Below are 456473 nucleotides of genomic sequence, written 5' to 3' on the forward strand. Positions count from 1 at the left end.
AGATCGAACCACGCGGCCCCATCGAGACCGAAGCAGCCCGCCGCCTCGCCGACGACCTCAAGAACGAGTGATCACCCGATTACCCAACACTTTCTGAGGCGTGGTGCGAACCAACTCGTCGATGGTGTCCAGGGCGAGTCGGGGGGCGTCCGGTCGACGACGGGTCCGGACGTCGTCGGCCAGGGCCTCGCCCGCGCCCGGAGTGATCTGGATGGTGACCGAGGCGCCCTTGATCTGCTCTGCCGTCGCCATGGTGTTGAGGACCTCGCCCCAGGTGCGCAGCCCGGAGCGCACAGCACCGGTGTGGGCCATGAGGCTCCCACCGGGCGCGAGCAGAGTGGAGACCGTCATGCGACCGGTGGAGCGGTCGTGGACTACCCCGACCTTGCGGCCGGTCGTGGGGTCGTGGGCGGCGATCAGCGACGAGCTCGCGGCCACGCCGGGCAGGTCGAGCGAGAAGGGTTGCGGGAGAAGGACGCGCCGGTAGGAGGTGGCGCCCGCGCGGTGCGCGCGCCACCACGCCAGCCGGGCCCGGTAGTAAGCCAAGGCCGACATTCCGTGCCGTCGTACGGCCGCGAGCCCTACGACGGCACCGGTCAGTGGCAGGGTGACGAGCAGGCTGGCCGGGTGGCGGATGCCGATGAGTCCGTCCGCGGCCAGCACCAGCGCGGCGCCGATCGTCGCCTCCTTCGACAGGTTTCCCATGCCGAAGGAGCGGCGGGTGCGCAGACCGCTCACCATCAGCCCGTCAGGTACCTCCCGGGCACTCACAACCGTCCTCCTCCATGCCCGTTCCCGATCTCGCTTGCGCCGCGCTGTACGACGTCGTTCAGCCCGTCCAGCACCTGGATGGTCAGGCCGGCCCCGCCCGCTGCCGCGCCCGCGACGCCGGTACCCGCTGCGCCCGGTGCTCCGGGCGTGCCGTCAAGGGGTGCGGAAGGCGCGGGGATGTTGCCCGCTTGCGCGGCGTTGTTCCACGCCGCGTGGGAGAGCGCCTCGCCTCCCGTCCCCGCCTGCCCGTCGCTGCCGGGGTTCGCGGACATCGACTGCTCGACGCGGCGCGCTTGCTCCACCGCGCTGACCGGTCGGACATGGCCCTCCTCAGCGCTTCCGGAGTCTTCGGTGTCGCCTCCGCCGTGCCTCCTGCGGGCGGCGTAGGACCCGGCCGCGGACATGGCGGCGACCGCCCCGCCTGAGCCCATGGCGCTGCCGACCTCGTCCGCGACCGGACCGAAGATCCGCACCAGCGCGGCCGGGGCGAGTGCCCCGAGCAGCAGTGTCGTCAGGCCCCGCAGCCACTCGATCACGGTTCCGGCATGTCCGAACTCCGCGAACCCGCTGCAGATGATCACTGCGACCATCGGCTTGTAGGCGATGCCGACGAGGATCGACCGGATCAGAAGCGGCGCCCACTTGCGTGTGGTCTCGCCGCCGACCCGCCCGGCGCCTGCGATCGGCAGCAGCAGGCACTGGATGGGGATCGCCGAATTGCGCAGGAAGATCAGCACGAGCTGGACGAACCCGACCGGTACGAGGACCAGCAGGCCGCAGATGACGATGAACGGGTTGACCACGTCCGGGACCAGGACGTCGACGATGTGCCCGGTGGCGGTTCCGGAGTCACCGAAGGTCCGGTTGACCAGTCCGTCGGTCAGTTCGTCCCCGGCCTTGAGCAGGAGGGCGACGCCGGAGATCCCGCCCACGCACAACAGACAGTTCTGCAACCACCCGCTGAGGGCCAGCCCGAGGTGACGCATCTGGCCGGTGACGGCCATGCGTCCGATCTGCCATATGAGGCCGGCCACGGAAACGACCAGCCCCAGCCACACCAACATCCCGGCCAGTTTGGCCTGTTCGCCGAACAGTCCGGTGTCTTCAAGTCTCAGCGACGGTCCCTGCAGGGCGACCGTCAGCGTGAACCTCACGAGCCCCTTGACGAACTCGATTCCGGCCTTGAGTAGTTCCCCGACGGCGGAGTTCCAGAGATCCCTCCACTCCGTGGAGATCTTCTCGTTGACGGTCTCGCCGAGGTTCTCGCAGTGATGGCTGTCGGTGATGTAGTCGTACATGCCGACCATCCCAACGCCACAGCCCACTTCGACGATCGAGCCGATGATGCCGTCCTTGTCGTCGGCCATTGCGGGTTGGCCGATGACGACGCTGCCGAGCAGCGTGATGAAGGCGAGGAGCAGAACGGACAGGAGACGCCTCACGATGCCTGCCTGATCGCGGTCCAGCCCTGAGTGTTGAATGCGGTGTCACCGGGTGCAGCGATCTCGGGCACGGTCTCGGGGGCGGGGGAAGCGCCACCGGAAGGGTCGAGCCTCCAATCGCCCTCCCGCCACACCACCCCGATGGTCCCCACCGCGTACGAGATCGACTCCGGACGGCTCCCGCTCGGTTTCCACGCGTTACGCAGCAGCAGGTGGGCGGTGACCGCGTCGGGCCCGGCCTGGATGAGCTTGAAGCCGACCATGCTGGTGCGCACCCACGCACCGGCCGGAAGCGGACCGGACTCCGGCAGGCCCATGGCGGCGCGGACATGTGCGTCGGTCCTCGCCGCTCCCTGCCGGATCCGCTGCTCCCGGTCCGAGGTCTGATCGGCAGCCGCGGTGTAGGCGCGATAGAAGGCAAGCTGTTCGTCCACCAGGGTCGTCGAGCCTTCGATGTCGAACCCGGAGCAAGCCACCAGCATGCCGATCGCTCCGTCGGTGCTGTGAGGGAAGGCGACCTTATGGCCGTTCAGGGTGCTTGTCCCTCGGGGAACGGCGAGCCAGCGATCAGGCTCCGTCCAGGTGGCCGGGAGGGTGTAGGTGGACACTGGTACCGGGACGGCCGTGGTAGATGACTGCGAGGGCGAAGGGGGCGCAGCGGCGGGTTGGGGGATCGTGGGCCGGTCGTCGTGGGACAGGATCGTATAGCCGGTCAAGGCGACGACGGTGGCGAGCATCGCCCCGGCGCCCCAACGCGCCGCACGGGACACGAGTCCGTCCCTCCTCCGGAGCCGCACCATCAGCCCACGATGCCGTTGAGGATGGAGATCAGTGAGCCGGACAACAGGATCGCGGCGATTCCCGCCCCCATCCACTTGAACGGCTCGCTCCCGCCACCGTGGCGGCTCTTCTCCGTGATGGCCAGCTTCCAGACGCCGTAGCCGGTCGCGCAGACACCGGTGAGGACCAGGAGCCAGAGGCCGTAGCCGAACATGGTTGAGACCATGCCGTCCATCCCCGGGATCTTGGTCGGCTTGGCGGCGGGGATCAGCCCCGAGTTCTTGGGGTCTTCGGCGATGAACATCAGTCACTTCCCGTCGAGCTGGGCACGCAGTCGGACGGCCGCGCGCACCACGGCGGCGTCGGCCAGGGCATCCTCGGCACGTTCGACCGAGCGGAGCGCCGGCAGATAGGGCAGGTACGCCGTTCCGGCGAGGCGTCCGCCCAGGGCGCGGAGGCGGTAGCGGGCGGCCGCCGCAGGGCGGGCGGGGACGTCGGCCACCACGACGAGCCAGGGCTTCGGAAGAGCGTCGGGCCACTCTCGGACGATCGCCTCCACCTGCACGGTGCCGTAGACGGTGCTGGGGGCGACGATCACCGGTTGGACGCCGTACGGCACCGGTTCTCCCGGGCCGAGACCGCGGGCGCGCAGGCTCCGGTCGTCGTCGCCGTCGTTGTGGTCGAGCATCCGAAGCACCACGGCGGAGGCGATGTCGTACCCGTGGACCGGCATCAGCCCGTACCTCGGTACGGTGCGCACCTGTTGAGCAGGTACCACCGAATCGGGTGCCACGTCGCAACCTCCATCGGTAACTCGCGTTGTCAGAGAGGCCTTTCGACCACGAGCGAGGTCGTCATCAGTCGGCCACGTGACGTAACGCCCCTGGTGGTGTGGAAGGCACGGCCATCCGCCCATTCGGGCCTATCCGTGCACCTCACAAGGGGGGTCCGTGAAAAAGGTTCTGGTCGGGTGCGCAGTGCCCTTCGTACTGCTGCTCGTTGCGGTCATCGCGGCGTGCGCCCTGGTGGTGACGGCGGGAGCCGCCACCGAGACGGGCAGCGCGTTGGTCGGCGGAGTGCCCGAGGAGTACCGGTCATGGATGGTCCGGGCTGCTGACGACTGCCACGACCCGTCCCTGGAACCCGAGTTGCTCGCGGCCCAGCTGTTCGAGGAGAGCGGCTTCCGCAGGGACGCGCGCAGCCCGGTCGGCGCGGAAGGGCCTGCGCAGTTCATGCCGGGCACTTGGGCGACCTGGGGGAGGGATGACGACCACAGCGGCACAGCGTCTCCCTTCGACATCGGAGATGCGGTGATGGCGCAGGGGCGGCTGATGTGCAGTCTGCTCGGGCAGGCGGCAGCATCAGGCATCGCCGACGACCTCCGCCGCCTGGCGCTGGCCGGCTACAACGCTGGGTGGGCTGCGGTTGAGGCCAACCGCGGTGTGCCGCCCTTCGCTGAGACCCAGCGCTATGTGGCGGACATCATGGGCAACTTGGGCCGCTTCCGGGGGGCCGGCCCGTTCTCGGAGATCACGGGGTACGGCGTAGGCCCGGACGCCGCACGCCGGGCCGCCACCCAACTGGGTGTGCCCTACAGCTACGGTGGCGGCAGCCCGGCCGGTCCGAGTCGTGGCCACTGCGACGGAGACGGCGGCTACGGGGACGGGCGGTGCCTGGCCGAGGCGACGGTCGGCTGGGACTGCTCGGCCCTCGTCCAGTACGCCTACTGGCCCGCGCGCCGGCTCCCCCGCACCGCCGCCGAGCAGTACTCCGCCACGGCCGACCGCCCCGTTGCCCGGGCCGACTTCCGAGCCGGTGACCTGCTCTTCTGGCGCCACAACGGCGGCGGCCACATCTACCACGTGGCTCTCTACATCGGCGACGGACAGATGATCTCCGCGCCGAAGACCGGCGACGTCGTCAGGAAGGTCCCGGTTGCTGACATGCCCGGCTCCGACTTCGTGGGTGCCACCCGACCGTAGGAGGAGCCGTTTCGAGTGCTCCGGCCGTCGACCCGGCCGATCGGGGCGGTGCCGCTACCTCGACCGTCCCGCGCTGGGGTTCGGGATGGGGCCTCGATTGGCGGTGGGCTTGGGACTGCCAGGCCTTGCGCCGCGCGTCCATGACGGCGGCCTCCCTGCCACCGCCGAGGTGGCCCTGGCAGCGTCCGTCACCACTGAGGCCGACGTGACGGCGTCGTGCGTCGGCCTGCGCAGCGCCTCGGTGGCGGCCTGGACAAGGCGCGGTACGAGGTGGGAGACGGGGCCGGACTCCCACCCGCGGTCCCGCATCAGCCTCGCCAGGTGATCCTGGACCGGCTTGCCGTCGTCCTGCATCCGCGCCATCCGGGAGGCCAGGAGCGGCCACTGGTGGGAGTTGACCAGCAACGCCGCTTCGCGTTCCCGGCCGGGCATCGCCTCGTAGACCCAGCGAACGAAGTGGGCGTTCTCCGCCTGGCTCACACCCAGCTGCGCCAACGCCCTTCGGCGGTCTCCGAGGTCGAGATCCCGCGGTAGATCCAGCCCCACCGTCAGCGGACCGTAGGAGCGAAGGGAGTCCCGACTCGGCACGCTCGCGGGCCGCCGAGCGGCGTCAGGCCTCCGGTCGACCGCCTGATCGACACCGAACCCCTCGGCGTAGGCGGCCGCCAGAAGCCGCCGGACGTCGACGCCCCGTTCCTGGAGCTCCTGCATCGTCGCGGCGATCGCAGGCCACATGGGGGAGGCCAGGATCGCCTCGCGCACCGCACCCGCCGGCATGCTCGCGCGGAGCAGCCCCGCCCACTCGTGCGTCCGCTCGGCCGCATTCCGCGCCAAGTCGGCCAGGACGGCATCCCGCACCGACACCGCGATGTCCCCCACCCGGGGCAGGAACTGCTCCAGGTCGACACCGGACCGCCGCAGGGCGACCAGCTGCTGCGCCATGACCGGCCAGTCCGGACCGGACATCAGCATCCAGGCCAGGTCAGGGGTGAGCAGGGCCTTGAGATCCCCGGCCGCCTCGGAGACGGCCTGGTCGGTCGGCGGCAGCGGGTGCTCCCGGCCCGACCTCCGCTGCGCGGCGCGGCGCACCGCGTCGGAGACGGCCAGTACCAGGCGCACCGCCGCCGCCGACGTCTGCACCGCCTCGCCGGCCGCATCGGCGAACGGCTCGCCAGGGTAGGACATGGTCATCGCGAACTCCTGTCGGTCAGTGGCCCCGTCTGGGCCCTTCCGGATCGTTGAAGTTGAAGGGGAAGCGTTTTGCGTCGGCCGGCGCATCGGAGGTCTTCGCGGGGCGTCGCGGTGGCGTGATGGGGAACCGTGGAGCAGCCGTCGCTGCTCGCGTTTCCGGCGCTGCGCCGTGAGTGCCGGTCCACCCGTCCAACCTCCAGACGAGTACCTGCGCGATGGAGTCCGCCGAGCGGAGCTCGCGCCGCGCCGCTACCGCCGCGAGAACCGCGGCGGGGTCGAAGCCCCGCCGCTCCAAGGCCATGAGGCGTTCACGCAGGACCGGCCAGGCGGAGTCCACCAGCACCGCCGACGCATGGGCGGGCAGTGCCCTCGTCACCACGTCGGTCAGCAGAGCCGATCGTCCGTCCTCCGGCGCCAACGACCCCGCACGTCTCGTACGATACTGAGCCCCGGCACCCACGGATGCCCCGGTGCTCACCTCCACGGCCTCCTGCAGTGAGCGGCCGGCTTTGCCGGCCGCGTCGGCCTGGAGACGGTAGCCCTGTTCCTCGTGCCAGAGCCGCGCAGCCGTTACGGCTGTGACCAGGGCCAGCAGGAACCCCAGGAAGGCGGCCGCGTCGTTGTGGCCGGACGACCTGGCCGACGCCACGAGAATCCGGGCCGAGGAACGGAGCAGCATCCGCGCCTCACTGTCCAGGTCACGCCGGCCCGGAGCCCTGGCGGCCCGCTCGAACTCCGCCGCCGAGGCACGCACCTTCGGCTCCACCAGGGGAGGCATGGTGTCGGACGCCACGACGAGAAGGTCGCCGAGCGCGGCGACCTCGCCGGCCCCAGCCTGCCGGCCACCGCAGCCGAGCGAATCCGACGCCGCACCCAGGTTGCGCTCGAGCGTCTGCCACAGCGCATCAGGCGGCACCTCCGGCTCCGGGACCGGCACCTGCCAGCGCTCGCGGACCCGGGGGAGCGACAGGTCGTACGCCAGGCTCGAACCCGCGAACCACACCGCCCGGTCGACCCGGTCCCGGTCACCGGGCAGCGCGACCGTGTACCCCGTCGGGGTGCTGCTCCCCGGACCGCAACGCTGCGCCACCCGCAGGCCGGAGGCGCGCAGACGAGCGAAGAACTCGTCCTCGCTCGCTGCGGCTGCCGCCGCAGTGCGAACGGTCCGCTCGCACTGCTCGCGCGCACTCCCAGGCACGTGACGGCGCGAGGCTTTCCTTGTCTCACCCGTCGTCGGCCATCGCTTCGCGGTCCGATCCCCTGAGATCAGCCGGCGCAGTCCCCACCGCAGCTCGAACTGTCGGGCGAGCTGCTGCATCCGCACGATGTCCTGCCACAGGTCCGGCTGGATTCCGTCCTGGCGGATCCTCGTCGCGACGATGTGGATGTGGTCGTCCGCATGCCGGACCGCCACCCAGCGACAGCCCCATTTCTCGCCCTGCGGAGCGATCCCGGCGGCGCTCATCATCGCCCGGGCAACCTCGGCCCACTGCTCGTCCGTCAGGTGCGGATCCTCCGGTGCCACGCGCACCGCGACGTGGTAGACGTGCTCGGCCGGCGTGCAACCCCGGGCAGCGTGCACCGGAGCGTCCAGGAGCAGCGCGAGATCGCCGACCGTCGCGTCCGGCGACCTCGCCGGGTCCGGCACCCACGGCGCCCAGGCGGCAACCATCCGCGGGTCCTCGTGCTCGTCCCGCTTTCCGGGACCGTACAGGTAGAACAACAGCCCCGCGGTGTCACTCCCGCCCTTCGCCAGCTTGGGGATCACCAGCGCGACGCCCGCTCCCGCATCAACTGCAGCGTCGCCCGGTCGACCCGCCGTACGGCCTCCTGTACGAGACGTGTGGCCGCCCCCACGTCGACGGGGCCGGTCGACCCGAGCCACTCACCGATCCGCACCAGTTCCCCACGCGATCTGATCAGCTCCACCAGGACTTCCCTGGCGTCCGCGGACACCGGCACGAGCCGATCCTTGGCAACCTCCAACGCCTTTCGCGCAACCCACGCGGACACCACCATGCCGTCACGTTTCGCGGCCTCGTGCACGATCGTCAGCTCGGCCTCGTTGTACGCCAGATTCACCCGCCTCGACCGCGGCGACCCCATCTGCCGCTCCCGCCGCCGCGCGCCCTCCGTGCCACCCACCGTCGGTCCTCCTCGGCTCCGCGGGCCGGCGTTCCGAAGGCCGGAACGAACGCGACCCTCGCCGCGACCCCCTGCTGCGCCACCCTGCTTCGCGATCGAACCGACTGCCAGTGGATACGCCGGAGTGGCAGCCGAAAATCACCGACACGGGTGACGGCTGTGGCCAGGTCCCAAGCCAGCGGAAGCGGTGGTCCTACGATCCGCGACATGACGAGGGAAGACGAGTTCCTGAAGCGCATGCGCGAGATTCAGGACGACCGTGAGAAGGCCATCGTTTCGCTCGCAGCCGTCATGGCGAAGCGACAGCGCCTCAAGGACCAGCTGGCCGAAACCGAGGTCCCGTACGGACGAGCCTACGCAGCCGCAGAGGCAGCCGGCTGGAGCACTGAGGAGCTCGCCAGGCTGGGCGCGGAGGAACCCGCGCGCCGGCCCAAGGGGCGGCCCCGGAAGCACGCCGTGACCACCAGGCCGACTCTCCCCGCCCCCTCCGCCGGTGACGGGGAGAGCCTCGATGGTGCCGGCGTACAAGCAGGCTGAGTACCGGCACGGCTTCGCCGCCGACTGGTGCGAGGCGGAGAATCCTCGGAGTTGCTGCCTACAGCGAGGCGGAGAATCCTCGGAGTTGCTGCCTACAGCGAGTTAGTGGTCGATGTTCCGTCAAGCCCTCCGCGGAGGCCGTCGCCGAGGTGACCGGCATGCTCGCGCCGGGGATGCGCGGCGCCGAGCGGGCGTGGGGTTCGGGCGCTGTCCTCGGGTGTGCCGGCCCGGGTTCACCTGCGACGGAACGCGGCCGGCACACCCGACGATTCAGCCCTGGAGGGAGGCGAGCCAGGAGGTCAGCAGGCGGTTGACCTCCTCGGGACGCTCCTGCTGGATCCAGTGCCCGCAGCCGTCCAGGACGTGGGTGCAGGACCAGGGCGCTCCGCTGCGCCTCGGGCAGGTCGCGGAGCGCGGTGACCAGGCGGCCCACGGCAAGCCCTCCACTGCGCCCTCCGCCGCCGGCTCGGCGGTCTCTGGCAGCGGCTCGTCCGTCACCGCTATGCCTGCCACCCCGGCCGCTTTCACGGTCACCGGCACGGCGACGGCGCCGATCGAGGCCGGGGCCGTCGCGGAGATCCTGGCCTCCTGCCTGGGCTCCGACGCGTCGCAGTACCACGCGGTGATCGCGGTCCGCGCTCCCGCCGCCTCGCCGGACACCGACGGCGTGGTCGTCGCCGTCAACTCCGCCGGCCAGTACGTGCAGTGCGAGTCGAAGGGCCTCCAGGGCAACAGCATGTCCTCCCCGGCGACGTTCATCAACGACCGCCTGTGGGGCACCGGCCACCTGATCTCGTTCTTCGACAGCTTCAGCACGCCGACCGGCGCCGGGCAGTTCCTCTCGCTGGGCGCCGGGCACTACACACCCGACGTCGCCAAGGTCACCATCAGCTACGGCGACGACCCGACCCAGTACCCGGCCGTCATGGCGGGCGGCGCGTTCGTCCACACCGCGGCCGTCTCCACCGGTCCCAATGCGAACACCTTCCCCCCGGCCCCCTACGTCCACGCCTACAACGCGGACGGCAAGGAGATCTACAACCAGAAGACCCAGCCCACCGTCAAGGGCTCCTGATCGTACGGTCCGAGCGGCCGGATCCCGCGGCGCGCTGGTAGCCGCAGCCGTGCACCAGGGCGGCGATGACGTGATCGATGCCGATCCGGTCGGGGACACACGGGTTGTGGCAGCCGAGCTGGTGGGTGTAGACGTGCGCGGGCAGCACGGCCGCGAACCGGGCCCACAGCGGTTCGACCAGGCATGACGGCAGGACAGGCACGAGCCCCCGGTGGTCACGAAGCGTAGAGACCTCCATGATCACCCGGGCTCGTGCCTGATCTTTTCTCCGCAGCCGTGGGCGGCGGTGCCGGAAGGCCGTCCGTGACCGAACCGTGTGGCGGCTCGTTGTCGGGACATGAGACTGGATGGCCGGTGACCGAGCGTCCCACGCGCGACAGGGGCGCGGCTCGTCGTATCCGTCGGCAGGCGGCGCGCGCCGGGGCCGCCCGCAGTGCCGGTGACGCCGGTGAAGCCCGCGGTGCCGGTGGCGCCGAGGTGGTCGCCGGGCCCGAGGCGGTGCCATCGGAGGACCGGACCAGGGCGTTCCTGGAGAAGGCCGCGTACGTCGTCGCACCGGGATCGGTCATCGTCGGCCTGCTGTACTACATCGGCAGGACCTACACGACCTCGTACTACGTCCACTTCGGCATCCCGACGAGCGACCTCGAACTGTCGCGCGAGAGCTATCTGACGGTCAGCCCCACCGCCCTGTTCCTCCCGCTCTGGGTGCTGCTCTGGTGCGTGCTCGTCGTCCTGGCGGTTTTCGGCCTGGTCCTGCACTGGCTGGCACGGCCGCGGGAGAATCCGCTGTGGCAGCGCGCTGCCGCCATGTGCGCACTCGCGGGCGGCCTGCTGCTCCTGCTGGGCTTCCCGGTCTTCACCGAGCCGGGCTGGTGGACCCGCGGGACCCTGTCGCTCCTGGAGGCCGGCTGGCCCCGCGTGATCATTCCTCCGCTGGTGGTGGCGCTCGGCGCCGCGCTGGCCCTGTTCGCGCTGCGCCTCCACCGGATCGGCCGCCGGGAGCAGGGCGCCCCGCCGGTCGGCGGACGGATCCAGCGGCTCGCCGGCGCCGCGCTGATCGGACTGCTGACGATGAGCCTGTTCTTCGCCCTGGCGCGCTACGCGGACGAAGCCGGGGACGACCAGGCGGTCCGCGACTCGGAAGCCGGATTCGCGGACCGGGTCAGCGTCCTGATCTACTCGCGGTCTCCCATCACCCACGACGCCCTCGGCATCCTCTCCGCGGACCTCGGCGACGCGGGCGGGCCGTACCGCTACCAGTACCGGGGCTTCATCCTGCTCGCCAAGTCCAGCGCCCGCTACTACCTCGTCTCGTACAAACGCCGGCCCATGGACGTGACCGTTGTCCTGCGGGACGACGAGGACATCCGGATCGAGACGCTCGGCTGACGCCTCGGCTGTCCGCCGATCAGCTCTCCGTCGCCTCAGCTCGCGGTCGCCTCGCCGGAGGGCGCCTCGGGCGAGGACATGGTCCCGGGTGGAGGCGTGGTCCCGGGCGTGGGCGACTTCGAGTGCGGCGACGGCGATGACGGCGACGACGGTGACGGTGAACCCGAAGCCACGCCCTCACCGATCAGTTCGACGCGATAGTCCGCGTCGGCCGCCGACGTGTCGACGGTGAGCTCGGCGGTGTGCGAGCCGGTGGTGGTCGGCGAGAAGGCGACCGTGATGACGCAGGTGTCCCCGGGCTGAAGGGTCCTTCCGGTGCACGGGTTGTCGACCACCGAGAAGCTGCCCGCAGACAGGTGCACGGTCCCGATCGTCGTCCCGGCGCCGGTGACGGCTTCGTTGCTGGTGCCGGTGCTGTTTCCGGACGGGGTGGTGTGGGCGGCGAGGAGAACGGTCTTATTGGACTGCCCGCCGAGCGGCGTGGCCGGAACCATCGCCTTGGCCACCGTCGTGTTGCCCTTGCTGCCCGGGAAGAGCGTGGCGATCGAGCTCGGATTCGAGCCGGGCGACCCGGTCGGCGCGGGCGTCTCCCCGGTGGGCTGGACGGTTGCCGGAGTCGTCCCACCGGGCGACGAGCCGCCACCGCCGCCGCACCCGGCTGTCAGCGCCAGCAGTGCGACGGACGCGGCTGCGCGCACCGTCCGCCCCGTACGAACAACGTTCCGTCCACCCGGCACGATCGCCTCCGCTCCGCGAGAAATGGGTCGCGGTCGAACCTTCGCGTACGCGCACGCCGGGGTGGCATCAGCACGCCTCCGTGGCACGCGCCATCACCCGCACGGGCGGCGATCGAGGCCGTTTGGAGGGGGTCGTCGGCGAGAGCGGCGGGACCCGTGAGGCACGCCGGTCACCTTCCTGTCCGCCGTCCCGGCTGGCGCCGTGCTCGGCGAGGTGCTCACCAACACCCTGGCCGACGCGGGCCGGCAGGTCCGGCTGGTCGGCTGGGCCGCCGCCACCGTCTTCGCGCCGATGCTGGTGTTCGTCCTCCACCCGCCGCTGGCTGTCGCCCTGCCACTGCTCGTGGTGAGCGGCCTCGCTTTCGCCCACCACCTCGGCCTGGACCGGCTGCTGATGGACGTCGCCCCGGAGGAATTGCGCGGCCGGGCGCTCAACCTCCAGCTCACCGGCCTGATGTTCTGGCAGGGCCTCGGGTTCGCCGCGGCCGGTGCGGCCGCCCAGTTCCTCGGCGCGGCCCAGGTCATCGCGCTCGCCGGCTGCTGCGGCCTGCTCTGCGTCGCCTGCCTGATCGGGCCCGGACCCGCCCGCCGACCGGAACACCGCACCGACGCCCCCGTCACCGCTGCCTCGGAGTGAAGAGTTGACCGATCACGAGCCCGTCATCGACCAGGAACGGTGGAAGGCCAGGTTCCGGGCGGCCCGGGTCGGCCTGCCGGAATGGGCCGCGGACGCCCCGGCCCGCAGCTTCCACCGCTCCAACGCCTCGGGAACCTGGGAGATCCACGCCCGGGACGAAAGCACCGGCACGGCCCGGCAGGTGACCCACCGGGCGAACGGAACCCTCACGGTGGCCATCGACCCGGCCGGCGACTGGCTGTGGTGGTTCGCCGGCGCCGACGGCGGTGAGTACGGCGTCTGGATGCGCCAGCCGTTCGACGGTGGCGACGACGAACCGGCCGTCCCGGGCCTGGAACCGGCCTACCCGGCGGGTCCGGCCCTGGGATCGAGCGGTCTGGCGGTCGTCGGCGGTACGGTCCGCGGCGGAACCACCATCCACCTCTGCGTCCCCGGGAAGAGCCCGACGGTCCTCTACCGGCACGAGCAGGACGCCTGGGTCGCCGCGCTGTCCCGGGACGAGTCGCTCATCGCGATCGGGCACAGCGAGGCGGGGGACAGCCGGCACCCGGCCGTGCGGGTGCTGCGCCCGGACGGAACCGTGGTGGCCGACCTCGCGGACGGGCCCGGCCTGGGCGTGCGGGCCGGAGCCTTCTCCCCGGCCCCGGCCCCGTCCCCGGGCGAGGCGTTCCTGCTGGTGGAGCACGAGCGGCGCGGCCGCCCCGAACCCCTGCTCCGGGACGTCCTGACCGGCCGGCAGGAGGAGATCGTTCTCGACCTGCCCGGTGAGCTGACCGCCTTCCTGGTACCCGGACGGCTCCGCCCTCCTGATCACCCACACCCCCCACGCCCGTCACCAGTTCTACCGCTACGACCTCGCGCACAAGGAGCTGACCCGCCTGCCCACCCCGCGTGGCGTCATCGCGGGCGCGGCGGCCCGGCCGGACGGCACCGTGGCGTTCGCCTGGACCGACGCGGCCTCGCCACCGGTCATCCGCTCGACGTTCGGATCGGTGCTCCTCACCCCGCCGGGTCCGACACCGCCCTCCTCCGTCCCCGTGGAGGACCTCTGGGTCGACGGACCGGGCGGCCCGATCCACGTGCTGATCTCCCGGTCGCCCGGTGGTGTGCAGCCCCACCCTGCCTCTTCGACGTGCACGGCGGCCCCGCGGGCTGGAACGACGACTCGTACAACCCGCCCGCCGCCGTCTGGGGGGACCAGGGATTCCTGGTCGTGCACCTCAATTTCCGCGGCTCGACCGGCTACGGCTCGCAGTGGCGCGACGCGATCGAGGGCCGCCCCGGACCGACCGAGCTCGAGGACGTCCACGCGGTGCGCGACCGCCTGGTGGCCGACGGGATCGCCGACCCGGCCCGAATGGTGCTCTCCGGCCGGTCCTGGGGCGGCTACCTCACCCTGCTGGGCCTCGGCCTGCGGCCCGAGGCCTGGACGCTCGGGTTCGCCGACGCGCCGATCGCGGACTACCTCACCGCCTACCGGGACGAGACGGAGATGCTCCGGGCGTACAACCGCTCGCCGGGTGTACCGGTACGACGCCGGTCACGGCTCGCTGGTCGCGGAGGAACGGATCCGGCAGACCATCGAGATGATCGACTTCGTCGGCACGCACATCACCACGTCGTGATGTTCAGGGCAGTTCGCCTCGCCGCTCGTACGTCCACACCGCGAGCTGCGTGCGCGAGGTGAACCCCAACTTGCCCAGGATGCGTTCGACGTGGTTCTCCGCGGTGCGCTGGGCGATCGTGAGGCGGGCCGCGATGTCCTTGTTGGTGAGGCCTTCGGCGACCAGTTCCGCGACCTGGCTCTCGCGCTTCGTCAGTCCCGGCACCCCGGCCGACTCGTCCAGGACGTAGGCCAGTGCCTCGTCCACGGTGGTGCGCGCTCCGCGGCGGAACTCACGGTCGAAGGCGGCGACTCCCAGCGCTTCCCGTACCTCGGCGTCCAGGCGCAGGTGCTGCGTGCGCATGAACGGTGCCGCGCCGAGCCGCCCGCCCAGCGACTCCCACAACAGGTGCAGCACACCCAGGAGCCGGGCCGCGCGCCGCGGGGCGTCCCAGGTGCTCCAGGCGATGACCTCCACGCACATGGCCACGTCCCACCAGTCCTGGAAGGGGCGCAGCCGGGCGATGGCCGCCCCGGCCCGCGCGGTCGCGTCGGCGGGTTCGCCCGCGCGCAGGGCCAGCAGTGCGCGGGCGAGCAGGGCCATCCCGTGCAGCCAGGACTCGCCGTGTGCGAGGGCGGCCGCCTCGACCTCGCCGCACGCCTCGGCGGCCGCGGCGGTCTCGCCCCCGTAGGCGTGCGCGATGGCGAACTTGACCCGGCACTCGAGCGCCGCGTCGAGGCAGCCCAGCTCGCGGAAATCGGTGCGCGCCCGCGCGAACAGCTCGGCGGCGTTCGCGAAGTCCCCGCGCCAGACGGCGAGGATCCCGTGGTGGTGCCGCACCCACGCCGACTCGCGCCGGTGACCCCCGTGCCCGGCCGCCGCCTCGCAGGCGGCGAGCGCGCGCCCAACGTCGGCCTCCGGGTCGCCGTTCAGGATGCCCAGGTACGTGTCGGTGACCTGGGCGTGCAGCCGGACGGTGGTGTCCGGGCCGGCCGGGTCGCCGCCGTCGTCCTGGGCGTCGGCGGCGAGCAGCCGGGACAGCCAGTGGCGCCCCTCGGACAGCAGGCCCGCGGTCATCCAGTAGTGCCGGGGCGACACGGCCAGGGCCAGACCGGCCCGCGCGTGCCCGGGCCGCTCCAGGCAGAACTCCAGGGCGGCGCGCAGGTTCGGGTGGTCCTGGCGCAGGCGGGTGAACCAGCCGACCTGGCGGGGCCCGAACCACTCCTGCCCGGCTCGTGCGGTCAGTTCGGCGTACCGGTCCCGGTGGCGACCGCGCAGCATGTCGAGGGAGCCGGACGCGGCCAACCGCTGGTGCCCGTACTCCCGTACCGTCTCCAGCATGTGGTAGCGCGAACGCCCGTGCGCATGGCGGCAGTTGACGATCGACCGGGCCACCAGGCCGTCGAGGGCGTCGAGCAGGGCGGCGGGCGGCAGTTCGGCGTCCGCGCAGACCCGTTCGAGGCTCTCCAGGTCGAAGCCGCCACGGAACACCGAGGCCCGCGCCCAGAGCAGCCGCTCGGGCCCGGTGCACAGGTCGTGGCTCCAGTCGATCAGCGCGCGCAGGGTGCGCTGCCGGTCGGCGGCGACGCTGCTTCCGCCGGTCAGCAGCGCGAACCGGTCGGTGAGCCGCTTCAGGATCTCCTGCGGCGTCAGGCTCCGGACGCGGCCCGCGGCCAGCTCGATGGCGAAGGGCAGCCCGTCCAGGCGGCGGACGAGCTCGGCCACGGCGGGGGCGTCGGACCCGGTCAGGGCGAAGCCGGGGAGCACGGCGGCGGCCCGGTCGACGAACAGCGCGACGGCCGGATTGCCGTTCAGGGCCCGCAGGCCGTGACCCGTGTCGGCGTCCGGCACCGGCAGCGGGTCCACGGGGAAGACCTGTTCTCCGGCGATGCGAAGCGCCTGCCGGCTGGTCGCCAGGACGCGCAGCCCGGGTGCGGCCCGCAGCAGGGTGTCGGTGAGGCGCGCGCACGCGTCGATCACGTGCTCGCAGTTGTCCAGGACCAACAGGGCGCGCCGCTCGCGCAGCCTGGCGGCGAGGACGGCCGCCGCATCGGCGCCGGGGCGCCCCGGGTCGGCCACGTCGAGGGCGCCGAGGACGTTCGGTGCGAGCAGCTCCGGGTCCCGCAGGTCGGCGAGTCCGGCGAGGTACACGCCGTCGGGGAAGGCGGAGCGTGTCGCCTCGGCCGCCACACGCAGCGCCAGCCTGGTCTTGCCCACGCCACCGGGTCCGGTGAGCGTGACCAGGCGCGCGCCGGAGAGCAGCCCGGCGATCCGGGCCGTCTCCGCCCGCCGTCCGATCAGCGGCGTCAGTTCACCGCCGAGGCCGGCGATCGTCCCCGTGGCTGCCCCCGTTCCCATGGGTGGCCATCTTACGGACGCGCACGGACGGCACCGGCACCGTGGGCGCGGGAATTGAGTAGTTCTCCCGTTGTCCCCCCGCGCGAACCCGCCCGAGACTCGACGACGCGACAGCGGACGACGATGCGAGGTGTGTGTGGTGTCAGCAGGCACTGCGGGGGGACCGGAGCCGACCGGGCGGCTGGGGCAGCGGGTATGGACCTACCAAGGGGCCTACGCGCGCAGGCCGCTGAGCGCGCTGGTCGTGCTCCTCCTCGTGTTCGGCGTGATGTGCACCCTCATCAGTGACCACTACGACGAGGAGTCCTCGTTCCGCCTCGCGCTCTGGGCGGTGCCCGGGGCGGCCGCGGTGTGCCTCGCCCTGTGCGTGCGGCACTCCCGGATCCGGATCCGGGAGTACGAGCACGGCTTCGAGCTGCGCCGGCCGGGGCGCCGCACGCTGTGGTACGCGTGGGAGGAGATCGCCTCCGTCGAGTCGACCCGGGTGTCCGTCCACATCAACCTGGCGCACTCGCACGACGTGCTCAAGGCCGTGATCCGCCCCTACGCGGGCGGCCGGATCCGCCTCAGGGGCCTGGACTACGTCAAGGTCCGGGAGGAGTGCGGCTTCTGGAGGATGATCACGAAGGTGGCCCCCGACACCGGCGCGCGCTTCGTCTCGGTCGCGACGCGAGCCGTCGCCGCGGCCCGTGCGCAACGCCTCCTGGACGAGCTCGGCGCGGGCAGCGCGTTTCGCTGGGGCGCCCTGACCTTCACCGCGGAGGGGATGACGCTGGCCCCCTTCCCCGCGCCGATCGCCTGGTCCCGGATCGCCCTCGTCTCCGCGGGCCCGGAGAGCGGCGTCCGGCTCGACGTCCGGGGACTGGCCGCGCACGTCGGCAGCCCGGCCCTGTCGGGGCGCGCGACCAGGGCGGGCTACCGCACCGAGCGGGACCGGCTGGAGGTGTTCGTGCCCGTCCGCCGCCCCGGATCGGACTACGTGGCGCTGAGCATCCTGCTCACCTACGGCTCCGCTCTGCGGGGCGGGCGGGAGGACGGACGCGAGTAGGACGAAGGACGCCGACCGCGGGCCGCCTCCCGGCCGCTTCCCGCGGACCGGCCAGGTCCCGATGGGCCTCGGGGCTCAGCAGCTCAGGTTGTTGCCCGGTACGGTGCCGAGCAGTCGGCGAGTGGCCCTCCCGCCGGCCGGGCCGACGAGAGGGCCGGGGCGGGCCGGGGTGCGGGCCTACTTGGCGAGGCCGTAGCCGCCGACCGCGGCGTACACGGTGTCGGCGACGTGACGGGGCGCGGAGTCCGTGGTGGTGGTGACGGGCGGTTCGCTGCCGTTCTGGTCGCGCAGGTTGAGGGTGGTCGAGCCGCCGCCGTCCATGTTGACGGCGTCGACCAGGTTGAGCGCCTTGAGCAGCTGGGCGAGCTCGCTGCGGGTGGCCCCGGCGGCGAGGGGCGCGGTGCCGCCCTTCTGTCCCTCGACGGTGACGAAGAAGAGGTGGCCGAAGGCGTCCGCGCCGCCGGCGGTGCGCCAGGCCCGCGCGGTGTCACCGGGCACCTGGTAGACGACCGAGGCGTCGCGGAGCAGGACGTCGCCGACGGGAGTGGCGTACATCGCCGGGTCGATCGGCAGCTCGACGGCGCCGGCCGGGGCGCGGCCGAACCAGGTGTCGGCGACGGTGTCGCCGAAGCGGGTGTCGGTGACCACCGTGTGGAGGCTGACCGGCCTGCCGGTGCAGGCGTTGTCCCAGAGCCAGGCCGCGCCGTCGCCGGTGCCCTCCAGGGCCCGTCCGCCTGGCGGCACGTCGTGGCCGCCGCGCGGGGCGTCGGAGACGATGCCGCCGGCGGTGGCGCCGGGGCGGAAGCAGGCGGTGGCGACGCCCGCCGCGTTGAACAGCACCTCGACGCCCGGGTCGTCGTCCGTGGTGGTGGCGGTCTGCTTGAGCAGGTCGGCGGCCGGCGTCCTCGCCCCGAACTCGGGGGTGAACTCGACGATCTCCGACGGGTCGAAGCAGACGCCGCCGGCGACCGTCACGTCCGTGTTGGCGGGGTCGGTGTTGCGCAGGCAGTGGCCGGCCCGGCCGGGGAGCCGGTTGACGCCGTCGACCTTGCGGCTGACGGTGGCGTCGTCGGAGAGCCGCACGGTGAGCGCGGTGCCGAGCTCGGTGATGTACGGGCGGCCGTTCTGCAGCATCAGCACGGAGTTGGCGGGGCGCAGCCCGACGGCCTTGCCAGTGACGGGGTCGTAGGCGTAGCGGCCTCCGCCGGCCTCGCTGAGCAGCCGCCCGTTCTTCATCGAGGTGCCGCCGAGGTCGCCGAGGTAGATCCGGTCGGTCTGGTCCAGGACCACGCCGTCGTCGAAGTAGCCGCCGTTGACCCCGAGGTAGGGGCGACGGCTGGTCACGCCGGTGGTCTGCTCCAGCATCTCCTGGACGGTCTGCGTGGTGTACATGCCCTGCCCGATCGAGCCGTCGAAGGTGATCGGGGCCCGGTTGGGGTCGATGTCCATGACGTTGACCGTCCACGTGCGGTCGGTGTCCTGGTAGACGGTGCGGGTGATCCCGGGGAAGGGCGTGGTGGCCGCGGCCTGGGCGAGGGTGATGGTGCCCAGGACGATGTCGCCCGGGTTGGTGTCGCCGGTCGCCGCGCCGGCCAGGCCGCTGCCGGGGACGGCGAGGACGGAGGCCGCCAGGCCGAGGGCGGTGGCGGTCCGGATCGCGGCGGCCCGCCGGACGAGGGTGTGCTTCATGAGGGGGCTCCCGGTTCAGCAGAAGTCGGTGGCGGGGCGGCCGTTGGCGGCGACGACCAGACGGTCGGAGCTGAGCGTGCCGGCGTAGGGCGCGGGGACGAAGGTGCTGTCGCCGCTGAGGACGACGAAGGCCCGGTAGGTGGAGCCGTTGGCGGTCCAGGAGCCGGTGAGCCCGTTGTCCGGGTAGAAGCAGGCGTGCTTGGCGGTGTGGTTGAAGACGGAGACCGTGCGGTCGTTCCACTCGGCGCCGTAGTCGCGGACCTCGTCCTCGGTGAGGGAGGTCATCGCGCCGCGGCCGCCCTCCTCCGCGAACAGGCAGAGCCGGCCGGTCTCGCAGCGCTCGTAGCCGGTGAAGCAGCCGGCCTTGGACTTGGCGCCCTTGACGGAGGTGACCTTGCCGTCCAGGTGGGTGCCGAGGTCGGAGAGGTCGGCCTGGCCGCCGGGCCGGACGGCCTGGACGGTGCCGCCGTAGGCGCCGTCGGCGTAGAGGCAGGCCCAGTAGGCGGACTGGTTGTCCACCGAGCGGGCCCGGTCGTTCCAGGCGGGGTCGACGCCCTGGACGGGGACCCGGGGGTCGTTGGCGAGCTCGGCGCCCTGGCCGCCGTTCTGGTCGTAGAGGCAGAAGCCGCCGACGGCGCAGTGGCTGGTCCAGCTCGCGGCGGTGGCCCGGGTGCCGGGCAGGAAGGCGATCACGAGTGCCACGAGCAGGATGCCCATGACGGCGCGCGGGAGGTGTTGCCTCACGGTGGAGTTCCCCTTTCGGTGAAGCGGTGGTCGGAACACGGGTGGAACACAGGGCGCGGGCCGGGCGGCCGTGCGGCCGCCCGGCCCGGGTTCCCGGACCGGTCAGGGACCGGTGGTCGTCGGGATCTCGGTGTTGTAGTCCGCGAGCCTGGCGATCTGAGCCGCACTCAGGATCCCCTGGTAGGCCCAGACGTCGTCCAGCTCGCCGGAGAAGTACTCGCCCCAGGTGCCGGCACCCGTCCTGGCCCGCCCGAACTGCAGGCCCGGGCCGGCGTCGAAGGGCCGCCTGGCCGGGCCCCACGAGGTCCGCGGGACGCAGGAGTCGCCGCTGGTGCAGAGCTGGTTCTCCGGCTGCCCGTTGACGTACAGGGACAGCTGTCCCGCCAGGGCGTCGTACGTCACCGCGAGGTGGGTCCAGTTCTCCAGCACACTCGTGGCGGGGGAGTGGGCGACCACGGTGCGGCCGGTGGTGGCGCCGTCGCCGGTGTTCACCTCGGCCTGCCACTCGCCCAGGTGGGCGCCGGTGGCCGGATCGTCCTTCAGGTAGTGCCAGCGCACGGTGACCGCGTCGCCGTTGGCGCCCGCCTGGGAGAGCACCGTCATGTCCCGGGTCGGGACGCCGGCGGTGTCCGCCCACGCGGCGAGGGTGAAGCTCTGGTCGGCGTGCAGCGGGGTGGTGGCGCTCTGCGCGTAGCCCTTGACGCCGTCCAGCTGGAGTGTGCCGGGGGTGAGGAGGAGCCCGCCGCCCGGGTTGGTCCTCGCGCCGTCGCCGAGCTGCGCTCCGGAGGCGGTGCTGTTCTCGTCCGGTGAGACGAGCGGGGAGCCGGCCGCGGTGTCGAGTCGCCAGCGGCCCACCAGCTGCGGTCGCTGCTTGACCAGGTCGGCGGCCTCGGTGGCGGTCACCACCCGGTCGTAGAGGCGGACGTCGTCGATGTCGCCGTCGAAGAAGTCGCCGTTCCTGCCTTCCCGGCTGATGGCGCCGATCTGCACCGGGCCGGGGTCGGGCCAGGGCGTGGTCTGGACGTAGTCCGTCTCACCGACCAGCGTTCCGTTGATGTACAGGCGCAGCTTCTGTGCGGTGGCATCGGAGACGCCGAGCAGGTGCGTCCACTGGCCCTCGTTCGGGCCGAAGCAGGGGATGCCGTTGACCGGCCCCGTGCAGACCGGCTGGACGGCGCGCACCAGGGTGTCTGCGGCGCTGTCCTCCTTGTTGCGCCCGAAGATCCACTTCTTGCTGTAGGCCGAGTAGTAGAGCGAGAACTCGTTGTTGTGGGCCCCGATCTGGTCGATCACCACGCGCGCGGCGGTGTCGCCGTCGGCGAGCTCGGGCAGTCGCACCCAGCTGGAGACGGAGAAGCTCCTCGTCCCGTCGACCACCGGCCGTGCGGTGCGGGCGTAGCCGCTGGTGCCGTCCAGGCGGATCGCCTTGTCGGCGACGCCGGGGATGCCGAGCTGCGCCGCGCCGGAGACCGTGAGGTCGTCGGACTCCGACGCGCCGGGTGCGGTGCGGGCGTTGCCGTCGAGGTGCCAGACCGCCTTGGCCGGGAGGCCGGTGGCGAGCTGCCGGTCGGCCGCCACGTCGGTGGCCTCGCTCGCGGACAGCGCGCGGTCCCAGACCTTCACCTCGTCCAGCGCGCCCGACCACGGGTCGTTGTAGCCGCCGCGGTAGCGCATCCGGCCGAGCTCCAGCGACCCCCGGGCCGACCAGGAGGCCGGGGCGGCCACCGGCGCACCGGCCGGTACGCCGTTGACGTACAGCATCACGGTCCTGGCCGCGGCGTCGTACACGCCGGTCAGGTGCGTCCACTGGTTCAGCGCCGCCGGACCGGTGGCGCCGGCCAGTTGGTAGCCGTAGCCGACGTCGTCCGTGCTGACCGTCTCGAAGGCCCAGCCGCCGTTGCGCACGCCGAGGCTGAAGCCGGGCATGTACGACCCGGACTGCGAGACCGCCGAGCGGTTGCGGTCGGCGTTGGCGAGCTTCACCCAGGCCGAGACGGTGAAGCTCCTGGCGGTGTCGAGCACCGCGCCCTGGGTGCTCGCGTAGCCGTTGGCCGTGGCGTCGAAGGCCAGGGCGTCGCCCAGGTGCCCGGGGGACTGCGGGCTCGCGCCGGAGCCCGGCGTGGCGTCGGACCCGCCGCCCGTGCCGGTCAGCCTGGTGCCGGAGGCGTCGTCCATGGACCACCCGGCGCGCTGCGGCTGGCCGGCCAGGACGTTGAAGTAGTACGTCTCGGGCTGCGAGGCGTTGCCCGAGCCGTCGATCGCGCGGGCGGTGAGGGTGTGCAGGCCGGGTTTCTCCGGCAGGAGGTTCACCGTGGCGGCCGCGCCGCCGCTGACGGCCACCTCGTTGGTCAGGGCCGTGCCGTCCACCACCCACTGGTACTTGGCCACGTCGGTGGCCTTCGACCTGACGGTGAAGCTTCCGTAGCGGCCGACGCCGTCGGTCCAGGGCAGGGCGGCGGTGGCGTCCGAGGAGCCCGGGTAGGACGAGGACGTGATGGCGGGGCCGTCGGGCGCGGTGGTGTCGACGGAGAAGTAGCAGTCGGTCGGGTCGCCGTCCGAGGACCACGGCCCCCACTCGGCGCCGTCCCAGGCCCGCACCTCCCAGCCGTACTGGCCCTTCGCGGGCGCCGGCAGCGCGGGCAGGGTGATCGAGAAGGCCGAGCCGGAGGCCTTGAAGGTGTCGGAGCCGGGCGCGGTGCCCTCCGCGCCGGTGGACCACCAGCGGCGCCGGAAACCGGTGGTGCCGTCGTCCCAGGCGGCGGCGAACTGGAGGCCGACCGCCTCGCCGTCCGGGTCACCGGCCTTCGCGGTGAGCTGGGGCCACTTGTTGAGCTTGACCCCGGTGGACACGCACATGCCGGGCGACATGGTCAGGTCGCTCATCGGGGTCTGGCGCGGAGGCACGTTGTAGCGGACCCGCAGCGCGGCGTCGTCGGTGAACTTTTTCCAGCCGTAGAGGTCGCTCTCGTCGCGGGCCCGCAGCCCGAAGGTGGTGGACGACCAGCCCCAGTTGGCCGCGTCCTGGACCAGGTCGCGGACCGGGCCCGAGTCGCCGCCGAACTCCAGCTGGCCGGCCGGGCAGTCACCGCTCCAGCCCTTGGCCGTCCAGATGGTCTGCAGGTAGCGGTTCCAGAACCCGCTGCCGTTCTGGCTGTCCCAGGTGAGGCCCGAGCTGATGTAGCCGGTGTTCCAGAGCTCGACCGGCGTCTGGTGGGTGCAGTCGAAGGACCAGCTCTCGTTGGCGACGAACTCGGCGCTGAGGATGTGCTTCCCGGCGAACTGGCTGGTCGGCACCTGGAAGAACGCCCGCTTCACGTCACGCGGCTGACAGCGCGAGGTGTCACCGCAGTACCCGACGCCCCAGTCGCTGACGTACTTGCCGTTGTAGGTGAAGTGCCAGTACGACTGCGAGTGCCAGTACTGCGAGACGCCCGCCCAGTCGCCGGCGTGCGGCGTGCTCCAGGCCGGGTCGATCATGACCGGGTAGACCGTGCCCGGGTCGTCCAGCATGGACCGGTCCGGGGTGAGGACCAACCCGTCCTGCGTCTTCGGCAACTCCACGCCGATCCGGGCCACCTTCGCCCCTTCACCGGGGGCGGCCAGGGACGGGGCCGCGGGTGCCTGGGCGGCGGGCGCCTGCGCCGCGAGCGATCGCTCCTGCGGGCGGGAGGTCTGCGCGGGCTCGGCGGCCGGAGCCGCCTTGGTGGCGGAGTCCCACATCACCGGGGTCGGGGCCTCGAAGACCGTGCCGCCGGCGCCCTTGTCGACGGCCGTCATCGAGCCGTCCGCGGCCTGCGCGACCGTCAGGCCGTCGCCCTGGAGGCCGAGCCGGAGCCGCCCGAGCTCGGGGTTCTTCGCGGCCTGCGGGGTGTGCACCACGAGGACCTGGGTGAACCCGGTCCGGGTCGCGGTCAGCCGCAGGTCCACGTCCGGCAGGACCGAGTGGTACTCGGCCGTACTGCCCTTCAGGTCGGGCTTCGGCAGCGGCTTGGGCCAGCTGAGCTTCAGCTCCCGGCCCGCCGAGGCCATCCGCACCAGCGGACGGCCGCTGCCGCCGCCTGAGAACTCCACCTCGGCCGTCGCCGCCTTGGCCGCCACCACGCCGCCCGGCCGCTCGGTGAGGGTCGGGTCGATGTCCACCCAGGTACCGCCCCGGCGCACCCAGCGCGGCTGGACGTATGTCGTCGTCACCAGCTGTCCGTCCGGCTGCGCGACCGTGTCACTGGACTCGCTCCGCTTCTGCGCGACGTCCACCGGCTTGCCCGTCCGCCGTGCCTCGGCGACCGCGAGGCCCTCCGGCCCCTCGGCGGAAACCGCACCGGCCGCTGTCGCCCCCTGACCGGGCCCGGTGCCCACGGCACCCGCGCCGCCCGCGGCGGTCGCCGGAACGACCCCCGCCCCGAGCAACGCCCCCACGGTCAGCGCGGCGGCGAACCAGCCCTGGGCGAATCGCCTCCACCTTTTTCTTTGCACTGTTAACCAATTCGAGATCGACCGACATCGTGAAATGACGGCACCGAATCGGGCCTGCGGGGAGGTCCACGGAACGGGTGAAACCGATGGGGATGCGGCCGGAATCGGAGACATCCCGCCTGGTCGGGCATCGGGTCCGCACTCGATATCCCGAGCGCGCCGTTGTGTGCGCCCCGTGAAGGCCGTTTCCTCGGCGCCAGGGCAGAACTGTAGGGGGCGCGGGCGGTCGGCAGGCCGGGGCGACCTGTCCGGGCGCCTGTCTCACGCCTGTCTCACGGCTCTGACCTGCTGTTGTTCAAGTCGGAAAGGTACGGAATTGGAGACACCGAAGGGGGATCGGAGGGTTCGACAGCGGGATCCGGGTGCCCGGACCGGATCTCCCGTCCGGCATGCAGGTTCGTATGCGATGTTCAAATAACTGCTGACGGAAAGCAAGTCGGGAGGATTTCAGGGAATCGATCAGAGTGCGTTTTCGCGCCGTGCGCGCGCCGACCGGGACCGTGCGGTGCGGTGCGGTGCGGTGTGGCACCGTACGGGGTGGGTGCGGCGCCCGTCGGTCGCGATGATCGCCTCGGCCCAGAAGAACGCGATGTAGTCGATCGGCGGCCCGCCCGGCGGCGTTGCGCATGCCGACCAGCGCGAACAGGGTCGCCGCCATCCAGCCGAGGGCGGGCCACACCATGTCCTGGCCGCGGTACACCACTTCCGCGCCGCCACGAGCCGGGCCCCTGGGCCAGGCCGCCGTGCGGAAGGGCCACGACGAAGAGCGTCAGCCGAGCGCCCCCGGTGTCGAAGTCCTGGGACGCGACGTTCAGTTCGACCCAGTCGGGGCGCTCGGCACCGCGAGTGCCCGGCTCCGCTGCCGGGAGTCGCGCTCGTCGAGGTAGAGCGCGACACCCGTCCCGCAGGCGAGGGCCAGCAGCAGGACGGCGAGGGCGAAGCGGTTGCCGCGCCGCCTGGCGAAGGCGCTCACGACGGGGACCGGAAGGCCCTACGGCGCGATCTCGAACGCGGGCGGCTCGAGACCCGCGAGGCAGCCGGTGTCCGGTGCGGTCGGGGTGTCGAAGAACGACCGTGTGATCGACTGGGCGCACGGCGAGTCGGCGAAGACCACGTGGGCGACGTAGGGGACCGTCACCTCCGTGGAGCGGCTGAGCGTGCGGGCGGCGTACGGCCCGCTGCTCGGTGCGGTCTGGGCGTCGAACCCGCCGGAGAGGACGAGGGTCGGGATGTCGCTCTCCGTCACGTCCCGGATCGAGTCCGGCGCGGCGGGAACGTCCCAGGCACGGCAGTCCGCCTGGAGGAAGGCGAGCAGCGGGGCATTGGCCACCACCGACCGGGGGAAGGACGGGAAGGCGCGGTGCCCCGCCCGCATCACGTCGGCCCGGCTCTCGAACGGCGTCCACTCGCTGCAGAAGACGCCGTAGGCGAGCCCGTGGGAGACCCTTCCGACGGCCTGCGGGCCGAGCTTGCCGCCCGCCCACTGCTCGGCGATCCGCCGGGGGTCGCCGTGGGCCAACTCGTCGATGGAGCGGGGCACTCCGGCCGCCAGATGGGTGGCGGAGACCAGCCAGTTCACCAGGACCCCGCCGTCCAGTACGACCTCGACCGGCTCCGGGTGGCCCGGGACGGTGACGGTGGTGGTGACCGGGTCGGCTTCGAGCTCACCGACGAGGCGCTCGAAGGTGCCCTTCAGGTCCGGGTAGCGGTCGGCGCAGGCGGGCTGCCGCGCGCAGGCCCCGAACAGGCCGTCGAAGCCCTCGCGTGCCGCCTTCCACGTCACGGCCCCGCCCGCCAGGGACGGCGGCAGCACGCCGTCGATGCCGACCGAGCGGATGCCCTGCGGGTGCAGGCGCAGGTAGGTGAGGGCCAGGTCGGTGCCGTACGAGATACCGAAGACGTTCCACCGCTCGACACCCAGCGCCACGCGCAGGTCCGCGTAGTCGGCGGCGCTCTCGGTGCTGTTGTAGGCGCCGAGCTCGGCGCCGCGGCCCTCCAGTTCGTCGTGGCAGGCCCGCGTCGCCCGGACGTGCAGGCGGCCGGTGGAGCGCGCGCCGTAGACGAGGTCGAGGGCGCTCGCGTTGAACTCGTCGATGTTCGGGCAGGTGAGCGCCGGGTCGGCCGAGTAGGTCCCGCGCTGGGACATGAAGATCACGTCCCGGTCGCGGTTCAGGTCGCCGTTGAGCGCCAGGGGGATCTCGGAGACCGCGTCGTCGCCGGGCCCGCCGGCGAGCCACACGATGGGGTCGTCGGCCTTCCGGTGGGTGGCCGGCACGATCGCGACGCCGAGGGTGATCTTCCGTCCCTCGGGGTCGTCCCGGTCCTCGGGCACGGTGAGCGTTCCGCAGCGGGCCCCCGTCAGCGCGGGGGACGGGTCGGCGGTCCTCGGGCAGGGCCCCGGCGCGTAGCGGGCGTGGCCCGCCGTCCGGGCGACGGTGCCGAGGGGCTCCCCGGCGCCGGACGCCGCCCGGGCGGGCGCCGCGGCCAGGCCGGTGGCGAGGCCGGTGAGGACACCGGTGACGAGGCTTTGGACGAGGACGGCGGCGGTGGCCCCGGCCAGGGTGGTCAGCGGCCGTCGCGCGGTGCGCCGGTGCCGGGCTGGGCGGATGGACATCATGCGGACTCCGGGCCGGGGGTGATGGTGAACGGTTCGGGGGCGAGCCCGGCCACGCACGTGGTGTCCGGCGCGGTCGGATTCGCCAGGAAGGAGGCCAGGACGCTCTGCGCGCAAGGGGACTGGGGTACCACCCAGTGGCCGATCCCGGGGATCAGCACGGTGGTCGAGCGGGACAGCGTCCGGGCCGCGTACGCGCCCCAGGCCGCCCCGGACTTGGCGTCGAAGGTGCCGGAGAGGACGAGCGCGGGCACGTCGCTGACGGTGGCCACCCGCTGGACGTCGGTGCGGTCCGGGACGTCCCAGGCCCGGCACACGCCGTACTCGAAGGGCAGCTGCGGCGCCTGCGCCAGTACCCGGCCCGGCCAGCCGGGGAAGGCCTCGCGGCCCGCCTCCAGCACGTCGGAGCGCGAGTACCCCGGCACCCACTCGCTGCACGCCACCGACTGGGTCAGGCCGTGGCCGATCTCGCCGACCGGGGTCTTCGCGCCCGCGGCCTGGGCCCGTGCGAAGCGCTCCGGATTCCCGCCGGCGAGCTCGTCGAGCGCCGCGGGCACGTCGACGGCCTTGACGGAGTTGGCGACCAGCAGGTTCACCAGGGCGCCCCCGTCGAGGACGACCTCCACCGGCTCGCCTCCCGACGGCGGCCGCGCCGCCAGCCGCAGCGGACCCGCCTCCAGGCGCCGGACCTGCTCCGTCAGCGTGTCCGGGAGGTCCGGGTAGCGGCTCCCGCAGGCGGGCTGCGCCGCGCACGCCGCGAGGATCGCCGCGATGCCCTCCCGGGCGCTGTCCCAGGTCCACGGCAGGCTCACGATGTCCGGGGGCACGACCGAGTCGATCGCGACCGAGCGGATCCCCTCGGGGTGCCGCCGCAGGTGGGTGAGGGCCAGTTCGGTGCCGTACGAGTACCCGTAGACGTTCCAGCGGTCGATGCCCAGCGCCTCGCGCAGATCGGCGAAGTCGTCGGCGTTCTCGGTCGTGTTGTAGGCGTCCAGATCGACCCCGTCGGCCGTCAGCCGGTCGTGGCACTGCCTCGCCGCCCGTACCAGCCGCCGCCCGGTCGACGGCGCGTCGTAGCGCAGCCCGACGGACTCCGCGGTGAACCGGTCGATCTCCGGGCAGAGCAGGGCCGGCCGGGAGTGGAGCGTGCCGCGCTGGGCCATGACGATCAGCTCGCGGTCTCGGTTCACGCCGGAATCGAGGAGGAAGGGGATGCTCCCGAACGCGTCGCCCCCGGGCCCGCCTTCCATGAACACCACCGGGTCCCCGGCCGGCGTCGCCGAGGCGGCCGGGACGATCGCGACGGCCAGCCGGATGGTGCGTCCGGTGCGATGGGCGCGGTTTTCCGGGACTTCCAGCATGCCGCAGCGCCCGGGGACCGGCTCAGGGGTCTGCGGACAGGGACCGGGCACGAACCGGGCCGCGGTTCCCGACAGGGGAGCGCGGACGGCCGGTGACACCGCACCGGCCGGCATCGGGCCGGCCGCCCCCAGGACGGCCAGACCGGCCGTGGCGAGCGCTGTCCCGGTGCGTGCGCCCCGGGAGCCTCGCCGTCCCCACCGGTGTCGCGCCGGTATTCGCCCGGACCGGGCGCTCCCGTGGACGGACGGCGGGTGGCCCGGGCTGTCGCCCTGTCTCATCATGTGGTCCCGTCTCTCTCACGGCCCCGGAACGGACGGCGCCGCGTGCTGCCGGCCGCCGCCGCACGGTTCGTCCGGGGACTGCGCAGCCCAGCCTCGGGCCACCGGGAGACGGCCACCACTCGTGGGCGCCACTCGGAGCAGTGCTCGCTCCGGCTCCGGCGGGCGGCGTGGCCGCCCGGGCCGAGGCCGCGGTCACAGTGCGACTACAGCACGGTCCTCACCTCGGGCCGGATCCAGTCGCCGGGCCAGCGCCGGTGCCTGGGGCGGCGTCCAGGCGAACAACTACCGATGTGCTCCGCCGAGGCCGACCGGCCGGGCGCGTCGTGGGCGGGTGGCCCCGTCCACTGCCAGGGACGCCGGCCGTCCGCAGCAGCAGCCCACTGCCGACGGGGAAGCCCGTTCCGGGCGACGCCGGATCCTGGGGCTGCGCCTTCTCCAACGGCTGCCGAACCGGGCGTTGCTGCGCACACCCCGCCGGCGCTCGAGTACTGAGCCCGGCACAGCGGCGTGTCGGGGCCCTTCCGGTTCCGCCCGGGTGCCCGGGACCGTCTGGGCCGCCGGTTCGGACGGCTCCATGCAGGTTCCGCACGCCGGTGCAGGGTTCCGGCGTGGACTCGGACTTCCTGTCTTGCTGTCTGACAGGTTCACGCGCTGATCATGCGACGCCCGGTGACGTCGCGTCAAGGCCGGATTCATGCCCTGCCGTGCAGGTGGGGGCATCGGCGTTCTGCGATCGCCCGCCCTCGGCTCCGCTCGTGCACGGACCCTCGCGGCGTGACAAGTCCACTACTGATCGGATTTGATCGTACGACTCTCGCAGGGCAGGCTCGGTGCCGCACAGTGGCGGAACCGCCACGGTCCGGCACGGAGGGAGCCGCATGTCCGGGACCGAAGACAGCAAACCGGCCGCACACGTCGTCGTCGGGTACACCCCGCAGGACGGTTTCGTCGCCGTCCAGCTCAATCCGCCACCAGCGGAGTACGTGTGGCACGACCGGCAGGCCGAGCACCACCAGGAACGGTTCGGGCCGGGTAACGGCTACCAGCAGTGGCTCGCCGTCGATGCCGCGACCGGTGCCGTCTGGTTCGGGGACACCGACTGGCGAACGCGGGACGAGGACGCCGACCTCTGGTTTCCGGGACACCGCCGGGCCACGGTCGGCGATGGCGCTCTGCCTTCCCCGGCGGTCTTCGCCCTCCCGCTCACCCACCGCGCTGTTGACGACCAGGGCACCGACACCTGGCGCTTCTTCGGTGCCGAGGAGCTCCACGCACTGGTCCGGCGGGTACTGCCCCTGGTCCAGCGGGTGATCGGCTCGCTGCACCGTGTGGGCCCCGGCGAGGATCTGGAATGGTCCGCCGAAGCCGCCACAGCCTGGACCGATCTCGAACAGGCTTGCCGGTACACGCTCGACGAGACGGGAACGGTGGTCTGGGCCGAACCCCGCATGAGTCCGGTTCCCGCATGGCGGGTCGAGGTGGCCGACTTCCTCGCCCGGAATCCGGAGCTGTGCGACCCGGCTTGGGCGACGGCCACCGACGCCGAGTTGGACGGCTGCGCCGCTTACGAACCCGAATCCGGTTACGGCGGCGTTCCGGGACGGATGTGCGCTCCGGCGGGCGTTCGGATCGAGGAGGGTTACGCGTTCTACGGTCACCGCGCGGCTCTGTACGCCCACCGCGCGGCCGCCTGCGGCGACCGCGTCCCGGTCGAGGCCGGGCTCTGGCTGCGGACCAGCGATGCCGGACGGAGCAGCTGGGAGAGCGCGAAGGTCGTGGGAGCGAGTCTCGCCGACGCCCCTGACTGCGTGTTGGACCACCTTGCCGAGACGTTCCGCGGCGCTGCGGCCGACGACGGCGTGGTCCTCACCGGCCTGACGGCCTACCTGTGGCAACAGCGGGCCGAGGAAAGGGCGGCGGTGGACGACATGCTCGCCGCCACGGGGGAGGAACTCAAGCGCCTGGAGGAGTTGCTCAAGGACGTCCGCCTGGTCCGGAACACGGTCCTGACCCGAGTCCTCAGCTGGACCGACGGGCGGGACGACGAGGTGATCGCCCGTCTCGCGGCGATGTCCCCCGTCGCCGTGGCCGAGTGGCGTGAGCGGCTCACCGCCGACCGGAGCATCCCCTCGGGGGCGTGAGCGGTTGCCCGGAGGGCCGGCCCACGGGCGGCCGGCATCCTTCGGCCGCGCACTCGTCGCGGCGTCGCCCCGGCTCATGAGAGGGCGGCCAGTGCCTGCGCGGCGAGCATCCGTTCCAGGGCCAGGAGGGCGCGCGGGGCGTGCCGGGTGTCGATGCGGACGGTGTAGATGAAGCGCGTCAGCTCCGGACCGGCGAGGGGACGCGCCACGACCTGGGTGATGCCCGGGGGAAGGGCCAGCCTCGGCATGACGGCGACGCAGAGGCCGGCGGAGACGAAGCCGAGCACGGTGTTGAAGTCGTCGCCGTCGTATTCCAAGCGGGCCTGGAAGCCCGGCGTCTTGGCCATCTGGGCGAGCAGTTCCAGGCGCAACGCGGCCTCCGGAGCCGCGATCCACGTCTCGGACGCGAGGTCTGCCAGGTCGATGACGTCCCGGTGGGCGAGGTGGTGGTCCGCCGGGACGACTGCCACGACCGGGTCCCGTGCGACCAGCAGTCGGCGCAGCGTCCGGGGCGGTGGCACCGGAATGAAGTCGTAGTCGTAACTGAGGGCCAGGTCCATGTCCCCCCGCTTGAGCCGGTTGTAGCCGGCGTCCGGTTCCACCTGGGAGAGGCTGACCTGCACGTCCGGATAGATCGAGTGGAGCTCCGCCAGCGCCTTCGGGACGATGCCCGCGGCGGAGGAGGCGAAGGCGCCGAGCCTGATCCGTCCGGCCGTGCCGGCACGCATGGCGTCGAGTTCCACGGCCGCCGCCGCCAGTGCGCTCCGCACGCGCTGCTCGGCGTCGAGGAGGACCCTGCCGGCCGGGGTGGCGCGCACGGGTCGGCGCTCGATCAGGATGAGGCCGGCGCGGCGTTCGAGTTCGGCGATCTGTTGCGATACGGCGGGTGCGCTGTAGCCCAGCTCGCGGGCGGCGGCGTTGAAGGAGCCGTGGCGGACCACGGCTTCGAGGGTGGCGAGCAACCGGGGGTCGAGTCTCTGCACGGAGTTAAGGCTCACTTATCTGTCGCGAAGATGTCTTTTCTTGTGCTTAAGCATGAACGGCAGCAGGATTCTTGCTCGCGGCCCGGATGCGCAAGCCTCCGCCCCCGGGTCCGCGACCCACCCCACCCGCCTCGGGCGCGTCCGTGTGCCCGAGGGGCCGTGCACCCCCTCCTCCCCAGCCCGCCCGCACCCGCCTCCGTCGAGCGGATGGGCCGGGGGGAGACGGCCGTCGACGATCGACCCCCGCCCCTGGAAGGAAGTGGTATGCCCAAGCCACTCATCGGACTGACCACCTACCTCGCCGATGCCCAGTGGGGGGAGTGGGAGCTGCCCGCCGCACTGCTTCCCGCGGCGTACGTCAGCTGCCTCCAGGCGGCGGGCGGCCGTGCGGTCCTGCTGCCGCCGGACGCGCCGGAGGCCGCGCCCGACGTCGTCGCGCGTCTGGACGCGATCGTCCTGACCAGCGGTGAGGACGTGGATCCCGCGTTGTACGGGGCGCGGCCGCATCCGTGCACGGGACCGCCGGTGCGCGAGCGCGACCGGTGGGAGCGGGCCGTGCTGGCCGAGGCTCTCGCGCGTGACGTGCCGGTGCTCGGAGTCTGCCGCGGAATGCAGTTGATGAACGTGCACGCGGGCGGCACCCTGATCCAGCACCTCCCCGAGAGGCTGGGTCACCACGGGCACAACCTGCACGGCGGGCACTTCTCCCCCCACGCCGTCACCACGGTGCCGGGGACACGGATCGGTGCGCTCCTTCCAGGGACCCGCAAGGTCGCCACGCACCACCACCAGGCGGTGGAGTCCCTCGGGGCCGGCCTGATCGTGGCCGCCCGCACGGCGGACGGCACCGTCGAGGCGATCGAGAGCACCCGGCACCGCTTCGCGGTCGGCGTGCAGTGGCATCCCGAGATGGCCTTCGACTCGGCGGTGGTGCATGCTCTGGTGGCCGCGGCCAGGTCGACGTCGACCCCTGCGCCGACTCGCGTCGGCGAGCGAGAGGTGCGTGTGCGGCCGAGTTCACCGGAGGTCTCGCGGACGACTCCGGGGTCTTGACACCACGGCGCTCCGAACCCCAGGATCAGCCCGTGAACCTGTCAGACAGCCAGACAGGTGGGGCGATCCCGCGGCGCGTCAGCGCGATGGAAGCGGTCTTCGGCCACCTGCGCAGCGCCATCGAGCGCGGTCAGTACGCCGTGGGGGACAAGCTCCCCTCGGAAGCAGAGCTGTGCCGGACCCTGGAGGTCAGTCGGCCCGTGCTGCGGGAGGCACTCCGTGCCCTGCAGGCCATGGGCCTGACGGTCTCGAAGACCGGAAAGGGCACCTTCGTCGTGGCGAACACGGTCGAGGAACCCACCTTCGGCGACTACGCGGCCGGCGACCTCCTGGAAGTCCGCCGGCACGTCGAGATCCCGGTCGCCGGCTACGCGGCGCTGCGCCGGACCCCGGAGGACCTGGACCACCTGGCCCACTTGCTCGACCGGATGGAGCGGGAGACCGACACCACCGCGTGGGTCGCCCTGGACACCGTGTTCCACCTGGCGGTGGCCGAGGCCTCCCGCAACCCGGTGTTCCGCCGGGTGATCGAGGAGATCCGTGACGCACTGGCGCGTCAGTCGACCTTCCTCAACGAATTCTGTGGTAGGCGCGAGCAGTCCAACTGCGAGCACCGGGCGATCGTCGAGGCCCTGATCGACGGTTCCGAGACCGACGCCGTCGAGGCGATGTCCCACCACCTCCACCGCGTGGAGGCCACCCTCACCGACATCGTGCGCCCCCAGCGGGCGGACACCCCAAGAGAAGGCAGAGCCGAGGCGTGAGCGAGCAGTTCCTCAAAGACGAGAAGCGCCCCACGACCCGTCACGTCGACGCCGGTGACGCCGGCTACAGCAAGTCCCTGAAAGCCCGGCACGTCAACATGATCGCCATCGGCGGTGCCATCGGCACCGGGTTGTTCCTCGGCGCGGGCGGCCGGCTCGCCGATGCCGGGCCCTCCCTGTTCGTCGCGTACGCGATCTGCGGAGTCTTCGCGTTCCTCGTGGTGCGGGCGCTCGGCGAGCTCGTCCTGTACCGCCCTTCCTCCGGCGCCTTCGTGTCGTACGCCCGGGAGTTCATGGGGGAGAAGGGCGCGTACACCGCCGGCTGGATGTACTTCCTCAACTGGGCGACCACCGGCATCGCCGACATCACCGCCGTCGCCACGTACACCCACTACTGGCACCTGTTCTCCGACGTTCCCCAGTGGGTGGTCGCGCTCGTAGCCCTGGCCGTCGTCCTCACCGTGAACCTCATCTCGGTGCGGATCTTCGGCGAACTCGAGTTCTGGTTCGCCATCGTCAAGGTCAGTGCCCTGGTCGTCTTCATGGGCATCGGGATCTTCCTGCTCGTCACCCGGCACCCGGTCGACGGCGTCGTACCCGGTCCGTCGCTGATCACCGACAACGGCGGGATCTTCCCCAACGGCCTGCTGCCGATGCTGTTGATCATCCAGGGCGTCGTCTTCGCCTACGCCTCCGTCGAACTGGTCGGCGTGACGGCCGGGGAGACCGAGAACCCCGAGAAGATCATGCCGAAGGCGATCAACTCGATCATGTGGCGCGTGGGCCTGTTCTACGTCGGCTCGGTCGTGCTGCTGTCGATGCTGATGCCGTGGAGTGCCTACACCTCCGGCCAGAGCCCCTTCGTGACGGTGCTCTCCCACATCGGTGTCCCGGCGGCGGGCAGCGTGATGAACCTGGTCGTCCTCACGGCGGCGATGTCCTCGCTCAACTCGGGCCTCTACTCCACCGGCCGCATCCTGCGCTCCATGGCCGTCAACGGATCGGCCCCGCGCTTCACCGCCCGGATGAGCCGCAGCCACGTGCCCTACGGCGGCATCCTGCTCACCAGCGGCATGTGCGTCCTCGGTGTCGGCCTCAACTTCGTGGTCCCCGCCGAGGCGTTCGAGATCGTGCTCAACCTCGCGGCCGTCGGCATCATCGCCACCTGGGGCATGATCATGGTCTGCCACCTGCTGTTCTGGCGGAAGAGCACGACCGGTGAACTGACCCGCCCCGGCTACCGACTGCCCGGCTCGCCCTGGACCGAACTCGTGACGCTGGCCTTCCTCGCCGCCGTCCTGGTCCTCATGTACGCCGAGGGCGGAGCCGGACGCACCACCGTGCTGTGCATACCGCTCATCGCCGCCGCACTCGTCGCCGGCTGGTACACGATCCGCGGGCGCGTCGCGCGCACCGCCGCCGGAGCAGACGACTGAACCCGGGCGGTCCGGGAGGACCGCGCGGACCCACCGCGCGTCCGCCCGGGCCCGCCGCCCGCAGGCACGTAGGCCAGCGCCCCCACACCATCACCGATCGAGGCAGTCATGCTCACCAGCCCCCTCACGGACGCGCCCGCGATCCGTGAACCCCGCCACGCGCCCGTCGCCCACGTCACCCGGAGCGGCGTGGTCGAGAGCACCCACTACGGTTCCGTCGTCGTCCTCGGCGCCGACGGCGAGGTCCGGTTCCAGCTTGGCGACGCGGAGGCCGCGTTCTATCCGCGATCGGCCCTCAAGCCCGTCCAGGCCGTCGCCATGGTCCGCGCGGGACTGCCGCTCGACGGCGAACTGCTCGCCCTGGCGATGGGCAGCCATTCCGGCGAGGGACGCCACCTCGCCGGTGCCCGGCGGATCCTGGAGCTCGCCGGCCTCACCGAGGACGACCTGCGCAACGTTCCGGACCTGCCGTTCGGCCCGGCCGTCCGCGACACCTGGATCCGGGAGGACCGTGCTCCCTCCCGGCTCGCCCAGAACTGCTCCGGCAAGCACGCCGCGATGCTCCACCTCTGCAAGCTCAACGGATGGCCGCTGCAGGACTACGACGCCCCCGAGCATCCGCTCCAGCGGATGATCGCGGAAGTCGTGGAGGACCTCACCGGCCAGCGCATCGCGCGCGCCACCGTGGACGGCTGTGGCACCCCCCTGTTCGCCGTCTCCCTGCGCGGCCTGGCCCGTGCCGCCGCGCGCATCGCCACCGGCGCGCCCGGGACCCCCGAATTCAGGGTGGCGGACGCCCTGCGCAGCCACCCGGAGATGGCCTCCGGTGCGGGGCGGGACATGGCCGAGCTGATGTACGCGGTACCCGGGCTGCTCACCAAGGACGGCTTCGAGGGCGTCCAGATCGCCGCGCTGCCGGACGGCCGCGCCATCGCCCTGAAGATCGCCGACGGGGCGAACCGGGCGCGCGTCCCGGTGGCGGCGGCCGCCCTGGCGCTGGCGGGAGTCGACCCGCGGCTGCTCACCGGGTTCGCGGGGGAGCCGGCGACCGGCGGCGGCCGGCCCGTCGGCGGCGTGCGGCCGGTGGCGGCGCTGGACCCGTCGGCCCTGCTCGCCCCCGCGTGACCCGACCCACCACTCCGAGAAGAGGACCCGCACACACATGACCGCCGCCACCCGCAGCGAACACGACCTGCTCGGGGACCGCGACGTCCCCGCCGACGTCTACTGGGGCGTCCACACCCTGCGCGCCACCGAGAACTTCCCCATCACGGGCACGCCCATCTCCGCCCACCCGCACCTGATCGACGCGCTGGCCGCCGTGAAGGAGGCCGCTGCCCTCGCCAACGAGGAACTCGGCCTGCTGGAACCCGCGAAGGCGGAGGCGATCGTCGCCGCCTGCCGCGAGATCCGCGCCGGCAAGCTGCACGACCAGTTCGTCGTGGACGTCGTCCAGGGCGGCGCCGGCACCTCGACCAACATGAACGCCAACGAGGTCGTCGCCAACCGGGCGCTGGAGCTGCTGGGCCACGCCAAGGGCGAGTACCGGCACCTGCACCCCAACGAGGACGTCAACCTCGGCCAGTCCACCAACGACGTCTACCCGACCGCCGTCCGGATCGCGACCGTGTTCGCCGTGCGGGGCCTGCTCGACGCGATGACCGTCCTCCAGGACGCCTTCGCCCGCAAGTCCGCCGAGTTCCACGACGTCCTGAAGATGGGCCGCACCCAGCTGCAGGACGCCGTGCCGATGACGCTCGGCCAGGAGTTCTCCGCCTTCGCCGTCATGCTCGACGAGGACCGCAGCCGCCTCGCGGAAGCCGTCGAACTCATCCACGAGATCAACCTCGGCGCCACCGCGATCGGCACCGGGCTCAACGCCCCCGCCGGATACGCCGAATCCGCCCGGCGCCACCTCGCCGACATCACCGGGCTGCCCCTGGTCACCGCCGCCAACCTGGTCGAAGCCACCCAGGACTGCGGCGCGTTCGTCCAGATGTCCGGCGTCCTCAAGCGCGTCGCCGTCAAACTGTCCAAGACCTGCAACGACCTGCGACTGCTGTCCTCCGGGCCGCGCGCCGGCCTCGGCGAGATCAACCTGCCACCGGTGCAGGCCGGTTCGAGCATCATGCCGGGCAAGGTCAACCCGGTGATCCCCGAAGTCGTCAACCAGGTCGCCTTCGAGGTGATCGGCAACGACGTCGCGATCACCATGGCCGCCGAGGCGGGGCAGCTCCAGCTCAACGCCTTCGAGCCGATCATCCTGCACTCCCTGTCGGAGTCGATCACCCATCTGCGAGCGGCCTGCCACACCCTCGCCGAGCGTTGCGTCGTCGGCATCACCGCCAACACCGAGGTGCTGCGCGCGACCGTCGAGAACTCCATAGGGCTGGTGACCGCCCTGAACCCGCACATCGGCTACACGGCCGCCACCGACATCGCCAAGGAGGCCCTGGCCAGCGGCCGGGGCGTGGCCGAACTCGTACTGGAGAGGGGCCTGCTCCCGGCGGAGCGGCTCGCGGCCCTGCTGCGGCCCGAGGTCATCGCCGGCAGCGGAGCGGCCGTGGCCTGAGGACGGCGGCCGAGGCCGCCGGCTTCCGGGCCGCTTCGCGGTCGGTGCTGATCCTGACGGCCGGTCACTGGTGCGGAGTCGCCGCCATCCCGATCCCCCGGGGCGCCGAACTCGCCGCCGCCCGATCGCGGTCGACGGGCCGGGCCCGTCGCCCCGGAGCGGTGGATCAGTCGCCGGTGATCCTCGACCGGAGCTCGCCGCGGGCCGTCCTCCGTCGGTAGCGCACCCGCGCGGCCCCGGCACGGCCTGCCCGGGCCGTGCGCTGATCGAGAACGACATGGAGTTCCACCGCCGGCTGGCGGCGGGTTCGACCAGCGGCGCCGCCAGGCCGACGGCGGACAGCACCGCCCCCGACGCGCGGATCGAACCCTCGGCGATCCACGGGACGGCGGTGTCCTGCGAGACCACGCCGTGCCGACGGGTCCGGGTGGTCGGCGCGGACGGTCCGCCCGCCGTGCAGCGACGGCCGCAGCCGCTTGTGCAGGCCGACCCAGGCGGTCAGGCGTTCCAGCTCCTCCTCGGAGCAGGCCGTGATGTCCCACTCGGTGCCGGCGTGCCCGAACGGCGCGGTGGCCAGCCGGATGGGTACTGGGCTGGTGCGTCCGGTGGTGTGGGCGGTGGCAGCGCCGACGTGGCTGCCGGTCAGCTCGGGGGGATGAACAGCCCGGTGTAGCACTGGATGCGCTGGCGCTCTACGGGGTCGTTGGTGTCCGAAGCCCATGTCCGGTCGGTGCGTTCCAGGATGCCGTAGTCGATCCGGGCGCCGCCGGAGGAGCAGGACCCGATAGTCGCCGAGGCCGGCGCTGTCGTCGCACCGACCGACGCCCTTCCGGCGTGCCGGCGCCCCTCGGGGCGCCGGCACCCGAGGCCGCCGTCAGTAGATGAGGACGTCCCAGTGGCTGCCCTCGTTGCAGTACAGGTTGCCCGACGCGGCCTTCCACTGCGGGTAGCCGTCGCCCCGGAGGCCGATGTAGGTGAAGCTGTTCTGGATGTAGTTGTCGATGCAGGAACTGCGGGCGATGTCGACCTTGTAGCCGTTGTAGTGGCTGTAGGTGCCGGAGGCGTGGCCGACCTCGGTCCCGCCGGTGATGTTGATGGCGCAGCCGCTGGCCTGCTTGAGGGTGATGACGGCGCTCACCGTGCCCGAGTTGATCTGGTCGAACGAGGTACAGGTGGAGTTGGACCTGGTGGTGCAGCCCCCACTGGAGCTCCATGTGACGCCGGCGTTGCTGAGCTGGCTGGCAGCCGTCGACTGCGACAGCTTGGTGCCGCTGGCGCCGGCCGTGGGCGCCGAGAGCGCGAGGCCGGCCAGGGCCAGGGCGACGACGGTGGCTGCGGTGCGTGGCTTCATCTGCATCTCCCAATGAGGATGGTGTGCCTCCGACTCGGCTTCCCGCCCTCCTGCCGCGCTTCGGCAGGAGGGCGGGAAGCCCGGAGCCGGGCCTGGGGAACCGGCCCGGACGAAGGGGACGTACGCAGTGCTGTGGCGCGGCGGTGCTCCGGCGCGAGGGCCGACCGATCCGTCCGGCGCCACCGCCCGCGGTCCCCGGGCGACGGGGACGACGGGCTTCGAGCGCCGGCATCGCACCAGGATGCCCCATCGTTGTCTATGCGAGTAGACCCCCGGTCGGTGAATTTCGCGTGACAGGGAGCGGCCTTCGGCGCGTCGAAGCGCTTCACGGGGTGCCCTCGGCCCCGGCGGTACGCCCGGGCAGGGTGCTCCGCCGGAGGCGGCGGCGTGGCCGCTGGCACGTCGTGCGCGCGCGGAGTAGACCACTCTTCGACGCGACGGCAGCGACGGTCCCCGGGGCCGGGACAGGGTGTGGTGGGCCGAGGATGCGACTGGCTCTCGTGACGTGCTTCAACGCGGACTGGCACTTCGGCAAGGTCCCCTCGCCGTACGTGCCGCTGAACCTCCTCGGGCTGGCCGCGGTGGCCCGGCGCAGCGGGCACGAACCGGTGGTGGTGGATCCGACGCTCGCGCTGCTGGAGGGCCGGGTGGGTGACGGGCCCGAGTTCCACCGGGAGGTGGCGGAGCTCATCTGCGAGTCCCGGCCGGACGTCGTCGGCCTCACCACGATGTGCAACTCCTACCCTCAGACGCTGGCGCTGGCCCGGCGGTGCCGCGAGCTGGATCCCGACGTGCGGATCCTGCTCGGCGGCCCGCAGGCCTCCGTGGTGGACGTCGCGACCCTGCGCGAGTTCGGCTGGATCGACGCGATCGTGCGCAACGAGGCGGACCGGTCCCTCGTCCGGGTGCTCGACCGGTGGGCGGCGGGCGACGATCTGGCCGGCGTGGCCGGTACCACCTGGCGGGGGCCGGACGGCGGCCCGGTGCGCGAACCCGCCGCACCCCTGCTGCAGGACCTGGACGAACTGCCCTTCCCCGCCTACGACCTGTACCCCTTCGAGCGGACCCTGCAGGACCTCGCGCCGGTGGAGGCGGGCCGGGGCTGCCCGTACGGGTGCACGTTCTGCTCGACCAACGTGTTCTTCAACCGCGACTACCGGATCAAGTCGCCGGCCCGGCTGATCACCGAGATGCGGCACCTGCGGGACGCCCACGGATTCACCCGGTTCGACCTGGTGCACGACATGCTGACCGTCGACCGGCGGTGGGTCCTGGCGTTCTGCGCCGCCCTTCTCGACGGCGGGCACGGCTTCGAGTGGGCGTGCAGCGCGCGGACCGACCGGGTGGACGACGATTTGCTGGCCACCATGGCCGCCGCCGGCTGCCGAGGGATGTTCTTCGGGATCGAGACCGGATCCCAGCGGATGCAACCGCTGGTGCGCAAGCGGCTGCGCACCGACGCGGTGCTGCCGGTCATCCGCTCCGGCACCGACCGGGGGATCTCCTGCACCGCCTCCCTGATCGTCGGCTTCCCGGAGGAGACCACCGAGGACGCGGTCGCCTCGCTCGACCTCGCGCTCGACGTCCTGCAGCTCTCGCCGGACACCCAGGCGCAGATGCACCTGCTGGCACCGCTGGTGGGCAGTCCGCTGTACGAGGAGCACCGCGAGGAACTGCTCTTCGACGGGCACAGCTCCGACATCTCGCTCTTCCTTCTGGACGAGGAGGAGATCGCGACGGTCACCCGCCACCCCGACATCTTCCCGAGCTTCTACCACATCCCGACGCCGCACCTCGACCGCGACCTGGCCAAGGCGATCTCCGCCGCCACCTACACCTGCCCGACGCTGTTCCTCGCGCTGCGCACCGCCGGCGCCGACCTGCGGCAGGTACTGACCGGCTGGACGCGCTGGCAGCACCGGCACGTCGGCCCGGAGCAGCTCCGGCCGGACTACTACCTCTACGGGTTCGTCCCGGACCTGTGCCGGTACCTGGCGGCCGAGGTCCTGGACGGGCTCGGACCGTGCGCCCCGGTCCTGCGCGACCTCATGGCGTACGTCGAAACCCGGTACGCCCTGCAGCGCCGGCTGACCGAGGTCGGGACGGTCTTCCGGGCCTTCGGCTGCGACGTCCGGGAGCTGAGCGCCGCGCTGCGCACCGGTGGCGGCCTCGACGTGGAGCGCGTAGCGTCCGACCTGCTGTTCGTGAACCTGACGGCGTCCCGGGGCCGGGGCTACGCCTTCCTGGAGGTGTCGGTCCCGCGCACCGACGACCCGCTGGTCCGGCCCGGGGACCGGCTGGAGATCCGCGACCCGGTCCGTCAGCTGCTGTCCCGTCCGGAGCTGGTCATCCGCAACACCTCGCAGCAGCGCGCCTTCGCCGCGAAACACCATCTGACCGAGCGCCACGTGACGGCGCTGGGGCTGCGGCGGGAACCGGCCGGCACCGCCACCGGGTGACCGGGCAGCGGACCGCCGGACCCGGCGGGCCGGACCCACCGACCGAAGTCGCGTACAGGACACGGGTACACCGAGACGAAGGAGAACATGATGGCTGGAGACGTGGCAGCGGAGCGCGGCAAGCCCGTCGGCGACCTGCCGTTCGAGGAGCTGGCGTTCGAGGAGGTCCCGTTCGAGGACCTGCCGGTCGGCGAGCTGGGGCTCGTCGAGCTGGAGTCGCGGGTCGAGGCGGAGGCCCAGGCGAGTGGCGTCACCACGGTCGTCACGACGGTCGTCTCGGGCCGGTGGTAGCCGAACGGCCGAACGGCGGGGTCCGGGTCGAACGGCACGTCGGCTGGCGGGGCGACAACGCCCTGGTGGAGGAGGCCCGGCGGCCGCTGCGGCGCCGGGTCGTCCGCCTGCTGCAGGTGGACGGCCTGCCGGCGACCGGCGGCCTGCCGTCCGAACGGCGGATCGCCGCCGGGGTCGACCCCCGGGTCTTCTACACCTACCCGCTGCTGTTCTACACCGCCTTCCCCCGCGTCTCGCTGGCGCAGCTGCGGGCGCTGTCCGTCAGCGGCTCGTACCTCTTCGACTACGTGCTGGCCCTGGACGAGGTACTGGACCGCCCCTCCGCCCGCACCGGGGGCGGCCTGCTGCTGGGCGGACTCCTCCAGCGCGAGGCGCTGCACGGGCTGTACGCGCTGCTGCCCCCCACCAGCCCGTTCTGGGGCCACTTCGACCGCTACTTCGGGCACTTCTGCCAGGCGGTGCTGCGCGAGGAGGCCCGGCACCGCGGCCTGCTCCAGCCGTACCCCGGGGAGGAGCTGGAGCTCGTCTACGCGGGCAAGTCCGCGATCGCCAAGGCCTGCCTCGCGGCCCTCGCCGTACTCGGCGGGGACGAGCGGCCGCTGGCCGGGCTGGAGGCCTCGCACGACGCCCACTACGTGGCCTTCCAGCTCGCCGACGACCTGGCGGACTGGCGGATCGACTACCGGCGCGGGCACTACTCCTACCCCCTCACGGTGGCGTTCCTGCGGGCCGGCTGGCAGCAGCGGGTGGAGTCGGCCGAGCGGCCCCCGGTGTCCGAGGTGGCCGAGCTGCTCGCCCGGGAGGGCGTGGTCGAGGAGGTCCGCGCGCTGGCGCTCGGCCACCTGGACCGCGCCGAGGGCGCGGCCGACCGGATCGCCGAGGGGAGCTGGCACGCCGCCATCCGGACCACCCGGCAGCGGATCGCGGGCCCGACGCTCGGCCTCGACCTGCCGACCGAGCCGCCCGCCACTGCTCCGCACGGTGCCCCGGCCGGGCCGGCCGCGGCAGTCGGGGCGTTCGCGGTGGTCGGGGCGGCTGCCTGGCGGGGCGACCGGCGGACACCCGCGACACCGGTGGCGGCGTCCTGGCGGCCCTGGCTCGACGCCCACCGGGAGCCGCGCACGCCCGGGCCGGCGGTGCTGGCGGAGCAGTTCCGCGTCCTGGGGGCCGCCGGCCCGGCGCGCACCACGGGCGAGGCCCTGTGCCAGGTCGGCCTGGCGATCGCGGCCTCGCGCCGGGCCCTCCCGCAGTACGGCCTGGCCGAGCACCTCGGCGTTTCCGCAGCCGAACTGGACTGGTTCGACCAGCACGGCCCGTGGCTGGACGGCCTGCTCGCGCTCGGCCTCGACGAGCCGCCCGAGCCGTGGCGGCCGGGCCGCGCGGTGCCGTCGGACGGGGTGCCGGGCTGGGTGCCGCCGGCGGTCGGCCGGTACCTCGGCCACCGGCTGGTGGAGGGATCCGGCCCGGGCGGCGCCCAGGCCCCCGACGTGCTGCTCCGCGCCTACCGCGCCGAGTCCGTGGCCTAGGACGGAGGCGACCGTGACGCTGCTGCTGATGGAGACCCGTGACACCGACCGGGTGTTCGCCGAGCAGTGGGCGGGCCTGCCCGGCCGCGAGGACCGCCCGTGGGACCCGGCGCAGCCGCTCCCCGGGGCACTCTTCGACCACCTGCCGTTCCTGCTGTACGAGTACTTCGCGACCGTCCCGATGGGCGCGGCCCGACGGGTGGCACTGGCCGCGCGGGCGGGCGGCGCGGCCCGCTTCCTTCGGTTCCGGCAGAGCCGGGGCCAGTGCGCACCGGCCCGGGCCGACCGGGAGTGCGCGTCCCTGCGGCGTTTCGCCACCCGGCAGTTGGCGGACGACCTGCCGGGCGGGGAGCCGTTCCGGCAGTCGCTCTCCGCCGGGTACCGCCGCCCCTGGGACCCGGCCGGCGCCGGGGCGGAGCTCGCACACACCACCACTGAGGCGTTCGCCGCGCTGGCCGGGACGCCGGAGCCGGTCGGGCCGGTGACCGAGTCGCAGAGCCGCCTCTACGCCGGGCTCGCCCGCTACCGCGAATGCGTCGACTGGAAGGAGGACTTCCTGCACGGCCACCCCTCGCAGCTCGTCCCCCGGCTGCTCGCCGAGCTGGGCCTGACCCCCTCGGCGACCCGCGCCGCCCGTACCGAGCTGGTCGCCGACGCGGCCCGCCGCTTCCACTACGGCGGCCTCGCCGAACACACCCTCGACGAGGCCGCCGAGCAGCTGTGCCGTGCGCTGGCGGCGGTGACCGACCTGCCGCCCGCGGGCTGGGTGGAGCGCCTCATCGGCTTCTCCGAGTCCGTCCGCCGGCTGCGCGCGGACCTCGACCGGATGCGCCGGGACGGGCTGGCCCGGGCGCGCGCCGCCGCGGCCCCGGGCGGCCGTCCGGCGGCACGGCGGGGCACCGCCCCCGGCGCCACCATGGCCGCGCCCACCGCCGACGCGATCGCCGGCTCCCTTGCGGCAGCGGCCCGTTACCTGCGGCGGGAACAGGATCCGGCCGGCCGCTGGGGCGACTTCCTGCTGCTCGGCCAGCAGAGTACCTCCTGGGTCACCGGCTACGTCGGCTGGAACCTGGCGACCGTCGGCACGGCGGCGGACGCCCCGGCCCCGGCGCACCCGACTCCGGTGAACTCCCTTGCCGCCGCGGCCGATTGGCTGGTCGCCAACCGCGCTCCGGGAGCCGGGTGGGGGTACAACGGGCAGTGGCCGGTGGACGTCGACTCCACGGCGAACGCCCTGCTGTTCCTGACCCGGATCGGCGCGCCCGAACCGCAGCGGTGGCGGCCGGCGGTGGACTGGCTGCTGTCGACGCAGCGACCCGACGGCGGGTTCACCACCATCGTGGACCCGGAGCCCTGGCTCGTCCGGTTCCACTCCGACGCCGGCGACCTGCGCGGTTGGACCTCCTCGCACCCATGCGTGACCGCCGTGGCCGCCCTGCTGCTGGCCGGCCTGGACGGTGAGCGGGAGCGGCGCGCGGCGCTGCGTGCCGCGCGCCGGCTCCTGGAGCAGCAGCGCCCGGAGGGCAACTGGGAGGCCTACTGGTGGGCGGGCGGACTGTACACCACGTGCCGTGCGGTGCAGGCGATCGGAGAGCTGAGCCGCCGCACCGACCTGCCCGGGGCGGCCGCGGCCCGGGCGGGAGCCGCCGGGTGGCTGCTGCGCGCCCAACGCCCGGACGGCGGTTGGGCACCCGCGCCGAACCGCGCGTGCGCCGCCTTCGCCACCGCGCTGGCCGTCCAGGCGCTGGGCGAACTGCTCACGGCGCCGCCCGGAGGCGACCGCCCGGCCCTCCGGGCGGCCCTCGCCAGCGGCACCCGGTGGCTGGTGGAACAGCAGCGACCGGACGGCAGTTGGCCCGTCGTGCCGATCCTCCGGGTGCCCCGGCCGCAGCTGACGGAGCCCTGGGAACAGACGTCGTGGACGGAATCGATCGCGGGCCTCGACATCGTCGCCGAGGACTGGCGGCGACTGTTCACCACGGCGACGGCGCTCCGCGCCCTGCACGTCGCACCGCCGACCGGCGGTGCGGTGCCCGCAATCCTGACAGGAGACCTGTGATGGCAACAGAAGAACGGCAGAGCGTGCCCCGGCGGTACCGCGCCACGGGCGCGGACGAGACCCGCCAGCTGATCGCCAGGATCCGCACCGCGTTCCCGGACGCCACGTTCACGCTGCAGCAGCGCGTCGTGGACGACAAGGGCGTGGTCGCGTTCGTGTGGTCGGTGCGCGGCACCCAGAGCGGCGAGGTGGACGGCTACCCCGCGACCAACGCGCCGGCCACGCTGACGATCGTCACCAGCGCGCTCATCGAGCCGGCCGGTTCACGCTAGAGCCTCTCTCCGTGCGACAGGCTCCGCCCTCGGTGGTTCCGGCGGTGGCTTCGGCGGTGAGTCCGCCGGAGCCACCGCCGTTCCGTCGCGTTCCCCCAGCGGTTGAGGGACCGGGTCCGCCGCAGCATCATGAAGGGGTGGCCCGCCCGGACGGCGGTCCGGTCGGGGGACACCTGTCCGTCCCGTACGCGATTGCGCCCCTCTCCCGCCCCTCGAAACCGTGCGCCGAGCGGGACGTCGTGCGGGACGCCGCGCGGGCCGTCCTGCAGGACGGGGACGCCCGGCGAACCGTGCTCGAACGTCCGGAACGAGAAATTTGATGACCGAGAACGAAACCGCCATGGCCGCCGGTGACTTCGCCTTTTCCGAGGGGCCGGTGTGGTCGGTGCAGTTCGCCCAGACCAAGCCCGGCCTGACCAATGCCTACCTCGAAAACCTGGGGGCGCGCTGGAAGCCCCTGATGGAGGAGGCCAAGCGGCAGAAGCTGATCCGCGACTACCGCATCCTGGTCTCCCCGCCGACCGGCCGTGACGACTGGAACGTCATGATCGTGACCGAGGTCGAGAACATGGCCGCCCTGGACGGCTACAGCGAGCGGATGGCCGAGCTCTCGGCCCGGCTGGACAGGCCCGACCGGCAGACGCACGGCTGCGCGCAGTTCCGTGAGCTGCTCGGAATGAGGCTGGCGCGGGAGGTCTTCCTGAAATGACGCCCCGCGATTGACCCGAAGCCCCGCCGATCCGAGGCCCCGCCGACCCGAGGCCCCGCCGACGCGAGGCCTACCCGGCGGAGAGTTCCTCGCTGCGAAGGAGGAGAACCATGGAGCGCACGACGGATCCGAAGGACGGCAAGAAGACCCTCGACCTGAAACGGTCCACCGTGGGCAACCTCGACGACCCGCTGCTCACCACCCAGGGCTGGAGCCTGTGGACCTGCGACGAGACGGCGTCGGCACCCGGGGCACCCGAATCCCGGCGGGCCCGCCGTACGCGGCGCGGGCCCGAGTAGATGCCGCGGAGCCTCCCGGGAGGGCGGGGCACGGCCCTCCGAGCCGTCCCGCGCGTCAGCCGCGACGACTTCCGCGCACCGCTGCGCAAGGGCGAACCCCGGGTCGTCCTGGGCAACGTCCGGGACTGGCCGGCCCTGCACCGCTGGGACGCGGACTACCTGCGGTCCGTCGCGGGGGAGCGGGAGGTGACGGTCCGGGAGACGAACGGGCCACCGCGGAACGTCTTCCAGAACCTCGCGGCCGGCGGGCGGACCTCCTTCGGCCGGTACCTCGACTGGGTACTGGACACCGCCGGCGGGCTGGAACGGATCGCCCGGTCCTGCAGCGGCGCCGGTGAGATCACCCGGGCGGTGTGCGCCGACGGGTTCCGCTGCTCGTACTACCTCGACGCGAAGCTCCGGCAGCTGTCCGAGGACCTGCTCGACGACGCGCCGCCGCCCGGCTGGTACCGACGCGGTCCGATCGACACCAACCTCTGGTGCGGCGTGCTCGGGACCTCCTCCGGGCTGCACTGCGACGTGACGCCGAACTGCAACGTCCAGGTCGTCGGACGCAAGCACTTCGTCCTCTATCCGCCCTCGCAGGCCCGGCGCGTCTACCGCATCCCGCAGATCACGCACTGCCGCTTCGACCCCAACCTCCCCGACTACGAGCGGTTCCCGCGGGCCCGCCGCGCCACCGGGTGGCAGTGCACCCTGGACGCCGGTGAGTCGCTCTACATCCCGGTGGGCTGGTACCACCAGGTGACGGTGGTCTCGGCCTGGGCGCTGAACGTCAACTTCTTCTGGCCGCGCCCGCTCGCCCAGGGGCTGTCGGCCCCGCCGCTGTGGCCGTTCCTGCTCCGGCGCGGGTGGGCCCGGCTGCGCGACCGGAGCTGACCGGCGGTGGGGTCCGACGCGCCCGGCCCCGGCCGGTCCGTGCGGGGTGAGCCTGTGCGGGGTGGGCCCGTGCGGGGTGGGCCCGTGCAGGGCGAACCGGCTTGGGAGGCCGCCGAGTTCTTCGTGCTCCGCACCCCGCTGCTGCCCCTGGAGGCCCTGCTGGGCCTGGGCGAGGGACTGGCCGCCGCGCGGTGCGGCGGGCAGCCGGACCTGGTCGACGCCGCAGTCCGGCGCGACCGGCTGCGGGTGCGCGCACGGCTGCGGGCGCTGTACGGCCGTGCCGACGTCCGGGAGGCGCTGTCCGTCGCCTCCTCCTCACTCACCGCGGGCCTGGACGCCTGGGAGCACTCGCCCGACAGCCGGCGCGGCCGGAACGCCGAGCACAGCCTGCTGCGCTACCTCGCCCGGATGTCCGCCAGGCCGACCCCGTTCGGGCTCTTCGCCGGCTGCTCGGTCGGCTCGGTCGACCCCACGGCGGACGGCCCGACCGCCCTCGAACTCGGACCGTCCTCCTCCTACCGGCGCCGCACCGGCCTGGACTTCGGCTACCTCGGCGCGCTGACCGCCGACCTGCGGCGGCGGCCGGAGGTGCGACGGCACCTGGTCCACCGGCCCAACTCCAGCCTGTACCGGAGCGCCGGGCGGCTCCGGTACGTCGAGGTGCTCCGGACGGACGCGGGCCCGACCCATCGGCTGGTCGAGGTCGAGCCCGTGCCGTGGCTCCTCGCCGCCGTCGACCGGGCGGGCCCCGGCGCCCGTCCGGACGAACTCGTCGCCGCCGTGGTCGCCGCCGAACCGGACGTCGAGCCCGGGGAAGCCGGCCGGGCCGTCGAGGAGCTGATCGAGCACCAGATCCTCGTCCCCGAGCTCGAACTACCCGTGAGCGGGCCCGAGCCACTGGCGGACCTGCTCGCCCAGGTCCGGCCGTTCGCCGAACGGGCCGGGCTCGGCCCCGTCACGGCCGCGTTGGACGCCGCCCGGCGGCAGCTCGCCACGGCGGACCGGCGGCCGCCGGGCGAGGCGTCCGGCCACTACGCCCGCGCGGCGGCGCTGCTCACCCGCCCACCGGTGGCGGCGGACCCGTCCGGGCCGTCCGGGCTGTTCCGGATCGACCTGGTGAAGCCGGCCGCGCGGGCCGTGCTGGGGCGTGCGGTGGCCGCCGAGGTGCTCCGGGGCGCCCGGCTCCTCCACCGCTTGGGCGGCACCCGCCCGGACCCGCAGCTCGCGCGGTTCACCGCGGCCTACCGGACCCGCTACGGCGCCCGCGAGGTACCGCTGTGCGAGGCGCTGGACCCGGAGTCCGGCCTCGGGTTCCCCGTCCGGGCCGCCCCGATGGCCGCCGCCGAACCGCTGCTCGCCGGCCTCGACCTGGCCGGCCCGGGCCTGGACGGCTTCGGCCTCGACGGCCTCGACCCGGAGGGCCTCGACCTCGGCGGCCAGGACGCTTCCGGCCGGCCGGTGGACGGCGAGAAGCGCTGGGACGGGCGGCACCGGCTGCTGCTGACCTGGCTGGGCGAGGCGATGCGCACCGGCGCGCGGGAACTCGCCCTCGGCCCGGAACGGCTCGACGCGCTCACAGCCGCCGACGAGAGCACCATCGACCGGCCGCCGCTGCCCGACTCCTTCGGTGTCGTGGCGAGCATCCTCGCCGAAAGTCCGCAGGCGGTGGCGCGGGGGCGCTACCGGGTGCACATATCCGCCCTGGGCGGACCCTCCGGGGCGTACTTGCTGGGCCGGTTCTGCCACGACGGCGACGACCTCACCCGGTGCGTCCGGGCCCATCTGCGGGCCGAGGAGGCGCTCAGGCCGGACGCGGTGTTCGCGGAGATCGCCCACCTGCCCGGCGAGCGGATCGGCAACGTCCTGCGGCGGCCGCTGCTGCGCGGCCACGAAATCCCCTGCCTCGGCCGCTCCGGGGCGCCGCCCGACCAGCAGATCCCGCTGGCCGACCTGACCCTCGTCCCCGACGGCGACCGCCTGGCGCTGCGCTCCACCCGGCTGGGGGCCGAGGTCCTCCCGCGCCTGACGTCCGCGCACCACTTCGCCGCCCCCGCGAACCTCGGCCTGTACCGCTTCCTGTGCGCCCTGCAGGCCCCGCAGCAGGCGCACGGGCTGGACGCCGTCCTCGGGCCGCTCGCCGCCGCGCCGTACCTGCCGCGGATCGTCTCCGGGCGCCTGGTGCTCGCCCGGGCGCGCTGGAACCTGACCGAGCGCCGGCTGGCGCGCTTCGCGGTGCAGTCCCCGAGCGAACGGTTCGTCGCCGTACAGGAGTTGCGCCGGGAGCTGGGTCTGCCGCGGTGGGTCGCTGTGGCGGAGGGCGACCGGCTGCTGCCCGTCGACCTGGAGAACACCGTCTTCCTCGACATGGCGGCCAGGCTGCTGGACGGCCGCTCCACGGCCACCATGGCGGAGCTGTTCCTCGGCGACGAGGAGGTGCTCGCCCGCGGCCCCGAGGGGCGGTTCACCCACGAGGTGGTGGTCCCCTTCGTCCGTACCGGCGCGCACCCGCCCGGGTATCCGCGGGCGCACCCGCCCGCGCGCCGGGCCGACCCCGGGCCACCGCGTGCCGACGAAGCGCGACCGTGCGTACGGAGCTTCCCGCCCGGCTCCGAGTGGCTCTACGCCAAGCTCTACACCGGTTCGGCCGGCGCCGACGAAACCCTGCGCCGGGTCGTCCGGCCGCTCGTCCGCAGCGCCCTCGCCGAGGGCGCTGCGGACAGCTGGTTCTACGTCCGCTACGCCGACCCGGAGTGGCACCTCAGGGTGCGGCTGCACGGCGACCGGCGGCGCCTGGCCGCCGACGTCCTGCCGGTGCTGTACGACGCGGCGCAGCCGCTGCTCGCGGAGGGTGTCGTCCGGCGCGTCCAACTCGACACCTACGAGCGGGAGATCGAGCGCTACGGCGGGCCGGACGGCATCCGGCTCTCGGAACTCCTGTTCCGGCAGGACAGCGAGGCCGCGCTGCGCACCGTCGAGTCGCTCGGTGCGGAGGGCGGCACGGACTCCCGCTGGCGGGCCGCGCTGGTCGGCATCGACCGGCTGCTGACCGAACTTGGCCTGCCGCGGGCCGAGAAACGCGCCCTGGTCAGCGCGGCCCGCGACCGCTTCCGCGCCGAGTTCCGGGTGGACCAGGCCGTGCGACGCGGGATCGGCGACCGCTTCCGCCGCGAACGCGCTGCCCTGGAAAACCTGTTGGCGGGCCCGGGCCCGGCGGACGACACGTCCGCCGCCGTCCGGTCCCTCGCGGCGGAGCTGCGCGAGGGGGTGCGGACCGGGCAGATCGGCACCCCGATCGCCGCCCTGGCGGGCAACTACGTCCACCTGCACGCCAACCGGGTGCTGCGCTCCGCCGCCCGGGCACAGGAACTGCTGCTCTACGACTTCCTGTCCCGCCTGTACGCGGCACCGGAAGCCGGAGCCGTCGCCCCGTCGGCCCGGCCGTCGCGGCGCAGCACCATCCCCTCGGAGCCGATCCGGTAGACCGGGGCGAACCCCGCCTCCGTCAGCACCCGGGCGAGCCTCGGATGCTGGTACAGGACGTGGACCTCCCTGGGGGCCCGCTCGAGCGAGGCGGTCAGCCGTCCGACGACGGCCCGCAGGGTGTCCTCGGGGAACGGGTCGAAGAGGAAGACGGTGTCGACCCGGTCCGGCACCTCGAACCCGGCCGCGTCCGCGCAGTGCACCTCGGTCCGACAGCTGCCGGCCCCGGCCCGGCGCCCACGCAGGTTCGCCCGGGCCACGGCGCAGAGCTCCGGGGACAGCTCCACCCCGACCGCCTCCCGGAACCCGTGCCGCGCGGCGAGCAGCAGCGCCCGGCCCTTGCCCGCGCCGAGGTCGAGCAGCACCCGCCGACCGTCCGGGGGCAGCACCCGTACCAGCTCGGCGAACAGCCAGGGGCTCGCACCCTCGTGCCGGGCCACCACGTCGATGCCGGTCTCGGTGCCGTGGCGCAGGTCGAAGAGCAGCTCACCAGCACCCAACCGGACGGCCCCGGCCACCCCGACCCGACGGCACACGGCGGGGAACGCCCGTGCGACGATCCCGAGCCGGCCGACGAGTGCGTGGAGAATGATCGATCAACCCCTCGGACGAGGACGGTGTACGGGCTCGCCCCCAGGCTATCGGGGCCGGGGCCGTCCCGCGCGTGAGGGGCGACCGCGGCCGGTGCCTGGGGCCGTCGTAAGCGGCTGGCGCGGCCGCGCCGCCGGCCACCGTGATGTCGGTGCCTTGGCTCCGGGCGCCAGTGCGCCCACGACGGTCGGGCCGGGTGCTCAGCAGCTCAGGTTGTTGCCCGGTACGGTGCCGAGCAGTTGGGTGAAGCGCTGGTAGGCGTTGATCCGGCTCTGCACCTGTGCGGGGTTGCCGCCGTTGCATTCCAGTGAGCCGTTGATGCTGCGGATGGTCTCGCCGAAGCCGTAGCCGTTGACGATCGCGTTGTGGGGGGTCATGGTGCCCGGCCCGTTCTGGGTGTTCCAGTACCAGAGCGCGGTCTTCCAGGCGACGGCCGGGTCGGTCTGCACCAGGTTGGGGTTGCGCAGCAGGTCGATGCCGAGGGCGTCGCCGGCCGCCTTGTAGTTGAAGTTCCAGCTCAGCTGGATCGGGCCGCGCCCGTAGTAGGCGGCCTGGCCGGCCGGGCAGCCGTACGGCTGTGAGGTGTCGCAGTAGTGGGGGTAGTTGGCGGTGTTCTGCTCGACCACGTAGACCAGCGCGCCGGTCTCGTGGTTGACGTTGGCGAGGAAGGCCGCGGCCTCCTGCTTGCGGACGGTGTCGGTGCCGGTGGCCGCGAAGGCGGGGTAGGCGGCGAGGGCGTCGATCAGGCCCTGGTAGGTGTAGAAGGGGTTCCGGTTCGGGAACATCTGGTCGAACTGGGCCTGGCTGACCGGGAATCCGCTCGGGTTCGGCGTGCCGGTGGACGTGGGCGTGGCCGTCGGCGTGGCGGTCGGGGTCGTCGTCGGGCCGGTGCCGCAGCCGCCCTGGTCGGACCAGACGCCGGAGCCTCCGGTGCTGGGCGGCTCGTTCTGGGTCCACCACTTGGCGAGCCAGTTGTGGCCGTTGTAGGAGACGGCGGCGCCGCCGGTGTAGACGGCCGAGGAGTTCCAGGGCGTGGCGCAGACGGCGGCGCTGGCGTTGGCCGCGGGCAGCAGCAGGACCACCGCCAGCGCTGTGGCGACGGCGGAGAGCAGTGCGAGCAGGCGTTTCGTGGACACTTGATCACCCCTTGTGCGGTGTGGGGCCGCACGGTCGTGGAGGTAGGGACGTCGGGGCAGGGGAGCCGGGCCCCGCGGGTGGGGGCACGTCGTGGGGGACGGGCCGACCGGGGTGCGGGCCGGTGCGGGGCTGACCCAGACTCAAGCGGAGTGGTCTATACCTGTCAAGGGGTTCCCGGAAAATGACGCACCCCGCGGAACGGCCGGGGAGGGGGCGGACGCAGGGGGCGGGACCGGGGCGGGACAGGGGGCGGCTCCGGCTCGGGGGAGGGGGTGGGTTCGAGGTCTCCGCGCCCCCGCGCGCCGCACAGGACCGCGGCCGAAGCGCGCAGCGGCACGAGCGCCCGGGTATCGGGAAGTCGGAATCGGCACGCGGGTGTCGGTAAGCGGTGTCGGCACATGGGTGCCGGGTGATCACGGGAGGTTCCATGGGTGAGCAGCGGGAAGTGCCGCCGATCTCGATCTTCTACCGTCGCGACGGGCTCGGTCCGGGCCCGGCACTGGGTGAGGCCCAGCGCGGGGACCGGGTTCGGCGCGTCCAGGACTTCTGGCTGCACCGGGTCGGTGAGTACTGGCTCGTCACCCGGCACGCCGACGTCCGGCGCGTGCTGGCCGACCAGGAGACGTTCGCGATGTACGACCCGCGACGCGCTCCGGTCCTGCCGAACGAGCTCCTCAACATGGACCCGCCGGAGCACACGCGGCTGCGCCACGTCCTGACGCCGGAGTTCACCGGGAAGCGGATCCGCTCACTGGAGCCGATGATCCGCACCCTGGTCGGCGAGCTGATCGACGCCATGGAGTCGCGGGGTCCCGCGGCGGACCTGATGGCCGACTTCGCCCTGCCGCTGCCGCTCGGGGTGATCTGCGCGATGCTCGGCGTTCCCGACCCCGACCAGGGGCAGTTCCACCACTGGTCCCGGACCACGCTGGATCTCGGGCTCCCCATCGAGGAACGAATCGCGGCCGGCCGGGAATCGCGCGCGTACATGGCCTCCCTGGTGGCGGAGAAGCGGCGCAGCCCGGACGACGGGATGATCGGCATGCTCGTCCGGGAGCACGGCGGCGCGGTGTCGGACTCCGAACTGGTCGGCGTCTGCGAGCTGTTGCTGCTCGCCGGCCACGTCACGGTGTCCAACACGATCGGCCTGGGCGTGCTCGCCCTGCTGTCGCACCCGGAGCAGGCCGACCGGTTGCGCGACGCCGCCGAGGGCGAGCCGGTGATCGACACCGCCGTCGAGGAGCTGCTGCGGTACCTGTCCGTGTCCAGCACCGCGCTGGCCCGGACCGCGCGGTGCGACACCGAGGTCGGCGGCGTGCCGATCAAGGCCGGTGACCAGGTCGTCTGTCAACTGCCGGTGGCCAACCGCGACCCGGCGCTCGGCGCCGGGATGGACCTCTTCGACATCGCGCGCAAACCCGTGTCGCACCTGGCCTTCGGGCACGGCGCGCACCACTGCCTCGGTGCACCACTGGCCCGCGCCGAACTGCGGATCGCCGTGCCCGCGCTCCTGCGGCGACTGCCCGGCCTCGCGCTCGCGTGCCCCGCCGAGGACGTGCCCTACCGCGTGAACAACGAGGTCTACGGTCTCCACGCACTGCCTGTCACCTGGTGACCCGCGACGCCGACGGGACGAGGACGGCGCCGGGCACGGTGCGACGGACGTCCGCCGCGGCCTCCGGCACCTCGGCCGCACCGTCCCGGCAGGTCGGAGAGCGGCTTCACCGAGTGCGACACCACCTTCATGACCTGGAGCCGGCCCCACCCGGCCCGCATACTGGCGGGAGCCGACGGCATCCCGGTCCACGGTGACCAGCGCTCGGAGCGGGACGTGGGACGCGGGACGAGGCAGGTACTCGTTCCGGCGCGGGTGCCGGGGCGTCCGCCGTCCACCGACGCCGATGAGGAAGAACCCGCCATGACCTACACCGTGGATTTCGGCACCGTCTCGACCGTCGGCCTGGAGTCGTCACCCGTCGCGGAGGCGCTGGCCGGTCTGCGGGCGAACGAGGCCCGCTATTTCAGGAACAAGTACGACCACGTCTTCACGGTGGAGCCGGCCGGCGACGCCCAGGAGGCCGTCGACTGGGTGCACCGGATCCTGAAGGAGGAACGGGACATCGTCATCGCGTCCCGTCCGCTGGAGGCCACGGCCTTCCAGGTCGAGGACATCCGCATGGCCTATGTCTTCTACGAGAGCGGGCTGTCGGTCAACGTGATGTACACCGTCGACGACGCCAAGAAGCGGGCGGTCGGGTTCAAGCTCTCGGAGGGGATGGAGATCCCGGAGGAGCTCGCCTCCCGGTTCAAGTTCGCCCGGCAGAAGTCGAAGCTCGCCGGTGTCATCCGCGGCTCGTACTTCGTCGTCAAGAACGAGTACTGACCGCGGCACCCCCGCGTCCGGCACCCCCGCGTCCGGCACCCCCGCGTCCGGCACCCCCGCGTCCGGCGGCCCGGCCCCCGGAGCCGGGCCGCCCGGGGCGCAGACCGGGGGTCCCGGCCGCTCCCGGTGTCACGACTGCTCACCCGCCCGCAGTTCGGTGGCGATCCGGCGCCGGCCGGCGACCAGCGTCTCCACCACCACCCCGAGCCCGACCAGCAGGGCCAGGCCCGCGGTGGGCAGCAGCACCGGCATCAGCACGGGGACGACGACGTCCCCGACCTTGGCGCCGACCAGCGTCGAGATGTCGAAGGCGCCGCCCAGCAGGGCGACCGCCGCCAGTGCGACCAGGCCGCCGCCGACGGCCGCGGCCAGGGTCTGCGGCAGCGCCTCGGTCATGATCAGTGCCAGCCCCTGCCGGGGCCGCATGCCCATGGTGCGCAGCCGGGCGAGCACGGCGGTGCGGTCGGGTGCGGCCCGGAAGAGCGTCAGCAGGACGGCGAGCAGGGCGAATCCGGCTCCGGCGGCGGCCGCGTACCGGAACAGCCGCCCGGCGGCGTGCTGCAGCGGGTCGTCACCGAGCGCGGCGGCGGTCTCCCGGCTGCTGTGCACGGTGTATCCCGAGGGCAGGCCGTGGGTGTCCTTGCCGACGGCGGCGGCGTCGTCCGCGATCAGCTTGGCCAGGCCGACCGGCCGGGCCCCGCTGTTGTCCCGCAGGACTGTCCTGACCCGGTCGGGGTCGATGTCGCCGACGGCGAACCACGTGTTGACCCGCCTGGTGTCCGGCAGCCGTTCCCAGGCGGGGCCGGCGGGAACGACGACGAACGGTTTGCCCGGGTCCGGCAGTGCGGGGGTGGCGCCGACGACACCGGCGACGGTGAGGTGCAGGTCGTTGCCGTTGGGCGTGCGCACCCGGGACGGCCCTGCGGCCAGGCGTTCGGCCAGGTCGCGGCTGACCAGGGCGGGCACCGGGGTGTCCCGGCCGCCGCCGGACGTCCCGGTCAGCTTCGCCGGATCGAACCCGCCGGCCCCGAGGGCCCGGGCGATCTCGGCGTACGCCGCCGGGTCGGTCACCACCACCAGGTTGGCCTCGGTGTAGTCCCGGTCGGTGGCGAAGAAGCGGGCTCTGGGCTCGATCCAGGCCGCGGTCGAGGCCCGGACGCCCGGCAGGGCGGCGGCGGCCCCGGTGAACGGCTCGGTCAGGGTGGCGTAGTCCGGGAGGGAGACGCCGATGTCCCCGCCCGTGGTGATGCGCGCGGCGCGGGTCCGCACGTGGTCGACGGTGTCGAGCACGGTGGCGCCGAAGCCGGTCGTGGTGACGGCGATCAGCAGGGCGAGCAGCGGCAGTACGGAGGGCTTGCGGCGGCCCGAGCCGTCGCGGGCGGCCCGGGCGAGGCCGAGGAAGCCGATCGGGCCGCGGCCCCGGCCGGCGAGGGCGGCCAGCCGGCCGACCACCACCGGCTCGATCCTGGCCAGGACCAGTCCGCCGGTGACGGCGAGCAGGAGCGGCGCGGCGACCAGCAGCGGGTCCACCCCGGCCCCGGGGTGGCCGACACCCCGGCGCCGGACCTCCGCCACGGCCGCGGCGGTGACCGCCAGGACGGCGAGTTCGCCGACCAGTCGGCGGCGGCCGCCGGCCGGCCGTCGACGGGACCACAGCAGGGCCGCGCGGACCGGAAAGGCCAGCAGCGCGATCAGGGTCGCGACCAGGGCGGCCGCCACCGCGCGGTCCCACCGGGGGGTGGGCAGCAGCACCAGGGCGAGGGTCGTGGCGAGCACGGCGGCGGGCAGGACGGTGACCGCTCCCTCGCCGATCAGCCGTCGCAGCACCCCGGCGAGGGAACCGCCGCGGGCCCGGAGCAGCCGGATCTCGGCGGCGCGCCGGTCCGTAGTGAGCGCGGCGGCCAGGAACAGCACCACGGCGGCGACGCCCGCGACGCCGGCCGGGCCGATCGCGCTGAGCGGCAGCGAGGCCCGGTAGCGCTCGTCCGCCCGGGTGAGGACGTCGGGCAGGCCGGAGACGGTCTGCAGGTCGGCGCGTCCGGTCGCGTCGAGGAGGGCGGTGGCGTCGCTCCCGGTCAGGAAGGAGCGGATGACGTCGCGGGTGCGGTCGATCCGGTCGGCGTGCAGCGAGGCGGGGTCGACGGGCAGCCGCCAGAAGTTCTCGGCGGTCGAACCCCAGCGGACCAGCGCGGGCAGGCTGCCGCCGTCGACGAACCCGCTGGTCGTCCAGTGCTCGTGGTCGGGCTTGGTGTTCAGGCAGGCGCGGGCCGGGCAGCCGAGGTCGTCCCAGAACGGGTCCTGGGGGTCGTTGACCCGGTAGAGGCCGACCACCACGGTGGTCCGCCTGGCGCCGGAGCTCTCGACGCCGTTGTCGATGACGTCACCGAGCTTGATGCCGATGGTCGCGGCGGCCCTCTCGCTGACCACGATCGGCAGCGGACCGCCGACGGCGCCGGGGGTCGGCCAGGTGCCGTCGGTGAGGGTGGCCCGGGCGGCCAGGTCGTGCAGGTGGAGCAGGCTGAGGGCCGGGTAGGGCTCCTTGTCCGAGATGTGGGCGTACCCCGGATTGGCCATGGAGTGGTCGCCCAGGGCGCGGGCACCGTAGGCCTGCCCCGCTCGGGACGGCGTCAGCCGCCGGCCGACCTGTTCGACCAGTTGCCGCTGCACCCGGTCGAGTTCGACTGCGCTGTCGTCGTCCCGGGTCCTGGAAGTGGTCTGCAGGCTGGTCTGGTTGGGGCCCTTCCCGCTGACGAAGTCCTGGAGTGCCGTGTCCGCGCCCCGGTCCGCGATGCGGGGGAGGGCCGCCGCGAGGAAGACGGTGACGAACGCGAGGGCCGCCATGAGCAGCGCCGACAGCGGGTTCGCCCGCAGCCTGGTGCGGACCCAGCGCGGTGGACGGTGGGCGGAGTCGCGGGTGGGCACGGGGGTGCCGGCCCGGGCGGTCACTTCTCCTCCACGTGGCGCAGCCTGCGCACAACGAAGCCGTGCATCACGTTCCTCCCCGGTTGCGCCCCGGTCGCATCCCGGCCCGCCGGTCGATCCGGTCCGGGGACGTCGGCTGCGGACGGGCACCCCACGGGCCCGACCGGCGCAGTGATCACCGGCATTCGGTCACCGGATAGCGGACGATGCTGTCAGATTCGATCCGGGAACGGAAGGGACTTGCGCGAGTCACGTGAGCAAGGGGCGAATTCCTCGTACGGCCCTCGGCCCAATAAGGGGACAAGCCCTTGAAATGACGTGCACACTCCACGGATCGGGCCGTCCCGCACCCCTTGTGACCAGGGAACTTTCCTTTCACGAATTCCCCGCCCGGGACGGTGAACCGAAGAAGCCGCCGCATTCGTTCGCCCGGTCGCACCATCGGGCCGTCATCGCACCCACGGAAGAGGCCGCCCCGTCGTTCGGCGGGGCGGCCTCTTCCGTGGGTGCTCGCTGGACGGTCGTGGCTCGACCGCCAGGTCCTCCCGGATTCCTATGCGCTGTCCGGCAGCCCGGCCTTCGGTCGCAGCAGGGCCGGCGTCGGCTTCGCGCCCGACAGCCGTACGGCGGCGCCGCGGGCGAGGTCGAAGGCGAGCGCCGGGTCGTCCGTGCGGGTCCACGGCGGGCTGCCGCACCACGGTCCGATCGCCCGGAACTGCTCCACGGCGATGCGGTGGAGCCCGGCGATGCCCGCGTAGTGGGCGAGCAGGTGCCGCAGGTGCGGCAGCCGGTGGTGGTCCGGGCGGACCCGGGCCAGCGCGGCCGCGACCTTGCGCACCGGGTCCCTGCCCAGTTCGCCGGCCAGCGTGGTGCCGAGGGCGCCGCGCAGCTCCAGCTCGTACAGCGCCTGCAGGTAGAGGCCGGGCAGCGGGTTGCCGGCCGGGGCCTTCCTGAGCGCCCGCTTGGCGAAGGCCAGCATCCTCTTGTCCGAGCCGGACCACTTGGCGCACCAGTACTGCATGGCCTGCCAGTGGCCCTCGTAGTGGAACGGCGCCCGCTCGACCAGGCCGCGCCACAGCTCCTCGAACTGCTTGGGCGGGTACTGCGCGCCGCGGGCGGCGGTCACCATGACGACCCAGGGGCCCGGGTCGGCGGGGGCCAGGAGGGCGGCCCGCTTCGCGGCCTCGACGGCGGCGGGCAGCATGGCCCGGAAGGTCAGCATGGCCTCCTCGGGCACCTTGTGGGTGTCCCGGGAGCCGCGGACCGTCCAGGCCGCCTGCACCATCCGGCCGGCCTCCAGGGTGGCCGCGTCGCAGTTGCCCGGCTCGGCCGCGCGCCAGGTCTTCAGCCAGCCGTCGTTCCGGTCGGCGATGGAGTCCAGCAGGTCGAGCCGGTACCAGCGCTCGTCCCAGTCCTGCCCGGCGGCCTCGACGTACGCGGCGGCGGGCCTCCAGTCCCCGGCCCAGGCCGCCTCGGCGATCGCCAGGGACTCCTGCCGGAGGTGCGGGGGCGGTGGCGGCCCGGCTCGGCCCGGGTCGAGCCGGTCGCGGGGGGCCATGCCGTACGTGGGCGCGTCGAACTCGGTCAGCGCCCAGCTCCGGGCCCTGTTCCTGCGGAACCTGAGGACGATGGCGAGGGCGATCATGCCCAGCACGCCGAGGATGAGGTACGTCACGGCGGAGCATCATCCTTGATCGCGGCTCGTGCGGGCAACGCGACGGCCGGGCAACGCGACGGTCGGTCAACGCGACGGCCGGGCAACGCGATGGACGGGCGGTGTGCTCCGGTGACGGACCGGTGTGCTCCGGTGGCGGCGGGCGCGTGGACGGACGGGGGAAGAAGATCCAGGCTCTTGCCCCGGCCGAATTAGTCATCTTAACTATGCGTCCAGAGGCGTTGATCCACTGCACGTCGTCATCGCCGGCTTCACGGGCACCCTTGTGTGCCGCCCTGGACCGCCCGGGCTCCAACGGATGCCGACCGTCCGTCACCCCGGGGTTCCGCGCGCGTTCGAAGCGATCCGAGCGATTCGAGCGATCCGATCGGGGCCCCGGTCCAGGCGATCCGATCCGCACCACCGGGGTCACCGGCCGCTCCCCCCACGCACCGCCACCGCGCCGTCGACCCCCGCAACGACCCTCCCCCAGGAAAGGTCTGGCCTTGTCGGAGACGTACGAGCCCCACGGCACCACCACCGACCAGGCGGACACGCGTCCCGCGCGCGGGGCCGACACCCCGGCGGCGGCCGGGGTCCGGCTCCCGGAGCCCGCGCCGGGACAGCAGCGGCTCTGGGCGCTGTCCCAGCTGGACGGCGCCAACGCCGCGTACAACGAGACCCTGGCCTTCACCCTGCGCGGAACCCTCGACCGGGCGGTGCTCGCCCGCGCGCTCGACGAACTGGTCTCCCGTCACGAGGTGCTGCGCACCCGGCTGGTCGCCGGCGGAGACGGTCTCCACCAGCTGATCGGTCCCCCCGACTCCGGCTACACCCTCGCGGTGGACGACCTGACCGGGCTCCCGGACGCCGGGGCGCGCGTCACCGCCCTGCAGCGCGCGGAGTCCGACACGCCCTTCGACCTGAGCCGCGGCCCGCTGGCGCGCGGGCGCCTGATCGTCCTGGCCGAGCGGCACCACGTGCTGCTGCTGACCCTGCACCACGCGGTCTTCGACGGCTGGTCGATGACCGTGATGCTGCGCGAACTCGGCACGCTGTACACGGCCTTCCGTGCCGGCGCCGCGCACTCCCCGCTGCCGCCGCTGGCCCTGCAGTACGCCGACTACACCCGTTGGCAGCGGGAGTGGGCGTCCGGGGACGAACCGGCGGTGCAGGCCGCCCACTGGAGGGAAGCCCTCGCCGGCGCCCCGGCCCTGCTCGAACTGCCCACCGACCGCCCCCGACCGCCGGAGCAGGACCACCGCGGCGGCCGGGTGCCGCTCTCCATCGACGGGGAACTCGGCACCGCCCTCACGTCGCTCGCGCGCCGGCAGGGCGGAACCCTGTTCACGGCCGTGCTGGCCGGCTGGTCCGTGGTGCTGTCGCGGCTGACCGGCCAGAGCGACATCGTCGTCGGCGTCCCGACGGCGAACCGCCGCCGCGGCACCTTCTCCGACCTGATCGGATTCTTCGTCAACTCCCTGGCCGTGCGGGTCGATCTGGCGGACTCGCCGACCGGGTCGGCCGTGCTGAAACAGGTGCGCGGGTCGCTGCGGGCCGCCCTGAAGCACCAGGACCTGCCGTTCGAGCGGGTCGTGGAGCTGATCAACCCGCCGCGCAGCACCGCCCACACCCCGCTGTTCCAGACCATGGTCGCCTGGCAGCCCTCCCGGAAGGGCCTGCTGGACCTGCCCGGGATCGAGGTCGAGCCGCTCGGCATCCCGTACGCCGGGGCCAAGTTCGACCTGGCCCTGTCGCTGGCGGAGGAGGACGACGGCCGGGTGGTCGGCCATCTGGACTACGCCGTCGCGCTGTTCGACCACCCGACGGCCGAGCGCTACGCGGGCTATCTGCTCCGCGTGCTGGCCCAGCTGGTCGACCGGCCCGACCTGGGCGTGGACGAGCTGGAGCTGATGGACGAGGAGGAGCGCCGCCGGGTGCTGTCGGAGTGGAGTGGCGCCGACCGCGCCGCCCACCGGGACGACCGAGGCGAGGGCACCCACCGGGATCACCACGGCGAGGGCACCCACCGGGACGACCGCGACCACGGGCCGGCGACGCCCGCCGCTGCCGCCCCGGCCGGGTTGGTCGAGCGCTTCCAGGCCCAGGTCCGGACCCGCCCCACCGGTCCGGCCCTGGTCCGGGAGGGGGAGCGGCTCGACTACGCCGCGCTCGACCGCCGCGCCAACCGGCTGGCGCACGCGCTGATCGCCCGAGGCCTCGGCCCGGACCAGGTGGTCGGCCTGCACTCCGGGCGCTCGACCGAGCTGGTGGTGGGCGTCCTCGGCATCCTCAAGGCGGGCGCCGCCTACCTGCCGCTGGACCCGGGTCAGCCGGTCGAGCGGCTGGCCGCGATGGTCGAGGACGCGGCGCCGGCCCTGGTGCTCAGCGACGCCGACGTGCCGCCCGGGGACTGGCAGCCGGTGCGGGCGGTCGAGGCCGAGGCGGAGCGCGACGACGCGCCGGAGATCACCGTCCGGCCGTCGCAGCTCGCCTATGTCATCCACACCTCCGGCTCCACCGGCCGCCCCAAGGGCGTGGCGGTGACCCACGGCAGCGTCCTCAACCTCTTCGACACCTGGCTGGCGCGCTTCGGGGCCACCCCCGGCGAGGCGGCCTCCGCCTGGTCGAGCATCGGATTCGACGCCTCGGTGCACGAGTTGCTGATGCCGCTCACCACCGGCGCCGTGCTGCACCTGGTCCCCGACGAGCTGCGCGGCGACCCGGAGGAACTGCTGGGCTGGATGCGCGAGCACCGCGTCGTGCAGGCCTTCCTGCCGCCGTCCTACGTCACGTGGATCGACGAGGACCCCGAGGCGCGCCTGGACGGGCTGGTGCTCCGTCAACTGCTGACCGGGGTGGAGTCCCTCCCGGAGAAGGCGCTGCACCGCCTTCAGCAGGCGCTGCCCGGCCTGCGCGTCTGCTACGGCTACGGGCCCACCGAGGCCACCCTGTACAGCACCGCCTACACTGACCCGCGGCCGCTGGACCGGCCGTGCCCGATCGGCCGCCCCCTCGACAACACCCGCCTCTACCTGCTCGACCGGCGGCTCCGGCCGGTGCCGACCGGGGTGACCGGCGAGGTCTTCCTCGGCGGGGCGAGCCTGGCCCGGGGCTACCTGCACCGCCCGGACCTGACCGCCGAGCGCTTCGTCGACGACCCCTTCCTGCCCGGTGAACGCCTGTACCGCACCGGGGACCTCGCCCGCTGGCTTCCGGACGGCAACGCCCAGTACCTCGGCCGCGGCGACGACCAGGTCAAACTGCGCGGCTTCCGGATCGAGCCGGGGGAGATCGAGGCCGCACTGCTGGCCCTCCCCGGCGTGCGGGAGGCGGCGGTGCTGGCCGACCGCGACGCCGCGGGCGAGCTGCGCCTGGTGGCGGGCCTGGGCCGGGGCGACGCCGAGCCGCGCCGACCGCACGAGTGGCGTGCCGCCCTGGCGCGGCGGCTGCCGGACTACATGATCCCCGCGCTCTTCGTGGAACTGCCGCGGCTGCCGCTCAACCGCAGCGGCAAGCCGGACCGCGCCGCGCTGCTGGACGCGGCCCGCTCCGCGACCCGTGCCCGGGTCAACACGGCGAGCCCTCGGGACCACGTGGAGATGACGCTGCACACCATCTGGCGGCGGGTGCTGCTCCACCCCGGCATCGGGATATCCGACAACTTCTTCGATCTGGGCGGCACTTCGATATCCGCCATCAAGGTCGCCCTGGCCGTCCGTGAGGAGTTCGGCGAGACCCTGCCGATCCGCGATCTCGTGCAGAACCCGACCATCGAGGCCCTGGCCGAACGGCTCCGGGCGGGGGCGTCGGGCGCACCGGACGGCAACCTGGTCGAGTTCCGGCGGGGGGACGGACGACAGCGGGTGGTCTGCGTCCACCCGGCCGGCGGTACCGCCTTCTGCTACCTGCCGCTGGCCGCGGCGCTGCCCGACCGGGTCGGCGTCCTCGGGGTGCAGTCGCCCGGGATCAACCCCGGGGAGACGCCGCTGCCCACGGTCGAGGCCATGGCGGAGCAGTACCTGGCGCTGGTCGACCCCCGTCCGGACGAGGCGCTGGTGCTGTGCGGGCTCTCCTACGGCGGCCTGGTCGCCCACGAGATGGGGCGCCGACTGGCCCGGGCCGGGCACACCCGGTTCAGCGTGGTGCTGCTCGACACCCACGGAACCGAGGACACGGAGCAGCTCGCCTCGATCGAGCCCGTGCCGATGGCCGAGTTCCGCGACAAGCTCATCAGGTTCAACGGGATGTACCCGGGGATCGAGGACGAGCAGATCGACCGGTACTTCCGCATCTACAACCACAACCGGATGACCGCCCGCGACTACCGGACGCCGCCCTCACCGGCCCGGCTGGTGCTGGTCGAGGCCGCCGGGGACGCGTCGGCCGCCGGGAACGCGGACCGGGAGCAGGAGGAGCAACTGGCGCGTGCCGTACGCGCGTTCTGGCAGCGGCGGGCCGGCGGCGGCCTGCTGGTCGAGCCGGTCGCCGGCGGGCACTGGGACCTGCTGGAGAGTGCGGCGGTGCCCCGGATCGCCGAGCTGATCGCGGCCGAACTGGACCGCCACCCGGCGCTCCCGCCGCCGCCCGCCCCGGCTGCGCCCGTACCCGGACAGCCGTCCGCCGTGTCCGCCGCGTCCGCCGGGGAGGCCTGATGCCCGCCGAGAGCGCCGCGGGCGCAGCCCCCGTCACGCCCACGGCCACCGGCCTCGCCCTGGCGGTGCACGAGCAGGCCCTGCGCACCCCCCGGGCCGTCGCGCTGGTCGACGGCGACGTCCGGCTGGACTACACGGGCCTGGAGGCCGCCGCCGCGGCGGTGGCCCACGGGCTGCGCCGTGCCGGCGTCCGCCCCGGTGAGGCGGTGGCGGTCTGCCTGCCGCGCTCCTGGCAGCTGGTCTGCGTCATGCTGGGCGTCCTTCGGCTCGGTGCCCTGGTCGTCCCGCTGGACGCGCAGAGCCCGGCGGAACGCCGACGCCACATCCTGACGGACTCGTCCAGCGTGGCCGTGGTCCACGGCGGGACGGCACCCGACGACCTGCCGGGCCGGGTGCGCCCGCTGGCGGCGGCGGCGCTGCTGGCGGCCGGACCGGGCGACCGGGAGGCGGTCTTCACCGGGGCGCCGGTCTCCTTCCTCTTCTACACCTCGGGCACGACCGGCCGCCCCAAGGGCGTCGAGGTGCGGGACGCCGGCATCCTGCGGCTGGCGAGCCCGGGGTACATCCGCATCGAGCGGGGAGCCCGCTACTCCTGCCTGTCCAATCCGGCGTTCGACGCCTTGAGTTTCGAGGTCTGGGTGCCGCTGCTGACCGGCGGCTGCTGCGTCGTCCTCGGTGACGAGGCCGTCCAGACGCCGCACCGGCTGGCCGCCGCCCTGTTGCGGGAGCGCATCGACACGGCCTTCGTCACGGTGGCGCTGTTCAACGCGGTGGTGGACACGGAGCCGTCCTGCTTCGCCGGGGTCGGACAGCTGCTGGTCGGCGGCGAGCAGCTCAACGCCCGGCTGATCCGCCGCTGGTACCGGCACAACGCGGCGGCCCCCACCTGGCTGCACAACGTCTACGGCCCCACCGAGACCACCACCTTCGCGCTGTGCCACCCGATCCCGCGCGACTTCGACGGGGACCTGGTGCCGATCGGACGGGTGCTGCCGGGGACGGGGGCCGTGCTGGTGGCCCCGGACGGCGACCGGCTCGCGGCGCCCGGGGAGGTGGCCGAACTCCATCTGTCCGGCGCCGGTCTCGCGGCCGGCTACCGCGAGCTGCCCGAGGAGACGGAGCGCCGGTTCGTCCGGCTGCCCTGGTACGACGACGGCCGCACCACGTACTACCGCACCGGCGACCTCGTGCGCGCCGACGCCGACGGCCTGATCGAGTACGTCGGGCGCGCCGACCGCCAGGTGAAGGTCCGCGGCTTCCGGATCGAGCCCGGCGAGCTGGAGCGGCAGATCGTCACGCATCCGGCGGTGCGGCAGGCGTACGTGTGCACCCGCAGGCTCGGGGAGGACGGCCCGAACGAGCTGCTGGCGTACGTCGTGCTCGGGGAGGAGGTCCCGTTCGAGGAGTTCGACCGCCATCTGGCGGCCGGGCTGCCGGGATACATGAGGCCCCATCACATCCACCGGGTGGACGCGCTCCCGCTGAACGCCAACGGCAAGGTCGACCGGGCCGCCCTGCTGCGCCGGAACGACCGGCCCTGGCGCGGCCCGGAGGGCGACCGGCCGGGCGGCGCGGTCGTCACCGCGCGGCAGCGCGAGGTGCTGGCCCTGGCGGCCGAGGTGCTCGGGGTGCCGGACCTGCGGCTGGACGACCGCTGGATCGCCTCCGGCGGCGACTCGCTCAAGGCGCTGCGGCTGCGCTTCGAGGTGCGCCGGCGCTGGGGCTGCGAACTGCCCCAGGCCTGCGTGCTGACCGGGGACGTGGCGGGGATCGCCCGGGCGGTGGCGGTGGCGGTGGCGGAGGCCGGAGCCGCCGACTCGCCGTACCCGGTGCCGCCCGCGCCCACCCGGGCACGCTCGGCGTCCGCCACCAGCGAGCAGCAGCGCCTGTGGCTGCTGCAGCAGCGGGCGCCGAGCTCCCGGGCCTACGCGGTGGAACTGGCCTTCCGCCTGGACGGCCCGGTCGACTCCGACGCGTTGCGCGGCTCGCTGCGGGAACTGGTGCGGCTCCACGCGGCCCTGCGCACCGCCTTCGAGGCCGCGCCCGAGGGCCTGCGCCAGCTGGTCGGGGACCCGTACGACCCGTGGACCGAACCCGACTCGTGGACCGAACCCGGACTGCGGGCCGAACCCGGCCCGGGGGTGGTCGGCATCGGCGGCGAGGACGGTGCGCGCGCCGTGGCGGAACGTTTCTTCGCCGTGCCGTTCGACCTGGCCCGCCCCCGGATGCTGCGCGCCTGCTGGCTGCCGCAGGACGGGGGAGGGGTGCTGCTGCTCCACCTGCACCACATCGCGGTCGACGGCTGGTCGCTCAACGTCCTGCTGAACGACCTGTCGTCCGGCTACCGGCACGCCCTCGGCGGCGCCGCCGAGGCCCCGCGGCGGACGGACACCGCCCCGGTGCCCACCCCGCTGGACTACGCCGCCTGGCAGGCCGACTGGTTCGCCGGCCCCGCCTACCTGGCCCAGCGCGCCGAACTGCGGGCCCACTACGCCCGGTCGGAGGAGGCGGTGGACCACGACCCCGGTGACCCGGCCGGAGCTCCGCCCTTCTCCCGGGCCGGCCTGCTGCACACCTCGCTGGACGTCGTGCGGCGCGCCGCCGTGGACCGGATCTGCGCCGAACTGGGCATGACCCGCTTCGAGTTGCTGCTCGGCGTCTTCGCCTGGAGCCTGTACGGGGTGACCGGCGCGACCAGGCCGCGGATCGCCGCACCGGTGGCCAACCGGCCGGTCCAGGAGTTCGAGGGCAGCGTCGGCATGTTCGCCAACACCGTGCTGCTGCCGCAGGCCGTCGCACCCCGCGAGGAGCTGCGCGGCCAACTGCTGCGCCAGGGCGCCGAAGCCCGCCGGGTGCTGGACCGCCAGGACGTGGCGCTGGCCGACGTCCTGGCCGACCGGGCGCCGGCCGGGGGCGACTCCCCGTTCGACTACCTGTTCGTCCTGGAGAACACCGACTTCGGTGCGCTGGCCCTGCCCGGCTGCGCCGCCCGCCCGCTGTGGTGGGCCCCGGCCGAGGCCAAGTGCCCGATGACGCTGTCCGTGGTCGAGCACGAGGGCGGTCTCGACTGCCTGTGGGAGTACGCCGACGACCGCTTCGACGCCGCCGAGGCGGCGGCGATGGCGGGCCTGTTCCGGCGGGGTCTGGACCTGCTCGCCGACGGCGGGACGGCGACCCCGGCCGAGCTGGCGGCACCCTACCGCCGCGGACTGCCGCAACCCGGTCGTGGCGCCCCGGCGGTTCCGGCCTGGACGACGGTGGCCGAGGGCTTCGCCCGGCAGGTCGCCCGCACACCCGACGCACCGGCCCTGATGTCCGACGGCCGACCGGTGAGCTACGCCGAACTGGACGCCCACGCGGCGGCGCTCGCCGCCGAACTGCGGGCCGACCACCCGCTGCCGGACGGGGACGACCGTCCGTGCTGCGTCGCACTGCACCTGGGGCCGTCGGTCGAGCACGTGGTGGCGCTGCTGGCGCTGGCCAGGCTCAACGTGACCATCGTGCCGCTCGACCCGTCCTATCCACCGGCCCTGCGCCGCCAGGTGCTGGACCAGGTGGCGCCGCTGTGCGTGCTGCTGCCCCCGGGCGGTGACCCGGAGTTCGACGCGGTCGACCCGGGCCGCGTCGCGCGCCACCCGGTGGTGCTGTCACCCGCCGGGCCTGCCGTACCCGCCGCGCCCGACACCGCACCCGCCGCACCCGCCGCACCCGCCGTACCCGCCGTACCCGCCGGCCCGGCGCACCGCGGGGCCCGACCGCTCTACACCCTGTTCACCTCGGGCTCCACCGGTGTCCCCAAGGGCGTGCAGGTGTCCGACCGCACCCTGTGCAACCTGCTGCAGTGGCAGGCGGAGTCGGGAGGACTGGCGGCCCCGGCGGCCACCCAGCAGTTCTCCATGCTCTCCTTCGACGTGTCCTTCCAGGAGGTCTTCGGGACGCTGTGCGCCGGCGGCTGCCTGCACCTGGTCCGGCCCGGCTGGCGGCAGGACGCCCCCGCGCTGCTGGAGCAGCTGGAGACGGCCGGTGCGGAGCGCGTCTTCATGCCCTACGTGGCACTCCAGCTCCTCGCCGAGCACGGCGTTCACCTGGGCCGCTACCCCTCGCGGCTGCGGGAGGTGGTCACCGCCGGCGAGCAGCTGGTGTGCACCGAGGCGATCCGCCGCTGGTTCGCGGGCCTGCCGGGCGCCCGGCTGTTCAACCACTACGGCCCGACCGAGACGCACGTGGTGAGCAGCCACTGCCTGGACGGCGATCCGGCCCTGTGGCCGGAGCGTCCCGCCATCGGCCGACCGGTGGCCAACGCGCTGCTCACGGTGGTCGACGAGGCCGACGAGCCCGTTCCCCCCGGCCGCGCCGGCACCCTGCTGATCGGCGGCACCATGGCGGCGCGCTGCTACCTGGGAGACCCGGCGCTCAACGACGCGCGCTTCGTCGAGCTGCCCGGCCTCGGCCTGTGCTACCGCAGCGGCGACCGGGCCCGCTTCGACCGGCAGGGCCGGCTGCACTTCCTGGGCCGGGACGACGACCAGATCAAGCTGAGCGGACACCGGCTGGAGCCGGGACAGGTCGAGGCGGCCCTGCTGCGGCACCCGGCCGTCGTCAACGCCGTGGTGGTCCGCGACGGCGAGGAACTGGTGGCCTGCCTGCAATGCCGCGGGGAGGCGCCCACGGTCGAGGAGCTCACCGCGCACCTGGCGCCGATGCTGCCCGGTCACGTCCGGATCGCCCGCTTCCGGGTGGTGAGGGAGCTGCCCAGGACCCCCAGCGGCAAGCTGGACCGTCGGGGCGCGCTGCGCTCCGCCGGGCGGGACCTGCGCCGTCCGACGGGCCGCGCCGCCGGTCTGTCGGCGCGCGAGGCCCTGCTGACCGAGGCGTTCGAGGCCGTCACCGGCCTGGCGATCGACCCGGGGCAGACCTTCTTCGACGCCGGGGCCTCCAGCCTGGGCCTGATGCGCTTCCAGCTGCGCTGCACCACCGAAGCGGGCCTGCGCTTCACCGTCGCCGATCTGTTCGAGCACGTCACCGTACGGGCGCTGGCCGACTTCCTGGACCGGTCGGCAACGGCCGCGGACGGCGGATCCCCACGTGCCGCCACCGCTGCCGGGGCACCGGCCGAAGCCGCCGGGCGGATCGCCGCCGCCGGCCCGATCGCCCTGGACGAGCCGATCGCGGTCGTCGGCATGGCGGTACGGCTTCCGGGCGCGTCCGATCTCGCCGCGTTCTGGCGGATGGTCACCACGGGCGGCACCGGCATCGAGCACTTCGACGCCGCCGACGGCCTGGTCGGCGCGCGCAGCCAGTTGGACGGCCCCCTGGACTTCGACCCGGACCACTTCGGCATCGGCCGGCAGGAGGCCCGGCTGATGGACCCCCAGCAACGGCACCTGCTGATGAGCTGTGTCGAGGCCCTGGCACATGCCGGGATCGCCGACCCGTCGGGTGCGCGCGTCGGCCTGGTCGCCGGAGCCGGTGAGAGCACCTACTTCCAGTCCATGCTCCGCGAGGCCGACCCCGAACGCCTGCCCGACGGCTTCCAGTTGGCCCTGCACCACGACAAGGACTTCCTCGCCACCAAGGCGGCCTACCACCTGGGGCTGACGGGGCCCGCCTTCACCACCCAGGCGGCCTGCGCCAGTTCGCTGGTGGCCGTCCACGTCGCCGCCGGGATGCTGCGCCAGGGCGACGCCGAGGTGATGCTGGCGGGCGGAGTCCTGGTCGACCCGACCCTGACCGGCGGATACCGCTACCGGCCGCAGCACATCTTCTCCGTGGACGGTCGCTGCCGGCCCTTCAGCGACGACGCGAGCGGCACCATCGGCGCGAGCGGCGTCGGCACGGTGGTGCTCAAGCCGCTCCGGCTGGCCCGACGCGACGGCGACACCGTCTACGCCCTGATCACCGGTACGGCGTTGAACAACGACGGCTCCGACAAGCTGAGCTACAGCGCCCCCTCGCTCGCCGGGCAACGCGAGGTGATCCGCGCGGCCCTGCGCCGCAGCGGCCGCGGCGCCGCCGACCTCGGCTATGTCGAGGCCCACGGCACCGCCACCCGGCTCGGCGACCCGGTCGAGGTCGGCGCCCTGCGCCAGGCCTTCGACCTGGACCGGTCCGGCCACTGCGCGCTGACCTCGGTCAAGAGCCAGATAGGACACCTGGGCGCGGCGGCCGGCGTGGTCGGGCTGGTACGGGCCGCACTCGCGGTCCACCACGGCGTGATCCCGCCCAACGTCGGCTTCCACGCCCTCAATCCGCAGCTCGGCGCCGACCCCACGCCGTTCTACGTCCCCACCGAGGCCCGGCCCTGGCCCGCGGACCGGGACAGGATCGCGGCGGTGAGCAGCTTCGGGATCGGCGGCACCAACGCCCACGCGGTCCTGGAGGCCGACCGGCCGGCCCCCGGGACGACCGGCACAGCGGGCCCGACGGTGGGCGACGCGGCACCGGGCACCCCCGCGCCTCCCTGCCTGCTGCTCTCCAGCAGCAGCGAAGCGGGCCTGCGCGCCGACGCCGCCCGGATCGCCGACTACCTGGAGGCCCGGCCCTCCGCCTATCCGCAGGTGCTGCGCCACCTCCAGGCGGGCCGTCCCGCACGCCGCCGACGCCTGGCAGCGGTCTGCCCCGACGCCTCGGCCGCCGTGGCCTGGCTGCGCGGCGCGGGCCGGATCACGGACGCGGGAGCGGGAGCGGGGGAGGCCGGTACTGGGGCACCGGTTCCGAGCGAAGGCCTCACCGCCGAGGCGACGGCCGCGGCCTGGCTGTCCGGCGAGCGGATCGACTGGCCCGCCGGCCCCGCGCAGGCACCGTGGGACTTCCCGCCGCCGGCCTTCGAGCTGGCGGAGTTCGATTTCCCCCGCGCCACGGCGGCCCCGGTCCCGGCGGCCCCGGACCCGGCCGGCCCGGCCGCCGCCGACGTTCCGCGGCGCCTTCCGGAGGACGCCTGGCTGCACCAGCCGCACTGGGCGCGGCTGCGCCGAGCGGGCTCGGCGATCGGCTCGCGCACCTCCCGGCTGCTGGTGCTGCTCACGGACGGACCGGCACCCCCGGAGGCGGTCCGCGCCTTCGAGGCCGGCTACGCCCGGGTGGTGCGGGTCCGGACCGCCGAGGCGTTCGCCCGGCGGGGCGACGGCGACTACGAGGTCGACCCGGCCGACCCCGCCTCGCTCGGCCGGCTTCTCGACGCACTGGCGGGTACGGGAACGGGTTCGGGCACGGGTTCGGGTGCGGGTTCAAGCACTGCTTCGGGTGCGGGTTCGGGTGCGGGCGAGGACGGCATCGACTGGGTGCACGCGCTGCCGCTGGGGATCGGCGGCCCGGTCGGCCGGGACAGCCTGGCCCGGGCCCGCTGGGCCTGTCTGGACACGCCGGCCGCACTGCTGCGGGCCGTGGCCGACGCCGCCGGGCCACTGCGGCTGAGGCCGTGGTGGCTGTCGTACCGGGCGAGGCCGGTGGACGGCCCGGTGGAGCGGCCGGAGGGGGGCCTGCTGGCCGGTGCCGCCGAGGTGGCGCCCCAGGAGGAGGCCGGGGCGGGCCACTGGGTCGACGTCCCCGGTGCGGACCCCGCCCACTGGGCCGTACCGCTGGCGGCACTGCTGACCGAGGCCGCGACCCCGGCGGCCGCGGCCGCCCTTCCGCGCCGGCTGGCGCTGCGCCAGGGCCACTGGTGGGAACAGGTCACGCTGCCGGTGTCCACGGCCGGCCCGGGCCCCGTCGGGCTGCCCTCCGGAGGCGTGCACCTGGTGCTGGGCGGCACCGGCGGGATCGGCCGCAGCATCGCCGCCTGGCTGCTGGAGAACGGCGGCGCCCGGGTCCTGCTGCTGGCCAGGAGTCCTCGGCTGCCGGAGGAGCTGATGCCCTGGGCCGACCGGGTCGAGCTGGTCGAAGCCGATCTCGCGGAGTCGGCGCCCGAGGAGGTGATGGCCCGTATCGGTCGTCGCACCGACCGTCTCGACAGCGTGATCCACGCCGTCGGGGCGGCGAGCGGCGGCATGATCGCCCGGCGCGACGCCGCGGCGATGGGGCGGGCGTCCGCCGCCAAGCTGCAGGGTGCCCTGCTGGTCGAGCAGGTGATCGAGCGCTACCGGCCGTCGGTGGCGGTGTACTGCTCGTCGATGTCCGCGGAGCTCGGCGGCGTCGGCCAGTTCGACTACGCGGCCGCCAACAGCCTGCTCGACGGCTTCGCCCAGTACCGGTCGTCCGGTGACGCCGGGACCACGGTCCGGCTCGGCGTGAACTGGGACGTGTGGAGCGAGGCCGGCATGGCGCTGCGCGCGCCGCGGGCCGACGCACGCCACCGGGCGCACCTGTCGGTCGGGCTGACGGTGGCCGAGGGCAAGCGGGTGTTCGCGCGGACCATGGGACTGCAGCTGCCGCAGGTGCTGGTCTCCACCACCGACCTCCACGCGTCCCGCGCGTTCTACTCGGCGCCCGGCGCCGGGGCCCTCGTGCCGCCCGCTCCTGCCCTGCCCACCGGGACCGCGCCGGTGTCCGCCGGAGGCACCATGGGGGCCGCTACGGCCGCAACGGCTGACGCGGCCCATGCGGCCGACGACAGCGCGGCCGCCCTGCTCCACGACCGGCTGTGCGACTGGCTGGATCTCGACCGCATCGATCCCGACGCCTCGCTCTACGACCTGGGCGTCGACTCGCTGACCCTGCTCGACCTGATCGGCCTGGTGAAACGTCACTTCGATGTCGAGCTGGAACTGTCACGGTTCAGCCACCGGGTCTCCCTCACCGAAATCCTCACCCGGTTGTCCGAGGCGACACCGGCCAGGGCCGTCGGCACGGAGAGCGTGGTTCCGGAGATCTGGCAGCAGGGCACCGGAACCGACGTGCTGTGCCTGGTGCACCCGGTCGGCGGCGACATCCAGGCCTACCGGTCCCTGGTGTCGGCACTGGGCCCCCGGCCGACCGTCTGCCTGATCGCCGACCCCGCGCTGGAACGGCCCGGGACCGCGGACTGGACACTGTCCGAGCGGGCCCGCCGCTACGCCGCCGCCCTGCGGGCACGCTTCGCGGACGGCACCCGGAGGCTGCACCTGGCCGGTTGGTCCTTCGGTGCCTGGGCGGTGATGGGGATGGCCGCGGAGGCGGAGGCGATCGGCCGGCCGGTCCACGGCGTCCACCTGATCGACCCGCCGCCGCCCGGTTCAGGCGGGCTCTTCCAGGAGTACGACGACGCGCAGCTCCAGGCGGTGTTCACGCACGAGCTCGGCCAGGGCGGGTCGGTGCCGGCCGGTCCCGAGGCCCACGGCTACGCCGAACGTCTGGTCCGGTGCTGCCGGGCCAACCTGCGGAGCATGGCCGACTACCGGATGCCGATGCTGAGCGCCACGCCCAGCCGGCTGTGGCTGGCCGGGCGGCCGGTGGAGGGGCTGCCGTGGGCGGGGTCGCCGGAACGGCAGCGGGAGCTGTGGCGCCCGTACCTCCCGGAACCCAGCACCTGGCACCGGCTCGACACGACGCACTACGGCATCGTCCGCCCGCCCCATGTGCACGCGGTGGCGGCGGCGATCGCCGAGGCGTCGGACGACCCGCCCGGGGACGGCGTCGACCGCCCCCGGGCGTGATCCGGCGCGCTCCCCGCACCCGCGCCTCCTTCGACCGCCGCCGTTCGACCATCGGAGACCATCCCCCGTGAACCCCTACCAGGCGCTACCGGCGCGCTCGTTCTGGCGCTCCGCCGTGGCCGAGCCGGACCCGCTCGCCATCGACGACCTCTGGACGCCCGCGTTCGCGATCGGGCAGGACGAGCCGATCCTCACCGCGGGGTCCTGCTTCGCCGCGCACATCGGCCGTGCCCTGCTGGAGCGGGGCATGAACTGGTGCGACGCGGAGCCGGCCCCGCCGGGGCTGACCGAGCAGGAGCGCAGGGCCCGCCACTACGGGGTGTTCTCGTTCCGCACCGGGAACATCTACACCGCCGCCGTGCTCCGGCAGTGGCTCTCCTGGGCCTTCGGCCGCACGACCCCGCCCACCGGGGCGTGGCTGGACGACGGCAGGTACCACGACCCCTGCCGTCCGTCCGTCGAACCCGGCGGCCACGCCTCGGCCGAGGAGATGCTGGCGGCCCGGGGGACGACCCTCGCCGCCATCCGCGAGGCCGTCACGGAGGCCGGCTGCCTGGTCTTCACCCTGGGCCTGACCGAGGCGTGGCGGGACCGCGCCGACGGCACCGTCCTGCCGTCCTGCCCCGGTACCGTGCGCGGCACCTTCGACCCGGACCGCCACGTCCTCCACCGGTTCACCTTCGACGAGGTCCGCCGCGACCTGACGGACGCCGTGGCACTGGCCCGGGAGGCCAATCCGCGGCTGCGGGTCCTGCTGACCGTCTCACCGGTTCCGCTGACCGCGACCGCGACCGGCGGCCACGCGCTCACCGCCAACACCCACTCCAAGTCGCTGCTGCGGACGGTGGCCGGGCAGCTGACCGAGGACCTCGACGACGTCGACTACTTCCCGTCGTACGAACTCATCACCGGCCTCCCGTTCCGGAGCAGGTTCTACGCGCCGAACCTGCGTGAAGTGACCTCCGAGGGCGTCGACTTCGTCATGCGCCACTTCATGGCCGGGCTGTCGCGGCCCTCGGCGGATCCGCGACCGGTCCGGACCGGTACGCCGGCCGCGGGACCGAAGGGGGTGGACACCTGTGACGACGCCGTCCTCGACTACTACCGCCCCCGCTAGGTTCCTGCTGCTCGGAGACTCGCACGCCGGCCCGATCGGACGAGCCGCGAAGGCCGCCCGGATCCCCTTCCAGGGCGGCCCGATCGGTGCCGGGCGCGAGTTCACCGACGACTTCTTCGCGCCGCGCGAGCACGACGTGGTGTTCCACAAGGCCGAGGCCGACGCCCACTACCGCAGCTTCCTGGCCGGCATGGACGCGGACGGCCTCGGGCACCTCACGGTCCCCCTGGTGTCCACCTTCGGCCTCAGCGCGCACTTCGTCGCCACCCGCGAGAACTGGCACCTCCACCGTGACCGCGACGGCGGCTTCGCCTCGGGCTTCCTCTCCGGTCCGCTGTTCGACGCCGTCGTCCGCGCCACCGTCCGAGACGCGCTGGCCTTCTACCGCCACGCGCTCGGCCTCGGCCTGCGGGTGCTGGCCGTGCTGCCGCCGCAGCGCGTACCGGAGCAGTCCGACCCGGTGGTGTTCACGGCCGCGCAGGAAACGGTCCGGAGCGCGCTCGACGCGCTCGGCGTCGAGCTCGTCGACCTCCGGTCCCGCACCACCGGACCGGACGGCTTCCAGCGCCCCGAGCTGTGCGAGGCCGACGACTCCATCCACGGCAACCTGGCCTTCGGCCGGCTGGTCCTCGCGGACCTGCTGGCACGCGGGCTGTGACGACACCGAATCCCCCCACCACAGGAGCAGGTCATGGAGCAGTACGAGCTGGACGCGGTCAGGGCCGTCACCACCAGGCCCGCCAGGGAGTACCGGACCGTCACGGTCGCCCCGGTCACTCCGGTGATCGGCGCCGAGGTCTCCGGCGTCGACCTCTCGAAGGAGCTGGCGGACGATCAACTGGCGGAGCTGAAGCAGGCGTTCCTCGACCACCACGTCCTCGTGTTCCGCGACCAGGAGCTGACGGACGAGGACCACAAGCGCTTCGCCGGGCACTTCGGCGAGCTGCGCCCGGTCAACCCGCCCCCGGTCGACGCGGATCCGTACATCCTGGAGATCAGCACCGGCGCCGAGGCGGACAACGTCGCCGGCAACGGCTGGCACGCCGACGGCACCGCCGACGCCGAACCCTCGCTCGGGTCGATGCTCCACATCACCCGCGTGCCGGAACCGGGCAGCGGCGGCGACACCCTGTTCGCCAACATGCACCTGGCGTACGAGATGCTGTCCCCGACGATGCGCGAGCTGCTCGACGGCCTGACCGCGATCCACGACGGCCTCGTCGCCTTCCAGGGCTACACCCCGCCCGAGGGGTACGTGATTCCCAAGAGCGAACACCCCCTGGTGGTGCGGCACCCCGACACGGACCGCAGGGTCCTCTACGTCAACAAGGCGTACACCGCGCGCATCCCCCAGCTGTCGCCCGACGAGAGCCGGGCCCTGCTCGACCTGCTCTGCGCGCTGCCCGCCCAGCGGCCCCTGCTGAGCTGCCGCATCCGCTGGAGCCCCAACACGCTGGTGTTCTGGGACAACCGCTGCGTCCAGCACCACGCCACGTACGACTACCACCCGCACACCCGCTACGGTCGCCGGGTCGCGATCAACGGCGGGCCGCTCAAGGGCTGAGCCGGTCCGCACCCGGACCTGAGCCCGGACCCCGGGTGCTCTGGTCCGGGTCAGGCGGCTTCCGCGCGGGCCAGGCAGGCGGCGAGGCCGTCGGCCAGCCGCGCCCAGGTGGCGCGCTCGCCGCGCTCGTCCCGCCGGTCGGCGTGCACCAGCACCACCGCGCGGACCCGGGCGGACGGCCAGGTCGCGGCGTAGGCGGCCGGGTCCGCCGCCGCGTACGCGGCCGCCACGGCGGCCGCGTTGGCCAGGGCGTTCGCGTCGGCATGGGCCCGCACGTTGGCCGTCGTGTTGAGCTCCGCGTAGGTCTCGCCGTACTGGGCGGCCTCGGCCGCGTCGTAGCCGTTCGCCAGCGCGTAGGAGCCGGCGGCGGCCGCGGCCGCGGCGTGGGCCTCGGCGTACGGGTATGCGTGGTGGAAGAGTTCCCGTAGCTCCGGTTCGAGCGCCGTGCGCCAGGTGCCCTCGTCGACCCGACCGCCGCCCAGGGCGTCCGCGTGCAAGGCCAGTACGCCCTGCTGCGGCGCGACGGACCCGCCGCGCCGTGCGCTCGCCTCGGCCAGCATCGGGCCGACGGCGGAGCAGTACCAGTCGTGGACCACACTGAAGGGCACCCTGCCGTTCAGCCGCTCCAGCTCCCGGTGCACACGGCGTGCCCAGGCCCGCGCGGCGTCGGCGTCCATGCCCTCGAACAGCGCCTCCGACACCTGCGCCAGCCAGGGCGGCACGGCCGGCCCCCCACCCGGCGCCGCCGCCCCGACCGGGGCCGGCGCGAGCGTGCCGAGGGAGGACCAGAAGGCCGCGAAGGTCTCGGGAGTGGTCATCCGCTCTGCTCCTCAGGGGCTCGTCCCCGACCCGGGCGAGAACGCCGAACCGGTGAAGTCCGCTGGAGCGGTGGAGAAGTGGAGCTTCACCGGCCGCTCCGGTGAGAAGATCGTACAGGCGCGCACACGGCGGGGAGGGGTTCCCGGGCGCCCGAACCTCGGCCCGACCGCGATCCACGACGGCCTCGTCGTATACCCCCTGGTCGCAGGAGGGTCGGCGCGGCCTTCTAGCATCGTGTCGCATTCTTCGACGGAGCTGCTGCCCGGTTGGCCGTGTCCCCGCCGTCCCGCACCCCGTACGACACGACGGCTCCACCGCCCGGCGGTGGAGCCGTACATCGAGGAGGAACGTCCATGCAAGCCCGGAAGATCGGCGCGGCCGCCGCCACAGCGGTGGCCCTCCTGGCAGCCCGCGACCTCGTGCAGAAGCGGCACGCGCTGCTCCGGAACTTCCCGGTGGTCGGGCACGCCCGGTACCTGCTGGAGACGATCGGGCCGGAGCTGCGGCAGTACATCGTGACCTCCAACGAGGAGGAGCGCCCGTTCAGCCGTGACCAGCGCACGTGGATCTACGCGTCGGCGAAGGAGGAGAACAACTACTTCGGGTTCGGCACCGAGGTCGACGTCGAGCACGTCCAGGGGCACGCCTACCTGAAGCAGCGCACCTTCGCCGGCACGCTGCCCGACGCGCACGACCCGCAGGCCCCGCTGCCCTCGGCCAAGGTGCTGGGCGGGCCGCGCGGGCGCGCCAAGGCCTTCCGGCCGGCGAGCGTGGTGAACATCTCGGCGATGAGCTTCGGATCGCTCTCCGGCGCGGCCGTCACCGCGCTCAACAAGGGGGCGGCGCTCGCGGGCACGATGCACAACACGGGGGAGGGCGGCCTCTCGCCGTACCACCGCAACGGCGGTGACCTCGTCCTCCAGCTCGGCACGGCGTACTTCGGCTGCCGCAACGAGGACGGCACCTTCAACCTCGACAAGCTCAAGGAGGTGGTCGCCGGCGCGCCCGTCAAGGCGATAGAGATCAAGCTCTCCCAGGGCGCCAAGCCGGGGCTGGGCGGGATGCTGCCGGGCGCGAAGGTGACGGCCGAGATCGCCGGGATCCGCGGCATCCCGGAGGGCCAGGACTGCGCCTCGCCGTCGCGGCACTCCGCGTTCGGCGACGTCGACTCGATGCTCGACTTCGTCGAACTGCTCGCCACCGAGACCGGTCTGCCGGTCGGGGTCAAGAGCGCGGTGGGGGAGATGGGCTTCTGGCAGGAGCTGGCCTCGCTGATGGCGCGCGGCGACCGCGGGGTCGACTTCGTGACGATCGACGGCGGCGAGGGCGGTACCGGGGCGGCGCCGCGGATGTTCGCCGACTCGGTGTCGCTGCCGTTCCGGATGGGCTTCTCCCGGGTCTACGGCACCTTCGCCGAGCTGGGGCTGACCGACGAGCTGACCTTCATCGGTTCCGGCAAGCTCGGCCTGCCCGAGAACGCCGCCGTCGCCTTCGCCCTGGGCGTCGACATGATCAACGTGGCCCGTGAGGCGATGCTGTCGATCGGCTGCATCCAGGCACAGAAGTGCCACACCGACAAGTGCCCCACCGGCATCGCCACCCAGAACCCGTGGCTGGCCCGCGGCATCGACCCGGTCTCGAAGGCCGACCGGGCCGCCTCCTACCTGCGCACCCTGCGCAGGGAGCTGATGAAGGTCTCGGCGGCCGTCGGCGTCGCCCACCCGGCACTCATCACGGCCGACGACTTCGAGATCATGAACGGCGACTACGAGGCCCGCACCCTCGCCGGTGTCTACGGCTACAAGGAGGGCTGGGGCGAGCTCGGCCCGCACCTCGCCGAGGAGATCACGGCGCTCCTCACCGGTGAGTCGGCCGCCGTCCGGAAGCCGGCGGTCTGAGGCACCGCCCGAAGCGGCTCCACGGGACCCGCCTCCGGGCCCTCGCGTGACGGCGACCGGTCGTCACGCGAGAGGCCGGGAGGCCGGTGGGACGTGAGGGGTGGCGGGAGGCGGACGGGACCGGAGGGGGTGCCGGGAAGCTGCCGGTCGATCTGCCGCAGCCTCCCGGGACGGCCGCCATAGCCTGGGCGCCCGGCGCGCAGGACCAGGCTGACGCGCCGTCAGAACGGCGGCCCCCGTGGCCCGCCGTCCCGTTCGGAAGGATCCCAAGCCCGCCATGACCATTCTCCGCACCCGGGCCGCCGCCCTGGCGGCCGTCGCCGCCGTCGGGTTCGCCACCCTCACCGCCGGGACCGCCCACGCCGCCGTGGCGGCGCCGTCCCCGGCCGCCCCGTCGGTCGCCCAGGCGCCCGCCGCCGCGCCCGCCGCGGTCGCGGCGCTGTCCACGCCCACCCGCATCCCGGGCAACACCGCGATCTCCCGCAACCAGGCGTGGTACTCGCCGGACGGCCGGGTCATGTTCGCGATGCAGGGCGATGGCAACGTCGTGCTCTACCGGGACAACAAGCCGGTCTGGGTGGCTCCCGGCGCCATGCCCGACGGCAACGTGCTGGTCATGCAGGGCGACGGCAACCTCGTCGTGTACTCCGCCGCCAACACGCCGCTGTGGAACAGCCAGACGGGCGGCCGCCCGGGCGCCGAGCTGGCCATCTACAACGAGGGCGCGATCGCGGTCGTCCTGAACGGCAAGGTCCTGTGGACCTCCGCCCCGTCCACCCCGGCGCCCCTCCCGTCCTGCCCGCCGTGGGGCCCGCCGCTCCCCGGTCAGATCGTCTGGCCGTGGTGCCCGACCTGGCCCTTCCCCGTGTAATCCTCCTGACCGGCTCTGCGGCCCCAGGTCCTCGCCCGCCCGGCGGAGGACCTGGGGCCGTGGGCGTGGGTGCGGACGTGGATCCGGGCTTGTGTGTGGGCCCGATTCCCGTTCCGCGCAGGGGATTAAACGCCCAAGCCGTCGTTCCGTGAGATTCGGCCGTACATCTTGTGCGATGTCATGATCCGGCTCACACTTCCGATTTGCGAACACGTGTGCACAGCCACGTGGGCGCCCTTCACCCTTGCGCCTGCCGGGATCCCCGGCGGTCGGAGGGACGTTCCGTGTCACGCTCCCCCCTGGGAAGAGGACTGATCGCCGCGCTCGCGCGGTCCGCCGACTCCCGCGCCGCCGGCCATCACGACACCCCACTCGCCGAGGGGCCCGGCGGCCGCCGCCGACATCGCGCCCGAGCCCGCGCACCGGGGCAAGGGCAAGGACCACGAGGTGCGGTATGCCGCGCCCGCCGGGTCGTCCGAACCACCCCTCACGCGAAGGAGCTTCGGATGAAGCACCCGCGCACCCCCACCCCCTGGCGCAGGCCGTTCGCCGCCGTCGCGGCGGCCGCCCTCGTCCTGGCCGGCGCGGCCTGGAACGCGAGCCCGGCCGGCGCGTCCGCGGCGCCGGCCCGCGCCGCCGGCGCCGCCACGTCCGGCGCCGACCCGATCGCCCCGACCGTCGACGGCGGCGGACCGAGCCTGGTCCGGGTGAGCAGCGACCCGTTCACCAGCGCCGGCAGCCAGTACGCCACCGAGGTGGAGCCCGACACCTTCGCCTACGGCGGCACGATCGTCTCCGCCGCCCAGGTGGGGCGGTTCACCGACGGCGGGGCGGCCGGCCTCGGCTGGAACACCTCGCCGGACGGCGGGCGCAGCTGGCGGAGCGGCATGCTGCCCGGCCTCACCACCCACTGGGGAGGCGGCAGTTGGGCCCGCGCCTCCGACCCCGCGGTCGCCTACGACGCCAGGCACGGCACCTGGATGGTGGCCGGCCTGGTCATCGACTCGGGACGTAATCCGGTGGGTGTGACCGTCAGCCGCTCCGCCGACGGCCTGCACTGGCAGGACCCGGTGCGGGCGGTCGGCCACGACGGCCAGGCCTACGACAAGGAGTGGATCGTCTGCGACAACACTCCGACCAGCCCGTACTTCGGCACCTGCTACGTCGAGGTCGACATCCCCTCCTCCGACAACCTGATGGTCATGTCCGCCTCCCGGGACGGCGGCGCCACCTGGTCCGCCCCGACCGGCCCGTCCGGCGTCAACCTGGGCCTCGGCGGCCAGCCGCTGGTGCGGCCCGACGGGACGGTCGTGGTCCCCTTCTCGACCGACACCACCTCGATCCGCTCCTTCACCTCCACCGACGGCGGCAGGTCCTGGAGCTCCACGGTCCTGGTCGCCGACGTCGTCGCGCACGAGGTCGCGGGCGGGCTGCGCGACGGCGAGGGCCTGCCCTCGGCGGAGATCGACGCCGACGGCAGGGTCTACGTCGCCTGGCAGGACTGCCGCTTCCGGGCCGGCTGCGCGGCCAACGACATCGTCTACGCGAGCTCGGCCGACGGCACCACCTGGTCCGCCGTGACCCGGGTGCCGATCGACCCCACCACCAGCGGTGTCGACCACTTCATCCCCGGCCTCGGCGTCGACCGCACCACCGCCGGTCGCACCGCCAGGCTCGGGCTGTACTACTACTTCTACCCGAACGCCGACTGCACCGCCGACACCTGCGAGCTGGAGGTCGGCTTCGTCTCCTCCACCAACGGGGGCGCCACCTGGAGCGCGCCGCGGACCGTCGCCGGCCCGATGTCGGTGTCCCGGATCGCCGCCACGAGCGGGGGCGGCATGGTCGGTGACTACCTCTCCACGTCCGTCCTCCACGGCAGGGCCGTGGCCGTCTTCGCGGTCGGCAGGACGCCGACCGGCGGCCAGGCCTTCGACGAGGCGATGTACGCCGTCGCGGGCGGCCTCGCCGTCCGGCCCGGCACCGTTCCTTCCAGTACCGGGCCGGTCGTCGTCACCGCACCCGGCCAGGCCCGGCACCGTTCGCCGGTGACCAGCTGGTGACCCCACCGCTGACCCGCCGCTGACCGGTCGGGCCCGTCCTCCCACCCGACGGGAGGACGGGCCCGCCCTACAGCGGCAGTTCGACCACCAGGGGCCGGTGGTCCGAGATCGGCGTCCTGGGCGCCCGCACCGAAGCCGCCCGGTGCGGTTCGAGCCCGGCTGCGAGGACGTGGTCGAGCTGCACCAGGGGGCGGTGCGACGGAAAGGTCCGGACCCGGGCCGGTTGACGCCAGCCGGAGCGGGACGGCGGGCCGATCGGCCGGGGCTTCGAGGACCCCGAAGGGGAGAGGAGCTCGGCCGCGCCGAGCGCGAGGGCGGGAATCGTGCCGACGATGTTGAAGTCGCCCAGCAGGACGTGCGGCCGGGGAAGGTCGGCGATCCAGCGGTGCACGGCGAGCAGTTGGCCGACGTTCCACCCCGGGACGAACGACAGGTGCAGTGCCACCGCGGTGAACGGGCCGCGCCGCCCCTGCAGGACGGCGGCCAGGGCCACGCGCGGATGGTCGCGGATCACCGTGAGGCCCGCCCGCCCGGGAAGGCGCAGCGGGACGGCGAGGGGCGGCGCGCCGAACCGACGGGCCCGCCAGCCTAGGACCGGCAGCCTGGACAGCAGCGCGATGCCGTGCGAGGGAACCTCGCCGTCGTGGCCCGCGCCCGGCGGACCGTACACCCGCAGCCCCGGTTCGGACCGGTCGCGGACCCAGGTCCGGCCCGGCAGGGCCCGGGCGTGGAAGGCCGAGGCGTAGCGCCAGTCCGCGGCACCGGTCGCCTCGGCGACCGCCCGCGCCTGGTCCACCCGGCCCGACCGCTGCTGGAAGCGGTCGAGCTCCTGCAGCGCCACCACCTCGGCGTCCAGCGACGCGACGGCGTCGACGAGCGGGCGCGCGGTGGCGTCGCCGGAGGCCGTCGTCGGCGGGTGGCCGTCGGCCGGGAACCGCTGCCCGTGCAGGACGTTGAAGGTCGCCAGGCGCACCAGCGCGGAGCCGATCATGGATGGACGGTACAGCAACGGGCCGGGCCGCATCGGCGCCCTCGCTCAGCCGCTCTTCCCCGGCTTCTCGCTCTCCTCGGGCTTCTCGGTGGTGCGGGCCCAGGCGGTGCGGCGCTGGGATTCGTGTTCCTGGGCGAGGCGGCGCAGGACGGCGAGGACCGGTTCGAGGAGGAGGACGACGATGGCGGCGTGCTCGGCGAGCCGCAGGGGGTCCTTGATGCCTTCGAGCTGGTCGAGGTCGAGGCGTGCGGCGGTGGCGGCGACCTCGGCGTAGGGGAGGAGGTCCTCGGTGCGGTAGCTGACGCCGAGGCGGTCGAGGTCCATCAGGCTCGCGGCGAGGGCCCGGCGGTGCGGCGAGTCCCCGGAGACGGCCCAGCCCATGGCGGCGAGCAGTTCGTCGACCCGGTGCGCCTGCTGGTCCACCGCCTCCGTCTCGGCGGCGTCCACGGGGGTGGGCAGGGCGTAGTGGACGACTCCGAGCCTGGCGAGCGGGTCGAGGGGCTCGTCGAGTGCGGCGAGGACGTCGCGGGTGGCGGCGATGGACAGGCCGCCGCGGGCGGTCAGGGCGCGGATCAGCCGCAGTCGCTGGACGTGTTCGTCGCCGTAGAGCGTGAGCGTGGCGCCGAGCGGCCGTCCGGGCGGCAGCAGGCCCTCGCGTACGTAGTACTTGATGGTGGCGACCGGTGTCCCGGACTGCCGGCTCAGGTCGGAGATCTTCATGCGCGCTCTCGCTCGGACTCGGTGTCTGTGATCAGTCTCGCAGGCCGTCGAATGGACTCCGTTCACTGATAGTGCCACTATCGGGCTGGATAGTGAAGGTTCCAGTTGGGCTTTTGAACAGCCACAACGCCGGGAACCGGCTGTTCGTCCCTACCTGGAGCGCCGTCACGGCGCGATACCGCAACCGGAGCACCATGCCAGCCCCAAGCCCCACCGGAACCGGGCGCCACGCCACGACCCCTGCCCCGCCCCGGAACTCCGGGAGGAGTGATGTCTGAGCCGAGCCGTGCCGTGAACGTGAGTGCCCGCGGACTGCTGCGCAGGAAGAGCCTGTGGCTGCCGTCGGCGGTGATCCTCGGCTTGCTGTCGTTCGTCCTGTCCCTGCTCTACCTGGGGGCCAACAACGACCCGGTCGGCTCGACGAAGGACATGCCGATCGCGCTGGTCAACGCGGACCGCGGCACCCAGGTGGCCGGCCAGCGGATCGACCTGGGCGCGCAGATCGTCGCGCAGGTCACCGGGGCCGACGACCTGAAGGGCAAGGTCTCCTGGAAGCAGGTCGACCGCGCCACCGCCGACGACCTCCTGGGCAAGGACAAGGTGTTCGGGGCGCTCGTCATCCCGGACGACTTCTCCGCCACGGTCGCCGCACTCGCCGGACCGGCCCAGCACGACCCGCACCCCCCGACCATCACGGTGCTGACCAACCCCGCGGCCGGAAGCTTCGGCTCCTCCATGGCCACGGAGATCAACCGCAACGTCGTCCAGGCCACGTCCGTCCAGCTCGGCCACCAGCTCACCGAGCAACTCGCGAAGCAGCAGGCCGCGCACCAGGCGGGCGCGCCCGCGGCGGACGGTTCCGCGGCGCACCAGGCCGCGCCGGGCGCCGCCGCCCAGCTGATGGTCACCGACCCGGTCAAGGCCGTGATCCAGGAGGGCCACCCGCTCGGCCACCACAGCGGACTCGGCCTGAGCGCCTTCTTCTACACCCTCGTCCTGGTCCTGGGCGGCATGCTCGGCGCCAACGTGATCCACACCCAGGTGGACACGGCGCTCGGCTACATCTCCAGCGAGAAGGGCCCGTTCCGCAGCACGGCACCCGCCCAGCACATCAGCCGGACCCGCCACTTCGCGGTCGCCTCGGTGCTCATGGTCGTCCTCTCCGCGCTGACCTCGGCCCTCGCGATGGCCGCCGCCGTCGGCGTCATCGGCATCGACGCCTCCCACCTGCCCCTGCTGTGGCTCTTCGGGACCTGCGCCACGGCCGCGATGGGCATCACCGGGCTGGCCCTGCTCGCCGCCTTCGGCACCCCGGGCCCGATCGTGTCCATGCTGGTGCTGGTCGGCCTGGCGATCCCGTCCGCCGGCGCCACCATCCCGCTGCAGGCGCTGCCGGACTTCTACCGGTTCCTGGCCGACTTCGAGCCCTTCCGCCAGGTGGTCGACGGAGTCCGCTCCATCCTCTACTTCGGCGCGCAGGCCGACGCCGGACTCGGCCGGGCCTGGGCCATGGTCGGCATCGGCTTCGCGATCTCCGTCGCCCTCGGCCTCGCCGTCACCCGCCTCTACGACCGCAAGGGGCTGCACCGCAGCCCCGCCCGCGCGCCGCAGCCGGCCCCGGCGGCCGGGTGACCCGCCCGTGACGGGTCCGGCGCCGGCCCTCCCCGGGTCGGCACCGGACCCGCGCCATGACCGCCGGTCCGCCGGGCGCCGCCTCGGAGACAGCCGCCGGCGGCGACCCCACGACCCCGCGAACCGATGAACCGGCGAACCGGCGAACCGACGAACCAGCACCACCGGGAGAACCGCCATGTCCCAGGACGCGCCCGCACCCCCGCCCCCGTCGGCCCCGCCCGTACGGCCACTCGACCGCATGTACCGCATCATCGCGCTCTGGAAAGGGCACCTGGCGCCCGCCCTCAAGGAGAACGGGCTCACCGTCGCCCACTTCCACGTCCTCGCGGTCCTGCGCCGGGCCGGGCCCTCCCACCGCCTGACCACCGGACAACTGGCCGCCGGCGAGATGGTCACCGGCTCCGGCATGACGGCCCGCGCGGACCAGCTGGAACGCAAGGGCCTGATCGCCCGCGAGCGCGACGAACGCGACCGCCGGATCATCCACCTCAGGCTCACCGACCGCGGCCTGTGCCTCGTCGACCAGGTCATCGCCCGGCACCGCCTGATGGAACAGCGGCTGATGGCCGGGCTCGACGACGGGGAACGCCGGGCCCTCGCCGGCCTGCTCACCCGGCTGGAACACCTCCTCGAAGGCGACAGCGGCATGCCCTGGCCCGGTCGGCAGCCCTGACCGGACTCGCGCCCTCGTGCCCTCGCGTCGTCGTGCCCGTTGCTGCGCGACTCCCGTGGCCGTTTCGCTCCCGCCGTCACCTTCGCGACGGCGGGAGCGTCCGCGTTCCGGTGCGTGCCGCCCGGCCGGTCCTGGGGGAGAGGGGGCGAAACGGCCGGACCGGTGGGGGCGAACGGGCGTCGTCGAGCACGGGAGGAGGGCGGTGCCGGGGCGGGCACCGGCGAGTTGCAGCGGGTGTGGGACCATGAAGGCCCGGGCCGGCGACATCGGCCGGGGCGGCCTGGGGCCGCTGCTGGCCACCCTGCACGGCCGCTCGCCCGGCCTGCGGGTGCACCTCCTCGGCCACAGCTTCGGTGCCCGGCTGGTCTCCTTCACCCTGGCCGGCGTCGGCGCCCCCGCCGACAGCCCGGTCACCTCGCTCCTGCTCATCCAGGGGGCGTTCTCGCACTGGTGCTTCGCCCACGCCCAGGACAACCCCTTCGGCAGTGCGGGTGCGCTGAACGCCTTCGCGGACCGGGTGCACGGCCCGCTCGTCTCCACCTACAGCGTCCACGACTGGGCCGTCGGCGTGTGGTACCCGAAGGCGTCCTTCCTCGCCCGCCAGGACTCCGAGGCCGATGTCGCCGGACGCTGGGACGGCATGGGCGCGGACGGGTACCAGGCCGTGGCGCCGACCGGGGACCGGGTGATGCCGGCCGAGGGCGGCATCGACTACGCCTTCGTGCCCGGGACCTTCTACCGGGTGAACGCCGCCGCCGTCATCAACAACGTGGAGGGCGAGCCGTTCTCCGGTGCGCACTCCGACATCCGCAAGCCCCAGGTCGCCACGCTCGCGGTGGCCGCCGCCGCGGCGCACGGGTAGCGGGGGCGGCGGTGGCCTGACCACGGCCGTCGCACCACGCCGCCGCCCGGCCCGCTCGTACGGAGCGGACCGGGCGGCGGCGTGCGGTCGGGTTCGGCGGAGCGGAGCAGGTCAGCCGTCCGTCTCGTCGTAGCGGCCGTGGCCCAGGCGGCGCAGGTCGAAGGACCGGATGCCACGGCCGAAGGTGGCGGCGTAGAGCCTGCCGTCGGGGCCGGTCTTCAGCTGCTGCACCGCGGTGGTGGGCAGGTTGCGACCGAGGACGCGCCAGTCGGTGGTGCCGGGGGCGCGGTAGAAAGCGGCGAGGTCGGTGCCGAGGGCGAGGCCGCCGTTGGGCAGGATCTTCACCGAGGTCGCGGGGACGTCGGGCAGGTTGGCCGAGACGTCGGTCCAGGTGGCCCCGCCGTCGCGGGTCTCGAAGAGGTGGCCGACCCCGGCGCCGGGGCCCTCGGTCCAGGTCCGGGAGAAGCCGTTGAAGGCGACGAAGACGTGCTGGGCGTCGCTCTCGTCGACCGCGAAGGAGGAGATGTAGCGGTTGGGCAGGGTGCCGTCCACCGGCAGGTCGAGTTGGTGCCAGCCGGTGCCGTCGGTCTTGCCGACCGCGATGCCGCGGCTGAAACCGACGTTGTTGCAGGGGCCGCACCAGCCCGCGTACACCGTGCCGTCGACCGTCGCCACCGCCGTGGCGACGTGGCCGGCGCCCAGGTCGTAGGCGTTGGCCCACTCGCTGCCGCTGCGGATCGCGTAGCCCTTGTGCTGAACCCAGACGTGCCGGCCGCCGGCGATCCAGGTGTTGACGTCCTTGGGGTCCGAGGTGATCGGCGCGATGAAGCGGGCGGAGCTGGTGTCCTTGTCCGGCGGGGCGACCTCGTAGGAGGTGGACTTGGCCGGGTCGGTCTTCCAGACGCCGCTGTTGACGGCGCAGTTCTGGGTGACCCAGACGTCGAGGTAGACGTACTCCTCGGCGATGTTGCAGCCGTTGTCCGGGTCGACGAGGGTGTCGGCGCCGTCGCCGCCGAAGTTGGAGCCCATCACCTTGTCGTGGGCGCGCAGGATGGACTCGCCGTTGTCCTGGAGACCGCCGCTGACGATCACGCCCCGGCCCGAGCGGTCCGCCGGGTCCTTGCCGACGCCGACCGAGTAGTACTGCAGGGTGTCCATGGTGCCGTCGGCCAGGGACTTCCAGTCCGTGGCGTGGCCGGAGGCGTCGGCCGCGCCGGCGACCGGACGGCTGTAGACGCCGCCGTCGTTGCCCACGTAGACGCTGGTCCTGCCCTGGTACGTGCCGAAGGCGACGGCGTGCTGGTCGGAGTGCGTGGTCTGCGAGCAGTCGCCGGTCTGCTTGGCCGGGTCGATGCTCCAGCAGGGGAAGCCGAAGTTCCAGTACGGGCCCGGGACGGTCCAGGTGGAGCCGCCGTCCTTCGTCTCCAGGACCTCCTCCAGGCCCGCGTAGACGTGGTCCGGGTCGGCCGGGTCGACCTGGAGGAACTGGTTGTACCAGGCCTGGATGCCGGGCTGGTAACCCTCGTCCTGGAGCGCGGAGCCGGAGTTCTTGAGCTTGTCCTTGTCCGCGATCCGGGTCCACGGCCCGAACGGGGAGCCGGACCTGGAGACGTAGATGCCCTTGAGTCCGGTGTCGGGGTCGGTCGCCGTGACCTCCGGGGACTGGTCGATGGCGTAGTAGCGCGAGCCGTCGGCCGAGGCGGCGAAGGTCACGTTGCCGACGTTCGCGGCGTCGGTCGGCAGGTCGCCGAGCGAGCCGACGCGCTGCCAGGTGCCGTCCGCGGCCTTGCCGTAGAAGCCGTTGTAGCTGTCGCCGCCGCGCCAGCCGACGGCGAGGACCACCTTGCCCGGGTCCTTGGGGTCGATCGCGATGTCGTTGGCGATGTTCTTGTACGGCGCGGCCGGGTCACCGGCCTTCGAACCACCGGGCAGGTACTCCGGGTTGGGCGCGAACTCCAGAGTCCACGGACCGGACAGGTCCGTCGTGGAGTGGCTCCACACGCCGCGGCTGGTGGCCGCCCACACCTTGCCGCCGCCGAAGCGCAACGCGTGGATGATGGTCGACTCCAGTTCGGCTCCGCCGACCCGGTTGCCGGGTTGGAACTCGCCGCGCTTCGGGTCCGGGAGCACGTACACGCCGGTGCCGACGTACGAGGTCGCGCCGGTGTTGGACTCGCCGGTGGCGTACCAGAGCCGGCCGCCGCCATCGAGGTCGAGGGTGCCCGTCGAGAGGGACGGGAGGTTGTCCGAGATGGACTGCCACCGGCCGCCGCCGGTGCGGGAGCGGAAGACGCCGCCGTTGGCACCGCCCGCGTACACGTAGCCGTCCTGGTCGGCCGCGAGCCCGGTGATCCGGCCGGTCACGTAGCCGGAGCCGCCGCTGGAGTTGGAGTTGACGTCCCGGTAGCGCGGGTCGTCGGAGTCGTAGGGCTTGTCGGTGACGTGGTCCCAGCTGCCGGCGGTGTGCGGCATCGACTGCAGCTGGGCCCAGGCCGCGCCGTAGGCGCCGGGCGCGATCAGGCCGGGGGCGGTGCGGGCCTCGGTGTACTGCGCGGTGCCCTCGGCGGAGTTCTCCGCTTCGTCGCCCTCGTCCTCCCCGGGGGCCTCGGACTTGGCGGTGAACGCCGGGCCGGCGGCTGCCCGGGTCTTGACCTTCTTGGCGTGCTTCTGGCCGATCTCGGCCTGGTGCTGGGCCTGGTGCGGGCGCGGACCGGGAGTGTCGGAGGGCGCGGCGAGCGCCTGGGTGGTGGCCAGGCCCAGCGCGGTCAGTGTGACGGTGCTCAGCAGAAGCTTGTTGTGTCGCCCCTTGGGCACGTGGGACCTCCCCCGTGAAGTGCCGGCGGCGCGGGTCGCGCGTTCCGGCGGAGACAGGCGAAGCCTTGCGGGTGGGCCCTGACTGAGGAAGGGCAACGCGCATAACGACTTATTAAAAGTACTACTGTTAAAGGTTGTTGCATTCACCGAATGGCGGGGTCGGCGATCCCCGCCCCTGCAATTGGTCCAGACCTAATTGGTCCAGACCTATTGACTCCCCTTGCCGCCCCTCCTACGATCCGGTCCGGCACAGCCCCACATGTTTCCCCCACCTCACCCAGAGCCGGGCGTCACGCCCCCACGCGTCGGTCATGTCCATGACGCTCGGCGGAAAGGGAGCACAGCATGTTTCGTCGGAGGTCGCGCACCCCACGCCCGTCGGGCGGATTCCGCCCGGAGCGGGCGACCGTGGAACGCGCAGTACAGGTCCACCGGACCGGCCGCCCCGAGCACGGGCCGACCGTCCTGAAGCGCTTCCTCGCCGGGGTGAGCGCCGCGGCCGTCATCGGCGCCGGCATCGCCGTGGCCGGCACCGTCACGGCCGGGGCCGCCACTCCCAACCTGGTCGCCAACCCCGGCTTCGAGAACGGGCTTTCCGACTGGACCTGTTCCGGCGGCGCGGGCGCGGCGGTGAGCAGCCCGGTCCACTCCGGCGCCTCCGCGCTCAAGGCCACGCCGACCGGCCAGGACACCGCCCAGTGCACCCAGACCATCAGCGTGCAGCCCAACTCCCAGTACACGCTGAGCGCCTACGTCCAGGGCAGCTACATCTACCTGGGCGCCACCGGCACCGGTGTCACCAACGCCTCCACCTGGACGGCGAACAGCGCCTCGTACAGCCAGCTCAGCGTGGGCTTCACCACCGGGGCGAACACCACCTCGGTGACCGTCTTCCTGCACGGCTGGTACGGGCAGCCCGCGTTCTACGCGGACGACGTGTCGCTCACCGGCCCCGGCGGCAGCAGCCCCTCGCCGACCGCCACCACCCCGACCACCGCGCCTCCGACATCGTCGACGCCGACCACCGCGCCGCCCACCAGCACGCCGCCGACGACGCCCACCACCACGCCGCCCACCACCACACCGCCGAGCGACACCTGCCCCACGAAGCCCAAGCCGTCCGGCAAGGTCCTCCAGGGGTACTGGGAGAACTGGGACGGCGCCCTGAACGGAGTCCACCCCGGCATGGGCTGGACGCCCATCACGGACAGCCGGATCGCCGCGCACGGCTACAACGTCATCAACGCCGCCTTCCCGGTGATCCTCTCGGACGGCACCGTCCTGTGGCAGGACGGCATGGACACCAACGTCAAGGTCTCGACCCCCGCCGAGATGTGCCAGGCCAAGGCGGCCGGGGCGACGATCCTGATGTCGATCGGCGGCGCCGCCGCCGGCATCGACCTGAGCTCCAGCACCGTCGCCGACAAGTTCGTCGCGACCGTCGTCCCGATCCTGAAGAAGTACAACTTCGACGGAATCGACATCGACATCGAGACCGGCCTGTCCGGGAGCGGCAACATCAACACGCTGTCCGCCTCCCAGGCCAACCTGATCCGCATCATCGACGGCGTGCTGTCCCAGATGCCCGCGGGCTTCGGCCTGACGATGGCCCCCGAGACCGCGTACGTCACCGGCGGAAGCGTCAACTACGGGTCGATCTGGGGCGCCTACCTGCCGATCGTCAAGAAGTACGCCGACAACGGGCAGCTGTGGTGGCTGAACATGCAGTACTACAACGGCAGCATGTACGGCTGCTCCGGCGACTCCTACCAGGCCGGTACCGTCCAGGGCTTCACCGCGCAGACCACCTGCCTGAACAACGGCCTGACCATCCAGGGCACCACCATCCGGGTGCCCTACGACAAGCAGGTGCCCGGCCTGCCGGCCCAGCCCGGTGCGGGCGGCGGCTACATGGACACGGGCCTGGTCGGCCAGTCGTGGAACGCCTTCAGCGGTTCGCTGAAGGGGCTCATGACGTGGTCGCTCAACTGGGACGGCTCGAAGGGCTGGTCCTTCGGCGACAACGTCAAGCGCCTCCAGGGGCGTTGATACCCCGGATGACGCCCCCGCGCCCCGGTGCACCGCTCCGGGGCGCGGGTCGTCGACGTACCGGACGGGCCGGCCGCGGGCGCGGCCCGGCCGGTCGTCAGATGGTGGCGGTGTCGATGACGAAGCGGTAGCGGACGTCGCTGGCGAGGACGCGCTCGTAGGCGTCGTTGATCCGGTCGGCGCCGATCAGCTCGATCTCGGCCGCCACGCCGTGCTCGGCGCAGAAGTCCAGCATCTCCTGGGTCTCGGCGATCCCGCCGATGCCTGAGGAGCTCATGCTGCGGCGCTTGCCGGCCAGCCGCCGGAGGTCGACCTCCACGGGCTCCTCCGGGAGGCCGACGTTGACCATGGCCCCGTCGGTGCGCAGCAGGGAGAAGTAGGCGGCGAAGTCGAGCGGGGCGGAGACGGTGTTGAGGACGAGGTCGAAGGTGCCCGCGAGCTTCTGGAAGGTCGCCGGGTCGCTGGTGGCGTAGTAGTGGTCGGCGCCCAGCCGCAGGCCGTCGTCCTTCTTGCGCAGGGACTGGGACAGCACGGTGACCTCGGCCCCGAGCGCATGGGCGAGCTGCACGCCCATGTGGCCGAGCCCGCCGAGGCCGACGACGGCGACCCGCGTGCCGGGCCCGACGTTCCAGTGCCGCAGCGGGGAGTAGGTGGTGATGCCCGCGCACAGCAGCGGGGCGGCCTTGTCCAGCGGCAGCGCGTCCGGGATGCGCACCACGTAGTTCTCGTCGACGACCACGTTCTTCGCGTAGCCGCCGTAGGTGGGCCGGCCGTCCTTGCCGACGGAGTTGTACGTCCACACCGGGCCGTCGTCGCAGTACTGCTCCAGGCCGGCCCGGCAGTTGTCGCAGGTGCGGCAGGAGTCGACCATGCAGCCGACGCCGACCCGGTCGCCGACCCGGAACCTCGTGACGCCGGGGCCGGCCCCGGTGACGACGCCCGCGATCTCGTGCCCGGGCACCATGGGGAAGATCGCCTCGCCCCAGCCCTCGCGGGCCTGGTGGATGTCGGAGTGGCAGATGCCGACGAAGGCGATGTCGATCAGCAGGTCGTGCTCGCCGACCGCACGGCGCTCGATGGTGGTGCGTTCCAGCGGGGCCTTGGGGCCCGGTGCGGCGTAGGCCGCGACGGTGGTGGTCATGGGAGTTCGTTCCCCCTTCTGCGGACGGAACCGCGATGGTCGGATCGGGCCGGGTCGGCCGGGCCGGACGGGTCGGATGAGCCGGACGGGTCGGTGGACCAGCACATCCACGGTACCCACGAGGACGGTGCGCCGCTCTGCCGGCCCCGGGACGCACGGTCGGGCGGGCCAGGAGGCGCCTGGCGCGACCGCATCCGAGTGGGCGATCATGATGTGACGTCCTGTCATGTTCCTTGACGAGAAGGTGTTCTCCATGTTGGTCGACTGGCCCGCCGAAATGTTCGCGCTCCGTCTGCACCGCATTCCCGGCCTGGTGGCCGGTGCTCCGGCGGGTAGCCCGGAGGGCACTCCCGTGGTGCTCGCGCCCGAGACCGGTGGCGAGGGCGAGCAGTGGGTGGCCGAGCGGTTCCGGGTGCTCAACCACCGGATCCGGCACGTCGCCACCGGCCTGTACCTGACCGCCGAGGAATCGAGCCGGGGCGCCGCCGTCACCCTGCGGCCCAAGTTCTCCGACACCGGCAGCGATTCCTCGTACTGGCGGCAGGCGTGGCGGGCCTATGTCCAGCGTGACACCGGTCGGCTGATGGCCCTCCACGACTCCTCCAACTGCCTCCTCGGCCTGGCCGAACCGGCTGCCGAGCGGCCGGGCGGACCGCTGGTGCTGGAGAAGGGCGCCGGGGCCCAGGACCTGTCCTGCACCGCCTGGGCGCCCGCGCCCTTCCCGGCGCCGGAGCCCGCGCCCGCTCCGGCGCCGAAGGTCACCGACCTCCCGGTGGGAACGGGACGGGTCCGGGTGCCGGCCCGCCGCTTCGAGAAGCACGTGCGAACCATCGAGCAGATCTTCGACGAGACCAGCTTCCGGGAGGTCCCCGGTGATCTCCTCACCCCGGGCACGCGCATCGAGACCTTCGACTTCGACCAGCACTCCCAGGGTGACTGGTACAAGGAGGGGCGGGAGGGAAGTCTCGTGACCTTCACGGACAGCTACGACACGGCGGGCGCCGCGCGCAGGGCCTTCCACCGGTTGAAGGGGGAACCCGCCCGCTACGTGGACTCCGCGGAGGTGGACGTCCACTACGTCCCGCCGAAGCTCGTCGCCCGCACCAACTTCCCCGCCGCGCTCTTCGACGACTACAGCGGCTCCCTCGTGCGGACGCCGTACCGGCTGCCCAACGGGCACGGCTTCTACAACCAGCCCGAACGCCGTGAGGGCCTCTACTACCCCAAGCGCGACGGTGCCGGCACCGTCGTCCAGTGGAACAAGAACTGGATCGCGGACCGGGACACCACGTCCAAGGTCTTCCTCTGCTTCGACGGCCGGTACTTCATTGACCAGATGGACATCACCTGGGCCGACGGCGAGAAGGGCTGACGCGGGATCCCGCCACGCCGCATCGGGCACGGAACGTCCCCGGTGAACGGCCCGTGCCCCGGCGCGTGGATCGCCCCGGGGAGCCGGCACGTCAAGGGTCGGCTCCCCGGGGGCGGACGGGAGGGGGAGTCGCCCGGGTCTTGTACGTCAGGAGGGCCTCCCGGCCGGCCCGGAGGCAGTGCCGATCACTCGTTCGAGTGATTGGTGGGAGATCTTCCCCAGGGATGATCGCGACGAGGCGAGCATGTCTCTGACACCTCGTCAGCATCACTGCCACGGAAGGCGGGCACAGCCATGTCCATCGACGGAACCCCGGAGACCCCGTTCGCGCTCAGCGCCGAGGATCTCGCCAAGCTGGACGCGATCCGCGAAGGAATGCTGGACCCGTCGCCGCGCCGGATAGGCCGCCTCGACCAGTGGGGTCTGGCCGACGAGTACGAAACGTACGCGGAGATCGCCGAGTACCGGGAGCTCTCGATCGCCATGGCGGACGGGACGGTGATCGACGCGGCGCTGAGCATCCCGCGCCACCTCGCGCCCGGGCAGACCTGTCCGGCGGTCGTCATGCCCGCGCCGCTGATCGGGATCGGCCGCAACGCCTACCTCGGCATGTTCCCGCGCTGGGCCCTCGGCGGCTACGCCGTCCTGGCCTACAGCCAGCGCGGACTGGCCGAGTCCGGCGGCGAGATCCACGTGGCCGGGCCCCAGGACGTGGCCGACGGGATCGAGATCATCAACGCGCTGGTCCGGATCGACGGTGTCGACCCGGACCGGATCGGGTTCTTCGGATCCTCCTACGGCGCCGGAACCAGCCTGCTGGTGGCCGCGAAGGACCCGCGGGTCAAGGCTGTGGCCGGCACCAGCGCCTGGGGCGACCTGTTCGCCTCGCTGTACGAGAACGGCACCCGCCACCTGAAGGCCTTCGAGGCGCTGGTGCGGCTGTTCGGCGAGGAGCGGTGCTCGAAGGAGTTCCGCGGGATCATCGAGAAGATCCGCAACAACACCATCGACGACGAGGTCAGGGAGTTCGCCCGGGTGCGGTCGCCCAGGCACCACCTGAAGGCCTTCAACGACGCCCGGACGCCGATCCTGCTGACCACCGCCTGGCACGAGACGATCTTCTCGGTGCCCGCCGTCGTCGACCTCTTCACCGGCCTGCAGGGCCCCAAGTCGCTGCTCGTCCAGGTCGGCGACCACGGCAACGGCGAACTCCCCGGCCTGACCGGCCTCATCTCCAAGCCCACCGAGATGGCCTACCGCTGGATGGACCACCACCTCGGCGGCACCGTCGGCGACGGGGCGGCGCCCCAGTTCGGCATCCGCTCCGAGTACATGCACAACCTCCTGTCCGAACTCCGCCACGACAGCTGGGCGGACTACGCCCTGCCCCGCAAGCGGTTCCACCTCGCCGGTGCGGCCGCGGGCCAGAGCGACGCGCGACTGGCCGAGGGACAGCCGCAGCCGGGCTGGTCCCGCTCCGTCCGGGCCACCGGCTGGGACACCGCGGTCGTCGTCGCCCCGAAGCTGGTCCAGACCGGGCTGGTCGAGCGCCTCGGCATGCCGCACGTCTACAGGACCGCCGGGGTCGACCGCGAGCTCGCCGCGATCTGGACCACCGCGCCGCTGCAGCAGCCCATGCGCGTCCAGGGTGACCTGGAGCTTCGGGTGACGGTGACGCCGCGGGCGATGGACGCCACGATCGTGGCCTACCTGCTGGACTGCGACCCGGCCACCGGCACGGCCCGCATCATCACCCACGCCCCGTACACCCTCACCAACAAGCAGGCCGGGCAGGCCACCACCGTGACCTTCCCGCTGCAGCCCGCCCACTACGTCCTGGCCAGGGGCCGGGTGCTCCAGCTGGTCATCGGCACCCACGACCAGTTCTTCGCCGACGCCAACTCCACCCCGACCAGCATCGAGTTCACCTCGCCCCAGGGCACCGAGTCCTACCTCGACATCCCGCTCGGCACCCTGGACTGACGCCCGCGCCCCGCAGGGCGCCACCGCCGGTACGGCCGGTCCGCCCAGCGGCGGACCGGCCGCCGGTTGTTCGGCGTTTTGTTCAATGACCGAGGGCCGAACCAGAACAACCCCGGTGCGCTACACCAGTAGCGCACGCCACACCCGTGTCGTGCGCGGGACCAGGACCGTGGGCCGCGACAGCGCCGGACACCGGGAGAGTTCACCAGATGACGACGCTCTGCATCGCGAACAACCGCACCGAGGAGATGGTCGGGGACCTCACCGGGGCGACGCCGCTGGAGCAGCTGTTCGCCGGGTGCGGGGCGCAGCGGATGCTCTGGTGGGCCGAGGACGGCGACGTCCTGGTGCTGCCCTGGGGCCCCGACCCGGAGTACCTGGCGTACGTCGCCGGGCTGACCGGGGTGCGGGCCGACAGCCTGACCTTCGTGGTGCCGCCGCCGGGCGCCCACGGCGACCAGGCGCTCACCACCGACCGCCTGGTCGACCCGGGCTTCCTCGCGGAGCTGCGCCGCGTCCTGGACGGGCGCACCGTCGACGAGGTGCTGGCCGTCTCGCCGAACGGCGCGGTGGCCGGGCTGGCGGCCGCGCTCGGCCTGGCGCACGCGATGCCCGGCCTGCCCTTCGCCGCGCAGGGCGGCAACGCCCTGGTCAACAGCAAGGCGGGGTTCCGGGCGCTGGCGGCAGGCGTCGGGGTGCCGATCCCGCCCGGGACGGTGGCCGGCTCGCCGGCCGAGGTCGAGGCCGCCGTCGAGCAGCTGCTGGGGCAGGGGCACAGCGTGATGCTGAAGGTCGAGTACCAGGTGGGCGGCCTGGGCAACGAGATCCTCGCCCGGGACGAGAAGGTGGAGGCGGTCGGCGCCGAGCGGGTGGTGTCGCTGCCGGACCGGGCGGCGGTGGCCGCGTACGTGGCCGAGCGGTGGACCTGGCTGACCGGCGGGCGCGGCCAACGGGTGGTGGTGGAGCGCTACTTCCCCGACTGCGCGCCGCTGTACGCCCAGTTCCTCGTCGACGACGCGGCCGTGGTGCTCGCCGGCTGCGGCGAGATGGTCATGCGGCCGGTGGTGGTCGGCGAGATCACCCCGCCGGTCACCCCGGACGCGGGTGTCCTGGCGGAACTCGTCGAGCAGGGCGCCCGGTTGTGCGAGTCGCTGCGGGTGATCGGCTACCGGGGCACGGTCAGCGCGGACGCCGTGCTGACGCCCGGGGGCGAGATCTACTTCCACGAGACCAACGGGCGGCTCACCGGCTCCAGCCACCTGCACGACATCTTCGCCGCCCGCCTGCTGCGCGAGGAGCACCGCGGCTCGCGCCACCTGCTGGAGCTCGCCGGCCTCAAGGTGCCGTCCTTCGCCGAGGCCGTGGCGGCGCTCGGCGCGGCCGGGCTGGCCTTCGACCCGCGGACCGGCACCGGCGTGCTGTTCAGCAACGACTTCGGGCCGGCCGACGGCTCGGTGATGTACTGCGTGGTCGCCGAGAGCCCGGAGGCCGTCCGCGCCCTGGAGAGCGCGCTGCTCGCGCTGTTCGCCGGATGAGGCCCGGGGCGGGCGTGGACGACGAGACCGTGAACGAGACGACGGTGAACGAGACGACCGAGATCGGGATGACCGTGGAGGAGACGACCGTGGGCCAGGCGGAAGCGGAACGGGACGGGAAGGGGATGCGCGCGGCGTTGATCCACCGCTACGGCGGGCCGGAGGAGCTGTGCATCGAGACGGTGCCGGAACCGGTGGCCGGGCCGGGCCAGGTGCTGGTGGACGTCACCCTGGCCGGGCTCAACTACGCCGACCTGGAGATCCGCGCCGGCGAGTACCTGCAGCTCCCGCTGCCGGTGGTGCTCGGCGTCGACGCGGTCGGGCGGCGCCGCGAGGACGGCCGGAGGGTCGTCGCGCTGCTGCGCACCGGCGGCGGCTACGCCGAGGTGGCCGTCCCCGAGGCGGCGCACACGGTGGAGGTGCCGGACGGCGTGGACGACGAGCAGGCGCTCGCGCTGCTGGAGCAGGGGGCGACGGCGTACGGCGCGCTGGTCCTGGCGGGGCGGCTGCGGCCGGGCGACGCCGTCGGGGTGTCCGCGGCCGCGGGCGGGGTCGGCCACCTGGCGGTGCAGCTGGCCAGGGAGCTGGGGGCGGGCCGGGTGGTCGCCCTGGCCTCCACCCCGGAGAAGCGGGAGTTCCTGCGCTCGCTGGGCGCCGACGCCGTGCTGGACTCCGAGGACCCCGACCTGGGCGAGCGGCTCGCGGAGTCGGGCGGGCTGGACCTGTTCGTGGACTCGGTCGGCGGCCGGGTGCTGCGCGCCGGGCTGGCCGGACTGGCACCCTTCGGGCGGCTGGTGTCGGTCGGGGCGCGGGAGGGCGTGGAGGACGGCTTCACGATGGGCGAGCTGACCGAGCGCTCGTCGGGGGTGCAGGGCTTCTGGCTCAGGCATGTGCTCACGGACCGGGCGCTGTTCGAGAGCATCGCCGACCACCTGTTCCGGCTCGCCGCCGAGCGGCGGCTGGTGGCGAGGATCGACCGGACCGTGCCGCTGTCCGGGGTGGCCGCGGCGCACCGGGCGATGGCCGCGCGGCAGACCATGGGCAAGGTGCTGGTGGACGTCCGCCGCGAGGCGTGAACGAAGCGCGCGAGGGGAGGGCGGCCGGCCGGCCGCCCTCCCCTCCCGCGTGCCGGGCCCGACGGTGGAGACCGTCGGGCCCGGCGCCGGGTCAGTACCCGGCGACCTCGTCCAGGCCGTGGCCGCGCAGCGGGACGAGGAAGCTGCGCTCGAACACCACCACGACCTCGCCGGTGGACTTCGTCCCGGTGGTGCGGCAGCGCACGATCCCCTGCCCGGCGCGGCTCTCGGAGAGCCGCTTGGCGAGGGTCTCCGTCTCCGCGTAGAGGGTGTCGCCGGCGAACACCGGGTGGGTCATCCGGATGTTCTCCCAGCCCAGGTTGGCGATGGTGCGCCCGCTCGTCGAGCGGGCGGTCATCCCGCCGACGATGCTGAGCGTCACCAGGCTGGAGACGATCGGCTTCCCCCAGGGGGTGTGCGCGCTGTAGGCGGCGTCGATGTGCAGCGGGGCGTCGTTCATGCTCAGCATGCTCATCAGCACGTTGTCGAGCTCGGTGACGGTCCGCCCGGGGCGGTGCTCGACCACCTCGCCGACCTCGAACTCCTCGTAGTAGCGCCCGACCACCTCGCGGTAGCGGCGCTCGCCGATCAGCCGGTAGCCGGCCGGTTCGGTGGTGTCCATCGCGGCTGCTCCCGGGTCCTAGAGGTCGGAGGTGAGTTCCTTGACATGGCCGGCGAACTCGCGGATCAGCCGCTCGTCCATGTCGGCGCGCAGCATCAGCCGCAGCCCGGCCTCGCCCTTGGGGACGATCGGGAAGAACACCGCGGAGCTGTAGAAGCCGCGCTCGAAGAGCTGGGCGGACAGCTTGACCGCCCGCTCGGCCTCCCCGACGTCGACCCGGCGCACCGGCAGGCCGTTGCCCGCGAAGGTGGTCGGCAGCAGCTCGTCGAAGAGCTCGATGTTGCGGGCCAGCGCTCCCTGGAGGTCGGCCAGTTCGGGGGAGCGGTGGATGGCGGCGCTGGCCAGCGAGGCGCCGACCATCGGCAGCGGGATGTTCTGCGACCAGCCGATCGGGCCGGCGTGCCGGTGCAGGAACTCGAACTGCTCCCGGTTGCCGAGCATCGCGACGCCGCCGCTGGTGCCGAAGGCCTTGCCGAGGCTCGCGGTGATCACCGTCAGCGGGTTCATCTCCAGCCGGGAGCGGACGTAGCCCTCGCCGCGCTCGCCCGCGATGGACAGCGAGTGGGAGTCGTCGATGTAGAGGAACAGCCCGTAGCGGTCCTGGAGTTCGAGCAGCCCGTCGAGGGCCGCGGTGCCGCCCATCGAGTAGGCGCCGTCGGCGACGTAGGCGACCCGCGGGTACTTGCGGCAGATGTCCTCCAGGTAGTTCAGGTCGTTGTGCGGGCAGGTCAGCACCAGCGACTCGTCCGCGCAGACCGGCTTCATGTACGCCATGCAGAAGTGGCAGAAGCGGTCGAAGACCATCACCCGGGGGCCGCCGCCGCCCTGACAGGTGCCGTCCAGGTGGCCGGAGGCGATCAGCGGCAGGATGCCCGCGGTGAGCGTGGTACAGGACGCCCCCGGCAGGATGTTCGCGCCGAACAGCTCGCCGAGCTCCTCCTCCAGCCGCACCAGCAGGTTGTGCCGGATCCGGGTGGTGGAGAGGACCAGCGAGGTGCTGCGGGACTCGGTCAGCGCGTCCACCGCGCCGGCCAGGACCGCGGGGTGGTTGTTCAGGCCCAGGTACGAGCAGGAGACCATGTTGGCGAACTCGTGGCCGGTCTCGCGGACGATCAGCCGGTTGTTGGACTCCGAGTCCGCGGTGATGCCGATCAGGCCGTTGGCGCCGGCCGCCTGCCAGACCGGGTCGGCGCTGGCCAGCATGGCCTCGGCATTGCGGTACCGGCGCGGGCCGAGGATGGATTCTTCGGTCATCGTCACTTCTCCGTCGCGTGGTTCGGGGGGTCGGTGGGCTCGTGGCCCTGCGGTTGGTGCTGCGCGTGCTGCGCGTGTTGCGCGCGGTGGGGGTGCTGCGGGTGGTGCGAACCGTCGGGCCGGGGCGGGTCGAACTGCTCGATCAGACGCTGCGAGGCCTCGAAGAACGGCATGCCGACCATCACCCCGTCCACCACGGTGACCGAGCGGCCGTTCTCCAGACCGGCCGCGACCACCCGGCGGGCGCGCTCAAGCAGTTCCTCGCCCGGGCTGAACAGCTCGTTGATCAGCGCGAGTTGGCGCGGGTGGACGGCGATCTTGCCGCTGAACCCGAAGTCCCGGGCGAGCCCGGCCTCCCGGCGCAGTCCGACGAGGTCGGAGACCTCGAAGAACGGTGCGTCCATCGCCTCCACCCCCGCGGCGCGGGCGCTGTTGACCACCCGGCCGCGGGCGTGGGCCAGGGCCTCCCAGGAGAGCCGGGCGCCGACCGCGAAGGCGTAGTCCGCCGAGCCGAAGACCAGCCCGCGCAGCCGGTGTCCGGCGGCCGCGATGGCGGGCGCGTGCTCGATGCCCAGCGGGGTCTCCACGACCGCCAGGAACTCCGTCTCCGGGCAGTCCGCGGCGAGCGCGCCGGCGGCGATCTCGATGTCCCGGGGGGACTCCGCCATCGGGATCAGCACCAGGTCCGGTTTGACGCGGTACCGGGCGATGGCGATCAGGTCGCGCAGCCCGTCCGGTCCGGACAGGGTGTTGATGCGCACCGCGCTGCGCGCGAGCTTGGCGGACGGGAGCGCGAAGAACTCCTCGGCCAGTCGACGGGCCTCCTCCTTTCGGGCGGGTGGGACCGAATCCTCCAGATCGACCATGGCGATGTCGGCCCCGGACTGATGGCTCTTGGTGTACCGCTCCACTGCCATCGCGGGTGTGGACAGGAGGGAACGGCAGTACCGCGTGAACTTCATGGATGTCTCCGAAGTCGCCGAAGGCTGCGGGGTCCGGTTCTATCCCACCGGCTTTGTTCGGCGCCGTACGGCTGGACATTGAACATCAACTCGGAACAACCGACCCGCGCGCACCATTGTTTGACGCCAACGGGTGCTGTGCATGATGAATAACCGGGGGATGGACACGAGGCGCACGCGGCGTGTGTGGCGCGTGGGCAGTCGAGGTTTCAGGACACCGCATCAACGGAGAAGGGGGCCGTAGTGCCGCGTCGGGAAAGTCCGTTGGACCCCGGGGACGGGCCGCTGCTGCGCTTCGCGGGCGATCTTCGGGCCCTGCGGGAACGCGCCGGAAGTCCGCCGTACCGTCAACTCGCCCTGCGGGCCCATTGTTCGGCGGCCAGCCTGTCGGTGGCCGCGGGCGGCCGGCGGCTGCCCAGCCTCGCCGTCACCGTCGCCTATGTGCAGGCCTGCGGTGGGGACGTGCGGGAGTGGCGGCACCGCTGGCAGCTGCTCGCCGCCGAACTGGCCGCCGACAGCGCGGCCCGGCGGCGCTCCCAGGACGCCGGAAGCGCCCCCTACCCGGGTGCGGCCGCGTTCGAGGCGGCCGACGCCGAGCGCTTCTTCGGCCGCGAGGCGCTGCTGGACCGGCTGGCCGCCCTGCTGGCCGAACGGCGGCTGGTGATCCTCTCCGGGCCGTCCGGGGCGGGCAAGTCCTCGTTGGTCAGAGCCGGTCTGCTGGCCCGGCTCGGCGGGGCTCCGGGCGCCGGCGCGGCGGCCGGGCGGAGAACCGGGGCCGGGGGCGGAGCGGGCCGGCCCTCGGCCGACGGCGGTGTCCCGGTGGCGCTGCTGACTCCCGGCGAACGACCGATGGAGGCGTACGCGCTCGCGCTCGCCCGGCTCGGGCAGCGAGTCGGGGAGAGCGCGCGGGGCGCCTCGGGGCCGACGGCCGGCGACCCGGTGCTGGTGGTGGACCAGGGCGAGCAACTGCGCACCCGCTGCCGGGACGCCGCCGAGCGGGCGCGCTTCCTGGACGCGCTGGTGGCGACCGCCGCGGGCGCCGCGAGGCAGGCGCCGGACGGGCTGCCGGTGGCGGCGCCGGCCCGGTGCCGGGTGGTGCTGGTGCTCCGCTCGGACCAGTGCGGGCCGCTGTTCGCCGAGCACCCGGGGCTGGCCGAGGCCGGCCGGAACGCGGTGCTGTCGGTGGGGCGTCCGGCGCCGGACGAGCTGCGGCGGGCGATCACCGAGCCGGCCCTGCGGTCCGGCTGCACCGTCGAGGGCGCCCTGCTGGCCGTCCTGATATCGACCGCCGCGCAGCAGCCGGGCGCGCTGCCGCTGGTGTCGACGGCACTGCTGGAGACCTGGCGGCGGCGCAGCGGCAACGCCCTCACCCTGGCCGGCTTCCAGGCGACCGGAGGTTTCGAGGGCGCGCTGGCCCGGACGGCGGAGTCGCTGTACAACGGGCTGGACCCGGCCGGCCAGGCCCGGGCGCGGGCGGTGTTCCTGCGGCTCGGCGGGGAGTTGCTCGGTGCCGGCGAGGAGGCGGCCGGCGGCGCGACGGCCCTGGGCGACGCACTGACGCCGGGCGGCGGGCTCTTATCGGGGGGAGACCTGGTGCCGGGGGGTGACGAGGGCGCCCGCAAGCCGGTCCGGCGGGCCGAGTTCGACGATCCCGGCGTGCCCGAGGTGATGGAACGGCTGGTCCGGGCCCGGCTCGTGGTGGTGGACCGGGACACCGTCGAGCTGTCCCACCACGCGCTGCCGCAGGCCTGGCCCCGGCTGCGCGGGTGGCTGGCGGAGGGCCGCGAGGCACTGGGCGAGCAGCGCAGGCTCTCGGCGGCCGCCCGGGGCTGGGAGGCCGCCGACCAGGACCCCGAACTGCTCTGCCGGGGTGTCCGGTTGGAGCAGCTCAAGCGGCGGGTGGCGGCCGGCGAGCTGGCCGCGGCCGGGATCGAGCGGGCCTTCCTGGCGGCCTCCGCCCGGGCGGAGGCCGCCGGCCGGCGCCGGGCGCAGCGCCAGAACCTGGCGGTGGCCGGGGTCGCCGCGGCGGGCGGGGCGCTGCTGGCCCTGGCGGGCGGGAGCCGGATCCGCCGGGCCTGGCGGTGGTGAGACCCGGAGCGCGGGGCCCGGTGGCGACGGCCGGTCCCACGGGCACCGCGTCCGGGCCGGCTGCCGGCCCTCGCCCGGGTCGGCTCCCGGGGGCGGCTCCCGGGGTCGGCTTTCGGGCCGTGGCCCGGGTGTTGATCAGCCTCGGCGCGGGGGAGTTGAACAACGGACGGGCCGACCGGAGGCCCGGTGAGGCGGCGCGTCCGGTGCCGATCACGGTCCTTGCGCCGCCGTCGGTTGTCCGGGTAGCTTGACAGGCGATCCCGGCCCTCCGAAATGCGAATTCGGCTGCCCGGCCGGTGATTTCCCGTAACGCCGTGGTCGGCCGGAGCCGCTCCGGCGATCAATCCGTCCCGATTTCCGTCGCTGTTTTCCGCATGTCCGGGGGACCCCGCTCCGCCGACGGCCCGCGGTCCTTCGGAGCCCACCGGGCGCTGCCGTCCTGTGGCGCGGTTCGAAGCCGCGCGGGTCCGAGCCGTCGCGTCCGCCGTCCTTTCCGCGTTTCCCCAAACCCGTGTCAAGGGAGAGTCATGTCCGATTCGGCCCGTCCGGTCCACAGCTGGGACGAATTCACCACACTGCGGGAGATCGTGGTCGGGACCGCCGCCGGCGCCCGGCTGCCCGAGCAGACCGAGCCGTCCTCCTGGCTGTCCTGCTTCCCGAAGACCAGTGCCGCCGACCTCGCCTCGATCGAGGCGGGCCCCTACCCCCGGCAGGTCGTCGAGGAGACCGAGGAGGACCTGGAGGCGCTGGTGGCCACCCTGCGCGGCCTCGGCGTCACCGTCCACCGGCCCGAGGCGGTCGACCACGCGGCCGGGTTCGCCTCCCCGCTCTGGGAGGCCGACGGCGGCTTCCACTCCTACTGCCCGCGGGACCTCACCCTGGTGGCCGGCGAGACGCTGATCGAGGTGGCGAGCCCGATGCGGCAGCGCTACTTCGAGGTGTTCGGCCTGCGCGGGCTCTTCCAGGACTACCTGCGCCGCGGCGCGCGCTGGGTGGCCGCCCCCCGGCCGCGGCTGGGCGACGAGCTCTTCGAGTTCGACGCGGACGGGCTGCCGCTGCTGGGCGAGGCCGAGCCGGTCTTCGACGCCGCGAACGTGCTGCGGCTCGGCCGGGACGTGTTCTACCAGGTCTCCCGCAGCGGCAACGAACTCGGCCTGCGGTGGCTGGAGTCCACCCTCGGCCTGCTCGGTGACGGGGGCCTGCGGCTGCACCCGCTGCGCGACATCTACGGGTACACCCACATCGACAGCACCATCGCGCTGCTGCGGCCGGGGCTGGTGCTGCTCAACCCCGAGCGGATCAGCCCGGAGACCGTCCCGGCGCCGCTGAAGGGCTGGGACATCCTGTGGTGCCCGCCGGCCGAGCCCACCGGGGACACGCCCGAGCACGCGCTCAGCGAGAGCTGGATCAGCATGAACCTGCTGATGGTCTCCCCGGACACCGCGATCGTCGAGTCCGGCCAGGAGAGCCTGATCAAGCAGCTGGAGCACGCCGGGATCACCGTCCTGCCGCACCGGCTGCGGCACTCCCGGGCGCTCGGCGGCGGCTTCCACTGCGTCACCCTGGACACCCGGCGCGACGGCGGGCTGGAGGACTACCTGTCCTGACCGGCACGTGCGGGGAGCCCGGCCGGCGGCGGCCGGCCGGGCCCTCGCGGACGGGGCCCGCGACGATCAGGACGTGCGGGCCAGTCCGCAGGAGATCAGCCGCTCCCACACCGACAGGTCGCCCTCGGCCGCGGCGCCACCGTTGCCCGGCGCGGGTTCAGGACGCCACAGCGGGCAGGGCACCAGCCCCGGTTCGAGCACGTCGAGGTCGCCGAACAGGGCGAGGATCTCCTCGTCGGTGCGCCAGCGGCCGCGGCCGAAGCTCTCCTGGAGCTTGCGCTCCATGCGCCTGGTCTCCTCGTTCCCGCCGGAGCGGAAGTGGGAGATGTAGACCAGGCTGCCCGGGGGCACCCGCTCCGCCCACCAGCGCACGAGAGCGGCCGGCCGCTCGGAATCCTCCAGGTGGTGCAGGACGGCGCTGAAGACGACTCCCACCGGTTCGCCGAAGTCGATCAGGCGCCGGACGTCGGGGTCGCCGAGGATCCCCTCCGGCTGCAGCAGGTCCGCCCGGACCAGCGTGGTGCGGGGGTCGGCGGCCAGCAGCGCCCGGCCGTGGGCGAGCACGGTCGGATCGTTGTCGACGTAGACGACGCGGGCGTCGGCGCGGTGCCGCCGGGCCACCTGGTGCACGTTCTCGGCCGTGGGCAGGCCGCTGCCCAGGTCGACGAACTGGCGGACGCCGTCGCCGGCCATGGCGCCCACCGCGCGGACCAGGGCCCGGCGGTTGGCGAACGGAATGGCCACCGAACCGGGCAGCTCGTGGAGGAAGAAGTCGCCGACCTCGCGGTCGACGGCGTAGTTGTCCGTGCCGCCGAGCAGGTAGTCGTACACGCGGGCGATGCTGGGCTTCGACCGGTCGATCCCGGTGGTGCCGTCGGTCATGGGGCCAACCCGTCCCTGGGATCCGCTGTCGCCCCGATGGTAGGAGAGCCGTCCCGGCCCGGCCCGGCACCACGCGCGGACCCGCCGGGCCACTGACCCGCCTGGCCACTGACCCGCCGGGCTACCGCCGCGGACCGGGATCGTCGCGCGTGCGCTGCGCTTCGGCCAGCAGGCCCGCCACCACGACGGAGACGGGGTGGTCCGTCCCGACCGCCTCGGTCAGCCCGGCGAGGGCGGCCCGGTACCCCTCGACGGCCGCGGTGAGGTCGCCCGCCGCCTCGTGCACCCGGGCCAGGGCGGCGCGGCTGCCGAGGGTGTCCGGGTGGTCCGGGCCCAGCAGCCGGGTGCGCTGCTCCAGCACGGTGGTGAGCAGCGACCGTGCCCGTTCCAGGTCGCCCGCGCCCCGGCAGGCCACCCCGAGGTTGTTGCGGGTGAGCACGGTGTCGCGGCTCTCCGGGCCGAGCACCCGCTCCTGTTCGGCGAGCACGGCCTCGAACAGCGGGACGGCCCGGGCGGACTCGCCCCGCCCGTGGTAGGCGACCGCGAGGTTCCCGGCGCTGCGCAGCGTGTCCGGGTGGTCCGGGCCGAGGACCTCGCGGCGCAGGCGGAGGGCCTCCTCGAACAGGGGGAGCGCCCGTCCCGGCTCGCCCGCCGCGTCATGGGCGGAGGCCAGCATGGAGAGGCTGGCCAGGGTGTCGGGGTGTTCCGGGCCGAGCACACCGGTGCGCTGGGCCAGCGTCGTGCGGCAGAGGTCGAACCCGGTCGCGATGTCACCGCTCGTCAGGCAGAGGTGGGCGAGGTTGCTCCGGCTGAGCAGGGTGTCGGGGTGCTCCTCGCCCAGGGCGTCGGCACGCCGGGTCAGGACGTCCTGGTAGATCTCCCCGGCCCGTTCCAGGTCGCCGGCCGCGTGGTGGGCGTACCCGAGGTTGCTCAGACAGCTGAGGGTGTCGGGGTGTTCGGAGCCGACGAGTTCCTCGAAGTCGGCCAGCACCTCCTGGTAGAGGGCGATCGACTGCCGGTAGCGGCCGACGGTCTCGTACGCCCCGGCGAGGTTGTTGCGCAGCCGCAGGCCGTTGAGCCCGGCCATGGGCCCTGGCAGGTCGTCGGGTCCGGTGTCGGCGGGGTCCCTGCCGAGCAGGTCCTCGTAGATCCCGATGGCCCGGTCGAACCGGCCGAGGGCCGCGTGGGCGCCCGCCAGGTCGCTCAGCAGGGTGAGGGTCCTGAGGTGGCCCGGGCCGAGGGCGACCCGGCTGTCGTCGGCGGCCCTCTCGTACTCCTCGACCGCCTGCTGGACGCTGCCGCGGGCCTGGTGGGTGGAGGCGAGGCTGCCGCGGATGTTGAGGGTGGTGAGGTGCCCGGGGCCGTGGACCCGCAGGCTCTGTTCCAGGAGCGGGCCGAGGATCCCGAGGCTCCGGTCGGGCCGGCCGGTCGCGAGGTGGACCCGGGCGAGTGCGGAGCGGGCCACCAGGGTGAACGGGTGCTCGGGCCCGAAGCCGTGCCGGATCTGGGCGTCGTACCCCTCGTACAGCGGCAGCGCCCAAGCGGTCTGCCCCCGGGCCTCCAGGTGCAGGGCGGCGCCGGCGTAGAGGTTGAACACCGCCGAGTCGCAGCTGTCCCGCGGGTCGGTCACGGCCAGGGCACGGATCTGGCCGACCAGGCGGGCCAGCTCGGCGGCGTCGGGGTCCTGGTCGGGCCCGGCCGGACGCACGGTCCGCAGCAGGGCCTGCTCGGCCTCGTGCCGGCCCCGGGGAGCGGCCCCCGCCGGCCGCCGGGCGAGGGCGTCGGCGCGCAGCACGCCCTGGACCAGCCGGTGCACCCGGACGTCGCGCCAGGCGTAGCCGATCATGCTGTAGGCGTACAGGACGCCGAGCGCGTCGTCGGCCGCGATCTCGTCCGGGGCCAGCCGGTACACCAGGTCGCGCGGGCAGCCGTCGGCGTCCAGCCAGGCCAGGGCGTGCAGGAGGTCGACCGCGACCGGGTCGTCCTCGGCGACCGCCGCCAGGGTGACCTGCCAGACCCTGGCGACGGTGCGCTGCGGGTCCCGGCCGGCCGGGGTCCTGGACAGCTGGAGCCCGAGCCGGCCGCGGTAGGCGGCGACGGTGGTGCGGGTCCGGCGCAGGTAGGCGCCCGCCTGGTCGAGGGCGAGCGGGAGGCCGCCGAGTTCCCGGGCCAGCTGTCCGACCTCCCAGCGGGACTCGTCGGACCCGTCCCACTCGCAGACCCAGGACCACAGCAGCTCGGCCGCATGCTCCTGGGGGAGGACGTCGAGTGCGAGCAGCGCGTCGCCGGAGTCGACGCCGACCGCGTCCCAGTCGTCGGCGAGCCGGGTGGTGACCAGGTGGTGCCCGCCGGTGAGGCTGCCCAGGAACGGCGCGAGGAGCGCCGGGTCCTCGACGTTGTCGTACACCAGCAGCCAGTTCGTGTGGTGCTGGAACCAGGCCAGCGCCCAGGCGGTCAGCTCCGGCCGCTGCGCGGTTCCGGCCCACACGGGGTTCAGCCGCCGGGCGACCTCGGCCAGGGCCTCCTCGACGGCCCCCGGGGAGGACGCCTCGATCCACCAGACCAGGTCGTACGCCGCGTGGAAGCTCTGGGCGTACTGCCGCGCCAGGGTGCTCTTGCCGACCCCGCCCAGCCCGTGGAGCACCGCGGTCGCCGCGCCGGGCCCGGTGCGTTCGGCGCTCAACACCTCCCGCAGCGCGGCCAGTTCCCGCTGCCGGCCGGTGAAGCGGCCGTTCGGCCGGAGCAGGTGGACGACGTCGACGGCCGGGGTGTCGGCCGCGGAGCGCAGCGCCTCGGCGGGCAGCACGATCGTCGTGACCTGGGTGACCATCAGGCCGTCGTTGGAGCTGTTGAAGTTGGCGATCTGTCCGGCGCCGCTGAAGTGGTGGGTGGGCGACGTCACCGGGTGTCGTCCCGGTGGACGACGGTCCTGCTGCTCATCGTCCCGCTGTTGCTGCCGGTGTTGACGACGGCCCCCTGGCCGCTCACCACGATGCTGACCGGCGCTGGCTGCGCCCGCGCCAGCAGCGCGGCCAGCTCCGCGAGCAGCTCAGGGTCCTGGTGGAGCGTGCGCCGCACGGCCTGCCGCAGCGCGCCCTGGGCATCCGCACCCGCGCCCTCCTCCGCGGCCTCCAGGACGTTCGTCTCCAGGTCCTCGCGCTGCCGCTGGTCGCGCCGGTTCCAGACGCGCTGGAGGATGCGCGTGCCCAGGCCCACGGTGGCGGTCGCGGCCGCGTCCTGCGCCTGCGTCAGCACCGAGTCGCCGTAGGCGGCGATCGCGGCGCCGATCGGCGGGCCGGCCAGTTCCATGAACGCGTCGAGCTCCATGGGCTCCCCCTCGAAATCCCGGACCGAACGCGGCCGGCCGGAGCGGGCCGGCCGCAGTGGATCGGCCACAGCGTAGGGAATCCGGGGGAGCGGCGGGTCCGGGACGGGCGAAACGATCGGTCTCGATCCGGTTGCGATCGGCTGACAGTGCCGCATGGCAGAGTCTGCCCCATGAACATCACTACCACGCTGCACAGTTGGGACGAGTCCGTCGCCCTGTTCGAGCGCCGCGGCCTGCCCGTCTCCACGTACGAGAACCTCTACGAGGAGTCGTACGACGTCCACACCGGCGCCCTGGCGATCGACGGGCACCTCGACCTCGACGCCGCGGAGCTGGACGGCACCGGCCTGGTCGTCGACGGCGACCTCGACGTCGGCGGCGCCGTCCTCACCGTCGACGACGGCTGCTCCGCGCTGATCGTGCTGGGCGACCTCCGGGCGGCCGCCGTGTACCTGGAGGGTGACGCCAAGCTGCTGGTCCGCGGCAGCGTCCACGTGGAGGCCTTCGTCGGCAACATGACGGACAAGCTGGTCATGGTCCACGGGGACCTGCGCGCCCGGGTCACGGTGCTGTCCGCCGGATTCGAGCCCGATTTGGTCGAAGGGACCCTGCACGGCCCCGTCCTGGCGCCCGCGTACCTCGCCGCCGCCTACTCGGCGCCCACCGGCGCCGAGGCGCCCGCCGCCGCGGCGGCGGTGCTGGTGCCCGAGGTCCTGAGCGCGGGCGCCGACGACGACCCCGACGGCCAGGGCGTCTTCGACACCCCCGGCGTCCACGGCGGACGGCTGCTGGGCCGCATAGAGGCCGGCCTGCCGGTCACCCTGGCCGCCGGACGTGGATAGCGGCCGTCTCGCGGATTGCCGGGTGCGCGACGCAGAACGGAACAACCCCGGCGACCACCCCGCCCGGTGGCGCAGACTGGGGCGAGTACTTTTCACATCGGAGGATGGATTTTCATGGTTGACCGGCCCTTGACGCTGATGGCGGTGCACGCCCACCCCGACGACGAGGCCACCGGGACCGGGGGTGTCCTCGCCCGGTACGCGGCGGAGGGCGTCCGCACGGTCCTCGTGACGTGCACGGACGGCCGGTGCGGTGACGGACCGGGCGGGGTCAAGCCGGGCGAGCCCGGCCACGACCCGGAGGCCGTCGCCGCGATGCGCCGGCAGGAACTGGAGGCCAGCTGCGAGGTGTTGAAGGTCAGCCACCTGGAGCTGCTGGAGTACGCCGACTCCGGGATGATGGGCTGGGCGAGCAACGACGAGCCCGGGTCGTTCTGGCGCACGCCGGTGGAGGAGGGCGCCGCCCGCCTCGCCGAACTGATCCGGCACTACCGGCCCGACGTGGTCGTCACCTACGACGAGAACGGGTTCTACGGCCACCCCGACCACATCCAGGCCAACCGCATCACCATGGCGGCGCTGGAGCTGACCGATCCGACGCCGAAGGTCTACTGGACGACGGCGCCGCGCTCGGCCATGCAGCGGTTCGGCGAGGTCATGCGCGAGTTCGGCGCGGACTGGGAGGAGCCGGAGGCGGCGCGGGAGCCCGGGGCGGCGGAGGAGCCGGAGGCGTCCGAGATGCCGGACATGTCGGAGATCGGCCTGCCGGACGAGGAGATCACCACCTGGGTGGACACCACCGCCTTCGGCGGCCGGAAGTTCGACGCCCTGGCCGCGCACGCCAGCCAGGGCGAGAACATCTTCTTCCTGAAGATGGGCAAGGAGCGGTTCACCGAGCTGATGGGCGTGGAGACCTTCGTGCGGGTCAAGGACACCACCGGCGCGGCCCTTCCCGAGAACGACCTCTTCGCCGGCCTGCGCTGATCCCCGTTCCCGTTCCCCTGTCCGTACGGACCCGGCCGTCGCCGGCCGGGTCCGTGCCGGGCGCTACCGGCCGCCCTCCCGCAGGGCCTGCTCCACGGTCCGCAGGGCGGTGGCCGACTGCTCCCAGCCGTGCCACCAGAACAGCCCGCCGTCGTGGCTCGCCCCGGCGGCGAGCGCCGTCAGGTGGGCCCAGGGACCGGCCGGGATGCCGAAGCGCGGCCGGGCGGCGAGCCGTCGGGCGGCCTCGTCGTCGACCGGGACCATGCCGAGCAGCGGGAACGGTTCGCCGTCCGCCGTCCGGCCGGTGCCGTGCAGCATCGGGTGCAGGGTGATCGGGTCGAGCAGCAGGGTGAGGTCGGCGGAGGGCAGGAGCTCCGGGCCGTCCCGCCAGCCGAGCCGCCGTCCGTTCGGCCCGGCCCCGGGGACGGGCCGGCCGTCGAGCACGACGCCGTCCGCGGCGACCTCCAGGAGGGCGCCGCCCGGGCGGTCGGGCAGCCGCAGCCGGTAGTCCCCGAACAGGCCCGGGGCGGCCTCCGCCACGGCGGCGGAGAAGGGGACGGTGACGCCGTCCACCTCGAAGCCCGCCGGTCCGATCACCACCGCGGCGGTGACGGGCTCGCCGTCGACGGTGACACGCAGACGCGGAGCCGAGCCGGGGGCGCCGGGTACGACGTCCACGCGCACGCCCTCGCCGCGGTACCCGCCGACGAGGTCGGCGAGCGGCGGCACCTCCGGCAGCGGGTACTCGGTCAGGCGCACCGCCGCGCCCGCGACGGTCCCGGTCAGCCGGCGCCGCCCGTCGCGGCCGAACTCCGTCCGCAGCTCGCCGCCGGCGCCGCCGTCCGCCGCGCGCCAGCGCAGCACGCCGTGGGCGTAGCGCGGGTCGGTCACCCGGCGGCCGTCGACGTGGACCCGGTGCCGGGGCGGGTCGGTCGCGCGGCCCAGGACGTAGACCGAGAGGCCGCCGTCCGCGGTGCCGTACAGGCCCGTCCACGGGTACAGGGCCCCGGCGAGGACGGAGTCCAGGTCCCGCCGGATCGACGGCCGGTCCGCCGCGCCGTCCCGCGCCAGCCGGCGGGCCTGCGACTTGCGGGTGAGCAGGGTGCGCACCCGGCGCGCCGCCTCCGGCCCGGGCCGCCGGGGGACGCCCCGGGCGGCGGCCTGCAGGGCCAGGTCCTCGCGCCGGGCCAGCAGGGCGCGTTCGTCGGCTCCGAGGTCCGGCGGGGCCCAGTCCGCGACGGCGGCCGCGGGATCCCGGACGTAGCGCTCGCGCAGGGTGCGGTCCTCGCCGAGGGCCAGGGCGAAGCGGGCGCCCGGGGTGTCCTCCTGCCAGTGGTAGCCGGCCGGGACGCGGAAGTCGGCGAAGCCGCGCAGGGCGGCGAGTTCGCGGGGGCCGTACGCGTCGACGACCCGCAGCGGGCCGTCGGGCGGGCGGACGGTCCGGCCGGGTTCGAGCAGGCCGAGGCGTTCGAGCACCCCCGGGTCGGCCGGGGCGGCGACGGCGGGCGGCAGGTACCAGGTGGAGGCGCTGGTGACGGTGCGCTGCACGGCCGGGTCGCGCAGGGCGGCGACGGTGTACCGGGCGGTGACGGGGTCGAGGCCCCGGTAGCGGGCGCCGATGTAGTTGACCACGGTGTGGTCCGGCCCGTAGACCTCCTCCAGCCGGTCCAGCAGAACGGGCAGGTGGCGGTTGGTGAACCCGGCGCGCCGGTAGTCGAGTTCGCCGACGATGCCGACCTGCCAGAGCACCAGGTGCAGGCCGGGGTCGAGGCGCCGGTCGCGGATCAGCAGGTCGGAGGCCTCGAAGGTCTGCATGCCGGGGGTGCTCGGGTCCACGCCGAGGTCGGCGCAGAGCACGTCCAGGGCGCTGATGCCCGGGCGCATCACGGCGGTGTGGCCCTCGCGGCGGGCGATCCGCACCGCGCGGTGGCTGGACAGCACGAAGATGCCCGGGTGGCCGTAGAAGACCGCCGCCACCCGGCGTCCGGCCCGCACGAAGTGCAGGACCGCCTCCGACATCTGGACGTACGTCAGATAGCGGTCCTTCGCGTCGTCGTAGAGGACGCCGAGGTCGTAGGCGTCCGGGCGCCAGGCGTTGATGCGCACGATCGTCGCGGGGTCGGCCACGCAGTGGAAGACGTGGTCGGCCTCGCGGAGCAGGCGCTCGTCGGCGCGGGTGAAGCCGGCGGCCTCGATGCCGGAGCCGAGGACGGTCAACTCGCCCTTCCGCGCGGACGGTTCACCGCCCGGCGGGCCGGCCGCGGCGATCGCGCGGGACAGTTCGGCCCACCGGTCCTGGTGCTCGCGGCGGGAGGGGAAGCGGTCGAAGGGGCGCGTGTAGCGGTGCGCGGCGGGGAGGTCGGGGTCCATGCGGCGGCGCGGGCCTTCAGCGGTCGTCAGCGGTCGGCGAGGCCGGGGAGGTCGACCACGACCGCCTGGGTGACCTGCGGCGGCAGCGCGTCCACCAGGAGCGGCGGGTCGAGCTGGACCGGCGGGTCGAACTCGAAGACGGCCTGGGTGCTCTGCGGCGGGGTCATCAGCACCGGCGCTCCGGACAGGAGGGCTCCCGGAGCCGGGGCGGCGTCCGCGACGGCGTCGCCGTCGTCGTCCAGGAGCAGGTCGATGTCCACGTCGATGTCCAGGACGTCGATGTCCACGACGTCGACGGGCGGGGCGCTGGCGGTCAGGGTGGTCATGGCGGTCACTCGTCCCCTCGGGGCCGCGGGCGGAGGCGGGTTCATGCTACTGAACGGACGTTCGGCCGGACAGGGGGTCGGGCAGCTGCGGAGCAGCGGAGTGCCGGCCGGGCGGCGGATGGGCCGCGCGGTCGGCACGGTAGGGACGAGGTGTCCGTGGGGGGATCCCGTCAGAGCAGCACGCTGGCGGCGATCGGGGCCACCGTCTTGATGATGTCCCAGAAGCTGTCGGCCTCGACGCCAGGGGTGGTGCCCAGGGCGCCGCCGCTGCGGTGGGTGCGGTCGATCGGAGGGGCCAGTCTGGGGAGCTGCGGGGTGGGGGACCACGCCCGGCGTTCCTCGCGGACGTTTTCCGTGGTCATGATCGTTCTTCCCTTCATGTGTACGGGGACGGCCGGCAGGGTTCAGTAGAGGCCTCCGATGGCGGGGGGTGGGGGCGGCAGGCAGCCGGGGGTGGGGGCGCCGCCGCAGGCCCAGGGGGCCGGGTCCGCGAAGCTGGGGCCGTAGATCCCTCCGGGGCCGTCCATGATCAGTGTGGTCGCGTGCTCGGTGGGATCGGCGTCCTCCTCCAAGGCGGGGGCCACCACGCTGGTCGGCCGAGGGCCGCCGGTGAATCCGACGGGCGCCCGGACGGGCCGCGCGGCCGCGTTCCGGTCGTCGCCGACGTCGACGGTCTCCTTGTACACCTTCAGGTACGCGTCGTAGCCGACCGTGCGGTCGATCGGCGGCACCTGGGGCGGCGGCTGCTCGTACATGGTCCTGTCTCTCCTGTTCGGTGCTCCGGCGACAGGCCGTACGAGGCGGTGTCACCGGGCGGGTGGCCGGCGACGGACCCTCCGGGGCCCGTCGCCGGCGCGGGGTGCCTCATCAGAAGATGCTGGAGGCCACGTTCGCCAGGGTGCCTGCGAGCTTGCCCCAGTCGAAGTCGGCCTCGACGCCGGGGGTGTTGCCCAGGGCGCCGCCGGTGCGGCGGGTGCGGTCCACCGGCTCCGCCAGCTTCGGGAGCTGCGGCGTGGGGGTCCACGTCCGGCGCTCCTCACGGAATTCTTCGTTGGTCATTTCCGCTCATCCCTTCTCGTCGTGCTGGTTGCACTCCGTCCTCGGCGGGGCCCGTCGGGGCGGGGCGTCAGAGGGCCGCGTAGCACATGCTCCGGGCGGGGCCGGTGAGGCCGGCGCAGGCCGACCGGGCCGGTACGACGCCCGGGCTGCCGGGCAGCGTTCCGGCCTCGTCCCGGCCGTCCCGGCGGACCGGTGGGGCGAGGACCGGCAGTCTCGGAGTGGGCTTGGGGAGCCCTGCGGGGGTTTTCATGATCCGTCTCCTCCTGGCGGGTGGCGTGGGGGCGTCCGGTCGGCGTGGACACCGACGGTGCCGGGTGCTCAGGACTCCAGGAACTGGTGGGCCGGCGCCAGGGTGACGGGGAACTCGTCGCTGACGTCGATCGTGAACAGCATGGAGACCCGCGCGCGCCGGTCGTCCTCGGGGTCGAAGAAGGTCACCTTCACGTCCTGGCAGTCCGATCCCATGCGGCAGTACGGGCTCTTCGCGACGGAGATGGTGTCGATGCAGTACAGGGAGATCGGCTTGCCGGCCTCCGTCACGGTGCTGGGGATGCTCTGGCCCAGCAGCATGGCCTTGCTGATCGGGCCGGCGATCGAGAACGCGTTCGTCCCGGCGGAGTTCAGCGCCCGGTCGGCGGAGGTCTGCCCGAGGTTGCGGAACTGGTAGTAGACCTTGTCGAGGAACGCGTCCATGGTCTTGCGGACGTAGGTCTCGTCGACCGTCAGCGACTCGTGGTGCGCCTGGCCCATGACGGCCTTCACCACGGCGTCCACCAGCTGCTTCTGGTACCAGATGTAGACGCCGCGGCTCTTGACCTCGACGACCGGCACGACCTGTCCGGAGAACAGCCGCACGGTCCGGTCGGTCAACCGGCCGGGTATCGAGATCCGGGAGATGTAGCCGTCCTCGTCCTGGGTGTACTTGTGCTGGCCGAGGTAGGCGTCCCGGAAGGACCGGTAGATCGTGGACACCGGGGCGGCGGGCGCGGCGAGTGCCAGCAGGGTGTCCGCGAGCTTGCTGCGGTCGTTGACGATCGCCTCCACCTCCTCCTTCGTCCCGAGCTGCACCAGGGGGTTGCTGGTCCAGTCCATGCCGGCCGCGGGTTCGGCCTCCATCGCGTAGACGGGTGTGCTCTCCAGGTTCAGCGTCCAGGTGACCTTGTCGGAGGCCCACGGGTTGGCGGTCAGGTACCTGTGCAGCTGGTCGGCGTCGTAGGGATTGGCGGGCAGTTCCTTCGTCACACCGGGCTTGCCTTCGACCGGCACCTCGACGGGGTCCATCAACTGGCGGAAGCTGTCCCGGCGGGCCTCGGTCAGGAAGTCCACGCCGACCTGGCCGATCGCGAACACCAGCGGGCGGTTGTTGGTGGAGGCGCAGGAGGGCCGGACGCCGCCGCCCGACGGTGCGCCGCCCGACGGGACGGCCCCTGGCAGCCCGGCCCCCGAGGGCCCGCCGCCCTGGCACGCGCAGGGGGCCGCCGGGGCCTGGCCGGACACCGTCGCGCCGGTGGACGGCGCGGGCGCGGCCACGGCGGGCGCGGTCAGTGGCATGGGCGGCGGGACGGCGGTGGCGCCCGCGGGCTGGGCGCCCGCGGCGGTGGCGCCCGCCACCCCGGTGACGGCTCCGGCCGGGGGGAGGGCTTCGTACGGTGCGCTCTGCGCGGCGGGTGCGGCCTGGAAGGCCTGGACGGCCTCCGGGCCCGGGACGGCCTGCGCGGCCGCTGCGACCTGGGGGGCTTGAACGGCCTCGGCGGTGGCGACGGGAACGCTCTGGGTGTCCATGGTGCTGGCTCCCTCGTGCGAGTCGTAAGGGGAGGCCCCGAGCAGCGAGGGTGCGCCGGCCGCGGCGGCCCCGACCTCGGGGGAGGGGATGGTGCGGCGGGCGGCGTCCGCCGTGGTCCCGGCACTGGCCGGCCGGTCCGTCAGGTCTCCTCGGGTGATCAGCTCGTAGGCCCGGGCCGCGTCCAGGTGGCCGACCAGCCGGCGCCGGCACTCCGGTGCGTCGACGGGTGCGCAGGGCACGGACCGCGCGCCCTGCAGCAGCGCCCGGCGGGCCGCCCGCGGGTCGGGCGGGCGCCCCGCGCGCACCTGTGCGGCGACCAGCAGGGCGGCGACCCCGGCCACCAGCGGTGTGGCGAAGCTGCTGCCGGTGAGGGCGCCGCCGCCCCCGCCCGGGGCGGCGCCCTCGATGTCGCTCCCGGGGGCGAGCACGCCGTGGGTGGCGTACGCGGAGCCCCAGTTGCTGATGTCCAGCGGCTCGCCGTCGGGTCCGGCCGCGCCGACGGCGAGCACCGTCGGGACGGAGGCCGGCACCTGGGCGCAGTCGCAGCCGTCGTTGCCGACGGCCGCGACCACCAGGACCCCGTTCTCGTCGCACACCCGCAGCGCCCGCTCCAGCACGGGGTCCGGCTGGGCGTCCGTGCCGGCTTCGCCGCCGCTGATGTTGATGATGTGCGCCCCCTCCTGCACGGCGCGTTCGACGGCCCGGGCCAGGTCGAGCTGCGGCACCCGGCCTTCGCCCGCGTCCGTGAAGACCGGCAGGACCAGTCCGCGGCAGCGCGGGGCGATCCCGGCGTACGGACCGTCGGGCCGGCCGAAGAGCAGGCTCGCGACGTGGGTGCCGTGCAGCGACATCGGGCCGTTGCCGGCCGGTTCGGCGACGAGCGTGTCCAGCCGGGTGACGTCCGCGCCCGCGAAACAGGGGTGCGACAGGTCGACGGGACCGTCCAGGACGGCGATGCACACGGCCGGGTCGCCGAGGAGTTCGTCCTCGGGGGCGCGGACGTCGTGCAGCACCGATCTGGCTTCCATGGGGAATCGCCTTCCGGTGTCGGGCGGGGCGTCGGGTGCGCTCCACCGGGCAACAGGTGGTGCCAGTCAACGGCGCGGCCGTCGCGGGAGTGTGCCGGGGAGCGTCACAGCCGGCGCGCGGGTGTCGTCGCCGGCGCGTCGTGTCCTCGTGACGGATCCGCCGCGGCCGTTCGCCGCGTCACGGCCCGGTCGATGCACGCGCCGTGACCGTCGGCGGTCCCGCGGGCCGGGCCGGATGTCCACGACGGACCGACGAATCCTCCAACACCCGTTCGGGGGCGGCCCATTAGGGTGTCGGCCGGTCGACTGCGGGGCGTTGCCGTCACGGTCGGCGACGACGGCCGTGACGCCCGGGCGGCGTCACCGTGACGCCGTCACAACGTGCGTGCGACGCACGCGCGACGGTGCTCCGGGGCCGGACGGACATGGCCGTGACGGGCCCCGGCCGCAACCGGGGCACGTCCGAACGGGTGCGGGCGACGGACTGTCGGGACAGAGTGGGGGTGTGTTGTGGGACGGACCGGGCATCGAGCTGCTGCGGGGCTTCGAGGCCACCGACGCGGGACGCTGTGTCTCCCTTCCGGTGAGTGCTCAGCACCTGCTGGCGTTCCTCGCCCTGCACGACGGCGGCGTCCAGCGCGGGGCGGTCGCCGAACGGCTCTGGCCGGACTGCACCCAGCACCGCGCGGCCGCGAACCTGCGCACCGCCCTCTATCACGTGCGGCGCGGCCGGGCCATACCGGTCGAGAGCCCGGGGCAGTGGCTGCGCCTTGCCCCGGCGGTCCGGGTGGACCTGCGGTCGGCGCGCTGCTCCGCACGGCAGGTCGTGTCCGGGCTCGACCGGTTGCCGGTCAGCTGCGACGACATCGTGGACGACCTCGCCGCCGAGCTGCTGCCGGGCTGGGAGGAGGAGTGGCTGACCCTGGAGCGGGAGCGGTGGGACCAGCTGCGGCTGTACGCCCTGGAGGGGCTGGCGCACCAACTGTGCGACGCGGAGCGCTATCTGTCGGCGCTGCAGACCGCGCTGGCGGCGATCGCCATCGACCCGGTCCGTGAGACGGCCCACCGGATCGTGGTCGAGGTGCACCTCGCCGAGGGCAACCTCGCCAGCGCGTTGCGCTCGTACCAGCACTACCGCTCGTTCCTGCAGCGGGAGCTCAACGTCGCCCCCTCGCCGAAGATGACCGGACTGGTGCGGAACCTCCAGCGGATGTGACGGCCCGCCGGCGGCGCCGGGCTCCGCGCCGGCGGAGCGGCCCGGGCGCGGAAGGCCGTGCCCGGGCCGGGCCGCCGCTACCGCAGCCCGCGCAGCACGGAGAGCAGCCGGTCGATCTCCTCCGGGCCGTTGTAGACGTGCAGGCTCACCCGCACCGAGCTCTCGCGCTCCCCGGCCCTTGCCTGGCAGTGGCCGTCGGCGCGCACCATCAGGCCGTGGCTGTCGAGGACGAAGCCCAGGTCGTTGGAGCCGATCCCGCGGTGCCGGAAGGTGACGATGCCCTCGCGCTGCTGGACCGCGGAGTCGGCGGCCAGGCTCGACCGGCAGCCGAGGACCTCGTACGGGGCCAGGCTGCGCAGCCCGTCGGTGAGCCGGGCGGCCAGGGCGGTGTTCCACCGTCGGACGCGGTCCGGCCCGGCGGCGTCGAGCCAGTCCAGGGCGGCCTCCAGAGCGGCGATCCCGCAGGTGTTGGGCGTGCCGCTCCAGCCGCCGGGGGTGAAGACCGGGCCCCGGGTGTTGCGGGCCCACACCGCGCCGGTGCCGGGCAGGGCCATGGCCTTGTGCCCGGAGAAGACCACGAAGTCGACGTCCAGCGTGCCGACGTCCACCGGCAGGTGGCCGACGCTCTGCGCGGCGTCCAGGCAGATCGGCACGTCCGGGCCGACCGCGGCCCGGATGCGGTGGACGTTCATGTCGCCGCCGTACACGTGGTGCACATGGGTGGCGGCGACGAACGCCGTGCGGTCGGTGACGAGTCCGGCCAGCGCGCGGTGGTCGTAGTCGTGCGAGGCCGGGTCGTAGGGCAGCTCGCGCACCGTGACGCGCACGCCCTGGCCGGCCAGCAGCCGCTGGGCCTCCAGCCAGGGCAGCGCGTTCGCCTGGTGGTCGGCGAACGGCACGATGATCTCGTCGCCGTCCCGCAGGTGGTGGGGGAGCCAGTCCCGGGCCACCGTGCGCAGCCCCTCGGTCGTGCCGCTGACGAAGTGGACGCCGGAGTGCTGCTGCGGTGCCGGGTCGCCGAGGAAGCGGGCGACCCGGGTGCGGGTGCGGTCGACCAGCGCGGTGGTGGCGTTGGCCCAGGTGTAGGTGCCGCGGCCGGCGTTGGCGTTGGCGGTGGTCAGGTAGTGGTGGACGGCGTCGAGCACCGCCCGGGGCTTCTGCGAGGTGGCCGCGCTGTCCAGGTACGCCCGGTCCGGGTTGCCGGTGATGATGGGGAACTGTGCCCGCAGGTCGCGGTGCCAGTCGTGGAGCTCGGTGAGGGTGGTCATGGCCGGCTCCGCTCAGTCCCGGACCAGTGGGGCGCCCGCGTCGCGCCAGGCGATGATGCCGCCGGTCAGGCTGCGCGCGTCCCGGTGTCCCATCCGGGCGAGCAGCGCGGCGTACCGGGCGGACTTCTCGCCGACCGGGCAGGCCAGCAGCACCGGCTGGTGGGTGCCGAACGGCAGTCCGCTGTGCAGGAGTTCGTCGAACAGCTCGTCGACGATGTTGATCGAGCCCTCGATGTGGAGGGCCGCGTAGGCGAACGGACCGCGCAGGTCGACCACGAGCGGCCGGTCCTCGGCGATCCACTTCCGGGCGGCGTCGACCTCGACGGTCCGGGCGGCGGCCAGCTCGGCCGGGGTCACGGCCTCCACCGAGTTCGGCCGGGCGGGCTGGTTGAACAGCTCGGGCCGGCGGCGGCGGACGTAGCTGAGGTAGCTCTCCACCCGGTCGCAGACGATGAAGACGGCGGTGTGCCGTTCGCCGCCTCCCCGTCGCGTCAACTCGGCGTCCACGGTGTGCAGGTGGCGCAGTGCGCCGAAGAGGGCGCCGCCGCCGGTCGGGCCGGCCGGCAGGCCGCAGCGGCGCAGCAGGGTGAGCATGCCCTCGATGGCCTCGTCGGAGGTGACCGACGCGATGGCGTCGTAGGTGGCGGGGTCGAACAGCCCGACCTCGTGCACCTCGTCGATGGTGCGGATGCCGGGGATGAAGTCGGACTTGTGGGCGACCAGTCCGAGCACCTCGACGGCCGGGTTGTGGGCGCGCAGCACGGCCGCGACGCCGGTGGACGAGCCGGCGGTGCCGACGCAGGCGATGAAGTGGTCGGGGGCGCGGCCGTCGAGGTCCCGGACGATCTCCGGCCCGGTGCCGGTGAGGTGGGCGTCGAGGTTGAGCGGGCTGTAGTACTGGTCGGTGTGCAGGTAGCCGGAGTCCGTCTCGGAGAGCATCCGGTGGATGCGGGTGAGCGGGTCGTCGGTGTCGGTCGGGTCGAGGCACTCGGTGCGGCCGGGCAGTTCCTCGATCTCCGCGCCCAGCAGCAGGAGCAGGTCCTTGACCTCGGGGACCTTCATCCGGTTGGTGACGCTCTTGAAGGGCAGTCCGTGCAGGCCGGCGATCAGTGCGAGGGCCTTGGCGGTGTTGCCGCTCGACAGTTCCACGACGGTGTCGCCGCGTTCGACGGCGCCGGGCAGGGCCTCGCGGGTCATGTTCCAGGCGGCGCGGTCCTTGACGGATCCGAACGGGTTGAGCATCTCCAGCTTGGCGTACAGGTCGATGTGCCGCAGGCCGGTGACCGCCGGGTCGATCCGGACCAGCGGGGTGTTGCCGATCGCGTCGGTGATGCTGTCGTACCTCATGCCTGTCCGTCCCCCCGGTGTCCTGCGGCGGCCGTCACGTCGACGGGCCAGTACTGCTCGTCCAGGCGCCAGCGCCAGGCGCCGTCCTGCCGGTACGCGGCGACCTTGCGCGCGACGGGCTGGCGCAGGGCGCGGCCGGCGCTGAAGTCCATGAGGTAGCCCGCGGTGTTGGCGAAGGCGAGCAGGTCGCCGGGGGCGGGGAGGCGGGGCAGGAAGACCGTCCGGCGGGTGATCAGGTCGGTCTCCAGGCAGAGGTTGCCGATCAGGTAGACCCCGACCGGGTCCCCCGGCGGGCCGTCCGGTGAGCCCTCCGGCGGGCCGTCCGACGTACGGGGAGTGGCCGGCGCACCGGGCCGGGGGATGAGCAGAGGGTCCATCAGTACCCCGTGCTCCTCCAGGCCGACGTCCCGCGCGTTCATCTCCAGCCGCACCAGGTGTTCGCCGGCCGCCGTGCGCCGGACCTCCAGGACGCGGGCGAGGGTGGCCCCGCACTGGTCGGCCAGCGCCCGGCCGGGCTCCACCGCCAGGTCGTACAGGTTCTCCAGCAGCAGGGTGCCGAGCGGCCGTCCGAGCGTGGGCGCCGGGTAGGAGAGCAGTTCGTCCAGGTACGCCTCGGCGGCCACCGGGCGGTGCGCCGGGTACAGGCCGAGGGTGCCGCGCAGTCGGCCGGACTCGTTGCGCAGCCCGTAGCCGTGGCCCTGCCAGGTCAGGGCGGGCCGCTTGCCCAGGACGGCGTGGGTCAGTTCGGTGGTGTACCGCTCCCACTGGCCGGCGTCGGCGAGGTAGTCGACCCCGAACCCGCCGCCGATGTCGACGGTGCGGGGCCGCAGCCCCCGGCGCCGGCACTCGTTCAGCACCGTGACGCAGGTTTCCAGGGCGACGGCCTTCTCCGGTACGCCGGTGGTGTCCAGGTGGTAGGCGACGCCGGTCGTCTCCACGGCGTCCCGGTGGCGTTCGAGCGCGTCGAGCAGCTCCGTCAGCTCGCCGACGTCGGTGCCGAACCGGCTGGGCCGGGTGAGGACGGTGGTCCCCGGTGCCCGGAAGCCCGACAGCCGGGGCATGACGCGCACCGGGGGCAGGGCCTGCTTGCGCACCAGGTCGGCCAGGTCGTCGAGTTCGGCGCGGGAGTCCAGGTGGACGGTGACGCCGGTGCGGGCCGCCAGCCAGAGGTACTCGCGGTTCTTCGGCCCGGTCGCCATGATCCGTTCGGGCGGGCAGCCGGCTCCGAGCACGTGCTGGAGCTCGGCGAGCGAGGCGACGTCCAGTCCGGCCTCGGTGGCGGCGAGCCGGCGGACCAGGGCGCTGGAGCGGTTCGCCTTGTGGGCGAAGTGGATCCGGCCGGTGAGGTGGTGCTTGCGGTAGACGGCCTGGAAGCGTGCCAGGTTCTCGGCGATCTGCTCGGGCAGGAGCAGGTTGAGGGGCGATCCCAGGGCGTCGGTGAGGGTGTGGAGGAGGTCGCGTTCCTCCAGGAGGGATCGGAGCGGGGGCTCCAGCCGTGGTTCGAGATACAGCGGTAAGGGCCGCATGCGAAACCAGCTCTCCGTGAGAAGTCGGCGGAGGGGGTCGCAGCCGCCGACAGGCTGCCCCGTGTCGGCCCGCGTCCCCCGGCGGTCCGCGCGTCGGCGTGGCGCGCGCGGTCGGACGCCGCGTGCGGCTCCCACCGCGGCGGGCGTCGGCGACCGAGGGAAACGCTAACCGTTTCCCTGGGTGATCAACAGGGCGCGTGTGCCACGCCCTCGCAAAGACTGTGCCGGTACGGAAGTTGCTGCTCCGGATCGCTGTCCGGACGGGTCGCTCCGGATCGCTTTCCGGGCCGGGGTCAGCGCAGGGCGACGAGGACGGAGCTGGTGCCGTACTGCCACACCGGTCCGGCCTGCCGGAAGCCGGCCTCCCGCAGCAGTTCGCCGTGCCGGGCGGCCGACAGGCCGTTGCCGGCGCCGTCGGAAGGGGGCAGCTGCCGCTCGCGGGCCGTCAGCAGGTCGGCGAACTCGGGGACCCGCCCGGCCGCGGCCCACCACTGGGACCAGTCCTCGGCGGCGTCGGCGCCCCGGCGCTGGGCGCGGCGCCGGCCGATCGCGAGGGCGAGCTCGGCGAGCGGCCGGTCCTCGGGGATCAGGTGGTCGCCGTTGACCAGGACGCCACCGGGCCGCAGCACGCCCGCGAGGTCGCGGTAGATCCCGAGCAGCGCGTCCGGCGGTGGGTAGTGCAGCGCGGTGGTGGACACCACGGCGTCCAGCGGGCGGTCGAGCCCGAGGTCCCCGACCCAGCCCGGGCGGCCGATCAGGGTCTCGATCCAGCGGGCGACCTCGGGGTGCCGGGCGCGGCCGAGGGCGAGCAGCAGCGGGTCGATGTCGACGGCGAGGATCTCGGCGTGCGGCAGGCGCGCGGCGACGCGTGCCGACAGCGAGCCGGGGCCGCTGCCGAGATCGGCGACGAGCGGCCGCCCGCGGTGTCCGACGGTCTGTTCCAGCACGTCGGCGATGACGGTGAAGCGCTCCTCGCGCTCCACCGCGTACCGCTCCTGCTGGCGTTCCCAGCGGTCCACCCAGGTCCCGGCCAGCGCGGCGTCCACTCGCATCCCGACTCCCGCCGTGTCCGTGCGCATTCGAGGCTTCGCCTTCTGCCAGTGTTTGTCATGTTCATCCGACCTCGCAACCGGTCCGGCGCGGGGGATCCGGCGAAACGATATCCGTTTTCATGTGCAGGTTTCCAGTCGGTGCGCCCGCGCCGTCGACCCGGGGCCCGCCCGTCCTCGGCCGCGGCCCACCCACTCGCCCGGACCAGCCGCACTGCGCGCCCGGCGCGGTCGGTACCAGGCTGGACACCGAGCCCGGTGACGGCGGACCACCGACCGGTGCGATCCTCCGCCGCCGTCGAGTCGAGGAGGAGCCATGGCCGACCGGCCTGAGGACAAGGGCCGCATCGTGGTCGGGGTGGACGGCTCGGAGCCGTCCCGGCGGGCGCTGCGCTGGGCCGTGCGCCAGGCGGAGCTCACCGGCGGTGCGGTGGTGGCGGTGATCGCCTGGGAGTACCCGACGTACCACGGCGCGCGCGGCTGGTTCCCCCCGGGGATCACCGACGAGGCGGCGCTGGAGGGCCGGGCGCGGCAGGAGGCCGACCGGGCCGTCCGGCAGACCGTGGGGGAGCGGCCGCCGGTCGAGGTGCGCACCGAGGCGCGCCACGGCACCCCGGCGGGGGCGCTGATCGAGGCGGCCCGAGGGGCGGACCTGCTGGTGGTGGGCAGCCGCGGCCTCGGGGGCTTCACCGGGATGCTGCTGGGCTCGGTGGCGCAGCACTGCACCCGGCACGCCACCGTCCCGGTCGTGGTGGTCCGCGCCGAGCAGGAGTGAGCGGCCGGGCGCCCGGAGGCGGGCCGGGCGCCGCGGTCAGCCGAAGAGCACGGTGGACGCCGACGGGACGGCCAGCGAGCCCGCCCGGCGGGGGACGCCCGTCGCGCCGTCCACCTCGAACCAGGTGACGTCGCCGGAATGCTCGTTCGCCGCGTACAGGCGGGTGCCCGTGGGGCCCAGCACCAGGTCCCGCGGCCAGCGGCCGCCGCAGGGCACCGAGGTGACCACCCGGGCCCGCTCGCCCGTCCCGTCGAGGGCGAGCACCACGATGGTGTCGGTGCCGCGCTCCGCCGCCCACAGGAACCGGCCGTCGGGGGAGACCACCGGGGCCGACGGGGAGACCGGCCCCTCGACGCCCTCGGGGAACAGCGGGACCTCCGCGACCGGTTCGAGGGCCCCGGCCGCCGCGTCCCAGCGGCAGACCGTCACCACGGGGCGCAGCTCGCCGAGCACGTACGCGTGGCGGCCGGAGGGGTGGAAGGCCAGGTGCCGGGGACCGGTGCCGGGCGGCAGCGCGGTCTCCGCGTGCGGGGCAAGCCCTCCCGTCGCCGGGTCCAGGGCGCAGATCCGCACCGAGTCGGTGCCGAGGTCGACCGCGAGCACCCAGCGCCCCGACGGGTCGGGGAGCACCTGGTGGGCGTGCGGGGCCCGTTGGCGGTCCGGGTGCGGCCCGCTGCCCCGGTGGCGCAGCACGGTGCTCGGGGGCCGCGGGGTGCCGTCGGCGGCGAGCGGCAGCACGCTGACGCTGCCGGAGCCGTAGTTGGCGGTCAGCAGATGGCCCTGGACGAGGCTCAGGTGGGTGGGGTGGTCCCCGTCCACCGGGACCGCGGTGCCGAGCGGGCGGGGAACCGGGCCGGCGATGTCGTAGGCGGTGACGGCGCCCGGCGCCGTCTCGGACACGGCGTAGAGCACGGGGCCGCCCGTCGCGAGCCCGAGGGCGAGGTAGGACGGGTCGACGGCGTCGACGGCCCCGGTGGCGGTCAGCGCCCCGGTGTCCGGGTCCAGCGCGGCCAGGACGATCCCGCGCCCGCCCGTCGAGGTGAACGACCCGATGAAGGCCCGCCCCGCGCCCCTGTCCACCACAGCAACCTCCGTCGTCCGTCGTCCGGGCTCAGACGCTAGCAGCTGCCCCACCGTGCCCGGCAGGGCCGCGCGGGCGGCGGCGGGCCACGGGGGCCGTGTCCTTTTCACCGGAATGCACCGCAGCCGGCAGCGGCCGGATCGCGGTCCGGCCCGATCCCCGGGAAGGTGGGAGCCGTCGGCCGCGCGGCCGGTCACCGGCCGCCGGCGGAGCGGGAGCCGCACCGGGACCACCTCCCCTTCGACCGACTCCCCGGCACTGCGGAAGCGAGGCGGTATGCACGACCCCGACCCACCGTTCCGGCCCGTCCACCGGCGCCGGGGCTACCTGCCGCTGGAGGACCTCGGCCTGATCGGGAACGGCGCGACCGCCGCCCTGGTCGGCCTGGACGGTGCCATCCCGTGGCTGTGCCTGCCCCGGTTCGACTCCGAACCGCTGTTCTGCGGCCTGCTGGACCACGCGCGCGGCGGGCACTTCACCCTCGCCCCGGAGGACCTCGTCGAGGCCAGGCAGCGCTACGAACCGGACACCGGCGTCCTGATCACCGAACTGCGCGGCCCCACCGGCCTGGTGCGCGTCACCGACGCGCTGACCCTGCGCTCCGGCGCCGACCTCACCGACGACGTACCGGCCGACCGGGGCGAACTCGTGCGCTCCGCCGTGGTGGTGGACGGGACCGTCCGGCTGCGCGCGGAACTGGAGCCGCGCGGCGGCGCGCAGGCCCGGGCCCTGTTCAGCGGACTGGAGGTGCGGCCGCACCGGCGTCCGGACCTGCGCCTGCACCTGCGCTCCAATCGTCCGCTGGCCGGCCTGCACAGCACCCACGAGCTGCGGCAGGGCGAGCGCCTGGACCTCGTGCTGTCCTGGGGCCGCTTCCACCGCCACCACCGCTTCGACACCGACGCGACCCTGAAGGGCACCGCCGAGGCCTGGCGCCGCTGGATGGGGCACTTCTCGTACGACGGCCCCCGGGAGCCCCTGGTCCGGCGGGCCGCGATCACCCTGAAGCTCTGCGACGACTGGGCCAACGGCTCGCTGGTCGCGGCGCCCACCTCCTCGCTGCCCGCGCCGATCGGCGGGATCCGCAACTGGGACTACCGCTACAGCTGGATCCGCGACGCGGCGTTCGCCGTGTTCGCGCTGCGCCGGATCGGTTTCCGGGGCGAGGCCGACGCCTTCCTCGGCTGGGTCCTGGACGCCTTCGAGGCCAGCCGGGGGCCCCGGATCATGTACGACCTGCGGGGCGGCCCGGTGCCGGACGAGATCGAGGACGGCGAACTGGAGGGCTACCAGCGCTCCGCCCCGGTGCGCTGGGGCAACGGCGCGACCGACCAGCGCCAGCACGACGTGTACGGCGAGATCCTGGACTGCGCCGAGCAGTGGCTGCGCGCCGGCGGCGAGATCCAGCCCGCGCTCTGGGCCGGCCTGGCCAAGCTGGCCGACACCGCCGGGCAGGCCTGGCGGCAGCCGGACCAGGGCATCTGGGAGGTGCGCAGCGAGGGCCGGGTGTTCACCTACTCGGCGGGCCTGTGCCAGGTGGCCCTGGACCGGGCCGCGCGGATCGGCGAGCGGCTCGGCCGGCCCGCCGGGACGGACCGCTGGCGCGCCTCGGCCGAGGAACTGCGCCGGCTCATCCTGGAGCAGTCCTGGGACGAGGACGCCGGGACCCTCAGCGCCCACCTGGACGGCGGCGGCGCGCTGGACGCGAGCCTGCTCGCGCTCCCGCTGCGCCAAGTGGTGCCGGCCGACCACCCGCGGATGGTGGCGACCGCCGCGGCCGTCGCCGAGCGCCTGTCGGCGGGCGGCGGGCTGCTCTACCGCTACCTCCACGAGGAGTCCCCGGACGGCCTGCCGGGCGACGAGGGCGCCTTCGTCCTGTGCAGCTTCTGGCTGGTCGAGAACCTGGTCGGCCAGGGCCGGATCGAGGAGGCGGAGGAGCTGTACGACTCGCTGTGCTCCCGGGCGAGCCCGCTGGGGCTGATGTCCGAGCAGATCAACCCGTCCACAGGAGAGTTCATGGGCAACTTCCCCCAGGCGTTCAGCCACATCGGGATCATCGCCGGCGGCGTGGGCCTCGGCCGGGCGAGGACGGGCGGGCGGGGATGATCGACCGGCTCGCGATCCTCGGCGCGACCGGGGACCTCAGCGCCCGCTTCCTGCTGCCGGCGCTGGCCGCGCTGCGGGCGGCGGGACACGTTGGCGACTCGCTGCGGGTGACCGGGGCGAGCAGGGAGGACTGGGACACCGAGCGGTACCGCGGCTGGGCCGCGGCCCGGCTCGACCGGCACGCCGGCGACCTCCCGGCCGGGGCCAGGGAGGCGGTGGCGGCCGCCGTCCGCTACCGGCGGGCCGACGTCACCGACCCCGCGGACGTGGCCGCGGTCGTCGCCGGCGAGGGACCGGTGGCCGTCTACCTCGCCCTCCCGCCGGCCCTCTTCCCCGCCGTGATCACCGCCCTGCACGCGGCGGGCCTGCCGGCCGGCAGCCGGATCGTGCTGGAGAAGCCGTTCGGCGAGGACCTGGCCGGCGCCCAGGAGCTGAACCGGCTGCTCGCCGACCTGCTGCCGGAGCGGGCGGTGTTCCGGGTCGACCACTTCCTGGCCATGACGACCGTCCAGAACGTCCTCGGCAGCCGGCTGGCCAACCGGGTGCTGGAGCCGATCTGGAACAGCACCCACATCTCCGAGGTGGACATCGTCTGGGACGAGACGCTGGCGCTGGAGGGCCGGGCCGGGTACTACGACCAGGTCGGGGCGCTCAAGGACATGATCCAGAACCATCTGCTGCAGCTGCTCTGCCTGGTGGCCATGGAGCCGCCGATCACGCTCGGCGAACGGGACCTGCGCAACCGCAAGGTGGACGTGCTGCGCTCCGTACGGCCGCTGACCGAGCACGACGTGGTGCACCGCACCCGCCGGGCCCGCTACCTGCCCGGCCGGATCGGGGAGCGCGACGTCCCCGCCTACGCCGAGGAGGAGGGCGTCGACCCGGAGCGCCGCACCGAGACCTTCGCCGAGGTGGAACTGGAGCTGACCAGCTGGCGGTGGGCCGGGACGAGGTTCCGGCTGCGCAGCGGCAAGGCCCTGGGCGAGGACCGCAAGGAGGTCGCGGTGCACTTCCGCCCGGTGCCCCACCTGCCGTTCGGCCAGGGCGAGGAGGCCCGGCCCAATGTGCTGCGCTTCGAGCTGGAGCCGGAGGGGCTGACCCTGGACCTGACCGGCATCGGCGCCCACGCCCACGGGCTGGCCCCGTTCTCGATGACCGCGCGGATGGACCCGCAGGAGCTGCCCGCCTACGGCCGGCTGCTGCTGGACGTCCTGAACGGGGATCCGGCGCTGTCCATCCGCGGGGACGAGGCCGAGGAGGCCTGGCGGGTGCTCGAACCGGTGCTGACCGGCTGGGAGCGGGGCCTGGTGCCGCTGGAGGAGTACCCGGCCGGCTCGCAGGGGCCGCCCCCGCAGTTCTGGGGGTAGGGGCGCCGATGGCCCCGGGCAACGAGCGCCGCGCCCCGTGCGTCGTGGTCATGGGGGTGGCCGGCACCGGCAAGTCGACGGTGGGCCGGCTGCTCGCGGAGCGCCTGGAGGTGCCCTTCGCGGACGGGGACGACTTCCACCGGCCGGACTCCATCGCCCGGATGGCGGCCGGCATTCCGCTCGACGACGGGCGGCGCCGGCCCTGGCTGGAGGCCGTCGGGCGGTGGCTGCGCGAGCGGGACGAGGCGGGCACCGGCGGTGTGGTCACCTGCTCCGCGCTGAAGCGGCGTTACCGGGACGTCCTGCGGGAGGCAGGCCCGGACGCCTTCTTCCTGCATCTGGCGGGGAGCCGCGAGCTGCTGGCGGAGCGGATCGGCGGGCGCACCGGCCACTTCATGCCGGGGTCGCTGCTCGGTTCGCAGCTCGCCGCGCTCGAACCCCTTCAGCCGGACGAGCGGGGTGCGGCGCTGGACGTCGGCCCGGCCCCCGGGGTGATCGTCGATGCCGCGCTGGACCTGTTGTCGCGTCCGGGCGGTTTCACTCACGGCTCACCCGATTGATTCCGTCGCATTCCGGCACTTCCGTCACAGTCGCCCGGGAAATCACTCGAATATTGCTGCGAATAGCTGTTCGAGTGGCTGGTGAGATCTGAACCTCATATTTTCGGCCAAAGAATTAGAGCCCGTTCTCGGGTGATCCGGGCGCGGCCGGGAGTCGCACCAGGGATTTTGGCGTTCCGATTACCGACCGAGTCGCTTTCCGTTCAATCGGAAGGGGTTGCGAGCGGCTGACCCGCCGTGAAGACTGTTGCGCGTTCGTCGTCCGGACGTTCGGGACGGCAGGGATTCTGCGGCTCCCCGGCCGCGTCGGCGCGTTCCGCGCGACGGGTGCGGGGACGGATCGCAAACAGGGGGGATGGACATGCCGGGTACGGCCATTGCGCAGGTGGGGGCCGGGAGAGCGGCTGGTCGCCGGGGGGCGGGATTCTGTCCGACCGTTCCGGCGGGGTAAGGGTATTCGGCCGTTCGCGGTTCACCCCGCGCCGGCCCGCCGTTCATCGTGCGGCGGGGAATTCGGGTCGCATTCGCACCGTCCGCCCCGGGCACGTCGATGCGCCCCGGAACGGCTCCGCGAGGGCGGGTGCGGCGCCCGTGCGCGGGTGCCCCGGGGAATCCCGATGCCGGGCCGGCCGGTCGTGGGCGACGGGGCTTCCCGTGATTCCCCCCGTTCCCGCGCGTCCTGAAGCGGGCGGCGCCGACGGCCGGAAATTCCCCGCTGTGCCGCACTCCGATCCGCAATTCCATCGCGGGCGCCCGGCGCGCCCGCACCCGAGAACCAGTCAACGGGAGTTTCCGCCATGCCCTACGCCAGTCCGGCGCCTGTACGAGAACGGGTGCCGCAGGTCCTGCGCAGCGAACTGCAGCACCGGCTCGACACGCTCGCGCGCGCCCACCGGGTGCCCGGTGCCCAGCTGGTGCTGGACACCGGCGCGGAGACCGTCGCCCTGCACACCGGGGTGGCCGACACCGCCACCGCGGAGCCCTTCACCGAGGACACCGCCGTTCCGGTGGGATCGCTCACCAAGCCCTACACGGCCGCCCTGGTGATGCTGCTCGCCGACGACGGCGACCTCGACCTCGACGAGCCGGCCGCCGAGCACCTTCCGGAGCTCCGGCAGCTGCCTGAAGTAACGATTCGTCACCTCCTCGGCCACACCGGCGGACTGCCCACCGGGCCGGACTCCGACGCCGCCGCCCGCACCACCGCCACCCGCTACCTGTCCGCCGTGTGCACCGCCCCGGACGCGCTGTTCCGGCCCGGGACGGACTTCTCCTACTCCAACGCCGGCTACGTCGCCGCCGGGCGCCTGGTCGAGACGGTGACCGGGATGCCCTGGCAGGAGGCGGTGCGCGCCCTGCTGCTCGAACCCTTCGGCACCGGGCCGGTGTTCGTCGACACGGCCGCGCCCGGGCGACCGGTCGCCGCCGGCCACGCGCTCAACGCCGCGACCGGCCGGCCCCGGGCGGTCCGGCAGAACCTGGCCCCGCTGGAAGCCCCGGCCGGCGCCCTGCTGGCCGGCGCCGCGGACCTCGCCGCCCTCGGCGCCGCCCTGGTCGGCCGGTCCAAGACGCTGCCGCCGGACGTCGCCGAGCTGATGCGCCGCCCGCAGCCCGCCGCCCGGCCGGGAGCGCTCGCGGACGGCTGGGGCGCCGGCGTGGCGCTCTACCGGCAGGACGGGCGCTTCTGGTGCGGCCACGACGGCAACGCCATGGGCACCTCCTGCCACCTGCGGGCCGACCCGGACAGCGGAGTGGTGGTCGCCTTCACCGGCAACGCCGGCGCCGCCACCGCGCTCTGGCGCGAACTCGCGGCCGAACTGGAGGAGTCGGCCGGGCTGCGGGTGCCCGCGGCGATCGAACCGGTGGACGCGCGCGGGGCCGTGCCGCTCGCCGAACCCGGGACCCTGGCCGGATGCGCGGGCGACTACCGCAACGGCTCGGTCCGCTACCGGATCGAGGCGGCCGGCGACGGAACGGCCACCCTCTCGGTCGACGGCGACCCGCCGATCCCGCTGCGCTGCTACACCGACCTCTCCTACGACCTGCTCGCCCCCGACACCGGTCGCCCCGAGCCCGGCGGACGCTTCCACCGGGACCTGGCCACCGGCCGCGTCGACCGGGTGCAGGTCTCCGGGCGCACGGCCCGCCGGGCCGCCTCCGGCTGAGCCGGTCGGCCCCGCCGCCGTACGCCCGACCCCCGCAGTGCTTGCCACCGCAGCGCCTGACTGCCGCACTGCCGCACCACCGTTCCGCCGCGCTCCCGTTCCCCCGTTCCCCTGTTCCTCCGGGCCCGAGGGCGGGCTACCGCCTGCCCCGGTGCCCTCGTCGTCGCCCCCATCGGAAGGACCTTCCGCCATGGCCGACCGGCCTGCCCAGCCCGTGCACCCGTCCGCTCCGCCGCAGGCCGGCGGCGGCACCGGAGCCCCCGGAGGCACCTCCCCGACGCCCCGGACCCTGGACGCGCTGTTCGCCGCCCAGGCGGCCCGCACCCCGCTCGCGCCCGCGGTGACCGACGGCCGGCGCAGCTGGACCTACCGGGACCTGGCGGAGCGCGTCGAGCGGCTGGCCCGCGATCTGCGCCGGCGCGGCGCCGGCCCGGAGCGGACGGTGGCGCTGGTCCTGCCGCGCTCCATGGAGCTGGTCGCCGCCGAACTGGCCGTCGCCCGGGCGGGCGCCGCCTTCCTGCCCGTGGACCCGGGCTACCCCGCCGAGCGGCGGGCGCTGATGCTCGCCGACGCGGCCCCCGCGATCGTCCTGGACGACCCGGCCGCCGTCCGCGAGGTCCTGGAGACGGCCGCGCCCGCAGGCCCGGACGTGCCGGGCAGCCCGGCCGGCACCGACCACCCGGCGTACGTGATCTACACCTCGGGCTCCACCGGCACCCCCAAGGGCGTCGTCGTCACCCACCGGGGGATCGCCGGCTTCACCGCCGCGGCCGTCGAGAACTACGCGCTGCGGCCCGGCGACCGGGTGCTCCAGTTCTCCTCGCCCAGCTTCGACGCCTCCGTCCTGGAACTGTTCGTCTCCGTCCTCACCGGCGCCACCCTGGTGATCCCCCCGGACGGCCCCTGGCTGGGAGAGGAGCTCGCGGCCGTCCTGGACGAGCACCGGATCACCCACACCCTGATCCCGCCCGCCGCCCTGGCCACCGTCCCCGCCGGCGCGGGCCGCCACCTGCGCACCCTGATCGTCGGGGCCGAGGCCTGCTCCGCCGAGCTGGTCGACCGCTGGGCGCCCGGCCGACGGATGATCAACTCCTACGGTCCGACCGAGGCCACCATCGTCGCCACCTGGACCGGCCCGCTCACCGCCGGCACCGGGTCACCCACCATCGGCGGCGCCCTGCCGCACGCCCGGGTGCACGTGCTCGACGAGGCCATGCGGCCCCAGCCGCCCGGCACCGACGGCGAGCTGTACCTCGGCGGCGAGGGCGTCGCCCGCGGCTACCTCGGCCGACCCGGCCTGACCGCCGCGCGCTTCGTCGCCGACCCCTTCGGCGCGCCCGGCGCCCGGCTCTACCGCACCGGCGACCGGGCCCGCTGGAGGGCCGACGGGGAACTGGAGTTCCTCGGCCGGCTCGACCGGCAGGTCAAGGTCCGCGGCTTCCGGATCGAACCGGGCGAGATCGAGGCCGCGCTGCGCGCCCACCCCGCCGTCGACCAGGCCGTCGTGACGGTCCGCGAGGACGAGCCCGGCCACACCCGGCTGGTCGGCTACGCCACGCCCGCCGACCCGCGGCACGCCCCCGACCCGGCCGAGCTGCGCGCCGCCCTGGCCGCCGCGCTGCCCGCCCACCTGGTGCCCGCCGCCGTCGTCGTGCTGGCCGAGTTCCCGCTCACCCCGCAGCTCAAGATCGACCAGCGGGCGCTGCCCGCACCCGCCCGGCAGGCCGCCGCCGGACGCGCCGCCCCGCGCACCGAGCGGGAGCGGGCCCTGGCCGCCGTCTGGGCCGAGGTGCTCGGCCACGACGCCGTGGGGGTGGAGGACGACTTCTTCGACCTCGGCGGCGACTCCGTCCTCGCCGCCCGCACCCTGACCCGGATCACCGAACGCCTCGGCGTCCGGCTCACCCTGCGCGACGTCTTCACCGCCCGCACCGTCGCCGCCCTCGCCCCGCTGCTCGACGCGGTGCCCGCCGCCGCACCGACCGGGCCGATCCCGCCCGCCCCGCGCGGGGAGCCGCTGCCGCTCTCCAGCGCCCAGCGCCGGCTCTGGTTCCTGGACGACCTCGCCCCCGGCGGCACCGGCAACCACACCGGCGTGGCCCTGCGGCTGCACGGCGCCCTCGACCGGGACGCCCTCGACCGGGCCCTGCGGCGGCTCACCGCCCGGCACGCCTCGCTGCGCACCACCGTCGCCACCCTCGACGGGCGACTGGTGCAGCGCGTCGCCGAGCGGGCGGAACTGCCGCTGCGCACCGAGGACCTCGGCGCCCTGCCCGAGGGGGAGCGCGCCCCGGCGGCCGAACGCCTGCTGACCGAGGAACTGCAACGGCCCTACGACCTCGCCCGGGGCCCGCTCGCCCGGGCGCTGCTGGTCCGGCTCGCCGCCGAGGAGCACCTGCTGCTGCTGGCCCAGCACCACATCGTCACCGACGGCTGGTCGGTGGGCGTCCTCACCCGCGAACTGGCCGCCCTCTACCGGGCGGAGGCCACCGGCGAACCCGACGCCCTGCCCGCCCCCGCCCTCCAGTACCCCGACTTCGCCCACTGGGAGCAGCACCGCCGAACCGACCACGCCCCCGACCTCGCCTACTGGAAGCACACCCTCGCCGACCTGCCGACCCTGCGCCTGCCCACCGACCGCCCCCGGCCCGAGCAGCGCACCACCAACGGCGCGGCGCACCGCCACCGGCTGCCGGCCGACCTGGTCGACCGGCTGCGCCACCTCGCCGCCGGCCGCGGCACCACGGTGTTCACCCTGTTCGCCGGGGCGTGCGCGCTGCTGCTCTCGCGCCACTCCGGCCAGCGGGACGTGGCCTTCGGCACCGTCACCAACGGGCGGGACCGGCGGGAACTGGAGGAGGTGACCGGCTTCTTCGTCAACACCGTGGTGCTGCGCGGCGACGTGGACGAGCGGGCCACCGTCGACGACTTCGTGGCGGGCATGCGCACCACCCTGCTGGACGCCTTCGCCCACGCCGAGGTGCCCTTCGACCGGGTGGTCGAGGAACTGGCCCCGCCCCGCGACCCCGGCCGCACCCCGCTGGTCCAGGTCGTCGTCGTCCAGCAGACCCCCGTCACCCCGGCGCCCGCCGGGGGCCTGCGCTTCGCCGAGCACCCGCTGCCCCGCCCGGCCGCCCGCTTCGACCTGGTGCTGGAGTTCACCCCCGACGACGACGGCGACTGCACGCTGACGGCCGAGTACAACACCGACCTGTTCGACCGGCGGACCGTGACCGCGCTGGCGGACCACCTGCACCGCCTGCTCGCCGGGATGGCGGACGGCCCGCAGCGCACCCTCGCCGAGCTGCCGCTGATCCCCGAGGAGGAGCAGCGGGCGCTGCTCGACGCCTGGAAGCCGGACACCGCGCTGCCCGGGGCGCTCACCGCGTCCGGCGTGCCCGGCCGGACCCGCGGCTACGTCCTCGACCGCGCGCTGCGCCCCCAACCCATAGGCATACCCGGTGAGTTGTACCTCGCGGGCGACTTCCCCGAGCAGCCGGAAGGCGCCGCCGGGCAGTTCGTCGCCGACCCGTACGGCGCGCCGGGGGAACTGCTCCACCGCACCGGGGAGCTGGTGCGGTGGACCGCCGACGGCGCGCTGGAGCACCTCGGGCGGGTCGAGCAGTGGGCGAAGCCCCGCGGGCTGCGGACCGACCCGGACGAGGTGGCGCGGGCGCTGCGGCGCTGCGCCGGCGTGGCCGAGGCGGCCGCCGTCCTCACCGGCGACCCCCGGCGGCTGGTCGGCTACGCGGTGCCCGTCCCCGGCGGCCGGATCGAGCCCGAGGCGGTGCGCCGCACCCTCGCCCTGACCCTGCCCGACCACCTGGTCCCCGCCGTCGTGGTGCCGCTGCCCGCCCTGCCGCTGGGCCCCGACGGCACCCTCGACCGCGGCCGGCTGCCCGACCCCGGGCCGGCCGCCACCGCCGTCCGCCACGTCGCCCCCCGCACCCCCGCCGAACGCGTGCTCGCCGGCATCTGGGCCGAGGTGCTGCGGCTGGAGCGGGTCGGTGCCGACGACAACTTCTTCGACCTCGGCGGCGACTCCATCCTCGGCATCCAGGTGGTGGCCCGCTCCCGGCAGGCCGGGCTGGCGCTCACCTCCCGGGACCTCTACCGCCACCAGACGGTCGCCGCGCTCGCCCTGGCCGCGCAGGACGCCGAGGCACCGCCCGCGCCCGCCCCGGCGGCCGCCACCGGGGAGGCCGTGCCGACCCCGATCCAGCGCTGGTGGCTCGGCCGGGCCGCCGACCGGGCCGGCCACTTCGGCCAGGCGCTCTCCCTGCTGCTGCCCGGCGACCTGGACCGGGCGGCCCTGGAGGAGGCCCTGAACGACCTGGTCGCCCACCACGACGCGCTGCGCTCGGCCTTCACCGCCCCGGACGGCGCCGGCGCCGCGCGCTGGCACATCCGGGAGCCGGCCGCCCGGCTCACCCTGGCCCGGCACACCGGCCCGGACCGGGACACCCCGCACTTCGGCCCCCACGACCTGGGCGGCGGTGGGCCGCTGCTGCGCGCCGTGCTGCACGAGCGCGCCGGGGACCGGCCCCCGGTCCTGCACCTGGCCGTCCACCACCTGGTGGTCGACGGGGTCTCCTGGCGGGTGCTGCTGGAGGACCTCGACACCGCCTACCGCGCCCGCCGCGAGGGCCGGGACGGGGCGGCCGCCCTGCCGGGCAAGTCCTCGCCGCTGCGGCAGTGGGCCGAGCGGCTGAGCGCCTTCGCCGCCGAGGGCGGCTTCGAGGACGAGACGGAGTACTGGGCGCGGGCCGTGCCCGGGCAGCCCGGCGACCCGTTCCCCGCCGAGCTCGACGGCCCCGACACCTACGCCACCGAACGCTCCGTCACCGTGCGGCTGAGCCCCGCCGACACCGCCGCCCTGCTGCGCACCCTGCCCGACACCTACCGCACCCAGGCCAACGACGTGCTGCTGAGCGCCCTCGGCCGGGCGCTGTGCGGGGCGAGCGGGCTGGAGCGGGTCGTGGTGGACGTCGAGGGCCACGGGCGCGAGGAACTGTTCGCCGAGCTCGACCTCGGCCGTACGGTCGGCTGGTTCACCACCCGCCACCCCGTCGCCCTGGCCGTGCCCGCCGGAGCCGACTGGGACACCGTCCTCAAGCAGGTCAAGGAACAGTTGCGCGCCGTCCCCCGGCGCGGCCTCGGCTTCGAGGCGTTGCGGTACCTCGGGCGCCCCGGCACGGCGCCGGACGTCCCGGCCGCCCGGATCGGCTTCAACTACCTGGGCCGCATCGCCCTGCCGGACGACCCGGACGGACTGTTCCGCGGCACCTTCCGGCCACTGGAGCTGGACGCCGACCCCGGCGTGGCGCGCCCCCACCCGCTGGAGGTGGTCGGCCGCCTCGACGGCGACGCGCTGGAGTTCACCTGGTTCCACTCCGCCGCCGTCCACCGGAGCGGGACCGTCGAGGCGCTGGCCCGGCGCTTCGCCGAGGAACTGGCCGACCTCGCCCGCCACGCGGCCCGCCCCGGCGCCGCCGGGCGCACCCCGTCCGACTTCCCGCTGGTCCGGCTCGACCAGGCGGCCGTGGACCGGATCACCGGCGCCGACCCGGGCGCGGTGGAGGACGTGCTGCCGCTCACCCCGACCCAGTCCGGCATGCTCTTCCACGGCCTCGCCGAGGAGGACAGCGGCGCCTACTTCCAGCAGCTGGACTTCGTCCTGGACGGCGTGCCCGACCCGGCCCGCCTCGCCGCCGCCTGGCAGTGGGTCACCGACCGCACCGCGGTGCTGCGCGCCCACGTCCGCTGGCAGGAGGTGCCCGAGCCGCTGCTGGTGGTGCACCGCCGGGCGGCCGTCCCGGTCACCCACCTGGACTGGCGGGAACTGCCCGAGCAGAAGCGCCGCGACCGGCTCGCCGAACTACTGGACCGCGACCGGGCCCGCGGCCTCGACCTGGCGCGGGCCCCGCTCCAGCGGCTGCTGCTGATCCGGCTCCCGGACGACCGGGTGCGGGTGCTCTGGTCCTTCCACCACCTGGTCCTGGACGGCTGGAGCCTGTTCCAGGTGCTCTCGGACGTCTTCGCGGTGCACGCCGCCCTGGCCGGACCGGGCGGGGACGGCGAGGTCCCGTACGGCACCGTGCCGGAGCGCCGGCCCTACCGCGACTACCTGGCCTGGCTGGGCGGGCGCGACCACGCCGAGGCCGAACGGCACTGGCGCACCCGCCTCGCCGGGCTCGCCGAGGCGACACCGCTGCCCTACGACCGCGAGCCGGTGCAGAGCCACCGCGCCGAGTCCACCCGGGCCGTGCCGTTCACCCTGCCCGCCGCCGCGACCAGGGCACTGGAGGACCTCGCCCGCGGCTCCGGGCTGACCTTCAACACCCTGGTCCAGGGTGCCTGGGCGGTGCTGCTGGGCCGCCGGGCCGGCCGGGCCGAGGTAGTGTTCGGCACCACCTCCTCCGGGCGGCCGCCCGAGCTGCCCGGCGTCGAGACCATGACCGGCCTGTTCATCACCACCCTGCCGGCCCGCACCGCGGTGCCCGCGGACGGCACCCTGGTCGACTGGCTCCGGACCCTGCAGCGGGAGCAGAGCGAGGACCGGCGGCACGGCAACGTCGCGCTCACCAGAATGCGGGCCGGCACCGAACTGCCCGAGCAGACCGGCCTGTTCGACAGCCTGGTGGTCTTCGAGAACTACCCCGTCGACGAGGACGCGGCCGACGCCCACGGCCTGCGGCTGCGCGACCTGGACGGGATCGAGACCACCAACTACCCGCTCACCCTGCTGGCCTACCCGGGCCCGGAGCTGTCCCTGCGGCTCTGCTACGACCCGCGGCTGTTCGACGAGTCCACGGTGCGACGGCTGGCCGGACAGCTCACCACCGTCCTGACCGCCCTGCCCGGGGGCGCCCACCGCCCGCCGGCCCGGCTGCCGCTGCTGACCGGCGAGGAACGCCGGCGCGTCCTGGCCGACTGGAACGCCACCGCCGTCGAGGAGCCCGCCGCCGACATCGCCGAACTGTTCGCCGCGCAGGTGCTCCGCACCCCCGCGGCCGTCGCCCTGGAGGCCGGCGACCTGCACCTGACCTACCGCGAACTCGACGCCCGCGCCGCCGAGCTGGCCGGACGGCTGACCGCGCACGGGGTCCGGGTGGAGCAGCCGGTCGGGGTGCTGATGGAACGCTCCGTCGACCTGGTCGTCGCCCAGCTGGCACTGGTGCGCACCGGCGCGGTCTACGTGCCGCTGGACGGCCGGGCGCCGCGCGAGCGGCTGCACCGGATGCTGGCCGGGGCCGGTGCCGACCTGCTGCTCACCGACGCCCACCGGGCCGGCACCGCCGCCGGCCTGCGCCCCGCCGGGCAGGTGCTGCGGGTGGACCTCCCCGGGGACCGGCCGCCGGCGGCGGCCCCGGCGGCCGTCCACCCCGACAACGTCCAGTACCTGATGTTCACCTCGGGCTCCACCGGCACCCCCAAGGGCGTCGCGGTGCGCCGCCGGGACGTCGCCGCGCTCGCCCTGGACCGCGCCTTCGCCGGCCACGACCGGGTGCTGGTGCACTCCCCGCACGCCTTCGACGCCTCCACCTACGAACTGTGGGTGCCGCTGCTGCGCGGCGGCACCGCCGTGCTCGCCCCGCCGCAGGACCTGGACGCCGCCGCCGTCCGGCACGCCGTCACCGAGCGGGGCGTGCGCTGCCTGTGGCTGACCGCCGGCCTGTTCCGGCTGCTCGCCCAGGAGGACCCGGGCTGCCTGCGCGGCGCCCACGAGGTGTGGACCGGCGGCGAGGCGGTGCCCGGCGCCGTCGTCCGCAAGGTCCTGGCGGCCTGCCCCGGCCTCACCGTGGTCGACGGCTACGGGCCCACCGAGACCACCACCTTCGCCACCCGCCGGGCCTTCCGGGCCGGCGACGAACTGCCCGCCGTCCTGCCCATCGGCCGCCCGCTGGACAACACCCGGGTGTACGTCCTGGACGGCGCGCTCCAGCCGCAGCCGCCCGGCGTCACCGGCGAGCTGTACATCGCCGGGGCCGGCCTCGCCCGCGGCTACGCGGGCCGCCCCGGCGAGACTGCCGCCCGCTACCTCGCCGACCCCTTCGGCCCGCCCGGCGAGCGGATGTACCGCACCGGCGACACCGCCCGGTGGAGCGAGGACGGCGAACTGCACTTCGTCGGCCGCGCCGACGACCAGATCAAGATCCGCGGCTTCCGGATCGAACCCGCCGAGATCGAGGCCCGGCTCACCGCCCACCCGGCCGTCGCCGAGGCCGTCGTCTCGCTGTACCAGGACGCCGGGCGCAAGAGCCTCGCCGCCCACCTGGTGCCGGCCGAGGGCGCCGAGCCGCCCGGCGCCGCCGAACTGCGCGCCCACCTGGCCGCCGACCTGCCCGACTACATGCTGCCCGCGGCCTTCGTCACCCTGCCCGAACTCCCGCTCACCGCCAACGGCAAGGTGGACCGCCGGCGGCTGCCCGCCCCCGACCGGTCGACGGGCGGCGACCGCCCCCACCGCGCCCCCGGCACCGACCGCGAGCGGCTGCTCGCCGCGATCTGGGCCGAGCTGCTCGGGGTCGAACGGGTCGGGCTGGACGACGACTTCTTCCTGCTCGGCGGCGACTCCATCCTGAGCATCCAGGTCGTCTCCCGGGCCCGCGCCGCCGGACTCGCGCTCTCCCCGCGCGACCTGTTCCGCCACCCCACCGTCGCCGCGCTGGCCGCGGCCGCCGGCAGCGCCGTCACCGTCGCCGGGACCGAGCCGGTCAGCGGCGAGGTCGGCCTGACGCCGATCCAGCACTGGTTCCTCGACCCGAACCCGCCGCACGCCGAGCACTTCGACCAGTGCGTCGTAGTGGAGGCCCCCGGGGCCGTCGACCCGCGGGCCCTGCGCCGCGCGCTCGCCGCCCTGTGGGCCCACCACGACGCGCTGCGCTCCCGTTTCACCCGCGCCGGGGACGGCACCTGGCGGCAGCACTGCGCCCCCGCCGAGGAGAGCGCCCCCGAGCTGCTGGAGGTCCACGACCACGGCACCGAAGCGGCGGTGACCGAGGCCGCCCACGCCTCCTTCCGGCTGGACGGCGGCCCGCTGCTCACCGCCCGCCTGTTCACCGCCCCGACGGCCACCCCGCAGGCCGACGCGGCCGGCGCCCGGCCCGACCGGCTGCTGCTGGCCGTCCACCACCTGGCGGTCGACGGCGTCTCCTGGCGGGTGCTGCTGGAGGACCTGGAGACCGCCTACCGGCAGGCCGTCGAGGGCCGCCCGCTGCGGCTGCCCGCCCGCACCAGCTCCGTCCGGGAGTGGGCCCGCCGACTGGCCGGGCACACCGCGGCCGGCGGCTTCGCCGACCAGCGCGCCCACTGGGCGGCCGCCGCCCGGGCCTGCGCCACCCCGCTGCCGGTGGACGGCGACGGCGGCAACACCGCCGCCGACCTGCGCGAGGTGACCGTCCGGCTGGACCGCGCACGCACCGAAGCCCTGCTGCGCGAGGTCCCCGGGGTCTACCGCACCCGGATCGACGACGTGCTGCTCACCGCGCTCGGCCGGGTGCTCGCCGAGTGGACCGGGCACGGCACCGTCGCCGTCGGCCTGGAGGGCCACGGCCGCGAGGACCGGCTCTTCGACGGCCTCGACCTGTCCCGGACGGTCGGCTGGTTCACCTCGCTCTTCCCGGTCGCCCTCGACGTCCCGGCGGGGGACTGGGGCACCGCCCTGAAGGCCGTCAAGGAACAGCTGCGGGCCGTGCCGGACCGCGGCCTCGGGTACGGCGCGCTGCGCCACCTGGCCCGGGACGAGGCGCTCGCCGACGTCCCCGCCCCCGGCGTGAGCTTCAACTACCTGGGCCGCTTCGACTGGTCCACCGACGGCGCCGCCCTGGTCCGCGCCGTCCCCGGCGGCCTCGGCGGCGCGGAGGCGCCCGGCACCGAACGCCCCCACCTGCTGGACGTGGTCGCCCGGGTCGAGGACGGCGAGCTGGAGATCGGCTGGTACTACAGCGCCGGCCGGCACCGCGCCGACACCGTCACCGCACTGGCCGAGGCCATGCTCGACGCGCTGGAGCGGATCGTCGCCCACTGCGCCGAACCCGGCGCCGGCGGCCGCACCCCCGCCGACTTCCCGCTCGCCCGCCTCGACCAGGCGGCGGTGGACCGGATCGCCGGGGACGGCCGCACCGTCGCCGACGTCTACCCGCTGACGCCGATGCAGGCCGGGATGCTCTTCCACAGCCTGCTCGACCCGGACGGCGACACCTACGTCAACCAGGTCCAGCTGGTGCTGACCGGGGTCACCGACCCGCACGCGCTGGCCGAGGCCTGGCAGCGGACCGCCGACGCCAACGCCGTCCTGCGCACCCGGCTCAGCTGGCAGGACGGCGCCGAACCGCTCCAGGTCGTCCAGCACCGGGCCACCGTCCCGGTCACCCACCACGACTGGACCGGCCGCCCCGCCGAGCAGGTCGAGCGGGACACCGCCCGGCTGCTCGCCGAGGACCGGGCGGCCGGGATCGACCTGGGCGGCGCGCCGCTGCTGCGGCTGGCCCTGATCCGGCTGACCCCGACCCGGGTGCGGGTGGTGTGGACCTTCCACCACGTGCTGCTCGACGGCTGGAGCGCCGCCCAGGTCTTCGACGAGGTCTGCGAGCGCTACGCCGCTCTGACCGCCGGACGCCGCCCCGCCCCGGTCGAGCGCGCGCCCTACGCCGACTACCTGCGCTGGCTGGCCGGCCAGGACCGGGCGGCGGTCGAACGGTACTGGCGCGACACCCTGGCCGGCTTCCCCGCCCCCACCGAACTGCCCCGGGACCGCCGCCCGGCCGACGCCCACCGCGCCTCCTCCTCGGCCTCGGTGAAGGTCGCCCTCGGCCCCGAGCTGTCCGAGCGGCTGCGGGCCACCGCCCGACAGGCCGGGCTGACCGTCAACACCGTGCTCCAGGGCGCCTGGGCGCTGCTGCTCTCCCGCTACGGCGGCGGCGAGGACGTGGTGTTCGGCACCATCGTCTCCGGCCGGCCCGCCGAACTCCCCGGCGTCACCTCGATGGTGGGGCTGTTCATCAACGCCCTGCCCACCCGGGTGCGGATCGACGACCGGCGCCCGCTGCTGGACTGGCTGCGGGAGGTCCAGGACCAGCAGTCCGAGGCCCGCCGGCACGACGCCGTCTCGCTGGCCCAGCTCCAGGGCTGGAGCGAACTGCCCGGCGGCACCGCCCTGTTCGACAGCATCGTGGTCTTCGAGAACTACCCCTTCGACGCCCGGTCGCTGACCCGGTACGGCCTGGGCGTGGAGACCGAGCACGTGCTGGAGCCGACCAGCTACCCGCTCGGGGTGGTGGTGGCGCCCGGCGAGTCCATCGAGGTCGGCCTCGACCACGACCCGGCCGTCTTCGACGCCGCCACCGTCGAGCGGCTCGGGGCGAGCCTGCGCACCCTGCTCGCCGGGATGGCGGCCGGCCTCGACCGGCCGGCCGGCGAACTGCCGCTGCTGGACCCGGCCGAGGGACGCGAGCTGCTGGAACGCCTCGGCGGCCCGGTGCGCCGGGCGCCCCGGAGCACCCTGCCCGAGGCCTTCGCCCGGCAGGCCGCCCGCACCCCCGACGCACCGGCCGTGCGCTCCGGCGACGACCTGCTGACCTACCGGGAGCTGGACGAACGCTCCAACCGGCTGGCCCGGCTGCTGATCGGCGCCGGGGCCGGACCCGAGCGCTTCGTCGCGCTCGCGCTGCCCCGCACCGCCGAACTGGCCGTGGCGCTGCTCGCGGTGCTCAAGAGCGGCGCCGCGTACCTGCCGGTCGACCCCGGCTACCCGGCCGAGCGGATCGCCTACCTCTTCGAGGACGTCCGGCCCGACGCCGTGATCACCGACGCCGCGACCGAAGGACGGCTCCCCGACGGCCCGTACACCCGGATCGTGCCGGACGACCCGGCCTGCCGGGAACGGCTGGCCGCCGCCCGCACCGACGCCGTCGGCGACCCGGAACGGCACGGCGCCCTGCTGCCGGAGCACCCCGCGTACGTCATCCACACCTCCGGCTCCACCGGCCGGCCCAAGGGCGTGGTGGTCGCCCACGCCTCGGTGCTCGCCCTGACCGACTGGGCCGCCGCCGAGTTCGCCGGCCGGGGACTGGAGCACGTGCTCGCCGCCACCTCGCTCAACTTCGACGTGTCGGTGTTCGAGATCTTCGCGCCGCTGCTCTCCGGCGGCTGCGTGGAACTCCTGCGCGACCTGCTGGCCCTGGCCGAGACCCCCGGCCCCCGGAGGGCCGGCCTGCTCAGTGCCGTGCCCTCGGCCCTCGGCGGACTGCTCGCCGACGGCGCCCTGCGACTCGGCGCGGACACCGTGGTGCTGGCCGGCGAAGGACTGCCCGCCCGCACCGTGCGCACCGTGCGCGAGGCCGTCCCCGGCTGCCGGGTGCTGAACATCTACGGCCCCACCGAGGCCACCGTCTACGCCACCGCCCACACCTGCGACCCCGCCGACCCCGACCGCGACCCGCCGATCGGCCGACCGGTCGGCGGCGCCCGCGCCTACGTCCTGGACGAGCGGCTGCGCCCGGTGCCCGTCGGCGCGCCCGGGGAGCTGTACCTGGCCGGCACCGGCGTGGCGCGCGGCTACCTGCGCCGCCCCGGCCTGACCGCCGGGCGCTTCCTGCCCGACCCCTACGGCCCGCCCGGCAGCCGGATGTACCGCACCGGCGACCGGGTGCGCTGGAGCGCCGACGGCGAACTGGACTACCTCGGCCGCGCCGACGACCAGGTCAAGGTGCGCGGCTTCCGGATCGAACTCGGCGAGGTCGAGGCCGCGCTGGCCCGCCACCCGCAGGTGGCGGCGGCCGCCGCCCGGGTGGTCGACCAGGACGGCCACAAGCGGCTGGTGGGCTACGCGGTGCCCCGCGACGGCGCCCTGCCCGACCCGGCCGAGTGGCGGGCCTTCCTCGGCCGCACCCTCCCCGACCACCTGGTGCCCGCCCTGGTGGTGCCGCTGGAGCGGCTGCCGCTCGGCGCCACCGGCAAGCTGGACCGGCGCGCCCTGCCCGAACCGGTCCCGGCCGCCCGGGCCACCGGCGGCGACCGGCCGCCGCGCACCGGAACCGAGCAGGCCCTCGCCGCGATCTGGCGCGAGGTGCTGGGCGTGCCCGAGGTGAACGCGGACGACAACTACTTCGCCCTCGGCGGGGACTCCATCCTCGGCATCCAGATCGTCTCGGCGGCCCGCCGGGCCGGCCTCGCGCTGACCCCCCGGCACCTGTTCGCCCACCAGACCCTGGCCGAACTCGCCGCTGCCGCCGAACGCGCCCCGAGCCCCGGCACGGACGCCGACCAGGGCGCCGTCACCGGCGAGACCCCGCTCACCCCCGTCCAGCACTGGCTGCTGGACACCCTCGACGGCGACTCCGCCCGGCTCACCCAGTCCGTCTCCTTCACCCTCGCCCCCGGCACCGAGGAGCCCGCCCTGCGGGCCGCCCTGGCCGCCGTCCTGGACCACCACGACGCCCTGCGGCTGCGCTGCGAGCCGCTCCCCGACGGCCGGTGGCGCCAGTACGGCACCGAGCCCGGCCAGGCCCCCGACCTGCGGGTCCACGAGCTGCCCGCCGCCGAGGGCGAGGAACGCGAGAGCACCCTGCGCGACCTCGGCGAACGCCTCGCCGAGGGCTTCGACCTGGCCGCCGGACCGCTGCTGCGCGCCGCGCTCTGCCGCTTCGCCGGCGACCCCCGCCCGGTGCTGCTGCTGGCCGCGCACCACCTGGTGGTCGACGCGGTGTCCTGGCGGATCCTGCTGGAGGACCTGGAGCGCGCCCACCGCGCGGCGGCCGCGGGCGAGCGGCCCGACCTCGGCGCCAAGAGCACCTCCTTCCGGGCCTGGGCCGAACGCCTCGCCGCGCACACCGCGGCCGGCGGCTTCGACGCGGAACTCCCGTACTGGCAGCGCCTGGCCGACGGTGCGGCCACCGCGCTGCCCACCGACCTCGACGGCGCCAACACGGCCGGGACCGAGGAGTCGCTGACCTTCGCCCTCGGCGTCGAGGACACCCGCCGGCTGCTCCAGGACGTCCCGGAGGCCTACCGCACCCGGGTCAACGACGTCCTGCTCTGCGCCCTCGGCCGGGTGCTGGCCCGCTGGACCGGACGGAACCGGGTCCTGGTCACCCTGGAGGGCCACGGCCGCGAGGAACTCCTCGACGGCGTCGACCTGTCCCGCACCGTCGGCTGGTTCACCGCGATGTACCCCGTCGCCCTGGACGTGCCCCCGGACGCGGACACCGGCACCGCCCTGAAGGCCGTCAAGGAGAGCCTGCGCGCCGTCCCGAACGGCGGCCTCGGCCACGGCGCCCTGCGCCACCTCAAGCCGGAGCCCGGCCTCGCACTGCCGCGGATCGGCTTCAACTACCTGGGCCGGCAGGACTGGAACGCCACCCCCGGCGGCCTGCTGCACACCCCGGCCGGCCCGCTCACCGGCGGCATGGACCGCACCGCCCGCCGCCCCCACCTGCTGGACGTGCTCGGCCTGGTCGCCGAGGGCCGGCTCTCCTTCACCTGGTCCTACTCCCGCGAGGTGCACCACAGCGGGACGGTCGCCCGGCTGGCCGCCGAACTGCTGGACGAGCTGCGGGAGATCGTCCGCCACTGCGCCGAACCCGGCGCCGGCGGCCGCACCCCCTCCGACTTCCCGCTGGCCGGCCTCGACCAGGCCGGCGTCGACCGGCTGGCCGGCACCGGCCGGGACGTGACGGAGATCCAGCCCCTCACCCCCACCCAGACCGGCATGGTGGTGCACGGCCTCGACGAGGCCGAACACGGCCTGTACGTCGAGCAGATCACCTTCGTCCTGGACGGCGCCCGCGACCCCGGCCTGCTGGCCGCCGCCTGGCAGCACGTCATCGACCGCACCCCGGTGCTGCGCACCTCGGTGGTGCTGCGGGACGTTCCCGTGCCGCTCCAGACGGTCCACCGGCAGGCGACGCTCCCGGTCACCGAGCACGACTGGAGCGACCTGGGCGCGGCCGAGCGCGAAGCCCGGCTGGAGGACCTGCTCGCCGAACGGCGGGCCCACCCCCTGGCCCTGGACCGGGCCCCGCTGCTGCGGCTCGACCTGATCCGGCTCGGCCCGGACCGGATCCGGGTGGTCTGGGCCTTCCACCACGTGCTGCTGGACGGCTGGAGCGTCTTCCACGTCCTCGCGGACGTGCTGGCCGCCCACGCCGCCCTCGCCCGCGGCGAGCGGCCCGAACTGCCCGAGCGCCGGCCCTTCGCGGACTACGTCGGCTGGCTCGCGGAGCGCGGCACCGGCGCCGCCGTCGAGCACTGGCGCGGCGTGCTGGCCGACCTCACCGCCCCCACCGCGCTGCCCTACGACCGCCGCCCCGCCCCGGGCGACACGGCCCGCTCCGGGGACTGGCTCTCGCACCGGCTGGACGAGGCGGACACCGAGCGGCTCCAGGAGTTCGCCCGCCGCCACCGGCTCACCCTCAACACCGTGGTGCAGGGCGCCTGGGCGCTGCTGCTGTCGCGCTGGAGCGGGGAGCAGCGGGTCTGCTTCGGCACCACCGTCTCCGGCCGGCCCGCCGAGCTGGCCGGCTCCGACGGCATCGTCGGCCTGTTCATCACCACCCTGCCCGCCCGGGTCGCCGTCGACGGCCGCCGGCCCTGCGCCGACTGGCTGCGCACCCTCCAGGAGGAGCAGGCCGAGGACCGCCGCTTCGACCACCTGCCGCTGGCCCGGATGCACGGGCTCAGCCGGGTCCCGCCGGGCACCGAGCTGTTCGACAGCCTGGTGGTCTTCGAGAACTACCCGGTCGGCGACGCCACGGCCGGCGCGCACGGCCTGCTGGTGCGCGAACTCGACGCCCGGGAGGCCACCAACTACCCGCTCACCGTGGTGGTCTCGCCCGGCGAGCGGCTCGCCGTGGAACTCGGTCACGACCCGCGCTTCCTCGACCGGGAGACCGCCCGGCGCCTCACCGACCAGCTGCTGCACACCCTGTCCGCGCTGGCCGACTCGGACGGCACCACCCCGCTGGACGGGCTCGACCTGCTGCCGCCCGGCGAACGCGAGCGGCTGCTGCGCGGCCCGTCCCGCCCGGAGACCGACCCGGTGCCCCCGGCGACCCTGCCCGCCCTCGTCGAGGCCGCCGCGGACCGGTGGCCGCAGGCCGTCGCGCTGAGCGCGGCCGGCCTGGAGCTGACCTTCGCCGAGGCCGAGGCCCTCGCCAACCGGCTGGCGCACCGGCTGATCGCCCGCGGCGCCGGCCCCGGGCGGCTCGTCGCCCTGCTGCTGCCCCGCTCGGCCGACACCGTGCTCGCCGAACTCGCGGTGACCAAGACCGGCGCCGCCTTCCTGCCCGTCGACCCGCACTACCCCGAGGAACGGATCGAGGCGATGCTGCGCGACGCGGCCCCCGCCCTGACCCTGGACGCCAAGGAGGTCGCCGAACTCCTCGCCGCCGAGCCGGCCGGCGCCCCCGGCCACCGGCCCACCGACGCCGACCGGACCCGCCCGCTCGACCCGGACGACCCCGCCTACGTCATCTTCACCTCCGGCTCCACCGGCACCCCCAAGGGCGTCGTCGTCACCCACCGCGGGCTCGCCGCCTTCGCCGCCGCCGAGGCCGCGCACTACCGGGCCGCCCCGGGGGACCGGGTGCTGGCCTTCGCCACCCCCAGCTTCGACGCCTCGGTGCTCGAACTGTGCCTGGCCCTGCCGCACGGCGCCCGGCTGGTGGTGCCCGAGCCCGGGCCCCTGCTCGGCGCCCAACTGGCCGGGCTGCTGCGGGCGGAGCGGATCACCCACACCCTGCTGCCGCCCGCCGCCCTGGCCACCCTGCCGGCCGACACCCCCGGCAGCCTGCCCGACCTCAGGACGCTGATCGTCGGGGCCGAGGCCTGCGGCGCCGACCTGGTCGCCCGCTGGGCCCCGCACCACCGGATGATCAACTCCTACGGCCCCACCGAGGCCACCGTGGTCGCCACCTGGTCCGCGCCGCTGACCGCGGACGGCGCCGCCCCGCCGATCGGCCGCCCGCTGCCCGCCACCGGCGCGTACGTCCTGGACGACCGGCTGCGGCCGGTGCCCGACGGCGTCCCCGGCGAACTGTGGCTCAGCGGACCGGCTCTCGCCCGCGGCTACCTCGGCCGCCCCGGCCTGACCGCCGCCCGCTTCACCGCCGACCCGTACGGGCCGCCCGGCGGCCGGATGTACCGCACCGGGGACCTGGTGCGCCGCGACCGCCACGGCGAACTGCACTACCTGGGCCGCACCGACCACCAGCTCAAACTGCGCGGCCACCGGATCGAGGCGGGCGAGGTGGAGGCCGTGCTGACGCGTCACCCGGCCGTGCTGGACGCCGTGGTGAGCATCCGGGAGGACGAGCCCGGGCTGCCCCGGCTGGTCGCCCACCTGCTGGCCGCCCCCGGCGCCGAACCGCCCACCGGCGCCGAACTGCGCGCCCTCGCCGCCCGCTCGCTGCCCGGCCCCATGGTGCCCACCGCCTTCGCGGTGCTGGAGCGCTTCCCGCTCACCGCGAGCGGCAAGACCGACCGCGCCGCCCTGCCCGCCCCCGGGCCGGAGGAGGCCGGGCCGGCCGAGCGGGTCGCGCCCCGCACCCCCACCGAGGAGGCGGTGGCGGAGATCTGGGCCGAGACCCTGCACACCGACGTCGGCGCCACCGACGACTTCTTCCAGCTCGGCGGCGACTCCGTGCGCGCCCTGCTGATCGCCTCCCGGGCCAACGACGCCTTCGGCGTCACGCTCACCCCCCGCGACGTGCTGGTCTCCCGCACCGTGGCCGCCCTGGCGGACCTGGTCGAGGACCTGGTGCTGAGCGAACTCGAAGCCGCCGCCCTGGGCGGACCCGACGAAGCCGCCACCCCCGGCCGCCCCGACGACGACGAACGGTGAGGAGCCGACCATGACGACTTCGAAGCGAGACCGCGCCGCCGCCCTGCCCGCCGACCTGCGCGAGGCCCTGCGCCGGCGGCTGGCCGGCCGGGCCGGCACCGCGCAGGCCGCCGCCGACCGGGCCATCCCGCGCGCCGACCGCAGCCGGCCGCTGCCGCCCTCCTTCGTCCAGCAGCGGCTCTGGTTCCTGGACCGGCTGCGCCCCGGCGACCCGCGCTACAACAGCGCCGTCGCCCTGCGCTTCACCGGCGCGCTGGACCGCGCGGCCCTCGCCGCGGCGCTGACCGCCGTGGTGGCGCGCCACGAGGCGCTGCGCACCACCTTCGCGGAGAGCGACGGCCGGCCGGTGCAGACCGTCCTTCCGGCCGGGCCGGTGGAGCTGCCGGTGCGCACACCGGCCGACGGCGAGAGCCTGGACGCGATCCTGCTCCAGGAGTACTCCCGGCCCTTCGACCTCGCCCGCGGGCCGCTGCTGCGCGCCCTGCTGGTGGCCGAGTCGCCGCACGCCCACGTGCTGCAGCTGACCGCCCACCACATCGTCACCGACGGCTGGTCCATGGGCGTCGTCCTGGACGAACTCCGCACCGCCTACGACGCCCTGGCCCGCGGCGCCGAACCCGGGCTGCCCGAGGTCGCCACCCAGTACCCCGACTTCGCGGTGTGGCAGCGCGAGCAGCTCTCCGGCGACCGGCTGGAGAAGCACCTCGCCCACTGGAAGGAGAAGCTGGCCGGCGCGGTGCCGCCGGAACTGCCGCTGGACCACCCGCGGCGCGGCGAGGAGGCCGGCCCCGGCGCCCTGCACACCTTCACCGTCCCCGCGCCGCTCACCGCCCGGCTGCGCGAACTCGCCGCCGAACGGCAGGGCACCCTCAACACCGCGCTGGTGGCCGGCACCCAGGCGCTGCTGGCCCGCTGGTCCGGCCAGGAGGACGTCACCGTCGGCTCCCTGATGGCCGGCCGCACCCGCACCGAGCTGGAACGGGCCGTCGGCTGCTTCGTCAACACGGTGGTCCTGCGCACCCGGGTGGCGCCCGACGCCTCCTTCCGCGAGCTGCTCGCGGCCGCCACCGGGACCGGCAACGACGCCCTCGCCCACGGCGACACGCCGTTCGAGCGGATCGTCGAGGCGGTCGGCGCGCCCCGCGAGGCCGGCCGCAACCCGCTGTTCGACGTGCTGGTGCTGCTGCACCCCGCCCCGGCCGCGGCCGGCGACCCGCACGGACTCGCCACCGCCCCGGTCACCGTGCCCCGGCAGGCCGCCACCTTCGACCTCAGCGTGGAGTTCGTCCCCGACGGCGAGGCGCTCACCGGCGTCCTGGAGTACCGGGCCGACCTCTTCGACGCCCCCACCGCCCGCCGGACGGCCGACCAGCTGCTGCGGCTCCTGGAGGGCGCCGCCGCCGAACCGGACCGCCCGCTCGCCACCCTGCCGCTGCTCTCCGCGCGGGAGACCGAGCGGGTCACCCGGGACTGGAACGCCACCGCGCTGCCCGTCGAAGCCGTCGGCCTGCCCGAGCTGTTCCGGCGCCGGGCCGAACGGACCCCGCACGCCCTGGCGCTGGTCGCGGGGGAGGAGCGGCTGGACTACGCCACGCTGGACGCCCGCGCCGACCGGCTCGCCCGCCGGCTGGCCGCCCGCGGCGCCGGCCCCGAACGGCTGGTCGCGCTGCGGCTGCCGCGCACCGCCGACCTGGTGGTGGCCGTCCTCGCGGTCTGGAAGGCCGGCGCCGGCTACCTGCCGCTCGACCCGGCGCTGCCCGAGGAGCGGGTCCGCTACCTGCTGGAGGACGCCGAGCCGGCCCTGCTGCTGGACGAGGAGACCCTGCGCGACCTGATGGACGGCGACACGGGCGACGCCGTCCTCCCCCCGCCGGACCTCTCGACCACCGCGTACGTGCTCTACACCTCCGGCTCCACCGGCCGCCCCAAGGGCGTCACCGTCCCGCACCGCGCCCTGGCCCACCTGCTCGCCGCCCACCGGGCCGGCTTCGTCGCCGACGCCGGCGGCGGGCCGCTGAACGTCGCGCTGACCGCCTCCCTCTCCTTCGACACCTCGCTGGAGGGCCTGCTGCTGCTGGCCGACGGCCACCCGCTGCACCTGGTCGACGAGACCACCCGGATGGACCCGGCCGCCCTCGTCGAGTACGTCGTGCGCCACCGGATCGACTTCCTCGACCTCACCCCCTCCTACCTGCGCCAACTGCTGCCCGCCGGACTGCTCGACGACCCCCGCCACCGCCCCCGGGTGCTGATGCTCGGCGGCGAGGCGGTCGCCCCCCGGCTCTGGCGCGACCTCGCCGCCCGCCCCGAGGTGGCCGCCTACAACTACTACGGCCCCACCGAGTGCACCGTCGACGCGCTCGCCTGCCGGATCGACGGCGGGGACCGGCCGCTGGTGGGCCGCCCGCTGCCCAACGTCCGCGCCTACGTCCTGGACGGGCGGCTCCGGCCGGTGCCGCCCGGGGTGAGCGGCGAACTCCACCTGGCCGGCGAGCAGGTCGCCCGCGGCTACGCCGGCCGCCCCGGCCTGACCGCCGCCCGCTTCACCGCCGACCCGTACGGGCCGCCCGGCAGCCGGATGTACCGCACCGGCGACCTCGCCCGGTGGACCGCCGACGGGCGCCTGGAGTACCTCGGGCGCGCCGACGACCAGGTCAAGGTACGCGGCCACCGGATCGAACCCGGCGAGATCGAGGCCGCCCTGCTCGACCTGCCGGAGGTCGCCGCGGCCGCCGTGGTCGCCGTCCCCGACGCCCACGGACAGAACCGGCTGGCCGCCTACCTGGTGTTCGCCGACGGCACCGCCCGCCCCTTCGCCGAACTGCGCGCCGCCCTGCGCCGGGTGCTGCCCGACCACCTGGTGCCGTCCTCCTTCACCGTGCTCGACGCGCTGCCGCTCGGCACCAGCGGCAAGCTCGACCGCCGCGCCCTGCCCGCCCCCGAGACCGAGGCCCGGGAAGGGGAGTTCGTCGCCCCGCGGACCCCGGAGGAGGAGACCCTCGCCGCCATCTGGGCCGAGGTGCTCGGCGTGCCCAGGGTCGGCGTCACCGACAACTTCTTCGAACTCGGCGGCGACTCGATCCTGAGCATCCAGGCCGTCTCCCGGGCCCGCGCCGAAGGCCTGCGGATCGGCTCCCAGGACGTCTTCCGCCACCAGACCGTCGCCGACCTGGCCGCCGCCGCCCGCACCGCCGGCGCCGGGGCCGCCGTCGAGCGGCACCGGGAGGAGGGGCCCGCCCCGCTCACCCCCGTCCAGGAATGGTTCTTCGCCGCCCACGGCCCGCTGCGCCACTTCACCATGTCGATGCTGCTCGACCTGCCGCACGACCTGGACGAACCGGCCCTGGAACGGGCGCTGACCGCCCTGGTGGCCGCCCACCCCGCGCTGCGCACCCGCTTCACCCGCACCGGGACCGACTGGCGGCAGGAGCCGGTCGCCGGCGCCGCAGGGCCGCTGACCGCCCTCGACCCGGGCGCGGACCGGACCGCGGCCGCCGAGGCCGCCCGCGCCGAACTGGACCCGGCCACCGGCACCCTGCTGCGCGCCGTCCTGTTCCGCCCCGCCGACGGGGAGCGGCCCCAGCTCTTCCTGACCGCCCACCACCTCGCCGTGGACAGCGTCTCCTGGCGGGTGCTGCTCGCCGAGCTGCCCGAGGCCTACCGGCGGGCCGCCGCGGGCGCCACCCCCGAACCCGCGCCCGAGCCCACCGCGTTCACCGACTGGGCCCACCGGCTCGCCGCACTCGTCCGGGCCGGAGGCCTGGACGCCGACCTGCCGTACTGGAGCGCCGAGACCGCCGCCCCCGCCGAGCCGCTGCCCGTCGACCTGCCCGGCACCCCCACGGCCGGCACGGTGCGCACCCTGCGCAGCCGGCTCGACCGGGCCACCACCGGGGCACTGCTGCGCAAGGTCCCCGAGGTCTACCGCACCCAGGTCAACGACGTGCTGCTCAGCGCCCTGGGCCGGGCACTCGCCGACTGGACCGGCACCGGGCGGGTCACCGTCGCCCTGGAGGGCCACGGCCGCGAGGACCTCTTCGACGACCTCGACCTGTCCCGCACCGTCGGCTGGTTCACCACCCAGTACCCCGTCACCCTCGCCCCGGCCGGCCCCGCCGACGCCCCCGACTGGGCGGCCACCCTCAAGCAGGTCAAGGAGCGGCTGCGCGCCGTGCCCCGCCGCGGCCTGGGCTACGAGGCCCTCGCCCGGCTCGGCTCGCCCGCCGAGGGCGCCGGGGCCCTGCGGGACGTCCCGCTGCCGCAGGTCTGCTTCAACTACCACGGCCAGTGGACCGCCCCCGAGGCCGGCGACTTCGCCCCCGCCGGGCCGGCCCCCGGCCCGGACCTCGCCCCGGACGAGCCGCCGGCCCACCTGCTCGACGTCTCCGCCGTGGTCGCCGACGGCGAACTCGAACTCACCTGGCACTACAGCGACGTGGTCCACGAGGCCGACACCGTCCGGCGGCTGGCCGAGGCCGTGACCACCGCCCTGGGCGCCATCGTCGAGCACTGCGCGAGCCCCGGCGCCGGCGGCCGCACCCCCTCCGACTTCCCGCTCGCCGGGCTCGACCAGGAGACGCTGGACCGGCTGGTCGGCGACGGCCGGGACGTGACGGACCTGCTGCCGCTCACCCCGCTCCAGGAGGGCATGCTCTTCCACCGCCTGGTCGGCGGCGAGGACGACGTCTACCTGGACCAGGCCGCCCTGCTGCTGGAGGGCGTCGCCGACCCGCACGCCCTCGCCCTGGCCTGGCAGCGGGTCGCCGACCGCGCGCCCGCGCTGCGCACCTCGGTGGTCTGGGAGGGCGTCCCCGCGCCGCTCCAGATGGTGCGCCGGGGCGTCCGGCTGCCGGTGACCCACCTGGACCTGCGGGCCGCCGACCCGGCCGAGCGCGCCGAACGGCTGGCCCGGCTGCGCGCCGAGGACCTCGCCCTCGGCCTGGACATCGCCACCGCCCCGCTCACCCGGCTCACCCTGGTCCGGCTGCCCGAGGCCCGGGTCCAGCTGCTGTGGACCTCCCACCACCTGATCCTGGACGGCTGGAGCCTCGCCCAGGTGCTCACCGACGTGTTCGCCGAGTACGCGGCGCTCACCACCGGCGCGGCGCCCGCCCCGGCGGTGCGCCGGCCCTTCGCCGACTACGTCCACTGGCTCGCCGGGCAGGACGCCGGGGCCGCCCGGGCCCACTGGCGGTCCGTCCTGGACGGCTTCGCCACCGCCACCCCGCTGCCCGCCGACCGGGTGCGGCACGAGGCCCACCGGGCCCGCTCGGCCGGCAGCCACAGCGCCGCCCTGTCCGAGGAGGTCTCCGAGCGGCTCGCCCGCACCGCCCGCCACGCCGGGCTGACCCTGGGCACCGTGGTGCAGGGCGCCTGGGCGCTGCTGCTCTCCCGCTACAGCGGCGAACCGGACGTGCTGTTCGGCACCACCGTCTCCGGCCGGCCCGAGGAACTGCCCGGCGTCGAGTCGATGATCGGCATGTTCATCAACACCCTGCCCACCCGGGTCCGGGTGGACGGCGCCCGCACCGCCGCCCACTGGCTGCGGGAACTCCAGGACGACCAGGCCGAGGCCCGCCGGCACTCGGCGGTCTCGCTCGCCGAACTCACCGGCTGCAGCGACGTCCCGTCCGGCAGCGCGCTGTTCGACAGCATCGTCGCCTTCGAGAACTACCCCTTCGACGACGCCCGGGCCGCCGGCACCGGGGTGCGCCTGGCCGAGGTCTCCTCCCGGGACGCCACCAGCTTCCCGCTGGTGCTGCGCGCCTACCAGGGCGGGCAGGTCGGCTTCGATCTCGGCTACGACCCCGGCCTGTTCGACGCCGCGACCGTGCGCGCCCTCGCCGAGCGGCTCTGCCTGCTGCTCACCGAGCTGGCCGCCGGACTGGACCGCCCGCTGCGCGCGCTGGCCTGGACCACCGCCGAGGAGCGGCACCGGCTGCTGGTCGACTGGAACGGCACCGCGCAGGGCCGGCCCGGGCGCAGCCTGGTCGAGCTCTTCGAGGAGCAGGCCGCCCGCACCCCGGACGCCGAGGCCGTCACCTGCGGCGGGGAGCACCTCGACTACGCCGAACTGGACGCCCGGGCCGACCGGCTCGCCCACCGGCTGGCCGGGTTCGGCGCCGGCCCCGAGCGGTACGTCGCCCTCGCGCTGCCCCGCACCGCCGAGCTGGTGGTGGCCGTCCTCGCCGTCCTCAAGACCGGCGCGGCCTACCTGCCGCTGGACCCGGGCCTGCCCGCCGAACGCAGAGCCGAACTGCTGCGCGACGCCGCCCCGGTGGCCCTGGTGACCCTGGAGGCCCCGGAGACGCTGGAGACCCCGGACGGGCCGACCGGCGTCGATGTCCCCGTCCTCGCCCTGGCCGACCCCGGGGTGCGCGCCGACCTGGCCCGGCGCCCGGCCGGCCCGCTCGGCGCCGGCCACCGCCCGCTGCCCGACAGCCCCGCCTACGCCATCTACACCTCCGGCTCCACCGGCCGCCCCAAGGGCGTCGTGGTGCCGCACGCCAACGTGGTGCGGCTCTTCGAGCGGACCCGGGAGCTGTTCGGCTTCGGCGCCGACGACGTCTGGACGCTCTTCCACTCCTACACCTTCGACTTCTCGGTCTGGGAGCTGTGGGGCCCGCTGCTGCACGGCGGCCGGCTCGTGGTGGTACCCGAGGACACCGCCCGCTCCCCGGAGGACTTCCTGCGGTTGCTCGCCGACGAGCGGGTCACCGTCCTCAACCAGACCCCGTCCGCCTTCCACCAGCTGGCCCGCGCCGACGCCCGGCTCCCGGACGTCTCCGCCCGGCTGGCACTGCGCACGGTGGTCTTCGGCGGCGAGGCGCTGGACGTCACCCGGCTCGCCGACTGGTACCGGCGCCACCCCGAGGACGCGCCGCGCCTGGTGAACATGTACGGCATCACCGAGACCACCGTGCACGTCACCCACACCGCGCTGGACCTCGCCACCGCCACCGCCGGCGGCCCCGGCCCGATCGGCACCGGCATCGCCGACCTGCGGCTGTACGTGCTCGACGACGACCTGGCCCCGCTGCCCCCGGGCGCGGTCGGCGAACTGTACGTGGCGGGCGAGGGCCTGGCCCGCGGCTACCTCAACCGGCCCGGCCTGACCGCCACCCGCTTCCTCGCCGACCCGTTCGGCGCCCCCGGCACGCGGATGTACCGCACCGGCGACCGGGTCCGCCGGCAGGCCGACGGCACCCTGCGCTACCTGGGCCGCGCCGACCAGCAGGTCAAGATCCGCGGCTACCGGATCGAACCCGGCGAGATCGAGGCCGCCCTCCAGACCCACCCCGGCGTGGGCCTGGCCACCGTCGGCGTCCACGAGGACACCGCCGGCACCCGCCGGCTGGTCGCCCACGTCGTCGGCGCGGACCCCCGGCGGCCCCCGGGCGCCGCCGAGCTGCGCGCCCACCTGGAACGGCTGCTGCCCGCCTACCTGGTGCCCGCCGCCTATGTGCCGCTGGCCGCCCTGCCGCTCACCCCCAACGGCAAGCTCGACCGGCGCGCCCTGCCGGCGCCCGGACCGGACGGCTACGCCGCCGGCCGCGAGCGCACCGCGCCGCGCACCTCCGCCGAGCGGCTGGTCGCCCAGGCCTGGACGGAGGTCCTGGACGCTGGCCCGGTCGGCGCCGAGGACGACTTCTTCGCCCTCGGCGGCGACTCCATCCTCGCCGTGCGGGTCACCGCCCGGCTGCGCGCCGCCTTCGGCTCCGCCGACCTCTCGCCCCGGCTGCTGTTCACCCACCCCGTGCTCGCCGACCTCGCCGGGGCGCTCGGCGAGCCGGGCCCGGGCGCCGCACGGACCGCCGTCCCGGCCGTCGTCCCCGCCGCCGACCCGGGCAGCGAACCGCCGCTCTCCTACGCCCAGCAGCGGCTCTGGTTCCTCGACCGCTTCGAGCCCGGCAGCACCGAGTACACCTCGCTGTCCGTGCTGCGGCTGCGCGGCACCCTCGACCGGGCCGCGCTCGGCGGCGCCCTGGACGCCCTGGTCGAGCGGCACGAGGCACTGCGGACCACCTACGCCGAACGCGACGGCCGGGCCCGGCAGGTGGTGCGCCCGCCCCACCCCGTCGAACTGCCCCGCGAGGACGTCCCGCCGGCCGACCTGGACGCCCGCCTGGAGCGGATCGCCGCCACCCCCTTCGACCTCGAAGCCGGCCCGGTGCTGCGCGCCCGCCTGCTGCGCACCGCCCCCGACGAGCACGTCCTCGCCCTGGCGGTGCACCACATCGCCACCGACGGCTGGTCGATGGGCGTGCTCGGCCGCGACCTCGGTGAGCTGTACGCCGCCGCCCTCGAAGGCCGCCGCCCGCGGCTGCCCGAGCCGCCCGTCCGGTACACCGACTACGCGGCCTGGCAGCGCACCCGCACCGCCGCCGCCGAGGCCGACCTCGACCACTGGCGCCGGACCCTGGACGGCCTGGCCCCGCTGGAGCTGCCCACCGACCGGCCGCGCCCGGCGGAGCGCACCCGGGAGGGCGCGCTGGTCACCTTCACCCTGCCCGCCGAACTGACCGCCCGGCTGCGCGAGCGCGGCCGGGAGGCCGACGGCACCCTCTACACCGTCCTGCTGGCCGCCTGCCAGGTGCTGCTGGCCCGCTGGACCGGGCAGACGGACATCGCCGTCGGCACCGTCACCTCCGGCCGCGAACAGGGCGAACTCCACGACGTGGTCGGCATGTTCGTCAACACCCTGGTGCTGCGCGGCGACATCCGCCCCGAGCAGTCCTTCCACGAGCTGCTGACCGCCGCGCAGGCCACCGTCCTGGACGCCATGGCCCACCAGGAGGTGCCCTTCGAACGGCTGGTGGACGTCCTCCAGCCGGAGCGCGACACCAGCCGCACCCCGCTGTTCCAGGTGATGGTGGCGCTGCACAACCTCGGCGCCGAGGCGCCCCGGCTGCCCGGACTGACGGTGGAACCCCTCACCCCGCCCGTCCGCAACGCCACCTTCGACCTCTCCTTCGACTTCGCCGAGCACGACGGAGGCCTGACCGGCTACCTGGAGTACAGCACCGGGCTCTTCGACGCCCGCACCGCCCGGCAGCTCGCCGACCGGCTGACCACCCTGCTGGCGGCCGCCGCCGACGCGCCCGACACGGCCGTCGGGGCGCTGCCGCTGATGACCGGGCAGGAGCGGGAGCAGGTGCTGCGGCAGGGGCGCGGCGAGCCGCTGCCCGGGCCCGACACCACCTTCACCGCCCTGTTCGAGGAGCAGGCCGCCCGCACCCCGGACGCCACCGCGCTGGTCGCCCGCGACGCCACCCTGGACTTCGCCGCGCTCAACACCCGGGCCAACCGCCTCGCCCGCCACCTGGCCGCCCTCGGCGCCGGCCCGGAGCAGGTGGTCGCCGTCCGGCTGCCGCGCACCTCCGACCTGCTGGTGGCGCTGTTCGCGGTGCTCAAGGCCGGCGCCGTCCTCCAGTTCGTCGACCCGGACCTGCCCGAGGAGCGGGCCGCCCTGCTGCTCGACGACACCCGGCCGCGCACGGTGCTGACCGAGCACACCCTGCGCGAGGTGCCGTGGGAGGCCCTGCCCGGCCACGACCTCACCGACGCCGAACGGACCGCCCCGCTGCTGCCCGGGAACGCCGCCTACCTGATCCACACCTCCGGCTCCACCGGCCGCCCCAAGGGCGTGGTCGTCGAGCACCGCCAGCTGGTCAACCTCTGCCGCGACCACCGGGAGGGGATGCTCGCCCCGCACACCGCCGACGGCGGCCGGCTGAAGGTCGCCCTCAGCGCCTCCCTCTCCTTCGACACCAGCTGGGAGGGCCCGCTGCTGCTGGTCTCCGGTCAGGAACTCCACCTGATCGACGAGGACGTCCGGCTGGACCCGCAGGCCTTCCTCGCCCGGATCGTCGACCAGCGGCTCGACGTCGTCAACGTCACCCCCTCCCTGCTGCGCGAACTCACCGCCGCCGGACTGTTCGCCCCCGCCCCCCACCACCCCCGGCTGCTGCAGCTCGGCGGCGAGGCGATCCCCGCCGCCACCTGGCGGGACCTGTGCGCGGCCCAGGCCGAGTACGGCATCAGCACCTACAACCTGTACGGGCCCACCGAGTGCACCGTCGACGCCGCCTACGCCCGCTGCGCGGACCACCCCGGACGCCCGGTGATCGGCCGGCCGGGCCGCGGCGTCACCGCTCACGTGCTCGACGGCGCGCTGCGCCCGGTGCCGCCCGGCATGCCCGGGGAGCTATACCTGGCCGGGGAACAGGTCGCCCGCGGCTACCTGAACCGGCCCGGGCTGACCGCCGGCCGCTTCCTCGCCGACCCGTACGGGCCGCCCGGCACCCGGATGTACCGCACCGGCGACCTGGCCCGCTGGGACGCCGACGGACAGCTGGAGTTCCTCGGCCGGGCCGACGAGCAGGTCAAGATCCGCGGCTTCCGGATCGAACCCGGCGAGGTGGAGGCCGCCCTGCTGACCCACCCCGACCTCGCGGACTGCGCCGTCGCCGCCCGCGAACAGGGCGGCCGGACCCTGCTGGTCGGCTACCCGGTGCCGGCCGGCGACCGGGTGCCGCCCGCCGAGGAACTGCGGGCCTGGCTGCGGCGCACCCTGCCCGACCATCTGGTGCCCACCGCGTTCGTCCCACTGGCCCGCGTCCCGCGCACCGTCAGCGGCAAGACCGACCGGCGGGCCCTGCCCGCCCCGCCCGCCCAGCCGGACCGCACCACCCCGTACGTCGCCCCGCGGCCCGGCACCGAGCAGCGGCTCGCCGCGATCTGGGCCGAGGTGCTGGGCGTGGAGCGGGTCGGCGCCCGGGACAACTTCTTCGCCCTCGGCGGCGACTCCATCCTCAGCATCCAGATCGTCTCCCGGGCCCGCGCCGCCGGCCTCGCCCTCACCACCAAGGACGTCTTCCGCTACCAGAACGTCGCCGAACTCGCCCTGTGCGCCGGTGAGTCGTCGGAACGGACGGAGGCGGACGAGGCCGAGCCCGCCGAGGCGCCGCTCACCCCGATCCAGCACTGGTACCTCGACGGCCGCCGGGCGGGCGAGGCGCTGCGCTTCACCATGACCCAGCGGCTGGCCCTGGCCCCGGGCACCGACCCGGCCGCCCTGCGGACCGCGGTGCTCGCCCTGGCGGAGCACCACCCGGCGCTGCGCACCCGCTTCCGCCGGGGCGGATCCGGCTGGCGCCAGGAGGTCCTGGCGCAGGCACCGGACGGCGTCTTCACCCACCACCCGGCCGGTACGGAAGCGCAGGTGCAGCGCGCCGCCGACGAGGCGCAGCGCTCCCTCGACCCGGTCGAGGGCCGGATGCTGCGCGCCCTGTTCTTCGACGGCGGCCCGCACCGTGACGAGGGCCGGCAGCCCGACCAGCTCGTCCTGACCATCCACCACCTGGCCGTCGACGGCGTCTCCTGGCGCATTCTGCTCGCCGACCTCGAAGCGGCCTACCGCGCCGCCCGCACCGGCGCACCCGTTCGGCTGCCGGAGCCGGGCACCTCCTACACCCGCTGGGCCGCCCGGCTGGAGCGGCACACCCGCTCCGGCGCCCTGGACGGCGACAGCGCGTACTGGACCCGCACCGGCGAGGCCCCGGCCGGGCTGCCCGAGGGGCGACCCGGCCCCAACACCCACGGCACCGCCGCCACCGTCACCGTCACCCTGGACGAGCGGACCACCGAGGCGCTGCTGCGCAACGTTCCGGAGGTCTACCGCACCCAGGTCAACGACGTCCTGCTCAGCGCGCTGGGCCGCACCCTGGCCCGCTGGTGCGGCCGCGACTGCGTACTGATCGGGGTGGAGGGCCACGGCCGCGAGGACCTCTTCGCCGACCAGGACCTCTCCCGGACGGTCGGCTGGTTCACCGCCGAGTTCCCGCTCGCCCTGCACGTCGACCCCGGGGCCGGCTGGCACGACACCCTGCGCTCGGTCAAGGAGCAGCTGCGCGCCGTCCCGCTGCGCGGACTCAGCCACGGCGCCCTGCGCCACCTGCACCCGTCCGCCCTGCCGGCCGGCGCGGCCGCGCCGCTGATCGGCTTCAACTACCACGGCCAGTGGGACAGCCGCAGCGCCGCCGCCGACGGGCTGCTGCGCGGCTCGCTGCCCCCGGCCGGACGGGACACCGACCCCGACGAGCCCCGCCCCTACCTGCTGGACGTCATCGGGGCGGTCCAGGACGGCCGGCTCGAACTGGGCTGGACCTACCCCGCGGCCCGCTACGACGAGGCCACCGTCCGCGCCCTCGCCGAGCAGACCCTCCAGGCGCTGCGCGAGCTGGCCGAGCACTGCGCGAGCCCCGGCGCCGGCGGCCGCACCCCGTCCGACTTCCCGCTGGCCGGCCTCGACCAGGAGCGGCTGGACGCCCTGGTCGGCGACGGCCGCGACACCGAGGACGTGCTGCCGCTCACCCCCCTGCAGTCCGGCATGCTCTTCCACGGCCTGGTCGACGAGGACGGCGCCTACGTGGACCGGATCGCCGTACGGCTGGCCGGCGTCGCCGACCCGGCGGCCTTCGCCGCGGCCTGGCAGCAGGTCGCCGACCGCACCCCGGCGCTGCGCACCTCCGTGCACTGGCGCGGCCTGCCGCACCCCGTCCAGCTGGTCGCGCGCCGCGCCGCCCTGCCCGTCCGCCACCTGGACTGGCGCGCGCTGACGGCCGAACAGCGCGCCGAGGGGGCCGAACGGCTGCTCGCCGAGGAGCGGGCCGCCGGGCTGGACCTGGGCACCGCGCCGCTCGGCCGGCTGGCCCTGGCCGCGCTGCCCGGCGAGGAGGTGCTGCTGCTCTGGTCCACCCACCACGTGATCCTGGACGGCTGGAGCACCGGACAGCTGCTCACCGAGGTGTGCGAGGAGTACGCCGCGCTCACCGGCGGACCGCAGGCGCCCCGCCCGGTCCGGCGCCCGTTCGCCGACTTCCTGGCCTGGCTGCGCGAGCAGGACGGGCAGGCCGCCGAGGACCACTGGAGCGGCGCCCTCGCCGGGTTCACCGAACGGACCGCGCTGCCCTACGACCGCCGGCCCGCCGGAGCGCACCGGGCCCGGGCCACCGCCGCCGTCCACCGCGCCCTCGACGAGGCGCTCTCCGCCCGGCTGCGGGAGAACGCCGCCGCCGCCGGACTGACCGTCAACACCCTGGTCGAGGGAGCCTGGGCGCTGCTGCTGGCCCGCTACGGCGGCACCGCGGACGTCGTCTTCGGCACCACCGTCTCCGGCCGGCCGGCCGAACTGCCCGGCGTCGAGACGATGATCGGCCTGTTCATCAACACCGTGCCGGCCCGGGTCCGGCCGCCCGCCACCGGCGGCGTGCTGCCCTGGCTGCGGGACCTCCAGGACCGGCAGAGCGACGGCCGCCGCCACGACCACCTGGCGCTGCCCCGGATCCAGGCCCTGAGCGAACTGCCCGCCGGGGAGCCGCTGTTCGACAGCATGCTGGTGTTCGAGAACTACCCCGTCGACGAGTCGGCCGCGGACCGCACCGGCGTGCGGGTGGTCGAGGTGCGCGCCGACGACGCCACCACCTTCCCCTGGTGCCTGCGCGCCCACCTCAGCGGGCAGCTCGCCTTCGACCTGGCCTACGACCCCGCCCTGTTCGACGAGGGCACCGTCCGGGACGCCGCCGACCGCCTCGCCCTGCTGCTGACCGGCCTCGCCGACGGCCTGGACGGCGACCTCGCCGCGCTGGACCCGCTCACCGCGGCCGACCGCGAACTGCTGGCCTCCTGGCACACCACCGCCCGCCCGCCGGTGCCGCGCAGCCCACTGGGAATCTTCGCCGAGCAGGCCCGCCGCACCCCCGACGCCCCCGCCGTGCGCGACGGCGAGCGCGAACTGACGTACCGCGGGCTCGCCGACTGGTCCGACCGGCTGGCCGCCCGGCTGCTCGCCGACGGCCTGGCCCCCGAGGACCGGGTGGCACTGGCGATGGACCGCGGCACCGAACTCGTCGTCGCCCAACTGGCCGTCCTCAAGGCGGGCGGCGCCTACCTGCCCGTCGACCCGCGCGCCCCCGAGGAGCGCCGCCGCGCCCTGCTCGACCGGGCCGGCGCCGCCCACCGGCTGACCGCCGAGCAGGTCGCCGCCGCACAAACCGGTGCGGCCGCCCCGCACCTGCCGCCCGCCGACCCCGACCGGCTGGCGTACGTGATGTACACCTCCGGCTCCACCGGCGAACCCAAGGCCGTCGCCGTCCGGCACCGCGACGTGGCCTCGCTCGCCACCGACAGCCGCTTCACCGACGGCAGCTGCGCCCGGGTGCTGCTGCACTCGCCGGTCGCCTTCGACGCCGCCACCTTCGAGGTGTGGGCGCCGCTGCTGAACGGCGGCTGCGTGCTCGTCGCCCCCGCCGGCCCGGTGGACGCCGCACTGCTGCGCCGCCTCGCCGGACCGGACGGACCGACGGCACTGTGGCTCACCGCCGGACTGTTCCGGCTGCTCGCCCAGGACGCGCCGGACTGCTTCACCGGCCTGCGGTCCCTGTGGACCGGCGGCGACGTGGTGCCCGCCGCCGCCGTGCGCCGCGTCCTGGCGGCCTGCCCCGGACTGACCGTCACGGACGGCTACGGCCCCACCGAGACCACCACCTTCGCCACCGCCCACACCCTCCCGGACGCCGCCGCCGTGCCCGACACCCTTCCCATCGGCCGCCCGCTGGACGACCGGCGGGCGCACGTCCTGGACGGCCGGCTGCGGCCCGTCCCGCCGGGCTGCGCGGGCGAGCTCTACCTGGCCGGCGAGGGCCTGGCCCGCGGCTACCTCGGCCGCCCCGGCGCCACCGCCGCCCGCTTCCTCGCCGACCCCTCCGGCCCGCCCGGCGCCCGGATGTACCGCACCGGGGACCTCGCCCGGCGCCGCCCCGACGGCACCGTCGAATTCCTCGGCCGCGCCGACGACCAGGTGAAGATCCGCGGCTTCCGGGTCGAGCCCGCCGAGGTGGAGGCCGCCCTCGCCGCCCACCCGCGGGTCACCGACGTCGCCGTGGTCGTCCGGGAGGACCGGCCCGGCGCCCGCCGACTGGTCGTCTACCCGGTCGGCGCCGTCGACCCCGAGGAACTGCGGGCCTTCGCCGCCCGCACCCTGCCCGACTACCTCGTCCCGGCCGCCGTCGTCCCGCTCCCCGCCCTCCCGCTGAGCCGCAACGGCAAGGTCGACCGCGCCGCCCTCCCGGCGCCCGAGGAACGCCCCGGCCACGGGCGCCGCGCCCGCGTCGAACCGCGCACCGCCGCCGAACACCGCACCACCGAGGTCTTCGCCGAGGTCCTCGGCATCCGCCCGCCCGGCACGGACGAGGACTTCTTCGCACTGGGCGGCGACTCCATCCTCAGCATCCGGCTCGCCGCCCGCCTCACCGAGGCCTTCGGCGCCGACCTCGGCCCCCGCGCGGTCTTCGACCACCCCACCCCGGCCGGCCTGGCCCGGCTGCTCACCGAGGCGTCCGGCACCCCGGCCCGCCCGCCCGTCGTCCCGGTGCCCCGCACGGGCGCGGCCCCGATGTCCCACGCCCAGCAACGCCTGTGGTTCCTGGAGGAGTTCACCCCCGGCGTCGCCGAGAACGTCGCGCTCGCGCTGCGGCTGCGCGGCACCCTCGACCCCGGCGCCCTCGGCGCGGCCCTGGACGCCCTGACGGCCCGGCACGAGTCGCTGCGCACCACCTTCGACAGCGTCGACGGCCACGGCGTCCAACTGGTCAACCCGCCGCACGTCGTACCGCTGCCGCTGCACGACCTCTCCGGCCGGCCCGCGGGCGAACGGCCGCAGGCCCTGCGCGACCTGCTCGCCGCCGAACGCGCCCGCCCCTTCGACCTGCGCCGCGGACCCCTGCTGCGCGCCACCCTGGCCCGGCTGGCCGACCACGACCACGTGCTGGCGCTGACCCTGCACCACATGGTCACCGACGGCTGGTCCAGCGGCGTACTGCTCACCGACCTCGCCCACCTCTACCGCGCCGAACTCGACTCCGCGGAAACCGAGTTGGCGCCACTGTCGGTGCAGTACGCCGACTACGCCCACTGGCAGCGCACCGAAGGCGCCCCCACCGGGGAACAGCTCGCCTACTGGAAGCGCCAACTGACCGGCGTGGTACCGCCGCGGCTGCCCACCGACCGGCCCCGGCCCGCGGTGCGCGCCGCCAACGCGGCCAACGCCGCCACCGTCCGCCTGGAGCTGCCCGCCGACACCGCCCGCCGGCTGGCCGAGGTCGGCCGGGAACGCGGCGCCACCCTGTTCACCACCCTGGTCGCCGCGGCCCAGGCCTACCTGGCCCGGCTCAGCGGGGACACCGACATCACCGTCGGCACCATCACCTCCGGCCGGCACCGGCCCGAGATCCAGCAGCTGGTCGGATTCTTCGTCAACACCCTGGTGCTGCGCTCCCGGGTGGAACCCGGCCAGTCCTTCGACGCCCTCCTCGGCGAGGTGCGGCAGACCGTCCTGGACGCCTTCGCCCACCAGGACGTGCCCTTCGAGAAGGTGGTCGACGAGGTCCAGCCGGTGCGCGACACCAGCCGCAGCCCGCTCTTCCAGGTCCACGTGGTGCTCCAGAACGCGCCGTCCGCCGAACTCGACCTGCCGGGCCTCGACGTGACCGGCATCGAGCCCGACGCCGTACGGACGGCCTTCGAGCTGGTGCTGGAGTTCGTCGAGACCGGGAGCGGCGCGTTGCACGGCCTGCTCACCTACAACACCGACCTGTTCGACCCGGCCACAGTCGAGCGGATGGCCGGCCAGCTCGCCACCCTGCTGACCGCCGTCGCCCAGGACCCGGCCCGCGCCGTCGGCGCGCTGCCGCTGGCCGGACCGGACACGCCGCCCGCCGAGACCGGCGCCACCTTCCGCCCGGTGCCCGAAGCCACCCTGCCCGAGCTGTTCGAACGCCGGGCCGCCGCCACCCCCGACGCACCCGCCCTGCTCGACGGCGAGCGCGAACTCAGCTACGCCGAACTGGACCGGGCCGCCAACCGGCTGGCCCACCAGCTCATCGGGCGCGGCGTCGGACCCGAGCGGCTGGTCGCCCTCGCCCTGCCCCGCTCCGCGGCCATGGTGGTCGCCCAGCTCGCCGTCGCCAAGGCCGGCGGCGCCTTCCTCCCGGTCGACCCGGACTACCCGGAGCCCCGGCGCGCGTTCATGGTCCGCGACGCCGCCGCCCACCTGGTGCTCGACGACCCGGCCGGGGTCTGGGCCGCCGAAGGCCCGGACACCGCACCCACCGACGCCGACCGCACCACCGCCCTCACCCCCGCCCACCCGGCCTACGTCGTCTACACCTCCGGCTCCACCGGCACCCCCAAGGGCGTCCTGGTGACCCACGCCGGCCTCGCCGTCTTCGCGGCCGCCGCCGCCGAGCAGTACGCCGTCGGCCCCGGCGACCGGGTGCTCCAGTTCGCCTCTCCCAGCTTCGACGCCTCCGTGCTGGAACTGTGCATCTCCCTGCTCTCCGGGGCCGCCCTGGTCACCGGCGAGGAAGGACCGCTGGTCGGCGAACGGCTCGCCGAGGTCCTCGCCGCCCGCCGGATCAGCCACACCCTGATCCCCCCGGCGGCCCTGGCCACCGTGGAACCCGCAACCGCCGCCGCCCTGCCCGACCTGCGCACCCTGGTGGTCGGCGCCGAAGCCTGCCCGGCCGACCTGGTCGACACCTGGGCCCCCGGCCGACGGATGATCAATTCCTACGGCCCCACCGAGGCCACCGTCGTCGCCAGCTGGACCGGCCCGCTCACCCCCGGCACCGGCACCCCCGCGATCGGCCGGCCCAGCGGCGCCACCCGCGCGTACGTCCTGGACACCGCCCTGCGGCCGGTGCCGCCCGGCGTCACCGGGGAGCTCCACCTGGCCGGCCCCGGCCTCGCCCGCGGCTACCTCGGCCGCCCCGGCCTCACCGCCCAGCGCTTCCTGCCCGACCCGTACGGTGCCCCCGGCGACCGGATGTACCGCACCGGGGACCTCGCCCGCCGCGACGCCGACGGCCAACTCCGGTTCGCCGGCCGCGCCGACGAACAGATCAAGCTGCGCGGCTTCCGCATCGAACCCGGGGAGATCGAGAGCGCCCTGCGCCGCAGCCCCCTGGTGCGCGACGCCGCCGTCACCGTCCGCGCCGACGGCCCCGGCGGCGGACGGCTCGTCGGCTACGTCGTCCCGACCGACGCCACCACGGGAGCGCCCGCCCTCGAACTCCGCCTCCACCTGGCCGAAACCCTGCCGCCCCACCTGGTCCCCGCGGCCTTCGTCCCGCTGGCCGCCCTGCCGCTCACCCCCAACGGCAAACTCGACCGCCGGGCCCTGCCCGACCCCGGTCCCGCCCACGCCACCGCCGGCCCGGGCCGGGCACCGGAGACCGACCTCGAACGCCGGATCGCCCGGATCTGGGCCGACGTCCTCGGCCTCGACGAGGTCGGCGCCGACGACAACTTCTTCCTGCTCGGCGGCGACTCCATCCTCAGCATGCAGGTGGTGTCCCGGCTGCGCCGCGACGGCCTCCACCTGGCCACCCGGGACCTGTTCAGCCACCAGACCGTGGCCGAACTCGCCACCGTCGTGCGCACCGCCACCGAACGCGCGGACGACGGCCCGGTGACCGGCGGCCTGCCGCTCACCCCCATCCAGGAGTGGTTCCTGACCACCCCGCGCGCCGCCCACCACCACTTCAACCAGTCCACCCTGCTCGAACTCCGCGCCGACCCCGACCCGACGGCACTGCGCGCCGCCCTCGGCGCCCTGCTGGAACACCACGACGCGCTGCGCATGCGCTTCACCCGCGACGAGACCGGCTGGCACCAGTTCAACCCGCCGCCCGCCCCCGCCGAGGACCTCCTGATCCGCTACGACCTGACCGGGCAGAGCGCCGAGGCCGCCGACGCGGCCATGGCGAAGGCCGCCGACGAACTCCACGCCGGCTTCGACCTGGCCCGCGGCCCGCTGCTGCGCGCCGCCCTGTTCACCGGCCACCCGGAGCACCCCGCCCTGCTGCTCCTGGTCGCCCACCACCTGGTCGTCGACGCCGTCTCCTGGCGGGTGCTGCGCGACGACCTGGAGAGCGCCCACCGGCAGGCCGTCCGCGGCGGGGCGATCACCCTGGGGGAGCGCGGCACCTCCTTCCGGGACTGGGCGCACCGGCTCGCCGGCCATGTCGCCGAGGGCGGCCTGGACCACGAACTCCCCTACTGGGAGGAGGCGGTGAGTGCCCGGACGGCCCTGCCCGGTGGCACCGGCACCGGCACCGGCACCGGCACCGCCGAGAGCGCGGCCGTCACCGTCGAACTCGACGAGGCGGACACCGAGGCACTGCTGCGCGCCGCCCCCGCCGCCTACCGCACCCGGGTCAACGACGTGCTGCTCGCCGCGCTCGCCCTCGCCCTGGCCCGCTGGAGCGGACAGCGGCGGATCGCCCTGGACCTGGAGGGACACGGCCGGGAGGACCTGCTGGAGGGCGTCGACCTGTCCCGCACCGTCGGCTGGTTCACCACCGTCCACCCCGTCACCTTCCACGTCCCCGACGCCGACCGGCCCGATCCGGACCGCGACTGGCGCGCCCTGGTGAAGTCCGTGCGCCGACAGCTGCGCGCGGTGCCCGGCAACGGCCTGGGCTTCGGCGCCCTGCGCACCTTCGGTACCCCCGAGATCCGCGAGCGCCTCGCCGCCGGCGGGCACGGCCAGATCGTCTTCAACTACCTCGGCCAGTGGGACGCCCGGCCCGAGACCGCCGGCGACGGCCTGGTCCGCGCCGAACTCGGCTCCTTCGGCCAGGACCACGACCCCCGGGACGGCGGCTCCCACCCGCTGGAGGTGGTCGGCGCGGCCCAGCACGGACGCCTCGCCTTCACCTGGCACCACCGGCCCGCCGTGCACGACACCGGGGCCGTCCGCCGGGCGGCCGAGGACTTCGCCGCCGCCCTGCGGCAGATCGCCCGGCACGCCCGGGAAAGCCACTGACCGCACACCACCACCGACACCCGTTCGTCCGACGACAGAGGAGCCCGACATGGACGAGAACACCCGCTACCAGGTGCTGCGCAACGACGAGGAGCAGTACTCCCTCTGGCCCGCCGACCTCGACGTCCCGGCCGGCTGGCAGCCCGTCGGCACCGAGGGCACCGAGGCCGAGTGCACCGCCTACGTCGACGAGGTCTGGACCGACATGCGCCCGAAGAGCCTGCGCGAGCGCATGGAGAACGCCGGAGCCTGACCGCCGCGGGACGGGCAGCCGGTCGCGCCCACGCCGACCGGCCCCGTCCCGGCCGCCGCACCACCCCACCACCGCGCCACTTCACCGCTGCACGACCGCACCACCGAGCCGCCGCACCACCACGACCCGAGGAGAGCACCATGACCCCTCCGCTGCGCACCGAGCACCTGGACTTCATCCCCTACCGGACCGAGGACGAGGACGCCTTCGTCTCCCTGCTGCGCAACGCGGACGTGTGCCGCTGGATGGGCCAGGACCTCGTGCCCGAGCCGGACATCCGAACGCTCTTCCGCGCGATCCTGACCGACGTCTACCCGCAGAACCTCTTCGACGTCTGGGGCCTGTGGCTGGACGGGGCGTACGCGGGCCACGCCGAGGTCAAGCGTGCCGGGAACGTCGACGGCCACGAGCTGGTCACCGCGCTCGCCCCGGAATTCTGGGGCCGGGGCCTGGGCGCCGAGGCGGTGCGCGGCCTGATCCGCTACGCCGGTGACGAGCTGGGGCTCAAGGAGGTCTACGGCCTGGTCGGCGCCGAGAACACCCCGAGCCTGACGATGAGCCGGCGGATCGGCTTCCGGCACCTGCGCGACGTCGTCGGCGACGACGGCTCGGTGACGAAGCTGCTGGCCATCTCCACCACCGACGAGGCCTGACCCCGGCCGCCCCCGCCGGCTCGGTACCCGGGACCGCGGCAGGGACGGGATTCCTCCGCACGGGTGATGTTGCCGCCCCGCCTGTCCGGCCTTGCGGTGAAGTCCGTGCGCTGCTGGTTTGCTGTCGGGCGGGGTTCCGACGGTGCGGCTCTCGTTCCGGCGGCCCAGGCCGGGCCCGGTCGCCGTCGCTCCTCACCGCGGGAGGCCGGCGGGCCCGCCCGTTCACGGACGGTTCCGGAGCTGGAGGTGACGGGTGGTCGGGGCCCGACAGGGGGGCGGATCGCCCGGGGAGGACCCCGCGCGGGGCCGGGGCGGCACAAGGGTGCGGGATCTGCCCGGGCGCGGTGCCAGGAGGCTGCGCGGGGCGGCCCGAACCGCCGGCCGGTCCCTCGCCTCGGCAAGCGCGGCCCTCGCCGCCCGGGCCGGTCGGACGCCCCCTCCGCCCGGCCCGTTCCGCCGGGGGTTCTGGCGCAGCCCGATCCGCGGGCCGTGGCTCACCTCCGTGTTCGGGTTCGTCCTGCTCGCCGGGATCCCGGTGCTGTTCGTGACCGGGGCGCTGTCCTACGCCGCGTACAACCCCGGCCTGGGCCGGCTCAACGACCAGACCCCGGACAAGGGGCTGCTGGGTTTCTACCTCTTCGACTGGCCCACCGATCCGTCCTGGCTGTACCGGCTCACCCAGGGCGTGCACGTGACGCTCGGCGTTGTGCTGGTTCCGGTCCTGCTGGCCAAGCTGTGGTCGGTGATCCCGAAGCTCTTCACCTGGCCGCCCGTCCGCAGCGCCGCGAACGCGCTGGAGCGGCTGTCGCTGCTGATGCTCGTCGGCGGTGCCGTGTTCGAGTTCGTGACCGGGATCCTCAACATCCAGCTGCACTACGTCTTTCCGGGATCCTTCTACCCGCTGCACTTCTACGGTGCGTGGGTGTTCATCGCCGCATTCGCCGTCCACGTGGTCCTCAAGCTGGGCAGCGCGAGCCGTGCCCTGCGGTCGCGTCCACTGCTGGCGGAGCTGCGGACCGGGCTCGCGGCGACCAGGCCGGAACCCTCCGACGGCGGGGGCCTGGTGGCGGCCTCGCCGGCCGTGCCGACGACCTCCCGGCGCGGTGCGCTCGCCCTGGTGGGAGGCGGCTCGCTCGTCCTGTTCGCGGTGACGGCCGGGCAGAGCCTGGGCGGCAGCCTCCGCGAGACCGCGCTCCTGGCGCCGCACAACCGGGCCCCCGAGCAGGGCCCGAACGGCTTCCAGATCAACAAGACCGCCGCCGCCGTCGGGATCACCCCGCAGCTCGTCGGGCCCGACTGGCGCCTCGAACTGCACGGCGCCGCGGAGCCGTTGGTCCTCACCCGCGAGCAGCTGCTGGCCATGCCGCAGCGGTCGGCCCGGCTGCCGATCGCCTGCGTGGAGGGCTGGTCCACCGAGGACCAGCTGTGGAGCGGACTGCGGCTGGCCGACCTGGCGGCCCTGGCCGGCCTGTCCGGTGCGGCCGAGGTGCTGGTGGAGTCGGTCCAGCCACCCGGTCCCTTCACCTCGGTGCTGCTGCGGGGCAACCAGATCCGCGACCCCCGGTCCCTCCTGGCCCTGCACGTCAACGGAGTCGACCTGTCGCTCGACCACGGCTTCCCGGCCCGGATCATCGTCCCCGCCAACCCCGGTGTGAACAACACCAAGTGGGTCGGCCGACTCACCTTCAGGGCGTGACCGTGGCCCGACCCGCCCGCCTCACCCGCTGGTACGGCGCAGGGCCGATGCACCTGCTCGTGCTGCTCGCCTCGTTCGCGCTCGCCGGTTACGCCGCCGAGCGGCTGGTGTCCGACCGGGCCCTCGCGGTGGTGGTCTGGTTCGTCGGCGGGGCCCTCGCCCACGACCTGGTCCTGCTGCCGCTCTACTCGCTCGCCGACCTCTCCGCCCGGTCCGTCCTGCGCCACCGCCACGAGCGGACTCCGACCGTCGAGTGGATCAACTACCTGCGGGTGCCGGTCGTCCTGTCCGGCCTTCTGCTGCTCGTCTGGTTCCCCCTCGTCCTGAACCTGTCCGAGCCGTACCCGGGGGCCACCGGGCTGTCGGAGGAGGTCTACCTCGGCCGGTGGCTCGCCGTCAGCGGAGTCCTGTTCGGCGCGGCGGCCGGCGCCCTCGCGCTCAAGCTGCGCCGTGCCGGGCGATCCCGACGGTCCGCGCCCGGGTGAGCGGCGGGCCGGCCCGTACCGGCGGTGCGGGGTTCGTGAACCGTAGGACCGGATGTCGAGACCCGAGGCCCGCTGGTTCGAGCAGTGGCCGGAACGGTCTCGCCGAGAGAGAGGTGGAACACATGACGGTACGTGGGGACGCGCCGCGGGCCGAGGTCGGTGTGATCGGCGGCTCGGGCTTGTACGCGCTGCTGGACGAGGTGACCGAGGTGCGGGTCGACACGCCGTACGGGCCGCCGAGCGACGCGCTGTTCCTGGGGGAGGCGGCCGGTCGCCGGGTCGCCTTCCTGCCCCGGCACGGGCGCGGGCACAGGCTGCCGCCGCACCGGATCGACTACCGGGCCAACCTCTGGGCGCTGCACGCGCTGGGGGTGCGGCAGGTGTTCGGGCCGTGCGCGGTGGGCGGGCTGCGGCCGGAGTACGGACCCGGCACGCTGCTGGTGCCGGACCAGTTCGTGGACCGGACCTCGGGCCGGGTGCAGACCTTCTACGACGGGCAGCCGCTGCCGGACGGCTCCGTCCCCGAGGTGGTGCACGTGCCGATGGCCGACCCGTACTGCCCGGCGGGGCGGCGGGCGGCCCTGGACGCCGCCGCCGCGGCGGCCTGGGGGCCGGTGGACGGCGGCACCCTGGTGGTGATCGAGGGGCCGCGCTTCTCGACCCGCGCCGAGTCCCGCTGGTTCTCCGCGAACGGCTGGTCGGTGGTCGGCATGACCGGGCACCCGGAGGCCGCGCTGGCGCGTGAACTGGCGCTCTGCTACAGCACGTTGGCGCTCGTCACCGATCATGACGCGGGCGTCGAGGCAGGCGAGGGCGTCACCCAGGCCGAGGTGCTGAAGGTCTTCGCGGGCAATGTCGACCGGCTGCGGACGGTGCTGTTCAAGGCGATCGAGCTGCTGCCCGTCGACCGGGACTGCGTCTGCTCGCACGCCCTGGACGGTCTCACCACCGGTCTTCCGGGTGTCCCCGGAGCCTGACCGGGCCGCAGCGGCGGCGGCGCCGGTCCTCGGTGACGGGGCACCACGGTGGCAGGGTGGGCGCGTGCTCACCCGACACCTCCTGCTCTGTGTCCTCGCACTCGCCGCACTGACGGCTGCCCTGGCACTGACCGTGACCGGCGGTGGGACGCTCGCCGACCGGGCGCCGCTGTACGGCTGGTACGCCCTCGACGCGGCGCTGTTCACCCTCGCGCTCGTCCTGCTCCGCGGGGTGGGCGACCGTCATGTGATGCCGCTCGTCCTGGCCGGGAGCGTCGCCGTCGCCGCCGTCGGGCTGTTGGCGCCACCGCGCACCAGCGACGACGCCTACCGGTACGTGTGGGACGGCCGCGTCCAGGCGGCCGGCACCTCGCCCTACGCGCGCACCCCGGACGACCCGGCGCTGGCCCGATTGCGCGATCCGGGCCTGTTCCCGGTGGGTGACGGCTGTGCGGGGTGGGACGAGCGGCGGACCGCGGACGGCGACTGCACCCGGATCAACCGGCCCGCCGTGCACACCATCTACCCGCCGGTCGCGGAGGCGTGGTTCCTCGCCGTGCACCCGTTCGGTGGCGGCGTCCGCGGTGTGCAGGCCGCGGGGGCCGTGCTGGCCGTGGCCACCACCGGCGCACTGCTGGCGGCACGGCGGGGCAGCCGACGCGCCGCGCTGTGGGGCTGGTGCCCCGGAGTGACGGTGTGGGCGGTCAACGACGCGCACGTCGACACCCTCGGCGCACTCCTGATGGTGGCCGGACTGGGCTTCTCCGCCCGTCGCCGGGCCGGTGCCGGCGGCGCCCTGCTCGGCGCGGCGGTCGCGACCAAGCTGCTGCCGGCGCTCGCCCTGCCCGGAGCGCTCTCCGGGCTGCTGGCCCGGCGTCCGACCAGGTCCGACGTGCTGCTGCTCGCAGTGGCCCTCGGGACGTTCGTGGCGGTCTATCTGCCCTACCTCGTCGCCTCCGGGCCCGGTGTGCTGGGGTACCTGCCCGGATACCTGCGGGAGGAGGGGTACGAGCAGGGGCACCTCGACCGGTTCGGCCTCCTGCGGATCGTCGTCGCCGACCGGTGGGCCCCGTGGGCGGCCGCGCTGGTGCTGGCGGTGGTGGCGCTGTGGGTGCTGCTGCGCGGCGATCCCGGCCGACCGTGGCGCGGCGCCCTGCTGGTGACCGGAACGGCGCTGCTGGTCGTCGCGCCGAGCTACCCCTGGTACGGCCTGCTGGTGGTGGCCCTGGTCGCGCTCGACGGGCGGTGGGAGTGGCTGGCCGTTCCGGCGGCCGGACAGGCGCTCTACCTCGTCGGCGGGGCGGACGCCCAGCGGTCCTCGTACGCGGTCGCGCTGGCCTGTGTGCTCGCGGCGCCGACGGCCCGTGGGCTGTCCCGCGCCGTACCGCCGCGGCCGGCGCGCGGTCCGGCGCCGGGTACGACGAAGGCCTGACCGGCCGCCGACGTTCCGAGGCGCGTGGCGCACCGCCGACTCGGAGGAGGCGGGGCGACGCGCCCCGTCACACGAGTGTGCCGGCGGAGGACTTGCGGAGGGCGAGGAACCGCCGTCCGTGGGAAGTCCAGCGTTCGGTCTCGACGAGCCCGGCCCGGCGGGCCCGCCGGGTGACCGCCCCGGCGCCGCATCGTGCCCAGGCGAACGCCGGACCGAGCCGGCCGTCGGAACCCTCGACCCGTACGGTGATCCGTTCGTCGAGCTCCCACGGCTCGACCTCGACCAGCAGGACGCCGTCCGGTGCCAGGAGTTCGGCGCCGCGGCGCAGCAGCACGGCCGGGTCGCCGCCGATGCCGAGGTTGCCGTCCGCGAGCAGCGCACCGCCCCAGCGGCCCTCGGCGGGCAGCCGGTCGAACACGGACCGGCACAGGGCGGGGCCTCCGAGGTGGCGGGTCCGTTCCACCGCCGCCCCGGTGACGTCGACTCCCAGGGCCGGGACGCCGAGGGCCAGCAGGGCGGCCACGAGCCGGCCGGGTCCGCAGCCCAGGTCCACCACCGGGGCGGCCAGGCCCACGCAGCGCCGCAGCAGGCTGTGGTCGCCTCCGGCGGCGGGGGCGCACCACCGTTCGACGTCGAGCGCGATGCGCGAGCCGTCCTCCTGACGCAGCCACAGGGGGCCGCGTCCGGCGCGTACGGCCTCGGCGAACGGGTCGTCGATCCAGGCGGCGGCCGGGGCGGTCATCCGGCGAACTCCGGGGCGGTGTCGATCGTGCGCAGGTGCACGGCGAACCCGGTGTGCGGCGCTTCGGCCGCGACGCGGCGGGCGTCCTGGATGGTGTCCACGTCGGTCATCACCGGGAGATGGCGGACCGTCAGGCGCTCGGCCGCGAGGCGGTCGAGCAGGGCGGCGCCGGTGCGGGAGGTGGACATCGGCACCCCCCGGAGCAGGCGTCGGGCCAGCCGCTCGGTGGGGTGGGCCAGGCCGAGGGCCCAGAAGCCGCCGTCGGCCGCCGGGCCGTACCAGGCGTCCGCACCGGCGCGGTGGGCCGGGGAGAGCGACTCGGCGAGGACGGCCGGGTCCAGCTGCGGGGTGTCCATGCCGACCAGCAGGGCTGGTGATCCCGGAGCTCGCCGGGCAGCGTGGGCGAAGGCCGCCGCGAGCCGCTCGTCGAGACCGCCGCCGCACTGCGGGACGACGTCCCAACCGGGCGGCAGCCACGGACCGGCGTCCCCGTCGAGGACGAGCAGCCGCCGGCCGGCCGGCATCCGGTCGAGAGCGGCGAGGGTGTCGACGAGGGCGGCCCGGGCCAGCACCGCCGCCTGCCCCGGACTGCACGGCGGGGTGAGACGTGTCTTCACCCGGCCCGGAACCGGCGCCTTGGCGATGACCAGCAGGGTGGGCGGCGGTGCGGCCAGCACGGCCCGCATGTCGCGTACGGCCTGACGGGTGCCGCGCACGGTCCCGGTGACCTTGGAGCGGCCGGAGCGCGGCAGGTAGTCGACGTCGGTCTCGGTGATCCGCATCCCGGCCGCCGAGGCGGCGAGCACCATTTCGAGCGGATAGCCGGAGCGGCGGTCGCCCAGCCCGAGGGCGATCAGCCGCTCCCGCCGGGCGGCCCTCATCGGTCCGAGGTCGTGCAGCGGTGCCCCGGTGAGGGCGCGCAGCCGGCGGGCGAGGACGGTGTTGGCGAGCCGGGCGTGCACCGGCCAGGCGCCGGCGGTCGCGGGACGGCGGCGGCCGAGCACGAGGTCCGCCGTGCCGGCCGCCACGGGAGCGGCGACGCGGGGCAGTTGGGCCGGATCGAGCGAACCGTCGCAGTCCATGAAGCAGACCAGTCCGGCGGTCGCGGCGAGCAGGCCGGCGTGGCAGGCGGCGCCGAAACCGCGCCGGGGCTCCTCGACGACGGTGGCGCCCAGCGACCGGGCCAACTCCGCCGAGCCGTCGCGCGAACCGTTGTCGACGACGATCGCGCGCCAGCCGTCCGGGACACGGCCGAGCACCCACGGCAGGGCCGCGGACTCGTCCAGACAGGGAAGGACGACATCGGCGACGGGGACGGGAAGGAGGGGAGAAGTCACGCCGGTCACGCTAACCGCAGCCCGGCCCGCCGAGGCCGAACCGCGCCTTGCGGAGGTACGACGTCGGCGAGGCTCGACCCGTCCGGGGGATCGGACGGGATCCGGCGGCACCCGCGCACGGCTGACGTCGCGCGCCGTTCTCACGCCCGCTGCGGCGCGGCGGCGAACTCCAGCATCCCGTCGGCGAAGGAGACCCGGGCCCGCCACGTGAGTTCCGTCCGGATCCGGGCGGAGTCCGCGGTGATGTGGCGGACGTCGCCGAGCCGGTACTCGCCGGTCACCACCGGTGTCGGTCCACCGTGGGCGGCGGCCAGCGCCCGCGCCATCTCCCCGACCGTACGGACCTCGCCGCTGCCCACGTTGTAGGCCCGGGTACTGCCCGGCGGGCGGTCGCCGAGCGCCGCCAGCGCGGAAAGGTTCGCGGCGGCGACGTCCGCCACGTGGACGAAGTCCCGGCGCTGCCCGCCGTCCTCGAACACCCTGGGCGATTCGCCCCGGGCCAGGGCCGAGCGGAAGAGCGACGCCACTCCGGCGTACGGAGTGTCCCGCGGCATCCCGGGGCCGTAGACGTTGTGGTAACGCAGGGTCAGGGCACGGCCCGCACAGGCGCGGGTCCAGGCGGACACCAGGTGCTCCTGGGCGAGCTTCGTCGCCGCGTACACGCTGCGCGGGTCCGTCGGTGCGTCCTCCGTCACCAGGCAGGGCAGGAGTTCGGCACCGCAGCGCGGGCACGGCGGCTCGAACCGGCCGGCGTCCAGTTCGTCCGGGCGCCGTGGACCGGGTGCGACGTCCCCGTGCAGCCGGCAGCGGTAGCGGCCCTCGCCGTAGACGACCATGGACCCGGCGAGGACGAGGCCGCGCACGCCCGAGTGCGCCATCGCGGCGAGCAGCACCGCCGTTCCCAGATCGTTGCAGCCCGCGTAGGCGGGCGCGTCGTCGAGGTCCGTCCCCAGGCCGACCATGGCCGCCTGGTGGCAGACCGCCTCCACTCCGGCCAGCGCCCGTTCCACCGTCGCCCGGTCCCGCACGTCCCCGTGCCGGAAGTCCACCGCCGCGGGCAGCTCGGGTGGCATCCCCGAGGGATGGACGGCGGGAAGCAGCGCGTCCAGGACACGGACCTCGTGGCCCGCCGCCACCAGGCCCCGGACGACCGCCGAACCGATGAACCCGGCGCCGCCGGTGACCAGAATCCTCATGACCGGTGACGCTACCGGGCCCCGACCGCGGAACGGCCGAAGGCGGCGGTCGCGTCATGCCCCGGTCGGGGGTTCGGCCGCGCCGCCGCTGCGCGCTCGCCACCCGTCAGCCGTTCGGCGTCGCGGGCGGGTCGGCCGGGGACGGGCACCGCGCCCTGTTCACCGGCGACCCGGTCCCGTCCGCCTCCGCCGCCCGATCGGGCACCGGGACGGCCCCGGCCGGTCAGCCCTCCGCGGTGCCGACCAGCGGGCGGTGGCAGGCCACCGTACGGCCGGGCGCCACCTCCCGGGGCCGGGGCTCCTCGGTGGCGCAGCGGCTGTCCGCCAGCGGGCAGCGGGTGCGGAAGCGGCAGCCGCTGGGCGGGGCGAGCGGGGAGGGCGGGTCGGCGGGGAGCAGGCCGGTGTCGCGCAGCGGGCGGCCGGGTTCGGGGACGGCGGCGAGCAGGGCGGCGGTGTAGGGGTGGGCCGGGGCGGCGAGGACGGCCTCGGTGGGGCCGCGCTCGCAGATCCGGCCGAGCTGGAGCACGGCCACCTCGTCGCTCACCGCCCGGACCACGCCGAGGTCGTGGGAGATGAAGAGGCCGGCCAGTCCGCGCTCCTCGGTGAGGTCGCGCAGCAGGTTGAGCACAGTGGCCTGGGCCGAGACGTCGAGGGCGGAGACCGCCTCGTCGGCGATCAGGACGCGCGGCCCGGCGGCCAGCGCCCGGGCGATGGCGACCCGCTGGGCCTGTCCGCCGGAGAGCTGGTGGGGCCGGCGGTCGCCGAACAGGGCGGGCGGCAGGCCGACGGCCTCCAACTGCCGAGTGACGATCTCCTCCCGGTCGCGGTCGCGGGCCGGGTCGGGGTGGGCGTCGAGGGGTTCGGCGACGAGGTCGCGGACCCGGCGGCGCGGGTTGAGGGAGGAGAGCGGGTCCTGGAAGACCATCTGGAGGCGGGGCCGGACCGCCCGCAGGGCCCGCGGGGAGAGCGTGGCGAGGTCGGTGCCGTCGAGGGTGACGGTGCCGGTGGTGGGCGGGGGCAGCCGCAGCAGGGCCTTGGCGATGCTGCTCTTGCCGGAGCCGGACTCGCCGACCAGGGCGAGGGTGCGGCGCGGGTACAGGGCCAGGTCGACGCCGCTGACGGCGTGCAGTGGGCCGGAGCGGGTGCGGTGGACGACGCCGAGGCCGGTGGCCTCCAGGACGGCCGTACCGGCGTCGGCGGTGCCGGCGGCGGCAGTTCCGGCGCCGGCGGTGCCGGGTGCGGCGGTGTCGGGTGCGGTGGTCATGCCGCGGACTCCAGTTCCTCGGGAGCGGTGCTGTCGGCCGCGGTGAGCGGGAAGTGGCAGTCGGCGGTGTGTCCGTCCGCCGCCGTGCGGGTGGGTGGCGCGGTCGTGGTGCAGAGCTCGGTCGCCCGCTCGCAGCGCGGGGCGAAGGGGCAGCCGGGGATGGGCCGGGTGAGGTCGGGCGGTGAGCCGGGGATGGCGGGCAGGGTGCGGCGCAGCGGGCCGGTGACGCGCGGGACGGAGCGCAGCAGCGCCGCGGTGTAGGGGTGCCGGGGGTGCCGGGTGACGGCTTCGGTGGGGCCGGTCTCGACGATCCGGCCGCCGTACATGACGGCGATGCGGCGGGCCCGTCCGTACAGCAGGCCGATGTCGTGGGTGATCAGCAGGGTGGCCAGGCCCCGGTCGACCCGGTGCTGGTCGAGCAGGTCGAGGACGGTGCGCTGGACGGTGACGTCGAGGGCGGTGGTGGGTTCGTCGGCGAGCAGCAGGGCGGGTTCGCCGGCCAGGGCGGCGGCGATGCCGACGCGCTGGCGCAGGCCGCCGGAGAGCTCGTGCGGATGGGCGCGGGCCCGCCGGGCGGGGTCGGGGACGTCGACGGCGGCGAGCAACTCGGCGGCGGTGCGCAGCCGTTCGCGCCGGGACAGGCGGCGCCGGTTGGTGATCGACTCGGTGACCTGGTCGGCGATCCGGACGACCGGGTTGAGCGAGGTCATCGGGTCCTGGTGGACCATGGCGATACGGGTGCCGAGCAGTTCGGCGCGCCGGGCGGGGGTGGCGGCGAGCAGGTCCTCGCCGTTCAGCCGGATCTCGCCGGTGGCGACGGCCCTGGTGGTGCGCGACTCGACGCCGAGGACGGTGCGGGCGAGCACGGACTTGCCGGAGCCGGACTCGCCGACCACGCCGAGGCACTCGCCGGCCGCGATGGCGAGGCTGACGCCGTGCAGGACGTGCAGGGCCCGCCCGTCGGGGGTGTGCAGGACGGTGTCCAGCGAGCGGACGTCGAGGACGGGGGCGGAGGTCATCCGCGCGCTCCCTTCGTGGCGGTGGGCTTGGCTGCGGCGGGCTTCGTGACGGTGAGCTTCGTGGCGGCGGGCCTGGCTGCGGCGGGAGCGCCCGAACGCAGGTGCTCCCCGAGGTAGTTGAGGGCGAGGACGGTCAGGCAGAGCACCGCCGCGGGCGCCAGCGAGATCCACGGCGCGCTGCCGAGGGTGGTGCGGCCCTCGGCGATGATGCCGCCCCAGGAGGGCTCCGGCGGGCGCAGCCCGAAGCCGAGGAAACTGAGCGAGCCCTCGGCGACGATGGCGACGGTGGTGGCGGTGAAGGCGAAGGTGAGCGCGATCGGCAGGACGTGCGGGACGATCTCGCGGCGCAGGATGCGCAGCGGGGCGGTGCCGATCATGCGGGCGGCCTGGACGAAGCCGCGCTCGGCGAGCGAGAGCACGACGGCGCGCACCACCCGGGTGAAGTGCGGGACGGTGAACAGCCCGATCAGGCCGCCGATGACGGTGAGGCCGGGGCCGCGCATCGAGACCACGATCATCACCAGGATCAGGCTGGGCACGGACATCAGCAGGTCGGTCGCGAAGCCGATGGCCTTGTCGACCGGGCCGCGGAACCAGCCGGCGGCGAGGCCGAGCGTGCCGCCGCCGAGCAGCCCGACCAGGACGGTCAGGGCGGCGACGGTGAAGGAGGCGCGGGCGCCGGCGACGGTGCGCTGCAGGATGTCCCGCCCGGAGCCGTCGGTGCCCAGCCAGTGGCCGGGGCCGGGGGCGGCGGAGGGGTGGGCGAAGTCGCCGTGCAACGGGTCGAAGCCGGGCAGCAGGGGCAGCAGCAGGGCGGCGAGGGCGACCGCGGCCAGCCAGGCCGCGGCGGCGAGCACGCCGGCCGGCGGGCGGCGGCGGGCGGTGGGGGCCCCGGCGGTGTCGGTGCTCCCTGCGGTCCCGGCTTCGTTCCCAACGGTCTTGACGGACCCGGCGGCGCTCTCGGCGGTCGCGGTGGTGGTCTCAGCGGTGCTCATGGGCGATCCTCGGGTCGATCGTGCGGTACAGCAGGTCGACCGCGAAGGTGGCCGCAACCACGGCGACGGCGCTGACCACCACCACGGCCTGGACGACCGGGAAGTCCCGGCCGGCGATGGCCCCGGAGACCAGGCCGCCGACGCCGGGCACCGCGAACAGCGACTCGACCAGCACCGAGCCGCCCAGCGAGGTCCCGATGCCGATCCCGATCAGCGTCACCAGCGGCAGGCTGGACGGCCGCAGGGCGCGGCGCAGCAGCAGCCGGGTGGTGCCCATGCCGCGGCTGCGGGCGGCGGCGATGTATGGCTGGTCGAGGGTGTCGAGCAGCTGTCCGCGCAGGGTGCGGGTGAACACGGCGGCCTCGGTGAGGCCGAGGGTGAGGGCGGGCAGCACCAGGTGGCGCAGGTTCTCGGCCGGGTTCTCGGTGAACGGGGTCCAGCCGGTGGCGGGCAGGACGCGCAGCTGGACGGCGGCGATCCAGATGAGCAGCAGGCCGAGGGCGAAGCCGGGGACGGCGAGCCAGCCGAAGGTGGCGGTGGTGGCGAGCCTGTCGAAGGTGCCGCCGGGCCGCCAGGCGGAGAGCAGGGCGACGGGCACGGCCAGGCAGAGCGCCACCAGCTGGGCGGCGAGGAAGAGTTCGAGGGTGACGGGGACGCGGTCGGCGAGTTCGCCGGTGACGGCCGCTCCGGTGGACAGTGAGTGGCCGAGGTCGCCGTGCAGGGCGTCGCCGATCCACTGCCAGGTGGCGGCGAGCACGTTGCGGTCCAGTCCGAGCCCGGCCTCGTAGGCGGAGATCTGCTCGGGAGTGGCGGTGGGGCCGAGGGCGGCGACGGCGGGGGAGCCGGGCATCAGGTGGGGCAGGGCGAGCGCGCCGACGGTGACCAGCAGCAGGACGGCCGCGGCGCGGCCGAGCTGCCCGCCGTACCGCAGGGCGGTCCGGGTGCGGGGGGTCATCGCTTCACCCACAGGGTGGCGGGGGAGACGTTGAGGACGGTGCGCCTGGACAGGTCGGGCAGTCCGCCGACCCTGGCGGTGCCGAGGAAGCCGACGGTGTTCTCGGTGAGGAAGACCATCGGCGCCTCGCCGACGACCCGCGCGGCGGCCTGGCCGTAGGCGGCCGAGCGCTTGGCCGGGTCGGTCGAGGCGTGGCCCTCGGTGATCGCCTTCTGGGCCTCGGGGTCCGACCAACTCATGAAGTTGTACGGCGAGTTCGGCAGGTAGAGGCTGCTGAGCGCGGTGTCGGTGTCGCCGAACATGCTGGTGATGAAGTCCATCACCTGGAACTTGCGCTGGAGCATCGCGGTGCCCAGGCCCGCGTTGTCGAGCGGCTTGACGGTCATCCTGATCCCGGCCTCGCCGAGCATCTGCTGGAGCACGGTGGCGCGCTGCTGGGCCTCGGGGCGGCTGTCGACGAGGTACTCGAAGGCGAGGTCGGGGTGGCCGGCTTCGGCCAGCAGGGCACGGGACCTGGCCGGGTCGTGGGCCGGGTACCCGGCGGCGGTGCGGTACGGGGAGCGGGAGCCGATCGGGCCGTCCGCGACGGAGCCCTGACCGAGGAAGACGACCTTCTCCAGGGCCTCGCGGTCGATCGCGTACTGCACCGCCCGGCGGACCCGGACGTCGTCGAAGGGCGCGGCCTTGGTGTTGAACAGCACGGTGCTGGTGGAGCCGGGCCCGGTGGCGGTGCGCAGCCCGTCGGCGGCGGCCTGCTTGAGCTGGCTGGGCGTCTCGGTCCAGATCAGGTCGGTGTCGCCGGAGCGCAGCGACTGGTAGCGGCTGTCGGCGTCGGGCAGCACCCGGTAGACGAGCTTGTCGGCGTGGCCCTTGGCACCCCAGTACGCGGGATTGCGGGCCAGGGTGACGGAGACTCCGGGCTGCACGCTCTCCACCGTGTACGGGCCGGAGCCGACGGCGGGGGAGTCGCCGGACGGCGCCTCGGAGACGTAGCCGAGCGAGCGGGTGAACAGGTTCGGGAAGGCGGCGTCGGGCGCCTTGAGGGTGAAGGCGAGGGAGGTCGGGCCGGTGACGGCGGTGGAGCCGATGGCGGCCGCGTCGAGGGCGCAGGCGCACTTGCTCTCCGGCTTGGCGAGCCGGGTGACGTGGTCGGCGACGGCCTGGGCGTCGAGCGGCCTGCCGTCGCTGAACGTCACGCCCTCGCGCAGGTCGAGGGTCCAGACCGTGGCGTCCGCGTTGGGGGTGAAGGACTTGGCGAGGTACGGCTGGACGGTGCCGTTGTCGCCGTTGACCATCAGCGGGTCGTACAGGGCGTTGGCGAGGACCATCATCGGCATCTGGATCAGCGTTCCGTCGGCCGGGTCGAGCTTGGCGAACGGCCGGTCCAGGCCGATCTTGAGCGTGCCGCCGTCCACGGCCGGCCCGTCGGCCGCCGCGCCGGTGTTCCCGGCGGCGGTGCCGGTGCCGGTGCCGGACAGGGCGTCGTCGGAGGCGGAGCAGGCGGTGAGCGTGAGCGCGGCCGTGCAGGCCGCGGCTACCAGGAGGTGGGTGTGCCGCTTCATGGTTCCTCGGTTCGGGGGGTGCGGGGGCGGCCAGGGGGAGTGCGGCCGCCGACGTCCACACCATTTCGGAAGTGGCAGTACTGCCAAAAGGCAGTTGTGCAAACTTCGGATGACGAAACCCGGAAGAGTCGGCTCCCGCCTTGAGCGAGCACGGTCGGACGTGATTCGGTACTGACAGCCGCCCCCTCGGCGGCCCCACCGACACCCGGACCGGGCACTCGCCCGGGACCGGAACGGACCGACTCGGAACCGACTCGGACCGGCTCGGACACCCAACTCACCGAACAGGAGCGGAAGAACGATGCAGGGGACGGACACCGCGGCGGAGCCGGGCATGCGCGACCGCAAGAAGGCGCGCACCCGCGACAGCATCCGCTCCGCGGCGCTCGACCTCTTCGAGGAGCAGGGCTACGAACGCACCACCGTGGACCAGATCTGCCGCCGCGCCGACGTCGCCCACCGCACCTTCTTCCGCTACTACCCGGCCAAGGAAGCCCTGCTGTTCGGCTGGGACTTCGGCCACGTCGTCCTCGACGCCTTCGCCGCCGCCCCCGCCGAACTCCCGCTCTGGGCCGCGCTCGAGCACGCGCTGACCGTCACCGGCGGACGGCTGGAGGAGCCCGTCGAGCACACCGAGCGCCGCCGGCGGCTGCGCAGGGGCCTGCTCGACGTGCACTCCGTCCACAACTACGCCCTGGTCGTCATCGACGCCTTCATCGAACACGCCGTCACCATCGCCGCCGAGCGGCTCGGCACCGACCCGGGCACCGACCCGGACACCGATCTGCGCCCGACCGCGTTCGGCGCGATGTTCGGCGGCATGGTGCGGCGCCACATCCTGATCGGCCAGGAGAGCGGCACGCTGGCCGACTGGGTCAGGGCCTACCGGGACGTGCTCGCCGCGGCGGGCTGACCCGAGCCCCGTCACCGTTCCTGTTCCCGTCCCCGGGCGTGCCGTCGGCCGCCCGGACGGCACCGCACGCCCAACTCCCCCCTCCGCAAGCTCTCTTCACCCCTCGCGTGGCCCCGCCGCGCACCTTCGCCACACCCCTCGCAAGACCCTTCGCACATCCCGAAAGGCCCCCGCATGTCCCTGGTCAACTTCCGCGACCCCGCCGTGCTCGCCGACCCCGCGAGCCGCTGGATCCGTCCCGGCGCCGTGTTCCGCTCCGCCCAGCCCTTCCCCGCCGCCGACGCGGACGTCGTCGCCCAGCTGCGCGAGCACGGCGTCACCACCGTCGTCGACCTCCGGGGCGAGGCCGAGAGCAGCCCCGAGGACTGGGCCGCCGCCGAGGCCGCCGGTGTCGCCGTCGTCGCCGCCCGGATCGAGCCCACCAACGACGAACTGGCCCAGGCCATGCGGACCATGACCACCGCCGAGGACCTCGGCGCCTTCTACCTGCTGATGGCCGAGTCCGCGCCGCAGGCCCTGGCCGCCGCCGTCGAGGCCACCGCCCGCCCCGGCGGGGTGCTGGTGCACTGCGCCGCCGGCAAGGACCGCACCGGGCTGCTCACCGCGCTGCTGCTGGAGCTGCTCGGGGTGCCCGCCGAGGAGATCGTCGCCGACTACGCCCGCACCAACGAGGCGATCCAGCAGATCTGGGCCGGCCTCGCCGACCGCAACCGTGCCGCCCTCAACGAGGTCGAGGCCGGCCGACTGGTCGTCCCCGCCCCGCTGCTGGAGGCGCCCGCCGGGGCGATGAGCGCCTTCCTCGACCTGGTCCGCACCAAGCACGGCGGCGCCGCCGCCTTCCTGACCGCCTGCGGGGTCACCGCGGAAACCCTGGACGCCTTCCACGCCAAGGCCGCCGCCCGTACCGAGGCCGCCGCCGGTACCGCGACCACCGCCGGTAGTGACGCCGCCGCCCGTACCGCCGTGTCGAACGCCGCCGGGGTGACGGCATGACGACGACCCTGCTGCACCACACCGACGGCACGCCCTTCCGCGACCTCAACCACAACGGCACCATGGAGCCCTACGAGGACCCGCGGCTGCCCGTCGAGGAGCGGGTCGAGGACCTCCTCGGCCGGATGACCGTGGAGGAGAAGGCCGCGCTGATGCTGCACGGCCGGATGCTCCCCGGCGAGCACCCGCCGTTCCCCTCCGGCGCCGACCTGATCACCGAACGCGGCCTCACCCACTTCGCCATGATGGCCGTCCCCGACCCGCGCGCGATGGCCGCGTGGAACAACCACGTCCAGGACCTCGCCGCGGCCGCCCGGCTGGGCATCCCCGTCACCCTCTCCTCCGACCCCCGGCACGGCTTCACCGCCAACCCGGCCACCGCCCACACCGGCGGCGGCTTCAGCACCGGCCCCGAGCCGATCGGCCTCGCCGCCACCGACGACCCCGAACTGGTGCGCCGCTACGCCGACCTGATCCGCCGCGAGCTGTGCGCCGTCGGCATCCGGGTCGCCATCCACCCGATGGCCGACCTCGCCACCGAGCCCCGCTGGGCCCGGATCAGCGGCACCTTCGGGGAGGACCCGGAGCGCGCCTCGCGCATGATCACCGCCTACATCGAGGGCCTCCAGGGCGAGCGGGTCGGCCCGGACAGCGTCGCCTGCATGACCAAGCACTTCCCCGGCGGCGGCCCGCAGGCCGGCGGCGAGGACTCGCACTTCGCCGCGGGGCGCCGACTGGTCTATCCCGGCGGCGAGCTGGAGACCCACCTGCGCCCCTTCGAGGCGGCCTTCGCCGCGGGCACCGCGCAGATCATGCCCGCCTACGCGATCCCCTCCGGCAGCGGGCTCGCCGAGGTCGGCGCCAACTTCAACCGGGACGTCATCACCGGACTGCTGCGCGGGCGCTACGGCTTCGACGGCGTGGTCTGCACCGACTTCAACGCCATCACCGGCATGAGCGTCCCCGGCGTGGTCACCCTGCCGCCGCGGCACTGGGGCGTCGAGGAGCTGTCCGTCGCCGAGCAGGTCGTGCTCACCCTCGACGCGGGCGCCGACCAGCTCGGCGGCGAGACCGACCCGGAGCTGATCCTGGCGGCCGTCCGCTCCGGCGCCGTCACCGAGGCCCGGCTCGACGAGTCGGCCCGCCGCATCCTGCGCGACAAGTTCCGCCTCGGCCTCTTCGACGACCCGTACGTCGACGTGGAGGCGGCAGCCGAACTGGTCGGCACGCCGGAGGGCCGGGCGCTCGGCCGCGAGCTCCAGCGCCGCTCCGTGGTCCACCTGGCCGGCGAGCCGCGTACCGCCACCGCCGCCACCCGGCTCTACGTCGAGGGCATCGACCCGCGGGTCGCCGCCGGGTACGGCACCCCGGTCGAGCACCCCGAGCAGGCCGACCTCGCCGTCGTCCGCCTCGCCACCCCGTACGAGCGGCGCGAGGGCATGCTCGAACAGCATTTCCACAGCGGTTCGCTGGAGTTCGAGCCGGCCGAGGTCGAGCGGCTCACCGCCCTGGCCGCCGCCGTCCCCACGGTCCTCGCCGCCCAGCTGGAACGGCCCGCCGTGCTCACCCCGCTCGCCCCGCACGCGGCCCTGCTGATCGGGGAGTTCGGCGCCGCCGACGAGGTCGTCCTGGACGCCGCCCTGGGCCGCGCCCCGATGACCGCGACCCTCCCGTTCGACCTGCCCGCCTCCGACGCCGCCGTCGCCGCCTCCCGCGAGGACGTCCCCTTCGACACCCGCGCCCCGCTCTTCCGCCACGGCCACCGCGCCCCGGCCGGAAGCTGACCCACCCCGCCCCGGGGAGCGCCCCCGGGGCGGGCCCTCGTGCGCCGGCGCGCGGTCAGCAGCGTCGAGCCCCTTCCGAACCCGGCCGGAGCCAAGGTTCACCTCGGCCGGATGCGAACATGGCACGGAGCCGGGGGAGCGACCGGCGACCATCATTCGGCCGGGCCTGCCCGGTCACGCTTGTACGGGGTGCGGTGTCATGGTGAAGGACTGGCGGGACGACAGGATCGGCAGTGCGCTGAAAGGCACGAACCCCACGGTGCTCCGGCGGCTCGACGCCGGCTTCGCGGTGATCGGCGACGTGCAGTTCCTGCCGGGGTACTCGGTCCTGCTGGTGGACGAGCCCGGTGTGCAGCGGCTGTCCGATCTCCCGCGCGGCAGACGAACGGCTTTCCTGGCGGACATGGACCGGCTGGGTGAGGCCGTGGAGCGGGTCTGCCGGCGGCTGGACCCGGAGTTCCGGCGGGTGAACCTGGAGATCCTCGGCAATACCGACAACTTCCTGCACGCGCACGTGTGGCCGCGGTTCGAGTGGGAGAGTCCGGACCGCGTCCGCCGCCCGGTGTGGCTGTATCCCACGGAGAACTGGCGCGATCCCGCGAGCGCGCTCGGACCGGAGCACGACGGCCTGCGAGAGGCGATCGGGCGCGAGCTCGACGGCTTGTCCGCGCCGGCCGTCCGTCCGCAGGGCCGGGAAGGAACGTGAGCAGGCGGTCCGGGGCCGGGACCCGCGCGTCGCACCCGCCGTCCAGCCCTCGCGCGACGCGCTTCACCGGTCGTTCCAGAACGAGCGGAGCAGGGCGGCCGTCTCCTCGGTGCGCTCGATCTGCGGCAGGTGACCGGTTCGCGGGAAGAGGTGGGTACGTGCCCGGGGCAGGGTGGACGCGGCGTTGATGAGATGGCGGACGGGAAGGATGCGGTCGTGGGTCCCCCAGGCGACCAGCGTCGGGGTGTCGAGCGCCGAGACCTCCGCGAGCAGCTCGGTGCGCCAGCCGGACCGTACGCCGCGCCAGGAACCGAGCTCGCGGGCCACCTGTCGCAGCGTCCGGGCGGCTCCTTCGCGGCGGGCGAGGGCGAGTGCCGCGGCTGTCCGTTCGGGGGTCGCGAAGTCCGGATCGTGGAAGAGGGAGCGTTCCGCGAGCTGTGCGTTCCCCTCGGTGGGGCGCAGAAGCAGCCGCCAGAGCAGCGGCAGGTCGAGGATGCGCAGCGCCCAGGTGACCTCGCGGCCGAATCCGGCGCTGTTGAGCAGTGTCAGCGAGGACACGCGCTCGGGGGCGTGAACGGTGAGCCGCATCGCGATGGCGCCGCCGAGGGAGTTGCCGACCACGTGTACGGGGGACGTGAGGCCGAGTCGGTCGAGTACCCGCTCGACGTGTCCGGCCAGTGCGGGGAGCCGGCAGTCCGGCAGGGGCTGCGACCGGCCGAACCCCGGGACGTCGATCGCGATGAGCCGGTGGTCGGGCAGGGCTGCTTGGAGCGGTGCCCAGTCCGCCAGGCTGCGGTCCAGACCGTGCAGCAGGAGCACCGGGGGGCCGCTGCCCGTCGCGGCGCAGTGGACGGTACGTCCCGCGACGTCGATGAAGTCGGTGGCGGGTGCGGTGGCTTTCTTCGATGGCACGTTGTGTCTCCTGCCGCGTTTCACCGGGTCGGGGTCACGTCGATGATCACGCCGTCGTGGGGGCCGTCGTGGCCGGGAAGGTCGGGTACGTGGCGGGCCAGGTCGAGGAAGAAGCGGTCGGCGTCGATGGCCGTCTCCGGCGGGTGGACGCCGAGGTGGCCACCGGTGCCGTCGAGCAGTTGCGCGAGCCCCAGCGCCAGGGGCAGTCCGGTTGCCTCCGCCATGTCGTTGAGCAGTGCCGAGGCGCCGGGTGTATCGGCGAGCCGGGCGAGGGCTGTGACGCGGCGGCCGTCGCGGGTGCCGGTGGCGGCGGCGAAGAACGGGGGCAGTGACCCGGGCCCCTTGCGGGTCATGGCACCGGCGGTGGCTCGCAGCGCGCGGGACACCGAGGGCTTGGCGAGTTCGGCTGCCGCGGTCTCGTTGGTGAGTTTTCCGGCGTCGATGTCGCGGCGCAGGACGTCGAGGTAGGCGATCGTGCCCGGGGTGACGACCATGAGGTTGGCGGCTTCGCCGGCCGGCCGGAAGCTGCGGTGCAGGGTGACCGGCTCGGGGTGGCCGACGGTGTAGGCCGTGCCGGTGTGTCCGGCGGATACGGAGAGGGCGACCGGCTGGAGCGGCCGCCGGTGAACGAGCCGTCCGCCGCTGACCATCGCGACTTTCCCGCTGATCTGCTCCATCCAGTGCACGGCGGCCGCGCTGGGACGCCCGTCGGGGTCGCTCAGCTGCTCGTCGTCCCCACCGCTGCCGGAGACGTCGACGGGCCAGGCGGTGTACAGATCCTGCACGTGGTCCAGTTGCCGGACGGCACGGGTGGCCAGCAGGTTGCTGACGCCGGGGCTGGCGCCCATTCCCACCACGGCACGGACCCCGGCGGCCCGGGCCTCCTCGTCCAGGCCGAGCATCTGCAGGGTCGGCTCCCAGTCGTCGCAGATGTCCAGGTAGTGGGTGCCGGTCGTGATCGCGGCTCGCAGCACGGTCAGGCCGAAGCGGTAGTACGGGCCGACGGTGTTGAGGACGACGTCCGCGTCCTCCAGCGCGGCGTGCAGGGCGCCGCTGTCGGTCACGTCCACCTTCAGCGCCCGCATCGGCGCTCCGCCCGTGCCGTCCTCGTCGAGTCGGCGCACCAGTGTCCGGGCCGCCTCCAGGTTCCGGTCGGCCACGACGATCTCGGTGACGCCGGGGAGTCCGGCCGCCACGCGTACCGCTACCGCACCCATTGCTCCGGGGCCTCCGAGAGCCAGAATCCTCATTCGCTGCTCCATCTATCGAGTGAATTACGATCGTAGTGCATACGATAGCATTCAGTTCGAACATTATTCTGGACGGAGGGGAACCATGACCGACCCGCACACCACGGGCCCGGCCCCGTACGAAGCAGCCGGCGCCTCACCCGGACACGTGTCCGTCGTCATCGTCGGCGCGGGATTCGCAGGCCTCGGCACAGCCATCCGGCTGCTGCAGGAGGGCCACCGCGACCTGCTGATACTGGAGCGGGCCGACGAGGTCGGCGGCACGTGGCGGGACAACGCCTATCCCGGATGCGCCTGCGACGTGCCCTCGCGCCTGTACTCGTTCTCGTTCGCGCCAAACCCCACCTGGAGCAGGCGCTTCGCACCCCAGGAGGAGATCGACCGGTACCTGAAGCGCTGCGTCGACCGGTACGACCTGGCGCCGCGCCTTCGGCTCGGCTGCGAACTGCGGCGCGCCACCTGGGACCCCGATCGGCTGCGCTGGGAGCTGGACACCAGCACCGGACCGCTCAGCGCCGGGCTGCTGGTGATGGCCCAAGGGCCCCTTTCGGAGCCGGCCGTCCCCTCGCTGCCCGGCCTGGACGGCTTCACCGGAGAAGCGTTCCACTCCGCCGGATGGAAACACGGCCTGGACCTGTCGGCCAAGCGGGTGGGCGTGATCGGCACCGGCGCGAGCGCCGTCCAGTTCATCCCCCACCTGCAGCGCACGGCCCGGCAGGTGACTGTCTTCCAGCGCACTCCGTCATGGATCGCCCCGCGCCAGGACCGGCCGGTACCGGCATGGCAGCACCGCCTGTTCCAGCTCGCCCCGACGGCGCAGCGACTGGCGCGGGGCTGGGAGTACATGGCACGGGAGGCGACGCTGCCGGCACTGCTCGGCAACCGCACCATGGCCGCGCTGGGGCGCCGGGAGGCACTGTCCCACCTGCACCGCCAGGTCAAGGACCCCGAGCTGCGCTCCAAGCTGACCCCGGACTACGCACTGGGCTGCAAGCGGGTCCTGCTGTCCGACGACTACTACCCGGCCCTGGTCCAACCCAACGTCCACGTGGTCACCGACCCGATCGCGAGCGTCGAACCGAACGCGGTCCTCACCGCCCCGCGCGGCGGCACCCGAGCCGAACCCGGTGGCACCGAACCCGCCGGCACCACGCATCCAGTGGACGTACTGATCTTCGGGACCGGGTTCCGTGTCACCGACGCCTCCTACGCGCAGCGCGTCATAGGCGGTGACGGACGGTCCTTGAACGAGGTCTGGCAAGGCAGCCCGCAGGCACACCTCGGCACCACCGTCGCGGGATTCCCCAACCTGTTCCTGATGGCAGGACCCAACACGGGCGTGGGGCACACCAGCCTCATCCACATGATCGAGTCGCAGATCAACTACCTCGTCAGCGCCCTGCAGCTGATGCGGAGCCGCGGTCTGGGCTCCGTTGACGTGCGCGCGGAGACACAGCACGCGTACAACGCCGAACTGCAGAACCGGATGGCCCCCACGGTCTGGGCCGCGGGCGGTTGTTCCGGCTGGTACCAGGACCGCACGGGCCGTGTCACCACCATCTGGCCCGCGTCGACCTGGCAGTTCCGCCGTCGCACGCGGGCCATCGACCCGGAGGAGTACATCCTGACGGTGCCGCGCGTCGCCCCGGACCGGTCCGTCTCCGAGGGGTCCGTCCGCGCGGGCGTCGGCGAAGCGCAGCCGGGGTCATGACGGATCCGCACCGCCCCCGAGCGATCGGTTGCGCCTGCGGCCACCGGAGACGGCTGTCCAAGGACACGCTGCTGTCCAAGGGGGCGCTGGTGTCCAAGGGGGCGCTGGTGTCCACGCCCCCTGCCCCCGCCACCCGGCTCTTCGCCTTCGAGGCGTTGAGCACCCTGCTGTTCGCGGTGCCCATGCTGACGGTCACCGTGTCAGACCGTCCCAGAGTGCCCGAATGGGCCCAGTTACTGGGGCTCGCCCTGCTCCTCACGATGATCGCGGCGCTCGTGCACACGTGTCGGCTGACCACCGCCGAAGGGCTGAGACTGATCACCAGTGGGGCCGCCGGGCAGGGCGAGAGGGCAGCCAGGCAGCTGCACCAACAGTCCAGGGCGGAACGGCGGTTGGGGTGGCTGCTGGTCCTGTATCCGGCCGTTCTGGCGATCCTGCTGCCTGTCCCCGACACCTGGGTGCGTTTCTGGTTCTGGTCCACGGTGCTGCTCGGCCTGTCCGCGATGCTCTCGCTCGGCCTGCTGCTGCGCGGCGCGGGCCACGCGGACTGCCGGCGAGGAGGACTGCTGAAGACCGCGGACCTGTAGCACCGGACGCCTGGGCCCGCGCGGGGCCGAATCCTTGACGAGGTCCCCGTTCTCGACCCGCGGCTGTCGCAGCGGGTCGAGCCCCGTACGCGCTTCGGGGTGTCCCCGCGCGGGCCGGAGACGGGCCGGAGCGGACGGCAGCCGCGCGGGCGGCGGTCACAGGCAGCGGAGCAGGGCCGGACGGTCCCTCGTGCGGACGGCGGGGAGCCAGGCGGTGGTGGGTCCGGGCAGGCGGACGCGGTACCAGAGGGTGGAGACGAGGTCCTCCTCGTTGATGACGGGGAGGCCGGTCGGGAGTTGGCAGTCGGCGTCGAGGGTGTCGTTGTGCCAGACCCGCACGGGGACGACGTTGTCGGCGGTGTAGGGGCGCAGAGGGTCGACGGCGAGGCCGAGGCTGCACTGAGGGTCGCGGTCGGTGCGGTCCTGACAGCCGCGTTCGGTGTTGAAGACCCGGATGTGGGCGGGTTGTCCGGACGGTCCCGGGTGCGGCCAGAGGGCAGTGCCGGTGACGGCGACCGTGGCGCAGGAAACCAGGGCCAGCAGAGCGGTGCGAGGGCGCGGGGTCGGGCGGCGCGCGCGCCGGCCGGGGCGGTGGGCGCGGATGCGGGCGAGCAGGCTCTCCGCGGTGTGCGGGGCGCGAGCGGCGTGGGTGGGGGCGAGACAGTCGGCGGCCAGGGCGCGCCAGAACGGGGGGACGGCGGCGGCCAGCCGCAGGGCGGCGCGGCCTTCCGCGTACTGCTGGGTGGTGGCGCAGCGGGCGGCGGAGGTGGCGCCGGGGAACGGCCGGCTGCCGGCGGCGAAGACCTCGTGGATCACGATGCCGAGCGCCCAGATGTCGGCGGTGGTGCGAATTCTGACGCCGTGTTCGCCGAGCGGTTCCTTCCAGCGCTCCGGCGGGAGGTAGTCGGGGGTGCCCATCGGGGAGCCGTGGCCGTGGGAGCCGGTGAGTTCGATGGCGAGGCCGAAGTCGGAGAGGCGGACCTCTCCGTCCGCGCCGATGAGGACGTTCTCCGGCTTGAGGTCGGTGTGGACCCAGCCGGAGCGGTGCAGGTGGGCCAGGCCCTCGCAGATGCCGGTGACGATCCTGGCGCCGTCGGCCTCGTCGATGCCGATGGCGAGCAGGTCGCGCAGGGTGCACCGGGCGCGTTCCATGACCAGGACGATCGCGCCGTCGAGCGAGGGCTGGTCGGGGGCGGCCAGGACGATGGCGTCGAGCAGCCGCACCAGCCGGGGGTGCGGGGCGGTACGGCCCAACTCGGCTTCGCGCCGGGCGGCTTCGGCGACCTGGCGGGCCTGGCGGGGCGCGAGTCCGGCGGTCAGCAGCACCTTGAGGGCGACCGTGTCATCCGCCCCGCCCCCGCCGTCGGCCCGGTGGGCGGCGTACACCGTTGCCCAGCCGCCCTCGCCGATCAGCCCGGTGACGGTCCACTCCCCGACCCGGTGGCCGGTCGGCAGGAGTTCCTCGCCGTCCCCGGGGAAGGCCGGGTTCTGCGGCACAGCCGGCCCCCCTACCGTCCGGACCGGCCGGGGCCGGGGTCCGGCAGGAGCACGAGGTGCTCCTCGCGGACGATGCCGAACTTCAGGGCGAGCCCCACCACGGCCTCGCGTTTGCCGCTGCGGCGGTCCGCGCGGTCGTCGTCGGGCAGGTCGACGCGGAGCTTCTCGGCGGCGAGGTAGTCGAGGTGGGAGCTGACCGCGCGGGCGGTGAGACGGGCACAGGAGGGGTGGCCCTGCAACCGCGCGACCACCTGCGGGGTGGTGGGCACGGTGGCGAGGGAGCGGTCGCGCAGCCATGGTTCGCAGAGTGCGACCAGGACCAGGAAGTAGGTGGCGGTCTCGTCCAGCGAGTACGCGGTCATGGTGCGGCTCTCCCAGGAGCCGCCGCGGGCGTCCAGGTCCAGGTAGACGTGGTCGGGCGCGAACACCTGGAAGGACAGCGGGGTTTCCCGCCGGGAGGGCAGCACCACCCGGGAGAACTCGAAGGGGATCGGCGCGCCGACCCGCCGTGGCGGCACCCGCAGGTACTCGCCGGCGCCCTCCGGGTTCTCCACCAGGTAGGCGTGGGAGTCGCTGAGGTTGCTCAACTGCCAGTGGTCGTCGGTCGCGTGGATCTCACCGGCCAGCCGCGAGACCGACTCGTCGCCGAGGCGTAGCTCTACCGGCCTGTGAGCGGATCCGCGCCCGAAGCGCGCCCGCTCTCCCGGACCGAGCCGTAAGGTCGCCGTGTCGCCGCCGTTCCCCGCCGGCAGGTGGACGATAATCCCGCGCACCGCTCCTCCGTTCCGCGCACCGCTCCCCGTCCCGTGCGCCGACTCTTGCCGGACGGACGGACGGTACCTCTTCGCGTACGACAATAAACCGGAGCGGCAGGGTACTTGACAAGGTGGCAGCGGAGTGTACGGGTGTTCGGTCAGAGCATCGGCGCCCCCGGACGCAGCGGTGCCACCGGGCGGTCGCCGAAGGCGGCCCACGGTCGCCAGCCGCCGCCGGGACGGTCCTGAACGCGGGTGCGCAGCCGGCCGTCCTCGGCCACCGCGAAGACGTGCAGCCGTCCGGTGGAGTCGGCCGCGGCCGAGGGCGGCGCGGCGAGCACCAGGCCCGGCTCGCCGAAGTCCTCGCCGAAGACGCCCGCGGGCTCCCAGGCTCCGGCGGGCGCCGACTGCCAGCGGTGGGCCAGCCGTTCGCCGCCGGGGGAGAGGGTGAAGGCCTCCAGCCGGCCGTCCGCGCCGGCGATCGTCAGTGGCGCCGCGGTGGACCAGCCGAGCAGCGGCTGCCAGGCGTCCCAGCCGCCGCTGGGCACCGACTGGCGGCGCTGGAAGGCGGCCGTGCCGGAGGGGGCGATCGCGGTGACGTTCAGCCGCCCGGTGCCGTCGCGGGCCACCCGCGGCGCGGCCCCGGCCGGCGTCCCGAAGCGTTCCCACGCGGACCAGGCGCCGCCGGCCGAGGTCTGCCAGCGGTGCAGCAGCGCCGCGCCGCCGGGCGCGAGCACGAACACCTCCAGCCGGCCGTCGGCGTTGGCGGTGACGACCGGCGGAGCGCCCACCGGGCCGCTGAAGCCCGCGTCCCAGTCGTCCCAGCCGGTCGAGCCGGGCGAGGCCTGGCGGCGGCGGGCGATCAGGGCGCCGCCGGGGGCGAGGGCGAAGACCTCCAGCCGGCCGTCGGCGTTCCGGGCGATGGCGGGGGCGGCGCCGGCCGGGCCGCCGAAGACCTCCCAGTCCGTCCAGCCGCCGTCCGTCCGCTGGACGCGGTGGTGCAGGTCGGCGCCGTCGGGGGCGAGCGAGAACACCTCCAGGCGGCCGTCGGCGTTGCGGCCCAGCACGGGCACCGCGCCGGCGGGCGTCCCGAACTCCTCCCAGTCCGACCAGATGTCGGAGTCCGGGTCGGTCTGGACACGGCGCAGCATCGACCGGTCGGCCGCGTCGAGGGCGAACACGTTCAGCCGGCCCCGGACGTCCGGGGCGGCGACCGGGTTGTCCGGGCTCTGCCAGGGTGGCGGGGTGGACCGCCAGTCCAGCGGGGCCAGGTACAGGCCGCGCCGGAACCAGCCGGCGGCGCTCGCCCACCACTGCCGCCCGTCGGTGACCACCTCCACGGCGTGGCCCGGCACATGGCCGGCGCGGCCGTCGAGGGAGAAGCGGAACGGGTCGCGGGAGGCGAGGACGTCGGTGCCCTCGTAGCCGTTGCGCGGTCCGAGGAACAGGTAGTACCAGCCGTCCCGGGCCACCACGAAGGGCGACTCGGTGATCGAGACGCCGTCCGCGGCGGTGGCCGCGTCGGCGAAGGCGACGCCGGGCTCGCTCCAGGTCAGCAGCTCGGTGGAGCGCCGGTAGCAGACCTGGTGCTGCCCGCCGGGGGCGGACAGTTCGGTGTAGTACATCACCCACTGGTCGCCGATCCGCAGCACCATCGGATCGCGGGCGGCGGTCCCGCGGAACAGCGGCCCGGACGGCAGCCTGGTCCAGGTGGACAGGTCGGTGGAGGTCGCGGCGTTGATCGCCGCCCCTGCGCGCCCGCCCGCCGCGTAGAACATCCAGTGGACGCCGCCCGACTCGACGACGTGCGGGGCCCACAGGTGCTCCTCGCCGAAGTAGGACGGGTCGACGGTCAGCGCGTCCGGGTGGCTGCTCCACGGCCCGGCGGGGGAGGACGCCGAGGCGTGCGCGAGCGAGACCTCGGCGGCGCTGTCGGGCGCCTGCCCGGGCGGTGCGCTGTCGCCGACGATGCTGAACAGGTGCCATCGGCCGCCGGCCCGGACCAGGGTGTGGTCGTTGAGGTAGCGGCGGTGCGTGGCGGAGGGGTCGTAGACCTGCTCGAACGGGCCGGCGCCGACCCACAGGTGGGGCGGTTCGGCAGCGCCGGCGGATGCCGCTGAGGCGGTACGGCCCGGGAGCGGGAGCACGAGTGCTCCCGCTCCGGCCGCCCGCAGCAGGCCGCGCCTGCTGATCGGGTGCATTGCTGTGCTCCAGGGGGTTACCGGCGTGGTCAGCCGACGGCGGGTCCGTGGGTGGTGTTCAGCCAGGCCCATTCGGACCAGGTGGAGAAGCCGGTCTGCCACTTGTGGTGGACCCCGTCGGTGTTGGAGCCGAACACCTCGATCCGGCCGTCGGCGTTGTTCGCCGCGCCGATCTCGGTGCCGCCGGTGCCGAAGGTGTCCCACTGGCCGTACGGGGCGTTCAGGCCGGTCTGCCAGATGTGCTGTGCGGTGCTGCCGTTGATGGCGAACACCTCCACCCGGCCGTCCGGCGAACGTCCACTGGTGAGCCGGGAGTCGGCGGGGCCGCCGGTGGCCTCCCAGCCGGACCAACTGGTGGGGTCGGTCTGGTACTTGTGGTAGACGCCGGCGGGTCCGGAGGCGAAGACCTCCAGGCGGCCGTCCTGGTTGTGGCTGACGGTGAGGTCGTGGCCTCCGGTGCCGAAGTCGTCCCAGGTGGACCAGGTGCCGTTGACGGCGGTCTGCCACTGGTGCTGGAAGGTGGTGCCGTTGAGGGCGAACACTTCCAGGCGGCCGTCGGGGGCCTTGCCGAGTTCGATCTCGCTGTTGGCGGGGCCTCCGCCGGTGGCCTCCCAGCCGGACCAGCCGCTGTTGGGCGCGGTCTGGTAGCGGTGGAAGACGCCGACCGGGCCGGAGGCGAAGACTTCGAGGCGGCCGTCCTGGTTCGTGCCGACGGCGATGTCGTGGCCTCCGGTGCCGAAGTCCTCCCAGCCGGACCAGGCCCCGGAGGGCTGGAGCTGGTAGCGGTGCTGGAGGGTGGAGCCGTTGATCGCGAACATCTCCAGGCGGCCGTCGGCGTTGGGGCCGATGGCGAGTTCCGCGCCGGCGGGGCCGCCGAGGTCCTCCCACTCCGACCAGCCGCCGTTGATCGCGGTCTGCCAGGCGTGCGAGACGCCGTTCGCGCCGGCCGCGAACACTTCGAGGCGTCCGTCCGCGGACCGGGCCGAGACCACCCGGCCGGACTCCGCCGGATACTCCAGCGGCGCGGGGCCGGGTTCGTGGTGGCCGAGCCGGTCCACGGCGGCCCGCGCCTCGTCCATGTGCCGCAGGTGCGCGCCCGCGCTGTAGGTCGACCACTGGTGCCAGTCGAGGCCGCCGTTGGAGATCTTGTAGGCCGCGTCGGCGTTGCACTGGGCGTCGTAGGCGCACGCATCGGAGACCTCGCTGTGCCAGTGGTCGTTGATCTCCCACAGGCCGCGGTCGGTGGAGGTGTCCGGGGTGTTGCCCTGGGTGTTGGAGGCCAGCGGGTTGCAGCTGGACTCGGCGAGGCCGACGGCGATCGCGGTCACCAGGGCTTCGCCCCGGAAGCCCGCCCGGTAGCCGACCTCGGCGCACAGGTCGCTGCCGGTGGCGGCCGGCGCGGACGGGGCGGCGACCACCAGGCCCGCCGTCACGGCCAGCGCGGCGAGCGCGGACAGCAGGGTGCGTTGCGCTCCGGTCACGTGAGGGCTCCTCGGCCGAGGGCGGGTCCGTGGGTGGTGTTCAGCCAGGCCCATTCGGACCAGGTGGAGAAGCCGGTCTGCCACTTGTGGTGGACCCCGTCGGTGTTGGAGCCGAAGACCTCGATCCGGCCGTCGGCATTGGTGGCGGCGCCGATCTCGGTGCCGCCGGTGCCGAAGGTGTCCCACTGGCCGTACGGGGCGTTGAGGCCGGTCTGCCAGACGTGCTGTGCGGTGCTGCCGTTGATGGCGAACACCTCGACCCGGCCGTCCGCGGTCTGCTGGCTGGTGAGCCGGGAGTCGGCGGGGCCGCCGGTGGCTTCCCAGCCGGACCAACTGGTGGGGTCGGTCTGGTACTTGTGGTAGACGCCGGCGGGTCCGGAGGCGAAGACCTCCAGGCGGCCGTCCTGGTTGTGGCTGACGGTGAGGTCGTGGCCTCCGGTGCCGAAGTCGTCCCAGGTGGACCAGGTGCCGTTGACGGCGGTCTGCCACTGGTGCTGGAAGGTGGTGCCGTTGAGGGCGAACACTTCCAGGCGGCCGTCGGGGGCCTTGCCGAGTTCGATCTCGCTGTTGGCGGGGCCTCCGCCGGTGGCCTCCCAGCCGGACCAGCCGCTGTTGGGCGCGGTCTGGTAGCGGTGGAAGACGCCGACCGGGCCGGAGGCGAAGACTTCGAGGCGGCCGTCCTGGTTCGTGCCGACGGCGATGTCGTGGCCTCCGGTGCCGAAGTCCTCCCAGCCGGACCAGGCGCCGGAGGGCTGGAGCTGGTAGCGGTGCTGGAGGGTGGAGCCGTTGATCGCGAACATCTCCAGGCGGCCGTCGGCGTTGGGGCCGATGGCGAGTTCCGCGCCGGCGGGGCCGCCGAGGTCCTCCCACTCGGACCAGGCGCCGTTGATCGCGGTCTGCCAGGCGTGCGAGACGCCGTTCGCGCCGGCCGCGAACACTTCGAGCCGTCCGTCCGCGGACCGGGCCGAGACCACCCGGCCGGACTCCGCCGGATACTCCAGCGGCGCGGGCCGGGGGCCGCTTCCGGGGACACAGGGCACGGTGACGCCGCGCTCCGCGAGATAGGGCTCCGGGTCCGTGCGCATGGACGCGTTCGGGTCGGCCCAGACCCGCAGGTGCAGGTGCGGGCCCGTGGAGTTGCCCTCGCTGCCCATCAGCGCGATCTGCTGGCCGGCCGTCACGTCGTCGCCCTCGAAGACGTCCCGCCGCTGCATGTGCCCGTACTCGGTGATGGTCCCGTCCGGGTGCAGGATGCGGATCCACTGGCCGTAGTCGGGCGTCGTGCCGGAGAGGACGACCCTGCCGTCGCCGGCCGCGTAGATCGGGGTGCCGTAGTCGTTGGCGATGTCGATGCCGTTGTGCTCCTGGGAGTAGTGCTGGGAGATGTGACCGCGGGCCGGGCAGGCCGCCGCGAAACCGGCGGCCGGGGTGGGAGCGGCCGCGGCGGGAACGGCCGGCACGGTGAGCGGCAGCAGCAGGGCGGCCGCGGCCAGGGCCGACCGCGAAGTGAGGGAGACCATCGGAGCGCCCCTCACGCCTTGCGGAGGCGGCCGATGATGCCGTCGATGTCACGCTGCATCATGTCCGGGCGGATGAAGTGGCCGCCCGACTCCTCGTGGGCCTCGTACGGGATGCCGGCGCCGTCGAGCAGGGCGCGGAACTCCCGCTGGCCGGCCAGCACTTCGGTCTCGTTGAAGGTGTCGAAGGGGTTGGTCGGGTCGGGGCTGGTACCGGCGACCAGGAAGATCCGCTTGTTGCGGTAGCTCTCCAGGCGCTCGACCGGGTTGTCGGCGGTCACCCTGGCCTGGTCCCACAGCGGCATGCCGTAGATGCTGCCGCCGGCCAGGTCCTGCACGGCGGAGGAGACGTTGGCCCAGTGCGCGAGCGCGCCGCTGTGGAGCCGCAGGCTGGCCGGGCCGGAGTGGGCGCTGACCGAGGCGAAGTGACCCCAGTACTTGGCGGCGTACTTCAGGGCGCCGAAACCGCCCATGGAGAAGCCGGAGACGGCGCGGCCCTCGGGCTCGGCGAAGGTGCGGAAGTTGGCGTCGACCCAGGGGATCAGCTGGTTGATGTGGAAGGACTCCCAGTTGCGGGGGCCGACGTTGGTGCTGACCGGGTTGGAGTACCAGCCGGCCTGCCCGCCGTCGGGCATCACGACGATCAGCGGCTTGCCGATGGTCCAGTCGCGGACGCCCCGGCGGTCGAACTCGATGAAGTCCTGGAGGCCGCCGTGCAGCAGGTAGAGGACCGGGTAGGTGCGGCCGCTGGTGTGGTAGTCGTCGGGAAGCAGCACGTTGACGGCCGGCTCCCAGCCGATCTCGGCGGTCCGGAAACGGTAGTACCACATCCGGGCGTCGCCCTCGTTGCGGTCGGAGATGTGCAGGCCGAAGCCGTCGTCGGCCGCGCGAGCGGCAGAGGCAGTCGCGAGGACGCCCGCGCCGCCGAGCGCCAGCGCGGCGCCGAGCCCGCCGGCGGACTTGAGGATGCTCCTGCGGGTGAGGTGGTTCGCGGTCACCGTGACCTCCTGAAGGCGCGTGACGGCGGCCCGTCCGGACCGCCGGATTTCCGACGGTTCGGACGGTAGCGACGCGCCGCGGGGCACGGAACCCGGAACCATACGGACTGACAGCGACGGCCCCGGGCATGGAGACTGAGGGGCTGTCGTCCGGACTCGAGGACCGTGTTCCTGCCCGGTCATATTGGTGAATCGACCCAGGTCATCCCACCCGAGTTGGTGGATGCGGCACTGGAGTGAGACCGGAGCGCGCGAGTGACGACTTCGGTGCTCCTCGGCCCGCGGTGGGGTCGAGGGCGGAGCAGAGCTCGGCCGGCCCGAACGGGTCCTGCTCCAGCAGGTCGGCGGCGGCGAGCTGGACGGGGAGCTGTGCGGCATGGGCGTGGTCGGCCACGGCGCCCACGCCCAGGGCGAGTTCATCTACCCGATGCCGTGCCCACCCAGACCGCCCTGGTCACCGGCATGCTGGGCCGCCTTGCCGACCCGGGGCGGACGGGTTCACACGGATGGGTGGCTGCACACGCTCGGTCGCACCGGAACGAACTTTTCTCAAGACCCCTTCTGTTGAGGAGATCTCGTGAAACGACTGCTCCAAGCCGCCGGCCTGGCCGCCACCGCGGTGGCGCTGTGCCTGACCACCGTCACCAACGCCAGTGCCGCCACCGGCACGCTCCGGATCGGCTTCGACACGTTTCAAGAACCCTTCGGCGGGTTGCGCAGCCGCTGGCTGCGTTTTGTCCTCATCGCCGGGGCGGAACCAGCAACCATCCGGTCACAGCACCAACGGCTCACGGCCCAGTAGAGTCAGGGTCGGCATGCAGGGACAGGACCGCGACGTCGCCGCCGAAGCCCACCACGAGCGAGCCTTCCGGGGTCACGGTCAGCGCATGGACTGGCGCGGGAAACACCAGCTCCCGGCCGATCTGCCGCCCGGCGGCCAGCTCCCACAGGCACACCGTTCCATCCGAACCACCGGTGACGACCCGGAGTTCTCCACCGATCACCGCGGTCACCACCGCGGACACGGTGCCTTCGTGGCCGACCAGCCTGCCGACTTCCCGTCCCATGACCAGGTCCCACACGCGCACGGTGGCGTCGTAACCTGCCGTGATCGCGTGGGCTCTGCCGCCGACGACCGCTGTCGCGACCGCCCACGCTTCGCCGTCGTGGCCCGGCAGGGGCTCCCCGACCGGTTGTCCGGTGGTCAGGTCCCACTGCCAGACCTTGCCACCGCTCGTACAGCCCACCGCATGGGGCCTGTCATCGATCACCAGCGTGTCGATGGCCATCAGGAAGTCGTCGTGTCCGGTGAGTTCGCCGACCTGTTCCCCACGGGCCAGATCCCAGACCCGCACGGACACGTCGTCGTCGCTGGCGAGCGCACACGGTCGCCCCTGGACGACAGCCGTGCCCAGACACCACACCTCACCGTTGATCCCCGGCAGCTCGCCCGTCTGCTGGCGGGTGGCCAGGTCCCACGCGAGTACCGCCCAGTCGCTGGCCGTGACGACGCACGGCCGACCGTCCACGACCTCCGTCGCCACCGCCCACACTCTGCCGTTGAGGTCGCTCATGGGCCCGCCGACCGGTTGGCCGGTCTCAAGGTCCCGCACCCGGACCGTCTGGTCCTTGCTGCCGGTGACCACGACGTGGCGGCCGTCCGAGAAGGTTGTCACCACCGCGTCAACACCGCCGGTGTGACCGGACGGGTTCATCTGGAAGTGCGGGTCACTCTGCGCGCCGGTGGACCACAGCACCTGCCATGGCTCGGTGTCGACATCCTCCACTGACACGGCGGCAATCCGTGCCGACAACTCCCGGTCCCCGTACCGAGCCGCGTCCAGGGCCAGCAGCTGCCGCCGCACCCACAGTGGCACGTCCCGGTGTACGTCCACCGACGCCCGGTAGACCGCAGCCATCAGTCGCGCATCGGAATCCGCATCGGAAGCCAGCAACCCCAGAACCCGCTCCGGATCAGCGTTCACCAGCCATGGCAGGTCCGTCCACCACCCTTCCGCCCCCGACGGATCCGAAGCCGAAGCGGTCATATGAACGTCGTCACTCATGGCCGAAACCCTAGTGATGCGGCCGGACAGGTCCGCCAGGTTGGATCAAGCTGCGCTCTTGAGAGGCCGTCCGCCCCAGCGGATGCCTTTCTCGCTTCGGATGCGGGCGCGTTCTTTGCGTTCGGCGGCGAGGACGTCGCGGTGGCCGGCGTTGGCGTTGCGCCAGCGCAGGTAGGCGTGCAGGGCCCGGGTCTGCACGGTGTGGTTGGGGTGGTTGGAGTTGGCGATGGTGAACTGCCTCAGCGGCCCGACGAGCTGCAGGCAAAGGCCGAAGCAACCGGTCGCGACACCCCGTGACCAGACCGCGCAGTGTCCCGCACACGACCGTACTTAACAGGCCACCCATGTCGCGGCGACGGTGACGGTGACGAGATCCTCGCGTTCCTCCGCGCGGCCCTGGCCGAGTGACGGAGGAACAACCACCGATACTCGCGGAACGCCCTCGCATCACTTCTGGTAGCAGCACCCGCCGTACTCGTCGCAGTCGTATGCGAAGCCGTCGTCGGCGCGGTGGGTGCGGCTCAGCTCTTGGTCGTCCACGGGGCAGATCGGGGTGAACGATGCATTGGCCTGGAGGAACGTCGAATCCTTCAGGGAGAACACAGAATTGACGACATCGAGGCCGTGCTCGCGAATCCCTTGCCGAATGAAGGCGAATGCGTCGTGGGCGTGGCCGCAGGCGCACGTGATCGGAGCACATCTGAAGTTCGCGACCCCGATGCCCAGCTCCACTCGAATCCCTTCGGTTTCCTCAGGGGATATCGGGCGGAGCCCCGTGCGGCGAATCCGCTCCGGAGTCCAGAACCGCTCCGTGATGACAGCGGCCTGGGCGCGGGTCAGGTAGAACGAGGCCGAGACGGCACCCGTGATCGTGGCGATGACGATGTCCGTGACGGCTTCGTCGTCCGCTGAAGTCACCACCTTCCGGCGGCGCGACTACCTTGTCGATTTCCGCTGGCAGCTGCATGGCGCCCACTTCTTGAATTTCTGCGATTCACCTGACCTGCGGAGGTGCCTCTTATCAGAGTGCGACGTTCCGTGACCGCTCGGCAACCGGACCGGAGAGCCACCGTGGTCGGCAGGACTTCCGGTTAATGGGTTGCAGATCTCCGGGACGGGGTGTCGGATCTCGGCTATGACGATAGTGCTGGAAACGCCGACCGCAGGCGGGGTGCGCGAGGCCATGGGCGCACTGCGGGAGTGGCAGGACGACGGAGCGCCGATGCAGCTGCACGCGGGGGACATCGGCTGGAACCATCGGCTCGGAACGGCTGAGACGGCCGCGGCGGTTCGGACCTGGAGCCGGGGCGGACGGATCCTCGCCGTCGGGATGCTGGACTCGCCGACGGTGTTGCGGATGACGGTCGCTCCCGACGCGTTCCAGGACGAGGACTTGGCACGGCGGCTCGTCGAGGACATTTCGCTGCCTGACCGCGACGTGCTGCCGGATGGAACGGTGTCCGTCGAGGCGCCGCCGGGCCTGCTGCTTCACGACCTGCTGACCGAGGACGGCTGGGGCGTCGACGAGCCGTGGACGCCGCTCTTCCGCGACCTCGCGGAAGCGGTGGAGGAGCCCGGCGCGCGGATCAGGGCGATCGGCCCGGAGCAGGCGCAGGACTTCGCCGACGTTCTGCGGTCGGCGTTCAACACCTCGCGGCCCACGCGCGAGTACTGGCACGCGATGTCGGCGGGGCCGTTCTTTGCCGACGCCCGCTGCCTGGGCGCCTACGACGACCACGGCAACCCGGCGGCGGTGGTGACGGTCTGGTCCGCCGGCCCGGGGAAGCCGGGACTGGTCGAGCCGATGGGCGTCCACGAGGACCACCGCGGTCGCGGGTACGGTCGGGCGATCACCGTCGCCGGGGCGGCCGCGCTGCGGGCGATGGGCTCGTCGAGCGTTCGGGTGTGCACCCCGAGCTCCAACGCCGGTGCCGTCGCCACCTACAGAGCGGCCGGGTTCGAGGCGAGGCCGGAGATCGGCGACCGGATCCGCAAAGCCTGACGCCGGTACAGCCCGGGCCGGAGTCGGTTCGGTGCGGCTGGTGACCGAGCGCCGCCCCGACCGGGCGCCGCCCGGCCGGGCCGGTACCGCCGATGGCTGGTACCGGCCCGGTCGAGGCGGTTGTGCACCTGCCGGCCGGCGCCGTCACGGAAGGCACGGGCCGGGGCCCAGGCCGTCCTGACGAGTGGTGTGTCGGTCGGCACTGCCTACCGTCCACCGGTCCGGCCCGTGGCTAGCGCAGGTGCCGGGCGAAGAATCCGGCCGCGTCCTCCCCGGCGAACTGCGGGACGCCCGTGTGCCCGCCCATGTTGGCGTGCAGCGTCTTCTCCTGGGAGCCGAAGGCGTCGAACAGGTCCAGGGACGCCTGCCGGTCGTTCCCCTCGTCGTCCCACTGCAGCAGGACGTGCAGCGGAACGGTGACCCGGCGGGCCTCCTCGAACATGGCGCGGGGCACGAAGCTCCCGGCGAAGAGGCCGGCGGCCACGATGCGCGGTTCGACCACCGCCAGCCGGATGCCGATGGAGATGATTCCCCCCGAGTACCCGACCGGGCCGCCGATCCCGGGCAGCGCGAGCAGGGCGTCCAGGGCGGCCCGCCATTCCGGGACGGCCCGGTCGACGAGCGGGAGGATGAGGGCGTCGATGATCTCGTCACTGACCGGCTCACCGGCGGCCATGGCCTGCCGCAGGTCGGCGCGGGCCTGTTCGGCCGCGTCCCAGCGGGGCCGGTCACCGCTCCCGGGCAGCTCGATGGTGGCGGCGGCGAAGCCGTCCGCCGCGCAGCGTCGGGCCCGGGCGACCAGCCGGGGGTACATCTTGTGCAGGCCGAGCGGCGGGTGGCCGAGCAGGACCAGCGGGACCGGCTCGGACGCGGAAGCGGATGCGGGCGTCCACAGGATGCCGGGGATCTCGCCGAGGGTGAACTCGCGCTCGAGGATGTCGTCGTCGAGGCGCTGTTCGGAAGTGAAGTTCATGGTCGTGCCTTTCGGGAATGCGCTGGAACGGCGCTCCCGGACGACGACCTATCGCCCGACCGTGACCCCGGAGGAGAGCACCCATGTCGATACGTTCACGGGTACCACCTCCTTGTTCTCTCGCACGGCCTCCGGCAGGTTAGCAGATCGGCGGAAGCAACGGTCGATACAGGCACTCGGCACCCGACCTGCACACGCCGGACGGGATCCGGCAGGCAGGCGAACCCGCCGATGGCATCGCCGTCCACGCCGAGTACCTGACCGTCCGTGCCACGACGAGCCGGGAGCGGGTGGAGTGCCCGGCGTGCGGGTCTCGCGCGTCGCTCAATCGACGTCCGCGTCATCGGTGTCCGCGTGCTCGCCCAAGCCGAGCGCGGCGAGGACGCGGTCGACGTCCTGGTCGTCGGCTCCCTCGATGTCGATGTCGCCGTCCACGTGCAGGTCGAGATGGGCGAATCGGGGGGCCAGTTCCGTCAGAACGGTCAGCGGGTCCCGGTCGTCGTCCGTGTCCTCGATCACCAGGTCCCTGATGCCCAGGTACGCGAGCTGGGGGAGCAGCGAGCTCTCCGCGAGGACGGCGAAGTCGCCGGCCCCGTCGGGGTCGAAGTGCGCCTCGCTCAGGTCGAGGCTCCGGAGCAGCGGATAACTGGCGGCCTGGAGTTCCTCCAGCTGGGCGTTCGTCCCCACGACGCCGTGGATGTCATGGCCGATCTCCACCTCCAGCGAGGTGAGACCGGGTGCCGAGAACGCGAACAGGGAACCGTCCGAGAAGACGGCCCCCCGGGTCCGCAGATGGGTCAGGGTTTCGTGCTCCACATCGTCGAACAGGAAAGCGCCTTCGAGTTCCAGGGTGCGCAGTGCGGGCAGGGACCTCCACAGGGCGCGCTCCACCTCCTTGGGCACCACCGCGTCGTGCAGGTACGTCTCGGGCTCGATCCGGTTGCCCGTCGATGTCTTGTGGTGCTCGTAGAGCGTGTCGAAGTCGTGGCCGAAGTACAGGGACTCCAGGCGGGGCCACCGCCGACGGGCCAGGGCGGCCGCGGCGCGTTCGGCGGAGTGGTGGTAGTCGGTGAGGTGCAGTTCCAGGCCGGCCAGCAGGCGGCTCGCCGGGTGGGACAGCAGGACGTCGATCAGCGCCGCTTCCCACTGCTCGGGATCGGTCGGATCGAAGGCCCCGGAGAGGGGCGGCTCCGGGAGGGGCAGGTCCGCCAGGAGCCGTTCCACCAGCGCCCGGCGCTGCGGCGCGGTCTCCGCCACCAGCCGGAAGACGGCCTTGTCGATGAAGCCGCGGGACCAGGTGAACTGCCAGGAGCCGTCACCGCGCAGAGGATCGAGGCCGAGCGCACGCTCCACCTGCCCGTACACCTTGGCAAGCTCGGCCGCATCCCCGCCGCCGTTCTCCTGGAGGTGCTCCAGCCGGATCGCCTCGCCTCGTGGATCACCTGCCGCGGTGAGCGCGTCCGCGTAGGCGAGCCATGCCTCCCACTCGCCTGACACCGGTACGGCCACGTCGTCGACAAAGCGCATGTCCTTCTCCTGGTCTCGGATACGAGGCACCCTAGGCGTCGCCACCGACACCGCCCCACCACCGATGTCCGACCTTGCGGGCCGACTCGGCGTTGCGAAGCGGCCTGCCGCGGCGCGCGGTGGGTGGGGGAGCCCCCGCGGTCGCCTTCTGCCACGAAGCGGTCCCGGATGATTCACGATTCGTCCACGGGCGCCGCACGGGCGAGTGAAGGTGCTGCCACTGGGGAAATACGGGCGCATCGGGGTGGTGGCTCGCGGGCCCGGGACGGGCCCGGCGTGGAAGGGGGCTGGGGATGTCGCGTGGATGGACTGTCTCGGTGATCGTGGTGGCGGTGGCGGGAATCGTCTCGACGCCGGTGTTCTGGTTGATGGACGGCCCCGACGCCGGGCAGCTGGTCGGTGCGTCGGTCCAGGGCGCTTCGGGCATCGCCGCCCTGGTCTGGGCCGTTCTCCAGCAGCGGTCCGCGGCAGCGGCGTCGGCTTCCGGCCGGGTCCGCACGGCCGTCCGCACCGGCGCGGCCGAGGCGAGCGAGGGCGGAGTGGCCAGCACCGGCGTGCGCGACCCCGGGGGCGCGGGCGGCGGGAGCTTCCGGGCGGATCGGACCGGGAACGCCAAGGCCACGGGCCAGGGGAGCAAGGCCGTCACCGGCGTCGACAACAGCTGAACCGCGCGACCACCGGACGGGGGGCCTGCCGTGAAGAAGGTCAGGGAGTGGTGGCGCGGCCGCTCGGCCGCGCCGGGGGAACCGGCGCTGCCGGAGCCCGGCGATCCGCGCCCGGGGACGGCGACACAGGTCACGGAATCCGGCGATGCGCGGGCCGAGGCCGGCGGGTTCGCCGTGACGGGTTTCCACGGGTCCGGCGGGGACGAGGTCCGCGCGTCGCTGCTCTCGCGCACCGGCAACGCGTTCGCGAACGGCGCCAACTCCGTTGCCGTCACCGGAGTCGCGTACATCACGCAGGAGCGGCGCGAGCCCGTGCCGCTGCCGCACCGGATCGATGTGCCGCCCTCCACGGCCGGCTGCTTCCAGGACCGCGGGAGGGACGACGCCGGACTCCGTGAGGCCCTCGCCAATCCGGGGACCGTCGTCCTGGTGGGGACCGGAGGGGCGGGCAAGACCCAGGTCGCGGCCGACCACGCGAACCGCCAGTGGCGGGACGGCCGGGTGGACCTGCAGGTCTGGGTGAACGCCTCGACCCGTCAGGGGGTCGTCGACGCCTACGCCTGGGCGGCGGCCGACCTGCTCGGCGCCGACCCGGGCAACAGCGAGCGGGCGGCGCAGGAGTTCCTGGCCTGGCTGCACCCCAGGCCGGACCGGTCGTGCCGGTGGCTGGTCGTGCTGGACGATCTCGCCGACCCCGAGGACCTCGTGGGTCTGTGGCCGCCGGCCGGCCCCGAATCCCAGACGCTGGTGACGACCCGGCGCCGCGACGCCGAGCTCGTCCGACGCGGGCGTCTCGTGCCCGTCGGCATGTTCACCGTCGAACAGGCCGCCGACTATCTCCACGCCACCCTGGCGCCCGCCGACCGCGGCGATGCGGCCGAGGACCTGCGGGGCCTGGCCTCCGACCTCGGTCACCTCCCGCTGGCCCTGTCCCAGGCCTCCGCCTACCTGGTCGAGGCCGCCGACATCGGCATCGCCGAGTACCGCACCCGGCTTGCCGACCGTGCCCGCACCCTGGCCGACCTCTTCCCCGAATCCGCGCGGGCGGACGACTACCGCATCTCGGTCGCCGCCGCCTGGTCGCTGTCCGTCGAACGCGCCGACCAGCTGCACCCTCGGGGGCTGGCGCGGCCCATGCTCCAACTCGCCGCCGTGCTCGCCCCCAGCGGGATTCCGAGCGGTGTGTTCACCGGCCCGCCCGCCCTGGCCCACCTGGGGCTCCGTGCGGACGACGGCGTAGAACCCGAACCCACGCACGACGGCGCAGAACCCGCGTACGACGGCGCCGGACCCGCGTATGACGGCGCCGGACCCGCCGATGCGACCGCAGAACCCGCCGAGGTGACCGCCGAGCAGGCCGTCGACGCCCTGCGCACCCTGCACCGCCTGAGCCTGATCGACTTCACGCCCAGGACGCCCCACCACGCGGTCCGCGTCCACCGGCTCGTCCAGCGCGCCACCCGCGAGTCGCTCACCCCCGGCCGGCGCGACGAACTCGCCCGGACCGCGGCCGACGCGCTGCTCGCCTCCTGGCCCGGCACCGACCACGACACCGTCCTCGTGAACACGCTGCGCACCAACGCCGCCGTGCTGATCGGCCACGCCGGCGAGGCCCTGTACCGACCCGACTCCGCCCACACGCTGATCCACCAGCACGGCCGCAGCCTGGAGCAGAGCGGCCGGGCGGCGGCCGCCCGGGACCACTACCGGCAGGTGGCCGAGGACTCCGCGCGCCACCTGGGCGCGGACCACCGCGACACGCTGACCGCCCGCAGCAACCTCGCCACCTGCGAGGGTGGTTGCGGCAACACCGCAGGCGCGGTCGCCGGCCACACCGACCTGCTCGTGGACATGCTGCGGGTCCACGGCCCCGACCACCGCCACACCCTGACCACCCGCAACAACCTCGCCCTGTGGCGGAGCCGGACCGGCGACCCCTCGGTCGCGGTCGCCGCCTACGAGGAGCTCCTCCGCGATCTGACCCGCGTGTTCGGTCCCGACCACGAGCAGGTCATGACCGTGCGCAACAACCTCGCCTACAGCCGCGGCGAGGCCGGCGACCCCACAGGCGCGGCCGCCGCGTACCAGGAACTCCTCCAGGACCTGCTGCACCTCCTGGGCCCGGACCACCCCACCGTCCTCACGGTCCGCCATAACCTGGCCCTCTGGCGCGGCCAGTCGGGTGACGAGGCCGGAGCGCTGGCCGCGTACGAGGACCTGCTCCCCGACCTGGTGCGGCTGTTGGGCCCCGACCACCCCAACACCCTGACCACGCGTGGCAACCTCGCCCGGTGTCGCGGCTCGCTCGGCGACGCCGCGCTGGCGGCGGCCGAGTTCGACGAGCTGCTCGCGGACCGGGTCCGGATCCTCGGCCCGGACCACCCCCACACCCTGGTCGCCCGGAACGGCCTGGCCGCCTGGCGCGGGGACGCGGGGGACACCTCCGGGGCGACCGCCGAGCTGGAGGCCCTCCTTCCCGACATGCTGCGGGTGCTCGGGCCGGACGATCCCCACACGCTCGACGTCCGCGGCGAGCTCGCCCGCCGGCGGGGCGACGCCGGTGACCCCGCAGCGGCGGTCAGCGGGTTCGAGGAACTGCTCCCGGACCAGGTGAGGGTCCTCGGCGCGGACCATCCCGACACGCTGATCACCCGGAACAACCTGGCCACGTGGCGCGGGAAGGCGGGGGAGCGGGCCGAGGCGATCGCCGCCTTCGAGGCGCTCCTCCGCGACATGCTGCGGGTCCTGGGAGCGGACCACCCCCAAACCCTCGTCGCGCGCAACAACCTCGCCGCGACGCGGCACGACGCGGGGGACGCCGCGGGTGCGGCCGCCGAGTTCGAGGAGATCCTCGCGGACCTGGTCCGGGTCAGCGGCCCCGACCACCCCGACACCCTCGCCGTCCGCAACCGGCTCGCCTGGTCGATCGGCGCCACCGGCGACGCCGCCGGGGCGGTCGCCGCCTTCGAGCGGATGGTCGACGTCCAGCTCCGGGCGCACGGTCCCGACCACCCGCACACCCTCGCCGCCCGGCACAACCTCGCCTCCTGGCGCGGGCAGGCGGGCGACGCCGCGGGCGCGGCCGCCGCCTTCGAGGAACTCCTCGCGGACCGGGCCCGGATCAGCGGCGCCGACCACCCCGGCACCCTCGCCGCCCTCCGCCACCTCGGCGCGTCCCTGGGCGCGGTCGGGGACCCCGAGGGGGCGACCGCGCGCTTCGAGGAGCTCCGCGTCAGGCTGCGGGACACCAGCGGCCCCGACCACCCGGACACCCTGACCGCCCGCAGCGACCTCGCCCACTGGCGCGGGAAGTCCGGGGACGCCGCCGGGGCGGCCGCCGCCCTGGAGGGCGTGCTGGCCGACCGGCTGCGGGTGCTGGGCCCCGACCACCCGGACACCCTCCACTCCCGTACCAACCTCGCCTACTGGCGGGTGGAGGCGGACGACCTCCGGGGTGCGGCCGCCGCCTTCGGGGAACTCCTCGACGCGAAGTCCCGCGTGCTCGGCCCGACCCATCGCGACACCCTGACCACTCAGGGCCACCTGGCCTCGTGCCTCGGGATCGCCGGTGACACGGCGGGCTCCGCCGCGGTCCACGAGGACCTCCACGCCAAGCTGCGGCAGCTCGACGGGCCCGACCACCCCGACACCCTCAAGGCCTGCGAGGACCTCGCCGAAGCGCGCGGGGAGGCGGGGGACGCGGCCGGGGCCGCCGAGGCGTACGGGGAGCTCCACGCGGGCCGTGTCCGGGCACTGGGGCCGGACCACCCCGACACCAGGAGCGCCCTGGCCTCCGTCGCCGTCTGGCGGCGTGGGGCCGGGGACCCGGCCGGGGCGGCCGCCGTGCTCGGAGAAGTGCTCGCCACCGAGTCGCGGGTGCTCGGTCCGGAGCATCCGCAGACCATGACGGTCCGCCACAACCTCGCGTACTGCCGGGGCGAGGCGGGGGATCCCGCGGGTGCCGCCGCAGCCCTGGAGGCCGTGCTCGCCGACCAGGCGCGGGTGCTGGGCGCGGAGCACCCCCACACCCTGGCCACCCGTGGCAGCCTCGCCCGGTGGCGGGGGAGGGCGGGCGGCGCCGCGGGGTAGCGGCGGCGCGGCTGTTGATCCCGGTGTCGACCTGGGCCTGCATCGCCGCCGCCGGGCCCCGCCGGGTCCGCATCGGGGCCGCACCGGGTCCGCACCCGGTCCTCACCGGGTCCTCACCGGGACATGATCAGGACTCATGATCCTTGTCCCGAAGTGTCGTTGCCGTCCCCGCGTCGTTGTTCCCTACGGTGAGGCTGCGAGGACGTCCGGCGCGGACACCGGCACCGTGGCGCCGCACCTCGCCCCCGGGCCCGGGCCGGGTTCGCGAAAGGCACGTACCCATGCCGATGGACATCGTCGACGCTCAGATCCACCTCCACCTCACCATGAGCGCCGAGGAGACCCTCGCCGCCATGAACGCCCTGGGCATCCAGGGGGCGGTGATCGACGAGTTCTGGGGCTTCGAGGCCCGTACCGGCCACGGCGAGCCGGGCATCGCGCTGCCGGGGGCCCGCGCGTTCCGCGCCGTCGCGCCCGGGGCCGAGATGGCGTCGATCCGGTACCCCGAGCGCTTCTGCCACCTGCTGCGCATCCACCACCGGGACCCCGAACTCGCCTCCGGCATCAGGGCTGTGGCCGATGCGCCGCACGCCCGGGCGGTGCGGATCGTGGCACGCGAGGACGAGGACGTCAGGGAACTCGCCCGGGGCGACTACGGGCCGGTGTTCGACGCCTCCGCCGACCACGGCCTGCCCGTCTTCGCGATGACGGCGCGCAACGGGCACCTGCTGCGCCCCTACGCGAAAGCCCATCCCGACACCCCGATCGTCCTCGACCACGTCGGAATGCCGGTGAACGACGAGGAGTTCGAGGACGTCCTGCGGCTGTCCGACCAGTCGAACATCATGATCAAGTGGGGGCACGGCCCGGAGCTGTTCCACGCCGGCGACTACCCGTTCACGCCCGCGCTCGACAAACTACTGCGCGTGCTGGACGCCTTCGGCCGCGAGCGCGTCATGTGGGCCAGCGACCACACCATGATCAGCGGCGACCACTGCTGGGCCGACGAGCTCTTCGCCCTGCGGGAGACCGACCGGCTCGGCGCCGAGGACAAGGAGTGGCTCCTCGCCGGGACGGTGCGTGCCGTCCTGGGCTGGCCGCGCCCGGCGAAGCCGTGAGCCGGAGGCCGTGAGCGGGAGGCCGTGAGCGGGGCGGCCGTTCGGCGGAGGTGACGGCCGGTCGGTACGGCCGGAACCCTTCATGAACCCTTCCGGATCCGCTCCGTCGGCCCGTCTCGGCTCCGGTCGCCGAGTGCCGTGTGAACCAGGGGGGAAGGCCCCGCTCCAGGGCGGTGAAGTCTCGGTGATCGCGACCCGGGAATCGCCCGAACCAGTCAACAACGCTGTCGGTCAGTGCTATGTTACCCGGCGGTTCGAGAGTCGGTGCGACGGCTCCGGACTGTGCGTCCCGCCACAAGTCACCACTGCCTCAGCACCGTTGACCCCGAAGGGACCCTCCACGTGACCGTGCGCAAGCTGACGCTGTCAGCCGCGGCGACAACCACCGTGCTCCTCCTCTGCGGCGCCGTCCTGACCGGAGCGGCGGCCTCACCGGCCGCCGCGAACACCACCGCAACCACCGCAACCACCGCGACCACGGCGGCGGCTTCGTCCGACCCGTCCGCCGCTCCGAGCGCGTCGGCGACGCTGGCGCCCCCGACGTCCGGCACCGCCGCGGCCACGGTGGCGGCCCCGGCGCAGGGCAGCGCGCCGGCGGCCGCCACCACCGCCCCCGTCCTCGCGCTCTCCTCCTACGACCCGGCCACCGGCGCAGCCGTGCTCGCACCGGCCACCACCGGTCCGCAGGCACCGTCCGCCCTGGCCGCGAGCCCGGACGCCGCCGCGGCAGCTGTCCGGCCCGGGCAGCTGATCGACAGCCCGCCCACCCCGGCGGCCCCGCACGGCGCGCTGGTCGCCGTCACCGATGCGCAGTCGACCGCGGACGGGAAGGTGGTCGTCTCCACCCGCCCGGCCACCCTCCCCGAACTGCTCGGCGGCACCAGCGCCAGCCTGCGCAGCGCCGTCAGCCCGAGCACCTTCGACGTCCAGCCCCAGATCGGTGGCGTCCAGGTCGTCACCGACTTCGGAGCGACCTCCGGTCAGGGCTCGGTGTCCGGCAGCCTGGGACTGACCGCGAACGCCACCGTCCCGCTGCCCGACGGCAGTTCGGCGAAGCTGTCCGGCTCGGTCTCGCTCCGTCCGGCCATCGACTTCTCCTACCAGGGCGGCCTCGGCGTCATCGACCCCCAGCAGGCCCGGGTCGGCTTCACCCTGGGCGCGCACGCGGACTGGCACGTCAGCGCGAACCTCACCGCGAGCACCGGGCCGATCCGGATACCCCTGGCCAAGTACAGCGCCAGCCCCGTGGTGATGGTCGGCCCGCTGCCCGTCGTGATCAACCTGGCCTTCACCCTCTCGGCCGACATCAGCGCCGACGGCACCGTCAGCCTCGACGCCGAGCAGGCCTACGACGGCCAGTGGGGCGTCCACTCGGACTACGTCAAGGGCCCGGGCTGGACCACCACCACCGACCCCGGGAACTCCACCGTCTCCCCGCTGCGCCTCGACCTCAGGGGCACCGCCTCGGCGAAGGCCGGCCTGCTCGCCGAGGGCTCGATCGCCCTGTACGACACGGTCGGCGTGAAGGCGTCCATCGAGCCGTACCTGCGGGCCGTGGTCAACGGCTCGGTCGTCCTCGACGGCGCGAGCACCACGCCGGACGTCAACGGTTCGGCGGCCCTCTACGGCGGACTCGACATCAACGGGGCGCTGATGGCCCGGCTCGTCATCCTCGGCACCCCGATCCTGGAGTCGGACCTGCCCTTCCTGGCCTTCCACCGCGAATGGCCGATCGCCTCGGTCAGCGTCGGGCAGCCCCCGGTACGGCTGGTGGACTGGACCTCGCTCAACGCCAGCCTGTTCGACGACAACCACTCCGCCTACCTGGCGACCCGGCCGGACTGGGACCCGTACGCCCTCAAGGCCGCCTGCCCGGACGGCAGCCGGCTGATCGGGCTGAGCTACGGCGGCGACAACGGCCTCTGCACGGACGTCACGAAGGCCGGCCTGTGGGACGCCGGCCGCGCGTTCGTCGTCGACCACGGCGGCACTTACGTGACGACCGAATGGGCGTCGGGCTACGCCAAGGCCCAGTGCCCGGCCGGCTCGGTCATGACCGGGTACAGCCGCAACGGCCGGACGATGGGCGCGCTCTGCGCCAAGTCCGCCGCCCCGCTGGGTGCTTCGACCCGCACGCTCTGGTTCGAGAAGGGCGACAACCGTCCGGCCGCGGCCGGTGGCGGTGACTTCTCGTACGGCTTCGCCAAGGGCCAGTGCGCGGACGACGAGGTCGTCGCGGGCATGGCCTACAGCACGCCCTGGTGGCAGCTGTGGGCGGCGCGGCCGTCCGCGCTGCTCTGCCAGAAGCTCGCCCTCTGACAGTCGTAGGGGCAGCCATCGCCGAACCCGGCCGACCACGGCTGATCGCAGCTGATCGCGGCTGATCACCGAGCAGGCCGCGCGGCCGGGCGCCACCCTCCACCGGGTGGCGCCCGGCCGTGCTCAGTCCAGGCCCCGGGCCTCGCGGAAGCGGGCGGTGAGGGCGTCCGGGGCGATGAGCGGCGCCGGGTAGTCGGGGGCGGGGTCGAGCAGCCAGGGGCGGTGGACGGCGGGCCCCGGCAGGTGGGCGAGTTCGGGCACCCAGCGCCGCACGTACGCCCCGTCCGGGTCGTACCGGTCGGCCTGGCGCAGCGGGTTGAGCACCCGGTTGGGGCGGGTGTCGGTGCCGGTGCCCGCGACCCACTGCCAGTTGAGCTGGTTGTCGGCCACGTCGCCGTCGACCAGCAGCGACAGGAAGTGGGCGGCGCCGATCCGCCAGTCCAGGTACAGGCACTTGGCGAGGAAGGCCGCCGTCAGCAGGCGGGCCCGGTTGTGCATCCAGCCCTCTTCGGCGAGCTGGCGCATTCCGGCGTCGACGATCGGGTAGCCGGTGCGGCCCTGCCGCCAGGCCTCGGCCTCGCGCTCGTCCCGGTGCCAGCGGTCGTCCCTGGTGCGGTAGTCGCGGTGCGCGGCGTCGGGGCGGGCGGCGAGGACCTGGTGGTGGAAGTCGCGCCAGGCGAGCTGCCGGACGAAGGCCTGCGCCCCCTCGCCGTCGTGCCGCAGGGCGCGTTCGACGAGTTCGGTCGGGGACAGGCAGCCGAAGTGCAGGTACGGGGAGAGCCGGGAGGTGGCGTCGGCGGCGAGGTCGTCGTGCACCCGGGCGTAGGCGTCGACGTCCCAGCGCCGCCACCGCTCCCTGGCCGCGCTCTCGCCCCCGGGCGGCAGGGCGGGCGAGAGCGGCCCGGTGAGCAGCAGGTTCTCGCTGCCGATGCCGCCCGGGGTGTCGAGCGCCCGGGGCGCGCCGAGCACCGTGCGGCGGGGCGCCTGCTGCCAGGCGCGGTGGTACGGGGTGAAGACCGCGTAGTGGTCCCGGCCGGCCGGGGTGATCCGTCCCGCGGGGACGACCGTCACCGAGGCGTCGTGGACGTGCAGAAGCCCGCCGAACACCTCGCGCAGCCGGGCCTCCCGCCGGTGCGCGAAGGCGCTGACGCCCGCGGCGATGTGCACGGTGACGGGAGCGGGACCGCCACCGGCAGCACCCTCGGCCGCGTCTTCGGCCTCGACCTCGGCGGCGACCCGGGCCGTCTGCTCGGCGGGTTCGCCGCGGCGCACGATCAGCCGGGAGCCGATCCGGCGCAGCGAGGCGTCCAGGTCGGCGAGGCAGTCGGCCAGGAACGCCTGCCGGTTGGGCGCGGCGAATCCGGCGTCCTCGACGGCCGGGTCCAGGACGAACAGCGGGACGACCCGGTCGGCCGCGGACCGGGCGGCGTGCAGCACGGGGTTGTCGTGCAGCCGCAGGTCCTGGGTGAACAGGGCGATCGATACGGTCACGGGCGGGGCCTCACAGGTGGTGCCGTCGGGTGTTCTGATTGCTTCTACCGCTTCAGCTGCCTCTCCCCGGATGTTCGGAGCCGCCCGCGGCGCGGATTGGTCCCAACGGCCCCGCGTGAGAGGCTCGCTCCATGGAACAGCGCGTACTCGGCCGCACCGGCCGCCCCGTCTCGATCGTCGGACTCGGTACCTGGCAGCTCGGCGCGGACTGGGGGGACGTCCGGGAGGAGGACGCCCTGGCCGTGCTGGACGCCTCGGTGGAGGCCGGCGTCACCCTCTTCGACACCGCCGACGTCTACGGCGACGGCCGCAGCGAGCGGCTGATCGGCCGTTTCCTGAAGGAGCGCCCGGACGCCGAGGTGTTCGTCGCCACCAAGTTCGGCCGCCGGGTCGAGCAGCGGCCCGAGCACTACAACCTCGCCAACTTCCGTGCCTGGGCCGACCGTTCACGGGACAACCTGGGGGTGGAGCGGCTCGACCTGGTGCAGCTGCACTGCCCGCCGACGCCGGTCTACTCCTCGGACGAGGTCTTCGACGCCCTGGACACCCTGGTGGAGGAGGGCCGGATCGCCGCCTACGGGGTGAGCGTGGAGACCTGCGCCGAGGCGCTGACGGCCATCGCCCGCCCGAACGTCGCGAGCGTCCAGATCATCCTGAACGCGTTCCGGCTCAAGCCGCTGGAGCAGGTGCTGCCCGCCGCCGAGGCGGCCGGCGTGGGAATCCTCGCCCGGGTGCCGCTGGCCTCGGGCCTGCTGTCGGGCCGGTACGACGAACACACCGTCTTCGGCCCGGACGACCACCGCACCTACAACCGCCACGGCGAGTCCTTCGACCAGGGGGAGACCTTCTCCGGGGTGGACTTCGCGACGGGCGTCGAGGCGGCGGTGGAGTTCGCCGCGCTCGCACCCGAGGGCGCGAGCGCGGCGCAGACGGCGCTGCGGTGGGTCACCCAGCAGCCGGGCGTGACGACGGTGATCCCCGGCGCCCGCAACGTGGCGCAGGCCCGGGCCAACGCGGCCGCCGCCGGGCTGTCGCCGCTGCCGTCGGCCACTCTGGCCGCCGTGCGCGAGCTGTACGACCGGCGGATCCGGGCGCAGGTCCACGCCCGCTGGTGACGGCGGGCGGCCGGTAGCGGTCCCTGGCCCTCACGAAGACCGTCGGGGCGGGGCCGCGCGGTGGGCCCGCCGATGCGAGGGCCGGCCGGCCTCGCGGCCCGCGGGCTTCCGGTGGCCGGCGTGCGTGTCGTCCGGCCCGGGAGCGTGCCGAGCGTGCCGGGAGTCCGCACGGGCTGCGGGGGACGCGGGGGCGTCGCGGGCCGGCTTCGGCCGTCGGCGGTTCAGGTGGTGGCTGCCCCAGGCGAACGCGCCGATGAGCAGCACGGCGAGGGCCAGGGCGGGCACGGCGACGGCGTACAGGGCGGGGCCGTCGGGTGTGGCCGGGAACGGTGGGGTGGTCACGGTCTTCTCCTCTCCTCGCGTTCCGGCGGCGGGCCCGGACCCGAGGGGGAGGTGACCGGCGGGCCGGGGCCGTCGCGTGACGCCCTCCTACCCCGCGCGCCGGGAGGCATGCCCTTGGCCCGGCCCGGTGGCGGCCCCGGTCCCGGTGGCGGGGCGGGGCGGGGCGGAGTCAGGAGAGCAGGCGGGCGAGGGCGGCGTCGAGGTCCAGGTGCTCGGCCTCGGCGCCGGCCGGCACCAGGCGGAAGGAGTCCAGGAGGAACGCCGCCACGACGGCCGCCGGAACACTGATGACGGCCCGCGCGGCCGGAGAACGCAGGGTGATCAGCACGCGGTCCTCCGGCCCGGGCGCGACGGTCACGTCCCCGTGGCCGGCCGGGCCGTGCCGGCCCCGGTCCAGCAACTCGCGCGCGAAGGTCCACCGCGCCGCGTCGTCGTCGCCGAGCGGCGGGAACGCCAGGCACACCGCGTACGGCGACGCCGTGTCGAACCGCAGCTGCGCCTCCACGGCCACGTCGGGGAACGGGCCCTCGGGCAGGGTGACGGCGGTGGACCAGGAGGTGGCGACAGTCATGCGACGAACTCCCATTCTGGCGGTGGCACCCGGTTTTCCCCGACCGCGGCGGCCGGTGGTGGCAGCGCTCGGTTACCCGCGCGCCCGGGGTGCATTCCTCGTCTCTCAACGCAACCGCGTTGCCCGGCGTGATCCCCCACCCGGGTGGTTTCCCGGTCGGGGGAGCGGGTGGTCGCCCACCGCCCCGGGCCCGCACAGTGAAGCCCCGCCCCGGCGCACGGTCGCGGGGCGGGGCTGGGCTGGCGGGTGGGGTGGGGCTCGCGGGTCGCCGGGTGATCACCGCGTGATCGTGCGGAGCCTCACGGCGCCACGGTGTCCGCCGCGGGCGGCTCCGGCTCCTCGTCCTCGCCCGGCTTCGCCTTCCGCCGCACGTCGGCCGGGGTGGGCGCACTGATGGATCGCTCCTCGGCCGAGCGCTCCCGGGCTCCGACCCGGCCCTCGGCCTTCGCCCGGACGTCCGCCGGGGTCGGGGCCGTGATCGCGCGTTCCTCGGCGGACCGTTCCTGCGTCGCCTCGTCCGGCTGCGTTCCGTGGTCGTCGGGTGTGGTCATGGGCTCGTTCCCCTTTCCGGGTCCTGGGCTTCGACGGATGGGACACCGGGCGGCTGCCCGGATGTCCGGGTCCGAACCGGATTCCGGGCCGGATTCCGGACCGCGAGTACGGGTCGGGTGGTCCGGCCCGACCGGGCCCGGCGCCGGTTCCGTCAGCCCTCGGTCGTCGGCCCTCCGACCGTAACCCCGGGCCGGAGGCCGCGCTGCCGGACGCGGCGGGCGTCGCTCCCGGTGCGCGTTTGCCACGCGGTGCGGTCACGGGCCCGCCTTCGGTTCGGGGCGCCGTACGCCCCTGTGCCGATGGCACGGAGCACGCCCCTGAGGAAGAATCCGATGACAGCGAACCGCCATCGACATGTCGATATGCGCCGGGGAGGGAACATGCCTCCTCGCGCGCGGCCCGAGCGGGCCCGGCAGGTCGCTCCGTCGGTCGAACGCCTTGGCGACGACATGGTCACTTCTCTCCGGTCGACCGGCCCGACGGCTTGGTGCTGGTGGACGCCGGACTCCCCGGTCATCCGGGGCAACTGCGGCAGCGGCCGGCCCGCTCGGGCCGGTCGCTGCGCGATGTCCGGGCGGTGCTGCTCACGCACGGCCACCTGGACCGCATCGGGCTGGTCACCGCTGTGCGGCAGGCCGGCGCCGACATCCGGATCCACGAGGCCGATGCGGCGATCGGTGGTCCGCTGCACATCGCCCGGATGGGCGGTTTCAGCGGCAAACCGGTGCGCGGCGTGCGTGCTCCTGCCTGGTCACGGGCCCGCCTTCGCCGACGGCCCGCAAGCCGCCGCCGCGCGGGCCCGTGCCGTCGGGCGGTACCGAGATCCGCGTCGGGCTCCGGAGACCACGGGGAGGGTCCGATGGTGGCGGATCCGATGGTGGGGGCAGGACTACTCGTCCCGGTCGCCGCGGTCCGGGGCGCGGTCGCCGCGCCGGTGCCGGCGCAGGTACCAGACGGCGAGGGCGATGACGACGCCCGCGGCGATCGCGAGGGCGAGGACCCGGCCGACGGTGCTCTCGACCCGGGTGTAGGCGGCTCCGGCGAAGTAGCCGAGCAGGGTGAACCCGACGCCCCAGAGGACGCCGCCGAGGGCGTTGAACAGGAGGAAGCGACGGTAGGGCATGCGGGACATGCCGGCCAGGGTGGGCACCATGGCGCGGAAGAAGGCGACGAAGCGGCCGAAGAAGACGGCGGCCGGCCCGCGGCGGCGGATCAGGTCCTGGGCCCGGTCGACCCGGGTCGCATGGCGCCGCATCGGGCGGGTGTCGAGGATCCTGGGGCCGATGTGGCGGCCGATCTCGTAGCCGGCGGTGTCGCCGAGGACGGCGGCGCAGACCACGAACAGGACGAGCCAGCCGAGCGAGAGCCGGCCCTGGTGGGCCAGGAACCCGCCGAGGACGGCCGCGGTCTCGCCGGGGACGACGAAGCTGAAGAAGAGGGCGTCCTCGACGAGCACGAGGCCCGCGACCACCGCGTACCCGACCGGACCGGACAGTCCGCTCAGCCAGGCGGTGATCGAGTGCATCAGCCACCCCGTTCCGGACCGGCGCCCCTCTCCGCCTCAATGTAACGCTCGCCGTGCCCGGCGACCCGGCGGTCCGGGAGGCGGCGGACCCCGGGCCAGGCTCAGGTCAGGACCATCGAGCGCAGCAGGTCGAGCTCATCGAAGCCGAACCCGGCGAGGACGGCGGCGAGTTCGCAGGCGCCGGGGGCGAGCAGATCGACGATGGCCAGGACGTCCCGGCCGCCGGCGCGGTCGAGTTCCTCCAGCGCACGGGGCAGGTTGCGGCGCCAGAGGACGGCCGGTGCGGGCGGGCCGACGGTGCCGCGGTCGCGGTGGAGGGTGCCCTCCGGGGAAACCCACAGGGGCGGGGCGTCGGCCGTGCGCGGGCCGAGGGCGGCGCGGTCGATGGTGGACGTGGCGGGGCGGTGCAGCAGGAGGCGGTGGTCCATCGGGCGGAACCCGTGGGCGAGGAACGCCCGGGTGGTGACCGGTCGGCGGTGGAGCGGCAGTCCGGGCAGGTGGGGCGGCCAGGGCGAAGGGTCGGTGAAGGCGGTGACGGCCGTCAGGCCGCCGCTCCGCGCCAGGACGGTCCGGACGAGGGCCTCGGCCGCGTCCGCGGCCTCGCGGCAGTGCAGCCAGGCCACCCCGCCGGTGAGTTGGCCGGCCGTCGTCCGGCGGTGCACGGCCATCGCGCCCTGGAGCCGGCCGTCCCCGTCGTGGAGGACGAGGACCGTCCGGTCGGGCCGGCGGTCCCAGGCGACGGGTGCCGTCGCCGGGAAGGGCACGGCGGGCCGGTCGGCCATGATCAGCCGGACCACCTGGGCCTGGTCCTCGTGGGTCGCGGGCCGGACCCGCAGCGTCCGTGCCGTTCTGGGGGACACCTTCATCGCGCTCCTGTCCACGTCCACGTCCATGCCGATGTCCACGTACCCGTCCATGTCCTCGTCCCGGCCGACCGCCGGCACCGTGGCTTCGGTGCCGAACGGGCCCCGGATGGGCGAGCGCACTTGGAGTCACCCGAACGGGTGACATCCGGAGGCGGGTGCCATTCGGCGGCCGGGGGATATTCGGCGGTTGGAGGACGGCCGCGCGGATCACCCGGTGACGGTCCGCTCCAGGAGGTCGAGGGCGCTCGCCAGGCTCTGCGGGCCCGCGGTGCCGCCCGGGGCGCCGGAGCGGCCCCAGCCGGGGCCGGTGGCCAGCACCAGGGCCCGGCCGCGGGAGCCGCGCGCGCCCCACGTGGAGTCGGCCACTCGCCGGACCAGCTCGTGGTCGGCGGTGGGCGGGAGCTGCGACCAGAGCATCACGGCGCCCGGGCCGATCCGGTGCACCGCGTCCAGCAGCGCCCTGGGCGGGACGGCCGCGCCCAGCATCCGGAAGGGCAGCGCACGCTCGCCCAGGCCCGCCGCGGCCGCCTCCAGTGCCAGGCTGTGCTGCTCGTCGGGCATCGCGGCCAGCAGGACGGGCGGCGCGGGCCGCGGCCTGGCGGGCCGTACGGCCGCGGCGCGCAGGACGGTGGACACGTGCCAGGACAGCAGGTGCTCGACCTCGACGTACTGCTCGCCGGAGGAGGCCCACTTGCGTCCGGTCGCGCGCAGCGCGGGCATCATCACCTCGGTCCAGGCGTCGACGACCCCGAGCGAATCCACCACCTCCCGCAGGATCCGGGCGACCTCCGGGGAGTCCAGGCGGACGGCGGCCCGGGCCAGGCCCCGGCACTCGGCGCGGACCGCCCCCATCCGCAGCGAGCGGCCGCCGGCCGGGCCGCGACCGGCCTCCGGCCCCGGCTGCGCGGCCTGCCCGGGCACCGGTGCGACGGCCTCGTTCGCGGCACCGGCACCGGCACCGGCCCCGGCCTCGGCCCCGGCCGCGTGGTGGGAGGCCAGCACCGCCCGGGCCGCTTCGGCCGGGCGCACGCCGCGGGCCGCCAGGCGGCACATCGCTTCGAGCAGCGCGATGTCCTCGGGGCTCCAGCGGCGGTGGTGGCCGGGGTCGCGCAGCGAGGGGCCGATGCCGTAGCGGCGCTCCCAGGAGCGGATCGTGGTGGGGGACACCCCGAGGAGCCGGGCCACGCCGCCGGTCGGCAGGCCCGCCTGGTCGGCACCCATCGTTCTCCTCTCGCGGATCTTCCGGATGACCCGGGCGTCCCGGGCGTCTCGGATGCCCTGGACGTCCCGGGCGTCCTTCGCCACTGCCATGATCCCCTGTCGGGCCCGGGCGTCAGGAGCCGTCGAAGGCCGTCCGCAGCCGCAGCAGCCCGTCCCGCATGCGGGTCTTCACCGTGCCCAGCGGCACCCCCAGGGCCCGGGCGATCTCACTCTGCGAGTACCCGCCGTAGTACGCCAGGACGAGCGACTCGCGCTGGACGCCGCTCAGCCGGGCGAGCGCGGACCGCACCCGGCGCGCGTCGAGGACCCGCTCGACCTGCTCGGCGACCGGTTCGGCGCCAGGCTCGCGGACCGGCTGCTCGCGCAGGGCCGCCCGCAGTTCGCGGTCGGCGGCGGCCTGAGCTGCCCGGACCCGGTCCACGGCGCGGCGGTGGGCGATGGTGAGCACCCAGGCCAGCACCGTGCCGCGGGCCGGCCGGTAGCCGGCGGCGGCGCGCCAGACCTCCAGCAGCACCTCCTGCGCGACCTCCTCGGCCTGCGAGGGGCTGCGCAGCGTCCGCAGCGCCGTCCCGTACACCGGTGCGGCCACGGCCCGGTACAGCCGTGCGTACGCCGCCTGGTCGCCCCGGGCCACCGCGGCGACCAGGCGTTCCAGCTCCGCGGCCGGAGCCGCGACGACGGGGACGACGGGGGAGAGGGACGCGGACGGGCAGGCGTGCGTGGTCACCTCGGCACTGTGCAGCGTTTCGGCTTCCCGGCACCACCCGCAGCCTTTGTGCAGCGTTTCCCCGCCACTCGCTGCCACCGCCCGCCGTCAGGCCCGGGTGACTGGAAGTCGTAGCTGGCGAATGGAAGTCATAGTTGGCGACGCCCGCTGACCGACTACGGGTGGTAACCAGCTATCCCGCTACTCCAGGATGCCAACCCACCTCGGGAGCGAGGGTTCCTGACGATCCGTCATGGAATGATCCAGGCGCGTCGGCAGCAGGCCGGCCAGTGAGGAGGCAGCCATGTCCGAGACCACGCCCAACTCGAAGGGCCCGGCCAAGGTGCAGATGTCACCCGAGCAGATGGCAAGCCTCGGGCTGACTGCAACTCCCGAGGCGACGGCACCCGCGCAGCCGACTCCTGTTCCGGCGTCCGAGGTCAAGCCCGAGGACGTCGGCACTTTGACGCTGGAGTACAAGGACGGACAGCCCGTGCTGACCGTTCGCGGCGGGCGGTTCCTCCCCAGCGGGATCCCCGTGCTGGATGCGTCCGGGAGGCAGGTCGCTCGCTACTGCGACCTGCAGATCCTTGACCACAATGTGGGCATCATGGACATCACGTACTCAGCTGCGTGGCAACTGGGCAGGTGATGCCCGCGCGCTGACGGTTCTCGCCACTCTTGCGGGTGGTCGTCACCCGCAAGAGTGGTCTCGTTCGGGACGCCACCCACCTGGTCCGCGACCTCCAAGGCGGTCCGGCGCATTCCGGCGCCAACGAATCCTGACCCAGCAGATCGATACACTCCGTGACCTCTCGCGGACGTTCTTGCCAACTAGCGCTTCCCGTTCGCCGGCCACCTGTACAGGTCCAGCATCACGTCGCCAACTACGACTTCCAGTCACCGCCCGGGTGAGCCCGCCGGCGACGTCCCGACGATGGCCCGGCGATGCCCCGCCCGCCGGTAATTCGGTTGACCGGGCAGCCCGGTCGCGCTGCACTTCGGGGGGCGCCGCGCGCGGTGGCGCCGGCAGTACGGGGAGGCAGCAGCACCGCATGGAGATCCGTTCCACGACCGACCAGGACCTCGACGTCTTCGTCGACACGCTTCACGCCGCGTTCGGGCGGTTCCCGGAAACCCCGAACGCGGACGGCGGCGGGGTCTGGTGGGCGGCGACCGAGATGGACCGCAACCTGCTCGCGGTGACGGCGGACGGGCGGCCGGTCGGCACCGCGGGGGCGTGCTCCTTCGAGCTCACCCTGCCCGGGGAGGTGGTCGTCCCGACCTCCGGGGTGACGTCCGTCGGAGTCCTGCCCACCCACCGGCGCCAGGGCGTGCTCACCGCGCTGATGCAGCGTCAGCTCGGCGACGTGCGGGCGCGAGGGGAGTTCCTCTCCGTCCTGCTGGCCTCCGAGGCCGGGATCTACGGCAGGTTCGGCTACGGTCCGGCGACGTACACCCAGCGGCTGACGGTGCCGAGCCGGCAGGCCGCCTTCGCCGAACCCCGGGCGCGGCGGGCGGCCGAGGCCCCGGCGGCCGGTTCGGTCGAACTGCTGCGGCGGGCCGACTGCGGGCAGATCGTGGAGGAGGTCTACGACCGTTACCGCCGCCGTCAGCCCGGTGCGCTGTCCCGGCCGCGCCGCTGGTGGGAGCTGGGCGCGGGGCAGGTCCCGATCGCCCCGACGCCGCGCTACGTCGCGGTCCACCGGGACGCCGACGGCACCCCGGACGGGTACGCCAGCTACTCGCTCGGCGACGACACCCTGACGGTGGACGAGACCGTCGCCGTCGACGACGCCGCCTACACCGACCTGGCCCGGTTCGTGCTCGGCCACGACCTGGTCTCCCAGGTCGTGTTCCGGCACTGCCCGCCGGAGCACCCGCTGCGCTGGCAGCTCGCTGACTTCCGCGCCGTCCAGCCGGGCGGCGAGACCGACTGGCTCTGGGTGCGGCTGCTGGACGTCCCGCGCGCGCTGACCGCGCGCGGCTGGTTCACCGACGGCGAACTGGTCCTGGACGTCGACGACCCGTTCCTCGGCGAGCACCACCGATACCTGCTGACCGTCCGGGACGGGAAGGCCGAGTGCGTCCCGACGGACCGGGAGCCGGACCTCTCCCTGGACGTCCGCGACCTGGGGGCGGTCTACCTCGGCGGCACCGCCCCGAGCGCCCTCGTCCGGGCCGGTCACATCCGGGCCCATCGACCCGGCGCGGCCGTCCTCGCCGACGCCCTGTTCCGCGCCGAGCGCGCGCCGCACTGCCTGCACTGGTTCTGATCCGGCGGCCCGCCGCCCGCGACAGACACCGAACGCCGGTCCCCGCCCTGGTTGGGCGGGGACCGGCGTTCGGCTTTTCCGGGCCGGGGCACCCCGAACCGCCCGTAGGGGCGTACCGGTTGCCCTCAGGGGCCAGGCCGGTTGCCCTCAGGGGCAGATCACGGCTGGTTACCGGCGGGTCGGTTTGGTTCGGACGGGTGCACGATGCAACAGTGTCCGTCGGGTATTGACATGGTCACGGGATGTGAGGGGAGATGCGGGGGAGCGGGAATTCGGAGACGAATGGGCCGGAAACGTTCAGTTTCCTTGCCGGATGTCGCTCAGAGTCCCGCTGACGTTGAGGAGTTCGTGGCACGTGGGCGCCTGCTTGCCCGAGGCCGGGGTGCCCGGAACCTCGCAGGTCACGCTCGCGGTCACCGCCTGGTCCTCGGGGACCTGAAGGGGAGTCACCCAGTGGTAGTCCTGGTTGCGGAAGGTCTCCAAGGCGATGGTGGTGATGGTCTTGTTGCCGGCCGTGATGGTCACCAGTCCCTGGTCGCCCTGGAAGTTGGCGACCACGAGGTCGGTGATGTCGAAGACCTTGCCGTGCGGCACCTGGTAACTGCCGGTCGTGGCCGCGCCGTTCTCGGTCACGACGTCGATCGTGGCGGAGCTCTGCTGGCCGGTCCCCGGCACCGCCAGCCCGCCCGGACCAGGTCCGCCCTGGCTGCCGGGGCCGGTGGTCGGCTTCCCGGCGCCCGGCTTGGTCTGGCCGCCCGGGGTGCTCCCGTTGGCGGGGCTGCCCGGTGTGTCACCGGCCGGGACACCGGCCGGCGGGGCCGGAGTGGCGTTCTGCTGGGCGACGGCCTTCTCTGCCGCCTGCTTCGCGGAGCTGCGCACCGCCGGGCGGACCAGGGCGAACCAGGCCAGCAGCAGCGCGATCAGCGCCGCCAGGAGCGCGAGCAGCCACTTCGGGAAGATCGGCAGCTGAAGGAACTCGCCGTCCAGGAGCGGCTTCTGGACGGGCGTCGGCGCGGTATCCGGTGCGGCTTCCGGCGCCTTGACCCCGTCCTTGCCGTCCTTCGCGTCCTTCCCTCCCTTGTCGTCCTTGCCGTCCTTGCCGTCCGCCCGCTCCTCCGGGCCCACCGTCACCTCGAACGGCCAGGTCGCCGGCTTGCCGAACCAGATCAGCTTGCGGGTGCGCGCCTGCACCCGCACCTCCCCGGACTCGCCGGGCTCCAGCCGCAGCTTCTCCGGCGTGACCCGGAACCGCAGGTCCTCACCGGCCTGTCCCGGCGTGAACGTCACACCGGTGGGAGCGTTGCCGAGGTTGCGCACCGAGGCCCGGTAGCGTCCGCGCAGCCAGCCGCGGCGACGGCGCGGGGCCAGCGCGGCCTGCAGCTCCTCGAACGGCGTCACGGTGACCGTGGCCTCCGGCACCGTCACCAGGTCGGGGCGCTCGACCGGCAGCACCCGGATGCCGAGCGGGAACTCGCCGGCCCGGGTGGCGGGGGAGCGCGGCGGAGCCAGCCGGACCGTCACGGTCTCGGACGTCCCCGGGTACAGCGACACCCGGGCCGGCTCCACCTTCGTCCAGCCGGCGCAGTCGCCGACCACCTCGAACGTGTAAGCCTCAACGATGTCAAGATCGTTGCGTACCGTCAGGGTCGTGGTGGCCACGCCACCGGGGGCCACCGTCAATGCTGGCAGGCCGAGTTCGGCGGATGTGGTCATAGCGTGACGGTAGGGCCGTACCGCGCCGGAGAAGAGGGCCGTACGGGCAAGCTGGGGGCCACACCCCTTGCCCGTACGGACCGACCGGAGACCCCGCCCGGTCCCGTCGCGGGCCCGGCCCGGCTCCGCGTGACCCGCCCCCAAGCCCCCGGCCGGCGCCGCCCCGCGGCGCCCGACCGTCACCCTCGCAGGCACTTGCAGAATGGAGCAGTTCGATGACGTCGACCGATACAACCCGTGAGGAAGCCGTCACAGCCCGCCGGACCACGGTGGCACCGAAGCCCGCCGGCGCCACCGTCCCGCGCGTGCCCGCCCAACTGCGCGGCAGGCCGGCCCAGGTGCGGGTGGCGGTCTACGCCGAGGACCTCATCCTGCAGACCGGCGTGGTCCAACAGCTGCGCCAGCGGCCCGAGGTGGAGCTGCTGAGCGAGAACGAGGCCGGGCGGGCCGAGGTCTCCCTGCTGGTGGTCGACGCGCTGACGGAGACGGTGACCGAGCACCTGCGGAGGCTGCGACTCGCGACGTCGGGCCGGATAGGCCTGGTGGTGGGGCACTTCGAGGCCGGCGGGCTGCAGACCATCGTGGAGAACGGGGTCGCCGCCGTGCTGCGGAGGTCCGAGGCCGACCAGGACCGGCTGGTGCACCTCATCACGGCCCTCGCCAACGGTGAAGGCGTGATGCCCGGCGACCTGCTGGGCGAATTGCTCGACCGGATCGGAATCCTCCAGCGCACCATGCTGGACGGGCGCGGCCTGACCCTCTCGACGTTAACCGCGCGGGAGGCGGAGATGCTGAAGCTGGTGGCGGAGGGCTTCGACACCAGCGAGATCGCCGCCAAGACCTCGTACTCCGAGCGCACGGTGAAGAACGTGCTGCACGAGATCATCACCCGCCTCGGCCTGCGCAACCGGGCCCACGCCGTGGGGTACGCCATGCGGCGCGGCCTGATCTGATGGCCGCGGTGCCTCGCCCGGCCTACTGGGCGGGCGAGGCACCGAGTGGAGCGGGGCCCTACTGAGGGGACATGACCTCGTAGAGGTTCCCGGCCTCATCGGTGAAGTACAGGCCGCGAGGGCACAACGGGTGGTCGATCCGACCGTTGCCGGGCTCACGGGGATCATTGCCGTACGGCACGTCGGCGTCGCGGAGCCGGGCGAGGACCCCGTCGAAGGAGGACGGGTCCACGTCGAAGGCCAGGTGATGGCCGACCGGGTTCTCGACGGTCATGAAGTCCAGGGTGAGGGAGTCGTTGACCCGCACCGGCGCGAAGTGCCGGTCGGCGCCCTGGTAGTCGAGGCCCATGACGGAGGCGAAGAAGCGGGCTGCCGCCTCGTTGTCCACGGCCGGAACGATGGTGTGGTTCAGGGTTATGGGCATGTGAGCCTGCCTCTCTGTTGGGTGATCAGAGCAGTCCGAAGTCGAATTCCCCGGTGGCGAGGGCGGCGATGAAGGAGGAGTGGGCCGCGCGGTCGAAGGCCAGGGCGGGGCCGGAAGGGTCCTTCGAGTCGCGGATGTAGGAGACCGGCCCGCCGGGGATGGCAACCTCGACGCAGTTCTCGTCTCCGCCGCTGTAGCTGGACTTCTTGAAGGTCGGCTGGGTCACTTGATCCTGTCTCTCTGTGCGGTGATGAAGGCGAGCGAGGAGTCGACGGACATGGCTTCTGCTGTGATCTCCTGGAAGTTCGACCTGCAGAGCTCCACGTCGGTTGGGTCCTCGACCCACAAGGAGCTCATCATTCCTTCGACCAGGACGACGTCGAGGTCCTTCCGCTGCGGGAACCCCATGAGCGTGAACGCTCCGTACATTCCCGGGTGGACTGCCCCGCCGATCGGCATGACCTGGATGTTGACGTTGGACAGACCGCTGAGGGTCAGCAGCCTGTCCAGCTGAGGGACCATGATCTCGGGGCGGTTCGCGTTCGAGCAGAGGGCCGCCTCATGGATGACGGCCCATACCTGCACGGGGTTCGGGCGCGTGAGGATGGACTGGCGCGCCATTCGAACCTGAACCAGGTCCTCGACGGTTCCACCGGACCGGTTGCGCAGGCGCTCGATGATGATGCGCGCGTATTCGGGGGTCTGGAACAGGCCGGGCACGAAGGCCGGTTCGTACGTCCGGTAGGTGGTGGCGTCGGCTTCCAGAAGGATCAGGTCGTTCGCCGTGGCGTTGATGACGTCGCGATAGCTCAGCCACCAGCCGCGCTTGCTCCCGTCCTTCGTGATCGCGATCAATCCGGCGCGGTAGTCCTCATCGTCGCAGCCGTAGTAGTCGAGGAGCTTGATGACGTCCTCGATCTTGGCTGCGGTGTGGGCGGTCTCGATCCGAGTGAGCTTGGGCTGGCTCATTCCGGTGGCTTCCGCGACCACCTCGGCGGTGAGCTTCCGTTCCTCACGGAGCTTCCGCAGTTCGCCACCGAGCCGTCGCCGGCGAACGGTCGAGACTGCCATGTTGTCCCCTCCTGAGCTGTCAGTTGACCAGTCTGCCCGGGCGAAGGGTGCCAGCGCTACCGACAACTGGCCGTCTGGATCGCCGAATTCAGGTTCGATTTGCATATATGCGATTTGTGGCGACGGAGTTGCGCCACGCATCGCATAGGCCCCATGCTGAGCGTAGCGGGTCGTGTGCGCTGCGTATGCAGCGGCCTGTGACCTGGCCGTTCCTCGGGCGTATCTGCCGGGGTCTGGCGACGAATGATCCACTTCACCCCCCCCACGGAGGTTCCTTCGTGTCTCCCCACGAAATCCCCCCTGACTGGTCGGCCGCGCGCGAGGAGTTGCGCGAGGCCACGGCGCGCGCCGGGTGGAAGCCCGACCTGGTCGCCGACGCCGAACTCGCGCTCCTCGAACTGTTCGTCAATGCTTGGCGCCACGGCGGTAGTTCGGCGCCGCTCGTCGTCATCGCGGTGCTCGACCACGTGCTGCGGGTCTCCGTCAGCGATGGGAGCCCCGTCGTCCCGATCCGGCACGACGGTTCCGACCTCCTCGCGGTCTCCGGCCGGGGCCTGCGCCTCGTCCGCTCCCTCACCGACCGGTTCGGTGCGGAGCCCCGGAAGTCCGGGAAGTCCTGCTGGTTCGAGCTGGACGCCGCCGCGTGACCGCCGACCACCGCCGCCCGACCGGGCCGGCCGACGCGATCATGCGCACCGATACCGATCCCGAGGTCGCCTCGTTGCTCGACGAACTCCACTCCCGCGGCCGCAAGTTCGGTCTGATCTGGCCCGCGCTGGCCACGGACCGGGTGGTCGACGGCCGCGTCCTGGTCCGCTTCGGCGCCGCTCCGGCCAGCACCGTCCTCAACCTCCTGGCGATCCTCCGCCACTACGACAAGGCCGAGGCCCCGTGCGACTCCTGATCGACCTCGTCCTTCCCGTCCTCCTGCTCCTCGCCATCGCCGTGGTCGGACTCGGCGCGGTCGCCGTCCTGCGGATGCCCCACCGCCCGGACCCCATCGCGACCCCCACCCCCACCCCCGACCGGGACTGCAACGAGGACCGTCAACCCGTGGCCTGAAGCCCCACCCCGCCCACGCCGCCCGGCCGGACCCGCCGGGCGGCGCAGGCATGCGCAGGAAGTCGACCCCGCCGACTTCCTGCGCAACCGACTTCTCAACTTGTCGTTTACGTCCGGCTTCGAACAGCCGGGTGGCATGCCCTTCCGCGCCCGGGCGGGCGCGGAAGGGCGCGAGCGGTCGTGTCGATGGTCAGCCGAGCCGCTCCAGCCACCAGAACAGGAGGCCGACGGTCCCAGCTCCCAGCGCGGACGCGGCTCCGCTGACCATCCGACTGACAAACTGCTTCTTGTAGCGTCGGACCGCGTTCTGGGCGACACGCGGACTGGGCCCCGCACCTGCCCCTTCCTTGGACATATCCTTCACAGTGGTGACCTCCTTGTTTGAAGCAACGGGTGATCGCCGAACGGGCCCCGACCCTTCTCGCCAAAGATCCGGTCGGGGCCCTTCTGCTCAATTCACACGCTAGGCGTGTATTTGCGGACCTTCAATTACCAGACGCGCGAATCACCCTAGTGTCGCAATGGATTTGCGCGTCCGTGACCTCAGCCGTGGGGCGGTCGCCCCTCGTCGAGGTCCTACACAAAGCGGCTCAACCACCGCACCGCCTCCGGGAGATCGCGCTTGGCGGTCTCGGTTGCGATCAACAGCTGCCGGATGGGGCACGGTCTTTGCTTCTGTCTGCTGGCTACGGCTGCAGACCAGGGCCACGGGCTGACGAAAGGAAAGCGAAGTCAGGCCATTCAAAAGAGCTGGATCTTGTATATCGACCTGCGACAAAATGGCACAAATTGGCCTGATGTCACATTGGGAATTCTCTGGGCGGGCGGCGGGTGGCGGTGATCTATTCCTATCTGCCCCGCCGGTGCATGCTCTGATTGTGCCACCTACTCGGAGTTGTGAAGCGTGGGCCCCGTCTTCCGGCAAATGGAGACGGCATCCGGGACGTACTCCCAGCCGGGTGTGAGGAGTGAACTCCCCCGCTACGACCGATGGCCCGCCCCCGGGAAGGGGGCGGGCCATCGGATTTGCGCTGGTCAGGCGACCGGTTGGGCGCGGGGCTTGAAGCTCGGCCGGGCCGCCTCGAAGGCCGTGATGTCATCAGCGTTCGCCAGCGTGATGCTGATGTCGTCCAGGCCGTTGAGCAGGCGCCAACGGACGTTCTCGTCCAGCTCGAATGCGGCGGTCACGCCCTCCGTGCCCTCCGCGCGCGCCTCCAGGGCCACGGTGATCTCGGTGTTCGGGCTGGTTCAGGATGAATGACTCGTCCTTGCGCCAGGCTTCGAACAGGCCGTCCTCGAAACCCGAGCGGGTGACCTTCTTGAGCCAATGGGCGGGGATGATCTGGTCGGTGTCCCCATTGCTGCGGCGCAGCGGGACGGCCCGGCCGGTGTGGGTGGTGAACTTCTCCATGGAACGTTGACGGTCGACAGGTCGGCGGGCGCGGCCAGGTGGCCCAGCACTGCGGTGGCGACGGCGACGAACGGGGTCGGCCGGCTGGCGTCGATCAGCACCTCGGCGTCGAAGACCGCGTCCTCGTCGGTGGCCAGGGTCTCCCAGTAGGCGACCGCGGCGTCCCAGTCCTCGCCCTGCGGGGCGTGCGGACGGCCCTGCATGTAGGGGAGGTGGTCCGGTCCGGGATGATCATGCCGGCCCGGGCGCCCGCCTCGATGGACATGTTGCAGATGGTCATCCGAGCCTCCATGGGTCAGGCCCTGCTGCGGTCCCACCAAGTGGACGACGCCCTGCTCGACGTTGCCCAGCGAGTGGATCCGGACGCCGAACTCGGCGGCGTTGCGGCGCAGGGTCTCCAGCTGCACCTTGGAGACCGGGTCCGCGATCGGCTTGTCGATGTCCAGGGTCGGGGTGTTGTGGTCCTCGGTCGCGATCGTGAGGTCGGTCCGGCGGACCTGGCGACCGGCCAGCCGGAGCCCGTCGAAGGCCTGCGGGCTGGTCACCTTGTGCAGCAGGTGCAGGTCGATGTAGAGCAGGTCGGGCTCGCCCTCGGCGTGCCGGACGACGTGGTCGTCCCAGATCTTCTCTGCCAGTGTCCGTCCCATCGCGTTCGATCCAGCCGGCCGCTCTGCCGGCCTGATCGTGGTCGTGGGGTGCCCGGTCCCCGGTGATTTGTCCGGGGTGCTCCATCCAGGGTGGCGGTTTTCTCGCGAGATTGAACTTGCGTCTCGCTCAATGAGACTGCAGTATCGGCATATGGACAACAGTAGCGGCGTTGGCGTTCTCGGCAAGGCCGCTTTGGTGCTCAGTGCACTGGAGGCGGGGTGTCGCGCGCCGTGCTCAGGTCGTGCCGGTTCAGGGCGTACTGCGCGGTAAGTCTCACCTTGTGATCTATCCAGCGGCCTCGAACAAGCGGCCCCAGTGATCACTCGTCCGGGTGTTCCCGGGACAGCAGAACGGCCTTCGCGTGATCCTGAACTCGACCAAGAAGTAGAGGACTTGACGCGAAGGCCGTAGTGATGAGTGTGGTGGAACAGGGCGTGCAGTGCGAGCCGTTCGCGGAACTGTCGCGCTTCCGGGGGGTCTTCTACGACTGCCTGGCCGGACGGCGCGACGCCCTGTTCGAGCTCACCGATGCGGTGCTGTGCACCGACGGCCCGGTGAAGACCCTGGTCGGCCTGGCGCTGGCTCCCGAGCACCGGCGCGGCCACGGCGCCCTGTACGGCGCGCTGAACCGGGGCCGCCTGGATGTCGACCGGCTGCGGGCCGAGCTGGCCGGCCTGCCGCTGCCCCGCGCCGCCGACGGCCGTCTGGTGCTGGCGGTGGACGTCTCGCCGTGGCTGCGTCCCGACGCCGACACGAGCGACGCCCGCTCGTTCTGCCACACCTACGGCCGTGGCGACGCCAAGCATCAGATGATCCCAGGCTGGCCCTACTCGTGGGTCGTGGCCCTGGAATCGGGCCGGACCTCCTGGGTCGATCCTCTGGATGCGGTGCGGCTGCGGCCCGGCGACGACCTCGCCGCGGTCACCGCCGCACAGCTGTGGGCCCTGGTCGAGCGCCTGATCATCGCCGGTCAGTGGAGTCCGGGCGACCCGTCGGTGCTGATCGTGGCCGACGCGGCTACGACGTGATGCGGTTGGCCTACCTGCTGCGCGACCTGCCCGTGGAGATCCTGGGACGTCTGCGTTCGGACCGGGTGATGCGCCGCCCGGCGCCGACCCGTGCGGAGTTCGCCCTCGCCAACCCGGTCGGCGGGCGGCCGCCCAAGCACGGCGGCGAGTTCATCTTCAAGGACGCCAGGACCTGGGGCGCCCCGGACGCGGAGACGAAGACGGAGATCACCCGCTACGGCACCGCCCACGCCCAGAGCTGTGACCGGCTCCACCCCGAGCTGCAAGGGCGCGCCGCCTGGCGGGACCACCCCGGCTGGCTCCCGGTCATCGAGGGCACCGTCATCCGCCTCCAGGTCGACCACCTGCCCAGCGGCGGCGACTCCAAGCCGCTGTGGTTGTGGTGGTCACGGCCCGTGGCCCGCCCCGCGGAGACTGGCCTGGCCTGGCAGACCTTCCTGCGCCGCTTCGACATCGAGCACTTCTTCAGGATGATCAAGCAGACCCTCGGCTGGACCGCTCCGAGACTGCGGGAAGCCGAGGCGGCGGACCGCTGGACCTGGCTGATCGTCACCGCCTGCACCCAGCTCCGCCTCGCCCGCTATCTGACCACCGACCTGCGACGGCCATGGGAGAAGCCGGCCAAACCGAACAAGCTCACCCCGGCCCGAGTCTGACGCGGGTTCCGACACCTGCACGCCAGAACCTCAACGCCGGCCGCAGTGCCGAAACCCGCTCGCTCCGGCCCCGGGCGCCCGCCCGGCTCCAAGAATCGCCGCCCCGCGAACCGCTACGACGTGGGTCTGCTCCTGGTCACCGGCGAGTCCTACCGCCGACCGGCTCACCACTAGGTCGGCACCAAACCACGCCGCACCGGATAAATCACAAGCTCAATGCCTGTGTCAGAGCCGTCGGACGCACCTGGGCCTTCAGCCCGCGGGTGGCCGGGCCGGGTGCTCGATGGTCGTGTCGCCGTGCCGATTCGAGACGGCTTGGCCGAGTCGACGTCGCCGGCTGTCCTCCATCGGAAGCGGGCTGGAAGGAGACATTCCGGGGCTGGTCAGGCCGACCGGCGGACCGGTAGCGTAGTGATCTTCGCCGGGGGCAGGTCGGCGGAGTCCTGAAGGTGAACGCCGATGACCGACGTGTACGTCCGACGTGCGGAGCTGCGCCTCGACGCGGCCCTGGAGGGCCTCGCTCTCGTCCTCCGCGGGGCGACCGCGCGCCCGGAGGAGCACAACTGCGAGTGCCATTGGGGCAGTGCCGAAGAGCTCGCCCTCCTCAAGGTGCCGGGTGTGCGGCTCGATCCCGACCTCCTCCGGCGGAGCTGGCAGGCCCCCGACTGGAGCGACCACGGCTCGGTGCTCCGCCGTGTCCTGCCTCAGCTCGCGTGCGCCGTCGTCGACAGCCGGTCCGAGTCGTTCCGGTACCAGGACGAGATCGGTCTCTCGCTCGCCCGCGGGCGCTGGCAGGAGTGGCCCCGGGAGCAGGCCGCGGCCGTTCGGGAGTTCCTGCACGCGTTCTGGGCCCACAGTCTCGTCACCTCCGATCCCCTCGCGAACGTGCACGGGACCCTCGTCCTGTGCGTCGAGGCGTCCGGTGAACTGAGCCCCTGGCTCGACGTCTGGGAGGCGCTGGAGCATCCGGCGGCCGACCGGAACCTCGCGGAGGCCGTCGACGCGTGGGACTACGACCTGCTCGTCGACCAGCTCCCCTGGAGCACCTGGCACGACAAGGACGCCATGGTGGCCGTGCTCACCGCCTGGCTCACCCGCCACGCCCCCGCCCGGCTGAGGGCGCACAACGCACCGGAGGACCTGCTCCACCGGCTGAGGCTGATCGGCCTCACCGGGCCCGACCGCTGGGACGATCCGCATTGGCCCCACTACAGCTATTGACCCTGGGGTGGCGCTCCGGGGCCGAGCGTTGCAGGGCGGAGCTAGGGTCTCCGTATGCTCCTGTGGATCAACGGCCCGTTCGGCGCCGGCAAGACTCAGACCGCGCACGAGATCCGGTGGCGCCTTCCCGGCAGTGTCATCTGCGACCCCGAGCACGTGGGTTTCGGCCTGCACCGGATGATGCCGCCGTCGCTGCGCGGGGACTTCCAGGACCTTCCCGCTTGGCGGCAAGGTGTCGTCGACGTGCTGGACCGCGTTCTCACCGATCAGAACGGTGTGGTGATCGCGCCGATGACGGTCGTGGAGCCGGTGTACTTCCGGGAGACCGTCGGTCGGCTGCGGGAACGCGGCCATGACGTCCGCCACTTCACCTTGCTGGCCGAGCGCGCCACGGTGCTGCGACGGCTGCGTGAGCGCGGTTTCGGGCACGTGGTGCGGTTCGTGGCCGGGAAGGACGCCCCGCTGCGCAGGGAGAGTTTCGCCGTGTCGAAGCTGGACCTGTGCCTGGAGCGTTTGCGCGAGGAGGAGTTCGCCGAGCACGTGTGGACCGACCGGCTGACGGTCGCCCAGGTGGCCGACCGCATCGCCGCCGCTTCGGGGCTGACGCTCGCTCCGAACACCGAGGGCGTTCTCCGGGGGCGCGTCCGCCGGGCCTGGACAGGGGTCCGGCACATCCGGTTCGACTGAGCTGCGGAAGAGGGGCGCACGGGAAGTCGGCCGGGCCGACTTCTCACACGAGGTGCGGGCGGGCTGCCCTTCGGGGACACCGGTTGTTTCCCCCGCCGAGGGTGCCCGGGCTCTCCCGCGGCGCGTCGACGGCGGGGAGACTGCGGGCAGACCGCCCCTGCAACCTGTGAGGTCGAGCGTGATCGGCGCCACCGCCACCCCCCGCTCCGTCCGGCGGCCGGCCCGGGCCGCCGTCGCGGTGCTGCTCGCGCTCGCGGCGGCCCTGGTGACCCTGGCCGGCGCCGCCCCCGGCGGGAAGGTCGCCGCCGCCCCGGTGGCCGCGGTCGACCCGGCGGCCGGGCGGATCGTCTTCGCCGGCACCAACCACCGCGGCCTCGGCAAGGTGACCGGCGCGGAGTCCAGCACCCCGCTGTTCGGGCCCGGCCCGGTCCACTTCGACCAGGACCCGTCGGCCCGCGGCGACGAACTGGTCTTCACCAGCCTGCGGGACGGCCCGCTGCCCCAGGTGTACCTGCGCGACGCGTCCGGCGCGGTGCGCCGGCTCACCACCGGCATGGACACCGCCCACCCCGCGCTGGCCCCGGACGGCAAGGGCGTCGTCTTCGAGTCGCTGGAGCCCCGCGCCGGAGGCGGCAGTCCCCAGAAGGTCCTGTGGGCGGTCGGCCGGGACGGCAGCGGACTGCGCCGGATCACCGACGGCGCGGCCGACGAGACCCACCCGACGGTCTCGCCGGACGGCAAGTGGATCGCGTACTCCTGCACCGGCGAACCGGACCACCGGCAGATCTACCTGCGGCCGTTCGAGGGCGGCGCCCCGGTCAAGGTCACCAACGTGACCAGCGGGGACGCGGTCGACCCGACCTGGAACCCGCTGAACGACGACGCCCACCGCAACGAGATCGTCTACACCTGGGACCAAGGCACCCAGGGCCGGACCCTGATGCTCACCTCGCCCACCGGCGGCGACAAGGCCTTCTTCCCCGGCACCGGCTCCACCTGGAAGACCGGCTCCGCCGCCTGGATGGCCGACGGCACCGGTGTGCTCTTCCTCAGCGCCGACCTGCTCGACCCCAACAACCCGAGCCCGCAGCCCGACCCGTCCCAGCCGCCGGTGGTGAACCTCTACCGCGCGCTCACCTGCAACTGCGACGCGCCCCGGCTGCTCTACCGCGCCAACCGGCTGATCGCCGCACCGACCTGGCTGGGAACCCAGAACGAGGGCGGCCCCGTCGTCGAGCAGACCAGCGCCGCCGGCGCCAACGTGGCCGACGTCCAGGACGTCCGCCCCGACGGGGGCGACCCGCGCGACCTCGGCATCAGCGTGCTCCGGGAGGACCCGGCCGCCGGCAGCAACACCAGCACCGACCCCGGCGCCGACCCGCTGTTCCACCCCCGTCCCGGCTTCGACCCGTGGTTCGAGCGCCAGACCTACACGCCCGACGGTCGGCAGATCGTGGTGACCCGCTACGAGGACGGCCCCGCCGGACGGATCCAGCGGATCTGGCTCGCCGACGCCGACGGGGCGAACCCGCAGCCGATGAACCTCGCCGGGCGCGGCCCGAACGACCGGGACACCGACCCGTCGATCTCCCCGGACGGCAGGCTGATCGTGTTCAGCCGCAGCGTCCCGGCCGCCGGCGAGCAGCTGGCCCGGCCCGGGCGGGTCCTGATCGCCGAGATGGCCACGGGGCGGATCGTCGGCACCGTCCAGCCGCCGGCCGGCCAGCGCGGCGCCTCCGACGGCCAGCCGTTCTGGTCCCCCGACGGCAAGCTGATCGCCTTCTCCCGGACGGCGGTGGTCAACGAGAACGCCGGCAACCTGCACGTCTGGACCGTCGCCGCCGACGACCTCACCCGGCAGACCGACCTCAGCCGGACGGCCTGCCCGGGCAGCTGCAACGTCATCGACGACAGCCCCGCCTTCGCCCCCGACGGCCGCCGCATCGCCTTCAACCGCAAGGCCGGTGACGGCGGGAACAACCAGCAGGACGGGGTGGTGGTCACCACGCCGACCGGCGAGGGCTGCACGGTGGTCGTGCCCACCGGGCTCGGCCAGGGCGCCTGCACCCGGCCGCTGCCCGACCGCCCCACCACCGGGCCCTTCCAGCCCCGGGACGTCGCCTGGACGGCGAACAGCGCCCAGCTGGTGCTGACCTCCCGCCGCGCCGCGCCGCCGAGCGCACCGGAGGGGCTCAAGGTCTACGACTTCGCGACCGCCCAGCTCACCGAGCTGGACTGGCGGCTGCCGGGGCGCCAGAAGGAGCCGGCCGTCCAGCAGTCCGTCGACCTGGCGGTCAGCGTGCCCGAGCGGACCCCGGCCGTCCCCGTCGACGGCAGCACCGAGGTGACCGTCACCGTCACCAACAAGGGCCCCGCGCCCTCGCCCGGCACCGCCCTCACCGTCTCGGTGCCGACCGGCGCCCGGCTCGACAAACTGACCACCCCGACCGGATCGTGCGACGCCGCCGCGCTGCGCTGCGAACTCGGCACCCTGACCCCGCGCCAGGTGGTCCGGATCAAGGCCACCCTGACCGGCACCCGGCCCGGCGTCCCGGACTTCGGCTGGAGCGTCACCGGGACGGTCGTCGACCCGAACCCCGACGACGACTTCGCCCGGACCTTCCTCCCGGTGCTGGAGCCGGCGACCCCGTCGCCGACCCCCACCCCGTCGCCGACCGCCTCGCCGAGCCCGAGTCCGAGCCCGACACCCACGCCCAGCCCGACCGCCGCGCCCAGCCCGACCGCCGCGCCCAGCCCGACCGCCGCGCCCAGCCCGACACCCACGCCCACCTCCACCCCCGTACCGCCGCCGCCCCCGGCGCCCGCCCCGCCGCCCCAGGCCGGCCCCGCGGTCGCGGTCGACGCCCAGCCGAACCCCGGCTACGTCGGCGGCCACGTGACCGTCAGCTACACGGTGCGCAACACCGGCCAGGCCCTCGCCACCGGCCTGCGCCTGACCCTCGGCCTGCCCGCCGGAGTGCCCACCGAGGCCCTGCCGCCCGGCTGCCGGAACGGCACCTGCACGGTGAGCGACCTGGCCCCGGGCCGCAGCGCGGTGGTCCGGGTGGTGCTCTCGCCCGTGGCGGCGCTGGACACCACCATCACTGCGGAACTCACCACCACCGGCACCGACGCCACCCCGGGACCGCACCGGGCGAGCACCCCGCTGCGCATCCTCCAGCCCCGCATCGTCGCGGTGCCGCCGATCGGCAAGCCCGGCTTCGTGACCTCGGTGCGCGGCGTGGACTTCCCGCCCGGCGCGCCGGTCCGGTTCACCTGGAAACCCGGCATCACCGCCGCCGCCGCGCCCACCCGCCCGAAGGGCGACGGGACCTTCGCCGGCCAGCTGCTCATCCTCCCCAAGGACGAGACCGGCCCGCGCACCATCACCGCCGAGGGCCCCGGATTCTCCCCGGTGACCTGCCCCTTCCTGGTGGTGGAGGGCAGCATCGGCCCGCCCGGGGAGGTGGAGCGGCGGTGATCCACGAGGTCGACGAGGCGCTGCGACAGCTGCTCGCCGAGACCGGTCTGCCCGAGCGCGGGATCGACGTGGTCTTCGACGCGCCCACCCGGGACTTCGCGGCCCGGCGCAACGCGCCCACGGTCAGCGTCTACCTGTACGGGCTGCGCGAGGACACCGGCCGCCGGCAGGCCGGCACCGTCGCGGAGTACGACGCGGACGGCCTGGTGACCGGCCACCGCCCCGCGCCCCGCTGGTTCGAGCTGGCCTACCTGGTCACCGCCTGGACCAACCGGCCGCAGGACGAGCACCGGCTGCTGGCCGAGGTGCTGCAGTGCCTGACGACCACCGACACGCTGCCCGCCCGGCTGCTCACCGGCACGCTCGCCGAGCTCGGACTGACCGTCGGGCTGGACATCGCGGGGCGCGACACCGGCCTGCCGTCGGTGTCCGACGTCTGGTCCTCGCTCGGCGGGGAACTGCGGCCCTCGGTCGACCTCCGGGTGCTGGCCCCGCTGCCCGGCGGGCGCAGCCCGGCAGGGCCGCCGGTCACCGAGGGGCTGGTGCTGCACGCAGGCGACACCACCAACGTCGGAGGCACCACCGACGCCGGGGACACCGCCCCGGCCGGCCCGCCGCCCGCCGACGGTCCCGGCCGCCGGCTGCGCTACCAGGACGCCGGGGACCCCGGGCCGGACGGCTTCGCCGCGCCCCGGGAACGCGGGCTGCCGCCCGGCCGCCGGGCCCGGGGCAGGGCGCGATGAGCCTCGACCTCGACCGGGCCCCGGAGGCCCCCTCGGCGGCCGACGGCGCACCGCCCGGGCCGGACCACGGCGGGCCGTCAGGACCGGACGACAGCGCACCGTTCGGTCAGGCCCCCGACCAGCTCTGGGAGCGGCTGCAGCGGGTCGAACGGCGGGTCCGCGCCGCGGTGCGCGAGCGCCGGGCCGACGACCCGGATCCGGACGACCCGTACCGCGGCCAGTACCTCGGCCCGGAGGCGGTGGAGCGCATCCTGGCGGCCTCCGCCACGGTGCACCGGGCCGCCGCGGACCCCGGCGACGGCCCCGTGCCGTCGCCCGGCTCCCGGCTCGGGCGGCTCAGCGCCGCCTTCGGGCTGCTCCCGGTCGACCTCGACCTGCTGCTGGTGGCGCTCGCCCCGGACCTCGACTCCCGCTTCGAGCAGCTCTACGGCTACCTCAACGACGACCTGACCCGCCGCCGGGCGACCATCGGTCTGGCCCTCGACCTGTGCGGACTGCCCGGGGCGGGCGCCGGCCGCTTCCGGTTCTCCGTCCGGGCCCCGCTGATCGCCGGCGGCCTGCTGGAGATCACCGAGCCGGACCGCCCGCTGCTCTCCCGCACCCTGCGCGTCCCGGACCGGGTGACGGCCCATCTGCTCGGCGACGACGAGCCGGACGGCACCCTCGCCGGGCTGGCCCGCCGCGCCGGACCCGGGGGCCGCTCCCACCAGTCCCTCGAACAGTTGCGCTTCCTGGCCGCGGACGGCGGCCTGGTGCACCTGCTGGACCGGGGCGGGCACGCCGGTCGGCTCGCGGTGGCGGCCCTCGCGGCCGACGGCCCGCCGCCCCTGGTGGTCGACGCCGCCGCGCTCGCCGCCCGCCCGCCGGAGGCCACCGTACGGGTGCTCGCCCGCGAGGCGCGGCTGGGCGGGGGCGGCGTGGTGCTCGGGCCGCTGGACCGGTTCGAACCCGAACGGCCCGAGCGGGCCGCGCTGCTGCGCGAGCTGTGCGCGGAACTCGCCGGGGTCCCGCTGGTGGTGCACGGCCCGCAGGTCTGGGACCCGGTCTGGGCGGCGCGGAGCCCGGTGGTGCTCACCGTCCGGCCGCCGGACGCGCGCGACCGGGCCGGGCAGTGGGCCCGCGCGCTGGGTGCGGAGCAGGGTGCTTCGGAGCCGGGTGTTTCGGAGCCGAGTCAGAAGTCGGGCGTGGAGTCGGGCGACGAGCTGGGCGAGGAGCCGTGCGAGGAGTTGCCGGAGGAACTGGCCGAGGCGGTGGCCGCCTACCGGCTGGACCAGGAGCAGCTGGCCCGCGCCGCCTTGGTCGCGGCCCGGACGGCGGCCGCCGAGCGGCGCCCGGTCCGGGCCGAGGACCTGCGCACGGCGGTACGGGCGCAGAACGCCGCCGGGCTGGCCCGGCTCGCCCGCCGGATCGAGCCCGCGGTCGGCTGGTCCGACCTCGTCCTGCCCGCCCCCACCGCGGGCCGGCTGCGCGAGCTCGTGCTGCGGGCCCGGCACCGCGACCAGGTGCTCGGACAGTGGCGGATGCGCCCGGGCGGCGGCCGGGGCAACGGCGTGATCGCCCTGTTCGCGGGGGAGTCCGGCACCGGCAAGACGATGTCGGCCGAGGTGGTCGCCGCCGAACTCGGCATGGAGCTGTACGTGGTGGACCTCTCCACCGTGGTGGACAAGTACATCGGCGAGACCGAGAAGAACCTGGAACGGATCTTCACCGAGGCCGCGCAGGTGAACGGCGTCCTGCTGTTCGACGAGGCGGACGCGCTGTTCGGCAAGCGTTCGGAGGTCAAGGACTCCCGGGACCGCCACGCCAACGTGGAGACGGCCTACCTGCTCCAGCGGATGGAGTCCTTCGACGGGATCGCCGTGCTGACGTCCAATCTGCGGGCCAACCTCGACGAGGCGTTCACCCGGCGGCTGGACGTCATCGCCGAGTTCCCGCTGCCGGACGAGGCGCAGCGGCGCCTGCTCTGGGACCGCTGCCTGGGGCCGCTGGTGCCCCGCGGCGACGACCTCGACCTGGACTTCTGCGCCCGGAACTTCGAGCTCACCGGCGGCTCCATCCGGGCCTGCGCGGTCTCCGCGGCGTATCTGGCCGCCGGGACGGGCGCCCCGCTGGGCATGGCGCAGCTGGTCTCCGCGGTGGTCGGCGAGTACCGCAAGCTCGGCCGGCTGGTGCTGGCGAGCGAGTTCGGGCCGTGGCTGGGCGCGCTCGGGGACACCGGGCACGGCTGACCCCCCCCGGGGGCGGCGGGGCGGCGGGGGCAGTCCGGGACGTCCGGCGGTGTCCGCCGGGGGCAGCGGTTCCTGCCCCCGGTCCGGGACCTGCGGACATGTTTCCGGGTGACGTCCGGGCAGCAGACTCGGGGGCGAATGACCGGCGCAATGCTTGACCAGCCGAAGGAGCGCGTATGCCGTCGTACCTCACCCCGGGCGTGTACGTGGAGGAGGTCCAGTCCGGTGCCCGGCCGATCGAGGGCGTCGGCACGGCCGTCGCCGCGTTCGTCGGCTTCGCCGAGACCGGGCCCTTCCACGAGCCCACACTGGTGACCAACTGGGACCAGTACGTCCAGCGGTTCGGCGGTTTCACCGAGGGCACCTACCTGGCGCACTCGGTGTACGGCTTCTTCGCCAACGGCGGCGGCTCCGCCTACGTGGTGCGGGTCGGCGACCCGGCCCGCCGGGCGCCCGGCGCCGCCCCCGCCGTCACCGCGGCCCCGCCCGTCGAGATCGCCGGGTTCCTCTTCTCCGCCCTGCCGGGCGCGGGCGCCGAGGTGTCCGTCGAGGTCGCCGACCCGGAGGGGGAGAACGTCCCCGAGGACCGCTTCCGGCTGCTGGTGCGCCGGGGCGCGGAGGTCGCCGAGACCTACGACGTCTCGACCCGCAAGAGCACCAAGGGCTACGTCGTCACCCAGCTGCGCGAGTCGAAGCTGGTCGCCGTCGCCGAACAGCCCGGCACCGCGCCGAGCCGCCCCGAGCGCCGCACCCACGCCCTGGCCGCCGCGCCCGCGCCGGCCGCGGTCCCGGTGGGCCGGCTCGACCCCGCCGAGTACGTCGGCGACGCCGCCGCCCGGACCGGCTTCGGCGGCCTGGAAGCGATCGACGAGATCACCATGGTCGCGGTGCCCGACCTGATGAGCGCCTACCAGCGCGGCGACCTCGACGACGAGGGCCTGCGCACCGTCCAGCTGGCGGTGATGTCGCACTGCGAGCAGATGGGCGACCGGATCGCCGTCCTGGACCCGCCGCCCGGCCTCAACGCCCAGCGGATGCGCACCTGGCGCAACGACGAGGCGGGCTTCGACTCCCGCTACGCCGCGCTCTACTACCCGTGGATCAAGGTGTTCGACCCGGCGAGCGGCCGCAACGTGCTGGTCCCGCCGAGCGGGCACGTCGCCGGGGTGTGGGCGCGCAGCGACGCCGAGCGCGGCGTGCACAAGGCGCCCGCCAACGAGGTGATCCGCGGCGCGGTGGACCTGGAGCTGCGCCTGAGCAAGGGCGAGCAGGACCTGCTGAACCCGATCGGCGTCAACTGCGTCCGGGCCTTCCCCGGGCGCGGCATCCGGATCTGGGGCGCGCGCACTCTCTCCTCCGACCCGGCGTGGCGCTACCTGAACGTGCGCCGGCTCTTCAACTACCTGGAGGAGTCCATCCTCCTGGGGACCCAGTGGGTGGTCTTCGAACCCAACGACGACCGGCTGTGGTCCAGCATCCGCCGGAACATCACGGCGTTCCTCACCGAGGAGTGGCGGCGCGGGGCCCTGTTCGGGCAGACCGCGGCCGAGGCCTTCTACGTCAAGTGCGACCGCGACAACAACCCGCCGGAGTCCATCGACCTCGGCCAGGTGATCTGCGAGATCGGCGTCTCCCCGGTGAAGCCCGCGGAGTTCGTGGTGTTCCGGCTGTCCCAGTTCTCCGACAGCACGAGCCTCGTCAACGAGTGACCGGCCCGGTCGGCACCACATCCGTCGGCGCCACTCCTCGGCACCCTCGGCACCCCTCGCATCGGAAGGTGACACAAACCCATGGCTGAAGGCGATCCGCTCTCCACACATATCTTCGGCGTCCAACTCGGCGGCTACAACGTCGAGTCCGTCAAGGAGATCAGCAACCTGACGGTCGAACAGGACGTCGTCGAGTACAAGCAGGTGACCCAAGAGGGCAAACTGATCGTCCGCAAGCAGCCCGGCGCCCGGCTCCCCGGCGAGGTGACCATCACCCGCGGCCTGGACAAGAGCGGCGCGTTCACGGACTGGATCAAGGAGACCCTCAACAACGGGGCGATCAACACCGCGCGGCAGAACCTCACCATCGAGGTCAAGGACACCACCGGTGCCACCCTGCGGCGCATCCAGCTGACCAACGCCTGGGCGAGCCGCTGGGAGGGCCCCACCCTCAGCGCCGGCGAGTCCAGCGCCGCCACCGAGACCGTGACCATCGTGTTCGAGGAGATCTCGGTCGAGTGAGGCGCAAGATCGGCCTGGAGGAGCTGCTGGAACGGGCTCCGGCCCCGCAGAACACCGCGCCGCCGCAGCAGGCCCCGGCGGCAGCGGCGGCGCAGCCCCGGGCGCGGGCGCCGCACACCGAGTTCGAGTTCGAGCTGCCGCTCGGCTACGTCGACGACGAGGGCACCGTGCACCGGCACGGTGCCATGCGCCTGGCCACCGCCCGCGACGAGCTGATGCCGCAGATCGACCTGAGGGTCAAGGAGAACCCGGCGTACCTCAGCGTGGTGCTGCTCAGCCACGTGATCACCAGGCTGGGCGACATCACCGATGTGCACGCCGGGGTCGTCGAGCGGATGTACGCCACCGACGTGGCCTTCCTCCAGGACCTCTACCAGCGGATCAACAGCGAAGGCCACACGCGCGCCGCGGTGACCTGCCCGCACTGCGACGGCGCCTTCGAAGTCGACCTCGCCGGTGGGCGCCTGGGGGAATCGTGACGTACGCGCCTGCTCGGCTGTACGAGGAGATCGCGTACATCGCGTACCACTTCCACTGGCAGCGGGAGGACATCCTCGACCTGACCCACCGTGAACGCGGGCAGTGGGTCAGGGAGATCGCGCGGCTCAACACCCGCATCAGCGAAGGCGGGTGAGCCGGGTGGGGCTTCGGGACTGGATCGGCCGCCGCAGGGGCGGCGAGGGCACCGTTTCCGGTGCCGCCTCCGCTGCCGGCTCCGGTGGCACGGAGGCGGCCCGGGGCACGGGCGAGGCCGCTCGGCGGCGCCCGGCGGCCGGGGACGGGGGCTGGCGCGCGGTCGCGCCGCTGGTCCCGACCCTGGCCGGGCCGGCCCACGGCGTCAGCGACGGCCTGAGGTTCCGCTCCCGGCTCACCGCCTGGCAGGACCCCTCGCTCTGCGGTCCGCTCGGCCACGCGGTCCTGCCGACCGCCCCGGTCGGCATCCTGCGGGCGGTGGCGAGGCCGACCGCCCCGGCCCCCGTCCGCACGGGCGGGGACGAGTTGGTCGTGCCGGTCGTGCCGGTCCTCCCGAGCGAGACCGGGGCCGAAGTGCCTTCGGAGGACGGGCCGTCGGGCGCGGCGCGGTCGGCGCGTCAGGCGCGTCCGGTCCAGCGGTCCGTCCGGCTGCGACGGCTTCCGGTGCGGTCCGGGCCGCGCCCGGGCCGCGCGGGTGCGGCCGACTCGAGCGCGACGGCCGAGCGCGCCGACGGCGGTGGGCCGAGGCCCGCCGCGGCGACACCCGGCGCGGCGGCGCCCGGTGCGCCCATGTCCGGCGGGTCGAAGTCCACTGCGATGAGGGGAAGTTCACCGAAGCCCGAAGGGCCGCAGGCCGCCGGTGGCCCGCTCGGTGCGGCGACGCCCGAAGCGGCCGCCGCCTCCCCGCGCCCGAACGACTCGGCGGTCCGGGCCGACCGGCCGGTGCGGCCGCGTCCCGTCGGGGCCCCGCTGGTCGTGGCCCGGCGGCCCGGCCTGCTGACCGCGCGCCCCGTGGCGGTCGTCCCGGGGCAGGTCAGGGCACCGGCCGCCGTCACCGAACCGGCGAGCCGGGGCACGGACACGCCGCGGCCCGCGGCGACGACGGAAGAGCCGGCCGAGGGCACGCGCCGCCCGTCCGCGAGCGGCGGAGCCGCCGAACGGCCGGTGCCCGGCCCGGCCGACAACCCCGCGCCCACGCGGAACGGGCCGGCCGACGGCACCCCCGTCCAGCGCGCCGTCGCGTCCGGAAGCGCCGCGCCCGCCCGCCCGGTTCTCGGCGCGCCGCTGACCGCGCTGCCCGCGAACGCCACACCTCTGGCCGTCGACGGCCCCCGGGCCTCCGGTGCCGCCTCGGCCGGGTCGGCCATGCCGGTCGTCCTGGCCGACGCGGGGTCCACCCGTGGCGAGACGGGCAGCTCGGCTGATGCCCGGCCGTCCGGGGGCGGGGGCGGGGGCGGAGGCCGGGACGCCGCCGGGTCCGCCCGACGCGCCGCCACGGCCGGCGAGCCCGCCCGCCCGGCACCCGCCCGCCCCGAGCACGGGTCCGCCGGGGGCGCGCCCGTTCAGCGCGCGCGGTCCGGGGCCGGTACGCCCGTGCCGTCCTCGACGCCGTCCGCCGATCGCGCCCTGCCGGGCCGGCCCGATCCGGCCCCTGTCGGCCGGAGCGGACCAGCCGAGGGCACGCCCGTTCAGCGCGCCCGCTCCGGGGCCGGTACGCCCGCACCGTCCTCGACGCCGACCCCCGACCGTGCCGCACCGCTCCCGCCCGACCCGACCCCCGCCCGTACGCGCGGGGGCCTGGGCGCGCCGCTCGACGCGCTGCCGCCGACGGCGGCCGTGGCCGGGGGCACCGCTCCGCTGCTCGGCGGGCGCCGACCGGTCCGGCGGATCGCGGCCCCGGCGACCGGCGACGCGGCCTCTGCCGCCGCTCCCGCCGTAGTCCCTGCCGCCGCCTCGCCGGTGGCCGGCGAGGGGCTGCCCGTGCAGCGCGCCCCCCGGAGCCCCGGCGACGGCCCGGCCGAGGCGACGTCCTCCGTCCGGACCGGTGGTGACGGGCGATCGGCCGGTCCGGCCGCCCGGAGTATCCCTACCACCCCGACCGTCCCGACCATCCCGACCGTCCCCGCCGGCCCGAGTACCCCGACTGCCGGTGCCCGCAGCGCGCACCCCGGTGCGGATCGCGGCCTTCGAGGACCGGCGGCCGGACGCCCGGCGCCCTCCGACGCCCCGCAGGGCAGGGCGGGTGCCTCCGCCGCGCAGCCGGCCGTCTCCGGGAGGCGCCCGGCGGGCGCTCCGCTCGGAGGCGGCAACGGTCCGGTGGTGCCCGTGACGGTTCCGGCGCGCCGGTCCTCCGGCGGCCTGGGCGTGCAGCGGGCCGTTCGACTCATCGGTCACCGGCGCGGGCTGCTCGGCGACCGCCGGATGACGGTCGCCCTCGCCACTGTGCCGGCGCCCTTCGCGCCCGTTGCCGCCGCTCCCGCCGGCGGAGGCGCCGGGCCCGCGTCGACGCCGCCCGTGGTCCGGGCCGCCTGGCCCCACGCGCTCGCGTCCCGTCCGGACGGCGAGGCGCCGGCCGGGTCGGTCGCACCGGCCGCTGCCGCTCCGCGCCGCTCGGGTGCGCAGGTGCGGCGTTCGCCGGGTTCCGGTGCCGGAGGCGGCGGTGCCGCGGCCGGGGAGTCGGCCTCGCCGGGAAGTTCGGGGCGCCCCTCCACCCCGGGGGCGGCCGCGCCGCGCGGGGTCGTGGCCGCGGTGCAACGGGTGTTCTCCCGCCGCCCGTCGGCACGGCCGGTCCGACGGACGGCGGCCGAGCACCCGACCGTCGTCGAGCACCCGTCAGCGGTCGGAGGCCCGGCGGCACCTGCCTCCGCCCCGCTCGCGCCCGCACCGTCGGGCCCACCGCGCGTCCTGCCCGGTCGGCCCCGTGCGGCAGTCCTGAACCCCGGTGTCCCGGCGCCGCCGCGACCCGGTGTCACGGGCGCGGGCCTTCCGGCCGTGCAGCGGTCCGCCACGCCGAGCTCCGGTGGGCAGGCGAATCCCGGCGCCCCCGGTGCGCCGTCCGCCACGGCGAGTGCCCCGCGCCCTCCGGTCGTCCGGCTCAGGCCCGTGGCGGCGCCGTCGGTCCAGCGCCTGGCGGCCGTGCCCCGGCCTCCGCAGCCGTCCCCGGTGCCGCCGCCCACTGGCGCGGCCCCGGCGGGCACGAGCCGGGCACCGGGCCCGCAGCCCGCCACGGCACTCGCGCCCGCGCCCACGTCCGTCCCCGCGCCCGCCCCCGCGCTCGTCGTGGCCCGGGCCCTGCCCGCCGGGCACGCCACCAGCGCCCCGTCCGCCTCGCCCGCGTCGTCCGCACCGCCGTCGCCCGCCACGGCCCGGCTGCTGCAGCGGGTGGCCGAGCAGACGGGACTGACGGGGGTGCCGCTGACCGCCGTGCCCGCGCGCACACCCACCACCGTGCAGCTCGCCGGGCCGGCCCGAACCGCCACCCCCGGTACCCCGTCCGCCGGGGGCACCCCCGGGAAGGCCCCCGCCGGACCGGGCGCCGAGCGGCGCGCCGACCCCGCCGACCTCGACGAACTGGCCCGCCGCCTGGTCGAACCGGTCGGCCGGCTGCTGCGCACCGAGTTGCGCAGGGGCCGGGAGCGCAGCGGCAAACCGTACGACATGCGCCGCTGAGCCCGGCCCGGACCGCGGGCCGGACCGCGGACCAGAGCGTGGACCAGGCGGAGGGCCGACAGCAGGCCGCAGCAGCGACGTGACCGGAAGCAGGGAGCAGAAGCGATGACCGACAACATCTTCGCGTCCAGTGTGTTCTTCAGCCTGACCATCGGCGGCAACGATCTCGGCGACTTCACCACCTGCTCGGGACTCGGCGCCCAGGTCGAGATCGAGCAGTACGCGGAGGGCGGCAACAACGGCTTCGCCTGGCAGCTGCCGGGCCGCATCACCTGGTCGAACATCACGCTGACCCGCGCGGTCACCGCCGACACCACGAAGATCGCCCGCTGGCTGTCCGAGATCGTCCGCAAGGTCGAGCCGAAGGACGGCGAGATCGTGGCGCTGCGGCCCGACCTGAGCCGGATCGTCGGCTGGCAGGTGCTCGGGATCGTCCCGGTGCGCTGGGAGGGGCCGTCCTTCGATCCCGCCAACTCCCAGGCGGCGATGGAGACCCTGGAGATCGCCCACGCGGGCCTGCGCCCCTCCTGACCCCACCGCACGCCCGGCCCGCTCGGGCCCACCCCGCAGCCCGACCCACGGAAGGAGCACCAGGATGTCCCCGGCGGTCCCTGCCAGCGTCACCCGGGCCCAACTGACCATCATGGAGCCACCGTCCACGGTCGGCGCCCAGCCCGGCGGCACGCTCGCGCAGCTCCGGCTCCAGTTCAATCCGGCGACCCTGGTGCTGAGCAAGACCACCGAGTGGCGGCGCACCCCGTCCCGGATGGCGGGCGAGTCCGCGCTGCCCGAGTTCGTCGGCAGCGGTCCGCGCTCGCTCTCCCTCGACGTGTTCCTGGACTCCACGGCGACCCACGACAACTCGGTGGAGCGGGCGGTGGAGCAGCTGATGACGGCGTGCGTGCCCACCGCGGCCAGCCTGGCGCGCAAGACGCCGGCCAGCCCGTGGATCCGGCTGGACTGGGGCACCCTGAAGACGACGTCGTTCAACGGGGTGCTGACCGGCCTCTCGGTCACCTACTCGCTCTTCGACGTCGACGGGAAGCCGCTGCGGGCGGTCTGCTCGCTGACCATCGACGAGGCGAGCGTCGACCCGGCCGGACAGAACCCCACCTCCGGCTCGCCGGAGGCCCGCAGCACCCACCGGGTGATCGCCGGCGACAGCCTGCCGATGCTCGCCTGGCGGGCCTACGGGGACGCCACCGCGTGGCGCGCCATCGCGGAGGCCAACGACATCGACGATCCGCTGGCGCTGGTCCCCGGCGCGGAGCTGATCGTGCCGGGCATCGAGGAACTCACCCAGAGCCACACCCACACCAGGAACCAGGAACCCACCCAGGGCGGACGGTCATGACCACTCCCGAGGCCCGCGGCGGCCGCTCCTTCGCCGCAGACCCCGTCGTCGAGGCGCCGGGCCCGCTGCCGCCGATCTGGGTGACCCAACTGGTCTCCTGCGACATCGAGGAGAGCGTCGGCCTGCCCGACACCGCGGTGCTGTCCTTCCGGGACGCCGACCACACCTTCCTCTCCGCGACCGGGATCACCATCGGCACCCCGCTGAAGGTGTCCGTGGTGACCGTGCAGGGCAACACCCGGGCGCGGCTGTTCACCGGCGAGGTGACCGCGCTGGAGCTGGAGGTGGACACCACCGGCTCGTACACCGTGGTGCGGGCCTCGGCGGTCACCCACCGGCTGATGCGCGGGCGCCGGGTGAAGGCCTTCCGGAACATGACCACCGCCGACATCGTCCGCCAGGTCGCCTCGGGCGCGGGTCTGACCTGCGGCAAGGTCGACTCCTTCCCCGTCGTCCACCAGCAGCTCTCGCAGGCGAACGTGCCGGACTGGGAGTTCCTCCAGTTCCTGGCGCAGGAGAGCGGCGCCCAGGTGCGGGTGGACGACGACGGGAGGCTGGAGTTCGTCCGGCCCGACCCCGCCTCCGGCGCGCCGGCCCCCTCCACCCCCGCGCCGCAGAACCCGCTGGTGCTGGAGTACGGCCGCAACCTGCTGGAGCTGCGCGGCGTGCTGACCGGTGCCGGAGGAGCGGACACGGTCGAGGCGCGCGGCTGGAACGTCACCACCAAGAGCGCCCTGGTCGCCACCGAGCCGGCGGTGACCTCCCGCACCGTGCAGCCGGGGATGAGCCCCTCGGTGGTGGCCTCCGCCTTTCCCGGCCAGTCCCGGCTGACCGTCGCCGACACCCCGTACCGCACCCAGGCGGAGACCGCCTCGGTGGCCCGGTCGCTGGCCGCCTCGGTGGCGGCCGGCTTCGGCGAGCTGGAGGTGGTCGCCGAGGGCAACCCGCGGCTGCGCGCGGGCACCGCGGTCGCGCTGGGCAACGTCGGCGCCGCCTTCTCCGGCCGCTACACCGCCACCGGGGTGCGCCACCTGCTCGAACCCTTCCGCGGCTACCGCACCACCGTTGTGGTCAGCGCGGCGCCCGACCGCTCGCTGGCCGGGCTGACCAGCGGTGGCAACGCCCCGCCGCGCGGGCCCCGGATGCCCGGCCTGGCCGTCGCCGTGGTCACCGACGTCCGGGAGCCGGGCGGCGGGCAGCGCGGCTGGGTGAAGCTCAAGTTCCCCTGGCTGGACGACACCTACGTCTCCGACTGGGTGCGCACCGTGCAGTGGGGCGGCGCCGGGGGCGGCGGCGTGGTCAGCCCCGAGGTCAACGACGAGGTGCTGGTCGGCTTCGAGCAGGGCGACCTGGACAGCCCGTACGTGCTGGGCGGGCTCTACAACGGCGTGGACCGGCCCTCCCCGCACGACGTGCCACTGGTCGACGGGGCCTCCGGCAAGGTCAACCGCCGCTCGGTGGTGTCCCGTTCGGGCCACCGGATGGAGCTGCTGGACGTGCCGGGCGGCAAGTCCGGCGTCCACCTGGCGAGCGGTGACGGGAAGCTGGAGGTCAGCCTGGACCAGCAGCGCGGCGAGATCGTGCTGACCGTCCACGGCCTCGGCGGCGCGGCCGGCAGCACGGTACGGCTCTCCTCCTCCGGCATCACCCTGGACGCGGGCACCGGCGCGGTGAACGTGCGCGGCGGATCGGTCACCGTCCGGGGCACGACGTCGGTCACCGTGGACGGTGGCGCCGAGGCGGTGCTCAAGGGGGCCTTCGTTCGGATCAACTGAGCCGCCGATCGACCGGCGACAGACCGGCGATCGACTGACGGAACGTCAAGAACCAATGGCAGTATGGCGAGTGCCCGCGAACACCGGGCACCGCAGGAAACGGAGACCGCAGATGCCCCCCGCAGCCCGGACCGGCGACCTGACCGACCACGGCGGTGCCCTCACCACCCCGCCGCCGGGCGCCCTCAAGGTGGCGACCGTGCTGATCGGCGGCCGCCCCGCCGCCGTCGTCGGCACCGTCCACGCCTGCGTCGTCCCCCCGCACCTGGCCCTGGGCCCCGGAAACCTGGTGCTGCCCTCCCCGGGTGCGGTGACCAGGGGAGTGGTGCTGATCGGCGGCCTGCCCGCGGCCCGCATGGGCGACAAGACCACCTGCGGCGCCACCGTCACCACCGGCGCGTTCAACGTGCTGATCGGGGGCTGAGCATGAGTGGCAGCTTCATAGGACGCGGCTGGGCCTTCCCGCTGCGGGTGAACGCCACCGGCGGCATCGCCATGGTGGAGCGCGACCGGGAGCTCGCGGAGGCGATCCGGCTGATCCTCGGCACCGCCCCGGGGGAGCGGCCGATGCGCCCCGAATTCGGCTGCGGCATCCACGAGTACGTCTTCGCCCCGGGCGACAGCACCACCGCCGGGCGGATCGCCCGCGAGGTGCGCATCGCCCTGGAGCGCTGGGAGCCGCGGATCGAGGTCGACGACGTGGTGATCGCCTTCGACAGCGCCGAGGAGGGCACCCTCTACATCGACGTCCACTACACCGTGCGGGCCACCAACGACCGCCGCAACCTGGTCTTCCCCTTCTACACCATCCCGGAGCACCCGGGCGCGGACGCCCTCGACACGGTCGGCGGGGGTGCGCGCTGATGGCCCTGCCCTCCCCGAACCTGGACGACCGCCGCTTCCAGCAGCTCGTCGACGAGGCCAAGCGCTACGTCCAGCAGCGCGCCCCGGAGTGGACCGACCACAACGTCTCCGACCCGGGCGTCACCCTGATCGAGACCTTCGCCTACCTGGTGGACCAGCTGCTCTACCGGCTGAACCGGGTCCCGGAGAAGAACTACGCCGCCTTCCTCGACCTGCTCGGCATCCGGCTCTTCCCGCCCGCCGCGGCCCGGGCCGAGGTCGACTTCTGGCTCTCCGCCCCGCAGTCCGAGACGGTCCTGCTGCGGGCCGGCACCGAGGTCTCCACGCTGCGCACCGAGACCGACGACGCGGTGGTCTTCTCCACCGCCGAGGACCTGCCGATCGTCCCCAGCTCGCTGGAGCGGCTGGTCACCGTCTCCGCCTCCGGCGAGCAGTCCGACGGCACGGCCCGGCTGGCCGACGGCGCGGACGTGCCCTGCTTCCAGCCGCGCCCGGTGGCCGGGGACGCCATGCTCTTCGCCCTGCCCGCCGTCGTGCCGCGCTGCATCCTGATCGTCCGGCTGGACAGCCGGGTGGAGGGCGTCGGCGTCGACCCGCGCCAGCCGCCGCTGGCCTGGGAGGTCTGGGACGGCGCGCGCTGGATCGCCTGCGAGACCGGCAGCGACACCACCGGCGGCCTCAACCGGCCCGGCGAGGTGGTCGTCTTCGTGCCCGCCGGGCACACCGCCTCGGTGGTCGCCGGGCGCCGGGCCGGCTGGCTGCGCTGCCGGGTCACCGAGCCGCAGCCGGGCCAGCCGTTCTACTCCGAGTCCCCCACCGTCCGGCGGGCCGAGGTGTTCACGGTCGGCGGCACCGCCACCGCCGTCCACGCGCAGACCGTCACCGACGCGCAGCTCGGCACCTCGGAGGGCGTCGCGGGCCAGCGCTTCCGGCTGGCCCGGCCGCCGGTGCTGCTCGACGGCGAGCCCCCGGTGGTCGAGGTCGCGGCCGGCGAGGGCTGGGAACGCTGGACGCTCGTCGAGCACTTCGGCGAGTCCTCGCCCGCCGACCGGCACGTGGTGCTGGACGCGACCACCGGCGAGTTCCTCTTCCCGCCCGCGGTCCGGGAGCCGGACGGCGGCCTGCGGGCCTTCGGCGCCGTGCCGCCCAAGGGCGCCCGGCTGCGCGTCCCGCGCTACCGCACCGGCGGCGGGATCGCGGGCAACGTCGCCCGCGGCACCGTCACCGTGCTGCGCAGCTCCGTCCCGTACATCGCCCGGGTCGACAACCGGGAGGCGGCGCGCGGCGGGGTCGACGGCGAGACCGTGGAGAACGCCAAGGCCCGTGCCCCGCACCAGCTGCGCCTGCAGGAACGTGCCGTCACCGCCGGGGACTTCGAGCTGATCGCCCGGCAGGCCGCGCCGTCCGCCGCCCGGATCAGCTGCGTGCCCGCCGGCGGCGGGGAGGCGGGGGCGGTACGGGTGCTGGTGGTCCCCGACGCCGTCGCGGACGAGGGCGACCGGCTGCGCTTCGAGCAGCTGATCCCCGACGAGCAGGTGCTGGCCGCCGTCGCGACCGCCCTCGACGAGCGCCGGCTGATCGGCACCCGGCTGGTCGTCCAGCCCCCCGCCTACCAGGGCGTGACGGTCGTCGCCCGGCTCACCACCCGCTCCGCCGACCCCGACCGGGTCCGCGAGGAGGTGCTCGCCGCGCTGTACCGCTACCTCAACCCGCTGCGCGGCGGCGCCGACGGCGAGGGCTGGCCGTTCGGCCGGGCCGTGCAGTACGGGGAGGTGTTCGCGGTGCTCCAGCGGGTCGCCGCGGTCTCGGGCGTCGAGGAGGTGCGGCTGTTCCCGGCCGACCCGATCAGCGGACGCCGGGGCGCGCCCGCCGAGCGGGTCGAGGTCCCGGCGGACGCCCTGGTCTTCTCCCACCAGCACCAGGTCGTGGTCACCCCGGCTGCCGAGGACGGGACGTCATGAGCGAGTGCCGCGCGCCGGGAACCGGGAGGCGCGGATGAGCCGCGCGGCGGTCCCCGGACTGCCCAGCCCGCACCCGATCGGCGAACTGCTGCCCGCGCTGTTCGCCGACGACGACTTCGCCCAGCGGTTCACGGCCGGCCTGGACACCGTCCTCGCCCCGGTCTTCGCGACCCTGGACAACCTGCCCGCCTACTTCCGGCCCGGCCTCGCGCCGGCCGACTTCCTCGACTGGCTGGCCTCCTGGGTCGCGGTGGAGGTGGACCCGGCCTGGCCGGTGGAGGTGCGCCGAGCGGTGGTCGAGCGCGCCGTGGAGCTGCACCGCTGGCGCGGCACCCGGCGCGGCCTCACCGAACGGCTGCGCCTGGTGCTCGGCGCCGGAGCCGAGATCGTCGACGGCGGTGGTGCCTCCTGGTCCACCGACCCGGACGCTCCGTTGCCGCCCGCGCCGGGCGGCGACGTACTGGTCCGGGTCTGGCCGCTGCGCGGACCGGCACCGGACGAGGACCAGGTGCGGTCCGTCGTGAGGGCGGGCTGTCCGGTCCATCTGACCTGCCGGGTGGAGATCCTGCCCGGCCCACCCGGGCGAACGGAGGGCTGACGGATGCCGGTGTGCCCCGAATGCGGAACGGCCAACGGGGAGGGGGACGACTTCTGCGGCAACTGCGGCGCCTACCTCGGCTGGTCGCGCGGCGCCGCTGCCGCTGCGACGGCGGCGCCGACGGCCGCGTCTGTCGCGGTGCCCGCCCCCGCGCGGGCCGAGCCCGAGCCCGAGCCCGCGCCGGTACCCGTCCCGGAGCCCGCGCCCGCGCCCGTCGAATCCACCCGGCGGAGCGCCCCGCGCCGGACCGCGCGCACCAAGCCGGAGCCCAAGCGGGAGCCCAAGGCGGAGCCCAGGCCGGAGCCCAAGCCGGAGTCCAAGGCGGAACCCGAAGCAGAGGTCAGGGAGGAGCCCGGGGCGGAGCAGCCACCCGCCCGGCCCGCCGAGCCCCCCGTGACCGAGCCCCCGGCGATCGAACCCCCGCCCGCCGCCCAGGCCCCGCGCCCGAGCACCGCCCCCGTTCGGCCGGCTCCCGCGCAGACCCCGGCCCCCGCCCCCGCCCCGAGGGCGTCGGCCGACCCGGTGGCCGTCCAGCCCGCCAAGCCCGTCGCACCGCGCCCCGTCAGCCGGCCCGCCGAGACCGTCGAGGCCCAGGACGGCCCGCCGTGCCCCCGGTGCGGCACGCCGAACCTGCCCGAGCGGAAGTTCTGCCGCCGCTGCGCCGCGCCGCTCACTCCGACCGAGGCCGCGCCCAAGCTGCCCTGGTGGCGCACCCGCTGGCCGTTCCGGCGCCGGGTGCGGATCGGCGGTTCGGGCAACGCGCTGCGCCGCACCATCGCGCTGCTGGTGCTGATCGCGGTGGTGGTCGCCGGGATCCTGCTGTACCCGGCGGGCAAGGTCGCCTTCCAGGACGTGCTGGACAAGCTCCGCAAGACCGCGCCGATCACCCCCGCCGCCACCTCGGCGAGCGCCGCCGTCGAGGGCCATCCGGCCACCTTGGCCGACGACGGCCTGAGCAACACCTACTGGGGGGCGCCCGCGGTCGGGGACTCCGTCACCTTCTCCTTCCGCACCCCGTTCCGGCTGGTGGACCTGATCATCCACACCGGCGACTCGGTGGATCCGGAGCACTTCCGGCAGCAGGCGCGCCCCGTCGTCCTCGCCCTGGAGGTCACCGAGAAGGACGGCACGGTGCACACCCAGCAGGTGCCGCTCAACGACCAGCCCGGCCCGCAGACCGTGCAGACCGGGATCAGCGACGTCACCCAGGTGAAGCTCACCGTCCGGGAGGCCGCCGGCACCGGCCCCGACCGCGCCATCGCGCTCTCGGAGGTGGAGTTCTTCAAACGCACCTGACCACGCGGCCCGCCACCGGAGGAAACGATGGTGTACCGGATCCACTTCACGGCGGGGGACCTGGCCAGGACCCGGCCGGCCGATCCCATGCCGTTGACCGAACTCATGGCGGCGGCGCGGGCGTTGCAGTCGCGCAGCCACGCGGCGCGACTGGATCCGTGGCGACGCAGAGCCCTGGCCGGCCTGCCCGAGCGGGCTCGCCTGGCGCTGTCCCTGGTCCCCGCGGACGGCTGGGGGGCGTACAGCAAGTCCAAGAACCTCGTCCACACCACTCCCGGCGCACCCTACGGCGACCCCAACGCCGACTGGGCCCCGGTCTGGTACGTCAAGGCCTGCTGACCCCGCCCCGCGGGCCTGCTGCCGGGTGCGCCGTGCGCGTCCGGCAGCAGGCCGGCCTCCAAGGAGTTCCTCATCTGCGCCGCGTACGGTCACCCGACATGGCACAACGGCGGGTGGTGGCGGGCATGGGGAAGCTGGGGCACGGGACGCGGCTGGCGGCGGTGAGCGTGATCGCCGGGGTGGTGGCGGCGGGGATGGTGCTCCCCGCGGTGGCGGCGGTCGGGCTCGGCGCGCAGTCGGCGGCGGACGACTTCGAGAGCCTGCCCGACGACTTCAGGACCCCGCCGCTGTCCCAGGCCTCGACCGTCCTCGACGCCCGGGGCGGCACCATCGCCACCCTGTACGACCGGGACCGCACGGTCGTCCCGGCGGAGCGGATCTCCCCGCTGGTGAAGACCGCGCTGGTGGACATCGAGGACAACCGCTTCTACGAGCACGGCGCGATCGACCTCAAGGGCGTGCTGCGCGCCCTCGACAAGAACGCCTCCTCGGGCACCACCGCCCAGGGGGCGTCCACGCTGACCCAGCAGTACGTGAAGAACGTCTTCGTGGAGGAGGCGGGCGACGACCCGCAGAAGGTCGCCGAGGCGCAGCGGCAGACCGTGGGCCGCAAGATCCAGGAGCTGAAGTACGCGATCAAGGTCGAGGAGACCTTGAGCAAGGACCAGATCCTCACCAACTACCTGAACATCACCTTCTTCGGCGAGAAGGCGTACGGCGTCGAGGCGGCCGCCCGGCGCTACTTCGGTGTGCACACCGCGGACCTCACCCTGCCGCAGGCCGCGCTGCTGGCCGGCCTGGTGCAGTCGCCGACGGGCTACGACCCGGTGGTCAACCCGACGGTGGCGAAGGAGCGGCGGGACACCGTGCTGCGCAAGATGGCCGCGTACGGGCACATCACCCAGGAGGAGGCCCGGCAGGCGATCGACTCCCCGCTCGGGCTGAACGTCCAGGCGCCGCAGCAGGGGTGCATCCTGGCCAAGCAGGGCGAGGGCTTCTTCTGCGACTACGTGCGCGACGTGGTCCTCACGGACCCGGTCTTCGGGAAGTCGGCGGCCGAGCGGCAGGCGGTGTGGAAGCGCGGCGGCCTGCAGATCCGCACCACGCTCGACCCCGGGGCGCAGGCGGCGCTGCAGGCCTCGGTCACCGGCCACGTCGACGCGGGCGACCGGGCGGCGACCGCGATGAGCATCGTCCGGCCGGGCACCGGGGAGATCCTGGCGATGGGCCAGAGCCGGCCGTACGGCGTGGACGACAAGCAGCACCAGACCCAGATCAACTACAACGTCCCCAAGGCCATGGGCGGCGGGCTGGGGTTCCCGACCGGTTCGACCTTCAAGCCGATCGTCGCGGCGGCGGCCCTGGAGGGCGGCATCCCGGCGGACCGGAGCTACACCACCGACTACAGCATGCCGTGGCCGGCCATGACGGACTGTTCGGGCGGCCGGTTCCCCTCCGCCGGGCAGGTGCACAACGACAGCCAGAGCCTCACCGGCCGGTTCGACATGAAGTCGGCCATGGCGCAGTCCGTCAACACCTACTTCGCGAAGCTGGAGGCCGACACCGGCCTGTGCTCGGTCGCGCAGATGACCAATAGGCTGGGTATCACCCAGCAGGCGGGCGGCGAGAAGCTCCAGGTGGTCCCGTCGATGACGCTCGGCAGCAACGACCTGACCCCGCTGGGGACGGCGGCCGTCTACGCGGCCTTCGCCGCCCACGGCACGTACTGCGCGCCCACCGCGATCACCTCGGTGACCGGCCCCGACGGCAAGCAGCTCGCGGTGCCGCAGGCGAACTGCTCGGCGGCGATGTCGGCCGGCACCGCGGACACGGTCAGCGCGATGCTCAAGGGCGTGGTCGAGGACGGCACCGGCCGGACGGCCGGCCTCACCGGCCGGGACAGCGCGGGCAAGACCGGCACCACCAACGACAGCCGCCAGGTCTGGTTCGTCGGCTACACCCCGGAGATGGCGGGCGCGACGGTGGTCAGCGACACCGACGACCCCGAGCCGCTGGACGGTCAGCGGATCGGCGGCACGGTGGTCGGCCAGGCCTTCGGCGGCACCCTGGCCGGCCCGATCTGGCGCGACGCCATGGACGGCGCCCTGGCCGGCACCCCGGCCGGAACCTTCACCCCGGTGCAGCTGCCCTGACCCGGTGACCCGGTGACCCGGCGGTCGTGGCCCCGGGCCGCCGGTGCCCAGTGCCCGGCGGCCCGTTGCCCGTGCGTCAGCCGTAGAGCGCCACCCGCGGCTCGACCGTCCCCTGCGCCGGGGCCGTCCCGACGACGGTGACCCGGTAGCGCTCGGTCAGGGTGTGGTGGCCGTGCAGGACGAGCTTGGCCGAGCCGAGCCGGGTGTACAGCGTGCCGGTCTGGCTGGCGAGCGGCAGGGTGCGCCAGTGGCCGTCGGAGGAGAGCACTTCGAGCCGAACGCTCGCCGGATCGAGGAAGGGCCCGTTCACGGGGGACTCGATGAGGACCTGCGGGGCCACCGTGCGGTCGGCCGAGGAGTCGTTGCGGTAGGAGACGGTGAACACCCGCTGCGCGTGGTCGGGCGGCAGCGAGGAGCTGGGCAGCTCGACGAAGCCGGTCGGCGGGGCGCCGGCCGCGGTCGGGGTGCCGGTCGCCGCCTGGGACGGGGCGGTGAGCAGGGCGGTCGGCACGGCGGCGAGGGCCGCGGCCAGCGCCAGGCTCCGACGGGGGATCTTCCGGGTGCGCATGGCGCCTCCTTCGGCCGGTGGCCAGGGCACGCGGGTGCGCCGACTGGTCCGGGCAGGTCCGTACGGCACCACCCTGCCCCTTCACCCGGAAAGCCGCACGCGGAAGCCGCCGCCGAAGCCGCACCGGGCGAGCCGCCCGCCGTGACCGGCGCGCTGCGAGCCGCCCGCCGTGAGCCGGTGCCGGGCCCGAGCGGACGGCCGGGAGCGGTGCCGGGGACTGGGCCGAACGTGCGACCGCCGCGGCCGCGGGGCCGGGGCACCGCCCGCGCCGGGACGGGGCCCCTTACCTTGGGCGCAACCTCCCGCCCGGCGCCCGCGCGCCGGGCGGAGTGCCCGAAGGTCGGGGGAGGTCCCGGGAAGGGGAGGGCGGCTTGCGGGCACGTTCGGTGGAGGAGCCGGGGCAGCGGATGCCGATCCTGATCCGGTACGGCCACCGCTCCTGGCTGGTGCCCCTGGCGGTCCTCGCGTTCGTGGTGGGCGTGGACGCGGCCACGCCCGCGACGTTCGCGTCGGTGAGCTGGCTGGTGATGGTCCCCGTGGTGGCGGCCGGGCTCTGCGGGCCGGCGGTCACCGGGCTGTTCGCCCTCCTCGCGATCGCCGCCTACCCCGCCCTGGACAGCATCTGGGGCAAGTCCCAGGGGATCGAGGACTTCCTGCTGGTGATCGCGGGGGCCGTCCTCTCGGTGCCGATCAGCGTCTTCCGCGCCCGGGCCGCCGCCTACGTCCGCCATCTGCAGGGCGCGGCCGAGACCACCCGGCAGGTGGTGCTGCGCCCGGTGCCCCCGGGGTGGGGCGGGGTGGACTCGGCGGCGCGCTACCTGGCCGCGGACGTCGAGGCCCGGGTGGGCGGCGACTTCTACGACGTGCTGGCCACCCCGTTCGGGGCGCGGGCCATCCTCGGCGACGTGCAGGGCAAGGGCCTGCCGGCCGTCTCCGCGGCGGCGGCCCTGGTGGGCTGCTTCCGGGAGGCCGCCTTCCACGAGCGCGGCCTGGCCACCGTGGCGGGCTGGATGGAAGAGCGGCTGTACCGGCAGAACGCGCTGGCGGAGCGGCTGGGGGAGCGGGAGGAGCGGTTCGCCACGGCGGTGGTCCTCGGGTTCCCCTCCGACGCGCCGGGGGAGGTCGAGGTGGTCAACTTCGGCCACGACAGCCCCCACGTTCTCGGCCCCGCGGGCGTGCGGCAGCTGCCGCCGGGCGACGGGGCCCCGATCGGGCTGGCCGAGCTGGCCGGCGGGCTGCCGCCGGTGCGGCGGCTGCGCCTGGGCCCGGGCGAGACGGTCCTGATCGTCTCGGACGGGGTGACCGAGGCCCGCGACCGCACGGGCGCCTTCTTCTCGCTGCGCGCCCACCTGGACCGGCTGGCCGACGCCCCGGGGGTGGTCGACCCCGGGCGCCTGGTCGACGAGGTGGCCGCCGCGGTCGTCCGGCACACCGGCGGCCGGCTGACGGACGACACCGCCCTGCTCGCCGTCCGGACGCCCCCGGTGGAGCCGGCGGACGGAGCCGGCCTCAGTCCTCGGCGTGGCTGATCGCGCAGGCCAGGACACCGGAGCCGCTCGCCGGTGGCGTCGGGCCGCACCCCGGTCGTCGCGCTCCGCCGGCTCAGGCCGGGGGGACGGGCCGCAGCCGGTAGGCGTCCCCGTGGGCGACGACGTGGCCGGCGGTGGGCGGGGCGAAGTGGGTGCCGAGCAGCAGGGTGTCGGTGCCGGCGAGGGAGCCGAGCAGCGCGCGGCGGGTGGCCGCGGAGCGCTGCGGGTCGATGTCGACGCAGGCGCCGATGGCGGGGTGGGCGAGCTGGACCGGGTGGTGGAGGCAGTCCCCGGTGATCACCGCCGTGCGGCCCCGGCTGGTCAGTTCGACGGCGACGTGCCCCGGGGTGTGGCCGGGGGTGGGGAGCAGGCGCAGGCCCGGGGCGATCGCCAGGCCCTCGGCGGGGACGTCGACGAGGTCCAGCCGGCCGGCCCGCTCGACCGGGAGCACCGAGTCCCGGAACATCTGGGCGCGCGCCTCGTCCATGGCGTAGCCGGCCCAGAACTCCCGTTCGGCGCGGGTGGTGAGGTAGCGCGCGCGGGGGAAGGTGGGCACCCAGGCGCCGTCCACCTCCCGGGTGTTCCAGCCGACGTGGTCGGCGTGCAGGTGGGTGAGGACCACCAGGTCGACGGAGTCCGGCGGGAACCCGGCGGCGGCGAGGCGCCGCGGGTAGTCGGTGCGCAGGTCGTGCCAGGCCGGGTTGGCGCGCTGCTTGCCGTTGCCGATGCCGGTGTCGACGAGTACCCGCAGCCCGTCCAGGTCGAAGGCGAAGCTGTGGCTGTCCAGGCGCAGCGCGCCGTCGGCGTCGGCGAAGTCGGGGTGCAGCCAGTCCTGGCCGGCCACCGTCCCGGGGGTGGCGTCGGGCAGCAGCCACTGTCCGGTCGCGGGCGGCAGCGGGATCTCGTCGATGCGGTGGACGGTGACGTCGCCGACCGTCCAGGAGGGGGTAGGGGTACTGGGCATGGGGCCGGCTCCTCCGCTGTAAAAGCCATTCGTTTGCGTTAGTGGGACCCTAGAACCTACAGTCGCGTTAACGCAAACCCTTAGCTTTTGGTGCGGGGCGCCTCGCCTGCGCGAACCCGCCCCGCCGCCCACGATCAGGAGCGCGCCCATGTCCTCCGCCGAACTCACCCCGTCCGAGGCCGCCCACCGGGCCGCCCGGGCCGGACTCGACCTGCCGCCCGAGCGCCACGCCGCGGTGGCGGCCACCGCCGAACACATCCAGTCTGTCGTCGCCCTCCTGCGGGAACTGGACTTCGGGGACACCCCGCCCGGCGCCGCCTACCGCGCGGAAGCGGAGCACCTCGACGCGGAGGAGCGGCCCGATGCAGCCGTATGAACTGAGCCTCGCCGCCGCCGCGACGCGGATCCGGGAGCGGCGGCTGTCCCCCGTGGAACTGGTCGACTCCGTCCTCGGCCGCATCGACCGGGTGGAGCCGAACCTCGGCGCCTACGTAACCGTCGCCGCCGAGCAGGCCCGCGACGCGGCGCGCCGGGCCGAGCGGGAGATCGCCCAGGGCCGGTACCGGGGGCCGCTGCACGGCATCCCGGTCGGACTCAAGGACCTGATCGACGTCGCCGGCACGCCCACCGGCGCCGGCTCCCGGGTCCGGGACGGCCACCGCGCGACCGCCGACAGCACGGTCGCCGCCCGGCTGCGGGCCGCCGGCGCGGTCCTGGCCGGCAAGACCCACACCCACGAGTTCGCCTACGGCCTGACCACCCCGCAGACATGCAACGCCTGGGACCGCGACCGGGTCGCCGGAGGATCCAGCGGCGGGTCCGCCGCCGCGGTGGCCGCCGGGGCGGCGACCTTCGCCCTTGGCACCGACACCGGCGGCTCGATCCGGGTGCCCGCCGCACTGAACGGGGTGGTCGGCCTCAAGCCCACCTACGGGCTGGTGCCCCGCCACGGCGTCACCTCGCTGTCCTGGTCGCTCGACCACGTGGGCCCGATCACCCGCACCGTCGAGGACGCGGCGCTGGTCCTGGCCGCCCTCGCCGGGCACGACCCGCGCGACCCCGCCTCGCTGGCCGCCCCCGCCGTCGACTACCGGCCCGAGCGGGAGCCGGACCTGACCGGCGTGCGGGTCGGCGTGCCGAACGCCTACTACGTCGACCACGTCGACGAGGAGGTCGCCGCCGCCGTCCACCGTGCCGTCGAGCAGCTGGAGGCGCTCGGCGCCCGGCCCGTCGAGGTGGAGATCCCGATGGCCCGCTACCTGGTGCCCACCCTGTGGGGCCTGACGGCGCCCGAGGCCGCCGCCTACCACGCGCGCACGCTGCGCACCGTCCCCGAGCTGTACCAGGCCGACGTCAGGGTCCTGCTGGAGGCCGGCGAACTGATCGGCGCGGGCGACTACCTGCGCGCCCAGCGCGCCCGGACGCTGATCCGGGACGCGTGGGCGCGGGTCCTGGCGGAGGTCGACGTGATCGCCGCCCCGACCGTGCCGACGACGGCGGTGCGGGTCGGCCAGGAGACGGTCGGCTGGCCGGACGGCGCCACCGAGAGCGTCTCGGACGCCTACGTCCGGCTCTCCGCCCCGGCCAACGTCACCGGCGTGCCCGCGCTGTCCGTCCCGGCCGGCCACGACGCGGCGGGCCTGCCGATCGGCCTGCAGCTGCTCGGGCGGCCGCTCGGCGAGCGGATGCTGCTGCGGGTCGGCCACGCCTTCGAGCGGACGCAGCCCGCGCGGGCGCTCGCGCCGGTGGTCTGAGGCGGGCCGGCCCCCGAAGCGGTCCGGAGTCCCGGGGTCGCGCCCGCCCCCGCCTTAACGCAAAGGCCGCGCTTTAGGATGGAGGTATGAGTCCTCGGCAGATGGTCCGCCCGGGCGGGCGCAGCGCCCGGGTCCAGGAGGCGGTGCACACCGCGGTGCGCGAGCTGCTCGCGGAGGTGGGCCGCGAGGCGCTCACCGTGCCGATGGTCGCCCAGCGGGCCGGTGTCACCCCGTCCACGGTGTACCGCCGCTGGGGCGACCTGGCCGAGCTGCTGTCCGACGTCGCGGTGGAGCGGCTGCGCCCCGACACCGAGCCGGCGGACCGCGGCGGCCTGCGCGCCGACCTCACCGCCTGGGCCGAGCAGTTCCTCGACGAGATGGCCTCCGCCTCCGGTCGCGCCTACGTCCGCGACGCCCTGCTCGGCGACCCGGACGGCGGCAACGCCGGCCAGTGCTCGGCCTACGCCGCCGACCAGCTCGCCCTGGTCCTCGCCCGCGGCCGTGCGCGCGGCGAGGAGGCCCCCGGGGTCGAGGCCGCCATGGACCGCCTCGTCGCCCCCCTGATGTACCGGATCCTCTTCCGCCCCGCCGGCCTCGGCCCCGACTACGCCCGCCACCTGGTCGCCGACCTGCTCGGCGACCCGCCCTCCGAGTCGGCCTGACGATCCGTCAATCACCTTGCCCCTGGGGCAAATGCGCGGAATGCGGCTGATGGCACCGTCCGTCCGGTCGTGGGTTAGCCTCCTCGTGGCGTGATCACACGCCGATCTCGAAGTGGGGGGAATCGCATGGCAATCGGACGACGGCAACTTCTCACCTCCGTCGCGCTCGCCGCCCTCGCCGCACCCGTCCTGGCCAGGGGGAGCGCGACCCGCGCGGTCGCGGCCGAGGGCACGGGTACGGCCGCGGGCATGCCGGCGGCCGCCGGCGACGGAGCACTGTTCCTGCAGGTCGTCGCGCACGAGGACGACGACATCCTGTTCATGAACCCGGACCTGTCCAACGCGCTCGCCAACGGCACGCCGTCCGTCACGGTGTTCGTCACCGCGGGGAACATCACCGGCGACCCGTGCGCCACGGCCTGCTGGGACCCGGCGGGCGATCCGCTGCGCACCTGGAACCGGCAGATGGGCGCCGTCAACGCCTACTCCCGGATGGCCGGGGTCGGCGACGGCGACCCGGGGACCGACGAGGTCGGGCACTGGACGGCCGAGGCCTGGACGGTCGCGGGCAAGCAGGTCGAACGGTACGTCCTCAAGGACCGGCCGGTGCACCTGATCTTCCTCAACCTGCACGACGGCGGGCTCGCCGGCGTCCTGGCCGGCGGCACCGACACCACCGTCGTCCCGGTCGGCAGCAAGCTGTCCGGGCCGTCGACCTACACGGCCGCGGACGTCGTCGAGGTCCTGCGGCAGGTGATGGTGACGTACCGGCCGACCGTGCTCCGGGCCCAGGACGAACTGCCGGACAGCCGCTACTCGGGCGACCACGCGGACCACGTCACCGCCGCGAAGTTCGCCGGCGAGGCGGCCCGGCTGTACGGCGGCGCGCTGATCCAGGTGAACTACCGGGACTACAACATCAGCGACTCCCCGGTGAACCTCGACCCGGCGACGACCGGCGCCAAGGGCGTGTTCGTCTCCGAGTACGCGAGCCACGACCACTCGCCGAACTACTCGAGCGACTGGTTCTCCCGGATGTACTACCGCTGGTCGCGGGGCACCTCCTGGGCCGGACTGAACCAGGACGGCCGGCCGCAGGTCTTCCTCGTCCGGGCCGGCGCCCTCTACACCTACTGGCGCCAGGCGGACGGCAGCTGGGGCGGTCCGGTGCGGATGGCCGACCCGGGCGGGCGGCTGGGGCCGGGCATCGCGGTCGGCACCAACGCCGACGGCCGGCTGGAGGTCTTCGCCCGCCGCCTCACCGACCACCACATCGTCTCCCTGCCGCAGGGCACGCCCAACGGCTGGTGGTGGAACTCCTGGGCCGACCACGGCAACCCCAACACCGGGTACGGCAACGAGTCCCAGGTCGGCGTGCCCGTGGTCGCCAACTCCCAGGACGGGCGGCTGGAGATCTTCGTCAAGAACGGCGGCGGCGGCCTCAGCACCATCTGGCAGACCAGCCCGGGCGGCGTGTGGACGCGCGACTGGACGGACCTGGGCGGCACCGACCTCCAGGACCCGGTCGCCGCGATCCGCAACGGCGCCGGGAGGATCGAGGTGTTCGCCGCCACCCGCACCGGCATCCTCGGCTGGTGGCAGAGCGCCCCGAACGGCGTCGTCAACGGCCCGTCTCCGATCCCGGACGCCCGGCCGGCGAGCCCGCCCAGGGCCGCGCTCGACCAGGACGGCCGCATCGAACTCGCCTACCGGGAGGCGGGCACCGGCGCGATGCTGGTCAGCTACCAGACCCAACCCGGCGGCGGTTCGTGGAGCCGGACACCGGCCCCCCTCGGCGGACACGGGGGAGTGGGCGAGCCGGCCGCGGCCACCCTCGGCGGACGGGTCGTGCTGTTCGAGCGCAACGGCGGCGGTGGGGTGAGCACCACCGCGCAGACCGCCCCGAACTCCGGCTACGACAGCTGGCAGGACCTCGGCGGCACCGTCCTCGACTTCCCGGCCGCGATCGTCGACGGCGGCGGGGTGCTCCACGTGTTCGCCATCGGCACGGACGGCCGCGTCCGCTTCCGCACCGGCACGACGGCCACCGCCTTCGGCGACTGGCAGGTCCTGCCGCTGTGACCCCCCCGCCCGGCGGCCGACCGGGGGCACGCCCCGTCGGCCGCCGGGCTCGGGCCGTCGAACCGGACCCACCGCCTCCGGCCGCGCGACTACGGCCGCTCGGGCGGCGGCGCGAGGAGCATCGGCCAGTCGTCGCCGGAGCCGAGGAGTTCGTCGAGCGGCGTGTCCGGGGCCGCGACGAGGACGGCGGCTCCTTCGGCGAGCCGTCCGGCCGTGGCCGGATCGACGACGGCCTCGACGCTCAGCACGATGACGGCCGAGGGGTCGGCGGCGGAGCGGGCCGGGAAGTCCGCCGGGTCGCTCTCCGTCCGTTCCAGCACGGCAGGGTGGGCGGCGACGGCGACCGTCAGCCGGTCGCCGTCGTACGCGTGCTCGGCCCAGCCGTCGGTCTGCACCAGGTAGAGGACCCCGTCGCCCTCGTAGCAGTTCGTGCCGAGCCGGGCCAGCGCCCGCTCCCCGGGGGTTCCGTCGGGGTCGGCGACCAGTACGGCGGCCGGGGTGTCCGGCTCGTCGGGGTCGAGGCCGGAACGGACGTGGAGACGGGCCATCGTGGCACCTCCGGGGTCGCACGGGGACAGTGATCGGGTGCCAGTACACACCGGACCGCCGACAGCGCGGACCGGGGGGCCGTCAGCGGCCGCCCATCAGCCGGTACATGCCGATCGAGTCGTGGGTGGCGGTGTCCGCGAAGCCGAACTTCTCGTAGAGGAAGCGCGCGGGCCCGTCCGCGATCAGTGAGACGTACGCGGTGGCGGGGGCCCGGCGCTCCAGTTCCTCGGTGAGGGCCGCCATGATCCGCTTGCCGAGGCCGTGGCCCTGGTGCGCGGGGTGGACGCAGATGTCGGTGATCTGGAACGCGGTGCCGCCGTCGCCGATGATCCGCCCCATGCCGACGGGCTCGCCCTCGTGGTGGAGGACCACGCCGTACCAGGTGTTGGGGAGGGCGAGCGCGACCGCCTCCGGGGCCTTGTCGGAGAGGCCGGCGTCGGTGCGCAGACGGCGGAAGACCTCGACGCCGGGCACGCCGGGGCGAAGCTCGTAAGGGTCACTCTCGGAATTCATAGCTTACATGCTACCCGCTCGGCGCCGTCGCCCGGCCCCGGCCGCTCGGGTGAACGCGCGGCGCGACATGCCGGACGCGGCAGGGGGCCGCGAGGGCGGAAGCGATGATCACCGGGTTCCCGGAGCACCCCCCGTCGGAGGCGGACATGCGGATTCTTCTCCTCGCCAGCGCGTTCAACAGCCTCAGCCAGCGGCTGCACGCCGAACTGCGCGACCGACTCCACACTGTGGACCTCCAACTGTCCGGTGACGAGGAGGAGTTGATCGACGCGGCGCGCCGGCTCAAGCCCGACCTGGTGCTCGCCCCGATACTGCGCACCGCGATCCCGCAGGAGCTCTGGTCGCAGCTCACCTGCCTGATCGTCCACCCCGGCCCGCCGGGCGACCGCGGCCCCTCCTCCCTCGACCGGGCGATCCAGGACGGCCGCACCGAATGGGCCGTCACCGTGCTCCAGGCCGAGGCGGAGCTGGACGCCGGGCCGGTCTGGGCCTCGGCGCCCTGCCGGCTGCCGGAGTACGGCAAGAGCGACCTCTACCGCAACGAGGTCGCCGACGCGGCTGTGGAGGCCGCGCTGCTCGCCGTGGAGCGCGTCGCCTCGGGCACGTACGCGCCGCAGCCGCAGTCCGGCCCGGGCTGGAGCGGCGCCGTGCGCACCCGGCCCGTCCTGCGCCAGGAGGAGCGTCGGATCGACTGGGCGGCCGACAGCACCGAGGCGGTGCTGCGCAGGCTCCGCGCCGCGGACTCCCGGCCCGGGGTGCTCGACGAACTGTGCGGTGGCACCTGGTACCTGCACGGCGGGCACCGCGAACCGGTGCTGCGCGGCTGCCCCGGCGACCTGCTCGCCACCCGGGCCGGGGCCCTGTGCCGGGCCACCACGGACGGTGCCGTGTGGATCCCCGAACTGCGCCGCCGCACCCCCGGCGGCCCCGCGGGCGTCAAGCTCCCCGCCGTGACGGCGCTCGGCGGCCTGCTCCCCGCCCTGCCGGAGCTGGCGGCGCCCCTGATGCCGGGCGAGCAGGACGGCCCCGTCTGGTCGGACGTCCGCTACCAGGAGGACGGCCCGGTGGGCTTCCTGCGCTTCTCCTTCCCGGGCGGCGCGATGTCCACCGGCCACTGCCGCCGCCTGCTGGCGGCCTACCGCTTCGCCGTCGCCCGCCCGACCTCGGTGCTGGTGCTCGGCGGCGGCCGCGACTTCTTCTCCAACGGCATCCACCTCAACGTGATCGAGGCCGCGGCGGACCCGGCCGTCGAGTCCTGGGACAACATCACCGCGATGGACGAACTGGTCGACGCGGTGCTCACCACCACCGACCGGCTGGTGGTCGCCGCCGTCGGGGGCAACGCGGCGGCCGGCGGGGTGATGCTGGCGCTGGCGGCGGACGAGGTGTGGTGCCGCGCCGGCTCCGTCCTCAACCCGCACTACCGGCTGATGGGGCTGTACGGGTCGGAGTACTGGACGTACAGCCTCCCGCGCCGCCTCGGCGCGGCGGCGGCCGAACGGCTGACCCGCCAGGCGCTGCCCGTCTCCGCGGCCACCGCCGAGCGGATCGGCCTGGTCGACCGGGTGCTCGCCTGCGGGCCGGAGGAGTTCGGGCCGTCCACGGCCCGGCTGGCCGGGCTGCTCGCCGCCTCGCCCACCGCCCACCAGCGGATCGCGGCGAAGAAGGCCGCGCGCGAGGCCGACGAGCGGACGAAACCGCTCGACGCCTACCGGGAGGAGGAGCTCGCGGTGATGCACCGGCAGTTCTTCACACCCGAATCGCCGTATCACGCGCTGCGTTCCGCGTTCGTCCACAAGCGCCCGGTGCCGACGGGGCCCGCCGCGCGACCGTGACCCGAACGGCCCCGCCCGGCTTGCCTCCCCGGGCCCCGGCGCGCGCCGCGCGGACCGGCGCCTAGCCCGGACCGTTGCTATGACTGGCTTCGAGCCATTCCCTCAGGCTCCCATCCCCGAGGAGGCATCCTCATGGGTGCTGCAACAGCTGCAACGACTGCAACAGCTGCAACCACCGACACCGACGTGGTGCACATTCTCTGGATCAACGCGGGCCTCAGCTGCGACGGCGACTCCGTCTCGCTGACCGCCGCGATGCAGCCCAGCATCGAGGAGATCGTCACCGGCGCACTGCCCGGCCTGCCCAAGGTCGCGGTGCACTGGCCGCTGATCGACTTCGAGTGCGGCCCGGTCCAGGGCGCGGACAACTTCGTCGAGTGGTTCTTCAAGGCCGACCGCGGCGAGATCGAGCCGTTCGTGCTGGTCGTCGAGGGGTCCATCCCCAACGAGAAGATCAAGAAGGAGGGCTACTGGTGCGGCTTCGGCGACGACCCCGCCACCGGTCAGCCCATCACCACCAGCGAGTGGCTGGACCGGCTCGCCCCGAAGGCGACCGCCGTGGTGGCGATCGGCACCTGCGCCACGTACGGCGGCATCCACGCGATGGCCGGCAACCCGACCGGCGCCATGGGCGTGCCGGACTACCTCGGCTGGGACTGGAAGTCCAAGGCCGGACTGCCCATCGTCTGCGTGCCGGGCTGCCCGATCCAGCCCGACAACTTCGCCGAGACGCTCACCTACCTGCTGTACCAGCTGGCCGGCTCCGCGCCGATGATCCCGCTGGACGACAAGCTGCGTCCCGCCTGGCTGTTCGGCGCCACCGTGCACGAGGGCTGCGACCGCGGCGGCTACTACGAGCAGGGGCAGTTCGCCACCGACTACGGCACGCCCGAGTGCCTGGTGCGGCTCGGCTGCTGGGGCCCGGTCGTGAAGTGCAACGTCGCCAAGCGCGGCTGGACCAACGGCATCGGCGGCTGCCCGAACGTGGGCGGCATCTGCATCGCCTGCACCATGCCGGGCTTCCCGGACAAGTTCATGCCCTTCATGGACCCGCCCCCCGGCTCACGGGTCTCCTCCAACGCCAGCAGCGCGTACGGCGCGCTGATCCGCCGGCTGCGCGCGGTCACGCTGAACACCCTGGACAAGGAACCGAAGTGGCGTCACTCCGGCCGCCACCTGACCACGGGCTACCGCCCGCCCTGGTGACCGCCGCAGGGCCGCACACCGACCGGTGTGCGGCCGCCGGCGGCCCACGCCCGCTCGACGACCCCCCGCCCGCTCGCCGGGGCCCGCTCCCAGAGACAAGGACACGACAGCAACGATGGCAACACCGACCACCAGGGCGGCCGGCGACGGCAGCGGCCTGACCGAGATGTCCTGGGACCCGATCACCCGCATCGTGGGCAGCCTGGGCATCCACACGAAGATCGACTTCAAGCAGAAGCGGGTCGCGGAGTGCTACAGCACCTCCTCGGTCTTCCGCGGCTACAGCGTCTTCATGCGCGGCAAGGACCCGCGCGACGCCCACTTCATCACCAGCCGGATCTGCGGGATCTGCGGCGACAACCACGCCACCTGCTCCGTCTACACGCAGAACATGGCGTACGGGGTGAAGCCCCCGCACCTGGGCGAGTGGATCATCAACCTCGGTGAGGCCGCCGAGTACATGTTCGACCACAACATCTTCCAGGAGAACCTGGTCGGGGTCGACTACTGCGAGAAGATGGTCCGCGAGACCAACCCCGGCGTCCTGGAGCAGGCCGAGCGCACCGAGGCCCCGCACGCCGGCGACCACGGCTACCGGACGATCGCCGACATCATGCGCTCGCTCAACCCCATCGAGGGCGACTTCTACCGCGAGGCGCTCCAGGTCAGCCGCTACACCCGGGAGATGTTCTGCCTGATGGAGGGCCGCCACGTGCACCCCTCCACGCTCTACCCGGGCGGCGTCGGCACCGTCGCCACGGTGCAGCTGTTCACCGACTACCTGACCCGGCTGATGCGCTACGTCGAGTTCATGAAGAAGGTCGTGCCGCTGCACGACGACCTCTTCGACTTCTTCTACCAGGCCCTGCCCGGCTACGAGGAGGTCGGCCGGCGCCGGGTCCTGCTCGGCTGCTGGGGCAGCCTCAACGACCCGGACCACTGCGACTTCACCTACCGCAACATGACGGACTGGGGCCGGCGGATGTTCGTCACCCCCGGCGTCGTGGTGGACGGCAAGCTCGTCACCAACGACCTGACGCAGATCAACCTGGGCATCCGCATCCTGCTCGGCAGCTCCTACTACGAGGACTGGCAGGGCAAGGACCTGTTCGTCACCCACGACCCGCTGGGCAACCCCGTCGACCCCCGCCACCCGTGGAACCAGCACACCATCCCCGCCCCGCAGAAGCGGAACTTCGACGACAAGTACAGCTGGGTGATGTCCCCGCGCTGGTTCGACGGCAAGGACCACCTCGCCCTCGACACCGGCGGCGGCCCGATCGCACGCCTGTGGTCCACCGCCCTGTCCGGGCTGGTCGACATCGGCTACATCAAGGCCACCGGCCACAGCGTGCAGATCAACCTGCCCCGCTCGATGACCAAGCCCGAGGTCACCTTCGAGTGGAAGATCCCGCAGTGGAGCAACGCCATCGAGCGCAACCGCGCCCGCACCTACTTCCAGGCGTACGCGGCCGCCGCCGCCCTGCACTTCGCCGAGAAGGCGCTCGACGAGGTCCGCGCCGGGCGCAGCCAGACCTGGGAGCGCTTCGAGGTGCCGGACGAGTCGATCGGCTGCGGCTTCACCGAGGCCGTGCGCGGCGTGCTCTCGCACCACATGGTGATCCGCGACGGCAAGATCGCCAACTACCACCCGTACCCGCCCACCCCGTGGAACGCCAGCGTCCGGGACAGCTACGGCACGCCCGGCCCGTACGAGGACGCGGTGCAGAACACCCCGATCTTCGAGGAGAACCCCCCGGACACCTTCAAGGGCATCGACATCATGCGCGCGGTACGCAGCTTCGACCCCTGTCTGCCCTGCGGCGTGCACATGTACGTCGGCGGCGGGCGCACCGTGCAGACCATGCACGTCCCCACCGGCCTGAGCGGGCTCACCGCATGACGGCCGAGCGGACCGGGCAGCGGATCCACGAGGCCCTGGACGCCCTGGCCGGCAGCGGAGCCGAGCAGGCGGGCGAGCAACTGGTCCGGGAACTCATGGAGTTCTACGGCCAGGGCCTGGCCAGGATGGTCCCGGCGCTGCCCCCGCCCGCACTGGAGCGGATGCTGGACGACCCGGCCGTCGCCGGGCTGCTGCTCCTGCACGACCTGCACCCCGAGGACCTCCCCGCCCGGATCGACCGGGCGCTGGCCGCCCTGTCCGAGCGGGTCGAGGTGGCCGGCTTCGACCCGGCCACCGGCGTCCTGCGGCTGCGCCGCACGGCCACCGGCTGCGGCTGCGGCGAACAGGAGGTGGAGGCCGTGCTCGCCTGCCACGCGCCCGAGGTGACCGCCGTGGAACTGGAACGCGCCCCGCAACTGCTCCAGATCGGCACCCGCCCGCCGCAGCCCGCGGAGGCCCGATGAACACCCGCCGGATCTCCCGCGACGGGACCGCCCTGCTGCACCGGCTGCGCGAACCGGCCCCGCCGCGCCCCGAGCAGTGCGCGTTCTGCGGCCGGGACCTGCCCGCCGGCCACCGCCACCTGGTGGACGTCGAGGAGCGCGCCCTGGCCTGCGCCTGCACCGCCTGCAGCCTGCTGTTCCAGCAGCCGGGCGCGGCCGGCGGCCGCTACCGCACCGTGCCGGACCGCTACCTCGCCGACCCGGCACGCGAGTTGGACCAGCAGGCCTGGTCGGTGCTGGGCATCCCGGTCGGCACCGCCTTCCTGTTCCGCAACACGGTGATGGACCAGCTGCTCGCCTTCTACCCCGGCCCGGCCGGCGCCACCGAGAGCGAGCTGGACGAGGCGACCTGGCAGCGCGCCCTCGGTGGCAGCCGGCTGGCCGACGCCCTGGAACCGGACGTGGAGGCGCTGCTGCTGCGCCGCACCGAGGAACGCGTGACGTGCTTCCTGGTGCCGATCGACGTCTGCTACGAGCTGGTCGGCCGGTTGCGGCGGTGCTGGCACGGCTTCGACGGCGGCGCCGAGGCACGGGCCGAACTCGACGCGTTCTTCGCGCGGCTGGCCGACCGGGCCCGCCCGCTGCCCGCGGAGGTGACGGCGTGACGGCCCTCGCCTTCGCCTGTACCGGCGTGCGGTCCGACCCGTACACGGCCGGGCCGACCCTGGTGTTCCGGCTGCGCATCACGGCCCCGGCCGACACCCGGGTGCACGCCCTCGCCCTCCAGTGCCAGCTGCGGATCGAACCGGGCCGCCGGCCGTACGGCGACGCCGAGGGCGGGCGGCTGACCGACCTGTTCGGCGAGCGGCAGCGCTGGGCCACCACGCTCAACCCGGTCCAGTTCGCCACCGTGCCGCTGCTGGTGCCCGGCTTCACCGGCGGCACGGAGATCGACCTCTCGGTGCCCTGCACCTACGACCAGGAGGTCGCCTCGGCCCGCTACTTCCGGGCGCTGGACGGCGGCGAGGTGCCGCTGCTGCTGCTCTTCTCCGGCACCGCCTTCTCCGGCCCCGGCGGCTTCCAGGTCAGCCCGGTGCCCTGGGACCGGGAGGCCCGGGTGCGGATGCCGGTGCGGGTCTGGCGGGAGGCGATCGACCGGCACTTCCCCGGCAGCGGCTGGCTGCGGCTGCCGGAGGACGTCATGGACGAGCTGCTGGCCTACCGCTCCCGGCGGGCCCTGCCCTCCTGGGAGGCGACGGTGCGCGAGCTGCTCGCGGCGGCCGCGATCGGGGGGACGGTCCGGTGAGCGACTTCCCGGAGCGGATCGAGCGCGGCTTCGCGGCCGCCCGGCAGGTCGCCGACGCGGTGCTGCTGGAGGGCTACGTGCTCTACCCGTACCGCGCCTCGGCGGCCAAGAACCGGCTGCGCTGGCAGTTCGGCGTCCTGGTGCCGCCCGAGTACACCGCGGTCGGCGGCGAGCACTCCCACCAGCGCACCGAGTGCCTGATGGAGGCGCGCGGCGGGGACCTGCTGGCGGTCGAACTGCGCTTCCTGCGGGTCCAGCGGCGCACCGTCGAACGGGCCACCGCCGCCGGCTTCGAGTCGGTGGAGCGCCTGGAGCTGGCCGACCGGGACCTCGTCGAGTGGGACGAGGGCGCCGAGGAAAGGATCGAACTCCTGGTCCCGGTCGAGGAGGTGGACGGCGAAGGGGTGCAGCGGCCGTTCCGGCTGCCGGGCGTCGGCGAAACCGCTCTGGTGCACGAGGACGGCGCCGTCGTCGGCCGGGTGGTGCGACGGCGCGAACAGGTCGACGGCCTGGTCTGGCTGCGGGCCGAGGAACTGCCCGGCCCCTACCGGGCGCAGCGGCTGACCGTGGAGGTGGAGAACACCTCCCCCTGGAGGCCGCCGCAGGGGGCCACCCGCGACCAGGCCCTGCCGCACTCGCTGGTCTCCGCCCACCTGCTGCTCGGGCTGGAGCACGGACGCTTCCTGTCCGTCACCGACCCGCCCGAGTGGGCCCGCCCGGCCGTCGAGCGGTGCCGCAACGAGCGCACCTGGCCGGTGCTGGCGGGGCCGGACGGCGACCGCTCGGTGGTGCTGTCCTCGCCGATCATCCTGGAGGACCACCCGCGGATCGCCCCGGAGAGCCTCGGCACGCTGTACGACGCCACCGAGATCGACGAGATCCTGGCGCTGCGGACGGCCGCCCTGACCGAGGAGGAGAAGCGGGAGGCCCGCGGCACCGACGAGCGGGCCGGCGCGGTGATCGACCTGGCCGAGTCCATGCCCCCCGAGGTGCTGGAGCGGCTGCACGGGGCGATCCGCGGGCTGCGCGAGGTCACCGGCGGCGGCGCCGTCGACGGCGGCGAACAGCCCTGGTGGGACCCGGGCAATGACCCGGCGGTCGACCCCGAGCGGGACCGGGTGCTGGTCGACGGCCACGAGGTCGGCGCCGGCAGCCGGGTCCTGCTGCGGCCCGGCCGGCGGCGCACCGACGCCCAGGACCTCTTCCTGGACGGGCGGACCGGCGTCGTGGAGGCCGTGCTGCACGACCTCGACGGCTCGGTGCACCTGGCCGTCACCGTGGAGGACGACCCGGGCGCCGACCTGTGGCGGGCCCAGGGACGGTTCCGCTACTTCCAGCCCGACGAGGTCACACCGCTGGAGGGATCGTGACGACGGGCCCGACGGTGCTGGTCGCCGGGGTGGGCAACATCTTCCTCGGCGACGACGGCTTCGGCGTCGAGACCGTCCGGCGGCTGTCCGCCCACCCGCTGCCGGCCGGCGTCGAGCTGGCCGACGTCGGCGTGCGCGGCGTGGACCTCGCCTACCGACTGCTCGACGGCTACCGCACCGCCGTCCTGGTGGACGCCACCTGCCGGGGCGGGGCGCCCGGCACCGTCTACCTGATCGAGGCGGACACCGGAGAGCCGCTGGAGGTGCCCGTCCTGGACGGGCACCGGATGGGGCCGGACGCCGTACTGGCACTGCTGGCCACGCTCGCCGCCGGCACCGGTGGCGAGCCGCCGGAACGGGTGCTGGTGGTCGGCTGCGAGCCGGCCTCGCTGGAGGAGGGCATCGGGCTGAGCGAGCCCGTCGCCGCCGCCGTGGAGGAGGCGGTCCGATTGGTCCTGCGGGTCGTGGACGAGGCCGCGCAGCCGGAGAAGGAGAGAACACCATGCTGAGGAAACTGTTCTGCGTCGCCCTGCTGGCGGGCATCGGCGCACTGGTCTGGCTGAGCCTGCCGGACATCAAGCGGTACCTGCACATCTCCCGGATGTGAGCCGATGTGACCGGATGCGACCCGAGGCAGGGCGCGGATTGCTGCGAACGGCGCAGCCCCGCGTGCGGTGGCGGCGCGGCTGCGGGCCGACGCCGCCACCGCGCCCTGTAATGGGGCGCGTTGCCGCCCGCTCCGGGAAGGGACCCATGCACGAGATGTCGATCGCCGAAGCCGTCGTCGAGCAGGTGGACACGGCTGCGCGCGAACACGGGGCACCCGGGGTGGCGCGGGTGCGCCTGCGGGTCGGGGAGCTGGCCGGCGTGGTGCCCGAGGCCCTGGACTTCTGCTTCGAACTCGCCTGCACCGGAACGCTGGTGGCGGGCGCCGTGCTGGACACCGAATCCGTCGCGGCCCGGGCCCGCTGCACCCCCTGCGCGGTCGAGTGGGCGGTCGGCATGCCGCCGGACCTCGGCTGCCCGAGCTGCTCCGGCGGTGGCGGCGTCGAGCTGCTGTCCGGCCGTGAGCTGCAGATCCTCGACGTCCAATGGGCCGAAACCCGGGACGTCCGGGCTGAAACCCGGGACGTCCGGGCTGAAACCCGGGACGTCCGGGCCGAGGTCCGGGACGTCCGGGCCGAGGTCCGGGACGTCCGGGCCGAACAGAAAGGCTGATGCCGATGTGCCGCACGGTCGACCTCCGTCAGGCGGTCCTCGCCCGCAACGACGACAGCGCCCGCCGGCTGCGGGAGGCGCTGGAGGCGCGCGGGACGGTCGCGGTGAACCTGCTGTCCAGCCCCGGCAGTGGAAAGACCGCGCTGCTGGAGGCCGAGCTGGGGCTGGCCCGGCGGCGCAGGGTGGAGGTCGCCGCGCTGACCGCCGACCTCGCCACCGAGAACGACGCCCGCCGGCTGGCCCGCTCGGGTGCCCCGGTGAAGCAGGTGCTCACCGACGGGCTCTGCCACCTGGAGGCGCGGATGCTCGCCGGGCACCTGGACGGCTGGCTGCCGGCCGAGTGCCGGCTGCTGTTCGTGGAGAACGTCGGCAACCTGGTCTGCCCGGCCTCCTACGACCTCGGCGAGACGCTGAGGGTGGTGCTGGCCTCGGTGACCGAGGGTGAGGACAAGCCGCTCAAGTACCCGACGGCCTTCGGGCTGGCCAACCTGGTGCTGGTGACCAAGACGGACCTCGCCGCGGCGGCCGAGTTCGACGAGGCGGCGTTCCTGGCCAACGTCCAGCGGGTCAACCCCGGGGTGACGGTGCTGAACACCTCCGCCCGGACGGGCGAGGGCGTCGGGGCGCTGCTGGACCGGGCGCTGGCCGTGCTGGAGGGGGCCGAGCCGCACCGGCCGGTGATGTCGGCGGCGCCGCACGACCACGGGCACGCGCACGACGACGAGGATGAGCACGGGGACGGGCACGACCGCGGGGACAGGCACGACCACGGGGACAGGCACGACCACGACCAGGGGCACGACCACGACCAGGGACACGGGCACGGGCACCACCACGGCCGCTCCGCCGTGGGGGAGCGCGCGTGACGGCCGGTCACCCCGGGCTCGACCGCGAGCGGCGGCGGGTCGCCGTCCGCGGCCTGGTGCAGGGGGTCGGCTTCCGCCCGTTCGTCCACACGCTGGCCGGTGAACTCGGCCTGGCCGGCACCGTCACCAACACCGGCGAGGGCGTCCTGGCCGAGGTCGAGGGCAGCCCGGACGCCCTGGACGCCTTCTGCCGGCGCGTGGCCGGCGACGCGCCGCCGCTCGCCCAGGTGCACTCGGTGGAACACGCGCCGCTCGCCACCACCGGCGCCACCGGCTTCCGCATCGTCCCGTCCAGCCCCGACGGCCCCCGCACCACCCTGATCCCGCCCGACACCGCCGTCTGCGCCGACTGCCTGGCCGAACTCGCCGACCCGGCCGACCGCCGCCACCGGCACCCCTTCATCAGCTGCACCAACTGCGGCCCCCGGCACACCATCGTCACCGGCCTCCCGTACGACCGGGCCAACACCACCATGGCCGGCTTCCCGATGTGCCCGGACTGCGCCCGGGAGTACACCGACCCGGCCGACCGCCGCTTCCACGCCCAGCCCGTCGCCTGCCACGCCTGCGGGCCCGCACTCGCGCTGACCGTGCCCGGACGCCCCGAACTCGCCCGGGAACAGGCCCTCACAGAGGCCCGGCGGCTGCTCGCCGAGGGCGCGGTCCTCGCCGTCAAGGGCATCGGCGGCTACCACCTCGCCTGCGACGCACGCGACACCGCGGCCGTCGCCCTGCTGCGCCGGCGCAAGCGGCGCGGCGACAAGCCCTTCGCCGTGATGGCCCGCGACCTCGCCACCGTCGAACGCCTGCTGCCCGTCGACCCGGTCGAGCGGGAACTGCTCACCGGGCCCGCGAGGCCGATCGTCCTGCTCCGCCGCACGGGCCTGCCGGTGCCCGAGGCGGTGGCCCCGGGCAGCCCCGACCTCGGGGTGATGCTCCCGTACACGCCGCTGCACCACCTGCTGCTCGCCGCCCCCGGGCCGGACCTGCTGGTGATGACCAGCGCCAACCTCTCCGGCGAGCCGATCGTCACCGAGGACCGGGAGGCGCTGGAGCGGCTCGCCCCGCTGGTCGACGGCTGGCTCACCCACGACCGGCCGATCCACGTCCCCTGCGAGGACTCCGTGGTGCGGGTGGTGGACGGCGAACAGCTGCCGCTGCGCCGTTCGCGCGGGTACGCGCCGCTCCCGATCCCGCTGCCGGTGCCCGTCCGCCCCGTCCTGGCCGTCGGCGGCGACCTCAAGAACACCTTCGCGCTGGCCCGGGACGGCTACGCCTGGCTGTCCGGCCACATCGGCGACATGGACGACCTGGCCACCCTGCGGGCCTTCGAGCGGGCGGTCGAGCAGCTCGGCACGGTCAGCGGCGTACGGCCCGAACTGCTGGCCGCCGACCGCCACCCCGGCTACCGCTCGCTGCGGCACGCCGAGCGGACCGCCGCCGGCCGGCCGGTGCACCGGGTCCAGCACCACCACGCCCACATCGCCGCGGTGATGGCCGAACACGGCCTGGACGGCGGCCGGCCGGTGCTCGGGGTGGCCTTCGACGGCACCGGCTACGGCGAGGACGGCGCGATCTGGGGCGGCGAGGTGCTGCTGGCGGACTACGACGGGTTCCGCCGCCTCGCCCACCTCCGGTACGTGCCGCTGCCCGGCGGGGACGCGGCCGTCGAGCGCCCCTACCGGACGGCACTTGCCCACCTGCGCGCGGCCGGGCTGCCCCGGCTGCCGCAGCTGCCGCCGGTCCGGGCCTGCGAGGGTGAGGAACTACGGCTGCTGGAACGCCAGTTGGAGCGGGGACTGAACTGCGCGCCGACCTCCAGCATGGGCCGGCTGTTCGACGCGGTCTCCTCGCTCGCCGGGATCTGCCAGCGGGCCGGGTACGAGGCCCAGGCGGCAATCGAACTGGAGGCGGCAGCCTGCGAGTTCGGCCGCGAGGACGGTCCCGTGTGCGGGACGGCGCAGCGGGCGGGCGGCTACGCGTTCGGCCTGTCGGCGCGGGCGGACGGCTGGATCGCCGACCCCGGGCCGGTGCTGGCCGCGGTGGTGGCCGACGTCACCGCGGGCGCGCCCGCGGGGCTGGTCGCCGCCCGCTTCCACAGCGCCGTGGCCGAGCTGGTCCGGCGGATCTGCGCCGCCGTCCGGGAACGGCACGGCACCACCACCGTGGCGCTCAGCGGCGGGGTCTTCGCCAACGCGCTGCTCTCCTCCGCCTGCGCGAGCGGGCTCGGGGAGGACGGCTTCACCGTACTGCGGCACCGCCGGGTGCCGCCCAACGACGGAGGGCTGGCGCTGGGCCAGCTGATGGTGGCCGCCCGGTCGGCGGCCACCCGGGAGGAGTGAGCGCGGATGTGCCTGGCGGTGCCCGGCAGGGTGAAGGAGATCGGGGAGCGGGACGGGACCAGGATGGCGGTGATGGACTTCGGCGGCGTGATCAAGGACGTCTGCCTGGAGTACCTGCCCGACCTGGCGGTGGGGGACTACGCGATTGTCCACGTGGGCTTCGCGCTGCAGCGACTGGACGAGGAGTCGGCCCGGCGCACCCTCGCCCTCTTCGAGGAACTCGGGCTGTTGCAGGAGGAGTTCGGCGACCCGTGGGAGGCCGCCGGGGCGGCGGCGGGTGCGGCGGCCGGTGCGGCCGGAGCGGTGGACGAGACCGAGGAGGCCGGACGGTGAAGTACCTGGAGGAGTTCCGCAACCCCGAGCTGGCGGCCGGGCTGCTCGCCGACATCAGGGCGACGGTCACCCGGCCGTGGGCGCTGATGGAGGTCTGCGGCGGCCAGACGCACAGCATCATCCGGCACGCCATCGACCAACTCCTGCCGGACGAAGTCGAATTGATCCACGGGCCGGGCTGCCCGGTGTGCGTCACCCCGTTGGAGATGATCGACCGGGCACTGGCGATCGCCGCCCGGCCGGGGGTGGTGTTCTGCTCCTTCGGGGACATGCTGCGGGTGCCCGGCACCGACCGGGACCTGTTCCGGGTCCGCAGTGAGGGCGGCGACGTCCGGGTGGTGTACTCGCCGCTCGACGCCCTGCGGATCGCCCGGGAGAACCCGGACAAGGAGGTGGTCTTCTTCGGCATCGGCTTCGAGACCACCGCCCCGCCCAACGCCATGGCCGTCCACCTGGCCAGGAAGCAGGGGCTGCGCAACTTCAGCATGCTGGTCTCCCACGTCCGGGTGCCCCCCGCGATCGAGGCGATCATGGACTCGCCGGACTGCCGGGTCCAGGGCTTCCTCGCCGCCGGGCACGTCTGCAGCGTGATGGGCACCGCCGAGTACCCGGCGCTCGCGGAGCGCCACCGGGTGCCGATCGTCGTCACCGGCTTCGAACCCCTGGACATCCTGGAAGGCATCCGGCGCACCGTACGGCAGCTGGAGCGCGGGGAGCACACCGTCGACAACGCCTACCCGCGGGCCGTCCGCCCCGAGGGCAACCCGGCGGCCCGCGCCATGCTGGAGGACGTCTTCGAGGTGGCCGACCGTGCCTGGCGGGGCATCGGGGTGATCCCGCGCAGCGGCTGGCGGCTCTCGCCCCGGTACCGGGACCACGACGCCGAACACCGCTTCGACGTCTCGGGGATCACCACCCGCGAACCCGCCGAGTGCCGCAGCGGCGAGGTGCTGCAGGGCCTGCTGAAGCCCCACCAGTGCGAGGCCTTCGGCACCGTCTGCACTCCGCGCACGCCGCTCGGCGCCACGATGGTGTCCAGCGAGGGGGCGTGCGCGGCGTACTACCTGTACCGGCGGCTCGGCGTGCCGGGTACGACGTCCGTTCGGCGCCAGGACCTTCAGGAGACCCAGGAGGCGAGCCGCGTTGGCTGACACCGAACTGCTCACCGAAGCGCTTGCCGGACCGCCCGCCGAACCGGACGCCGAACTGTCCGTCGAACCGGACGCCGAACTGTCCGTCGAACCGGACGCCGGGCGGCCCGACTTCTCCGGCTGGAGCTGCCCGCTGCCGCTGCGCGACCACCCCCGGGTGGTGATGGGCCACGGCGGCGGCGGGGCGCTGTCCGCGGAACTGGTGCAGAACCTCTTCGCGCCGGCCTTCGGCGGCCCGGTGCTCGCCGGGCTCGGCGACTCCGCCGTGCTGGAGCTCGGCGGTGCCCGGCTCGCCTTCTCCACCGACTCCTATGTGGTGCGGCCGCTGTTCTTCCCCGGCGGCTGCATCGGCGACCTCGCCGTCAACGGCACGGTCAACGACCTCGCCATGAGCGGGGCCCGGGCCGCCTACCTGTCCTGCGGCTTCATCCTGGAGGAGGGGGTGGAGATGGCCGTGGTGGACCGGGTCGCCAGGGCGATCGGCGCCGCCGCCCGCACCGCCGGGGTCGAGATCGCCACCGGGGACACCAAGGTGGTCGAGGCCGGGCACGGGGACGGCGTCTACCTGAACACCGCCGGCATCGGGATCGTCCCGGCCGGGGTCGACATCCGCCCGCAGCGCGCCCGGCCCGGCGACGTGGTGATCGTCAGCGGGCCGATCGGGCTGCACGGAGTGGCGATCATGAGCGTCCGGGAGGGACTGGAGTTCGGCGTCGACGTGCGCAGCGACAGCGCGGCGCTCGGCGGCCTGGTCGAGGCGATGCTCGCGGCCACCGCCGACCTGCACGTGCTGCGCGACCCCACCCGGGGCGGCCTGGCGGCGGCGCTCAACGAGATCGCGACCGCCGCCGGGGTGGGCGTCGTGCTCAGCGAGGCCGCCGTCCCCGTCCCGGAGCCGGTGGCCAACGCCTGCGCGGTGCTGGGCCTGGACCCGATGTACATCGCCAACGAGGGCCGGCTCGTCGCGTTCGTCCCGCGCGGCTCGGCGGACGCCGTGCTCGCCGCCATGCGCGCCCACCCGCTCGGCGCGGAGGCGGTGGTGATCGGCGAGTGCGTCGAGGAGCACCCGGGGATGGTCGTGGCCCGCACCGGCTTCGGCGGCACCCGGGTGGTCGACCTGCCGATGGGCGAGCAGCTGCCGCGGATCTGCTGACGGCGCGTACGCCGCCGCCCCGGGAGACGCCTCCCGGGGCGGCGGTCCGTCGTTCCGTCCCGGCCGGTCAGCCCAGGAAGCGGTGCAGTGAATCCGCCAGGGCCTCGACGAAGCCGTCCCGGACCTCCGCGGCGACCAGGTCGAGGGACAGGTACGGGTTGAGGTCCTCCAGCTCGACCAGGAGCAGGCTCCCGTCCGGCGCGCGGCAGGCGTCCACCCGCTGGATCCCGTGGGCGAGCGTGTTCCAGTCGACGAAGCTCCGCGCGAACGCGAGGTCCGCCGCGTTCGGCTCGTACGGCTCCAGCACCCAGCGCCGGTCCGGATCCGGCGCGTGGAGGGCGTACTGGAAGGCGTCGTCCACGAAGTAGAAGGAGACCTCGTAGCGGAAGTCGATCCGCGGCTGGACCAGCACCTCGCCCCACGCGTCGAGCCCGTCCAACTCGTCGCGGGTGAGGAAGCGCAGGCCTATGCTGTCCGCGCCCTCCCTGGGCTTGACCGCGTAGCGGTCGGCGGCGGGCAGCCGGCCGAGGTCCTGCGGCCGGTCGACGGTGGGGATGACGGGGTGGCCCGCCTCGGTCAGGTCCAGCAGGTACCCCTTCCCGGCCATGTCGCCCCGCCCGGTCAGCGGGTTGTAGACCCGTACGCCGTCGGCCAGGGCCCGGTCGCGGAACCGGGCGTACTCCTCCCGGTAGTGCAGCACCGGACCGCTGTTGCGCACCACGACCGCGTCGAAGCGCCCCATCAGCGCCCGGGTGTCCAGCGGGTGGCACAGGGCCAGGTCGAACCACTCCCGCAGCCGGGAGGTGAGGAAGACGTCCTCGTCGCCGTACCGCCGCCCGCGCGCCGGGTAGGCCAGGTCGGTCACGTACAGCAGGCTGGGCCGGTCGGGCACGGGTGCTCCCTCGGTCGGTGGTGGGGGAGTGAATCTACCCGGCCCGCCCCGGACGGGTTGTGCACGAGGACGTCGGGGCCGCCCCGGCCCGGCCCCGCGCGTCCATCAGGGCCGTCACGGAGGCGTCCAGCCGCTCCTCCAACGCTCGCGTCGTGAGCTCCTCCCGGACCAGTGGGCCCGGCCCCGGCCCGCCGACCGGCCCGGGGCGCTCCACCGCCCAGGCCCAGGTCTCCGCCGGCAGGGGTTGCGTGCTGCTCATCGCCGAGCCGCCGTGGCCGCCTCCGCCGGGGGTGCGGATCTCCAACGCGTCCCCGGCAGCGACCTCGGCGCTGCCGCAGCCGGGCAACTCCTCGACGGTGCCGTCGGTGCGCAGGACGAGGTTGGCGCCGAGGGTGCCCGGGAGGCCGCCGGCGAGGCCGTACGGTGGGACGCGGCGATGGCTGGTGAGCAGGCTGACCGTCATCGGTTCGCGGAAGCGCAGCCGCCGCAGGACGCCGTTGCCGCCGTGGTGGCGCCCGTTGCCGCCGCTGTCCGGGCGGACGGCGAACTCCTCGACCAGGACCGGGAGCCGCCATTCCAGGACCTCCGGGTCGGTGAGGCGGGAGTTGGTCATGTGGGTCTGGACGGCGTCCGCGCCGTCGAAGCCCGGGCCGGCGCCGGAACCGGAGGCGATGGTCTCGTAGTACTGGTGCTCGGCGTTGCCGAAGCTCAGGTTGTTCATCGTGCCGGATCCCTCCGCCTGCACGCCGAGCGCGGCGTAGAGCGCGCCGACGATGGCCTGCGAGGTCTCGACGTTCCCGGCGGCGACGGCGGCCGGATACTCCGGGGCGAGCATCGAGCCGGGTGGCACGACGATCCGCAGCGGGCGAAGGCAGCCGTCGTTGAGCGGGATGTCGTCGGCGACGAGGGTGCGGAAGACGTACAGGACGGCGGCGGTGACGACGGCGGAGGGGGCGTTGAGATTGCCGTCGAGTTGGGGTGAGGTGCCGGTGAAGTCGATGGTGGCGCTGCGGTCCCGGCGGTCGACGCGCACGGAGACGGCGATCACGGCGCCGGAGTCGGTCTCGTAGCGGTACGAGCCGTCGCTCAGCCCGTCCACGGCGCGGCGCACCGCCTGCTCGGCGTTGTCCTGGACGTGCCGCATGTAGGCCTGGACGACGTCGAGGCCGAAGTGCCCGATCATCGCGTTGACCTCGTCGACGCCCTTGCGGTTGGCGGCGATCTGGGCGCGCAGGTCGGCGAGGTTGGTGTTCGGGTCGCGGGACGGGTACGGCGCGCCGGTGAGCAGCCGGAGGGTCTCCTCCTCGCGCAGCCGCCCGTCCACCACCAGCGGCCAGGTGTCGAAGAGCACGCCCTCCTGGTGGATCTCGCGGCTCCCGGCGGGCATCGAACCGGGGGTGATGCCGCCGATCTCGGCGTGGTGGCCGCGGGAGGCGACGAAGAACAGCATCTCGCTGCCGGTCGGGTCGAAGACAGGGGTGACCACGGTGATGTCGGGCAGGTGGGTGCCGCCGTGGTACGGGTCGTTGACGGCGTAGGCGTCGCCCGGGCGCAGCTTCGGGCCGAGACGGCGCAGCACCTCCTTGACGGTGGTGCCCATCGAGCCGAGGTGGACGGGGATGTGGGGGGCGTTGGCGACGAGGTTGCCGTCCGGGTCGAAGAGCGCGCAGGAGAAGTCGAGCCGCTCCTTGATGTTGACCGACTGGGCGGTGGATTCCAGCCGGGCGCCCATCTGTTGGGCGATCGCCATGAAGAGGTTGTTGAAGACCTCCAGCAGCACCGGGTCGGCGGCGGTCGGGACGGCCTCCTCGGCGGCGGCCCCGACCTGCTCGACCAGGAGGTGTCCGGCGGTGGTGACGGTGGCCCTCCAGCCGGTGTCCACCACGGTGGTGGCGTTGGCCTCGGCGATCACGGCGGGTCCGGTGACGGTGTCGTCCGCGCGCAGCGACTCGCGTCCCAGTAGCGGGACCTGCCGCCACCCGCCGCCGGTGTACATCCCGACGGTGACGGGCTCGGCCGGAGTGGCCGCGGGGGAGAGGGCGCCGAGTTCGGGCTGTTCGGTGAGGCCGGTGCCCTCGACGGCGAGGGCCTCGATCACCAGTGGGCGGTCCATCAGGAAGGAGTAGGTGGAGCGGTGCCGCTCCTCGAACTCGGCCCGCATGGCGGCCGGTTCTCCCAACGGTACGGTGATCGTGGTGTCGGTGCCCTGGTAGCCCAGCCGGACCCGGCGGGCCAGTCGGATCCGTCCCTGCGGGACGTCCTGATCGCGCAGCTCGGCGGTGGCGGCGCGCGCCAGTTCGTCGGCGAGCCCCAGTACCGCTTCCATCTCCTCCTCCGCCAGGGGCCGTTCGACCGCCTGCTCGCGCAGGACGGTGGTGTCGGCCAGACCGATGCCGAGGGCGGACAGCACCCCGGCCATCGGCGGGACGAGGACGGTGCGGATGCCCAGTGCCTCGGCCACGGGGCAGGCAACCTGGCCGCCCGCGCCGCCGAAGGTGGTCAGGGCGTAGCGGGTGACGTCGTGACCTCGCTGGACGGAGATGCGCTTGATCGCGTTGGCGATGTTGCCCACCGCGATCCGCAGGAAGCCCTCGGCCGCCTCCTCGGCCGACAGGTCGCCGATCCGTTCGGCGAGTTCGACGAATCGGCGTCGCGTCAGCCGGGAGTCGAGCGGTTGGTCGCGCTTCGGGCCGAAGACCTGCGGGAAGTGCTCGGCCTGGATGCGGCCGAGCAGCAGGTTGGCGTCGGTGATGGTCAGCGGCCCGCCGCTACGGTAGCAGGCCGGTCCGGGGTCGGCGCCGGCCGAGTCCGGACCGACGCGCAGGCGTCCGCCGTCGAAGCGCAGCACCGAGCCGCCGCCCGCCGCGACGGTGTGGATGGCCAGCATCGGTGCCCGCAGCCGTACCCCGGCGACCTGGGTGGTGACCACCCGCTCGTACGCGCCCGCGAAGTGCGAGACGTCCGTGGAGGTGCCGCCCATGTCGAAGCCGATCACCTGCTCGTGGCCGGCCAGCGCGGACATCCGCACCATGCCGACGATGCCGCCGGCCGGGCCGGACAGGATGGCGTCCTTGCCGCGGAAGTGCCCGGCCTCGGCGAGGCCGCCGTTGGACTGCATGAACAGCAGCCGGACACCGGCGAGTCGGTCGGCCACCTGCCGGACGTAGCGGCGCAGCCCGGGATGGAGATAGGCATCCACCACGGCGGTGTCTCCGCGCGGCACCAGCTTCATCAGCGGGCTCACCTCGCTGGACAGGGACACCTGGTCGAAGCCGAGCCGCTCGGCGAGCCGGCCGATCTCCCGCTCGTGGGCGGGGTGCAGGTAGCTGTGCAGGCAGACCACGGCGACTGAGCGGATGCCGTCGTTCAGGCAGACGCGCAGGTCCTCGGCGAGCCGGTCGAGGTCGGGCGGTCGTAGTACCTCGCCGTCGGCGGTGATCCGCTCGTCCACCTCGATCACCCGGGTGTACAGCGGCTCGGGCAGCACGATCTCGCGGGCGAAGATCTGCGGCCGGTTCTGGTAGCCGATCCGCAAGGCGTCCGCGAAGCCACGTGTGATGACCAGCGCGGTCGGCTCGCCGGTGCGTTCCAGCAGGGCATTGGTGGCGACCGTGGTGCCCATCCGTACGGAAGCGATGGTCGCCCCGGGCGGCAGCAGGGCCCGGATACCGGCCACGGCCGGGTCCTGGTAGCGGGCCGGGTCGTGGGAGAGCAGCTTGTGGGTGAGCAGCCGGCCGTCCGGGTCGAGCGCGACCACGTCGGTGAAGGTCCCGCCCCGGTCCACCCAGAACTGCCAGCCCCTGGCTGCCATCACCGGCTCCCTCCGCCGTGCCGCGTGGCGCCCCGTGCCCGAGTGGCCCTGCGCACGAGTATCCGACCGGGCGAACCGGGCGGGCAAACGGAACATACTGGGCCTGAAAGGCCGATCCCGGAGGAAGCGGGACGAAGCGATGGCGATCACGGCGGTGGGAGTGCTGCGGGAGACCGTACCGGGCGAGCGCCGGGTGGCCCTCGTGCCCGATCTGTTGCCGGCCGTCCGCCGCCTCGGCGTGACGGTCCTGGCGGAGCCGGGCGCAGGCCTCCGCGCTGGTCACCACGACACCGACTACCGGGCTGCGGGTGCCGTCCTGGCCGGACGCGACGAGGTGCTGCGCTGTGCGGACGTGCTGCTCGGCATCCGTCCGCCGAGCACCGACCCGGTGCACGAACTGCGCCCGGGGCAGGTACTGGCCGCTCTGCTGCGGCCGCAGCGGATCCCGTTCCTGGTCCGGCAGTGGGCGGACCGGGGCGTGACCGCGATCGGCCTCGACCTGGCGCCCGACTTGCCGGCCGGGTACCCGCTGGACGCCGAGGCCTCGCAGGCCAGGGTGGCGGGGTACCGGGCGGTGCTGCTCGCCGCCGAGCACCTGGACCGCTGCCTGCCGCCCTGGGGGACCACGGACGGGCTCTTCGACCCGCTTCGGGTACTCGTGGTCGGCGCCGGGCATGCCGGTCTGCAGGCGATCGACACCGCCCGCCGGCTGGGTGCTCCGGTCGGCGCGGTCGAACCGCGGCATCGTGAGTGTGCGGCCGCCGCCGCGCTGGGAGCCGACCTGCTGTGCCTGTCCGGTGTGCACCCGGCGGTGGACGACCTGGAACTGTGGCAGTCCCTCGACCGGGACCGTACGGCGTGGGTGGCGGGGCTGGCCGAGGCCTCGGTGCGGTACGACCTCGTGGTGACGACCCTTGCCCGGCCGGGCCGGACGCCCCCGGTCCTGCTCCACACGGAGACGGTGGCCCGGCTCCGGCCCGGCTCGGTGCTGGTGGACCTGGCGGCGGGCCCGGAGGGCGGCAACATCGAGAGTGTCCTGCCGGACACCACCACGCTGGTCGGTGACGGGACCACGGTGATCGGTGCCGGCGAGCTCGCCGCGCAGGTGCCCGGGACCGCCTCGCGCGCGTACTCCCACAACGTGCTGGCGCTGCTGGAACGCCTGCTGCGGGGCGGCCCCGGCACGGAGGACCCGGTGCTCGGCCCGATGCTGGTGACCGACCGGGGTGCGGTGCGGGACGAGCCCACCAGCAGGCTGCTCATGGAGGCGACCGCCGTCGCGGGCCTGCCGTGAGATCCCGGACCCCGGCCCGCGCGTGGTTTCAGGGCCCAGGGCGGGAGAAGAGCGCTGTGTGGCGGGCGATCGCTCCCGCACGGTCGGCGCACTGCTGGTAGCAGCAGGAGAGCAGCACAAGGTCGGTGGCGTCCACCGGATCCGTCCGCTCGGCATGGAGCAGCAGCTCGTACAGGAGTCGCTGCCGTTGGCCGACTTCGTGCAGCTCCCCCAGGACGTCCGCGACGTCCTCGGGGGCGCCGGATTCCAGGGCGTGGGCGGACCGTTCGAGTGAGTCCAGCGCCGCGTCGGCTATCCCGTGCAGCGGAGCCCGTAGCCGTTCGACGAACGGTTGCCTCTCCTGGCGCGCCCAGGCGGCCTCCAGCAGCCGCTGCGCCAGGTCCGCCAGGGCCTCGACCTGGCACCCCACGTGGACGCCCAGGACGACCCCGGCCCGTCCGCCGGGAGCCGCGGCGGCGTCCTCCTCGATCCGTGTCAGCAGTTCCGCGAGGGCCTTCTCCGCAACCGGGACCCCGGCCCCGCTGTCGGCCGGATCGGTCAGTAGGGCCGTCGCGCCGCGCAGAGCGGTGTGTGCCAGCCGCACCAGCGCGGCCGACTCGCCGATGAGGGCGCGGTACCCGCCGTCGCCACCGTCAGACATCCCGTTCACTCCTGTTCCCGGTCCCCCGACCAGTCTCGCCCCGCCGCAGCGGACGTGCCTCGGTGCCCGGGGCGGGGGCGGGGCGACCTGGCGCTCGGACCGGTGCTCCAGGGCCCGGCCCTGCGTCGGGCCCTGGTTCCGGCCACCCGTGCTCAGACCAGGCCGGCGCCCCATGCGCGGGCTCGGTCGAGTTCGCCGGCGCGCAGTGGTCCGTCGTTGCCCTCCACGATGAAGCCCTCGGGTTCGGCGACCACGTCGTAGTGGTGGTGGGAGAGGCGGTGGGCGATGCCGTTGGCCGCGCCGCCGGACCTGGGCATGTCGGTCCGGGTGTCGAAGGCGGCGGCGTGGGTGCCGGACTCGGTGGTCGGAAGGTCGTGGAACCAGGCGCGCAGGCCCGGGCCCTCGGCGGTCTTTTGTGCTTCGGCGGCGGCCGCCTCGTGGCCCTCCTTGTGTCCCTCGGCCGCGGCGGCCATCCGGCGGCTGAGCCCGGAGGACATGCCGTGCATGTGGGTCGGTCCGCCGACGACCAGCAGGTCCGCGGACCGGGTGGTGTCCGCGTTCGTCTCGGACACCGGGAGGCAGTCGACGGCCGCCCCGGGGTCGGTCCGGCGGACACCTTCGGCGATGGCCTCGGCGACCTCCCGGGTGTTGCCGTACATGCTCTCGTACACGATCACGGTGTGCATGGTCTCCGCCTTTCGTCACGTCCAGGCTCGCTCCGGAACGCCCGTACCGGAGTGGGCCGTTCGGCCCGGATCGGACCGCCGGGCGGGCATGTCCACACGTGAGTGGGCTTCGGTTCCCGGTTCAGCGCGGAGCGGACGGCACCGTCACGACGGGGCAGTGGGCTCGGCGGAGCAGGCCGTGGGGTACGGAGCCGAGGCGCATGCCGGTGAAGCCGCCGTTGCCGCGGCGGCCGACGACCACCGCGAGGGCGTGTTCGGAGGCCAGGGCGAGCCCCTCGACCGGGTGGCCGTGCACGAGTTCGTGGGTCACGGTCACGTCGGGGTGGTGTTCGTGGTGACCCGCGGTGGACTCGAAGAGCATTCGGCGCAGCATCCGCTCGGTGGCGGGTTCGTCCGGGTTGCCCACCGGCGGGCGCTGCCAGACCCACAGGACGCGCAGCGCGGCCCGGCGCTCGTCCGCGTACGCGAAGGCGAAGTCGACGGCGGGCTCCGAGGACGGGCTGCCGTCCACGCCGAGCACGACGTACGGCGGGTCCTGGGTGGTGTGCTCGGGGTCGCGGACCACGACCACCGGACAGTGCGCCTGGGCGCTGACCGGGACGGCCACCGAGTAGGTACTCAGCGCCTCCTCGACCCGGCTCAGCCGGCGGGAGCCGAGGACCACGAGCGCGGCGTTGCGGGACTCCCGGCACAGTGCGGGCGCCGGGACGTCCTCGGCCACCACGGTCGTCACGCCCAGCTCGGGGTGGCGCTCCCGGGCCAGCGTGGCGGCCCGGTCGAGTGCCCGGTCGGCCCGCTCTCGCAGGGCCTTGTGGTAGCGGCCCTCGTCGAAGGGCCGGAACTCGCGGTACAACGACGGCACGGCGTGCACCAATCGCAGCGGAAGCCCCCTGCGGGCGGCCTCGTCGGCCGCCCAGGCGGCGGGCATCGAGCCGGTGTCGTGGGCGTCGACGCCGAGGACGACGGGACGGCCCGGGCCGTCGGAGCTTGCGGACGTCATGATGGTCCTCCTCGGTCCGGTGGTCCTGGTGGTCCCGGTGGTCCCGGTGACTTCGGTGAGGTCGATGACGCTGACCCTGTTCCCACGCTAGGCAGCCCCGCCTTGCGCCGCGAGGGCCGACCGGCCCGGCCGTCAGATCCCGTGCTTGAGCAGCCGGGCCGTCGTGAAGCCGACGGCTCCGGCGAGGACGGGCGCGGCCAGGTCGGACCGGCCGAGCGGCACGGTGTCGAGCAGGCCGCGGAGGAGTGGGAGGTAGAGGGCGGCGGCCGCGAGCGCGGCGGAGGCGAGGACGGCCAGCGGGAGGAACGGGTTCGCGCGGGTCAGCAGTCGTTCGCGCAGGCCCAGGACGGTGCCGAGCTGGCCGGCCAGCAGGGCGAGGAACAGGACGGTCTGCCAGGGCCGGTCGTCCTCGAGGGCCCAGAGTGCCGCGCCGAGGGCGGCGGCCGCGACCACCGCGGCGAGCAGCAGGACCCGCTGCCACACGCCGGAGCCCAGGATGTGCTGGTCCGGCGGGCGCGGCAGCCGGGTCATCGCGCCGGGCGAGGCGGGTTCCGCGCCCATGGCCACGCCGATGTCCGCCTGCCGCAGGGCGGCCGCGTCCGGATGGTCGCCGATCGCCACCGTCAGCGCGACGGCCGCGAGCAGCACGGTGATCAGGGGGTCGCGCAGCTGGGCGGCCACCCGGGTCCACAGCGGCACCCGGCGGTCGGCGGCGACCTCGTTGCGGCCGTGTTCGGCGAGCAGTCGTGCGGCCTCGGAGCCGGTCAGTTCGCGGGCCTGCGGGTCGGCGGAGACGGTCACGGCGGAGGCCCGTCAGTCGGCGAAGAGGTGCGGTTGCGGCGGGGCGGTCCGGGTGGGCGACGGCTCGTGGTCGAAGTGGTGGATCCGGGCGTCCGGCCCGGGGAAGTATTCGGTGACCCGGTCCTCGTCCGACCAGCGGACGTCGTACGGCGGGCTGCCGTCCGGGTGGTGCAGCCCGACGATCTCGCCGTCCCGGCGGGCGGCGCCCGGCCGGGTGCCCTGGACGATGATGCGGTCTCCCACGGCGGCTCTCATGCCGGCCTCCCTGGCTCGGTGCGGGGGCCGGGGACACGGCCCGGCCGTCCGTACTTCCATGGCACCACCGAACGCGGGCTCCGGCAGGGGCCGACCGGCCCTGTCCGGCGGCTCCGGACGCGCGGACAGTGAAGACGGGACCACCGGAGGAGGAATGAGGACGATGCAGCACCGCACTGTCAACGACGTGATGACCAGGGAGGTCGTCACCGCCCGGACCGACACGCCGGCCAAGGAGGTTGCGGCGCTGTTCCACCGCAACGACGTCACCGCGATCCCGGTCGTCGACGACCAGGGCCGTCCGATCGGCATGGTGTCCGAGGCCGACCTGATCCGCAAGGAGGCCGTCCTGCCGGACCCGGAGGGCCGCTACCCGGGTCGCTGGCTGGCGGAGAAGGACCGCGCCCGCGCCGAGGCGGAGACGGCCGGCGGAATGATGACCAGTCCCGCCGTCACCGCCCGTCCCGGTTGGTCGGTTCCCGAGGCCGCACGGGCCATGGACAAGCACAAGGTCAAGCGCCTGCCCGTGGTCGACGAGGCCGGCCGCCTGGTCGGCATCGTGAGCCGCAGGGACCTGCTGCAGGTCTTCCTGCGCCACGACGCGGCGATCCGGGACGAGATCAACCACGACGTGCTGGGACAGACCCTCTGGGTCGCGCCCGGAGACGTCCAGGTCGCGGTGCAGGACGGCGTGGTCACCCTGAACGGGCGCCTGAGGTTTCGCAGCCTGGTCCCGATCGCCGAACAGCTCTGCCGCGCCGTGGACGGTGTGGTCGCCGTCCACGCCACCCTGGACTGGACCGAGGACGACACCGACCGGTCCCTGGAACACCCCCGCGCCTACCGCGCGGCATCTTAGGAGGCCGCCATGACCCGCACACCGAGCACCGTCGCCGACGTCATGACCCATGCGGTGGTGGCCGTCGGCCGCGACGCGGACTTCCGCGAGGTCGCCGACACCCTCCAGCGCTGGCGGGTCAGCGCCGTCCCCGTGCTGACCGGTGACGGCCGGGTGATCGGGGTGGTCTCCGAGGCCGACCTGCTCACCGCCCGGGACCGCGACGGCGTGCGCGCCGACGCCCTGACGGCCGGGCGGATGATGTCCGTCCCGGCGGTCACCGTGCACCCCGGCAGCCCGCTCAACGAGGCGGCCCGGGCGATGGCCCGCGGCCACCTCAAACGGCTCCCGGTGGTCGACGAGGAGGACTACCTGGTCGGCATCGTCAGCCGGGGCGACCTGCTGAAGGTCTACCTCGAGGACGACCGCGAGCTCGCCGACCGGGTCCGCTTCGAGCTGGTCGCCGCCCTCGGCCCGGATGCCGCCGTCGAGAGCGACATCCGCTCCGAGAACGGCCGGATCACCCTGACGGGCGAACTGCCGGGCACCCTCTCCGGACCCCTCCTGGAAAGGCTGCTGCGCTCCGTGCCCGGCGTGGTCGACGTGGAACTCCGGCTCGGCGCGCCGGCCTGAGCGGAGGCGTGGGGACGGTCGCGTTCGCCGCTGTCGACGGAGTGACCGTCTGCCGGGACCTGCGGGACCGGATGCCCGGGCCCCGGCGGGGCCCGGCGGGCCCGCGGGGGGAGCCGAACGGCCCAAGCGGCACGCCGCTCCTCGGTCGCAAGCTGGAGGTGATCGACCTCCCGTTACGGCCCGAGGAGACGGCGATGATGTACTGGAACGACGGGGGCATGAACGGTTGGGGCATCGGCCTGATGACCGTGAGCATGCTGCTCTTCTGGGCACTGGTGGTCCTCGGCGTGATCGCCCTGGTCCGGCACCTCGGCCGGCCGGCCCCGCACGGCCCGACGCCCCCGGTAGCGCCGCCGGCCCGGCCCACCCCGGAGCAACTGCTCGCGGAGCGCCTCGCCCGCGGCGAGATCGACCCCGACGAGTACCGGGCCCGACACGCCACCCTGCGCGGCGCCGCCGGCGACCCGCCCGATTCCGGCTGACGGCGCATTCCTGGAGACGGTCATGTCCACCCTCGCCCTCGACGCCCCCGCACTGGAGAAGCTCGTCTCCGCGGCGGTCGCGGCACCTTCGATCCACAACAGCCAGCCGTGGCGCTTCCGGCTCCAGCCGGACACCTCGACCCTGGAAGTCCGGGCCGACCGCAGCCGGGCCGTCCCGGCCGCCGACCCGGAGGGCCGGGCGCTGCACATCTCCGTCGGCGCGGCCGTTCTCAACCTCCGGGTCGCCGCCCGCCACCTCGGCTGGGCACCCGAGGCCCGCCTGCTGCCCGATCCGGCCGAGCCCGACCTGCTCGCGGCGCTCCGGCTCGACACCCCGGCCACCGCGCCGGCCCCAGGCACCGAGAAGCTCTACGAGGCGATCTGGCACCGGCATTCCATCCGTACGCCGTTCACCGCCGTACCGGTCCCACCGGCCGTACTCGACGAACTGACCGCCGCCGCCCGAACCGAGGACGCCGCGCTCCACCTGCCCGACCGCACGGAGACCGCCCGGCTGCTCCACCTCACCGCCGAGGCCGAGCGCCGCAACACCACCGACGAGGCCCAGCGCACCGAGAGCCGCAGCTGGATCCGTACCGGCGAGGTACCGCGCTACGGCATCCCGGTCGGTGCGCTCGGCCCCCAGGACGCGGCCGGTCAACTGCCGATGCGCGACTTCTCCGCCATCCACGCGACCGAGCACCGGGCTCCCGCCCTCTTCGAGCACGAACCTCGGATCGCCGTGCTCACCACCGACCGCGACGGCCCGGCGGACTGGCTGCGGGCCGGCCTCGCCCTGGAACACGTTCTGCTCGCCGCCACCGTCCACGGTGTCCGTGCCTCCCTGCTGCACCAGGCCATGGAGTGGTCCTACCTGCGCTGGGAGGCCCGGGACCCGCACGACCGCCCCGGCCACGTTCAGATGCTGATCCGCCTCGGCTACGGCCCCGAGGGCGCCCCGACACCCCGCCTGAGCCCCGGCGAGGTCCTGGACCAGGGCTGAGACCTACCCCAGGGGCACCTGCCAGACCAGCTCGGTGCCGCCCTCCGCCCGGGTCCGGGCCGTGAAGGTACCGCCCAGTCCGGAGGCCCGGTCGGTGAGGTTGGCGAGCCCGCCGCGGCGGCCGGTCCCGGGCAGACCGACCCCGTTGTCCGTGACCGTCACGGTCAGCTCGTCGCCGGCGGCCACCGTGACATCCACGGCGCCGGCCCGAGCGTGGCGGGCGGCGTTGGACAGGGCCTCCTCCAGGACGGCGACGGCCGCGTCCGCGACCTCGGGAGGTACGGAGACGTCGAGCAGGCCGGCCGTCCGCAGGGCCGGGGCGAAACCGAGGGACCGGGTGGCGCGCTCGACCACCTCGGCGATGCGGGCGCGCAGTCCGGTCGCCGCCGGGCCCCTTTCCCGCAGGCGCAGGCCGAAGATGGTGGCGCGGATCGTCCTGGCCGTCTCGTCCAGGTCGTCGATCGCCCGCAGGACGCGCTCGGTCGCCTCGGGGTGGTCGATGAAGCGGGTGGCGCCCTGGAGGGTCATGCCGGTGGCGAAGAGCCGCTGGACGGCCAGGTCGTGCAGATCGCGGGCGATCCGGTCGCGTTCCCGCAGCAGGGCGATCTGCTCCGAGTCCCGGCGGCGCTCGGCGAGTTCGAGCGCCACCGCGGCCTGGCCGGCGAAGCCGAGCAGGGGAGCGGACTGGTCCTCCTCGAACAGCGGCGCGCCGGCGGCCCGGGCCAGCAGCAGCACGCCCCGGATCCCGCGCTCGGCGGTGCCGACGGGCACCGCGACCGCCGGGCCCAGCCCCTGCCAGCGCGGCGGCCCCGCCGTGACCCGCGGGTCCTTCCGGACGTCGGGGCTCACCACGAGCCCGCCGGTGCGGAAGGCCGCGCCCATGAACGAGCCCTCGATCGGCAGCACCAGGCCGCGGTGCTCCCGCTCGCCGAGGCCGACGGCGATCCGGACCTCCAGCTCGGCGGTCCCCGGCCGTGGCACGGCGACGACCGCGAGGTCCGCTCCGACGAGTTCGGTCGCCCGGGTGAGCAGCAGGTCCTGCACCTCCTGGTCCCCGCTGCCCGACAGCAGGCTGCTGGTCACCTCCGCACTCGCCTCCAGCCAGCGCTGCCGCTGGCGGGCCCGGGCGTAGAGCCGGGCGTTGTCGATGGCCACCCCGGCGGCGACGGCGAGGGTGGCGAGCACCGACTCGTCCTCGGCGTCGAAGTCGCCCCCGCCGCGCTTCTCGGTCAGGTAGAGGTTGCCGAACACCTTGTCCCGGATCCGGATCGGCACCCCCAGGAAGCTGCGCATCGGCGGGTGGTCGGCCGGGAAGCCGTAGGAGGCGGGGTGGTCGGAGAGCCGGGTGAGCCGCAGCGGTTCGGGGTGGCGGATCAGCTCGCCGAGGATTCCGTGTCCGGAGGGCAGGGCGCCGATCAGCTCGACCTGTTCGTCCGTGACCCCGACCGGGATGAACTGGGACAGTCGCTGGTCCTCGCCGATCACACCGAGTGCGCCGTACTCGGCGTCCACCAGGGTGACGGCGGCCTCCACGATGTGCCGGAGCGCCTGGGTCAGCTCCAGGTCGCGTCCGACCGCCAGCACGGCCTCCAGCAGGCTGTGCACCCGGTCCCGGGTGCCGCGGGCGGTGTTCAGCCGGGCCCGGAGCTCCTCCAGGAGCTCGTCCAGCCGCGGGTCCGGTACGGGAGCGGGGCCCTCCGACGCGTTGCCCAAGGAAATCCTCCGTGGCTCGCCCCCGATGCCCATGACCAGCGTAGGCGTGCTCGCGGCGCCCCGGCGGGCGCCCCCGGGACCCGTCAGCAGGCCGGGAGCTGCCGTCAGAGCCGGATGACGACGAGCGCGGTGTCGTCGGTGGCGCCGCCCGGGGGGATCAGTTCGGTGAGGACGGTGTCGGCGAGGACATCGGGGTCGGCGGAGCGGTGCGTGGTGAGGACGTGCGCGAGGCGGTCCAGGCCGGTGTCGATGTCCTCGCGGCGGCGTTCGACCAGGCCGTCGGTGTAGAGGGCGAGCGTGTCCCCTTCGGCGAATCGGGTGACGGCCTCGGGCCGGGTCCGGTGCTCGGGACGGGCGCCGAGCGGAGGGTCGGTGGCCTGGTCGAGGAATTCGACGGTGCCGTCGCCGTGCAGCAGGGCGGGCGGGGGATGGCCGGCGCTGCTGTAGGTGATGGTGTGGGCGCCGGAGTCGATGAAGGCGGTCGCGGCGGTAGTGGATTCGGCGCCCTCGACGGAACGGGCGTACAGCCCGAGCACCTCCAGGGCCTGGGCGGGGCCGCCGGCAACCCGGGAGGCGGCGCTGAGGGCACTGCGGAGCTGGCCCATGACGCCGGCGGCGGCGAGGCCGTGGCCGACCACGTCGCCGACGGCGACCGCGACGCGGTCGTCCGGCAGTTCGACGAGGTCGTACCAGTCGCCGCAGACGTTGAGGGCGCCCATGGCGGGTCGGTAACGGACCGCGGCACGGTGGCGTTCGAGTGGTCTGGGTGCGGGCAGCATGGCCCCCTGGAGCGCGAGTGCGACCTCGCGTTCGCGCGCGTGGGACTCGCGCAGGCGCTCATTGACCTCCTGGAGTTCGCGGGCGCGGGTGTAGAGCTCGGCTTCCAGGACGCGGGCGCGGTTGCCCTCGGGCAGGCCGTGGGCGCGGATGAGCTGGGTGATCTCCTCGACGCGGTGGACGAGCAGCACCGCACGGCCCTCGCCGTCGAGCACGGGGGCGTTGACCGGACTCCAGTACCGCTCCTCCCACTCGCCGGGCCGGGCGGTCGACTCGACGTCGTAGCGCTGCAGGGCCATGGTGTCGCGCTCGCCGGATGCCAGGACCCTGCGCAGGGATACCTCCAGGTTGTGGGCTCCGGTGGCGGCGGGGTCGTTCGGGTTGTCGGGGAAGATGTCGAAGAGGTACCGGCCGACGAGCTGCTCGCGGGTGCGCCCGGACAGGCTGAGGAAATCCTCGTTGGCGTCGGCGTACACCAGGTCCGGGGTGAGCAGCGCGACCATGCCGGGCAGGGCACGGAACACCGCCCGGTAGTCGATCGCCTCGTTGGTCACGGTTCCGCCTGCGGCTGGTGCTGTGCGGCGCGTACGACGACGACCGGGCAGCGAGCGTGGTGGACGCAGTGCTGGCCGACCGAGCCCAGCAGGGCCTCGGTGAATCCGCCGTGCCCGCGACTACCCACGACGATCCGAGCCGAGCGGCGGGGTTCCTCGCCCATCACACGCCTCCGAGAGTTGTGCCGTCCTTCACCGCCACCATCGGCGATCCGCGGCCACCATGCCAGCCGGGAGGAGGCTGTGCCGGAAAGCCGAAGGGTGGGGCTGGGGCAGAGGGGAAAGCGGTGGTCCGGGCGCCGGTGCCGAGCAGCGGCACCGCAGCCGCGGACCTGCCGGAGAACCCGTCCGGGTTCAGACCGTGTGCAGGCCCTGCGCGGCGAAGACCGCCCGGGCCCGGGCGATCTGGTCCGGTGTGGGCACCGGGGTGTCGGCGAGGGGGAAGTCGAGCCCGAGGGCGCGCCACTTGGCGGCGCCGAGCTTGTGGAAGGGCAGGACGTCGACCCGGGTGACGTTGCCGAGCGAGGCGGCGAAGGCGGCGACGCCCTCGATGTTCGCGGCGGGGTCGGTCAGGTGCGGCACGAGGACGAAGCGCAGCCAGACCTCCCTGCCCAGGTCGGCCAGGCGGCGGGCGAAGTCGAGCGTGGGGTCGAGCCGCTGTCCGGTCAGGTGCCGGTAGAGGGCGCGGTCCCAGGACTTGATGTCGAGCAGCACGAGGTCGGTGTCGGCGAGCAGCGCTTCCTCGGCGCGGGCGCCGAGGAAGCCGGAGGTGTCCAGTGCGGTGTGCAGGCCGAGTTCGTGCTTGAACCGGTGCAGCAACTCGCCGGTGAGGGCGGGTTGGAGGAGCGGTTCACCGCCGCTGACGGTGGCGCCGCCGCCGGAGGCACGGATGAATTCGGTGTACTTGGCGGCCTCGCGCACGATCTCCTCGGCCGAGCAGGGGCGGCCGTGGCGCATGGAGCGGGTGTCGGGGTTGTGGCAGTACAGGCAGCGCAGCGGGCAGCCGGCCAGGAAGGTGACGAAGCGGGTGCCGGGGCCGTCGACTCCGGTGGACAGGTCCCAGGAGTGCAGCATGCCGGTGACCGGTTGCGGGGCGGCCGTGGCCATGGGGTGTGCTCCTTCTGCGGGGCGGGGGCAGGGCGGCGCGGGTCGGCGCGGCGCGGTGCCGGCGCCGGTGGTCGGGGGCGCCGGCACCGCGAGCGGGTGGCGAGGCTACAGTGCGTCGTGGAACGTGCGGCCGATCACGTCGAGTTGCTGCTCGCGGGTGAGCCGGACGAAGTTGACCGCGTAGCCGCTGACCCGGATGGTGAGCTGCGGGTACTTCTCCGGGTGGTCCATGGCGTCCAGCAGGGTGTCCCGGTCGAGGACGTTGACGTTCATGTGGAAGCCGTGGCACGTGGTGTAGCCGTCCAGCACGCCGACCAGGTTGCGGACCCGCTCCTCGGGGGTGCGGCCGAGCGCGTCCGGGGTGACGGTGTTGGTGAGCGAGATGCCGTCCTCGGCGTGCGCGTAGGGGAGCTTCGCGACCGAGAGCGCGGCGGCCACGTAGCCGTGGGCGTCGCGCCCGTTCATCGGGTTGGCGCCCGGGGAGAACGGCTCGCCGGCCCGCCGCCCGTCCGGGGTGTTGCCGGTCTTCCTGCCGTAGACGACGTTCGAGGTGATGGTCAGGACGGACTGGGTGTGTTCGGCGCCCCGGTAGGCGGGGTGCTTGCGCACCTTGGCCATGAAGTCCTCGACCAGCCGGACGGCGATCGCGTCGGCCCGGTCGTCGTTGTTGCCGTACGCCGGGTAGTCGCCCTCGACCAGGTAGTCGGTGACGAGTCCGGTCTCGTCGCGCACCGGACGGACCTTGGTGTACCTGATCGCGGACAGCGAGTCGGCGGCCACCGCGAGCCCGGCGATGCCGCAGGCCATGGTGCGCCGTACGGCCCGGTCGTGCAGGGCCATCTCGATCCGCTCGTAGGCGTACCTGTCGTGCATGTAGTGGATGACGTCGAGCGCGTGGACGTACGTCCCGGCGAGCCACTCCAGCTGCTCGTCGAAGCGGGCCAGCACCTCGTCGTAGTCGAGCACCGCGCCGCCCACCGGGGCGGTCGGGGGCCCGACCTGGGCGCCGGTCAGTTCGTCCCGCCCGCCGTTGATCGCGTAGAGGAGGGTCTTGGCGAGGTTGACCCGGGCGCCGAAGAACTGCATCTGCTTGCCGACCTCCATGGCGGAGACGCAGCAGGCGATGGCGGTGTCGTCGCCGAAGCGGGGGCGCATGAGGTCGTCGGACTCGTACTGGAGCGAGGAGGTGTCGATGGACACGCGGGCGCAGAACTCCTTGAAACCCTCGGGGAGTCGCGGTGACCAGAGGACCGTCATGTTGGGCTCGGGCGCCGGGCCCAGGTTGTAGAGGGTCTGAAGGTAGCGGAAGGAGGTCCGGGTGACGAGGGTGCGGCCGTCGGTGCCGATGCCGCCGATCGATTCGGTGACCCAGGTCGGGTCGCCGGAGAACAGTTCGTCGTACTCGGGGGTGCGCAGGAAGCGGACGATCCGCAGTTTGATGACGAAGTCGTCCACCAGTTCCTGGGCCTGCTGTTCGGTCAGGAGCCCCGCCGCGAGGTCACGTTGGAGGTAGACGTCGAGGAATGTCGAGGTGCGGCCGAGCGACATGGCCGCGCCGTTCTGCTCCTTGACGGCCGCGAGGTAGCCGAAGTACAGCCACTGGATCGCCTCGCGGGCGGTCGCGGCGGGGCCGGAGGCGTCGTACCCGTACGCCGAGGCCATCTCCTTGAGCTCGCCCAGTGCGCGGATCTGTTCGGCGAGTTCCTCGCGCTCGCGGATGGTCTCCTCCAGCCGCGCCGGGTCGGTGGGCGGCGCGTCCAGCTCGGTCTTCTCGGCGAGCTTGGCCTCGACCAGCCGGTCCACGCCGTACAGGGCGACGCGCCGGTAGTCGCCGATGATCCGGCCGCGGCCGTAGGCGTCCGGGAGCCCGGTGATGACGCCGGCCCTGCGGGCCGCGAGGATCTCGGGCGTGTAGGCGTCGAACACGCCGTCGTTGTGGGTCTTGCGGTACCGGGTGAAGACCTTCTCCAGCTCCGGGTCGACCGGGTACCCGTAGGTCCGCAGCGCGCCCGCCACCATCCGCCAGCCGCCGTACGGCATGATCGCCCGCTTCAGCGGGGCGTCGGTCTGCAGGCCGACGATCAGCTCCTTCTCGCGGTCGATGTATCCGGGCGCGTGCGCCGTGATGCCGGCCGGGATGTCGTACGCGACGTCGTACACGCCCTTGGCGCGTTCCTCGGGGAAGCGGTCGGTGATCTGCCGCCACACGTCGGTCGTCCGTTCGGTGGGGCCGGTGAGGAAGTCGGCCTCGCCCTCGTACGGGGTGTAGTTGCGCTGGATGAAGTCGCGGACGTCGATGGTGTCCCGCCATGGTCCGCCCCGGAAGCCGTCCCAGGCGAGGGCGGTCCGCTCGTGCTGCGAGGTGGTCATCTCGGTGTCCTCTCAGGCCTGGTCGCCGTAGTAGGCGCGGCGCATCAGCTGCTGCATGTCGGCGAGCATCGGCATCCGGGGGTTGGCGGGGGCGCACTGGTCCTCGTAGGCGTTCATGGCCTGCTGGGGGAGGGCCGCCAGGAACGCGGCCTCGTCGACTCCGGCAGCCTTGAAGGAGCGCGGGATGCCGGCCCTGTCCCGCAGGTCCTCGACCGCCGCGGCGAGGGATTCGACGCCCTGTTCGGGGGTGACGGCCGGCAGGCCGAGCATCCGGGCGATCGCCTGGTAGCGCTCGGGGGCGGTGTAGCTCCGGTACTTGGGCCAGCCGGTGACCTTGGCCGGGGCGGAGCCGTTCCAGCGGATCACGTGCGGCAGCAGCAGGGCGTTGGTGCGGCCGTGGGCGATGTGGAAGGTCGCGCCGAGGGTGTGGGCCATGGCGTGTACGGCGCCGAGGAAGGCGGAGCCGAAGGCCATTCCGGCGATCGTGCCGGCGTTGTGCATCCGCTCGCGGGCGAAGGGGTCGTCCGGTCCGTTCAGCACCGCGCGCTCCAGATTGTCGAAGATCAGCCGGATGCCCTGGAGCGCGAGTCCGTCGGTGAAGTCGTTGGCGTAGACGGAGACGTAGGTCTCGATGCAGTGGGTGAGGGCGTCGAAGCCGGTGTCGGCGGTGACGTGCTTCGGGAGGCCGGTGGTCAGGGCCGGGTCGACGATGGCCACGCTCGGGGTGAGCGCGTAGTCCGCGAGCGGGTACTTCTGGCCGGTGGCGGTGTCGGTGATGACGGCGAAGGGGGTGACCTCACTGCCGGTGCCCGAGGTGGTGGGGATGCAGACCAGTTTGGCCTTCTCACCGAGGTCGGGGAAGGTGAAGGCACGCTTGCGGATGTCGAAGAACTTCTCCTTCAGGTCCGCGAACTCCACCTCGGGGTGCTCGTACATCAGCCACATCACCTTGGCCGCGTCCATCGGCGAGCCACCGCCCAGGGCGATGATGGTGTCCGGCTCGAACTCGCGCATCAGGGCGGCGCCCTTGCGGACGGTGTCGATGCTCGGGTTCGGCTCGACGGAGTCGATGACCCGTACCTCGACCGGGTCGCGGCGGCGGTCGAGCACACCGCGGATCCGCTCCAGGTGGCCGATGTCCACCATGGTCCGGTCGGTCACGACGACGATGCGGTGCGCACGGGGCATGCTCGCCAGGTACTTGACCGAGTTGCGCTCGAAGAAGATCTTCGGCGGGACCTTGAACCACTGCATGTTGGTGTTGCGCCGCCCGATCCGCTTGATGTTGACGAGGTTCAGCGCCGACACGTTCCCGGAGACCGAGTTGTGCCCGTAGCTGCCGCAGCCCAGGGTCAACGAGGGTGTGAAGGCGTTGTAGACGTCGCCGATGCCGCCCTGCGAACTCGGCGCGTTCCAGATGATCCGGCAGGCCTTGACCGCGTGCCCGAACTCCTCGACGAACGCCTCGTCCTCGGTGTGCACCGCCGCCGAGTGCCCGAGGCCGTTGAACTCCACCATGGCGGAGGCCAGTTCGACGCCTTCCGGGCGGGAGCGGGCGGTGAGTACGGCCAGGACCGGGCAGAGCTTCTCGCGGGTCAGCGGCTCCGAGGGGCCGACCCGCTCGCAGTCGACGAGGATCACCGAGGTGTCGGCCGGTACCTCGAAGCCCGCCGCCTGCGCGACCTGCGCCGCCGAGCGGCCCACCACCTCGGCGTTCAAACGGTCGCCGGCGCACGCCGTACCGTCCCCGGCCCCGAACAGGTACCGCTCCAGCAGCGCCTTCTCCTCGGCGCTCGCGTGGTGCGCCTTCAGCTTCCGGAACTCGGCGAGCGCCGCCTCCCGGATCTCCGCGTCCAGGACGACGGCCTGCTCGGAGGCGCAGATCATGCCGTTGTCGAAGGACTTCGACAGCACGATGTCGTTCACCGCCCGCTTCAGGTCCGCGCTCCTCTCCACATACGCGGGGACGTTGCCCGCGCCGACGCCCAGCGCCGGCTTGCCACAGGAGTACGCGGCCCGCACCATCGCGTTGCCGCCGGTGGCCAGGATGGTGGCGACGTCCGGGTGGTTCATCAGGGCGTGGGTGGCGTCCATCGACGGTTCCGCGATCCACTGGATGCAGTGCGCGGGCGCGCCGGCCGCCACCGCCGCGTCCCGCACGATCCGGGCCGCCTCGGCCGAGCAGCGCTGGGCCGAGGGGTGGAAGGCGAACACGATCGGGTTGCGGGTCTTGAGCGCGAGCAGGCACTTGAAGATCGTGGTGGAGGTCGGGTTGGTCACCGGGGTGATGCCGGCGACCACGCCGACCGGCTCGGCGATCTCCACGATGCCGTCGAGTTCGTCGCGGTACACCACCCCGACCGTCTTCGTCCGGGCCATCACGTGGGTGACGTTCTCGCACGCGAAGACGTTCTTCACCGCCTTGTCCTCGAACACGCCGCGCCCGGTCTCCTCCACGGCCAGAACGGCGAGCCCGGTGTGCTCGGCCAGCGCTGCCAGCGAGGCCTTCCTGACGATGTGGTCGACCTGCTCCTGGGTGAAGTCGGCGTAGTCCCGGAGGGACTCCAGGGCGGAGGCGACCAGCGCGTCGACGGCGGTCGGCGGCTGGGGCGTGACGCTGCGAAGGCTGTTGCTCGCGGGAGCCGCCTTCGACTCGTGGTGCGGGCGACGTGCCATGGTGGACCACCTCTCCGGATCAGCGTCCGAGCTCAGGGCGCCGGGCGGGTGCCGTGCGCCTTCCCCTCAAGGCTTCCTCGTGCCGCGCGCCGGGGGATCCGACCAATGGGACCCGCTTGCGGCCGAAGGTCCCGGGCCCGGCGCACGGTTGGTCCCGTGGCCGGAACCCGGTGGACGGTTCAGTCGTGCGGTACGACGGCGACCGGGCCGTTGGCGTGGTGGAGCACGGACTGAGCCACCGGCCCCAGTCGGGGTCCGGCTATCGGGTGCTTGGGAGCGCGCCGGCCGAGGACGACCAGCGAGGCGGTGCGGGAGGCTTCCACGAGCATCCTGCTCGGGCTCCAGGCGCACACCTCCGCCTCGGTACGGACCGTGGGGAACTTGTCCTGCCAGCGCGCCAGGGCGTCCTGCAGCCGCACCTGTTCGGCGGCCGCCAGGGACTCCCCGATCTCCCACCGGCCCACCGGCGCCGCCGTCGCGTACGGGCCCCGGAAGGTGTCCCGGCTCTCCATCACCCGCAGGGCGGCGCCGGTGCCGGCCGCGTGCCGGAAGGCGAAGGCGAGCACCGCGTCGCACGGCCGGTCGCCCTCGACGCCCACGACGACGGGTCCGGGCGCCACGGCCGGTCCGTCCGTCCCGATTCCTGCGTCCGAGTCGGCCCGGACCAGCACCACCGGGCAGTGTGTCAGGGCGGCGGCGCGCAACCCGACCGAACCGACCAGGAGGCCCGCGAAACCGCCCAGGCCGCGCGAGCCCAGCACCATCACCGCGGCCCGCCGGGCGGTGGCGGCCAGTGCGTGGGCCGGGTTCCCGGGGATGACCTCGCAGGAGACCGCCAGGCCGGGCAGCTCGGCCGAGATCCGGTCCCGGATCGCGGCCACCGGGCCCGGCAGCGCGCTGCCGCCGCCGAGGTCGCGGTCGAGCGCGTCCACCTCGCCGCCGGCGACGAGGACCATCCGCAGCGCGAGCCCGTTCCGGTGGGCCTCGCGGGCGGCCCACTCGGCCGCCGCCGCGCTCTGTGCCGAGCCGTCGATCCCCACCAGCACGCTGTGCGACATCTCTGTGACCTCCCTGGTCGGCGGCGGGCCGCGACAACCCATGGGCGCGGTCCCGTCCGGCGACCAGACTCCCGCCGGGCCGCCGGTCGGCCACAGGGGCCGAGCAGCCCCACCTCGGTACCGAAGGTCCCGGGATCCGGTGGCCTTCTGCGAGAATCGGCCGCGACTTCGGCGACGAGGAGGGGCCCGTGAGCGGCGAGACGGTGCGGTCACGGCTGCCGCAACTGCGGTTGGACGAGCTGCTGGAGGAGCTCCAGGCGCGGCGCACCGCGCCTCTCCGAAGGCCGGCGGCGGCCTGGCGCCGCTGCAACACTGACCCGGCCTCACGGCAGCGCGTTCGTCGTGCCGTCCGCCGTCCGCCGTCCGGAGGCGGTGCTCCGGTCGGCGTCCGGACCGGGCGGGTCGGCTAGAGCAGGCGGCCGCTCACCAGCTCGGGAAGGATGCGGACGGTGACCGTGCCGGTCGGACCGGTTGCCGTCCCGTCGGGTGTGACGTCGGGTGTGACGTCGGCGCGGCCGAGGACGGTCACGCTCCAACCGGTGCCGTCCGCCGCGTCGAGCTCCCCGGCCTCGAAGGCCACCAGCGCGCCGGAGACCGCTCGGACCAGCTCGGACCCGGCGACGGCGCTCAGCAGCACGCTGCCGTCGGCGCCGAGCCGGTACTGGGCGGGTTGGACGGCGGGCAGGGCGTCGAGCGTGTAGACGACCCGGCCGACCGACAGGCCGGCGAGGAGCCGTCGGCACTCTCGGCCGTCCAGCGGCGTGGTGTCAGGTGTCATGGCATCGATGGTGTCGCCGCGGCGGGTGCCGGAGGAGGGGTCGTTGGTCCCCGGCGAGGCCGCCGACCGGACCCGGTCGGTGGGGCCGGTGTCCCGGGGCGGCCGGTTCAGCGGACGGGCCGACCGGTCGACTGCTTGGGGGCGGCCAGGGTGAGGGCCGTCCGGCCCTGCTTGGTCCGGGACACGGCTGTGGCTGGAGTCGCCGGTTCGTGGGGGTGCAGGGCAACAGCATTCCTTGTCGGGGCGGAGCCGACTGGGGAGGGGAACCGTGCTGTCGTGTCCGGTCAGCCGTGGTGGTTGCCGCGCCGGGTACGACCGCTCCACGCAGGCTCCAGCCGGGCCCAGGACCGCGTCCATGCCAGGTCGGCACGACGGTCGATGGCAGCCAGCCTCGCGCAGAGTCCGGCGGCGGCGAGAACGCTGAGCAGGCCGAAGAGGAACAGGCCCGGGAACACGGCGTCGAACACGAGGCCGGCGGTGCTCGGGGGTGCGGCGGCCGGGTGTCCGTTCCGGTCGACCCAGATCCCGACGGTGGCGCCGGGCCCGGTGGTCCGGGGGACGTCGATGCTGCCGGTGTTGCGCTGGCTGCCGGGGTAGGTCCAGGCCGCGTCGGCGCGGTAGACGGCCTTCCCTCCGGCGACGGTGCTCTCCGCCTGCCGGACGGAGCCCTGGACCGTGGCTTCGACGCGGTGCAGGCGGGCGGCAGTGGCCTCGGCCTGCCGCCGGCCGTCCGCGAGGAGGGTGACGGCGGCCCCGGTGCCGAGGAGTGCCGCGAGCGCGATCCCGAGGACGGTGAGCACCACCGCCCGGCTCCGGGCCCGGTCGAGGGCCCGGCCGAGCGGATTGCGCTCCCGGCCGAGAGCCCGGCGCAGGTGGCCGCACCGTGGTGCGGGCGGGCCGTCGGGCCGGGCGGGGCGGTGGGTGCCGGCCACGGTGGTGCTCCTTGTTGCTGCTCAGGTGGGCGATGGCGAGGTGAGATCAAGGCATCGGGCCCGGACGACCGTCGCCCGGTATGCCATCGAATCTCCCGCCCGGGCGCCGGGCGGGAGAAGGGACCGAAGGGACCGGCTGCCGGGCCGGTGGTCCCGGTCGCGAGAGCGGCGGGCCGTGCACCGGGGCCCGGCACCGGCCTGGACGGCGGAGAAAGGGGCCATAGGGCCCTGCCGGCGGGACGTCCGGCCGACGACGGTGCCGCCCGGCACCCGGCAGTCTGAATCCACATCCGAAAGGCAGGACTCCCGATGAACCGTCCGCACACGCCGATCGCCCACGACATCCAGGTCGAGACCCGGGGCGAGGTGTCCCTCGCCGCGCCGAACTACGCCAGGGCGAAGCTGCTGGCCGTCGTCGAGCGGCAGCACGAGCCGGTGCTCGCGGCCCGGGTGAAGCTCACCCAGGAGAGCAACCACGCCGTCGTCAAGCCTGCCGTCGCCCAGGCCGTGGTGGACCTCAACGGCCGCCCCGTCCGCGCCCACGTGGCGGCCGCGACCATGCAGGAGGCCGTCGACCTGCTCCAGGACCGGCTGACCGCCCGGCTGGCACGGGTGCACCGGCACCGCGACTCCCACCGCCACCACGCCCCGGCCGGCCGAGGAGCCTGGGACGACGAGGCGGCCCGCGAGCACCGCCCGCACCGGCGCGGCCTGGCACCGGAGGAACGGCGCATCGTGCGGCACAAGACGTACAGCCTGCCCAGCCAGAGCGCCCGGGCCGCCGTGTTCGAGATGGAGGCCATGGACTACGACTTCCACCTGTTCACCGACACCGCCACCGGCTGCGACAGCGTCGTCTACCGCGACGGGCACGTCGAGGGGCACCGTCTGGCCACCGCCGGGCCCGCCGGCGACCCGGAACCGGGGCTCACCGTGAGCACCGCCGGGGTGCCGGAGCTGGCGGTGGCCGAGGCGGTGTCGAGGCTCGACCTCACCGGGTTGCCGTTCGTTTTCTTCACCGACACCGCCACTGGGCGGGGCAACGTGCTCTACCACCGCTACGACGGCCACTACGGCCTCATCACACCCGCGCGGTAGCCGGCGCGGGAACGGCCGGGACGCGGAACCGGGGACGGGTGACACCGTCCCCGGTTCGCGCCGTTTCGGGACCCGGAGCAAGGAGCCGGCGCCGACCACAGGGACTGCTCGTCCCGGGCAGGCGCCGCGGTCGGCGGCCGGGCCCTCACCGGGGACCCCCGGCACAGGCATCCGCACCACAGGTACCCCCATCGCCGCGGGCACTTCGCCGGAGCGTGCGGGGGCAGGAGAAAAGCCGGTGAGCCCCACGCCTTCGTGGGGCCCACCGCCTGCGGGTTGTCCGGTCAGTCGTGCGGCACGACTGCGACCGGTGCCTGCGCGTGGTGCAGTACGGCGTGGGCGACCGGGCCGAGCCGCATGCCGGCGTGGTGCGGGCGCCGCCGGCGGCCGACCACCACGACGCAGGCGTCGGTGGAGGCGTCCACCAGCGCCGAGGCACCGGTGCCGATCCGGCTGTCCTCGACCACCTCGACCTCCGGGAACTTCTCCCGCCAGCCGGTCAGCGCCTCGGTGAGCAGTTCGCCCTCGATCGCCCGGAACTGCTCCGCCTCGGCCAGCGGGGGCACCCACCCGGCGTAGCCCCAGACCGGCGGTGGCTCCCAGCCGTGGACGGCGCGCAGGACGGCTCCGCGCCGGGCGGCCTCGTGGAAGGCGAACTCGACGACCACCGGGGAGGGGTCACGGGAGTCGACGCCGACGACCACCTCGGGCCGATCGGGGCCGCCGGGCCGCTCGGACTCCCCGGCGCGGACGAAGACCGCCGGAACCTCGCACCGGCCGGCGACGGCGAGGCCGACCGATCCGACCAGCAGGCCCGCGAAGCCCCCGAGCCCCCGCGAACCGAGGACCAGCAGTTCCGCGTCGGAGGCGGCCTCGGCCAGCGCATTGACCGGCTCCGCGCCCCCGATCAGCTCGGCCCGGACCTCCAGACCGGGGTACGGGTCCAGGACCGCCTGCCGGGCGTCCGAGAGCATCCGGGTGGTCAGTGCGAGGACGTCGGCGGGCTCGCCGGGGCCGGCGTTGATGTAGTCCAGCCAGGTCTGGGCGTGGACCAGGCGCAGGGTGAGACCGCGTCGGACGGCCTCGGCGGCAGCCCAGCGGGCCGCTGTGGTGCTCTCGGGCGAGCCGTCGACGCCGGCCAGTACGTATGTGCTCATGGGGGAATGCTCCGGTTTCTCGTGTGCTGGCGGGGTATGGGACGGGCTCAGCCGAAGGCGGTCCTCAGGGTCTGGAAGGCCGTCTTCGGATCGACCAGGGCGTGGTGCACCGGCGGGACGGGCCTGTCGAGGCCGAGCAGCCGGTAGACGGCGTGCACGGCGCCGCGCACCGAGTACTCGACGATCTCGGGGGAGCCGCGTCGTACGGCGCGCCTGCACCGATCGGCAGGCTCCGCCAGCCTCCGCCCTCGGCGGGCACCGGCCCAGGGCCGGGCAGCCCCGGAACGCAGGGCCACAGGTCCCGTCCGTCCGGTCCCGGCATGCCCCGACCGGCCCTTTGCGCCATCGGGTCCCGGCGGTGACGATGGGGCCGAGCGCGGCTGCCGGGTGCCGCGCCCGACGATCCGAAGGAGACCTCAGCCATGTCCGTCACCCCGCCTCCGGCGCCCGCAGCCCTCTCCGGCCAGGAGCTCCAGGAGCTGGACGCGCACTGGCGGGCCGCCAACTACCTGGCGGTCGGTCAGATCTACCTGATGGCCAACCCGCTGCTGCGCGAGCCGCTGCGGCCCGAGCACATCAAGCCCCGCCTGCTCGGCCACTGGGGCACCTCACCCGGCCTCAACCTGGTGCACACCCACCTCAACCGGATCGTCAAGCAGCGCGGCCTGGACACGATCTGCGTCTGGGGCCCGGGCCACGGCGGGCCCGCCGTCCTCGCCAACTCCTGGCTGGAGGGCAGCTACACCGAGACCTACCCCGACATCGCCCGGGACGCCGAGGGCATGGCGAAGCTGTTCGGGCAGTTCTCCTTCCCCGGCGGCGTACCCAGCCACGTCGCCCCCGAGACCCCGGGCTCGATCCACGAAGGCGGCGAACTCGGCTACGCGCTCTCCCACGCCTACGGCGCGGCCCTGGACAACCCCGGCCTGCTGGTGGCCTGCGTGATCGGCGACGGCGAGGCCGAGACAGGCCCGCTCGCCGCGTCCTGGCACGGCAACAAGTTCCTCGACCCCGTCCACGACGGCGCAGTCCTGCCGATCCTGCACCTGAACGGCTACAAGATCGCCAACCCGACCGTCCTCGCCCGCCTGCCCGAGGACGAACTCGACGCCCTGCTGCGCGGGTACGGGCACGACCCCCTGTACGTGTCCGGGCACGACCCGCTGGCGGTCCACCAGGCCATGGCCGCCGCCCTGGACACCGCGGTGGAGAAGATCGCCGCGATCCAGCGGGGCGCCCGGGACGACGGCGTCACCGGGCGACCCGCCTGGCCGATGATCGTGCTGCGCACCCCCAAGGGCTGGACCGGACCGGCCCAGGTCGACGGCGTCCCCGTCGAGGGCACCTGGCGTGCCCACCAGGTGCCGCTGGACCAGGTCCGCGACAACCCCGCCCACCTCGCCCAACTGGAAGCCTGGCTGCGCTCCTACCGGCCCGAGGAACTGTTCGACACCGCCGGCCGCCCGGTGCCCGAGGTGCTCGCCTGCGTTCCCGACGGAATCCGCCGCCTGGGTGCCAACCCGCACACCAACGGCGGCCTCCTGCTGCGCGACCTGCCGCTGCCTCCGTTGGAGCGCTACGCCGTCCCCGTGGACAAACCCGGTGCCACGCTGCACGAGCCCACCCGGATCCTCGGAGACCTTCTCGAACAGGTGATGGCCGACACCGCCGAACGCCGCGACTTCCGTCTGGTCGGCCCCGACGAGACCGCCTCCAACCGCCTCCAGGCCGTCTACGCGGCCACCGGCAAGGCCTGGCAGGCCGCTACCGTGCCCACCGACGAACACCTCGCGCCCGACGGCCGGGTGATGGAGATCCTCTCCGAACACACCTGCCAGGGCTGGCTGGAGGGCTACCTCCTCACCGGACGGCATGGCCTCTTCTCCTGCTACGAGGCGTTCGTCCACATCGTCGACTCGATGGTCAACCAGCACATCAAGTGGCTGCGCACCACTCGGCGGATCCCCTGGCGCGCCCCCATCGCCTCGCTCAACTATCTGCTCACCTCCCACGTCTGGCGCCAGGACCACAACGGCTTCTCCCACCAGGACCCCGGCTTCGTCGACCACGTCCTCAACAAGAGCCCCGAGGCCGTGCGGGTCTACTTCCCACCGGACGCCAACACCCTGCTGGCCACCGCCGACCACGTCCTGCGCAGCCGCGACTACGTCAACGTCGTGGTCGCGGGCAAACAGCCCTGCTTCGACTGGCTCACCCTGGAGCAGGCCCGAGCCCACTGCGCCCGCGGTGCCGGCGTCTGGGAGTGGGCCGGCACCGACGACGGCACCCGCGAACCGGACGTCGTCCTCGCCTGCGCCGGTGACGTCCCCACCCAGGAGGTGATCGCCGCGGCCGACCTGCTCCGCCGCCATCTGCCGGACCTGGCGGTACGGGTGGTCAACGTGGTCGACCTGGCCCGGCTGATGCCCGCCGAGGAGCACCCGCACGGCATGCCCGACGCCGAGTTCGACGCCCTGTTCACCCGCGACCGGCCGGTCGTCTTCGCGTACCACGGCTACCCGTGGCTGATCCACCGCCTGGCCTACCGCCGTGCCGTCCACCCCCAGCTGCACGTGCGCGGGTACAAGGAGTCCGGCACCACCACCACGCCCTTCGACATGGTGGTCCGCAACGACCTCGACCGCTACCGCCTGGTCATGGACGTCATCGACCGCACCCCCGGCCTCGCCGTCCGGGCGGCCGCCGTCCGGCAGCGGATGGCCGACCAGCGCGCCCGACACCACGACTGGATCCGTGAACACGGCACCGACCTGCCCGAGGTAACAGACTGGACCTGGGGTTCCTGACCGAGGATCAGGTGGCTGTCATTGAGGAGACAGCCACCGTGGACCTTCCCGTCACCGTCGGTATCGACATCTCCGAGGCGAGCCTGGCGGCCGCCGACCGGGGCGCAGCAGGCCCGTCAGGCAGCGGATGGTGGTGGTCTTCCCGGCTCCGTCGGGACCGAGGAGCCCGAACACCTCCGGGTGGACGCCGATCCTCAATGATCGCAACTTGAAGAATTCTTCAAGTCAATAGATTATGTTGTGCTGTATCCAGCAGTGGTGTGGCCGCGCGCGGCAGCGCCTGCGGCAAGGAGGGGCGTATGAGCGACGTTTTCGACCAGGAGCTTCGCGAGCAGCTCGCCGAGGCCCGCCGGCAGCGGGCAAGCGATCGGGCGGCCGGTGACGAGGACGGTGCCCAGGCGTATGCCGGACGCGTCAGGCAGCTCCTGCGGATCGCCGCCCACCACGGCATCGAGGTCGAGCGCGCCGCCGAGGAAGAGGAAGAGGAGGAGGACTGAACATGGTCGTCCCGCTCTACCAGGCCAAGGCGGAGTTCTTCCGCACGCTCGGCCACCCGGCGCGCATCCGCGTGCTGGAACTGCTCCAGGACGGGCCGCTCCCGGTGCGCGAGCTGCTCGCCGCGATCGAGATCGAGCCGTCCAGCCTCTCCCAGCAGCTCGGTGTTCTGCGCCGCAGCAACCTGGTCACGGCCAGCCGCGAGGGCAACACGGTGGTCTACGCATTGAGCACCCCGGACGTCGCCGAACTGCTGCGCGCCGCGCGCCGCATCCTCACCGAGATGATCACCGACCAGGAGACGCTGCTCGCCGAGTTGCGTGAGGCCGCGGTGCGGGGCACTCAGGAGAAGACCGCGTGAGTGCCACGCAGAGCGCCCTGACAGGCCGGGCCGCTGATCGCGTCCGGGCCGTCCTGCCGGACCGCGCGACCCTCGCCACCATGGGCCGCTCGCCCCGCAAGGATCTCCTGGCCGGCCTGACCGTGGCGATCGTGGCCCTGCCGCTCGCGCTCGGCTTCGGCGTCGCCTCCGGCGCCGGTGCCGAGGCCGGGCTGGCCACCGCAGTGGTCGCCGGGGCGCTGGCCGCGATATTCGGCGGCTCCAACCTCCAGGTGAGCGGACCCACCGGGGCCATGACCGTCGTCCTGGTCCCGATCGTCCACCAGTACGGCACTTCCGGCGTGCTGACCGTCGGCCTGATCGCAGGTCTGCTGCTGATCGTCCTTGCCATCGGTGGGGCGGGCCGCTTCATGGCCTACGTCCCCGCCCCGGTGGTGGAGGGCTTCACCCTCGGCATTGCCGGAGTGATCGGTCTCCAGCAAGTGCCCGCCGCCCTCGGCGTGGAGAAGAGCGACGCGGAGAACATCGTGGTGGTCGCGGCCCGGGCCGTCGCCGACTTCGTCCGCCACCCGCACCCGGCGGCGCTCGCGCTGGCGCTCGGCGTCGCCGCCGTGATGCTGGTCGGAGCCCGGGTGCGCCCCGGCATCCCGTTTTCGCTGATCGCCGTCGCCGCCGCGACCCTGGCGGCCCGCTCCGTCCATCTGGACGTGGCGACCATCGGCCACCTCCCGGCCGGGTTGCCGCTGCCGTCCCTGGGCTTCCTCGACCTCGGCACCGTTCCGCACCTGCTGACCGCCGCCCTCGCGGTCGCCGCCCTGGCGGCACTGGAGTCGCTGATGTCGGCGACCGCCGCCGACGCGATGAGTGTCCGCGAACGCCACGACAGCGACCGGGAGTTGTTCGGCCAGGGAGTGGCGAATCTGGTCGCTCCGCTGTTCGGTGGTGTCGCCGCCACCGGCGCGATCGCCCGCACCGCTGTCAACGTCCGCTCCGGCGCGGCTTCCCGGCTCGCCGCCCTGGTCCACGCCGTCGTGCTCGCCGTGGTCGTCTTCGCCGCCGCACCCCTCGTGGAGGACATCCCGTTGGCCGCCCTCGCCGGTGTCCTGATCGCCACGGCGGTGCGGATGGTCGAGGTCGCCTCGCTGCGGGCGCTCGCCCGCAGCGGCCGCGGCGAGGCCGCCGTCCTGGTCCTCACCGCCGCCGCCACCCTCGCCTTCGACCTGGTCACCGCCGTCGTCGTCGGCCTGGCCGTGGCCGGGATCCTGGCCCTGCGTCAGGTCGCCCGCTCCGCGCGGCTCCAGCAGGTGCCGCTGCACGACGGTCTGCCGCCCGCCGACCACCACGCGGAGGAGCAGGCACTGCTCGCCGAGCACATAGCCGCGTACCGGATTGACGGCCCGGTGTTCTTCGCCGCCGCCCACCGCTTCCTGCTCCAACTCGCCGAGACCACCGATGTCAAGGCCGTCATCCTGCGCCTGTCCCAGGTCACCGCCATCGACTCCACCGGTGCCTTGGTGCTGGGTGATGCGATAGGCAAGCTGGAGCGCCGCGGCATCCTCGTCCTGGTCTCCGGCGTGAAGGAGGGCCACCGGCACACTCTGGACGCCCTCGGCGTCCTGGACGGCCTGAACACCGCGGGGCGGGTCTTCGGCCACACCCCCGAGGCCATCGCCTACGCCCGCGCCGAACTGCACACCACCGGCGTCCTGGCCGACGCCGCGCCATGAGACGGAACCGACCGATGACCGCACTCCGGGAGCCCCGGCGGTGAACCGCCCTCGGGGACGCAACGACTGCCCCGCCCCCCGACCCCAGGAGAACCGGCCATGAGCAACGATGCCACCTCCGAGGAGAAGAGCCGGCGCAAGGCCATGCTCATCCGGGCCGGGATCTACATCCTCGGCACCCACCTGTTCGCCGGCTTCGTCATCCTGCTCTTCGCCCTCGGCGACCGCCACTGAACCCCGGCGGAGGAGGGACGGCGGCGAGCGGCCCGACAGGACGTAGTCGCCCACCTGCCGCATGATCTCGGGCTGCCACGGTTCGCGGAACGTCGCGAACTCGACCGGCCTGCTCAGCCCGCGCGGGCCGGGCGGTCCTGCGGTTCGCAGGCGGTGTCGAGCGCGACACGGCCGGTGTCCGGCAGGACCCCCGGGGTGAAGCGGGACACCGCCACGGTGTGCCGCGAGGCGGTGTGCATCAGCTGCTGGGCGGTGGTGCGTGAGTCGTCGGTCGGCACGGTCGTGCCTCCGGGGTCGAGGGCCCGCACGGTGGATCGGGCCTCTGCTGTCCAGCAGACCGCCGCCGTGCAGCGCCTGCGCGCCGCCCCCGGCCTTCCGGGCCCGGTGGTGCCCGGCAATCCCCGCTGAGCCGAGTAGGGTCATCACCCACGGTCACGGGATCCACCCGGGCATATGGTCGGTAAAGCGGCCCGGCGGCAACCACCTGGCTGGAAACGCCGGAATCACACCCCCGCGGGCGGTTTGGACCGGGAGTCGCAGGCACGTCGGTCGCATCGGTCGACAACCCTCAACAGAGCTGTTACACCAGGTGAGTTCAGCGCCTCGGGAGTGCTGCTCGTGTCGAACACTCCTTCCTGTGCGAGGGCAGAGAGGCAGCCATGATCCTTCGTCGTCCGGAAGTTGGAGAATGCACTCAGTGAATTCACCGGAGAACACCGTCGCCGCCGGTCCTGGAGCGGGTCGCGGCGAGTCGGTCGCCCGTGCGGACCAGGGCTCGGTCGAAGCCGTCGACGAAACGCCCGCCGGGGATGAACTCCCCCTGTGGGGAACGGAGTTGCCCCTGGCGCGGACGGAGGACCGGCAGGCCCCGGAAGGCGCCGACCTGCCGGACCTCAGAGCGCAGCTGTACGAGGTGGCGGAGGCCTGGAAGGAGGCCGTGCCCGGGGGGCGGAGCACCGCCGGGGATCTGCGAGCGGTTCTCGAGGCCGATGTGGAGGCGCTCCAGGTCCACTGGCAGCACGTCGCCGCGCTCCCCGACGCATCGGAAGCGCCGGCCGCCGACGGGACGGGGCACGTGGGTACGAGGAGCGCGGCGATGGCGGTGAGCGCCGCCCTCCGCGCCGTCGACCGGCACGCCCTCGCCCTTCGCGCCGTCCCCGAGTGGCAGCAGCTTCGCACCGTGCGTGACGCCGTCTCCCGGGTCTGGGACACGCTCGCCGAACGGGCCGGCGAGTCCGCGGGCCGTCTCCTCGACGACCGGCGCGTCGCGGAGTTCCTCCGCAACGTGTCGGTCCGCGCGTGCGAGACGATCGCCCGGCTCTCCCGGTTGGCGGCCGACCGCCTCCGTCCCGACCGGGCCGCGTTGCCGAGTGCGGAGGCCCTCCTTGCGCTCGGCAACGCGGCGAGTGCCTACGGCAGGTCGGCACGGCGGCCGGGCGACCTGCCCACGGGGGAGGCGCTGCTCGTCCTCGGCGGTGGACCCCGTCCGGGGGAGCCCTGGTCCTGACGCGCGGGCGGACGGGCGGGCGAGTGGTGGCGGTACGGGCTGCCGGGCCGATCCGCCCGTCGCGGCGTCCCGCCCCCGCCCCGCCGGCGTCCGGCTGTCCGGCCGCCCGGCCGTCCTCACCGCAGCACGGACTCCAGGAAGTCGCTGCCGAGCCGGGCCACGACCGAGATGTCGAGCTGGTGGAGGACGTAGCGCCCCCGGCGCTGGGTGATGACCAGCCCGGCCTTCTTCAGCACGGTGAGATGGCGGGAGACCTCCGGGGCGGTGATGCCGTAGGCGTCGGCCAGCTCGCTGGTCGAGTACGCGCCGCGCGCGAGGTTGCGGCACAGGCTCATCCGCAGGGGGTGGGTCAGCGCGTCCAGGCGCAGCTTGACCGTCTCCACCGGCTCGGCGCCGCCGACCTCGTGGGCGGCCGCCGGGTACTGGATCACGGGCTGCCAGCCCGGCCCGTACAGGGTGAAGAGGTGCGGCCAGCCGAAGACGGTCGGTATCAGGGTGAGAGAGGCGCCGCGGGCCTCGGTGCGGCCGTGGACGAGCTTGTCGACGACGATGCGGCTGCCGTGCTCGTCCTCCTCCAGACTCAGCGCCGGTGACGCGGCGGTGAGCGACTCCGCCAGGCCCTTGCGGCGCAGCAGCTCGGTCTTGTGCTGGGCGTCGGCGGCGAGCTGGACGCGGACCCGGCGCCAGGTGTCGGCGAAGAACGCCTGGTCGCAGTCCTCCAGGAGGCGCCGGATCCACGCGCGCGTGGCGGTGGGTTCGGCGAGCATCCGCTCGACGAAGGCCGCCTGGCGCGGGCCGCGCGCCGCCGCCAGGTCGAGCGCGCGGCGCCGCGACCACGCGTCGACCAGGGGCGACGGCAGGCCCTTGGGGTAGTGGCTGATGCTGCACGAGATCTCCAGGGCCGCGCCGACGAACTTCTCGTCGTCCATGCGGTCGAGGTCGTCCAGTTCCTCGGTGAGGGTCTCCCGGGGCCGGGCCGGCATCAGGAAGTCGGAGCGCGTCGACCGCCACATGAAGTCGGCTTCGAGCAGCCGGTCGGCCAGTTCCGGCTTGAGCGCGGCGGAGGTCGTCGTCGTCCACGCGTGCAGCCGGGAGTGGTGAGCGGGCTCGGCCAGCGCGTGCAGCGCGTTGCTCAGTTCGGCCAGGGGCGAGGGGCAGAAGGTGATCCGCTCGTGCGGCAGCCCGGTGATGTCAATGGTCACGCTCACCCCTCCATGGTGCCTGGCCGCCGCGGCGCCGGGTCGGGCGGGGGGGAGCCCTCCCGTCATTTGACGGGGGCCGTCAATCGACGGGACTTGTGGGGCCGCCGGGGTGCACGGTGGGCGCATGAACGCACTGCAGCAGCACCTCTTCGACAGCTACCGGGCCGCCCAGCACGCCGAGCCGGCCCCGCCGGCCCCCGGTACCCACGACGTCGCGGTGCTCCGTGCGGTCCGCGATCACCGCCGCTTCGAGGCCGTCCTCGCCGGCCGCCCGACCACCGGCCGCCTTCGCCTGGCCCTCCGCGCGGCCCTCCTCCGCCGCCGCCGGCGGGCCGGAGTGTGCCGGCCGTAGTGGTGGTCCTGCCGGGGCGGCGCCCCGGGAACGCGAGAGGACCCGGGAGCGTAGCCAGCTCCCGGGCCCCTGTTTGCCGCCCAATTGCGCACACCAGCACGTTTAAGGGTCGCGGATCAGGTTGAAATCGACGCGTTCTACCTTTGAACTACCGTGCCACGGAGCGGCACAGACAGGACTTGAACCTGCATTCGTCGATATTCGTCCGCACCCGGTCGATCCGGTGTTCGGCGGCGAATGCTGAGACTGGAGCGAGAGTCTGAGATTCACGGGGTCTGCCTCTGCCTGCTTGGGCTACCCCGGCCGGTGGCGCCGGGGGGAGGACTCGAACCTCCACTGTGACCCCTGGTCAGCTTCAACGTCAGTGTCAGCTTTTCGCACCGTGCAGCGCACCCGCCCGGTCTCCCGGACAGAGTGTTCGCGCTCGGTGCACCCGCCCGGCTCCCCGGGCGGGCGATCATGGGGCTACCGGAAGAGGTAGCCGAAGACGGCGTCGCCGACCCGCTGGTCGGTGACCTCGACCGCGTTGGCCTCCTCGCGGGCGAACTTGACCGCCTGCTGGAGCTTCTCCACCCGCTCGGCGAGCTCGTTCACCCGGCGGGCCGGCAGCGCGCCGGAGAACTTGACCGTGGTCCAGTATCCGACCGCGATGTCCTCGTAGTAGACCTCGACCTGGGCCGGGTGCTTCTCGGTGGCCTCGGCCTTGACGTGGTTGCGCGGCACCTTCTTGGTCCGGATGGTGCGCACCGGCTCGGTCTTCCAGGCGTCGGTGGACGGGTCGAGGTTCCAGGACTCGGAGGCGTCCAGCACCGGGAGCTTCTTCACGAAGGTGAACAGGTCGGTGAGCTGCTTCTCCAGGAAGAGCAGGTACGGCACCGGCACCCGGGGGAGGAGCACCTGGCCGTCGACCACCACATCGGCACTGGCCCCGATGTTGGCCCAGTCCTTGGTGGCCGTCACGTCGAAGAGCCGGGTGAGGGTCTGCGCGGTGGACCGCAGGATGTCCTCGGCCTTCAGCTGCACACGGGTCGACTCCGGCGGCAGCTGCTCGCCCTCCTCGTCCTTGGGCTGGTAGACGCGGGAGATCCCGGCCAGCAGTGCGGGCTTCTGGAGGTCCTGGTGGGCCTGCGTCAGCTCCTGGAAGGACTTGGACTTGACGCCCTTTTCAACGGCGATGATCTGGTTCAGCTTTGCCACGTCCGGGACGCTACCAGTCCCAAAGTGGTCGGCGACACCCAATTATTGACCGAGTAGTGGTTCTGTCCTGGGCGCTCCGCTCCGGACTCCACGGCGTGCTGGTCCGATCGGATGGTGTCCTCCACCGCCCGGCCCCGTACGGGTGGCGGGGGACGGGGGCGGCGGCGGTCGGCGGGTTAGGTTCGGACGCGTGACCGGCAATGACGTGGTTCTGGCGCTGGTGGTGGTCACCGCGCTCGGTTTCGACTTCACCAACGGGTTTCACGACACCGGCAACGCCATGGCGACCTCGATCGTCACCGGCGCCCTCCCGCCGCGTGTCGCGGTCGGCGTCTCGGCGGTGCTGAACCTGGTGGGCGCGTTCCTGTCGACCGCGGTCGCCGCGACGATCGCCAGCGGTCTGGTGCAGAGCCAGGACGTGACGCTGACCGTGGTCATGGCGGGCCTGACGGGCAGCATCCTGTGGAACCTCACGACCTGGTACGTCGGGATCCCGTCGAGTTCCTCGCACGCGCTGATCGGCGGCGTGGTCGGGGCGACCATGGCGGCCGCCGGGGCCTCCGCCGTCAAATGGCAGGGCCTCGTCGCCAAGGTGATCGTTCCGGCCGCCCTGTCGCCGTTCATCGCGGGCTCGGTGGCCGCGCTCGGCACCTACCTCGTCTACCGCGTCACCCGCGACGTCTCCGAGGGCCCGCGCACCCAGGGCTTCCGGAGCGGCCAGGTCGGGTCGGCCTGCATGGTCTCGCTCGCCCACGGCACCAACGACGCCCAGAAGACCATGGGCGTCATCACACTGGCCCTGATCGCCAGCGGCACCCTGAGCGCCGGGGCGAAGGCGCCGGACTGGGTGATCGCCTCCTGCGCCACAGCCATCGCGCTGGGCACCTACATCGGCGGCTGGCGGGTCATCAGGGCACTGGGCAAGGGACTGGTGGAGATCGAACCGCCGCAGGGGATGGCCAGCGAGTCGGCCTCGGCCGCGGTCATCCTCTCCTCCACGGACTTCGGCTACTCGCTCTCCACCACCCACGTCGCCACCGGGTCGATCCTCGGATCGGGGGTCGGCAAGAAGGGCGCCGTCGTACGGTGGAACATCGCCCGCCGCATGGTGGTGGCCTGGGTGCTCACCCTCCCGGCGGCGGCACTGGTCGGGGCGCTCGCCTACTGGGTCGCCGACGGGATCGGCGGCACCGGGGGCGTCGTGACCATCTTCGCCGTTCTGGTGCTGGCCTCGATCGCCTTCTTCGTCGCGTCCCGCCACCCGGCGGTCACCCCGGAGAACGTCAACGCCGCGTGGACCGGGTCGGTCATCCCCGACCCGGAGCCCGTGCCCGCCGACGAGGTGGCCCCGTGAACTCCTGGATCGATCTGGACGCGCTCTGGAAGATCGTCGTGGTCGGATTCCTGGCCGGCGCCGGCCTGCCCGCACTGTTCGCCGTCGGTGTGCGCGCCCTCTACCCGCCGGTCGGGATCGACGGGGCCGGGGTCTCCCGCCGCGCCGCCGGGGCACTCGGCTGGACCGTTGCCGTGGTGTGCTTCGCGGTGGTCCTCGCCGCGATCGGCTGGGGCATCTTCATCATCGTCGACCACCGCTGAGTGCGGAGGCGGTGGTCGCGGCGGTGGCGCCGGTGGGCGCGGGCGGTGACTGCGAGGTGGAAGGGCCGTCACGCCGGCCCCTCGACCATGGCGATCACCCCGGCGATGTAGTCCTGCCACCGGTGTCCGGTGAGTTCGGGGACGCTGCGCACGAGGAGGTGGGCGGCCAGGTAGCGCTCCACCGGCCGGACGTCGCAGATCGCGAAGAGCCGGTACAGGGCGTTGGTGCCGGTCCGGTAGATCAGGTAGTGGGTGCGGTCGAACAGCGTGCCGTCGGGGTCGCTGCGGGTCAGCATCCGGTGGAACTCGCTGTAGCGGGTGCGCAGTTCGAAGTCCCACCGTTCGGCGGTGGCCGGGTCGCCGAGGGCGGTCGCGCGGGCCCGGTACTCCTCGCCGCGGCCGGAGAGGTCGGCCCCGGCCGCCAGCAACCGCTCGGCCCGCTCCCAGGCCGTGGCCGACCAACGCGCCCAGTCCTGCTCCCAGCCCCGGGTGTCCCCGGCCGCCACCCGGCGGACCAGCTCCGTGGCGGCGGGGCCGCCGCGCTCCCAGCGATGGTCGAAGGCCGCTCGTACCCGGCCGTCCGGGTCCTCGTGGACGAGGAAGTCCTCCAGGTGGGAGAGGAAGGAGTAGTGCCCGCCGACCAGCCCGTCCGGATGCGTGCTCGCGTGCGCCGCCAGCGCCGTGAGCACCAGCCGCACCCGGGCCTGCGCGGTGTCGCCGTGCTCCCCGAGAAACGCGCAGGCCGAGGTGATCGCGGGCAGCCCGGCGCGCATCAACTCGTCACGGAGCGCCGCGGGTTCGGCCCCGAGCAGCGCGTGCAGGTCGGCCGTCGCGGCCGGGTCGACGGGCGCCACCCGGACGGTGTTGTCCGGCACCAGCGGGCCGTACGGCGGGGCGAGCAGCTCGGCCCGCCCGGCGACAGCGGCCTCGGCGAGCAGCTGTTCCCGCGTGCGGTCGGCGACGGACGGGTGCGCGGCCGCCCACGTCCGCAGCTCCCGGGCGGACTCCTCCGCCACGGTGGCCACCCGCTCGGCCGGCCCCTCCAGTCGCAGCCGCAGGTGCGGCCCGAACCGCCAGTGCCGTTCGACGTGGGCGCGCAGCCCCTGCTCCGTCGCCCGGCGCGCGAGCGGCAGGACGGCCTCGCGCAGGGCGGGCGCCTTGACGGGCTGGTAGTGGTAGAGGATCACATCGAGGGCGGTCCCGGGCGCGGGACGGCCGGCCGGGCCGCTCGCCGGCTCACCCGTCAACCCAGTCGTCGGCTCGCTCATCGGGCGACTCCTCGGTGCGGCACCGGCGGCAGCGGCGGCGCGGACAGGGGTCGGGCGGAGGTGCGGGCAGCGGGGCGGGGCGCGGTGGGGCCGGGCCGGGCGGTAGGTCTCCAGGACGAGTTCGACCGTCCGCGTCGGTTCCGACTGCCCGCCGACGAGGGGCAGGGCCTCCTCCAGCAGGGCGCCGTGCGGGTGGCGGGCGAGCCACCGGCCCAGGTGCCGGAGGTGGACGCGGAGGTGGAGGCGCGGACGGGCGGCGCGGGCATCGGTACCGGCGCGGCCGGGGAGGGGACCCGGGACGGGGCAGGGTCGGGCACGGCGGGCGACCTCCGAAGGGCGGGCGGGACGGCGGGGGAACCCGGCGGGTTCGCAGCGGAACGCGCCGGGTTCCGTGGTGTTTCGGCGCCGTTCAGTAGGGCTTGCTACAGCTCAGCAGGGCTCGGCAGGGCCCTGCGCCGCTCAGGACGCTCGGCAGCGCGGAGCGTCAGAACCACGTCGTCGTCGGGTGCACGATGCTGGAGTTGGAGGAGGAGTTGCAGGAGGTGGAGTTGGTGGACGCGCCGCCCTCCGGCAGCGCGATGCTGTCACGCAGCGCGGTGACGGTCAGTTCGCCCAGATCGAGGTCGAGGTCGTCGAGCGCGAGGACGTCCTGCAGGGGGTCGGACATGGAGGTCTCCCGAAGAGTGTCGAAGGGGTCGGCCCGGTGGATCGCCGGACCGGGTCCGTGCCGAAACGTGGGCCGGATGCCAGACGACGACCCTTGGCAGGAACACGATCCCCGGGAGTCGCCGTCCTCCGGCAGTGCGACGGTGCCGCGCCAGTGCGACAGGGCCGCGCAGAGGTGCCACATGCGTGCTCGAGTGCACACGCGTGCTCAAGCGGGATGGTGCGGATGCGCCTGGTCCCCCGTGGGCGCGCGGCTCGGACCGGATCGATACCGGCCGGGCGCCACCGTTTTGCCGAGTCTAGGTCGACGCCTGCTCCGCCGAGAGGGCGCTCCGGTCACATTGGCCGGTAATCCGCTGCGGCCCGCGGCGCCGGCCGCACCCCGCCGGGGCGCCGCGGTGCCCGGTTCGCCCCCCATGCGCACGCCCCTGAAACCTCGCCGGGCCCGGACGGCGCGCCGTCCGCGATGCGGTGCGACGGGGGAGCGGTTCGTCCCCGTCCCCGTGAAGAGGCAGCTCCACGCCCCCGGCGACTGCCGACGGATCCTTCACCCAGCCTTCACGCCGTCTGCCCCGCCCGCTCCGCTCGTCGTGCCCGTGCCCCGGCGGGGGAGAAGCCGGAGCGGGACCATCGGGATCCGGCCAGGGCAGGGCGGCCGCGGGCTCCGTTCGGGTGGTGGGCCGGCCGAGGGCGCCCGCGTCCGGCCCGTCGCGGCGGGAAGCGGCGGCCGGCCCCGGCACCCGCCAGCTCGATCCGGACGCGTCAGCGGCGGGGCGGCCCGGGGAGGGCGGTGGATAGGCGCCGCCCGTTCACCGAGTTGCCGCTTCGCGTCGCTCCAGCCAGTCGAGGTACCAGGTGGCGAAGGTGTGGCGGTTCCCCCGCGCGTCGACCCGTACTTCGTCGCCGAGCACCCGGCTGGGGGCCGGCACGGCGGTGGCCGGGGAAGTGGTCCTTCCCCGGCCACCGCCCTTCGGCCCGTCAGGGCCGGTTCGGGGTCACCGCATTGCCCCGCCCGCCTCGACCAGGATGGGCAGCAGCCAGTCGAGGTCGGTCATCGACGGGTCGGTGGTGAGGTAGGGGAGGGCGGACGGCCAGGTCCCGATGTCGGGCTGGAGGTACGGGTTGCCGATCCAGGGCTTGCCGTCGTGCGACCCGTGGCCGTGGCCGTGGTCGGGTTTGGGGTGGTGGCACGTGTCCTTCTCGCACGGCGGTTCGCAGCGGGCGAGGGCGGAGGACGGTGGAGTGGTCACCGGCGCGGTCCCCGCCGGGGAGCCCGGCGGGATGTAGGAGGCGGTGACCGTGTTGACGGTGTCCTCGCTGATCAGGCTGTAGCAGTAGAACGTCCTGGTCTGCCCTGCCGCCAGGTCGAACGTGCCGGCCGCCACCACGCAGGCCGGCTCCTGGGAGTCGTTCAGGGTGATGCCGGTCAGGTCCACGGTGCCGGTGTTGGTGACCGTGATCCGCCAGAAGGCCTGGCACTTGTCCGGGGCGCAGAGTTCCTCGGGTGCGTTCCCCTTGTGCAGGGTCGCCTCCTTGCCCCACGGCCCGGCGCCGCCCGCGCCGCAGTCGGCGGCGTTGTCGGACTGGCAGACCTCCTTGTCCACGCCCAGCGACGGGACGCCGGTGCCGCTGACGTTCACCGTCGCCTCGGACGGGGGCGTGGTGACGGGGGTGCCGCCGGGGCCGGGGAAGGTGGCGGTGACGGCGTTGGTGGTGGTCCGGGTGATGCCGGGGAGGTTGCAGGAGAAGTGCTGGGTGGCGCCGGCCGCGAGGTCGAAGCTGCCGGCGGTGGTGGCGCAGGAGGGTGTGACGGGGTCGGTGAGGGTGATTCCGGTGATGTTGACGGTGCCGGTGTTGGTGACGGTGATGCGCCAGTAGGCGGTGGCACCCTGCGCGACACTGGCGGTTTTGGCCCACGGGCCGGGACCGTTCTGGCCGCAGTCGGCCGGGTCGGTGGAGGTGCAGACCTCCTTGTTGATGCTGAGCGACGGCACGGCCGGCGGCGTCACGTCCACCGTCGCCTCGGACGGAGGTGTGGTGATCGGGGTGCCGCCGGGGCCGGGGAAGGTGGCCGTCACGGTGTTCACGGTGTGCTGGGTGACGTTGGTCAGGTCGCAGAAGACCTGGTGCGAGGCGCCGGCTGCCAGGTCGAACGTCCCCGCCGCGGTCACGCAGGACGGTGACACGCTGTCCGTCAGGGTGATCCCGGTGACCGGCACCGTGCCGGTGTTGGTGACGGTGATGCGCCAGTACGCCGTGCTCCCGGACGGAATCGTCGTACTGGTGGCCCACGGCCCGCTGCCGCCGTCCACGCAGTCGGCGGCGTTCGTGGAGGTGCAGACCTCCTTGTCGATCGTCAGCATCGGCGTGCACTGGGCGCCGGGGGTCACCTGAAGGGTGACGGTGTTGGAGGTGACGGGCGGCTGACCGTTGGTGACGGCGGACGCCTGGTTGGAGACGGCGGTGACGGAGCAGTCGGTCGCGACCGTTGTCTCGAAGCAGATCTGCGGTGCGTCGCCGACGAAGGTCACCTGCATCCGCGGGTGGTTGTCGGGGGTGAAGGACGATCCGTTGATCAGGGTGAGGTTGGCGATCACCTGGATCGGCGAGTCGGCGGTCGGGACGGACGAGATGTCCGCCGTTCCGGTGGCGGGGTCGAACGGGAAGGTGCCGATGGTCGTTCCGTCGGCCGCGAGCACGGTCACCGAGGAGTGGGCGAAGTCGACGGTCGTGGGGTCGATTCCGAGGAGGCTGACCGTTCCGTAGGACCTGATGTGCCCGGTGGCTCCGTCGCAGTAGTACGCGGAGGGGTTGATGGTGCCCTGGGCCTTGGTCTTCAGGCAGGGCGAGGCTCCGGTGACCGGGTCGATCGAGAACAGGTAGCCGGTGTCGCCGAGGCTGTACTTGCACTGGCCGTCGTAGGCGAAGCCGTACGGGCTGGTGTTGCCGCCGTTGACGTTGGGCGGGCCGTTGACGACGCCGTTGGTGCCGTACTGGGTGCAGGGGGCCTGGGTGTTCCAGTCGTAGCAGTACTCGGTGCTGTTGAGGGTCGGTGTGGTGCCCTGGTAGATCCAGAGCGGGAACTCGGTCTCCAGGTGTCCGTTGGGGGCGGTGATGGTCAGCGGCACCTGGAAGTTGGCCTCGCCGGGGGCGACGTTGGTGCTGAGCAGGGTCTGGAGGCCGGGGGGCGCGGCGACGGGGTTGCCCGTCAGGTCGAAGCAGACGACGGTGCCGACCGGCGGGTTGACCTCCTGGTAGACGCCGCCGACCGCCGTGCAGACGCCGGTGACGGTGCCCGCCGGGTCGTACATCTCGAAGACGTTGTCGGCCCGGGCGGGGGCGCCGCCGACCGGGGTGACCACGGTTTTGGGGGTGGCCCAGCCGGTGCAGGCGGCGTTCGTCGACGGGTCGAAGCAGGACATCACGGTCGGCAGCGGGGCCAGGGTGTTGTCGGTGACGTAGATCTTGCCGTCGACGACCCGCATGATGCCGGCGTAGTCGCCGCTGAAGGCGACCTGTCCCTCGTTGGGCGGCAGGCCGATGCCGAAGGTCCCGCAGGAGGCGTTGGCGACGGGGTCGTAGCAGAGGATCTCGCCGGTGCCGGAGACGGCGTAGATCAGCTGGTTCGGTGCCTGGACGACACCGCCGACGACCAGCCCGGTGCCGGTCTGGAGGGCGGTGAAGCCGCAGCTGGACTGGGCCTGGAGGTCGATGCAGCCGACGCCGATCACCCCGAGGGTGGTCCGGCTGATCGCGGCGTAGTAGAGCTTGGAGCCGAGCAGGACGTAGGTCGGGGTGCGGGTGCTGCCGAGGTCACCGGTGGTCGCTCCGGCCACGGAGGAGTTCAGTGCCTGGGGCCAGGTGGCGGGGGCCCCGCCCGGCGTCGGACAGGGGCCGTTGGTGAGCTGGTCGGTGCAGACCACGCTGGCCGTGTTGGAGAACCCGTGGTGGTAGATGTTCCAGATCTCGGGCGTGGGGACGCCGTTGATCGTGGCGGTGTAGAGGATGGGGGTGAAGCCGTCGCCGCCGGTGGCTGTGTTGATCGGGGTGAACGGCGGCGGGATCTGGACCACCTGACCGGTCGCGGGGGAGGCGAGCATCGGGTTGGTCGCCTGGACGGCATTGGTGGCGGCGCCCTGGTCGGTGCCGGAGAAGGTCGTACCGCCGTCGGTGGACCACTGCTTGTTGAAGCCGGGGGGCACCTGGAGCGAACCGGGCACGTAGGACTGGGTCTGCGGTGTGCTGCCCGGGCCGCCCTGGATCTTGTCGGTGACCGTGGTGCTGACCGGTGCGCCGTCCGGGTTGGTGGCGGAGACCACCCAGCGGACGGTGTCGCCGTGGGCGGTCCGGGTGGTGCTGCCGGTGGCGAGGTCGGTGCCGGTCTTCGCGAGGGTGACGGGCTGCTGACGGCCGCTGCGCGGGCTCCGACCGCCGTCGACCGGGGTGCCACCGACCGGGCCGTCGGCGGTCGTGGCGGGCGCGGTGCGGTGGGTGGCCTGTGCCGCTGCGGGCGCGGCGAAGGAGGCGGAGGCCGTCGCGAACGCGAGGAGGAGGGGCAGCGCGGTCCGGGTGAGGCGGCCGCGGAGCCCGACCGGTCCATGGCGTCTTCGCTCGCGTCCGTTGGTGGGTGGACAGCGCCTCATGACGATTCCCTTCGATCGGACGGTCCGGTGTCTGACGGTGCGCCGGACGGTGGTGGTGACGGGGCAGAGCCTGTGCGCGCGGCAAGGGGGTCGCTACTTTTGGTGACCGTATGGATGCAGTATCCCGTCTTAAAATCGGATAAAGAGCTTCAATACTGCCGAATGGGGACGTATTCACCCAGGCGTGTGCGGCGGAAACGGGCCTGACGGGTGTTCATCGCTCGGCCCGGCCGGCGCGAGATCGGACGCCGGTCCGAAGCCCTCCGGCTCGCTCCCCGCGACACCCGCGACGAGGTGCTCATGATCCTCGCGCCGCTCCGACCGCTCCGATCGCCGAGGCGTTCGAGCTCCGCCGGGCGGCGGCGTGGTGCGACTCCGGTCTGTCCCCGTGCGGGCCCGGGGATCCTCCGGAATCCCCGGAGATCCGGGGGTATCCATTTCGGTGTCCACCTGGTGGGCAGGTCGTAAGTGGAGTTTTGACATTCCGCTTAACTTCATACAGTCTTCTCGGCATGTCTGACCGTCACCCGATCGAGTGCGCCGCCATTGAGCTGGCGCTGATCGGCGTGGCCGCGCACTGCGTTTCCGACAATCTCTGTCGCTGAATCCGCCCTGCCCCGACGCGTTTTGCGGTGATCGCCGCATCGGGGCGTCGCCCCTCCCTGCGGGCGCGGTGCCGCTCACTCTTTCCGAAGCCTCACTGTCGCCCGCCTTCCTCCGTACACCATCGGTAGCGAAAGGCTCCCTTTCCGATGTCTCGAACCACCCTCACCCCTCGCCGCCTCGCCACGGCGACCGTCACCGTCGCGCTCGTCGTCGGACTGGCGGCGTGCGGACCGAAGGCCGACGGCGGTGGTGGCACCGGCAAGAACGCCGCGCCGCAGCAGGGCGGCACCCTCACCGTCCTCAACCAGAACCCGCAGGACCAGTTCGACCCCGCACGGCTCTACACCTCCGGCGGCGGCAACGTCCCCTCGCTCGTCTTCCGCACCCTCACCACCCGCAACCGGGCCGACGGCGCGGCCGGCACCAAGGTCGTCCCGGACCTCGCCACCGACACCGGCACCCCCTCCGAGGGCGCCACCGTCTGGACGTACCACCTCAAGGACGGCCTGAAGTTCGAGGACGGCTCGCCGATCACCACCGCCGATATCAAGTACGGCATCGAACGATCATTCGCCCCCGAACTCTCCGGCGGTGCACCGTTCCTGAGGGACTGGCTGGTCGGCGCCGCCGACTACCAGGGCCCGTACAAGGACGGCCGCACCCTGGACGCCATCGAGACGCCGGACGAGAAGACCATCGTCTTCCGCCTCAACAAGCCCGAGGGCGACTTCCCGTACCTGGCCACCCAGACGCAGTTCGCACCCGTCCCGAAGGCCAAGGACACCGGGACGAAGTACCAGGACCACCCCGTCTCCTCCGGCCCCTACCAGGTCGTCAAGAACGAGAACGACGGCGCGCACCTCGTCCTCAAGCGCAACCCCAACTGGTCGGCGGCGACGGACGACCAGCGCAAGGCGTACCCCGACACCGTCGACGTGCAGTCCGGCCTCGACCCGGCGGTGATCAACCAGCGGCTCTCCGCCGGCACCGGCGCCGACGCGGCCGCCGTCACCACCGACACCAACCTCGGCCCCTCCGAACTCGCCCAGGTGAAGGACGACAAGGCCCTCGCCGCACGCGTCGGCACCGGCCACTTCGGCTACGTCAACTACCTGGCGTTCAACCCCAAGGTCAAGCCCTTCGACAACCCCAAGGTCCGGCAGGCCGTCGCCTACGCGATCAACCGCACCTCGGTCGTCAACGCCGCCGGCGGCTCCTCGCTCGCCGAGGCCGCCACCACCTACCTGCCCACCCAGGAGACCTTCGGGTACACCCCCTACGACCCGTTCCCGGCCGGTGCCACCGGAAACCCGGCGAAGGCCAAGGAGCTGCTGAAGGACGCCGGTTACCCGGACGGCCTGACCATCACGCTCACCCACTCCAGCGCCGTCGGCAAGGGCTACGGCCCGGACCTGGCCACCGCCGTCCAGGACGGCCTGAAGGCCGCCGGGATCACCGTCCAGCTGGAGGCCCTGGACTCCACCAGGTACTCCAAGACGATCCACACCGTCGACACCGAGCCCGGCCTCTTCCTCTCCGGCTGGGGCGCCGACTGGCCGTCCGGCGGCCCGTTCCTCGCGCCCATCTTCGACGGCCGGCAGATCGTCACCGACGGCTACAACTTCAACTCCGCGCAGCTGGACGACCCGTCGGTGAACGACGAGATCGACCAGATCAACAAGATCACCGACCACGCCGAGGCCGCCAAGCGCTGGGGCGCCCTGGACCAGCGCATCGGTGACCAGGCCCTCACCGTCCCGCTGTTCCACCCCGTCTACAAGCGGCTGTCCGGCAAGGACGTCCGCAACATCGTCATCAGCGACTGGACCGGCGTGCTCGACATCTCCCAGGTCGCGGTCAAGTAGCGGTCGGGAACGGACGGATCGATCGGACAACCATGGCTCCACAGGAACCCAGCGCCGGGGAGGCCCGCGCGGCCTCCCCGGCCGCCGGGGGACGGCAGGTGTGGCGGCGGCTGCTCGCGCGGCGCGCCGCCCTCGCCGCCGGCCTCGTCATCGTCCTGCTCGCCCTCGTCGCGGCGGCGGCACCGCTGCTCAGCGCGCTCGAAGGCCAGGACCCCACCAGCTACCACAACGACCTGCTCGACTCGGCGGCCGGCGGGGTGCCCACCGGCTCCTTCGGCGGCGTCAGCGCCGAGCACTGGCTGGGCGTCGAACCGGGCACCGGGCGCGACGTGTTCGCCCGGCTCGTCCACGGCGCCCGGATCTCGCTGCTCGTCGCCGTCGGCGCCACCCTCGTCCAGGTCGCGATCGGCGTCCTGCTCGGCCTCACCGCCGGCCTCGGCAACCGGCTGCTCGACCAGCTGATCGGCAACACCACCGAGGTGATGCTCGCGCTGCCCTCGCTGGTCTTCGCCATCTCGCTGATGGCGGTCGTGCCCTCCGGATTCCCCCGCCCGCTCCTGCTGACCCTGGTCATCGGGCTGCTGGGCTGGGCCGGCACCTCGCGGATCGTCCGGGCGCAGACCCTCAGCCTCCGGCAGCTCGACTACGTCGCCGCGGCCCGGCTCGCCGGCGCCACCCGGTGGCGCATTGCCCGCCGGGAACTCCTGCCCTCCCTGGCGGCGCCGGTCATCACCTACGCGGCGGTGCTGCTCCCGTCCAACGTGATCGCCGAGGCCGGGCTCTCCTTCCTCGGCGTGGGCGTCAAGCCGCCGACCTCCTCCTGGGGCCAGATGCTCTCCGGCGCGACCACCTGGTTCCGCGCGGACCCGACGTACGTGCTGCTGCCGTCGGCGCTGCTGTTCGTCACCGTGCTCGCCTTCACCGTGCTCGGCGACGCCGTCCGCACCGAGCTCGACCCCCGCGCGGCCTCCCGGCTGCGGGTCGGCACGGCGCGGGGCGGCGCCGGTGCGGCGAGCGGCGGTCCTTCGGGCGGCCGTCCTTCGCCTGCCGGTCCTTCGGGCGGCGGTCCTTCGCCTGCCGGTTCCTCGACCGCCGGTTCTTCGAGCGGCGCCGAGGAGGCCACCGCATGACCCGCTTCCTGCTCCGCAAGGCCGTCGGCATGCTCGGCGTCCTGCTCGCCCTCTCCCTGATCGTCTACGCGGTCTTCTACATCGCTCCCGGCGACCCCGCCCAGCTGGCCTGCGGCGAGAAGTGCAGCCCCGCCCAGGTGGCCCAGGTGCGCGAACGGCTCGGCCTCGACGCCCCCGTCTACCTGCAGTACGCCCACTTCCTCCAGGGCATCGTCGCCGGCCGCGACTTCAGCGCCGGCACGGGCCTGCTGCACTGCCCGGCGCCCTGCCTGGGCGTCTCCTACCGCAGCGGCGAGCAGGTCACCGACATGATCACCGCCCGGCTCCCGGTCACGGCCTCGCTCGCGCTCGGCGCGATGGTGCTCTGGCTCATCCTCGGGGTCGGCACCGGGCTGGTCTCCGCGCTGCGCCGGGGCCGGCTCAGCGAGCGCCTGCTGACCGGCCTGACCCTGGCCGGCAGCTCCATCCCGGTGTTCATCATCGGGCTGGTGCTGCTCATCGTCCTGTGCGCCCAGCTCCAGTGGCTGCCGTTCCCGAGCTACGTGCCGCTCACCGAGGACCCCCAGCAGTGGTTCTGGGGCCTGCTGCTGCCCTGGGTCTCGCTCGCCCTGATCGAGTCCGCCAAGTACGCCCGGCTGACCCGCTCGTCCATGCTGGAGGCCCTCGCCGACGACCACATCCGGACCTTCCGGGCGTACGGCGTCAGCGAGCGGCGCCTGGTGACCCGGCACGCGCTGCGCGGCGCGCTCACCCCGGTGATCGCGCTCACCGCCATCGACCTCGGGACGATGTTCGGGTCCGCCGTGCTGACCGAGTCGCTCTTCGGCCTCCCGGGGCTCGGCAAGCTGCTCGTCACCTCGGTCGGCCTGATCGACCTGCCGACCGTCGTCGGCCTCACCCTCGTCACCGGGTTCTGCGTGGTCCTCGCCAACGTCATCGCGGACGTGCTCTACGCGGTGTCCGACCGAAGGGTGGTCCTGACGTGAGTGCCGAACCGCTGGGCGCCGAGCGCCTGGTCGCCAAGGCTCCGAGTGCCGAGTCTGCGAGTGCCGAGTCTCCGGGTACCGAGGCACGGGGTGTCGAGTCACCGGGTGCCGAACTCCTGGTGGACGTCCGGGACCTGGTCGTGGACTTCCCGGTCGGCGACGGCCACGTGCGCGCCGTCGACGGCGTGGGCTTCACCCTGGAGGCCGGACAGGCACTCGGTATCGTCGGCGAGTCCGGCTCCGGCAAGAGCACCGTCGCCTACGGACTGCTCGGCCTGCACCGCGGGACCGGAGCCCGGATCGGCGGCACCGTCCGGGTCGCCGGCGTCGACGCCGTCACCGCCGAGGGCGCGGAACTCCGGCGCCTGCGCGGCGGACTGGCCGCCATGGTGTTCCAGGACCCGCTCTCCGCGCTCGACCCCTACTACGCGGTGGGCGACCAGATCGCTGAGGTCGTCCGGGTCCACCGGGACGTCTCCCGCCGGGACGCCAGGGCCCGGGCCGTCGAGGTGCTCGACCGCGTCGGCATCGCCGACGCGGCCCGCCGCTCGCGCTCGCGCCCGCACGAGTTCAGCGGCGGCATGCGCCAGCGCGTGCTGATCGCGATGGCCCTGGCCTGCGAGCCGCGGCTGCTGGTCGCCGACGAGCCGACGACCGCGCTGGACGTCACCGTCCAGGCCCAGATCCTCGACCTGCTCCACGAGTTGCGCGCGGAGACCGGGGCCGGGCTGGTCCTGGTCACCCACGACCTGGGCGTGGTCGCCGGAAGCGTCGACCGGGTGCTGGTGATGAAGGACGGCCGGGCGGTGGAACACGGCCCGGTCACCGAGGTGCTGGGCGCTCCGCGCGAGCCGTACACCCGCGCGCTGCTGTCGGCGGTGCCCCGGGTCGACGCGCCCGGCGCTCCGGACGTCTCGGATGCTTTGACCGTTCCGACCGGGACGGCCGAGCCGGTCGGGGGAGAGGTCCTGCTCGAAGCCACCGGCCTGCGCCGGGAGTTCGCCACCCGCGGCGGCCTCACCCGGCGCGCCGCCCCCGTCACCGCCGTGGACGGCGTCTCGCTCACCGTGCGGGCCGGCGAGACCCTGGGCATCGTCGGCGAGTCCGGCTCCGGAAAGACCACGCTCGGGCGGATGCTCGTCCGGCTGCTGGAACCGACCGGCGGCCGGCTGCACTACCGCGGCCGCGACATCGGCGCGCTCGGGGAGAAGGAACTGCGCCCGCTCCGGCGGGAACTGCAGATGGTCTTCCAGGACCCGGTGTCCTCGCTCAACCCGCGCCGCTCCATCGGGGAGTCCGTCGCCGACCCGCTGCGCATCGCCGGCGAGAGCGACGAGCGCCGCATCCGCGCCCGGGTCGGCGAACTCCTCGAACGCGTGGGGCTCGACCCCGACTGGTATCACCGCTATCCGCACGAGTTCTCCGGCGGGCAGCGGCAGCGGGTCGGCATCGCCCGGGCGCTCGCGCCCCAGCCGCGACTGATCGTCTGCGACGAACCGGTCTCCGCGCTGGACGTCACCACGCAGGCCCAAGTGGTCGAACTGCTGGGCGAGTTGCAGCGCGACCTCGGCCTCGCCCTGGTCTTCATCGCCCACGACCTCGCGGTGGTCCGGCAGGTCAGCGACCGGGTCGCCGTGATGCGGGCCGGACGGATCGTGGAGCAGGGCGACGCCGACGCCGTGTACGACTCGCCCCAGCATGCCTACACCAAGGGCCTGCTGGCCGCCGTACCCGTGCTCGACCCGGTCGAGGCGACCGCCCGACGCCATGCCCGACTGGCAACCGCCGGCGCCTGACCGACCCCGGCCCCGGACCGGCCCGCACCCCACGGGGTGCGGGCCGGCCGCGTTGCCGCAGCACTCGGCACACACCACGGCACCGTCCGTACGGGTCCGGCGGGACGGACGCTCCGGCGGAACTCAGGCCCGCCGGGGCGCAAGCCGCCGTCACCTACACTGCGGCCATGACTGGCTTACTACGCCTATGGGTTGCGCGAGGAGCTTCCTCGCCCGGTGACATGCCTCGACGGTCGGGAATCATGACAGCCGTAGCACTCGTGCTGCTGGCGGCGGATTTCGTCACCAAACAGATAGCGCTGACACATTTCTCGGGGAGCGATCCGACAGAGGCCCTCGGTGGGCTTCTGAACTTCACGCTGGTCTTCAATTCGGGTGGAGCGTTCTCCATCGGCGAGGGGGAGGCATGGCTCTTCACCACGGTGAAGATCGTGGTCGTCGTCGTCATGCTGGTGGTGTCGCCGCGAATCCGTACCCCCGTCTGGGCGGTCTCCTTCGGGCTGGTCATCGCCGGAGCAGCCGGAAATCTCGTCGACCGGTTGTTCCGGGCCCCGTCCCCGTGGCAGGGGCGCGTCGTGGACTGGATCCAACTGCCGCACTGGCCGGTCTTCAACCTCGCCGACTGTGGCGTGGTGTGCGGTAGCGCCCTGGTGATGTGGGCCTCGATACGCGGTATCCGCCTGAACGGCACGCGCGAGTCCGATGCGCCGGCCGAGGCGGGCGGAACGGAGCAGATGGCCGAGGCGAGGGGCCAGTAGGGCAGTGGGCCTTCCGGCCCGGCCGTAAGCAGCCCGTCACCTCGACCTCGGACGGCCGGTCCACCGGTGGCGGCGCCACGTACGGCGCCGCCACCGGCGGCAACCCGAACATGTCTCGGGGTACCTGTCGAACTCGGCCGTGGACGACGCATATTGGCCAAACTCACATCGCTGCGTCACCATCCGTGCACGCTCCGGATACGCTGCGACAGCCCCGTGCCGGACGCGCGCCCCGGGGCCGCCGGGGCAGGGGCGTCGGCGCGCGCGGCCATGGACGCACCGGCCGACCCGCTCGATTGTCATGCCCGGAACCGGACTGGGTCGGCGGCGGGGGCATTCGGCCTTGTACCGGGGACCGGTCCGGGGCAGGCCGGGGGCCGGGACGAGACGGAACACGACCAGGGGAGGCCGACCAGCTGATGGCACTGAGCATCGACGAACTGCGGCAGCGGCTGACGGACAGCCAGGGCGGGACGTTCGAGATCACCGGCGAGGAACTCGGCGCCGCCGAGCTGGTCTCGCGCCATCTCGGTGAGGCGCTGAGAGTCGGCAAGGCGACCGCCAACGCCGACGACTTGACGGTCAAGGGCACCGCCGCGCTGGGGAACGCGGCCGGCCTGTCGGTCACGGTGGCCTTCACCGCCGACGCGGACGGCAAGCAACTGGCCGGATTCGACATCGCGTTCACCCTGAGCCTCTGGACCTTCACCACGGCGGGGGCGAGCGAGGACCACGGCTACCTGTCGAAGTTCGGCTTCACCCGACCCAGGTTCGTCCTGCGCGGCGGCGACGTCGGCGCCGTCCTGGGCTGCACGCTCGACGGCGCCGCCTACCGGTTGCCGATCGACACCGACGGCCCGTTGGTGCCGGACGGCGACGGCGGCGGTGAGCTGCCGGACGTCACCCGGTCCTTCGGCTGCGCGCTGCCCGGGGACCTGGGCATCCGTCTCACCGACGTCTGGCTCCGCTACGACCCGGGCCAGCAGATCCTGGTGCTGTCCGGGAGCGTCGCCCTGAGCGGCGGAGCCCCCGCCTCCAGCGCGGCCTGGGCGCTGCTGATCCAGGACCGGGGCGACGCGGGCAGGCGCTACCTCGGCGTGGTGCAGGCGGCCGTCGGGCTGTCGCTGTCCGGAGTGCCGATCCTCAAGGCGCTGGTGCCGCCGGCGAACGACCTGGTCATGCAGCACGCGGCCCTGCTGTTCAGCACGGAGGGGCTGGACGAGACCGAGGTGGCGGACCTCAACAAGGTCCTCAAGGGAGTCAAGGCCGACTTCCCGGTGGGGAACGTGCCGGAGCTCCCGGCCGGCCCGCTGGACAGCGGGGTGACGGCGTCCCTGGCCTACGACCTCGGCGGCACGCCCCGGGAAGCCGTGAAGGTCCGGCTCGGCGAGGCCTCGCGCACCTGGGCCGCCCTGCCGCAGGACAAGGGGCCCAGCGGCAAGGCCGACAAGCCGGCGAAGGCGGAGTCGAGCGGCCCGTTCCGGCTGGGCAGGCTCAACCTCGGCTACACCAAGGGCGCGATCCAGGTCTCTGCGGACTTCAGCGTCAACGCCCGCGCGTTGACGTTCGAGGCGAGCGGTTTCGGGGTCGGCGTGCCGTTGGCCGATCCCGGCAGCGCCACCCCCGTGCTCAAGGGCCTGGGCATCAGCGCGAAGGCGGACCCGATCAAGCTGGGCGGCTCCCTGCGCTCGAATCCGAGCGCGGACTGGCCGGTGCGGTACGACGGCGACGGCATGCTGACGGCACCCGTGATCAGCGTCGGGATCGCCGGGTCCTATGCGCGCAAGGCGGACGGTACGCTCTCGCTCTTCCTCTTCGGCCAACTCGGCACCGGCACCAACCCGGAGGCCGGATTCGGCCCGCCGCCCTTCCGGGTCAAGGACGTCTCCCTGGGCTTCGGCCACCACAGTGAGGTCCGAGTCCCGGCGCTGACCGAGATGGACGGCTTCCCCCTGCTCAACCTGACCGGCGGCGCCGACTCGACCCCGATGAAGGTGCTGGACACGCTGACCGGCGGGCTCAAGCCCTGGGTCGCGCCCAAGGACGGCGAGACCTGGGTGGCGGCGGGCCTGCACTGGACGATGTTCGAACTGGCCGACTTCCGCTCCATGGCGCTGGTCGAGTTCGGCGAGTCCCTGGTGATCGCGCTGCTGGGGCTCGGGGAGTTCGACTTTCCCAAGCTGACGGCGGAGGAGCAGAAGGCGGGCAAGGATCCGAAGGTGGCACGGATCCAGATCGCGGCCGAGGCGCTGTACCGGCAGAGCGAGGGCCTGCTCTCCCTGACGGCCCAACTGACCGACAAGTCCTACATCCTGGACAAGAACTGCAAACCCACCGGCGGACTCGCGCTCTGCGTCTGGGTGCCCCCGAGCCCGCACGCCGGGGACTTCGTGGTCTCCGTGGGCGGCTACCACCCGGCGTTCGTCAAGCCCGGCCACTACCCCGCCGTACCCCGGCTGGGGATCAAGTGGTCGATCAGCAACACCCTCACGCTGACGGCCCAGGCGTACGCGGCCGTCACCCCGCACGCGGCGATGCTGGGCGGTTCGCTGGCGCTGGTCTTCGACACCGGTCCGCTCCGCGCCTGGTTCACCGCGCACCTGGACGCGCTGATCCAGTGGTCGCCGTTCTTCTTCGACGTCGCCATGGGCGTCAGCATCGGGGTGCGGTTCTCCCTCAAGGTCTGGTTCGTCCACATCACGATCAGCCTGGAACTCGGGGTGGACGTGGAGCTGTGGGGCCCGCCCATCGGCGGCAACGCCACCGTCCACCTGTGGTTCATCAGCTTCCACATCGGCTTCGGCAAGAGCCGCCCGGACCACCTGCCGCCCGTCCCCTGGACCGACTTCCAGTCCCAGCTGCCGCCCAAGGCGCAGTGCGTGCAGGCCAATCCGGTGGACGGGCTGTCCTGGAAGCCCACCGGGCCCTCCGCCCTCGCCCGGGTGCGCGACGACGGAACGGACAGCGGCCCCTGGTACGCCTCCACCCACGGGTTCAGCTTCGTCACCTCCTCGGCGGTGCCCGCCGGCACGGTGGTCTTCGGCGGCACCCCCGTGACACCGGACGAGGGCCCGCTGCACATCCGGCCCATGCAGCAGGGCGACCTGACATCCACCCACACCGTCACGATCACCAAGGACGGCCGGCAGGTCGACCACTCCACCTGGACCGTCGAACCGGTCCGCTCCAACGTGCCGGAGTCGCTGTGGGGCCCGGGCGAGAGCTCGCTGAGCGGCACCGGACTGCTGCCCGGCCGGCTGACCGGCCTGAAGGTCACCGTCCCGGCACCGGCCTTCGGCGGACGGCTGACGGTCGCACCGGGCGTCCTCGACCTCGACCCGCTGGTGCCCCGGGGCGCCCTCCCACTGGACGCGGGAGCCGCCCCGGTCGGCCCCGTGGCGCGGACGAGCACGGAGACCGTGGCGGCCATCACCGCCGCCGGCACCGGCATCGCCGCCCCGTCGACCGCCGCGACCCGCGAAGCCCTGCGCGCACAGCTCGCCGACCTCGGGTACCCGCTCGACGCCGTCGGCCCGCTGAGCGGCTACGCCGACCTCGCCCGCGGCGACCTGGCCGCCGAGCCGCTCCTCGTCCCGACCGGAAAGTGATCAACCGATGCTGAGTCAAGACCCCGGAACCGCCGGCGGCCTGGAGTTCCACGACAGCCTGGTCCCCGCCCTGGAAGCGGGCACCTACCGGATCACCACCGGGCACGCCATCGACGGCGTGGACACCGGCGACTACTTCGACACCCCGGTGGTGCGCACCCTGGAGGTGCAGGCCGCCCGGTTCGCACTGCCCGGCGGCGCGGTGCACGGGGTGTACCCCGTCGACGGCGCCACCGGCACCTTCGACCAGCTGCTGCCGCACATCACCCTGGACACCCCGCCGCTGCCCTGGGAGCGCACCCTGACCGGCGCGCCGCCCGTACCGGGACAGCCGGCCGTACCCTGGCTGGCGGTCCTCCTGTTCGCCGAGGGAGAGTTGCCGGGAGATCCGTCTGCCCTCGGCCGCACCGAGCAGATGACCGTCGCCGACCTGCTGGCCACCCCCGCCAGCGAGGCCATCGCCCCCGCGCTGACCGACGTCGAGCCGCCGGACCGGGCCACCGGGTGCCGGACGGTCGACGTGCCCGCCCAGCTGTTCGCCGCGATCGCGCCGCGAACCGAGGAGCTGGGCCGGCTCGTCCACCTGCGGCGCGGTGAGGACGAGCCCAGCGGAGTGCGCTCGCGCGGCGACCGCACCCGGGCCCGCTCGCTGCGCGGCGTCCACCGCGCCGCCCCGCCCCGCTGGTGGCACACGCTGCGCGACGACGCGTCCTACGAGGGACTGCACGCGGTGGTGGTGGGCAACCGCTTCCCCGCCACCACCGGCGGCCAGTACACGGCCCACCTGGTCTCGCTGGAGGGCTTCGCCAAGTACCTCGACGGCAGCACGGTGGCGAGCGCGCCCCTGCGCCTGGTCTCGCTGCGGTCCTGGTCGTTCCGCTCCCTGCCGGACTCCGGGGCGCACTTCGGCACCCTCGTCGAGAACCTGGCCGCACCCGGCAGGCAGGACGCCGCCGCGCTGGGACTGCGGCTGCCGCTCAACGGCGCCACCGGCGAGGCCGGCGACCGGCTCGCCCAGGGCTACACGCCGCTGGCCCACCGGCTCGACTCGGGCGAGCAGAGCTACGCCTGGTACCGGGGCCCGCTCACCCCGCTGCCCACCCAGGCTCTCCCGCAGAGCGTGGAGCACAGCGCCAACGCGGACGCCCGGCTGGTGTACCTGGAGGAGCACGGCCTCTTCGACGTCAGCTACGCCGCCGCGTGGAACCTGGGCCGGTCCCTGGCACTCGCGGACCCGCAGTTCCCGCCCGCGCTGATGGCCTGGCGCGCAGTGGCCCGGGCCGGCGCGGGCCGGATGCTCGCCGCGCGCGGCCGGGCCGGCAGCGGCAGCCTCACCGGTACCCGGGCCGCCACCGACCGCCTGGGCGCGGCCGCCGCGATCGGCGCCCGCCCGGCCCGGCAGGCCTTCGAGACCAGCGTCCGGGGCGGCCTGTCCGACACCCTCACCACCGCGCTGGCGAACCCGCCGGACCGCACCGCCGCCGACCGGCGGCAGGCCCGGGCGCGGTCCACCCCGCCCCCGCGGGCCGCCGCTCCGTGGCTGCGCGGCCAGTTGGCGCAGCCCGAGGCACGCGAGGCACTGCGGGCGGTGACCGCCGATGCCGCGAACCCGGTGCTGGACTGGCTGGACCGTCTGGCCCTGCTCCACCCGGTGCCGCTGGAGCAGCTGGTGCCGCGTCAGGAGCTGCTGCCCACCGAGAGCCTGCGCTTCTTCTACGTCGACCGTGCCTGGCAGGAGGCGCTGGTCGACGGGGCGTTGAGCATCGGCATCGCGAGCAGCCTGGACAGCGATCTCACCACACTGCTGCACGACGTCCTCACCGACCTGCCCGCCCGCCTCTCGGGCTTCCTGGTCCGCTCCTCCCTGGTGCCCGGCTGGCCCGCGCTGCGCATGCACCTGTACGCCGGCGAGGACGAACTGACGGTGCTGCGTGCCGACACGCTGGGGGAGGACGTGCTGCTGGTGCTCGTCGACGGTGTCGTGGACCGGCTCGTGGTGGCGGAGCCGCCCCAGGGCCTGCACTTCGGCATGCAGGACGGCGACGTCCTGCACCTGCGCAACCTCAAGGGCGACACCATCGGCACCACGTTGCCGGGCGTCCAGCTGACGAACGTCAGCAGCGGCTACCTGCGCCCGGACACCCGGGTGCTGGACGTCGCCGGGATCGGCGAGGCGATCACCGCGGCCCTCGGCGGCCACGCGCAGGAGGGCGGCCTCAGCGCGGCCGGCTGGGCGATCCAGATGGTCAAGGCGGCCCAGCAGATGACCTTCCAGCGATGACCGCGAGCGATGACGTTCCAGCGATGACCTACCAGCGATCCTGACGAAAGCGAGCACCATGCCGAACGACGACAACGGACCGCTGATCGTCCCGGTCCAGGTCGACGCCCTGGCGGTCAACGACGAGGTCCGCTCCGGCGTGCCGTTCATGCGCTGGCAGGCCGACTTCAACCTGCTGGCGGACAACCTCCCGCCCGAGGGCGGGCCCTTCGACAACAACCGGGCCGCCCACTGGGACACCGACACCACGGCGGGCGGCGTCTACCTGCAGTGGCAGCTGCCCCAGGCCCTGCGCAACGGCGTGCACGACCCGGAGACCGGGGACACCACCTTCCCGCTGGTACCCAACCGCTGGCTGGTCGTCCGCTACAGCGGCCCCACCGACGACCGCACCGCCGACTCCTGGATGATCGAGAGCGACTGGCTGCCCGGCGACGGTGAGACCGGCACCAGCCCCTACCTGCGGCCCGGCACCTCCAGGAGCGTCCACATCGGACGGCGCACCGCCGCGTCCGAATGGCCGGGCGAGAGCGGCGGGCAGAGCCCGTTCGTCACCGCCGCCGGGCCCGGGCTGCTCACCTTCTCCGCCTTCCAGCCGTTCAACGAGAACGTGCTCTCCCTGCACGACGACCTCGCGGGCGTCGCGGACCAGGAAACCCTCGGCTACCTGGTCGCCGGCTGGTACTCCGCACCCGGCGCCGACCCGCTGCACGAGGCGACCAGCCTGGCCTCCCTCGGCTGGGCCCTGGCCGCCGACCCCGACGCCGACACCCCGCCCACCGACCGCACCCTCTGCACCGGCCAGGTGCTGGGCCTGAGTTGGGACAGGACCGGCAGTGTGCCCGCCTCGGACCGCCCCCAGGGCGTGGACGTGGACGTGGCCGTGGGCAACAGCTCCATCGACGCGCTCACCGCCCTGCTGGTGGCCAAGGGCACCGACGCCGCCGACGCCGCCCGACTGGAGGCGCTGGCGCACGGCCTGCTCGACGGACTGGACGACTCGGGCACCGAGTCCGTCGACCAGTCCATCCACCGCGCCTGGTTCGGCTCCACCCACGGCGGATTCGTCTGGGACCTCGTGGACGACGGCACCGGCACCGGCACCGGCGGCGCACTCGCCGAACTGCGGGCCAAGGTCAACACCGACCAGGCCGCCCACGACGCCCTGGTCCGGCAACTGGCCGACACCCAGTGGAAGTTGTACGGCGCCTGGTGGCTCAACAACGCCGACGAGATCCCCGACGCCTACACCGACGCGCTGCCCGCCACCCTGAACCCGACCGAGCAGGACGGCCTCGCCGCCAGGGTAGCGGCGCTGGCGTCCGACATCGCCGCCCGCCGCGACCCCGCCGCCGGGCACCCGCAAGCGATTCCCTGGGGCGCCACCGACGAGGACCTCGCCACCGCCGCCCAGGCCTACCTGGCCGCGCACGGCGCGGACCCCGCGGCCCGCACACTCAAACGCTCCCCGCTGGGAGAGTTCCACCACGCCCAGGACCCGGTGGTGCTGCTCAACGGGATCAAGACGCCGACCCCGGCCGACCTCGGTGCCGCACTGCCCTGCCGCACCCCCGGCCAGCTGCTCACCGGCATCGATCTGGGCAGCGGCCTCGCCCCCGCCCCGGCCACCGTCCCGGGGCCGCCGCTGACCCGGCTGGCCGAGGCCGCCACCATCGGCGCCCTGCTCGGCGAGTTCTGGCTGCTGGACCGGGCCCAGGCCGCCGGCACCCTCGACGACGCGGTCGCCCACCCGGAGCAGAAGGTCACCGGCGTCCTCCCCGCCCTCGGCACCAGCGGCTGGCGGCAGCCCTGGAAGCCGCTGTACTTGCTCTACGAACTGTTCTACTACCCGCTCCCACAGGGAAGTTGGACGTTCGACGGCACCCGCTACCACTGGGACGGCACCGGCACCCCCGGCGACTACCAGTCCTACACGGGACGGATGTTCCTCACCCCGCACGCCACCTTCAACCTGGCCGCCCGGATCAGGCAGTACCGGGCCACCCACCCCGACGCGCCGCAGGACGAACTCCAGCAACTCGCCGACCAGGTGGCCGGCTGGGACCTGCTCAGCCAGGCCACCGACGGGCTCGCCTCGCGCATCGCGCTGCGCGAGCCGGACCTCGCCGCCCATCCGACCGACGACCAGGGCCTGGCCACCCTGATCGGCCCCCAGTACCGGACCGCCCCCGTCCCCGGCGGCCGGCCCTCCCGCAGCGGCAAGTGGCCCGCCTCGCGGTTCCCCCAACTGCGCGCCGGCCAGTTCTACTTCAACCGCATCGCCGTCGTCGACCAGTTCGGCCAGGTCACCGACCCCATCAACCCGCAGGGCAGCGGCAGCTCCACCGACAACGACAAGAAGCCCCTGGTCCTCGCCGACAGCGTACGACCGGACGACGACGCCACCGTCCTGCCGGAATTCCCCTACCGCTACGCCGAACTGCGCCCCCGCCTCCTGCAGGGTGCCCGGCTGCGCTTCGACGCCGTCAGCGCCACCGACGACAGCCAGGTGCTCGACCTGAACGCGGGCGTCAACCCGGTCTGCGGCTGGCTGCTGCCCAACCACCTGGACACCGCCCTCGCCGCCTTCGACCCCGACGGCGGCGCGCTCGGCGAGTGCCGAACCGTCCGCACGGACGGCGACCAGCAGCAGGTCGTCTGGGACCCGGCGCCGGGCTCGGCCTACCCCACCCTGGACAGCCTCGCCCCCGAACTCCCGCACCTGGCCGGCTTCCTGACCGGCCTGGCCACCGCCGGCCCCGAAGCCCTCGCCGCCACCCTGGCCGCGATCGACGAGACCCTGTACACCGTCAACCCCCTCGGCGGCTGGGACGACACCACCATGACCGTCCTCGCCGGACGGCCGCTGGCCCTGCTGCGCACCCGACTCGCCATCGAACTCGACGGCCCGCCCATCATGGACCCCAGCTGGGAACAGTGGCAGTACGTCCTGGACCCGAGCACCGATCCGCCCCGGCCCGCCTGGCTGGACGACCAGTGGGGCGTGCGGCTCGGCGCGCTGGAGAACCTCGCCGACGGCCTGATCGGCTACACCAGCGGTGACGACAGCACCACCCTGCACGCCGTCCACCTGCCGCCGGACGCCCCGTCCTACCTGACCGGCATCGGCGCCGGCTTCCCGCTCACCGCCGCCGGCACCCCGCAGTACCTCACCCTGCTCGCCGACCCCCGGGGCACCGTCCACGCGGTCAGCGACATCCTGCCGGTCTCCGTCCTCACCGTCCCCGCCGAGTTCATCACCGCCGCGCTCGCCCGGATGGAAGTCTCCTTCCGCCTCGGCCCGGTCCTGACCGGCCCACAGAACGTCACCGGCGCCGACGGAAGCACCGCCACCGCCTGGGCCCTGCCCCGCCCCTCCGTCCGCCACGGCGACTGGAGCTGGACCGAACCCACAAGCCCCACCGGCTGGCAGGAAAGCCCGCTGGCACCCGTCGGCACCCCCGGCCACATCCCGGCCACCCCGCTGAGTGCCCGCACCGGCCGACTGCGCCTTCGCGGCGCCGTCACCGACAACCAGTAACCGCACCCGCCAGATCCAGGAGCACCCGTGTTCGTCCGCGCCGTGGGCTCACCCACCACCGCCCTGATCTACCTCGTCACCACCACCCCGTCCCCGCTGGAGATCACCCCGGACGGTGGCACACCGACACCCGCCAAGATCTCCATCACCGCCGCCAACCCGGACCCCACGGACCCGATCCGCATCACCTCCCTCACGTTCACCCTGCTCGTGGGCGGTGACGCCGGCCAACTCACCCAGCACCCCGAGCAGATCGCCACCACCGCCAGCCCCAGCGCGGACTGGACCTTCACCAACCGGAAGGACGGCACTTTCACCGCCACGCCCACCAGTGACGCCGGATACGTCGAAGTCACCGACAAGGGCCTGCTGTTCGAGCTCACCGACATCGCGGTCAACGGCGAACTCGGCGTCACCACCCTCGACATCGCGGAGAAGACCGCCAGCGGCCACGGCAAGACCGAGTTCGACCTCGGCAAATGCCTCCCCGCCTTCCAGTTCGGCGACCTGCTGCCCGCGTTCCTCGACGACGGCCGCACCACCGTGACCAACGGCCAGACGGTCACCCTGACCTGGACCGCCTCGCACGGCGCCACCTACACCATGCTCCACGAGAACACGTCCCACGACGTCACCAACGTCCGCACCTGGACCACGCCCGCCCCGCTCCACCGCGACGCCACCTTCCACCTGCGGGCCAGCCTCACCACCGACGGCCACACCGTCACCCACTACCAGCACACCAGCGTCACCGTGGACAAGCCCGACCTCGCACTCCAGACCCTGGCCGTGGACGGGGACGTGCAGGTCTCCGGGCAGACCGACGTCCAGGGCCTGCACTGCGCGCAGACGCTGGAGGTCGGCGGTGAGATCCACGTCGCGGGGACCGTGTACGGCGGCGACCGCACCGAACCCGTGATCCTGTACGGCGCCCATGTCACCAGCGGCCTCACCGTCGACGGCGACCTCAACGCCACCGGCGCCGGCACGTTCGGCAAGGACCTCGCCACCACCGGCGGCCTCACCGTCAGCGAGGCCCTCACCGCCGGCGGCACCGCGACGGTCGCGGGCGACCTCACCGCGAACAGCGCCGTGACGGTCAAGGGCGGCCTCACCGCCGACGGAGGGGCGACCATCAACGAGTCGCTGTACGTCGGAGCGGTGACGGACATGCTCGCCAACCACTACACGTACCCCTACCCGAAGGCGGCGTCATTCAGCAGGACCGCCCCTACGGACGGACTCCTCACGGTTCTTCTGCTCATCGAGGACAACACGGGTAAGGATCAGAACATCGGCCTTCTCGCTCGTCTCACGCTGCAGGTCGGCAACGACACATACTTGGTTGACGCGCCGATCCTGCGCCAGTCCGGTAAATCCGGCCAGCGCCACCCGATGAGCGTCCTTGTCCGCAAGGGGCAGACGATCTCCGGCACGTTGGCGAATGTCGACGGCGACGTGGACATGGACAAAATGACGACAACACTGCACTGGTTCCCGATCGGCAAGTCCCTCGAACTTGCCGACGGCTGAGGGCCCTTGACGCAGTGAACGTGCGGCCGGTGCCACGGCCGCGCGGATCCGGTGCGCCTTCGGCCCGGCCCGGCCCGGCTCGGCTCCGCATCGGGCCGAGCCCGGCGGGCGGGGCGCCGGGCCGGGTCGGCCCCTCGGCGGCGGAGAAGGTGCCTCGGCGAGCGGTCCGACCTCTGGCCGTCGGACCGCCTCGCCACCGTCTCGGGGCCCTGCCGCCGCCAGACGCACGAGTTCGCCGACGAGGACTGACCGACCCGCAGGCCGTCCGCCTGCGCGGCCCGCGCCGGGGGCGTCGGCGCGGGCCGTCGTGCCGGGGGTTCGGGTGCCCAGGTGCTGTCCTAGAAGGCGGAGTTGGTGAACCAGAGGTCCAGCAGGTCTTCGTCCCCGGAGGCGGTGATCCCGGGCGCCGAGCGGTCGGTGCGGCCGTAGAGGAGGAGCAGGAGGTCGGCGGCGGTGGCCAAGACCGTGGCGTCGGCGTCCGCGTCGGCGGTGGTGGCGGTCGCGTCGGCGGGGGCCAAGCCGAAGCCGTCGGGGCGCAGGTGGATCAGCCAGTCGCCGTCGCCGTCGGTGCGGGTGAAGCGGAGGGTGCGGTCGGCGGCGCGGAGCTTGGCGGTGTGCGGGGCGAAGAGGGTGGCGTGCGGCAGGTTGGTGAGGAATTCGGCCACGCCGTCCGCGGCGAGGTCCGGGTCGATCTCGGGCCCGAGCCCCAGGGCGAGTTCGGCGTCGACGCGGTGGACGAGGGTCTCGAAGAGCATCCGGCGCACCCAGAAGCGGGCGTGCTGGTCGGCGCCCCAGGCCCACATGGGGGCGTCGAGGTCGGTCTCCGCGAAGGTCGCGGCCGCTTCCGCGCCGGCCTCGGTGAGCCACGCCGGGTAGTCCTCGGCCCGTTCGGGGAGCTTGAGGTCGACGTCCCGACTGGTGGGCGGTGTCTGGATGCGTTGCCGCAGCAGGACGGTGAACCAGCGCTGGACGCTGCCGGCGTGGCGGAGGAGGTCGGCGAGGGTCCAGTCGGGGCAGGTGGGGACGGGGGTGGCCGGGTCGGCGGAGCGTACGGCGGTGGCGAACCGGTGGGTCTCGGCGGCCACGGCGTCGACGTGCTCGTTCGGGGTCATGGACGGTTGCTCCGGAGGGATTCGGGGGCCGGCGGGACCAGCGGTCCGGTGGCGAGGGTGAGGGTGGAGGGGGAGGGCAGGGTCGGGATCAGCCGAGGGGCTTGTCGACGACGGCCTTGGTGTGGCTGAACGTGTCGATCGAGTACTCGCCGTGGTAGCGGCCCATGCCGCTCTCGCCGACGCCGCCGAAGGGCAGGTCGGGCATCGCGAGGTGCGAGACCGGGAGTCCGAAGGTGAGCGCGCCGGAGGAGGTCTCCTCGGTCAGTCGCCGCTTGGTGTCCGCGGATTCGGTGAAGGCGTAGAGGGCGAGCGGCTTGTCGCGCTCGTTGATGAAGGCGATCGCCGCGTCGAGGTCGGGGACGGTGAGGACGGGCAGGATCGGGCCGAAGATCTCGGCCCGCATCACGGGGGCGGTCGCGGACACGTCGGCGAGGACAGTCGGGGCGAGGTAGCGCGTGGCGCGGTCGTGCCCGCCGCCGGTGACGGTGCGCCCGTCGTCGAGCAGGGCGGTGAGCCGGTCGAAGTGGCGCTCGTTGACGATGCGCCCGTATTCCGTGCTCGTGGCCGGGTCCTCGCCGAACAGTTCCCTTACGGCGTCGGCCAGTTCGCGTTCCAGGCCGGCCGCGGTGCCGCCGACGGCGAGGATGTAGTCGGGGGCGACGCAGGTCTGTCCGGCGTTGAGGAACTTGCCGCGGGCGATTCGCCGGGCGGTGACGGCGAGGTCGGTGCCGGGGTCGACCACGACCGGGCTCTTGCCGCCGAGTTCCAGGGTGACCGGGGTCAGGTGCTTGGCGGCGGCGGCCATGACGATCCGTCCGACGGCGCCGTTGCCGGTGTAGAAGATGTGGTCGAAGCGCTGCTCCAGCAGGGCGGTGGTCTCCGGGACGGCGCCTTCGACGACCGCGACGGTCTCCTCGCCGAGGTAGCGCGGCAGCAGTTCGGCGATGGCCGCGGAGGTCGCGGGGGCGAGTTCGCTGGGCTTGAGGACGGCGGTGTTCCCGGCGGCCAGGGCGCCGACGAGCGGGGCCAGGGCGAGCTGGAGCGGGTAGTTCCAGGGGGCGATGATCAGCACCACGCCCAGGGGGTCGCGGACGACCCGGGCCTCGGCGGGGCGGAAGACCTCCGGCACGGCGGCCGGCTTCGGGTCCAGCCACTCGGCCAGGTGGGCGACGGTGTGGTCGAGCTCGTTGAGCGTGAAGCCGATCTCGGTCCGGTACGCCTCGGCGGCGCTCTTGCCGAGGTCGGTGTGCAGGGCCTGCTGGAACACCTCGGCCTGTTCGGTGAGCAGGGCGCGCAGGGCGGCCAGCCTGTCCAGGCGCCAGGTGAGCGGCCTGGTCCGGCCGGTGGAGAATTCGGCCCGCAGGCGGGCGACCACGGTGGGGATGGCGTCAGTCATGAGGGGTCTCGCGGTCTTGAGGTGGGGAGCCGGTGCTTGCGGGTAGAAATTTTTCATTACCTGAAGCAATGGCGACCCTAGGGATGAAAGGTTGAGTTTGTCAAGCATCCTCCTGTGATTCTCCCGGCATCCCCCGGCCCGGGCAGAGGGCGGCGGTCCAGGGCGGCCGCCGGCCGGTCCGACGGATGCCTGGGTGTCCGGGTGTCTGGATGCCGGCTCAGCGGAGGTTGACGGGGCGCGGCCCGGCCCCGCGTTCCGGGTATCAGCGCGTGGTGCCCACCACCTCGTACGCGCGGATCCGTCGCGTGGAGTTCTGCACCACCATGTCGCGGCGGCGGACCACCACCGTGGTGTGCCGGCGGACCTCATTGAGGAACGCCCGGTCGGTGGGGGAGGGTCGGCGCGGCGTGCCGCCGACGGCCTGGTAGAGCTCGGCGGTGATCGCCATACCGACACAAGGCGCTGACCAGCAGCAATCACCATCCAGCCACTGAAATCGGTGGCGCACCACCGCCGCAGACCCACCCGCCGCCCATCGGTTGCCGCCCGCGTTCGAGGCGGGTGTCAGATCGCATCCAACCTTCCTTCCTCTGGCGATAACTGACGTGAAGCAAGGTGCTCTTCCTGTGTTCTTCCTCGTTTCGTAAATCCCTGTTCCGCCAGTACTTTCAGTGACCGACCGTCAGCATGCTGACGGTCGGTCACTCTGACATCCGGGGCACAGGGGGGGATGTGCGCGAACCGGACGAGAGTGACGAACCGGTCCTTTATCGCCGTTTGGGTGGATCTATTGCAGGTCTATGCGGTCGGTGGCCGAAAGCCGACGGGGATTCAGCCAGTTGGCATGCGATCCAGCCAAAGTCATTCCGCCCCGTCGATCTGCCTTTTCCGGCACTAGGATTCCTGCGGCATCAGGGCAACTGTCCTGGTGGACACTGGCCCTGATGGGTCAGGAGATTTGGGGAGGAAGAGGGGGAAATGGCGAACTCGCCAATGAGGGCAGGGTCAGCACGGCGCTCACGCGCCAGGATCCTGTCCGCCACGGCCATGATGCTGGCCGCGACCGTCATGGGGACGACGGTCGCCCAAGCACTCCCGTCCGACACGGCCCCGGAGCCGCTGCCGGCCAACTACCGCGCGCAGGTGGTCGAAGCCTGGCAGGGCGGCGGCACGGCGGTGAAGGACGCGGCCGCACGAGCACTGGTCGGCTCGGACGCCGACATCACCACGTTCTTGACCAACACGCTGAGCCGTGCTCAGGCGTCGGACGAGCGCTTCGCCGTCATCAAGATGCTGAGCAACACCGGCAAGGGCGTGCGTGACGCCGCGACGAAGGCGCTGAGTGGGTCGGACGCCGACCTCCACGCGTTCGTCACCAACGGCTGGCAGAACCCGATGATGGACGATCGCCGGGCGGCGATCGTCACTGTCGTCGACGGTGCCGACGTCGCCGTCCGCACGGCCGGGACCAAGGCGCTCAGCGATGGCACCGCCGAGGCCATGGACGCCTTCCTGACCTCCGGCCGGTTCAAGGCGCAGGAGGAGGACGACCGGGTCGCCGTCCTGCGGCTGATGGATGTCTACACCGGCCCGGAGTTCACCAAGCAGGCCGGCCGGGCGCTCAGCGGCACGCCCGCCGACGTCCGCGAGTTCCTGGAGAACGGCCAGCTCCTCGCCCAGGCCAGGGACCAGGAGACGCTCGACGTCAAGCAGCTCGCCCAGACCGCGAAGGACGCCACCAAGCGGGCCCTGGAGGAGACGGCCGCCGCCCAGGAGGCGGGTGCCCGGGCCGAGAAGGCCGCCGAGACGGCCAAGCAGGCCGCGCTGACGGCCGCGGACGAGGCTGCCAAGACCAAGGACGACGCCGAGAAGACGGGCGCCGCCGCCAACAGGGCCGCCGAGGCCGCCCAGGGCGCGGCCGAGGCCGCGAAGACCGCGATCGACGCCTCCAACACGGCGGTGGCGGCGGCCAAGACGGCTGCCACGGCGGCACGTTCGGCCGCTTCGGCCGCCGCCGCCGCCGGCCAGGCCGCCAGCCGTGCGTACAACGCCGCTGCCGCGGCCGCGGGCGACCGGTCCCAGGCCAAGGCGGCGAGCGACGCCGCTGTGCTGGCGCGCAACGCTGCCGCCGGTGCGCGGGACGCGGCGTCGGCCGCTTCGTCCGCCGCCGACGCGAGTACCCGGGCGGGCCAGGCCGGCTCCGCCGCGGCCCGCGCCGCCAACAACGCCGCCGCTGCCGCCGAGGCGAGCGCCCAGGCAGCCGGTTCCGCGGGCCAGGCCACCGAGCAGGCGGCCCGCGCCCGCAACGCGGCCACCACCGCCCGCAACGCGGCCAACGCGGCCGGCGCGGCCGCGACCCGTGCCCAGAACCTCGCCACCTCGGCCGCCGCCGCGGCGGCCGAGGCCAAGGACCTGGCCAACCGGACCGCCGACCATGCGGAGAAGGCCGCCGCAGCGGCCGACGCCGCGGCCGCCGCCGCGGGCCAGGCCCAGGACTGGGCGAAGATCGCGGGGCAGCACGCGGACGCCGCCGCTGTCGCCGCCCAGACCGCGGCCTCGGCGGTGGCGAAGGCCCAGACGCTCGAGAAGCTGGCCCGTGACGCCGAGGCCGTGCAGCTGGAGTCGGACAAGCAGCTCGGTGTCACCCAGGCCGACCTGCTGCTGAAGGACGATCAGGCCACCCAGGCGGACTTCAACCAGCAGCAGACCGAGGCCGCTTCGCAGGACGCCGCGACGAAGGACCTGGTCAAGCAGGCCGCGGCGACCGGAACCGCCACGGCGACGGCCGCCCAGGCCGGCCGCAAGGCCGCGGTCAACCTGCTGAAGTCCACCGGCTCCTGGACCCGGGCGTCGGCGCAGGCCGCGCTCTCCGGCACCGACGAGGCCGTGGTGTCCTGGGCCAAGTCGGACTACCAGCGCAGCCTGCAGCTCGACGACCGGGAGAAGATCCTGGCCGTCACGAACATCGCGAACGCCAAGCTGGCGACCGAGGCGCAGAAGACGCTGGAGAGCACCGACCCGACCGCGGTCGAGAAGTTCCTCAACGGCGGGGCGCTCCAGGCCCAGGCCGAGGACCTGCGGGTGCGGACCGTCTCCCTGATCTCGGACGGCGGCAAGGCCGTCCAGCGGGACGGCGGCGCCGCACTGGCCGACGGCCGGGTGTCGGTCCTGGCCGCCTTCCTGTCCAACGGCTACGCCAAGGCCCTGGCCGAGGACGACCGGGTGGCCGTGGTGGTCGCCGTCGACGGCGGCGGGCCCAACGTGAAGGCCGCGGGCGCGGTCGCCCTGGCCGGACCGGCCTGGATGCAGCACGAGTTCGTCCGCAAGACCCAGTTCACGGCGGCACAGAAGGACGCGGACACCGACGCGCACGTGTCGTCCGTGCTGAGCATGATCGCCAACGCTGCGAAGGACGCGGCCACTGCGAGCGAGAGCGCCCAGCGGGCGTACCAGATAGCTGCGGACGCGCGCCACGCGTCGGAGGAGGCCGCTCACTGGGCGAACCTGGCAGGGCAGTCGGCCCTGGAGGCGAAGGGGTACTCGGAGGAGGCCAAGGCCAAGTCCAGCGCCGCCGACGCCTCCGCGGCAGCCGCCGCCGCTTCGGCGCAGAAGGCCAAGAGTGCGGCGGCGACCGCGCAGACGGCCAACCGGCAGGCCAACTACTCGGCCACCCAGGCGACCGCCTCCGCGAACCAGGCCGTGAACTCGGCGGCGAGCGCGAGGGCCTCGGCGGCGCAGGCCGCGGCCAGCGCGAGCGCGGCGGGCAAGGACGCCGCCACGGCGTCGCAGGCCGCGAGCGACGCCCACGCCATCGCCGCCCAGAAGCGCGCGCAGGAGCAGGCCGCTGCCGCCGCCGCCGCGGCGGCCCAGGCGAAGGCCAATGAGGCCAACCACGTCGACCCGGTGAACACGCCGGCCAACGACAAGGTGACCACTCCGGCTCCGGCTCCCGAGAAGCCGGCTCCGGGCTCTCCGCCGAAGGACGACAAGCAGCTGTTCCGGGAGTACGGAGACTTCCTGAGCAGTGTCAGCACCTATAGCGGGTTCGTCGCGGCCGGCCTGATGCTCATTCCGGGTGGTCAGCCCTTCGCGGCTGCCGTCGGTACGTTCTCGCTGGTGACGGGTGTGGCTTCGGCCCTGTACACCGGGATCGGCTACGGCTTCAGCAGCGACAAGTTCATCGGCTCGGTGGCAACCGTCGGCCTCTCCCTGATCGGTGGCCGAGTGGTCGGCGCGATCGAGAAGGGCGCGGCGGAAGCGGCCAAGTTCGGCGTGAAGGTGACCGAGAAGGTCGGCGAGAGGCTGGTGAAGGCCGGACACAGTGCCGTCTCGTCCGTCGTCGGCTGGTTCACGAGCGACTGATCAGGTCATCACTAGGCTGTGAGTGATCGGCCGTGTTCGAATGGCCGTGACGGAACAGCGCTGTGGAGCCCGCGTCCGACGCGGGCTCCACAGCCGGAACGAGGGGGTGTGCGGTGTATCCGTTGGGCCTTGGTGCCGTGTCGTGGTGGTGGCTCGCGATCCTGGCGACCGCGGTGTTCTGGGCGGTCCTGGTGCCGGGAATGCCCACGCGCACGCATCGGATCAGCATGGCGCTGGCGCCGGCCGTGATGGCGGTCTTCGGCCTCGGCAGCTACTACGCGAAGCACATGGACGCGGCCGCAGTGCTCGCCATGTACTCGTTCGCGGTGGTGGCCTTCCCGGTGGGAATGGTCGGCCACCGCAGGAAGTTCGCGCAGCGCCTGATGGAGGCGAAGCAGAGGGGCGAGTCGGAGGAGAACACGTGGCCTCCCGCCATGATGGCGCAGGTCTTCGTGTCCTGTGTGGTATTCGGGACCGCGGCGATCTGGACCACCCGGTAGCGGCTCGGTCCGCGGCTCACCCGCCCGCGACGACCTCCTTCCCGGACATATGAGACGCATACGAACATGATGGAATTCCAGATGCTTCCGAAGCGGGAAACGATCTTCCGGAAGTCGACCCGCTCGTGATAGCAATGGTGCCGGTCGGGGCCGGGGGTGGCCGAAACGCCATTCGACCAGGTTGCCGGTACGTGCACCGACTCGGCAGGTCTGCTGCGAACCAACAGCAATTGACGGCTAACCAGGGGGTTTTATTCATGCGTTCCATCACCAAGATGGTCATCGTCGGCGCGGTCGCCGGTACGGTCGCCGTGTCCGGCGTCGTGGGCGCCGTCGCGGCTGACCGCAGCGCCGCCGCGCCTGGCGGCACCGCCGCCGCTCCGAAGGCCCTGACGGCCGACGACACTCCGCCGCCGGCCGTGGAGGACTTCGCCTACCCCGGCGCGGACCAGATCTTCGCGGACCGTGGCATCCGGCTGAAGAGCGGTGACGGCCACATCGTCCTCGCGCCCTGCGCTCCGGGTCTGCTGGAGGTCGACGCCCGGAACATGGCGGAGACCGACAAGGTCGGCGGCGGCCGCTTCTGCTTCACCACCACCGGCACGTCCGGTCGGCTCAGCCTGGAGCTGCCGTCGACCTACGCCGTCTCCACCTCCGACTACTCCGTCCACGTGGTCATGGTGAACGGCACCGAGACCAAGATCCACGACCTGAAGCCGAACACCTGGAACAAGGTCGGAGAGCTCACCGACCCGCAGCAGCGTCCGTTCACCCTGATGGAGCTCACCACCTCCAAGTGAGGCTCCGATCAGGCGGTTCGACGCACGTCTGATCCCCGGTCCCGGCCCCGCCGCGTGAGCGGCGGGACCGGGACCGTCTGAGCGGCCCGCATCGCCGCGGACCGCGAGCGGTGGTGCGAACGCCCTGCGCGCCTACCCCGCAAAGACGGCGGCCGACTCCACGAAGCCCAACGGGGCCGCACAGCGGGACTCCGACTGCCAGGATGCCGAGCGGCCGGGCCGGCGCTTCGAGTTCCTCGGCGGCCGACTGCCGTCGCTCGGCAGTGGGCCACCGGCCGCACAGGCCGGTGAGCTGGGTGCAGGCGTGCCGCTCGTACCGCTCCAGGCGGCTGCGCGGGTGCAGAGTGAGGGCCTGGCGGCCCGTCAGAGGCCGCACGATCGCGGACTCCGTCGGACGCGGGCGGCTCACTCGTCCCCCGCCCTGGCGACGACGGGCCCGAACTGCCGGGTCAGCCTCACCGCTGACGTGCCCCGCAGCCCCTCCGCGCTCCAAGGCAGCGCTTCGCGATCGTCGGCGAAGGCGCCGGCGGGAAACCCGCCGGACCACGTCGGACCGATCGCTACCCGAATTCACCTCTTACGTTGGGAACCCTGTTCATGCCTCACAACTCCTCGCTCCGCTCCCGACGAGCGGGCGTGCTGATAGCGGCCGCGGCCGCGGCCGCCGGCACGATGACCTCCTTCACCCCGGCCGGCGCAGTGACCGGCGACGCCGCCGCCGACGGCTCGTACGCCTACACCGCCCGGATCGTCGTCGGTGACGCCCTGCGCGGCTGCACCGGCACGCTGGTGGACCACTACTGGGTGCTGACCGCCGCGTCCTGCTTCTCCGACGACCCCGCACAGCCGCAGACGCTGGCGGCCGGCGCGCCGAAGTGGAAGACGACCGTCACGGTGGGCGCCAAGTCCGCCGACGTGGCCGAGCTGGTGCCGCGGCAGGAGCGTGACCTGGTGATGGCCCGCCTGGCCACCGCCGTGGACGGCGTCACCCCGCCGGCGTTCGCCACGACCGCCCCCACCTCGGGAGAGACCCTGCGGGTGGCCGGATACGGCCGCACCAAGGACGAGTGGGCTCCGCTGAAGCCCCGCACCGGCTCCTTCACCCTCGGCGCCGTGAACGCGACCGGCATCAGCGTCACCGGCACCGGCGGCGCGGCGGTCTGCAAGGGCGACACCGGCGCCCCCACGATCCGCGAGACGGGCGGCAAGACCGAACTCGTCGCCGTCGCCTCCCGCTCCTGGCAGGGCGGCTGCCTCGACACCCCCGCCACCGAGACCCGCACCGGCGCGACCGCCACCCGCATCGACGACCTCGGCGGATGGATCTCCTCGACCGTGGCCGCCGGTGGCGTGTCGGTCAAGTCGGACACCAAGCTGACCTCCGGGCAGTCGGTCGTCGGCGCGGACCTGAAGCTGACCATGCGGCCGGACGGCGACCTGGTCGTCACCCACCGGCAGGTCGACAACGGGATCCTGTGGGAGAGCGGGACCTCGGGCAACAACGGCGCCTGGGCGTACGTCCAGCCGGACGGCAACCTCGTCGTCTACAAGAGCGACGGCAACCCGGCCGCCGGCACCGGCGCCCTGTGGGCCTCCGGCACCTGGGGCCAGAGCGGCGCGTTCCTCAAGCTCCGGAACGACGGCAACGTGGCCATGGTCAAGGCCGACGGCAGCTCCACCGTGTGGTCCGCCGGCACCACCCGTCTGGACCAGAAGCTGAACAGCGACACCAAGATCAAGCCCGGTCAGTGGTTCCAGTCGCAGACCGCCGTGGTCGAGATGCAGGCGGACGGCAACCTGGTCCGCTACCGCCGCGCCGACGCCGAGCCCACCTGGAACACCAACACCGCCGGGAACAAGGGGGCGTGGGCGTACGTGCAGACGGACGGCAACTTCGTCCTCTACAAGAGCGACGGCAACCCGGCCGCCGGCACCGGCGCCCTGTGGGGCTCCAACACCTGGGGCCAGAACGGCGCGTTCCTCAAGCTCCAGGACGACGGCACCTTCGCGCTCTACAAGAAGAACGCCGCCGAGACGGTCGCCAACTCCGTCTGGAGCGCCACGACCTTCCGCTCCGGCACCCAGCTCGTGGCCGGTCAGCAGGTGTACGCGAAGACCACCCGCCTGGCGATGCAGTGGGACGGTGACCTCGTCCTCTACCGCCTCAGCGACAACGCGGTCCTGTGGCACAGCAACACCGCCGGCAACGGCAACGCCTTCCTCCGGATCCAGCCCGACGGCAACGCCGTCGTCTACACCGCGGACGGCAGCCGCGGCCTCTGGGCCTCCGGCACCTTCTGGTCGACGGGCGCCTTCCTGAAGCTCCAGGACGACGGCAACCTCGTCGTCTACAAGGCCGACGGCGGCGAAGGCATCGGCGGCGCGATCTGGTCCACCAACACCTTCGCCTGATCCCGGGCCGGCTTCACCGTCCGGGGCCCGCCGGCGGACTGCGCGCGGCGGGCCCCGGACGGCGGGATACGAGACACGTCACAGGTGTCATGGTCCCGGTGCCACGGCGGCGTCAGCCGCCGTGGCACTCACCGTGTTCGCCGGGCTGACGTCCGCCGCGCCCGCACGCACCGGAAGTTGTGCCCCTGGAGGGCGTCGGGCGGTTGTGTTCCGGCTTGGGGATCGCCGAGGTCACGTAGGTGTCCACGGGGCTCGGAAGGTCTGGCGGGAGCTGGGTCGGCAGGGCCATCCGGTGGCCCGGTGCACCGTCGAGCGCCTGATGCGCGAACTCGGCATCGCCGGCGCGGTGCGAGGCAGGAAGGTGATTACCACCATCGCCGACCCGGGAGCCGAACGCGCCGTGGACCTGGTGGACCGCCAGTTCGTCGCCACCGCGCCGAACCGCTGCCGGGTCGCCGTGCCCGCAGAGGTGGCAGAACAGCCGATCCTCGCTGGTCGGGGCGTCGGGGCGGAGCCAGTTGCTCACGTCCACTCGGGCCGTGCGGCCGAGATGCTCCGTGCCGCTTTTCGAGACGGCCCGGCTCCGGCCGGGTGCCGGGGGCTGCGACCCGCGCGAGGGCGTGGTGGGGGCGCCGGCCGGTGCCGCCGGGCGCGGGCTCGCTACCCTGGCCGCGCGGGGCCGCGTTCCGGTGGCCCGGGCGGTGCTGGCAGGAGGGCTGGGATGACGGCTGACCGGATGACGGAGCGTCGGCGGTGGGTGGTGGTGCTCGTCGGTGCGTGGTCGGCCTTCGCGGTGGTCGCGGCCGTGGTGGCCGCGCACGGCTGGGCGCCGTTCGCCTTCGAGCAGGCCGCAATCGACTGGTGCACCGCGCATCGCCCGGAGCTCGCCCGAGCCGTGGCCATGGCCGTCACCTCGCTCGGTACCGGCGTGGTCCCCTACCTCCTCGCCCTGGCCGCGGGCGTCCTCACCGCCGTCGGGGCCACCGGCTGGCCGAGGCGCCGGTGGACGACGGTACGGGCGCTGCTCCTGCCCGTGGTGTGGCTGGCGTTGGGGCAGCTGCTGCGCCAGGGCCTGATGCACGCCTTCGGCCGGCCGCGGCCGCCCGTGACGGACTGGGCGTTCACCGCCTCCGGTTTCGCCTTCCCCTCCGGGCACGCCTTCACGTCCGCCCTCAGCGCCGGCCTGCTCGCGCTCGCCGTCGCCCGTACGCGCCCGGCCGCCACCCGCATGGCCGTCGCCGGCGCCGTGCTGTTCGCGGGCACGATCGGCCTGAGCCGCGTCTACCTCGGCGTGCACTGGCCGCTGGACGTTCTCGCCGGCTGGCTGCTGGCCGTCGGCTGGCTGGCGGCCGGCGCCGCGGGCTCCTCGTACCTGCCGGAGTGCGCGAAGCGGTCCGGCGCGACGAGGACCGCGTAACCGGACCGCGTAGCCGGACCGCCGGGCCCGCCGCTTCCGTCCTGACCGGAAGCGGCGGGCCCGCCGCCGGTCAGGACCGGACGGCTGCGCCCACCCAGGCGCGGTTGCCGAGAAGGGTCTTGACGTCCGAGGCGAGCCCGTTGTCCGGGTTCACCCGGTATCCGAGCTCGTAGAGGGTGTCCTTGTCCCAGTTGGTGGTGCGCAGCCGGACCGGGACGTCGCCGGGGTGGGCCTGCAGGGCGAGCTTGAGTTCGGCGACCACCTGGGGGTTGATCCGGGCGGCCGGGACGGTGATGTGCACCGGCGGCTTGGTGCCGAGCTCGGCGGAGGAGACGTCGAGGGTGGTGATCTCCTGGCCGAAGACGCTCAGGGACCCGTCGCGTTCGTTGAGCCGGCCGCGGATCGAGATGACGTTGTCCTCGATCATCTGCTCGGCCATCAGGTTGTAGGTCGCGGGGAAGAACAGCACCTCGACGGAGCCGTCGCGGTCGGCGAGGGTGATGATGGCCCACGCGTTGCCGGCCTTGTTGATCCGCCGGTCGACGCCGGTGATCAGGCCGGAGAGGCGAACCTCGCCCTCGGAGCGGCCGGAGCCGAGGAGTTCGGCGATCGAGGTGTCGCGGCTCTGGGAGAGGATGTGCTCGGCGCCGTCGAGCGGGTGGCTGGAGACGTAGAGGCCGAGCATCTCGCGTTCCAGGGCGAGGAGTTGGCGGCGGGGCCATTCGTTCTCGGTGAGCTGGAAGTCCAGCCCGATGCCGGGTCCGTCGTTGCCGGTGTCGAGGGCGCCGAAGAGGTCGTCCTGACCGATGGCCTGTTGCTTCTTCAGCCCGGTGACGGCGTCGATCGCGCTCTCGTGCACGGTGCTGAGCGAGAGCCGGGTGTGGCCGAGGGAGTCGAAGGCGCCCGCCTTGACGAGGGAGTCGACGGTGCGCTTGTTGCACACCACCAGTTCGACCTTGTCCAGGAAGTCGGCGAAGGAGGTGTACTTGCCCTGCTCGCCGCGGGTGCGCACCAGGGACTCGATCACGGGTACGCCGACGTTGCGCACGGCCTTGAGGCCGAACCGGACGTCGCTGCCGACGGCGGTGAAGTCGACCACGGACTCGTTGACGTCGGGGGAGAGGATCTTGATGCCCATCTGCCGGCACTCGGCCAGGTAGACCGCCATCTTGTCCTTGTCGTCGGCGACCGAGGTGAGCAGCGCGGCCATGTACTCCGCGGGGTAGTTGGCCTTGAGGTAGGCGGTCTGGTAGGAGACCAGGCCGTACGCGGCGGAGTGCGATTTGTTGAACGCGTAGCCGGCGAACGGGACCAGGACGTCCCAGACCGCCTGGATGGCCTCGTCGGAGTAGCCGCGCTCCTTGCAGCCGGCGTGGAAGGGGACGAACTCCTTCTCCAGCACCTCCTTCTTCTTCTTGCCCATCGCCCGGCGGAGCAGGTCGGCCTGGCCGAGCGAGTAGCCGGCGAGCACCTGGGCGGCGCGCTGGACCTGCTCCTGGTAGACGATGAGGCCGTAGGTGGGGCCGAGGACGTCCTTCAGCGGCTCCTCCAGCTCGGGGTGGATCGGGATGATCTCCTGCTGGGCGTTCTTGCGGAGCGCGTAGTTGGTGTGGGAGTTCATGCCCATCGGGCCGGGCCGGTAGAGTGCGGAGACGGCGGAGATGTCGGCGAACTCGGTGGGCTTCATCAGCTTGAGCAGGGCGCGCATGGGGCCGCCGTCGAGCTGGAACACGCCGAGGGTGTCGCCGCGGGCCAGCAGCTGGTAGGTGGTGGGGTCGTCGATCGGGATCTTCTCGATGTCGACGTCCACGCCCCGGTTGGCCTTGACGATCTTGATGCAGTGATCGATGATGCCCAGGTTCCGCAGCCCCAGGAAGTCCATCTTGATCAGGCCCATGGCTTCGCACGACGGGTAGTCGAAGCCGGTGATGATCACGCCGTCCTTGTCCCGCATGTGCAGCGGGATGAGGTCGAGCAGCGGCGTCGAGGAGAGGATCACGGCGGCGGCGTGCACACCGGTGCCGCGGATCAGGCCCTCGATGCCCAGTCCGGTGTCGATGATCTTCTTGACGTCGGACTCGTTCTCGTACAGCGAGCGGATCTCGGTGCCCTCGTTGTACCGCGGGTGCTTCTCGTTGAAGAGGTCCGCCAGCGGGACGCCCTTGCCCATGACGTCCGGCGGCATCGCCTTGGTGATCCGGTCGCCCATCGCGAACGGGTAGCCGAGGATGCGGTTGGCGTCCTTGACGGCGGCCTTGGCCTTGATCGTGCCGAAGGTGTTGACCTGGGCGGTGTAGGCGGAACCGTACTTCTCGGTGACGTAGCGCACCATCTGGTCGCGCTGGCGGTCGTCGAAGTCGATGTCGACGTCCGGGGGGTTGATGCGCTCGGGGTTCAGGAACCGCTCGAACAGCAGGTCGTGCTCCAGCGGGTCCAGCTCGGTGATCCGGGTCAGGTAGGAGACCATCGAGCCGGCCGCCGAGCCTCGGCCCGGGCCGACCGGGATGCCGTTGTCCCGGGCGTACTGGCAGATGTCGGCGACCACGAGGAAGTAGGCGTCGAAACCCATCGGGGAGATGACGCCCATCTCCAGTTCGACCCGGTCCAGCACCTCCTGGCTCGGGTTGTCGCCGTAGCGGTGCTGGAGGCCGGCGGCGATCTTCTGGCGCAGGAACGAGGCCTGGGTCTCGCCCTCCGGCACGTCGAACTGCGGCATCCGGTCGACGTAGTTGAAGACCTCGTCGTACGACTCGACCCGCTCGGCGATCGCGAGCGTGTTGTCGCAGGCCTCCGGCAGTTCGCGGAAGAGCTCGCGCATCTCCTCGGCGGTCTTCACGTAGTAGCCGCTGCCGTTGAACTTGAAGCGGTTCGGGTCGTCCTTGTTCTTGCCCACGCCGACGCAGAGCAGGCTGTCGTGGGCGTCGGCCTGGTCGGCGGTCACGTAGTGCGAGTCGTTGGTGGCCAGCAGCGGGATGTTCAGCTCCTTGGCCAGGCGCAGGAGGTCGTCGCGGACGTCCTTCTCGATGGACAGGCCGTGGTCCATCAGCTCCAGGAAGTAGTTCTCCTTGCCGAAGATGTCCTGGTAGGCGCCGGCCGCCTTCACGGCCTCCTCGTACTGCCCGAGCCGCAGCCGGGTCTGCACCTCGCCGGAGGGGCAGCCGGTGGTGGCGATGATTCCGGTCGCGTTGGCGGCGATCAGCTCGCGGTCCATCCGGGGCTTCATGTAGTAGCCCTCCATCGACGCGAGCGAGGAGAGCTTGAAGAGGTTCCGCAGACCGGTGGCGTTCTGTGCCCACATGGTCATGTGGGTGTAGCGGCCGCCGCCGGAGACGTCCTTGCCACCCTCGCCGTCGGCGCCGGACGGGCGCTGGCCGCCCGGCGACCAGAACACCTGCTTCTTCAGGAAGCGGGAGGCCGGGGCGACGTACGCCTCGATGCCGATGATCGGCTTCACCCCGGTCTTCGCGGCGGAGTGGAAGAACTCGTAGGCGCCGAACATGTTGCCGTGGTCGCTCATCGCGATGGCGGGCATACCCTGTCTCTCCGCCTCGGCGAAGAGCTTGCCGTTCTTCGCCGCCCCGTCCAGCATCGAGTACTCGGTGTGGACGTGCAGGTGCGCGAAGCTGTCGGACACGGCGCTGTGCTCCAGGAAGGGGTGTCGGTCGGGGAGCGTCCCACGCTAGCGGATCGGCGGCGGCGACGCGCCTGGCCGGGGTCCCGTTGCCGGGACCTTGACACATCCTCCCCGGTTCCCCGACGGGCGACCGCACGTCCGGGTAGGGTGGCGCGTTTGCCCGGGGGCGCGGTGCGGAGGGTCGTGACGGAGGCGCGCCGAGGCGAGGGCCGGCCCGCCGACTCGGCTGCCGGGCAGTCGGGTTGGGGAGCAGAGGGCCCGGGGTCGGGCCTCGCCCGGCCCACCGGACCCGGCCGCACACGCGGTGCGGCCGGACCCTCGGGCGCGGTCGTCAGCTCAGGGTGCGGATCGCGGCGGCGTCGTAGGGGCGCAGGTCGTCGAAGCGGCCGGAGAGGACCTTGGCGGCCCACTGCGGGTCCTGAAGCAGGGCGCGGCCGACGGCGACCAGGTCGAACTCGTCGCGCTCCAGCCGGTCGAGCAGGTTGTCGATGCCCCGGACCGGGGAGCCCTCGCCCGCGAACGCGCGGACGAAGTCGCCGTCGAGGCCGACCGAGCCGACGGTGATGGCGGGGCGGCCGGTGAGCTTCCTGGTCCAGCCGGCGAGGTTGAGGTCCGAGTCCTCGAACTCGGGGACCCAGTAGCGGCGGGTCGAGGCGTGGAAGGCGTCGACGCCGGCCGCGGCGAGCGGGGCGAGGATCGCCTCCAGCTCCTGGGGCGTCTCGGCGAGACGGGCCTCGTAGTTCTCCGACTTCCACTGCGAGTAGCGGAAGATCACCGGGAACTCCGGGGAGACGGCCTCGCGCACCGCGGCGACGAGCTCGGCCGTGAACGCCGTCCGGGCGACCGCGTCGCCCCCGTAGGCGTCGGTGCGGCGGTTGGTGCCCGCCCACAGGAACTGGTCGAGCAGGTAGCCGTGCGCGCCGTGCAGTTCCACGCCGTCGAAGCCGATCCGCTCGGCGGCCGCGGCGGCCTCGGCGAACGCGCCGATGACGGCGTCCAGGTCGGCCCGGGTCATCGCCCGCCCGGTTCCCTCGGTCCCGTCCAGCCGGATCCCGGACGGGCCGACGGCGGGGGCGTCCGCGAACGGCGGGTCGCCCTGCTTGCGCACCATGCCGATGTGCCAGAGCTGCGGCACGATGGTGCCGCCCGCCGCGTGGACGTCCTCGGCGACGCGGGCCCACCCGGCCAGCTGCTCCTCGCCGTGGAAGCGCGGGATGTCGTCGCTCTGGCCGGCCGACTCGTGGCCGACGTACGTGCCCTCGGTGACGATCAGGCCCACGCCGGCGGCGGCACGGCGGGCGTAGTACGAGCGCACGTCCTCGCCGGGTACGCCGCCGGGGGAGAACCTGCGCGTCATCGGCGCCATCGCGATGCGGTTGGGCACGGTCAGCCCGTTGATCGTGACGGGCCGGGACAGGATCCCGGCCGCGCGGGAGGCCGGGTTCTCGGTGACGGTCATGGGATTCCTCGCGGTAGCGGCAGCGATGGCGTGCGCCGGGGCGGAAGCGGTCGCCCGTGCCAACCACCCCGGCGGCCTCCGCATTTCGCCGACCCCGCCCGACCCGCTGTGATCCGCGCCACTGCGCGCCGCGCGCCTCGGGGCCGCGCCCCTCGGGGCCGGAGCGCGGCCGCCCGCCGGCCGTGCCCCCCGCGACGGGTGAGCCGCAGGCCGGCCGGCCGGGGAGGCTGCCAGCGGTCTGCCAGCGAGGTGCGGAACGGTGGGACGCGTCGGGAGGAGCGCCGCGACCGAGGGGCGCGCGACTGCCCGGCCACGGACGAAAGGACTCTTGCATGACTCGCACATCCCGTCCCACCGGCCCCGTCGAGGGCCGCCGCCGGCCGAGGGCGTCCCGCACGGCGGGGCAGCGCGTGGCGACCGCCTGGCGTCTGGGCGCGGGCGCGGTGGCCGCCGCCCTGCTGGCCGCGACGGCCCCCACGCCCGCTGCCGCCGCGGACACCGCCCCGGTGCCGCGGCTCGACTGGGCGAGCTGCGGGGACGGCTTCGAGTGCGCGAGCGCCCGCGTCCCGCTCGACCACCACGACCCGCGCGGGGCGGGCCTGGACCTCTCCGTCGTCCGGCACCCGGCGAGCGACCCGGCCCACCGGATCGGCTCGCTGTTCTACAACCCCGGCGGCCCGGCCGTGCCCGGCACCGCGGCCCTGCCCGCGATGCTCGGCCTCTTCCCCGAGGAGGTCCGCTCGCGCTTCGACATCATCGGCTTCGACCCGCGGGGCACCGGCGGCAGCGCCGGCGTCCAGTGCTTCGAGAACCCGGCGGACGAGCAGGCCCTGCTGGCCGGCACCGCGGCCGGCTACCCCGAGGACACCGTCCAGCAGCGGGCGTGGACCGACGCCTACCGGAGCCTCGGCCGGCAGTGCGGGGCCCGTGAGGCCGCCCTGCTGTCCCACATCTCCACCGCGACCGTCGCCCGGGACATGGACCTGCTGCGCCGCGCGGTCGGCGACCGGCAGCTCAGCTACCTGGGCACCTCGTACGGCAGCTACCTGGGCGCCACCTACGCCAACCTGTTCCCCGGCCGGGTCCGCGCCATGGTCCTGGACAGCGCCATGGACCCGGTGGCCTGGTCCACCGGCCGGGACGGGCAGGCCGCGACCGAAGGCACCCTCCTGCGCAACGGCAACGACCTGGCCGCCGGCCGGATCCTCGACGCCTTCCTCGACCGGTGCGGTCAGGTCGGCCCGCCGGCGTGCGCCTTCTCCGCGGGGACGCCCACCGCCACGCGTGCCCGGTTCGCCGAGCTGCTCCAGCGGCTGCGGACCCGGCCGGTCGCCGTCTCCGGCACGACCTTCACCGCCGGTTCGGCCCTGGAGACGACGGTCCTCTCGCTCTACGCGGCGAACCCCGTCCCCGGCCTGCCCGGCACGGGCTGGTCCCGGCTCGGCGGCACGCTCCAGGCCCTGTGGACCGCCACCGAGGCACCCGCCGCGCCGCTGCCGCCCGTCTCCCACGCGTCCCCCGACCAGGCGCTCGCGGTGATGTGCTCGGACAGCGCCAACCCGCCGGCCGGTGCCGACTACCCGGCCCAGGCGGCATTCGCCCGCTCCCGGTCCGGCGAGGTCGGCCCGTACTTCGCCTGGGCCGCGGAGCGCTGCGCCGACTGGCCCGTCCGGGACCGCGACCGCTACGACGGCCCGTGGAAGCACCGGACCGCCCGGCCGATCCTGGTCGTCGCCAACACCGGGGACCCGGGCATGCCGTACGAGGGGTCCCGCGCCATGGCCCGGTCGCTCGCCCGCGCCGAACTGCTGACCGTCGACGGCTTCGGCCACACGGTCCTGGCCAACCCCAGCGGCTGCGCGGCCGGGTACGAGACGCGCTACCTGATCGACGGCGTGCTCCCGGCGCGCGGGACGGTCTGCGCACCCGACCGGCAGCCCTTCGCGGGCTGAGCCGACCGGTCCGCCGTGCGGGCCGTGCGGGCCGTCGGGCGTTCCCCCGCCGACCGTCCCGGCGGAACCGTCAGCCTGCCTCCCGGGCCAGCGACTCCGGTCGCGACAGCGCCCGGCCGCGCTCCCAGGCGCTGCGGAAGCCGTCCTCACCGAGCGCCTCGGCGCAGCCGTCCAGGACGGCGCGCAGCTCCGGGTCGCCCGCGTCATGGGCTCCGCGCAGCGCGTACGCCGCGCCCAGTGCGGCCGCGCCCCGGGTCGGCTCGCCCTGGGCCAGGCAGTACTCGGCGAAGCCCTCCAGCACGTCGGCGCGGACCGGCCGGTCACCGCTGTCCGCGGCCAGCTCCAGTGCGCGGCGGTGCAGCGGGCCGGCCTGCTCGGGCGTGCGGAGGCGAAGCCGGATGCGGCCCAGGCTGGTGTGCAGCAGGGCGAGCAGGTGCCGCCGGGTGGGAGCCGCGGCGTCGGCCGGGGAGAGGCGCTCCAGCCCCCGTACCGTCTCCTGCTGGTCGCGCAGCGCCGCCGTCAAGTCGCCGGTCCTTCTGGCGAGTTCACCGAGCGCGTAGCGGGCCGCGGCCTGGAGGTGCGGGTCCCGCGCCCGTACCGCGGCGGCCAGCGCGCGTTCCAGGTCGGCCCGGGCCGCGTCCGGCTCGCCGTTGCGGGTCCGCAGCCGGCCGGACAGCAGCAGCGGCAGCGGGGCATCGCCGGCGCCGCCCATCCGGGCGTCGCAGTCGCGGGCCTGGAGGAGCGCGGTCAGCGCCTCGTCGGCCGCGCCGGTGACGGACAGCAGCGCGGCCAGTGTGACCAGGGCCATCGCCAGGCCCCAGCGGTCACCGAGCGCCCGGAAGCCGTCCACCGCGGTCCGCAGACCGTGTTCGGCCTCCGCGATCCGGCCGGCGCCCAGCTCGATGCGGCCGAGCGCCAGATGGGCGCCGGCCCGGACCCAGGCGTCGGGGGTGCCCGAGGAACCGCTCCGCCGCCGCGCTCGTGGCCCCGGGCGGCCCGCCCAGGGCCAGCAGGAGCGCCGCCCCGAGCACGACCGGGTGGTCGGCCTCCAGCGCCGTGACCAGCGCCTGCCCCATCGCCTCGGCCGGGACCGCCGTCCCGTCCGGATCCCGCAGTGGCGCGGTGAGCCCGGAGAGGATCACGCACAGCGCGTGCGCCTGCTCCAGGCCGGGCGGCGGGGTGCGGCCGTGAGCCGCGAGGACGGCCGTCGTCCACTCACCGGCCTCGTGTCCCTGACCGCGCATCAGCCACGGCCAGACCCGGGCGGCCGCCAACCGCAGCGCGTGCTCCGGCGGGCCGACGGCGACCGCCCGGCGCAGCGCCGCGTCCAGGTTGAGGTGCTCGGCGTCCAGCCGGGCCAGCCGGTTCAGCTGGTCGTGCGTGCGCAACCGGGGTTCGGCGGTCTCGGCGAGGGCGAGGTAGCGGCCCAGGTGCTCGGCGCCGGTCCGGTCCGCCTCCCCGGCCGCGACGAGCTGTTCGGCGGCGTACTCGCGAATGGTCTCCAGCAGCCGGAACCGCAGCGGCCCGCCGCCCCGTCCGGTGGTCACCACCAGGGATTTCTCGACCAGGGACGCCAGCAGGTCCTCCACGGCCACCACGTCCGGTGCCGGACCGCCCGGCCAACGGCCGGAGCAGACCCGGTGGGCGTCGGACAGGAGCGCCCCGCCGGCGAACACCGACAGCCGCCGCAGCAGGACGCGTTCGTCCTCGTCGAGCAGGTCCCAGCTCCAGCCGATGACGGCGCGCAGCGTGCGATGCCGGCCGGGGGCGGTGCGGGGGCCCCGGTCCAGCAGCCGGAGCCGGTCGTGCAGCCGCGCCGCGAGGTGCCCGGGGCCGAGGGAGCGCAGTCGTGCCGCCGCCAGCTCCAGGGCGAGCGGGAGGCCGTCCAGTTCCCGGCAGATCCGGACGACGGGCTCGACGGTGTGCCGGTCGAGGGTGAAGTCAGGGGCCGCCGCGGCGGCCCGTTCGGCGAACAGGGCGACGGCGGGGTGGGCGAGTGCCTCCTCCGCGGTGGTGGCCGGCGGGGGTACGGCGAGCGGGGGTACCGGCCAGAGGGTCTCGCCGGTCAGCCCGAGCGGTTCCCGGCTGGTGGCCAGCACGGTGAGGCCCGGTACGGCGGTCAGCAGTCGGTGGACCAGCCGGGCCGCGGCCTCGGCCACGTGTTCGCAGTTGTCCAGGACGAGCAGGGTCTCGCGGCCCTCCAACGCGCGGACGATGTGGTCGACCGGATCGCCGGCCGGGGTGCCTGCGGGCAGTCCGTCCGCCGGCACTCCGGAGTCCTGCGGCGGACGGACCGCCGTCAGGACGGCCCGGGCCACCGCGTCGGGGGTGCTGACATCGGGGGCGCTGGCGTCGGGGGTGACATCGGCCAGTTCCGCCAGCCGTACGTCGGTTCCGACAGGAGCGGCGGCCGCGGCCGCGACCGCCAGCCGGGTCTTGCCGACGCCGCCCGGCCCGGTGAGCGTCACCAGGCGCGAGCGGCCGAGCCGGTCCCGGACCGCCGTCACCGCGTCGTCGCGGCCGATCAGGCCGGTCAGCCAGGTGGGCAGCGCGGCGCGTCCGGCCGGGCTGCCCACGGGCGCCGGGGGAGGTCCTGATCTCGGCGGCTCGGCGCCGGACAGCACCCGCAGGTGGACGTCCCGCAGTTCGGCGGACGGGTCGGCGCCCAGTTCCCCGGCCAGCGCCCGCCGGGTGCGCTCGAACACCTCCAGCGCCGCCGCCTGCTGCCCGTTCGTCTCCAGCGCGCGCATCAGACGGGCCGCGGCCCGCTCGCGCAGCGGGTTCGCCGCGCAGAGTTCGGTGAGCTCCGCGACCAGTCCCGGTACCCGGTCGGCCGCGCCGAGCGCGAGGACCGCGTCCGCGTGGTCCTCGGCCGCCGAGAGCCGCAGTTCGGCCAGCCGGGCCGCCGGTGCGGCGGCGAATCCGGCGCCCTCGGCGTCCGTGAACGGTGCCCCGCGCCACAGCTTCACCGCCTCGCCCAGCACGGCGGCCGCCTCGGCGAACCCGCCCACTGCCAGCGCCGCCCGCCCGGCCGTCACGCGCTGCTCGAAGTCCCAGGCGTCCACGCTCGCCCGGGGCAGGTCGAGCAGGTACCCGGCGGGATGCGAGCCGATCACCGTCCGGTCCGCCCCCAGCGCCCGGCGGAGCCGGGAGACCAGGGACTGCACGGCGCCGGCGGGCTCGTCCGGTGGCGTGTCCCCCCAGAGGTCGTCGACCAGCCGCTCGCGGGTGACCACCCGCCCGGGATCGAGGGCCAGTCGGACCAGCAGCAGCCGCAGCCGCGCCCCGCCGACCTCGACGGTGCGCCCGTCCGCTCCTCGTACGACCTGGAGAGGCCCCAGAACCTTGATCCGCATGCCGCCCGTCCTCGCTCGGCCCCGCCCGACAAACAAGATCATTATCCTGGAGCCAGGGGGCAGGTCGGATCCCGGGGGAGGTCAGGTCCGGAGGCAGGTCGGGTCCCGGGTCCCGGGGCAGGTCGGGCCCGGGGGCGAGTTCGGCCGGGGCCGACCGGGGACCGCCGGCGAGCCGTGCGGGCGCCGCCCGGCTACGGGCGGACGCGGGGCTGGCCGAGGACGTAGCTGCGCAGGTCGATGTCCTCGGGCAGGGCGGGCGCGGTGCCGGGGAGGGCGACGGCGCCGACCGCGACGACGAACGTCCTGGTCACGGCGTCGCTCCCCTTCTTGGTCCGCGGGGCCTGGAAGAGCAGGTAGCGGGCCAGCAGGTAGTCCTCGGTGGTGAGGCGGGGGCGGGCCAGGAGGTCCAGGGCGGCGGCGTGCAGGACGGCGCCGTCCCGGGGCGCCGGGGTGGCGGTGTAGATCGGCGTGCCGCCGCTCTCGATCCAGGAGGTGTCCAGGCCCCGGGCCGCGTACCGGGCGACGAGTTCGGCGTCGGTGCGGCGGGCCGCTTCGCCCCGCAGGAGGCGGTTGCCGGCGATCCGCCGTCCGTCCGGCAGGAGCACCCGGTTCTGGAGGATGTCGCCCGTGACGCCCTCGGCTGCGAAGCGCTGCTCGGCGAGACGGCCGTAGCGGAGCATGGCTTCCCAGGCCGGTGTCGCGCGGCCGCCGGTGAAGGTGCGGGTGGTCCGGTTCCATCGAGCGCCCTCGCGAAGGCGGCCGACCTCGCCGAGGCGGTCGTAGTTGGTGTCGCCCTCCCGGATCGGGGTGCGGAAGCGCTCCGGGTTGAAGGCGGTGCCGGCGATGCCGGGAGGCGGGCCCATCGTGACGGCGAGGCGGTAGCGCCAGTCGACCAGCCGCGCGTGGACGGTGGCCAGCGCGGCGGCCCGGGCGGGCCGGTCCGCGGCGCTCTCCCACATCCGGGCCAGCCGGCCGGCCGCTTCGGTGGCGGCCTCCGCCTGCTCGGCGGCGAAGGCGCGGGCCGCGGCCTGTCCGGCGGGGTCGGCGAAGCGCAGGGCGAGCGGGCTGGTGGGGAAGTCGCCGGGGGTGATCCGTGCGGTGGGCACGGCTCTCTCCCGGACGCTCCGCTTGTCACCCGGCAACGACGACCTCCAAGTCGGGCCCGACCATGGCCCGTTCATCGTGTCATCACCCCCTGCCGGGTGTCGGGGAATCCGCGCAAGTCCCGTTCGGCGCATCGGTCGGACGCCGCCCGGGGCGGTCGATCAGGGCGGCGCCGTGCCCCGGAGGCAAATGTACGGACAATGGCTTGCGGCCCGTGGCGGGTCCGACCTAGCTTAATGTCCGTACATTTCGCCAGGGAGGGTCCACTTGATAACCAGGCATCACCGGATCGTGATCATCGGCGGCGGGACCGCGGGGATCTCGGTAGCGGCCCGGCTGCGCCGCGCCGGCCAGCGGGACGTCGCGGTGCTCGATCCGAGCGGTCATCACTACTACCAGCCGCTGTGGACGCTGGTCGGCGGAGGCCGGGCGCCGCTGGCGGAGAGCATCCGGCCCCAGGCGTCCGTCATGCCGAAGGGCGTGCAGTGGATACGCCGCGCCGCGGTCGCCGTCGACCCCGAGGCCCGGGAGGTGACGCTGGACGACGGCGGCACGGTCTCCTACGACCACCTCGTCGTCTGCCCCGGCATCCAGCTGGACTGGGACCGGATACCGGGCCTGGAGGCCGGGCTCGGCCAGGACGGACTGTCCAGCAACTACCTGCCGCAGCACGCCCCCGCGACCTGGCGCTTCATCCGCGGGACCCGCTCCGGCAGCGCGGTGTTCAGCATGCCCGCGGGAGCCATCAAGTGCGGCGGCGCCCCGCAGAAGATCGCCTACCTGGCAGCCGACCACTGGCGCAGGGAAGGCGTGCTCGGCCGGATCGACGTCCACCTGGTGATTCCCGGCACCGCCATCTTCGGTGTCCCCGAGTTCGCCCGCGTTCTCGAAGGCGTGGTGCGCCGGTACGGCATCAAGGTCCACTACGGGAGCGAGGTCACCGAGGTGCGCCCGGAGGCCCGCGAGGTCGTCGTCACCGATCTGGGGACCGGGGGCAGGACGACCCTGCCGTACGACGTCGCCCACCTGGTGCCGCCGCAGAGCGCCCCGGACTGGATCAAGCGCGGCCCGCTCGCCGGCGCGGACGACCCGGCCGGCTACGTCGAGATCGACAAGTACACCATGCGGCACGTCCGTTACCCCAACGTGTGGGCGCTCGGTGACGCCGGATCCTCCCCGAACTCCAAGACCGGCGCCGCGGTGCGCAAGCAGGCCCCGGTGCTCGTCGAGAACCTCCTCGCCACCCTCGACGGCCGGGAGCCCGAGGCCGCGTACGACGGTTACGCCTCCTGCCCGCTGACCACCGCCCGCAACAAGATGCTGCTCGCCGAGTTCGACTACAGCGGGCGGCCCGCCCCGTCGATCCCGGTGATCGACACCGTCCGCGAGCGGACCGACATGTGGTACCTCAAGCGGCGCGGGCTGCCGTTCCTCTACTGGAACCTCATGCTCCGCGGGCTTGCCTGACCCTCGCGGTCACGCACCCCGGGTGCCCGCGCGCCCCGGATCTCCCGTACGGCCCACCACTCGGGCCTCCCGCCGTCGTGGCCCTTCGCACGCCCACGGCGTGCCGCCGCGCGACATCCCGCCCGCACCCGCACCCGCCCGTACTCGCACCCGCCTGCACACGCCGCCCGCACCCGCCCGTACCCACGCCCCGCCCTCAAGGCCGCGGGGCGCAACCACCCTCCACCCTCAGGAGCCCCGGATGACGACGCCCGCCGGACCACTGGTCTTCGTGCAGTTCTACCTCGACTGTCTCTCCCATGCCTCGTACCTCGTCGGTGACCGCACCACCGGCCGGGCCGTGGTGGTCGACCCCCAGCGCGACGTCCGCGAGTACCTCGCCACCGCCGAGCAGCACGGACTGACCATCGAGCGGGTCATCGAGACCCACATCCACGCGGACTTCCTCTCCGGCCACCTGGAACTCGCCGAGCGCACCGGCGCGCGCATCTCCTACGGCTCCGCCGCCGTGCTGGACTTCGACACCGACCCCCTGGGCGACGGCGAGCGGCTCGGCCTCGGCGAGGTCGAGCTGGAGATCCTGCACACCCCGGGCCACACCCCCGAGTCGATCTGCGTCGTCGTGCGCGAACATGCCGGTGACGCCGTCCCGTTCGGTGTGCTCACCGGCGACACACTGTTCATCGGCGACGTCGGCCGACCCGACCTGCTCAGTTCGCGCGGCCGGTCCGCCGAGGAGATGGCCCGCCTGCTGTACCGCTCCACCCGGGCCCTGCTGACCCTCCCCGACGACACGCGCGTCCACCCGGCGCACGGCGCCGGCTCGGCCTGCGGCAAGAACCTCTCCACCGAGCTGAGCTGCACGATCGGCAACCAGCGCCGCGGCAACTACGCCCTGGCCGACATGACCGAGGACGAGTTCGTCGCGGTGGTGACCGCCGGCCAGCCCGCCGCGCCGGCCTACTTCGCGTTCACTTCGGTGCGCAACCGCCAGGCCCGTCCGGTCCTGGATGAGGACACCCCCGTCCCGCCGCTCACCCCGGAGGCGTTCCTCCGGGCCCGGGCGGGCGGCGCCACCGTGCTGGACACCCGGGATCCGGAGGCGTTCGCCGCCGCCCACCTGCACGGCGCGGTCAACATCCCGCTCGGCGGCCGGTTCGCCGAACTCGCCGGCCAGGTGCTCGACGCCCAGGACGCCGTCATCCTGTGCGGCGACCCGGACACGGCGACCGAGGCCCGGACCCGCCTGGCCCGGATCGGCTTCGACCGCGTCCTGGGCGCCCTGGGCACCGCCGTCGAGGCGATCGATGCCGCGCACCTGACCTCGGTCGCGCGCGTGGACGCCGACGACCTCGCCCGCGACCTCGCCCGCGACCTCGCCGGCCAACTCGTCGAGGGAGAAGCCGACTTCACGCTGCTGGACGTACGCGGCCCGGGCGAGACGCAGGACAAGGGCACCCTCCCCGGCGCCCGGCTCCTCCCGCTGCCCGAACTGCTCGCCCGCCTGGGCGAACTGCCGACCGATCGGCCGCTGACCGTCATCTGCGCGGGCGGCAACCGCTCCTCGGTGGCCGCGTCCGTGCTGCGCGCCCGCGGCTTCGAGGCCATCGACCTGCGCGGCGGCTTCGCCGCCTGGCACGGCGAGGTCGTGCGCCCCGCCGACCGGGCCGCGGACGGCGTCACGGCGTGAGCGTCCTGATCACCGCTCTGCTCTGTGGAGCCGTGGTCGGCGTGGCCCTCGGCGCGCTGGGCGGCGGCGGGGGAGTGCTCGCGGTCCCGGCCCTGGTGTACCTGCTGGGCCTGTCGCCCTCCGACGCCGGGACCACCAGCCTGGTCATCGTCACCGCCACCTCCGTCACCGCGCTCGCCCGCCACGCCGGCACCGGCGCCGTCCAGTGGCGCACCGGCGCACTGTTCGCCGCGGCCGGGGTGCTCCCCGCCATCGGGGCGTCCATGCTCGCCCACCGCATCCCGCAGCCGGTGCTGACCTCCGCGTTCGCCGTCCTGGCCGCGCTGGCCGCCGCGGTGATGCTGCGCGGCGCCCGAGGCGGCACCCGAGCCGCGCGGAACGTGCCGACCGGGGAGACCGCGGAAGGCGGGGAAGGCGGGGAAGGCGGGGAAGGCGGGGGCACCGCGGAAGGCGGGAAGGCCGGGGACGGCGGCGATGCCGTCGCTGCGTCCGCGAAACCGGCCGGCCGGGACGGGCACCTGGGCACGGTCGCGGCCGGCGCGGGCCTCGGGGCGGTGACCGGCCTGCTGGGAGTCGGCGGCGGCTTCCTCGCGGTGCCCGCGCTGGTGTCGGTGCTCCGGCTGCCGATGCGCAAGGCCGTCGGTACCAGCCTGGTCGTCATCGTCGTCAACTCGGTGGTCTCCCTCGGCACCCGCCTGACGGTCACGGACATCTCCGTCGACCCGGCGGTCTTCGGACCGTTCGTGGGCGCCGCCGTCCTCGGGGCCTGGGACGGCAAGCGGCTGGCGGCCAAACTCTCCGGCGCGGCACTGCAGCGGGCCTTCGCCGTCCTCCTGCTCGCGGTGGCCGCCTTCATGCTGATCGCAGCCCTCGCCTGACGGCTTCCGCGTGAGCGCGGCGACCGCTGCCCGGACACCTCGGGTCCGGGCGGCGGTCGCCCCGCCGGTCGCCACCCGGCCATGCCCGGCAGGCACCGATTTTGTGCTGTCCCCCCGAAGGTACGTACATTCACCTCGTGTCCCGCACCACCCACCCGACCCCTGACTCCCAGGAGGGCGCCGTGACCTCCGCGCCCGGTCCCGGCCCCGGTCCCCGGCCCCTCACCCGGGCCGCGGGCAGTCCGCTCTGGGCGCAGCTGCGCGCCGACCTGCTGCGCCGGCTCGACGAGGGCGAGTTCCACGACGTCTTCCCCGGCGAGCACGACCTCGTCGCCGAGTACCGGGTCAGCCGGCACACGGTGCGCGAGGCCCTGCGCAAGCTCCGCGAGGAGGGCCTGGTCACCGCTCAGCGCGGCAGGGCCTCGCGGTTCACCGCGAGCCGCCCGCTGGAGCAGGACATCGGTGAGGCGTACAGCCTGTTCCGCTCCGTCGAGGAGGTCGGTGCCGTCCAGCGCAGCGTCGTGCGCGCGCTCGACCGGCGCGCCGACGGCGTCATCGCCGCCCGGCTGGGACTGGAGGAGTCCACGCCGCTGGTCTACCTCGAACGTGTCCGCCTGGCGGACGAGGAACCGCTGGCCGTCGACCGGATCTGGCTCCCCGCGGACGTGGCCCACCCGCTGCTGGACGTCGACTTCACCCACACCTCGCTCTACGACGAGCTCGAACGCCACTGCGGTCGCAGCATCCGCGGCGGCTGGGAACGCATCCGCGCGGTGGTCCCCGGCCGGGGGGAGCGCATCCTGCTCGACTGCCCCGCGACCACCGCGCTGCTCGCGATCGACCGGCTCGGCCGCGACACCGACGGGCGTCCGATCGAGTGGCGGCAGACGCTCGTCCGGGCGGACCGCTTCGCCGTCGCCGCCGCGTTCACCGCGCACGACTACCGGCTGGGCGCCTCGGTCCAGACGCCCTGACGGGCCGGGCGCCCTGACGGGACCGGGCGGCCGGGCGGCCGGGTCGCCGGGTGGTGCTCGCGCCGGCCGGGACAAGGCGCGAACTTGAGATCACAGCTCCGGTTGCGTACCCCACGGCCCTGAGGGAATCTGAGAACAGCCATCGGCTGGGGCCCCGATCGGACGCGACCGAAAACGCGGAGCGCATTGTGGACGGCCAATGGGAACTCATATGCCATCACAGCTACATCGGCCAGCCCGGCATCATTTCCGACTACTCGCCGCAAGGGCACAGCCATGGCGTGGCCCACGGGATGACGGCCGGCGACTTCCATCGGGACGGTGCCGCCCCCGGCTCGGGCGCGGTAGCGCTCAACGACCTCGCATCGTTCATCGAAATCCACCCCACTGATGCCTGGGCAACCCTCGACGCGGTGAAGGTGGAGTTCCTCCTGCGTCTTGACCCCGGCCCGGACCCGCTCTGGGTCACGCTGATGAAGTGCGACTCGTTCGAGATCCTCATGACCGAGGAATGCCGACTGCAGGCCGTTTTCTCCCCGGGCGCCGCCTACCAGGTCGGCCTGGAAGTCGAGGACCCCGACCTGTTCCCGCACGAGAAGTGGACGACCCTCGGATTTCACTACGACGGCTCGGGCCGGACCCGGATCGTCATCGACGACCGGACCGTTGCCGAGAAGTTCGACGCCGCGGGCATCGGTCCGCTGAGGCCCCCGGCCCAGCCGATCATCATCGGCGGAGGGATGGGCGAAGGGTACGGTGGTGCACTCAAAGGATTGATCGATGACATCAAGGTCTGGCGTCCCGACCCGGACCGAAACATCAATCAGTTCTTCAGTCGCCCCGTCGACGGTAAAACGCTGACGTGCCTCCGTTCCTATGTCCGACGTTTCGAGGAGGCGCTCGAACGTCATCCCGACTGCGTGCAACTGCTCCAGGGCGCGGTGACGGACGGAATCGAGCGGATGCGGCGCGAAGCGTTGTCGAAGGACCCTGCGACGCGCGAACGGCTGCGGCAACTGGCCGAGGCCTACCAGTCCTCCTGGCGCGCCAACGACATCGACAGCGCCGCGTTCACGCAGATCCTGGTGGACCTGTCGGCCCTGCTCCAGTCCGTCGGTGTCGTGGCGGGCCCTCAGCTCCGGCAGGTTCACGACTCCGAGTGCATGAAGATCGTCCGCAGTGAGATCGGCCTGCCGACGTGCGACCCCGAACTCACCGCGTTGATGGCCTCCCTGTCCTCGCTCCCGGGAGATCTGCATCGAGGAGACGACAGTGACGCGTCTTGACCTCACCCACGGACAACATGTCGGCGGCGACTTCAGGCCGTTCGACCTGGCGACCGGAGCCATGCATCCGAGCCCTCAGGGGTGCGTGCTGGCCATGGTCCTCAGCGTCGGATCGGGGCAGAATCCGGCGCCCGAGCCCGCGGTGAGCGGCTTGGCGGTCGCGTGGGAAAGCGTTGCGTCGGTCGAATTCGGTGTCGCGGGCGGGCCCGGACGGCGTCTCACGTGCTACTGGGCCAAGGGAACCGGCGCCGTACCGGCCCAACCGGGGCCACTGTCCATGAACTTCTTCGACAATCCGCAACAGGTCGTCGCCTGGTCCGTCTTCGAGTACGACGAGTTCAGAGGCACCACCCGGCCGCAGGTGATCCTGCAGGCCAAGACGGCCGACGGCAGCGGAACCGACCTCGGATTGAACCTCGACCCGATCGCCGATGCCCGGGACACAACGGTCACGGCGCTCGCACTGGCGAGCGCGGTACCCTCCGTCACCGCACCCGGCTTCACGGCCATCGACGACGTGGAGATCGCGAACCAACCGGCCGGCGGTGCGGACGCCTCCCTCCGCACCCACGACCGTTCCGGCCAGAACACGGCGGCCCACTGGGCGTGGAGCGGCAACACCCGGGCGGCCGCCATCGCCGTCGAGGTCAACACCAACCCGGCGGCGGTGACACCCGCACCGACACCCGCAGACCGCATACGCGCCTTCGAACCCATCCTGTTCCTCCACGAACAGGAGAAGGACGTCCCGAGCGACCCCAAGCGGTACCTGGAGCACGGTGCACTGTGGAAGGCGAGCAACCCGCGCAACAAGAAGGACTCGTGGGGCGGTACCGGAGGACCCTTCCCCCGCGCACCCCTCATCGCGCGCGGAGGGATCGCCGCGACGCAGAGCGAAGCGGGGCCCGGGCAGAGCTTCCTGGGCGAACCCGGTGAGGCGTTCATCACCGAGAGTCCGAGCGAGACACGCTTCCTGCAACTGGCGGGATGGCGGGACACCGCAGGTGCGTCCGAGCCGGATGTGACGTCCGCGAGCAGCAACGAGTTCGCCGACCAGCAGGCGGTCAGGGATCGGTACGACAGCGTGGACGCACTGCGCGGGAGCCGCTTCTGGTACTGGGCCGAGCACTTCGACCTGGACGGACTCGGATCGGTGTCGTCGGAGGGCACGAAGAAGAAGAATCCCCGCCCCGACACCTCCGGTGTGTTCTCCCAACTGGAAAGACCCTTCGCCCTCTGCTACTACCTGTTCTTCCCGACCCATGAGGAAGCCCTGGGGGGAGGCTGCGACAGCGTTCTGGCGTCCCAGTTCCGCAACTTCGTCGGGGAATGGGCCTGTGTGGCCGTTCTGGCGAGCGAGGACGGCGACGGGACCGCGACTCCGAAATTCATCGGATCCACAGGACGCCGGCCCGCCCCCACCGGCGGCACCCCGGACAACCCCGTGTACCCGCCGCACGCCTTCGACGACTCCCGGCGCCTGGTCATGAAAGCCGCTCCATGGAGCGATGTGACGACCAATGACGGCGGCGACCATCCGCGGCTGTTCGTCGCGAAGGGGACGCACGGACTCTATCTGGAGCCCGGCCCCGAATCCGGCAGGATCGAGGTCGACCCCTACCCCGTGCCCTCGACCAACTGCGGCGGTTACAACCCGGTCACCGATACCGACTACCCGGTGGCCTGGTGGGTCAAGGTCTTCCTCATTCCCTTCGGTTTCCTGTGGGCGCTCCTGGAGGCTGCGGTCGAACCCATCCCGGATGTCGCTTTCGTGGACCCGGTGGCGCCCGACATCGTTCCCTCGGCCGGAACGACCGGAACGGTGATCCGCCCCAAGGGACTCCAGATCCCGCCCGGCCGGAACCTGACCGACTGGCAGGCGGACGACGTGACCCTGAACTCGCGGACGTACGGTTTCGTGGTCGACCGGCCGCACCAGATCTGGTGGCCCTCCCTCGACAACGTGACGGGATTTCGAGGCCTCTGGGGACAACCTGTGGACCCGGATCCGAACAACGACCGCGAAGGCATGGCATTCCCCGACTTCTGCGCGATGTTCCTGGAAGCCATCGCCAAGATACCCGGTTGACCTGCCGAGGCGTGTCCGACGACCGATCCTCTGGTCCAAGGAGGAGATCCGCCGCTCGACGCGCACCGGAGGGCCGCCGACTCCCTGTCGACGGGCGGGATCCAGTTCAACTCGCTTGACGTATGGGGGTGTTGGGGCGGTCGAGGATTGGCGGAACCGTTCTGGGCGGAGGCCCGGAACGGTAGCCTGGAGTGACCCGCCGAGTGCGGACGGCGGCACACACCGGGGAGGCGCCATGAGGAACCGGGTGCTCGTGCACGCGCTGGGCGGACTGGCCGCCGCGCTCCCGTTGGTGATCGGCGGATGCAGCAGCGCGGGCCCCGCCGCCACGCCCTCGCCGCCGGGCCCGTCGCCGGTCGCGACGACGGCCGTGCCGGCGCCGGCGGGCCGGACCACGGCGTCGAGCCCCCCGGCCGGGCGGACCTGGCCGACCGATCAGAGGGCGGTCCTGATCGGCTGCGGTGGGCTGCCCGCCACCGAGCCGGCGTATGTCGTCCTCCTCTGCGGGGACGGCGGGATGTCCCTCGACCAGCTCAGCTGGGCGGGCTGGGGCGGCCCGACCGCCACCGCCACCGGGCAGTTGTGGCAGAAGCGCTGCGTACCCAACTGCGCGCAGGGCGGCGCGGTCCCCTTCCGGGCGACGGTGACGGTCGGCGGCCTGACCGCGGGCGGCTACTCCACCCTGCACATCGACGCGCCGACGGCGCCCGACCGTTCGATCGACTTCACCGTCGACGATCAAGGGCCGCTGATCGTGCGGCGCTGACCGGGCAGGGCCGTGGCGGCGGGTCGCTCCCGGGGACGAGGAGCTTCCACCGGGCCTCGTCCAGCGCGCCGTCGGTGGTCGCGCAGATCCGCTCGACGGCCGCCGTCGCGTCGAGATCCCAGAGCCGGACGGTGGCATCGACGCCGGAGACCGCGAGGGTCCGGCCGTCGGGGCCGAAGGCGACGGAGTCCACGGACCCCACCGGGCCGGTGAGCGGCCGGCCGACGGCCACCGGGGGCTGCCGGGGGGCGAGCCGCCAGAGCCGGGCGGTGCCGTCCCCGCCGCCCACGGCGAGCAGCCGGCCGTCCGGGCCGAAGGCGACCGAGGTGGCGGCGCCCTGCGGGCCGGTCAGGGTCTCGCCCGCCGAATCGCCGCCCGCCGCGCCGCCCGTGTTGCCCGCGCCCGCTGTGCCCTCCGTGGCCCAGAGTCGGACGGACCCGTCCTGGTGCGCGGCCGCCAGCCTCCGCCCGTCGGGACTGAAGGCGAGGCCGTTGACGGCCGAGGCCGGACCGGCGAGCGGCGCACCGAGGGCCACGGGGCGCCGGGGGTCGGTGACGTCCCAGCGGTGGACGCCGCCGGTGGTGTCGCCGGCCGCGAGTGTGTGCCCGTCCCGGCTGAGCGCGAGGCCGGTCAGGGTGCGTGACGGCACTGCCAACGGGGGCCCGAGCGGTGCCGGCGCGAGGGGGTCGGCCACGTCCCAGAGGAACAGCCGGCCCTCGTCGCCCAGGGCCACGAGGAAACGGCCGTCGGGGCCGTAGGCCAGCGCCGAGACGGAGGTCGCCGGGCCGCCCAGCGGCCGGCCGAGTGGCACCGGCCGGCCGGGATCGGTGACGTCCGTCAGCCAGATCGCCCCGCCGGTGCCGCCGGCGGCCGGGGAGCCGAGCGCGAGCGTGCGGCCGTCGGGGCTGAACGCCAAGGCGGAGGCCGGCTGCGGCGCGCCGGTCCGGGGGCTGCCGAGCCGGGTCGGCCGGCGGGGGTCGGCGAGGTCCCAGAGCAGGGAGTTCGAGATGCCGTTGGAGGTCGCCAGCCGGCGTCCGTCCGCGCTGAACGCGACCGGTCCGCCGCCGGGCAGCAGGGTCGGTGGCACGCTCCACAGCACGACGGCCCCGGAGTCGTCCCGGGCCGCGAGGGTGTGGCCGTCGGGCGTGAAGAACACCCGGTCGGCCGGGTAGGAGGAGACGGTCGGCAGCTCGGTGACGAGCGAGGGGTAGTACGGGTTCGACAGGTTCCACAGGCTGACGGCGCCGTTGCCGTGGGCGACGGCCAGCAGTTGCCCGCTGCCGTCGAAGGCCGCCGACCGGATCGTACTGGTCCGCCCGGACAGCGGCTGCGCGGTCAGCAGGTTGTTCGGGTGGCGCGGGTCCTGGATGTTCCAGAACTCCAGTTGGTTGTTCTCGCCGCCCGTGACGAGGAAGCCGCGCTCGGGGCTGAGCGCCAGGATCGGACCACGGACCTGGAACCGGGAGACGGGCGCCGCCGTCCCGGCCGTCCCGGCGAGGTCCCACAGCTGGACGTCGGCGCCGTCCTGGGTGGCCAGGGTCCGCCCGTCCGGGCCGAGCAGGGCCGTCGCCACCGGATACCTCGGCCGGACGGCGGGCAGGGTGAGCGGGACGGGGTGGGCCGGGTCGTCGGTGCTCCAGCCGAGGACCAGGCCTTCGCCGCCGTCGCCGCTGTCGGGGGTGCCGCCGAGGGCGAGCAGGGTCCGGCCGTCGCGGCCGAACAGCAGCTGGTTGACGGTGCCGCCCGCGACGTCCAGCGGCGGGCCGGCCGGCCGGGGGTGGGCGGGGTCGGCCACCTGCCACAGCCGCACGCCGGCGGTGCCGGTGGTGGCGAGCAGGGAGCCGTCCGGACCGAAGGCCAGGGCCGGGGCCCGGCCGCCGGACTCCGGGTCCAGCCGGCCGGCTTCGGTGGCGCGGTGCGGGTCGCGGACGTCCCAGAGTCGGAGGGCGCCGGTGGTGTCGTACGTCGCCAGGGTGTGCCCGTCGGGGGAGAGGGCCATCGCCCGGGTGCCGGACTCCGGGCCGCCGAGCCGGCTGGGGACCGGGGTGTTCTCGAAGCCGATCAGCCGCGAGGCGGTGTCGTCCGTCTGCTCGCGCCGGTGGGCGACCAGCGCGAGTTGGGCGGCGAGCGCGGGGTCGGTCGGCGCCAACTGGGCGGCCAGCGAGGAGATCTGATTGGTGACGGCGGTGGCAGCCGAGGCCCGGGCGCGGTCGCGCTGGACGAGGGCGAACCCGGCGGCGGCCGTGGCCAGGACGGCGAGCGCGGTGACGACGGCAACGGCGGCGCGGCGGTTGCGCCGGGAGCGCTGCCGCTGGCGGGCGGCGGCGGTGAGGAAGGCCCGGGCGGTGGCGGTCAGTTCGTCAGGGTGGGCGGCCGCCCAGTCGGACGCGGCCTCAAGTCGGGCGCCCCGGTACAGCGCGGACTGGTCCTGGCTCCGTTCCCATCCGGCGGCGGCCTGGTCCAGCTCCTGGCGGAGCAGTTGGCCGGGCCGGTCCCGGTCGATCCACTCGCGCAGTCGGGGCCACTCCCTGATCAGCGCCTCGTGGACGACGACCACGGTCTCCCGCTCCCGCAGCAGCAGTCGGCGCGCGGTGAAGGTGTCGACGACGGACCGGGCCGCGCGTTCGTCGGGAAGGCCGCGCAGCAGGTCGTCGGGCGCGACGTGGCGGCGGGTGTCCTCGGTGTCCCGGCCGATGACCACCAGCCGGAGGAAGACGGCGCGCGCGGCGGCCCGGCCCTCGGGTGCGAGGGCCGCGTACGCGGACTCGGCGGTGCGGGCGACGGCGTCGTGGATGCCGCCGGTGCGGCGGTAGGCGGCCGGGGTCAGCGCGCCGTCCTCGCGCTCCTGCCAGGTCGCCCGCAGGGCGTGGGCGAGCAGCGGCAGGGTGCCGGTCCGGTCGGGGCCGGCCAGGTCGGCGAGCAGCAGGTCGACCAGGCCGTCCCGGATCGTCAGGCCGGCTGCCGCGGCCGGGCGGCGGATCGCCTGTTCGAGCTCCTCGTCGGTCAGTGGGTCCAGCAGGACCGGGTCGGCCCGCAGCGCGTCCCGCAGCCGGTCGTCGGCCGCGCACCGGGCGTAGAAGTCGGCGCGGACGCCGAGCACGACCAGCACGTTGCGGTCCGGCGGGCGGGCCAGGAGGTCCAGCACCTCGACGAAGCGGCGCCGTTCGGCCTCGTCGGCGCCGAGGGTGAAGACCTCCTCGAACTGGTCCACGACGAGGACCAGGCCCGTGCCGCGCACGGCGTCGAACACGGCGGCCGCGTACGCGGCCGGGCCGCCGTGCGGCGGGGGAGCGCCGAGCGCGGCCGCGAGCGCGGCGGCGGGGTGGGCGGTGGGCGTCAGCAGGACCCGGCGCCACCGGGTGGAGCCGCGCGCGGGCAGTGCGCCGTCCGCGATCGCGGGCAGCACCCCGGCGGCGAGCAGCGAGGACTTGCCGGCGCCGGAGGGCCCGAGCACGACGAGCGGCCCGCCCGTGCGAAGCCGGTCGTCCAGCCGCCGGCACAGGTCGGTGACGGCCCGCTCGCGGCCGTGGAACCAGGTGGCGGAGGCCGCGTCGAAGGGTTCCAGACCGGGGTAGGGGCATGCGTCGTCGCGCCCCCGGGGCGGTCGGACCGCGGCCTCGGCGGTCGTGAGGTGCAGGTCCCGGCCGGCGACGTAGGCGTTGCCGCCGGAGACGGTGACCTCCAGGTGCCGGGGCGGTTCCGCTTCGTCGGTCACGTCATTCGGCGGCGGGGCGGTGGACGGTGAGGTCGCGGCCGGCCACGTAGGCGTCGCCGTCGGTCACCCGGGTGGTGATCGTGACGGAGCCGGCCGGCGGGGCGTCGGGGCGGCGATCGGTGAGCACGCCGGCGATCAACTCCCGCAGCTCGTCGGCGAGGTCGGGGTGGGAGTGCAGCAGTCGGGCCAGTTTGGCCTGCCACTCGTTCACCAGCAGGGCCTGCAGATCGCCCGGGGCACCGGTCTCCTGGGCGGTGAGCAGTTCCTCGCGGGTGTCGTCGAGGTCGGCGGCCACCCGCTCGGGGTGCGCGCGGCGCCACAGGGACAGGACGCCGGACCTGACCGCCGGCCAGGTGTCGGTCACGATCGCCTCCACCAGCCGGGCGGCTCCGGCGGCGGCCAGGGTCGTCAGTTCGGCACTGAGGTCCATCCCCCAACGGTACCCGTGCGGATTTCTGATGAATCGTCAAAGCCGTTGGCGGCAAGGGGAACCGGACGCCCCGGTTGCCGTGATCGGACCGGCCCGCGGCCTCACAGCCGGTCGTAGACGGCGGACAGTCGCCGCAGCACCTCGGCGGCCCGGTCGAGGGCCTCGTCGTCGTAGTCGTCCAGATCGGCGTGCAGGGCCTCGGCCAGCGCGTTCTGGCGCTGGTCGTGCCGGGCCCGGCCGGTGTCGGTGAGGGCGACCAGGACGGAGCGCTTGTCCTCGGGCTGGCGGGTGCGGGTGACGTAGCCGGCCGTGACCAGGCCGTTGACCAGCTGGGTGGTGGCGGCGCCGGTGGTCTCGGTGGCGGCGGCGAGGCCGCTGATGGTGAGGGGTCCCTGTTCGGCGAGGGTGCGCAGGGCCCGGGCGTGGGTGAGGGAGAGCGCGCCCGGGGTGCGGGTGGCGCGTCCGCGCAGCCGGGCGTCGGCGGCGCTGAGGCGGTAGGCGGCGCGGGCCAGGCGGTCGAGTGCCCGGGCGCGGTCGTCGGTGGGTGGCGTCTCGGTCATGGTCGGTCCTCCTCGGCGGGTTGACAGCAGCCTAGCCTCAGTACTTAATAGCTAAGTACTTACTCATTAAGTGCTTAGCCAAATGCTGAGCGGATCCCCAGGAGGACACCCATGACCATCCGATCGACCGGCCAGAGCTGGGCCCTGGACACCGCCCTCGCCCAGGGCGGCTTCGACGCGCTCCACCCCGAGGCCGTCGGGACCATGGAGCAGCTGGGCCACGACCACACCGACTTCGACAAGGTCTTCGCGCTGGTCAGGAGCGGCGCGATGCTGCCCAAGGCGTGGGCGACGGTGGCCGGCCAGGCCGAGGAGCGCGCCGCCCACCACGAGCGCGGCGGGTTCGCCCGGACCGCCGCCGACCTCTACCTGCGGGCGGCGGTGATGTGGGGCCGGGCGCAGTACTCGATCTTCGACGCGGCCGACCCGCGCAAGACGGCGATGCGCCGGCGCGCCAACCACTGCGTGGAGCGCCTGGGCGCGCTGCGCGACGGCCGGGTGCGGCGGGTGGAGCTGGACTTCGAGGGCTCGCGGATCTTCGCCCTGCTGCACCTGCCGGCCGGGCCGGTCGAGAACGCGCCGGCCGTCATCCTCGGCCCCGGGATGGACATGATCAAGGAGGACTACATCTGGGCGGCCGAGCGCTACTACACCTCGCGCGGCATGGTCGCGCTGTCCATCGAGGGGCCGGGCCAGGGCGAGAGCCGCGCCGGCGGGCTGACCGTCGACCTCGGCAACTACGAGCGGGCGATCGGCCGTTACCTCGACCACCTGGCCGCGCTCCCGGAGGTCGACGCCGAGCGGATCGGCATGTTCGGCATCTCGATGAGCGGCTACTGGGGATCCCGGGCCGCCGCCACCGACCGTCGGCTGGCCGCGCTCGCCGCCTTCGAGGCCGTCACCGGGGACTTCGCCACGATCTTCGAGCGCGCCCAGCCGACCTTCAAGAACAACTACATGTTCATGGCCGGGTACACCGACGAGGAGGCCTTCGACCGCGACCTGGCCCGGCGGATGCCGCTGGGCGACCTGGTGGCCGACATCACCTGCCCGGTGCTGTACGGGATCGGCGAGTTCGACGAGCTCACCGACCTCGGCCAGGCGCTGGAGAGCTTCGAGCGCGTCCGGGCGCCGAAGGAGCTGCGGGTCTACGAGGACGAGTTCCACCCGCTCGGGGGAGTGGCGGCCGAGGTCTTCCGGTTCGGGGCGGAGTGGCTGCAGCGGGCCCTCGCCGGCGAGTTCGCCGACCCCGGACGGGACGTGCGCCACTACGTCCACCGCGACGGCCGCACCACCGACGGCAGCGCCGACCCCACCTGGTGGCTCGGCGGCGCCCCGGCCGCGCTCACCGACATCCGGCACGCCCGGGCCCGCCGGGGCTGAGCCCCGCGGACGCCGCCGCCACGGGGCGCCGCCCGGGGGTGCCGACGCTCAGCCGCCGGCACCCCCGGGCGCCCCGCGGTGCGCCCGAGAACGTCCGCACACCGCATCACGCGTCCCCGCACGGCCGGGCCCCTCGCGCCGAACCGGCCCGACTCGTCGGATCCGCCGTGTCGCGCCTACACGAAGGTCATGGCGGCGCCGACGGTCGCGTTCAGGCCGGCCGTGACCCACGGATCGGGGGACGGGCCGCGGACGGGCCCGAAGTGCACGACCCGGGGGCCGTTGGTGCCGCAGGCCGGGTAGCCGTCGACGTCCGAGATGGCCACCGAGCTGCCGGGGCTGGAGAAGCCGGTGGCGCTGATCGCCTCGGTGCTCTGCCACAGGCCCGCGGAGGACAGGTGGGCGAGGGTGATGGAACCGTCGGCGGCGACGTAGCCGACGGCGGTGCCGGCCGCGTTCCTGGCCGCCGAGACGACGGCGCCGTCCGGGACGCTGCCCGTCGGGGCGGTGGTGTTCGCCTGGAGGGAGCCGATGCGCCCGGATCCCGCGCCGACCGTCGCCAGGTTGAGCCGTCCGTCACGGCCGGCGAAGAACACCGACACGGTGCCGGAGGTGGTGCCGGGGGCCACCGCGATGCCGCCGCCCGGTCGGGCGCTGCCCGCCGGGGCGATGGCGTAGCTGGTCAGCCCGCCGGTGGCCTGCGACGTCCAGCCGACGGTCACCACGCCGCTGTCGCCGACCGTGAAGATCCCGGCGCGGCCGGTGACGGCGAAGGAGGCCGCCTCCGAGGACGGAAGGGCGGGGGCGGGGAGCTGGCGCCAGTCGACGGTCATCGGGAGGCACGCGTCGTTGAACTGCGGGACCGCCGGTGCCGCCGCCGCTGTGGCGCCCGTCCAGGTACCGGTGACCAGGGTCAGCCGGGTGCCCGCCCACGCGGCGGTGATCCGCCCGCCGGGCTCGGCCGTGGCCGGGCCGCTGATCGAGAACGGCGCCGAGCCCGGGTTGTCCGCGCAGTACTCGTACAGTGAGCCGTCCGTCGCGGTGAAGTAGACCGCGGGCCGGTGACCGGGGGTCCGTACCGCCGCCACCCGCGCGCCCGGCGGGGCGAGCGCGGCCGGCCCGCGCCGAGCGGCCGTGCTCCAGCTGCCGGCGGTGTCCGAGTACTGGTAGCTCCACAGGCCCCCGTCGTCCCCGATGTAGTACGCCTCCGCCTCGCCGCCCGCCGCGGCGGCGGACGGCACCGGACCGGCCAGCAGCGCGGCCGCGGCCAGGACCAGCAGGCCGAGCAGTGCCCGTAGCCGGTGCGCCGGCGGTCTCTGCGCTTCGCCGTTCGTCATGGCTCGTTCCTCTCCAAGTAGGCTGTGAGGCAGGCAGTTTGGCAGGGCATCGGCCATGCTTCCAGGGGGCGGGAGAGGTGAGGTCGAAGCCGCCCGCTGGTGATTCGGCACCCGCCCGGGCCGGTCGCGGCACGAGGAGCAGGACGGCCCGTCCCGGCGGACCCGCGCGGCGCCTGCCCGCTCCCCGGCGATTCGGACGACCGCAGGCGGCAGCCGGGCCCCGCACCGCCCTCGGCCCCGCGCCGCCCTCGGCCCCGCGCCGCCCGTGCGGCCCTCGGCCCCGGCGGCTGTGGAGGCACGGCCGAGGGCCCGGTACTAGGCTGAAAGCCGAGGCGGCGTCCGGCCGAGGATGGTGCCACTGCCTCGGAACTCCTCTCAGCCGTCGGACGACGGGAGACCGGCATGAACGACCGCGTCGAAAGCTGATCCGGGCCGATGCGCGCAGCGGACGGCCATGACGCCGCGGGTGCGGACCCGGGCGGACCCGGGAAGGAGCGGCCGCCCCGGGGCGGCCTGCGCTCGCGGCTGCGCGTGCGCAGCGTCGCCGGCCAGGTGTTCGTGTGTCTGCTGGTCGTGGTGGCGCTGCTGGTCGGAGCCGCGCTGACGACGCTCGTCCTGCAGGCCCGGAGCTACGCCACGGGCGTGGCCGCGGGCCGTACCCGTGCCGCGGCCGTCGCCCTGGCGCAGGCCCCCGGTGTGGTGAGCGCGATGGACGGGCCCGATCCGACCGCGGTGCTGCAGCCGCTGGCCGACAAGATCGTGATGCAGGGCGGCTTCGACTACGTCGTGTTCGCCAACCCGGAGGGGATCCGCTACACGGCCCAGACCCCCGACCTGATCGGGAAGCATGTGATCGGGCCGTTCGCGCGCTCCCTCATGGGCCCGACCACCGACAGCTTCCAGACGCCCGTCGGGCGGGTGGTGGAGTCCGGAGCGCCGGTCACCCGACCGGACGGCTCGGTCGCCGGAGCGGTCGGGGTCGGAATCACCGTCGCGCACGTGGGCACGGCGGTGACCCGGCAGCTGCCGGTGCTGTTCGGCGGCGCGGCGGTAGCGCTCGCCGTCGGCATGGGCGGGGCGCTGCTGGTGCGGCGGCGGCTGCGGCGCCAGACACACGGCCTGGGCCCGGCCGAGATGACGCGGATGTACGAGCACCACGACGCGGTGCTGCACGCGGTCCGCGAGGGCGTGCTGATCGTCGGCGGGGACGGACGGGTCCTGCTGGCGAACGACGAGGCCCGGCGACTGCTGGAGCTGCCGCCCCGAGTGGAAGGACGGCCGGTCGACGAACTCGGGCTCGACCCGGGACTGGCCGGGCTGCTGGCCTCCGGGCGCACCGCGACCGACGAGGTGCACCGGGCCGGGGACCGGCTGCTCGCCGTCAACAACCGCCCCACCGCACCGTACGGCGGCGGGTCCGGCAGCGTCGCGACCGTCCGGGACACCACCGACCTGCGGGCCCTGGCCGGGCAGGCCGAGGCGGCCCGGGCCCGGCTGCAGCTGCTCTACGACGCGGGGCTGCGCGTCGGTACCACCCTGGACGTGACACGGACCGCGCAGGAGCTGGCCGACGTGGTCGTTCCGCGGTTCGCGGACTTCACGACGGTCGACCTCGCCGAGCCCGTGCTGCGCGGCGAGGAGCTGTACCCGGACCTCGGCATCGAGCACGGCCCGCGACTCCACCGCGCGGCCACCGCCGGCCGCGGCGAGGACTGGCCGTTCATGCCCGTGGGCACGGAGCTCAGCCCGCTCCCCGGTGCCCCGCACGAGACAGTCCTGAAGACCGGGCCCGCCGCGCTGGCCGAGGACCTGCGCCATGAGCAGGCCCGGCGGACGGACGCCCCGGAGGCCGCCGACCCGGTGCTTCCGCACGGAACGCACTCGCTGATCACCTCGCCGCTGCGGGCGCGCGGCCTGACCCTGGGCACGGTCAACTTCTGGCGGGCCGGTGAATCCGCGCCGTTCGACGACGAGGACCTCTCCGTCGTCGAGGAACTGGTGGCCCGCACGGCGATCTGCGTGGACAACGCCCGCCGCTACACCCGTGAGCACAGGATGGCCGAGACCCTGCAGCGCAGCCTGCTGCCCCGGGGGCTGCCCGAGCAGAGCGCCATGGAGGTGGCCTACCGCTACCTGCCCGCGCTGCGCGGGGTCGGCGGGGACTGGTTCGACGTCATCCCGCTGCCCGGCTTCCGGGTGGCCCTGGTCGTCGGCGACGTCGTCGGCCACGGCCTGCACGCCGCCGCCACCATGGGCCGGCTGCGCACCGCCGTGCTCAACTTCTCCGCCCTCGACCTGCCCCCGGACGAACTGATCGCCCGCCTCGACGAACTGGTCACCCGACTCGACCAGGACGAGGAGGCCGGGACGGCGGAGGAGGGCAAGAACGTGCCCGTCACCGGGGCGACCTGCCTGTACGCGATCTACGATCCGGTCTCCGGCCAGTGCAGCATGGCGCGGGCGGGGCACCCTCCGCCCGCGCTGGTCCGCCCCGACGGCAGTGTGGAGTTCGCCGACCTGCCGGCCGGCCCGCCGCTCGGCGTGGGCGGACTGCCCTTCGAGACCACCGAGCTGCGGCTGGAACCCGGTACCGCGCTCGTCCTCTACACCGACGGGCTGGTCGAGAACCGCGACCGCGACCTCGGCACCGGGCTCGACGAGCTGCGCCGGTCGCTGACCGGCGCCCAGGACCACCGGTCCCCGGAGGACACCTGCCGGGCGGTGTTCGACGCGCTGGTCCCACCGCGGCGCAGCGACGACATCGCCCTCCTCGTCGCGCGCACCCGGCTGCTCGACCCCGACCGGGTGGCCGTCTGGGACGTGCCGTTCGACTTCGCCGCCGTGTCCCGCGTCCGCAACGAGTGCGTCGAGCGGCTGACGGCCTGGGGACTGGAGGAGCTGACCTTCACGGCCGAGCTGATCCTCAGCGAGCTGATCACCAATGCCATCCGCTACGGAGCCGAGCCGATCCGGGTGCGGCTGCTGAAGGACAGCAGCCTGGTCTGCGAGGTCTCCGACGGCAGCAGCACCGCGCCCCACCTGCGCTACGCCGCCACCACGGACGAGGGCGGCCGGGGCCTGTTCCTGGTGGCGCAGCTGGCCGAGCGGTGGGGCACCAGGTACACGGCCCGGGGCAAGGTCATCTGGTCCGAGCAGCCCCTGACCGCGCCCGAGTACCGGTTCGAGGCGCTGTTGGCGTGACACCGGGAGTGGTGCGCGTCGGACGGTTCCGGTGCCGCCCGCGGGTGCAGCGCGGTTCGGGTGCCGTCCGTGGGTGCAGGGCGGTTCCGGTGCCGCCCGTGCACGCCGGACCGCTCGGGGGCCGTCCGCTCAGGGGGCCGAGGTCAGTCCTGCCGAGGCGCCCCCGCGGCTCAGCACGACCGTCCGGATGTGCTCCAGGGCCCGGGCGTAGTCGCCGCGGCCGGGTGCGTGGTGGACGGCCTCGGTCAGGTCGAGGACCCGGTAGGGCGGACCGAGGTCCGTCAGCTGCGGGACGAACTCGGCCTTGGTGACGGCCCATCGTTGCCCGGGCCGGGCGGGCGGCGAGAAGGTGAACCGGGCGATCGAGCTCCAGTTTCCGCGCGGGTCCTCAGCGCCGGTGTAGTTGAACATGTGCCCGGCGAGCTGGTCGCCCAGGCCGTAGACCGTCCAGGTGTCGCCGATCTTCTCGTACGCCTGCGGGATGTGGGCGTGGGTGCCGAGGATCAGATCGATGTCGGGCCGGCCGGGGCTCTGCTCGGCGGCCAGGTCGCGGGCGAGTGCGAGCTGCTGGTCGTTCGGGGCGTCCTGCCACTCGGTGCCCCAGTGGAGGCTGACCACCACGATGTCCGCCCCCTGCTCCCGGACGGTCCTGGCGTCGGTGAGGATCCGCTCCCGGTCGATGAGGTTGACCGCCCAGGGCTGCCCCTGCGGCAGCGGGATGCCGTTGGTGCCGTAGGTGTAGGCGAGCTGGGCCACCGTGGCGCCGCCCGCCGTGAGCAGCGCGGGGCTGCCCGCCTCGTCGGCGTCGCGGGCGGAGCCCGTGTGTTTGAGGCCGACGGCGTCCAAGGCGTCGAGCGTGCGCCGGATGCCGGCGGGTCCGTCGTCGAGCGTGTGGTTGGAGGCGGTGTCGCAGGAGCTGTATCCGGCGTCCTTGAGCGCCCGGGCGATCTGCGGGGGCGACTTGAACGACGGGTAGCCGGTGAAGGGCCCACCGTCGGGGCCGTACACCGTCTCCATGTGGCAGATGGCGAGATCGGCGGCACTGATGACCGGCTTGACGCCGGCGAGCATCGGGGTGAAGTCGTAGCCGTTGCCCCCGGCGTCCTCCGCGGCCTGCCGGATGATCTCGGTGTGCGGCAGGACGTCCCCCGTCGCGACCAGGGTGAACGCCCGTGGCCCCGGCGGGGTCGGCGTGGCCGCGGCGCTCGGGTCGCGCAGCGGCGACGGCGCGGTCTGCCGGGCCTGCGGTGCCCCGCACCCCGTGAGGGCGAGCAGCAGGGCGGTGGCGGCGGTGAGAAACTCTCGGCGCGGAAATCGCATCGTCGGACCGTCCCGTCATCGGCGGGTATGACGGTCCGACTATGCGAGCAATCGACCGGCCGATGCGGAACCCGCGCCCTGAGATCACCCGACGGGACTCAACGAGGCCGTACCCCGGGGGACCGGCTCCCGCGGCGGGGCGGTGTGCGGGCGGCAGCCCGGGGCGATGGCTCGGTCGGTGCGGCGGCTCAGTCGGTGCGGGCCAGGCCCTCGGCGAGGGGGCCGAACAGCAGGCCCCAGTTGCCGGGGAGGGCGGCGATCGCGGCGGTGAGATGGCCGCGGACGACCGTCCACTCGTCGGGACGGTGGAACGGGCCGTGGGCGATGACGGTCTCCAGGCAGTGGTCGACGGTGTCGGCGAAGTCGTCGTCCTGCGGTCCGGCGTGGCCCAGGCGCCCGCAGGCCCGGTCGACGTCGGCGGACAGGCCCGTTTCCACGTCGAGGTCGGTGACGGCGTCGAGGAGGTAGAGCAGATGGCCGCCCGGCTCCGGGAGCTCGGTGCGCAGGCCGTCGGTGGTGAACGTCCGGTCGGCGTTGTCGCCGACCAGGTCGGAGCCGTCGACGGCGTCGGCGACCAGCACGGCCCAGTACGCCGGATCGTGCGGGCCGTCGGTCTGGCGCAGGTGGGCGGCGGCGAACGCGGCCATGGCGTCCGGGTCCTCGATGAGGGGCGAGACGACCAGGTCGCTGCGGTGGTCGAAGCCGAAGAAGTGGCGGCGCCCGTCGAGCGTGAGCGACTCGACGGCGGCGACGTGGCCGACCCGTCCGGGCAACGGCTCGTACCGGGTGGCGGATTCGGTGTTCATGGGGAGGACCGTAGCGGGGGGCACCGACATCGGCGGGCGTGAACGGGCGGGCGTGAACAGGCCGGTGTGAACAGGCCGGTGTGCGGGCGGGCGGGTGTGCGGGCGGCGCAGGGCCCGCACACCCGCCCGTCGGACGGTCAGAGGACGACGGCCTTCAGGTAGCTGGTCTCGCCGCGCGAGCCGGCCAGGTAGAGGGTGTGCCCGTCGGGGCCGAGGGCGGTGGCGCCCACGCCGTCGAGGCCGAAGCCGGTGAGGTTGGCGTCGGGGAGGGCGGTGTTGGTGGCGGTGTCGTAGACCAGGACGGTGGCGGAGGGCTTCCAGCCGTCCTTGAGGACGAACAGGCGGCTGCCGTCCGGGGAGACCGACACCAGGTGGGTGTCGGCGGAGGTGGCCGGGCCGCCGAGGGTGAAGGCGGTGCGGGAGGTGTCGGTGAAGGGGTTGAGCTCGTAGCCGGAGCCCTGGGCGGAGCGGCTGCCGAGGGCGTAGAGGCGGGTGCCCTCGCGGGAGGCGGTGACCTCGGTCGCGGCGGCGAGCGGCTGGACGGTGCCGGTGACGGTCGGGACGGGAGTGGTCAGGTCGAGGTGGACGACGCCCGCGCCGGTGGCGACGTAGGCGGCGGCGCCGCCATTGTGGAGGGCGATCCCGTCGACGTCCGGGTCACCGAGCGTGACGGCTCCGGTGAAGGAGCGGGCGACGGTGTCGAAGACCAGCACCCGGCCGGGGCCGGAGGAGCCCTGCTGGGTGACGAACACCCGGGACCCGTCGGCGCTGACGGCGATCGCGCGCGGGGTGTCGACGGGCGTGCGGGAGAGCACGGTGCTGGTGGCGAGGTCGACGGTGAGCAGGTGGTCGGCGGCGAGGACGTAGATCCGGTTGCCGTCGGGGCTGAGGGCGGGCCGGCCGAGGGGGCCGTCCTGGCTGAGCGGGGTCTGGGCCAGGACCGCGCCGGTGCGGGTGTCGACGGTGCGCAGGAAGCCGGGGTGGTCGGCGCCGACGCGGTCCTCGGCGGCGACGTAGGCGCGGTTGCCGTCGGCACTGACGGCGATGCCGAACGCCCGCCACCCGACGGCGGTGTCGGCTGTGCCGGCGGTGGCGGCGCCGGCCGGAACGGCGCACAGGAGTGCGGTGGACGCCGCGAGGGCGATGGTCCAACGAGCCTTGACCGTAAGCGAGTTCACAGATCTCTCCCCGGGCGGTGGCCGCGCGTTGTGCGAGGCGTGGACACGCTACGAGGAGGGGCGGGGTGGATGGAGAAGGTGTGAAGGAGTTGACCGGATCGGCATTGGTCTAGTCCAAAATTCGCGGGCGCGCGGTCAACGGGATGGTCGCGTGCTGCGGCCCCTGGTCGCGGCGCACGGCGGGCTCCTCGGTTGTGATCCACACTCGATTCGGCGGCAGGTCGTGGGTGGGCCGGGCCGTCGCAGTCCACGGTCTCTCCCGGCGGACCTCGGGACCATGGCGGGCGGACCAGGATCCGGATGTCGAAAACTGTCGCCGCCGACAAACGCACAGCGTCTACGGTCGGGCGCGGGACGCTTCCGTCCCTGTTCCCACCGCGATCCGGAGGTCGGCCCATGCCGCGCTTTGTCACAACGGACGACGTCACGCTGCACTACTACGACGAGGGCGAGGGCCGTCCGGTCGTCCTGGTCTCGGGCTACGGGCAGCCCGCCGACGACTGGGCGCTGCAGTGGGGCGCGCTGCGCGGGGCCGGGTACCGGGTGGTCTCGCTGGACCGCCGCTGGGCGGGCGGCTCGGACCGGCCGCCGTACGGTCTGCGGACGTCGCGCGGCGGCAAGGACGTCCAGGAACTGCTGGCGCACCTGGAACTGGAGGGCGTGCTGCTGGCCGGCCAGTCGATGGGTGCCAGCCACGCCTGGGCGTACGCGAGCCTCTTCGGGTGCGAGCGGCTGGCCGGGATCGTCTCGATCGACCAGAGCCCGAAGATGGTCAACGACCCGGGCTGGGAGCACGGCTTCTACGGGCTGACGATGGAGAACCTCGGGACCTTCTTCCTCGACCCCGCGAACGTCCTCGGGACCGGGCGCGGCCGGGCCTGGCAGAGCGAGGAGGAGGTCGACGCGAAGATCCGTGCGGCCGGAGGCAGGGGCGCGGTGCGGGACATCACGCCGGACACCTTCCCGCTGATGTTCGACCACGCCTGCCAGGACTGGCGGGACGTCGTCTCCCGGATCACCGTGCCCGCGCTGATCGTCGCGGGGGAGCAGAGCCAGTTCTGGCCCGCCGAGCACGCCCACGCCACCGCTGCCCTCAGCCCGCTCGCCCGGGCGGCCGTCGTGCCGGGGGCGGGGCACCCGGCCCACGTGGACGAGCCGGAGGCGGTCAACGAGCTGCTGGTGGAGTTCGCGGACTCGCTGCGCTGACAGCGGCAGTGCGGGCGGACGTCGGGGCCCGGTCCGGTGCTCACCGGACCGGGCCCCGACGTTCGGGCCAAGCGTCGTAGTCCGGGCTCAGCGTCGTACCAGCGAGGGGACAGCCGGCCCGGCAGCCGGAACTGAAAACCCGGGCACCGTCGGGGAACCGGCTACCGCTTCGAACCGTCCTCGTCGTCCGATCCGGCCGCGACCGGCCGCGACCGGCCGCCGGGCCGTCCGGGCTTTCCGCACAGCGCGTGTCACTGGTTGTTCTGCAGGTGCGGGTGCTCGGAGGAGGTCGTGCACACATACACCTGAAGGCTTCCGCTGCGGCCGATGCCGAGCTGGGTGGCAGTGGCCGGGCCGAGGGAGTGCGGGCCGGTGTAGCCGGACTCCTCCTCCGGTCGCCAGCTTCCGCTGCCGCCGTCCCACTCGTTGCCGTTGAGGGTCAGCAGCGGGCGCAGGCCGGAGCCGCACTCGGCACAGGCCATCGGGTGGCCCGGGTCGGAGAAGCTCCACGGGGCGTGGCCGCCCGCCTTGCAGCCCGGGGCGACGGCGAGGTCGTACTGGTAGACGAGGTCGTGCCGGTCCTCCCACGCGTGGATCCGTTCCCGCAGTTCCTTCGGCAGTTCGTGCGGGGCCGGGTACTCGGTGGCCGTTTCGGGGTGCAGGACGCACGCCGCGGGGAGGTACTCCTCGTTGCCGATCACCGATGGCTGCGGGGCCGTGTCGAGCGGGTCGGTCACCTCGGCGGCGGCCCGCCAGCGCAATTCGGTACGGGGCAGGCAGTCCTCGTCGTCGTGGTCGAACGGGCACCAGAGCACCTGCAGCAGGTCGGTGCCGTCCGGGCACGGCAGACCGGGGACGTCGGCGGCGTACAGCTGGGCCACCGGCACCATCGGGACCGGTCCGCTCTGGGCGATCTCCGAGCCCCGGTGGACGCGCTCCACCGTCGCGCGCTCCTCCGGGCTCAGCGGGTCGCCCCCGCCGGTGTCGGGCCGGCACCACATCTCGGCGATGATCCGGCGCTTCAGCCGTACGTCCTCGGGAGTGGCGCCGAACTGCGAGGGGCCACCGTGCTCCGGGCAGGTGGGCCATGGCTCCCGCTCGGGCCAGAGCAAGGGCCCGCCGATCGAACTCTCCGCCGCGCTCGGTTCGCCGGCGCGGGGGTGAAGTCGTACGACGGTGCGGGCCATCGGCGCGAGTTCGGGGAAGTGCGCGGTCACGTCGACCGGGCGGGGCGGGGTGGTGCGGCTCATGAGCAAGAGGATAGGTGCAGCCACTGACACCCCAGGGGCGGGCCGCCTCCCGGCGCGCACTCGGTGATCGGGTCCCCCGTGTCGGAGCTCTCCCCGAGCGGGACGTCAGGTGCCCCGTTCCCGCCCTGTGGCGGTCGCGTCCATTCAACTGGCCTTCGATGCCGGGTTGTTGCTGTTCACGGACGCTTCCGGGCCGCCGCGGCGGGAAGACTGGGAGGAGAGTACGGCGCGGGGGAGGCGCAGTGGGACGGACGGCGTGGGCGACGGGGCGGGCGGCGGTGCTGGCGCTGGTGCTGGGGGCCGCGGCCTGTACGGGCCAGGGCGGCGGCGACTGGGGCGACGGCGGGCTGCCCTCGCCGACCGTCGTCGTGCGGCCGGCGCCGGCCGGGCACGGGGTCGTGCTGTCGCCGGCCGCCCCGGCGTCGGCGCAGTGGATCGTCGACAGTCTGGCCCTACCGGGTGCGAGCCCCGAGGCCTGTCCGGTGCCCGCCCTGACGGACATGGTGGTCCTGGACAACGGAATCGGACGCAGCCACGCGGCCGCGGTGTGGCTCGGAGACGGCGAGGTGGAGTGTCTCGCCACGATCAGGAAGGGCGACGGCGTCACCAAGGTCGTCATCGGTACCTCGCTCGACTCCCTGGCGGACCAGCCGGTCCCGATCTGGCTCGGCGGGTGGGCGATCTTCACCGTCTTCCCCGGTGATGCGAGGAAGGTCGTGATCAAGGGCGACGACGACCACGTCTTCGGGCCGCTGCACCAGCGGTTCGTGGACTTCGGCGGCGGCCGGGAACTCACGATCGTGGAATACGCGTACCTCCCCGAGGGCCCGGAGTCCGAGAAATCGATTCCCTCCGCCCGGGCGCAGGTGTGCCCGTCAGGGACCGGTCCGGCCGACACCGCCTCCTGCCGCCCGGCCCGCTGGCTCGGACGGCCGCCCGCACCGACGCCGAGCCGGCCGCCCGGCTCGGCCTGACCGCGTTGCCCGGCCTGACCGCGTTGCCCGGCCCTGAGCGCGCGCTGCCCGGCCCCGACAGAGCGGCGCGCCCGGTTCTCATGGCGCGCCCGCGTCCGCGTGGCCGGGGCCGTGGCGTGACCACCTGCCGGTGCTCACGCCACGGATCGTCATGCTCCCGACTCCGCGGGCGTCAGGGCTTGATGGCGACGGCCGCGTAGAAGGAGACCTGGGCGTCGGTGACGGTCGCGGGCAGAGCGTCCGTGGCGACGTCGGTGTCGTCGCCGTGCCAGCGGTGGGCGGGGACGATACCGGGGTCGAGGAGGTCCAGGCCGGAGAAGAAGGTGGCGAACTCGTCCTTGTGGCGCAGCCGCAGGGAGGTGCCGGCCTGGTTGTAGATCTCCTGCACCTTGGAGGCGCCGGACGGGTCGAGTTCGGCCGTGGCGTGGGAGAGGACGAGCGCGGAGCCGGACGGCAGCGGGTCCAGGAGGTGCTTGACGATGGCGTGGGCGTCGCCGAGGTCCGGGACGAAGTGGAGCAGGGCCACCATCGACAGAACCACGGGCTGCGTGAGGTCGAGGGTCGCGGCGACCTGGGGAGTGGCCAGGATGGCGGCCGGGTCGTGGACATCGCCGTGGACGTAGGCGGTGCGGCCCTGGGGGGTGCTGGTCATCAGGGCGCGGGAGTGGGCCAGCACGACGGGGTCGTTGTCGGCGTAGACCACGCGGGCCGCCGGCTCCACGGCCTGGGCGACCTCGTGGAGGTTCGGCGAGGTGGGGATGCCGGTGCCGATGTCCAGCCACTGGCGCAGACCGCGCCGGGCCAGCGCCCGGGTGGCGCGGTGCATGAAGGCGCGGTTGGCGTGGACCGCGGTGCGCATGGTGGGGAAGACGGTCAGGACGCGTTCGGCCGCCTCGCGGTCGACCGCGAAGTTGTCCTTGCCGCCGAGGAAGTAGTCGTACATCCGGGCGCTGTGCGGAACGTCCTGGCGTATGTGCAGGGCGGCCGATTCATCGGATCCGAACTCGGCGGCCGTCGCCACGGTCTCGTCGGTGCTCATTCCCTGCCCCTTCATTGGTGATCATGCCAGGCCCGCCGCAGTCTAGCCAACTCGCCTGCGGTGCGCGGGAAGTCCGCCGCATCCCCCTGGCCGCAGGACTGCGACGACGACAGGCCAACGGAGTTGCCGGCGGAACCGGCGCGGTCGAGCCGCCGGACCATCCCTCTCCCCGCGAAATCGCTTACTGTTACAAGGTGGTGACGTTTCGTCCACAACCCGAGTGGGGCGCGGGGCGTCTCCACAGATGACAGGGCCCGAGCCGCACCGATCGTGCCTTCGGGCCGGATCCACCTTGGAAAGGACACACCGTGATCGTCTCCAAGCGGAACTCCCTGCGCCTGGCCGCCGTGACCACCCTGGCCGCGGCCTCCCTCGCCGTGGCGGGCACCGCCATGGCCGCCGCCCCCGTCTCCCAGCCCGTGCCCGCCACCCGGCCCGCGGCCGCCACCGCGCAGGCCGGCATCACCGCCAAGCCGTCGGTCTCCACCGTCCAGGCGTGGCAGCTGTTCCGCGTCACCGGCACGACCACCGGCCTCAAGGCGGGAAGCACGGTGACCCTGCAGCAGAAGCAGCACGGCGCGTGGGTCACCCTGCCCGCCTCCGTCACCACGACCAGCGCTGGCTCCTACTCCCTCGGCGTGAAGCTCGGCATCAAGGGCCTGAACGAGCTGCGCATCATCAGCGGAAGCACCGCCTCGCCCGTGTTCACCGTCACCGTGCGCTGACCCACGGCGCACGGCCCACCCGGCATGCCGCACCGGACCCGGCCCTGACGCCGGGTCCGGCGCGGCGCCCGGGCCGGCAGCGGGTGCTCGTGCGGCCCGGCAGCGAGGGATGCGCCGGGCCGCACGAGTTAGACGGGGCGGGCGGCCGACGGCGTGAGCGCCGTAGGATCGGCTGATGAATGAGGAGTATCCGTTCGAGGGCGGCCGCAATCTCAGGTGGGTGCTGGAGGGATTCGGCCCCGATGAGTGGCTCTGCTCGTCCGTCACGGTGACGCGAGAGCAGTTTCTCCGGGTGAGGGGCCTGTTCGAGCTCGGCGATGACGAGTGGATGATGGCCAGCGTGTACCCGGTTCCCATCGAGGCTCGGGGTCCGCTGCGGGCAGTCGTCGAGACGGCTCTGTTCGAGGAGGGGGTGGACTACTTCCTCGGGGCCCAGCAGGACCTCCCCTCCGGGCTCTGGCCTCCCCGAGGGGTCTGCGGGCCGTTCCCGGGCCCGATTCCTCCGCCGTGAACCAGCACACGTCGTGACGGCTCCGCAGGACTCGTGCCAGAGCCTTCTCGGGCAGCGGCTCGAATTCCGTGACCGGGAATGGTGGGCACATGGCCGGAGCCTGGGCCGGCGGCTCGGCGGCTCGGCGGCTCGGCGGCTCGGCGGCTCGGCGGCGCGGTCAGGGGCCGGCGTGGGCGGGGGTGTTCGGTGTGCTTGCTGTCTGTGCGCTGGGCTCCGGGGTCTTGTGCAGGAGTTCGTCGTCCGCGCAGAAGGTGTCGGGATCGTCGACGAGGCACAGGACGTATTCGCCGTCCTGCCTGAAGGCACCCGGGTTGATGACGCACCCGGACGACTGCCTGGCGGTGCCGGGGAATTGAACGGATACGTCGTAGCCCTCGGTCGCGGTCCGGTCGGAGTGGCTGGAGGTGTCGGAGTCGCGGACGTAGAACTGCCAGGTTCCGTCGAGATTGCAGGAACCGGTCGGTGTGCGGGAGGTCAGACGGTGGTCGGTGTCGAACCACAGCGTCATGCCTCTGCCGTTCGTCCAGGCGCCGACCAGGTCGCTCTGGCTGATCAAGGCCTCGTCCGGCCGTGATCCGAGGATTCCGCAGCCCGGCGCCGCTGCAACGCAGGATGCCACTACCAGCACCCATGCTGCGGCATGCGTACCGCGAGCCCTCCTCGTGTGCACCGCTGCCCTGTCCATGTGCCGTTGCTCTCCTTCCCGTCCGGCGCACAGCGAAGTACCTGGCCGTCGGCGTGTGGACGGGCCGGCTGCCGCCGAAACGGTCTCATCATGGCAGTAGATTTGAACATGTTCAACACGTGCTCGGTGTCGACCGCTCGGAAGGTGTCGACAGCTCACGTCGACCACTCGCTCGGGACAGCAAGCCCGCCCGGGCCCACCCCGTCGAGGCGGGACTCGGTTCAACAGCAACCCGGCATGCGACCACGGGCTCACGATCCACCGTTCGATTGCTGATCTCCGCCGCGTCGGGGCCGACGGTCCAGGAAGTCGATCAGGCGCACCTCGGAACGCAGAAGTCGCTCTCGTTGTTCAGGCGGAAGCGAAGCGAGAGGGTCGACCAGGACCTGCCGCCGGGGAACGTGAACCAGGTTGCTGGAGTAGACCCGGCAGCCCGAACACCAGGCGAGCCCGATGCAGCGCTCGAACAAGGCGGACCCGGACGGGTGGAAGCGGTAGTGATACGAGCGGACGGACGTTCCGCAGGCGGCACAGACACGTCGATCACCCTCGGGGGCCGTGCCCCAGGTCGCGACCTTTCGCCAGTGCCGTCCGGTCGGTGCTCCTCAAGTCGTCATGCCGGACATTCTCCCTCACGCCAGCCGGTTCGGGACAGCCGGTCGGTCACCGATCGCGCCTGTCACGGACTCCGTGCCTGAAACGAGGTCAGCCGTTGCCGATACGGAGTCCCCGGCCGGCGGAAAACCGGATGACTCGCGGCGTCGCGCTCTGGCAGCCTCACGAGACGAAGCACCCGAAGGACCGCCGACCTGCACAGGAGTCACCGATGTCCGAGCCGCCCGCGCACCTGGCCGCCCTGTTCCGGGGCGGCCGGCTGACGGCGATCCCGCGCAAGACGGGTCCCCGTGCCGCGCTGCTCGACCACCTCGCCACCCTCTTCGAGCCGGCGCGGGAGTACGGCGAGCCGGAGGTCAACGAGGCCCTGCGCACCGTGCACGACGACTGCTCGGCGCTGCGCCGCTACCTGGTGGAGAGCGGGCGGCTCACCCGCACCCGCGACGGTCGCAGCTACCGGCGCGCGGCCGGCGGCGTGTGAGCGGAGCGGCGGCGCGGCAGGGGTGACGTCGGCGCGGGTTGCGTCGACACGGGCGAGCCGCCGAGGTCGAACCGGGCGGTGCCGGGCGGTGCCGGGCCGCCCGGCGGCCGCGACGCGGCCCGCCGCGTTGAGATGCTCCGGCGGAGTGACTATCTTCGTCGGGTGAGTGAGCGCGTGATGCAAGAGCCGACCGTGATGGTGATGACAGCCCTCGCGGACGCACCGCGGCACGGGTACGCCATCGCGCAGGAGGTCAAGGCGATGACCGGCGGCCGTGTCTCGCTGCGTACGGGCGCCCTGTACGGGGCCCTGGACCGTCTGCTGGCCGACGGCATGATCGAGGTCGAACGCGAGGAGATCGTCGACGGCCGGGCCCGGCGGATCTTCACCCTGTCCCCGGCGGGACGGGAGCGGCTGGCGGCGGAGGCCGAGCGGCTGGCCGAGACGGCGAGGGAGGCCACCCGCCGGCTGTCGGCCGCGCGGCCGTCGCCGTCCGCCACGTGATCGACCGTGTGGTGCGGCTGTATCCCGCCGCCTACCGGCAGGCCCACGGCGAGGAGATCGCCGCGACCTTCCGGGAGATGACGGCGGGGGAGCCGTTGGGCTCGCGGCTGCGCGACGGCGCGGGTCTGGCGGCGCACGCGCTGCGGATGCGGCTGGGAGCGGGCCCGGCGGCCCGGGCCGCGCGGGTCCTGGGCCTGGCCTACCCCTTCGCCCTGGCCGCCGCTGCCGCCGGGTGCGGCCTGCATCTGCTGCGCTGGTACGCGAGCCTCGTCGCCTCCCCGGCCCCGTGGGGGCTGCAGCTCGGAGTGGACCTGTCGGGGGCGTGGGGTGTGCTGCTCGTGTCGTCCCTGTTCGTCTTCGTGGGGGCGGCGTCGGCCTTGGCCGGACGGTGGCGGGCGGGGGTGCCGTGCACAGTGGCCGGGCTGCTGTCCTTCGCGGCGGCCGCGGTGGTCAGCGGGCCGGCCTTCGGCGACCCGGTGGCCACCCCGGTCGCGGCGGTCCTGTCGGCGGCCGTGGTGCTCGCCTGCCCGCCGGACCGGCGGGTGGAACGCGGTCGTGCGGGCCGCGCGGGACCGGCGGGCCTGGCCGGTGCCGTGGTCGCGCTCGTGGTCGTGCCGCGGGCGCTCGTCGATTCCCACGCGGTGCCGTGGGTCAGCACCGACTACGGGTGCTGGCCGCTGCTCGTCCTCGCCGCGGCCGGGGTCGTACTGACCTGGCGCAGCGGGTCGCGGGGCGGGCGCGAGTCGGCGGCCATCGCCCTGGCGTCCCCGCCGCTGCTGGCGCACGCCTTCGTCACCGCGTGGGGTGACGCAACGGCCGTCGCGTGCCTGGTGGCCGTGGTGTCGGCGGCAGCGGTGGCCATGCTGCTCGTCGGTCGCCTGCGGCGGAACCGGGTGCGTTCCTCGGCCTGAGCTGTGCCTGTCGGCCTGAGTGCCCGTCGGTCCCGGTGGGTTGCCGCTGTCGAACATCGAAGTCGGACATGGGTGGGCCAGCCGCGCCCCTGATAGTCCGTTTGACGTAGCATTCCGTTCGACGGACTATTGGGTCCGGGCGAGTGGATGCCCATGCCGTTCACCCTGTCCCACCCCGCGGCGGTACTGCCCTTGATGCGGCGGCCCTTCAGTCGCACGGCGCTGGTCGCCGGAGCCGTCGCACCGGACCTGCCCTACTTCCTGGTCGCCACGGGACTGCCCGTCAGCGCGCAGTCCTGGTACGAGCCCTTCGCCAACGCCACCACCACGCACGGCGTTTCGGGCGTCGCCGCCATCACCCTGCCGTACGCGCTCCTGCTGGGGGCGCTGCTCCGTGCCGCCCGGCGCCCGCTGGTGTCCCTGCTGCCGTCGTCCGTGCCGTGGCCGCCGTCGGGGGCAGTTGCTGCGCCGGTCCGTCGGGCCGGGTGGATCGTCCTGTCCGCGCTGATCGGCATCGCCACCCACCTGGTCTGGGACGCGTTCACCCACGTGGACGGCTTCGTGGTCACCCGTACACCCTGGCTGGCATCCACGCTGGTGGGCGGCCTGACCTGGGCGCGGGCCCTGCAGCACGCGAGCACCATCGGCGGCCTGGTCGCCATCGCGCTGTACGCGTGGCGCAGGCGGGAGCACCTCCGCCCCGGCTCCGGTCGCCCCCGGCCGGTCCGTGGTCCGCGCCGCCAAGTCCTGCTCGCGATGGCCCTGTTCGCGGCCGCCGGAGCCGCCGCCCACGCCTGGCGATGGCTCGCCGGCCCGGAGGCGGAGACGACCGGGCTGTCGTCGGCCGGCCTGCTCGAAGGCGTGCTGTCCGACGCGGCGAAGGGCGCGGGCGCCGGCCTGATCGCCGCCCTGGCCCTCTACGTCCTCGCGTGGTGGATCCGCTGCGCGGTCGCGGAGGCCCGGTCCGCCCGCTCCGGTGCGGGCGGAGCCGGCCCTGTGCGCGGCGATTGACGAGACGTTGATCGACCGCGGCGCGCTGCCGGCCGGCCGGATCAACCTCGGCATCCCGTACTACTCCCGCGGCTGGCGCGACGTCCAGGGCGGCACGGACGGGCTGTGGGGAACGGCCGCGATGCCGGACCAGGCCCAGTGCCCGCTGGGCACCGGCGGGCGCGGCCCGGCCAACGCGCAGTCCTGCGGGACGGGCGCGGTCGGGATCGACAACGTCTGGCACGACCTGGAGAACGAGCGGGAGGTCGGCGCCGGGTCGAACCCGCTGTGGCACACCAAGAACCTCCAGGACGGCCGAACCCCCGGCTACCTGCGGTCCTACGGCGTCGACACCAACCTGCCGAGCGGACAGCTGACCGGCACGTACGCGGAGAAGTACTCGGACGCCCTCCAGTCGCCCTGGCTGTGGAACGACGCCAAGAAGGTGTTCCTCTCCACCGAGAACGAGAAGTCGCTCGACGCCAAGGCCCGCTACATCGTCGACAAGGGCATCGGCGGCGCGATGATCTGGGAACTCGCCGGCGACTACACCCAACGCCCGGGCGGGGAGTGGGGCATGGGCTACGACCTGACCACCCGCCTGGACAACGCCTTCAAGGGCGCCGGCGCCACCGGCAACACCAAGGCCGGCGGGCGGCCGCAACCGGCCGAGGTGATCGACGTCAAGGCCGAACTGGTGGACTTCCCCACCGGGGAGAAGGACTTCTACCCCGTCCAGCCGAAGCTGCGGATCACCAACAACTCCGGCGTCACGCTCGCCCAGGGCACCGAGATCGCCCTCGACCTGCCCACCTCGATGCCGCCGGTCGTCAAGGACAACGACTACAAGGAGATGAAGGGCCTCGTCCCCGGCCACACCGGCCCCAACACGGGCGGACTCAAGGGCGACTTCCACCGGCTCACCCTCACCCTCGGCTACTGCGAGGACCTGGCGCCGGGCAAGTCCCGGGACATCGACTTGAAGTACTACCTGCCGATCACCGGGCCGTCCAACGTGACGTTCAGGATCGGCGGCCGGGAGTACGGCTCGACCGGCGACCAGCGCCGCGACGTCCGGACCGTCACACCGCCCGCCCCCGCCGCGGGCAGCTCCTGCCAGGCACCGGACTGGAAGCAGGGCCAGGTCTACCGGCCCGACGGCGGACGGCTGTGGCGGATGTACGACAAGGGGGACAAGGGCTGGATGTTCGAGTACGGCGACAGCCCCGCCGGCAAGCCCATGATGATCGACAACAACCCCGACCAGTCCCGCGCCCACCTCGTGGAACTGATGGAGCAGAACGCCAACCAGTACTGGCGGATCCAGCCGGCGGGCGGCGGCCTCTACACGATCGCCGGCGGCGGCCGGTGCCCGACCGCCACCGCCTCCCGGCAGGACCTCGCCTCCGTGGGGTGCGACGGGCGGGCCGAACAGAAGCGGCGGCTCGTCCCGATCGCCGACAACGGCAGTGAGGGAGCACCCGGCGGGCCGAAGCACAACGGCCTGTTCAAGCTCCGCTCGGCCGCGGGCGGCGACATCGAACTCGCCGGCGGCGCCACCGCCCGGGAGACCCACCTGCTCACCGGCGACCCGGCCGCCTCGACGGCCGCGTTCGTGAAGTACCAGGGCTCCTACTGGTACGCCCAGTGGTACACCACGGTCGCCCCCGGCACGGCGGAGGCGAACGGCGGCCGGCCGTGGAAGAAGCTCAGCCCGGCGCCGTAGCACCGGGGAGACCGGCGGCCGTGAGCCGGCCGGGCACCGCGTTCCCGCGGCGCCCGGCCGGCTCTTCGCTTCGCCGCCCACGGGCATGTCCGGGGGCACGTCCGGCTGCTCGGACGCGGGTCCCCTGATGGAACTCCCGGCGTCCGGGGACGGGAGCGCCGCCATCGGCCGAGTCCGCAGGGCTGGTCGGCTGGCCCGCGCCGCGAGCCCGGCGTGGCTTGCCGCCGAGGCAGCCGGCCGACCCTATCGTCCGTGGACGAATGACGGACTTCGGGGAGACGGTGCGATGTCCGCACCGCGTCGGAGGTCGAAGTCCCCCACGGGACCTCGGTCGGCTCCACCGCGGCCAAGGACACCCATGGCGACGGGAAGAGCCCCCGGCAGCGTCGACGGGCAGCGGACGAATCCTCGTGCCCCACCGCACCCACGACACCCCACACCTCAAGGAACGGAGCACGCCGTGCGCCTTCGCCCGATGTTCGCCCTCTCCCTTTCCCTCTCCCTCGCCTGCGCCCTGCCGCTCGCCGGAGCGGCGGTCGCGGAGGACGCCGCAGGCCGGTCGGCGGGTGCCGGAGTCGTCCGCTCCGCCGAATGCCCGGACGGCCCCGCGGACCCCCACCCGGAGTTGTACTACTGCGGGCAGTCCCGCCTCGGCCCCGCCGCTCTGCCGAACACGGAGCCGACCGCCACCCTGCTGAGGGGCTACCAGCGCTTCGGCGGGCTCAGCGCCCCGCACTTCGTGACGCTGTACGCCAACACCGACCCGAAGCAGAGCGGCGACTGGGCCTTCGCTCCCGACCGCGGCTTCCAGCAGATCAACGGCGTGGTCGACGAGACGCTGTGGACGGTGCCGGTCGGCACCAGGCTCGACCGCTTCGGCGCGCTCCACGGCGGCTACCTCTCCGACCCCGGCACACCGTTCACCCAGCGCTCGCTGACGCCGGACTCGCTCAACCCCGACCCGGACGACGGCGAGGTCTACCACTGCCTGTCCGTGCTGAAGCCGTTCGACGTCCGGCGAGGACACGTCGCGGCCTTCTACGGGATGCCCGGCGGCGGAATCCAGGAGTGGCTCGACAAGGCCCTCAAGCCCAAGGAACTCGGCGAGAAGGACTACAAGATCGATGTCCTCGTCGCCGAGCAGTACCTCGCCGTCGTCAACGACGACCAGTGCGCGGTGACACCCACCGGGGCCTGACGGGCCGATCGCACCGGTGGCGCGTACGGCGGCACACGGTGCTGCCGTCCGCGCCGCGGTCGTGTCTCCACGATTCCGGCGGGGAGGTCGGCGGAGTCCCGGGGTCGGCTCGGTGGATCTCTGCCGCAGCCCCGGCCGGGAGGGGGCCTGGGCTCGCGGCCCCGCAGTGCAGAACCGATGCCCTGAGGGGCCAACTTCCGTGCGCCCGGCCGCAACTGCCCTCCACGCTCGCCGGCACCCCCGGTATAAAGGGGCGGAGGGGACCGAGGGGGTTCAGCATGCACTCAAGGGAACAGCCGCAGAAGGCCGGGCGTCCTCATCGCGACGCGGCCACCGCCCGACGGTCCGGCAGGGGCACAGGACCCGCGGCGGAGGACGCGTTTCCGAGAGGTGCCGAGGCCCTGCAGCGCACCGTCGGCAACGCGACGACGGCGCGCATGATCGCGGAGCAGCGGGACGGCGCCGGCCCGGACGACCGCCGGACGGCGCCGGCCCTCCAACGCGTGACGGGCGACCAGGCGGCGGCGCCGCGAAGGCCGCAGACGCGGATGGACCCGAACAACGTGCTGCGGATCTGCGGGGCCGCCACGTACGACGGGGAGACCGTCACGCCCGGCGGACGGTCGTCCGAGCTGCGGAACATCGTGTGGGAGGACCACTGGGCCGCCATCTCCGAGGTGTGCAGGAAGCACAAGTACACCATCGCCGTCCGTGAGACCGGCGAACACTCCATCCGGCGCATCGCGGAAGGGGCCAAGCCCAAACCGCACACCATCCTGGAGAAGTCCATCAAGCCCGCGTCCGTGCGCAAGAAGTACGGCCCCGGACCCGGACAGACGCCGGGCGAGCCGGAACGCGTACTGGAGTTGCTGGAGCAGCACGACCTGAGCGGCTTCGTCGGCCACTGGAACGCGGACGGCCTGGCCGGCGTCCGGATCGCCCGCCTGCCCGACACGATGACGGACCCGGAGATCGTCCGGACCGGCCCCAGGGGCGAGAAGTACGTGCCGATCGACATGACCAAGACGGACGGCGGACCGCAGCTGGCCCAGCTGAAGACCGACCCGCGGTGGAAGCAGTACCTCTACACCGGGGACTACGACCTCCACGAGGTCTACTCCGCGCAGGGCGGCACCGGTGGCGGCCAGATCCCGGAGGCCACCCCCGAGAAGGCCAAGCTGCTCAACCGCCTCAACAGCGGGATCGCACGGAACTCCCAGGAGGAGGTGGTGCGCAGCGGCACGGTGACCATGGGGAACGGCACCCTGAACATGGCCGCCGACTCCGAGTACGCCATGTTTCAGCACGGCGACCAGGCCACCTACCGGATGAACCAGTACCTGGAGGCGCAGGCAGCCGCGCTGGAGAACCAGGTCGCCCGGCAGGCGGCGCAACTGGTGCGGGCGGTGGCCACCGAGGCCGACGAGCCGCTGGCGTGGTGCCGGATGGGGCAGTGGTACGTGACCCGGAACCGGGAGGAGCACGCGGTCCTGCGGTCCCGCTGGAATCTCACCGTGCCTCACACCTGGGGCGCCTCGGAGGTGGAGCGCACGGCCCGCGGCGGCTACCGCACGGCCGGCTACCTGGACTGACCGCACGGCCGGAACCGGCGTGACGGGCTGGTGGGAACCACGGTCCGGCCGCGGCAGCAGGGCGACCGGCGAGCTGCCGGTCGACTCAGCGCCGCGCGGCGGCCTGTGCGGCGGGGGACCAGGGGGCGGCCCACAGCGGGATCACCTCGACGGTGGCGGCGGAGCCGTGGGCGGGGGTGCCGGGGGTGCGCCCGGCCGTGGTGGGCTGTCCGGTGGTCGTGGGGAACGCGGTCGCGCTCGTCACAGTGGTCATGCTCGGCAACATACCGGGGGGCACTGACAGTGCCGGGTCGGGCAGTCCGGCCCGGCCCGTGGTGGGGTGGATCGAACGCTGGGGACGGGCGCCGCTCCGAACGCTTTCCCCCGATGCGAAGGGTCGCGCGCTGCTCGGCGCGCGGCCGGCGCGGGTGCGCCCGGTGCCCGAAACCCGCTCGGGCGCCCGACTCCGCCGGACTCCCCGAACGGGTGAATCCGGCGGCGGCCCCGCCCTGTGCGGCCTCCTCGCCCGCCGGGGTGTCCGCGGCCCCCTCGGACCGGCCCGGAAGGCCGCGTTCGAACACGCTCTCGCCGCCTGCGCACTGGGCTCCGCCGCCCTCCCGGTCCCGTGGACGACCGAGTGGCGTGCGGTCCGGACCGCACGCGGAACATGCTCGAAAAGTCCCCGTTCGACCCGGGCTCGCCCGGAGGCAAATCCACTTGAACGCCGCGCTCGAACAGCACCATCATCGGACGCCATCCACCCGTAACGACTCCATCCAAACCGTCAACTCGGCCTGACAGAAGCAGACTTGAGCTTCTCGTCCCGGCCGGTGCCGGTGCTTCCGCGCGTCCGCGCACCGCTCTGCGTCTGGAGGATCTGTGGCCTGTCACCCCACCCCGGCGATCCACGTCCCACCCGTCACGGCGGCCCTGGTGGCCCGTGCTTCGAGCAAGGAGGTGATCGCGTGACCGCCGCGACCGCCGCGACCCCGGCCGAGGCCGCCGACGAGGAACTGCGGTGGCTCGCCGACGGGCGCCGGATCGAGGCGATCGAGGCGATCGGCGTCAACGCGATGGCCCGCCGCCTGCCCGCGCTCGTCATCCGCGCGTTCCGCCTCGGCTGGCGCATCGACCGTGCCTCCGTCACGCTGCTCCTGGTCTGCCAGGCCGTGTCCGCGGTGCTCGGCGCGGCCGGCCTGTTCGCGACCACCGGCACCATCTCGGCGCTGTTCGGCCCCGGCCGGGTCGAGGACAAGCTCGCCCACGCGGCGCCGTCGATCCTCGTGATCGCGGCGGCGGCCGGCGCCCGCTCCCTGCTGGGCATCACGATCCGCACCATCACCATCCACCTGTCGCCGCGGATCTCCCGCGAGGCCGAAGCCGCGGTGCTGCGCGCCACGGTGGCGGCCGAACTGACCGCCTACGACCACGCCGGCTACAACGACGAGCTGGAAGCCGCGGACCGCGGCGCCGAGGTCTGTGTGGACATCGTCGGGGAGGCGCAGAACCTGCTCGCCTCCCTCGCCTCGCTCCTGGGCGCGGCCGGCGTGCTGACGGTGCTCCACCCCGCCCTCCTGCCGTTGCTGGTGCTCGCCGCGCTGCCCCAGGGGATCGCGTCGGTGCACGCCGCCCGGGTGCAGTTCCTGGCGAACCGGGCCGCGGTCGGCGACCGCCGGATCATGGCCAACCTGCGCTGGTACATCCACCTCAAGCGCAACGCCGACCAGGTCCGCTCCGACACCATGGGCGAGTTCCTGCTCGTCAAGTACGACCAGGTCGGCCGGAGGCTGGATGCCACTTCGCGGCGGGCGGCGATGCAGAGCGCCCGGGTGTCGGTGATCGGGGCAGTCGCCTCCGGCCTCGGCAGCGCGGTGGTGTGGGCGGCGATGCTGTGGCTGGTCAGCACCGGCCGGATGAGCCTGCCGCGCGGCGGCGCGGCCGTGTTCGCCCTGACCGCGGTTGGCACCAGCCTGCGCGGCATCGTCGGCTACGGCGCGGACCTCTTCCGCACCGGCATGTACCTGGACGACTGGTCGAGCTTCCTCGACACCGCCGGCGGTCACCGGCCCCGGCGCGGCACCGAGGCCCCCGAGCCACCGCGCCGGATCGCGGTGGAGAACCTCCGCTACGCCTACCCGGCCTCCGACCGCAAGGCACTGGACGGGGTGAACCTGCACGTCGAGCGGGGCGAGATCCTCGCCCTGGTGGGGGAGAACGGCTCTGGCAAGACCACCCTCTCCAAGCTCCTGGCCGGGCTCTACCTGCCCGATGCCGGATCGGTGCGGTGGGACGGGCGCGACACCCGCGACCTCGACCCGCACGCCCTGTGGCGCCAGGTCGCCGTCGTCCCGCAGGACTACGCGCGCTGGCCGCTGACCTGCCGCGAGAACATCACGCTGGGCCAGCCCACTGCCGAGGGCGACGCGGCGGTGCTGCGCGCCGCCGACGCCTCCGGGGCGGCCGACGTCGTCGCCAAGCTCCGCCGGGGGCTGTCCACCCTGCTGGCGGTGGAGTGGATGGGCGGCGAGGAGCTGTCCGGCGGCCAGTGGCAGCGCCTGGCCATCGCCCGGGCGTTCCACCGCGAGGCCGGGCTGCTCGTCCTGGACGAGCCGACCGCCGCCCTCGACCCGCGCGCCGAGCACCGGATCTTCCAGAACCTGCGGGCGGTCGCGCGGGAACGGGCCGTCGTCCTGGTCACCCACCGGCTCACCAACGTGGCCGTCGCCGACCGGATCGTGGTGCTCGAGGACGGAAAGGTCCTCCAGGAGGGCACGTTCGCCGAGCTGGTGGCCGAGGAGGGCGGCCGGTTCAGGGAACTGTGGGACCTGCAGAACGAACGCACCGGCCTCCCGGCCCAGCGGACCCAGCCGGTCCGGGAGGACGAGGGGAGCGGCCGGTGATCGACCTCGACCTCGGCCTCGACGTGCCGAGCGACCCGGCCCTCCACGGCGGCCTCGTGGGTGTCCGCGCCGAGGAGAAGGGGGCGGGTGGATAGCGGGCGGGGTCCCCGTCGTCCCCGGGCCGTGTCCCCGACGGGCACGGCCCGGGCGGCTCCGGCCGGGGCCGGGGCCGGGTGGCCCGGAGCGCCGCACCGCACGCCGCCGCGGCGTGTGCTCGGCCCGGGTGAACATCGCGGGTGGAACGCGCGTTCCGCGGTCCGGCAGGGCACGGGTGGGGGACCGAGGATCCCGTGAGAAAGGCCGTGCCGTGGGGCGTGCACTGATCGTGGTCGACGTACAGAGGGACTTCTGCGAGGGCGGAGCCGTTCCGGTCGGGGGAGGCGCCGGGCGGGCCCGGGCCATCGCCGATCTCGTCGGGCGCACCGCCGGCAGCGAGTACACCCACGTCGTCGCCACCCGCGACCACCACCTCGACCCGGGCAGCCACTTCTCCGAGCACCCGGACTTCAAGGACTCCTTCCCCGTGCACTGCGTCGCCGGCACCGAGGGGAGCGAGTTCCACCCCGAGTTCGCCCCCACGGTCGGGACGAAGGTGGACGAGGTCTTCTACAAGGGCGCGCACTCCGCCTCCAAGAGCGGCTTCGAGGGCTTCACCGCGAACGGGACCGGGCTCGCGGACTGGTTGCGCGCGCGGGAGGTCACCGAGGTGGACGTGGTCGGCATCGCCACCGACCACTGCGTGAAGGCGACCGCGCTCGACGGCGTGCGGGCCGACTTCGACGTCCGCGTTCTGCTCGACTACACCGCGGGCGTCGCCGCCGACACCACCGCCCGGGCCCTCGCCGAACTCGGCCAGGCGGGAGTGGAGTTGACCGGTGTGCCGGTCGTCCACGTCTGACGCGAGGCGGCGGGCCGCCGCCTCGCGCACACTGTGGGTCCGAGCGGACCGGGACGGCCGAGGGCGTCAATCGGCGACGAGGACACGCCCCTGATCGGGTGAGGTGCGGTATCTCCGGGCCCGGGGGCGGCCAGGGTAACGGTCGTGATCAACATCCGCATCCGCACGGCCGCCGGCGCAGTCGCCCTCGCCTGCGCCGTCGTGCTCATCCCCGAGATCCCGGCCGCCGCCGCCCCTGCGGCCGCGACCGAACCCGCCCCGTTCAGCTGCCTCGACCCCAGTGGGGAGGCGCTCTGGAGCGGCCCCCAGTGCGACGGCGTCATCGTCCGCGAACTCGGCACCGAGGCCGTCGCCATCCTCCTGGACGGCCGCCGGATCGACTTCGCCGACGAGGCCGAACTGCGCGCCGACGACTGTGCCGTCCGGCCCGCCGTCACCCTCCCCGCCAGCACCTTCGAGAACCTCCCCAAGGGCCCGGACCCGCTGTACGCCGCCGTGGACCGCCGGGTGGACGTACCCCGCATCACCCCCGAACCGCACTGGCGCAAGAACTGCCACCCGCTCTTCCGCTCGGACGGCCGCGATCCGTCCGTCATCTTCGAGGAGGGCTTCGGCCCGAAGGACACCGTCAACGGCCAGTACGACATCACCAGCTACGTCCTGCAGAACCAGCCCTCGCCGTTCGTCAGCACCACCTACGACCCCGAGCTGTACAAGAAGTGGAAGAAGGTGCCCTGGGACTACTTCATCGACGCCCCCGGCGGCATCGACGTCAACGCGACCATCGGCGACCAGCACCAGTACGCCGACCAGGTCGAAGTCGCGTTCCCCGGCGGCGTGGACCGGCACTTCATCCGCCGGGCCTGCCCGGTCGACCGGGCCACCGCCTCCCTGGTCGAGTCCGGCTGCGTGGACAACCCGAACTACCAGCCCTGGCTGCACTGACCGCAGGCCGTCCGCCGTCCGCCCTCGGCGGTCCGCCGCCGGCCGTTGGCCGGCCAGGTCGCCCGACGGCGGGCGGGAGTGCGACACCCCACCACAGAGAGCGCGTTCCCGCGTCCGGTGGGCAGGGACCGTGATCGAGTGCGGGGTGGCGCGGCCGGTCCGGGACGGTGCCGGGCGGTGGCGGTCAGTCCGGCCAGCCGACGACGGACAGCGGCTTGCCGCGGCCGATCTCGCCGAGCGCGTGCGCGGTGTAGGGCACGGTGTCGGGAGGCAGGTGGTCCAGCGGCCACCACCGCAGCTCCTCGCACTTGTGCGGCTCCGTGTTGCGCACCTGGCCGGTGTGGCGGGCCGGGCGGAAGAAGAGCTGGAGGCGGCTGCGGCCGTCGTCGGCGTCGAGGTGGTGCAGCGTGTGGACGAGTTCGAGGTCGTCCTCGGCGATGGTGATGCCGAGTTCCTCCTCGGCCTCGCGTGCCATGCTGCGGGTGATCGGTTCGCCGGGCTCCATGTGGCCGGCCGGCAGGTGCCACAGGCCTTCGGCGTAGCTGGTGTTGCGGCGTCGCCCGAGGAGCACCGTGCCGTCGGCGACCAGGACGAGGTGGACGCCGACGACCAGTGTCAGCGGGTCCGCGCCGGTTGCGCGGGGCGCCGGGTGGTCGGCCGGGCGGCCGGTGGGGGCGGGCCGGGTCACCAGGTGCCGCCGGCGGGGTGGTCGGCCGCAGCGGCGAGCAGCGGCAGGTAGTGCCGCATGTAGGGCGGGACCTTGAGGTCGAGGACCTCGCCGAAGGGGACCATGCGGACGGCCAGGCCCTCGTCGCCGAGCCGCAGGTCGCCGGCGGGGCCGTCCCAGGCGGCGTGCAGAACGCGGACGAGCGGGGAGACGAGCTCGTGCTGCGGGCCGGGCACCGGCCGCATCCGTGTGATGGTGATTCCGGCCTCCTCGCGGACCTCGCGGGCGGCGTTCTCCTCGGGGGTCTCGTCGGCCTCGCGCCATCCGCCGATCGGGGTCCAGTGGCCGGGCCAGGCGATGCCGGGCTTGTCGTCGCGGTGGTGCATCAGCAGCCGTCCGGCCGGGTCGGTGACGAGGACCATGACGCCCTCGAAGTCGTCGTCCGGGGACGGGCGTTCGAGGTAGAGCGGGGTGCCGCTGCGGTGGGCGCGCAGGGCCTGCAGGAGCCGCCGGTAGCGGTCCGGGCCCATGTGGTCCTGCCAGTCGTGGGCGGTCTCGAAGCGCCATTCGGTGTGCTCGGCGGGGTCGAGGCGGATCCGGGCCTGTTGCTCGGCGGTGAGGACGCCGCCGTCGAAGACGTATCCGCAGGCGGGGACGGGGAACAGGCTGCCGGCCTGCTCGTGGACGACGGCAACCAGGCGCCGCCGCAGCACCTGCGGGTTCTCCGTGGCGAGGTCGAGGCCCAGTTCCTCCCGGGCCTCGCGCAGGGCGGTGGTGAACGGTGTCTCGCCGTGTTCGACGTTGCCGCCGGGGAAGTTCCACACGCCGGGGTCGACGGTGGAGCGCAGCCCGAGGACGCGCCCCTGCGGATCGGTGACGAGGAAACAGCCGTAGGAGCCGGGCCGGGCGATGGTGGTGAGGTAGCCGCCGACCGGCCGCCAGCCGGGGAGGGCCAGGCGGCCGGCGAGCCACTCGATCACGGTGCGCTGCCCGTCGCTGGTGGGCGGGAGCCGGTCGGGGGCGGCCCACCGGTGGTCGTCGTGGCCGGGCGAGAGGAGGATCGCGGTGCCGTCCGGCACGACGGTGGTGAAGACGAACTGGCGCACGCGCAGGCCGCGCCGGTCGGTGAGGTCCAGGTGCCGCGCGTACTCCAGTGGCAGGCCGGCGAGCCCGGTCTCCTCGGCCAGTCGCCGCGCCGCGCCGGCCTCCACCGTCTCGCCGCCGGCCCGGCCGCCGCCCGGGTACTCCCACCGGCCGGGCAGGGTGTCGTGCGCGGCCCGGCGGATCATCAGGATCCGGCCGGAGGTGTCGCGGACCACCACGCCGACGCCGATCCGCTGGACGCCCTCGCGGTGGGCCAGGTCGGTCAGCACGTTGAAGTCGATCACCGGGAGGGCTCCTCGCTGCAAGGCGGTGGGCGGGTGCGCGGTACTGCCGGTCAGGGGGATTCGACAGTCAAGTCTGCTCCTGGGAGGGCTGGTTCGGGAATGGCTCGTGGGCGGTTCCAGGCGTCCCGATGATGGTGCTGTTCGAATGCGGCTCGCAAGTGGACCCGGATCGGGGGGTTGGGACGCTGTACGGGTGCTCGATCTCGGAGCGGGCGAACTCGACGGCGGCTGCAGCAAGGTGACCGACGAGGCCGGCGGGGCCGAGCTGGTCACCTTCCTGCTGGGCGGAGACGGCGTCCACCCGGTCTGGGTGGGACATGACGACGCGGGTGAGGTCACGGCGGTCGTCGTGGCGGACGTCTTCGAAGTCGGCGCGCTGGAACCGTCGACCGGATGACGGCTGACGGCCCTCCGGCGGGCGTGACGCCCACGCGCCACCGGCCGTCACCCGGCGGGCGGTCGGGTCGTTGAACCGGACGCGCTGCCCCGAGGGCGCAGCGGACGTCGGAATGCGGCCTGGAGGAATCTGCGGTGTCCACCGTCACCAATCCGTTCACGGGTGCCTACACGCCGGTGGGCGAGGAAGTCACCGCGTTCGACCTGCCGGTCACGGGCACGATCCCGGCCGAGCTCAACGGCCGGTACCTGCGCAACGGGCCCAACGGGATGCGGGCGGAGGACCCCCGGCCGAGGCATCTGTTCGGCGGGTACGCCATGGTGCACGGGGTGCGGCTGCTCGACGGGCGGGCCCGGTGGTACCGCAACCGGCTGGTGCGCAGCGCCGCCGTGGCCGAGGCCCTGGGGGAGCGGCCGCGCCCCGGCGCCGCGGCGAGGATCACCGACGTCGCGCCCAATACCCACGTCATCGGGCACGCCGACCGCACCTTCGCGCTGGTCGAGGGCGGCTTCCGCCCGTACGAACTCTCCTACGAGATCGAGACGGTGGGCGCCAGCGACTTCTGCGGCACGCTGCCCGAGGGGTTCGCCGCCCACCCGAAGCTCGACCCGGTCACCGGCGAGCTGCACGCGATCACCTGGCAGCGGGACAGCGAGAACCTGCGGCACCTGGTGGTCTCCCCGCGGGGAGCCGTCGTCCGGGCCGTGGACGTCCCGGTCGCGCACCGGCCGGTGGTGCACGACATGGCGCTGACCCGGAACTTCGCCGTCGTCCTCGACCTCACGGCGCGCGTCGGCATGGCCGACAACCTCGCGCGCAAGACCTACCCGGCGGTCTGGGACGAGACCGGCGGCGCACGGATCGGGCTGCTGCCCCGCGACGGCACCGAGGTCGCCTGGTTCGGGGTCGAGCCCTGCTTCGTCTTCCACACACTCAACGCCCACGAGGAAGGCCACCGGGTCGTCATCGACGTGGTGCGCTACCCGCGGATGTTCGCCGGCGGCGCGCTGGACGGGCAGAGCAGCCCCACCCTGGACCGCTGGACCGTCGACACCGTCTCCGGCAGGGTCACCGAGACCCGCCTGGACGACCGGCCGCAGGAGTTCCCGGCGGTCAGCCCGGCGGTGGTCGGCGGCGCCCACCGCTACGGGTACTCCACCGTGGCCGGCGACCTGCTGCGCCACTTCGCGGCGGCGGGGGCCCTGGAAGCCCTGACCCCGGAGGCCGCCGGGGACGCGCTGATCAAGCACGACCTGAGCCGGCAGTCCAGCACCGTGCGGCGGTTCGGCGCCGGCCGCTACACCGGCGAGGCCTCCTTCGTCCCGAGGCAGGGCGCCCGCGGCGAGGACGACGGCTACCTGCTGGCCTACGTCCACGACCCCGAGCGGGGCGCGAGCGACCTGGTCGTCCTCTCCGCCGAGGACTTCACCGGCGACCCGATCGCCACCGTCCACCTGCCGGTACGGGTGCCGGCCGGCTTCCACGGCAGCTGGATCCCCGACCCCGCCCGGGAGGACTCCGCCTGAGCACCCCGCCCGCCACATCCCCGGACGGCCGGCCCTCGGACAGCCCGCTCCCGGACACGCCGGCCGGAGCCGTCGCCCGGCTGCGCGCGACCTTCCGCACCGGCCGCACCTGGCCGCTCGCCTGGCGCACCGAGCAGCTGACCGGGCTGCGCGCCCTGCTGACCGGGCACCGCGAGGAGATCGCCGCCGCCCTCCACGCCGACCTGCGCAAGCCGCGCGCCGAGGCCGACCTCGCCGAAGTCGACTTCACCGTACGGGAGATCGACCACGCCCTGCGGAACCTGGAGCACTGGCTGCACCCCGAGCCGGTGCCCGCCGCCGCGCTCACCCGGCTGCCGCCGGGGACGAGCGCCCACACCCGCCACGACCCGCTCGGGACCGTCCTGGTCATCGCGCCCTGGAACTACCCGGTGCAGCTGCTGCTGGTGCCGGTGGCGGGTGCGATCGCCGCGGGCAACACGGTGCTGGCCAAGCCGAGCGAGCTGGCGCCGGCCTGCTCGGCCCTGCTGGCGCGGCTGCTGCCGCAGTACGTGGACCCGGCGGCGATCGCCGTGCTGGAGGGCGGCCGGGAGACGGCCACCGCCCTGCTGGCCGAGCGCTTCGACCACATCCTCTACACCGGCAACGCCGGCTTCGGGCGGGCGGTGCTGCGGGCCGCCGCCGAGCACCTGACCCCGGTCACCCTCGAACTGGGCGGCAAGTCCCCGGTGTTCGTCGACCGGGGCGTCGACCTCGGGACGGTCGCGGCCCGACTGGCCCGCGCCAAGTTCTCCAACGCCGGGCAGACCTGCGTCGCCCCCGACTACCTGCTGGCCGACCCGGCCACGGCCCGGGCGCTGGAAGGCGCCCTGGAGCGGGCGGTCACCGAGCTGTACGGCCCCGACCCGGCGCGGTCGCGGGCGTACGGACGCCTCGTCGACGAGCGGCACTTCGACCGGGTCGTCGCCCTCCTCGACTCGGGCCGCACGGTCTTCGGCGGCCGGCACGACCGCGCGGACCGCTACATCGCGCCCACCCTGCTCGCCGAGGTGCGGCCGGACGCCCCGGTCATGCGGGAGGAGATCTTCGGCCCCGTCCTGCCGGTCCTGGAGGTCACCGGGCTGGACGAGGCGATCGCCTTCATCAACGAGCGGGACCGCCCCCTCGCGCTCTACGCCTTCACCGAGGACGGGCACGCCCGTCGGCGCCTGGCCGAGGAGACCAGCTCGGGCGGCCTGAACTTCGGCCTCCCGGTGGCCCACCTGGGCATCCCGGAACTCCCGTTCGGCGGGGTGGGGGAGAGCGGCTCCGGCCGGTACCACGGCCGCTGGTCGATCGACACCTTCAGCCACCGCCGGGCCTGCCTGGACGTGCCGCTGGACTGAGAAGTCCTCCCGTCCGGTCGGCCGGCGGAGACGGATCCGGCCGTTTCGGACTCCGTCCGTCCCGGGCCGTGTTCTTCGCGCACCGACCGGGGCGGACCCGACGGGCCATCGGATATCGTGCACGGCCATGGGAGCACTGATAGTTGTCCGGCACGGTCAGACCGAGTGGAGCCTGTCGGGCCGGCACGCCGGGCGCACCGACGTGGCGCTGACCGATGAGGGAGAGGCCGCTGCCAGGGCGCTCGCTCCGAGGCTGGCCGAACGTCGTCCGGTCGCCGTGTTCAGCAGCTCGCTGAGCCGTGCGATGCGGACGGCCGAGCTCGCGGGTCTGACCGGTGTCCGGCCCGATCCGGACCTGGTGGAGTGGGACTACGGCGGCTACGAGGGCATGACCGCCGAGCAGATCCAGGAGTCCAGGCCGGGCTGGGACCTGTGGCGCGACGGCGTCGTTCCCGGGGACGCCGTCCATCCTGGCGAGCGGCTCCAGCAGGTGGCCGCGCGCACGGACGCGGTGCTGGACCGGATCCGGCCGCTGCTGGACCAGGGGGATGTCGCCGTGGTCGCTCACGGCCATCTGGCGCGAGTGATCACCGTTCGCTGGCTCGGGCTCGATGCGTCCGCCGCCCGCCTGCTCGGCCACCCGCACCCGGGCTCTCTCGGCTTCCTGGCCGTTGAGCACGGGCAGCCGGTCATCTCCGCCTGGAACGTCCCGTAACGCCGGGCCGGCGTCACGCCCGCTCGGTACCGCGTCCCGCCCCGCCCCGCCCCGCCCTGGCCCGTCCGGCCCGCCCTGCCCCGGCCCGTCCGGCCCGGCGAACCTCTGCCGTTACGGCGTCAGTCCTCCCAGCACATCGCGGTGATCACGGTGGTGAGGGCCAGCCAGCCGACGATCGGGACGGTGAGGGTGAAGGCGAAGGACCACTGCAGCGCGATCAGGAGGACGCTCCCGGCGAAGGCGAAGACGGAGAGGAACAGGCAGGCGACGGCGGGGAGGAACCAGCCGTCCCAGCCTCGCCGGAGCAGGGTGTGGACGGCGAGCAGCGTTCCCGCGCCGACCAGCAGGGCCAGTTCGAGGAAGGTGAGCCAGGGGACCTCGGTGACCGGGGAGCGGTGGCCCTGGTGGGAGATCTCCACGACGCGGCCGTTCCACAGGGTGAGGTCCACGTTGTCGCCGCTCCGGACGCTGCCGAAGAGGCCGTCGGAGACGGCGTAGGTGTCGGTGGGCGCCGCCTCGCGGGAGACGGTCACCTCGTAGTGGGGGGAATCCTCGTTCGAGCCGGCCCTTCTGTCCGTCACCCGGCCGGTCTCGTGGGTGGTGCAGTCCGTGGCGGCGGCGACGGGCGCGGTACAGGCCGGGGCGCCGCGGTAGGCGGTCGCCGCGTCGAAGGCGTCGACGAACCAGGAGAAGCCGAGGGCGACGGAGGCCAGACCGGTCAGGACGAGCAGGACCCGGGTCACGACCCGGGCCACGACGCGGGCCGTCACGCGGGCGGCGGGGCGGCGCTTCCGCGGGTGGGAGGGGCCGTGGGGGCGGGGTGGTGGCGTTCGTACGGGCGGTGCCGGGACGCGGTCGGCCATGGCAGGGGCTCCATCGACGGGGGCGGGGCCGGGCGCCTCTGGCTCGTCGCCGCCGGCGACCTCGATCCGCGCGTCCATCGCTCTCCCTCGGCCCTCCCGGGCGGTTCCCGGGTCCAGCCGGATGATGACAGGGCTCGACGGTCGCGAGGGAGCAACCGGAAGAGTTTGTCACCGACTTGTCGAACTCGGCCGGTCAGGGGCCGGCGGCCGGGGGAACGGAAGGGGGCGGGGCCGGTCAGGGCAGCAGCAGGCCGGCGAGCTCGTCCAGCAGTTCGGCGACCCTGCGGGCCTTCGCCGGGTCCGGGACGGCCTTGGCGATGACCGGCTCGGCGGGCCGGGCGACATGGGCGCGGATGGCGCGTCGGGCGTGGTCGGAGACGGTCAGCAGGGTGCGGCGCCCGTCGGCCGGGTCGGGCGCGGCGTCGAGCAGGCCCTGTTCGCGCAGCCGGGCGACGGAGACCGAGACGTGGCTCTGGGCGAACCCGGTCCGGACCCGGATCTCCTGGACGGAGGTGGCGGGGTGCCGGTACACGTCGGCGATCACGGCGATCTCCCCGGGGGTGAGGTGCTCGGAGGCCGGGTCGGTGATCAGGGCGCGGCCGAGTTCGGTCAACCGCTTGCCGAGCCTGAGGAGTTGCACGCCGTCCATGTCCGACAGAATACATCTTCACCGATGCATCGGTGGCGATGTAGATTGCCGGGCATGACGACCTCCGAACCGCTCAGCCCGGTCTCCCGCACCGCCCTGTCCGTCGCCCGGGTGCGGGCCTACGAGAGCTCCCGCCCCGACCCGCTCTTCGTCGACCCCTATGCCCTGGCGTTCGTCACCGCCGCCGGCCTCGAACCGGCCCTGTCCGGCCCGGTCAGCAGCCTCGCCAGGGGCCTGGTCACCCACGGCATCCTGCGCACCCGCTTCTACGACGACCGGCTGCCCGCCGCCGGCGCCGACCAGGTGGTGCTGCTGGCGGCCGGCCTGGACACCCGGGCGTACCGGCTGGACTGGCCGGCCGGCACCCGGGTGTTCGAGCTCGACCTGGGCCCGGTGCTGGCCTTCAAGGAGCAGGTCCTGGACGGGCTCGGCGCCGTGCCGCGGACCGGGCGCACCGCACTGGTCGCCGACCTGCAGGACCCGGGCTGGCCGGAGCGGCTGGTCGCGGCCGGGTTCGACCCGGCACGGCGCTCGGTCTGGCTGGCCGAGGGGCTGCTGGTCTACCTCACGGCCGAGGAGGCGGCCGGACTGCTCACGGCGGTCGGCGGGCTGGCGGCCCCGGGCAGCCGACTGCTGCTGGAGCAGGGCCGGGACGTGAGCCGCACACCGCACGACCCGGCGCTCGTCCACGTGACCGGGCTGTGGCGCGGCGGCCTCGGCCCGGACACCGACGGATGGCTCGACCGGAACGGCTGGACCACCGGCATCACCACCCTGGTCGGGCTCGGCGAGGCCTACGGGCGCCCGCTGCCGGACCCCTCCACCACGACGGCCTTCATCGAGGCCGTACGGCGCCCGGCGGACTGATCTCCCGGGTCCGCGCGGCCGTGCCCGGGAAACCACCCGAGCACGCCCGGCGGACCGGCCCGGGCGCCCCCGGGCCCTCGCCCGCTCAGCGGGCCGGCCGCGGCGGCCAGGCGTCCGGGGCCAGGACGCCGGTGGCGTAGGCCCGGGCGACCAGGGCGGTGCGGTTGGGGACGCGCCAGCGCCGGGTGAGCCGGGCCAGGTGGTAGTTGACCCCGTCCGGGGTGACGCCGATCTCCCGGGCGATCTGCGCCGTGGTGTCGCCCCGGGCCGCCGCGGCCAGGATCCGGGCCTCGACCGGGCTGACCTCGACCTGCGGGCCGGGAGCCGGGGCGGCGGCCGCGGGCTGCTCCGCCCGCAGCGACAGCAGCAGGCTCGGGGTCTGCTCCGGGGTGTCGCCGACCAGGTCGACGGTCATCTCGCCGTGCCGATCGCGGCCGTCGGCGGACGTCCAGGAGACCCGCGCCGGGTACTGCGAGCGGCGGTGCAGCCGGACGGCCTCGGTGAGCGCCTCAAGGGTGCCGGTGTCCCGCAGGGTGAAGAACTCCAGGATCCTACGGTTGTGCAACTGACCTGGCAAACGGCCGAATTCGACCGCCATGGCGCGGTTGACGATCAGGATGCGCCCGCCGAACTCGCACACCGCGATCGGCAGCGGCACGTGGTCCAGCAACCGCAGCGCCCGGTTGCGCCAGATCACCGCCGCCTCCCGCGGGCTGTCCGGTACCGGGCCGCAGCCCTCGGTCGTCCGCATCCGCGATTCTCCTTCCCCGGGGCCGACGCTGACGGTCCGTAGCAAGCCCGTAACCGACCCAGGCACTACACAATCATGTAGTGACCGCGGCCCGCACCCCCTCCCGGTGGGCGCACAGTGGTGGAAGACGAATGTTTCCTGCCGTGGGAGGGGCACACCGATGACCGAGACCGTGGAGCGCACGACCGAGGACGAGCGGGCGGCCGAGGGCGAGAGCCGGGCCGTCCCCCTGGTGGACATCTCGGCGATGCCGCCGGCCGCCGCCCCGGTGCTGCGCATCATGGAACTGGCCAGAGAGCACGGCCCGGCCTTCGTCCAGCGACTGCACGGCCGGGACACCCTGGTCGTCAGCGGCCTGGAGCTGGTCACCGAGCTGGCCGACGAGACCCGGTTCACCAAGTCGATCGGCCTGGCCCTGGAGAAGGTCCGGCAGTTCACCGGCGACGGCCTGTTCACCGCCTACAACGAGGAGCCCAACTGGGCCCGGGCGCACGACATCCTGATGCCCGCCTTCGCGCTCGGCTCGATGCGCACCTACCACCCGGTGATGCTGCGGGTGGCCCGCCGGCTGGTCGACTCCTGGGACCGCCGGGAGGCCGCCGGGCAGCCGGTGGACGTGCCCGGCGACATGACCCGGATGACCCTGGACACCATCGGCCTGGCCGGCTTCGGCTTCGACTTCGGCTCCTTCGAGCGGGACGAGCCGCACCCCTTCGTCGAGGCGATGGTGCGCTGCCTGGAATGGGCGATGACCAGCCTCACCCGCGACCCGGAGGCGGACCACCGCGAGCGCGACGCGGCCTTCCGCGCCGACTCCGACTACCTGGCCGCCGTGGTGGACGAGGTGATCGCCGCCCGCGCCGAGGAGGACGTCCAGGGCCCGGCCGAGGACCTGCTCGGCCTGATGCTCGGTGCCGTCCGCCCCGCGGACGGCACCCGGCTGGACGCCGAGAACATCCGCAACCAGGTGATCACCTTCCTGATCGCCGGCCACGAGACCACCTCCGGCGCACTCTCCTTCGCGCTGTACTACCTGGCCAAGCACCCGGCCGCGCTGCGCGAGGTGCAGCGGGAGGTGGACGAACTCTGGGGCGACCGGGCCGATCCCGAGCCCTCCTACGAGGATGTCGGACGGCTGCGCCACACCCGCCAGGTGCTCAACGAGGCGCTGCGACTGTGGCCGACGGCGCCCGCGTTCAGCCGGGAGGCGCGCGTGGACACCCTGCTCGGCGGACGCATCCCGCTGCGCGCCGGGGAGACCGTCCTCGTCAGCACGCCGCTGCTGCACCGCGACCCGGCGTGGGGCGACAACCCGGAGCTGTTCGACCCGTCCCGGTTCGACCCGGAGTACGAGGAGAGCCGCTCCCCGCACGCCTTCAAGCCCTTCGGCACCGGCGAACGCGCCTGCATCGGGCGGCAGTTCGCGCTGCACGAGGCCGTCATGCTGCTCGGCATGCTGGTGCACCGCTACCGGCTGATCGACCACGCCGACTACCGGCTGACCATCAAGCAGACGCTCACCATCAAGCCCGACGGGTTCACCCTCGGCCTCGCCCGGCGCACGCCCGCCCCGGCCCGCGACGCCTCCCGCGCGGACTCCCTCGCCGCCGTCGCGCCGACGACGGTCGACCGGCAGGCCGGACCGGCCGCCGGGCGGCCCGGACGGGTCCGGCAGGGCACCGGGCTGCTGCTCCTGCACGGCTCCAACTACGGTGCCTGCCGGGAGTTCACCCGGCAGCTCGCGGAGGCCGCCGCCGACCTCGGCTGCGAGACCGCGACCGCCCCGCTGGACGCGTACGCGGACGGCCTGCCCACCGACCGGCCGGTGGTGATCACCGCCGCCTCGTACAACGGGCAGCCGACCGACGACGCGGCCCGGTTCGTCCGCCGGCTCCAGGAGTCCCGGGAGGGCGACGGGGCCGAGGGCGTCGAGTTCGCGGTGCTCGGCATCGGCGACCGCACCTATGCCGCGACCTACCAGCGCGTCCCGGCGCTGATCGACGACCGGCTCGCCGAGCTCGGCGGCACCCGGCTGCTGGCCCGCGCCGAGGCCGACGCCTCCGGCGACCTGGCGGGCACCGTGCGGCAGTTCACCGGGGCGCTGCGCGAGGCCCTGCTGGCGCGCTACGGGGACGCCGACGCCCCCGCCGGGGAGCAGCCGGAGGCCGCGTACACGGTGACCGAGGTGACCGGCGGCCCGCTGGCCGCGCTCGCCGCCCGGCACGACACGGCGGAGCTGACCGTCACCGCCGTCGGCAGCCTGACCGACCCGGCCTACCACCGGGTCAAGCGGCTGGTCCGGCTGGCCCTGCCGGAGGGCACCGGCTACCGGACCGCCGACCACCTCACCGTGCTCCCGGCCAACGACCCGGTGCTGGTCGAGCGTGCCGCCAAGCTGTTCGGCGCCGACCCGGACACGGTGCTGAACATCGTGGCGCACCGGCGCACCGGACTGGCCGTCGACCGCCCGCTGACCGTCCGCGAGCTGCTCACCCGTCACGTCGAGCTGCAGGACCGCCCGAACGCCGAGCAGCGCGCCGCGCTGGCGGCGCTCAACCCCTGCCCGCCCGAGCAGGCCGCCCTGCGGGCCCTGCCCGACGACGACCCGCGCGCCCTGCTGGACCTGATCGAGGACCACCCGGCGCTGCGGGAGCGGCTGAGCTGGCCGGTGCTGCTGGAGCTGCTGCCGCCGATCAGGCCGCGGCACTACTCGATCTCCTCCTCGCCCACCGGCGACCCCGGCCAGGTGGAGCTGATGGTCTCGGTCCTCAGCGCCCCGGCCCGCTCGGGCCGGGGGACCTTCCGGGGCGCCGGATCCGGCTACCTCGACCGGGTCGCCGTCGGCGACACCGTGCTGGCCCGGGTCCAGCCCTGCCGGGAGGCGTTCCGGATCGGCCACCGCACCCCGGTGGTCATGATCGCGGCGGGCACCGGCCTGGCACCCTTCCGGGGCGCCGTCGCCGACCGCCGGGCGCTGCTCGCGCGGGGCGCCGCCCTGGCCCCGGCGCTGCTGTACTTCGGCTGCGACGACGAGGCGGCGGACTACCTGCACCGCGGCGAGCTGGAGGCCGCCGAGCGGGCCGGCGCGGTCTCGCTGCGGCCCGCCTTCAGCGAGCGGCCCCAGCAGGGGCGGCGCTACGTGCAGGACCGGATCGCCGCCGAGGCCGCCGAGGTCCGGGAGCTGCTGGAATCCGGCGCCGAGGTGTACGTGTGCGGCGACGGCGCCCGGATGGCGCCGGGCGTCCGGGCGGCCTTCCGGGCGCTGTACCGGGAGGGCACCCCGGGCGCCGACGAGCGGCGGGCGCAGGCCTGGCTGCAGGGGCTGATCGAGGCCGGGCGGTACGTCGAGGACGTGTACGCGGGCTGACCCTCCCGCGCCGGGGACGGCCGTGGGCCCGCCGCACAGGTGCGACGGGCCCACGGCCGGGACGGAAGGGCTCGGGTCAGTACACGCTGACGTTGTACGCGGAGAGTGCCGCGTTGACCGGCTGGTAGAAGGTCGTCCCGCCGGAGGTGCAGTCGCCGCTGCCGCCCGAGGTGAGGCCGAGCGCCTTGGCGCCGTCGTACAGCGGGCCGCCCGAGTCGCCGGCCTCGGCGCAGACGTTGGTCTGGATCAGGCCGCGGACGGTGCTGCCGTCGCTGTAGCGCACGGTGGCGTTGAGGCCGGTGACGGTGCCGCCGTGGGTGCCGGTGGTCGAGCCGGTGCGCTTCACCGCCTCGCCGACGACGGCGTCCGGGGCGGAGGTGAAGCCGCCCGGGTGGCTGAGGGCGCTGTTGTCGTAGCGGACCAGCGCGTAGTCGTGGCCGGGGAAGGTCGAGCCGATGGTGGGGCCGATCAGGGTGCTGTGGGCGACGTCGGTGTACCAGTCGGGGGCGACGTTGCCGCAGTGTCCGGCGGTGAGGAAGTAGTAGGTGCTGCCGCTCACCACGTTGAAGCCGAGCGAGCAGCGGTACTCGCCGCCGTAGATGGCGTCGCCGGCGGCGAGCAGCGGGGTGAACACGCCGGGGACGCGGTGGACGTCGAGGCTGGGCGCGGCGGGGCCGGCGGCCTTCATCAGCCGGGCGAGCGAGGACGGGGAGACGGTGCTGTCGGCGGTCACCACGACGCGTCCGGCGGCTTCGTCGACGTACCAGGCCGTGCCGTCGACCTCGGCGTTCAGAATGGCGTCGCTGATCGCCGAGAGCTGTTCCGGTTCGGCGGTGCGGGTGGGAGCGGCGGCGGCGCCCGGCGCGGCGACCGCGGTCGCGGTCAGCAGGCCGAGGGCCGCGGCGAGCAGGCGGAAGCGGCGCGTGCTGCCGGTGCGGGGCGTGCTGCCGGTGCGGGGCGTGGTGCGCGTGGTCCTCACCGATCTCCTCCTGAGGGGGTGACGGCCCTGAGGGTTGGGGCCGTGAAGCGCGGTCAGGGGATGGGCGGACCCCGGTCGTTGCTCTCCGGAAGCACGGCGGATGATCAGCTCCTGATCGGCGCTGACCGGAAGTATGAGGAAACGGACCGTTCGGTACAAGCTTCCCGAGGGGGTGTCGGCGGACCCGCAGGCCCGGGAGTGAGCCTGCGGGTCCGCCGTTCGGCGGTTGCCGTGCGGTTCCTACCCGGCGGGCACCGGAGCGGGCCCGACGAGGCGCCGGCCCCGGTGGAGCGCGTGCAGCGAGAACGCGCAGACCACCCCGAGGGCGCACAGTGCCAGCCAGGGGAGCGCGGCGAGCCCGGCCTCGCGGGCGGCGTCCAGAGCCGCGCCGGTCAGCAGGTTCCCCAGCGTGATGCCCACCCCGCAGACCGTGTTGTAGAGCCCGTAGTGGGTGGCGACCAGGCGGTCCCCGGAGAGCCTGACCACGGTGTCCATCTCGAACGGGTACGCCAGCATCGTGCCCAGGGCCAGCAGCAACGCGGCCAGCGCCGGCGGCCCGGCGGCGAGCGCCCAGCGCCCGGGGCCCGCCCCCGGGACGGGCAGGGCCGAGGCGGCGAGCAGCGGCAGGAAGGCCGCGCCCATCACCGCCACCCCCGCGACCAGGGCGGTGCCCGGCGCGATCCGGGCCCGGCACCACGCGGTCACCCCGGTCTGGAGCAGGATCGTGCCCAGCCCGGACACCACGAACAGCAGCGCCGTCGCCACCGTCCCGCCCGTGCCGTCGCCGCCCAGCCGGCGGACCTCCAGCGGCAGCGCCAGGTACACCTGGAAGGACAGCACGTACGAGCCGGTCATCGCGCCCGCGAAGAGCAGGAACGGGCGGTTGGCCAGCACCCCGCGCCACTGCGCGAGGACACCCGTACGCTCCGGGCCGCCGGCCGGCCCGTCGCCCCGGCGGGCCGGCAGCGAACGGATCTGCACCGCGCTGAGCACCGCGAACACCCCGGCCGCGACCAGGCAGGTGGTGCGGAAGTCCACCGCCGTCAGCGCCATGCCCACCAGCGGGCCGAGCAGGATGCCCGCCTGGTAGAAGACGTTGAACAGCGCGAACGCGGCCACCCGCTGCTCTCCCGCGTCCCGCGCGAGGTACGCCCGCACGGCCGGGTTGAACAGCGCCCCGGCCAGGCCGGTGGCCGCCGAGGCCGCCACCAGGGCGGACAGCGAGGAGGAGAGGCCGAGCGCGGCGAAGCCGACGGTGCGCAGCAGGCAGCCCGCCACGATCAGCGGCTTGTAGCCGAACCGGTCGGCCAGCGTGCCGCCGACCAGGAACATGCCCTGCTGGGTGAAGTTGCGCACCCCGAGCACCAGCCCGACCGTCCAGCCGGCCAGGCCCAGGCCGCCGGACAGGTGCGCGGCCAGGTAGGGCATCAGCATGTAGAAGCCCAGGTTGATGGTGAACTGGTTGACCATCAGCAGCCGCACACTGCGCTCGTGGCCGCGGAACTGGGCGGTCAGCCCCCTCACGCGGCACCGCCGGGGGCGCCCGCGACGGTCAGCGGGTCGACCACCTCGGTGCAGCGGGTCCAGCGGGTGACCTCCCGCTCGTCCGGCCGGGCGAGTTCGTCCGGGCCGTCCGCCGGCGGGTGGTCGAGCAGGTCGTGCGCGGCACCGTACTCGTCGTCGTAGACGGTGCCGAGGTAGCGCTGCGGCCCGTCCGGGAAGATCGCGGCGATCCGGGTGCCGGCGGGCCGGGTGCGGGCCAGCCAGCCGGCCACCAGGGCGACGGCGCCGACGCTCCAGCCGCCGGTGGCGTAGTGCGAGGCGGCCAGTCGGCGGCAGGTCCAGACGGCCTCGGCCGGGGCGACCCAGTGGACCTCGTCGAAGGTCCGGTAGGCGACGTTGCGCGGATAGATGCTGGAGCCGAGGCCGCGCATCAGCCGGGCGCGGTCGGGCTGGCCGAAGATCGTGGAGCCGACGGTGTCCACCCCGACCACCCGCAGTCCCGGGTAGAGCTGGCGCAGCACCCGGGAGGTGCCGGCCGAGTGCCCGCCGGTGCCGACGCTGCACACCAGCACGTCCAGGTGGCCCAGCTGGGCGGCGAGTTCGAGCGCCAGTGGGGTGTAGGCGGTGGTGTTGTCGGGGTTGTTGTACTGGTCGGGGCACCACGAGCCGGGGCGGCGGGCCAGCAGCTCGGCCACCCGGTCGCGCCGGGCCTGCTGCCAGCCGCCCCGCGGGTGCGGGCCGGTGACCGTCTCCACCTCGGCGCCGTAGGCGGTGAGCAGCCTGGCCATGGCCGGTTCCAGCCCCGGGTCGGTGACCAGCGTGACCGGGTGCCGGTACACCATGCCGGCCAGCGCGAGGCCCAGGCCCAGCGTGCCGCTGGTGGACTCGACGATCCGGCCGCCCGGGCTCAACTCGCCCCGGGCCCGGGCCCGCTGGACCATGTGCAGGGCCGGGCGGTCCTTGATGCCGCCGGGGTTGAAACCCTCCAGCTTGGCCCAGAAGCCGCGGCCCGCCGGGGCGAGCGGCTCGCCGATCCGCAGGACCGGGGTGTTGCCGACCAGGCCGCTGAGGGCCGCGTGGTCGTCGGTGCGATGGGTGAGGGACGTCATGTCTGGTCTCCTGTAGGCAGGTTGGCGGACGGTACGGCGGTTCGGACGGACTCCGAGCCGCTATATCCGCCACCGACCGGTGACCAGCAGCGGGCCTCTCGGCCCGGTCGTACGGGCGGCGCGACCGACGGCGGCCGCCGGGCGGGGCGCGGGAGGCTCCGCCCGCCCGGCGCCGGGGTCGGCGACGGGCACCTGGGCGGGGAAGGGGAGGGACGCCGCGGGGGTGCGGACCGAGCGCTGCGCGGGCGCGAGGTCGTCGACCTCCGGGCAGGAGCGCTCCGGTGAACCGGCGGGGGCGCCGCTCGGCTCGGTCGGGGCGCTGGTGGTCGGCGCGCTGGTGATCGGTGCGGTGGTCGGTGCGGTGGTGGTCTGGGTGGAGACCGGGGCGGTGGCCGCGGGGGAGCGGTGCGGACGGGCATCGTGGTGCCGCTCCGCGCAGCCGATGGGCAGCAGGGAGAACAGGCCGAGCAGCAGCGCGGCCAGGAGCCGGTTGGGCATGACGGGACTCCGCGCGGCCGCACACGGCGGCAGCGGATCGGTGACGGCGGGGGAACGGACGCGGGCAGTGGGCGCCGGCCCGCACCGCGAGGCGGGCGTGGCGGGGCGCGGCCCGGGCCGGTCTAGACCCTCAGATGCGCGATCCGGTGCGGGAGTTCGGGCGCTGCGGCTCCGCTGCTCCCGGCCGTCGGGCGCGGCGGAACGGGCGCCGGTGCGGGCTCCGCGGCGGCGGGCAGGACGGCGGGGACCGACCGGTCGGTCCCCGCGTCGGGCCCGTCCTCGGGCTTCCCGGACAGGCACTCGCCGCCGGGGTGGTCGGCGTCCTCGCCGTGCTCCTGGTGCTGTTCGGGCTGTGCAGGCTGCGCGGCCCGGGGGCCGTCGACCGCCGTGGTGGCGTGGGTGGACCAGGTGATCCGGATCGGATCGGTGTGCCCGGCGCCGGTCTCCGCACTGAACCCGTGGGACGCGAACACGGCCGCCAGCAGGGCGCCCAGCCAGAACAGCCGCGCCACCACCCCTCGGGGGCGGGCGCGTCGTGTACGCAACGGCGACCGGGCGGTGACCATGTCGTGATCCTAGCCCGACTTCCCGCTCCGCCATAGCGTGCCTCGGTTGATGTGATGAGCCGTCAACCGAATGTCCTGGGGAAGCGATCGGAAGAATCGGAAGAAAGTGTTATCGGCGTGGACGGGGAGGGTCTCCTGGGCACGGGAGCGAACGCGCGACGCCGTGGGTGAGGTCCACGGCGGGACCGCGGAGTTCGAGATGGGGCACTGCGCGCGGAGCCGGAAGGCTCCGACCGCGTCCGCTCCCGACGCGTCGGCCGGATCGTTGCGACCCGGCCGACGCACCCGGCGGTCCGCATGCTCTCCCCCCTGGCTGCGGACCGCCGGGCTCACCGGGCCGGGGCCTGCTCCCGGGGCAGCCGCCAGACCAGTTCCTCCCCGGTCTCGGCCGGGGCGAGCGCCTCCGCGGGGCGGCGCAGGTACTCCGTGAAGCCGAGGCGGGCCGGGACCGCGCCGCTGGCCAGGTTGGCCGGGTCGTGGACGATCTCGACGTACTCCACCCCGGGGAGGCGGAAGGCCTCACCGGCCAGGGCCCGCACGCTCCGGGTGGCCAGCCCGCGCCCGGTGGCGGCGGGGTGCAGCCAGTAGCCGATCTCGCGGACCCCGGCCGGAGTGTCCTCGCGCCGGAACAGCCCGCAGGCGCCGACGATCGCGCCGTTGAGCACGACCGCGTACGTGAAGTCCTGCCCGCTCGCCCAGAGTTCCGCCCGGCCGGTGAGGAACTCGGCGGTCTTGGCCCGGCTGTGCTCGGCCACCCAGGGCATCCAGGGCCGCAAGTGCTCCAACGACTCCTCGATGACCGCGAAGAACTCGGACAGGTCCGACTCGCCGTCGAAGCGGCGAAGGGCGGCCCCGTCCAGGGCGATGACGTGCGGGGGATGGTTCATGACAGGAGGATGGTCCGTGCACCCTCTGCCCGGCAAAGGGTTTTGGCGGGGGCAGGAAGCGGCTCAGCCCCGGCCGGCCCCGGTGTGGCCCGCCGGGGTGCGCCGCTGCAGCAGGACGGCCGCCTCGCGGTCGGTGACCTCGTGGAACTCGCCGTACCAGGGTCCGGCGGCGTGCGCGTAGCGGGGCAGGTGGAGGCAGACCACCGCGTCCACGTCCCGGTGCAGGTCGGCCGCGATCCGGGCGTCGCAGACCGGCGCCGCGAGGATCAGCCGCGCCGGGTGGTCGGCGGCGAGGGCGTGGACGGCCGCCCGGGCGGTGAGGGCGTCGGTCAGGCCGTCGGAGACCAGGACGACGGTGCGTCCGTCCAACGGCAGCCGGTCCCGGCCCGGGCGGTAGAGCGCCTCGCGGCGGTGGACCTCCACCCGCTCCCGCTTGACGCTCGCGCCCAGCTCGGCCGCGGTGACGCCGAGGCTCCTCAGGGTGTGCCGGTCGACCAGCGGCGCGTCGCCGTCGGCGATCGCGCCGACCGGGCGGTCGTGGCCGCGGACGGCCAGCGGCCGGACCACCGTGGCGTCGAGCGGGGCGTCCAGGGCCTCGGCGACCTCCGCCGCCACCGGCAGCCCGCCGGGGGCGAGCCCGAGAACCACCACCCCGGTACCGGCCCGCGCGCTCAGCAGCGGGGCGAGCCTGCGGGCCAGCTGGTGTCCGGCGGTGCTGCGGTCGAGGAATCTCACGGGTCCGTCCTTGTTCTCCTGCGTTCGTGCCCCTGCCGGGCCCCGGGGCGGCACGAACCGGCGAGCGTCCCGCGGCCCCGCCACCAAGGCGACTTCCCCGCCACGGCGGGCTCTAACGTCCTCGCGCGAAACGTCCTCGCGCGAAACGTCCTCGCGCGAAACGTCCGCGCGCCGGCCTGCGGGTGCGACCCGGACGTGCTCCCGGGCCGGCGGCGGTACGTGTGTCCCGGCCGGGTTCGGGCAGACGCGGGGCATGGACGACCGACGGACGGTGCTCCCGCCCGTACCCGGGATACTCGCGGGTACGGCCGTCCGCGCGGCCCGGCACGGCGCGCGCGATGATGGTCGGGACGGCGCCCCGCCGTCCCCACCGGACCGGGAGCGAGCCATGCCACGGCCATCCGAGCAACCCTGCGAGCCCACCGGGGAGCACGAGTCCGGCGACCTGTGGGTCGAGGTCGGGGACCGGGGGCCGGTACGGATCGTCACCGTCACCGGGGAACTCGACCACGACACCGCGGACGGCCTGCGGACCGCCCTCGCCCGGCCGCCGTCGGCGGCCGGCATCGAGCGGATCGTCGTCGACCTCGCCGGCCTGCGGTTCTGCGACTCGACCGGGTTGAACGTCCTGCTGCGCGCCCGGCTGGACGCCCAGGGGGACGGCGTGGGGCTGGAGCTGGCAGGTGCCGGCCCGCTGGTGCTGCGGCTGCTCGCGATCACCGGGGCCGACGGCGTGCTGCGGGTCCACCCCGACCTCCGCACCGCGCTGGAGGCGCCCGGCGAGGGCCCGGCCGGGCCCGCCGCACCGCCCGAGCCGAGGTGAGGAGGCAGACCGTGGACCGCCCCGGGAACGGTGGGCCGCCGAGTCGGGAGCAGACCAGGCGGCTGGTGCTGGAAGGCAGCGCCGGCGCGGTGCAGCGCAGCCGGGAGTTCAGCCGGCGGGCGCTGGTGTCCTGGCACTGGCTGCCGGCCCCCGACGAGGACCGGCGGGCCGCGGCCGAGGACGTCCTGCTGATGGTCTCCGAACTGGTCACCAACGCCTGCCTGCACGCCTCCGGCGGCCCGCGCGAACTGCGGCTCCACTGGGACGGCGCCCGGCTGCGGGTGGAGGTCGCGGACGCCAGCCCCGTACCGCCGCGGCTGCGCCCGTTCGCCGGCGCCGGCCGACCGGGCGGGCACGGGCTGCGGGTGGTGGACCGACTCGCCGACGCCTGGGGCTTCCGGCCCGACGACGGCGGGAAGCTGGTCTGGCTGGAGGTGCCGCGCCCGCCGGCCCTGACGGCGGCCGGTTCGGACGGGGAGCCGCGGCGGCCCGACTGATCGCCCGCTTCCCCGCCCGGGGTTTCCCGCGCTCCGCAGCGGACAGCCGCATGGATGTGAGCGCCGGCACCGACCGGAGCCCGGTCCTCACCGAGCGAGAGGAGCCCGAGCCATGACACGGCGCCCGTCGAAGTGCGGCGGTCCGGCCGTCGACCGGGGCGACGGGCTGACGGTCGAGATCCGGCCGTGGGCCCTGGGCACCGTCCTGGTGCTGCTCGGCGAACTGGACCTCGACTCCAGCGCCGACCTGCGGGCCGCGCTGAACCGGACCTTCGCCGGGCCGGCCGGCGTGGTCGTGGTGGACTGCGCCGGGCTGGAGTTCTGCGACTCCACCGGGCTCAACGCCCTGCTGCGGGCCAAGGCCCGGGCGGCGGTGGACGGCAGCCGGATCGAGTTGGCCCGGCCCCGGCCGCTGATCCTGCGGATGCTCGAACTCACCGGCGCCACCGACGCCTTTCCGATCCGCGGGACCGTACCGGGCTGAGGCCGCCGGGGCCGCTGGGGCCTGCCGCCCCCGCCCGGGCGCGTCCGCCCCGAGTGTCCGCCCCGCCCGGGCGCGTCCGCCCCGAGTGTCGCCCCCGGCCCGCGGTGGCACAGTGGGAGCAGGGCGGCAGCCCGTCGCCCTCGGGTCCGAGGTGCCCGGACGACGGCGCACCCAGGCCGTGCGAGCGATCCGGACGGTGGGCGGATGGACGAGCACCCGGTAGCCGCAGCCCCCGCGGCCGACCCGGCCGAGCAGGCACTGCGGCAGCTGCTCGCCGGGCTGACGGCCGTGCGCGACGGGGACTTCCGCACCCGGCTCGCCCCGGACCGGCCGGGGGTGCTGGGGGAGATCGCCGAGGTCTTCAACGGCATGGCCGACCAGCTGGCCCGGGTGACCTCCGAGGTGACCAGGGTGGCCCGGGAGGTCGGCAGCGACGGGCGGCTGGGCGGCCAGGCGCAGGTCCCGGACGCGACCGGGACCTGGCTGGAGCTGACCGACTCGGTGAACGCGATGGCCGGCAACCTGACCTGGCAGGTGCGCAACATCGCCCAGGTCACCACGGCGGTGGCGCGCGGCGACCTCACCCAGAAGATCGAGGTGGACGCGCGCGGGGAGATCCTGGAGCTCAAGAGCACCGTCAACACCATGGTGGACACCCTGTCCTCGTTCGCGGACGAGGTGACCAGGGTGGCCAGGGAGGTCGGCACCGAGGGCCGGCTCGGCGGCCAGGCGCAGGTGCCGGGCGTCGCCGGGACGTGGCGCGACCTGACCGACTCGGTGAACGCGATGGCGGGCAACCTGACCTGGCAGGTGCGCAACATCGCCCAGGTGGCGACCGCCGTGGCCGAGGGGGACCTCACCCAGAAGATCTCGGTCGCCGCCCGCGGGGAGATCCTGGAGCTCAAGACGACCATCAACACGATGGTCGACCAGTTGTCCTCGTTCGCCGCCGAGGTGACCAGGGTGGCCCGGGAGGTGGGCACCGAGGGTCGGCTCGGCGGCCAGGCGGACGTCCGGGACGTCTCCGGCACCTGGCGGGCGCTCACCGAGTCCGTCAACGTCATGGCCGACAACCTCACCGCCCAGGTCCGCTCGATCGCCGAGGTGACCACCGCCGTCGCGGAGGGCGACCTGAGCCAGAAGATCCGGGTCGACGCGCGCGGCGAGATCCTGGAGCTGAAGGAGACCATCAACACGATGGTCGACCAGCTGTCCTCCTTCGCGGACGAGGTGACCAGGGTCGCCCGGGAGGTCGGCACCGCCGGGAACCTGGGCGGCCAGGCCACCGTCCGGGGTGTCTCCGGGACGTGGAAGGACCTCACCGACAACGTCAACGTGATGGCCTCCAACCTGACCGGCCAGGTCCGCTCGATGTCCGAGGTGGCGACCGCGGTGGCGCGCGGCGACCTCTCCCGGAAGATCACCGTCGAGGCCGAGGGCGAGGTCGCGGCCCTCGCCGCCGCCATCAACACCATGGTGGACACGCTGTCGGCCTTCGCCGACGAGGTGACCAGAGTGGCCCGGGAGGTCGGCACCGAGGGCATCCTGGGCGGCCAGGCCCGGGTGCCCAACGTCGCCGGGACGTGGAAGGACCTCACCGACAACGTCAACTTCATGGCGCACAACCTGACCAGCCAGGTGCGCAACATCGCCCAGGTCACCACCGCCGTCGCGGACGGCGACCTGACCCGCAAGATCGACGTGGACGCGCGCGGCGAGATCCTGGAACTCAAGACCACCGTCAACACGATGGTCGACCAGCTGTCCTCGTTCGCCGCCGAGGTGACCAGGGTCGCCCGGGAGGTCGGCAGCGAGGGCCGGCTCGGCGGGCAGGCCCGGGTTGAGGGCGTCTCCGGCACCTGGAAGCGGCTCACCGAGAACGTCAACGAGCTGGCCGGCAACCTCACCCGGCAGGTCCGCGCCATCGCCGAGGTCACCAGCGCCGTCGCGGCCGGAGACCTGACCCGCTCGATCAGGGTGGACGCCTCCGGCGAGGTCGCCGACCTCAAGGACAACATCAACGCGATGGTCGGATCGCTGCGCGAGACCACCCTGGCAAACCAGCAGCAGGACTGGCTCAAGAGCAACCTGGCCCGCTTCTCCGCCGCCATCCAGGCCCGGCGGGACATCCGCGCCGTCGCCGGGATGATCACCGACGAGCTGACCCCGCTGGTCGGCGCCCAGTACGGCGCGTTCTTCCTCGCCGAGGAGGGCGCGGACGGCACCGAACTCGCCCTGATCAGCGCCTACGGCCGCCCGGCCGGGGAGCGGCTGCGGCTGCGGCTGGGGGAGTCCCTGGTCGGCCAGGCCGCCCGGACCCGGCGGACCGTCGCCGTGGACGACCTGCCGCCCGGCTACGCCACCGTCTCCTCCGGCGCGGGCCGCGCCGACGCCCGCTCACTGGTCGTCCTGCCGATCGCCCTGGAGGAGTGGCTGATCGGCGTGCTGGAGTTCGCCTCGGTCCACCCGTTCACCCAGGTCCACCGCGACTTCCTGACCCAGTTCGCCGAGGCCTGCGGGGTCAACCTCGGCAACCTGCTGGCCAACGCGCGCACCGACGAGCTGCTCGGCGAGTCCCAGCGGCTCACCGCCGAACTCCGGGCCCAGTCCAAGGAGTTGCAGGAAGGGCAGGAGGAACTGCGCCGCTCCAACGCCGAACTGGAGGACAAGGCCGCGCTGCTCGCCCAGCGCAACCGGGACATCGAGGCGAAGAACCTGGAGATCGAGCAGGCCCGCCAGGAACTGGAGGAAAGGGCGCAGGAGTTGACCCGGACCTCGATGTACAAGTCGGAGTTCCTGGCCAACATGAGCCACGAGCTGCGCACCCCGCTGAACAGCCTGCTCATCCTCGCCCAGCTGCTCGCCGAGAACAGCGGCGGCAACCTCACCCCCAAACAGGTCGAGTACGCGGGCGTCATCCACTCGGCCGGCACCGACCTGCTCCAGCTCATCAACGACATCCTGGACCTCTCCAAGGTGGAGGCCGGGAAGATGGACCTGTCCATCGAGCCCTTCGCGGTGCGCGAACTGCTGGAGTACGTGGAGTCCGGCTTCCGGCCGCTGGCCGACCAGAAGGGGCTCGCCTTCGAGGTGGCCGTCGACCGGGCCGTGCCGGAACGGATCGTCACCGATCAGGCGCGGCTGCGCCAGGTGCTGCACAACCTGCTCTCCAACGCCGTCAAGTTCACCGACACCGGCCGGGTCGAGCTGCGGATCGAACGCGTCGAGGAGGCCGAGCTGCCGCCCGGACTCGGGCGCGCGCCCGCCGCGGTGGCCTTCCACGTCGACGACAGCGGGATCGGCATCGACCCGGCCCACCTGGACACCATCTTCGGAGCCTTCCAGCAGGCCGACGGCTCCACCGCGCGGCGCTACGGCGGCACCGGCCTCGGCCTGTCGATCAGCCGGGAGCTCGCCCGGCTGCTCGGCGGCACCATCACCGTCCGCTCCGCGGCGGGGCAGGGCAGCCGGTTCACGCTGTACCTGCCGCTGGGCGAGCAGGCGGCGGCGGTGGCGACGGGCGGCACGCCGGTGCCCGGGTCCGGGGGCGGGGGCGGGGGCGGCGACGCGGCCCCCGAGGCGGTGGATGGCCCCTCGGCGGTGGAGGAGACCGAGGAGAGCGAGCCGCCCCCGGCCGTGGCGGGACCGCTCGCCGGACGGACCGTACTGATCGTCGACGACGACATCCGCAACGTCTTCGCGCTCACCGCAGCCCTGGAACGGCACGGGCTGACCATCCTGCACGCCGCCGACGGCCGCGCCGGGCTCGACCGGCTGCGCGCCCACCCGGAGACCGACCTGGTGCTGATGGACGTCATGATGCCCGAACTGGACGGCTACGCCGCCATCGCGGAGATCCGCGCCGACGCCCGCTTCGAGCGGCTGCCGGTCGTGGCCGTCACCGCCAAGGCCATGCCCGGTGACCGGGACCGCAGCCTGGCCGCCGGGGCCGACGACCACATCACCAAGCCGGTCGACACCGGCCGGCTGCTGGAGCGGATGCGGGAATGGCTGGACGCGTCATGACGGCTCCTCGGGCGGGCGCCGCGCCCCGGCCCCGGGGTGCGCCGTGACCGCCGGGCAGGACTCTGCCGGGCAGGAGTCCGCGGCGCAGGAGGCCGCGGAGCGCACCGCCCGGGCCCTGGCCGAGACCGTCCGTCGCCTCCGGGCGGCCGCCGCCCGGGCGCACGCCGAGGCGCGGACCAGGGCCGCCGTCGACCTCGCCACCGGCATCCTGGCCGAGCGGCTCGGCCTGCCCGTCGCCGAGGCCGCCGCGCACCTCGCCCGGCTGGCCCGGGAGTCGGGCGTGCCGGTGCTCGTCCTGGCAACGGACATCGCGGGCCTCCCGGAGCCGGGAACGGAGCCGGGCCAGGAACCGGGATCAGCTCCCGCACCGGCTCCGGACGGCGCGCCCGGACCGGCGGCCCTCGGCCTCCCCACCGCCGAACCGCCCGAGGCCGGCCCGCCCGTCGCGCCCGCACTCGCCTCCGCGCCCGACCTGGAGCACGCCGCCGGGGCCGTGCTCGACCAGGCCGCGGCGGCGCTCGGCGTCCGTGCCGTGGCCGTCTGGCAGCGGCTGCCCGGCGGCGCGCTCGCCCTCGCCGCGCAGGCCGGGCTCTCCGCCGAGGAGGCGGCCGGCTGGTCCCGGGTGCCGCCCGGCGTCCCCACCCCGGCGCAGCTGGTCGTCGGCGGGGGAGCCGAGCTGTGGCCCGGGGAACCGGGGGCGGACGGTCCCTCGGTGGGCGGCGCCGCCGCCCGGGCGGTCGTCCCGCTGTTCGACCGGCGCCGCCGCACGGGCGCGCTGGAGCTGCTCTGGCCGGCCACCGGCCCCGATTCCGCCCCGGTGCTCGGCCCGGCCCGGCGCCGGGGGCTGTACGCCCTCGCCGACCTCTGCGCGACCCTGCTCGGCCCGCCCCCGGAGCCCGTGCCCCCCGAGCGGGCCGACGACCTCCTGGACGGTCTGCTCACCCCCGCGCTGCTGCTGGCCCCCGTCCTGCGGGCCGAGCGGATCGCCGACTTCACGGTGATTCGGGTCAACGCCCGGTTCCGCGACCCGCTCGGCCGGCCCCGGGAGGCACTGGAGGGCGCCTCGCTGCTGGAGACCTACCCGGTCGCCTCGGCCGCCGGGCTGCTCGACCGGCTGCTGCGCGCGTACCAGACGGGCGTGCCGTCGACCGCCGAGCCGGTCCGGCTCGCCTTCCGGGAGCAGGGGCCCGCCGTCCCGGTGGCCGTCCTGCTCTCGGTCGTCCCGCTCGGGGGCCGGCTGCTGGTCTGCTGGCGGCTGGACGACGAGCGGGAGGAGGACGAGCACGCCGCCCTGCTGCGCCAGGCCCAGCGGCTGGCCCGGGTGGCCGGGTTCGAGGAGCGCCCCGCCGAGGGCCGGATCCGCTGGAGCGACGGGCTGCGCGAGCTGTACGGGCTGCCGCCGGACGCCCCGCCCGTACCGCTGGACCGGCTCGTGCGGCACACCCACCCGGACGACCGGCCGGCGGTCCGGCGGCTGTTGGACACCGTCCGGCACCACCACCGCACCGCCTCCGCGGTGGTCCGGCTGGACCGCCCGGACGGCACCCACCGCTTCACCCGGGTGATCGCCGAGCCGGTGGTGGACGAGACCGGCCGGCTCGTCGCCGTCCGCGGCGCCTACCACGACGTCTCCGCCCAGCACTGGACGGAGGTCGCGCTCGGCGCCACCCGGGAGCGGCTGGCCGACAGCGAGCAGGAGTCGGCCGAACGGGCGCAGCTGGCACTGCGGCTGCAGCAGGCGATCCTGCCCGCCGCCCCGCCCCCGCTCGCCGTCACCGGCCTCCACGCCGCCGTCCGCTACCGGCCCGCTGCCCAGCGCGACCGGGTCGGTGGCGACTGGTACGACGTGCTGGTGCTGCCCGACCGGCGGGTGCTGCTCGCGGTCGGCGACGTGGCCGGGCACGGCGTCGGCGCGGCCACCGGGATGGTCGCGCTGCGGCACGCCCTGCGCGGCCTCGCCGTCACCGGGGCCGGCCCGGGCCGGCTGCTGGAGTGGGCCAACACCGTGGCCCTGCGCGAACCGGGCCAGGTCACCGCGACGGCCGTCTGCGTGCTGCTGGACCCGGTCGGCGGCGAACTGCGCTGGGCCCGGGCCGGCCACCTGCCGCCGATCCGGCTCGGCGCGGACGGCGCCCAGGTGCTGCCGCTGCCGCACGGCGTGCTGCTCGGCGCGCTGGACGACGCCGAGTACGAGGAACGCACCGCCCGGCTCGACCCGGGTGACGTCCTGCTGCTCTACACCGACGGGCTGGTCGAACGCCGGGACCGCCCGGTGGAGGAGTCGGTGGAGCAGTTGCTCCGGGCGGCCGGCGCCCCCGGCCCGGACCTGGAGCAGTACCTGGACCGGCTGCTCGAACTCAGCCCCGCCGACACCGACGACGACACCTGCCTGATCGCCGTCCAGACCGAGTAGGCAGGGCGGCTGCGCGGCCCCGTGCGCCGGATGCGAGGGTGGGCCTCGTGAACGAGACGATCATGGCAGCCGCCCGCGAACGAGCCGCCGGACACCGGCGCCGGTTCGACCTCCGCTTCGAGGCCTACTTCGCCGCCCTGCCGGAGCGCCTCGACACTCCGTCGCTCAGCCGCTTCACCCCGCGCTGCCTGGAGCTGCTGCGGGACCTCTCCCTGCGCGGCGGCAAGCGGCTGCGGGTCGCCCTGCTGTACGAGGCGGCCCGACTGGTGACCACCGACCCCGTGCCCGGCCTGGCGGAGGCCGCGCTGAGCATCGAGCTGCTCCAGACGCACGGGCTCGTCCACGACGACATCATCGACGACGCGCCCGTACGCCGCGGCGGCCCCTCCACCTACTACGCCTACCGCCGGGAGTTCCCGGCGGCGGACCGCACCGCGCTCGGCCTGGCCGTCCTGGCCGGGGACCTCGCCGCCTTCCTCTCGATGCGGGTGCTGCTGGAGGCGGACGTCCCCGCCGAGCTGCGCCAGGCGATGCTGGAGGTGCAGCTGAACGCCGGCGCCGAGACGGTCGCCGGCCAGATCCTCGACCTCGAACGCGACTTCCTGCCGCTCCCGGACGAGGAGTTCCTGCACACCGTCTGCGAGTACAAGTCGACCCGGTACTCCGTGCTTGCCCCGCTGCGGCTGGGGCTGCTGGCCGCCGGCGAGGACGTGGCCGGCCACGACGCACGGCTGCGCCGGTACGCGACCCTGGTCGGCATCGGCGGCCAGCTGCGCGACGACTACCTCGACCTGTTCGGCGACGAGGACGCCACCGGCAAGTCCACCGGCGCCGACCTCCGCGCGGGACGCCGCAGCTACGCCGTGAGCGCCCTGCTCGCCCGCGCGGACGAGGCGCAGCGGGCCGTGGTGGAGTCCGCGCTCGGCGACCCGCACTGCCCGGCCGACGCGGTCGAACAGGTCCGCGAGCTGGCCCGACGGCTGGGCGTGGACCGGAAGCTCCGCTCCGACATGCGCCGCTGCGCCGAGGCGGCCCGCGCCGAGGCCGAGAGCTGGCGCCCGCACTGGCGGGCGGAGGCGGTGGCCTTCTTCGAGGGCCTGCCGCCGGCGAACGTGGTGCCGGGCGGGTGACCCGGGCGGCCCGGTCCGCGCCGAGCGCGGGGGGACCGGCCCCCGGACGGCGGGAGTTCAGCCCGCCGCGCCGTGGGCGAGACGGGCGCCGGCGCGGACCAGCCACAGGCGGGCGTGCTCCCGGGCGGAGGCCGGGCCGCCCGCGAGTGCGGTGAGGGTCAGCACCCGGTCGTCGGCCGACTCGCCCGCGACGATCCGGGCGGGGACGCCGGCCCGGGCGGCCCGGGCGAGGACCTCGCCGACCGCCTTGCCGCGCAGGCTGGTCGCGTCGTACCGGCCCTCACCGGTGATCACCAGATCCGCCGCGGCGATGTCCCGGTCGAGGCGGAGGAGGTCGGCGACGGCGGCGGCGCCGGGGCGGATGACGGCGCCCCAGGCGGCCGCGAGGCCGTAGGCGGTGCCGCCCGCCGCGCCGGTGCCGGGCCGCGCCGGGTCCGCGCCGAGGAGCGCGGCGAGCCGGGTGAGGCCCTGGTCGAGCAGGGCGACCTCGCTCGGGTCCGCGCCCTTCTGCGGGCCGTAGACGGCGGCGGCGCCGTCCGGGCCGAGCAGCGGATTCGTGACATCGGTGAGCAGCACCACACCCCCGTCCGGCGCCGGGCGCAGGCCCGTGACGTCGACCCGGTGGGCCCGCGGCAGGGCTCCGCCGCCGTCGGGGAGCTCCCGGCCCCGCGCGTCGGTCAGCCGCAGGCCGAGCGCCGCGAGCAGGCCGCTGCCGCCGTCGGTGGAGGCGGAGCCGCCGAGGGCGACCGCCAGCCGGCGCGCGCCCGCGTCGAGGGCCGCCGCGACGGTCTCGCCGGTGCCCCGCGTGGTCGCGGTGAGCGGTGCGGGGCGGGACATCAGGGGCAGTCCGCTGGCGACGGCGAGTTCCACCAGCGCGGTGCCGTCGGGCAGGAGCGCGTACCGCCCGGTGACCGGCCGCCCGTCGGGGCCGGTGCAGCCGGGGACCTCGTGCTCGGTGGTGCCGGGCAGGGCGGCCGCGACGGCGGCGATGGTGCCCTCGCCGCCGTCGGCCATCGGACGCGCGATCAGCTCGTCGCCCGGCCGCACCGAGCGCCAGCCGTCGGCCAGCGCCCGGGCGGCGTCGGTCGCCGTGACCGTCCCCTTGAAGGAGTCCGGGGCGAGAACGACCCTCATGCGCCCGCCACGTGGGCCCGGTGGCGCTCGACCACCGTCGCGAGGGTCTGCTCCCCGGGGGTGTCCCAGATCTCCTGGTTGAAGATCTCGGTCTCGATCCAGCCGGTGTAGCCGGCGGCCGTGACCATGGCCGTCAGTGCCCCGAAGTCGATGTGGCCGTCGCCCACGTGGCCCCGGCCGAGCAGGGCGTCGGCGGGCAGCGGAAGCGTCCAATCGCAGACCTGGTACGAGGCGATCCGGGCGCCCGCCCGGGCGACCTGCGCGGCGAGGTCCGGGTCCCACCACACGTGGTAGCTGTCGACGACGACGCCGACCTGCTCGACGGGGTGGCGCTCGGCCAGGTCGAGGGCCTGGCCGAGGGTGGAGACCACGGCCCGGTCGGCGCAGAACATCGGGTGCAGCGGTTCGATCGCCAGCCGTACGCCCAGGTCACCGGCGTACGGGGCGAGTTCGGCCAGCCGCTCGGCGACCCGCTCCCGGGCCCCGGCCAGGTCGCGGCTGCCCGCTGGCACCCCGCCGACGACCATCACCAGGGTGTCGGTGCCGAGTTCGGCCGCCTCCTCCAGGGCACGGAGGTTGTCGGCGAGCGCCGCCCGGTGGGCGTCCGGCCCCTCGGCGGTGAGGAAGCCGCCCCGGCACAGGCTGCTGACGGCCAGTCCCGCCTCGCGGACCAGCTTGGCCGCGGACCCGACGCCGACCTCCTCCACCTTGTCGCGCCAGAGCCCGATCGCCGGGACGCCGGCCGCCGCGCAGCCGCGCACCGCCTCCGGCAGGCTCCAGCCCTTGGTGGTGATCTGGTTCAGCGAGAGCCGGTTCACGCCTCCACCCCCGCCACCGCGAGGAACCGCCGCATCCGGTGCGCCGCCAGCTCCGGATCGGGCAGCACCCCGGCGGCGTCCGCCAGCCGGAACAGCTCCACCAGGTGGACGACGGAACGGCCGCTCTGCGCCCCGCCGACCATGGTGAAGTGGCTCTGGTGGCCGGCCAGCCAGGCGAGGAACACGATGCCCGTCTTGTAGTGGTACGTCGGCGCCGCGAACAGGTGGCGGGCCAGCGGGAGGGTGGGGGCGAGCAGTGCGTCGTACCGGTCGAGGTCGCCGGCGTCCAGGGCGTGCAGCGCGGCCGCGGCGCGGGTGGCGATCGGGTCGAAGACGCCCAGCAGCGCGTGGCTGTGGCCGAGTCCGTCGCCGCGGACGAGCCGCGGGTAGTCGAAGTCGTCACCGGTGTAGAGCCGGACGCCCTCGGGCAGGGCGCGGCGCAGGGCGATCTCCCGCTCGGCGTCGAGCAGGGAGACCTTGATGCCGTCGATGCCGGCGCGGTGCTCCCGGATCAGCGCGAGCACCGTCCCGGTGGCCGTGTCCAGGTCGGCGGAGCCCCAGTAGCCGGCCAGCGCCGGGTCGAACATCTCGCCGAGCCAGTGCAGGATCACCGGCCGACCGGCCTGGGCGATCAGCCGGCCGTAGACCCGGAGGTAGTCCTCCGGCCCGCGGGCCCGCGCGGCCAGGGCGCGGCTGGCCATCAGCACGGGCTGCGCACCGGCCTCCTCGACCACCGCGAGCTGCTCCTCGTAGGCGGCCGTGATGTCGGCGAGGCCCGCGACCGGGCCGGTGAGCTGGTCCGTGCCGACGCCGCAGGCGAGCCGGCCGCCGACGGCGCGGGCCTCCGCGCCGGAGCGGAGGATCAGCTCCCGGGTGGCGGCCCAGTCCAGGCCCATGCCGCGCTGGGCGGTGTCCATGGCGTCGGCGACGCCGAGGCCGAGGGACCAGAGGTGGTGGCGGAAGGCGAGGGTGGCGTCCCAGTCGACGGCGGCCGGGGCGCCGGGGGCGTTGCCGCCGAGCGGGTCGGCGACGACGTGCGCGGCGGCGAAGGCCGTGCGCTCCTTCGGCGGGTGCGCCGGGATCTCCAGCGGCTCGGGGGTGCTCAGCCGGTGGCGGCCGTGGCCGGGAAGGTTCAGCTCGGTCATCGGATCTCCAGCTCGGGAACGGTCAGGCGGCGGCCCTCGCGGGCGGAGCGCAGGCCGAGTTCGGCCAGCTGGACGCCCTTGGCGCCCTCCAGCAGGTCCCAGGTGTACGGGGAGCCGGTGACGACGTGTCGCAGGAAGAGCTCCCACTGGGCCTTGAAGCCGTTGTCGAACTCGCCGTTGTCCGGGACCTGCTGCCACTGCTCGCGGAACCGCTCGGTGGCCGGCAGGTCCGGGTTCCACACCGGCTTCGGGGTGGTGGCCCGGTGCTGGATCCGGCAGTTGCGCAGCCCGGCGACGGCGCTGCCCTCGGTGCCGTCGACCTGGAACTCCACCAGCTCGTCGCGGTCGACCCGGACGGCCCAGGAGGAGTTGATCTGGGCGGTGATCCCTCCCTCCAGCTCGAAGACGCCGTAGGCGGCGTCGTCGGCCGTTGCCGGGTAGGTCCGGCCCTGCTCGTCGACCCGCTCGGGAATGTGGGTGGCGGTGTGCGCGTACACCGAGCGGACGGGCGCGACGATCTGGTCCAGCACGTACCGCCAGTGCGGGAACATGTCGAGGATCATGCCGCCGCCGTCCTGGGCGCGGTAGTTCCAGGAGGGGCGCTGCGCGTCCTGCCAGTCGCCCTCGAACACCCAGTAGCCGAACTCGCCGCGCACCGACAGGATGCGGCCGAAGAAGCCGCCGTCCACCAGTCGCTTGAGCTTGAGCAGGCCGGGCAGGAAGAGCTTGTCCTGCACGGCGCCGTTGCACACCCCGGCCTCCCGGGCCAGCCGGGCCAGTTCGAGTGCGGCGTCGAGGGACTCCGCGGTCGGCTTCTCGGTGTAGACGTGCTTGCCGGCCGCGATGGCGGCGCGCAGGGCCGGCTCGCGGGCCCGGGTGATCTGGGCGTCGAAGTAGATCTCGGCGAGCGGGTGGGCCAGTGCCTCGTCCAGCGAGGTGGTCCAGTGCGTCAGGCCGTGGCGGTCCGCCAGTTCCCTGAGCTTGCGGGCGTCGCGGCCGACCAGGATCGGCTCGGGCCACAGGGTGTCGCCGCCCTCCAGGGCGAGTCCGCCCTGCTCGCGGATGGCCAGGATCGAGCGCACCAGGTGCTGGCGGTAGCCCATCCGGCCGGTGACGCCGTTCATCACGACGCCGATCACTCGCTGCGTCACTCTCTGGGTCATGCGTGGTCCTCTGCGTCCTGTGCGGTCGGTGCCGGCAAGGGGAAAGCGCTTTCCCGGAGGTTATGGAGATATGCTTCGCACGTCAATGCAGGTGGCGGAGGAAAGCGGGGAACGGTCGATGGGTGTCACCCTCAGTGAGGTCGCCCGTCACGCCGGGGTCTCGCTCGCGACGGCCTCCCGGGCGCTCAACGGCTCGGCCCGGACGGTCGGCGGGGAACTGGCCGCGAAGGTCCGGGCCAGCGCCGACGCCCTCGGGTACCTGCCGAACGCTCCCGCCCAGGCGCTCGCCCGGGCCGCCACGGCCAACGTCGGCGTGCTCCTGCACGACGTGGCCGACCCGTACTTCGCGGCGATCGCCCGCGGGGTCTCCGACGCCGCCGGGCGGTCCGGGCTGCTCCCGCTGGTGATCAACACGGACGGGGAGCCGGAGACGCAGGTGCGGGGCGTCCGCATGCTGCACGGCCAGCGCGTGCGGGCCATCGTCCTGGCCGGCTCCGCCCACACCGACCCGGCCGCCGTCCGGGCCGTCGACGCGGCGCTCGCCGACTACCGGGCGGACGGCGGACGGATCGCCACCATCACCGACCACGGCCCCGGCTACGACGCCGTCCTGCCGGACAACCGCGGGGGCGCAGCCGACCTGACCCGGGCTCTGCTCGGCCTGGGGCACCGCGAGTTCGCGGTGATCACCGGGCCGGAGCGGCTGCGGGTCCCGATGGAGCGGCTCGCCGGGGTGCGCGAGGCGCTCGCCGAGGCGGGCGTCGAGCCGGCCGAAGGGGCCGTCCAGCACGTGGAGTTCACCCGTGACGGGGGACGCGAAGCGGTGCGGCGGCTGCTCGACCGCCCGCAGGCCGAGTGGCCGACCGCCGTGCTGGCGCTGTCCGACGTCTGCGCGATCGGTGCGCTGGGCGAACTGCGCGCGCGGGGGGTCGACGTGCCCGGCCGGATGTCCGTGGCGGGCTTCGACGACATCCCGTTCGCCGCGGACGTGGCGCCGGCGCTCTCGACGGTGCGGATGCCGCTGGAGCGGCTCGGCGCGAGTGCCGTCACCCTGGCGCTGGAGTCCGACGGGGGCGGGCGGCCGGTCCGGCTGGCCCTGCCGACCGAGGTCGTGCTGCGGGGGAGTACCGGGGCGGCGCCCGTGCGGGACCGGTGACCGGGGGAGCGGCCGACCGGGCGATGGTGCCGGACGCCCGGTGAGCGGGCGGTGCGGGCGGTCCGAGCGGTTCGGTCGGGTTTTCGCAGGCCGGGAACGCGGGATGGCCTGACCGGACGATCGGCCGACCGGTACGGTAGTTCTGATCGACTCGGCACATCTGTGTTCGTTCGATCGAATTTCGATTGAACGAGCCAGATTGATCAGATGCCGTGCGGCACGGGGCACGGGGCACGCAGGAGGAAGCCATGACCATCACGGCCGAGGAGCGTCGGTCCCGGATCCTCGAGGTCGTGCGCGACCTCAGGACGGTACGCGTGGTGGACCTCGCCGCCCGGATGGGCCTCTCGGCCGTCACCGTCCGCCGCGACGTGGCGGTGCTCGCCGACGACGGGCTGCTCCAGCGCTCGCACGGCGCGGTCTCGCTGCCGCGCGCCAAGCCCACCGCGGCCGAGGGCGCCGACCGGGTCCTGGGCATGCTCGTCCCCACCGTCGGCTCGTACTTCGACGAGGTGGTCGGCGGCGCCCGCTCGGCCGCCGCGGACGCCGGTGCGCGCCTGGTGCTCGCCATCGCCCCGTACGAGTCGGCCGACGACCGCGCCCAGGTCGGGCAGCTGCTCGACTCGGGGGTGGACGGCCTGCTCCTGACCCCCAACTGGCGTCCGGCCGGCGGCGAGGACCGGCTGTGGACCGGGGGGCTTCCGGTGCCCGCCGTGCTCGTCGAGCGCCGCCCGCCCGCCGACGGCGAGGGCGCGCCGCTGGACTCCGTCGGCTCGGACCACCGGCACGGCGTCCTGCTGGCGCTGCGCCACCTGGTCTCGCTCGGGCACGGCTCGGTGCTGCTGGTCGCCCGGGAGGACACCTGGACGGCGCACCAGGTCCGGGCCGGCTACGCCGAGGGGACGGCGCTGCTGGGGCTGGAGCCGCAACCGGTGATCGACATCCGCCGCCCCGGCGTCGACTCCGAGGCCGTCGCCGCGCGGATCGCCGAGGCCGCCGCCCGGGGCGTGCGGGCCGTGCTGGTCCACAACGACCAGGACGCCATCCAGCTGCCGCCGCTGCTGCGGGCCCGGGGCCTCCAGGTGCCGGACGACGTGGCGCTGATCGCGTACGACGACGTGTTCGCGGCCCTCGCCGCGCCGCCGCTGACCGCTGTCGCGCCGCCGAAGCGGGCCGTGGGCGCGGCTGCCGTGGAACTGCTGCTGCGCCGCCTGGACCTCGGCGGCTCGCTGCCCGTGCACCGCCTCGAACTGCTGCCCTCACTGGAGATCCGCACCTCCTGCGGGGGCGCGGGCGCGGCCGGCTGAGGCGCGGCCGGGCGGTGCCCCGGGGCGTCCCGGCCGCGCCGCCCGGCCCGCCCCCGCCCGGCCCGCCCCGGTCTCAGGCCGCGAGCCGGGCGAGGTAGGCCGCGCCGGGGCCCAGCAGCCCGGGCAGCGGGGCCGCGGCCGGGTACCAGGGCGCCTCGTACTCCCAGGACACCCAGCAGTCCGCCGGCAGGGCGCGCACGCACTCGGCGATCGGCAGCACGCCCGCCCCGAGCGCGAGCGGCGTGAGGTCGTCGTCGCTCGCGACGTCCTTGACCTGGACGTAGCCGAGGTGGGGCGCGAGTGCGGCCAGGCTCTGCGCCGGGCTCTCGCCGGCCAGCCGGGTGTGCAGCAGGTCCCACAGCGCGCCGACGGCCGGATGCCCGACCAGGTCGAGCACGCGCGCCACGTCGCGCCCGGAGCGGTGCGAGTCGTGGGTCTCCAGCAGGATGCGGACGCCGAGGGAGCGGGCGGTGTCGGCCGCGGCGGCCAGCCGCCGGGCGGCCCGCCGGTCGTCCTCGCCCGGCGCGGACCGCGCGCCGTGCGGGAAGACGCGCAGATGGCGCGCCCCGAGGTCGGCGGTCAGCCGCAGGTGGTCGGCCAGGGCGGCGGCCAGCCGGTCGTCGTCGCCCGGAGCGGCGACGCCGAGGTAGCAGGCCACGGCGAGCGGGGTGATCCCGTGGGCGGTGAACTCCCGCCGGGCGCTTCGCCGTTCCCCGGCCGTCAGGTCGGGGTGCACCGGTTCGCCGGGCGCGCACCGCAGTTCGAGTCCCTGCCAGTGGTGTTCGGCGGCCAGCTGCAGGACCTCGGTGAGCGGGCGGCCGGGCAGGCCCAGGGTGGAGAGGGCGAGTCGCACGGTGGTCAGTCCTCCCGGCGGACGGTGACGGAGCCGGTGGCGAGCAGGGCGGTGTGCCGCCCGCCGTCCGGCCAGCGGACGTGGAGCAGGTGGCCCCGCGGGGCCGGTTCGGTGCGGACCTCGACGGCCGCGCGGGGCGGCCGCACCGGGCCCCGGGCGAGCCGTGCGGTGCTGACGAACAGCGCGGCCGCGTCGGCGGTCCGCCCGGTGACCCGGGGTACCGCGCCGACGGCGCCGAACGCGGTGCCCGAGGGCAGCGGGTCGGTGCCGGCGCTGGTGAAGCCGCTCGCGCAGCGCAGCAGCGAGACGAGCCGCAGGCCGTCCGGCCCGGTGGCGGTGGCGGTGGCGGTGGCGGTGGCGGTGGCGGTGGCGAGCGGCCCGTCCACGGCGGTCTCGACGGAGTCCCCGGCGACCGCCCAGCCGCTGTGCCGGACCTCGGTGCCCGGCTCGGCCCCGGAGACCAGGTGGGCGTGCACCTCCTCGGCCCCGGCGGCGAGGACGAGCGAGGTCACGACGACCCCGGGGAGTTCCGCGCCGCCCGCCCGGGGCCGGTGCTCGGAGGCGGCCCAGCCGTCGCCGGCGCCGAGCGGCCGGATCCGGCCGCGCTCGGTGAGCGCGCCGCCGACCACCAGGCCGAGGTGGTTGTCCGGCGGTCCGTCCAGGACCGGGCCGGTCGCGGTGGAGTGGGCGAGGCGCGCGTAGAGCGGGTCGTCGGGCAGCACCTCGTCCGCGGGCTGGTCGTCGCTGCCGTGGTTGTGCAGCCGGACGAGGCCGTCGGCGGCGGTGGACTGGATCAGCAGGCCGGGCCGGGGGAGCGGCCGGACGGCGTCGCCGAGTTCGGCGGGTCCGGGCTGTTCGACGGCCGTCCAGACCGGGTGCTCCGGCGGCAGCAGCAGTCCGAGGAAGCCCTTGGCCGCCCAGTACGGGGAGGCGGGCCCGGAGTACGGCTGGACCATCGGCGGGTACGGCCCGTGCCAGCCGGAGGTGAGCAGGCCCTCGGCGTCGAGCGCGCCGCGGTCGAGGAAGTACCGCAGGGCGCCGGAGGCGAGGCGGCGGGTGGTGCCCGCGGCCAGCGGGGTGTTCCCGCAGAGCGCTCCGGCCCACAGCGGGGCCGCGGCGGCGAAGCGGTAGGTGAGCGAGCGGCCCTGGTGGACGGGGGCGCCGTCGGCGCCGAAGGCGTGCGCGCAGGCGTCGAGGTGGGCGGCGAGCCGGCCGCCGTACAGGTCGAGCAGGTGCCGGTCGCCGCCCAGGTGGGCGTGGAGGACGGGGTAGAGGTGGAAGGCCCAGCCGTTGTAGTGGTCGAAGGCGCGCGGGCGTCCGTCGGTGTACCAGCCGTCGCCCCGGTACCAGGTCTCGATCCTCGCCAGGCCGCGTTCCACGGCCCGCTCCGCGGCCGCGGTGTCGATGCCCGCCTCGGCGAGGAAGCCGCCGACGGTCAGCGGGAAGAGCCACCAGTTGTTGTCCACCGGGGCCCGGTGGAGGGCCTGGGCCAGCCAGGCACCGGCCCGGGCGCGCACGTCCTCGTCCAGGCGGTCCCAGAGCCAGGGGCGGGTGATCCGCAGGGCCAGGGCGATCGAGGCGGCCTCGACCATGGCCTGGCCCCGGTCGGTGATCACCGGCCAGGAGGCCGGGTCGGCGCCGGTGAGGTCGCGTTCGGCGGTGGGGCGGCGGGTGCCGGCGGCGAGCCCTTCGGCGTAGGCCGGGAGCAGTCCGTGGGGGTCGTCGCCTCGGGCGCCCGCGACGCGGAGGGCGGCCAGCAGGAACGTCCGGGCGTACCCCTCCAGCCCGTCCGAGCGGGGCCCCGACCAGCTGGGGCGGTCGCCGGGCAGTGCGATCAGGGCGTGTTCGGGGCCCGCGTGGCGGCGGACGGCGGCCAGCAGGCCGTCCGCGGCGGCCTCCCAGTGGGCCCTGGTCCAGCCGGTGAGGGGGCTGAGCGAGCGGTCTTCGGGGGGTAGCTCGATCGGGGGCATGCCGGGGCTCCTCGGTCGGTGGCGGGGGATCGGATCCGGGCAGAACCCAGATCGATCGTCCATGATATTGATCAAATGATCCAAGATGACAGGGGAAAACATCACGAAAAGGGTGCTTTCCCGTAAAGAAGCCCGAACATTGCGAGGTATGCCAGATCGAAGCGGATCATTTGATCCAGAACCCTTGACTTCGATCGAAGCGCGGTCACAGGATGGCCCCACCCCGCACACCCCCTCCACCGGGAGACGAGCCATGTCCACTACCCCCACCCGTGTCCGCAGAGCCCCCCGTCTGGCCGCCGCCCTCGTCGCGTCCGCCCTCGGCATGACGTCCCTCGCGGCCTGCGGCAGCGACTCGTCGAGCGGTGGCGCCGAGGACGGCAAGCCCGTCGCCCTCACCTTCTGGGGCTGGGCCAAGGGCACCAAGGAGGTCGTGGCCGCCTTCAACGCCACCCACCCGAACATCCAGGTGACCTACGAGGAGATCCCCTCCGGCGTCGCCGGCGGCTACGCCAAGATCTCCAACGCGGTCAAGGCGGGCAACGCGCCCGACGTGTTCAACGTCGAGTACTCGCAGCTGCCGGACTTCGTCAGCCAGGGCGCCGTGCAGGACATCGGCAAGCTCGTCACGGACGGCGTCAAGGCCAAGTACCTGAACCAGGCCCTGGAGCTGACCACCCTCGGCGGCACCACCTGGGCCCTGCCGCTGGACGCCTCCCCGCAGGCCTTCTACTACCGCAAGGACCTCTTCGACAAGGCCGGCATCACCGCGCCGAAGACCTGGGACGAATTCCGCACCGCCGCCCGGAAGCTGAAGGAGGCCCAGCCGGACGCCCGGATCGCCACCTTCTTCCCCGACGACCCGACCACCTTCGAGGCCATGGCCTGGCAGGCCGACGCCCACTGGTTCAAGAGCTCGGGCGACGCCTGGAAGGTCGACGCCACCGGCCCGGAGAGCAGGAAGGTCGGCGACTACTGGCAGCAGCTGATCAACGACGACCTCGTCCGGGTCATGCCGTCCTTCAGCCAGCAGTGGACGGCCTCCCTGCAGAAGGGCGAGACGGCCGGCTACCTCGGCGCCTCCTGGGGCGGCGGCGTGCTCAAGGGCACCGTCCCCGACGCCTCCGGCAAGTGGGCCGTCGCCCCCGTCCCCACCTGGGACGGCAACCCCGCCAGCGGCATGGTCGGCGGCACCACCTTCGCGGTCTCCAAGAACAGCAAGAAGGCCAAGGCCGCGGTGGAGTTCGCCACCTGGGCCACCAGCACGCCCGAGGGCTTCAACGCCCGCATCGCCTCCGGCACCTCCTCGGCCTACCCGGCCGCCCCGGCCCTGGTGTCCGTCGCCCAGGCCGCCTTCAAGACGGACTTCTACGGCGGCCAGGACGTCTACGCGATCTACGCCGACGCCGCCAAGTCCATCAAGCCCGGCTGGCAGTGGGGCCCGGCCATGGGCGCCACCAACACCTCCCTCAAGGACGCCTTCGGAAAGCTCACCCAGGGCGGCACCGTCCAGTCCGCCGTGGACGCCGCGCAGCAGGCCACCGTCGCCGAGCTGAAGAACCGCGGAATCAAGGTCGCCCAGTGACCACCGCCCCGACCGACCGCGCCGTCCGCACCGCGCCCGCCCGCCCCACCGGCGGGCGGCGCCGGTCCGGCCGGTACGGCGCGCCGGCCGTGCTCCTCGCGCCGTTCCTGATCCTCTTCACCGCCTGCACGCTCGTCCCGATCGGGTACGCCGTCTACCTCAGCCTCTACACGGAGCACCGCTCCGGCCTCGGCTTCGGCGGCGTCGAGACGGTCTTCACCGGCCTCGGCAACTACACCCGCGCCCTCGGCGACCCGGCCTTCCTCGACGGCTTCGGGACCACGGCCCTGTACTGCCTGCTGTACATCCCGCTGATGGTCGGCCTGTCCCTGGCGCTCGCGCTGCTCCTGGACTCCACGCTGGCCCGCGCCCGCCGCTTCTTCCAGCTCGCGCTGTTCCTGCCGCACGCGGTGCCCGGCATCATCGCCGCCCTGATCTGGATGTACCTGTACACCCCCGGCATCAGCCCGGTCATCGAGGTGCTGAACTCCGCCGGGAGCAGCCCCGACCTGCTCGGCAACCCGCTGCCCGCCGTGGTCAACATCGCGCTCTGGGAGTGGGTCGGCTACAACACCGTCATCTTCTACGCCGCGCTCCAGGCCGTCCCCCGCGAGGTGCTGGAGGCCGCGATCGTGGACGGCGCCGGCCCGCTGCGCACCGTCCTCAGCATCAAGATCCCGCTGATCCGCGCCTCGATCGTGATGGTCGGCCTGTTCACCGTGATCGGATCCCTCCAACTGTTCACCGAACCGATGATCCTGCACGGCGCCTCACCCGGCGTCATCAGCACCTGGACCCCCAACATGTACGCCTACACCGCCGCCTTCGACCGCGGCGACTACGGCCTCGCCGCCGCCTCCTCGGTGCTGCTCGCCATCACCGCGGCCGTCCTGTCCTTCCTCGTCACCTGGGCGACCCGCACCCGCCCCGCCCGCCGGACGGAGGACTCGGCATGACCACCCTCGCCCCCGAACGCGACACCCGCCCGCGCCCGCGCGCCCCCCGGACCGGCCGCGACCGCACCCCGCGCACCCCCTGGACGCTGTCCAGGGCCGCCGTCAACGGCGCCCTCGTGCTGGCGTCCGCCTACACGCTGCTGCCACTCGGCTGGCTGCTCACCGCCGCCGCCAAGAACACCGGCGACCTCCTCGGCGGCCACGGCCTCACCCCGTCCAACTGGAACCTCGGCGCCAACCTGCACGCCCTCGCCACCACCGGCGACGGCATCTACTTCCGCTGGTACCTCAACTCGCTGCTCTACGCGGGCGTCGGGGCCCTGCTCTGCGCCCTCGTCTGCGTCGGCGCCGGCTACGCCTTCCACGTGTACGCCTTCCCCGGCAAGGAGAAGCTGTTCGGGCTGGTCCTGCTCGGCGTGCTGGTGCCGACCACGGCCCTGGCCCTGCCGATGTACCTGCTCGCCTCCGAACTCGGCCTCGCCAACACCTTCTGGGCGGTCTTCCTGCCCTCCCTGGTGAACCCCTTCGGCGTCTACCTCGCCCGGGTGTTCTGCGCCGGCTACATCCCCGGCGAGGTGCTGGAGGCCGCCCGCACGGACGGCGCGGGCGAACTGCGCGCCTTCTGGTCGATCGGGCTCAGGATGGTCATGCCGGGCTTCGTCACGGTGTTCCTGTTCCAGTTCACCGCGATCTGGAACAACTTCTTCCTGCCGCTGGTGATGCTCTCCGACAACCGGCTCTTCCCGGTCAGCCTCGGCCTCTACGCGTGGAACACCCAGACCCACGCGTTCCCCGAGTTCTACCCGCTGGTCGTCACCGGCTCGCTGCTGGCCGTCGTGCCGCTGGTCGTCGCGTTCGTCGCCCTCCAGCGCCACTGGAAGGCCGGGCTGACCGCGGGAAGCGTCAAGTGACCCACCAGACCGCCAACTCCACGACTGCGCCGGAGAACCACGTGTCCAATCCGCCGAACCCGACCGCTGCGAACGGGAGTTCACCCGGCGCGCCGCGCCGGCGCCCGCGCGCCCTGCTGGCCATGACCCCGGACCTCGTCGACCGGCTGGTCGACGACGAGACCATGGAGCGGCTCACCACCCTCGCCCGACTCGACCCGGTGTTCGTCGTCGACGACTTCACCGGCCCCGAGGCGGCCGCCGCCCTCGCCGAGACCGAGGTGATCGTCAGCAGCTGGGGCTGCCCCCCGCTCGACGAGGCCGTCCTCGCCGCCGCGCCCCGGCTGCGCGCCGTCGTCCACGCCGCCGGATCGGTCAAGCACCATGTCACCGAGGCCTGTTGGGAGCGCGGCATACAGGTCTCCTCGGCCGCCTGGGCCAACGCCCTGCCCGTCGCCGAGTACACCGTCGCCAACGTGCTGTTCGCCAACAAGCAGGTGCTGAGGCTCAGCGCCGACTACCGCGAACGGCGGGCCCCGCACGACTGGCAGGCCGCCTACCCCGGAGCCGGCAACTACCGGCGCACCACGGGCATCGTCGGCGCCTCCCGGATCGGTCGGCGGGTCCTCGAACTGCTCCGCCCCTTCGACCTGGAGCTGCTGCTCCACGACCCGTACGTGGACGAGGCCGAGGCGGCCGCGCTGGGCGCCCGCTCGGTGACGCTCGACGAACTGTGCGGGCTCAGCGACGTGGTGAGCGTGCACGCACCCGAACTGCCCGGCACCCGGCACATGATCGACCGCCGCAGGCTCGCCCTGATGCGCGACGGGGCGACGCTGGTGAACACCTCCCGCGGGTCGCTGATCGACCAGGACGCCCTGGTCGAGGAGCTGGTCTCGGGCCGCCTCCACGCGGTCCTGGACGTCACCGTCCCGGAGGTGCTGCCCGCCGACTCGCCGCTCTACGACCTGCCCAACGTCCTGCTCACCCCGCACGTCGCCGGCTCGCTCGGCGGCGAACTGCGGCGGATGGCGGCCGCGGCGGCGGACGAGCTGGCCCGCTACGCGGACGGCACCCCCTTCGCCCACCCGGTGCTGCGCGGCGACCTGGACCGCACCGCCTGACCGGGCGACGCCCCCGTCCGGCCGTGCGCCGAGGGCCGCAGGAGTCCCCGACTCCTGCGGCCCTCGGCGTTCTGTGGCCAACTCCCCTGCCTGGAACAGCAGTCGGCGGCCGTGCCCCTCCGGAG

General features: G+C 74.1%; 331 protein-coding genes and 14 pseudogenes. 194 read left to right on the forward strand and 151 right to left on the reverse strand.

Features of this window, described 5'->3' with window-relative positions; all coding sequences use genetic code 11:
• Positions 1–57 precede the first annotated feature (57 nt).
• The 5 genes from ACFVUY_RS09990 to ACFVUY_RS10010 are packed head-to-tail and all read right to left on the reverse strand — an operon-like array spanning position 58 to position 3786.
• Positions 58–771, reverse strand: a complete 714-nt coding sequence (locus tag ACFVUY_RS09990; protein WP_387728766.1) for an SCO6880 family protein — start codon at positions 769–771, stop codon at positions 58–60.
• On the reverse strand, positions 768–2213 hold the full coding sequence (locus tag ACFVUY_RS09995) for a hypothetical protein (protein WP_387728769.1): 1446 nt from the start codon (positions 2211–2213) through the stop codon (positions 768–770). Before ACFVUY_RS09995 ends, ACFVUY_RS09990 begins: the two co-directional genes overlap by 4 nt.
• On the reverse strand, positions 2210–2983 hold the full coding sequence (locus tag ACFVUY_RS10000; RefSeq protein WP_387728772.1) for a hypothetical protein: 774 nt from the start codon (positions 2981–2983) through the stop codon (positions 2210–2212). The genes ACFVUY_RS09995 and ACFVUY_RS10000 overlap by 4 nt, the downstream gene beginning before the upstream one ends.
• Before the next feature lie 29 nt (positions 2984–3012).
• The gene (locus tag ACFVUY_RS10005; RefSeq protein WP_387728775.1) at positions 3013–3297 is read right to left on the reverse strand and encodes a hypothetical protein; all 285 of its coding nucleotides are present in this window, start codon (positions 3295–3297) and stop codon (positions 3013–3015) included.
• A gap of 3 nt (positions 3298–3300) precedes the next feature.
• The gene (locus ACFVUY_RS10010) at positions 3301–3786 is read right to left on the reverse strand and encodes a hypothetical protein (RefSeq protein ID WP_387728778.1); all 486 of its coding nucleotides are present in this window, start codon (positions 3784–3786) and stop codon (positions 3301–3303) included.
• A gap of 157 nt (positions 3787–3943) precedes the next feature.
• Here ACFVUY_RS10010 and ACFVUY_RS10015 point away from each other — a divergent pair, with 157 nt between their 5' ends.
• Positions 3944–4975: an NlpC/P60 family protein gene (locus tag ACFVUY_RS10015; protein WP_387728781.1), complete on the forward strand. Its 1032-nt coding sequence runs from the start codon at positions 3944–3946 to the stop codon at positions 4973–4975.
• A 54-nt stretch (positions 4976–5029) separates the two neighbouring features.
• On the opposite strand, the gene ACFVUY_RS10020 is transcribed toward ACFVUY_RS10015, so the two are convergent.
• The 3 genes from ACFVUY_RS10020 to ACFVUY_RS10030 are packed head-to-tail and all read right to left on the reverse strand — an operon-like array spanning position 5030 to position 8311.
• Positions 5030–6166, reverse strand: a complete 1137-nt coding sequence (locus ACFVUY_RS10020; RefSeq protein WP_387728784.1) for a hypothetical protein — start codon at positions 6164–6166, stop codon at positions 5030–5032.
• Between the two features lie 16 nt (positions 6167–6182).
• Positions 6183–7934, reverse strand: coding sequence for a relaxase/mobilization nuclease domain-containing protein (locus tag ACFVUY_RS10025; protein WP_387728787.1), 1752 nt, complete (start codon positions 7932–7934; stop codon positions 6183–6185).
• A complete protein-coding gene (locus tag ACFVUY_RS10030; protein ID WP_380449828.1) occupies positions 7931–8311 on the reverse strand; it encodes a hypothetical protein in 381 nt (126 codons plus the stop codon). The genes ACFVUY_RS10025 and ACFVUY_RS10030 overlap by 4 nt, the downstream gene beginning before the upstream one ends.
• Positions 8312–8518: 207 nt before the next feature.
• Here ACFVUY_RS10030 and ACFVUY_RS10035 point away from each other — a divergent pair, with 207 nt between their 5' ends.
• Positions 8519–8848 (forward strand): hypothetical protein, encoded by a 330-nt coding sequence (locus ACFVUY_RS10035; protein ID WP_387728791.1) that lies wholly within the window; start codon positions 8519–8521, stop codon positions 8846–8848.
• A gap of 270 nt (positions 8849–9118) precedes the next feature.
• Here the strand turns inward: ACFVUY_RS10035 and ACFVUY_RS10040 are convergent.
• Positions 9119–9223 (reverse strand): annotated as a pseudogene (locus tag ACFVUY_RS10040) (alpha/beta fold hydrolase); the annotation flags it as partial.
• A 127-nt stretch (positions 9224–9350) separates the two neighbouring features.
• On the opposite strand from ACFVUY_RS10040, the gene ACFVUY_RS10045 reads away from it, so the two are divergent.
• Positions 9351–9923: a hypothetical protein gene (locus tag ACFVUY_RS10045; RefSeq protein ID WP_387728794.1), complete on the forward strand. Its 573-nt coding sequence runs from the start codon at positions 9351–9353 to the stop codon at positions 9921–9923.
• On the opposite strand, the pseudogene ACFVUY_RS10050 reads toward ACFVUY_RS10045, so the two are convergent.
• Positions 9919–10125: pseudogene (locus ACFVUY_RS10050) on the reverse strand (IS5/IS1182 family transposase); the annotation flags it as partial. The gene ACFVUY_RS10045 and the pseudogene ACFVUY_RS10050 sit on opposite strands and share 5 nt — an antisense overlap.
• A gap of 152 nt (positions 10126–10277) precedes the next feature.
• Here ACFVUY_RS10050 and ACFVUY_RS10055 point away from each other — a divergent pair.
• Positions 10278–11315: a hypothetical protein gene (locus tag ACFVUY_RS10055; protein WP_387728797.1), complete on the forward strand. Its 1038-nt coding sequence runs from the start codon at positions 10278–10280 to the stop codon at positions 11313–11315.
• Between the two features lie 35 nt (positions 11316–11350).
• On the opposite strand, the gene ACFVUY_RS10060 is transcribed toward ACFVUY_RS10055, so the two are convergent.
• A complete protein-coding gene (locus tag ACFVUY_RS10060) occupies positions 11351–12013 on the reverse strand; it encodes a hypothetical protein (RefSeq protein ID WP_387728800.1) in 663 nt (220 codons plus the stop codon).
• A gap of 217 nt (positions 12014–12230) precedes the next feature.
• On the opposite strand from ACFVUY_RS10060, the gene ACFVUY_RS10065 reads away from it, so the two are divergent.
• Together ACFVUY_RS10065 and ACFVUY_RS10070 are read left to right on the forward strand one after the other, a co-directional pair.
• Positions 12231–12689, forward strand: a complete 459-nt coding sequence (locus ACFVUY_RS10065) for a hypothetical protein (protein WP_387729367.1) — start codon at positions 12231–12233, stop codon at positions 12687–12689.
• Positions 12676–14314, forward strand: a pseudogene (locus tag ACFVUY_RS10070) (prolyl oligopeptidase family serine peptidase). The gene ACFVUY_RS10065 and the pseudogene ACFVUY_RS10070 overlap by 14 nt, the downstream one beginning before the upstream one ends.
• 3 nt (positions 14315–14317) lie before the next feature.
• Here ACFVUY_RS10070 and ACFVUY_RS10075 read toward each other — a convergent pair.
• A complete protein-coding gene (locus tag ACFVUY_RS10075) occupies positions 14318–16651 on the reverse strand; it encodes an ATP-binding protein (protein ID WP_387728802.1) in 2334 nt (777 codons plus the stop codon).
• 139 nt (positions 16652–16790) lie between these two features.
• Here ACFVUY_RS10075 and ACFVUY_RS10080 point away from each other — a divergent pair, with 139 nt between their 5' ends.
• Positions 16791–17699 carry a hypothetical protein gene (locus tag ACFVUY_RS10080; RefSeq protein WP_387728805.1) on the forward strand — a complete coding sequence of 303 codons (909 nt, stop codon included), beginning with the start codon at positions 16791–16793 and terminating at the stop codon, positions 17697–17699.
• Positions 17700–17876: 177 nt separating this feature from the next.
• Here ACFVUY_RS10080 and ACFVUY_RS10085 read toward each other — a convergent pair whose 3' ends face one another.
• The 7 genes from ACFVUY_RS10085 to ACFVUY_RS10115 form a co-directional block, all read right to left on the reverse strand.
• The gene (locus tag ACFVUY_RS10085; RefSeq protein WP_387728807.1) at positions 17877–19388 is read right to left on the reverse strand and encodes a phosphodiester glycosidase family protein; all 1512 of its coding nucleotides are present in this window, start codon (positions 19386–19388) and stop codon (positions 17877–17879) included.
• A gap of 15 nt (positions 19389–19403) precedes the next feature.
• Positions 19404–20132, reverse strand: coding sequence for a peptidase inhibitor family I36 protein (locus ACFVUY_RS10090; RefSeq protein WP_387728810.1), 729 nt, complete (start codon positions 20130–20132; stop codon positions 19404–19406).
• 102 nt (positions 20133–20234) lie between these two features.
• Positions 20235–24488: a LamG domain-containing protein gene (locus ACFVUY_RS10095; RefSeq protein WP_387728813.1), complete on the reverse strand. Its 4254-nt coding sequence runs from the start codon at positions 24486–24488 to the stop codon at positions 20235–20237.
• A 412-nt stretch (positions 24489–24900) separates the two neighbouring features.
• Positions 24901–25287 carry a DUF4436 family protein gene (locus ACFVUY_RS10100; protein ID WP_387729370.1) on the reverse strand — a complete coding sequence of 129 codons (387 nt, stop codon included), beginning with the start codon at positions 25285–25287 and terminating at the stop codon, positions 24901–24903.
• Between the two features lie 129 nt (positions 25288–25416).
• Positions 25417–25578, reverse strand: a complete 162-nt coding sequence (locus tag ACFVUY_RS10105) for a hypothetical protein (RefSeq protein WP_387728816.1) — start codon at positions 25576–25578, stop codon at positions 25417–25419.
• Between the two features lie 18 nt (positions 25579–25596).
• On the reverse strand, positions 25597–27222 hold the full coding sequence (locus ACFVUY_RS10110) for an alpha/beta fold hydrolase (RefSeq protein ID WP_387728819.1): 1626 nt from the start codon (positions 27220–27222) through the stop codon (positions 25597–25599).
• Positions 27219–28580, reverse strand: coding sequence for an alpha/beta fold hydrolase (locus tag ACFVUY_RS10115; RefSeq protein ID WP_387728822.1), 1362 nt, complete (start codon positions 28578–28580; stop codon positions 27219–27221). Before ACFVUY_RS10115 ends, ACFVUY_RS10110 begins: the two co-directional genes overlap by 4 nt.
• A gap of 1160 nt (positions 28581–29740) precedes the next feature.
• On the opposite strand from ACFVUY_RS10115, the gene ACFVUY_RS10120 reads away from it, so the two are divergent.
• On the forward strand, positions 29741–31003 hold the full coding sequence (locus ACFVUY_RS10120) for a hypothetical protein (RefSeq protein ID WP_359897248.1): 1263 nt from the start codon (positions 29741–29743) through the stop codon (positions 31001–31003).
• Positions 31004–31077: 74 nt separating this feature from the next.
• Here ACFVUY_RS10120 and ACFVUY_RS10125 read toward each other — a convergent pair whose 3' ends face one another.
• The gene (locus tag ACFVUY_RS10125; RefSeq protein WP_380352682.1) at positions 31078–31986 is read right to left on the reverse strand and encodes a LysR substrate-binding domain-containing protein; all 909 of its coding nucleotides are present in this window, start codon (positions 31984–31986) and stop codon (positions 31078–31080) included.
• A 264-nt stretch (positions 31987–32250) separates the two neighbouring features.
• Here ACFVUY_RS10125 and ACFVUY_RS10130 point away from each other — a divergent pair, with 264 nt between their 5' ends.
• The 5 genes from ACFVUY_RS10130 to aspA all read left to right on the forward strand — a co-directional run bounded on the left by ACFVUY_RS10130 (position 32251) and on the right by aspA (position 37811).
• On the forward strand, positions 32251–33039 hold the full coding sequence (locus tag ACFVUY_RS10130) for a gamma-glutamyl-gamma-aminobutyrate hydrolase family protein (RefSeq protein ID WP_359897251.1): 789 nt from the start codon (positions 32251–32253) through the stop codon (positions 33037–33039).
• A gap of 86 nt (positions 33040–33125) precedes the next feature.
• On the forward strand, positions 33126–33803 hold the full coding sequence (locus ACFVUY_RS10135) for a FadR/GntR family transcriptional regulator (RefSeq protein ID WP_359897292.1): 678 nt from the start codon (positions 33126–33128) through the stop codon (positions 33801–33803).
• Positions 33800–35239 (forward strand): amino acid permease, encoded by a 1440-nt coding sequence (locus ACFVUY_RS10140; RefSeq protein ID WP_359897252.1) that lies wholly within the window; start codon positions 33800–33802, stop codon positions 35237–35239. Before ACFVUY_RS10135 ends, ACFVUY_RS10140 begins: the two co-directional genes overlap by 4 nt.
• Before the next feature lie 108 nt (positions 35240–35347).
• Positions 35348–36364, forward strand: coding sequence for an asparaginase (locus ACFVUY_RS10145; protein WP_359897253.1), 1017 nt, complete (start codon positions 35348–35350; stop codon positions 36362–36364).
• Positions 36365–36401: 37 nt separating this feature from the next.
• Positions 36402–37811 carry an aspartate ammonia-lyase gene (gene aspA, locus ACFVUY_RS10150; protein ID WP_387728827.1) on the forward strand — a complete coding sequence of 470 codons (1410 nt, stop codon included), beginning with the start codon at positions 36402–36404 and terminating at the stop codon, positions 37809–37811.
• Positions 37812–37977: 166 nt separating this feature from the next.
• On the opposite strand, the pseudogene ACFVUY_RS10155 reads toward aspA, so the two are convergent.
• Positions 37978–38597: pseudogene (locus ACFVUY_RS10155) on the reverse strand (alpha-galactosidase).
• Between the two features lie 88 nt (positions 38598–38685).
• Positions 38686–39168 carry a hypothetical protein gene (locus ACFVUY_RS10160; protein ID WP_380352678.1) on the reverse strand — a complete coding sequence of 161 codons (483 nt, stop codon included), beginning with the start codon at positions 39166–39168 and terminating at the stop codon, positions 38686–38688.
• A gap of 479 nt (positions 39169–39647) precedes the next feature.
• On the opposite strand from ACFVUY_RS10160, the gene ACFVUY_RS10165 reads away from it, so the two are divergent.
• From ACFVUY_RS10165 to ACFVUY_RS10205, 9 genes are all read left to right on the forward strand, one after another.
• Positions 39648–41621, forward strand: a complete 1974-nt coding sequence (locus tag ACFVUY_RS10165) for a B12-binding domain-containing radical SAM protein (protein WP_387728830.1) — start codon at positions 39648–39650, stop codon at positions 41619–41621.
• Between the two features lie 87 nt (positions 41622–41708).
• Positions 41709–41912: a hypothetical protein gene (locus ACFVUY_RS10170; RefSeq protein WP_359829662.1), complete on the forward strand. Its 204-nt coding sequence runs from the start codon at positions 41709–41711 to the stop codon at positions 41910–41912.
• Complete coding sequence (locus ACFVUY_RS10175; RefSeq protein WP_387728832.1) at positions 41906–43438, forward strand: hypothetical protein; 1533 nt, start codon at positions 41906–41908, stop codon at positions 43436–43438. Before ACFVUY_RS10170 ends, ACFVUY_RS10175 begins: the two co-directional genes overlap by 7 nt.
• A gap of 13 nt (positions 43439–43451) precedes the next feature.
• Complete coding sequence (locus tag ACFVUY_RS10180) at positions 43452–45497, forward strand: prenyltransferase/squalene oxidase repeat-containing protein (RefSeq protein ID WP_387728834.1); 2046 nt, start codon at positions 43452–43454, stop codon at positions 45495–45497.
• Positions 45497–45769, forward strand: coding sequence for an ester cyclase (locus tag ACFVUY_RS10185; RefSeq protein WP_387728836.1), 273 nt, complete (start codon positions 45497–45499; stop codon positions 45767–45769). Before ACFVUY_RS10180 ends, ACFVUY_RS10185 begins: the two co-directional genes overlap by 1 nt.
• Positions 45770–46088: 319 nt before the next feature.
• Positions 46089–46478 carry a hypothetical protein gene (locus ACFVUY_RS10190; protein ID WP_387728838.1) on the forward strand — a complete coding sequence of 130 codons (390 nt, stop codon included), beginning with the start codon at positions 46089–46091 and terminating at the stop codon, positions 46476–46478.
• A 110-nt stretch (positions 46479–46588) separates the two neighbouring features.
• Positions 46589–46777: a hypothetical protein gene (locus ACFVUY_RS10195; RefSeq protein WP_387728841.1), complete on the forward strand. Its 189-nt coding sequence runs from the start codon at positions 46589–46591 to the stop codon at positions 46775–46777.
• A complete protein-coding gene (locus tag ACFVUY_RS10200; protein ID WP_387728843.1) occupies positions 46778–47656 on the forward strand; it encodes a cupin-like domain-containing protein in 879 nt (292 codons plus the stop codon).
• Between the two features lie 84 nt (positions 47657–47740).
• A complete protein-coding gene (locus ACFVUY_RS10205; protein ID WP_387728845.1) occupies positions 47741–51136 on the forward strand; it encodes a lantibiotic dehydratase in 3396 nt (1131 codons plus the stop codon).
• On the opposite strand, the gene ACFVUY_RS10210 is transcribed toward ACFVUY_RS10205, so the two are convergent.
• Both ACFVUY_RS10210 and ACFVUY_RS10215 read right to left on the reverse strand, forming a co-directional pair.
• Positions 51031–51636, reverse strand: a complete 606-nt coding sequence (locus ACFVUY_RS10210; protein ID WP_387728848.1) for a class I SAM-dependent methyltransferase — start codon at positions 51634–51636, stop codon at positions 51031–51033. The genes ACFVUY_RS10205 and ACFVUY_RS10210 overlap by 106 nt on opposite strands.
• Before the next feature lie 291 nt (positions 51637–51927).
• Positions 51928–52863, reverse strand: coding sequence for a glycoside hydrolase family 19 protein (locus tag ACFVUY_RS10215; protein ID WP_387728850.1), 936 nt, complete (start codon positions 52861–52863; stop codon positions 51928–51930).
• A gap of 428 nt (positions 52864–53291) precedes the next feature.
• Between ACFVUY_RS10215 and ACFVUY_RS10220 the strand changes: the two genes are divergently transcribed.
• Both ACFVUY_RS10220 and ACFVUY_RS10225 read left to right on the forward strand, forming a co-directional pair.
• Positions 53292–54479 (forward strand): cytochrome P450, encoded by a 1188-nt coding sequence (locus ACFVUY_RS10220; protein ID WP_387728852.1) that lies wholly within the window; start codon positions 53292–53294, stop codon positions 54477–54479.
• A 303-nt stretch (positions 54480–54782) separates the two neighbouring features.
• Entirely contained in the window at positions 54783–55247 is a 465-nt protein-coding gene (locus ACFVUY_RS10225) for a phage tail protein (protein ID WP_387684585.1), read from the forward strand.
• Positions 55248–55376: 129 nt separating this feature from the next.
• On the opposite strand, the gene ACFVUY_RS10230 is transcribed toward ACFVUY_RS10225, so the two are convergent.
• Positions 55377–58193, reverse strand: a complete 2817-nt coding sequence (locus ACFVUY_RS10230; protein WP_387684583.1) for a hypothetical protein — start codon at positions 58191–58193, stop codon at positions 55377–55379.
• 529 nt (positions 58194–58722) lie between these two features.
• Positions 58723–59844 carry a hypothetical protein gene (locus tag ACFVUY_RS10235; RefSeq protein ID WP_387684581.1) on the reverse strand — a complete coding sequence of 374 codons (1122 nt, stop codon included), beginning with the start codon at positions 59842–59844 and terminating at the stop codon, positions 58723–58725.
• A gap of 479 nt (positions 59845–60323) precedes the next feature.
• Between ACFVUY_RS10235 and ACFVUY_RS10240 the strand changes: the two genes are divergently transcribed.
• The 5 genes from ACFVUY_RS10240 (at position 60324) to ACFVUY_RS10260 (ending at position 76728) form a co-directional block, all read left to right on the forward strand.
• Complete coding sequence (locus ACFVUY_RS10240; RefSeq protein WP_387729372.1) at positions 60324–64478, forward strand: amino acid adenylation domain-containing protein; 4155 nt, start codon at positions 60324–60326, stop codon at positions 64476–64478.
• On the forward strand, positions 64478–74047 hold the full coding sequence (locus ACFVUY_RS10245) for an amino acid adenylation domain-containing protein (protein WP_387728854.1): 9570 nt from the start codon (positions 64478–64480) through the stop codon (positions 74045–74047). Before ACFVUY_RS10240 ends, ACFVUY_RS10245 begins: the two co-directional genes overlap by 1 nt.
• A 67-nt stretch (positions 74048–74114) precedes the next feature.
• Complete coding sequence (locus ACFVUY_RS10250) at positions 74115–75164, forward strand: GSCFA domain-containing protein (RefSeq protein ID WP_387728857.1); 1050 nt, start codon at positions 74115–74117, stop codon at positions 75162–75164.
• Positions 75127–75822 (forward strand): hypothetical protein, encoded by a 696-nt coding sequence (locus ACFVUY_RS10255; RefSeq protein WP_387728859.1) that lies wholly within the window; start codon positions 75127–75129, stop codon positions 75820–75822. Before ACFVUY_RS10250 ends, ACFVUY_RS10255 begins: the two co-directional genes overlap by 38 nt.
• A 33-nt stretch (positions 75823–75855) precedes the next feature.
• Positions 75856–76728 carry a TauD/TfdA dioxygenase family protein gene (locus ACFVUY_RS10260; RefSeq protein WP_387728861.1) on the forward strand — a complete coding sequence of 291 codons (873 nt, stop codon included), beginning with the start codon at positions 75856–75858 and terminating at the stop codon, positions 76726–76728.
• A 50-nt stretch (positions 76729–76778) separates the two neighbouring features.
• Here ACFVUY_RS10260 and ACFVUY_RS10265 read toward each other — a convergent pair whose 3' ends face one another.
• Positions 76779–77546 (reverse strand): SpcZ, encoded by a 768-nt coding sequence (locus tag ACFVUY_RS10265; protein WP_387728864.1) that lies wholly within the window; start codon positions 77544–77546, stop codon positions 76779–76781.
• Positions 77547–77900: 354 nt separating this feature from the next.
• On the opposite strand from ACFVUY_RS10265, the gene ACFVUY_RS10270 reads away from it, so the two are divergent.
• The 3 genes from ACFVUY_RS10270 (at position 77901) to ACFVUY_RS10280 (ending at position 82379) form a co-directional block, all read left to right on the forward strand.
• A complete protein-coding gene (locus ACFVUY_RS10270) occupies positions 77901–79445 on the forward strand; it encodes an FMN-binding glutamate synthase family protein (RefSeq protein WP_387728867.1) in 1545 nt (514 codons plus the stop codon).
• A gap of 277 nt (positions 79446–79722) precedes the next feature.
• Positions 79723–80316 (forward strand): hypothetical protein, encoded by a 594-nt coding sequence (locus tag ACFVUY_RS10275; protein ID WP_387728870.1) that lies wholly within the window; start codon positions 79723–79725, stop codon positions 80314–80316.
• A 506-nt stretch (positions 80317–80822) separates the two neighbouring features.
• Entirely contained in the window at positions 80823–82379 is a 1557-nt protein-coding gene (locus ACFVUY_RS10280) for a sialidase family protein (RefSeq protein ID WP_387728872.1), read from the forward strand.
• Positions 82380–82446: 67 nt separating this feature from the next.
• Here the strand turns inward: ACFVUY_RS10280 and ACFVUY_RS10285 are convergent, their stop codons facing one another.
• Both ACFVUY_RS10285 and ACFVUY_RS10290 read right to left on the reverse strand, forming a co-directional pair.
• A complete protein-coding gene (locus tag ACFVUY_RS10285) occupies positions 82447–83370 on the reverse strand; it encodes an endonuclease/exonuclease/phosphatase family protein (RefSeq protein ID WP_387728875.1) in 924 nt (307 codons plus the stop codon).
• Between the two features lie 45 nt (positions 83371–83415).
• Positions 83416–84090 (reverse strand): MerR family transcriptional regulator, encoded by a 675-nt coding sequence (locus ACFVUY_RS10290; RefSeq protein ID WP_387684564.1) that lies wholly within the window; start codon positions 84088–84090, stop codon positions 83416–83418.
• A 270-nt stretch (positions 84091–84360) separates the two neighbouring features.
• On the opposite strand from ACFVUY_RS10290, the gene ACFVUY_RS10295 reads away from it, so the two are divergent.
• The 3 genes from ACFVUY_RS10295 to ACFVUY_RS10305 all read left to right on the forward strand — a co-directional run bounded on the left by ACFVUY_RS10295 (position 84361) and on the right by ACFVUY_RS10305 (position 87260).
• A complete protein-coding gene (locus tag ACFVUY_RS10295) occupies positions 84361–85722 on the forward strand; it encodes a DUF3533 domain-containing protein (protein WP_387728877.1) in 1362 nt (453 codons plus the stop codon).
• A 241-nt stretch (positions 85723–85963) separates the two neighbouring features.
• Positions 85964–86398, forward strand: a complete 435-nt coding sequence (locus ACFVUY_RS10300; RefSeq protein ID WP_387728880.1) for a MarR family winged helix-turn-helix transcriptional regulator — start codon at positions 85964–85966, stop codon at positions 86396–86398.
• A gap of 244 nt (positions 86399–86642) precedes the next feature.
• Positions 86643–87260 carry a hypothetical protein gene (locus ACFVUY_RS10305; protein WP_387728881.1) on the forward strand — a complete coding sequence of 206 codons (618 nt, stop codon included), beginning with the start codon at positions 86643–86645 and terminating at the stop codon, positions 87258–87260.
• 111 nt (positions 87261–87371) lie between these two features.
• On the opposite strand, the gene ACFVUY_RS10310 is transcribed toward ACFVUY_RS10305, so the two are convergent.
• Entirely contained in the window at positions 87372–90074 is a 2703-nt protein-coding gene (locus tag ACFVUY_RS10310; protein ID WP_387728883.1) for a glycosyl hydrolase, read from the reverse strand.
• 345 nt (positions 90075–90419) lie between these two features.
• Here ACFVUY_RS10310 and ACFVUY_RS10315 point away from each other — a divergent pair.
• Positions 90420–90968, forward strand: a pseudogene (locus ACFVUY_RS10315) (carbohydrate binding domain-containing protein); the annotation flags it as partial.
• A gap of 195 nt (positions 90969–91163) precedes the next feature.
• Positions 91164–92123, forward strand: a pseudogene (locus tag ACFVUY_RS10320) (chitinase); the annotation flags it as partial.
• Positions 92124–92220: 97 nt separating this feature from the next.
• Here ACFVUY_RS10320 and ACFVUY_RS10325 read toward each other — a convergent pair.
• Complete coding sequence (locus tag ACFVUY_RS10325; RefSeq protein WP_387728886.1) at positions 92221–93264, reverse strand: NAD(P)-dependent alcohol dehydrogenase; 1044 nt, start codon at positions 93262–93264, stop codon at positions 92221–92223.
• Between the two features lie 226 nt (positions 93265–93490).
• On the opposite strand from ACFVUY_RS10325, the gene ACFVUY_RS10330 reads away from it, so the two are divergent.
• The 4 genes from ACFVUY_RS10330 to ACFVUY_RS10345 all read left to right on the forward strand — a co-directional run bounded on the left by ACFVUY_RS10330 (position 93491) and on the right by ACFVUY_RS10345 (position 99230).
• On the forward strand, positions 93491–94636 hold the full coding sequence (locus ACFVUY_RS10330; RefSeq protein WP_387728888.1) for an RICIN domain-containing protein: 1146 nt from the start codon (positions 93491–93493) through the stop codon (positions 94634–94636).
• A gap of 294 nt (positions 94637–94930) precedes the next feature.
• Entirely contained in the window at positions 94931–96619 is a 1689-nt protein-coding gene (locus ACFVUY_RS10335; RefSeq protein ID WP_387728890.1) for a CocE/NonD family hydrolase, read from the forward strand.
• Between the two features lie 209 nt (positions 96620–96828).
• Entirely contained in the window at positions 96829–98154 is a 1326-nt protein-coding gene (locus ACFVUY_RS10340; protein ID WP_387728892.1) for a peptide ligase PGM1-related protein, read from the forward strand.
• A gap of 14 nt (positions 98155–98168) precedes the next feature.
• Positions 98169–99230 (forward strand): zinc-binding alcohol dehydrogenase family protein, encoded by a 1062-nt coding sequence (locus ACFVUY_RS10345; RefSeq protein ID WP_387728895.1) that lies wholly within the window; start codon positions 98169–98171, stop codon positions 99228–99230.
• A 91-nt stretch (positions 99231–99321) separates the two neighbouring features.
• Here ACFVUY_RS10345 and ACFVUY_RS10350 read toward each other — a convergent pair whose 3' ends face one another.
• Genes ACFVUY_RS10350 through ACFVUY_RS10360 form a run of 3 tightly spaced genes read right to left on the reverse strand, consistent with a single transcriptional unit; the run spans position 99322 to position 102068 of the window.
• Positions 99322–99852: a MaoC family dehydratase gene (locus ACFVUY_RS10350; protein WP_387684542.1), complete on the reverse strand. Its 531-nt coding sequence runs from the start codon at positions 99850–99852 to the stop codon at positions 99322–99324.
• Between the two features lie 18 nt (positions 99853–99870).
• Positions 99871–101106, reverse strand: a complete 1236-nt coding sequence (locus ACFVUY_RS10355) for an aminotransferase class I/II-fold pyridoxal phosphate-dependent enzyme (protein WP_387684540.1) — start codon at positions 101104–101106, stop codon at positions 99871–99873.
• 2 nt (positions 101107–101108) lie between these two features.
• A complete protein-coding gene (locus ACFVUY_RS10360) occupies positions 101109–102068 on the reverse strand; it encodes an HpcH/HpaI aldolase/citrate lyase family protein (protein WP_387684538.1) in 960 nt (319 codons plus the stop codon).
• Positions 102069–102332: 264 nt separating this feature from the next.
• Here ACFVUY_RS10360 and ACFVUY_RS10365 point away from each other — a divergent pair, with 264 nt between their 5' ends.
• A complete protein-coding gene (locus tag ACFVUY_RS10365; RefSeq protein ID WP_387728897.1) occupies positions 102333–104156 on the forward strand; it encodes a hypothetical protein in 1824 nt (607 codons plus the stop codon).
• 527 nt (positions 104157–104683) lie between these two features.
• Entirely contained in the window at positions 104684–105763 is a 1080-nt protein-coding gene (locus ACFVUY_RS10370) for an inosamine-phosphate amidinotransferase 1 (RefSeq protein ID WP_387728900.1), read from the forward strand.
• A gap of 66 nt (positions 105764–105829) precedes the next feature.
• Here ACFVUY_RS10370 and ACFVUY_RS10375 read toward each other — a convergent pair whose 3' ends face one another.
• The 3 genes from ACFVUY_RS10375 to ACFVUY_RS10385 form a co-directional block, all read right to left on the reverse strand.
• Positions 105830–106645 carry an SAM-dependent methyltransferase gene (locus tag ACFVUY_RS10375; protein ID WP_387728903.1) on the reverse strand — a complete coding sequence of 272 codons (816 nt, stop codon included), beginning with the start codon at positions 106643–106645 and terminating at the stop codon, positions 105830–105832.
• A 121-nt stretch (positions 106646–106766) separates the two neighbouring features.
• Positions 106767–109547 (reverse strand): FxSxx-COOH system tetratricopeptide repeat protein, encoded by a 2781-nt coding sequence (fxsT, locus tag ACFVUY_RS10380; protein WP_387728906.1) that lies wholly within the window; start codon positions 109545–109547, stop codon positions 106767–106769.
• A complete protein-coding gene (locus ACFVUY_RS10385; RefSeq protein ID WP_387728909.1) occupies positions 109544–109972 on the reverse strand; it encodes a hypothetical protein in 429 nt (142 codons plus the stop codon). The genes fxsT and ACFVUY_RS10385 overlap by 4 nt, the downstream gene beginning before the upstream one ends.
• Before the next feature lie 171 nt (positions 109973–110143).
• Here ACFVUY_RS10385 and ACFVUY_RS10390 point away from each other — a divergent pair, with 171 nt between their 5' ends.
• Together ACFVUY_RS10390 and ACFVUY_RS10395 are read left to right on the forward strand one after the other, a co-directional pair.
• Positions 110144–110815 carry a hypothetical protein gene (locus ACFVUY_RS10390; protein WP_387728911.1) on the forward strand — a complete coding sequence of 224 codons (672 nt, stop codon included), beginning with the start codon at positions 110144–110146 and terminating at the stop codon, positions 110813–110815.
• 114 nt (positions 110816–110929) lie between these two features.
• Positions 110930–111799 (forward strand): PIG-L family deacetylase, encoded by an 870-nt coding sequence (locus tag ACFVUY_RS10395; RefSeq protein ID WP_387728914.1) that lies wholly within the window; start codon positions 110930–110932, stop codon positions 111797–111799.
• Positions 111800–111862: 63 nt separating this feature from the next.
• On the opposite strand, the gene ACFVUY_RS10400 is transcribed toward ACFVUY_RS10395, so the two are convergent.
• The 7 genes from ACFVUY_RS10400 to ACFVUY_RS10430 all read right to left on the reverse strand — a co-directional run bounded on the left by ACFVUY_RS10400 (position 111863) and on the right by ACFVUY_RS10430 (position 118365).
• Complete coding sequence (locus ACFVUY_RS10400) at positions 111863–114169, reverse strand: SAM-dependent methyltransferase (protein WP_387728917.1); 2307 nt, start codon at positions 114167–114169, stop codon at positions 111863–111865.
• Between the two features lie 26 nt (positions 114170–114195).
• Positions 114196–114495 carry a hypothetical protein gene (locus tag ACFVUY_RS10405; protein WP_387728920.1) on the reverse strand — a complete coding sequence of 100 codons (300 nt, stop codon included), beginning with the start codon at positions 114493–114495 and terminating at the stop codon, positions 114196–114198.
• 170 nt (positions 114496–114665) lie between these two features.
• A complete protein-coding gene (locus ACFVUY_RS10410; RefSeq protein WP_387684518.1) occupies positions 114666–114857 on the reverse strand; it encodes a hypothetical protein in 192 nt (63 codons plus the stop codon).
• Positions 114858–114899: 42 nt separating this feature from the next.
• Positions 114900–115250 (reverse strand): hypothetical protein, encoded by a 351-nt coding sequence (locus tag ACFVUY_RS10415; RefSeq protein ID WP_380554559.1) that lies wholly within the window; start codon positions 115248–115250, stop codon positions 114900–114902.
• Between the two features lie 112 nt (positions 115251–115362).
• A complete protein-coding gene (locus tag ACFVUY_RS10420) occupies positions 115363–115554 on the reverse strand; it encodes a hypothetical protein (protein ID WP_380545120.1) in 192 nt (63 codons plus the stop codon).
• 67 nt (positions 115555–115621) lie between these two features.
• Positions 115622–115804, reverse strand: coding sequence for a hypothetical protein (locus tag ACFVUY_RS10425; RefSeq protein WP_387684515.1), 183 nt, complete (start codon positions 115802–115804; stop codon positions 115622–115624).
• A 68-nt stretch (positions 115805–115872) separates the two neighbouring features.
• A complete protein-coding gene (locus ACFVUY_RS10430; protein ID WP_387728923.1) occupies positions 115873–118365 on the reverse strand; it encodes a S8 family serine peptidase in 2493 nt (830 codons plus the stop codon).
• Positions 118366–118870: 505 nt separating this feature from the next.
• Here ACFVUY_RS10430 and ACFVUY_RS10435 point away from each other — a divergent pair.
• Complete coding sequence (locus ACFVUY_RS10435; RefSeq protein ID WP_387684511.1) at positions 118871–119581, forward strand: BTAD domain-containing putative transcriptional regulator; 711 nt, start codon at positions 118871–118873, stop codon at positions 119579–119581.
• 77 nt (positions 119582–119658) lie between these two features.
• Here ACFVUY_RS10435 and ACFVUY_RS10440 read toward each other — a convergent pair whose 3' ends face one another.
• From ACFVUY_RS10440 to ACFVUY_RS10455, 4 genes are all read right to left on the reverse strand, one after another.
• On the reverse strand, positions 119659–120849 hold the full coding sequence (locus ACFVUY_RS10440) for an aminotransferase class V-fold PLP-dependent enzyme (RefSeq protein WP_387728925.1): 1191 nt from the start codon (positions 120847–120849) through the stop codon (positions 119659–119661).
• A 12-nt stretch (positions 120850–120861) separates the two neighbouring features.
• Positions 120862–122196 (reverse strand): pyridoxal-phosphate dependent enzyme, encoded by a 1335-nt coding sequence (locus ACFVUY_RS10445; protein WP_387728928.1) that lies wholly within the window; start codon positions 122194–122196, stop codon positions 120862–120864.
• Positions 122193–123722 carry a Y4yA family PLP-dependent enzyme gene (locus ACFVUY_RS10450; protein WP_387728931.1) on the reverse strand — a complete coding sequence of 510 codons (1530 nt, stop codon included), beginning with the start codon at positions 123720–123722 and terminating at the stop codon, positions 122193–122195. Before ACFVUY_RS10450 ends, ACFVUY_RS10445 begins: the two co-directional genes overlap by 4 nt.
• 293 nt (positions 123723–124015) lie before the next feature.
• Positions 124016–124774, reverse strand: a complete 759-nt coding sequence (locus tag ACFVUY_RS10455; protein ID WP_387728934.1) for a class I SAM-dependent methyltransferase — start codon at positions 124772–124774, stop codon at positions 124016–124018.
• A 313-nt stretch (positions 124775–125087) separates the two neighbouring features.
• Here ACFVUY_RS10455 and ACFVUY_RS10460 point away from each other — a divergent pair, with 313 nt between their 5' ends.
• Positions 125088–125546, forward strand: a complete 459-nt coding sequence (locus tag ACFVUY_RS10460; protein WP_387728936.1) for a universal stress protein — start codon at positions 125088–125090, stop codon at positions 125544–125546.
• Positions 125547–125582: 36 nt separating this feature from the next.
• Here the strand turns inward: ACFVUY_RS10460 and ACFVUY_RS10465 are convergent, their stop codons facing one another.
• Positions 125583–126629 (reverse strand): lactonase family protein, encoded by a 1047-nt coding sequence (locus tag ACFVUY_RS10465; protein WP_387728939.1) that lies wholly within the window; start codon positions 126627–126629, stop codon positions 125583–125585.
• A gap of 274 nt (positions 126630–126903) precedes the next feature.
• Here ACFVUY_RS10465 and ACFVUY_RS10470 point away from each other — a divergent pair, with 274 nt between their 5' ends.
• From ACFVUY_RS10470 to ACFVUY_RS10525, 12 genes are all read left to right on the forward strand, one after another.
• Positions 126904–128733, forward strand: coding sequence for a glycoside hydrolase family 15 protein (locus tag ACFVUY_RS10470; RefSeq protein WP_387728942.1), 1830 nt, complete (start codon positions 126904–126906; stop codon positions 128731–128733).
• A complete protein-coding gene (locus ACFVUY_RS10475; protein ID WP_387684498.1) occupies positions 128730–130100 on the forward strand; it encodes a glucose-6-phosphate dehydrogenase in 1371 nt (456 codons plus the stop codon). The genes ACFVUY_RS10470 and ACFVUY_RS10475 overlap by 4 nt, the downstream gene beginning before the upstream one ends.
• A gap of 8 nt (positions 130101–130108) precedes the next feature.
• Positions 130109–130660: a gluconokinase gene (locus tag ACFVUY_RS10480; protein ID WP_387684496.1), complete on the forward strand. Its 552-nt coding sequence runs from the start codon at positions 130109–130111 to the stop codon at positions 130658–130660.
• A 797-nt stretch (positions 130661–131457) separates the two neighbouring features.
• Entirely contained in the window at positions 131458–132825 is a 1368-nt protein-coding gene (locus ACFVUY_RS10485; protein ID WP_387684494.1) for a serine hydrolase domain-containing protein, read from the forward strand.
• A 190-nt stretch (positions 132826–133015) separates the two neighbouring features.
• Positions 133016–150667 (forward strand): non-ribosomal peptide synthase/polyketide synthase, encoded by a 17652-nt coding sequence (locus ACFVUY_RS10490; protein WP_387728945.1) that lies wholly within the window; start codon positions 133016–133018, stop codon positions 150665–150667.
• 10 nt (positions 150668–150677) lie between these two features.
• Complete coding sequence (locus ACFVUY_RS10495; protein ID WP_387728948.1) at positions 150678–170555, forward strand: non-ribosomal peptide synthase/polyketide synthase; 19878 nt, start codon at positions 150678–150680, stop codon at positions 170553–170555.
• Positions 170556–170604: 49 nt separating this feature from the next.
• Entirely contained in the window at positions 170605–170808 is a 204-nt protein-coding gene (locus ACFVUY_RS10500) for an MbtH family NRPS accessory protein (protein ID WP_316528801.1), read from the forward strand.
• Between the two features lie 140 nt (positions 170809–170948).
• Positions 170949–171461 carry a GNAT family N-acetyltransferase gene (locus ACFVUY_RS10505; RefSeq protein ID WP_387728951.1) on the forward strand — a complete coding sequence of 171 codons (513 nt, stop codon included), beginning with the start codon at positions 170949–170951 and terminating at the stop codon, positions 171459–171461.
• A 478-nt stretch (positions 171462–171939) separates the two neighbouring features.
• On the forward strand, positions 171940–173157 hold the full coding sequence (locus tag ACFVUY_RS10510) for a molybdopterin-dependent oxidoreductase (protein WP_387729376.1): 1218 nt from the start codon (positions 171940–171942) through the stop codon (positions 173155–173157).
• On the forward strand, positions 173154–173642 hold the full coding sequence (locus ACFVUY_RS10515) for a hypothetical protein (protein ID WP_387684485.1): 489 nt from the start codon (positions 173154–173156) through the stop codon (positions 173640–173642). Before ACFVUY_RS10510 ends, ACFVUY_RS10515 begins: the two co-directional genes overlap by 4 nt.
• 122 nt (positions 173643–173764) lie before the next feature.
• Positions 173765–174619: an S-methyl-5'-thioadenosine phosphorylase gene (locus tag ACFVUY_RS10520; RefSeq protein WP_387728954.1), complete on the forward strand. Its 855-nt coding sequence runs from the start codon at positions 173765–173767 to the stop codon at positions 174617–174619.
• Between the two features lie 64 nt (positions 174620–174683).
• The gene (locus ACFVUY_RS10525; protein WP_387728956.1) at positions 174684–176051 is read left to right on the forward strand and encodes a hypothetical protein; all 1368 of its coding nucleotides are present in this window, start codon (positions 174684–174686) and stop codon (positions 176049–176051) included.
• 67 nt (positions 176052–176118) lie between these two features.
• On the opposite strand, the gene ACFVUY_RS10530 is transcribed toward ACFVUY_RS10525, so the two are convergent.
• The 9 genes and pseudogenes from ACFVUY_RS10530 to ACFVUY_RS10570 form a co-directional block, all read right to left on the reverse strand.
• On the reverse strand, positions 176119–176793 hold the full coding sequence (locus ACFVUY_RS10530) for an SAM-dependent methyltransferase (RefSeq protein WP_359903868.1): 675 nt from the start codon (positions 176791–176793) through the stop codon (positions 176119–176121).
• Positions 176790–177317, reverse strand: a complete 528-nt coding sequence (locus ACFVUY_RS10535) for a DUF2064 domain-containing protein (protein WP_387729378.1) — start codon at positions 177315–177317, stop codon at positions 176790–176792. The genes ACFVUY_RS10530 and ACFVUY_RS10535 overlap by 4 nt, the downstream gene beginning before the upstream one ends.
• A gap of 99 nt (positions 177318–177416) precedes the next feature.
• Positions 177417–178139, reverse strand: a pseudogene (locus tag ACFVUY_RS10540) (glycosyltransferase family 2 protein); the annotation flags it as partial.
• 131 nt (positions 178140–178270) lie between these two features.
• A complete protein-coding gene (locus ACFVUY_RS10545) occupies positions 178271–179326 on the reverse strand; it encodes an NAD-dependent epimerase/dehydratase family protein (protein ID WP_387728959.1) in 1056 nt (351 codons plus the stop codon).
• A 223-nt stretch (positions 179327–179549) separates the two neighbouring features.
• The gene (locus tag ACFVUY_RS10550) at positions 179550–180590 is read right to left on the reverse strand and encodes an ABC transporter ATP-binding protein (protein ID WP_387728962.1); all 1041 of its coding nucleotides are present in this window, start codon (positions 180588–180590) and stop codon (positions 179550–179552) included.
• Positions 180587–181609 carry an ABC transporter ATP-binding protein gene (locus ACFVUY_RS10555; RefSeq protein ID WP_387728964.1) on the reverse strand — a complete coding sequence of 341 codons (1023 nt, stop codon included), beginning with the start codon at positions 181607–181609 and terminating at the stop codon, positions 180587–180589. Before ACFVUY_RS10555 ends, ACFVUY_RS10550 begins: the two co-directional genes overlap by 4 nt.
• Complete coding sequence (locus tag ACFVUY_RS10560; protein ID WP_387728965.1) at positions 181606–182604, reverse strand: ABC transporter permease; 999 nt, start codon at positions 182602–182604, stop codon at positions 181606–181608. The genes ACFVUY_RS10555 and ACFVUY_RS10560 overlap by 4 nt, the downstream gene beginning before the upstream one ends.
• Entirely contained in the window at positions 182591–183559 is a 969-nt protein-coding gene (locus tag ACFVUY_RS10565; RefSeq protein WP_387728967.1) for an ABC transporter permease, read from the reverse strand. The genes ACFVUY_RS10560 and ACFVUY_RS10565 overlap by 14 nt, the downstream gene beginning before the upstream one ends.
• Positions 183556–185121: an ABC transporter substrate-binding protein gene (locus ACFVUY_RS10570; protein WP_387728969.1), complete on the reverse strand. Its 1566-nt coding sequence runs from the start codon at positions 185119–185121 to the stop codon at positions 183556–183558. Before ACFVUY_RS10570 ends, ACFVUY_RS10565 begins: the two co-directional genes overlap by 4 nt.
• Before the next feature lie 301 nt (positions 185122–185422).
• Between ACFVUY_RS10570 and ACFVUY_RS10575 the strand changes: the two genes are divergently transcribed.
• The 4 genes from ACFVUY_RS10575 to ACFVUY_RS10590 all read left to right on the forward strand — a co-directional run bounded on the left by ACFVUY_RS10575 (position 185423) and on the right by ACFVUY_RS10590 (position 189517).
• Complete coding sequence (locus tag ACFVUY_RS10575; RefSeq protein ID WP_387728971.1) at positions 185423–186034, forward strand: TetR family transcriptional regulator; 612 nt, start codon at positions 185423–185425, stop codon at positions 186032–186034.
• A gap of 174 nt (positions 186035–186208) precedes the next feature.
• Positions 186209–187027, forward strand: a complete 819-nt coding sequence (locus ACFVUY_RS10580) for a tyrosine-protein phosphatase (protein ID WP_387728973.1) — start codon at positions 186209–186211, stop codon at positions 187025–187027.
• Complete coding sequence (locus tag ACFVUY_RS10585) at positions 187024–188811, forward strand: glycoside hydrolase family 3 protein (RefSeq protein ID WP_387728975.1); 1788 nt, start codon at positions 187024–187026, stop codon at positions 188809–188811. Before ACFVUY_RS10580 ends, ACFVUY_RS10585 begins: the two co-directional genes overlap by 4 nt.
• A gap of 199 nt (positions 188812–189010) precedes the next feature.
• Positions 189011–189517: a diadenosine tetraphosphate hydrolase gene (locus ACFVUY_RS10590; protein WP_387728977.1), complete on the forward strand. Its 507-nt coding sequence runs from the start codon at positions 189011–189013 to the stop codon at positions 189515–189517.
• Between the two features lie 63 nt (positions 189518–189580).
• On the opposite strand, the gene ACFVUY_RS10595 is transcribed toward ACFVUY_RS10590, so the two are convergent.
• Together ACFVUY_RS10595 and ACFVUY_RS10600 are read right to left on the reverse strand one after the other, a co-directional pair.
• The gene (locus ACFVUY_RS10595; protein WP_387728979.1) at positions 189581–190429 is read right to left on the reverse strand and encodes an alpha/beta fold hydrolase; all 849 of its coding nucleotides are present in this window, start codon (positions 190427–190429) and stop codon (positions 189581–189583) included.
• Positions 190430–190449: 20 nt separating this feature from the next.
• Positions 190450–191691, reverse strand: coding sequence for a saccharopine dehydrogenase family protein (locus ACFVUY_RS10600; protein ID WP_387728982.1), 1242 nt, complete (start codon positions 191689–191691; stop codon positions 190450–190452).
• Between the two features lie 73 nt (positions 191692–191764).
• Here ACFVUY_RS10600 and ACFVUY_RS10605 point away from each other — a divergent pair, with 73 nt between their 5' ends.
• Both ACFVUY_RS10605 and ACFVUY_RS10610 read left to right on the forward strand, forming a co-directional pair.
• Entirely contained in the window at positions 191765–193390 is a 1626-nt protein-coding gene (locus ACFVUY_RS10605) for a flavin-containing monooxygenase (protein WP_387728985.1), read from the forward strand.
• The gene (locus ACFVUY_RS10610) at positions 193387–193977 is read left to right on the forward strand and encodes a hypothetical protein (protein ID WP_387728987.1); all 591 of its coding nucleotides are present in this window, start codon (positions 193387–193389) and stop codon (positions 193975–193977) included. Before ACFVUY_RS10605 ends, ACFVUY_RS10610 begins: the two co-directional genes overlap by 4 nt.
• Before the next feature lie 156 nt (positions 193978–194133).
• Here ACFVUY_RS10610 and ACFVUY_RS10615 read toward each other — a convergent pair whose 3' ends face one another.
• From ACFVUY_RS10615 to ACFVUY_RS10640, 6 genes are all read right to left on the reverse strand, one after another.
• A complete protein-coding gene (locus ACFVUY_RS10615; RefSeq protein WP_387728989.1) occupies positions 194134–195474 on the reverse strand; it encodes a serine/threonine-protein kinase in 1341 nt (446 codons plus the stop codon).
• 11 nt (positions 195475–195485) lie between these two features.
• Positions 195486–196247 (reverse strand): serine/threonine protein kinase, encoded by a 762-nt coding sequence (locus ACFVUY_RS10620; RefSeq protein WP_387684440.1) that lies wholly within the window; start codon positions 196245–196247, stop codon positions 195486–195488.
• A 140-nt stretch (positions 196248–196387) separates the two neighbouring features.
• Entirely contained in the window at positions 196388–198430 is a 2043-nt protein-coding gene (locus ACFVUY_RS10625) for a glycosyl hydrolase family 32 (RefSeq protein WP_387728992.1), read from the reverse strand.
• Positions 198431–198459: 29 nt separating this feature from the next.
• Complete coding sequence (locus ACFVUY_RS10630; protein ID WP_387728994.1) at positions 198460–199911, reverse strand: hypothetical protein; 1452 nt, start codon at positions 199909–199911, stop codon at positions 198460–198462.
• Entirely contained in the window at positions 199908–201431 is a 1524-nt protein-coding gene (locus ACFVUY_RS10635) for a peptidoglycan DD-metalloendopeptidase family protein (protein ID WP_387728997.1), read from the reverse strand. Before ACFVUY_RS10635 ends, ACFVUY_RS10630 begins: the two co-directional genes overlap by 4 nt.
• Before the next feature lie 11 nt (positions 201432–201442).
• Complete coding sequence (locus ACFVUY_RS10640) at positions 201443–202426, reverse strand: alpha/beta hydrolase (RefSeq protein ID WP_387729000.1); 984 nt, start codon at positions 202424–202426, stop codon at positions 201443–201445.
• 367 nt (positions 202427–202793) lie between these two features.
• On the opposite strand from ACFVUY_RS10640, the pseudogene ACFVUY_RS10645 reads away from it, so the two are divergent.
• Positions 202794–202918 (forward strand): annotated as a pseudogene (locus ACFVUY_RS10645) (M20 family peptidase); the annotation flags it as partial.
• Between the two features lie 85 nt (positions 202919–203003).
• Positions 203004–203228 (forward strand): hypothetical protein, encoded by a 225-nt coding sequence (locus tag ACFVUY_RS10650; protein ID WP_387729002.1) that lies wholly within the window; start codon positions 203004–203006, stop codon positions 203226–203228.
• On the opposite strand, the gene ACFVUY_RS10655 is transcribed toward ACFVUY_RS10650, so the two are convergent.
• The 3 genes and pseudogenes from ACFVUY_RS10655 to ACFVUY_RS10665 all read right to left on the reverse strand — a co-directional run bounded on the left by ACFVUY_RS10655 (position 203215) and on the right by ACFVUY_RS10665 (position 205410).
• A complete protein-coding gene (locus ACFVUY_RS10655) occupies positions 203215–204492 on the reverse strand; it encodes a WD40 repeat domain-containing protein (protein WP_387729005.1) in 1278 nt (425 codons plus the stop codon). The genes ACFVUY_RS10650 and ACFVUY_RS10655 overlap by 14 nt on opposite strands.
• Before the next feature lie 45 nt (positions 204493–204537).
• Positions 204538–204741, reverse strand: a pseudogene (locus tag ACFVUY_RS10660) (IS630 family transposase); the annotation flags it as partial.
• Positions 204742–204939: 198 nt separating this feature from the next.
• A complete protein-coding gene (locus ACFVUY_RS10665) occupies positions 204940–205410 on the reverse strand; it encodes a hypothetical protein (RefSeq protein WP_387729008.1) in 471 nt (156 codons plus the stop codon).
• Positions 205411–205627: 217 nt separating this feature from the next.
• Here ACFVUY_RS10665 and ACFVUY_RS10670 point away from each other — a divergent pair, with 217 nt between their 5' ends.
• The gene (locus tag ACFVUY_RS10670) at positions 205628–206494 is read left to right on the forward strand and encodes a GNAT family N-acetyltransferase (protein WP_387729011.1); all 867 of its coding nucleotides are present in this window, start codon (positions 205628–205630) and stop codon (positions 206492–206494) included.
• 232 nt (positions 206495–206726) lie between these two features.
• Here the strand turns inward: ACFVUY_RS10670 and ACFVUY_RS10675 are convergent, their stop codons facing one another.
• Positions 206727–207467 carry an alpha/beta hydrolase gene (locus ACFVUY_RS10675; RefSeq protein WP_387729014.1) on the reverse strand — a complete coding sequence of 247 codons (741 nt, stop codon included), beginning with the start codon at positions 207465–207467 and terminating at the stop codon, positions 206727–206729.
• 324 nt (positions 207468–207791) lie between these two features.
• Positions 207792–208994 (reverse strand): hypothetical protein, encoded by a 1203-nt coding sequence (locus tag ACFVUY_RS10680; RefSeq protein ID WP_387729016.1) that lies wholly within the window; start codon positions 208992–208994, stop codon positions 207792–207794.
• Positions 208995–209287: 293 nt separating this feature from the next.
• Here ACFVUY_RS10680 and ACFVUY_RS10685 point away from each other — a divergent pair, with 293 nt between their 5' ends.
• From ACFVUY_RS10685 to ACFVUY_RS10700, 4 genes are all read left to right on the forward strand, one after another.
• The gene (locus ACFVUY_RS10685; protein ID WP_387729018.1) at positions 209288–209659 is read left to right on the forward strand and encodes a hypothetical protein; all 372 of its coding nucleotides are present in this window, start codon (positions 209288–209290) and stop codon (positions 209657–209659) included.
• A gap of 30 nt (positions 209660–209689) precedes the next feature.
• Positions 209690–213748 carry a tetratricopeptide repeat protein gene (locus ACFVUY_RS10690; protein WP_387729020.1) on the forward strand — a complete coding sequence of 1353 codons (4059 nt, stop codon included), beginning with the start codon at positions 209690–209692 and terminating at the stop codon, positions 213746–213748.
• 281 nt (positions 213749–214029) lie between these two features.
• Complete coding sequence (locus ACFVUY_RS10695; protein WP_387729023.1) at positions 214030–214866, forward strand: amidohydrolase family protein; 837 nt, start codon at positions 214030–214032, stop codon at positions 214864–214866.
• Positions 214867–215208: 342 nt separating this feature from the next.
• A complete protein-coding gene (locus ACFVUY_RS10700) occupies positions 215209–217185 on the forward strand; it encodes a hypothetical protein (protein WP_387729025.1) in 1977 nt (658 codons plus the stop codon).
• A gap of 123 nt (positions 217186–217308) precedes the next feature.
• Here the strand turns inward: ACFVUY_RS10700 and ACFVUY_RS10705 are convergent, their stop codons facing one another.
• The gene (locus ACFVUY_RS10705) at positions 217309–218676 is read right to left on the reverse strand and encodes a cryptochrome/photolyase family protein (RefSeq protein ID WP_387729028.1); all 1368 of its coding nucleotides are present in this window, start codon (positions 218674–218676) and stop codon (positions 217309–217311) included.
• 131 nt (positions 218677–218807) lie between these two features.
• Here ACFVUY_RS10705 and ACFVUY_RS10710 point away from each other — a divergent pair, with 131 nt between their 5' ends.
• A complete protein-coding gene (locus ACFVUY_RS10710) occupies positions 218808–219791 on the forward strand; it encodes an aldo/keto reductase (protein WP_387729030.1) in 984 nt (327 codons plus the stop codon).
• 30 nt (positions 219792–219821) lie between these two features.
• On the opposite strand, the gene ACFVUY_RS10715 is transcribed toward ACFVUY_RS10710, so the two are convergent.
• From ACFVUY_RS10715 to ACFVUY_RS10725, 3 genes are all read right to left on the reverse strand, one after another.
• Positions 219822–220133 carry a hypothetical protein gene (locus tag ACFVUY_RS10715; protein ID WP_387729033.1) on the reverse strand — a complete coding sequence of 104 codons (312 nt, stop codon included), beginning with the start codon at positions 220131–220133 and terminating at the stop codon, positions 219822–219824.
• Positions 220134–220302: 169 nt separating this feature from the next.
• The gene (locus tag ACFVUY_RS10720; RefSeq protein ID WP_387729035.1) at positions 220303–220704 is read right to left on the reverse strand and encodes an SsgA family sporulation/cell division regulator; all 402 of its coding nucleotides are present in this window, start codon (positions 220702–220704) and stop codon (positions 220303–220305) included.
• A 299-nt stretch (positions 220705–221003) separates the two neighbouring features.
• A complete protein-coding gene (locus ACFVUY_RS10725) occupies positions 221004–221255 on the reverse strand; it encodes a hypothetical protein (protein WP_387729037.1) in 252 nt (83 codons plus the stop codon).
• 494 nt (positions 221256–221749) lie between these two features.
• Between ACFVUY_RS10725 and ACFVUY_RS10730 the strand changes: the two are divergent.
• Positions 221750–221863: pseudogene (locus ACFVUY_RS10730) on the forward strand (MBL fold metallo-hydrolase); the annotation flags it as partial.
• A gap of 282 nt (positions 221864–222145) precedes the next feature.
• Here ACFVUY_RS10730 and ACFVUY_RS10735 read toward each other — a convergent pair.
• From ACFVUY_RS10735 to sigK, 4 genes are all read right to left on the reverse strand, one after another.
• The gene (locus ACFVUY_RS10735) at positions 222146–222781 is read right to left on the reverse strand and encodes a DedA family protein (RefSeq protein ID WP_387729039.1); all 636 of its coding nucleotides are present in this window, start codon (positions 222779–222781) and stop codon (positions 222146–222148) included.
• 101 nt (positions 222782–222882) lie between these two features.
• Entirely contained in the window at positions 222883–223767 is an 885-nt protein-coding gene (locus ACFVUY_RS10740; RefSeq protein ID WP_387729041.1) for a hypothetical protein, read from the reverse strand.
• 87 nt (positions 223768–223854) lie between these two features.
• Entirely contained in the window at positions 223855–224868 is a 1014-nt protein-coding gene (locus tag ACFVUY_RS10745; RefSeq protein WP_387729380.1) for a MerR family transcriptional regulator, read from the reverse strand.
• Between the two features lie 112 nt (positions 224869–224980).
• Entirely contained in the window at positions 224981–225595 is a 615-nt protein-coding gene (sigK, locus tag ACFVUY_RS10750; protein ID WP_387729044.1) for an ECF RNA polymerase sigma factor SigK, read from the reverse strand.
• Between the two features lie 283 nt (positions 225596–225878).
• Between sigK and ACFVUY_RS10755 the strand changes: the two genes are divergently transcribed.
• Both ACFVUY_RS10755 and ACFVUY_RS10760 read left to right on the forward strand, forming a co-directional pair.
• Positions 225879–226226 (forward strand): hypothetical protein, encoded by a 348-nt coding sequence (locus tag ACFVUY_RS10755; protein WP_387729046.1) that lies wholly within the window; start codon positions 225879–225881, stop codon positions 226224–226226.
• A gap of 403 nt (positions 226227–226629) precedes the next feature.
• Positions 226630–227850, forward strand: coding sequence for a GNAT family N-acetyltransferase (locus ACFVUY_RS10760; RefSeq protein WP_387729049.1), 1221 nt, complete (start codon positions 226630–226632; stop codon positions 227848–227850).
• Between the two features lie 297 nt (positions 227851–228147).
• On the opposite strand, the gene ACFVUY_RS10765 is transcribed toward ACFVUY_RS10760, so the two are convergent.
• Positions 228148–229563 carry a hydrolytic protein gene (locus ACFVUY_RS10765; RefSeq protein ID WP_387684391.1) on the reverse strand — a complete coding sequence of 472 codons (1416 nt, stop codon included), beginning with the start codon at positions 229561–229563 and terminating at the stop codon, positions 228148–228150.
• Between the two features lie 215 nt (positions 229564–229778).
• Here ACFVUY_RS10765 and ACFVUY_RS10770 point away from each other — a divergent pair, with 215 nt between their 5' ends.
• Positions 229779–230516, forward strand: coding sequence for a response regulator transcription factor (locus ACFVUY_RS10770; RefSeq protein ID WP_387684389.1), 738 nt, complete (start codon positions 229779–229781; stop codon positions 230514–230516).
• A 58-nt stretch (positions 230517–230574) separates the two neighbouring features.
• On the opposite strand, the gene ACFVUY_RS10775 is transcribed toward ACFVUY_RS10770, so the two are convergent.
• The 3 genes from ACFVUY_RS10775 to ACFVUY_RS10785 are packed head-to-tail and all read right to left on the reverse strand — an operon-like array spanning position 230575 to position 232011.
• Positions 230575–230940, reverse strand: coding sequence for a VOC family protein (locus ACFVUY_RS10775; RefSeq protein ID WP_387684387.1), 366 nt, complete (start codon positions 230938–230940; stop codon positions 230575–230577).
• Positions 230941–230965: 25 nt separating this feature from the next.
• On the reverse strand, positions 230966–231166 hold the full coding sequence (locus ACFVUY_RS10780; protein ID WP_380357268.1) for a DUF397 domain-containing protein: 201 nt from the start codon (positions 231164–231166) through the stop codon (positions 230966–230968).
• Positions 231163–232011 (reverse strand): helix-turn-helix transcriptional regulator, encoded by an 849-nt coding sequence (locus tag ACFVUY_RS10785; RefSeq protein ID WP_387729053.1) that lies wholly within the window; start codon positions 232009–232011, stop codon positions 231163–231165. The genes ACFVUY_RS10780 and ACFVUY_RS10785 overlap by 4 nt, the downstream gene beginning before the upstream one ends.
• Before the next feature lie 278 nt (positions 232012–232289).
• Here ACFVUY_RS10785 and ACFVUY_RS10790 point away from each other — a divergent pair, with 278 nt between their 5' ends.
• From ACFVUY_RS10790 to ACFVUY_RS10800, 3 genes are read left to right on the forward strand one after another with little or no spacing between them, the layout of a single operon-like run.
• Positions 232290–232658 (forward strand): ATP-binding protein, encoded by a 369-nt coding sequence (locus ACFVUY_RS10790; protein WP_387729056.1) that lies wholly within the window; start codon positions 232290–232292, stop codon positions 232656–232658.
• A complete protein-coding gene (locus tag ACFVUY_RS10795) occupies positions 232655–232915 on the forward strand; it encodes a hypothetical protein (RefSeq protein WP_387729059.1) in 261 nt (86 codons plus the stop codon). The genes ACFVUY_RS10790 and ACFVUY_RS10795 overlap by 4 nt, the downstream gene beginning before the upstream one ends.
• Complete coding sequence (locus ACFVUY_RS10800) at positions 232903–233073, forward strand: hypothetical protein (RefSeq protein ID WP_387729062.1); 171 nt, start codon at positions 232903–232905, stop codon at positions 233071–233073. The genes ACFVUY_RS10795 and ACFVUY_RS10800 overlap by 13 nt, the downstream gene beginning before the upstream one ends.
• 1035 nt (positions 233074–234108) lie before the next feature.
• On the opposite strand, the pseudogene ACFVUY_RS10805 reads toward ACFVUY_RS10800, so the two are convergent.
• Positions 234109–234484 (reverse strand): annotated as a pseudogene (locus ACFVUY_RS10805) (hypothetical protein).
• 53 nt (positions 234485–234537) lie between these two features.
• A pseudogene (locus ACFVUY_RS10810) lies at positions 234538–235131 on the reverse strand (aconitase family protein); the annotation flags it as partial.
• A gap of 414 nt (positions 235132–235545) precedes the next feature.
• On the opposite strand from ACFVUY_RS10810, the pseudogene ACFVUY_RS10815 reads away from it, so the two are divergent.
• The 21 genes and pseudogenes from ACFVUY_RS10815 (at position 235546) to ACFVUY_RS10915 (ending at position 261890) form a co-directional block, all read left to right on the forward strand.
• A pseudogene (locus ACFVUY_RS10815) lies at positions 235546–236990 on the forward strand (NF041680 family putative transposase).
• A 285-nt stretch (positions 236991–237275) separates the two neighbouring features.
• Positions 237276–238037: a hypothetical protein gene (locus ACFVUY_RS10820; protein WP_387729065.1), complete on the forward strand. Its 762-nt coding sequence runs from the start codon at positions 237276–237278 to the stop codon at positions 238035–238037.
• Between the two features lie 54 nt (positions 238038–238091).
• Positions 238092–238724, forward strand: coding sequence for an AAA family ATPase (locus ACFVUY_RS10825; protein WP_387729068.1), 633 nt, complete (start codon positions 238092–238094; stop codon positions 238722–238724).
• Between the two features lie 166 nt (positions 238725–238890).
• Positions 238891–242205: a hypothetical protein gene (locus tag ACFVUY_RS10830; RefSeq protein ID WP_387729071.1), complete on the forward strand. Its 3315-nt coding sequence runs from the start codon at positions 238891–238893 to the stop codon at positions 242203–242205.
• Positions 242202–242948 carry a DUF4255 domain-containing protein gene (locus ACFVUY_RS10835; protein ID WP_387729074.1) on the forward strand — a complete coding sequence of 249 codons (747 nt, stop codon included), beginning with the start codon at positions 242202–242204 and terminating at the stop codon, positions 242946–242948. The genes ACFVUY_RS10830 and ACFVUY_RS10835 overlap by 4 nt, the downstream gene beginning before the upstream one ends.
• Positions 242945–245176 (forward strand): ATP-binding protein, encoded by a 2232-nt coding sequence (locus ACFVUY_RS10840; RefSeq protein ID WP_387729076.1) that lies wholly within the window; start codon positions 242945–242947, stop codon positions 245174–245176. The genes ACFVUY_RS10835 and ACFVUY_RS10840 overlap by 4 nt, the downstream gene beginning before the upstream one ends.
• A gap of 176 nt (positions 245177–245352) precedes the next feature.
• Positions 245353–246885, forward strand: a complete 1533-nt coding sequence (locus ACFVUY_RS10845; RefSeq protein WP_387684365.1) for a phage tail sheath family protein — start codon at positions 245353–245355, stop codon at positions 246883–246885.
• 81 nt (positions 246886–246966) lie between these two features.
• Positions 246967–247407 carry a phage tail protein gene (locus ACFVUY_RS10850; RefSeq protein WP_030290301.1) on the forward strand — a complete coding sequence of 147 codons (441 nt, stop codon included), beginning with the start codon at positions 246967–246969 and terminating at the stop codon, positions 247405–247407.
• Positions 247404–247886, forward strand: coding sequence for a hypothetical protein (locus ACFVUY_RS10855; protein ID WP_359897850.1), 483 nt, complete (start codon positions 247404–247406; stop codon positions 247884–247886). The genes ACFVUY_RS10850 and ACFVUY_RS10855 overlap by 4 nt, the downstream gene beginning before the upstream one ends.
• Positions 247883–248041 (forward strand): DUF6760 family protein, encoded by a 159-nt coding sequence (locus tag ACFVUY_RS10860; protein ID WP_181970396.1) that lies wholly within the window; start codon positions 247883–247885, stop codon positions 248039–248041. Before ACFVUY_RS10855 ends, ACFVUY_RS10860 begins: the two co-directional genes overlap by 4 nt.
• 3002 nt (positions 248042–251043) lie before the next feature.
• The gene (locus tag ACFVUY_RS10865; RefSeq protein ID WP_387729079.1) at positions 251044–251550 is read left to right on the forward strand and encodes a hypothetical protein; all 507 of its coding nucleotides are present in this window, start codon (positions 251044–251046) and stop codon (positions 251548–251550) included.
• A 105-nt stretch (positions 251551–251655) separates the two neighbouring features.
• Positions 251656–252081 carry a phage tail protein gene (locus ACFVUY_RS10870; RefSeq protein ID WP_359897847.1) on the forward strand — a complete coding sequence of 142 codons (426 nt, stop codon included), beginning with the start codon at positions 251656–251658 and terminating at the stop codon, positions 252079–252081.
• Positions 252082–252145: 64 nt separating this feature from the next.
• Positions 252146–252904: a LysM peptidoglycan-binding domain-containing protein gene (locus ACFVUY_RS10875; protein ID WP_387684359.1), complete on the forward strand. Its 759-nt coding sequence runs from the start codon at positions 252146–252148 to the stop codon at positions 252902–252904.
• Positions 252901–254679: a VgrG-related protein gene (locus ACFVUY_RS10880; protein WP_387729082.1), complete on the forward strand. Its 1779-nt coding sequence runs from the start codon at positions 252901–252903 to the stop codon at positions 254677–254679. The genes ACFVUY_RS10875 and ACFVUY_RS10880 overlap by 4 nt, the downstream gene beginning before the upstream one ends.
• Before the next feature lie 112 nt (positions 254680–254791).
• Complete coding sequence (locus ACFVUY_RS10885) at positions 254792–255103, forward strand: PAAR domain-containing protein (protein WP_387729085.1); 312 nt, start codon at positions 254792–254794, stop codon at positions 255101–255103.
• Positions 255104–255105: 2 nt separating this feature from the next.
• Complete coding sequence (locus ACFVUY_RS10890) at positions 255106–255543, forward strand: GPW/gp25 family protein (protein WP_387684353.1); 438 nt, start codon at positions 255106–255108, stop codon at positions 255541–255543.
• Positions 255543–257504: a putative baseplate assembly protein gene (locus ACFVUY_RS10895; RefSeq protein WP_387729088.1), complete on the forward strand. Its 1962-nt coding sequence runs from the start codon at positions 255543–255545 to the stop codon at positions 257502–257504. Before ACFVUY_RS10890 ends, ACFVUY_RS10895 begins: the two co-directional genes overlap by 1 nt.
• 34 nt (positions 257505–257538) lie before the next feature.
• The gene (locus tag ACFVUY_RS10900) at positions 257539–258102 is read left to right on the forward strand and encodes a phage tail protein (protein WP_387729091.1); all 564 of its coding nucleotides are present in this window, start codon (positions 257539–257541) and stop codon (positions 258100–258102) included.
• A gap of 3 nt (positions 258103–258105) precedes the next feature.
• Positions 258106–259398, forward strand: a complete 1293-nt coding sequence (locus ACFVUY_RS10905) for an NADase-type glycan-binding domain-containing protein (RefSeq protein ID WP_387729094.1) — start codon at positions 258106–258108, stop codon at positions 259396–259398.
• Positions 259399–259425: 27 nt separating this feature from the next.
• On the forward strand, positions 259426–259737 hold the full coding sequence (locus ACFVUY_RS10910) for a hypothetical protein (protein ID WP_387729097.1): 312 nt from the start codon (positions 259426–259428) through the stop codon (positions 259735–259737).
• 98 nt (positions 259738–259835) lie between these two features.
• On the forward strand, positions 259836–261890 hold the full coding sequence (locus tag ACFVUY_RS10915; protein ID WP_387729100.1) for a transglycosylase domain-containing protein: 2055 nt from the start codon (positions 259836–259838) through the stop codon (positions 261888–261890).
• Positions 261891–261966: 76 nt separating this feature from the next.
• On the opposite strand, the gene ACFVUY_RS10920 is transcribed toward ACFVUY_RS10915, so the two are convergent.
• On the reverse strand, positions 261967–262458 hold the full coding sequence (locus ACFVUY_RS10920; protein WP_387684343.1) for a signal peptide protein: 492 nt from the start codon (positions 262456–262458) through the stop codon (positions 261967–261969).
• Between the two features lie 407 nt (positions 262459–262865).
• Between ACFVUY_RS10920 and ACFVUY_RS10925 the strand changes: the two genes are divergently transcribed.
• Positions 262866–263987, forward strand: a complete 1122-nt coding sequence (locus tag ACFVUY_RS10925) for a PP2C family protein-serine/threonine phosphatase (RefSeq protein ID WP_387729102.1) — start codon at positions 262866–262868, stop codon at positions 263985–263987.
• Between the two features lie 73 nt (positions 263988–264060).
• Here the strand turns inward: ACFVUY_RS10925 and ACFVUY_RS10930 are convergent, their stop codons facing one another.
• Complete coding sequence (locus ACFVUY_RS10930) at positions 264061–264951, reverse strand: MBL fold metallo-hydrolase (protein ID WP_387729105.1); 891 nt, start codon at positions 264949–264951, stop codon at positions 264061–264063.
• Between the two features lie 148 nt (positions 264952–265099).
• On the opposite strand from ACFVUY_RS10930, the gene ACFVUY_RS10935 reads away from it, so the two are divergent.
• The 4 genes from ACFVUY_RS10935 to ACFVUY_RS10950 all read left to right on the forward strand — a co-directional run bounded on the left by ACFVUY_RS10935 (position 265100) and on the right by ACFVUY_RS10950 (position 269449).
• Positions 265100–265327, forward strand: a complete 228-nt coding sequence (locus ACFVUY_RS10935; protein WP_387684337.1) for a hypothetical protein — start codon at positions 265100–265102, stop codon at positions 265325–265327.
• A complete protein-coding gene (locus tag ACFVUY_RS10940; RefSeq protein WP_387684335.1) occupies positions 265314–266705 on the forward strand; it encodes an amidase in 1392 nt (463 codons plus the stop codon). The genes ACFVUY_RS10935 and ACFVUY_RS10940 overlap by 14 nt, the downstream gene beginning before the upstream one ends.
• Before the next feature lie 86 nt (positions 266706–266791).
• On the forward strand, positions 266792–267367 hold the full coding sequence (locus ACFVUY_RS10945) for a TetR/AcrR family transcriptional regulator (RefSeq protein WP_387684333.1): 576 nt from the start codon (positions 266792–266794) through the stop codon (positions 267365–267367).
• Positions 267368–267493: 126 nt separating this feature from the next.
• Positions 267494–269449, forward strand: a complete 1956-nt coding sequence (locus ACFVUY_RS10950) for a PIG-L family deacetylase (RefSeq protein ID WP_387729108.1) — start codon at positions 267494–267496, stop codon at positions 269447–269449.
• 89 nt (positions 269450–269538) lie between these two features.
• Here the strand turns inward: ACFVUY_RS10950 and ACFVUY_RS10955 are convergent, their stop codons facing one another.
• Both ACFVUY_RS10955 and ACFVUY_RS10960 read right to left on the reverse strand, forming a co-directional pair.
• Entirely contained in the window at positions 269539–269997 is a 459-nt protein-coding gene (locus ACFVUY_RS10955; RefSeq protein ID WP_387684329.1) for a hypothetical protein, read from the reverse strand.
• An 82-nt stretch (positions 269998–270079) separates the two neighbouring features.
• Positions 270080–270511 (reverse strand): GNAT family N-acetyltransferase, encoded by a 432-nt coding sequence (locus ACFVUY_RS10960; RefSeq protein WP_387684327.1) that lies wholly within the window; start codon positions 270509–270511, stop codon positions 270080–270082.
• Positions 270512–270657: 146 nt separating this feature from the next.
• Here ACFVUY_RS10960 and ACFVUY_RS10965 point away from each other — a divergent pair, with 146 nt between their 5' ends.
• From ACFVUY_RS10965 to hypE, 15 genes are all read left to right on the forward strand, one after another.
• A complete protein-coding gene (locus ACFVUY_RS10965; RefSeq protein ID WP_387729111.1) occupies positions 270658–272346 on the forward strand; it encodes an enoyl-CoA hydratase-related protein in 1689 nt (562 codons plus the stop codon).
• Positions 272347–272478: 132 nt separating this feature from the next.
• On the forward strand, positions 272479–273552 hold the full coding sequence (locus ACFVUY_RS10970) for a hydrogenase expression protein HypE (RefSeq protein WP_387684323.1): 1074 nt from the start codon (positions 272479–272481) through the stop codon (positions 273550–273552).
• Positions 273553–273667: 115 nt separating this feature from the next.
• Complete coding sequence (locus tag ACFVUY_RS10975) at positions 273668–275455, forward strand: nickel-dependent hydrogenase large subunit (protein ID WP_387684321.1); 1788 nt, start codon at positions 273668–273670, stop codon at positions 275453–275455.
• Positions 275452–275919, forward strand: a complete 468-nt coding sequence (locus tag ACFVUY_RS10980; RefSeq protein WP_387684319.1) for a thioredoxin — start codon at positions 275452–275454, stop codon at positions 275917–275919. Before ACFVUY_RS10975 ends, ACFVUY_RS10980 begins: the two co-directional genes overlap by 4 nt.
• Positions 275916–276563 carry a DUF5947 family protein gene (locus ACFVUY_RS10985; protein ID WP_380542586.1) on the forward strand — a complete coding sequence of 216 codons (648 nt, stop codon included), beginning with the start codon at positions 275916–275918 and terminating at the stop codon, positions 276561–276563. The genes ACFVUY_RS10980 and ACFVUY_RS10985 overlap by 4 nt, the downstream gene beginning before the upstream one ends.
• The gene (locus ACFVUY_RS10990; RefSeq protein WP_387684317.1) at positions 276560–277204 is read left to right on the forward strand and encodes a DUF6084 family protein; all 645 of its coding nucleotides are present in this window, start codon (positions 276560–276562) and stop codon (positions 277202–277204) included. Before ACFVUY_RS10985 ends, ACFVUY_RS10990 begins: the two co-directional genes overlap by 4 nt.
• Positions 277201–278574 carry a hypothetical protein gene (locus ACFVUY_RS10995; protein WP_387684315.1) on the forward strand — a complete coding sequence of 458 codons (1374 nt, stop codon included), beginning with the start codon at positions 277201–277203 and terminating at the stop codon, positions 278572–278574. The genes ACFVUY_RS10990 and ACFVUY_RS10995 overlap by 4 nt, the downstream gene beginning before the upstream one ends.
• Positions 278571–279083, forward strand: a complete 513-nt coding sequence (locus ACFVUY_RS11000) for a hydrogenase maturation protease (protein WP_387684313.1) — start codon at positions 278571–278573, stop codon at positions 279081–279083. The genes ACFVUY_RS10995 and ACFVUY_RS11000 overlap by 4 nt, the downstream gene beginning before the upstream one ends.
• On the forward strand, positions 279077–279181 hold the full coding sequence (locus ACFVUY_RS11005) for a DUF6893 family small protein (RefSeq protein WP_387684311.1): 105 nt from the start codon (positions 279077–279079) through the stop codon (positions 279179–279181). The genes ACFVUY_RS11000 and ACFVUY_RS11005 overlap by 7 nt, the downstream gene beginning before the upstream one ends.
• A gap of 146 nt (positions 279182–279327) precedes the next feature.
• Complete coding sequence (locus tag ACFVUY_RS11010; protein WP_387729114.1) at positions 279328–279792, forward strand: hydrogenase maturation nickel metallochaperone HypA; 465 nt, start codon at positions 279328–279330, stop codon at positions 279790–279792.
• 5 nt (positions 279793–279797) lie between these two features.
• Positions 279798–280658, forward strand: a complete 861-nt coding sequence (gene hypB, locus ACFVUY_RS11015; protein ID WP_387729117.1) for a hydrogenase nickel incorporation protein HypB — start codon at positions 279798–279800, stop codon at positions 280656–280658.
• Entirely contained in the window at positions 280655–283000 is a 2346-nt protein-coding gene (hypF, locus tag ACFVUY_RS11020; RefSeq protein WP_387729119.1) for a carbamoyltransferase HypF, read from the forward strand. The genes hypB and hypF overlap by 4 nt, the downstream gene beginning before the upstream one ends.
• Positions 283001–283006: 6 nt before the next feature.
• Positions 283007–283333 (forward strand): HypC/HybG/HupF family hydrogenase formation chaperone, encoded by a 327-nt coding sequence (locus ACFVUY_RS11025; RefSeq protein ID WP_387684305.1) that lies wholly within the window; start codon positions 283007–283009, stop codon positions 283331–283333.
• Positions 283330–284484 carry a hydrogenase formation protein HypD gene (gene hypD / locus ACFVUY_RS11030; RefSeq protein ID WP_387729121.1) on the forward strand — a complete coding sequence of 385 codons (1155 nt, stop codon included), beginning with the start codon at positions 283330–283332 and terminating at the stop codon, positions 284482–284484. The genes ACFVUY_RS11025 and hypD overlap by 4 nt, the downstream gene beginning before the upstream one ends.
• Positions 284485–284563: 79 nt before the next feature.
• Positions 284564–285637 carry a hydrogenase expression/formation protein HypE gene (gene hypE, locus ACFVUY_RS11035; RefSeq protein WP_387729382.1) on the forward strand — a complete coding sequence of 358 codons (1074 nt, stop codon included), beginning with the start codon at positions 284564–284566 and terminating at the stop codon, positions 285635–285637.
• 67 nt (positions 285638–285704) lie between these two features.
• Here hypE and ACFVUY_RS11040 read toward each other — a convergent pair whose 3' ends face one another.
• Positions 285705–286529: a hypothetical protein gene (locus ACFVUY_RS11040; RefSeq protein ID WP_387729124.1), complete on the reverse strand. Its 825-nt coding sequence runs from the start codon at positions 286527–286529 to the stop codon at positions 285705–285707.
• 34 nt (positions 286530–286563) lie between these two features.
• The gene (locus tag ACFVUY_RS11045; RefSeq protein WP_387729127.1) at positions 286564–290340 is read right to left on the reverse strand and encodes a hydantoinase B/oxoprolinase family protein; all 3777 of its coding nucleotides are present in this window, start codon (positions 290338–290340) and stop codon (positions 286564–286566) included.
• Positions 290341–290479: 139 nt separating this feature from the next.
• Here ACFVUY_RS11045 and ACFVUY_RS11050 point away from each other — a divergent pair, with 139 nt between their 5' ends.
• Positions 290480–291634 carry an NAD(P) transhydrogenase subunit alpha gene (locus ACFVUY_RS11050; protein WP_387729130.1) on the forward strand — a complete coding sequence of 385 codons (1155 nt, stop codon included), beginning with the start codon at positions 290480–290482 and terminating at the stop codon, positions 291632–291634.
• 28 nt (positions 291635–291662) lie between these two features.
• Here the strand turns inward: ACFVUY_RS11050 and ACFVUY_RS11055 are convergent, their stop codons facing one another.
• The 5 genes from ACFVUY_RS11055 to ACFVUY_RS11075 all read right to left on the reverse strand — a co-directional run bounded on the left by ACFVUY_RS11055 (position 291663) and on the right by ACFVUY_RS11075 (position 295016).
• On the reverse strand, positions 291663–292274 hold the full coding sequence (locus tag ACFVUY_RS11055; RefSeq protein ID WP_387729133.1) for a hypothetical protein: 612 nt from the start codon (positions 292272–292274) through the stop codon (positions 291663–291665).
• Positions 292275–292426: 152 nt separating this feature from the next.
• Positions 292427–292960, reverse strand: coding sequence for a flavodoxin family protein (locus tag ACFVUY_RS11060; protein ID WP_387729136.1), 534 nt, complete (start codon positions 292958–292960; stop codon positions 292427–292429).
• Positions 292961–293081: 121 nt separating this feature from the next.
• The gene (locus ACFVUY_RS11065) at positions 293082–293960 is read right to left on the reverse strand and encodes a universal stress protein (RefSeq protein WP_387729139.1); all 879 of its coding nucleotides are present in this window, start codon (positions 293958–293960) and stop codon (positions 293082–293084) included.
• A gap of 132 nt (positions 293961–294092) precedes the next feature.
• Positions 294093–294761 carry a cation transporting ATPase C-terminal domain-containing protein gene (locus ACFVUY_RS11070; RefSeq protein WP_387729141.1) on the reverse strand — a complete coding sequence of 223 codons (669 nt, stop codon included), beginning with the start codon at positions 294759–294761 and terminating at the stop codon, positions 294093–294095.
• A gap of 12 nt (positions 294762–294773) precedes the next feature.
• On the reverse strand, positions 294774–295016 hold the full coding sequence (locus tag ACFVUY_RS11075; RefSeq protein ID WP_387684285.1) for a DUF1918 domain-containing protein: 243 nt from the start codon (positions 295014–295016) through the stop codon (positions 294774–294776).
• A gap of 163 nt (positions 295017–295179) precedes the next feature.
• Between ACFVUY_RS11075 and ACFVUY_RS11080 the strand changes: the two genes are divergently transcribed.
• The 4 genes from ACFVUY_RS11080 to ACFVUY_RS11095 all read left to right on the forward strand — a co-directional run bounded on the left by ACFVUY_RS11080 (position 295180) and on the right by ACFVUY_RS11095 (position 297972).
• Complete coding sequence (locus ACFVUY_RS11080; protein ID WP_387729143.1) at positions 295180–295875, forward strand: CBS domain-containing protein; 696 nt, start codon at positions 295180–295182, stop codon at positions 295873–295875.
• A gap of 9 nt (positions 295876–295884) precedes the next feature.
• Positions 295885–296487, forward strand: coding sequence for a CBS domain-containing protein (locus ACFVUY_RS11085; protein ID WP_387729145.1), 603 nt, complete (start codon positions 295885–295887; stop codon positions 296485–296487).
• Positions 296488–296681: 194 nt separating this feature from the next.
• The gene (locus tag ACFVUY_RS11090) at positions 296682–296969 is read left to right on the forward strand and encodes an SHOCT domain-containing protein (RefSeq protein WP_387684279.1); all 288 of its coding nucleotides are present in this window, start codon (positions 296682–296684) and stop codon (positions 296967–296969) included.
• Between the two features lie 22 nt (positions 296970–296991).
• Positions 296992–297972: an Acg family FMN-binding oxidoreductase gene (locus ACFVUY_RS11095; RefSeq protein ID WP_387684277.1), complete on the forward strand. Its 981-nt coding sequence runs from the start codon at positions 296992–296994 to the stop codon at positions 297970–297972.
• Between the two features lie 3 nt (positions 297973–297975).
• Here ACFVUY_RS11095 and ACFVUY_RS11100 read toward each other — a convergent pair whose 3' ends face one another.
• The 9 genes from ACFVUY_RS11100 to ACFVUY_RS11140 all read right to left on the reverse strand — a co-directional run bounded on the left by ACFVUY_RS11100 (position 297976) and on the right by ACFVUY_RS11140 (position 309937).
• Complete coding sequence (locus tag ACFVUY_RS11100) at positions 297976–299718, reverse strand: GAF domain-containing protein (protein ID WP_387729147.1); 1743 nt, start codon at positions 299716–299718, stop codon at positions 297976–297978.
• Positions 299719–299789: 71 nt separating this feature from the next.
• Entirely contained in the window at positions 299790–301016 is a 1227-nt protein-coding gene (locus ACFVUY_RS11105; protein WP_387729149.1) for a PP2C family protein-serine/threonine phosphatase, read from the reverse strand.
• On the reverse strand, positions 301013–301180 hold the full coding sequence (locus ACFVUY_RS11110; protein ID WP_387729151.1) for a universal stress protein: 168 nt from the start codon (positions 301178–301180) through the stop codon (positions 301013–301015). The genes ACFVUY_RS11105 and ACFVUY_RS11110 overlap by 4 nt, the downstream gene beginning before the upstream one ends.
• 190 nt (positions 301181–301370) lie before the next feature.
• Complete coding sequence (gene pflA, locus ACFVUY_RS11115; protein ID WP_387729153.1) at positions 301371–302123, reverse strand: pyruvate formate-lyase-activating protein; 753 nt, start codon at positions 302121–302123, stop codon at positions 301371–301373.
• Positions 302124–302228: 105 nt separating this feature from the next.
• Positions 302229–304493, reverse strand: coding sequence for a formate C-acetyltransferase (gene pflB, locus ACFVUY_RS11120; RefSeq protein WP_387729155.1), 2265 nt, complete (start codon positions 304491–304493; stop codon positions 302229–302231).
• A 12-nt stretch (positions 304494–304505) separates the two neighbouring features.
• Complete coding sequence (adhE, locus tag ACFVUY_RS11125) at positions 304506–307169, reverse strand: bifunctional acetaldehyde-CoA/alcohol dehydrogenase (protein WP_387729158.1); 2664 nt, start codon at positions 307167–307169, stop codon at positions 304506–304508.
• A 179-nt stretch (positions 307170–307348) separates the two neighbouring features.
• Positions 307349–308227: a universal stress protein gene (locus tag ACFVUY_RS11130; protein ID WP_387729161.1), complete on the reverse strand. Its 879-nt coding sequence runs from the start codon at positions 308225–308227 to the stop codon at positions 307349–307351.
• Positions 308228–308633: 406 nt separating this feature from the next.
• Positions 308634–309005 (reverse strand): pyridoxamine 5'-phosphate oxidase family protein, encoded by a 372-nt coding sequence (locus ACFVUY_RS11135; RefSeq protein WP_387729163.1) that lies wholly within the window; start codon positions 309003–309005, stop codon positions 308634–308636.
• A 284-nt stretch (positions 309006–309289) separates the two neighbouring features.
• Positions 309290–309937, reverse strand: a complete 648-nt coding sequence (locus ACFVUY_RS11140) for a hypothetical protein (protein ID WP_387729165.1) — start codon at positions 309935–309937, stop codon at positions 309290–309292.
• Positions 309938–310246: 309 nt separating this feature from the next.
• On the opposite strand from ACFVUY_RS11140, the gene ACFVUY_RS11145 reads away from it, so the two are divergent.
• On the forward strand, positions 310247–311035 hold the full coding sequence (locus tag ACFVUY_RS11145) for an HPF/RaiA family ribosome-associated protein (protein WP_387729167.1): 789 nt from the start codon (positions 310247–310249) through the stop codon (positions 311033–311035).
• Positions 311036–311319: 284 nt separating this feature from the next.
• On the opposite strand, the gene ACFVUY_RS11150 is transcribed toward ACFVUY_RS11145, so the two are convergent.
• Together ACFVUY_RS11150 and ACFVUY_RS11155 are read right to left on the reverse strand one after the other, a co-directional pair.
• Positions 311320–312192 (reverse strand): universal stress protein, encoded by an 873-nt coding sequence (locus ACFVUY_RS11150; RefSeq protein ID WP_387729170.1) that lies wholly within the window; start codon positions 312190–312192, stop codon positions 311320–311322.
• Positions 312193–312239: 47 nt separating this feature from the next.
• Positions 312240–312362, reverse strand: coding sequence for a hypothetical protein (locus tag ACFVUY_RS11155; protein WP_387729172.1), 123 nt, complete (start codon positions 312360–312362; stop codon positions 312240–312242).
• 252 nt (positions 312363–312614) lie between these two features.
• On the opposite strand from ACFVUY_RS11155, the gene ACFVUY_RS11160 reads away from it, so the two are divergent.
• The gene (locus ACFVUY_RS11160) at positions 312615–314999 is read left to right on the forward strand and encodes a phosphoketolase (protein ID WP_387729174.1); all 2385 of its coding nucleotides are present in this window, start codon (positions 312615–312617) and stop codon (positions 314997–314999) included.
• 51 nt (positions 315000–315050) lie between these two features.
• On the opposite strand, the gene ACFVUY_RS11165 is transcribed toward ACFVUY_RS11160, so the two are convergent.
• Entirely contained in the window at positions 315051–315173 is a 123-nt protein-coding gene (locus tag ACFVUY_RS11165; RefSeq protein WP_387729385.1) for a hypothetical protein, read from the reverse strand.
• 125 nt (positions 315174–315298) lie between these two features.
• Between ACFVUY_RS11165 and ACFVUY_RS11170 the strand changes: the two genes are divergently transcribed.
• The 4 genes from ACFVUY_RS11170 to ACFVUY_RS11185 all read left to right on the forward strand — a co-directional run bounded on the left by ACFVUY_RS11170 (position 315299) and on the right by ACFVUY_RS11185 (position 317795).
• Positions 315299–315496, forward strand: coding sequence for a hypothetical protein (locus tag ACFVUY_RS11170; protein WP_387729177.1), 198 nt, complete (start codon positions 315299–315301; stop codon positions 315494–315496).
• 2 nt (positions 315497–315498) lie between these two features.
• Positions 315499–315855, forward strand: coding sequence for an ArsR/SmtB family transcription factor (locus ACFVUY_RS11175; protein ID WP_387684248.1), 357 nt, complete (start codon positions 315499–315501; stop codon positions 315853–315855).
• A gap of 80 nt (positions 315856–315935) precedes the next feature.
• Positions 315936–317561 carry a SulP family inorganic anion transporter gene (locus ACFVUY_RS11180; RefSeq protein ID WP_387729388.1) on the forward strand — a complete coding sequence of 542 codons (1626 nt, stop codon included), beginning with the start codon at positions 315936–315938 and terminating at the stop codon, positions 317559–317561.
• A 99-nt stretch (positions 317562–317660) separates the two neighbouring features.
• Entirely contained in the window at positions 317661–317795 is a 135-nt protein-coding gene (locus ACFVUY_RS11185; protein WP_380542470.1) for a DUF6126 family protein, read from the forward strand.
• 113 nt (positions 317796–317908) lie between these two features.
• Here ACFVUY_RS11185 and ACFVUY_RS11190 read toward each other — a convergent pair whose 3' ends face one another.
• Positions 317909–318073 carry a hypothetical protein gene (locus ACFVUY_RS11190; protein ID WP_387729181.1) on the reverse strand — a complete coding sequence of 55 codons (165 nt, stop codon included), beginning with the start codon at positions 318071–318073 and terminating at the stop codon, positions 317909–317911.
• A 419-nt stretch (positions 318074–318492) separates the two neighbouring features.
• Between ACFVUY_RS11190 and ACFVUY_RS11195 the strand changes: the two genes are divergently transcribed.
• On the forward strand, positions 318493–319302 hold the full coding sequence (locus tag ACFVUY_RS11195) for a hypothetical protein (protein ID WP_387729184.1): 810 nt from the start codon (positions 318493–318495) through the stop codon (positions 319300–319302).
• A gap of 116 nt (positions 319303–319418) precedes the next feature.
• Here ACFVUY_RS11195 and ACFVUY_RS11200 read toward each other — a convergent pair whose 3' ends face one another.
• On the reverse strand, positions 319419–320510 hold the full coding sequence (locus ACFVUY_RS11200) for a DUF5937 family protein (protein ID WP_387729187.1): 1092 nt from the start codon (positions 320508–320510) through the stop codon (positions 319419–319421).
• A 118-nt stretch (positions 320511–320628) separates the two neighbouring features.
• Between ACFVUY_RS11200 and ACFVUY_RS11205 the strand changes: the two genes are divergently transcribed.
• Entirely contained in the window at positions 320629–320856 is a 228-nt protein-coding gene (locus tag ACFVUY_RS11205) for a hypothetical protein (RefSeq protein WP_380542453.1), read from the forward strand.
• 465 nt (positions 320857–321321) lie between these two features.
• Here the strand turns inward: ACFVUY_RS11205 and ACFVUY_RS11210 are convergent, their stop codons facing one another.
• Positions 321322–322053 (reverse strand): hypothetical protein, encoded by a 732-nt coding sequence (locus ACFVUY_RS11210; RefSeq protein ID WP_387729191.1) that lies wholly within the window; start codon positions 322051–322053, stop codon positions 321322–321324.
• Positions 322054–322243: 190 nt separating this feature from the next.
• Between ACFVUY_RS11210 and ACFVUY_RS11215 the strand changes: the two genes are divergently transcribed.
• Both ACFVUY_RS11215 and ACFVUY_RS11220 read left to right on the forward strand, forming a co-directional pair.
• Positions 322244–323407: an anion permease gene (locus ACFVUY_RS11215; protein WP_387684237.1), complete on the forward strand. Its 1164-nt coding sequence runs from the start codon at positions 322244–322246 to the stop codon at positions 323405–323407.
• Positions 323404–323649, forward strand: a complete 246-nt coding sequence (locus tag ACFVUY_RS11220; RefSeq protein ID WP_387684235.1) for a hypothetical protein — start codon at positions 323404–323406, stop codon at positions 323647–323649. Before ACFVUY_RS11215 ends, ACFVUY_RS11220 begins: the two co-directional genes overlap by 4 nt.
• A gap of 68 nt (positions 323650–323717) precedes the next feature.
• Here ACFVUY_RS11220 and ACFVUY_RS11225 read toward each other — a convergent pair whose 3' ends face one another.
• The 3 genes from ACFVUY_RS11225 to ACFVUY_RS11235 all read right to left on the reverse strand — a co-directional run bounded on the left by ACFVUY_RS11225 (position 323718) and on the right by ACFVUY_RS11235 (position 330226).
• Positions 323718–324917 (reverse strand): lantibiotic dehydratase C-terminal domain-containing protein, encoded by a 1200-nt coding sequence (locus tag ACFVUY_RS11225; RefSeq protein ID WP_387729194.1) that lies wholly within the window; start codon positions 324915–324917, stop codon positions 323718–323720.
• 484 nt (positions 324918–325401) lie between these two features.
• Positions 325402–325584, reverse strand: coding sequence for a thiazolylpeptide-type bacteriocin (locus ACFVUY_RS11230; protein WP_387684231.1), 183 nt, complete (start codon positions 325582–325584; stop codon positions 325402–325404).
• A 994-nt stretch (positions 325585–326578) separates the two neighbouring features.
• On the reverse strand, positions 326579–330226 hold the full coding sequence (locus tag ACFVUY_RS11235; RefSeq protein ID WP_387729197.1) for a hypothetical protein: 3648 nt from the start codon (positions 330224–330226) through the stop codon (positions 326579–326581).
• Positions 330227–330738: 512 nt separating this feature from the next.
• Here ACFVUY_RS11235 and ACFVUY_RS11240 point away from each other — a divergent pair.
• The 10 genes from ACFVUY_RS11240 (at position 330739) to ACFVUY_RS11285 (ending at position 348330) form a co-directional block, all read left to right on the forward strand.
• Positions 330739–330831, forward strand: coding sequence for an Ms4533A family Cys-rich leader peptide (locus ACFVUY_RS11240; RefSeq protein ID WP_317620150.1), 93 nt, complete (start codon positions 330739–330741; stop codon positions 330829–330831).
• A gap of 147 nt (positions 330832–330978) precedes the next feature.
• Complete coding sequence (locus ACFVUY_RS11245; protein ID WP_387729200.1) at positions 330979–332697, forward strand: ABC transporter substrate-binding protein; 1719 nt, start codon at positions 330979–330981, stop codon at positions 332695–332697.
• A gap of 32 nt (positions 332698–332729) precedes the next feature.
• Positions 332730–333827 (forward strand): ABC transporter permease, encoded by a 1098-nt coding sequence (locus ACFVUY_RS11250; protein ID WP_387729203.1) that lies wholly within the window; start codon positions 332730–332732, stop codon positions 333825–333827.
• The gene (locus tag ACFVUY_RS11255; protein ID WP_387684218.1) at positions 333824–334813 is read left to right on the forward strand and encodes an ABC transporter permease; all 990 of its coding nucleotides are present in this window, start codon (positions 333824–333826) and stop codon (positions 334811–334813) included. Before ACFVUY_RS11250 ends, ACFVUY_RS11255 begins: the two co-directional genes overlap by 4 nt.
• Before the next feature lie 119 nt (positions 334814–334932).
• Positions 334933–336609, forward strand: a complete 1677-nt coding sequence (locus ACFVUY_RS11260; RefSeq protein ID WP_387729391.1) for an ABC transporter ATP-binding protein — start codon at positions 334933–334935, stop codon at positions 336607–336609.
• Positions 336610–336851: 242 nt separating this feature from the next.
• Positions 336852–337367 (forward strand): signal peptidase II, encoded by a 516-nt coding sequence (lspA, locus tag ACFVUY_RS11265; protein WP_387729206.1) that lies wholly within the window; start codon positions 336852–336854, stop codon positions 337365–337367.
• A gap of 419 nt (positions 337368–337786) precedes the next feature.
• Positions 337787–340975, forward strand: coding sequence for a DUF6603 domain-containing protein (locus tag ACFVUY_RS11270; protein ID WP_387729209.1), 3189 nt, complete (start codon positions 337787–337789; stop codon positions 340973–340975).
• A gap of 7 nt (positions 340976–340982) precedes the next feature.
• Entirely contained in the window at positions 340983–343256 is a 2274-nt protein-coding gene (locus tag ACFVUY_RS11275) for a hypothetical protein (protein WP_387729212.1), read from the forward strand.
• Positions 343257–343314: 58 nt separating this feature from the next.
• On the forward strand, positions 343315–346797 hold the full coding sequence (locus ACFVUY_RS11280; RefSeq protein WP_387729214.1) for a hypothetical protein: 3483 nt from the start codon (positions 343315–343317) through the stop codon (positions 346795–346797).
• 27 nt (positions 346798–346824) lie between these two features.
• Positions 346825–348330 carry a polymer-forming cytoskeletal protein gene (locus tag ACFVUY_RS11285; protein ID WP_387729216.1) on the forward strand — a complete coding sequence of 502 codons (1506 nt, stop codon included), beginning with the start codon at positions 346825–346827 and terminating at the stop codon, positions 348328–348330.
• 338 nt (positions 348331–348668) lie between these two features.
• Here ACFVUY_RS11285 and ACFVUY_RS11290 read toward each other — a convergent pair whose 3' ends face one another.
• The 3 genes from ACFVUY_RS11290 to ACFVUY_RS11300 all read right to left on the reverse strand — a co-directional run bounded on the left by ACFVUY_RS11290 (position 348669) and on the right by ACFVUY_RS11300 (position 351286).
• Positions 348669–349442: a maleylpyruvate isomerase family mycothiol-dependent enzyme gene (locus tag ACFVUY_RS11290; RefSeq protein ID WP_387729218.1), complete on the reverse strand. Its 774-nt coding sequence runs from the start codon at positions 349440–349442 to the stop codon at positions 348669–348671.
• 88 nt (positions 349443–349530) lie between these two features.
• A complete protein-coding gene (locus tag ACFVUY_RS11295; protein WP_387729221.1) occupies positions 349531–350838 on the reverse strand; it encodes an aldehyde dehydrogenase family protein in 1308 nt (435 codons plus the stop codon).
• 262 nt (positions 350839–351100) lie between these two features.
• A complete protein-coding gene (locus ACFVUY_RS11300) occupies positions 351101–351286 on the reverse strand; it encodes a hypothetical protein (RefSeq protein ID WP_387729223.1) in 186 nt (61 codons plus the stop codon).
• Positions 351287–351885: 599 nt separating this feature from the next.
• Here ACFVUY_RS11300 and ACFVUY_RS11305 point away from each other — a divergent pair.
• From ACFVUY_RS11305 to ACFVUY_RS11330, 6 genes and pseudogenes are all read left to right on the forward strand, one after another.
• Positions 351886–355200 (forward strand): hypothetical protein, encoded by a 3315-nt coding sequence (locus ACFVUY_RS11305; RefSeq protein ID WP_387729225.1) that lies wholly within the window; start codon positions 351886–351888, stop codon positions 355198–355200.
• Between the two features lie 113 nt (positions 355201–355313).
• A complete protein-coding gene (locus ACFVUY_RS11310; protein WP_387729228.1) occupies positions 355314–355700 on the forward strand; it encodes a hypothetical protein in 387 nt (128 codons plus the stop codon).
• 257 nt (positions 355701–355957) lie between these two features.
• The gene (locus tag ACFVUY_RS11315; RefSeq protein WP_387684196.1) at positions 355958–356500 is read left to right on the forward strand and encodes a hypothetical protein; all 543 of its coding nucleotides are present in this window, start codon (positions 355958–355960) and stop codon (positions 356498–356500) included.
• A gap of 597 nt (positions 356501–357097) precedes the next feature.
• Positions 357098–358912, forward strand: a complete 1815-nt coding sequence (locus ACFVUY_RS11320) for a trypsin-like serine protease (RefSeq protein WP_387729230.1) — start codon at positions 357098–357100, stop codon at positions 358910–358912.
• A gap of 238 nt (positions 358913–359150) precedes the next feature.
• Positions 359151–359369: pseudogene (locus tag ACFVUY_RS11325) on the forward strand (IS3 family transposase); the annotation flags it as partial.
• Between the two features lie 264 nt (positions 359370–359633).
• Entirely contained in the window at positions 359634–360329 is a 696-nt protein-coding gene (locus ACFVUY_RS11330; RefSeq protein ID WP_387729394.1) for a phosphatase PAP2 family protein, read from the forward strand.
• A 70-nt stretch (positions 360330–360399) separates the two neighbouring features.
• Here the strand turns inward: ACFVUY_RS11330 and dnaE are convergent, their stop codons facing one another.
• Together dnaE and ACFVUY_RS11340 are read right to left on the reverse strand one after the other, a co-directional pair.
• A complete protein-coding gene (gene dnaE, locus ACFVUY_RS11335; RefSeq protein ID WP_387684192.1) occupies positions 360400–363963 on the reverse strand; it encodes a DNA polymerase III subunit alpha in 3564 nt (1187 codons plus the stop codon).
• Between the two features lie 331 nt (positions 363964–364294).
• Positions 364295–365422, reverse strand: coding sequence for an NADH:flavin oxidoreductase (locus ACFVUY_RS11340; protein WP_380549655.1), 1128 nt, complete (start codon positions 365420–365422; stop codon positions 364295–364297).
• A gap of 332 nt (positions 365423–365754) precedes the next feature.
• Between ACFVUY_RS11340 and ACFVUY_RS11345 the strand changes: the two genes are divergently transcribed.
• Positions 365755–367374, forward strand: coding sequence for an alpha/beta hydrolase (locus ACFVUY_RS11345; protein WP_387729232.1), 1620 nt, complete (start codon positions 365755–365757; stop codon positions 367372–367374).
• 70 nt (positions 367375–367444) lie between these two features.
• On the opposite strand, the gene ACFVUY_RS11350 is transcribed toward ACFVUY_RS11345, so the two are convergent.
• The 3 genes from ACFVUY_RS11350 to ACFVUY_RS11360 all read right to left on the reverse strand — a co-directional run bounded on the left by ACFVUY_RS11350 (position 367445) and on the right by ACFVUY_RS11360 (position 371836).
• Positions 367445–368224, reverse strand: coding sequence for a tetratricopeptide repeat protein (locus tag ACFVUY_RS11350; RefSeq protein ID WP_387729234.1), 780 nt, complete (start codon positions 368222–368224; stop codon positions 367445–367447).
• Positions 368199–370730, reverse strand: coding sequence for a BTAD domain-containing putative transcriptional regulator (locus ACFVUY_RS11355; protein ID WP_387729237.1), 2532 nt, complete (start codon positions 370728–370730; stop codon positions 368199–368201). The genes ACFVUY_RS11350 and ACFVUY_RS11355 overlap by 26 nt, the downstream gene beginning before the upstream one ends.
• Positions 370731–370921: 191 nt before the next feature.
• Positions 370922–371836 (reverse strand): hypothetical protein, encoded by a 915-nt coding sequence (locus ACFVUY_RS11360; RefSeq protein ID WP_387729239.1) that lies wholly within the window; start codon positions 371834–371836, stop codon positions 370922–370924.
• A gap of 265 nt (positions 371837–372101) precedes the next feature.
• Here ACFVUY_RS11360 and ACFVUY_RS11365 point away from each other — a divergent pair, with 265 nt between their 5' ends.
• The 7 genes from ACFVUY_RS11365 to ACFVUY_RS11395 all read left to right on the forward strand — a co-directional run bounded on the left by ACFVUY_RS11365 (position 372102) and on the right by ACFVUY_RS11395 (position 380984).
• Entirely contained in the window at positions 372102–373301 is a 1200-nt protein-coding gene (locus ACFVUY_RS11365) for an FAD/NAD(P)-binding oxidoreductase (protein ID WP_387684185.1), read from the forward strand.
• A gap of 241 nt (positions 373302–373542) precedes the next feature.
• A complete protein-coding gene (locus ACFVUY_RS11370) occupies positions 373543–374991 on the forward strand; it encodes a rhodanese-like domain-containing protein (protein WP_387729242.1) in 1449 nt (482 codons plus the stop codon).
• Positions 374988–375869 carry a sulfite exporter TauE/SafE family protein gene (locus ACFVUY_RS11375; protein ID WP_387729244.1) on the forward strand — a complete coding sequence of 294 codons (882 nt, stop codon included), beginning with the start codon at positions 374988–374990 and terminating at the stop codon, positions 375867–375869. The genes ACFVUY_RS11370 and ACFVUY_RS11375 overlap by 4 nt, the downstream gene beginning before the upstream one ends.
• Positions 375870–376006: 137 nt before the next feature.
• Positions 376007–376843 carry a GntR family transcriptional regulator gene (locus ACFVUY_RS11380; RefSeq protein ID WP_387684179.1) on the forward strand — a complete coding sequence of 279 codons (837 nt, stop codon included), beginning with the start codon at positions 376007–376009 and terminating at the stop codon, positions 376841–376843.
• 188 nt (positions 376844–377031) lie between these two features.
• Positions 377032–378129: a hypothetical protein gene (locus ACFVUY_RS11385; protein WP_387729247.1), complete on the forward strand. Its 1098-nt coding sequence runs from the start codon at positions 377032–377034 to the stop codon at positions 378127–378129.
• Entirely contained in the window at positions 378116–380218 is a 2103-nt protein-coding gene (locus tag ACFVUY_RS11390) for a hypothetical protein (RefSeq protein ID WP_387729249.1), read from the forward strand. The genes ACFVUY_RS11385 and ACFVUY_RS11390 overlap by 14 nt, the downstream gene beginning before the upstream one ends.
• A gap of 235 nt (positions 380219–380453) precedes the next feature.
• Positions 380454–380984 (forward strand): hypothetical protein, encoded by a 531-nt coding sequence (locus ACFVUY_RS11395; protein WP_387729252.1) that lies wholly within the window; start codon positions 380454–380456, stop codon positions 380982–380984.
• Here ACFVUY_RS11395 and ACFVUY_RS11400 read toward each other — a convergent pair.
• The 3 genes from ACFVUY_RS11400 to ACFVUY_RS11410 form a co-directional block, all read right to left on the reverse strand.
• Positions 380944–384699 carry a hypothetical protein gene (locus tag ACFVUY_RS11400; RefSeq protein WP_387729254.1) on the reverse strand — a complete coding sequence of 1252 codons (3756 nt, stop codon included), beginning with the start codon at positions 384697–384699 and terminating at the stop codon, positions 380944–380946. The genes ACFVUY_RS11395 and ACFVUY_RS11400 overlap by 41 nt on opposite strands.
• 1 nt (position 384700) lies before the next feature.
• Positions 384701–385129, reverse strand: a complete 429-nt coding sequence (locus tag ACFVUY_RS11405) for a hypothetical protein (protein ID WP_387684170.1) — start codon at positions 385127–385129, stop codon at positions 384701–384703.
• Positions 385130–385230: 101 nt separating this feature from the next.
• Complete coding sequence (locus ACFVUY_RS11410) at positions 385231–385689, reverse strand: MarR family winged helix-turn-helix transcriptional regulator (protein ID WP_387684168.1); 459 nt, start codon at positions 385687–385689, stop codon at positions 385231–385233.
• A 111-nt stretch (positions 385690–385800) separates the two neighbouring features.
• Here ACFVUY_RS11410 and ACFVUY_RS11415 point away from each other — a divergent pair, with 111 nt between their 5' ends.
• Positions 385801–387072 carry an alpha/beta hydrolase gene (locus ACFVUY_RS11415; RefSeq protein WP_387729257.1) on the forward strand — a complete coding sequence of 424 codons (1272 nt, stop codon included), beginning with the start codon at positions 385801–385803 and terminating at the stop codon, positions 387070–387072.
• Positions 387073–387248: 176 nt separating this feature from the next.
• On the opposite strand, the gene ACFVUY_RS11420 is transcribed toward ACFVUY_RS11415, so the two are convergent.
• Positions 387249–388409: a hypothetical protein gene (locus ACFVUY_RS11420; protein ID WP_387729260.1), complete on the reverse strand. Its 1161-nt coding sequence runs from the start codon at positions 388407–388409 to the stop codon at positions 387249–387251.
• A gap of 435 nt (positions 388410–388844) precedes the next feature.
• Here ACFVUY_RS11420 and ACFVUY_RS11425 point away from each other — a divergent pair, with 435 nt between their 5' ends.
• A complete protein-coding gene (locus tag ACFVUY_RS11425; RefSeq protein WP_387729263.1) occupies positions 388845–391610 on the forward strand; it encodes a SpoIIE family protein phosphatase in 2766 nt (921 codons plus the stop codon).
• 129 nt (positions 391611–391739) lie between these two features.
• Here the strand turns inward: ACFVUY_RS11425 and ACFVUY_RS11430 are convergent, their stop codons facing one another.
• The 3 genes from ACFVUY_RS11430 to ACFVUY_RS11440 all read right to left on the reverse strand — a co-directional run bounded on the left by ACFVUY_RS11430 (position 391740) and on the right by ACFVUY_RS11440 (position 394914).
• Entirely contained in the window at positions 391740–392930 is a 1191-nt protein-coding gene (locus ACFVUY_RS11430; RefSeq protein WP_387684161.1) for a CapA family protein, read from the reverse strand.
• 188 nt (positions 392931–393118) lie between these two features.
• Positions 393119–393736 (reverse strand): hypothetical protein, encoded by a 618-nt coding sequence (locus tag ACFVUY_RS11435; RefSeq protein ID WP_387729266.1) that lies wholly within the window; start codon positions 393734–393736, stop codon positions 393119–393121.
• A gap of 137 nt (positions 393737–393873) precedes the next feature.
• Positions 393874–394914, reverse strand: a complete 1041-nt coding sequence (locus ACFVUY_RS11440) for a hypothetical protein (protein ID WP_387729270.1) — start codon at positions 394912–394914, stop codon at positions 393874–393876.
• Between the two features lie 396 nt (positions 394915–395310).
• On the opposite strand from ACFVUY_RS11440, the gene ACFVUY_RS11445 reads away from it, so the two are divergent.
• Positions 395311–396120, forward strand: a complete 810-nt coding sequence (locus tag ACFVUY_RS11445) for an alpha/beta fold hydrolase (protein WP_387729273.1) — start codon at positions 395311–395313, stop codon at positions 396118–396120.
• 251 nt (positions 396121–396371) lie between these two features.
• On the opposite strand, the gene ACFVUY_RS11450 is transcribed toward ACFVUY_RS11445, so the two are convergent.
• Positions 396372–397370: a hypothetical protein gene (locus ACFVUY_RS11450; RefSeq protein ID WP_387729275.1), complete on the reverse strand. Its 999-nt coding sequence runs from the start codon at positions 397368–397370 to the stop codon at positions 396372–396374.
• A gap of 242 nt (positions 397371–397612) precedes the next feature.
• Between ACFVUY_RS11450 and ACFVUY_RS11455 the strand changes: the two genes are divergently transcribed.
• Positions 397613–398344, forward strand: coding sequence for a hypothetical protein (locus ACFVUY_RS11455; RefSeq protein ID WP_387729277.1), 732 nt, complete (start codon positions 397613–397615; stop codon positions 398342–398344).
• Between the two features lie 172 nt (positions 398345–398516).
• Here the strand turns inward: ACFVUY_RS11455 and ACFVUY_RS11460 are convergent, their stop codons facing one another.
• Positions 398517–399383 carry an SAM-dependent methyltransferase gene (locus ACFVUY_RS11460; protein WP_387729280.1) on the reverse strand — a complete coding sequence of 289 codons (867 nt, stop codon included), beginning with the start codon at positions 399381–399383 and terminating at the stop codon, positions 398517–398519.
• A gap of 308 nt (positions 399384–399691) precedes the next feature.
• On the opposite strand from ACFVUY_RS11460, the gene ACFVUY_RS11465 reads away from it, so the two are divergent.
• Both ACFVUY_RS11465 and ACFVUY_RS11470 read left to right on the forward strand, forming a co-directional pair.
• Positions 399692–400108: a hypothetical protein gene (locus tag ACFVUY_RS11465; RefSeq protein WP_387729282.1), complete on the forward strand. Its 417-nt coding sequence runs from the start codon at positions 399692–399694 to the stop codon at positions 400106–400108.
• A gap of 175 nt (positions 400109–400283) precedes the next feature.
• Positions 400284–400619, forward strand: coding sequence for a hypothetical protein (locus ACFVUY_RS11470; protein ID WP_387729285.1), 336 nt, complete (start codon positions 400284–400286; stop codon positions 400617–400619).
• A 157-nt stretch (positions 400620–400776) separates the two neighbouring features.
• On the opposite strand, the gene ACFVUY_RS11475 is transcribed toward ACFVUY_RS11470, so the two are convergent.
• Positions 400777–401304, reverse strand: a complete 528-nt coding sequence (locus ACFVUY_RS11475; protein WP_387729287.1) for a hypothetical protein — start codon at positions 401302–401304, stop codon at positions 400777–400779.
• An 826-nt stretch (positions 401305–402130) separates the two neighbouring features.
• On the opposite strand from ACFVUY_RS11475, the gene ACFVUY_RS11480 reads away from it, so the two are divergent.
• From ACFVUY_RS11480 to ACFVUY_RS11510, 7 genes are all read left to right on the forward strand, one after another.
• Complete coding sequence (locus tag ACFVUY_RS11480; protein WP_387729289.1) at positions 402131–402400, forward strand: DUF2087 domain-containing protein; 270 nt, start codon at positions 402131–402133, stop codon at positions 402398–402400.
• 162 nt (positions 402401–402562) lie between these two features.
• Positions 402563–402904: a PadR family transcriptional regulator gene (locus tag ACFVUY_RS11485; RefSeq protein ID WP_387729292.1), complete on the forward strand. Its 342-nt coding sequence runs from the start codon at positions 402563–402565 to the stop codon at positions 402902–402904.
• Positions 402901–403815 (forward strand): hypothetical protein, encoded by a 915-nt coding sequence (locus tag ACFVUY_RS11490; protein ID WP_387729295.1) that lies wholly within the window; start codon positions 402901–402903, stop codon positions 403813–403815. The genes ACFVUY_RS11485 and ACFVUY_RS11490 overlap by 4 nt, the downstream gene beginning before the upstream one ends.
• A 153-nt stretch (positions 403816–403968) precedes the next feature.
• On the forward strand, positions 403969–404826 hold the full coding sequence (locus ACFVUY_RS11495; RefSeq protein WP_387729297.1) for a DUF4184 family protein: 858 nt from the start codon (positions 403969–403971) through the stop codon (positions 404824–404826).
• Positions 404792–406531, forward strand: a complete 1740-nt coding sequence (locus ACFVUY_RS11500; RefSeq protein WP_387729300.1) for a chitinase C-terminal domain-containing protein — start codon at positions 404792–404794, stop codon at positions 406529–406531. The genes ACFVUY_RS11495 and ACFVUY_RS11500 overlap by 35 nt, the downstream gene beginning before the upstream one ends.
• A gap of 460 nt (positions 406532–406991) precedes the next feature.
• Positions 406992–407729 (forward strand): TNT domain-containing protein, encoded by a 738-nt coding sequence (locus tag ACFVUY_RS11505; RefSeq protein ID WP_387684142.1) that lies wholly within the window; start codon positions 406992–406994, stop codon positions 407727–407729.
• A 437-nt stretch (positions 407730–408166) separates the two neighbouring features.
• A complete protein-coding gene (locus ACFVUY_RS11510) occupies positions 408167–409321 on the forward strand; it encodes a hypothetical protein (protein ID WP_387729303.1) in 1155 nt (384 codons plus the stop codon).
• Between the two features lie 85 nt (positions 409322–409406).
• On the opposite strand, the gene ACFVUY_RS11515 is transcribed toward ACFVUY_RS11510, so the two are convergent.
• Complete coding sequence (locus ACFVUY_RS11515) at positions 409407–409574, reverse strand: hypothetical protein (protein ID WP_387729306.1); 168 nt, start codon at positions 409572–409574, stop codon at positions 409407–409409.
• Between the two features lie 691 nt (positions 409575–410265).
• Here ACFVUY_RS11515 and ACFVUY_RS11520 point away from each other — a divergent pair.
• The 3 genes from ACFVUY_RS11520 (at position 410266) to ACFVUY_RS11530 (ending at position 414043) form a co-directional block, all read left to right on the forward strand.
• Entirely contained in the window at positions 410266–412200 is a 1935-nt protein-coding gene (locus ACFVUY_RS11520; RefSeq protein WP_387729309.1) for an ABC transporter ATP-binding protein, read from the forward strand.
• A 307-nt stretch (positions 412201–412507) separates the two neighbouring features.
• On the forward strand, positions 412508–413098 hold the full coding sequence (locus ACFVUY_RS11525) for an isochorismatase family protein (protein WP_387729311.1): 591 nt from the start codon (positions 412508–412510) through the stop codon (positions 413096–413098).
• Between the two features lie 144 nt (positions 413099–413242).
• Entirely contained in the window at positions 413243–414043 is an 801-nt protein-coding gene (locus tag ACFVUY_RS11530; RefSeq protein ID WP_387684130.1) for an ADP-ribosyltransferase, read from the forward strand.
• Between the two features lie 184 nt (positions 414044–414227).
• Here ACFVUY_RS11530 and ACFVUY_RS11535 read toward each other — a convergent pair whose 3' ends face one another.
• Positions 414228–414731 (reverse strand): NUDIX domain-containing protein, encoded by a 504-nt coding sequence (locus ACFVUY_RS11535; protein WP_387729314.1) that lies wholly within the window; start codon positions 414729–414731, stop codon positions 414228–414230.
• A complete protein-coding gene (locus ACFVUY_RS11540; protein WP_387729317.1) occupies positions 414728–416098 on the reverse strand; it encodes an NUDIX domain-containing protein in 1371 nt (456 codons plus the stop codon). Before ACFVUY_RS11540 ends, ACFVUY_RS11535 begins: the two co-directional genes overlap by 4 nt.
• 193 nt (positions 416099–416291) lie before the next feature.
• Here ACFVUY_RS11540 and ACFVUY_RS11545 point away from each other — a divergent pair, with 193 nt between their 5' ends.
• The 4 genes from ACFVUY_RS11545 to ACFVUY_RS11560 all read left to right on the forward strand — a co-directional run bounded on the left by ACFVUY_RS11545 (position 416292) and on the right by ACFVUY_RS11560 (position 420100).
• Complete coding sequence (locus tag ACFVUY_RS11545; RefSeq protein ID WP_387684121.1) at positions 416292–416495, forward strand: hypothetical protein; 204 nt, start codon at positions 416292–416294, stop codon at positions 416493–416495.
• Between the two features lie 134 nt (positions 416496–416629).
• A complete protein-coding gene (locus ACFVUY_RS11550; RefSeq protein WP_387729320.1) occupies positions 416630–418021 on the forward strand; it encodes a carotenoid oxygenase family protein in 1392 nt (463 codons plus the stop codon).
• A complete protein-coding gene (locus tag ACFVUY_RS11555; RefSeq protein ID WP_387729397.1) occupies positions 418018–419385 on the forward strand; it encodes an aldehyde dehydrogenase family protein in 1368 nt (455 codons plus the stop codon). Before ACFVUY_RS11550 ends, ACFVUY_RS11555 begins: the two co-directional genes overlap by 4 nt.
• 127 nt (positions 419386–419512) lie before the next feature.
• Positions 419513–420100 carry a histidine phosphatase family protein gene (locus tag ACFVUY_RS11560; RefSeq protein ID WP_387729322.1) on the forward strand — a complete coding sequence of 196 codons (588 nt, stop codon included), beginning with the start codon at positions 419513–419515 and terminating at the stop codon, positions 420098–420100.
• A 119-nt stretch (positions 420101–420219) separates the two neighbouring features.
• Here the strand turns inward: ACFVUY_RS11560 and ACFVUY_RS11565 are convergent, their stop codons facing one another.
• Together ACFVUY_RS11565 and ACFVUY_RS11570 are read right to left on the reverse strand one after the other, a co-directional pair.
• Positions 420220–420963 (reverse strand): hypothetical protein, encoded by a 744-nt coding sequence (locus ACFVUY_RS11565; protein ID WP_387729324.1) that lies wholly within the window; start codon positions 420961–420963, stop codon positions 420220–420222.
• A gap of 235 nt (positions 420964–421198) precedes the next feature.
• Positions 421199–421612 (reverse strand): MarR family winged helix-turn-helix transcriptional regulator, encoded by a 414-nt coding sequence (locus ACFVUY_RS11570; RefSeq protein WP_380358054.1) that lies wholly within the window; start codon positions 421610–421612, stop codon positions 421199–421201.
• A gap of 54 nt (positions 421613–421666) precedes the next feature.
• On the opposite strand from ACFVUY_RS11570, the gene ACFVUY_RS11575 reads away from it, so the two are divergent.
• The gene (locus ACFVUY_RS11575; protein WP_387729326.1) at positions 421667–422479 is read left to right on the forward strand and encodes an SAM-dependent methyltransferase; all 813 of its coding nucleotides are present in this window, start codon (positions 421667–421669) and stop codon (positions 422477–422479) included.
• Positions 422480–422564: 85 nt separating this feature from the next.
• On the opposite strand, the gene ACFVUY_RS11580 is transcribed toward ACFVUY_RS11575, so the two are convergent.
• Positions 422565–423230, reverse strand: coding sequence for a helix-turn-helix transcriptional regulator (locus tag ACFVUY_RS11580; protein WP_387684109.1), 666 nt, complete (start codon positions 423228–423230; stop codon positions 422565–422567).
• Positions 423231–423390: 160 nt separating this feature from the next.
• On the opposite strand from ACFVUY_RS11580, the gene ACFVUY_RS11585 reads away from it, so the two are divergent.
• Positions 423391–426597 (forward strand): cytochrome P450, encoded by a 3207-nt coding sequence (locus tag ACFVUY_RS11585; RefSeq protein WP_387729329.1) that lies wholly within the window; start codon positions 423391–423393, stop codon positions 426595–426597.
• 76 nt (positions 426598–426673) lie between these two features.
• On the opposite strand, the gene ACFVUY_RS11590 is transcribed toward ACFVUY_RS11585, so the two are convergent.
• The 7 genes from ACFVUY_RS11590 to ACFVUY_RS11620 all read right to left on the reverse strand — a co-directional run bounded on the left by ACFVUY_RS11590 (position 426674) and on the right by ACFVUY_RS11620 (position 432874).
• Positions 426674–427576 carry a S1 family peptidase gene (locus tag ACFVUY_RS11590; protein ID WP_387729331.1) on the reverse strand — a complete coding sequence of 301 codons (903 nt, stop codon included), beginning with the start codon at positions 427574–427576 and terminating at the stop codon, positions 426674–426676.
• A 240-nt stretch (positions 427577–427816) separates the two neighbouring features.
• Positions 427817–429046: an MFS transporter gene (locus ACFVUY_RS11595; RefSeq protein ID WP_387729399.1), complete on the reverse strand. Its 1230-nt coding sequence runs from the start codon at positions 429044–429046 to the stop codon at positions 427817–427819.
• A 50-nt stretch (positions 429047–429096) separates the two neighbouring features.
• Positions 429097–430188, reverse strand: a complete 1092-nt coding sequence (locus ACFVUY_RS11600; protein ID WP_387729334.1) for a PLP-dependent cysteine synthase family protein — start codon at positions 430186–430188, stop codon at positions 429097–429099.
• A gap of 60 nt (positions 430189–430248) precedes the next feature.
• Positions 430249–430686, reverse strand: coding sequence for a hypothetical protein (locus ACFVUY_RS11605; protein ID WP_387729337.1), 438 nt, complete (start codon positions 430684–430686; stop codon positions 430249–430251).
• 122 nt (positions 430687–430808) lie between these two features.
• Positions 430809–431252 carry a hypothetical protein gene (locus tag ACFVUY_RS11610; RefSeq protein WP_387729340.1) on the reverse strand — a complete coding sequence of 148 codons (444 nt, stop codon included), beginning with the start codon at positions 431250–431252 and terminating at the stop codon, positions 430809–430811.
• 329 nt (positions 431253–431581) lie between these two features.
• Positions 431582–432139 (reverse strand): GNAT family N-acetyltransferase, encoded by a 558-nt coding sequence (locus ACFVUY_RS11615; RefSeq protein ID WP_387729343.1) that lies wholly within the window; start codon positions 432137–432139, stop codon positions 431582–431584.
• Positions 432140–432202: 63 nt separating this feature from the next.
• A complete protein-coding gene (locus ACFVUY_RS11620) occupies positions 432203–432874 on the reverse strand; it encodes a phosphoribosyltransferase (protein ID WP_387684095.1) in 672 nt (223 codons plus the stop codon).
• Positions 432875–433262: 388 nt separating this feature from the next.
• Between ACFVUY_RS11620 and ACFVUY_RS11625 the strand changes: the two genes are divergently transcribed.
• The 6 genes from ACFVUY_RS11625 (at position 433263) to ACFVUY_RS11650 (ending at position 442247) form a co-directional block, all read left to right on the forward strand.
• Positions 433263–433697 carry an STAS domain-containing protein gene (locus ACFVUY_RS11625; protein WP_387684093.1) on the forward strand — a complete coding sequence of 145 codons (435 nt, stop codon included), beginning with the start codon at positions 433263–433265 and terminating at the stop codon, positions 433695–433697.
• 11 nt (positions 433698–433708) lie between these two features.
• On the forward strand, positions 433709–434194 hold the full coding sequence (locus ACFVUY_RS11630; protein WP_387684091.1) for an ATP-binding protein: 486 nt from the start codon (positions 433709–433711) through the stop codon (positions 434192–434194).
• A gap of 112 nt (positions 434195–434306) precedes the next feature.
• Entirely contained in the window at positions 434307–434678 is a 372-nt protein-coding gene (locus tag ACFVUY_RS11635) for an STAS domain-containing protein (protein ID WP_387684089.1), read from the forward strand.
• 204 nt (positions 434679–434882) lie between these two features.
• Complete coding sequence (locus ACFVUY_RS11640) at positions 434883–438704, forward strand: HAMP domain-containing protein (protein ID WP_387729346.1); 3822 nt, start codon at positions 434883–434885, stop codon at positions 438702–438704.
• A 43-nt stretch (positions 438705–438747) separates the two neighbouring features.
• Entirely contained in the window at positions 438748–441117 is a 2370-nt protein-coding gene (locus ACFVUY_RS11645; RefSeq protein WP_387729349.1) for a PP2C family protein-serine/threonine phosphatase, read from the forward strand.
• Positions 441118–441179: 62 nt separating this feature from the next.
• On the forward strand, positions 441180–442247 hold the full coding sequence (locus tag ACFVUY_RS11650; protein WP_387729401.1) for a polyprenyl synthetase family protein: 1068 nt from the start codon (positions 441180–441182) through the stop codon (positions 442245–442247).
• A gap of 57 nt (positions 442248–442304) precedes the next feature.
• On the opposite strand, the gene ACFVUY_RS11655 is transcribed toward ACFVUY_RS11650, so the two are convergent.
• The 4 genes from ACFVUY_RS11655 to ACFVUY_RS11670 are packed head-to-tail and all read right to left on the reverse strand — an operon-like array spanning position 442305 to position 446507.
• Positions 442305–443381 carry a glycerate kinase gene (locus tag ACFVUY_RS11655; RefSeq protein WP_387729351.1) on the reverse strand — a complete coding sequence of 359 codons (1077 nt, stop codon included), beginning with the start codon at positions 443379–443381 and terminating at the stop codon, positions 442305–442307.
• Positions 443378–444199 (reverse strand): sugar phosphate isomerase/epimerase family protein, encoded by an 822-nt coding sequence (locus ACFVUY_RS11660; protein ID WP_387684081.1) that lies wholly within the window; start codon positions 444197–444199, stop codon positions 443378–443380. The genes ACFVUY_RS11655 and ACFVUY_RS11660 overlap by 4 nt, the downstream gene beginning before the upstream one ends.
• Complete coding sequence (locus tag ACFVUY_RS11665; protein WP_387729353.1) at positions 444196–445344, reverse strand: dihydrodipicolinate synthase family protein; 1149 nt, start codon at positions 445342–445344, stop codon at positions 444196–444198. Before ACFVUY_RS11665 ends, ACFVUY_RS11660 begins: the two co-directional genes overlap by 4 nt.
• Positions 445341–446507 carry a Gfo/Idh/MocA family protein gene (locus ACFVUY_RS11670; protein WP_387729355.1) on the reverse strand — a complete coding sequence of 389 codons (1167 nt, stop codon included), beginning with the start codon at positions 446505–446507 and terminating at the stop codon, positions 445341–445343. The genes ACFVUY_RS11665 and ACFVUY_RS11670 overlap by 4 nt, the downstream gene beginning before the upstream one ends.
• A 118-nt stretch (positions 446508–446625) precedes the next feature.
• Here ACFVUY_RS11670 and ACFVUY_RS11675 point away from each other — a divergent pair, with 118 nt between their 5' ends.
• Positions 446626–447663 carry a LacI family DNA-binding transcriptional regulator gene (locus ACFVUY_RS11675; protein WP_387729357.1) on the forward strand — a complete coding sequence of 346 codons (1038 nt, stop codon included), beginning with the start codon at positions 446626–446628 and terminating at the stop codon, positions 447661–447663.
• 248 nt (positions 447664–447911) lie between these two features.
• A complete protein-coding gene (locus tag ACFVUY_RS11680; RefSeq protein ID WP_387729359.1) occupies positions 447912–448970 on the forward strand; it encodes a substrate-binding domain-containing protein in 1059 nt (352 codons plus the stop codon).
• A gap of 73 nt (positions 448971–449043) precedes the next feature.
• Here the strand turns inward: ACFVUY_RS11680 and ACFVUY_RS11685 are convergent, their stop codons facing one another.
• Both ACFVUY_RS11685 and ACFVUY_RS11690 read right to left on the reverse strand, forming a co-directional pair.
• Positions 449044–449823, reverse strand: a complete 780-nt coding sequence (locus tag ACFVUY_RS11685) for a sugar phosphate isomerase/epimerase family protein (protein ID WP_387729362.1) — start codon at positions 449821–449823, stop codon at positions 449044–449046.
• A gap of 5 nt (positions 449824–449828) precedes the next feature.
• Positions 449829–451793 (reverse strand): DUF2264 domain-containing protein, encoded by a 1965-nt coding sequence (locus tag ACFVUY_RS11690; protein WP_387729364.1) that lies wholly within the window; start codon positions 451791–451793, stop codon positions 449829–449831.
• A gap of 253 nt (positions 451794–452046) precedes the next feature.
• Here ACFVUY_RS11690 and ACFVUY_RS11695 point away from each other — a divergent pair, with 253 nt between their 5' ends.
• From ACFVUY_RS11695 to ACFVUY_RS11710, 4 genes are all read left to right on the forward strand, one after another.
• Entirely contained in the window at positions 452047–453378 is a 1332-nt protein-coding gene (locus tag ACFVUY_RS11695; RefSeq protein ID WP_387684067.1) for an ABC transporter substrate-binding protein, read from the forward strand.
• Positions 453375–454334 carry a carbohydrate ABC transporter permease gene (locus ACFVUY_RS11700; protein WP_387684065.1) on the forward strand — a complete coding sequence of 320 codons (960 nt, stop codon included), beginning with the start codon at positions 453375–453377 and terminating at the stop codon, positions 454332–454334. The genes ACFVUY_RS11695 and ACFVUY_RS11700 overlap by 4 nt, the downstream gene beginning before the upstream one ends.
• Complete coding sequence (locus tag ACFVUY_RS11705) at positions 454331–455245, forward strand: carbohydrate ABC transporter permease (RefSeq protein WP_387684063.1); 915 nt, start codon at positions 454331–454333, stop codon at positions 455243–455245. Before ACFVUY_RS11700 ends, ACFVUY_RS11705 begins: the two co-directional genes overlap by 4 nt.
• A gap of 122 nt (positions 455246–455367) precedes the next feature.
• Complete coding sequence (locus ACFVUY_RS11710) at positions 455368–456348, forward strand: hydroxyacid dehydrogenase (RefSeq protein ID WP_387729404.1); 981 nt, start codon at positions 455368–455370, stop codon at positions 456346–456348.
• Positions 456349–456473 lie beyond the last annotated feature (125 nt).

Source organism: Kitasatospora sp. NPDC058063 (assembly GCF_042885395.1).
Taxonomy (GTDB): domain Bacteria; phylum Actinomycetota; class Actinomycetes; order Streptomycetales; family Streptomycetaceae; genus Kitasatospora; species Kitasatospora lactacystinica.

Coding starts and splice junctions, on each gene's coding strand:
- ACFVUY_RS10005 (WP_387728775.1), bottom strand. CDS start 3,297: ATGTTCATCGCCGAAGACCCCAAGAACTCGGGGCTGATCCCCGCCGCC.
- ACFVUY_RS10020 (WP_387728784.1), bottom strand. CDS start 6,166: ATGACCATGTCCTACCCTGGCGAGCCGTTCGCCGATGCGGCCGGCGAG.
- ACFVUY_RS10035 (WP_387728791.1), top strand. CDS start 8,519: ATGACGAGGGAAGACGAGTTCCTGAAGCGCATGCGCGAGATTCAGGAC.
- ACFVUY_RS10045 (WP_387728794.1), top strand. CDS start 9,351: ATGCCTGCCACCCCGGCCGCTTTCACGGTCACCGGCACGGCGACGGCG.
- ACFVUY_RS10075 (WP_387728802.1), bottom strand. CDS start 16,651: ATGGGAACGGGGGCAGCCACGGGGACGATCGCCGGCCTCGGCGGTGAA.
- ACFVUY_RS10085 (WP_387728807.1), bottom strand. CDS start 19,388: ATGAAGCACACCCTCGTCCGGCGGGCCGCCGCGATCCGGACCGCCACC.
- ACFVUY_RS10100 (WP_387729370.1), bottom strand. CDS start 25,287: ATGGTGTGGCCCGCCCTCGGCTGGATGGCGGCGACCCTGTTCGCGCTG.
- ACFVUY_RS10110 (WP_387728819.1), bottom strand. CDS start 27,222: ATGATGTCCATCCGCCCAGCCCGGCACCGGCGCACCGCGCGACGGCCG.
- ACFVUY_RS10115 (WP_387728822.1), bottom strand. CDS start 28,580: ATGCTGGAAGTCCCGGAAAACCGCGCCCATCGCACCGGACGCACCATC.
- ACFVUY_RS10120 (WP_359897248.1), top strand. CDS start 29,741: ATGTCCGGGACCGAAGACAGCAAACCGGCCGCACACGTCGTCGTCGGG.
- ACFVUY_RS10130 (WP_359897251.1), top strand. CDS start 32,251: ATGCCCAAGCCACTCATCGGACTGACCACCTACCTCGCCGATGCCCAG.
- ACFVUY_RS10135 (WP_359897292.1), top strand. CDS start 33,126: ATGGAAGCGGTCTTCGGCCACCTGCGCAGCGCCATCGAGCGCGGTCAG.
- ACFVUY_RS10145 (WP_359897253.1), top strand. CDS start 35,348: ATGCTCACCAGCCCCCTCACGGACGCGCCCGCGATCCGTGAACCCCGC.
- aspA (WP_387728827.1), top strand. CDS start 36,402: ATGACCGCCGCCACCCGCAGCGAACACGACCTGCTCGGGGACCGCGAC.
- ACFVUY_RS10160 (WP_380352678.1), bottom strand. CDS start 39,168: ATGCAGATGAAGCCACGCACCGCAGCCACCGTCGTCGCCCTGGCCCTG.
- ACFVUY_RS10165 (WP_387728830.1), top strand. CDS start 39,648: ATGCGACTGGCTCTCGTGACGTGCTTCAACGCGGACTGGCACTTCGGC.
- ACFVUY_RS10170 (WP_359829662.1), top strand. CDS start 41,709: ATGATGGCTGGAGACGTGGCAGCGGAGCGCGGCAAGCCCGTCGGCGAC.
- ACFVUY_RS10185 (WP_387728836.1), top strand. CDS start 45,497: ATGGCAACAGAAGAACGGCAGAGCGTGCCCCGGCGGTACCGCGCCACG.
- ACFVUY_RS10190 (WP_387728838.1), top strand. CDS start 46,089: ATGACCGAGAACGAAACCGCCATGGCCGCCGGTGACTTCGCCTTTTCC.
- ACFVUY_RS10195 (WP_387728841.1), top strand. CDS start 46,589: ATGGAGCGCACGACGGATCCGAAGGACGGCAAGAAGACCCTCGACCTG.
- ACFVUY_RS10200 (WP_387728843.1), top strand. CDS start 46,778: ATGCCGCGGAGCCTCCCGGGAGGGCGGGGCACGGCCCTCCGAGCCGTC.
- ACFVUY_RS10220 (WP_387728852.1), top strand. CDS start 53,292: ATGGGTGAGCAGCGGGAAGTGCCGCCGATCTCGATCTTCTACCGTCGC.
- ACFVUY_RS10225 (WP_387684585.1), top strand. CDS start 54,783: ATGACCTACACCGTGGATTTCGGCACCGTCTCGACCGTCGGCCTGGAG.
- ACFVUY_RS10245 (WP_387728854.1), top strand. CDS start 64,478: ATGCCCGCCGAGAGCGCCGCGGGCGCAGCCCCCGTCACGCCCACGGCC.
- ACFVUY_RS10260 (WP_387728861.1), top strand. CDS start 75,856: ATGGAGCAGTACGAGCTGGACGCGGTCAGGGCCGTCACCACCAGGCCC.
- ACFVUY_RS10265 (WP_387728864.1), bottom strand. CDS start 77,546: ATGACCACTCCCGAGACCTTCGCGGCCTTCTGGTCCTCCCTCGGCACG.
- ACFVUY_RS10270 (WP_387728867.1), top strand. CDS start 77,901: ATGCAAGCCCGGAAGATCGGCGCGGCCGCCGCCACAGCGGTGGCCCTC.
- ACFVUY_RS10275 (WP_387728870.1), top strand. CDS start 79,723: ATGACCATTCTCCGCACCCGGGCCGCCGCCCTGGCGGCCGTCGCCGCC.
- ACFVUY_RS10280 (WP_387728872.1), top strand. CDS start 80,823: ATGAAGCACCCGCGCACCCCCACCCCCTGGCGCAGGCCGTTCGCCGCC.
- ACFVUY_RS10285 (WP_387728875.1), bottom strand. CDS start 83,370: ATGATCGGCTCCGCGCTGGTGCGCCTGGCGACCTTCAACGTCCTGCAC.
- ACFVUY_RS10290 (WP_387684564.1), bottom strand. CDS start 84,090: ATGAAGATCTCCGACCTGAGCCGGCAGTCCGGGACACCGGTCGCCACC.
- ACFVUY_RS10295 (WP_387728877.1), top strand. CDS start 84,361: ATGTCTGAGCCGAGCCGTGCCGTGAACGTGAGTGCCCGCGGACTGCTG.
- ACFVUY_RS10300 (WP_387728880.1), top strand. CDS start 85,964: ATGTACCGCATCATCGCGCTCTGGAAAGGGCACCTGGCGCCCGCCCTC.
- ACFVUY_RS10305 (WP_387728881.1), top strand. CDS start 86,643: ATGAAGGCCCGGGCCGGCGACATCGGCCGGGGCGGCCTGGGGCCGCTG.
- ACFVUY_RS10325 (WP_387728886.1), bottom strand. CDS start 93,264: ATGACCACCACCGTCGCGGCCTACGCCGCACCGGGCCCCAAGGCCCCG.
- ACFVUY_RS10330 (WP_387728888.1), top strand. CDS start 93,491: ATGTTCCTTGACGAGAAGGTGTTCTCCATGTTGGTCGACTGGCCCGCC.
- ACFVUY_RS10335 (WP_387728890.1), top strand. CDS start 94,931: ATGTCCATCGACGGAACCCCGGAGACCCCGTTCGCGCTCAGCGCCGAG.
- ACFVUY_RS10340 (WP_387728892.1), top strand. CDS start 96,829: ATGACGACGCTCTGCATCGCGAACAACCGCACCGAGGAGATGGTCGGG.
- ACFVUY_RS10350 (WP_387684542.1), bottom strand. CDS start 99,852: ATGGACACCACCGAACCGGCCGGCTACCGGCTGATCGGCGAGCGCCGC.
- ACFVUY_RS10355 (WP_387684540.1), bottom strand. CDS start 101,106: ATGACCGAAGAATCCATCCTCGGCCCGCGCCGGTACCGCAATGCCGAG.
- ACFVUY_RS10360 (WP_387684538.1), bottom strand. CDS start 102,068: ATGAAGTTCACGCGGTACTGCCGTTCCCTCCTGTCCACACCCGCGATG.
- ACFVUY_RS10370 (WP_387728900.1), top strand. CDS start 104,684: ATGTCCGATTCGGCCCGTCCGGTCCACAGCTGGGACGAATTCACCACA.
- ACFVUY_RS10375 (WP_387728903.1), bottom strand. CDS start 106,645: ATGACCGACGGCACCACCGGGATCGACCGGTCGAAGCCCAGCATCGCC.
- ACFVUY_RS10385 (WP_387728909.1), bottom strand. CDS start 109,972: ATGGAGCTCGACGCGTTCATGGAACTGGCCGGCCCGCCGATCGGCGCC.
- ACFVUY_RS10390 (WP_387728911.1), top strand. CDS start 110,144: ATGAACATCACTACCACGCTGCACAGTTGGGACGAGTCCGTCGCCCTG.
- ACFVUY_RS10395 (WP_387728914.1), top strand. CDS start 110,930: ATGGTTGACCGGCCCTTGACGCTGATGGCGGTGCACGCCCACCCCGAC.
- ACFVUY_RS10400 (WP_387728917.1), bottom strand. CDS start 114,169: ATGGACCCCGACCTCCCCGCCGCGCACCGCTACACGCGCCCCTTCGAC.
- ACFVUY_RS10405 (WP_387728920.1), bottom strand. CDS start 114,495: ATGACCACCCTGACCGCCAGCGCCCCGCCCGTCGACGTCGTGGACATC.
- ACFVUY_RS10410 (WP_387684518.1), bottom strand. CDS start 114,857: ATGACCACGGAAAACGTCCGCGAGGAACGCCGGGCGTGGTCCCCCACC.
- ACFVUY_RS10415 (WP_380554559.1), bottom strand. CDS start 115,250: ATGTACGAGCAGCCGCCGCCCCAGGTGCCGCCGATCGACCGCACGGTC.
- ACFVUY_RS10420 (WP_380545120.1), bottom strand. CDS start 115,554: ATGACCAACGAAGAATTCCGTGAGGAGCGCCGGACGTGGACCCCCACG.
- ACFVUY_RS10425 (WP_387684515.1), bottom strand. CDS start 115,804: ATGAAAACCCCCGCAGGGCTCCCCAAGCCCACTCCGAGACTGCCGGTC.
- ACFVUY_RS10430 (WP_387728923.1), bottom strand. CDS start 118,365: ATGGAAGCCAGATCGGTGCTGCACGACGTCCGCGCCCCCGAGGACGAA.
- ACFVUY_RS10440 (WP_387728925.1), bottom strand. CDS start 120,849: ATGACCACCCTCACCGAGCTCCACGACTGGCACCGCGACCTGCGGGCA.
- ACFVUY_RS10445 (WP_387728928.1), bottom strand. CDS start 122,196: ATGAGGTACGACAGCATCACCGACGCGATCGGCAACACCCCGCTGGTC.
- ACFVUY_RS10450 (WP_387728931.1), bottom strand. CDS start 123,722: ATGCGGCCCTTACCGCTGTATCTCGAACCACGGCTGGAGCCCCCGCTC.
- ACFVUY_RS10455 (WP_387728934.1), bottom strand. CDS start 124,774: ATGCGAGTGGACGCCGCGCTGGCCGGGACCTGGGTGGACCGCTGGGAA.
- ACFVUY_RS10460 (WP_387728936.1), top strand. CDS start 125,088: ATGGCCGACCGGCCTGAGGACAAGGGCCGCATCGTGGTCGGGGTGGAC.
- ACFVUY_RS10470 (WP_387728942.1), top strand. CDS start 126,904: ATGCACGACCCCGACCCACCGTTCCGGCCCGTCCACCGGCGCCGGGGC.
- ACFVUY_RS10475 (WP_387684498.1), top strand. CDS start 128,730: ATGATCGACCGGCTCGCGATCCTCGGCGCGACCGGGGACCTCAGCGCC.
- ACFVUY_RS10480 (WP_387684496.1), top strand. CDS start 130,109: ATGGCCCCGGGCAACGAGCGCCGCGCCCCGTGCGTCGTGGTCATGGGG.
- ACFVUY_RS10485 (WP_387684494.1), top strand. CDS start 131,458: ATGCCCTACGCCAGTCCGGCGCCTGTACGAGAACGGGTGCCGCAGGTC.
- ACFVUY_RS10490 (WP_387728945.1), top strand. CDS start 133,016: ATGGCCGACCGGCCTGCCCAGCCCGTGCACCCGTCCGCTCCGCCGCAG.
- ACFVUY_RS10495 (WP_387728948.1), top strand. CDS start 150,678: ATGACGACTTCGAAGCGAGACCGCGCCGCCGCCCTGCCCGCCGACCTG.
- ACFVUY_RS10500 (WP_316528801.1), top strand. CDS start 170,605: ATGGACGAGAACACCCGCTACCAGGTGCTGCGCAACGACGAGGAGCAG.
- ACFVUY_RS10505 (WP_387728951.1), top strand. CDS start 170,949: ATGACCCCTCCGCTGCGCACCGAGCACCTGGACTTCATCCCCTACCGG.
- ACFVUY_RS10520 (WP_387728954.1), top strand. CDS start 173,765: ATGACGGTACGTGGGGACGCGCCGCGGGCCGAGGTCGGTGTGATCGGC.
- ACFVUY_RS10530 (WP_359903868.1), bottom strand. CDS start 176,793: ATGACCGCCCCGGCCGCCGCCTGGATCGACGACCCGTTCGCCGAGGCC.
- ACFVUY_RS10535 (WP_387729378.1), bottom strand. CDS start 177,317: ATGCCGGCCGGCCGGCGGCTGCTCGTCCTCGACGGGGACGCCGGTCCG.
- ACFVUY_RS10545 (WP_387728959.1), bottom strand. CDS start 179,326: ATGAGGATTCTGGTCACCGGCGGCGCCGGGTTCATCGGTTCGGCGGTC.
- ACFVUY_RS10550 (WP_387728962.1), bottom strand. CDS start 180,590: ATGACCACCGCACCCGACACCGCCGCACCCGGCACCGCCGGCGCCGGA.
- ACFVUY_RS10555 (WP_387728964.1), bottom strand. CDS start 181,609: ATGACCTCCGCCCCCGTCCTCGACGTCCGCTCGCTGGACACCGTCCTG.
- ACFVUY_RS10560 (WP_387728965.1), bottom strand. CDS start 182,604: ATGAGCACCGCTGAGACCACCACCGCGACCGCCGAGAGCGCCGCCGGG.
- ACFVUY_RS10565 (WP_387728967.1), bottom strand. CDS start 183,559: ATGACCCCCCGCACCCGGACCGCCCTGCGGTACGGCGGGCAGCTCGGC.
- ACFVUY_RS10570 (WP_387728969.1), bottom strand. CDS start 185,121: ATGAAGCGGCACACCCACCTCCTGGTAGCCGCGGCCTGCACGGCCGCG.
- ACFVUY_RS10575 (WP_387728971.1), top strand. CDS start 185,423: ATGCAGGGGACGGACACCGCGGCGGAGCCGGGCATGCGCGACCGCAAG.
- ACFVUY_RS10580 (WP_387728973.1), top strand. CDS start 186,209: ATGTCCCTGGTCAACTTCCGCGACCCCGCCGTGCTCGCCGACCCCGCG.
- ACFVUY_RS10585 (WP_387728975.1), top strand. CDS start 187,024: ATGACGACGACCCTGCTGCACCACACCGACGGCACGCCCTTCCGCGAC.
- ACFVUY_RS10590 (WP_387728977.1), top strand. CDS start 189,011: ATGGTGAAGGACTGGCGGGACGACAGGATCGGCAGTGCGCTGAAAGGC.
- ACFVUY_RS10600 (WP_387728982.1), bottom strand. CDS start 191,691: ATGGAGCAGCGAATGAGGATTCTGGCTCTCGGAGGCCCCGGAGCAATG.
- ACFVUY_RS10605 (WP_387728985.1), top strand. CDS start 191,765: ATGACCGACCCGCACACCACGGGCCCGGCCCCGTACGAAGCAGCCGGC.
- ACFVUY_RS10610 (WP_387728987.1), top strand. CDS start 193,387: ATGACGGATCCGCACCGCCCCCGAGCGATCGGTTGCGCCTGCGGCCAC.
- ACFVUY_RS10625 (WP_387728992.1), bottom strand. CDS start 198,430: ATGCACCCGATCAGCAGGCGCGGCCTGCTGCGGGCGGCCGGAGCGGGA.
- ACFVUY_RS10635 (WP_387728997.1), bottom strand. CDS start 201,431: ATGGTCTCCCTCACTTCGCGGTCGGCCCTGGCCGCGGCCGCCCTGCTG.
- ACFVUY_RS10655 (WP_387729005.1), bottom strand. CDS start 204,492: ATGAGTGACGACGTTCATATGACCGCTTCGGCTTCGGATCCGTCGGGG.
- ACFVUY_RS10670 (WP_387729011.1), top strand. CDS start 205,628: ATGACGATAGTGCTGGAAACGCCGACCGCAGGCGGGGTGCGCGAGGCC.
- ACFVUY_RS10675 (WP_387729014.1), bottom strand. CDS start 207,467: ATGAACTTCACTTCCGAACAGCGCCTCGACGACGACATCCTCGAGCGC.
- ACFVUY_RS10680 (WP_387729016.1), bottom strand. CDS start 208,994: ATGCGCTTTGTCGACGACGTGGCCGTACCGGTGTCAGGCGAGTGGGAG.
- ACFVUY_RS10685 (WP_387729018.1), top strand. CDS start 209,288: ATGTCGCGTGGATGGACTGTCTCGGTGATCGTGGTGGCGGTGGCGGGA.
- ACFVUY_RS10695 (WP_387729023.1), top strand. CDS start 214,030: ATGCCGATGGACATCGTCGACGCTCAGATCCACCTCCACCTCACCATG.
- ACFVUY_RS10710 (WP_387729030.1), top strand. CDS start 218,808: ATGGAACAGCGCGTACTCGGCCGCACCGGCCGCCCCGTCTCGATCGTC.
- ACFVUY_RS10720 (WP_387729035.1), bottom strand. CDS start 220,704: ATGACTGTCGCCACCTCCTGGTCCACCGCCGTCACCCTGCCCGAGGGC.
- ACFVUY_RS10725 (WP_387729037.1), bottom strand. CDS start 221,255: ATGACCACACCCGACGACCACGGAACGCAGCCGGACGAGGCGACGCAG.
- ACFVUY_RS10735 (WP_387729039.1), bottom strand. CDS start 222,781: ATGCACTCGATCACCGCCTGGCTGAGCGGACTGTCCGGTCCGGTCGGG.
- ACFVUY_RS10745 (WP_387729380.1), bottom strand. CDS start 224,868: ATGGGTGCCGACCAGGCGGGCCTGCCGACCGGCGGCGTGGCCCGGCTC.
- ACFVUY_RS10755 (WP_387729046.1), top strand. CDS start 225,879: ATGTCCGAGACCACGCCCAACTCGAAGGGCCCGGCCAAGGTGCAGATG.
- ACFVUY_RS10760 (WP_387729049.1), top strand. CDS start 226,630: ATGGAGATCCGTTCCACGACCGACCAGGACCTCGACGTCTTCGTCGAC.
- ACFVUY_RS10765 (WP_387684391.1), bottom strand. CDS start 229,563: ATGACCACATCCGCCGAACTCGGCCTGCCAGCATTGACGGTGGCCCCC.
- ACFVUY_RS10770 (WP_387684389.1), top strand. CDS start 229,779: ATGACGTCGACCGATACAACCCGTGAGGAAGCCGTCACAGCCCGCCGG.
- ACFVUY_RS10775 (WP_387684387.1), bottom strand. CDS start 230,940: ATGCCCATAACCCTGAACCACACCATCGTTCCGGCCGTGGACAACGAG.
- ACFVUY_RS10785 (WP_387729053.1), bottom strand. CDS start 232,011: ATGGCAGTCTCGACCGTTCGCCGGCGACGGCTCGGTGGCGAACTGCGG.
- ACFVUY_RS10820 (WP_387729065.1), top strand. CDS start 237,276: ATGACCGACGTGTACGTCCGACGTGCGGAGCTGCGCCTCGACGCGGCC.
- ACFVUY_RS10825 (WP_387729068.1), top strand. CDS start 238,092: ATGCTCCTGTGGATCAACGGCCCGTTCGGCGCCGGCAAGACTCAGACC.
- ACFVUY_RS10840 (WP_387729076.1), top strand. CDS start 242,945: ATGAGCCTCGACCTCGACCGGGCCCCGGAGGCCCCCTCGGCGGCCGAC.
- ACFVUY_RS10845 (WP_387684365.1), top strand. CDS start 245,353: ATGCCGTCGTACCTCACCCCGGGCGTGTACGTGGAGGAGGTCCAGTCC.
- ACFVUY_RS10850 (WP_030290301.1), top strand. CDS start 246,967: ATGGCTGAAGGCGATCCGCTCTCCACACATATCTTCGGCGTCCAACTC.
- ACFVUY_RS10870 (WP_359897847.1), top strand. CDS start 251,656: ATGACCGACAACATCTTCGCGTCCAGTGTGTTCTTCAGCCTGACCATC.
- ACFVUY_RS10875 (WP_387684359.1), top strand. CDS start 252,146: ATGTCCCCGGCGGTCCCTGCCAGCGTCACCCGGGCCCAACTGACCATC.
- ACFVUY_RS10880 (WP_387729082.1), top strand. CDS start 252,901: ATGACCACTCCCGAGGCCCGCGGCGGCCGCTCCTTCGCCGCAGACCCC.
- ACFVUY_RS10885 (WP_387729085.1), top strand. CDS start 254,792: ATGCCCCCCGCAGCCCGGACCGGCGACCTGACCGACCACGGCGGTGCC.
- ACFVUY_RS10890 (WP_387684353.1), top strand. CDS start 255,106: ATGAGTGGCAGCTTCATAGGACGCGGCTGGGCCTTCCCGCTGCGGGTG.
- ACFVUY_RS10895 (WP_387729088.1), top strand. CDS start 255,543: ATGGCCCTGCCCTCCCCGAACCTGGACGACCGCCGCTTCCAGCAGCTC.
- ACFVUY_RS10900 (WP_387729091.1), top strand. CDS start 257,539: ATGAGCCGCGCGGCGGTCCCCGGACTGCCCAGCCCGCACCCGATCGGC.
- ACFVUY_RS10905 (WP_387729094.1), top strand. CDS start 258,106: ATGCCGGTGTGCCCCGAATGCGGAACGGCCAACGGGGAGGGGGACGAC.
- ACFVUY_RS10910 (WP_387729097.1), top strand. CDS start 259,426: ATGGTGTACCGGATCCACTTCACGGCGGGGGACCTGGCCAGGACCCGG.
- ACFVUY_RS10915 (WP_387729100.1), top strand. CDS start 259,836: ATGGCACAACGGCGGGTGGTGGCGGGCATGGGGAAGCTGGGGCACGGG.
- ACFVUY_RS10920 (WP_387684343.1), bottom strand. CDS start 262,458: ATGCGCACCCGGAAGATCCCCCGTCGGAGCCTGGCGCTGGCCGCGGCC.
- ACFVUY_RS10925 (WP_387729102.1), top strand. CDS start 262,866: ATGCCGATCCTGATCCGGTACGGCCACCGCTCCTGGCTGGTGCCCCTG.
- ACFVUY_RS10930 (WP_387729105.1), bottom strand. CDS start 264,951: ATGCCCAGTACCCCTACCCCCTCCTGGACGGTCGGCGACGTCACCGTC.
- ACFVUY_RS10935 (WP_387684337.1), top strand. CDS start 265,100: ATGTCCTCCGCCGAACTCACCCCGTCCGAGGCCGCCCACCGGGCCGCC.
- ACFVUY_RS10940 (WP_387684335.1), top strand. CDS start 265,314: ATGCAGCCGTATGAACTGAGCCTCGCCGCCGCCGCGACGCGGATCCGG.
- ACFVUY_RS10945 (WP_387684333.1), top strand. CDS start 266,792: ATGAGTCCTCGGCAGATGGTCCGCCCGGGCGGGCGCAGCGCCCGGGTC.
- ACFVUY_RS10950 (WP_387729108.1), top strand. CDS start 267,494: ATGGCAATCGGACGACGGCAACTTCTCACCTCCGTCGCGCTCGCCGCC.
- ACFVUY_RS10955 (WP_387684329.1), bottom strand. CDS start 269,997: ATGGCCCGTCTCCACGTCCGTTCCGGCCTCGACCCCGACGAGCCGGAC.
- ACFVUY_RS10960 (WP_387684327.1), bottom strand. CDS start 270,511: ATGAATTCCGAGAGTGACCCTTACGAGCTTCGCCCCGGCGTGCCCGGC.
- ACFVUY_RS10965 (WP_387729111.1), top strand. CDS start 270,658: ATGCGGATTCTTCTCCTCGCCAGCGCGTTCAACAGCCTCAGCCAGCGG.
- ACFVUY_RS10970 (WP_387684323.1), top strand. CDS start 272,479: ATGGGTGCTGCAACAGCTGCAACGACTGCAACAGCTGCAACCACCGAC.
- ACFVUY_RS10975 (WP_387684321.1), top strand. CDS start 273,668: ATGGCAACACCGACCACCAGGGCGGCCGGCGACGGCAGCGGCCTGACC.
- ACFVUY_RS10980 (WP_387684319.1), top strand. CDS start 275,452: ATGACGGCCGAGCGGACCGGGCAGCGGATCCACGAGGCCCTGGACGCC.
- ACFVUY_RS10985 (WP_380542586.1), top strand. CDS start 275,916: ATGAACACCCGCCGGATCTCCCGCGACGGGACCGCCCTGCTGCACCGG.
- ACFVUY_RS11005 (WP_387684311.1), top strand. CDS start 279,077: ATGCTGAGGAAACTGTTCTGCGTCGCCCTGCTGGCGGGCATCGGCGCA.
- ACFVUY_RS11010 (WP_387729114.1), top strand. CDS start 279,328: ATGCACGAGATGTCGATCGCCGAAGCCGTCGTCGAGCAGGTGGACACG.
- hypB (WP_387729117.1), top strand. CDS start 279,798: ATGTGCCGCACGGTCGACCTCCGTCAGGCGGTCCTCGCCCGCAACGAC.
- ACFVUY_RS11025 (WP_387684305.1), top strand. CDS start 283,007: ATGTGCCTGGCGGTGCCCGGCAGGGTGAAGGAGATCGGGGAGCGGGAC.
- ACFVUY_RS11045 (WP_387729127.1), bottom strand. CDS start 290,340: ATGGCAGCCAGGGGCTGGCAGTTCTGGGTGGACCGGGGCGGGACCTTC.
- ACFVUY_RS11050 (WP_387729130.1), top strand. CDS start 290,480: ATGGCGATCACGGCGGTGGGAGTGCTGCGGGAGACCGTACCGGGCGAG.
- ACFVUY_RS11055 (WP_387729133.1), bottom strand. CDS start 292,274: ATGTCTGACGGTGGCGACGGCGGGTACCGCGCCCTCATCGGCGAGTCG.
- ACFVUY_RS11060 (WP_387729136.1), bottom strand. CDS start 292,960: ATGCACACCGTGATCGTGTACGAGAGCATGTACGGCAACACCCGGGAG.
- ACFVUY_RS11065 (WP_387729139.1), bottom strand. CDS start 293,960: ATGACGTCCGCAAGCTCCGACGGCCCGGGCCGTCCCGTCGTCCTCGGC.
- ACFVUY_RS11075 (WP_387684285.1), bottom strand. CDS start 295,016: ATGAGAGCCGCCGTGGGAGACCGCATCATCGTCCAGGGCACCCGGCCG.
- ACFVUY_RS11080 (WP_387729143.1), top strand. CDS start 295,180: ATGCAGCACCGCACTGTCAACGACGTGATGACCAGGGAGGTCGTCACC.
- ACFVUY_RS11085 (WP_387729145.1), top strand. CDS start 295,885: ATGACCCGCACACCGAGCACCGTCGCCGACGTCATGACCCATGCGGTG.
- ACFVUY_RS11090 (WP_387684279.1), top strand. CDS start 296,682: ATGATGTACTGGAACGACGGGGGCATGAACGGTTGGGGCATCGGCCTG.
- ACFVUY_RS11095 (WP_387684277.1), top strand. CDS start 296,992: ATGTCCACCCTCGCCCTCGACGCCCCCGCACTGGAGAAGCTCGTCTCC.
- ACFVUY_RS11100 (WP_387729147.1), bottom strand. CDS start 299,718: ATGGGCATCGGGGGCGAGCCACGGAGGATTTCCTTGGGCAACGCGTCG.
- ACFVUY_RS11110 (WP_387729151.1), bottom strand. CDS start 301,180: ATGGGCGAGGAACCCCGCCGCTCGGCTCGGATCGTCGTGGGTAGTCGC.
- pflA (WP_387729153.1), bottom strand. CDS start 302,123: ATGGCCACGGCCGCCCCGCAACCGGTCACCGGCATGCTGCACTCCTGG.
- pflB (WP_387729155.1), bottom strand. CDS start 304,493: ATGACCACCTCGCAGCACGAGCGGACCGCCCTCGCCTGGGACGGCTTC.
- adhE (WP_387729158.1), bottom strand. CDS start 307,169: ATGGCACGTCGCCCGCACCACGAGTCGAAGGCGGCTCCCGCGAGCAAC.
- ACFVUY_RS11130 (WP_387729161.1), bottom strand. CDS start 308,227: ATGTCGCACAGCGTGCTGGTGGGGATCGACGGCTCGGCACAGAGCGCG.
- ACFVUY_RS11135 (WP_387729163.1), bottom strand. CDS start 309,005: ATGACACCTGACACCACGCCGCTGGACGGCCGAGAGTGCCGACGGCTC.
- ACFVUY_RS11145 (WP_387729167.1), top strand. CDS start 310,247: ATGAACCGTCCGCACACGCCGATCGCCCACGACATCCAGGTCGAGACC.
- ACFVUY_RS11150 (WP_387729170.1), bottom strand. CDS start 312,192: ATGAGCACATACGTACTGGCCGGCGTCGACGGCTCGCCCGAGAGCACC.
- ACFVUY_RS11160 (WP_387729174.1), top strand. CDS start 312,615: ATGTCCGTCACCCCGCCTCCGGCGCCCGCAGCCCTCTCCGGCCAGGAG.
- ACFVUY_RS11170 (WP_387729177.1), top strand. CDS start 315,299: ATGAGCGACGTTTTCGACCAGGAGCTTCGCGAGCAGCTCGCCGAGGCC.
- ACFVUY_RS11175 (WP_387684248.1), top strand. CDS start 315,499: ATGGTCGTCCCGCTCTACCAGGCCAAGGCGGAGTTCTTCCGCACGCTC.
- ACFVUY_RS11180 (WP_387729388.1), top strand. CDS start 315,936: ATGGGCCGCTCGCCCCGCAAGGATCTCCTGGCCGGCCTGACCGTGGCG.
- ACFVUY_RS11185 (WP_380542470.1), top strand. CDS start 317,661: ATGAGCAACGATGCCACCTCCGAGGAGAAGAGCCGGCGCAAGGCCATG.
- ACFVUY_RS11205 (WP_380542453.1), top strand. CDS start 320,629: ATGAACGCACTGCAGCAGCACCTCTTCGACAGCTACCGGGCCGCCCAG.
- ACFVUY_RS11225 (WP_387729194.1), bottom strand. CDS start 324,917: ATGAGCGAGCCGACGACTGGGTTGACGGGTGAGCCGGCGAGCGGCCCG.
- ACFVUY_RS11230 (WP_387684231.1), bottom strand. CDS start 325,584: ATGTCCGACCCCCTGCAGGACGTCCTCGCGCTCGACGACCTCGACCTC.
- ACFVUY_RS11235 (WP_387729197.1), bottom strand. CDS start 330,226: ATGAGGCGCTGTCCACCCACCAACGGACGCGAGCGAAGACGCCATGGA.
- ACFVUY_RS11240 (WP_317620150.1), top strand. CDS start 330,739: ATGTCTGACCGTCACCCGATCGAGTGCGCCGCCATTGAGCTGGCGCTG.
- ACFVUY_RS11245 (WP_387729200.1), top strand. CDS start 330,979: ATGTCTCGAACCACCCTCACCCCTCGCCGCCTCGCCACGGCGACCGTC.
- ACFVUY_RS11250 (WP_387729203.1), top strand. CDS start 332,730: ATGGCTCCACAGGAACCCAGCGCCGGGGAGGCCCGCGCGGCCTCCCCG.
- ACFVUY_RS11255 (WP_387684218.1), top strand. CDS start 333,824: ATGACCCGCTTCCTGCTCCGCAAGGCCGTCGGCATGCTCGGCGTCCTG.
- lspA (WP_387729206.1), top strand. CDS start 336,852: ATGACAGCCGTAGCACTCGTGCTGCTGGCGGCGGATTTCGTCACCAAA.
- ACFVUY_RS11270 (WP_387729209.1), top strand. CDS start 337,787: ATGGCACTGAGCATCGACGAACTGCGGCAGCGGCTGACGGACAGCCAG.
- ACFVUY_RS11275 (WP_387729212.1), top strand. CDS start 340,983: ATGCTGAGTCAAGACCCCGGAACCGCCGGCGGCCTGGAGTTCCACGAC.
- ACFVUY_RS11280 (WP_387729214.1), top strand. CDS start 343,315: ATGCCGAACGACGACAACGGACCGCTGATCGTCCCGGTCCAGGTCGAC.
- ACFVUY_RS11290 (WP_387729218.1), bottom strand. CDS start 349,442: ATGACCCCGAACGAGCACGTCGACGCCGTGGCCGCCGAGACCCACCGG.
- ACFVUY_RS11295 (WP_387729221.1), bottom strand. CDS start 350,838: ATGACTGACGCCATCCCCACCGTGGTCGCCCGCCTGCGGGCCGAATTC.
- ACFVUY_RS11300 (WP_387729223.1), bottom strand. CDS start 351,286: ATGGCGATCACCGCCGAGCTCTACCAGGCCGTCGGCGGCACGCCGCGC.
- ACFVUY_RS11305 (WP_387729225.1), top strand. CDS start 351,886: ATGATGCTGGCCGCGACCGTCATGGGGACGACGGTCGCCCAAGCACTC.
- ACFVUY_RS11315 (WP_387684196.1), top strand. CDS start 355,958: ATGCGTTCCATCACCAAGATGGTCATCGTCGGCGCGGTCGCCGGTACG.
- ACFVUY_RS11320 (WP_387729230.1), top strand. CDS start 357,098: ATGCCTCACAACTCCTCGCTCCGCTCCCGACGAGCGGGCGTGCTGATA.
- ACFVUY_RS11330 (WP_387729394.1), top strand. CDS start 359,634: ATGACGGCTGACCGGATGACGGAGCGTCGGCGGTGGGTGGTGGTGCTC.
- ACFVUY_RS11340 (WP_380549655.1), bottom strand. CDS start 365,422: ATGACCGTCACCGAGAACCCGGCCTCCCGCGCGGCCGGGATCCTGTCC.
- ACFVUY_RS11345 (WP_387729232.1), top strand. CDS start 365,755: ATGACTCGCACATCCCGTCCCACCGGCCCCGTCGAGGGCCGCCGCCGG.
- ACFVUY_RS11355 (WP_387729237.1), bottom strand. CDS start 370,730: ATGCGGATCAAGGTTCTGGGGCCTCTCCAGGTCGTACGAGGAGCGGAC.
- ACFVUY_RS11370 (WP_387729242.1), top strand. CDS start 373,543: ATGACGACGCCCGCCGGACCACTGGTCTTCGTGCAGTTCTACCTCGAC.
- ACFVUY_RS11395 (WP_387729252.1), top strand. CDS start 380,454: ATGAGGAACCGGGTGCTCGTGCACGCGCTGGGCGGACTGGCCGCCGCG.
- ACFVUY_RS11405 (WP_387684170.1), bottom strand. CDS start 385,129: ATGGACCTCAGTGCCGAACTGACGACCCTGGCCGCCGCCGGAGCCGCC.
- ACFVUY_RS11410 (WP_387684168.1), bottom strand. CDS start 385,689: ATGACCGAGACGCCACCCACCGACGACCGCGCCCGGGCACTCGACCGC.
- ACFVUY_RS11415 (WP_387729257.1), top strand. CDS start 385,801: ATGACCATCCGATCGACCGGCCAGAGCTGGGCCCTGGACACCGCCCTC.
- ACFVUY_RS11420 (WP_387729260.1), bottom strand. CDS start 388,409: ATGACGAACGGCGAAGCGCAGAGACCGCCGGCGCACCGGCTACGGGCA.
- ACFVUY_RS11425 (WP_387729263.1), top strand. CDS start 388,845: ATGCGCGCAGCGGACGGCCATGACGCCGCGGGTGCGGACCCGGGCGGA.
- ACFVUY_RS11430 (WP_387684161.1), bottom strand. CDS start 392,930: ATGCGATTTCCGCGCCGAGAGTTTCTCACCGCCGCCACCGCCCTGCTG.
- ACFVUY_RS11435 (WP_387729266.1), bottom strand. CDS start 393,736: ATGAACACCGAATCCGCCACCCGGTACGAGCCGTTGCCCGGACGGGTC.
- ACFVUY_RS11445 (WP_387729273.1), top strand. CDS start 395,311: ATGCCGCGCTTTGTCACAACGGACGACGTCACGCTGCACTACTACGAC.
- ACFVUY_RS11450 (WP_387729275.1), bottom strand. CDS start 397,370: ATGAGCCGCACCACCCCGCCCCGCCCGGTCGACGTGACCGCGCACTTC.
- ACFVUY_RS11460 (WP_387729280.1), bottom strand. CDS start 399,383: ATGAGCACCGACGAGACCGTGGCGACGGCCGCCGAGTTCGGATCCGAT.
- ACFVUY_RS11470 (WP_387729285.1), top strand. CDS start 400,284: ATGAATGAGGAGTATCCGTTCGAGGGCGGCCGCAATCTCAGGTGGGTG.
- ACFVUY_RS11475 (WP_387729287.1), bottom strand. CDS start 401,304: ATGGACAGGGCAGCGGTGCACACGAGGAGGGCTCGCGGTACGCATGCC.
- ACFVUY_RS11480 (WP_387729289.1), top strand. CDS start 402,131: ATGTCCGAGCCGCCCGCGCACCTGGCCGCCCTGTTCCGGGGCGGCCGG.
- ACFVUY_RS11495 (WP_387729297.1), top strand. CDS start 403,969: ATGCCGTTCACCCTGTCCCACCCCGCGGCGGTACTGCCCTTGATGCGG.
- ACFVUY_RS11510 (WP_387729303.1), top strand. CDS start 408,167: ATGATCGCGGAGCAGCGGGACGGCGCCGGCCCGGACGACCGCCGGACG.
- ACFVUY_RS11515 (WP_387729306.1), bottom strand. CDS start 409,574: ATGACCACTGTGACGAGCGCGACCGCGTTCCCCACGACCACCGGACAG.
- ACFVUY_RS11560 (WP_387729322.1), top strand. CDS start 419,513: ATGGGAGCACTGATAGTTGTCCGGCACGGTCAGACCGAGTGGAGCCTG.
- ACFVUY_RS11565 (WP_387729324.1), bottom strand. CDS start 420,963: ATGGCCGACCGCGTCCCGGCACCGCCCGTACGAACGCCACCACCCCGC.
- ACFVUY_RS11570 (WP_380358054.1), bottom strand. CDS start 421,612: ATGGACGGCGTGCAACTCCTCAGGCTCGGCAAGCGGTTGACCGAACTC.
- ACFVUY_RS11575 (WP_387729326.1), top strand. CDS start 421,667: ATGACGACCTCCGAACCGCTCAGCCCGGTCTCCCGCACCGCCCTGTCC.
- ACFVUY_RS11580 (WP_387684109.1), bottom strand. CDS start 423,230: ATGCGGACGACCGAGGGCTGCGGCCCGGTACCGGACAGCCCGCGGGAG.
- ACFVUY_RS11585 (WP_387729329.1), top strand. CDS start 423,391: ATGACCGAGACCGTGGAGCGCACGACCGAGGACGAGCGGGCGGCCGAG.
- ACFVUY_RS11595 (WP_387729399.1), bottom strand. CDS start 429,046: ATGGTCAACCAGTTCACCATCAACCTGGGCTTCTACATGCTGATGCCC.
- ACFVUY_RS11600 (WP_387729334.1), bottom strand. CDS start 430,188: ATGACGTCCCTCACCCATCGCACCGACGACCACGCGGCCCTCAGCGGC.
- ACFVUY_RS11605 (WP_387729337.1), bottom strand. CDS start 430,686: ATGCCCAACCGGCTCCTGGCCGCGCTGCTGCTCGGCCTGTTCTCCCTG.
- ACFVUY_RS11610 (WP_387729340.1), bottom strand. CDS start 431,252: ATGGTCACCGCCCGGTCGCCGTTGCGTACACGACGCGCCCGCCCCCGA.
- ACFVUY_RS11615 (WP_387729343.1), bottom strand. CDS start 432,139: ATGAACCATCCCCCGCACGTCATCGCCCTGGACGGGGCCGCCCTTCGC.
- ACFVUY_RS11625 (WP_387684093.1), top strand. CDS start 433,263: ATGCCACGGCCATCCGAGCAACCCTGCGAGCCCACCGGGGAGCACGAG.
- ACFVUY_RS11635 (WP_387684089.1), top strand. CDS start 434,307: ATGACACGGCGCCCGTCGAAGTGCGGCGGTCCGGCCGTCGACCGGGGC.
- ACFVUY_RS11640 (WP_387729346.1), top strand. CDS start 434,883: ATGGACGAGCACCCGGTAGCCGCAGCCCCCGCGGCCGACCCGGCCGAG.
- ACFVUY_RS11650 (WP_387729401.1), top strand. CDS start 441,180: ATGGCAGCCGCCCGCGAACGAGCCGCCGGACACCGGCGCCGGTTCGAC.
- ACFVUY_RS11655 (WP_387729351.1), bottom strand. CDS start 443,381: ATGAGGGTCGTTCTCGCCCCGGACTCCTTCAAGGGGACGGTCACGGCG.
- ACFVUY_RS11665 (WP_387729353.1), bottom strand. CDS start 445,344: ATGACCGAGCTGAACCTTCCCGGCCACGGCCGCCACCGGCTGAGCACC.
- ACFVUY_RS11670 (WP_387729355.1), bottom strand. CDS start 446,507: ATGACCCAGAGAGTGACGCAGCGAGTGATCGGCGTCGTGATGAACGGC.
- ACFVUY_RS11675 (WP_387729357.1), top strand. CDS start 446,626: ATGGGTGTCACCCTCAGTGAGGTCGCCCGTCACGCCGGGGTCTCGCTC.
- ACFVUY_RS11680 (WP_387729359.1), top strand. CDS start 447,912: ATGACCATCACGGCCGAGGAGCGTCGGTCCCGGATCCTCGAGGTCGTG.
- ACFVUY_RS11690 (WP_387729364.1), bottom strand. CDS start 451,793: ATGCCCCCGATCGAGCTACCCCCCGAAGACCGCTCGCTCAGCCCCCTC.
- ACFVUY_RS11695 (WP_387684067.1), top strand. CDS start 452,047: ATGTCCACTACCCCCACCCGTGTCCGCAGAGCCCCCCGTCTGGCCGCC.
- ACFVUY_RS11705 (WP_387684063.1), top strand. CDS start 454,331: ATGACCACCCTCGCCCCCGAACGCGACACCCGCCCGCGCCCGCGCGCC.
- ACFVUY_RS11710 (WP_387729404.1), top strand. CDS start 455,368: ATGACCCCGGACCTCGTCGACCGGCTGGTCGACGACGAGACCATGGAG.